The sequence below is a fragment of the Achromobacter sp. EB05 genome (assembly GCF_044232075.1).
Classification (GTDB): domain Bacteria; phylum Pseudomonadota; class Gammaproteobacteria; order Burkholderiales; family Burkholderiaceae_B; genus Achromobacter; species Achromobacter dolens.
This window is the reverse complement of record NZ_CP155917.1, coordinates 4,756,904-5,200,918: the sequence shown is the minus strand read 5'-3', so window position 1 is coordinate 5,200,918 and position 444,015 is coordinate 4,756,904. Positions and strand designations below refer to the sequence as shown.

The following is a 444,015-nucleotide window of genomic DNA, read 5'->3' as shown; positions in this document are numbered from 1 at the left end:
CCGAGATGATGGCCGGCCTGATGGACGCTCGCGAACAGGGCCTGACGCGCCAGATCGGCATCTCCAACTTCCCCATCGCCGAGACGCGCGAAGCCATCGCCGCCGTCGGCAAGGACGCCATCGCCACCAATCAGATCGAGCTCAGCCCGTATCTGCAGAACCGCAAGCTGGTGGACTTCCTGAATCAGCAGGGCATCCACGTCACGTCGTACATGACGCTGGCCTACGGCAAGGTGCTCAAGGACCCGGTGATCGGCCAGATCGCGCAGCGCCACAACGCCACGCCGGCGCAGGTGGCGCTGGCCTGGGCGCTGCAGCGCGGCTTCGCCGTGATCCCGTCGTCCACCAGGCGCGAGAACCTGGCGAGCAACCTGCTGGCTCGCGACCTGCGCCTGACCGACGCCGACATGGCGCAGATCGCCGCGCTGGAACGCAACGGCCGCGAAGTGAGCCCCGACGGCTTGGCCGCGGCCTGGGACTGAGGCGCGCCATGGACAACGCGCTTTCGAGCCTGACCGCGGGCGGCTTCAGCATCGGCCTGGAAGCGCCCCTGGACAACGACTGGACCGCCGCCGGCGAGCAGGCGCGGCGCCAGGCCGGTCGCCTGCCCGGCGAGCCCGACCTGCAACGCCACGCCGACCTGGCCGTGCTGGCCGACCGGCTCGGCTTTCGCGCCCTGTGGGTGCGCGACGTGCCGCTGTACGACCCGGCCTTCGGCGACGCCGGCCAGGTGTTCGAGATCTTCACCTACCTGGGTTACCTGGCGGGCGTCACGCGCGACATCCTGCTGGGCACCGCCGCGGTGGTGCTGCCGCTGCGCGAGCCGCTGCTGACGCTCAAGTCCGCCGCCAGCGTGCAGCGGCTGAGCGGCAACCGCCTGCTGCTGGGCGTGGCCAGCGGCGATCGGCCGGTGGAGTATCCGCTGTTCGGCCGCGATTTTCCCAATCGCGGCGCCGCTTTCCGCGAACAGGTGGCGCTGCTGCGCCAAGGCGCCCTCGGCAGCCTGCCCGATGGCCTGGAGGTGCTGCCGCGGGCGCCGGCGCCGCCGCTGCTGGTGGCGGGCCTGGCGCAGCAGACGCCGGCCTGGATCGGTGCGCACATGGATGCCTGCCTGGCCTATCCCGGCGCGCCCGACGACCATGCGCGGCGCAGCGCCGCCTGGCGCCAGGTGGCCGGCGGCAAACCCTATGCCAGTTTCATCCACCTGGACCTGGCCGAGGACCCGGACGCGCCGCTGCGGCGCTTTCGCTTCGGCGCGCAGGCGGGCCGCCACGCGCTGGCGCGGGAACTTCATGCGCTGCGCTCCGCGGGCGTGCAGCACATCGGCCTGCACCTGCGGCGCAACCAGCGGCCCCTGGCCGACACGCTGCACGAGATCGCCGAGCACGTGCTGCCGCAGTTCCATGGCGGCGGCGTGCCGGCCCCGCAAGCGGGAACCACGGCCGCCTGAGCCTTTCGCGGCCTATCAACACAAGGAGCAAGCACCATGAAGCTATTCATCACCGGCGCCAGCGGATTCATCGGCGGCGCGGTCGCTACCTCGATGGTCAAGGCCGGCCATGAGGTCCGCGGCCTGATCCGCAACCCCGAGCGCGCCGCCGAGCTGCGCGGTTTCGGCATCGAACCGGTGCTGGGCACATTGGACGACGCGGCGCTGCTGGCGGCCGAGGCGCGCGCCGCCGACGCCGTCATCAACGCGGCTGACAGCGACCATCGTGGCGCCGTCGAGGCCTTGCTGGGCGCGCTGGCCGGCAGCGGCAAGGTGTTCATCCACACCAGTGGCAGCAGCCTGGTCGCCGACGACGCGCTGGGCGAGCCGTCCGACGCGGTGTTCGACGAGACCACGCCGGTGGCGCCGGTGCCGGGTAAGGTGGCGCGCATCGCCATCAACGACCTGATCCACGCCAGCGCGCCCGGCGTGCGCAGCGTGGTGCTGTGCCACAGCCTGATCTACGGTTCGACCGAGGGGCCGCGCGCCGAAAGCGTGCAGATTCCGCCGCTGGTGGCGCAGGCCCGCGAAAGCGGCGTCGCGCGCCACGTCGGCCGCGGCCTGAACCGCTGGTCCAACGTGCACGTCGCCGACGTGGCGGCGCTGTACCGGCTGGCTCTGGACAAGGCGCCGGCCGGCAGTTTCTATTTCGTCGAGAACGGCGAGGCGGCCTTCGTCGACCTGGTTGGCGCCATCGGCCAGACGCTGGGATTGGGGCCGGCCCAGGCCTGGGATCCGGCGCAGGCGGTGGCCTACTGGGGCAAGGACCTGGGCGCCTACGCGCTCGGTTCCAACAGCCGGGTGCGGGCGGGCAAGGCGCGCCGCGAGCTGGGCTGGGCGCCGGTTCATGGCGACGTGATCGCCTGGGTGCGCCAGGCCATCGCCTGACGCGGGCGGCGGCGGGGGCGGCGTCCACAGGGTGGGCCAACGGCGCCGCTTCGTCAGCAAAACGCCAACCGAGTTGCGGTAAGGTAATCGTTCCCTTCAGAGATTCCGCACGGAGCAGAACTTGAAATACCGCAAACTCGGCCGTACCGACCTGGACGTCAGCCTCATCGGCCTGGGCACCATGACCTGGGGCGAGCAGAACACCGAAGCCGAGGCCCACCAGCAACTGGACTACGCGCTCGAGCGCGGCGTCAACCTGGTCGACGTGGCCGAAATGTACCCGGTGCCGCCCAAGCCCGAAACCCAGGGCCTGACCGAAACCTACATCGGCACCTGGCTGGCGCGCAGCAAGCGCCGCCAGGACATCGTGCTGGCCAGCAAGGTGGCCGGCCCGGTGCGCGATCCCAAGCGTCCCGGCCACATTCGCGACGGCAAGACCTTCCTGGACCGCAAGAACCTGACCGAGGCGCTGGACGCCAGCCTCAAGCGCCTGCAGACGGACTACCTGGACCTGTACCAGTTGCACTGGCCCGACCGCACCACCGCCACCTTCGGCCAGTTGTCGTATCCGTGGGTCAAGGACGACCACACCGTGCCGATCGAGGAGACCCTGTCGGTGCTGCAGGACTTCGTTCGCGCCGGCAAGGTGCGCCACGTGGGCGTCTCCAACGAAACGCCGTGGGGCGTGTCGCAGTTCCTGAAGGCCTCCGACAATCTCGGCCTGCCGCGCATCGCCTCGATCCAGAACGCCTACAGCCTGCTCAACCGCGTCTACGAGATCGGCCTGTCCGAATTCAGCCACCACGAAGGCGTGGGCCTGCTGGCCTATTCGCCGCTGGCCATGGGCATGCTTTGCGGCAAGTACCTGGACGGCGCCCGTCCCGCCAATGCGCGCCTGACGCTGTACACGCGCTTCACGCGCTACAGCAATCCGCAGGCCGAGGCCGCCACCCGCGCGTACGTCGAACTGGCGCGCCAGCACGGCATCTCGCCGACGCACCTGGCGCTGGCCTGGGTCAACCAGCGCCCGTTCGTCACCAGCAACCTGATCGGCGCGACCAACCTGCAGCAATTGAAGGAGAACATCGACAGCGTCGACGTCGAACTGTCGTCCGAGCTGCTGCAGGCCATCGACCAGATCCACGTGCGCCATCCCAACCCGGCGCCCTGATCCCCGCCCGCCGCGCCTGCGCGCAGGCGCGGCCCGGGCCGCCCAACCCGACGGCCCGGCCCCTGTTTCTCAATACACGTCGCGCAGGTAGCGCTTGTCGGCCGTCATCCGCGCCACATAGGCTGCCGCCGCGTCGGCGTCCAGGCCGCCATGTTCCGCCACCACCTGCCGGAGCATGGCGTCCACGTCCTTGGCCATGCGTTCGGCATCGCCGCAGACATAGAAATGCGCGCCCTCCTGCAGCCACGCCCAGAGCTGCGCGCCGTGCTCGCGCATGCGGTCCTGCACGTAGACCTTGGCCGCCTGGTCGCGCGAGAACGCCAGGTCCAGCCGTGTCAGCAGGCCGTCATCGCGCAGCGCCTGCAATTCGTCGCGATAGTAGAAATCGCTGGCCGCGTGCCGCTCGCCGAAAAACAACCAGTTGCGGCCGCCATCGCCGCGCGCCCGCCGTTCCTGCAGGAAGGCGCGGAACGGCGCCACGCCGGTGCCGGGGCCGACCATGATCATCGGCGTGTCGCCCTGCCGTGGCGGCCGGAAGTGGCTGGCCTCCTGCACGAAGACCGGCACGTCGGCGGCGCCCGCGCGGTCGGCCAGGAAGGTCGACGAGACGCCCTTGCGCTGGCGCCGGCCGTTGTCATAGCGCACGGCGGACACCGTCAGGTGGACCTCGCCGGGGTGCGCCTTGGGGCTGGACGCGATGGAGTACAGCCGCGGTTGCAGGCGCTTGAGCGCGCCCAGCCACGCCTGCGCCGGCAGCCTGACTGGGTACGCGTGCAGCACGTCGGCCAGTTGCTTGCCCCATAGCCATTGGCGCAGGTCGGCCCGGCGCTCCTCGGCCAGCAATTGCCGCAGCCCCGGGTCGCGGCTGTGTTCCGCGATCAGCGCCAGCGTGGCGGGCGCGGGGCGCGCGATTTCGTAATGCGCGGACAGCGCTTGGGCCAGCGGCATGTCGCCGACGCCCGGCACGCTGGCCACGGCGTCGCCCGACAGGCCCGTCTGCGCCAGGAGCTCCTCCACCAGCTCGGGACAGTTCACCGGCCACACGCCCAGCGCGTCGCCGGCCTGGTAGGCCAGCCCCGAGCCCGAGGTGTCCAGCGCCAGCGCGCGGGTGTCCTTGTCGCCGTGGGCGTTCAGGCGCTGGTTGCCCACCAGGCGCGCGCGCGCCGGGCTCTTGCGGGAGGGCGGCGCGCGACGCATGCCGGGCGGCGAGTCGGCGGGCGTCGGCGGCGCAATGGTCGGCACGATGGCGGGCGCGAGTCGCGCCGCCTGGGCCGGCGAGGCCCCGGCCATGAGGGCCGCGGCGATGTCATCCGGCATCAGGCCGCCCGCTGGATGGCCGTGTCGTTCGGCCTCGGCGGCGTGGATGGCGGCGATGGCGCTTTCCAGCCAGGCCTGGGCCGGCGCCTCGAAGTCCGTGTCGCAATCGACCCGCGCCAGCAAGGGCCGCGCGCCCAATTGCGCCAGCCGCCGGTCGAGCCGGCGACCGTGGCCGCAAAAGGCCTCGTAGTTGCTGTCGCCCAGGGCCAGCACCGCGTGGTGCAGCGACGCCAGTTGCGGCGCGTCGGCGGCGGACAGCGCGCGCCACAGGTCCTGGCCGTTGTCCGGCGCCTCGCCGTCGCCGAAGGTGCTGGTGATCAGCAACAGGTACGGGGCGCGCGCCAGGGCGTCGACCGCGCAGTCCGCCATGCAGGCGGTGCGCAGCGCGAAACCGGCGGCGGCCAGCGCGGCGGCGCTGCGTTCCACCAGCGATTCGGCATTGCCGGTCTGCGAGGCCCACAGCAGCGTCACGCGCGGACGCGGGCCGATGACGCGGATGGCGGCTTCGCCGGCGCCGCTTGCCAGCCCCAGCGGCGCAGCCATGGCCTCGGCCAGCGCGGCGCGGCCTGCCGACACGGCGGGTGGTTCGGCGGCCGTCGTCCTGTCGGCAGGCGCTGACACGCGGCACAGCGCCACCGCGCAGAACTTCAGTTCAGGCTGCTGCGACAATGGATCGATGGCGTCGCTGGTGACCGCGTTGATGCACAGCGCCTCGCCATACACGTCGTTCCAGTGCATGGGGGCGAAACAGTTGCCGGGCCGGACACGGTCGGTGACGACGGCGGGCAGCACCGCGCGCCCGCGCCGCGAACGGATCTCGACGCTGTCGCCGGCGGCGATGCCGAGCGCAGTCGCGTCATCGGGATGGATCTCCACGAACGGCGCGGGATTGAGCTTGTTCAGCATCGGCACCTTGCCGGTCTTGGTCAGCGTATGCCATTGGTGCTGCAGGCGTCCGGTGTTGAGCACCATGGGATAGTCGGCGTCGGGCAGCTCGGCCGGATCGACATGCGGCCGCGCGTGGAATTGCGCGCGGCCATTGGCGGTGGCGAACGCCAGGCGCGGCCGCGCGCCATTCTCCTCTTCGCGCCACGGCTGGCTGACGCCGTCGTTGAGATAGCGGATCGGATTGCGGTCCGGACCGTCGGCGCGCGCACAGGGCCATTGCAGCGGCGTCTCGCGCAATCGCGCATGGCTGGCGCCGCGCAGGTCGTAGCCGGTGGCGGGGTTGGAAAAGCCGGCGATCTCGTCGAACACCTCGGCCGCGCTGGCGTACTGGAACGCGTGGCCGTAGCCCATCTCGCCGGCCACGGCGGCGATGATGCGCCAGTCGGGCAGCGCGTCGCCGGGCGGCGGCACGGCGCGCGGCATCAGCGTCAGGGTGCGCTCGGAATTGATCATCACGCCGTCGGCCTCGGCCCACAGCGCGCCGGGCAGGAGGATGTCGGCATGGCGATTGGTCTCGGTGTCCAGGTAGGCGTCCTGCGCGATCACCAGTTCCGCGGCGCGCAGCCCGGCCAGCACGTTGGCGCGGTTGGCGACGCTGGCCACCGGATTGGTGCAGATGATCCAGCAGGCCTTGATCTCGCCCGCCGCCATGCGCTGGAACAGGTCGATGGTGCCTTGCCCCAGCCGCGCATGCAGCGTGCCGGCCGGCACGCCCCAGCGCGTCTCGACAAAGGCGCGGTCGGCGGCCGACAGCACACTGCGCTGGCCCGGCAGGCCGGGGCCCATGTAGCCCATTTCGCGCCCGCCCATGGCATTGGGCTGGCCGGTCAGCGAGAACGGCCCGCTGCCCGGCCGGCAGATGCGGCCGGTGGCCAGGTGCAGATTGCACAGCGCGTTGGTGTTCCAGGTGCCATGGGTGCTCTGGTTCAACCCCATGGTCCAGCAGCTCATCCATTCCGGCGCCGCGCCGATCCAGTCGGCGGCCTGGCGCAGTTGCGCGGCGGCGATGCCGGTCAGCGCCTCGACGCGCTCGGGCGCGTAGTCGCGCAGGAAGTCCGGCATCGCCTCCCAGCCGTCGGTGTGCGCGGCGATGAAGGCGGCGTCGGTCTTGCCGGCCTCATGCAGCAGATGCAGCAGGCCGTTGAGCAGCGCCAGGTCGGTGCCCGGCTTGATCTTCAGGTGCAGGTGCGCCTTCTCGGCGGTGGTGGTGCGGCGCGGATCGACCACGATCAAACGGGCGCCGGCCCTGACCCTTTCCATCATGCGCAGGTACAGGATCGGATGGCAGTCGGCCATGTTGGCGCCGATCACCAGGAACAGGTCGGCGCGGTCGATGTCCTGGTACGAGCCGGGCGGGCCGTCGGCGCCCAGCGACAACTTGTAGCCGCTGCCGGCGCTGGCCATGCACAGCCGCGAATTCGACTCGATGTTGTTGGTGCCGATGAAGCCTTTGGCCAGCTTGTTGGCCAGGTACTGGGCCTCGATCGACATCTGTCCGGACACGTATAGCGACACCGCGTCCGGCCCGTGCGCATCGATGACGGCACGCAGCCGGCGGGCGGTCTCGCGCAGGGCCTGCGCCATCGGCCTTGGCGCCAGGTCCTGGCCGCGCCGGTCGCGCGCGTAGGCGTGCTCCAGCCGGCCGGACTGGCGCAGGGCGAGGTGGGCCGAGGAACCCTTGGTGCAGAGGCGGCCGAAGTTGCTGGGATGCTCGCGGTTGCCGGTGATCTTCACCACCTGCTCGCGCTCCACATGCAGGGTCATGCCGCAGCCCACGCCACAGTAGGGGCAGACGGTGTCGACGGTGCGCGCGTTGCCGTTCATGCTCGGCTCCAAAAAAAGAAGGCGCCCTGCCTGCGCGGCCAGTGGCCGGGCGGGCAGGGCGCCATTGCCCTGGTTCCCGGCGTGGCCGGGTCGATGTCCTGGCGACGCAAGTTCCATGCCAGTCGGCCGCCGCCGTCGGACCTCGCCCCGCGCCGACAGGCGGCGCGCGCGGTGGTGCGCGGCCGCACCGCATTGGTGCGCCTTCGAACCGTTTGGGTGCGCGGTGGACGCGCCGGCGCGCCGCCGCGCGGGCGCCAGCGCGATGGCACGCTTATTGCTTTGTTTGCCATACCGGGCCCGTGTCCGGCCAGACAACGCGAGCATTGCAGGCAACGGCGCCCGGACCCACCAGTCCCGGGCGCCGTTTGTCTTTTGAAACCCGAACGGCCCAGCCTGGATAGCCTCCTATGAGCACAGCGACCTCCACGATCCCCATGCAGACCCTGATCGTCATCGGCAACGGCATGGTCGGCCATCACTGCGTCGAGCAACTGATCGAGCGTGGCGCGCTGGCGCGCTACCGCATCCTGGTGTTCGGCGAAGAGACCCGGCGCGCCTACGATCGCGTGCACCTGTCCGAATACATCGGCGGGCGCGATGCCGAATCGATGGCCATGAGCGACGCCGCGTTCTATGAACGGCCGGGCCTGTCGCTGCGGCTGGGCACGCCGGTGCTGCGCATCGACCGCCACGCGCGGCAGGTGGTGACGGCCGAGGGCAGCCATGGCTATGACAAGCTGGTGCTGGCCACCGGCTCCTATCCCTTCGTGCCGCCGATCGCCGGCGCCGAAGGAGCCTCGCGCCTGGTGTACCGCACGCTCGATGACCTGGACCAGATCCGCGCGGCGGCCGATGGCGCCCGGCGCGGGGTGGTGGTGGGCGGCGGCCTGCTGGGCCTGGAGGCCGCCAACGCGCTCAAGTCGCTCGGGCTGGAGGCGCACGTGGTCGAGTTCGCGCCGCGCCTGATGCCGGTGCAACTGGACGAGGCCGGCGGCGCCGCGCTCAAGGCGCGCATCGAGGCGCTGGGCGTGGGCGTGCACCTGTCGCGCGCCACGCAGGAAATCAAGGAAGGCGCGCAATACCGCTACCGCATGCGGTTCGCCGAAGGCGCGCCGCTGGAAACCGACCTGATCGTGTTCTCGGCCGGCATCCGGCCGCGCGACGGCCTGGCGCGCCAGGCGGGACTGACCGTGGCCGAACGCGGCGGCATTGCCGTCGACGGCCATTGCCGCAGCAGCGATGCGTCGATCTACGCCATCGGCGAATGCGCCGCGTTCGACGGCGCCATCTTCGGCCTGGTGGCGCCCGGCTACCAGATGGCGCGCGTGGCCGCCGCCGACCTCTGTGACGACGACAGCGCGCCGTTCGCCGGCGCCGACATGTCGACCAAGCTCAAGCTGCTGGGCGTGGACGTCGGCTCGATCGGCGATGCCCACGGCGCCACGCCCGGCGCGCGCAGCTATCGCTACATCGACGAGGCCGGCGCCTCGTACCGCCGCCTGGTGGTGTCGGCCGACGGCAAGCGCGTATTGGGCGCGGTGCTGGTGGGCGACAACAGCTACTACGACACCCTGCTGCAATACGCGCAGAACGGCATCGCGCCGCCGGCCGATCCGGCCAGCCTGATCCTGCCCGCCGGGCAGGCCGCGCCCATGCTGGGCGCGGCCGCGCTGCCGGCCAGCGCCACCATCTGTTCGTGCCACAACGTCAGCAAGGCCGCCATCTGTGACGCGCTGGACGGCGGCTGCGCCGACGTCGCCGGCGTCAAGGCCTGCACCAAGGCCGCCACCGGCTGCGGCGGCTGCGCGCCCCTGCTCAAGCAGGTGGTGGAACACGAACTGGCGAGCCGCGGCGTCGCGGTGGACAAGAGCCTGTGCGAGCACTTCGCCTACACGCGCCAGGAACTCTACGCCATCGTGCGGGTGCAGGGCATCGAATCGTTCGAGGAACTGCTGGCGCGCCATGGCCGCGGCCACGTCGGCTGCGACCTGTGCAAGCCCACCGTGGCGTCGATCCTGGCCTCGTGCTGGAATCGCCCGATCCAGGATCCTCACCTGGTGCCGCTGCAGGACACCAACGACACCTTCATGGCCAACATGCAGAAGAACGGCACCTATTCGGTGGTGCCGCGCATCCCGGGCGGCGAGGTCACGCCCGACGGCCTGATCGCGATCGGCGCGGTGGCCAAGAAATACAAGCTCTACACCAAGATCACCGGCGGCCAGCGCATCGACTTGTTCGGCGCACAATTGCACGAGCTGCCCGACATCTGGGCCGAACTGATCGCCGCCGGCTTCGAGACCGGCCACGCCTACGGCAAGTCCACCCGCACCGTGAAGTCCTGCGTCGGCAGCACCTGGTGCCGCTACGGCGTGCAGGACAGCGTCGCCATGGCGCTGCGCATCGAAGACCGCTACAAGGGCCTGCGCGCGCCGCACAAGCTCAAGTTCGCGGTCTCGGGCTGCACTCGCGAATGCGCCGAGGCGCAAAGCAAGGACATCGGCGTCATCGCCACCGAGAACGGCTGGAACCTGTACGTGTGCGGCAACGGCGGCATGCGGCCGCGCCACGCCGAACTGTTCGCGCAGGACCTGGATGACGCCACCCTGATCCGCTACATCGACCGCCTGCTGATGTTCTACATCCGCACCGCCGACAAGCTGCAGCGCACCTCGGTCTGGCGCGAGTCGCTGGAGGGCGGCCTGGATTATCTGAAGGCCGTGGTCATCGACGACAGCCTGGGGCTGGGCGCCGAACTGGAGGCGCAGATGCAGTTGGTGGTGGACCGCTATGAATGCGAATGGGCCAATGCCCTGTCCGACCCGGAAAAGCTCAAGCGTTTCCGCACTTTCGTCAACAGCGCCGCGGCGGACCCTGACATCCGCTTCGTGCAGGAGCGCGGCCAGCCGCGCCCGGCGCCGGCCGCGCGCGTGATTCCCATCGCCGAGGAGCTTGCCTGATGCGCTCGAATGCCGTGATTGCCCTGCGCCCGGAGACCGCGCGTGACGCCACGCCCGACGCCGCGTCTTGGCGCCCCGCCTGCACCCGCCGCGACCTGGTAGCCGATTCCGGCGTGGTGGCGCTGGTGGACGGCCGCCAGGTGGCCCTGTTCTATTTGCCCGCCGTTGCCGGCGAAACGCTCTACGCCCTCGACAACCGCGACCCGAAATCCGGCGCCAACGTCATCGGCCGCGGCATCGTCGGCCACCTGGCCGGCGAACTGGTGGTGGCCTCGCCGCTCTACAAGCAGCACTTCCGTCTGCGCGACGGCGCCTGTGTCGAGTATCCCGATCAATCGCTGCGGGCCTGGCCCGTGCGCTTCAATGGCGATGCGGTGGAAGTCCAACCGCCCGCCATGGCTTGAGGGCGACCGCCATGCCGCAGCACGCCATGCCTTCGACCCTGCGCTTTCTCCTGGCCGCCCGCCGCAGCGAGTTGCACGGGCTCGAGGCGCTGGCCAGCACCTGCGAGCTGGCCACCCTGGTCAGCAAGCTGGTGCACGTGCTGCAGAAGGAGCGCGGCTCTTCCAACCTGTACCTGTGCGGCGGCCAGGACGCGCTGCGCCAGACCCTGGCCGGCCTGAGTTCCGACGCCTGCGCGGTGGAGGAGGAAGTGCGCCGCTTCCTCGACCGGCTGGAGCCGGATGCCACCCGCAGCGCCGGCAAGGCGCGGCTGCTCAACTGCATCGCGTACGCGCTGTACCGCCTCGACGAATTGCCGCGCACGCGCCGCGCCATCCGCGACCGCCGGGTCGCGGCGCAAGAGGCCGGGGCGGTATTCACGCGGCTCATCGCCAGCCTGTTCGCGCTGGTGTTCGAAGCCGCCGATTCGTCGCTGGATGCGGGCGTCACGCGCCTGCTGGTGGCGTTGCTGAATTTCATGCAGGGCAAGGAACTGTGCGGCCAGGAACGGGCCTACGGCGTCATGGGCTACACCACCGGCTACTTCACCGAGGCGCAGAAGGCCCGCGTGCTGGAGCTGGCGGACCTGCAGAAGCGCTGCTTCGACAGCTTCGCGCAATACGCCGGCGCGGACGCGCTGGCCGTCTGGGAGCGAGTGGAGCAGGGCGCAGGCCCGGTGCTGCGCATGCGCGACATGGCGCTGCGGACTTCCGAAGCCGAACGCGTCGACGCTGGCCTGGCCGAGCTGTGGTTCGGCCTGTGCACCGAACGCATCGACGCGATGCGCGCGGTCGAAAGCCTGCTGGCCGAGGCACTCACCCTGCAATGCCATCGCCGCATCGTCGAGACCCGCGCCGAACTGGACAACCATCGGCTGCTCCTCAGCCGTTTCGCCGATCACGCCAGTGACGACACGCCGGCGATGCTGTTCCAGTTGCAAGGCCGCATTCTCGACGTGCCGCCGCAGGACGGCGTGGGCGAGGCCATGGAACGCTCCATCCTCGACCTGATGCGCGATCAGGCGCAACGCCTGCGGCAATCGGACGACGCGCTGGCGCTGGCACGCCGCGCGCTGGAGGAGCGACGGCGGGTCGAGCGCGCCAAGTGGCTGCTGGTCAGCCGCCATGGCCTGAGCGAACAGGCCGCGCACGATCAATTGCAGCGCGTTGCCATGGACTGCCGGCGCTCGCTCGACGAGGTCGCCCGGCAGGTGCTGGCCGAACTCGATACCGCGGCTGGCTGAATGCCGCCGCGATCCCGGCCTACGCGCCGCGCCTGTCCGGCACTTCCCACAACGCGTCGGGCAGGTAGCCCTCCTGCTCGCCCTTGCGGGCGTAGCCCAGCGGATTGGCGACCACGCGGCAGCCTTCCTTCTCGTAGTCCAGCGGGCAGTGCAGGTGGCCGTGCAGCCACATGTCGGCCAGCGGCAGCAGGTGGTCGAGCGCGTTGCAGAATCCGGCGGTGCCCGGCGTCACGCCGTAGCGCGGATCGGCGCTGGCCAGGCTTGGCGCGAAATGGGTGATGGCCACCGTCGGGCCGTCGAACGGCGCGCGCAGCGCCGCCTCCAGCCAGGCCTGACAGGCCAGGCCCTGTTCGCGCATCTGCTCGGCCATGAAGGGGGCGCCGTGGCGCCGCATCCGCGCTTTCTCCAGATAGAAATCGGCGGCGCGGAAGGCCTTGCCCCGCTTGGCCAGCGCCTGCGTCAGCGTGTCGCCCGGCGCGGCCAGCGCGTCGAAGTCGGTCCACAGCGTGGTGCCCACCAGCCGCACGCCGTCGAGCACCAGGGTCTCGCGCTCGAGCCAATGGATCCCCAGCGCCTCGCACAGCGTGCGCAGCCGGTCGTGGGTTTCATCGAAATCGAGGTTGTCGTATTCATGGTTGCCCGGCACATAGACCACCGGCGTCGGCCAGTCGTGGCGAGGCGAATAGCGGCCCAGGCCGAAATCGTCCGCCGTCAGTCTGGAGCGCGGTTGGTACGAGCCGATGTCGCCCGCCAGCACCAGCAGGTCCGCGCCCGCCATCGGGTGTGCGACGAAAGTGGGGTCGGACTCCAGGTGCAGATCGGACAGCAATTGAATTTTCATGGGGCAGGGCTTGTTTTGGTTGCGATTCGCAAGTAAATTGGTTGCGACCCGCAACTTCAGGACGCGTCATCATGGATCTTATCGATTTTCCCACCCGCTCCCGGGAACAGACCATCCGCGACCTGCGGGAATTCTCGCGCAAGCTGGTGCGAGAACTGGGCTTCATGCGGCCATCGCTGGCCGGCAGCGAGCTGGCGCCGTCGGCGGTGCACGCCATCATCGAGATCGGCCTGCAGCCGGGCATCCAGGCGCGCGACCTGGCGCTGGTGCTGCGGCTGGACAAGTCCAACACCAGCCGCCAGGTCGCCAAGCTGGAGGCGGCCGGCCTGGTGGCGAGAGAGACCGACAGCGGCGACGCGCGCGCCTCGCGCCTGTCGCTGACGCCAGCCGGCCAGGACCTGCGCAGCCGCATCGATCAGTTCGCCACCGAGCAGGTGTCGCGCGCCTTGCGGCAACTGGCGCCGCCCGACCAGGAGATCCTGGTGCGCTACCTGTCGTTGTATGCCGACGCCTTGTCGCGCGAAAACCCCAACACCCGCGCCGCGCAGGCCAGCGACGCGATCGAGTCGCAGATCCAGGAAGGCTACGCGCCCGGCTGTATCGGCGACGTGGCCGGCCTGCACGCGCGCTACTACGCCCAGGCCGCCGGCTTTGGCGTGGTGTTCGAGCGCCTGGTGGCGACGGGGCTGGCGGCCTTCGCGGAGAGCCTGCCCGCGCCGGGCAAGAACCTGTGGCGCTACACCGACGGCAACCGCACGCTGGCCTCCATCGCCATCGACAGTGACCTCGCGGCGCGCACGGCGCATCTGCGCTGGTTCATTGTCGATGAATCGCTGCGCGGCATGGGCGTGGGGCGGGCCCTGCTGGCGCGCGCCATGGCCTTCGTCGACGCGCTCGACATTGACGAAACGTATCTGTGGACCTTCAAGGGCCTGGACGCCGCGCGCCACCTGTATGAGTCGGCCGGCTTCGTGCTGACACAGGAAGCCGAGGGCACGCAATGGGGCGGCGTGGTGGTCGAACAGCGCTTCAGCCGCGCGGCGCGCTGACCTCGCGCTGACGCATCTGGACACACACTGAGGCCGCGCGCACGCGCCGCGGCCCGCTTCGACGCGTCCGCTTTCACGGCGCTGTCACTTCGCATTCCTAGACTCGCTGGGGTCTTGCCGATGCTTCGCGGCAAGGTTGGTGCTCCTCTTTCCAAATCCACCCGATGACCTCCCGCCGCAACTTTCTCCAGACCGCCGGCGCGGGCTTTGCCGCCGCCGCGCTCGCCGCATTTCCCCCCAGCATCCGCCGCGCCCTCGCCATTCCCGCCAACAACGCCACCGGCACCATCAAGGATGTCGAGCATGTGATCATCCTGATGCAGGAGAACCGCTCGTTCGATCACTACTTTGGCACGCTCAAGGGCGTGCGCGGTTTCGGCGATCGCTTCACCATCCCGCTGGCCAACGGCCGCAAGGTCTGGCAGCAGCAGCGCGCCAACGGCGCCGTGCTGACGCCGTTCCATATCGACGGCAGCAGCCACAACGCGCAGCGCGCCGCCGGCACGCCGCACAGCTGGGACGACAGCCAGAAGGCCTGGGACGGCGGCCGCATGGCGCAATGGCCCACGCACAAGAACGATATCTCCATGGGCTACTTCAAGGAAAGCGAGATCCCGTTCCAGTTCGCGCTCGCCAACGCCTTCACCCTGTGCGACGCCTACCATTGTTCGATGCACACCGGCACCGACGCCAACCGTTCGTTCCACCTGACCGGCACCAACGGCGCCGTGCCCACCAACACCGCCTTCGTCAACAACGAGTGGGACTGGATCGACGGCCTGCCGGCCAACGTCAACAAGGGCTACACCTGGACCACCTACGCCGAGCGCTTGGAACAGGCGGGCGTCAGTTGGATCTCGTACCAGAACATGCCCGATGAATGGGGCGACAACATGCTGGGCGCGTTCCGCGCGTTCCGCCAGGCCAACGTGAATTCCGGCTATCCGGTGTCCAGCGGCGGCGAGCCCGGCGTGCCCTATGCCAACACCGGCCAGGCGCTGCCGTACAAGGCCTACGATCCGGCCACCGACAACGCCGCCAATCCGCTCTACAAGGGCGTGGCCAACACGCTGCCGGGCGCCGCGCCCGAGAACTACCTGGACGCCTTCAGGCGCGACATCCGCGAAGGCCGCTTGCCGCAGGTGAGCTGGATGAACGCGCCGTCCATCTATTGCGAACACCCGGGCCCGTCCAGCCCCGTGCAGGGCGCCTGGTTCCTGCAGGAAGTGCTGGATGCGCTGACCGCCGTGCCCGAGGTCTGGAGCAAGACGGTGCTGCTGGTGAATTTCGACGAGAACGATGGCTACTTCGACCATGTGCCGTCGCCGTCCGCGCCGTCGCGCGATGCCGGCGGCACCCCCGCCGGCAAGACCACGCTGGCCGATGCCGACATGGCGTTCGAGTACTTCACGCACGCCTCGCCCGCCGGCAGCACGACCCAGCCGGCGACCAAGGACGGCCGCGTCTACGGCCCCGGCCCGCGCGTGCCGATGTTCGTGATCTCGCCCTGGAGCCGCGGCGGCTGGGTCAACTCGCAGGTGTTCGACCACACCTCGGTGTTGCGTTTCCTGGAAGCGCGCTTCGGCGTGGCCGAGCCCAACATCAGCCCGTTTCGCCGCGCGGTCTGCGGCGACCTGACCAGCGCCTTCAACTTCAAGACGCCCAATGCCGAAGCGCTGCCGACGCTGGCCGGGCGCGCCACGCGCGCGGCCGCCGACCAGTTGCGCAGCGCGCAGGAAGCCCTGCCGCAGATGCCGCTGCCCACCGACATGCAATTGCCGCCGCAGGCCAGCGGCACGCGCCCGTCGCGCGCGCTGCCCTACGAACTGCACACCAGCGCGCGCTGCGCCGCGGCCGGCACGGTGGAACTGGTGTTCGCCAACACGGGCACGCAGGGCGCGGTGTTCCACGTCTACGATCGCTATCACCTGGACCGGCTGCCGCGCCGCTACGCGGTCGAGGCCGGCAAGACCCTGTCCGACACCTGGAATGCGTTGCTGGACAGCCTGGGCAGGTACGACCTGTGGGTGCTGGGCCCGAACGGCTATCACCGCCATTTCAAGGGCGACATCCACCGCATCGCCGCCAGCGGTTCGCTGCCCGAGGTCCGGGTCTGCTACGACATTGCCAATGGCGAGGTCTACGCCGAGTTCCTCAACACCGGCGCCAACGCCTGCACCTTCACCGTGACGCCGCAGGCCTACCGGCAGGACGCGCCGTTGGCGCTGGAGGTCGCGGGCGGGAGCAAGGCCACGCGCAATTGGAACCTGGCGGCCAGCGGCCAGTGGTATGACTTTGCCGTCACCTGTTCCAGCGATCCGGCGTTCTACCGCCGCTTCGCCGGCCGCGTCGAGACCGGCGCGCACACGGTGAGCGATCCGGCCATGGGCGTGGCCGGCGCCTGAGGGCCGGACGCGCTCAGACGCGGAAGTCCGCCGCCATGTCCTCGTCCGTGCGCATGGGCAGCTTGCCCGCGCGGCAGGCCTCGAGGAAGCGGCGGTAGTCCTTTTCGTTCTGCCGCGCGTAGCCCTGCGCGTACGCCAGCAGCGCCTCGGCGAACGGGCCCGCGCGTCCCATGTACGCGGCCAGCTCCACCGAGTGCCCGCTGGCCTTGGCATGGGCCCGCGCCAGCGCGCGGCCGCACATGCGGGCGTAGCCGGTCAGGATCTTCTGGTTGAAGCTCTCGACGTCGGCTGAGACTTTCATGTCGCGCAACTGGCGGAAATAGTAGTGCTTGCCGCGCGGCCCGGTGGCCCAACCCAGGAAGATGTCGCTGGCCGCCTGCAGCAGCCGCTGGCCCGTCACCACGCGATATCCGGCATGCGCGGGCGCCCTGTCGCGGGCATAGCGGGCGATGACGGATTCTCGCGCTTCCTTGGCCTGCAGGAACAGCGGATTGCCCCAACTGTCCACCATCAGCATCACCAGGCAGACCGTGCCCACGCTGCCCACGCCCACCACCTTGAAAACCACGTCCTGCGCCGCGAAGTGCTTGAGCAGTTCGCGCCGGTCCGGCGCCAGGCTATCGAGATAGCCGGCGTAGCATTTGGCCATCTTCTTCTTCCAGGTCGGCGTGTCCGGCCAGTGCTCGGCCTTGCCCAGCAGCGTCACGGGACCGCTGGGGTGGAACATGGCCGGCGGCGCGTCGCGGATGCGCCAGTGGCCGTCTTCCATGTACGCCATCTTGTGCAGCATGCTCTCGTTGGTGCGGCCGGCGGCCTTTTCCATGGCGCGGCTGATCAGCCGGCGGCCCTCGGCGGTTTCCGCGTCCTGCAGCATGCGTTCGAAGGTGATGCCCTCGTACCACACGTCGAGCGTGCTGTTCTGCGCGTACTCGTTCATGCGCAACTGGTATTCGCAGGCGGCCGCCATGACGATGTCGGCGCTGTCGCCGCGGCCGTAGCCCATGTGCGCCGCCGCCACCGCAAGGCTGGCGGTCAGCCGCTTGATATCCCATTCCCACGGGCCGGTGGCGGTTTCGTCGAAATCGTTCAGGTCGAACAGCAACTGCCGCTCGGGCGTGGCGAAGCCGCCGAAGTTGAGCAGGTGGGCGTCGCCGCAGATAGGGATGGAGATGCCGGTATGCGGGGTGCCGGCCAGGTCGTGTGCCTGCAGGATGGCGGCGCCGCGAAAGAAGGCGAAGGGCGAGGCCGCCATGCGGCCGTAGCGCAACGGGATCAGGGCCTGTACCCGTCCGGCGCTATTGATCCGCAGCAACCGGATCGGGTCCCGGTCGACATTGCCGAGGGCGGCGTGGGACGAGCGCTTGACGTGCTCCCGGGCTTTTTGCCCGTTGGACCTGCGCGCTTGAATGCTGTCTGTTTCGAGCATGGCGGTTCCCTGGTCGCGGACCGGTGCCGATGACCGGCCTGTCGCCAGGAGTGTAGCGGGACTGGGCGCCTTGTGGGTGTTCCCGCGCGAGCGGCGGCCGCCCGCGGAGCCTCATTGGAACATGCCGTGCTCGACACAGAACGCCACCAGTTCCTGGTCCGTGCGCACGCCCAGCTTGCGCATGGCCGACATCTTCTGGCCGCTGACGGTCTTGACGCTGCGCTTGAGGCAGCCGGCCACCTGCATCATCGACTCGCCGCGCACGAAATGCCGCAGCACTTCGAACTCCTTGGGCGAGAGGCTGTTGATGCGCTCGCCGATGAGCGCGCCGTGTCCCGCCGGCGAGCGGCGCCGCGGCAGGCCGGGCGGATAGTATTTGCGGCCGCGTTGCAGCGCCTGCAGGGCGGTGACGATCTCGTTCGGGCTGTCGTGCTTGAAGACCACCGCATCCACGCCGGCGTCGTACAGCGCCGACACGATCATGGGGTTGGAAACCATGGTCAGCACCACCACGCGGACGCCGGGGTAGTGGCGGATCAGGTACTTGACCAGGCGGATGCCGTCGCCGTAGAGGTCGTCGCCGGGCATGGCGTAGTCGGTGATGACCACCTGCGGCGCGTCGCGTGCAAGCTGTTCGACCAGCGCCGTGGGCGTGTCGAGCGCGGCGACGACCTCGAAGCCCAGGTGCTTTTTCAGCAGGTCGGCCATGGCCATCAGGAGCAGCGGATGGTCGTCGGCGATGGCGATACGGAGTCGTTGCATGCGAAGCGGGGTCAGGTTGGCCGGGGAGACAGACGAATTATTCCGCATCGGCGGCCGGTCGCGGAACGCATGGCGCCGAAGCCGGACGAGGCGAGAGGATTCCAGGATTGAGAATTTTCCTGTTCAATCGCTTCCCCGCCTTTGGCACCATCGTCCTCATATCTGCTGTCTTCCGTCCGACGCGGCCGGCATTGCGGCGTGTCCACGCCTTCATGAGGTTCCATGATGTTCTCCCCCACGCGCCGCCCCTGGCCGGCGCCCGTGGCCCGCTTCCGCCATGCGTGACGCCGTTCCCGCCTGGCCTGCGCGAAAGGAAACCCTGTTCCTGCGGTTCCAGCCGGTCTTCACCGCGCAAGGCCGTGTGCATGAGTACGCGGTCGCGGACGGCTTCACGCCGTGGAGCGGCGGCGCGGACAACCTTGCGCCGCAACGCGCGCGCCTGCGCGCCGCGGCGGCCTTCGCCGAGCAGTCCGGCGCGCTCATCGACCTGTCTTTCGAACACGCGCTGGCCGGGCCCGGCGACGCCGACCTGGCGCAGCGCCTGTGCACCGATCTCGACATGGGCCTGACACGCGACCAACTCTGCCTGGGTGCGCGCGCTGGCGGCAAGCGCGCGCACCTGGCGACCCGGCGCCTGACTTTCCTCCTGCCCTTGTTCCAGCGCCTGTTGCCCCAGGCGTCCGTTCTGGCCAGCTATGCCGAATTCCAGCCCGGCTTGCGGGCGCAATTGCTGCCCGCCACCTGCGGCGGCGAACCGGTGGCCTGTGGCGCGCTGCGCGTCTGCGGCCTGACCCTGAAGATTCCGCGCGGGCTCGGCGCCGACCGCTCGCTGCAGCAGCGCTTTTGCGCCATGATGGCGTGCATCGAGGATGCCAAGCTGCAGGTGCTTGCCGACGACATAGAAGACATTCACGATTTCGTCTGGCTGCGTGCGCACCCGGGACTGCTGTTTCGCGGCGCCATGCTGTCCGCGCCACTCAGCGCGCAATGCCTGGCGGTCTGGCTGCAGGCTGACGGCGGGGCCTGGCGCAGCTTCAACGCCTGCGTCCACCGGCCCGGCCCTGGCGCCGGCTAGCGTAGCCCGTTCAGGCGGCCTGCAGGCGGCCCAGGATGAAACCGTCCACGGCGCTGCTGCGGCCGCGCCACAGCGTCGGCTGGCCCGCGATCGGCGTGCCGTCCGCGGTGAAGAACAGGGCGTCGGCCAGGTGGATGTAGTTGGGCAGGGGTTCGGCCGGTTGCGGCAGCCGGAACACGTCGCCCAGTTCCGACAGCGAGGAGCGCACCGATCCCCGCGCCTGGTCGTCCATGTCCGACAGCGAATCGGCGAAGGCTTCGGCGAAACGGTCGAAGTACTCGGCGCCCGACACGATCGAACCGGACACCAGCATGCCGCCCATCTGCAGCGTCACGCCGATGCCCTTGAGCTGGCCGCCATTGTTCACCAGGTTCACCAGGAACTGCAGGAAAACGTCGGCTGGCGGCGCGGCGACGGCGGGGGCGGGCTGGGATGAGGTGGGGGTCGGTTCGAAATTCATGACGGCACAGGCTCCGGAATGTGCGAGGGAGTCACAAGATACTCGAACTGCGGCGGGCGCGCATCGGGGCAATCGGCGGAGAAACAGCCGGATCGGGCGTCATTCCGGTGCATCGGTCCGGCGGCCGGGAGAGTAACTTGCGAACCATCGTGTTTTCCTCAGACTAGGCTGACCATGATCACCGTGAATTCCAGGAATGCCGCCGACGCGGCCGATCCCCGCCAATCTTCGTCGTTCGCCGCGGGCGCCGGCGAGGCCTTCCGCGCCGCGTTCCAGGACGCGCAGCAGCGCGGCGCCTCGGCGCTGGGCGGTGGCGTGCGCGGCGCTTCGCCGGGCGCCGCCTCGGAGTCCGAGCAGGAATTCATGGACTATGCCTCCATGTCGCTGCAGGACAAGATGTTCTACGCGGCGCTGGCCTCCCTCGGGATCTCGAAGAAGGACTACGACGCGATGTCGGCGGCCGACAAGCTCAAGATCGCCGAAAAGGTCTCGCTGGTCATGCAGCAATTGGCCAGGGCCGAACAGGCCAAGCAGGCCGATCAGGCGCGTTCCGGCGCCTGATCGGTGCGCGCCGTGGCGCCGCCGGCGTTACGGCGCGGGCGGCGTCAATCCGCCTGTTGTCGACGCCTGTTCGCGCGCGGCATGGCGCTGCAGCATGCGGTCGACGCGTTCGCTCGCCTGCCGCAGGCGCTGTGCCAGCGCCGTGGGCGCCAATACATCGAACTCCACGTCCAGCGACATCAGCCAGTAGGCCAGCGCGTCCGGTGACTGGCCCGCGCAGCGCAACAGGCAGCGGCCGGGGTCGAGCGTTTCGAGATCGCCAGCCCATGGCGGAATGCGCGCCGCCATCGCCGCCCGCGGCGCGTGCAGGATGACGCGGGCGTCTTCGGCATTCGGCGCCTGGCCCACCGATCGCGCGACATACGCGCGCAGGTCGCCGCCGTCGGGTGGCGGCCGTGGGCGGAAATGCGCGCCCGGTGTCACGCCGCCGGCGATGCGGTCGAGCCGGAACGTGCGCCAGTCGTCGCGCGCCGGATCCCAGGCGACCAGGTACCAGCGCCAGCCCGTGTGCGCCAGCCCCTGCGGCTCGACCTGGCGCGTGCTGGCCTGGCCACGGCCGTCGATGTAGTCGAAGCTCACGCGCAACTGGTCGCGGCAGGCGGCCGCCAGCGCGGCCAGCAGGCCCGCATCCACCGACGGCGTGTGGCGCGCCAGCGGCACCAGCGCCGAGCGCAACGCATCCACCTTGTGCCGCAACCGCGCCGGCATCACCTGTTCCAGTTTGACCAGCGCCCGCAGCGCGGCTTCCTCGATGCCGGCAACCGTGCCGGTGGCGGCGGTGCGCAGGGTGATCGCCACCGTCAGGGCCTCGTCGTCATCCAGCAGCAGGGGCGGCAGCGCGTGCCCGGCGCGAAAGGCGTAGCCGCCGGCCACACCGCTGCTGGCCTGGATCGGGTAGCCCAATTCACGCAGCCGGTCGATATCGCGCCGCAGGGTGCGCGGGTGCACCGCGAGCGCCTGCGCCAGCTCGCCGCCGGCCCAGTGGCGGCGGGTCTGCAGGAGGGACAGCAGGCGCAGGAGACGGTTGCTGGAGGTGAGCATGGCGTGACGGTAAAGCAAATCGAGGGCGGAATCTGTCCGCAATCGATTCTACAGTTCACGCCATCGCCGGTGGCCATGGGGCCGCGGCGGGAATCCACGAAACCGGAGTATTTCCCATGTCCATCGTCTTTTATTGGCACCCCCAGTCCAGCGCTTCCCCGATCGCCGCCGCCCTGGCCGAACTGCAGGTTCCTCACGAGCGCGTAAAGGTCGACATCCGCGCCGGCGAACAGCGCCGTCCCGAATTCCTGGCGATCAATCCGAATGGCAAGGTGCCGACGCTGACCGTGGACGGCGCGCCCCTGTTCGAAGCGTTGGCGATCCAGTTGTGGCTGGGCGAGCAATGGGGCGTCGAGCGCGGCCTGTGGCCCGCCGCGGGCACGCCGCAACGGCTCGCCGCGATGTCCTGGAGCGCGTGGGCTTATGTATCGTACGGCGCGGTGCTGTGGCGCCTGTTCCACGTCGGCCACGGCGAGGAAGGCCAACGCGATCCGCGCCACGCGGAGCGGGCGCGGGCCGACCTGGACGTCTTGCTGGCGGTGTTGGATGGCCACCTGACGCGCCAGGCCTGGATGCTGGGCGACGAATACTCGTTGGCCGACCTGGTGGTGGGCTCGGTGATCGGCTACAGCACGATGCTCGGGGCGCCGGTGGCGGCGCACCCGAAGGTGCAGGCTTGGCTGGCCAAGGTGCAGGCGCGGCCAGCCATGCAGATCGACCGCTGAGGCGGCGTTGCCGCCCCGGCGCCTACCAGCCCCAGCAGGTGCCCGCGGCCGGCTTGCCGCAGGCGCGATAGTTGACGGCGAACCACAGCTTGCCGGCGCCGCGCGGGCTGCCGTCGGCCTTGACGTCGTTGCGCGGCAATTCTTCCAGCGTGTCGCGCGCCGTCTTGGTGGGCGAGCCGCTGGGAGCGCCCGCCACCAGCGGGATGCGGCCCAGGCTGGCGGCCGTGCGGTCCTGGAAAACGATGTCGGTGTCGGCCAGCGCCGTCATCTTCAGGGCGGCGTTGCGCACGGCGGCGGCATAGCCGTCGTTGGCGCCGGTGGGCGCCAGCGCCGCGCTCAGCGTGCTGACCGTCAGGATCTGCGCGGGCGTGGCCGGCGCCACCATCGCGTACTGGTCCAGGCCGGGCAGCAGATTGGCGGCCACCTGGCGGCGGAGCCAGTCGCCCCACAGGAATTCGGCGAATTCCGGCAGGCTGCCATTGCTGTAGGCGATGTCGCGGGTGAAGTACACCAGCGAGCGGTAGCGGTCTTCCTGCATGCCGCCGGGTTCCTGCGCGTTGGCGATGCCCACGCGCGTCGGTAACTGGTCCACGGTGATGGGCTGGTTCTGGCCGTCGCGCAGCCAGGCCTTGCGCTCATCGACCATGCGCTGCCAGAAGGCCGCGGCAGTGCCGGCGCCGCTGTAGTTGGCGTCGACCTTGACCCACACCGGCAGCTTGGGGCCGCCATCGAAGATCTCGCGCAGCGACGAGAACGTGTGATGGCCGTCGGTCAGGTACAGGTTGCCGTCCCACCCCACCACCACCGTCTTCAGGTTGGCGGGGTTGGCCCCGAACGCGGCCGTGCAACTGAAGGTCGTCGGCTGGTCCAGGCGCGCGGCCTGCAGTTGGGCGATGGAGGTGAACGCCTGTGACGTGGTGGCGCCCATGTCCTCGCAATAATCGCTGAACTTCTTGCCGACCGTGCGGTTCAGGTAGTCCAGTTGCTTGGTCGCGTCGGCCGCCCAGGTGGGGCGGTTGAAGTCGCCCTGCCAGCGGCCCAGCTTGTAGTAGATCTGGTCATAGCCGATCGCGGCCTGGGTCGGGCGCAGTTCCTCGATGCGCACCTTGATCACGTCGCCCGGCCGCGCCGACAGGTAGGCCGGGTTGCGCGTGTCGGTCGGTGGCGCCGGGTTCTGCGCGACGGGGCTGTCGTCGTCACCATCCTTGCTGCCGTTGCAGGCTGCCAGCAGCAGCGGCAGCGCGGCCAGGGCGAGGATCCGCAGCGCGGGGCGCCAGCGCGCGGCGAAAGGGCGGGGAAGGTCGGAGTCGGGCGTGCGGGGCATGGATGAGCGTATCGGGTTCAACAGGGGAAGTATCCAATGATGACAGCTACGTGTTTCGTGTTCATTGCATTGTCACGCCAGGCGTTGTTCAAGGCGCCGCGCGACGGGCCCGGACCCAATGCTAAGATCGCCGCCAATGACCGCGCCACCGCTCCAGACCCCTCTCGCGGCCGAACTGGCCGAACTCGCCCGCACGCTGGGCAACGCCCACCGCCTGGTGCTGCTCGAGCATATCGCGCAGGGCGAACGCCCTGTCGAACGGCTGGCCGAATTGTCAGGCCTGTCGGTCGCCAACACTTCGCAGCATCTGCAGCAATTGCGCCGCGCCGGTTTCGTTGCGACCCGGCGCGATGGCAAGCATGTGTATTACCGGCTCGGCACCGCGCCTATCGCCGGGCTGCTCAATGCGCTCGGGGCCGTGGCGCAGCACAACCGCAGCGAGATCCGTCGCCTGGTGGCCGACAGCCAGGATCGTCGCGACGGCCTCGAGGCCATCTCGCGCGACGAACTGCTCAGCCGCCTGGGCGAAGGCGGCATGACGCTGCTGGACGTGCGGCCGGCCGACGAATTCGCGCAAGGCCACCTGCCCGGGGCCCTCAACATCCCCGCCGATGAACTGCTCGAGCGGCTCGGCGAATTGCCGGCCGGGCACGAGATCGTGGCCTATTGCCGCGGCCCGTTCTGCGTGCTGTCCTCCGATGCCGTCGCCACGTTGCGCGCGCACGGCCTGCGCGCCCGCCGGCTCGACGCCGGCTTTCCCGACTGGCGCGCCAGCAGCAGCCAGAGCGCCAGTCCCAGCCATGCCAGCGACAGCGGCCGGGGCGTGTCGAAAGGCAGCCATGAGGTGGCCGCCAAGCCCACGCCCAGCAGGCTGTAGTAGGCCAGGCCGAACAAGGCGCCGGCGCGTCCCAGGCAATGCCCGTAGCGCCGCAGCGCCGGTCCCAGCAGGTTGGGTATCGCCAGGCCATAGCCCGCGAACAGCGGCAGCGCCGTGGCGGCCCATAGCCAGCCCGGTTCCGGACGCCAGGCCATGGCGGCGGCCTGCGCCGCCGCGCCAAGCGCGACGCAACGCAGGCCGTAGCGCACCCGGCGCTCGGCATCGGCGGAGGCGGGCAGCCGGCGGTTGGCGGCGGCGCCCAGGCTGCCGACCAGCGCCACGCCCAGGCCCACCCAGCCAAAGCCCAGCCCGGGCAGCGGGCCCGTCATGAACGGCCCGGCGGCATAGAAGGAAAACACCAGCAGGTTCAGGCCGGCCACCCGCAGCACCGCCAGGCGCAGCGCGCCGTCGGCCAGCATGGCGCGGCCCAGCGCCGCCAGCGGTGTGTGCCCTGCCGGGGCAGGCCGGGTCTCGTGCCAGCGCCAGGCGACCGATCCCAGCAGCAACGTGACCGTCGCGGCGAGCGCCGCCAGCACCCCGGCATAGCCTTGCCGGTCGGCCAGCCATTGGCCCGTCAGGGGCCCGACGGCGGGCGACCACGCCAGCACCGTGCCCAGCGTGACGAAGTAGCGCGTCAGCCGCGGGCCGCTCAGGCAATCGCGCAGCGCAGTCTGCGTCACCACCGAGCAGGCTGCCAGACCCAGCGCCTGGACAAAGCGGCCAGCCAGCAGCCAGCCGTAGTGCGGCGCGGCCAACGCGCCCAGCGTACCGGCCAGCCCGGTGGCCAGGCCGGCCAGCATCGCGGGGCGGCGGCCCCAGATGTCCGCCAGATGCCCCCACAGCAACACCCCGGCGGCAAAACCGATAAAGAACACGCCCATGACCGGCTGCGTGGCGGCGGCGTCCAGGCGCCAATGGCGCGCCAGGTCTGGCAGGGCGGGGGCGAGAATGGTCTCGGCGATCTGCGGCAGGGCCAGCAGCGCGATGATGAGCCAGGGCGGGGGCAGGGCGCCTTGGGCGGGCGCGAAAGCAGGATGGGATGACATGCGACGACCGTGATGCGAAAAGTCGCTAGCGTAGGCGCGCGGGGGCGCGCAAAATCACGACATCTCGCCATAAAACATCGCCAATCGGACATGCCTGCCTATCTCCCCGACGCCGTCGAAGATCCGGACCTCGTCGCCTGCCCCGTGGTGGGAATGGCGATCGACACCCGCGCGCACGCGTCCGACTGGCATGCGCATCAGCGCGCGCAGTTGCTGTATCAGGCCGAAGGCGGGGTGACCCTGTATCTCACCGACCGGGTGGGGCAACTGGCGCCGCTGCAGGCGGCCTGGCTGCCGGCCGGCTGCGTGCATCGCACGGCCATGCAGGGCACATTTGCGTATCGCAGCCTGTATTTCGATGTGTCGGTCTATCCCGGCCTGCCGCGCGAGCCGCAAATCCTCGACGTCAATCCGCTGTTGCGCGAGCTGATCGTGCGCGTTACGCAATGGCCATCCGACCGGCCGCTGGATGGGCCGCGACAGCGCCTGGTGGGCGCATTGCTGGATGAACTGGCCGCCGCGCCCGCGGCGCCGCTGCACCTGCCCATGCCGCGCGACCGGCGGCTGGCGCCGATCGCGCGCGAATTGCTGGCAAACCCGGCCTGCGCGTTGTCAATCGACGACTGGGGCCGACGGGTGGGCGCCAGCGGCCGCACCCTGGCGCGCGCATTCCTGGCGGAGACCGGCCTGCCGTTCACGCGCTGGCGCACGCAATGCCGCCTGCTGATGGCGCGGGCCCGGCTGGCCGAAGGCGCGTCCGTCACGGAAGTGGCGCACGCCGTGGGCTATGCCAGCGACAGCGCCTTCATTGCCATGTACCGGCGCGCCTACGGCGAGCCGCCGGGGCGCCGGCAGCGCCGGCGCGACCCGTTGCCTTAGAACACGTGGCGGATGCCGACGCCGGCGGCGGTGCTCTTGAGGCCGTCGATGAACGCGTAGTCCTTGCCGTACGAACCATAGGCGTACAGGTTGGTGCGCTTGGACAGGTCGTAGGTGTAGCCCACGCTCCAGACGTTCATGTTGGCGTCGCCGCCGGTCAGGCGGTCGTTGGACGGCGAGACGTGCTGCCATGATGCGAACAGGCTGCTGGCGCCGCCCACGGGCATCGTCGCGCCCAGCATGTAGGCATTAGCCTTGAAGCCGTCCACGTAGCGGTTGGTGCCGAACTCGTCGCTGAAGGGCGTGCCCGCCGGCAGGTCCTGGCCGACGAACCAGCCGTCGGTGGTGCGGCCATAGGCGGCGGCAAGCTTCACCACTTCCAGGTCGTACGATGCGCCGATCGCGTACTGGCGCGGCGTGGCGCCGTGGTCGATGGAGGCGCGGTTCGAGCCGTTGAGCTGGTCGTAGGTCAGCGTGACGTTGACCGGACCTTCAACGTAGCGCAGGCCGGCGGTGATGCCGCGCGAGTTGTCGTTGGTGCGGAAATGGGTCTCGTCGCTGTTGGTATCGTCGACGTTGAACGAATAGCCCGCGGCGAACTGGAAGCCGCTCATCGAGGGGCTGCGGTACATCACCATGTTGTCCCAGCGCATGGTGTTGGCCGCGCTGAAACCCAGGCCCAGGTTCGATTGGGTGTAGCTGGTGTAGAAGGGGTCGATGTCGGCCAGGTAGTTCGAGCCGACCGTGGCCTGGCGGCCGAATTCGATCGTGCCCCAGGCGTCGTTGGCCAGCCCGAGGGTGGCCTGGCGACCAAACAGGCGACCGCTCTGGCCGCGGGTGCCGTTGCCCGAATCGAAACCGCTTTCCAGCGTGAACACGGCGCGCAGGCCATCGCCCAGGTCTTCGGATCCGCGTAGGCCCCAGCGGGAGCCGGCCTGGATGCCGTTGATCATGCCGAGCTTGCTGCCGTCATAGCCATTGCCCTTGATCTTGTTGTAGCCAATGCCGGTGTCGATGACACCATAGAGAGTGACTGACGTTTCTGCCTGAGCGACGCCTGCAAAAGTGGTCAACATTGCGGCTGCGAGCAGCGTCTTTTTCATCCGTGGAACTCCTTGCTGTAGAGGGGAAAAAATAAAGGGAACAACACGTTGAGCATGACGCCCAACGCGGTTCCCAAACCCTAGTGTAGGTCAAAAAGTCCTATTTCCTGCCAAAAACCGTGATTTTCTGTCTATTTGTATCGGAATCGTGGTCCGTTCTTCCCCCAAGGCCGGGCAAACGGGCCAGGGCGCTGCGTATCGCCATAGGCCAAGGCAAAAAAAACCGCCACGGAGCGGGTCCGTGGCGGTGTCTTGCGCATGAGGCCGGCAGGGCCGGCTTGGCGCGGATGCTTAGAACAGGTGGCGCAGGCCGATGCCGCCGGCGCTGCTCTTCATGCCTTCGATGAAGGCATAGTTCTTGCCGTACGAACCGTAGGCGTAAACCATGGTGCGCTTGGACAGGTCGTAGGTGTAGCCCACGCTCCAGATGTTCATGGTGGCGTCGTCGCCAGTCAGCTTGTCGTTGGACGGGGAGACGTGCTGCCACGAGCTGAACAGGTTGCTCGTGCCGCCCAGCGGGAGGGTCGCGCCCAGCATGTACGAATTGGCCTTGAAGCCGCCCGCGTAGTGCATGGTGCCGAGCTTGTCGTTGAGCGCCGGGTTGGCCGCCAGGTCCTGGCCGACGAACCAGCCGTCGGTGGTGCGGCCGTAGGCGGCGGCCAGTTTCAGCACTTCGAGGTCGTACGAGGCCGCCACGGCGTACTGGCGCGGCTTGACCGAATGGTCGAATTCCACCCGCTCGCCGTCGACCATGACAGGGGCGCCCTCGGCATCGAGCTTGCGCGCCGAGTTCGAGCTGTTGAGCTGGTCATAGGTCAGCGAGACGTTCAGCGGGCCTTGGACGTAGCGCAGGCCGGCGGTGATGCCGCGCGCGTTGTCCGCGGTGGCGAAGCCGCTCTGGTTGTCGTCGCTGCTGTCGGCGTTGAAGGAGTAGCCCAGTGCGAACTGGAAGCCGTCAGTCCAGGCGCTGCGGTACATGACCATGTTGTCCCAGCGCATGGTGTTGGCGGCGCTGAAGGACGTGCCGATGTTGGCCTGGGTGAAGCTGGTGTAGAAGGGGTCGATTTCAGCCAGGAAGGTGCCGCCGACGGTGGTCTGGCGGCCGAACTCCAGCGAGCCCCAACTGTCGTTGGCCAGGCCGACGGTGGCCTGGCGATTGAACAGGCGGCCTTGTTGCGCCGTGCCGTTGCCCGAGTCGAAGCCGCTTTCGACCGTGAACATGGCGCGCAGGCCGTCGCCCAGGTCTTCCGAGCCGCGCAGGCCCCAGCGCGAGCCGGCCTGGACCCCGTTGATCATGCCGATGCGGCTGGCGCCGACGTCTTTACGCAGAGGCTGGCCGGCAGCGTTGTTGCCGGCGTCGACGGTGCCAGAAACCTTGTTGTAGCCGATGCCGGTGTCGATGACACCATAGAGCGTGACCGACGTTTCCGCCTGGGCAATGCCAGCAAAGGCGGTCAGCATGGCGGCTGCGAGCAGCGATTTTTTCATCCGGAGAACTCCTTGAGTGGGGATGGCAAGGGGAACGAAGCGGCGGGCTTGCGGCCCGCCCTGTTCCCGATTGCCTGTGTAGATTGCACTCAAGCATTCTCGGCCAACCGTCACGTATTTCCGGTCATCTGCGTCGATTGTCGGACTGATTGACGGGGGCTCGTCCCTCTCTGGTGAGGCGCTTTCGCAACAGGGGCCAGTCAGCGGCGCGCGCGCAGCCGCCGTTCCTCGCGCACCACGATGCCGGCGCCGACGATGATCATCGCGGCCAGGGCGTACCAGGTGATGGCGTAGACCAGGTGGTTGTTGGGGAAGGTCAGCGTCGTCAGACCGCCGACCGGCGCCTGCGTCGGATCGCGGCCGGCGCCGGGGGCGGCGTCGGCGTCGATGAAGTAGGGCGCCACCTCGCCCAGCCCGCGCGCCTGGGCGATGGCGGGCAGGTCACGCGAATACCAGAGGTTGGCGGCCGGATCGTTGTTGCGCAGGAAGCCGTTGCCCGGCTCGCCCATGCGCAGCAGGCCGTCGACCTTGACCGGGCCGGCGTCGGCCTCGGCCTGGCCGCCGGCCGCCTGGCGCTTGCGCCATTCGGGCAGCACGAAGCCGCGGTTGACCAGCACCGTGCCGCCGCCATCAGCCAGTTGCAGCGGCGTCATGACCCAGTAGCCGCTGCCCAATTCGGTGGCGGCCTGCACCAGCGTCTGCTTGTCGTACTGGTAGGCGCCGCTGGCCGACACGCGGCGGTATTCGGCGTTGTCGGAGGTCAGGGCCGGCCAGTCGGCGCGCGCGGGGGCGGGCGTGGCGGGCGCGTGCGCCCGCTGCTCCACCTGCGCGATCAGGTTCTGCTTCCAGGCCAGGCGATGCACCTGCCAGGTGCCAAGGGCGCACAGGCCCGCGAACAGCGCGGCCGCAACCACGCCCAGGACGGCCAGGGTGGTTGCGCTGCGGGGATTGCGGGGGGTGTCGCCGGAATGCGTAGAGTCTTTTGTTGCCGCCATCACGTCAGGGCATATTCCGCATGTCGTGGATCGACATGGGCATCATGTTGGAGTTCAAGTGGTACATGATCCAGATGGATCCGCTGAGCGTGATCACGACCAGCACCAGCGTGAATATTAACGCCAACATGTTCCAGCCGCTTTCGGACTTGGCATCCATGTGCAGGAAATAGATGATGTGCACCACGATCTGCACCGCCGCGAACGCCAGGATGATCAGCGCCGTGGTGCGCGAGCTTTCGAACACCCGGTCCATCACCAGCCAGAACGGGATCGCGGTCAGGATGGCCGCCAGGATGAAGCCGGTGACGTAGCTTTTCAGGGTGCCATGGGCGGCGCCGTCGTCATCGTCGTGATGGCCGTGATCGTGGCCGTGGCCGGCATGGTCGGCATGGGCGTTCATGGCAGCACTCCCATCAGGTAGACAAAGGTGAACACGCCGACCCAGATCAGGTCCAGGAAGTGCCAGAACATCGACAGGCACATCAGCCGGCGGCGGTTCTCGGGGATCAGGCCGTGCATGCGCACCTGCACCATCATCGTCACCAGCCAGACGATGCCGAACGTGACGTGCAGCCCGTGCGTGCCCACCAGCGTGAAGAACGACGACAGGAAGGCGCTGCGCTGCGGCCCGGCGCCGATGTGGATCAGGTGCGCGAACTCATACAGTTCCAGCGACAGGAAGCCCAGTCCCAGCAGGCCGGTGACCGCCAGCCAGCCCTGCGTGGCGCCGACCCGGTTGCGCCGCATCTCCAGCATGGCGAAGCCGTAGGTGATGGACGACAGCAGCAGCAGCGAGGTATTGACCGCCACCAGCGGCAGGTCGAACAGGTCGGCGCCGGACGGGCCGGCGGCGTAGTTGCGCCCCAGCACGCCGTAGGTGGCGAACAGGCAGGCGAAGATGAGGCAGTCGCTCATCAGGTACACCCAGAAGCCCAGCAGCGTGCCGTTCTTCGGGTGGTGTTCGCCGGCCACGTGGAACACGGGCTCGGCGGGCGGCGCGGCGCCGCCGTGCAGGGTGGGAGCCAGGGTATCAGACATGTTTCGCCAACAGGTGGGTGCGGGCGTCCTCCGTGCGCACGACCTCGTCGGCCGGCACGTAGTACTCGCGCTTGTAGTTGAAGGTATGGACGATGGACACGACGATCAGCGCGGCGAACGACAGCACCGCCAGCGGCCACATGTGCCAGATCAGCGCGAAGCCCATCACCACGCTGATGGCCGCCAGCACGATGCCGGCCCAGGTGTTCTTGGGCATGTGGATGGGGATGAAGCCGGCCTGCGGGCGCTGGTAGCCGTGCTGCTTCATCTGCCACCAGGCATCCTGGTCATGCACGCGCGGCGTGAAGGCGAAGTTGTAATTGGGCGGCGGCGAGGAGGTGGACCATTCCAGCGTGCGGCCGTCCCACGGGTCGCCAGTGAAGTCGCGCAGCGATTCGCGGCGGCGGTAGCTTACCACCAGCTGGATCAGGAAGCAGGCGATGCCGATGGCGATCAGGAAGGCGCCGAACGCGGCCACCTGGAACCAGATCTGCAGCGACATGTCCTCGAAATGGTTGACGCGGCGCGTCACGCCCATCAGGCCCAGCACGTACAGCGGCATGAAGGCGAAGTAGAAGCCCACCAGCCAGAACCAGAACGAGCACTTGCCCCAGAACGGATCGAGCTTGTAGCCGAAGGCCTTGGGGAACCAGTAGGTGATGCCGGCCATCAGCCCGAACAGCACGCCGCCGATGATGACGTTGTGGAAGTGGGCGATCAGGAACAGGCTGTTGTGCAGCGCGAAGTCGGCCGGCGGCACCGCCAGCAGCACGCCCGTCATGCCGCCGATCACGAAGGTGACCATGAAGCCCAGCGTCCACAGCATCGGCACCTCGAAGCGGATGCGGCCGCGGTACATGGTGAACAGCCAGTTGAAGATCTTGGCGCCGGTCGGGATCGAGATGATCATGGTGGTGATCCCGAAGAACGAGTTCACGCTGGCCCCGGACCCCATGGTGAAGAAGTGGTGCAGCCACACCAGGTACGACAGCACCGTGATCACGACCGTGGCGTACACCATTGATGCGTAGCCGAACAGGCGCTTGCGGCAGAAGGTGGCGACCACCTCCGAGAAGATGCCGAAGGCCGGCAGGATCAGGATGTAGACCTCCGGGTGGCCCCAGATCCAGATCAGGTTCACGTACATCATGGCGTTGCCGCCGAAGTCGGCCGTGAAGAAGTTGGTGCCGACGTAGCGGTCCATCGACAGCAGCGCCAGCACCGCGGTCAGCACCGGGAACGCCGCCACGATCAGCACGTTGGTGCACAGCGCGGTCCAGGTGAAGATCGGCATGCGCATCAGCGACATGCCGGGCGCGCGCATCTTGACGATGGTGACCAGCAGGTTCACCCCGGACAGCAATGTGCCGACCCCTGCGATCTGCAACGCCCATATGTAGTAGTCGACCCCCACGTCCGGACTCTGCGCGATGCCCGATAAAGGCGGATACGCCAGCCAGCCGGTGCGGGCGAACTCGCCCACGAACAGCGACATCATCACCAGCACCACGCCGCCGGTGGTCATCCAGAAGCTGAAGTTGTTCAGGAACGGAAAGGCCACGTCGCGCGCGCCGATCTGCAGCGGCACCACGTAGTTCATCAACCCCGTGACCAGCGGCATGGCCACGAAGAAGATCATGATGACGCCGTGCGCCGTGAAGATCTGGTCGTAGTGGTGCGGCGGCAGGTAGCCGGTGGAATCGCCGAAGGCCACGGCCTGCTGCAGCCGCATCATGATGGCGTCGGCGAAGCCGCGCAGCAGCATCACCAGGCCCAGGATCATGTACATGATGCCGATCTTCTTGTGGTCGATGCTGGTGAACCACTCGCGCCACAGGTAGCCCCACTTGCGGTAGTAGGTGATGCCGCCCAGCACCACGATGCCGCCGATCGCCACCATGGCGAAGGTGGCCAGCAGGATGGGCTCGTGGAAGGGGATGGCGTCCCAGGTCAGGCGACCGAAGATCAGCTTGGTGAGGTCTGGTTGATCAGTCATCTCGGTTTCCAGGGCTCGGTTTCCAGGGGGAATACCTTGATTTCACGCGATGCGCCGTGGCGGCGGCGCGGACGCTACAGCGCCAGTTCCGCCGCCGAGGTGCACATGGCGCCGACATACTTGCGCGGCGGCGCATCGGCCAGGCCCAGGCGTTCGCGCGTGGCCTCGTCCAGGCTGGCGATGTTGCGCGCGCCCGGAATGCCCATGCCGCCGCCGGCGTCGATCGCCATGGCGTCCTTCATGCACATGCGGTTCGGTTCCACGCAGCGATTGACGATGGCGTCGAACAGGCCGGGCGCGACGCTGGCGTAGCGCTGCACCGGGTTGCGTTCGCTGGGTTGTTCCAGTTTCAGGTAGGTGTCGCGGCCGAGCGTGGCGCCGGAGGCGCGGGCGTCGGCGATCCACTTGTCGAAGCCCTGCTGGTCCAGGCCGTGGAAGCGAAAGCGCATGCCGGAAAAGCCCGCGCCGCTGTAGTTGGCCGACAGGCCTTCGTATTCGCCGGGGTGGTTGATGACCGCGTGCAGCGTCGTCTGCATGCCCGGCATGGCGTAGATCTGGCCGGCCAGCGCCGGGATGAAGAAGGAGTTCATCACCGTGGACGAGGTGATCTTGAACTGGATCGGGCGGTCGACCGGCGCGGCCATTTCATTGACCGCGGCCACGCCCTGTTCGGGGTAGAGGAACAGCCACTTCCAGTCCAGCGCCACCACTTCGACCACCAGCGGCTTGGTGCCGGCCGGCACTTCGCGGCCTTCGGACAGGCGCGCCAGCGGGCGGTAGGGATCGAGCTGGTGGGTGCTGACCCAGGTGAGCGCGCCCAGCGCGATGATGATCAGCAGCGGCGCGGCCCAGATCAGCAGCTCCAGCATGGTGGAGTGGTTCCAGTCGGGGTCGTAGTGCGCGTCGCGGTTGCTGGCGCGATAGCGCCACGCGAACAGGAAGGTCAGGAAGATCACCGGCACGATGATCAGCAGCATCAGGCCGGTGGAGATGATGATCAGGTTGCGCTGCTGCACCGCGATGTCGCCTGATGGCGAGAGCAACACCGCATTGCATCCGGAGAGCAATGGCAGGGCGGCTAACAGCAACAATCCGCGGAACCTTGGGAAAGACGGCATGGCCATACCCCGAAACGTAACCGTGGGAGGTAAACGCAACACTACGCTGGAAGCCGCGAAAAATCTAGGGTAAAAAGAGCAAAAGTATGCACGGAAAGGCGTGCGGGGCAGGGCCGGGCGAGAGCGCGCCGCGGTCCGCGGGGCCTTGGCGCATGTGCGTACGAGTGTGTTGCAAAAAGCGTAGACAAGGCGTTTTTCAAAACCTCCTTTCAGCGAGCACTCACATGGCGACCACCACGCAGTATCCCGGTCATGCCTCCCCCTTGCCCGGTCCGGGCGCGACAGGGGGCGCGGCCAGCCACGCCAAGGTGGCGCCGGGCGAAATCGCCGTGGGGGTCGTCATCGGACGCGCCTCCGAATACTTCGACTTCTTCGTCTTCGGCATCGCCTGCGTGCTGGTGTTTCCACGGGTGTTCTTCCCGTTCGAACCGCAGCTCGAAGGCACGCTGTGGGCCTTTGTCATCTTCTCGTTCGCGTTCATTGCGCGTCCCATCGGCACGGCGGTGTCGATGGCGATCCAGCGGCGCTGGGGGCGCGGCACCAAGCTCACCATCGCGCTGTTCCTGCTGGGCACCGCCACGGTCGGCATGGCCTTCCTGCCGGGCTACAACGTCATCGGCTCGCACGCCATCGTGCTGCTGGCGGTGTTCCGCTGCTTGCAGGGGCTGGCCTTCGGCGGCTCCTGGGACGGGCTGCCGTCCTTGCTGGCCCTGAACGCGCCGCCCCAGCGCCGCGGCTGGTACGCGATGCTGGGCCAGTTGGGCGCGCCTATCGGCTTCATGATCGCCAGCGCGCTGTTCCTGTTCCTGCACCTGACGCTGACCGAGGCGGACTTTCTCGACTGGGGCTGGCGCTATCCGTTCTTCGTCGCCTTCGCCATCAACGTGGTGGCGCTGTTCGCGCGGCTGCGGCTGGTGCTGACCGAGGAATACACGCAACTGCTCGAAGAAGGCGAACTGGAACCCATCAGCACCACGCAGATGGTGCGCGAGCAAGGCTATAACCTGTTCCTGGGCGCGTTCGCGGCGCTGGCCAGCTATGCGCTGTTTCACCTGGTGACGGTGTTCCCGCTGTCGTGGATCGCGGTCAGCGCCACGCAGCAGATCTCCGATGTGCTGATCGTGCAGATCATCGGCGCGGGCGTGGGCATCCTGGGCACCATCGCCTCGGGCTGGATCGCCGACCGCATCGGCCGGCGCACCACGCTGGGCCTGCTGGCCGCGCTGATCGGCGTGTTCGCGCTGTTCACGCCGTGGCTGCTGGGCGGCAGCCCCAAGGCGCAGGATGCGTTCATCCTGATCGGCTTCGCGCTGCTGGGGCTGTCGTACGGCCAGGCGTCGGGCACCGTCACGGCCAACTTCACCAAGCGCTTTCGCTATACCGGCGCCGCATTGACCACCGACATGGCCTGGCTGGTTGGCGCGGCCTTCGCGCCGCTGGTGGCGCTGGGCCTGTCGGCGCGTTTCGGGCTGGTGGCGGTCAGCATCTACCTGCTGTCGGGCACCGCCTGCACGCTGCTGGCGCTGCGCATCAACAAGGCGCTGGAAACGCGTGACTGACGGGAAGATGACGCCAGTACGCGGCAGCGACACGGGGACTTCGTTCAATTGGGCGCGCGCCCTGGTGCTGGGCGCGTTGCTGATCGCCATCGCCATGTATCGGCCGCTGGATCCGCAGGTCATTCCGGCCTGGTATCGCGCCGCGGGCGACGCGTTCTTTGTCATCGTATGCGTGCTGGCCGCGGCGCTCGGCCGTGGCGCGGGCTTTCGCGATATCTGGTCGCGCGGCTTCGTCTCCGGTTTCCTGCTCTACAGCCCGGCCTGGCTGCAAGGCGGTACGGCGCCCGCGGCCGCGCCGTGGCTGCCGACCTTGCTGGTCGGACTGTTGCTCGCCTGGCCTTTGCTGTGGCTGTGCGAGGCGCTGTGGTGGCGGCGCGGGACGCGCGGCGCCTGATCCCGGAAAAGATCGCCACGCCCGAGGGCGCGGCAGGCGTGGCGCGGAACCGCCCGTCCGGGCTGTCCGCCCGCGTCGCGCGGGTCAGCGCACCGGCCAGCCGTACATCTGGCCGCCGTCGCGCCATTGCGCGTTCAGGCCGCGCGGCAGCTTCATCGCGCTGGCCGTGCCCAGGTTGCGCTCAAAGCTCTCGCCATAGTTGCCGACCTGCTTGACGATGCTGTAGGCCCACTTGTCGTCCACCCCCAGGTTCTTGCCCATGCCCGGCGTCACGCCGAGGATGCGCTGCACGTTGGGGTTGTTGCTCTTGAGCTGGCTGTCGACGTTGGCCGAGGTCACGCCGAATTCCTCCGCTTCCAGCATGGCGTTCAGGGTCCAGCGCACCACGTTGAACCAGTTGTCGTCGCCCTGGCGAACCATGGGGCCGAGCGGGCTCTTGGCGATGTTCTCGTCCAGGATCAGATAATTGTCCGGCTGCTCCAGCGTGGTGCGCGAGGCCGCCAACTGCGATTTGTCGGAGGTGAAGGCGTCACAGCGGCCGGCCGCGAAGGCGCGCACGATCTCGTCGTACTTGTCGATCACCACCGGCTTGAATCTCAGGCCGTTGCCGCGGAACCAGTCGGCCAGGTCGAGCTCGGTGACGGTGCCGGGCTGCACGCAGATGGTGGCGCCGTCCAGTTCCTTGAGCTTCTTGACGCCGAGCTTGGCGGACACCATCACGCCCTGGCTGTCGTAATAGTTCACGCCGGTGCTGATCAGGCCCAGCGTGGTATCGCGCGCCATCGTCGGCGTGACGTTGCGCGTCAGCACGTCGACCTCGCCCGATTGCAGGGCGGTGAATCGCGCCTGCGTCGTCAACGGCGTCAGGCGGTATTTGCCGGCGTCGTTGAAGACGGTGGCGGCGATGGCGCGGCACATGTCCACGTCCAGCCCCTGCCAGTTGCCCTTGCTGTCCGGCGAGGAAAAGCCCTGGATGCCGGTGGACACGCCGCACTGCACGTAGCCGCGCTTCTTGACGGTGTCGAGGGTGGGGCCGGCGTGGGCCAGGCTGGTGACGGTGGCCAGCGCCAGGGCGCCGGCCGCGGTTCGGAATATCGGCATTGCGTTCTCCGGCCGGGTCCGGCCCGGCGCCAGGGGGAATGGCTCAGGCGCTCAGCGCGCGGGGCTTGGCGATCTGGTCCAGGCTTTCGGTCAAGGCCTGGTCCAGGATCGAGACGGCGCGGTCGATCTCGTCATTGCTGACGGTCAGCGGTGGCGCGATGCGCCAGACCGAGCCGCGCTCGGGGCGGCGGCGGATGTTCATCGACAACCCCAGCTCGAAGCAGCGCTGCGTGGTCAGGGCGCCGAGCGCGTGATACGGCTCGCGCGTGGCGCGGTCCTGCACCAGTTCCACGCCCAGCAGCAGGCCCAGGCCGCGCACGTCGCCGATGGCTTCGTGGCGCTGCTGCAGTTCCAGCAGGCCGCGGCGCAGGTAGTCGCCCTGGCGGCGGGCGCGCTCCAGCAGTTGTTCGCGTTGCAGCGTCTCCAGCACCGCCAGTCCGACGGTGGCGGGCAGCGGGTCCGAGACGTGGCTGGTGTAGAAGGTGAAGCCTTTCTCGTGCACGTCCTGTTCGATAGCGGGCGTGGTGATGGTGGCTGCCAGCGGCAGGCCGCCGCCCAGGGTCTTGGAGACGCTGATGATGTCGGGCGTGACGCCGAAGTGTTCCGAGCCGGTGCGGCAGCCGAGGCGGCCGAAGGCGGTCTGCGCCTCGTCGAAGATCAGCAGCATGCCGCGCGCGTCGGCGGCACGGCGCAGCGCCTGCATGTAGGACTTGGGCGGCACCAGCACGCCGCCGGCGCTGATCACCGGTTCGACGATGATGGCCGCGGGCCGGCCGGCCGAGGCCATGTCGAACATCTTCAGGCCGATCTCCAGGCAGGCCAGCGCCGACTGCTCGGCGTCCAGGCCGGCGATGTAGGGGCGATACGAGTTTGGCTCGGGCATGACGAACACGCCGGCCGGCGGCACGCCATAACCCTTGCGGTCGCTGGCGTAAGAGACCGAGCCGGCGCCGCTGGTGACGCCATGCCACGAGCCTCCCACCGCCAGGATCTCGAAGCCGCTCTTGTGCATCTTGGCCATGCGCAGCGCGATTTCGTTGCTCTCGGAACCGGTGTTCACGAAGATCGACTTGGTCATGCCCGCCGGCATCCAGTCGCGCGCCATCGTCGCGGCCAGTTGCGCGACGGCTTCCGGGATCATGCCGCTGAAAAAGTGGAAGGCGGTTTCTCCGGCGCGGCGCACCGCGTCGACGATGGCCGGGTGGTTGTGGCCGATGGTGGCGCACATCTGGCCCGAGGTGAAGTCCAGGATCTCGCGGCCGGTGTCGTCGCGCACCACCGTGCCCTTGGCCGACTTGAACAGGTTGGGAAAGGTGTCGCCGCCGTAGCGGATGAGGTATTCGCGGGCCGCCGCACGCAGGGTTTGATCCATGTTTACACTCCGGCAAAAGGCAGGTTCCAATGCGGAACCGACGGACGCAGTGTCTGGCGGCGCGGCGCCGGCGTCCAATGCGAAGTACGCATGCGGCGCCATGCATGGCGCGCATGACCCATGCGAATCGCGCAAGGAGCGGTATGGATACCCGGTGGCTGCAGGACTTCATCACCCTGTCGGAGCTGCGCAATTTCACGCGCGCGGCCGAGGCCCGCAATCTGTCGCAGGCGGCGTTCAGCCGCCGCATCCAGAGCCTGGAGAACTGGGCCGGCGCGCGGCTGATCGACCGTTCCGCTTTCCCGACCCAGCTCACCGAGGCGGGCGAGCGCTTCCGCGTCGCGGCCATCGAACTGGTCAACCAGTTGGTCGAGGCGCGCGCGGGCATCGCCGCCGTGCCGGCGCGCAACCAGTTGCGACTGGCGACGTCCTATGCCCTGGCGACGACCCACCTGCCGCGCTGGTGGCGCGACTGGAGCACGGGCCAGCAGCTCAGTTGCAGCCTGCAGACGGGCAATGTGCATGACACGGTGTCGGCCTTCACGTCGGGTGCGGCCGATCTGTTGATCTGTTTCCACCAGTTGGCGCAGCCATTGCCGCTGGACCTGTCGCGCTACGACTGCCTGACGCTGGGGCGCGAGCTGATTCGGCCCTACGCGGCGCGCGCCCTGGTCGAACGCGAGCGGTTGGACCTGCCGGGCACCACGGCGCGGCCGGTGCCGTTGCTGATGTATTCGCCCAGCGTCTATTTCGCGCGCTTGATCGACGCAGCCATCGAGGGCGGGCCGGAGCCCCTGCACGGTGTGCGCCTGTTCGAGGCGGAGATGTCGGACGTGCTGGGCGACATGGCGGCGCAGGGGCTGGGCGTGGCGTGGCTGGCCGACAGCGCACTGCGGCGGCTGGAGACGGCCGACCTCGTGCCCTTGGCCAACCGCGCCTGGGACATCGAGGTGACCATCCTGGCATTCAAGGACCGCAGCGACGCGCGCGCCGCGGTCGAGGCCGTGTGGCGGCGGATGGCCGCGGCCGCTCAGCCGGCGTAGCCTTCCAGCACGTTGGCGACGTTGACGCCGACCTCGGCCACCGCGTAGCCGCCTTCCATGGTGAACACCGCGGGCAGGTCCAGCCGGGCCAGCCGCGCGCCCACCCGCAGGTAGTCGGCGCTGCGCAGCTTGAATTTCGAAATGGGGTCGCCTTCGTAGGTGTCCACGCCCAGCGCGATCACCAGCGCGTCCGGCTTGAAGCGGCCGATGGCGGCCAGGCCCTGTTCCAGCGCCTCGGTCCAGCCGGCGAAGTCGGTGCCCGCCGCCAGCGGCAGGTTCAGGTTGGCGCCCAGGCCGGCGCCCTGGCCGGGTTCGTCGGCATAGCCCAGGAAGAAGGGATATTCGGTGGTCGGGTCGCCATGCACCGACACGGTCAGCACGTCGCCGCGCTCGTAGAAGATGCTCTGCGTGCCGTTGCCGTGGTGGTAGTCGATGTCCAGCACCGCGACGCGCTCGGCGCCGGCCTCGCGCAGCGCCTGCGCCGCCAGCGCGGCGTTGTTCAGGAAGCAGTAGCCGCCGAAGAAGTCGGCGCCGGCGTGATGGCCGGGCGGGCGCGTCAGCGCCATGGCGGCGCGCGGACCGTGGCCGCCCGCGACCGCGCGCGCGGCGTCGATGGCGCAGGCCGCGCCGGCGGCCGCGGCTTCCCAGGTGCCCGCCGTCAGGGGGCTGCCGCTGTCGAACGAGAACAGGCCGACGCGCGCGGCGAAATTGCTGGGCGCGATGTCGTGGCGGAAGCCGCGCACCGGCCATACCGACGGCAGGATGTCGAGCTCGGCGTTGGCCGGGTCCAGCGCGATCCAGTCGGCCCAGGCGCTTTGCAGGAAGTCGACGTAGCGCGCGCTGTGCACGCGGCGGATCAGGTCCAGGTCGGGCGCGGCCGGCGCCCGTAGCGTGCCGATGCCGCGCTGGCGCAGGGCGTCCAGCACGTATTCGAGCCGGGCCGGGGTCTCGTGACAGGGCACCAGCCTGCCGCGGAACATTTCCTGGCGGCCATCGTGTTTGCCGTGGACGGGATTGTGGAAGATAAGCACGGTAGCGTCTGTGGAAAGAGAGGAAGGGAAACTATAGCGGCCGCAGTGCGTACCAGGCGATGGCCGGCAGCTCGCGCAGGATCGAATACAGGTCGCGCGCCTCGGCGTAGCGGGGCGAGGCGCCGCCGACCTGCCGCACGCCATGGCGCTTGAGGGCCAGCATGGTGCGCGGCACATGAAAGTACTGCGTGATGGCCGTGGCGCTGGTGTAGCCATGTTCGCGCATATAGGCGCTGGCGTGGGTGGCGGTGGCCCAGGTGTCGTTGCCGAGGCTGTCGGCCACCACCTGGCCGGCCGGCACGCCGCGCGCGATCAGATAGTCGCGCATCACCGCCGCTTCATCGTGGCCGGCCGGATCGACGCCGCCGCTGACGAACAGCACGCGGCAGCGCGCGGCGGCGTAGCAATCGTAGGCGCGGTCGAGCCGGGCGGCCAGGCGCGGCGAGGGCTTGCCGTCGGGCGCGACCGTGTTGCCCAGCACCACCGCGACGTCGGCCTGCGGGGCGTCGGCCTGCAGGCCCGCCGCGACCAGGGCGGCGGCGGCCAGCGCCACGGCCACGCCCAGGCTGGCGAGGGCAACAAGGGCGCGGCGGGGCCAGCGGGGCGCGCTCATTGCCGTTTGGGGAAGGGCAGGTCGACTTCGATGGCGTTCGAGTAGACCGGGCTGGTTGCGGCGGCCGGGTCCGTCAGCGCCACGACCAGCCGGTAGCGGCCGGGGGCCAGGTCGGGGAAGAAGGGCACGTACTGGCCGTTGCCGGCGCTTACCTGGTACTCGAACCCGCCGTTTCCGTCCGGACGCCACAGCACCGGGTCGTCGGCCCAGTCGGCCACGTGGCGCGGGCCCGTGGGCGCCGCAGGCCGGTCGGCGTTGTCGGCATAGGCGGGGGAGGTCTGCGCGGCGGCGGCCGCAACGGCGGGCGCGGCCAGCGTCACCGGCGGGCGTTGGTAGAGCGGCTGCAGCGTGCGCCGATCCTGCGCGTCGATGAACAGCAGCCAGATGCGTGGCGATTGCAGTCGCGCCGGCTCGGGGCCGAGGTTGGTCACGTGCAGCGTGAAGCGGCCGCCGGCCTCGTACAGCGTGGTGCCCAGGTGGCCATAGACGGACAGCATCAGGCCGCTCGTGGGCGTGCGCGGCGCCGGGGCATAGCGGTGTTTGTCGATCTTCAGGTCGGCGTAGCGCACCCATGCCGGCGGCGCATCCGCGCTCGCGCCGGCCTCGCGCACCTGCAGCCACTGCGGACGCAGCGCGATCACGTCGAGGCGCTCCCCGGCCTTGGCTGTCCGCGTCGACAGCGCCTTTACATCGGGGGCGTCGTACAGGTCGAGCCGGTCGAAGGGCACGCTGCTGTCGCCATCCAGCGGCGAGTCGTCGCCGTCGATCTGGATGCGCGCCACCGTGCCGTCTTCATTGAATCCGTATGTCAGCTCGAAGGCGCTGTCCTCCAGGTCGAACAGCGCCTGGGCGGTCCACCGCACCGGGCGCGCGGTGCCATCGGGGCGCAGCGCGTAGTCCTCGGTGCCGTTGCTGTCGGCGCCGTAGCGGCAGCCCACCGAGAAGGCGGCCTTGGCGGCATCGAACACGGGGTTGACGAACTGGTGGCACGGGCTGGCCAGCGGCGCGGGATGCGCGATCTCGCGGAACCTGCCTTCCTTGGGCCGGTACAGGAACAGCCGGGCCTGGACCTGGCCGCCGCCGCCGCTCTGGCCGATGACCAGGTCGCGGTAACCGTCGTGGTCGATGTCGGGCGTCTCGAAGACGTCGACCGCTTCGTCGTCCAGGCGGGCGATTTCCTGCGGCGCGCCCTTGCCGACGCGAACGCTGACGCGCTGCTGCGTGGCCCCGTCGACGGTTACTACCGCCCGCAGGCCCGGCTTGATGTCGTAGGCATGGTCGCGCGCGAATGCGTCGGCGCTGACGCCGGCGCCGGCCAGCATGGCCGCAAGCAGGAACATTTTCAAGGCAGCGCCTCCCGGATTTCTTCTCGGCGCATTATGCCCGAGCCGTCGCGCCGCGCGCCGTGCCTGCGGGGGACGCGTCGAGGGTCGCGGCGGCCGCGGGTTCCTGGGTAGAATCATCGGATAGCTTGCGACGCGCGCGCCATGAACCTCCCGTTCCCCATCCGTCAAGAATGCCCGCCGGGCGCCTGTATGTGCGACCGCGACCGGCTGCTGGCCGATCCGGCGGCGGACGTGCGCATCCTGCGGCTCACCAAGGAAGAGGAAAAGCGCCTGGTGGCGCGGCTGGAGAACATTGCCAGCCTGGAAGACCTGCGCGCCATGCAGGGCCGCATGCAGGCGCAATTGGGCATCGTGGTGCGCATCATCCCCAGCGACAACGAAGTGCGCACCTCGCGCGGCATCGCCATCCAGCTCGACGAGCAGCCCGGCCTGTGCCGCAAGACGCGCACGTCGATTCCGGCCGCCATCCGCCGCGGCTTCGACAACAGGCCCGAGATCGTCTACGAGCTGCTGAACGAGCGCGACCTGCTGAACGGCACGTAGCGCCGTCATGCCATGGACGCCGTGGCGGTCGGCGCCCGCTGCGTCCCTACCTGCCGCGCGGCACGGGGCAGGGCGCCAGCGGCACCACGTCGGCGGGCGTGCGGCCCGCTTCGGGCCGGGTATCCATCTTCTTGCCGCTGCGTGCGGGATAGACCAGCAGCACGGCGCTGCCGGGGGCCAGCGTGGGCGCGTTGGGGCCGCCGTAGGCCACGGTCCAGCCGCGCACCGCCAGCGGCGCCAGCGTGTATTGCAGGGCCGAACCGGGCGACACGTGAGCCACCTTGCCGGCGAACAGTTCCTCTTGCCGGGTCTCGAGGCCGTTGACGGACTGGTAGGTGGCGATGCTGACCAGCGCGGCAGATTCGCCGTGCCGCGCCAGGATCGCGGTTTCGTAGCGGCCGGGGGGAATGGCCGTGAGGCTGACGCTGATGTTGCCCTGCGGCTGGCCGCCGCCGTCCAGCCGCACGCCGGTCACGTCGGCCCGCGCCAACGGGGCTGACCCGGTGTTGCGAACCCGCACGCTGTACTGCCCCGACGTGCCGGTCAGCGTACACACCTCGATGCCGTGGGGCGGTGTGTTCGCGTGCGCGGACGCCGCCAGGACGGCGGCGGGCAGGATGGCGGCGCGGAATAGTCGGGACGGCACGGTACGCTCCTATAAGAGGAGGCAGCGCGCCGGGACGCCGCGTTGCCTGCCTTATTACACCACCTGGCGGCCGGGGCCGTCGCCCTGCGGGCGCTTGCCGGCCAGCCAGTGCAGGATCAGCGCCAGCACCAGCAGGGCGGCCATGATGAAGCCCCAGAACAGCCAGCCCAGCACCGCGATCCAGGTGCCCAGGCTGCCGGCCGCGGGCAGGACCTGGTTCAGCAGGTCCACCAGCCACACCAGCCCCGACTGCAGCGACTGGATCAGGCCGGCGTCGACCCAGGGGGCCGCCCACGCGGGCGCCTGCCATTGCGCCGAGCCGATCGCGGCGGCGCCCGGCACCTGGGTCGAGGCGATGGCCGCCAGCACCCAGTCCGCCAACTGTAGCGTCAGCGCCACCAGGCCGGTCCATAGCGCGGCCAGTACGGCGAAAGCGATCCAGATGATTTTCTTCATTGTTGCGGTACTCCGGTGATTCAGGAAAGAAACGCCACGATAGAGCGGAAACGGATTCTGAAAAACCAGCGTCTTTGTGACAATCATTAAGAAAAAACCGAAGTCTTGGCATGCGCCAGTATCTGCTGCACTAGCGGGTGGTGCTGCCCGCGCCGATTGCGGATGCCGTGGATTTCCTCGTGCACGCTGTCGCAGCGCGCCAGCGGCCGCAGGCCGCGCAGCAGGCCGCGCAGCAGGCCGACGTCGTCGCCGCCCAGGCGGCTGAGCGGGAACACGCCCAGGCCGCGCGCGGCGAACACCGACATCAGCGCGCTGTCCTCGAACTCGCCGACCACGTTGGGCCGCAGGCCTTGTTCATTGAACCACCGGTCCAGCGTCTGGCGCAGCACCGAATGGCCGGTCGGCAGCAACACCGGCAGGCGCTCCAGGCAGCGCGGGAAGTCCTGCGTGTCGGCCTTGCGCACCAGCCGCGCCGGGCCGTACCAATCGACCGGCGAGGACACCAGCCGGTCGCTGGTCAGGCGCAGGTTGGGGTTGGCCGGCGCGCCCTGGCCGGCCAGCACCAGGTCCAGGTGGTGGCGCGCCAGTTCGCCCAGCAGTTCCTCGACCTCGCCCTCGTGGCAGGTCAGGCGCAGGTCGGGGGTGTCCAGCACCGGCCCCAGCAGCGCGTGGGCGGCGAGCTTGGAGATGCCGTCCGACAGGCCCACCGACAGGCGGATCACCGGCTTGGTGGCGGCGGCGCGGACTTCCTGCGGCAGTTCCTGGCCGATCTGGAAGATCTCCTCGGCGCGGGCGAAGGCGGCCTGCCCGGCGTCGGTCAGGGCCACCCCGCGCCCGGCCGGACGCAGCAACTGGTGGCCCAGGTTCTTTTCCAGTTCGCGCACCTGGGCGCTGATGGTCTGGATGGCCATGTCGAGGCGCTCGGCGGCGCGCGAGAAGCCGCCTTCCTTGGCGACCATCCAGAAGTAGTACAGGTGGCGGTAATTGAGCATGGCGATGTTCACTTCGGTTTTTTCGAACCATAACTCACTTTCAGGCTGATTTCTCCATCGGCCCGGGATCCGGATCATGAGGGCCTTCACACACAAGCGGGAACATCATGGAAGCCTTGCTCTCATTTCTACAAGCCGACTTCGCCGGCACGCCGGCCTGGAGCTGGCTGCTGTTCATCGGCATCGTCATCTCCCTGCTGGTCTTCGACCTGGGCGTGCTGCACAAGGAAGACCGCGAGATCGGCGTGCGCGAAAGCCTGCTGCTGTCGGCGGGTTACATTTCGGCCGCGTTGCTGTTCGGCGGCTGGGTCTGGTGGCAGATGGGCCCGGCCAGCGGCATGGCCTACTACACGGGCTTCCTGATCGAGAAATCGCTGTCGCTGGACAATGTGTTCGTGATCGCGCTGATCTTCAGTTTCTTCGCCATCCCGCGCCAGTTCCAGCACCGCGTGCTGTTCTGGGGCATCCTGGGAGTGATCGTGCTGCGCGCCATCATGATCGGCCTGGGCGCCGCGCTGGTCAGCAACTTCGGCTGGTTGATGTACCTGTTCGGCGCGTTCCTGGTGTTCACCGGCATCAAGATGTGGATGATCGCCGACCAGGAGCCGGACATCGCCACCAACCCGATCCTGAAGTTCCTCAAGCGCCGCATGCGCGTGACCGATGGGCTGCGCGGCAACGCCTTCTGGGTGCGCGAGCCGGATGCGGCCACGGGCAAGACGGTGCGCTGGGCCACGCCGCTGTTCCTGGCCCTGGTGCTGATCGAGTTCGTGGACCTGTTGTTCGCGGTGGACTCGGTGCCGGCGATCTTCGCCATCACCACCGACCCGTTCATCGTGTACACCAGCAACATCTTCGCGATCCTGGGCCTGCGCGCGCTGTACTTCGCGCTGGCGGCGATGATCCACCGCTTCCACTACCTGAAGTACGCGCTGTCGCTGGTACTGGTGTTCATCGGCACGAAGATCTTCCTGGTCGGCTTCATCGGCAAGATTCCCGCCGTGGTGTCGCTGTCGGTGACCTTCGGCCTGATCGGCGGCGGCGTGCTGTTCTCGCTGTGGAAGACCCGCTCGGGGGCGTCGCAGCCTGAGCTGAAGACCGAGTAAGCCCGGCAAGAGCAGAGGGCCCGCCCATGGCGGGCCCTTTTTCATCGCCGAGCCGCCTCAAGATGAAAAAGCCCCCTCGGGGGGGCAGCAAGCCGAAGGCGCGGCGTGGGGGCCCTTTTTCATCGCCGAGCCGCCTCAAGATGAAAAAGCCCCCTCGGCGGGGGCGGGGTCGAGCGTGCGCAGGAAGTCGGCGATGGCCGCGGCGGCGGCCTCGGGCGCGGCCTGCAACAGGCAGTGCGGCGCGTCGATGTCGACCAGGAGGGTCTGCGGCGCCAATTGCCTGACCAGCGTGGCGGCGGCGGGCGGCACCACGCGGTCGTGGCGCGCCTGCAGGTATAGCAGCGGCAGGCGCACGCCGGCACATGCCGCGCGTTGGTCGGCGGCCATCACGGCCTGGAGGCGGGCTCGCATGACGGCGGGCGCCACCTGCGCGACGGCCCGGTCCAGCGCGGCGCGCAGCGCCGGCGTGCCATGGGCACCCAGCAACAGGTGATGCAGGACCGCGCGCGGCAGCAGTGTGACCGGCAGCCAGTTGGCCAGCGGCCGCGCCAGGCCCAGCCGGGGATGCGGCGCGCGCACGAACGAGGCGCACAGGATCAGGCCGCGCAGGTTTGGCGGCGGCGCGGCGGCGATGGCGGCGCCCAGCGGTCCCGAGAAGGATTCGGCCAGCAGCACGAAGGGCGCCTGCGCGGGCAGGGCTTGGCGCACGCGCTGTTCGAGCGCGGGGTAACCGAGCGGCTCGCGGGCGGGATAGCGCAGCACCATGGGCGGCGGCGCGGGGGGCAGCGCGGACAGCAGCGGATCAAACAGATCGCCGGTGCCGTCCATGCCGGGCAACAGGACCAGTTGCGGAGGCATTCATCAAGTTCCGGATGGGGAATGGTCGCATTCTGACAGGGTGTCGGCATATCCAGTAAATATGAATGTGTAGCCCTATATATATTTGTCATATGGAATGACGCGGCGTAGAGTGCGGAACGTACCCAGACCCACGCAAGGAGCCGCCATGACCTGGTCCGCCAAACAGTATTCCGCCTTTGAAAACGAACGCACCCGCCCGGTGCGCGACCTGGTTGCCGCCCTGCCGAACGAACAGGTCGGCCACGCGGTGGATCTGGGCTGCGGCCCCGGCAACTCCACCGAGGTGCTGGCCGCCCGCTACCCGCAGGCCGACGTGACCGGCATGGACAGCTCCGACGACATGGTGCAGGCGGCGCGCAAGCGCCTGCCGTCGATCGCGTTCGAACTGGCCGACATCGAAACCTGGAATCCGCCGCGCCAGTACGACGTGATCCTGGCCAACGCCGCGCTGCAGTGGGTGCCGGACCACGCGACCCTCTATCCGCGCCTGGTGGGCAAGCTGGCGCCGGGCGGCAGCCTGGCGGTGCAGACGCCGGACAACCTGGAAGAGCCGGCCCACAAGCTGGCGCGCCAGGTCGCCGCCGACGGCCCCTGGGCCGGCAAGATCGGCGGCGTCAAGCATCCGCCGCGTCACAGCGCCGCCTGGTACTACGAACTGCTCAAGCCGCATTGCGGCCGACTGGACGTCTGGCGCACGACCTACATGCACCCGCTGGCAGGCGCGCAGGCGGTGGTGGAATGGTTCAAGGGCACGGCGCTGCGGCCCTATCTGAACAAGCTGGACGCTGACGAACAGGCGGCCTTCCTGGCGCGCTATCGGGACGAGATTGCGCGCGCCTATCCCGCGTTGGCCGATGGCACCGTGCTGCTGCCGTTCCCGCGGCTGTTCCTGGTGGCGGGTCCCAAGGACTGAAGCGGCGCGCCCGGTCCGCCACGCCGCCGCGCCCTTGCGCGGGAACCGCGGCCCTAGGCCTTGTCGGCGAAGTAGCGCGCAGGCGTCTGTCCCAGCGCCTTGCGGAACATGGTGATGAAGGCGCTGACCGATTCGTAGCCCAGGTCTTCGGCGGTGCGCTGCACCGACACGCCCGACGACAACCGCTGCAGCGCCATGACGATGTGCATCTGCTGGCGCCAGCGGCCGAAGCTCATGCCAACCTCCTGCCGCACCAGGCGCGCCAGCGTGCGTTCGCTCATGGCCAGGCGCCGGCCCCATTCGGCCGCGGTGCTGCGGTCGGCGGGATTGGCCCGCAGCGACGCGGCAATCTCGCGCAGGCGCGGATGGTCGGACAGCGGCAGGTGCAACTGCTCGGTCGGCATCCGCGTCAATTGCTCGACCAGCACGGCGGCCAGACGGCGGTTGGCGGGGAGAGCGGTGTCGGCCGGCGCCAGGTCGGCCAGGTGCGCCACCATTTCCCGCACCAGCGGCGTGATCGCCAGCGTGCAGCATTGCGTCGGCAGGCCCGGCGTGTCCGCCGGCACGAACAGGAAGCAGACCCGGCCGTTGTCGGTGACGCGGTTGCGGTGCGGCACGCCGCCGGGGATCCACACGCCGCAGCGCGGCGGCACCATCCACAGGCCCTGCGGCACGAAGCTGGTCACCCCGCCCTGCAGCGACAGCACCAACTGGCCCATGCGGTGGCGATGGGTGGGCGATTCGTGTTCGTTGCGGGCCGCCTCCACGCGCATGGCGTAGGTCCATTGCGTGGGCGTGTCGGGATCGAAATAGGGGCTGTGGGCGTGCGGCGGATACATGGCGCGGCGCTGCCTTGGCTGGATTCAGGGATATTTTGTCATTATCTCGAAATTCAGCAGAGACGGCTTTGCCTAAGCTGACGGCATGATTCCTTCCGCTTCCTCCCCCGCTTCCCAACGCCCCGTTCTGCTGATCGTGGGCATCCTCTTCATCGCCATGGCGCTGCGCGCGCCGGTCACGGGCATGCCACCGCTGGTCGGCCTGATCCGTGAACAGCTCGGCCTGTCGAATACCGCCGCCGGCATGCTGATCACGTTGCCGCTGCTGGCGTTCGCCATCGTTTCGCTGGTGTCGGCCGGCATGGCGCGTCGCCATGGGCTGGAGCGCACGCTGTTCGCCGCGCTGCTGCTCATCGGCGGCGGCATCGTGCTGCGCAGCCAGGGCCAGGCCTGGGCGCTGTATGCCGGCACGGCGGTCATCGGTTCGGGTATCGCCGTCGGCAACGTGCTGCTGCCCAGCCTGCTCAAGCGCGACTTCCCGCAGCGCGTGGCGGGCCTGACCTCGGCTTATGTGTTGACCATGAGCATCGCGGCCGGCGCCGCCTCTGCCCTGGCGGTGCCGCTGGCCAGCCTGGCGGGCGGCAGTTGGCGCTTCTCGGCGCTGTGCCTGCTGGCGATTCCGGTGGCCGGGGTGCTGCTGTGGCTGCCGCAACTGGCCAACCATACGCCGCCGGCCGCGTCCACCGCGCACGCGCCGCATGGCGGCCGGTTGTGGCATTCCGCGCTGGCCTGGCAGGTGACGCTTTACCTGGGCATCAATTCCTTCGTGTTCTACGTGGGCGTGAGCTGGCTGCCGGCGATCCTGCGCGACGCGGGCCACTCGGCCGAGCGCGCCGGCTCGCTGCACGGGCTGCTGCAGTTGATGTCGGCCGGGCCCGCACTGTTCCTGGCGCCGGTGGTGCGTCGCATGAAGGACCAGCGCGCGGCCGCGTTCTGCTCGGCGCTGTCCTCGCTGGTGGCGTTCGTCGGCTTGATCGCGGCGCCGGGCTGGGCCACGTTGTGGATCGTGCTGCTCGGCCTGGGCACGGGCGGCGGCATCATCCTGGGCCTGATGTTCGTGGGCCTGCGCGCCAGCCACGCGCAGCAGGCGGCGGCGCTGTCGGGCATGGCGCAGTGCGTGGGCTACCTGTTCGCGGCCAGCGGACCGGCGCTGGTCGGCGCCCTGCACGACCGGCTGGGGGGCTGGTCGGCGGCGCTCGGGCTGTGCGCCGCATTGTGCCTGGCGATGGCGGGCTGCGGCCTGCTGGCGGGCCGCGCGATCCAGATTGGCGCGTTCCGCACGCATCCGGCCCAGGCGCCGCAACGCGCGGCGCAGTGACGCCGGCGCACGCCGCAAGCGGCGTTTTCTAGCCGCCGGCCTGGGCGCGCCACAGACGCACCAGGATGTCGGGCGCCTGCGCTTCCGGCACGTCGAAGGTGAGGCTGGCCGTATCGCCGCTGGCCGGATCGCGGAACGCCAGTTCCACATGGAAGTAGCGCTGGTCGCCGCCCTGGGCGGCGCAGTCAGGCGTGGCCAGCGGGGCGGTGCGCCGCAGGGCTTCGCCGACCTCCTGCCGCAGCCCTGGCGGGCAGGAGGTCAGGTCGATGCTGCGGGTGCGCGCCAAGCCGGGCAGGTAGGCCAGCCCGCCTTCGCGCGTCAGGCTGACGCGCAGCGCGAATTCGAGCGGAGGCAGGTCGATCATGGCTGTATGCCCACCGCCGCCCAGGCGCCGGCGACGGCCTTGTGCGCGGCCTCGCCGTGCGCCCCGCGCGCCACGTCCAGCGTCAGGCGCGCGAACGCGGCGAAGTCGGCGTCGTGGCGCAGGCGCTTGTCGCGCAGCGTGTCGTACCAGATGCGGCCGGCTATTTCCCAGGCCGGCCCCTTCAGGGCGGTCGCGGCCAGGTAGAAGGCGCGGTTCGGAATGCCGGAGTTGATGTGCACGCCGCCATTGTCATGCGGCGTATCGACGTAGCCGCTCATGTGCGCCGGCTGCGGATCCTTGCCCAGCACCGGATCGTCGTAGGCGCTGCCGGGCTCGGCCATCGAGCGCAGGGCGCGCGCCTGCACTTTCGGCAGGAACAGGCCCTGGCCCACCAGCCAGTCGGCTTCGCGCGCGTCCTGGCCCAGGGCGTATTGCTTGACCAGCGCGCCGAACACGTCGCACAGCGATTCGTTGAGCGCGCCCGACTGGCCCTGGTAGGCCAGCGCCGCTTCGCTGTCGATGACGCCGTGCGTCAGCTCATGGCCGATGATGTCGACCGCCACGGTGAAGCGGTTGAACACTTCGCCGTCGCCGTCGCCGAACACCATCTGCGAGCCATTCCAGAAGGCGTTGTCGTAGTCTTCGCCGTAATGCACGCTGCCCACCAGCGGCAGGCCCGCGCCATCGATCGAGTCGCGCTGGTAGACGTCGTGGAACAGCCTGTAGGTGGCGCCCAGGTGATCGTAGGCTTCATCCACCGCCGCGTCGCCGCTGGCCTTCGCGCCTTCGGCGCGCACCAGCTTGCCGGGCAGGGCGGTGGTGTTGGCCGCGTCGTGCACCGCGCGTTGCGGCGTGCCGCCGGCATCCGAAGCGCGAGGAGCCGCCACCTGGGCCCGCGACGGCCGCGCGGCCATTTCACGCAATCCGCGCTGCTGCTGGTCGATGATGAGTGTCTTGACGGCCGGCATGCTGACACGCGCGTCGGCGTGCTGTGCCAGGCGGTCCAGGACATAGGGCGGAATCACGCCGATCAGGGGCGTGGACGCGGAGGGGCGCGGCATTGTCGATCTCCCGGTGAAGACATGGCGGACGCGGCGCGCGGGCCGGGCCCGGGGCAGGCTTTACGGTAGCAGATAGGCCATGCGCGGGCGTAACAGTGTGCGGCCTGATGCGAGGAACGATAAACGGGCGCGCCGCGCCTCGACGGCCGAGGCGCGATCCGTTATCTTCTGCGCGTTCCGGATTTCTGCTTACGCTTCGAGACATCGCATGTCCGCCGACTACCGCATCCGCCATCTCGCCCTGACCGAGACCCACATCCTGCTGACGCTGGCCGACGGCCGCACGTTGCGCGAGCCGATCCGGCGGCATATCCGGCTGGAAAAGGCCAGCCCGGCCGAGCGCGAACAGTGGCAACTGGTGGACGACGACCATGGCGTGGTGTGGCCGGACTTGCTGGCGCCTTCGGCCGCGGGCATGCTGAACGTGCGCGACCTGTTGTGGGACGCGCATTACGAAGGCGCGCTGGCGGCGTTGCGGGCGGTGGAGTGGAAGCTGGAAAGCCTGCCGCAGCGCGAGCAGGAACTGGTTGCGCTGTGGCGCATGGAAGCCGACATCAACAACGGCGGCTTCATGCAGTTCCTGTGCAATTGGGGCGATCCGACCTGCCAGTTGGCGCTGCTGGCGCTGGGCAAGATCGGCGCGGCGCGCACGCGCGCCATCCTGGCGGAGATGCGCGGCCTGGTCGATCGTTTCGAGGCCGCGCCCGAAGTGATCGAACTGAACGATATCTACGGCGCCATGACCGAGGCCGAGCAGGCGCGCCTGCATGCGCTGGACGAAGCCTACTTCGACTATCCGGACGACCTGGCGCGGCTGGGCCTGGCCTACTACGACTAGCCAGGCGGCCAGTCGATACGCTTCAGTCGAACACGCCCGCCAGCACGTCCGCGACGATGCCGGTGGCGATGGCGATCAGGATGAGGTCATTGCCGGCCACGCGCCACTCGTAACCGGGATGCACCGGCAGCCGGGCCAACATCGGGCCGGGCACCATCTTCTTGGCGATGCCCGGGGGCAGCGGTTTGCCGCGCGCCAGGTTCTTGCGGATGCCGGGCGGCAGGGAGCCATAGCCGGTGGCGCCAGCCTGCACCGCGTAGCCGCGCGCGGTCGAGATGCTGATGCCCGCGGTGCTCAGGGTGACGCTGACGTTGGTGTCGGCATCCTTGCCGTTGCCCTTGTTCTTGCCGCCGCTGTTGCCATTGCCCTTGTTGTTCCCATTGCCGTTGCCGTTGCCGGCGTGATCGGGCTTGCCGCGGTTTTCAGGCGGCGCCGACCAGGCGGGGGCGAGGAGGGTGGTACAGGCCAAGGCGGTCACGAAAATGGCGATCGAGCGGCGCATGATGGGCACCCGGAGTTAAGGCCCATGCAGCGTACCGCAATGCTGGAACGCGCACCATCTCCATTGGCAAGCGGTTTTTCCTATTGCAACAACCGTAACCTTTCACGCCGCTGACTCGGGCTAGAATCGCTCGCTTCTATTCCGGGGGGGAATGCCAGATGCGATATTTCCTGATCTTGGTGGGGGCGGCCGTGGTCGCCTATTTGCTCGCGCGCGGCATCGCCGCCGTGCTCTCGGATCGTAAACGCAACAAATCAGAAAGGGACTGAAAGTGAAGCCGACCGACCTCCAGATCGTCAAGTCCGTCAAACCGCGCAGCCTGAAGGTGGCCATCATCACGGGCGTGCTGTTCGTGCTGATCCTGTGCCTGGCGTTCGGTTCGTGGTTCCAGGTGGACCAGGGCGAACGCGGCGTGGTGCTGCGCAACGGCAAGCTGGTGCGCGTGTCCGAGCCGGGCCTGGATTTCAAGACGCCCTTCATCGACAACGTGATGACGGTGTCGGTGCGCGACCACACTTTCGTGTTCGAGAAGCTCGAAGCCTATAGCTATGACCAGCAACCGGCCACGCTGCGCGTGTCGGTCACCTACCGCGTGCCGCCCGAGCACGTGGCCGAGCTGTATTCCGAGTACGGCACCATCAGCAACCTGCAGATGCGCGTGCTCGAACGCAAGACGCCCGACGCGGTCAAGAACGTGTTCGGCCAGTACACCGCGGTGCGCGCCATCCAGGAACGCCAGAAGCTGGGCCTGGACGTGAACAACGCCGTGCTCAAGACCATGGAAGGCGCGCCGGTGCAGGTGGTGGGCGTGCAGATCGAGGAAGTCGGTTTCTCGCAGGCATACGAGCACTCGATCGAACAGCGCATGCTGGCGCAGGTGCAGATCGAGACCACCCGCCAGCAGAAGGAAACGGCGATGATCAACGCCGAGATCCAGGTGGTCAAGGCCAAGGCCGAAGCCGACGCGCGCCGCCAGCAGTTCACCGCCGAGGCCGATGGCATCCGCATGCGCGGCGAAGCCGAGGCCGCGTCGATCCGCGCCAAGGCCGAGGCGCTGGCCGCCAACACCAACCTGGTCAGCCTGAACGCGGTCGAGAAATGGGATGGCGTGCTGCCCTCCACGCAGGTGCCGGGCGCGGCGCTGCCGTTCATCGGCATCAAATAGCGGCGGCGCTGCCGCTGTGCGCGGCGGCCGGCATGCGCCGCCGCGCGAATTCCACCAGGTGCTCGCCTGACAGCGCCTTGCTGTAGAACCAGCCTTGCACGATGATCTCGGCGCTGGATTCGAGAGCGGCGAGCTGCTCCTGGGTCTCCACGCCTTCGACGATGATCTGCAGGTCCAGCGCCTCGCAGAAGCGCAGCAGGCCGCTCATGACCTGGGCGCCGCGCGCGCTGCTCTGGGCGAGCACGAAACTGCGGTCGATCTTGACCGCGTCGATCTCGAACTGGTGCAGGTAGCTGAGGGCCGAGTAGCCGGTGCCGAAGTCATCGATATAGACCTTGCAACCGATGCCATGCAGGCGGTCGAACGCCGTGTGCAGCGCCTGCGCGTCTTCCACCAGCGCATCCTCGGTCAGCTCCACCGATACCTGGCCCTGGGCCTGCTCCAGCACCTTGACGAGCTTGTCCAGATACGAAGCCGAGGTCAGTGTGCCGCTGGTGACGTTGACGGTCAGGGGCAGGGTGAAACCGGCCTTGCGCCACGCAAGACATTGCAGCACCGCCTGCTTGGCCACCCACAGATCCACTTCGCGCATCAGGTCGGCCTGCGCCAGCCAGCGCAGGAATTCCAGCGGCGCCTGTTGCGTGCCTTCCGGGCCGGTGGCGCGCAGCAGCGCCTCGCAGCCCGTGCAGCGGCCGCTGCGCAGCGACACCTGCGGCTGGTATTCGAGATAGAAGTCGTATTCGCTGATGGCGCGGATCCGCGAGATCTCGGCGCTGCGGCGGGCGCGGTTGGCGTAGGTCGAGACCACCGGATCGTGCGCGAACAGCAGCGATTCCTCCTGCAATCGCGGGAAGGTGGTGTCGAGCGACTTGAAGTAGACGGTGGCGTCGGCCTTGCGCTGGCGTTCCAGCGCGACCACGAACGGCGCATAGAGGCAGGCGCCCAACGCGATCAGCGTTACTTGCAGCGCCACCCCGCCCAGGTGGCCACCGGCGCTGAGATAGGCATTGAGCAGGACCGGCGAGGTCAGCGGCAACGAGACCGAGGCGGCCGGAATCCAGCCCAGTTGCACCACCGCCAGCGCCACCAGCGCGTTGCACACCGGCGCCAGCACGAACGGGATCAGCAGGCGCGGGTTGAGAATCAGGGGCAGGCCGAACAGCAGGATCTCGTTGACGTTCAGCAGCGACACCGGAATGCTGGCCAGCGCCAGCAGCCGCAGCGATTCGCTGCGCGAGAACAGCAGGATGGCGACCACGAGCGACAGCGTCGCGCCGGCGCCGCCGATGAAGACGAAGGCGCCCAGCAGGCTGCCGTTCAGCGCGTACAGGCCTTCGTGGCCGGCCGCGGCGCTGGCGGCGTTGAGCGCCGTGGCCTGGTCCAGCACGTCTATCACGGGCGCCATCGCGTGATAGCCGTGGATGCCGAAGAACCAGAAGATCGAGTTCAGCGCCGCCGTCATCGGACCGGTGGTGAAGGGGCTGTCGAGCGAGGCCAGGTCGACCGGAATGTCGAACTGCGCCACGCCCGGAATGCGCAGCAGCAGGCTGACCGCGAGCACCACCGCGCCGGCGGTCAGCAGGCCTGGAATCACCATGTTGAGGGTGCCCCGCACGTTCTCGCCGATGAGCCCGTCGGGCGCCAGCCGCGTCCAGCGGCGCCGGTGCAGCCAGGCCAGCAGGGGCACGCTGCCCAACGGCAGCAGGATGGCGATGCTCAGGATCAGGGTGGCGGCGGCATGCGGGTAGGGCGCCAGCAGACCCTCGGCGATCACGACGTACGACAGGCACAGGAAGGCGGCCGGCAGATTGGGCACGCGATGGCGGATCGACAGCATGTAGCCAACCGAGGTGCTGACCAGCATGGGCATGACCATGTTGAGCCGGTTGTGCACGGCGGCCAGCTCCTGCACCAGCGCCGCGGACAGACCGAGCTGGCCGGCCACCACCGACAGCACCAGGAACAGCGCCGACACGAGTAGGCACGGCATCGTCCAGAGCAGTCCCTCGCGGATGGCGCGCAGCGCGCTCGCGCTGGCCAGGGCCGCCAACCGATCTTTCGGATAGCGCATGAAGCTCGATGTCGGCATACCGGTCGCCCTAAGAAGCCCGCTACCGAGGGCGGGCTGGCCCGGGGCGCGGCCGCCTCGCCGGACCCGGTTTGTAAGAATCCTTTGCCGCATCCTAGCGCCTCAGTTCCCGACTTAGCAATCGCGCCGCCGAAAAATCTTAGGGATTCCCCTCTGTCAAGAATTGAAAAGCGGGCGCATCGTGCACGTATCGGGAGCAGGGCGGCGCGCTACCATCAGGCGCAAACCCTTGGGTTTGGCGGGAGCCGCGGCTTCAATACAGGCTGGATCAAGAGGGAGACAGGATGTCGCAGTTGGAATGGGTGTCCGGCGACACGACGCCGGAACGGCAGGGCTACTACGAAACGCGGTTCGATACGGGCGGCACCGCGATCACGCTGTACAGCGTGCTGGGCTGGATGCCGGCCAAGGCGCCCGGCAACATGGTGAGCTGGCGCGCATTGCCGCCGGCGGTCGAGCGTGAAGAGGCCGAGCGGCACATCCAGGAGTTGCGCGCGGCGCAGAGCCACGTGCCGATGGATTATTGACCGGCGGGTACCTCGCCGGGGCCGCCGCGGTCCAGGCGATATGATGGGAACGCAAGGCCGCGTGGGCGATCGAATGGTTACCGGCGCTTGTGCCCGACGCTGTTTCCGTTCATTCCTGGCCCGCGCTCCCCTTGCGGGCGGCACGCATCCATGACAGATTCCTTTTCGCGAGATTCCGACAGCCGGCGCCGGCCCGCATTCCTGGCCTGGCGTTGGCCTGCGGGCGGCCCGGGACGGCGACTGCTGACGCGCGCGGGGCTGGCCTGCGTTGTCCTGGCGGCCGTGGCGCTGCTGGCGTGGTGGAGCCTGCCCGCCGAGGCGCCGTCGTTTGCGACCACCATTAGCGCCGATCGGGGCGAACGCAAGCAGGTCACGCTGCCCGATGGCTCGGTCCTCGAACTCAATGGCAACGCCCTGGCCGAGGTCAAGTTCTACGGCGCGCGGCGCGAGGTCGAACTGCAGGGCGGGGAAATCCTCTTCACCGTGAACGCCGAGGCGCAGCGGCCATTCATCGTGCGCGCCGGCAGCGCCGACGTGCGCGCGGCCGGCGCCGTCTTCGATGTCCGTCGCGATGAGGACGACGTGACGGTGCTGGTGCGTGCGGGCACGGCGGATGTGACGGGCGGCCATTGGTGGAACCTGGGCCTCGCGGTGCTGCGCGACGGGCACCGCATCCGCGTGCCTGCGAGCGGCGCGATCGGGGTGCCGGCGCCCGCCGACGTCGACGCGCTGCTGGCCTGGCAGACAGGCCGCCTGGTCTTCCGCGACACGCCGATGGCCGAGGTGGTGCGTGAGATGAATCGCTATCTGGCCGCGCCGTTGCGTCTGGCCGACAGCCGGGCGGGGCGCTTGCGCCTGTCGGCTTCGTTCGATCTGGATCCCCCCGAGGCCATGCTGCAGGCGCTGGCCGCCGCGGCGCCGGTGACGCTGGCGCCCGCCGCCGACGGGGCGATCGATCTCAAGGCCCGCTAGCGCGGACTCAGGCCTGCTGGCGGGTCGCCGCCAGCACGATTTCGCGGATGCACACGCCGGGCGGTTGCGAGTAGGCGTAGTGCACCGCGTTGGCCACGTCCTCGGCGGCCAGCACCTTGCCGCCCATGTCGGCCTTCCAGTCCTGGTAGCCGCTCTTGATGCCTTCGTCGGTGGTGTGGCTGAGCAGCTCGGTCTCGACCGCGCCGGGGGCGATGGTGACCACGCGCACATTGTGCGGCGACAGTTCCTCGCGCAGGTTTTCCGACAGGCCGTGCACGGCGAACTTGGTGCCGACGTAGGCGACGTGGTTGGGGAAGGTCTTGCGGCCCGCCACCGAGCTGATGTTGATGATGGTGCCGTGGCCGCGCTCGACCATGCCGGCGGCGACGGCGTGCACGCCGTTGAGCAGGCCCTTGACGTTCACGTCCAGCATGCGGTCCCACTGCGCCGGATCCTGGCGCGTGATGTCGCCCAGCAGCATGACGCCGGCGTTGTTGACGATGGCGTCGGCGGGGCCGTACTGGGCCTCGGCCTCGCGCAGGGCGGCGGCCAGCGCGGCGCGGTCGGTCACGTCGACCTGGCGGGCCAGCGCATTGGGCAGGTTCAGGGCCTGCATCGGCGCCAGGCGGCGCGCCAGCAGCAGCAGCGGGTGGCCGTGCGACGAGAACAGGCGGGCGGTGGCCAGGCCGATGCCGGAACTGGCGCCGGTGACGACGACGAGGGGGCGTTGGGGGGTAGTCATGGTGAAGACTCCAGGTATCGGTTATTCATATGCCGGAGGGGCTGAAAACGATTCTAGGACCGGCTTTCACGCTTGAAAAAATGGTTTATTCTTCTCGCATCAATCGGAAAAACTTATGGATAGCCGACAGCTCAATGCCTTCATCGCGGTCTTCGAGGAACGCAACATCACCGCCGCCGCGCAGCGGCTGCACCTGAGCCAGCCGGCCCTGTCGGGCACCATCAAGAGCCTGGAGAGCCTGCTGGGCGCGCAGTTGTTCGAGCGCCAGGCGCGCGGCGTGGCGGTCACGGACGAGGCCCGCATCCTGTATCCGCAGGCGCGCCGCCTGGTCGCGCAGACCGAGTCGATGGCGCGCCAGTTCCGCCAGGATGCCTGCCTGGCCGAGCTGCGCATCGGCGTCGAGGGCGAGATCGCGGGCGCGCACGTCCGCGCGTTCGTGGCACGGGCGCGGCAGGCGGTGCCCAATCTGTTGCTGCATTTGCTGGAAGGCTGCGTCGGCGACGCCCGCCTGGCGACCGAGGACGAGCGCTGCGAGGACGAACTGTTCGTGCCGCTGTGGGACGACCCCTACGCCATCGCGCTGCCGGTCGACGCCGCCGAGACCGCCGCGCCGCAGTGGATCGTCTGTCCCGATCATCCGAGCCATCAACGCCTGCTGCCGTATTACGGCGCGGCCGCCGGCGCGCCCGCCGCGCAGGCCGGGTCCTTGCGCCTGGCGCTGGAACTGGCCGCGGCTGGCGTCGGCGCCTGCATCGCCCCGCGCTCGCTGATCGCGCAGCAGCCGGGCGTCGCGGCCCAGGACCTCGATGGCCTGGCGCTGTCGCGCCGCGTCGGCCTGTGCTATGCGGCGCAGGCGCTGGACAAGCCGGCGCTGGCCTTGCTGGCGGAACAGTTGCGCGGCGCCGCCGGCGGATAGGATGCCGGCGGAATGGGATAAAATAGTAACAATTCCCATTTAGATTTCACCGCGAGACGCGCCGTGTCCTCGACCGATTCCCTGCCCACCGACACCGTCACGCGGATCTATCGCGAGCATCACGGCTGGCTGTCCGTCTGGCTGCGCAAGAAGCTCGGCAACTCGTTCGATGCCGCCGACCTGGCGCACGACACTTTCGTGCGCCTGATGGCGGCGCGGGTGCGCGCCGGCGGCGGCGACGAGCCGCGCGCATTGCTCACCCACATCGCGAAGGGCCTGGTGGTGGACCACTGGCGCCGCCGCGCGCTGGAAGACGCCTATCAAAGCGCGGCCGCGCAGTTGCCGCCGCGCGAGGTGCCGTCGCCGGAAGTGCGGGCGCTGATCCTGGAAACGCTGTACGCCATCGACGCGACCTTGCGCACGCTGCCCGCCAAAACCCGCGCCATCTTCCTGGCCTCGCAATTCGACGGCATGACCTATGCCGAGATCGCCCGCGCGCAGCGCGCGTCCCTGGCCACGGTCAAGCGCCACATGCAGAAAGCGCTGACGGCCTGCCTCATCGCCTACCAGGGGGGCGCCGCGTGAGCGCCACCCCGGATACGGCGGTCCTGGAAGAGGCCGCCGGCTGGCTGGTGCGCTTCCAGTCGGAAACCCTGTCGGCCGCTGACCGTGCCGCCTTCGAGCGCTGGCGCGGCCGCAGCGCCGCGCATGCCGCCGCCTGGGCCCGCTTGGAGGACATGCTGCGCAGCTTCGGACAGGTGCCGCCCGAGCTGGGCGCGCGCACGTTGCGGCGCCTGGAGCGGCCCGGACGGCGCCAGGCGCTGCGCAGCGTGGCGGGCCTGGCGCTATTGGGACCGGCCGCCTGGCTGGCCTGGCGCGAACTGCCGTGGCGCGAATGGAGCGCCGACGCGCGCACCGCCGCAGGCGAGCAGCGCCGCATGCAACTGGCCGATGGCACCCGCCTGCTGCTGAACACCGCCAGCGCCGTTGACATCCAGTACACCGCCGAGCAGCGCGTGATCTGGCTGCGCGCGGGCGAGATCCTGCTGACCACCGGCAAGGACCCGGCGCCGGTCCATCGGCCGTTCATCGTGCGCACCGCGCAGGGCTCGGTGCAGGCGCTGGGCACGCGCTTCATGGTGCGGGACGAGGGCAACGGCATCCGCGTCGCCGTGTTCGACGGCGCGGTGGCGATCCGGCCGGCCGCCAGCGACGCGCGGCGCGTGTTGCAAGCGGGACAGCAGACCGTGTTCGACGCGCAGCGGATCGGCCCCGAGTCGGCCGCCGACGCCGCGCTGGCGTCCTGGGAGGACGGCATGCTGGCCGCGCGCAACTGGCGCCTGGCCGACCTGGTGGCGGAACTGGCGCGCTACCGTCGTGGCTTCCTGCGCTGCGATCCGGCGGTGGCCGAGCTGCGCGTGTCGGGCGCCTTCCCCGTGAACGATACCGACGCCGGCCTGCGCCTGCTGGAGAAGACGCTGCCGGTGCGGATCCACCGCATCACGCCGTACTGGGTCACCGTGGCGGCGCGCTGAACCGCCGCGCCCGTTACAAAATAATCGTCGAATCCCTGACACTTTTTCCGCCTTCGTCCGGTGTACCGGGTGAATCGTCGCGGCGCGACCGCGATGCCCCGCCCACGAAGGATCCCTCATGGCTAGCCGTCACTCCCGTTCCCTGTCCGTCCGCCGCGCGCGGACGCCCTCGTCGTCCTCGCGCGCGGCGGTGCGCGTCCTAGGCCTGGGCGTGGCGCTGGCATTGGCCTCGGCGGTCTCGCCGGCGGCGCGCGCCGCCGATGCCGTCAGCGCGGCGAGCGGCAAGTCCTATGCGATTCCCGCCGGCCCGCTGGGCGACACGCTGGCTCGCTTCGCCGCCGCGTCCGGAGTGCCGCTGTCCTTCGACCCGGCCCTGCTGGCGGGCCAGCACAGTGACGGCCTGAACGGCGTCTACACGGTGCGCGAGGGCTTCGCGCGGCTGCTGTCGGGCTCCGGCTACGCGCTGGCGGAGCAGGGCGGCGGCGCCTATTCCCTGCGCAGGCTGCCGCCGCAGGGTGAGACCACGCTGCTGCCGAACGTCGTGGTGACGGGCGCGGACGCGCATGCGTCGGCGCTGCCGGCCGCGTACACGGGCGGCCAGGTGGCGCGCGGCGGCCGGCTCGGCCTGCTGGGCAACCGCGATGTGATGGACACGCCGTTCAGCGTCGCCAACTACACCTCGGACCTGCTGGCCAACCGCCAGGCGGTGACGCTGGCCGACGCGCTGAACGTCGATTCCTCGGTGCGCTTCACCGGCCAGATCGGCGGCGTGACCGATTCGTTCTACATCCGCGGCTTTCCGATCGGCGAAGGCAACCTGGGCGAAATTGCCTTCGATGGCGTCTATGGCGTGGCGCCGAACTACCACGTGTTTACCGATTACATCGAGCGGGTCGAGGTGCTGAAGGGGCCGGCGGCGCTGCTGTACGGCATGTCGCCCAACAGCGGCGTGGGCGGCGTCATCAATATGGTGCCCAAGCGTTCGCTGCCGCAGGACCTGACGCGGGTGTCGGCCGATTACGCGGGGGCGTCGCAGTTCGGCGGCCGCGTCGACCTGAGCCGCCGCTTCGGCGACGACGGCGCCTGGGGCGTGCGGGTCAACGGCCTGCATCGGCAGGGCGACACGCCGCTGGACAACCTGCATTCGCGCACCGACATCGGCGCGCTGTCGCTGGACTACCAGGGCGAGAAGCTGCGCGCCTCGCTCGACCTGCTGATCCAGAACGAGAAGATCGACGCGCCCACGCGTCCGTTCCTGGTGGCGGCGGGCCTGCGCGTGCCGGACGCGCCGGACGGCCGCCGCAATGCGACGCAGCCGTGGAGCTGGTGGAAGTCCGAAGGCGAATCCGCGCTGCTGCGCGTCGAGTACGACATCAGCGACCGCCTGACGGTGTTCGCCGACGCGGGCGGCTCGAGCACCACCATCAACCGCCTGTCCGACCAGACGCCAACCCTCGTCAACGCCGCCGGCGATACGCGGGTGACCCCCAACCATTTCAAGTTCCAGGTCGATCGCAGCACCTACAACGCCGGCCTGCGCGCCAAGCTGGAGACCGGTCCGGTGCGCCATGCCATCACCTTCATGGGCACGTTGTACAGCGACCGCAACGCGCAGGCCAGCGTGAACGGCACGCCGCTGTCGTCCAACATCTATCACCCGGTGACGCGGCCCCGGCAGGACATCGCCGCGCCCGCCAGCGTGCCCAAGGTGTCGTCTTCGGACCTGAGCGGCTTCGCGCTGGCCGACACGCTGAGCGTGCTGGACGAGCGGGTCCAGTTGACGCTGGGCGCGCGCCAGCAGCGGGTCGAGTCGCGCAACTTCAATGCCGTCACGGGCGCGCGCACCCTCAGCTACGACGAAAGCGCGATCACGCCGCTGGCTGGCCTGGTGCTCAAGCCGTGGCGGAACGTCTCGTTCTACGCCAACTACATCGAGGGCCTGAGCAAGGGCGACGTGGCGCCGGCCACCGCCGCCAACGCCGGCCAGGTGTTCAAGCCGTACAAGTCCAAGCAGAAGGAAGTGGGCGTGAAGGTCGATTTCGACAGCGCCATGCTGACCCTGAGCGCTTTCGAGATCACCAAGCCCAGCGGCCAGTTGACGGGCGGCGTGTATGCGGCGGACAGCGAGCAACGCAACCGCGGCCTGGAACTGAACCTGTCGGGCGAGCCGCTGCGCGGCCTGCGCCTGCTGGGCGGCGTGACCTTCCTGGACGCCGAGCTGACGCGCACCGGCAACCCCGCCACGCGCGGCAACCAGCCGGTGGGCGTGCCGCGCCTCACCGCCAACCTGGGCGCGGAATGGGATACCCCGTGGGTCGCCGGGCTGACCCTGACCGGCGGCGTGATCCACACCGGCAAGGAATACGTCAACCAGGCCAACACGCAGTCGGTGCCCGCGTGGACCACGTTCGACCTGGGCGCGCGCTATGTCACGCGCATCGACGGCAGGGAAGTGACCCTGCGCGCCAATGTCGTCAACGTGTTCAACCGCGCCTATTGGTCGGGCGTGGCGTCCTACGGCACCATCTCGCAGGGCGTGCCGCGCACGTTGATGCTGTCGGCGTCGATGGACTTCTGAGGGGCCCGCGGCGGGCCGCCAGGCGGCCCGTGCGAAGCGGCTTGATCCCCCGGCCGCCTAGGCCGCCAGGATGCCGCGGATGCGCGCCAGGTTGTCGAGCGTGCTGCGCAGGTGGCGGGCCAGCGCCTGCGAGGCCTCTTCGTTGCGCTCGCGCTCGAGCAGGTCGAGGATTTCCAGGTGCTGCTCGCAATGCTGGCGGTAGCGGCTGCGGTCCTGCATCGAGCGGTACGACAGCAGCCGCCGCACGCGGTTGACGCGCTTGATGGTGTCGATGAAGAACGGGTTGCCCGAGGCCTCCACCAGCGACTCGTGGAAGCGCACGCCGCGCTCGTGCAACTGGTCGGCGCTGTCGCTGTCGATGCCGCCGTCGAGCAGGTGGCGCTCGGCGGCGCGGCAGCGCGCCAATACGGACTTGTCGATGCGGTAGGAGGGTTCGAGCAGCGCGGCCGGCTCCAGCGCCAGGCGCAGGCGGTACGACTGCAGCAGGCTGTCGGGCGTGGTCATCATCGACGAGAATTCCCAGCCATAGCCGGGGCGCCGCTGCGCCCAGCCTTCCTGCGCCACGCGGGCCAGCAGCGCCTGGGTCTGCGCCTGTGTCAGGGCGTAGCGGGCGCGCAGCAGCGCCTCGCTGCACTGCATCGGCAGCACGCCGCGCAGCAGTTCATCGGCCAGCCGGAAATAGCTTTGCGTGACGATGTCCTCGGCGGCGGGCGGCGCCAGGTCCGCGCAGGTGCGCGCCAATGCCTCCTGGTCCAATTGCAGGAAGTAGCCGCGGTTGGGCTTGCGCGCCACGATGCCGTGCGCTTCCAGCAGGCCGAGCGCGTCGTTGACCGGCGAGCGCGACAGGCGCAGGCGGTCGGCCAGCTTTTGCGCGCTCAGGTGCGCGCCCTCGGTCAGGCGGTCCTGCCGGATCAGCTCCAGGATCTTGCTGGCGGTGTGGGTCTGCGCGCTCATGGGGGATGGAAAGTGGGACTCAGCCCAGCGGGGCCGTGTCGGGCGGCGCCGATTTCGCGGCGCCAAGCGTATCCGCGAGGATAGCCGGAATCACGCCGCCCATCCGCAGCAGATGCAGCTCCAGTTGCGTTTCGACAGCGGCGGTGGCCTGCAAGGCCTGTTCGCGGCCGTCGGCGCGCAGCAGCCGCACGGCGACCGGCTGGCGCGGCGCCAGGCGCTGCGGCGGGCAATCGATCTCGAAGCGGTCGCCCGGCTGGATCGCCAGGCGGTGCGGCGTGACGCCCGCCGGCAGGCGCAGCGGCAGGATGCCCATGCCGATCAGGTTCGAACGGTGGATGCGCTCGAAGCTGACCGCCAGCACCGCGCGGATGCCCAGCAGCCGCTGGCCCTTGGCGGCCCAGTCGCGCGAGGAGCCGGTGCCGAAGCGTTCGCCGGCCAGCAGCACCACCGCGTCGCCGTCGCGGCGGTAGTGCTCGGCGGCTTCCCAGATCGGCTCGATGGCGCCGCTGGGCGCGTGCAGCGTATGGCCGACCGGCGCGCCGGGGCTGAGCAGGTTTGCCAGGCTCTTGCTGTAGAAGGCGGCGCGCATCATCACCTGCCAGTTGCCGCGGCGCGAGGCGAACACGTTCAGATCATCGCGGTCGTCGCCCTGTGCCACCAGGAAGTCGGCGATCAGGCTGTCGGGCGGAATGGCGCTGGCCGGCGACAGGTGGTCGGTGGTGACGTCGTCGCCCAGCACCAGCAGTGGATAGGCGGCGTAACGGCCCAGTTGGCTGGCGGCGCCGGCGCTGGCGAACGGCGGACGCCGCAGCGCGGTCGAGGCCGGGTCCCACGGAAAGCGCGGCGTGTCCGGCGATTCGAGCGCCTGCCAGCCGGGATTGGCGGCGGCGATGCGGAAGGCGCGCTGGAAATCGTCGGCGCGCAGGCCCTGCGCCAGCGCCGCGTCGATCTCGTCCTCGCGCGGCCACAGCTCATGCAGATACACCGCGCGGCCGTCCGGCGCCACCTGCACGGGCTCGCGGCTGAAATCGCGCTCGGCGTCGCCGGCCAGGGCGAAGGCGATGACCAGCGGCGGCGACATCAGGAAGCCCAGGTCGAGGTCGGGGTGGATGCGGCCGGTGAAGTTGCGGTTGCCTGACAGCACCGCGACGGGGTGGACGGCGCCGGCGGCGATGCCGGCGCGCACCGCCTCCGGCAGCGGTCCGGAATTGCCGATACAGGTGGTGCAGCCATAGCCCACGATGCCGAATCCCACCGCTTCCAGATCCTCGAGCAGGCCGGCGCGTTGCAAATAGTCGGCGGCGGCGGGCGAGCCGGGACCGAGCGAGGTCTTGACCCAGGCCGGCGCCGTCAGCCCGGCCTGGCGCGCCTTGCGCGCCAGCAGTCCGGCGGCGATCAGCAGGCGCGGGTCCGAGGTGTTGGTGCAACTGGTAATGGCGGCGATGGCGACGGCGTGGCGCGGCAGCGGCGAGGCCGCCCCGGGCGCGAAGGCCAGGCTGGCGAGGATCGCCCGGGTCTCGCCGTAAGGGCGCAGGTCCTGCGGCCGGGTGGGGCCGGCCACGTGCATTCGCACCTGGTCCAGCGCGATCTCGATGACCCGGGTGTAGCGCGGTGTGGCCGCCGGATCCAGCGCCAGGCCGGCGCTGGCCGCGTAGGCGCCGACGCGCGCGACGTGGGCCGCGTCGCGGCCGGTCTGGCGCAGGTAGTCGAGGGTGGCCTCGTCGATGGGGAAGTAGCCGGTGGTGGCGCCGTATTCGGGCGCCATGTTGGCGACCACGCAACGGCTGCCCGCCGACAGCGTGGCGACGCCGGGGCCGAAGAACTCCACGAACTCGCCCGACACCTGGATCGCGCGCAGCCGCTGGGTCACGGTCAGCGCCAGGTCGGTGGCGGTGACGCCAGCCGAAAGCGCGCCGCTCAGGCGCACCCCTATCACGTCCGGGATGCGCAGCATGGTCGGCATGCCGAACATCACCGTCTGCGCTTCCAGGCCGCCCACGCCCCAGCCAAGCACGCCAATGCCGTTGATCATCGGTGTGTGGCTGTCGGTGCCGATCATCATGTCCGGGTGCAGCGCGCCATGGTCGTTGCACACCACGGTCGCCAGTTGTTCCAGGTTGATGGTGTGCATGATGCCGGTGCCGGGCGGATGGATGCGCACGTTCGACAGCGCCTTGGCGGCCCAGCGCAGGAAGCGGTAGCGCTCGGCGTTGCGGCGCAGTTCCAGGGCCAGGTTGCGCGCCGCCGCGTCGGGCTGCGCATATGCCTGCACCGCCAGCGAGTGATCCACCGAGACGTCCACAGGCAGCACCGGATTGAGCGCGCGCGGATCCACCCCCGCCTCGTCCAGCGCGTCGCGCATGGCGGCGATGTCGACCAGCGCCGGAGTGCTGGTGGTGTCGTGCATCAGCACCCGGCCGGGCTGGAAGGCGATCTCGGCCTCGCTGGTGCCGTCGGCGAGCCAGGCGAACAGGGCGGCCACGGCGGCGTCGCGCTCGGCGCCGCGCATGTTGCGCAGCGCGTTCTCAAGCAGCAGCCGCAGCACCACCGGCAGGCGGTAGTAGTCGGGGCCGTACATGCCGGCCATGTCGATGTGGGTATAAGCGGCGCCGTCGAGCGTGAAGCCGGCGTGGCGCAGGGCGGGGGCGGGATTTTGCATGACCGCTAGTTTTGCATATTGAATATTCAAAATGCAATCTGGATGTGCAGTTCGATGCGGCGGCGGGCAGGCTATCCGGGGGCGAACGCTTGGCCGTCCAGGGGCAATTCCAGGCCACGGCGTTCGCCGCCGCGCACCCGGCTGACAGCGTGGCGCAGGGTGGCGCGGTAGTCGCCGCGCGCGCCCCGAATGGGGCGATGGGCCGCGGCGATCAGGGCGGCGTCGCCCAGGCCCAGCGGCAGCACCAGGGGCCGCGACTGCTGGCGCGGACGCTGCTCGGTCATGACGAATTCGCCGCCGCTGAAGTCGCGGGCGGGATCGGACAGCAGCGCCACCAGCCGGATGGGGAACGCCCTGTCGTCATGCGCGTGTTGCAGCGCTTCGTAGCCGTCCAGGCGCAGGCAGGTGAGGACGGCAGGGCCGTCGGGCGCGGTTCGCTCGGCGTCCAGGTCCGGCCGATAGCGGACGTCGTGGCCCAGCCGCTGCGCCCAGGACTGCGCCAGCGGCGCCAACCGCGCATACAGGGCGCACGGCAGGTCGCGCAGCGGCGGCGGCGCGGGCAGGCGCAGGGCGCGCCGCTCGTCGCGTTCGCCGGTGATGCGGACGGCCGCCGGGTCGTCGAAAGCCCGCGCCAGCGCGCGCGCCTGCGGCGGACTGAACAGCGCGGGCAGCGGCGCCCAGCCCTCGGCGTCCAGTTGGCCCACGATGCCGGTCCAGTCGTAGCGGTCCAGCGGATGGCCGGCGGCGTTCATGACATTGCCGCCGGCGCGGTGGGCATGCGCCACAGGTACCACGCCGCGATCGTGCGATACGGGCTGAAGGCTTCGCCGATGGTTCGCATCCGGGCGGGCGATGGCGCCTTGTCCAGGCGTTTCAGCCGGCGATAGCCTTCGCGCACGCCATAGTCGTCCGCTGGCAGGATGTCCATGCGCTCGAGCGTGTAGATCAACAGCATCTCCACGGTCCAGCGGCCCACGCCGCGCAGCGCCACCAGGCGCTCGATCAGGGCTTCGTCGCTCATCGCCAGCGCCTCGTCGCGCTCCGGGATCACGCCGTCGAGCGCCGCCTGCGCGATGCCGCGGATGGTGGCCAGTTTGGACGCCGAAAAGCCGCAGGCGCGCTGGGCCTCTGGGTCGGTGTCCAGCAGCGCCTGTGGCCGGGGGAAGGCCTGCCCCGGATACAGCGCCAGCAGCCGGCCGAGGATGGCGTCGCCGGCGCGCGCATGCAACTGCTGGTAGGCAATGGCGCGCACCAGCGCCTCGTAGGGCTCGCGCGCCGGCCGCGGCGCGTGCAGGCAGGGGCCGATGGCCTGCACGTGGCGCGCCCAGTCGGCGTCGAGGGCGGCCAGGTGACGGGCGGCGCGCTCGAACAGGGCCGGCGTCGGCAGGGCTTCCTGTGCGGCGACGGTCTTGCGGGGCCGGCGTCCGGCGGCGGGCGGGGCGGTATCGGGTGGCGTCATGAGAGGCGGGAATCGGGGGGCAGGGCGGCGCGGGGCGGGGACGCCGGCGAAGGACAGCATAACGGCTCGGGCCGCCGCCGGCACTCCGTTGCTTGCGGCCGCGGCGCGCGCCCCTGGCCGGCAATGGGCCGTGCAGTATGCTTGTGGGCTTTCCTGACCCCTTTCCCGCTGCCCGCAATGACTGATTTTCCCTTTGACGCCGTGCTGTTCGACTGTGATGGCGTCCTGGTCGATTCCGAGCCGATCACCGCCCGCGTCCTGACCGAGATGCTCAACGAACTGGGCTGGGCGATCACCTTCGAAGAGGCCACCCGCATCTTCACCGGCAAGGCGGTGCGCGACGAACTGCCCCTCATCCAGGCGCGCACCGGCGTGGCGCTGTCGCCCGACTGGTTCGCGCAATTCCGCGAGCGCCGCAACGCCGCGCTCGACCTTGAACTGCTGGAAATCCCCGGTGCGCCGGACGCGGTGCGCGCCTTGCACCGGACGCTGGACGGCCGCATCGCAGTGGCCTCCGGCGCCGACCGCCGCAAGGTCGAGCTGCAACTGGCCAAGGTCGGCATCGCCGACTGCTTCAGCGAACGCGTCTTCAGCGGCCACGAAATGCCGCGCAGCAAGCCCTATCCCGATGTCTACCTGGCCGCCGCCAGCGCGCTGGGCGTGGACCCGCGCCGCTGCGCCGTGGTCGAAGACACCGTCACCGGCGCCACCGCCGGCGTGGCGGCGGGCGCCACGGTGTTCGGCTACAGCCCCGGCGACAACGGCCACAGCGGTCCCGAGGCGCTGCGCGACGTCGGCGTCGCCCACGTCTTCACCGACATGGCGCAACTGCCGGCTCTGCTGGCCGGCTGGGCCGCGGCGCGCTGACGCCGACGGGTCAGCGGCCGGCGTACTGCTCGCCGCCGTCCAGGTCGATCACCGTGCCGCTCAGGTAGCCGGCGCGCGGCGAGGCGCCGAACACCACCATGTCGGCCACCTCGCCGGGTTCCATCAGGCGGCCGAAGGGCAGGTCGTGCAGGGTTTCCTGCCAGCGCGATTCATCGCCCCAGCGGGCCTGCGCGCGCTGCCTGGCCAGCGTCAACACGCGGTCGGTGCGCGTGCGCGACGGATTCACGCCGAACACGCGCACGCCGTGGCGCGGCCCGTCGCCGCCCAGGGCGCGCGTGAATGCGATCAAAGAGGCGTTGGCGGCCGCGCCGCAGATGTAGTCGGCGCGCGGGGCCGCGCCGGCCATGCCGATGATGTTGGCGATGACGCCGTTGCCGGCGGTGCGCATCAACGGGTAATAGTGACGCGCCAGGTCGATGTAGCCATGCACCTTCAGGTCCCAGCCGGCGCGCCAGCGCCCGTCATCGACCTGATCCAGCGCGCCGCCGGGCACCGCGCCGGCGTTGTTGACGAGGATGTCGACGACGCCGGTGTGTTCCACCACGCGCGCAGCCGCGCCCGGCTGCGCCAGATCGACCGCCAGCGTGCGGGCCTGCCGGCCGGTCTGCGCGGCGATCGCGGCGGCCGCGGCCCGCAGCGCCGCGTCGTCGCGCGCCGCCAGGATCGGCTCGGCGCCTTCCCGCGCGAACGCCAGGGCGCAAGCCAGGCCTATCCCCTTGGACGCGCCCGTCACCAGTACGCGTTTGCCCTCCAGTTGCAGATCCATCCCAAGCTCCTCGCGATCGCGTCCGTCATAGCGCGGACCAGGATGACGTTGTAAACCGGATGGCCGGCGCGACGCCAGCGCCAGCCTGCTATGCTGAACGCCGCATACCTGGACGCGGGAGACGGCGATGGCGGAAATCTGGCTGGAAGTCTGGAGCACCTTGCGCAGCGAATTCGCCGACATCCCCGATGCCGGCGAAGCCACCCGCATCGTGCTGCGGCTGGGCATGGCGGTGATTCTGGGCGGCCTGCTCGGGTACGAGCGCGAACGCAGCGGCAAGGCCGCCGGCCTGCGCACTCACATGCTGGTGGCGCTGGGCGCGGCCATCTTCGTGCTGGTGCCGCTGCAGAACGGCATGGCGGTCGGCGACCTCAGCCGCGTGCTGCAGGGCGTCATCGCCGGCATCGGCTTTCTCGGCGCCGGCGCCATCATCAAGCTCAGCGACGAACGCGAGATCCGCGGCCTGACGACCTCCGCCAGCATCTGGATGACCGCCGCCATCGGCGTGGCCGCCGGCATGGGCCGCGAAGCCACGGCCGTGGCCAGCACGGCGATGGCGCTGTTCGTGCTGGCGGTGCTGCGGCGGGTCGAGGCGCGCATCGCCGGCAAGAACGAGAAGCGGGTGATCGAGCGCGACCGCCCCTGAGGCGGCCTCAGATCCAGACGTCGTTGGGCGCGCTGCGCTCGCCGCCGTGGTCGCCGGTATTGCGCACGCCGCGCGGCTCGATCAGCATGGCGTGCACCTCGTCTTCGGCACAGGGCTTGTGCTCGACCCCCTTGGGAATCACGGCCATCTCGCCGGGCCCCAGGTCGATGTGGCCGTCGCGCAGTTCGATGCGCAGCCGGCCTTCGAGCACGATGAAGGTCTCGTCGGTATCGGCATGGGCGTGCCAGACGAATTCGCCGTGCAGCTTGACCAGCTTGAACTGGTAGTCGTTCATCTCGGCGATGACCTTGGGCGTCCAGTGTTCCTGGATCAGCGAGAGTTTGCGGGCCAGGTTGATGGCGATGGCGGACATGCGGGGTTCCTCGGCGGAAAATGGAAGGCCCCAGCGTAGCGACGCGCGCGCTCGTCGTCTTGTACGTTTGTGCGGCGAGCGTCAGCGCCGCAGGGTGCCGCGCCATTGCGCCGGCGTCATGCCGAACGCCTGGGCATGGCGCCGCGTCATGTGGCTCTGGTCGCTGAAGCCGGCCTCGGCCGCGGCGTCGGCCAGCGGCCGCCCCGCGGCGATCAGGCGCCGTGCCAGGTCGAGCCGGCGCAGCAGCGCGTAGCGGTACGGGCTGGCGCCATACAGTGCGCGGAAATCGCGCGACAGGCGCCAGCGGTCGATGCCGGCGGCGCGTTCCAGGTCGTCCAGCGAGACCGCCATGCCGTGGGTGTCGTGGATGTACTGACGAGCGCGTTCGCCGGCGGCGTAATCGGGAAGGCGGGCGGCGGGCGCTTGCCCGGCCGCGGCGCACAGCGCCAGCGTCAGGTCGTAGAGCGCATCGTCTTCCCGCAACGGATCGGCGTCGCCCTCGTCGTTGCGCAGCAGCGCGGCGCAGGCGGCGCCAAGCCGCGGGTCGCTGGAAATGCCGTCGCGAATGAACGGCAGCGGCCGGCCGCCCAGGATGCGCTGGATCAGCGCGGGCTGCACGTAGGCCATGCGGTAGTGGAAGCCGGCGTCGGTGCCGGCCTGGCCGTCGTGCGCCTCGTCGGGATGCAGCACCAGCACGCCGCCCGGCAGGCTGTGCCGCAGGCCGCGGCGATAGTGGAAGCTCTGCACGCCCGCCAGCGTGCAGCCGATGGCGTAGGTGTCGTGGCGATGCAGGCCGTAGCCGCGGCCGCCGAAATACGCCTCGATGCGCTCGAACCGGTCGTCCGGCGCGCGGCGCACGATCCAGTCGCGGGAGGCGGGGCGGGCGGACACGGCTGCCTACGGCCGGATCTGCACCAGCACGAACTCGTTGCCGTACAGGTCGATGAAGTGCGCGTACACCGCGTTGCCGTCGTCCACCGGCTCCCGGGTGAAGCGCACGCCGCGCCCGGCGAAACGGGCATGGTCGCGGGCGACGTCGTCGGTGTAGAACACGCCCACCGGCTGGCCGCCGGTCTGGTCGCCGACGCGGTCGCGCTGGGCCTGGGTCTGCGCTTGCAGCAGCCAGACGCCCACCGACGGTTGCTCGGGCAGGCGCAGGTGCACGTAGCGCTGCTGCCCCACGGCCATGTCCACGAACACCTCCATGCCCAGCTTGTCCTGGTAGAAGGCGATGGCGGTGTCGTAATCGTTGACGAGCAGGACGAGACGGCCCAGCGAATGCATGTCGGGACTCTTTTGAAAGTTGTGCTTGCGGCTATGCTAACCGGTCTACATTAATCCGCTTCGCGCAGCAGCCGGAATCCGACGAGCGGATAGCGCGTTTCCACGGTGTTCCAGTTGCGGTAGGCCGAACGCGCGTACAGCGCCCAGGTGTGCCAGGAGCCGCCGCGCCGCACTTTGACGTTGCCGCTGGCGGGGCCCTGCGGGTCATCCTGGGGCGAATGCGCATAGTAGTCCTCGCCATACCAGTCGGACACCCATTCCCAGGCATTGCCATGCATGTCATGGAGTCCGAACGCGTTCGGCGCGTAGCTGGCGACCGGCGCGGTGAAGGCATGGCCGTCGCGCCGCGCGGCGGCGAACGCCCGCCATTTCGGCCACAGCGGCGCCGCGTCGGCGTCGAAAGTGTTGGCCACGTCCGGCAGCGCGGCCGGATCGTCGCCATTCTGGTAGCGGCCGCGGCTGCCGGCGCGGGCCGCGTATTCCCATTCGGCCTCGGTGGGCAGGCGGTAGACGCGGCCTTCCTCGCGGCTGAGCCAGCGCGCCATGGCGGTCGCGTCGTTCCAGCTTACATTGACGACGGGATGCGCGTCGGTCTGGGCGAAGCCGGGGTTGCGCCACGAATAGCGGCGGTCACGTCCCTCGAAGGCGTCGCCGCGTTCGCTGGCATCGGGGTCGTAGGCGGCGTTGTAGCCATAGCCGCCGGTGCCGTCCGCTTCCGATTCCGGCACATAGCCCGAGGCCTCGATGAAGCGCCGGAACTGACCCACGGTGACTTCCGTGCGCGCCATCAGGAAGGGCCGGGTGATGCGCACCATGTGCACCGGCGCTTCGTCGAACAGTTGGGCGAAGCGCTCTTTCGGGTATTGCGGATAGTCGCGCGCAAGCGCCTCGGGCGTTTCGTCGCTGCCCATCTGGAAGGTGCCCGCCGGCAATGGCACGAACACCATGCCAAGCGAATTCTCGATCGGTGTCGGCGGCTCGGCGGCCATGGCGGACAGGCTGGCCAGCGAACACAGCAGGGCTAAGGCGAGGCGCATGGAATACCTGGAGAAAGGGCGCAAGGGTGCCCGATAATAGGGCCGTCGCGCGGCCGCCGCCAGTTCTGGGGAACCCGCATGGCGGCCGGCCGGCAGCCTCGATCGGCCGGCTGCTTCCGCGGGTGCGCGGCGCAAGCCGTCTCAGCCTGCCTTGCGGATGGTGAAGTTGATCCGCACGCTGCCCAGCGTGGGGTGCGGGCGGTCCTTCAGTGGCAGCACGCCGTGATAGCGCAGCCGGTCGACGCCGCCCCACACCACCACGTCTCCATGGAACAGCGGCACGTGCACGGCCTTGTCGCCGCGCTCGTGGCCGCCGAACAGGAACACCGCCGGCATGCCCAGTGACACCGAGACGATGGGGGCGTCGTAGTCGCGCTCGTCCTTGTCCTGGTGGAGCGACAGGCGCGAACCGGGCTGGTAGCGGTTGACCAGGCAGGCATCGGGCGCGAAGCCGGGAAAGCCCGCCGCCAGCGCGGCCTCGCGCGCCAGCGTGTCGAAGGCTTCCGGCATCGCCGGCCATGGCAGCCCCGTGCGCGGATCCTCGCGGGTGTAGCGGTAGCCGCGCGCGTCGCTGGTCCAGCCGAAGTCGCCGCAGTTGGTCAGCGCCACCGACATGGGCAGGCCACCGGGCGTGACCATGTGGCGAAAGGGCGCTTCCCGGCGCACCGCGTCGACGCCGGCCAGCAGCGCCCGCGCCGCCGGCAGCGCATAGCCGCGCAGCACGACTGACTGCGCGCCGATGCGTTCGCGGCCGGTCTGCGCGGTTTCCTCGTCGTTGAACAGGTTCAGGCTGGTTCCCATGTCAGGTCGCGTCGTGGAAGATCACGCCGAGCGTGTGACGGCGGCCGTCGCGCAGCGCGCTGACGCCGTGGCGCATGGCCACGCGGCGCCAGCCGCGCGCGCCGGCCACCGGGCGCTGGTTGACGGTGAATACCAGCGCGTCGCCCTGGCGCAGCGGCAGCACTTCGGCGCGTTGCCCGCCGCTGTCGGTCTCGGTCATGACGAACTCGCCGCCGGTGAAGTCCAGGCCTGGCCGCGACAGCAGCACGGCGACCTGCAATGGGAAGACGTGTTCGCCATACAGGTCCTGGTGCAGGCAGTTGTAGTCGCCCGGCCCGTAGCGCAGGATCAGCGGCGTCGGCCGGCGCTGGCCGGCATGGTGGCAGCGGGCCAGGAAATCGGCGTGAGCGGCGGGATAATCCACCGCGATGCCCATCTGCCGGTTCCAGCGGTTGGCGATGGGCGCCAGGCGCGGGTACAGCGCGGTGCGCAGGTTGTGCAGCAGGCGCGGCAGCGGATAGGCGAAATACTTGTATTCGCCGCGGCCGAACCCGTGGCGGCTCATGACGATGCGGCTGCGGTAGCGGTGTTCGTCGTCGTAGCCGGCGGCCAGCGCCTCGCATTGCGCCGGCGTGAGCAGGCCGGCGGCCACGGCGTGGCCGCGCGCGTCCAGGTCGGCGGCGATGCGGCTCCAGTCCAGGGTGTCCAGCTTGCTCATGCGGTGCGATGCATAGGAAAAGCGATAGTGTCCAGTCTAGCGCCATCGGGCCGGCGCCGAACTCCGTATGTTGCCGCCGCCTACAGCAGCGACTCGACCGGCAGCAGCGATACGAACCACACCGAAAAGCGCTGCCAGGCGGTCGTGCCCGGCTCGGTGTCGTGTCGGAGTGTGCGGCCGTCGCGCTGTTCCAGCCAGTAGAGCCTGCCCTTGTCGTCCAGGCAGACGCGATAGGCGCTGCGCGGGATGTCGCGCTCGAAGGCGTCGGCGATGTGGCGCGCCAGGGTCGGACTGTCGATCACGAAGCCCAGCTCGGTGTTCAGGCGCGCCGAGCGCGGATCGAAATTGAATGAGCCGACGAACACGCTGCGTCCGTCCACCGCGAAGGTCTTGGCGTGCAGGCTCGAGCCGGAGCTGCCGAACGGCCCCATGCTCTTGTTGCGCTCGACTTCGCCCGCCTGACGCTTCATTTCGAACAGTTCCACGCCGGCGGCCAGCAGGTCCCGGCGTCGCGAGGCGTAGCCCGAATGCACCACGGCCACGTCGGTGGCCTCGAGCGCGTTGGTCAGCACCCGCACCTTGACCCCGCCCTGCGCCATGCGCGCAAAGGCCTCGGTGCCGCTGGCGGTGGGCACGAAATAGGGGGAGACCAGCTCCAGGTCGGTCGTCGGCGTGCCGACGATGTCGTGCAACTGGTGCGGCAGCATGGCCTCGGGCGGCGCGGTGCCCAGCGTCTTGCGCGGGTCGTCGCTGACCATGCGCGTGTCGGCCCACTCCAGCGCCAGTTCGCCGCGCAGCAGTTGCTGGATGAACGGCAGCTCGCGCATCGCCTCGGCATAGGCCGCGGCCTCGGGCGACCGCTCGACGGCGCTGGCCTTGCGTTCCAGCGCGGCCAGCGCATCGGGGCCGGCGGGCTTGAGCAGCCCCGCCACCGGATAGGCCGACTGGCTGGCCCAATAGCGGTCGAAGTCGTTTGAGACGTCAGGCACCACGGCGCCCACGGCCAGCACGTCCAGGTCGGTGAACAGCACGCCGTTGGTGGCGCCGAAGTATTCGTCGCCGATGTTGCGGCCGCCGACGATGGTGGCCTGGTTGTCGGCGGTGAGCGACTTGTTGTGCATGCGCCGGTTCAGGCGGCGGAAGTCGGTCAGGTAGCCGAAGGACTTGGGCCAACGCACCGCGAACGGGTTGTACAGGCGCACCTCGATGTTCGGATGCGCGTCCAGCGCCGCCAGCACCGTGTCCAGCCCGGAGGTGCCATTGTCGTCCAGCAGCAGCCGCACGCGCACGCCTCGGTCGGCCGCCGCGTGCAGCGCCTCCAGCAGCATGGTGCCGGTCATGTCGTCGTGCCAGATGTAGTACTGCACGTCCAGGCTGCGCTGCGCGGCGCGCACCAGCATCATGCGCGCGGCGAAGGCGTCGTGGGCGTCGGCCAGGGGATGGATGCCGGACTTGCCCGGATGCCGCGCCGCCAGGGGCGCGATGGCGCGGCCCAGCGCCGTGTCGCGGGCCACGTCGGGCGCCAGCGCCTGCGAGGCGCTGCGTGAGTCCAGGGGCGGCAGGCTGCAGCCCGTCAGGATGCCCAGGCAGAGGACGGTCATGGAAACGAATCGGGCTGTGTGCATACGCCGTATTGTGCCGAATTGCCGGCGGCCGCGTCGGGTTGCAGGCGCGCACGCGGTGATTGATTGAATTCCATATTTGAGATAAATTCTCTTATATGGAAAATTCACCCGCTCCCGATTTCGACCTGGACCAACGCCTGGCCGGCCGCCTGAAGGCCCTGCGCGCCGAGCGCGGCTGGTCGTTGGACGAGCTCGCCGCGCGCGCCGGCATCAGCCGCGCCACGCTGTCGCGCCTGGAAAACGCCGAGGTCAGCCCCACCGCCAGCGTGCTCGGCAAGCTGTGCGGCGCCTATGGCATGACGATGTCGCGCCTGCTGCGCATGGTCGAGGACGACTTCGCGCCGCTGGTGCCGGGCGCGGCGCAGGCCGTGTGGGTCGATGGCGCCACGGGCTTTCGGCGCCGCTCGGTGTCGCCGCCGTCGCAGAAGCTGGCCGGCGAAGTGCTGGCCTGCGAATTGCCGGCCGGCGCCCATATCGAATACGAACAGTCGCCGCGCGCCGGGCTGGAACACCACCTGGTGATGCTGGAAGGCGAGCTCTCCATCCGCGTCGACGGCCAGGCCCATGCGCTCGGGCCGGGCGACTGCCTGCGCTATCAGCTCTACGGCGCCAGCGCGTTCGATACCCCGCCGCACAGCGGCGCCCGCTACCTGTTGTTCATCGTCTGAGTCCGCCATGTCCATCGATACCCTTGCATTGACCTCTGTTACCGCCGATGAGGCCCACGCCCTGCTGCCCGGCCTGGGCGAGTTGCTGCACGCCTGCGTGCAGGAGGGCGCCAGCGTCAGCTTCGTGCTGCCCTTTGGCCCCGAGGCGGCGCGCGCGTTCTGGCTCGACAAGGTGCTGCCGCCGCTGGAAAGCGGCGGCCTGGTGCTGCTGGTGGCCATGCGGGAAGGACGGGTGGCCGGCTCGGTGCAACTGGACTGCGATACGCCGCCCAACCAGCCGCATCGCGCCGAGATCCGCAAGCTGCTGGTGCACCCCGATTTCCGCCGCCGCGGCATCGCCCGTGAACTGATGCAGGCCGCGGAGGCCGCGGCCGTGGCGGCCGGCCGCAGCCTGATCACGCTGGATACGCGCACCGGCGACAACGCCGAGCCGTTGTATACCTCGCTGGGTTACCGCACGGTGGGGGTAATTCCGGGATTTGCCCGCGATGCGCGCGATCCGAACCGGCTGGATGGCACGACCATCATGTACAAACCGTTGTAGCGCGGCCCGGCGGGCGCCGGGCGCGGCAGGCCGCTCAGGCGAGCGGCTTCAGGCCCACGCTGTAGGGCGGGGCGTTGCCGCGCGCGGCGGCCTTGATCTTCAGCATCGAGCCGCCCGGCGTGAATTCGAATTCCTGGAACGGCACTTCGAACCACTGGTGGAAGCTGGTGCGCGAGAACTCGGGCACCCAGACCTTGGGACGCTTGTTGTCGCAGTGGAATTCCACCAGGGTACGGTCGATGCCCAGCGGACGGGTGTTGCCAATGCGGTAGCTGGCGCGCAGTTCGGCGCTCTCGGTGCGGCCGGGCTGCCAGGTCAGCCCGATGGATACCATGAAGTGTTCGATCGCCTCAATGCCGCGATACATAGCTGACTCCGAATGCTGCCGGGCGCGAACGCCCGCAAGAAGCCGCCGCGAGGGCGGCGGGAAATACCGCGATTATCCGCCATTCCCCGTTTTCCTGCCGGTCGTCGCGCCCGGGCTTCAGTCGGCGACGGGCCAGTCCGCGTGGAATTTCAGCAGCGCGGCGGCCACCGCCTGCGGCGCTTCGCGTTGCGGAAAATGGCCGACCCCATCCAGCACTCGCCGCTCATAGCCTCCGGTGAAATAGCGCTCGCGGCCTTCGGACGTCGCCGGCAGGTTGCAGGTGTCCGCGCCGCCGTGCAGCACCAGCGTGGGCAGCGCCAGTGTCGGCGCGGGCGTGAGCCGCGCGCTGTCCTCGGCGTAGGCCGGGTCGCCGGCCTCGAAGCCCCAGCGCTGGCGGTACGAGTGCAGCACCACCGCGGGCCAGTCGGGATTGTCGAAGGCGCGCGCGGCTTCGTCGAATTCGTCCGGCTGGTACCAGCCGGGCGGCGACCAGGTGTCCCACAGATAGCGGGTGAAGGCGCGAGCCTCCTCGCGCACGGCCGCCGCGCCGCGCGGCGTGGCCATGAACCAGTGGTACCAGTAGTTGCGCGCCTGCGGCAACGGCAGGGCCTGCGCGGGATCGTTGGTGCCGTAGCCGACCGACAGCAGCGCCAGGTGCGAGGCCACGCCGGGTTGCAGGCCGCAGGCGTTGGCGGCGGCGCGCGCGCCCCAGTCGTGGCCGACCAGCAGCGGCCGGCGCAGGCCGAGCGCGGCGATGAAGTCCAGCACGTCGCGGCCCAGCGCGGCCAGCTCGCCGCTGCGCGGCGTCGCCGCGTCCAGAAAGCGGGTCGGGCCGAAGCCGCGCAGCGCCGGGCACAGCACGCGGTAGCCCTCGGCCGCCAGGCGCTGCGCCACCGGGCGCCAGCATTCGGGGCTGTCGGGCCAGCCGTGCAGCAGTACGGCGGCGCGCGCGCCGCCGGGATTCCATTCCAGATAGGCGATTTCCAGCCGGGGGGTGCGGAGGGTGGCGTAGGCGGTCATGGTCGGGCGTCCTTGCGGTATCGGGAAAGGCTACGATAGCGGCGCCGGAAATCACGATTAGTGAATAATGTGAGGTTATTATCAATGAATCACGTATTTAGGAGTCGCCCATGGACACCCCTGCGGCGCCGGTCGGCGCGGTGCTGGACCTGACCCTGTTGCGCACGTTCCTGGAGGTCGTCGACCATGGCGGGTTCGCGCTGGCGGCCGATGCCCTGGCGTTGACGCCGTCGGCGGTCAGCGGCCACATCAAGCGCCTGGAGTCGACGGCCGGCGCCGTGCTGCTGGAACGCACCACCCGCAGCTTCGAGCTGACCGCGGCGGGCGAGACCCTCTACGCCTACGCGCGCAACATCGTCGATCTCGAGCGCGAGGCCCGCGCCCGCCTGCGCGGCGCCGGCCTGAAGGGACGGTTGTGCATCGGTTCGTCCGAGGATTTCGCCGGCGCCTGGCTGCCTGAAGTGCTGCAGGCGTTCCACCGCGCGCACCCCGGCGCGTCGATCGAGTTGAAGGTGGGCGTCACGACCGACCTGCTGCGTCAGCAGGAACGCGGCAAGCTCGACGTGGTGTTCGGCAAGCGCTGCGCCCGCGTGCACGATGACGGCGAACTGTTATGGGAAGAAGAACTGGTGTGGGCCTGGAGCGAGGACAAGCCGTGGAAGCCGGGCGAGCGCGTGCCGCTGGCGGTGTTTCCCGATCCCTGCGTCTACCGCGAGGCCGCGATCGCGGCGTTGGGCAAGGCGCGGCGCGCCTGGCTGCCGGCGTTCGAAAGCGCCAGCATGGCGGGTTGCCTGGCCGCGGCGCAGGCCGGCTTCGCGGTGGCGCCGGTGGCGCGCAGCCAGTTGCGCCAGGGCCTGCGCGCCCTGGCGCGCGAGGACGGCATGCCGCCGCTCCCGAACGCGCGCTTCTATGCCTTTGCACGCTCGGCCGAGCCGGCGGTGCGGGCCCTGGTCGCGGCCGTGCGCGAGACCGGGCAGCGGCGCCGGTTCGCGCGTTGAGCCGCGGGCTTGCGTTGTTTCAATGGCCTTGATTGAGTAAACCAAATGGACGCGTGGCGCCGCGTCCCGCACGATGGTGCCCATGTCTTCTATAAGACCGGCGCAGCCGCCGCCGGTCCGGGCATCTGAATCAAAGGAATCATCATGGCAAATTTCCTGCTTGCACTGGTCACCGCTGAACTCTCCCTCTTCGGCGTCGACGCCGCTGCCGCGCCCGCGGCCGCCGCCCCGGCCGAGGCGCCGCCCGCCGACACCTCGCCGCGCTTCGACAGCGAGCACTACCGCAGCGCGCTGGGCTGAGACGCAAGGCTGTAGAAATAGGCAGGTTTCACGCAAGAACGAGCCTGTACGCTCCACCACGCGATTCTTAATATCCCTCTCACGCCCGGGGTCCATGGTTTCCGTGTGAATCCATGGACGACGGCGGGTCACCGGCCTGTTGCCGGTGGCTGCAAGCAGAGGGAGATCGCATGAGCACCGAAAAAATCTGGTTTGTCACAGGCGCCGCGGGCGGCCTGGGTCTGGCGCTGGTCAGGATGCTGCTCGATCAGGGGGGCTACGTCGCGGCGACGGCGGACGACGTGGATGTATTGATGGAGGCGGTGGGCGCCAAGCTCGAGGGCCGTTTCCTGCCGCTCGAAGTGAATCTGGCCGATGAAGGCAACGTGCGCCGCGCGGTCGACACCGCCATCGCCGCGTTCGGCCGCATCGACGTGGTGGTCAATCACGCCGGCCAGGGGCTGTCCGGGCCGCTCGAAGCGCTGTCCGACGAGGCGTTGCGCGGCAGTTTCGACATCAACGTCTTCGGCGTGTTGAATGTGGTGCGCGCGGTGATGCCGCGCCTGCGCGCCCAGCGCGCGGGGCACGTCTTCAATATCTCGTCGATCCTCGGCTTCGATGGCGGCCGCGCCGGCTGGGGCGCCTACAGCGCCGCCAAGTTCGCCGTCAGCGGCCTGACCGAGGCGCTGGCATTGGAAGCCGCGCCGCACGGCGTGCGGGTGTCGCTGGTGTACCCCGGCGCGATGCGGGCGGGGGCGGAGGAGATCGGCGGCCATCCCGAAGCGGGACAGGCCGCTGCGGCGGGGCATCCCGCCGCCGGCGATCCGGCCAAGGCGGCGCGCGCGCTGATCCAGGCGGCCGACGCGCAGTATGCGCCGCTGCACCTGTTCCTGGGGCGCGACGCCTTCGACCAGGCGCGCGGCAAGATCCAGTCTGTGCAGCAGGAGCTGGCGCGCTGGCGCGAGATGTCCGTGTCGATCGGCTTCGTCGACGAGCGGCGCATGGCGGCCTGAGCGCGAGCGGGGCCGCCTACCCGGTCAGGCCCTGCGCCGCCTGGTAGGCGCCCAGCAGCGCCAGGCTCACCATGAAACATTGCCTGAAGACGCGCGGCGACAGCCGGTCGCGCAACCATTGTCCCAATGCCATGCCGGCCAGCGCCGGCAACAGCATCAACACCGAGGCGCCGGCCGCGCCAGGGCTGTAGCTGCCGGTCAACCACAGGCCCGCCGCCAGCGCGACGGTCGAGACCGTGAACGAAATGCCCATGGCCTGGATCAGTCCGTCCTTGCCCAGGTTCAGCGCCTGTAGATACGGCACGGCGGGAATCACGAAGACGCCGGTGGCCGCGGTGATGACGCCGGTGACCACGCCCACCGCCACCCCAAGCGTGCCTTCGTGGCGGGCCGGCACCGCGGGCGGCCTGCCGAACAATCCCCAGGCCGCGTAGACCACCAGGGCGACGCCCAGGCAGACGCTGGCCCAGTGGCCGGCCGGCGCGCCCAGCCACAGCGCGCCGCCGATCGTGCCCACGCACACGCCGAGCTGCATCGCGCCGATGCGCCGCAGCACCCGCGTCAGCGTCGGCCACGGCCGCGCCTGCCAGAGATTGGTGATGAGCGACGGCACGATCAGCAGCGCGGCGGCCTGGGCCGGCGCCATCACCAGCGCCAGCATGGCCATGGAGATGGTCGGCAGGCCCAGTCCCACCACGCCCTTGACCACGCCGGCCAGGACGAACACGGCGGCGGTCGCCGTCAGCAGCGCCGGCGTGGCGATGCCGGACAGTTCGTGCAGGTTCATGCGGCCTCGCAATGCGCGGTGAGCGGGTCGCGCGGCCGGCCGAACAGGGCATAGGCGACGTCGTCGGCCCCGCCCTGGCTGGCGGCGCGCAGCAGCCACTGGCGGCCTTCGCACAGATCGGCGGGCTGGCCGGCGCCATACAGCGCGGGGCCACCGACCAGGGCGATGCCGAGCATGCGCTGCGCCGGCGCATGGCCTTCGCGCGCCGCGGCCCGCAGCCACGTCAGCATGGCGGGATAGTCGCCCAGGGTCTGCGCTTCCAGAGCCAGGGCGTATTTCTGCGCTGGCGTGGCATAGGCCGACAGACCGTTATTGGCTTCGGCCCGGCCTGAGGAATGCAGCGCCAGGGCAAGCAGCAGCGCGGCAGGCCCGACCGCGGCAACGCGCCGCGCGAAGGAGGGAGTCATGGATATTCCCCTTGATGGATGATCGACAGCCAGATTCTGCGCGCGGCAGGGGGTGAATCCATATCGGGATCTCGCTGAGCCTGCCTATGGAGCAGCCTGAGTCTGGCGTGCTACGCTTTTCGCATGCGCTTCGACCTGACCGATCTGCGGCTCTTCCTCAATGTGCAGGAAGCCGGCTCCATCACGGCGGGCGCCCGTCGTTCGCACATGACGCTGGCGTCCGCCAGCGAACGCATCCGCGGCATGGAGGAGACGCTGGGCGTGCCGCTGCTGCTGCGCGAGCATCGCGGCGTGCAGGCCACGCCCGCCGGCCGCACGCTGGCGCATCACGCGCGGCTGGTGCTGGCGCAGATGGACCGCATGCGCGGCGAGCTGGACCACTACGGTCAGGGGCTCAAGGGCCACGTGCGGGTGCTGTGCAACACCACCGCGCTCAGCGAGTACCTGCCGCAGGTGCTGGGCGCATTCCTCAAGGACCACCCGCGCGTCTCGGTCGACCTGGAAGAGCGCCTCAGCTACGAAATCGCCGACGCCCTGCGCGCCGGCACCTGCGACATCGGCGTGCTGGCCGATTCCACGGATCTGCACGGCCTGCGGGTGCTGCGCTTTCGCCATGATCCGCTGGCGCTGGTGCTGCCGCCAGGCCATCGGCTGGCGGGCCACGCGACAGCGCTGCTGGCCGACGTGGCGGACGAGGAGTTCGTGGGGCTGGTGGAGGGCAGCGCGTTGCAGGAGCACATCGCGCACCATGCGCGCCGCGGCGGCAAGGCGCTGTCGTACCGCGTGCGGCTGCGCAGCTTCGACGCCGTCTGTCGCATGGTGGGGCAGGGCGTGGGCATCGCCATCATGCCGAAGGTGGCCGCGGTGCGCTACGGCCGCGCGGCCGGCGTGCGGCGGGTGGCGCTGGTCGACGACTGGGCCGTGCGCGACCTGGTGCTGTGTGTGCGCGGCGAGCTGCCGGCCTATGCGCAGCAGTTGGTGGCGTACGCGCTGCGCGACGCGCCCAAGGCCTGACAGGGCCGGCGCGAGAGTCGTTTTGGCATGAGGCGGTCCCGCGCGCGCTCAGCGTTGCGCGAGCCCGGGCTTGCGCAGATGTCCCCGCTCGAACCATGAACCGGACGCCACGGCGGTCAGGATGACCAGGCCATACAGGCACATGGCGGCCGCGGCGATCAGGAAGAACAGCGTCAGCGATCCGGTCAGGTGCAGCGCCGCGCCGCCGACGCCCGCGCCCACCGCCAGCCGCAGGAAGCCGGCCCACAGCGGCCATTTCAGGCGGCCCGCGCCCTGCGAGGCGAAGTACATCGAGAATCCCAGCGCGAAGAAGCCGTACACCGGACCGACGATGCGCAGATAGGCGCTGCCGGCCTCGAGCATGTGGTCCTCGGCGCCGAACAGGCGCAGCCACACTTCGGGAAACAGCGCCGCCGCCAGGCCGAGCGCCTCGGCCAGCGCAAACGCCATCGCGCCGCCCGTGAGCGCCACGCGCAGGGCGCGTTCCGGCTGGCCGGCGCCGATGTTGGAGCCGACCATCGCGACCATCGGCGCGCCCAGGCCGAACGCCAGCGGCATCATCAGGTATTCCAGCCGCACCGCGATGCCGTAGCCGGCCACTGCGGCGGTGCCGGCATAGGCGCCCACCAGCGCCGCCGTCAGCGCCACCAGGCCATTGGTGAGCAGCGGGTTGAGCGTGGCCAGCGCGCCGACGCTGAGGATGTTGCGCATCAGGCTCAGGTGCAGGCGGCAGCGGGTCAGGCGCGCGGCGTTGCGGCCGCTCAGGCAATAGCCGCCCAGCACCAGCGTGCCGACGGCGTAGTAGGTGACCAGCGCCCAGCCGCCGCCGGCCACGCCCAGCGCGGGGAACGGCCCCCAGCCGAAGATCAGGCACGGCGACAGCGGCACCAGCAGCAGCGCGCCGCCGCAGATCACCGCGCCCGGCATCAGCATGTTGCCGGTGCCGCGGATGACGCTGGCGAACGCGTTCATCAGCCACATCAGCACGATGCCGCCGAAGATGACGTTGGAATAGGCCAGCGCCGCCTCCAGCGCCGCGCCCTCGGCGCCCAGGGCGCGGTACAACCGCGGTCCGAACGCCAGCAGCAACACGCAGAACAGCAGGCCCAGCGCCGCATTCAGCACCACCGCGTGCAGCACCAACTGATCGGCTTCCTGCTGCCGCCCGGCGCCCAGGGTACGGGCGACTGCGGCCGAGATGCCGCCGCCCATGGCGCCCTGCGACATGTTCTGCATCAGCATCAGCACCGGCACCACCAGCGCCACGCCGGCCAGCACCGGGGTGCCCAGCCGCGCCAGGAACCAGGTCTCGATCAGGCCGGTGGCGGACTGCGCCAGCATCATCAGGATGTTGGGCCACGCCAGCCGGGCCAGCGTCGGGGCGATCGGCGCGTGCAGCATGGCCTGCAGACGGGCATTGGCGGGGCGGGGCGCGGGAGAGGCGGGCATGGCGGGGGGCGGAGGGGAAAGTCCGCAAAATTTACGTGCATATGCCAATATATGTCAAGATTGCGCTAGACTGGAATCCGGCGGGGCAGTAGCGTTATGGGCGGCCTGCGGCGGCTGCCCAGCCGGACCGCCCCGCCGTTGCGTACCCTTTTCACCTGCCGTCCGAAGCCATCATGTCCGACGTCGATTCCCCCTCCATTCCCCCGGACCCGCTGGTCTGCAACGGCGCCGCGCTGCGCAAGGCGACCCGGCGCGTCTCGCAGTTGTACGACACGGTGCTCGCGCCCTGCGGCCTGAAAGTGTCGCAGCACTCGATCCTGGTGCACATCGCGCGCGCCGGCGCGCCGTCCATGACCGACCTGGCGCGCGCGATGGTGCTGGATCGCTCCGCGCTGGCGCACAATCTCAAGCCGCTCGAGCGCGATGGCTACGTCCACATGGCGCGCGACGAGCGCGACGGCCGCAGCCGTCGCGTGGCGTTGACCGAGGCTGGCCGCGACAAACTGGCCGAATCCAAGCGCCTGTGGAAAGACGCGCAGCGCCGTTTCGAGGCCGCCTACGGCGCGGAGCGGGCCGCCGCCTTGCGGGTATCGCTGGCTGACATCTTCTCCGACGAATTCGCGCTGGCGTTCAGCCGCGGCTAGCGCGCGCGGGCCAGCGCCAGCGCTGCGCCCAGCACGCAGGCCATGCCGGTCAACTGGCCGGCCGACAGCGCTTCGCCCAGCAGCAACGCGGCCAGAAGGACGGCTGACACTGGCGCGATTGCCGTGAATAGCGCGGCTTCCGAGCCGCTGACGCGCTCGGCGCCGGCGTACCAGAGCACGAAGCCGCCCACGGTCGGGACCAACGCGTAATAAGCCACGGCCAGCAGCGCATCCGCGGGCAGCGGCCGCATCCACGGCGCTTCGGCGACGGCCGCCGGCAGGCACACCGCCAGGCCGATGGCGGTCATCAGCGTGGACAGCGCCAGCGGCGGCACCGGCGCCCGCAGCCGCTTATGCAGGAGGATGAACAAGCCCTCGCAAAGCACCGCGCCCAGCACCAGCGCGTTGCCGGCCAGGGTGCCGCCATCCTGGGCCCCGCCGCTGCGCGTCATCAGCCAGACGCCCGCCGCCGCCACCGCGATGGCCAGCAGCGTGGCCTTGCCGGGCCGCTCGCCCAGCAGAGCGATGGCAATGCCGGCCGACACCAGCGGCAGCGTGCCGAGGATCACGCCGCCATCCACCGCCGACGTGCGTTGCAGGCCGGCGATCAGCAACGTGGTGTAGCCGACGCTGCCGGCGATGGCCTGCGCCGCCAGCAGCAGCCAGTCGCGCCAGGCCAGGCGCGGCAGGCGCGCGCCGGCCAGCTTCCACAGCAGGGCGAAACAGGGCAGCGCCATGGCGAAGCGCAGCGCGGTGGCGCTGAACGGCGCCAGGCCGGCGGCGATGATCTTGCTGGCGACGACGGTGCTGCCGACCAGCGCCATCGCGGCGGCCAGGCAGCAATAGCCTTGCAGGGTACGGTTCATGAGGCTGCGGCAATGACGGAGAAGGCCGCAGCGTAGGCGTTGACGGCCGCCGCGGTCTTGAACGAAATTGCGCGGCGCGGATTCAGCCGGCGACGGCCAGCGCGTAGCGGCCGGGCGATACGCCGTAGGCGCGCGTGAACAGCCGCGTCATGTGGCTCTGGTCGGCAAAGCCCGCGCTGGCCGCCGCATCGGCCAGCGCCATGCCGTGGCGCAAAAGGCGGCGCGCCAGCAGCAGACGGCGCTGCACCTGGTAGGCGTGCGGCGTCATGCCGGTGGCGCGGCTGAAGCCGCGCAGCACCTGGAAGCGGCTCAGGCCGCAGGCGCGGGCCAGGTCGGCCAGCGACAGGGCGGCGGCGGGCGCGTCGTCGATCAGGGCGAGCGCATGGCGGATGGCGGCGGACGCGCCGCCAGCGGCCGGCTCGGCCCGCGCCAGGCCGCCGGCGCGCGCCAGCACGCGCGCCAGCAAGATGTCGCGCGCCAGCGCGTCGCCGCCGCCCACGGCCAGCGCATACAGCGCCAGCAGGTCCGCCGCCAACGCCGGCGCGTCCATCACTGGATGTTCGAATTCAAAGCCGCTGGCGGCCGGCAGCGCGTCGGCCGCGTCCGCCACCACCGCGGGATCCAGGTACAGCATCTGCCAGGCGCGTTCGCCGCCGATGGGCGCGCCGTCGTGCACCTCGCCGGGATTGACGGTGATGACCTGGCCCGGCCCGGCCTCGACCCGGCCGCGGCCGCTGTGCGACGCCTGCGCGCCATGGCGCATCACGCCGATGCCGTATTGATCGTGCGTATGCCGCGCGAATGCCCTGCCGCTGCGCGCGGCCACCGCCTGCACGCCGGCGAGGACGCTGCGCGACATGACGAACTGGCTGGCGGGCATGGCATGGCTCCGGTGGGGGGGCGGGATCAGGCTCGCCCGCCGCGGCTGAAGACCTCGCGCAGCGCCGCCGCGAACAGGGCGTCGACGTTGCGGCGCAGGCCGTCGGCGCGGGTGAACAGCGAAATCGGCGGCAAGGTCCAGTCGAAAGAATACGGCACGATCGCCGCCCCGGCGATGCGCACCAGTTCATCGGCGATGTCGGCCGGCAGGATGGACACGGCGCGGTCGCTGGCGACGATCATCTCGCCGATCAGCTTGGACGAATCGCTCTGCACCGAGGGCGTGGGCGGCGCCAGGCCGGCGCGCAGGAAAATGTCGGCCACCTGCTCCCGGATCGGGCTGTCCGGCGTGCCCAGGATCCAGTCCAGGTCGGCCAGCATGTTCCACTCCAGCCGGGCGCGGCCCAGTCGCGCCGCCAGGCGGCGGCTGGCGATCAGGCGCGGCGGCTGGTGGTACAGCACCTCGAAGTCGATCTGGCGCAGGTCCACCGACGGCGTGGCCCAACCCACCACCACGTCGAGCGTGTGGTCGCGCAACTGGCGCAGCAGCGCGGGGCCCTGGCCTTCGTGGATGGTGGCGGTGATGCCGCGCCCCTGCGGCAGGGTGCGGGCGATGGCCGCCGACAGCACCTGTCCCGAGACGAATGGAATCACCCCGACATGCAGGTGGGCGGCCTGGCCGGCGGCCACGGCCTCCATTTCCTGCACCAGGTGGCCCAGGTCGTGCACCAGCGCCCGGGCCCGGGCCAGCACCACCGCGCCCAGGGGCGTGGGGGTCATGCCGCGCACCGAGCGGTCGAACAGCGGCACGTCGAACATGCTCTCCAGTTCGGCCAGCGCGTTGGTCACGGCCGGCTGGCTGGTGGCCATGTGCTCGGCCACGCGGGTCAGCGAGCCGTGCTGCTCGATCTGCAGCAGCAGCATCAGGTGGCGCATCTTCAGCCGCGAGGTCAGCTTCCGGAGCACCTCGTCCGGGGAAAACGGTGTCATAGACAAGGCATAAGATAAAAGTGATGTGACAATATTAAATCTGAATGAACACCTTATGCCTGCGGCCCTAGAATTTTCCCTGTCATAGACTAGGAGGCGCCGCCCCATGAATTCGCAAGCAGACCGCCAGGCCGCTCTGGATTACCACGAGTTTCCCACCCCGGGGAAGATATCCGTCGTGGCGTCCAAGCCGCTCACCAACCAGCGTGACCTGGCCCTGGCGTATTCGCCCGGCGTGGCGGCGGCTTGCGAAGAAATCGTGGCGGACCCGGCCAACGTGTTCCGCTTCACCGGCCGGGGCAACCTGGTCGGCGTGATCTCCAACGGCACCGCGGTGCTGGGCCTGGGCAACATCGGCGCGCTGGCCTCCAAGCCGGTGATGGAAGGCAAGGCGGTGCTGTTCAAGAAGTTCGCCGGCCTGGACGTGTTCGACATCGAGATCAACGAAACCGACCCGGACAAGCTGGTCGAGATCATCGCCGGCCTGGAGCCGACCTTCGGCGGCATCAACCTCGAAGACATCAAGGCGCCGGAATGCTTCACCGTCGAGCGCAAGCTGCGCGAGCGCATGAAGATCCCCGTCTTCCATGACGACCAGCACGGCACCGCCATCACCGTTTCCGCCGCCTTCATCAACGGCCTGAAGGTCGTGGGCAAGCAGATCGACAAGGTCAAGGTGGTCACGTCCGGCGCCGGCGCGGCCGCGCTGGCCTGCCTGGACCTGATGGTGGACCTGGGCCTGCCGCTGGAGAACATCTGGGTCACCGACATCGAAGGCGTGGTCTACGAAGGCCGCACCGTGCTGATGGACCCGGACAAGGCGCGCTTCACGCAGAAGACCGACGCCCGCAAGCTGGCCGAGGTGATCGAGGGCGCGGACGTGTTCCTGGGGCTGTCGGCCGGCGGCGTGCTCAAGCCCGAGATGGTCGCCAAGATGGGCCCGCGCCCGCTGATCCTGGCGCTGGCCAATCCCACGCCGGAAATCCTGCCGGAAGTGGCGCACGGCGTGCGCGACGACGTGGTGATGGCAACGGGCCGTTCGGACTACCCGAACCAGGTCAACAACGTGCTGTGCTTCCCGTACATCTTCCGCGGCGCGCTGGACGTGGGCGCCACCACCATCACGCGCGAGATGGAAAAGGCGGCGGTCTATGCCATCGCCGAACTGGCCGAGGAAGAGCAGAACGAAGTGGTGGCGGCCGCCTATGGCACCTACGACATCTCGTTCGGCCCCGAGTACCTGATTCCCAAGCCGTTCGATCCGCGCCTGATCGTGCGCATCGCGCCGGCGGTGGCCAAGGCCGCCATGGAAGGCGGCGTGGCCACGCGTCCGCTGGCCGATCTGGAAGCCTACGAAGAGCAGTTGCAGCAGTTCGTGTACCACTCCGGCGCCTTCATGAAGCCGCTGTTCTCGGCGGCCAAGCGCATCGTGCGCAACGGCGGCAAGTCGCGCATCGTCTTCACCGAGGGCGAGGACGAACGCGTGCTGCGCGCGGTGCAGGTCATCGTCGACGAAGGCGTCGCCCGACCGATCCTGGTGGGCCGTCCCGCCGTGCTGCTGTCGCGCATCGAGAAGTTCGGCCTGCGGCTGCGCCTGGGCGAGGACGTCGAGGTCACCAACCCCGAATACGACGAGCGCTTCCACCAGTACTGGACCACCTACTGGGAACTGATGTGCCGCCGCGGCATCACCAAGGAAATGGCGCGCGTGGAAATGCGCCGCCGCCTGACCCTGATCGGCGCGATGATGGTGCACCTGGGCGATGCCGACGGCATGGTCTGCGGCACGGTCGGCGCCTATCACGACCACCTGCGTTTCGTCGACGAAGTGATCGGCCGCCGCCCCGGCGCCAACGTCTACGCCGCCATGAACATCCTGCTGCTCAACGAGCGCACCGTGGTGCTGGTGGATACGCACGTCAACGATGAGCCGACGGCCGAGCAGATCGCCGAATTCACCATCGCCGCCGCCCGCGAAGTGGGCCGCATGTTCCTGGCGCCCAAGGTGGCGCTGCTGTCGCGCTCCAACTTCGGTTCGGGCAGCTCGGCCTCGGGCGCCAAGATGCGGCGCGCGCTGGAACTGGTGCGCGAAGCCGCGCCGGAACTGGAGATCGACGGCGAGATGCACGGCGACTGCGCGCTGGACGAGGCGCTGCGCCTGCGCATCCTGCCGTCCTCGACGCTCAAGGGCGAGGCCAACCTGCTGGTGTGCCCGAACGTGGACGCCGGCAACATCGCCTACAACCTGCTCAAGACGGCGGCCGGCGGCAACGTGGCGGTGGGCCCGATCCTGCTGGGCGCCAACGCGCCGGTGCACATCCTGACCTCCAGCTCGACCGTGCGCCGCATCATCAACATGACGGCCCTGACGGTGCTGGACGCCAACCGCGTCGAAAGCTGATCGCCACGCGGTCGCGCCCGACCGCATCGCAAAACGCCCGCTTCATCGCATGATGACGCGGGCGTTTTTTTTACGGCGATCGGGCTCGGGATGGCGGGCTACGGGAGAGGGCGCGCCCGCCGAAGGCGTGGCGCGACGAAAGCGCTCTTGGCGCCGGCAAAGCCGGCCCCATGACTCAGTTGGCGCTGGCCTTCCAGGTGCCGTCGGGTTGCTTGCAGAACCAGAACTTCCAGGTTTCGGTGGTGCTGGTGCGCGCGAAATCGCCTTCCAGCAGGCGGCAGGTGCGCTCGCCCGCCGTGCTGGTCTGCAGCGGCGTGATCTTGGCCGTGATCGGCGCGGCCTTGCGCTTGGGGGTGCTGGACCAGTTCACGCTCTGGCCGTCGGCGGCGCTGTTCAGCGCTTGCGCCACCGCCTCGTGGAAAGCCGGCTTGTCGGCCTTGGAAATCTGGGTGATGAGGGCATTGTTCAGCATGACGGCGGGCGCCGCCAGGACCGGGCCGGCGGTGACGCCGGCGGCGAGTGCGAAAGCGATGAGACGGATGGTTTTCATTGCGGACTCCCTCGTTGTTGTCAGGGCCGCGCGGGCGGCCCATTGATGGTCAGGTCCGATGGTACGCGAAGCGTCGGCGTCTTGTCTCCATTCGTCCGCGGCCAGGGGGCGCGGCTTGCGCACACGCAAAAAAGGCCGCCCGGCAGGGGCGGCCAAGGTACAACAAGGGGAGGGGTAAATCGTCAGGCCGTGCTCAGTTGACGCGGTGGTAGGCGCCCGAGAACGGCAGGTCGTTGGGTTCGACGTTCGAGACCTGGCCGGCGGCCTTGGCGGTGGCCAGTTCGGCTTCCACCTGGGCGCGGGTCACGCCCGACTGGGGCGCGCCATACACGCCCTGGAACGGCATGTCGTTGGGTTCGACATTCGAGACCTGGCCGGCGGCCTTGGCGGCGGCCAGCTCGGCCTGCACCTGGGCGCGGGTCGGGCCTTCATACGGCGTGCCGTAGACGCCTTGGAAAGGCACGTTGTTCGGTTCGATGTTCTGCGAGGCGGAGGCGCCGGCGCTCAGGGCGGCCAGGGACATCAGCAAAGCGGTGGCAAGGGTCTTTTTCATGGTGAATCTCCGATTTCAGAAGCCAGGGAGCGAATCGGCGGCCTATCCGTCGTAGTTCGTTGTTGTTTCCCGATGGCTCCATAGTGCGCCGGATATCACTAGGGATAAACCCGTATATCGGTAAAAGATTTTTCCATAAATGGAAGGGATGAGTAATTTCGAGCAATTAGTCGCCATCAATGGCAACGATAGCCGGCGCAACCCCTCGCTGGGGCGCGGCGTGGAGCAGGGGGAATGGCACGGCCGTCGTGGCGATGCCACGAAGCCCGCAACAGGCGGCAGGCGACCCGGGCTGGCCGGGCGAGTTGTGGCGGGTGGTGGGGCAGACGGGAGCGACCGGGCGCCCTGGAGCGGCCGGGGTCAGTAGTGCGGCGGCAGTTCGTCGCGCAGGCTGCGAAACGGCGCCGCGCCCTCGGGCGCCTGCTGGCGCAGGTCGGCCACCTCGCGTTGCAGGCGGTCGATCTGCTGCTGCTGGCGCACGATGATCTGGTTCAACTGTTCCAGCAGGTCGTCGGCGAAACTGGCCTTGACTTCCAGGTCCAGCAGCCGGCGTTCGATGTCTTGCGAGTTTTCCATGGCGCTATTAGAACCCATTCCCCGCGCGGGTTCCCTGGCCCGGACGTATCGACATTGAAGACATCCTGTGCGAGGCTCGGGGCCATGGTCCTTCAGCGGGGTTTTCGATTGGCGAAGCAACGACGCCGGCCCGGCGGCCTGGCCAGCTCCTTCCTGCATGGCCTGCTCGGCATGGCGCCAGCCGTGACGGCGCTCGCCCAATCGCAGACGCCGCAGCAACTGGCGCCCGTAGCGGTATCCGGCACGCGGATCGGCACGCCGCCGCTGGAAACCCCGGCTTCGGTCGACATCGTGGAGGGCGCGGCGATGCGGCGCGGCCAGCCGGGCATCAACTTGTCCGAAGGCCTGGCGGGCGTGGCGGGCCTGCAGATCCAGAACCGCCAGAACTACGCGCAGGACCTGCAGATATCCAGCCGCGGCTTTGGCGCGCGTTCCACCTTCGGCGTGCGCGGGGTGCGCCTGTACGTGGACGGCATCCCGGCAACCATGCCGGACGGCCAGGGCCAGACCTCGAACATCGACATCGGCTCGCTCGACCGGGTGGAGGTGCTGCGCGGACCGTTCTCGGCGCTGTACGGCAATTCTTCGGGCGGGGTGATCCTGGCCTATACCGAAGACGGCGCCGTGCCCGCCGAAATCGGTGCCTCGGCCTGGGCCGGCCCCGATCGCACCTGGCGCTATGGCGCCAAGGCCTCGGGCACGTCCGGCGACATGGATTACGTGCTCGACCTGTCGCGCATGACCACCGACGGCTACCGCGACCACAGCGCCGCGCGCAAGAACCTGGGCAACGCCAAGCTGGGCGTGCAACTGGACGACGCCAGCCGCCTGACGATCGTGGCCAACAGCGTCGACCTGACGGCCCGGGATCCGCTCGGCCTGACGTACGCGCAGTTCCAGGACGCGCCGCGTAGCGCCGAGCTGGCCACGCAATACGACACGCGCAAGACCGTGCGCCAGACCCACGGCGGGCTGGTCTACGAACGCCACGTCGACGGCGCCAACACGCTGCGCCTGATGCTGTACTACGGCCAGCGCGACACCACGCAGTTCCAGGCCATCCCGCCCGCGGCGCAGGCGGCGCCGACGCAGGCGGGCGGGGTGATCGACCTGCGCCGCCGCTATGGCGGGGCCGACCTGCGCTGGACCTCGGAACTGGGGCCGGCGGTGCGGCCGCTGACGCTGGTCGGCGGCTTCTCGTACGACACCCTGCGCGAGAACCGCCAGGGCTACCAGAACTACGTGGGGGACGGCGCCAGCCGCCAGCTTGGCGTGCGAGGCGCATTGCGGCGCGATGAAACCAACACGATCTACAACGCCGACCCCTATCTGCAGGCGTCATGGCGCGCGGCGCCGCGCTGGACGCTGGATGCCGGCCTGCGCTACAGCACGGTGGCGTTCCGCTCGCGCGATCATTACCTCGCGCCGGGCAATGGCGATGACAGCGGCAGCGCGCGCTATCGCCGCGCGCTGCCGGTGGCCGCGGTGCGCTACCAGGCCGATCCGCGGACCTCGCTGTACGCCTCGTATGGGCGCGGCTTCGAGACCCCGACGCTCAACGAGCTGTCGTACCGGCCCGGCGGCCAGCCGGGCCTGAATTTCGCGCTGGCGCCAGCGCTCGGCGCCCACGTCGAGGTCGGCGCCAAGACCGATCTGGCGGGCGGCCAACTGACCGCGGCCGTGTTCCGCGTATCGACCGATGACGAGATCGTCGCGGCCGGCAGCACGGGCGGCCGCGCCACCTTCCGCAATGCCGGACGCACGCGCCGCGACGGCGTGGAACTGGGCTGGTCCAACCGCTTTGCCGGCCACTGGCGGGCGCAACTGGCCTACACCTGGCTCGATGCCCGCTACCGCGACGATGGCGGCGGCGCCATCCGCGCCGGCAACCGGATTCCCGGCATTGCCGGGCAGTCGGCCTATGCCTCGCTGGCCTGGACGCCGCCGCAGGGCTGGCAGGCCGGCATCGAGGCCCGCTACCTGAGCCGCCTGTACGCCGACGACGCCAATGACGCGGCGGCTCCGGGCTATGTGGTGGCCGCGCTGTCCACCGGCTACGTCAAGCAGGTGGGGCCGTGGGCGTTGAGCGCCTACGCGCGGATCGACAACCTGTTCGACCGGCGCTATGCCGGGTCGGTCATCGTCAACGAGAGCAATGGCCGCTACTACGAGCCGGCGCCGGGACGCGGCGTTGGCCTGGGGGCGGGGGCAACGTATCGCTTCTGACAGCCCGGACGCCGCGGGTCGGCCACGGGCGGGCATCGCCTGAAATGTCAGACCATGCCCGCATCGACGCCGCGACCGCCACAGATAGAATCCGTAGGTCATTTTGGATAGGCGGAGTCGAGAATCGTGCAATGGCAGCAGAGGGCCAGACGGGCGCTGGCGCGGGTATTGATGGCGATCGCGTTGATGCCGGCGTTCGCCTACGGCCAGGCTCATCCTGCCAACGGCTGCTTTTCGTCGGCGGGCGCCAACGCGGTCCGATTGGAAATTCCGCCGTCAGTCACGTTCGATCTGGACAGGCAGTTGATCAACGGCGAGTGGCTCTACCGAAGCCGCGTCTACGAATTCAACTATCGCTGCTACCGGAACCGACCCGGCATAAACCAGAGCCAGGTGGAGTTGCGGTCGCTATTCGACTTCGCCATCATCAGGCAAGCGCTGCGAGACACCGGCGTCCGGCTGGACCTCATCATCAACGGCGACGTCAACAAATTCTGGAATCCCGACCCAATGATCCCGGGCGGCGCTGAAGGGTATGTATTCGGCGACCCATATTCCCAAGATACCGGCGAGCGGACCCTGACCGTCACGATGCTGCTGATCGTGGACAGGCAGATCACCAGTCCGTTGCGCGTCTTCATGCCGTCGACCACCGCCTTCAAGCTGATCAACGATTCCTGGGGCGTCGCCGATCCGGGGATTTTCATCACGACTTCCGCGACGCGTTTCCAATATGTGCCGCGGTGCATTGGCGATCTTGCCGTGGATAGCGTCGTGCCCTTCGATACGGTGCTCAACACCGTCACCTACAACGGCAAGCTGCCGCAGTCCAAACCCTTCCAGGTGATCACGCGTGTCAACCCGGCATGCCCCAACCTGGGTTCATTGACCAGGCCCGCGGGCGCCAATCCAAACGACGTTTTCCATCTGCCTCTGGCGGTGTCTTTCGAGCCGCAGGGCGGCGAGCGCATGGATCCCATGCTGCAAACGATTTACCTGAAAAATACCGACGGCAAGGAAAACGGGTTGAAGCTGCGTATCACCAATGCCGCCGGCAGTAATGTTCAGTTTGGCACGCTGTTCGTCGATCGGCTGGGCATGCCTATCTCCCTGTCGGTGAACAACATCGCCGCGCCGCTGATGAATACGACGTCGGTCGCGCAGGGGTACACCGCGCACCTGGAGCGCGAACCCGCGATCGGACTGGTGACCGGCAAATACAACACCCAGGTCCTGGTCAAGGCAACCTGGTACTGATCTCGCTGGCCTTGGGCCGGCGGGTGTCGGCGCCTTAGCGCTGCCCACCCGTGCCATAGCAGAGGCCGTGGTCTTCGCAATGGGCGCACCCGGGCGCGGCCTGCGCCGGCAGCCCGGCATGCGCGAAGGCGGAATACGCCAGGAATTTCTTCCAACGCAGGTTGCCGGTGTTGCGCGCCACCAATCCCGGGTAATGCCGCGTCAGCAACGCGGTGACGTCGTCGCGGCCGCTCAACCCCAGGTCGCGCCACAGGTGGTCCGGGCGCAGGCAGGCGTGCGCCAGCACGCTGGTGACCCAGGGCGTGGTCGCGGCCGGTCCGCTGCAGGCGTCGAGCAGCACACGCAGCAGGCGGGTGAAATCCGATTGGGGGCTGGCCAGGCCGCGCGCCGCGTACGCGAGCAATTGCGCTCGCAGGGCGGCAAGCGCCGCGCCCGAGCCAGCCTGCGCGCCGGGAAACAGGCTGGCCAGCACCCCCGCCAATTCGGCGGGAGGCAGGCCGGTACGGGCCAGGTCGCGGTGCGCCAGGCTCTTGCCGATCACCGTGGCGAAAAAGCGCGCATCGGGCTGATCGGGCGGCGCATGCGCCAACAGCGTACAGGCCAGGGCATCGATATCCCGGGCGGTGGGGGCGGCGATCAGGATGGCATCCATGGGCGGTTCGCGGCGGTGATTGGGGGGCTTCGCTATAAGCTTGAATATATAACGAGCGCCAGAGGGCGGGCCTGCGCGGCATCAACCCTGCGGGGAAGTGGGACGGGCCGCTGCGCGGAAAGCGGGCGGTGGCGCCGCGCGGCCATGCCGGAGAAGGCAGCGCCGCGTTTCGCCATGGACCGCGGCCGCGGCAGGGCGCAAAAAAAACCGTCCCGATAGCGTGACGGCCTTCCAAAAAAAACAGGCGCCTCGCGGCGCCTGTCTGTCGTCATTGGATGACGGGTCTTACATGGCGTGGCCCATGTTGACGTTCATGTTGTACAGCACCCAGGCCGAACCCCCGACGATGATGGCGATGATCATCACGGTGAAGACGAACGTGGCCAGGTTGTCGCGGGCCGATTTCGATGCGCCCATGTGCAGGAAGTACACCAGTTGCACCAGCAACTGGAGCACGCACAGCGCCACCACGCCGATGATGGTGATGGTGTGGGACAACGCGCCGCTCATCACCAGGCCGAACGAGCCGAAGGTGAGCAGGAGCGAGAGCACGAAACCGATGATGTAGGACTTCAGGCTGCCGTGGTCGGCGGCGTGATCGTCGTGGCCGTGTGCGGCCGCAGCGGAGTGCGACATCAGAGGGCTCCCAGAAGATAGACGAAGGTGAAGACGCAGATCCAGACGATGTCCAGGAAGTGCCAGAACAGGCTCAGGCACGCCAGGCGACGCTTGTTGATCGAGTCCAGGCCATGGCGGCGGATCATGTCGATCATGACGACGATCCAGATCAGGCCGAACGTCACGTGCAGGCCGTGCGTGCCGATCAGCGTGAAGAACGCCGACAGGTAGGCGCTGCGGCCGGGGCCCGCGCCTTCGGTGATCAGGTGATGGAATTCATAGACTTCCATCGCGATGAAGCCCGCGCCGAACAGGAACGTGACCATCAACCAGCCGATTGCGCGGCTCTTGTTGTTGGCGTGGACGTTCAGGTTGGCCATGCCGAAGGTGAAGCTCGAGAACAGCAGCAGCAGGGTTTCGACCAGGACGAACTTCAGGTCGAACAGTTCCTTGCCGGTGGGGCCGCCCGCGGTGGCGTTGGCCAGCACCGCGAACGTCGCGAACAGCACCGAAAAGATCAGCAAGTCGCTCATGAGGTAGACCCAGAAACCGAAAACGGTCTTGGATCCATCGTCATGGTGCGCGTGATCGTCGTGACCCGCGTGGGGGTGAGTGGCTACGGCTTGAATCATGGCTCAGGCGGCCTTCTGCATTTTTTCAAAGTGGGCGTTTTCGATGCGTTCGACTTCCGCGGCCGGGACCCAGTAGTCGACGTCGCGGTCATAGGCGCGGACGATGAACGAACCGATCATGCCGACGAAACCGACGATCGACAGCCACCAGATGTGCCAGATCAGGGCAAAGCACATGACCAGGCCGAACGCGCCGATGAAGACGCCGGCGGCGGTGTTCTTCGGCATGTGGATGTCTTCGTACTTGGCCGGGCGCTTGTAGGCCTTGCCGTTCTGCTTGTCTTCCCAGAACTGGTCCAGTTCATCGACGTGAGGAACGTGGGCGAAGTTGTAGAAAGGCGCGGGCGACGAGATCGACCATTCCAGGGTGCGGCCATCCCAGGGATCGCCGGTGATGTCCTGGTTCTGCTTGCGCTGGCGCACGGACACGAACACTTGCTGCAGCAGGAACCAGATGCCCAGCATGATCAGCGCGGCGCCGGCCAGGGCGACCAGCAGGTACGGCTGCCATTCGGGGTTGTCGTAGTGGTTCAGGCGACGCGTCATGCCCTTGAAGCCCAGGATGTACAGGGGCATGAAGGCCAGGAAGAAGCCGACGAACCAGCAGTAGAACGAGTAGCGGCCCAGGCGTTCGTTCAGCTTGAAGCCGAAGGCCTTGGGGAACCAGTAGGTCATGCCGGCGATGCAACCGAACACCACGCCACCGATGATGGTGTTGTGGAAGTGGGCGATCAGGAACAGGCTGTTGTGCAGCACGAACGACACGCCGGGGATGGCCAGCATCACGCCGGTCATGCCGCCGATGACGAACACCAGCATGAAGCCCAGCGTCCACAGCACCGGCGTGGTGATGCGCAGGCGGCCGCGGTAGATGGTGAACAGCCAGTTGAAGATCTTCGCGCCCGTCGGGATCGAGATGATCATCGTGGCGATGCCGAAGAACGCGTTGACGTTGGCCCCCGCGCCCATGGTGAAGAAGTGGTGCAGCCAGACCAGGAACGACAGCACGCCGATGGCGGCCGTGGCGTAGACCATGGACTTGTAGCCGAACAGGGTCTTGCGGGCGAACGTGGCGACCACTTCGGAGTACACGCCGAAGGCCGGCAGCACCAGGATGTAGACCTCGGGGTGGCCCCAGATCCAGATCAGGTTCACGTACATCATGACGTTGCCGCCCATGTCGTTCGTGAAGAAGTGCGTGCCCAGGTAGCGGTCCATCGTCAGCAGCGCCAGCGTGGCGGCCAGCACCGGGAAGGCGGCCACGATCAGGACGTTGGTGACCAGCGAGGTCCAGGTGAAGATCGGCATCTTCATCAGGGTCATGCCCGGCGCGCGCATGCGCAGGATGGTGACGATGAAGTTGATGCCGCTGAGTGTTGTTCCCAACCCGGAGATCTGCAGCGCCCAGATGTAGTAGTCCACCCCGACACTTGGGCTGTAGTCGAGCCCGGACAGCGGCGGATAGGCGAGCCAGCCGGTCGCGGCGAATTCACCGACGAACAGCGAGATCATCATCAGCGCGACGCCGGCGCCGAACAGCCAGAAGCTCAGCGAGTTCAGGAACGGGTAGGCCACGTCGCGGGCGCCGATCTGCAGCGGCACCACGATGTTCATCAGCCCGGTGATGAAGGGCATCGCCATGAAGAAGATCATGATGACGCCGTGGGCGGTGAAGATCTGGTCGTAGTGGTGCGGCGGCAGGAAGCCGGCGGAGTCGGCCGAGGCGACGGCCAACTGGGTACGCATCATGATGGCGTCGGCGAAGCCGCGCAGCAGCATGATCAGCGCGACGATGATGTACATCACGCCGATGCGCTTGTGGTCGACGGAGGTGAGCCATTCCGTCCAGAGGTACTTCCACTTGCGGAAGTAGGTGATGGCGCCGAAGACCGCTAGGCCTCCCAGGCACACGGCGGCCAGCGTGACCATGACGATGGGTTCATGGTACGGAATGGCCTCGAGGGTGAGTTTCCCGAGCATTATTGAGTCAATCCTGCGACAAGATTATTCGACGTGGGGGTGCACGTGGCGTCGTCGACGCCGGCCATCTTGGACATGGTGCTGCCCAGGATGTAGTCGAACATGGACGGTGGCACCGAGGCGTACTTGGCGACCGGGTTGTGTTCGCTGCGCTTGGTCAGTTCCTGGTACACCGCCGGAGTCAGCGCGGTGCCGGAAGCCTTGGCTTCCTTGACCCAGTTGTCGAAGCCTTCCTGCGACGTGGCGATGGCCTTGAAGCGCATGCCGGAGAAGCCGGCGCCGCTGTAGTTGGCCGAGATGCCGGCGTAGGTGCCGGGCTCGCGCGCGTTCAGGTGCAGCTTGGTCTCCATGCCCGCCATCGAGTAGATCTGGCTGCCCAACTGGGGGATGAAGAACGAGTTCATGACCGAGGCCGAGGTGATCCGGAAATTGACCGGGACGTCGACCGGGAACGCGATCTCGTTGACCGTGGCGATGTCGTACTCGGGGTAAATGAACAGCCACTTCCAATCCAGCGACACCACCTCGATGGTGACCGGCTTGTGCTCGGAGACGAGCGGCTTGTAGGGATCGAGCGCGTGCGTGGAGCGCCAGGTGATCACGGCGAGGATCGCCACGATGATACATGGCACGGTCCAGACCACGACTTCGATCGCCGTGGAGTGGGCCCACTTGGGCTGGTAGTCGGCTTTGGTATTGGATGCGCGGTATTTCCAGGCAAACGTCAGGATCATGATGATGACCGGGATCACCACCAGGAGCATCAGACCGGTTGCCGTGAACAGCAGGGTCTTTTCCTGAGCGCCAATGTCTCCCTTGGGGGAGAGGATTTCCATGTTGCAGCCGCCAAGCAGCATGACCGCGCCGACGCCAAAAATGCGCGTAAGGGTCGCAAGGAGGGGGTGTTTCACGTACAGCCTTGGATGGAAGGTGGGAAATGCTGCGGAGCAGCAGACTGGAATGCTGCTAGGCAGCAACGTCCATCCTATCGGTTTGACCTGGGTCAAGCGTGCGACGAATGGTCGCATTGCCCAGCCGGCTTTTGCCCCCAAGGCCCCTGCTTAAGGGTTTTCCCAGGCGGGAGAGGGCTTCGCGGGGCAGGTGGGGGTGCGACGATATGTCGCACCTGCACAAAGCAGGATTGTTGCGATGTGTCGTATCCGCGCCAATCAGTCGACCAGGACCTCGCGTTCCGGCCCCGGTTTCTTGGCCAACTTGCGCTGCAAGGAGCGCCGGTGCATGCCCAGCAGGCGGGCGGCGGCCGAGACGTTGCCGCCGGTCTCGTGCAGGGCCTGGTGGATGTGCTCCCATTCTAGGCGGTGCAACGGCGTCATGGTGCTTTCGATGGTAACGGTTTCCGGCTTCACCAGGCCCAGCGTGCGCAGGATCATCGGCGCGGTGGCCGGCTTGGGCAGGTAATCGTCGGCGCCGCGCTTGATGGCCTCGACCGCGGTGGCCACGCTGGCGTAGCCGGTGACCAGCAGGATGCGCATGTCGGCGCGCAGGGCTCGAAGGGGACGGATCAGGGTCAGCCCGGAATCCTCGCCCAGGCGCAGATCGACCAGCGCGAAGGCGGGGCGGATCTCTTCGGCCACGCGCAGCGCCTCGGCGATGCCGGTGGCGGTTCGGGTTTCCAGGCCGCGGCGCGACAGGCTGCGCTGCAGGGTGCGCACGTAGAGCTCGTCGTCGTCGATCAGCAGGCCAAGATCGGTGGGATTCAACATATCAGGTCCCGGGAGTGCCGAGAGGCAAATAAAAACGGATGCGGGTGCCGCCGCCATCGGCGGCGGTCATGGTCATTTCGCCGCCCAACTGCTCGACGGTGGCGTGCGACAGGGCCAGGCCGACGCCCAGGCCGCCCGGCTTGCCACTGTTGAACAGGCTGGTGGCCGGCAGCAGCGTGTGGTCGGGGTCGAAGCCGCCGCCATAGTCGCGCACTTCGCCGCGCAGGGCGCCATAACCGTATTCCAGGTGCAGGTCCACGCGCGGCTCGTTGGCGGCTTCGCCGGCATCGGCCGCGTTGTTCAGCAGGGCCTGCAGCAGGTGGGCGATGGCCGGATCGACCCGCAGGCTGGCGGGCAGCGTGCCCGACCGGCGCAGGTCGATGGTCGGCCGGATCAGGCGCCATTGGCCCACCACGCGCACCAGGTCCACGGCGGTTGGGACCGCCAGATTGCGAATCCGTTCCCGGCACAGGGCCAGCAGTTGGCTGAGCGTGGCGACGTCCTGCTTGAGGTCGGGCTCCTTGACCTCGGCGGCGATCTCGTCGGCCAGCAGGGTCATGGTGGCCAGCGGGGTGTTCAGTTCGTGCGCCATGGCGGCGGCGTGGGTGGCCAGGGCGACGATGCCCTCGTTGCGGGTGAAGCGCTCGCGCAGCCGCGCCAGTTCGCGCTCGCGCGCCCGCAGGTCGGCCGCCAGGCGGGTGGTGAACACCAGCACCACCACCACGGAAATCAGGAAGTTGGCGGCCAGGCCCCATAGCAGCAGCGTGTGGGTGTTGAGGTCGCCGCGCAGCGGCTGGCCGAAGATGGCGGCGGCGAAATAACCGGAGATGCCCGCCAGCGCCGCCGCCAGCGCCCAGTTGCGCGGCAGCGCCAGCGCCGCCAGGGCGGTGAGGATCAGGAACATCATGCCGAACGGATTGCTCAGGCCGCCGCTCCAGCCCACCATCCAGGCCAGCACCGCCATGTCCACCAGCAGGTGGCCGAAAGCGGTGGCGTGGGACAGGTCGCGGCTGTGGCGCAGCCGCAGGCTGGCGTAGACGTTGAAGCCGATCAGCACGCCCACGCCGATCCACAGCGGCTCCAGCGGCAGGGCCAGGCCGAGCACGGCGCTGGCCACCAGGATGGTGGCGGCCTGGCCCGCGATGGCGAGCCAGCGCAGGCTGCAGAGGGTACGCAGGAAGGAAAAGGCGGAACTACCGGGCATATCCAGACACAGGGTTGCCGGTCTATCGCCGGCGGATCAGGCGCCCGGCTGCGCGGAACGCTGGCATCCGGGGCGGCGTGGGGCGCCGCGCTGCCGCCGGGCCCCGCGAGGCCGCCGGCGGCGGATGTGTGCTGGCATTGTATGAGGAATCAGGACGGGCCGCAGATTGTGGTGTGTCCCTTTTATTGAATGGCGGACGCACCGCTATGCGCCATCGGCGCCGGCGGATAGCTTTCCTGGTCGGACGCCATCTGCCCTTGCATCTCGGCGGTCTGGAGCTCCTGCTCGACCTGGGCGCGGCTTTCCCCCGGGCCGTTGGAGGCGATGGCGGGCGGGTAGTCTTCCTGGCCGAAGGTGTACTGGCCGTCGGCCTTGGACTGGGCGAGTTCGGCGCTCACCTGGTCGGCGGTCTTGGCGGCGGGGGCGGGGTAGCTGACGCGCCAGTCGCCGTAGAGGTCGCGCTTGTATTGCGCGGCGGGAGCCGCGGCCTGGGCGGGTTGGGCTTGCACGGCTGCGGAGGCGGCGAGGCCGGCGCAGAGCAACAAAGTAGCTGTCAAGGTCTTCATGAAACGCTCCTGGCAATCAAAGCAAACGGCCTGGGGGCAGGCCGCGCCGTCGTCCCCGGTGCGGCGTGGGGGCGATTTCCTGGGATGCGGCGGATGCGTGGAGAAACGGCGCACCCGGTGTTCTTGATTCGACCGGGTGGCCGTCCTGGCGTTGCAGAAAACGCGGCTTGCGGGGCAAACAGCTATTTCAAGCTTGAAGTACAGGTGTCAATGCGCTTGCAATGACGCGGTCCCTGTTAATCAGTGCCCATGCTTGGCGGCCGGGGCCGCGCCGCCCGCCAGCGGACGCGCCGTGGCCGTCACCGGCACGCGGCGCTGCTGGCCGTTGGCGTCTTGCACCAGCAGCGTCAGCGCCACCGGGTCGCCCGCCGACACCTGCCTGGCCAGGTCGATCAGCATGACGTGGTAGCCGCCGGGCTTGAGTTCCACCGGCTGGCCGGCGGGCAGGTCGAGGGCGGGGATCTGGCGCATTTTCATGACGTTGTCCTGCATCGCCATTTCGTGCACCTCGACGTGCTTGGCGGCGTCGGACTCGACGCCGACCAGGCGCGCCGGGACGGACGAGGTCAGGCGCATGAAGACGCCGGTGGCGTGCTGGCTGGGCACGGTGGCGCGGACCCAGGCGTCCTCCACCTTGAGGGTGGCGTCCTGCGCCAGGGCGGGGGCCTGGAGCAGGGTCAGGGCGCCCAGCGCGAAGGCGGCGGCGAGGGATTTGAATGCGGTCTTTTTCATGGGGGTTCCTTTGATCGGGGGGCGGTTCAGATCACCGTGCGCAGGTCGGCGGCGCATTCCTCGGCGCTCTGCTGGTGGCGCAGGGCCACGCGCAGCTTGCCCTCGGCGTCGATGACGTAGGTCAGCGCGGTGTGGTCCATGGTGTAGGACGAGCCGGTCGGGACCTTCTGGTAGAACACCTTGAATGATTGCGCGGCGGCGCGGGTCTGCTCGGCATCGCCACGCAGGCCGACGAACGCGGGGTCGAAGGCCTGCATATAGGCCTGCAGGATCTCCGGCGTGTCGCGCTCGGGGTCGACGGTGATGAACAGCACCTGCACTTTCTTGGCGTCGGCGCCCAGCAGGTTCTTGATCTCCAGCGCGCGGGTCAGCGCGGTGGGGCAGATGTCCGGGCATTGGGTGAAGCCGAAGAACAGCATCACGGTCTTGCCGCGGTAGTCGGCGAGCTGGCGCTGCCTGCCCTCGGTGTCCCGGAGCTGGAAATCGCCGGTGGGCATGCTGGTCAGATCCATGCCGTTGAGCTTGGGGGCGTCTGGGCCGCAGCCGGCCAGCGGCAGCAGCGCCAGGGCCGAGAGCAGTCTGCGCCGGTGGCGGTCGGGCGCCGGCGCGGCGCCCACGGGGGCGCGCGAAAGGGGGGAATGCATGAAAGCCTCGTCGGTTGACGGTTCGCAAGGGCGCGGCGGGGCCGCGCGGAGAGGCGGAGTCAGGCGGCGAGGGGCGGGGCGCGCGAGCCCAGCGGCGGCCCTTGGGCCGGTTGCACTGGCGTCGCCACGCTTGCCGGCGGGAAGGGGGCGGCGCGAGAGATGGCGAGCGCCAGCGGCGCGGTCTGCGCGGCGGGCGCCGGGGTGACGTGCGCCAGCAGGCCAAACGGGCATTGCGCGCCGGTGTCGGCGCCGGAGTTGCCGGCGCCGCCGTGCTTGCCGTCGGGCGAGAGCGCGATCTTGAGGGTGGACAGGTCGCCGGCGGCCGAGCAGAAGGTCACTTCGAGCCGGCCGTCGTGCAGCGCGCGCGCGTCGGGCATGTAGCCCGTCGGCACCAGGGCGCGCAGCAGCAGCGCCAGGAACGCCAGCCACAGCACGCCCCGGACGCGCAGGGCGCCGGTGGTTCGCGAGGGATGGGTCAGGGCGGACATGGACCGATTGTAGGCCGAGCGGCCGCAGCCGGCTTCAGGTGTCGGGATCGAGGCGCCGGATCAGGGCGATATAGCGGCGCCGCGCCTGGTCGGCGGGCAGGCCGGCCAGCAGGCGCCAGGCGGCCAGCTCCATCTGTTCGCGCACGCTGGCGTCCGGCGCGTCATGTGGCGGCGCATCGCCGCGCCGGGCCTGTTGCTCGTAGGCATACAGCCGGATGGCGACGCTGGTGGATGGCGCCTGTGGCAGCGCGCGCAGCGCCATCGCGGCCGCCTCGAATGCGTCCTCCAGGTCGTCGGCGGCGATCGCCAGCGTTTCCGGATCCATCGCGTCGCCCTCGGGCTCCAGGCCGCTGGCGACGGCCAGCCGCCGCCACAATGCGTCCTCGGTGGCCGGGTCGGAGGCGCGCGAGGTGACCTTGGCGATGGCGTTATTGCGCAGGCGCAGGATATGGGTGGACGCGCCACGGTAGCGGACGGGGCCGTCCTGCACCTGGAAGGTGAGCGGCACCGCGATCGATCGCCCGGCCGGTTCCGGCGGCCCGACGCTGTCGACCGTGAAGGTGTTGCGCGAATAGTCCATCACGCGCGAGAACAGGTCGATCAGGCCGCCGCGGCCCTGGTAGACGCCGCTCAGGGGGCTGTCGCCCTCTTTGTGCCACACGACGTCCTCGGCGAACAGGGGGAACAGGGTTTCGAACTGGCCCGATAGCATCGCCTCGCGGTAGTCGTCCAGGATGCGCTCGACTTCGTCGCCGCTCATCGCGGCGGCGCGGCCGGGGCGCGCGATCGCCGGGCGCTTGTCCATGAACTGCAGGATGTCGGAGGCGACCCGGTCGCGGTCGTTGTCGACGCAGATCATGTGGTAGCTGTTGTCCAGCAGCACCAGCCGGCTGTCGGGAATGGCGTCGTTCAGGAAGTGCGCCGAACGCACCGAGGTCAGCTCGTCCTCGTGGGCGTGGATGATCAGGCTGGGGCAACTGATGGCATTCAGGCCGCGCTGCACCAGGCGGCGCAGGCGGTCGACTTCGCGCACACAGGCCAGAGGCACCCAGCGGTAGTGAAAGTTCTCGCCACGCTCGAACTTGGCCTTGACGATGGAGCGCACCAGCTCGTTCTTGATGCCGTAGGGCTCTTCCTCTTCGACCCGCATGCGCGCGGCCAGGCCGGGGATGCGATAGACCAGCTTGCGCAGGCCTCGGTACCAGGGCGTGCTCCAGCCGTCGATGAAGACCGGCGCGGCCAGGCTCACCAGCTTGCCCTTGCGGTGCTGCACGCGCTTGCACAGCTCCACCGCCAGCAGCGCGCCCAGGCACATGCCGACCACGTGCAGTGTGTCGTGGCGCTCGGCCACCTCGCGGTACTTGGCGGTGACGGCGTCGATCCAGTCCTCGGCGCGCACCGGCAGCAGGTCTTCGGGCGTGGTGCCGTGGCCGGGCAGCGTCAGCGTGTGCGTTTCGATGCCGGCACGCTTGAGGATCTTGTGCAGCGAGCCCAGGTCGTACTGGGTGCCGCCCAAGCCGTGGATGAGCAGGGCTCCGGTGCTAGTTGACATCTGCCTGCTCGACTTCACCCAGGCGCCACATGCCCGCCACGACAGCCACGCTGCCGTCGAAATCCTCCAGCGGCGAGCCGCGGTCGCTGACCACGCGCCAGCCGCCGTCGGCGTGCGCCACGCGGAACAGCAGCGGGGTGCGGTCCTGGGCGCCGGCGCGGCGCGCGGCCCAGTGCAGCGTCAGGCGCGCGCGGTCGTCGGGATGGGCCAGCGCCAGCAATGCGTCCAGGTTGGGAATGGCGTCGGCCGGCATGCCGAAGGCGCCCTGGAGGTCGCCGGCCAGCTCGAGCGAGCCGTCGAACGGGTTGTAGCGGTACATCAACTGGTGGCTGCCCGCCAGCGCCAGGTCGAAGCGGCCGCGCCACTGCAGGGCGTTCTCGAGTTCCTGCGCGCGGGCGCCGCGCAGCGTGTTGACCAGCAGGATCAGCAGCGCGGTGACCACCAGGTAGACCTGGGTGGCCAGCAGCACGTGCCAGTGGTCGTTGGCCTCGACGAAGGGGCCTTCGCCCTGGGCGCTCTGGTAGAGCGCCATCAGGGTCAGCGTGATGACGGCCAGGGTGCCGCCCAGCGGGCCCCACACCAGCGCGGTCAGCACCGCGAACACCAGCGGCAGGTAGGTCAGTTCGAAGGTGACGACGTACGGCAGGTTCTTGATCATGTCGCCGTCGAAGGTCATGAAGGTCGTCACGATCAGGCCGACGTAGGCGCAGACGCCCAGCACCAGGTCGCGCCGGCGCGGACCACCCGAACGGCGCGGGCGGAAATGGGCCCAGACCGTCAGCGCGGGCGCCAGGATCAGGATGCCCGCCAGATAGGCCGCCACCCAGGTGCGCAGCCGCACCAGCGCATGGGCTTCCTGGGTCAGCCAGAGCCAGCCGCCGCCCAGCAGGGCGGACAGGCCGGCGCCAGCCACCGCGCCGGCCAGCAACGCCGCGACCAGGCCCACGCCACCCTCGCGCGGACTCAGGCGCTGCACGGTCCAGGCCGCCAGCAGGCTGGACAGGCTGGCGGTGATGGCGAACACCAGCGCCGTGGCGGGTTGGCCGCGGGTGAAACTGGTGAGCGCCAGTTGGGCACAGAAAAAGGCGGCCAGCAGCAGCGACCAGTTGCGGCGTTGCGTCAACAGATAGGCGCCCACCGCCACGCCGGGCGGCAGCCAGACGAACACGGCATGGCTCACCGGGTCGTTGAGCAGGCGCGAGAAGACGCCGCACAGCAGGTACGGGATGGCCCATAGCAGGCAGTACAGGTTCTTTCTCGGCGCTTGGGGCTTTCCCATATTGTTCCTTGCAGACGCTGTGATGCATGGCGAGCCGTAGCTCGCGGCAATCAGCGGGTTATACACGGCCCGGCATGGTCCGCGAAAGTTGCGGAGGCATACCGGCGTCCGAAAATCTTGGTACCCTTGGACGCAGTCATTCTTCACTCCGTTCCAGGATTCAGTGCTCTCCTTGCCCGCCCAGCTCTTGCCTGTTCCCGATTTTGCCGGCGTTTCCGGCGGCCTTCCGGCTCGTCCGCCGTCCCGCGGCGCCATCCGGCTCGTCCGGCTGGCGTTGCTGGCCGTGGTGCTGGCGCTGCTGGCGGCCTGCGGCACGACCAAGGTCCAGCCTGGCTACTACCGGGTGCAGTCGGGCGATACGCTCACGCAGATCGCGCGCAAACAAGGCACCAGCGTATCGAACCTGGTGCGCTGGAACAACCTGTCCAACTCCAACTCGATCGAGGTGGGACAGATGCTGCGCGTCGTGCCGCCCGCCGGCCAGGCCGCCTCCACCCCCGCCAAGCCGCGCGCCAGTTCGTCGGGCAGCCGCGCGCCGGCCTCCGCCACGGGCAAGCGGCGCACCGCGCCGCCGGGGGCGATTTCGCTGGTGTGGCCCGCGCAGGGCAAGGTCACCCGCGGCTATGACGGTTCGGGATCCAATGGCATCGTGATCTCCAATTCCGCCGGCACGCCGGTGGTGGCCGCCGCCGCTGGCACCGTGGCCTATTCGGGCAGCGGCCTGCGGGGCTACGGGCATCTCGTGATCGTCAAGCATAACGCCAGCTTCCTCAGCATTTACGCCCACAACAGCAAGCTGCTGGTCAAGGAAGGCCAGCGGGTGAGCCAGGGCCAGAAGATCGCGGAAATGGGCAATAGCGACAGCAAGCAGGTCGGCTTGTATTTCGAGCTGCGCTACGACGGCCAGGCGGTCGATCCTGCCGGCTCGCTGCCGGGCAAGTAGGCGCGCGGGCCGCAGGGGCCGAATTCTAGCGGATCCGCCGCCCCGGCCTGCCGCCGGCTCAGGCTGGATGCCCGGCGTCCTGCGTCAGGGTCGAGATGAATGCCGCCGTGCGCGGGTCGCGCGGCCGGGTGAACAGGTCGCGCGAGGCGCCCGATTCGACCACCTTGCCCTCGAGCAGGAACACCGCTTCGCGCGACACGCTGGCGGCCAGGCGCAGGTCATGGGTGGCCATCAGCATGGTCATGCCTTCGCCGGCGAGCTGGCGCAGCACGTCCACCACTTCGGCCGCCAGGCCGGGATCGAGCGCCGAGGTCGGCTCGTCGCACAGCAATACGCGGGGGGCGGGCGCCAGGGCGCGGGCGATCGCCACGCGCTGCTGCTGGCCGCCCGACAGATTGGCGGGCCAGGCCTCGGCCTTGTCCAGCATGTTGACCTTGCGCAGCAGTTCCTCGGCCCGCGCGCGGGCGCGGTCGGCCGGCCATTTCTGCACCGTCACCAGCCCTTCCATCACGTTGCCGATCACGGTCTGGTGCGGGAACAACTGGAAGTTCTGGAACACCATGCCGGTCTGCATGCGCACCCGCTGCACCTGATCGCGCGAGAGCTTTTCGCCGGGCTCGAACTCGACCCGTTCGGGGCCGATCTCGAGCGTGCCGCGGTCGGGCACTTCCAGCAGGTTGACGCAGCGCAGCAGGGTGCTCTTGCCGCTGCCGGACGGGCCGATCAGGGCGGTGACGCTGCCTTCGGCGATGGCCACGTCGACCTGCTTGAGCACCAGGTTGCCGCCAAAGGACTTTTCGATCTTTTCCAGGCGGATCATCGGTTCTTCTCGGAAAACACCGCGTGCTGGCCGAAGCGCCGTTCCAGGCGCACCTGGGCGGCGGACAGCACCGAGCTGAACACCAGGTAGATCAGCGCGGCCTCGGTGTACAGGATCAGCGGTTCGTACGTGACGGCGGCGATGCGCTGGGCCGCCTGGAAAATCTCGGGCACCGTCAGCACGGCGGCCAGCGAGGTGTCCTTGACCAGGGCGATGAAGGAATTGGACAGCGGCGGCACCGCCACCCGCGCGGCCTGCGGCAGCACGGTGCGGCGCAGCGCCTGGCCGCGCGTCATGCTCAATGAATAGGCGGCTTCCCACTGGCCCTTGGAGATCGACTCGATGGCGCCGCGGATCACTTCGGAGTTGTAGGCGCCGACGTTCAGCGTGAAGCCGATCAGCGCGGCCGGCAGCGGGTCGAGCACCACGCCGACGCTGGGCAGGCCGTAGAAGATCACGAATAGCTGCACCAGCAGCGGCGTGCCGCGGATCAGCCAGACGTAGAAGCGCACCAGCGCCACCAGCGGCGCCGGCCCGAACAGCCGGATCAGCGCCACCACGAAGGCCAGCGCCAGCCCCAGCGCGAACGACATCAATGTCAGCGGGACGGTGAACACCAGGCCGGCGTGCAGCAAGGGCCAGAACGAGTCGGCCATCAACTGCACCCAGGCCGGCACCGCCAGGGTGTCGACCTGGGACAGAATCCAGTCGGGCAGGACGTTGTGCAGCCAGGCGGGGAGCGTCATGGAGCGGGCCGCTTATTGCTGCGCCGACAGGTCCGTGCCGAAGTACTTGACCGAGATGGCCTTGTAGGTGCCGTCGGCCTTGATATCGGCCAGCGCCTTGTTGATGGCGGCCACCAGTTCGGGATTGTTCTTGCGCAGCAGCACGCCGGAGTTGCTGAATTCGGCTGCCTTGTCGGTGGCGGCGATCTTGACCTTGGCGTTGGGCTTCTGCTTCTTGAAGTCCAGGAACGACAGGTTGTCGTTGACGGTGGCCTCGACACGGCCCGAGGTCAGCAGGTCGATGGCTTCGTTAAAGCCTTGCACGGCAACCACTTCCGCGCCATGGCTCTGCGCCAGCTTGCCGAAGTTGCTGGTGAGCGTGTTGGCGGACTTTTTGCCCTTCAGGTCGGCGAACGACTTGATGGTGGTGTTGTCGTCGCGCACGATCAGCACCGCGGCCGACGAGATGTAGGGATCGGAGAAGTCGTACTTGGCGCGGCGCGCGTCGGTGATGCCGACCTGGTTGATGACGGCGTCGTAGCGCTTGGCGTCGAGCCCGGCGATCAGGCCGTCCCACTTGCCTTCGACGAATTCGGCCTTGACGCCCAGGCGCTGGGCGATGGCGCGCCCAATGTCGACGTCAAAACCGGTAAGCTGGCCGGAGGCATCGTGGAAGGTGAAGGGAGCGTAGGTGCCTTCGGTGCCGATCTTGAACACGCCGGCGGACTTGATCTGGTCCAGCCCCGACTGGGCGTGGGCGGCGGACAGGGCGGCGACCTGGACCAGGCCGGCGATGAACAACGAGCGCAAGAGTTTCATGGCAATGCTCCACGGATGAGGGATCACTGCGAAAGGGCCGCGCGGATCGCGCCGCCTTCCGGTGTAGCCGCACTCTAACAACGCGCCTATTTTTCCACAAAGCATAAGGAATAGTAAAAATATAGCGGCAAGTCATATGCGGTATTCGCGCCCCGGGCCGCCCGGCCCGGGGTTCATCCAGGTGGTATCCAGATGGAGACAGGCGTGCAACAACAGTGGAACAGGCGGGCGTTCATGATGGCGGCGGCGGGCGTCGCGGCTTGCGCAAGTGTCATGCCGGCGCACGGCGCCAACGGCCTGCGCCGGGTGCCCGGCGGCGGCAGCATCACCGACGTGGCCGGCCTCAAGGTCGGGCACTACACCGACACGCGGCGGCCGACCGGCTGCACGGTCATCATCGCCGAAGCGGGCGCGACCGGCGGCGTGGACGTGCGCGGCGCGGCGCCGGGCACGCGCGAGACCGATCTGCTCAATCCCGTCAACATGGTGGAAAAAGTGCATGCGGTGATGCTGGCCGGCGGCAGCGCCTTCGGCCTGGAGGCGGCCACCGGCGTCATGCGCTACCTGGAAGAACGCAAGATCGGCTTCGACGTGGGCGTGGCGCACGTGCCGATCGTGCCGGCCGCCATCCTGTTCGACCTGGGCGTGGGCGACGCCTCGATCCGGCCCGATGCCGCGGCCGGCTACCAGGCCTGCAAGGCGGCCAGCGCCAAGCCGCCGCAGGAGGGCAACGTCGGCGCCGGCGCCGGGGCGACGGTCGGCAAGCTGTACGGCGCCAAGCGCGCCATGAAGGGCGGCCTGGGCAGCGCCTCGCTGACCGTGGCGGGCGTCACGGTGGGCGCGATCGTCGCGGTCAATGCGGTGGGCGACGTGGTCGATCCGGCCACCGGCCACGTGCTGGCCGGCGCCCGCACCGCCGACGGCAAGATGCTGCTGGACACGCGCGCGGCGATCCTGGCCGGCGACCTGCCGACCTCGATGCGCGAGGGCGCGGCCACCACCATCGGCCTGGTGGCGACCGACGTCAAGCTGACCAAGGCGCAGGCGCAGAAGATGGCGCAGACCGCGCACGACGGCCTGGCCCGCACCATCAACCCGATCCACACCATGCTCGACGGCGACACCGTGTTCGCGCTGGGCACGGGCGTGTCCAGCAAGCCCGCCAACATGATGCTGCTGGGCGTGATGGCGGCCGAGGCGATGGCGATCGCGGTGCAGCGCGCCATCCTGGCGGCGCGCGCGCTGGAAGGCTATCCGGCGGCGGTGGATTTCATCGCCTGAGCGGCGCTTTCTTCCGGGTAATGGCGCGCCTGCGGGCAGGAACGCCATTTGCTGCCACCCCGTGTTCGTGCTGACCCCAAGCTGTCATATCGCGCCGGCATGATGGAAAGCGTCGGCGCACCGCCTGCGCGGGAGGGATGGCATGTACGAAGGAGAGCGCTTCAACGGAGCCACGCACCTGGCCGGCCTGGCCTTGGCGGTGGCTGCATCCGGGGCCCTGATCGCGCGGGCCGCGGAATTGAAGGTCGAGTGGCGCCAGACCGTGGCCTGCGCCGTGTTCGCGGCATCCATGATCGCCGTCTATGCATCTTCGGTGCTGTATCACTGCTCGCGCGGGCGCCGCAAGGCGCTGTGGGCCAAGGCCGACCATTGCGCCATCTACCTGCTGATCGCGGGCACCTACACGCCGCTGGCGTTCGTGCCGCCGGAACTGGGCTGGGGCGCCGCCATGGCGGTGGCGATCTGGCTGCTGGCGCTGTACGGCATCGGCCGCGAACTATGGTGGGCGCGCGGGGCCGCGCCAGCCCTGCCGCTCTATCTGGCGATGGGCTGGTTGGGCGTGATGTGCGCCGCGCCCATCGCCGGCGCGCTGTCGGGCGCCGGGCTGGCGTGGCTGCTGGCCGGGGCCGCGCTCTACACGGTGGGCACGGTGTTCTACGCCAACGACAAGCGCTGGCGCCATGCCCACGGCATCTGGCATCTGTTCGTCATGGGTGGATCGGCCTGCCACTTCGTCACGGTGTTCGGTTTCCTGCGCCACGCCTGACGCGGGGCCGTCAGCGCCAGGCCGCCAGCGGCAGCATGCCGCCGCGGTTCTTCACTTTGCGCATGACGATATGCGAACACAGGTCGCGCACGCCCGCGATCTTGCTGAGCTTGTCTTCCACGAACTGCGAGAAGGCCGCCAGGTTGCGGGTGCGCACCATCAGGATGTAGTTGGAGGCGCCGGTGACGATGCTGGCCTCGGTGATTTCGTCATACAGGGCGATGCCGGCCAGGAATTCCTCGTGCCAGCCGGGCCGCGACTGATCGAGGGACACGTGCACGATGGCTTCCAGCTCGAACCCCAGCCGCTCGGCGTCCAGCACGGCGCGGTAGCCGCGCACGAAGCCGCCTTCCTCCAGCGCCCGCACCCGCCGCAGGCAGGCCGACGGCGACAGGGCCACCTGCTCGGCCAAGTCCTGGTTGCTGAGCTGGCTGTTCTCCTGCAGGCGGTAGAGAATGCGGTGGTCGATGGCGTCCAATTGCATGATGCAATCCAATTCGAAAAAATGGTCTATGGCGCAATTTAATGCGAAATCCTAGGGTAAGCCACGCCTCGTTTTGCAAGTATTCGGCTTACTCGCGCTGATAGTATGTAGCCAGCATATTGCCCGAAGGAGCTGTGAATGCATACCCGCGAAAGCTGTGTCGCCGCCGACCGGCAGGACCCCCTGGCGCCGCTGAAAGCGCGTTTCGACCTGCCGCCCGGCGTGCTCTATATGGATGGCAATTCGCTCGGCGTGATGCCGCGCGCCGCCGCCGCGCGCGCCGCCGAGGTCATCACCCAGGAATGGGGCACCGGCCTGATCCGCAGTTGGAACACCGCCGGCTGGTTCGAACTGCCGTCGCGGCTGGGGGACAAGCTGGCCGGCCTGCTCGGCGCGAAAGCGGGCGAACTGGTCATCACCGACACCACCTCGCTGAACATCTTCAAGGCGCTGGCGGCCAGCCTGCGCATCCAGCAGAAGCGCCAGCCCGGGCGCCGCGTGATCCTGTCCGAGCGCGACAACTTCCCCACCGACCTGTACATGATCCAGGGCATGATCGACCTGCTGCAGCAGGGCTACGAGATGCGCCTCATCGACGACGACCTGCCGCTGGTGCGGGCGCTGGACGAGGACGTGGCTGTGGTGCTGCTGTCGCACGTCAACTACCGCAGCGGGCAGATGCACGACATGGCCGCGGTCACGCGCCAGGCGCACGAGCGCGGCGCGCTGGTCATCTGGGACCTGGCGCACGCCGCCGGCGCGGTGCCGGTGGACCTGAACGGTGCCGACGCCGATTACGCCGTGGGCTGCACCTATAAGTACCTGAACGGCGGCCCGGGCTCGCCGGCCTTCATCTGGGTGGCGCCGCGCCACATTCCCGATTTCTGGCAGCCGCTGTCGGGCTGGTGGGGCCACCAGCGGCCGTTCGACATGACGGTCGCCTACGAGCCGGCCGGCGGCATCCGCCGCTACCTGTGCGGCACCCAGCCGATCGTGTCGCTGGCCATGGTCGAATGCGGCTTGGACGTGGCGCGCGAGGCCGACATGGCCGAGGTGCGCAGGAAGTCGCTGGCGCTGGGCGACCTGTTCATCGCCTTGGTCGAGGAACGCTGCGCCGGCCATCCGCTGACGCTGGTGACGCCGCGCGACCATGCCGAGCGCGGCAGCCACGTGAGCCTGCGCCACCCGAACGGCTACGAGGTCATGCAGGCACTGATCGCGCGCGGCCTGATCGGCGACTACCGCGAGCCCGAGGTGCTGCGCTTCGGCCTGACGCCGCTGTACTTCGGCTACGCCGACGTGTGGGACGCGGTCGAGATCCTGAAAGACGTGCTCGACAGCAAGGCCTGGGACAAGCCCGAGTTCAAGCAGCGCTCGGCCGTGACCTGACCTGCCGCGCACCGGCCCGAGCGACATCCAGCAAGAGAGCGCAGTACCGGAGGAGACAATGACACAACAACAAGGATTCGGCAGGATCGCCGAACGCGAGCAGGGGCTCAAGCGCCGCCTGACGTCCGGCCAGATGAGCATGATCGCGATCGGCGGGGCCATCGGCACCGGCCTGTTCCTGGGCAGCAAGTTCGCGATCGGCTTCGCCGGCCCCAGCGTCATCATCAGCTACGCCATCGGCGGGCTGATCACGCTGCTGCTGATGGGCTGCCTGGCCGAGATGACGGTGGCGCATTCCACCTCGGGCTCGTTCGGCGCCTACGCCGAGCACTACATCGGCCCGCTGGCCGGCTTCCTGGTGCGCTACGCGTACTGGTCGTGCGTGGTGCTGGCGGTGGGCACCGAGGTCACCGCGGTGGCCGAGTACATGAAGTTCTGGTTCCCGTCGGTGCCCGGCTGGCAATGGGTCTGCCTGTTCTCGGCGGCGCTGATCTTCATCAACGCCATGAGCGTGAAGGCGTTCGGCACCATCGAATACTGGTTCTCGACCATCAAGATCAGCGCCATCGTGGCGTTCATCATCCTGGGCGCCTATGTGGTCTGGGGCAGTCCGCAATACGGCGCGGCGCAGTACACGGCGCACGGCGGCTTCTTCCCCAACGGCGTGTGGGGCATGTGGATCGCGGTGGTCATCTCGATCTTCAGCTACCTGAGCGTGGAGATGATCGCGGTGGCGGCGGGCGAGGCCGAGGACCCCGAGCGCGCGGTGAAGAAGGCGTTCCGCGCCACCATCGTGCGGCTGGTGGTGTTCTACCTGCTGACGCTGGCGCTGATCCTGGCCATCGTGCCGTGGGACCAGGCCGGCAAGGGCGGCAGCCCCTTCGTGACGGTGATGGAGGCGGTGAAGGTGCCGTACGCGGCCGGCGTCATCAACTTCATCGTGCTGGTGGCGGCGCTGTCGGCCATGAACAGCCAGTTGTACATCACCACCCGCATGATGTTCAGCCTGTCGCGCGCGGGGCATGCGCCGGCGGCTCTCGGCAAGCTGACACGCAGCGGCACGCCGCTGAATGCGCTGCTGCTGTCGACCAGCGGCATCGCCATCGCCACCGTGCTGAACGTGCTGTATCCGGAAACCTCGTTCACGCTGATGATGGCGATCTCGATGTTCGGCGCGCTGTTCACGTGGATGATGATCTTCGTCACGCACTACTTCTTCCGCCGCCGCTGGGCGCGCGAGGGCGGCGCGGCGCTGTCGTTCCGCATGCCGGGCTTTCCGCTGCTGACGCTGCTGGGCGCGGGCGCGATGCTGGCGATCCTGGTGACGACCTACTTCACCGGCGTGTTCAAGATGACGCTGGTGTTCGGCGTGCCGTTCCTGCTGGTGCTGGCGGCGCTGTACCTGCTGCTGTTCCGCAAGTCCGCCGCGGCGGTGGTGCTGCAGGCACGGCAGCAGCGGTCCTAGCGGCCGCGCCTTTCAAACGGCGCCCGCGCCCTGGCGGATCGCCGCCAGCATGGCGCGGGCGCGCGCCGGCAGCGAGCGCGATCCATACACCGCATGCATCTGCGGGGCCACGCCCCGCGCCGAGGTGGCGGTGTAGCCGGGGCAGACCCGCACCAGCGTGCCGCGGGCGATTTCCGGCGCGGCCGCCCAGTCGGCCAGCCGCGCGATGCCCACGCCCTGCAACGCCAGCGCCATCAGGCCGCTGCTGGTGCTGACCCGCACCGCCGGCTCGGCGTGCATGCGCACGATGCGCTTGTCGCGCCGCAGGTGCCAATCCTTCAACACGCGCGGGCCGGTATGCATGATGAGCCGGTGCCGCGCCAGTTCCTCGGGTTCGCGCGGCAGGCCCATGCACGCCACGTAGTCCGGGCTGGCGCACAACAGCCGCTCGTAGGGCCACAGGCGCGCGCCCAGCAGGTCGCTGGACGCCGGGAAGCCGCCGCGGATGGCGAAATCCAGGCCCTCGGCGATCGGGTCGATTGCCTTGTCGGTGTAGTGGATGTCCACCGTGACGCCCGGATGCTCGGCCGCGTAGCGGCGCAGCACGGCCGGCAGCAGGGTCACGCCCAGCAGGTCGGGCGCGGAGAAGCGCAGGCGGCCCTGGTCGCCTTGCTGGGCGTCGTGCAAGGCCTCGCGCGCCTGGCTTTCCAGGCGCAGCAGCTCGCGCGCGTATTCGAAGTAGCTTTCGCCTTGCGGCGTCAGCGCCACGCTGCTCTTGCTGCGCAACAGCAACTGCGCGCCGACCTGGCGCTCCAGCGCCTGCACCGCGCGCGTGACGGCGCTGGGCGAGGCGCCCAGCGCGCGCGCCGCCAGCACGAAGCTCTGGCGTTCCGCGACGGCGCAGAACACCTGGTATTCCCATAGGGCGCCACGTTCCATGGTGGTTCTCCATTGCGATTATCGCAACATGATATTGCAACGCCGAGAGCTCGGTCGGACCTAGACTGCGGCCATTCCCGACTTTCTCCAGGTTGACCGCCAATGTCAGATCCCCACTATTTCGATCCCGTCACCGGCGCGCGCCATGCGCTGGACGAGGCCCGCTGGTGTTCCGATGCGCGCACGCCACTGATGATCTCGCCGCTGCCGGGCATCTCGCCCGACGACATCGACCGCCGCGAGCGTTCGCTGTGGCGCTACCGGGCCGCGCTGCCCGGCGCCGTGACCCGGCCGGTGTCGATGGGCGAGGGCGGCACGCCGATGGTCGAGCGCGCGTGGGGCGGGCTGCGGCCGCACTTCAAGCTGGAATGGTTCAACCCCACCTGCAGCTTCAATGACCGTGGCGCCGCGGTGATGCTGTCATGGCTGCGCCAGATCGGCATCGGCGCCATCGCCGAGGACAGTTCGGGCAATGGCGGCGCCGCCATCGCGGCGTATGGCGCGGCGGCGGGCATGGGCGTCACGATCTTCGCGCCGGCCTACACGTCCAGCGCCAAGGTGGCGCAGATCCGCGCGTTCGGCGCCGAGGTGAGACTGGTGCAGGGGCCGCGCGAGAACGCCGAGACCGCCGCGATCGAGGCCGCCGAGCGGATCTTCTATGCCAGCCACAACTGGCAGCCTTTCTTCCTCCAGGGCACCAAGTCCATCGCCTACGAGATGTGGGAGGACTTCGGTTTCGAGGCGCCGGACAACGTGGTGATTCCGGCGGGCGCGGGCAGCAACGTGCTGGGCTGCGCCATCGGCTTTGCCGAGCTGCTGGCGGCCGGACAGATCAAGCGCCTGCCGCGCCTGTTCGTGGCCCAGCCGCGGAACTGCTCGCCGGTGGACGCCAGCTTCCATGCCGGGGCCGACACGCCGGTGCCACGCGAGGTGCTGCCGACGGTGGCCGAGGGCACCGCGATCAAGCGGCCGGTGCGGCTGCGCGAGGTGTTGCAGGCGATCCGCGCCAGCGGCGGTCAGACCGTTGCGGTGCCGGAGGCGGACATCGTTGCCGCCGTGCGCAGGCTGGCGGCAATGGGACTCTACGCCGAGCCCACCAGCGCCACCGCGGCGGCGGCGCTGGACATGCTGCGCGCGCGTGGCGCGATTCGCGAGACCGAGCGCACCGTGGTGCTGTTGACCGGCACCGGCATCAAGGCCACGCAGTTCATGACGGATCTGTATTCGGCGGCGTGACCGCCGCCGCGTCCGCCAGCAGGTGGTCGAGCAGGCGGCGGGCGCGGGCGCTGAGGGTATCGCGCGACTGCACGCACAGCAGCAGCTCGCGCGCGGCCCAGGCGTCGGACAGCGCCACCGGCGTCTCCCTGAGCAACCGGCGCATGCTGTTGGCCGTGGTTTCGGGCACGATGCCCACGCCGACGCCGGCCTCGACCAGCCGGCACATGGCGTCGAAGCTGCGCAACTGCACCCGCAGCTTGATGGGCTTGCCGACCACCAGTGCCTGCCGCGCCAGGAAGCGTTGCAGCGCGCTGCTGCGGTCGAGCCCGACGAAGTCTTCGTCCAGCACGTCGCCGAACGCGACCTCGGCCCGGTCCGCCAGCGCGTGGCCGGCCGGCACGATCAGCACGAAGCGGTCGGCGTGGTAGGCGTGGGTCTGCAGGGCGCCGGTGTCGACCGTGCCCGCGACGATGCCGATATCGGCCGAGCCGTCGGCGATGCATTCGACGATCTCGTCGCTCAGCATTTCCTGCAATTCGACGTTGATGCGCGGATGCGCCGCCAGGAAGCCGCTGAGCGCTTCGGGCAGGAAGGCGGTCAGCGCGTTGGTGTTGGACAGCAGGCGCACCGAGCCGCCGAATTCGCCGGAGAAGTCGGCCAGGTCGTCGCGCAGGCGGTCGGCCTGGGCCAGCATGATGCGGGCATGGGCGGCCAGCTTCAGGCCGGCCGGGGTGGGGATGACACCCTGGCGGCGGCGCTCCAGCAGCGGCGCGCCGAGCGAGGCCTCGAGGTTGCGGATGCGGGCGCTGGCGGCGGCCAGCGCCAGGTTGGCGCGGGCGGCGCCGTGGGTGATGCTGCCGGCCTGCACCACGTGCAGGAACAGCGCCAGGTCGGTCAGGTCGAAACGCATGGCGGCGAGCCTACGCGAGGCGCGCAGGCAGCCTCTGCGAATCGCGCATTTTCAGCGCGGGACAGGGTCCGTACACTGCGCCGATCCGTGTTCTCGTGGTGGTTTGCCCATGCATCTTGTCGCCTCCGGTTTTCCGATTCTACCCGCGCTGATCACCGCGATCACGATCGCGTTGTGGGCCTTTTCGCGGCTGCCTGAGTACCTGACGGCGCTGCTGTTCTTCAGCGCCGCCATGATCTTCGCGGCCGCGCCGCGCGAGGTGGTGTTCTCCGGGTTTTCGTCGGCGGCGTTCTGGCTGGTGCTGAGCGGCTATGTGCTGGGGCTGGCGCTGAAGTACACCGGCCTGGCCGACCGCATGGCGGGCGCGCTGTCGCGGCGCCTGTCGGGTTCGTATCCGAAGGTGGTGGCCGGCGTGGTGGCGCTGACCTACCTGCTGGCGTTCGTGATGCCGTCGAACATGGGCCGCATCGCGCTGCTGATGCCGATCGTGCTGGCCTATGCCGACCAGATCGGGCTGGTGGCGGGCCGTCGTGGACGGATTGGCCTGGCGCTGGCGGTGGGCTTCGGCACCTTCCAGTTGTCCACCTCCATCCTGCCGGCCAACGTGCCGAATCTGGTGATGGCCGGCAGCATCGAATCGAGCTATGGCCTGCAGTTGGGTTATCTGCCGTATCTGTGGCTGCATGCGCCGGTGCTGGGCATCCTGAAAGGCGTGGTGCTGGTGGCCTGCATCGCCTGGTTGTTCCGCGATACGCCCGAGACCGCGCCGCCCGCGCCCGCCGCCCAACCCCTGTCGGCGGCGGAAAAGCGCCTGGCCGTGCTGCTGGGGCTGACGTTGCTGGGCTGGGTGACGGACGGCTGGCACGGCGTGTCGCCGGCCTGGATCGGCCTGGGCTCGGCCTGTCTGTGCCTGTTGCCCAAGGTGGGTTTCGTCAGCGGCGAGCAGTTCGGCAAGGAAGTGAATTTCCGCACCGCGATCTACGTGGCGGGCATCCTGGGACTGGCGGCGATGGTGGCCGACAGCGGTCTGGGCGGCATCATCGGCCGCGCCCTGCTGGCCTGGCTGCCGTTGTCGCCCGAGGCGCCGATGCAGAGCTTCTTTTCGCTGGTGGGGCTGTCGGCGGCGCTGAATTTCGTGGTCACGGCCAACGGCGTGCCGGCCCTGTATACGCCGCTGGCCGAGACGCTGGCGCAGGCCTCGGGCTTTTCGCTGATGACGGTGCTGATGGCGCAGGTGGCCGGCTACGCCACCGTCATCATGCCGTACCAGGCCTCGCCCATCGTGGTGGCGATGGGCATGGGCCAGGTGCCGGCGCGCAGCGGCCTGGCGTTGAGCCTGCTGACCGCGCTGGTGTCGTTCGTGGCGCTGGTGCCGCTGGACTACCTGTGGTTCAGGCTCCTGGGAATGCTGGGATCGTGATCAGTTCGTCTTCGACGGCGGCGGATGCGGGTTCTGGCGCCGGGGCGAACACCCGCAGGCGGTGGCCGTCGGGGTCGAGCGCGACGAAGGTGCGGCCGAAGTCCATGTTGGTGGGGGCCTGCAGGATCGGCAGGCCGCGCAGGCTCCAGTCGAGGTGGCGCTGGTTGAGCGCGTCGGCGTCGGGCACGGTGAAGGCCAGTTCGGTGCAGCCGCCGCGGCCGGCGGCGGCCGGCTCGACGGTGTGGCGCGACCACAGGCCCAGCATCAGGCCGGAGTCGAGCGCGAACAGGGCGAAGGTGGGCGAGCTTTCGACGGGCGGGCGGTTCAGCAGCGCGCTGTAGAACGCCGCGCTGGCCTCGGGCTTGTCGACGTAGAAAATGACGAAGTTCTTGGCGGACATGATGCGCTCCTGGTTGAATGAGCGCCCATCTTAGAGAGCCATGCTGTCAGATTTTGTCAGCAGTCTTCATGCCGATGTCGCACCCGCCGGCGCGCGGCGCACGCCAGGGATCAGCAGGGGGCGCCCTTGGCCGTATTGATGGCGCGCCACTCCTTGAGCAAGGCCTGGCGGCGGCGCGGATAGCGTTGCCCGGCTTCGAGCGTGGCGATGCGGTCGGTGCGGAAATGGCGGAAGTCCTGGCGCAGTTCGCACCAGGCCATGACGATGCGCACGCTGTCGAAAAATCCCAGGGCGAACGGCCAGATGACGCGTTCGGAATCGGCGCCCTTGTCGTCGCGGTAGGTGATGGCGATTTTCTGCTCGCCGCGGATCGCCTGGCGGATCAGCGACAGGTCGACCCGGTCGACCACCGCCCAACTGCTGGGGCCGACCAGCAGCGGAATGGCGTCCAGTTCGTCGCGCAGTTCGCGCGGCAGCACCGCGCTGATCTTGGCCAGCGCGTTGGCGGCGGCCTGGCCCAGGCGCGGATCGGAACGGCCGGCCACCCAGCGGGTGCCCAGCACCAGGGCCTCGATCTCCTCGGTGCTGAACATCAGCGGCGGCAGCATGAAGCCGGGCCGCAGCACGTAGCCGATGCCCGGCTCGCCCTCGATCTCGGCGCCCTGCGCCTGCAGCGTGGCGATGTCGCGGTACAGCGTGCGCAGGCTGACGCCCAGGTCGGCGGCCAGGCGATGGCCGCTGACGGGCAGGCGGTGGCAGCGCAGGGTCTGCAGCAGGTCCAGGAGGCGTTCGGTGCGGGACATGGGAGCGGGCGGGGGCGGGACGGCGTAATGCTGCCATGGAATGGCAGCAGCGGGAAGCCGCGGCCCGCCGTTCTTGATCCGGCCGTCCTCAACCCGGCAGCGCCGCCAGCCAGTCGTGCACCCGCCCGGCCAACTCCAGGCTGTTGCGGTCCATCATCAGCATGTGCGAGTTGCCGTGGATGCCCAGGTCGGGCAGCGACAGCACCGTGACGCTGGCATGGCGCGCCGCGAATTCCCGCACCCGTGCGCGCATCCGCGGCCAGCGCAGATCGGTGTCCATGTGGTCGCCCATCACGACCAGCGTGGGGGTGTCGTAGCGGGCATCGGGCCCGAGGTCCGGGATGCTGGCCGGCTCCAGCGCCACCAGGGCCCGCACCCGCTCGGGCAGGGCGTGGGCGGCGCGGATGCCGAATACGCCGGCCTGCGAATGGCAGACCACGATGGCCGCGCCGATCCGTTCCAGGAAGGCCTGGTAGGCGCGCAGGATGGCGGCATCGGTGTGGACCCAGCGCGGCACCATCTGCGCGGCCAGCGCGTCGAACGCCTCCAGCGGGAATTGCGTGTCCGGGTAGGCGCTGCCGGGGCCGGGCCGGGTGCCCGGGCGGCCGATGCGAAAGCGCGTGTAGCAGTCCTCGCGCGCCTGCACCACCGGCGCGTCGGGCCAGACGTGCGGCGCGGCGCCGGCGCGGCCGCGTTCCACCGCGTCGCACAGGTAGGCGTCCCAGCCGCGCCGCAGGAAATAGTGCAGCCAGCCCTGGCGGCCGTCCGGCGTGGTCTCCCAGGCCGCGCCGGTCATGCCGCCGCCATGCCAGAACGCCAGCGGCGGCCGGCCGCTGGCCGGCTCCGACAGGAAGTACTGGGCGTACATCTGTTCGACGCGGTAGGTGCCGTTGGGATCCAGCGCCACCGGCTGGCCGCCTTCGGCCATGACCAGCTCGCGTCGCGGCAGGCCGCTGAGCGCCAGGTCGCGGCCGCCGACGTGGAATGCACCCATGTCGCGCAGGCGGATCGGCGCCAGCGCCGCGCCGTCGTCCAGGGCAGCGGCCATCATTCGGCCTTGATGTGGTTGGTCTCGATGACCTGTTTCCACCTGGCCGTTTCGGTGGTGACGAAGCGGCCCAGGTCGGCGCGCGAACCGGCGGCGGTCTCGACGCCCAATTCGCGCATCTTGGCTGCCACCTCGGGCGCCTGCAGCGCCTGGGCGAAGGCGTCGTGCAGCGTGTCCAGCACCGGGGCGGGGGTGCCGGCCGGCGCCATCACGCCGAACCAGGGCGTGATCAGGAAGTCGGGCACGCCGGCCTCGGCGAAGGTCGGCACGTCCGGAATCGCCGGCGCGCGCGCGGCGCTGGCCACGGCCAGGGCGCGCAGCTTGCCGGCGCGGATGTTGGCCAGCGAGGCCGGCAGGTTGTCGAAGTACATGTCGACCTGCCCGCCGAGCAGGTCGGCCGCCACCTGGCCGGCGCCCTTGTAGGGGATGTGGGCCAGGTCGATGCCGGCGCGCTGCTTGAGCAGCTCGGTCGCCAGGTGGGCCGAGCCGCCGATGCCGGAGGAGGCCGAATTGAGCTTGCCGGGGTTGGCGCGCGCATACGCCAGCAGCGCCGGCAGCGTGTCGGCCGGCACCTTGGGATTGACCACCAGCACGCTCGGCACGGTGCCGATCATCGCGACGGGGGCGAAGTCCTTGACGATGTCGTAGGGCGCCGGCTGGTACAGCGACGGCGCCACGGTGCAACCGAACGCGCACATCAGCAGCGTCTGGCCGTCGGGCGCGGCTCGGGCCACCGCCTGCGCGCCGATGTTGCCGCCGGCGCCGGCCCGGTTCTCGACGATCAGCGGCTGGCCGAGGCGCTTGGAAAGGTTGTCGCTGAGCAGGCGCGCCAGGATGTCGGGCGTGCCGCCGGCGGGGAAGGGCACCACCAGCGTGATCGGGCGGCTGGGGAAATCGGCGGCATGGGCCGCCAGCGGCAGGCAGGCGGCCAGCGCCAGCAGGGCGCGGGCGGACCAGCGTGCCAGCACGGGGCGGATGCGCCGGGGCGCGGGAAGGTGGCGGGTGGGGCCCATGGTTGTCTCCGTAGCGGGCGGCCGGGTCGAAACGCCCGGTCCGTGGCGGACTGTAGCCAAGCCGGCCGCGCCTGCCCAATGCCGATGGCGCAAGACTCGCATATCGAATCCGATATGGTTCTTTGCAATCATTCGCTTACGGCATAGCATGGCGCCATGCGCGACGCCCAATCCTTGCCTTTCCTGCGCAGGCTCGACATGAACCTGCTGCTGACCTTCGACGTGCTCATGCGCACGCGCAGCGCCACCGCCAGCTCGCGCCTGCTGCACAAGACCCAGCCGGCCATCAGCCGCGACCTGGCGCGCCTGCGCCTGCGGCTGGAGGACCCGCTGCTGGTGGTGGTGAAGGGACGTTTCGTTCCGACCGAGCGGGCGCTGGAGCTGCACGCGTCGGTGCATGACGCGCTGGCGCAGATCGAGGCCGCGCTGCGCCCGCCCGAGGCCTTCGATCCGGCGCGCGCCGAAGGCGTGGTCAACATCGGCACCGGCGCGCACAGCGAGATCCTGCTGGCCGCGCCGCTGATCGAGCGGCTGCACCGCGCCGCGCCGGACGTGACGCTGCGCTTCCAGTCGCTGCACGGCGATTTCGCGCCCGACGACCTGGAGGCCGAACGGCTGCACATCGCCATCGGCCTGTTCGGCAAGGTGCCGGCGCGCTTTCACCGCGATGCGCTGCACACCGACCGCCGCGTCTGTGTGCTGTCGGCGCGGCATCCCTGGGCCGCGCGCGGCGCCCTGACGCTGGCCGACCTGGGCGCCATCAAGTGGTTCGCGTTCGAGCAGATGTACGGCCGCGAGACGACCTTCGACCGGCTGCTCAAGCCGGGCGACGGCCGCATGGCGTTCTCGGCCTATCTCTCGGGCTTCGGCGTGGCGCCCTATGTGCTGGTGGACACCGACTACGCCACCACCATGCCGGCCAGCGTGGCGCGGGCGCATTGCCGCCATTTCCCGCTGGCGATGCTGGAGATGCCGACGCGCCTGCGGCGCATGGAACTGGCGATGGTGTGGGCGCGCCGCCAGCACGCTTCGCCATTGCAGGCGTGGTTGCGCGGCCAGGTGCGCGACGTGCTGCGCGAGCGCCTGGCCGCGGACGGCCCGGCTTAGCGGGCGACCGGCTTGCCGGTGGCCACGTCGATGGCCGAGCCGTCTTCCAGGCTGACGCGGTAGATCTCGCGCAGCACGTTGCCGGCAAAGCCGATCTCGACGATGGACACGTCCTTGAAGGTGGCCTGGATGCCGTCGGGCAGCGCGGCGTTGAATTTGGCGGACTCCTGCTTCATGGCGTCGGCCAGGCGCGCGTCGTACGGCGTCATGCTATAGACCAGCGTGGTGTGTGGGTTGTGGGCGCGCACTTCCTTGCCGTCCTTCATCACGTTGACGCCGCTCACGCCCATGGTCTTGACCAGCTCGCGGCCGGCGTCGGCCATCTTGGCGTAGACCGGGCCGGTCACGCGCGGCAGCGGGCCGTCGCGCAGCGGCGCCAGGGCGGCGGTGGTCACGGTGTTGTAGGCCATCATGGCCTCGAAGCCCGCGCCGCTCTTGACCACGCCCAGGTCCAGCCACCACGGGCGGCCCGCGCCCTTGGCCGCTTCGGTCGGATAGAAGTCCTTGAGCGTCACCTGCAGCGGCGCCGGGGGCTTGGGCAGCGCGCGCAGCATGCGCTGCGGCGTGGCGCTGTCGGCGCTGTGGATGTGGACCACGGTCACGTGCGGGATATTGGGCGTTGCGGCCTCGGTCTTCAGGCCCAGCGCGAGCAGGTCCTGCTTGAGCGTGCCGTTGACCTTGGCGTCCAGCACGGCGTTCACTTCCTTGGGCAGGCGGTAGACCACGCCGTAGGTGGTCTTGTGCTCACGGAAGGCGGGCTGCTCCAGCGCGCTGTTGTCGATGGGAGCGGCGAAGGCGGTCGATAGAGCGGCCAGGGACAGGCCCAGAGCGGCCAGGGGCAAGACGCGTTTGATCATGGATTTTCCTTTTATGTTCAAGACCCGCGAGAGTCCGGTCCAGTGTGGCCACGCCGGATGTACGGCGTATTGCAACAGGGCAAAGAAATCCGATAGGCGGCCAAGCCGTGCCGATGGCTGCGCCCGGCTATAGCAGGAAGACGGCCGCCACGATCAGCAGCCCCAGCACCAGGTTGACGCCGACCCAACGGCGGATGCCCGCCATGGCCTGGCCGCCGCGCGGCCATTCCGAGGCGGCCACCGCCGCGCGCAGGCGCGGATAGAGCGCGGCGCGGATATAGGCGTAGATGGCCGTCATCACCAGCCCGCCCGCGGCCATCACGGTCCAGGCGCGCGGCATGAAGAAGGCGCCACCGCTGCGCGCGGCCTGGGCCGCTTCCTGGCCGATCATGAGGGCGCCGGTCGCCAGGATCAGCACGATCGCGGCCCCCACCGCGTTAAGGAAGGGGCCGAGCACCGCGTCCATCAGGCGCAGCCGTTGCGGCGGCTCCAGTTGCGCGGCCGCCGGCCGCAGGAAACAGTGGGCGAACAGCATGCCGCCGACCCACAGGATCACGGCCAGCAGGTGGATGAGTTTGAGGGCGCTGTAGAGCATGGTGTCGGGCTTCGGAATGGGCCGCGTCGTCGCAATGCCGACGGCAAGGCCTGGCTGTGGGGACGGCGGCCGCGGGAGCGCGCGCGGCCGAATCTGTCCCCATGATATATCCCCACGACGCCCGGGCGGGCTTCTTGACGCATGCCACGGTTTTGCATTTAGAATGAGATTGATTTTTATTTGTAGTCAAGAAAGTTCGGGAGTCCATCGTGTCCAACCTTGCGCTAGCCTGCGGCGACGCCGTCCATCTGCTCTACCGCGCGCATCATGGATGGCTGCACAACTGGCTGCGGGGCAAGCTGGGCAACTCCTGCGATGCCGCTGACCTGGCGCAGGACACCTTCGTGCGGGTGCTGCGGCATCGGCACGAACTCGACGCGCTGCGCGAGCCGCGCGCCTACCTGACCACCATCGCCAAGCGTCTGGTGCTGAATCATTACCGGCGCCGCTCGATCGAACAGGCCTACCTGGACGCCCTGGCGACCATGCCCGAGGCCATGGCGCCGTCGCCCGAGCAGCGCCTGCTCATCCTCGAAGCGCTGCAGGAAATCGACGAGATGCTGGCCGGCCTGGCGCGCCCGGCGCGACAGGCGTTCCTGATGGCGCAGCTCGAAGGACTCAGCCACATCGAGATCGCCGCGCGGCTGAACGTGTCGGTGCGGTCGGTGCATCGCTACATCGCCAAGGGGTACGAACAATGCATCATGGCGGTGATGTGAGCGTCCAATGGGGCGTGGCGGGCGAGCTGCCCGCCGTCGATCGCCAGGTCGCGCGCGAGGCGGCGCGCTGGCTGCTGCGGCTGAATTCCGAGCACGCCACCGATGCCGACATCCGCGCCTGCCAGCAATGGCGCGCCAGCAAGGCCGAGCATGAACATGCCTGGCAGCGCGCGCAGCGCGTCAACCAGCGCTTCGGCCTGATCCCGGCATCGCTCGGCATGGCGGCGCTGAACCGGCCGGAGTCGGCCGGCCGGCGCGCGGCCCTCAAGACGCTGGCCGCGCTGATCGTGGCTGGGCCGGCGGGCTGGGCCGCCTGGCGCGCCAGCCCGTTCGAATGGACCGCCGACTACCGCAGCGCGACCGGCGAACAGCGCCAGGTGGCGCTCAGCGATGGTTCTTCCATGCGCCTGAACACCGCCAGCGCGGTCGACGTTCTGTACGGCGCCGACCTGCGGCTGGTGCGGCTGCGTGCCGGCGAGATCGCGGTCCACGCGGTGGCCGAAGGCGGGGTCCATCCGCGGCCTTTCGTGGTGCGCACGAGGCAGGGCGATATCCGGGCGCAGGCGGCGCGCTTCTGCGTGCGCGAAGACGGTTCGGCCTGCCGCGTCAGCGTGCAGGAGGGCGGCGTGACGCTGCGCCGCGGCGACGCCAGCCTGGCGCTGACGGCCGGCGAGCAGGCCTGGCTGCGCGACGATGAAGCGCCGCGCATCGAGCCGGCCGATCCGCATGCCGCCGACTGGACGCGCGGCGTGCTGCACGCCAGCGCCTGGCGCCTGGACGCCTTCGCGGCCGAGCTGGGCCGTTACCGCCCCGGTGTGCTGCGCTGCGATCCCGAGGTCGCCGGCCTGCGGATCTCCGGCGCCTTCCAGTTGCGCGATACCGACGCGGTGCTGGCGGCCCTGCCGTCCACGCTGCCGGTGCAGGTGCGTTACCGCAGCGCGTATTGGGTGACGCTCATGCCGCGCGCGGGGCAGGCATGAATCGTCGTTGTTACAAAAAAGCCGGGGCGGGTTGTCCGGTTGGCGTTGGTCAAGGGTCATGGTCAGTAGAGGCATACGAATGCCGATACCCGTTGGATCGAAAGGACGACCATGGCTCACTTTCCCGCCAGCCGCCTCCGCGGCACCCCCTTGAACCGAGAGGCTCCATGCCGATTGACCCGCCTGTCCCTGGCGTTGCGCATCGCCACCGCGCTGGCTGCCCCGGCCGTTGCGCTGTGGCCGGCCGCCGCCGCGCTGGCGCAGATCGCGCCGGCCGAGCAGGCGCGCGGCTACCGCATCCCGGCCGGCCCGCTGGCCGAGAATCTGTCGCGCTTCGCCGACAACGCCGGCGTCACGGTGCTGTTCGACGCGGCGCTGGTGGGCCAGCGGCGTGGCGCCGGCCTGAACGGGGAATACTCCGTGGCTGACGGTTTCGCCCGCCTGCTGGCCGGCAGCGGCCTGGCCGCGCGCGAGCGCAGCCCGGGCGTGTTTGTGCTGCAGGCCCTGGCCCCTGCCGGCGTGACGCAGTTGACGCCGGTCACGGTGGAAGGCGAGGGCACGGCGATCACGCCGGCGTGGGAGACCCGCAGCGACCGCAAGCGCCTGGACGACGCGCAGGTGCGCGGTTGGAGCGACCTGGGCAAGCGCCTGGAACCGGGCGTGAACTTCAACCGCCAGAACAACAGCATCAACATCCGCGGACTCGACCAGGATCGCGTGCTGACGCGGGTGGACGGCATCCGCCTGCCGTGGCTGGATGACGGCGCGCGCGGCGTCAAGGGCGGCCTGGAGGCGGTGGACTTCAACTCCCTGTCGCGCCTGGACATCGTGCGCGGCGCCGACGCCAGCGCGGGCGGCTCGGGCGCCATCTCCGGCATGGCCGACCTGTACACGCTCGATCCCTCGGACCTGCTGAACGACGGCAAGACCTTCGGCGCGTTGGCCAAGACCGACTACGACACCGCCGACAGCAGTTGGGGCGCCAACGCCGCGCTGGCCGGACAGATCCACAGCGATACCTTCTGGCTGGTGCAGGCGGGCGTGCGCAACGGCCATGCGCTGGACAACCGCGGCGACGTCGGCGGCTATGGCCCGCGCCGCAACCAGCCGACGCCCGAGGACTACGACCAGCGCAGTTTCCTGCTCAAGCTGCAGCAGCGCGTCGAGGGCGGCCACCGCTTCGGCCTGACCGGCGAATACTTCAAGCGCAAGGCCACGCAGGACAGCATGTTCGAACAGGGGCCGGGCACCAGCTACCTGATCGGCGAGAACACCACCCGGAAGGAAACCGAGCGCCAGCGCGTGTCGCTCGATTATTCCTACAAGGCGCCCGCCGAGGGCGGCTGGATCGACAGCGCCACGGCGGTGGTGTACTGGCAGCGCATGCAGCTCGACAGCGCGCTCGATGGCGAACGCAGCCGCGATGCGCGCGCCAACATCATTCCCGGCGACCCGTTCCGCTATGGCTTCCCCAGCGGCGCCTACGGCCGCAACAACTCCATCCGCCAGACCATGTTCGGCGCCAATGGCGAACTGACCAAGCGGCTGGCGGGCAACACGGTGTCGCAGTTGTGGACCGTGGGCGGCGAGTGGTATGGCAACAAGACCGAGCAGAACTCCAGCGGCTACGACAACTGCCCCACCGTGCGGGCCGGCACGCCGGCGCCGTTCGGCCCGCGCACCTGCGACATGCTGCACACCAACCAGGCCGACGTGCCGCTGTCCAAGGGCAGCCAGTGGGCGTTGTGGATGTCGGACGAATTCAGTTTCGGCGATGGCCGCTACACCGTCATGCCGGCGCTGCGCTACGACCACTACGAGCAGAAGCCCAGGTCCACCGAAAGCTACGCCAGCAACCGCAACGGCGGCGTGTTGCCGCCCGAGAACAGCGGCGGGCGCTTCTCGCCCAAGCTGCTGACCACCTGGAAGGCGGCCGACGCGCTGAGCCTGTACGCGCAGTACGCCTATGGCTTCAAGGCGCCCAGCGCGACGCAGCTCTACACCAACTACGGCGGCCCCGGCACCTACCTGCGGGTCGGCAATCCCTATCTGAAGCCGGAAACCAGCAAGGGCTGGGAACTGGGCGCCAAGCTGGGTTCCGATTCGCTCGGCGGCGCGGTATCGTTCTTCGATAACCGCTACCAGAATTTCATCGACAGCAACGTGCCGCTGGATGCCAACTCGCCGCAATGGCAGCCGGGCTGGGCCGGGCAGTACCCGTTGGGCATCACCGGCAACGTCAACCGCGCCAAGGTGCGCATCTACGGCGCCGAGGCCAGCGCGCACTGGAAGTTCTCGCCGGGCTGGCGCACGTGGGGTTCGCTGGCGTGGGCCGTGGGCAAGGATGAAGGCACCGGCCAGTACCTGAACTCGGTGGCGCCGCTGAAGGCGGTGCTGGGTGTGGGCTATGGCCGCGACGTGTGGGGCGTGGACGCGCTGCTGACGACCGCCCTGCGTCGCAACAAGGTCGAATACCCGGAGGCCGGCGCCTCGACGCCCAACCGCGACTTCCAGGCGCCCGGCTACGGCGTGGTGGACCTCATGGGCTACTGGCGGCCGACGGCGGTCAAGGGGCTGCAGGTGCAGGCTGGCGTGTTCAACCTGTTCGACAAGAAGTACTGGGAAGCGATCAACGTGCCGACCGCCGGCGCCACGGCCCTGCCGCGGCCGGTTGACTGGTACACGGAGCCGGGGCGCAGCCTGCGCGTCTCGCTGACTTATCAATACTGACCCGCGCTGCCGCCGCTGCGCGACAGCGGCGGCAGTCCTGATTTTCCATTCCGGCCGGAGAGACCGCAATGAACCAAGAAGTGAAGCATCCTGATTTCGCTACCCGCGCCGCCGAGCTGCGCGCCCGCAACGACGCGCTGGCGGCGTCCAGGCCCGGCCTGCGCGCCCGCAACCTGGCCCAGGAACTCGGCGTGTCCGAGGCCGAATGGGTCGCGGCCGGCTGTGGCGGCGTCAAGGCCACCGAACTGCACGGCCAGCCGCAGGAGATCTTCCGCGAACTGGGCGCGCTGGGCCCGGTGATGGCCCTGACGCGCAATGACTGGTGCGTGCATGAGCGCCACGGCGCCTACCTGGACATCCAGGCCGACGGACCGGTCGGCCTGGTGCTGGGGCCGGACATCGACCTGCGCGTGTTCTTCTCGTGCTGGAAGTCCGCCTGGGCGGTCGAGCAGGACGGCCGCCACAGCCTGCAGTTCTTCGACGGCGCGGGCGTGGCGGTGCACAAGGTCTACCGCACCGAAGCCACCGACGTCGCCGCGTATGACGCGCTGGTAGCCAGGTTCGCCGGCGATTCGCGCTGGCCCGAGACCGCGCCCTACGCGCCCGCCGCCGACGCGCCGAGCGTCGAGGACAGCGCCCAGTGGCGCCAGGCCTGGCTGGGCATGCAGGACACGCACGAATTCTTTCCGCTGCTGCGCAAGTTCAAGGTGTCGCGGCTGGCGGCGCTGGCCGCGGCCGGCGAAGACCTGGCGCAGACGGTGCCGGTGGAGTCGGTCGAGCGCATGCTGGAGTCGGCGGCGGCCAGCGGCCTGTCGATCATGTGCTTCGTGGGCAACCGCGGCATGATCCAGATCCACACCGGCCCGGTTCGGCAGTTGCGCCGCACCGGCCCGTGGTTCAACGTGCTGGATCCGACCTTCAACCTGCACCTGGACACCACCGCCATCGCGTCGGCCTGGGTGGTGAACAAACCCACCAGCGATGGCTGGGTGACGTCGCTGGAACTGTATTCGTCCAGCGGCGACCTGATCGCGCAGTTCTTCGGCGAGCGCAAGCCGGGCAAGCCGGAGCTGGCGGGGTGGCGTGAATTGATGTCGGGCCTGTGCCGCGTGCCGTTGGCCGCTTGAGGATGATGCAATGAAGAAATGGCTGGCGGTGGCGGCTTGGATGCTGGTGGCGGGCGCGCAGGCGGCGCCGCCCGAACGCGTGGTGACGCTGGGCGGCAGCGTGACCGAGATCGTGTACGGCCTGGGGCAGGGCGGCCGGCTGGTCGGCGACGATCAGTCCAGTCTGTACCCGGAGGCCGCGACCCGGTTGCCGCGCGTCGGCTATTACCGCGCGGTGCCGGTCGAAGGCGTGCTTGCGCTCAAGCCCGACCTGGTGCTGGCCTCGGAACAGGCCGGTCCGCCCGAGGCGCTCAAGCGCCTGGGCGAAGTCGGGGTGCGGCTGGTGAGCGTGCCGGACGCGCCGTCGGTCGATTCGCTCAAGGCGCGCATCCGCGCCGTGGCCGGCGCGCTGGACGTGGCGCCGGCCGGCGAACAGATGGTGCGGGACGTGACGCGCGAGCTGGCCAAGGCCGAGGCCATGCCGGCCACGCGCGCGCGGGCGCTGCTGCTGATCAACCGCAACGGGGCGCCGCAAGGCGCGGGGCGCGGCACCGCGGCGGCCGAAGTCATGCACCTGGCCGGGCTGGACAACGTGCTGCACGGGCAGCAGGGCTACAAGCCGCTGTCGCCCGAGGCCATCGGCGCGCTGGCGCCCGACCTGATCATCGTCACGCGCGAGTCGCTGCAGGCCAGCGGTGGCCTCGATGGCTTTGCGCGCCTGCCCGGCATCGCGGTGACACAGGCCGCGGCGAAGCGGCGCATCATCGTCATGGATGACCTGTTGATCCTTGGATTGGGCCCGCGGCTGCCGCAGGCGCTGATCCAGCTCAAGCAGGAGGCCGCGCATGCCATGGCGCGCTAGCCCGCCGCTGGCGCTGGTGTTGCTGGCGGTGGCGGTGGTGGCGGCGGTGCTGGCGGCCAGCGCCAGCGGCGCGGTCTCGATTCCGTTGCGCGAGCTGCCGTCGCTGTTGTGGGGCACGCCCACGCCGGAGCAGGCGCTGTGGCGCAACGTGCTGATCGACATCCGCCTGCCGCGGGTGCTGCTGGCGGTGGTGATGGGCGCGGGCCTGGGGATCTCGGGGGCGGCGCTGCAGGCGCTGTTCCGCAACCCGCTGGCCGAACCGGGGCTGATCGGCATCTCCGCCGGCGCCTCGCTGGGCGCGGTCATCGCCATCGTGATGACGCCGGGCGGCTTCTGGTACACCGCGCCGGGCGCCTTCATCGGCAGCCTGGTCGCGACGCTGTCGGCCTATCTGGTGGGACGGCGCGTGCCGGGCGTGGCGGGGCTGCTGCTGGCGGGCGTGGCGATCACCGCCATCGCCTTCAGCCTGATCGGGCTGTTCACCTTCATGGCGTCCGACGCGCAACTGCGCGACCTGACCTTCTGGAACATGGGCAGCCTGGCCGGCGCCAACTGGAAGCTGCTGGCCTTCCTGGGGCCGTGGGTGCTGCTGCTGTCGCTCTGGCTGATGCGCCAGTGGCGCGTGATGAACGCGCTGCTGTTGGGCGAGCGCGAGGCCCAGCACCTGGGCTATTCGCTCAAGCAGGCGCGGGCGCGGCTGGTGCTGGCCTGCACCCTGATCGTCGGGCCGCTGGTGGCGGCCAGCGGCACTATCGTGTTCGTCGGACTGGTGGTGCCGCACCTGGTCCGTATGACGCTGGGCGCCAACCATCGCCTGCTGCTGCCCGCCTGCCTGCTGGGCGGCGGGCTGGTGATGACGCTGGCGGACTGGCTGGCGCGCGTCGTGGTGGTGCCGGCCGAGTTGCCGATCGGCCTGGTGACCGGGCTGGTGGGCGGTCCCTTCTTCCTGTGGCTGCTGGCGCGCGGCCGGAGGCACGGTTGATGCTGGCCGCCGAGAACCTGAGCCTGGCGCGCGACGGCAAGCGCATCCTGGACCGCGTGTCGCTGGCAATCCGGCCCGGCGAAGTGGTGGGCCTGCTGGGCAGCAATGGCGCCGGCAAGTCGACCCTGCTGGGCGCGCTGTCGGCCGAGCTGGGCGCGGATGGCGGCAGCCTGACGCTGGATGGGCGGGCGCTGGGCGGGATGCCGCCGCGCGAGCAGGCGCGCAAGCGCGCGGTGCTGCCGCAGAAGCCCGGGCTGACCTTCGACCTGGGCGTGCGCGAAGTGGTGGCAATGGGCGCCTATCCGTTTCCGGAACTGTCGCCGGCCGAGGTCGACGAACTGGCGCGGCAGGCGCTGGAGTGGGCCGACGTCAGCCACCTGGATGGACGCCGCTATCCGCAACTGTCGGGCGGCGAGCAGCAGCGGGTGCAGTTCGCCCGCGTGCTGGTGCAATGCCGCGCGGCGCGCGCCCAGGGCGAAGCCCGCTACCTGCTGCTGGACGAACCGACCGCCAGCCTCGATCCCAAGCACCAGGCCGACCTGATGCGGCGGGCGGCGCAACTGGCGCACGAGGGCAACACGGGCGTGCTGGTGATCCTGCACGACATGAACCTGGCGGCGCGCTGGTGCGACCGCCTGCTGCTGCTGAGCGGCGGCCAGGCGGTGGCGCAGGGCACGCCGGCCGAGGTGCTGACGCCGGCCAACCTGTTCCTGGCGTACGGCATCCAGGCGCAGGTGATGCCGCATCCGTTGCAGGCGGACCGGTTGCTGGTGCTGATGGCTTGATGGGCGCCAGCCCCGCTAAAATGGGGCATCGCGGCGGCCGCGGCCGCCTTTTCCTCATCTACCGACAGGACTTAGTGTCATGCCTACTTTCGACGTCGTTTCCGAAGTCGACAAACACGAACTCACCAACGCCATCGACCAGGCCAACCGCGAGCTCGCCACCCGTTTCGATTTCAAGGGCACGGATGCCAAATTCGAACTGGATGGTTTCGTGGTGACGCAGGTGGCGTCGAGCGCGTTCCAGCTCAAGCAGATGCTGGACATCCTGCGCGGCCGGCTGTCGGCGCGCGGGATCGACGTGCGCTGCCTGGATGTGGCGGATCCGCTGGAGAACCTGGGCGGGGCGCGGCAGAAGATCACGGTGAAGCAGGGGATCGAGCAGCCGGTGGCCAAGAAGCTGATCGCGGCGATCAAGAACGCCAAGCTCAAGGTCGAGAGCCAGATCAACGGCGACAAGCTGCGGATCAGCGGGAAGAAGCGGGATGATCTGCAGACGGCGATTGCGTTGTTGAAGAAGACGGATGTGGATTTGCCGTTGCAGTTTGAGAATTTTCGGGACTGACTGGTTTGATGCGGCGGGGGGCTTCGTATGCCGCCCGTTGCGCGGGGCGCCTGGGGGGTGGGCGCCCACGATTGCGGTCCGGAGCGTTCGCTCCGGACTTCCCCTTCCTCAACCTCGTCCTCGCCTGCGGCGACTCCTTCGGTTTCCGTCGGGCGCATCGAGGTTGCCCACCCCCCAGGCGCCCCGCGCAACGGGCTACCGGCGTCGAGGTTTGCGGCGCTGTCAGGTCAGTGGGGGTGCGGCGAGGTTTGCGTTGCCCGCAGAAAAAAGGCCGCCCTGCGCGGCCTTTTTTTGCATACGCGGCGTGCTGCGTCGAGAGGGTGTGCGCGGCGCGCTCGCGGGGACTAGAGGCTTTTCCGGGGATTGGCGGGTTTTGGTCTTGTTGGGCTGGCCCATCGGGGGGACTCGCGCTTGCATGGCGGCGCGGCCCGTTATTCTTTTTCAGTATTCCGCCCACAGATGCTGGGCCGCATAGGCGCGCCAGGGGCGCCAGGCTTCGGCGCGGGCCAGGAGCTGGGCGGGGGTGTATTCGCGGGATTCGAGTTTTTCCAGGGCGCGGATCAGGCCGATGTCGGAGGCGGGGAAGGCGTCGGGTTCGCGCAGTTGGCGCAGGGCGATGTATTGGGCGGTCCATTCGCCGACGCCGCGGATTTCGCGCAGGCGGGCGACGGCGGTGTCGAGGCTGTCGGTGGTGTCGAACAGGTGCGGGTCGGCCAGGGCGGCGGCGGCGACGGCGGACAGGGTGGCGGCGCGGCTGCGGGGCATGCCGAGCGGGGCGAGGTCGACGGGGGCGACGGCGGCCGGGGTGGGGAACAGATGGGTCAGATCGCCGTCGGGTTGCTCCAGGGGTTGGCCGTGGGCGGCGACGAGCTTGCCGGCGAGCTTGATGGCGGCGCCGACGGTGATCTGCTGGCCGAGGACGGCGCGCAGGGCGAGTTCGAAGCCGTCCCAGGCGCCGGGCACGCGCAGGCCCGGGCGGGCGGCGGTGAGGGCGGCCATGACGGGATCGTGGGCAAGCTGGGCCGCGAGCGCGGCGGGGTCGCTGGCCAGGTCGAAAACGCGGCGCAGCCTGGCGATGATGGTGGGCAGGGCATGCAGTTGGGGAAAACGGACGGTGGCCTGCAGTGCGTTGCCCGTGCCGGGTTCGACCCGCACGGTGCCCTGGGCGCCGTCCAGCCCGATGGTGCGCGTGTAGCTGTCGGCCGTGACCCGTTCGATGCCGGGGATGGCGCGCACGCGCAGGAAGTCGAGCATGGCAGTCCAGTCGTAGGGCGGGCGGTAGCGCAGCAGCAGTTTGATTTCGCCCTGCGGGCCGGCCGAGATGACGGGCTTGCCGGAGCGGCGCAGTTCGCCCGGCGCGCGGCCGAACAGGGCCAGGAAGCTCTCGTTGAAGCGGCGGATGCTGCCGAAGCCGGCCGCGAATGCGATCTCGGCCATGGGCAGGCGGGTTTCGTGGATCAGTTGCTTGGCCAGCAGCACGCGCCGGGTCTGCGCCACGGCCACCGGCGACGCGCCCAGGTGCTGGCGGAACTGCCGCCGCAACTGGCGTTCGCCCACGCCCAGGCGCGCGGCCAGGGCGTCGACGCCCGCTTCGTCGAGCGCGCCGAGTTCGATCAGGCCGAGCGCGCGCGCGACGCTGTCGGGCAAATCGCGGGCGCGACCGGCGGCGGGCGCGGTTTCCGGGCGGCAGCGCAGGCAGGGGTGGAAGCCCGCTTCCTGTGCGGCCGCTGCCGTGGGGTAGAAGACGACATTGCGCGACAGCGGCGTGCGCGCCGGGCAGACCGGGCGGCAGTAGATGCGGGTGGTCTTGACGGCGGTGAAGAAGCGGCCGTCGTAACGGGCGTCGCGCACGCGGATGGCGCTGTAGCAGGCGTCGTGGTCGAGGTTCATGAGGCCATGCTAACGCCGGACGCGGACGTGATCTAGCGGTTTTCGGACACTGTTGTCACGCTCACTGCCATGTCCGGAATCCGCCAGCGCGAGGTCGGCGGCCGGCCTATATTGGGTGCATTCCTACCGTATCCGGAGCCTGTCATGCCGATTCAAACCTTCACCCTGGAACGCGTTGCCACGCCCATCGGGCAGATGCTCGTGCTGACCGATGCGCGGGAGTGTCTGCGCGCGGTCGATTGGCAGGATTACGAGCCCCGCATGCATGCCTTGCTGCGGCGCCAGTACGGCAAGGACGCCGTGCGGATCGAGGACGCCGCGCGGGTCTCGGCGGCGAGCCGCCGGTTGCGGGCGTATTTCGACGGCGAGGTCGATGCGATCGACGGGCTGGAAGTGGCCCTGGGCGGCACCGATTTCCAGCGTCAGGTGTGGCGGGCGCTGCGTGATATCGAGCCGGGCGATACGATCAGCTATGGCGTGCTGGCCGGGCGCATTGGCCGGGCTTCGGCGGTGCGCGCCGTGGGCATGGCCAATGGGGCCAACCCGGTCGGGATCGTGGTGCCGTGCCACCGGGTCATCGGCGCCGATGCGTCGCTGACCGGCTACGGCGGCGGCCTGCATCGCAAGCGCTGGCTGCTGGATCACGAAGGCCGCTGGCGGGCGGCCAGGGGCGCGCCGGTTGCGCGCGCCGCGTGAGAAACGCTCAGGCGCGGATCCAGCCGCGCGCGATGGGCAAGGCCAGCAGCTTGCGGTACAGGGCCTGCAGCAGCAGGGTCAGCGGCGCGCCGACGCGGCGCCAGACCGGCATGACCAGCCCGGCCGCCACCGGCGCCAGCAGCAGGCCGCCGGCGATGTCCAGGGGGAAGTGCACGCCCAGGTAGACCCGCGACAGGCCGACCACGGCAGCCAGCAGCAGCGTGGCATAGCCCCAGCCGGCCCAGCGCCGGTCGAATATCAGCGTGAACGCCAGTGTCGCGATGATGATGGTGTGGTTGCTCGGGAACGACGCGGTGGCCTTGTGCGCGAAGAAGGCGTGGCCCAGGCCAAGGGTGAACGGCCGCGGATGGGGCCACAGCGCGCCGCACAGGTAGCTGATGAACAGCGCCGCGCCAATGCCGGCCAGCGCCTTGAGCGCCAGCTCGCGCTGCGCCTGTCCGCCCCACAACCAGAGCGCGGCGAGGGCGATGGGCAGCAACTGGATCAGTCGGTTGGCGACGATCAGGCCGGCCTGGATGCGCCAGCCGGGGCTGGCGGGATCGGCGTTGATCAAAAGAAAAAGGGACTGATTGAGGGGTTCCAGGAATTCCATGAATCGTCATCTGACTGAAATGATTTGGTCAGGCGCGATGGTAGACAGGTTTGCCGTCAAATCCCTTGCAAAATGCGGCGGAATCCAGGGATTTACTTCTGGATGCGATTTCCTCCGCCCGGCGGCCTCACTTGGCGATGCGCTTGCCCTGCGCGTCGATCACCGCTTCGCCGTCTTCCTTGGTGAAGGCGCCTTGCTGCGGCGCGGGCAGGATGTCCAGCACCAGTTCGGACGGGCGGCACAGGCGCGCGCCCAGCGGGGTGCTGACGAAGGGGCGGTTCAGCAGGATCGGGTGGGCCTCGATGGCGTCCAGCAGGGCGTCGTCGCTCAGCGACGTGTCATCCAGGCCGAGCTCGGCATAGGGCGTGCCCTTTTCGCGCAGCGCGTCGCGCACGGTAATGCCGGCGCGCTTGAACAGCGCCTTCAGCTCGGCGCGCGAGGGCGGCGTTTCCAGGTACAGCACCACGGTCGGCTCGATGCCGGCATTGCGGATCATGGCCAGCGTGTTGCGCGAGGTGCCGCACTTGGGGTTGTGGTAGATGGTGACGTCGGACATGGCGTTTTCCTTGCGAGGGTGCGGGGACAAGGCAGGAGCATAGTGCATTCCCGCCCGGTCCTCGCCGCCGCCCGGTTTCAGGCGCGCAGCTTGCGGCCCAGGCGGCGCCAGCCGATCACCACGCCGGTCAGGCTCAGCGCCGCGCCGCCCAGGCTCAGGAACACCAGCAGGATGTCCCACAACGGCCGGCGCGCCAGCAGGCCGGTCCAGTCCCAACTGTGCAGGAAGGCGAACAGCCAGCGGCTGGCGCGGTTGCCGCGGTCCTGCCGGCCCAGCACCTGGCCGGTGCGCGGGTCCAGGTAGACCCAACTGGCCTGCGGGTCGTCGAACACCAGTCGCCACACCGGCAGCGGCTTCTCGATGTGGCCGAGCATGGCGTGCTCGTCGCGGCCGTAGTAGTAGAAGTCGTAGCGATCCAGCACCTGCAGGTCCGTCAGGGTGGCGCCGGGCACCAGGCGCGCGGCGGCCGCGCGCAGGGCCGCCGGGTCGAGCGTGACGGCTTGCGCGTCGGCGGCCGCCAGCAGTCGCGGCGCGCCCGGGCCGCTGCGGGCGAGGACCAGGTCCTGGCCGTCCACCCGTTGCCAGCGCAGCTCGCGCGGCGCCGCCGGCAGGGCGCGGATCAGCGCGGCGGCGGGCGCCTGCGGCGCGTCGACGGCATAGGCGCCGCCGGCGTAGGCCTGTTGCGCCAATGGCGCCGCGCCGCTGCTGAACACCTTCCACGGGTTCATCGACATCAGCCCGCTGAAGATCCAGGTGAGCGTGATGCCGGCGAACATCAGGCCGGCCAGGTGGTGCCAGCGCATCATGTTCTCGCGATACGGCGAGCGGCTGCCGCTGGCGTAGGGCCGCGAGAAGCGCCAGCGCAGGATGCCGACCACCGTGCCGGTCAGCGCCACGGCCACGCCGGCCACCGACAGCCAGACCACGATGTCGTGCCACCACGGATCGAAGACATTGCCGCGGAACGGGTACAGCCAGTGGATCCAGGCGCCGACGTAGTTCCACAGCCGTTCGCGGCGGGTGGCGTCCAGCACCACTTCGCCGGTGGCGGACGAGACGTACAGCCGGGTGCGCGCGGGGTCGTCCAGGTCGATGCGGTGAAGCGGCCGGTGAATGTCGAGCGCGCCGGAGTGGGTGTAGACGTCCTCCTCCACCTCGCCCTGGTAGCGCGCGGCGTACCGGCCGTCGAACCAGGCCGCGGCGCTGGCGGTGGCGACCGCGGCGTCGGCGCGCGGCAGCAGCGCGCCGCTGGCGGCATCCACCACCTTGGGCGCGCGGCCGCGGCCCATCGGCACCAGGTAGACCGGTGCGCCGCCGCGCAGCGCGGCCAGGCTCAGGCCCGCCATGTCGCTGGCGCCGGCGGCGGCCAGCGCCTGGGCCGGCGTGGCGGCGACGCGGGCCGGGTCGAGCGGCGCCAGGTGCGTCATGCGTTCCTGCGGCGTGAGCTTGGGGTAGCCCACGTACATCATCACCACGCCCGAGATGAACCACATGGCGAAGAACAGGCACAGCACGATGCCGGCCCAGCGGTGCGTCAGGTACAGCCAGCGCTTGGCGCGGGTGGACCACGGCACGGACGCGGGCCGGCGGCGGGGGGAGGGGATGGCGTCCATGGCTGTCCTCAGAACCGCGCCTGGAGCGTCAGCTCGAACGAGCGCGGCGCGCCCAGGTAGAACATCGGCGTGCCGGTGACGTTGGCGGCGTACACCTTGTCGGTCAGGTTGCGGACCCGGCCGGTGACGGTGAAGTGGCGGTCGATGCGGTGCGACAGCGCCGCGTCGAACACGGTGTACGACGGCGCCCAGACGGTGTTGGCGGCATCGGCGTAGGCGCGGCCGACGTAGCGCGCGGCCACACTGGCGTTCCAGTCCGGCAGGAAGGCGTAGTCGATCCAGGCGTTGGCCACGCGCCGCGGCGTGTTGGTCGGCACATTGCCGTTGCGCGACACGCGCACGCCGCCGACCGTTTCCGAGAAGTCGTCGTACCTGGGATCGACGAAGGCGACGTTGGCCTGCAGCGACAGGGTGCGCGTCAGGCGCAGCCCGCCGGCCAGTTCCAGCCCGCGCGCCGACTGCTGGCCCACCGGGACGCTGACCGCCGGGTTGTTGGCGTCGGGCGCCGAGATGTGCTTGCGCGTGATCTCGTAGGCCGCGATGGTGGCCGAGCCGCGGCCGTCCCAGAACTCGAACTTGCCGCCCACTTCCTTCTGCGTGCCGGTGGTCAGCTTGTCGTTGTTGAGCACGTCGGCGAACGAGGCGGTGGCCATGATGCCGGACGGGGGATCGGCGGCCGTGGCGTATTGCGCGTAGAGCGAGGCCTGCGGCGTGATGGCCCAGTTCAGCGCCAGCCGGCCGGTGGTGGGCGAATAGCTGCGCGAGGCCGAGGCCGGCGCGCTGGCCGTGACCGCGCGGCGGTTGGCCAGGTCCAGGTCGATGAAGTCCTTGCGCAGGGCCGACACGATGGCCACGCCGGGCAGCACTTCCGTGCGGTTCTCCAGCGTGAAGGCCAGCGTCCGGATGCGGTTGTCGCGGTCCGGGTTGTGGCCGCGCGTCATGCCGGGGATGTCGTAGAAATAGCCCGGCTGGAAATCGTACGGATCGACCGCGTCCACCGTGGCCGGCAGGCTGGTGGGATAGCGGGTCTGCTTGTTCACGCTCAGGTCGGCGCCGAACGACCAACTGGTGGGCAGGCCAGCCAGCGTCGATTCGACCAGCCCTTCGACGCGGTTGCCGACCAGGCTCTGTTCGTGGCGCTGCAGCAGCGCGCCCGAGCGCAGCACGCGGCTGTTGGCGGCGTTGTAGCGGTAGGTCTCCAGGTTGCGGAAGTCGCGTTCGGCGCGGTAGTAGTACAGCGTGTTCTTGAACGTGATGCCCGGCGCCGCGCGCCATTCCGTCAGCGAACGGGCCCACAGCACCGACTGCTCGTACAGGCCGTCGTCGACGTTGTAGTTCTTGAAACGCGTGCCGCCGCGGATGTGGCCTTCGCCGCTCACCTTGCCGTTCGCGCCCACCGTCAGCGGCGTGCCCCAGTAGGGGCGGTCGACGCGTTCGCGCTGGTACTCGAAGGCCCAGGTCTGCGTGACGTCGTCGCCCAGGTCGGACAGCAGCGAGGCCGCCACCTGGGCGGCATTCGAGCGCTCGCCGTCGACCCAGCCGCGGCTGGCGGTGGTGTTGGCGTCGATGCGCAGGTAATGGCCGCGTCCGCCCGGCGAGCCGGCCAGTTGCTGGTTGATGCCGACCGATGCCTGGCGCGTGTCGAACGATCCCAGGCGCAACTGGCCCTCATAGAACGTGTCGCGCTCGGCCAGCTTGGTGACGTAATTGATGGCGCCGCCGACCGCGCCGGCGCCGAACAGGAAGGTCGACGGGCCGCCGATGGCCTCGACCCGGTCGTAGATCCAACTGTCGATCGGCCGCGCGGCCACCGAGTCGTACTGCACCGAGATGCCGTTGAACAGTTGCGACACCTGGCCGCCGCTGAAACCGCGGTAGCTGACGGCGCCGGCCATGCCGGGGGGCGCGGCGTTGTTCACGCCCGGGATGCCGCGCGCGATGTCCTGGGTGTTGAGCGCGCCGCGCGCCTCGATCTGCTGGCGCGAGATGACGGTGACGGAGGCCGGCGTGTCCTTGATGCGCAGGCCGAGGCGGCTACCGGTGCCGTCGATGCGTTCCAGGTTGATCGGACCGTTGGGCGCGTCGTCGGCGCGCTCGCCTTCGACCAGGGTGGCGGGCAGGGTCTCGATGGCGGGTTCGGCGGTCAGCGCGAACGCCGGGTTGGCCGCGCAGGCGCCGGCCAGCAGGGATGCTGCATAGTGTTTTTTCATGATCCAGGCCGGCGGGGGCCGGCATGCGCGCTCGCGCGGGCGCCGCGTTCAGGGGCGGCAAAAGGCGCGGGCGCGGGGTCTCCAGGGCGTCGCCGCCGGAAAAGGGCGGCGCGGGCTCGGGCGCAGGCGGCGCGGCGGCCGTCCACGGGGAACGGCGCGCGCGCTCAGGCCGCGGGCGGGGCGCGCGGCTGGGCCGCGCGCCAGGCGTGGAGCGGGTGCGAGGCGCGGTAGAACAGCGCCGGGTAGGTGACGCCGCCGCTGGCGGGCGCCGGCAGCACGGTCAGGGGAGCGGGAGGGAGGCCGAGGTCGGCCTGGGGGTTGCGGCAGAACGGGCAGTGGTTGCTGTCGCCGTGGTGGGCGGCGTGGTCGCCGGCCCCTTCATCGCTTTGCACCTCGATGGTCAGGGCCGAGCGGCCCTCGGGGGCGCAGTAGTCCACGCTGACCTGGCGGCTGGCATTGGGCAGGTGATTGCCATGCGCCAGCGACGGAACCAGCGACGCCCACAGGATCGCGATCAGCGCGATCCAGGCGTAGCCGCGGTTCAGGAAGAGGGCGAGGTGCATGACGGCGCATTATATCCAAGCCCTTTCAGACGGAAAGGTGGCGCCGCACGTCCTCGCCGTCGATGGCGGCGCGGTCGCCGCTGGCCACCACCTCGCCGCGCGACAGCACCACGAAGCGGTCGGCCAGTTCGCGGGCGAAGTCGAAGTACTGTTCGCACAGCAGGATGGCGATGTCGCCGCGCTGGCGCAGCATGTGGATGACGCGGCCGATGTCCTTGATGATCGAGGGCTGGATGCCCTCGGTGGGTTCGTCCAGGATGATCAGCTTGGGCTCGGCCACCAGCGCGCGGGCGATCGCAAGCTGTTGCTGCTGGCCGCCGGACAGGTCGCCGCCGCGCCGCGCCAGCATGCTCTTGAGCACCGGGAACAGCTCGAACACTTCCTCCTTGATGCGGCGCGCGCGCGCGGCCGGCTTGGTCGCCATGCCCATCAGGATGTTTTCTTCCACCGTGAGCCGGGCGAAGATGTCGCGGCCCTGCGGCACGTAGGCCATGCCGCGCGCGGCGCGCTGGTGCGGCGCCAGGCGGGTGACGTCGGCGCCGTCGAAATCGATGGCGCCGCGCGCCACCGGCAGCACGCCCATCACGCACTTGAGCAGGGTGGTCTTGCCGACGCCATTGCGGCCCAGCAGCGCCAGGCATTCGCCCTGGTTCACGGCCAGCGATACGCCGCGCAGGGTGTGGCTGCCGCCGTAGTACTGGTCGATGGTGTTCACGTTCAGCATGTCAGCGCCCCAGGTAGACTTCGATCACGCGCGGGTCGGCCTGCACCTTGGCCATCGGCCCCTCGGCCAGCACCGAGCCTTCGTGCAGCACGGTCACCTTGCCGTCGCCGGCGATCTGGTTGACGAAATCCATGTCGTGCTCGACCACCATCAGCGAATGGCGGCCGCGCAGTTCGTTGAGCAGTTCGCCGGTGCGCTCGGTCTCGGCATCGGTCATGCCGGCCACCGGCTCGTCCAGCAGCAGCAACTGCGGTTCCTGCATCAGCAGCATGCCGATCTCCAGCCATTGCTTCTGGCCGTGCGACAGCAGGCCGGCGGGGCGGAAGGCCTCGGGCCGCAGCCGGATCAGGTCGAGCGTCTCGCCGATGCGGTCGGCCTGCTCGCCGGTCAGGCGCGCGAACAGCGTGGGCCGCACGCGCTTGTCGGTCTTCATCGCCAATTCCAGGTTCTCGAACACCGTGTGCTGCTCGAACACCGTGGGGCGCTGGAACTTGCGGCCGATGCCGGCGTGCGCGATCTGCGCCTCGCTCAGCGTGGTCAGATCGATGCTCTGGCCGAAGAACGCGGTGCCGGCGGTGGGGCGCGTCTTGCCGGTGATGACGTCCATCATGGTGGTCTTGCCGGCGCCGTTGGGGCCGATGATGCAGCGCAGTTCGCCGACGCCGATGTCCAGCGTCAGGTCGTTGAGCGCCTTGAAGCCGTCGAAGCTGACGGTGATGCCTTCCAGGTACAGGATGGCGCCGTGGCTGGTGTCCAGGCCCTTGGGGCTGACGCGGCCGTAGCCGGCGTCGCCGCTGGGGCCGCCATCGAGCATGGCGCTTTCGGTATGGGTGCTGGTCATGCGCGTCGCTCCTGGTAGCGGGCGGCCAGGCGCCGGGCGAGGCCGACGATGCCGGTGGGCAGGAAGAGGGTCACCAGCACGAAGATCAGGCCCAGCGCGTACAGCCAGAATTCGGGCAGCACGCTGGTGAACCAGGTCTTCAGGCCGTTCACGGCGCCGGCGCCGATGATGGGGCCGATCAGCGTGCCGCGGCCGCCGGTGGCCACCCAGATCACCATCTCGATGGAGTTCTCGGTGGACATCTCGCTGGGGTTGATGATGCCGACCTGCGGCACGTACAGCGCCCCGGCGATGCCGCACAGCACCGCCGACAGCGTCCACACGAACAGCTTGAAGCCGAGCGGGTCGTAGCCGATGAAGCGCAGCCGGCTCTCGGCGTCGCGCACCGCCGTCAGCACCCGGCCCAGCTTGGACTGCGTGACGGCGCGCGCCAGCACCAGCGCGCCGGCCAGCGCCGCCAGCGTGATCCAGTACAGCGCGGCGCGGGTGCCGGGCGCGGTGATGTCGAAGCCCAGGATGCGCTTGAAGTCAGTGAAGCCGTTGTTGCCGCCAAAGCCGGTGTCGTTGCGGAAGAACAGCAGCATGGCGGCGAAGGTCAGCGCCTGCGTGATGATGGAGAAATACACGCCCTTGATGCGCGAGCGGAAGGCGAAGTAGCCGAACACGAAGGCCAGCACGCCCGGCACCAGCACCACCAGCAGCATGGCATAGGCGAAGTGGTCGGTGAAGGCCCAGTACCAGGGGTAGTCCTTCCAGTCCAGGAACACCATGAAGTCGGGCAGGCGGCTCTGGTAGACGCCGTCCTGGCCGATGGCGCGCATCAGGTACATGCCGTGGGCATAGCCGCCCAGCGCGAAGAACAGGCCATGGCCCAGCGACAGGATGCCGGCGTAGCCCCACACCAGGTCCAGCGCCAGCGCCGCCAGGGCGTAGCACATGAACTTGCCCAGCAGCGCCACGGCGTAGGCCGAGACGTGCAGCGGATGGCCGGCGGGAAACGCCAGGTTCAGCAGCGGCACCAGCGCCAGCAGCAGCACGCCCGCGCCCAGCGCGGCCCAGGCGCGGCCATTGAACAGGGGCCGGCGCGCCAGCAGGTTGAAATCGGTCAGCGCGGTCTGCTTCATTCGACGCTCCGGCCGCGCGGGGCGAACAGGCCTTGCGGCCGCTTCTGCACGAAAAGCACGATGAGCACCAGGATGGTGATCTTGGCCATGACCGCTCCCGCGTAAGGCTCCAGGAATTTGTTGACGCCGCCCAGGCCGAGCGCGGCGATGACGGTGCCGGCCAGTTGGCCGACGCCGCCCAGCACCACCACCATGAAGGAATCGACGATGTAGCCGCGGCCCAGGTCCGGCCCCACGTTGCCCAACTGCGACAGCGCCACGCCGGCCAGCCCGGCAATGCCAGAGCCCAGCCCGAACGCCAGCATGTCGACGCGGCCGGTGGGCACGCCGACGCAATCGGCCATGCGCCGGTTCTGGGTGATGGCGCGCACGAACAGGCCCAGGCGCGTGTGGTTCAGCAGCGCCCACACCAGGAACACCACGAACAGCGCGAAGCCGATGATGACCAGCCGGTTGTAGGTCAGCACCAGGCCGCCCAGCACGGTGAAGCCGCCGGACATCCAGCTCGGGTTGCCCACTTCCACGTTCTGCGCGCCGAACAGCGTGCGCACGCCCTGCATCAGCATCAGGCTGATGCCCCAGGTGGCCAGCAGCGTCTCCAGCGGCCGGCCGTAGAGCCAGCGGATCACGGTGCGTTCCAGCGCCATGCCGACCAGCGCGGTGACCACGAAGGCCAGCGGCAGCGCCGCCGCCACGTACCAGTCGAGCCAGCCCGGCAGCCAGGCGCGGAACGCCGTCTGCACCAGGTAGGTGACGTAGGCGCCGATCATCAGCAGCTCGCCGTGCGCCATGTTGATGACGCCCATCAGGCCGAAGGTGATGGCCAGCCCCAGCGCCGCCAGCAGCAGCACGCTGCCCAGGCTGAGGCCGTAGAACAGGTTGCCGGCCCATTCGATGGTGGCCAGGTGGCGGTCGATGCGTTTGAGCGCGTTGGCGGCCGCCTCGCGCACGCCGGCGTCGGGTTCGGCGTAGACGCCGTCCTGCTGTTGCGTCAGCGCCGCCAGCGTCGGCCGGAAGGCGGCGTTGTCGGTGCGGCCGAGCAGATCGACCGCGTGGCGCCGCACGGCGGGGTCGGCGCTCTTGAGTTCGAGATTGGCCTGCGCGATTTCCAGCGCGGCGCGCACGGCCGGGTCTTTTTCGGCGGCCAGCGCCTTCTCCAGCAGCGGCAGGCGGGCGGGATCGCCGGTCTGTTGCAGGCGGCGGGCGGCGGCCAGCCGTTCCTGCGGGTTATCGGAGAACAGGCGCGAACCGGCCAGCGCCGCCTCGATCGCGCGCCGCAAGCGGTTGTTGATGCCGATGGCGGCCGCCTCGGGCGGCAGCGCCAGGGAAGCGCCGGTGGCCGGATCGGTCGCCTGGCCCTTGCTGTCGCCGATCAGCACGCGGCCGTCCGGCAGCGCATACAGTTGGTCATTGCCCAGCGCCTGCAACACGGCGGCCGCGCCCGGGCCGGGCTGCTGGCCCAGGGCGGCGATGGCCTGCAGGCGGGCGTCGGTGTCGTCGCCCGCCAGCGGCGCCAGCAGCGCCGGGTCCACGCCCGGCGCGGCCGCGTGGGCGGCCAGCGCCGGCGCGGCCAGCAGCCATGCAAGCAGGAGGTGACGCAGGAATTTCGCGATGACCGCATTCAGCATGGCTGCGCTTCCGGTTCCGGTTTAAAGGCCTTGCTTGCTTTCGTTGCCCGGGATGTACGGGCTCCACGGTTGCGCGCGGATCGGGCCCTTGCTCTTCCAGACCACGTTGAACTGGCCGTCCGCCTTGATCTCGCCGATGTAGACCGGCTTGTGCAGGTGGTGGTTGGTCTTGTCCATCTCGATCGAGAAGCCGCTCGGCGAATTGAACTTCTGGCCGCCCATGGCCGCGATCACCTTGTCGACGTCGGTGGTCTTGGCCTGTTCGACCGCCTGCTTCCACATGTGGATGCCGATGTAGGTGGCTTCCATCGGGTCGTTGGTGACCACGGTGTTGGCGTTGGGCAGGTTCTTGGCCTTGGCGTAGGCCTTCCACTTCTTGATGAACTCCTCGTTGACCGGGTTCTTGATCGACTCGAAGTAGTTCCAGGCGGCCAGGTGGCCCACCAGCGGCTTGGTGTCGACGCCGCGCAGTTCTTCCTCGCCCACCGAGAACGCCACCACCGGCACGTCGGTGGCCTTCAGGCCGGCGTTGCCCAGTTCCTTGTAGAACGGCACGTTGGAGTCGCCGTTGATGGTGGAGATGACGGCGGTCTTGCCGCCGGCGGCGAACTTCTTGATGTTGGCGACGATGGTCTGGTAGTCGGAATGGCCGAACGGGGTGTAGACCTCGTCGATGTCGCTGTCCTTGACGCCCTTGGAGTGCAGGAAGGCGCGCAGGATCTTGTTGGTGGTGCGCGGGTACACATAGTCGGTGCCCAGCAGCACAAAGCGCTTGGCGCCGCCGCCGTCTTCGCTCATCAGGTATTCCACGGCGGGAATCGCCTGCTGGTTGGGCGCGGCGCCGGTGTAGAACACGTTCTTCTCCAGCTCCTCGCCTTCGTATTGCACCGGGTAGAACAGCAGGCCGTTCAGTTCCTTGAACACCGGCAGCACCGACTTGCGCGACACCGAGGTCCAGCAGCCGAACACCACCGCCACCTTGTCCTGCGACAGCAGTTGGCGCGACTTCTCGGCGAACAGCGGCCAGTTCGAGGCCGGATCGACCACCACCGCTTCGAGCTTCTTGCCCATCACGCCGCCGTTGGCGTTGATTTCGTCAATGGTCATCAGGGCCACGTCCTTGAGCGACGTCTCCGAGATGGCCATGGTGCCCGACAGCGAATGCAGGATGCCGACCTTGATGGTGTCTTCGGCGGCGAACAGTTGCGGCATCCAGCCGGACATGGCCAATAGGCTGGCGGCGGTCAATTGCTTGAGGGCTAGTCTGCGTTTCATGGTGACTCCTGGATGGGAAGAAGCCGGCGGCGCCGGCGATAACGGTCTCAAAGCCTGGGACTGCATCCAACTACCTCTGCGCGCGGCCCTGCCGAAGCAAGGGCGTGACCAGGACTCAAAAGCAAAAGGCGTGCCAGGCGTATCGGGGGGCGCGATGCGCTGTATGGAGCGATAGGGAAAAGGGGCATGCCGGCGGTGGCGGCGGGACGACGACGGCACGGTTCAATCTGGTGCCGCGTGCACAAAATCGGTGCGGACCTTGCCCGCTCCGGGTGCGGCGGCCGCGCGCGCGAGGCGCCCAGGGTGGCGCCGCCGCCCGGCGCGCGCAGTGGCGGCGCGGGGCGCGGCCGACATGGCACGCGTATTGCTTGGGAATCCGTACTTGTATACAAGAGAGGATTCCAGCATGAATGCCGTAGCAACGCAGCAGGGCCCCATCGGTTGGACGATCGCGCAATGGCTGTCGGCCTATGAAGACGACGGGGTGACCCCGGATACGTTGTTGCCGTCCCTGTTGCCCGCGCCGGACGCCGCCGCCGACAACGCGTGGATCTCGCGGGTCAGCGCGCCGATGCTGGCGCGCCAGCTCGACGACCTGCGCCTGTTGCTGGCCGCCGCCGGCGGCGACCGCGCCCGCCTGCCGCTGTACGGCGTGCCGTTCGCCATCAAGGACAACATCGACGCGGCCGGCTGGCCGACCACGGCGGCCTGCCCCGAGTTCGCCTACACGCCGGACGAAGACGCCACCGTCGTGCGGCGCCTGCGCGCGGCCGGCGCCATCCTGATCGGCAAGACCAACCTCGACCAGTTCGCCACGGGCCTGGTCGGCACCCGCTCGCCGCATGGCGCGGTGGCCAACAGCTTCAACCCCGAATACATCAGTGGCGGCTCCAGTTCCGGCTCCGCCTCCGTGGTGGCGCGTGGGCTGGTGGCGTTTTCGCTGGGCACCGACACCGCGGGCTCGGGCCGCGTGCCGGCGGGCTTCAACAATATCGTCGGCCTGAAGCCGACCAAGGGCTGGCTCAGCACCGCCGGCGTGGTGCCGGCCTGCCGCACGCAGGACTGCGTGTCGATCTTCGCGCTGACGGTGGACGATGCCGAACGCGTGGCCGGCATCGCCGCGGGCTATGACGAGCGCGATCCGTATTCGCGCGCACAGCCGGCCGGCGCCGCCGCGCCCTGGCCCGCCACGCCGCGGCTGGCCGTGCCGGATCGCCTGGAGTTCTTCGGCGATGCGCAGGCGGCCGCCGCGTTCGAGGCCGCGGTGCAGGCGCTCAAGGCCGCGGGCGCGGTGATCGAGCCGATTGACTTCTCGCCTTTCGCCGAGCTGGCGGCGCTGCTGTATCAAGGCCCCTGGGTAGCCGAGCGTTTCGCCGCCGTCGAGTCGCTGTGGCGCGACAACCCCGAGGCCATCCATCCGGTGGTGCGCGGCATCGTCGAAGGCGCGGCCAACTACAGCGCGCTCGACGCCTTCAAGGCCGAATACCGCCGCGCCGAGCTGACGCGTCGCATCCACCAGTCGCTGCAAGGCTTCGACGCGCTGGTGGTGCCGACCTCGCCGTCGATCTACACCATCGCGCAGTTGCAGGCCGACCCGGTGCGTCTCAATTCGCAGTTGGGCATCTACACCAACTTCGCCAACCTGGCAGACCTGTCCGCGCTCGCGCTGCCGGCCGGCATGCGCGGCGACGGCCTGCCGGCCGGCATCACGCTGATCGGCATGGCCTGGCAGGACCGCGCGCTGGCGCGCTTCGGCCGCCAATGGCAGGCGTTGCGCGGCCTGCCGCTGGGCGCCACGGGCCAGCCGCTGCCGCCGATGGGGCCGCCCGCCGCTGACCCGGAACTGCTGCGGGTCGCGGTGGTGGGCGCGCACCTGACGGGCATGCCCCTGAACCACCAACTGACCTCGCGCCGCGCGGTGCTGGTCGAAAAGACCCGCACCGCCGCCGACTACCGGCTCTATGCGCTGGCCAACACCACGCCGCCCAAGCCGGGGTTGGTGAAGTCCGACAGCGGCGCGCCGATCGAGGTGGAGCTGTGGGACATCCCGCTGGCGGCGTTCGGCGCCTTCGTGGCCGAGATCCCCGCGCCGCTGGGCATCGGCACGCTGACGCTGCATGACGGCCGCCAGGTCAAGGGCTTCATCTGCGAGCCGCGCGGCCTGGAGGGCGCGCGCGACATCACCGCCTTCGGCGGCTGGCGCGCCTACCTCGCCAGCCTGAACGCCACCCCCCGCTAATGCCAATCGCCCCTGGGAGCCGAACCGTGTTCGATACCGTCCTCATCGCCAACCGTGGCGAAATCGCCGTCCGCGCCATCCGTACCCTGAAACGCCTGGGCATCCGCAGCGTTGCCGTGTATTCCGATCCCGACCGCAACGCGGCCCATGTGCGCGAGGCCGACGTGGCCGTGGCCCTGGGCGGCGAGAAGGCCGTCGACAGCTATCTGCGCACCGACCTGCTGCTGGCGGCCGCGCGCGAGCACGGCGCGCAGGCCATCTACCCCGGCTACGGCTTCCTGTCGGAGAGCGCCGAGTTCGCGGAAGCCTGCGAGGCCGCGGGCATCGCCTTCGTCGGTCCCACGCCGCTGCAGATCCGCGAGTTCGGCCTGAAGCACCGCTCGCGTGAACTGGCGGCCGCAGCCGGCGTGCCGATGACGCCCGGCACGGGCCTGCTGGCCAGCCTGGGCGAGGCGCTGACGCAGGCCGAGCGCATCGGCTATCCGGTGATGCTCAAGAGCACGGCGGGCGGCGGCGGCATCGGCCTGTCGCGGTGCGACAACGAGGCCGAACTGACGGTGGCGTTCGACAGCGTGCAGCGCATGGGCGAGCACTTCTTCCGCGACGGCGGCGCCTTCATCGAGCGTTACGTGGACAACGCCCGCCACGTCGAGGTGCAGATCTTCGGCGACGGCGCCGGCCGCGTGCTGGCGCTGGGCGAACGCGATTGCTCGGTGCAGCGGCGCAACCAGAAGGTGATCGAGGAAACTCCCGCCCCGCACCTGCCGGCCGCGACCCGCGCGGCGCTGCTGGACGCGGCGGTCAAGCTGGGCGAGTCGGTGGCCTACCGCTCGGCCGGCACGGTCGAATTCATCTACGATCCGGCGCGCGACAGCTTCTATTTCCTGGAGGTCAACACCCGCCTGCAGGTGGAGCACCCGGTGACCGAGGCGGTGACCGGGCTGGACCTGATCGAATGCATGCTGCGCGTGGCGGCGGGCGAGCCGCTCGACCTGGCCGCGATGTCGCGCGCGCCGCAAGGCGCGTCGATCGAGGTGCGGCTGTACGCCGAAGACCCGCTGCGCCAGTTCCAGCCGTCGCCCGGCGTGCTGACGGAGGTGCATTTTCCTGAAGGCGTGCGGCTGGACGGCTGGGTCGCGACGGGCACCGAGGTGCCGCCGTTCTACGACCCGATGCTGGCCAAGCTGATCGTGCACGCCGACACCCGCGAGGCCGCGCTCGACAAGCTGGCCGACGCGCTGGCGCACACCCGCCTGCACGGCATCGCCACCAACCTGGACTACCTGCGCCAGATCGTGGCCGACGCGCGCTTCCGCGCCGGGCAGTTGTCGACGCGCTTCCTGGAAGGCTTCACTTACCGGCCCGCGGCCATCGAGGTGCTGGAAGCCGGCACCTACACCAGCGTGCAGGATTACCCGGGCCGCACCGGCTATTGGGACATCGGCGTGCCCCCGTCGGGGCCGATGGACGACTACGCTTTCCGCCTGGCCAACCGCATCGTCGGCAACGCGCCCGACGCCGCCGGCATCGAGGCCACGCTGGTCGGGCCGACGCTGCGCTTTCATGGCGATGCCATCGTCGCGCTCACCGGCGCCGAATGCGCCGCCACGCTCGATGGCGAGCCGGTGCCGATGTGGCAGCCGGTCACGGTGCGCTCGGGCCAGGTGCTGGCCACGGGCCGCGCGCTGTCCGGCTGCCGCACGTACCTGGCGGTGCGCAACGGGCTGGACGTGCCGGTCTACCTGGGCAGCCGCTCGACCTTCGCGCTGGGCCAGTTCGGCGGCCACGCCGGCCGCACGCTGCGGGTCGGCGACATGCTGCCGCTGGTGCGTCCCGAGCTGCCGGCCGCGAACGCCCAGGCGCCCGTGAGCGCGCCGCAGGCCGCGCCGGCCGAACTGATCCCCGCCTATGGCAACACCTGGGAGATCGGCGTGCTGTACGGCCCGCATGGCGCGCCGGACTTCTTCCGCCCCGAGGCCATCGATGCCTTCTTCGCCGCCGATTGGGAGGTGCACTACAACTCCAATCGCCTGGGGGTGCGCCTGACCGGCCCCAAGCCGACCTGGGCGCGCGAGAACGGCGGCGAGGCCGGCCTGCATCCGTCCAACATCCATGACTGCGAATACGCCATCGGCAGCATCAACTTCACCGGCGACAGCCCGGTGATCCTGACGCGCGACGGTCCCAGCCTGGGCGGTTTCGTCTGCCCGGTGACGATCGCGCGCGCCGAGCTGTGGAAGGTGGGCCAGGTCAAGCCGGGCGACCGCATCCGCTTCGTGCGCATCGACTATTCCGAGGCGGTGGCGCGCGAGGCGGCGCAGGACCGCAGCGTCGAACAGCTGCGCGCCGTGGCACCGCAGGCCACCACGCCGTCGGCGCCGCCGGCCACGGCCTCGGAAACCATCATCGCGGCGCTGCCGGCGACGGGCAGCCGGCCGTCGGTGTCGTACCGCCAGGCGGGCGACGGCTACCTGCTGCTGGAGTATGGCGACAACGTGCTCGACCTGGCGCTGCGCATGCGCATCCACCTGCTGATGGAGGCGCTGGCGGCGCGGCCGATCGATGGCGTGCGCGAGCTGTCGCCGGGCGTGCGCTCGCTGCAGATCCGCTACGACAGCCGCGTGATCCTGCAACAGGCGCTGATCGCGCGGCTGCTGGAGATCGAAACACAGTTGGCCGACGTGGCGACGCTGAAGGTGCCGACCCGCGTGGTCTACCTGCCGATGGCGTTCGAGGATTCGGCCACGCTGGGCGCGGTGCAGCGCTACCAGGAAACGGTGCGCGCCAGCGCGCCGTGGCTGCCGAACAATGTCGACTTCATCCAGCGCATCAACGGCCTGGCCAGCCGCGAGGACGTGCGCCGCATCGTGTTCGACGCCAGCTACCTCATCATGGGCCTGGGCGACGTCTACCTGGGCGCGCCGTGCGCGGTGCCGATCGATCCGCGCCATCGGCTGCTGACGTCCAAGTACAACCCGGCGCGCACCTTCACGGCCGAGGGCACGGTGGGCATCGGCGGCGTCTACATGTGCATCTACGGCATGGACTCGCCCGGCGGCTATCAACTGGTGGGCCGCACGCTGCCGATCTGGAACAAGTTCCTGAAGAACCCGGTGTTCCAGGACGGCAAGCCGTGGCTGCTGCGCTTTTTCGACCAGGTGCGTTTCTATCCGGTGAGCGAGGCCGAACTCGATACGCTGCGCGAGGACTTCCGCGAGGGCCGCGCCACGGTGCGGATCGAGGAGGAGGTGTTCGACTTCGCCGCGCACCAGCGCTTCCTGGCCGAGCAGGCCGACAGCATCGGCGCGTTCCAGGCGCGCCAGAAGACGGCGTTCGACGCCGAGGTGGCGTTGTGGAAGCACGAGGACGTGGCGGTGGCGCCGGCCGAGGCCGCGCCCGAGACGGAGACCCCGCTGCGCGATGGCGAACGGCTGGTCAGCGCCGACATGTGCGGCAACATCTGGAAGATTCCGGTGCAGGTGGGCCAGAGCGTGGCGGCGGGCGACACGCTGGTGGTGGTGGAAGCCATGAAGATGGAACTGTCGGTGATCGCGCCGGTGTCGGGCACGGTCACGGCGATCCGCTGCGTGCCGGGCAAGCCGGTGAATGCCGGCGACGCGCTGCTGGTGCTGGCCGAGGACGCGACGTGCCCCGTGACCTGAGCGGCATGCGCGACCCCGTCAGCATCAGCCCGGCGCTGCGGCAGGCGCCGGTGCTGGCCGGGTCGCTGGCGGACCAGGTCTACCAGCGCATCAAGGATGAGCTGTTCGACTTCCGGCTGCTGCCGGGTGACCGCTTCACCGAGGCGGAGCTGGCGTTGCGGTTGGGGGTGAGCCGCACGCCGGTGCGGCTGGGGCTGGCGCGGCTGGAGCGCGAGGGGTTCGTGCTGCCGAGTCCGCGCAGCGGCTGGCAGGTGCGGCCGTTCGATTTCGAGCGCTTCGAGGCGCTGTACGACGTGCGCGTGGTGCTGGAGCTGGCGGCGGTCGAGCGGTTGTGCGCGCGCGAGCACATGGACGAGAGCGGCCTGCTGGGGGCGTTGACGGATGTGTGGCTGGTGCCGCCGGCACAGCGGATCCTGGATGGGCGGATGGTGGCGGAGCTGGACGAGGCCTTTCACTGCTCACTGGTGGCGGCTGCCGGGAATGCGGAGATGGCGCTGATCCACCGGGAGGTGACGGAGAAGATCCGGATCGTACGGCGGCTGGATTTCACCAAGGAGTTCCGGGTGGATGCGACTTATGAGGAGCATGGGGCGATTTTGCGGGCGGTGCTGGCTCGGCGGGGGGAGGCGGCGGGGAGGATGTTGCGGGGGCATATTGAGATGAGCAAGGCTGAGGTTCGGAAGATCACGCTGCATATGTTGCACGTGGCTAGAGGGGGTTCTTAAGGCGCGGCGGGCTGCGGCGGCCGGGTGGGTGCGGGGCTACGATTGCGGTCCGGAGCCTTCGCTCCGGACTGCCCCGTCGTCATCTTCGTCCGCCTGCGGCTCCCTTCAGATTCCCTTGGGCGCATCTACACGCCCCGCACCCACCCGGCCGCCGCAGCCCGCCGCTCGTGCGTCTCCATGCGGCGGGTGGTGGGGAGAGCGGTTTGCTTGGTGTTCTGCTCAGCGTCGTTTGAGGGGCGGAGGAGTTTGCGGGGCCCGCCAAAAACGGCTGCGCGGGCAGCCGTGTTTGGCATACATCGGGTGGGGCGTCGGGGGGGGCGCTGCGCGAAGTGGCGGCGATGGGGGGCGCGCTTCGCGGCGCGCTTGTGGGAGGGCAACTGATTCTCGAACGAGGGTGTCTGAGCAGGGGCTTTGTTGAAGCCCGCGGGCGGATTGGCGCTCGCCGGGCGCGTCCGCGCCCGGGTCAGCCTTGTAGCTGTTTGTAGACTTCTTCGGAGACGCGTTGGAGTTCGTCGCGGCTGATGGCGCCGGAGAGGGCGTAGCCGAATTGGCCTTCGACCCAGTAGAAGACGCGGACGGGGCCTTCCTGGGTGAATTGGAAGGCGGTCTGGCCGCCGGTGGCTTCGCGGGTGACGTAGAGGGTCAGGCGTTGGCCGTCGGGGGCGCCGTACATGAAGAGGGCGACGGGGCCGCTGCCGCCGGGCAGGAGGCGGCCGCCGACGAGGTCGTAGCCGGCGTGGGTCAGGGAGGGAGCGCGCACGGGGGCGCCCAGGCGCTTGGTGAGCCAGGTGACCAGGGCCTTTTCGTTGTCGCCGCTGACCTCGACGGGGCGGCCCATGTCGGGGGCGTAGACGGCGTGGGCGATGGCGGCGCGCTGGGCGTAGCCGCCGGCGGCGCGGTCGGGGGTGGCGGTGGCCAATACGGTTTGCAGGTGGCGGGCGTCCAGGGCGCCGCGCGCCAGCCAGGCGCTGCTGGCGCTGATGGCGGCAATGGCGATGCCGGCCGCCAGGGCGCGCCACGGCAGGCGGCGCGCGGGGGGCGAGAGCGGCAGGCGCAGGGGCAGCGGTTCGTCCAGCACCGGGTCCAGCAGGGCGTGCAGGGCGCGGCGCTGGGCTTGCCAGGCCTGGACGCGGGCCAGGTCCTGCGGGTGGGCGGCGAGGAAGGCGTCGACCTCGGCGTGGCGGCCGGGCGGCAACTGGCCGTCGGCGTAGGCGTGCAGGTCGGCTTCGGTGATCGGGTTGCCAACGGCGGGGATGGCGTGGAGGCGTTTGTCGTTCATGTCATTTCACGCGATGGAGCCGGCTGGCGGGTTCCTGGCCTTGCATCAGGGCGCCCAGCCGTTCGCGGGCGCGCGACAGGCGCGACATGACCGTGCCCATCGGCACGCCCAGCACCTGCGCGGTTTCCTGGTACGACAGGTCTTCCACGCACACCAGCAGCAATACTTCGCGCTGCTCGGCCGGCAGGCCTTGCAGGCAGCGGTCCAGGTCGCGCACCTCCAGGTGGTCGGTCTGCGTGGCGCGCACCGGCACGTCGGGCAGGTCGCCCGCGCCGGCCTGTTCGGCCTGCCGGTGGCTGGCGCGCACGCCGTCGATGAAATGGTTATGCATGATGCCGAACATCCACGCCCTCAGTTCGCCGCGGCGCTGCCAGCGCGAGTAGCGGCTCCAGGCTCGTTCGAGCGTGTCCTGCACCAGGTCGTCGGCCCGGTGCGGGTCGCCCGTCAGCCCGCGCGCGTAGCGCCGCAGGCTGGGGATGCAGGCCAGGATCGCGGCTTCGTCGTCGGCGCGCATGGTCGGGCGTGGAGGGACGGCTCAGGCCGGATCAGGGCTTGATGACGTGCCAGACGTCCTTGAAGTTGTCGCCGGTCTTGTCGCCCGGTTTGGCGTCCTTGGCATACAGGTAGACCGGCTTGCCCTTGTAGGCCCACTGCTTGGAGCCGTCGTCGCGGGTGATGATGCTCAGGTCGCCCGAGGCCTTGGCGTCGGCGGCGGCGGTGACCGGGGGCCAGATCTTGGCGCACTGGTCGTTGCAGGCGCTCTTGCCGCCGGCATCTTTGTCGAAGGTGTAGAGGGTCATGCCGGCGCTGTTGACCAGGATGCCGTCCTGGGTCTTGACGGCCTGGGCGTGGGCGCCGGCCGAGAACAGGGCGGCGGAGGAGAGAACCAGGGCTGCGGCGATTTGAGTACGCATGTCGTGCCTCGTAGATGGGAAAGTGGGGGACTGCCCTCTACAGACGCCGGGGCGAACGGGAATATTCCGCCGCGGGAAAAAAAAGTGGAGGGCCGGGGATGACGATCCAACCGAGCCTCGCGCGGGCCCTTCGCGACGGCCGCTGTCAGGCGTGGCCGCCGGCGGGCGGGGCGGGTTCGTAGCGCATTTCTATTTCCCGGTCGGTCTCCTCCACGGGAATGAAGCCCAGCGACTCGTAGAGCCGGCGGGCGGGGTTGCCCTTCAGGACGGACAGGGTGACCGGGGCGCCTTCGTCGTCCGCCTGCCGCAGCAGGCCGGCCAGCAGGCGCCGGCCCAGCCCCTGGCCCTGGAAGGCCGGGTCGATCTGGATCTGCACGACGCGCCAGCCGGCCGGATCGCGGAAGGTCTTGAACAGGCCCGCCGGGCGGCCGTGCAGCCAGACGATCTGGGCGTCGTCGAAGTGATAACGGACGCGCGCCAGGTGGTGCGCATCGTCCCGCGGTGCGTCAACGCGCGCCAGGTGTTCGGTCATGGTCGCCTTGCGCAGCGCCAGCAGGAAAGGCAGGTCGTCTTCGGTGGCGGCTTGCAATGCCAGGGATTGGGGGCTCATGGTGCGGCTTCAGGGTTGCTTGGAGGGGCCACGCTTGGCGCTCTTGCCGGCCTGGTGGATAAGGTTATAGAGCTGTTGCGCCGCTGGCGCCAGGGGGCGGCCCCGGCGCGAGATCAGCCCCAGGCTGCGGGTGACGCGCGGATGTTCGAGCTTGACGCCGGCCAGGGTGGCGTGGCCGGCCGGCGGCATCGCCAACTGCGGCACCGCCGCCACGCCCAGGCCCGCCTCCACCAGCCCCAGCAGCGTCATGACATGGCTGACCTCGAAGGCGCTGACGGTGCGCTTGCCGCTCTTGGCCAGCGCGTCGTCGATCAGCAGGCGGTTGCCGCTCTCCTTGGCCACGGTCATGAAGCGTTCCTGCGACAGTTCCTCCCACGACACGCTGCGGCGCGCGGCCAGCGGATGGTCGCGCCGCACCGCCAGCACGAAGTCCTCGCGCAGCACCGCCTTGAAATCCACGTCGGGCTCCTGGGTGCCGAAAAAACTGATGCCGAAGTCGGCGCGGCCGGTCACCACGCTGTTGAGCACGGTGTGGGCGGTCTCGTCGATGATGCGGACCCGTATCCGAGGAAAGCGCTCGGCGTAGTCATGGATGATGGCGGGCAGGAAGTAGTAGGCCACCGACGGCACGCAGGCCACGGTCACCAGCCCGCCGCGCTGCGCCGCCAGGTCGCCGATGCTGAGCACCGCGCGTTCCAGTTCGTCGATGGCGCCGCGCGCCCGTTCCAGGAAGATGCGGCCGACGTGCGTCAGCGCCACGCGGCGCGTGGTGCGTTCCAGCAGGCGCGCGCCCAGCAGATCCTCCAGCTTGTCGATGCGGCGGCTCAGCGCGGGCTGTGACAGGTTCAGGTCTTCGGCGGCGGCGCGGAAACTGGCGCGCTCGGCCACGGCCACGAAGGCCTGCAATTCCTGTAAATCGAAATTGATGCGTGCCATGCATTAATCCATCCGTAAGTTGCAATTCAAATAATAGCCGCGTCGTCGCAGAATGCACGGCATGGAAACGATCATCCCTTGCGTACTGATGCGCGGCGGCACCTCCCGCGGCCCCTTTTTTCTTGGCGACTGGCTGCCGGCCGATCCCGCCGACCGCGACCGGCTGCTGTTGCAGGCCATGGGCTCGCCCCACGCGCTGCAGGTCGACGGCCTGGGCGGCGGCAATTCGCTGACCAGCAAGGTCGCGATCGTGTCGCGCTCGACCCGACCCGACTGCGATATCGACTATCTGTTCGCGCAGGTCTCGGTGGACCGCGCCAGCGTCGACACCCGTCCCAACTGCGGCAACATGCTGTCGGGCGCCGCGCCCTTCGCCATCGACGAGGGCCTGATCGCCGCGGCCGACGGCGAAACCTCGGTGCGGGTGCACAACGTCAACACGGGCGCCGTGATCGAGGCCGTGGTGCAGACGCCGGGCGGCCGCCTGACCTATGAAGGCGAGGCGCGCATCGACGGCGTGCCGGGCGCCGCCGCGCCCGTGCGCCTGAATTTCCTCGACGCCTGGGGGGCGGTCACCGGCCGCCTGTTCCCGACCGGACAGCGCCAGGAGAAGGTGGACGGCGTGGCCGCCACGCTGATCGACGCCGCCATGCCGATGGTGTTGCTGCGCGCCGCCGACTTCGGCCTGCGTGGCGACGAATCGCCCGCCGAGCTGGACGCCAACGTCGCGCTGCTGGCGCGCCTGGAACGCATCCGTCGCGAAGCCGGCGCCCGCATGGGCCTGGGCGACGTGTCGGACAGCGTCATCCCCAAGCCGGTGCTGCTGGCGCCGGGCAGCGATGCCGCCGTCCTGTCGCTGCGCTCGCGCTACTTCACGCCGCATGCCTGCCATCGCGCCCATGCCGCCACCGGCGCGGTGGGCGTGGCGGCCGCCTTCCTCATGCCTGGCACGGTGGCGCATGATTGCGGCGGCCCGGCGCCGCGGCCGGGCTACCGCGGCGTGCGCATCGAACACCCGTCGGGCGGCATGGACATCGACGTGAAGCTGGATGACGCCAGCGGCGAGGTACAGGCCGCCGGCCTGGTGCGCACCGCGCGCAAGATCATGAAGGGCCTGCTCTATGTGCCGGGGCGCTACGGCGCGGCGCGGCAGGAGCAGGACGCCCGCGCCCGGCTGGCCTCGCGCCAGCCGGTGGCGGCATAAAAAAGACTCGAGACGCAGCGGTCCGCAGAGACCGCCAACAGAACCATCAGGAGACATGACATGGTTTTCCCCACTCGCGGCACGCTGGGTGCCGCCGCGCTTTGCCTGGCCCTGGCCAGCCCGGCCGTCCACGCCGAATTCCCCGAACGCGCCATCACCATGGTGGTGCCCACCGCCGCCGGCGGCGGCAATGACACCCTGGCCCGCGTGATCGGGCAGAAGATGGGCGAACTGCTGGGCCAGACCGTCATCGTGGTCAACAAGCCCGGCGCGCAGGGCGCCATCGCCGCCGACTACGTGGCGCGCCAGCCGGCCGACGGCTACACCCTGATGCTGGGCTACATCGGCACGCACGGCATCAACCCCGCGCTGCAGAAGCTCAACTACGATCCGGTGCGCGACTTCACCGCCATCGGCATGGTGGCCGACTCGCCCACGCTCATGGTGGTGTCCAGCAGCATCGGCGTGCAGGACGTGCCGGGCTTGCTCAAGTATGGCCAGGCCCACCCCGACGGCCTGAGCTACGCCTCGGCCGGCCCGGGCACGGCGCCGGCGGTGGCGGGCGAGCTGTTCAACCGCGCCACCGGCGCGGCCATGCTGGAGATTCCCTACAAGGGCTCGGCCCCCGCCATGACGGACACGCTGGCCGGCGTCACCCAGGTCATGTTCCCCAGCCTGTTCAGCGCCTATCCGCACCTGAAGTCGGGCAAGATCCGCGCGCTGGGCGTGGCCGGCACGCGCCGCGCCAAGGTGCTGCCCGACATGCCGACGCTGGCCGAGCTTGGCGTGCCGGGCGTGGACGTGGCGCAGTGGTACGCGGTGTTCGCGCCCGCCAACGCCGATCCGCAGGTGGTCGCCAAGTTGAACACCGCGCTCAATGGCGCGCTCAACGATCCGGCCGTGGCCGCCAAGATCGACGACCAGGGCGCCGAGGTGCGCACCAGCACGCCGGCCGAGCTGGCGGCGTTCGTGCGCGACGAAGCCGTCAAGTGGAAGAAGCTGGCGTCGACGATTCACGCGGCGCTGTAAATAGCGCCAAGGGCGAGGCGTCGAAGTGGCGCAGGTTCGGAAACACCAGCCGCAGGTCGTCCGGGCTGGCGCCGAACCAGCCGCCTAGCGCCGCGCCCAGTTGCTCCACCGCCAGCGTCGGCAGCAGCCGGCCGTTGTCCACGAACCCGGGGCCGTCGGGCGCGATCTGCGGATGCGTGCCGTGGTAGCGCCCGCCGTTGACGGCGCCGCCCAGCACGAAATGATGCGCGCCCCAGCCGTGGTCCGAGCCGTTGCCGTTCGATCCCAGCGTCCGGCCGAATTCCGAAGCGGTGAAGGTGGTGACCTGGCGCGCCACGCCCAGGCCCGCCAGCGCCGTCTGGAAGGCGGCCAGCGCCTGGCCCAGCTCCTTGAGCAGGGCCGGGTGGGCGTCGTTCAGGCCGGTGTGGTTGTCGTAGCCGTTCTGCGACACGAAGAATACCTGGCGCCGCGCCCCAAGGGCCTGGCGCGCCGCGATGATGCGGGCCACGATCTTCAACTGCTGCGCCAGCGGCGAGTCGAAATCGCCCGGCACGGCCACGCCAGACAAGGCCGACCGCAGCCGCGCGTCGGCATCGATCGACTGCGTCGCGATGCGTGACATTTCCCGTTCCATCAGGTGCTCGCGCGGCTGCGTGATCAACTGGCGCAGCAAGGCGGTGCAGGCGCTGGAGCCGTACATGTCGCGCGTCAGCAGTTCGATGCGGGTCGAGCCGTTCACGCCGACCCGGTAACCGGCGACGTGGCGGCCCGCCAGCAGCACAGTGCTGCCGCCAGCGGTGATGCCGGTGAAGCTGCGCTGCGCGTTGATGTCGGCGTACAGGTCCGTCAGCCGCCCGGCCCAGCCGGAGGACGCGCCTTCCGGCGCCAGCGCCTGCCAGTATGACTGCTGGTCGTTGTGCGAAAACAGCTTGGGCGGCAGCGGCACGCGCGCGCCAATGTAGTCCGCCTTGCTGGTGGGCACCACCAGCGGACCGACGTTCAGCACCGCCGCCATCTCGCCGCGCTCGAACAGCGGCGCCAGCGGCGCGAGCGATGGCGCGAGCGCGAACTGCGCGCCGTCGGCGGCGGGCGCGGCGCCGCGTAGCGCGGTGGCTTGCAGCGCCTGGCGCGGCAACGCGATATCGGTGCGCGCGGCGGCGTAGGCGCGATGGGCGCCCGGGTCGAACGGCACCAACGTGTTGAACGGATCGTTGCCGCCATACAGGAACACGCACACCAGCGCCTTGTAGTCTCCCGGCGGCGCCGACTGCGCGGCCGCCGCGCCCAGTGCCGCCAGGTTCAGCGCCAGCGGCGCCGCCGCGTGCGTGGCGCCCAGGGCGCAGGCGCGCAGCAGGAACTCGCGGCGGTCGGCCTTCATTTCTGCACCAGGTATTCAGGGCTGGCCGCCACCAGCGTGATGGCGGCGCGCACGCGGTCGCGCGGCCGTGCGCGCGGCAAGGTGTCGACCGCCTGCGCGATGGCCTGCGCCGTCGCCGCGCTGAAGGCGTCGCCCGCCAGCAGCAGCACGATGCGCGCCACCAGCGCGTCGGCGTCGGCGGCCAGCGCGATCTCGGCGGTGTACGGCGTCTGCAGGTCTTCCCAGCCGCGATCGACGTAGATGGCCACGAAGTTCAGGTAGCCGGCGATGCTGGTTTCATCGGTGATCTGCAGTTCCGGCGCCACCAGGCCGCGCCGCGCCAGCTCGGTGACGGGGGGCGTGTAGCGCGGCCGGAAGAAATTGAAAACGCTGGACGAGCGCATCGGGCTCTGCGCCAGCCGGATGGTGTTGTCGGTGGTGTCGGGCATGGCCCAGGCGCCGTTGGTGGAGGTGGCGCCGAAGGCGCGCGCCCAGCCGGAAAAGCGCAGGATGGGCTCGCGCACCTTGCCCCAGCCGGGCGCCGACAGGTCGGGGTGGCGCGCTTCGTCGTCCAGCAGGATGGCGCGCACCACTGCCTTGAGATTGCCGCGCGCGCCATGGCCGTCGTCGTCGAACACCGTCGCCACCCGCTCGACGTAGGCCGGACTGGGATTGCTGGTGACCAGCCGCTGGATCAGTTGCGTGCCGATGAACGGCCCGACGTTCGGATGCGCGCTGATCACTTCCATCGCGCGCTTGAGCGACAGGTGGCCGTCGGTGCCGGGCGGGATCACCGCGCCCAGGAAGCGCTTTTCGGCCAGCGAATGCAGCGCCGGATTGAGCGCCATCGGACGGCGGTGGAACTGCACGTCGGTCTCCGGCCCGTCCAGGTCCCAGCCGGTGAAGACCTTGGCCAGTCCCTGCACGTCGGCATTGTCGTAGGTCTCCACGGGGGCGCCGTTCACCAGCCGCGGCGTGCCGTCGCGGTTCAGTTCGACCAGGCCGATGCTGAACAACTGCATCACCTCGCGCGCATAGTTCTCGTCGGGATGGCGGCCGGTGCGCGGGTCTTCCTTGCGGTTGCCGCGATAGGTCAGCATGCAGCCCATCGACAGATTGCGCGTGACGGCGGTGAGCAGGTCCCGGTAGTTGCCGAAGGCATGCTCGACCAGCAGGTCCATGAAGCCGGCGGCGCCGAACAGCGGCCAGTTGGCGGTGATCGACGCCACCCCGACCACGAAGATCTCCGACAGCGCGAACGCCACCCGGGTGCGCACCTGATCTTCCGCGCTGATGAACTTGCGCCACAGCGTCGATTCCAGCGGCGCGTTGATGCCGTTGCCCTTGTAGGCCTCGGTGTCCTTGCCTTGCTGCAGCAGCCAGTCGAAATGGCTTTGCGAGGGCGGCAGCGCCAGTTGCGTGTCGAGCCATCCGGCGTAGCCATCGCGCACCACCGCGTCGATCAGCGCCGGCGTCGGGCCGAAGGTGGCCTGCGCCAAAAAGCGCGAGGCCTGGCCGGGCGTGGGCGGGCGGGTTTCAGCGGAAGCGGGCGGCGCCGCTCCGGACGGCGACGCGGACATGCAGGCAGCCCCGGGGTCGAATGCGAAAGCCTACGGTAGCGAAGCGCCAGGGGGGCTTCAAGACCGCCATTCGGACGAGGGACTAATACTTTTTCACGAGGCGCGCGCGAGCGGCGCGCCGCCCCGCACGGGGGGGGGGCGGCCGGGGCGCGCGGATTACACCGAACGGGTGATGCCGCCGTCGATGCGGATGTTCTGCCCGGTGATGTAGGAGGAAGCGTCGGAGGCCAGGAAGGCGATCAGGTCGGCCACTTCCTCGGCGGTGCCGTAGCGGCCCATCGGGATGCGCGCGCGCCGGTCTTCCTTTTCCGGCAGGCTGTCGATGAAGCCGGGCAGCACGTTGTTCATGCGCACGTTGTGTTCGGCGTATTCGTCCGCGAACACCTTGGTGAACGCGGCCAGGCCGGCGCGGAACACGCCGGACGTGGGGAACAGCGCCTCCGGCTCGAAGGTGGCGTAGGTCGAGATGTTGACGATGGCGCCGGTTTTCTGCTGCTTCATGACCGGCGCCACCAGGCGCGCGATGCGCACCACGTTGAGCAGGTAGAACTCCATGCCCAGGTGCCAGTCGTCGTCGCTGATTTCCAGCAGCGGGCCCTTGGGGCCGTGGCCGGCGCTGTTGACCACGGCGTCGACGCGGCCCCACTTCTGCAGGGTCGCGTCCACCAGCCGCGCCAGGTCCTCGGGCGAGCGGTTCGAACCGGTCACGCCCAGGCCGCCCAGCTCGGCGGCCAGCGCCTCGCCCTTGCCGGACGAGGACAGGATCGCCACGCGGTAGCCGTCGGCCGCCAGTTTGCGCGCCGCCGCCGCGCCCATGCCGCTGCCGCCGGCGGTGATGATTGCCACTTTATCCGTGCTCATGCGTCGTTCCCCAGGGTGTCGGAAAACGGCCATTGTAGGGGCGGGCGCGGCGGCCCCGCGCAGATCCCGCGAGGCCGGCAGGGGCGATCAGTCGACCAGCTTGAGCACGCCCTTCATCAGCGCGAAGTGGCCGGGGAACGAGCAGAAGTAGGCATAGTCCTGGCCGGCGGCCAGCTTGCTGACGTCGAAGGTGACCGAATCGGTCTCGCCGCCGCCGATCACCTTGGTGTGGGCGATGACGCGGGCGTCGTCCTTCTTGACGTAGTTGTTGTCCAGGCCGGCGGCCATGCCGTCGTTGACGGCGCCCTGCATGTCGGCCTGCTTGGTCAGCACCCAGTTGTGGCCCATGACGTTCTTGGCCAGGGTGCCCGGGTGCTTGAGGTTCACGGTGAACTGCTTGCAGCTCTTGCTGACCGTGATTTCCTTCTTGTCGAACTGCATCTGGTCGTTGCCGGCGATATCGACCGAGCATTCGGCCGCCAGCACGGGGGCCGAGGCCAGGGTCAGGATGGTCGCGGCGCAGAGATTCTTCAACAGCATGTTCATGCCTCCAGGGATCGAGGGGAGTGGAGCCGCGCGCGTCGCGGGACGCGAGCCGCGCGGCCGTTGCGCTATTCTCGCCCCAGTCTACTCCTCGTGGCGCGGGCGGGCCCGCAAGGGGTTTGACGCAACGCAAGCGGGCGTTACCGAATTGCGTGGCAGGGTCCCGCTTGCGCCGTTTTTCCGCGTTTTCCCGCGATGCCGCGGTTCAGCGGGCGGCGTCCGCGGCGGTGACGCGCCAGATAGCATTGCCGACATCATCGGCCACCAGCAGCGCGCCCTGGCGGTCCAGCGCCACGCCCACGGGCCGGCCGCGCGCCTGGCCCGCGTCGTCCAAAAATCCCGTCAGCACGTCTTGCGGCTGGCCGTCCGCGCGCGTGCCGGTGAACGGCACGAAGATGACTTTGTAGCCGCTGCGCGGGTCGCGGTTCCACGAGCCGTGCTGGCCGACGAACATGCCGTGGATGAACGGCGCCGGCAGCCTGGCGCCGCCGGACCAGGCCAGCCCGAGCGAGGCGGTATGCGGCCCCAGCGCGTAGTCGGGCACGATCGCCTGCGCCACCAGGTCGGGGCGCGGCGGCTTGACCCGGGTGTCGACGTGCTGGCCGAAATAGCTGTACGGCCAGCCATAGAAGCCGCCGTCGCGCACCGAGGTCATGTAGTCGGGCACCAGGTCGCTGCCCAGTTCGTCGCGTTCGTTTACGGCAGTCCACAGCGTCTTGCCGTCCGGCCCCCAGGCCATGCCCACCGGATTGCGCAGGCCGCTGGCGTAGAGCCGTTTGGCGCCGCTGGCGACGTCGATTTCCCAGATGGCGGCGCGGCCTTCCTCTTCCGCCATGCCGTTCTCCGCGACGTTGCTGTTCGAGCCGACCGTCGCATACAGCTTGGCGCCGTCGGCGCTGGCGATGAGGTTCTTGGTCCAGTGATGGTTGCGGCCTGAGGGCAGGTCGGTCACCTTGACGCCGGGCGCGTCGATGCGGGTCTGGCCGGCCTGGTACGGAAACCGCAGCACCGCGTCGGCATTGGCGATGTACAACTGGTCGCCGACGAGCGCCATGCCGAAGGGCGAATTCAGGCCTTCCAGGAACACGCTGCGCATCTGCGCCGCGCCATCGGGCGTCAGGCCGCGCAGCAGGGTGATGCGGTTGGCGCTGGGCGTGCGCGCGCCGGCGCGCTTCATGACGATGCCGGCGGCCCAGTCCTTGATGCCGCCGGAGGCCTCTGGCGGCTTGGGCGGCGCATTGGTCTCGGCCACCAGCACGTCGCCGTTGGGCAGCACGTACAGCCAGCGCGGGTGGTCCAGGCCGCGCGCGTAGGCGGTGACCGCCAGGCCGCTGGCAGGGGTCGGCAGGCCGGTCTCGCTCCAGCCTACCGCCTTGGCCGTGTTGACGGTGGGAATGAGGGTGGTATTGGGCGCGGGCAGTTCGGGCCGCGGACCCATGCCGGCCTCGACCGGCAGGCGCGCGACTTCGCCGCAGGCGGCCACCAGCCCGGCGGACGCGACCAACGCCGCCAACAGGTATCGAATTCGCATGGCCCGGCTCCCGGCGCGGATTGGCAGGCTCCCATCATACGACGGGGCGGCGCGGACTTTCGCGCTGCCGCATTCAGCGCATGTCGAACGCTTCCTGATGCCAGCGGACGTCGCCGCGTCCCAGCCGACGCAGGCCCTTGCGCAGCGCGGTCGCCAGCCCGGCGGGCCCGCAATACCAGACCTCGCCGACACGACCGGCGGCCACTTCGCCCTGCGCCAGCGCGGCGGCATCCAGCCGCTGGCCGGCGGCGGCGCTGTGCACCTGGAGCGTGACGTTGTCCAGCGCGGCGCAGCGTTGCCGCAGCACCTCAACGAACGGGTCGGCCTCGCCATCGCGCACGCAGTAGTGCAGCCAGACGGGCGGCATGCGGCCGGGCTCCTCGCGGGCCGCCTCCAGCCACGCCAGGAAAGGCGTGACGCCGATGCCGCCCGCCACCCATACCTGCGGGCCAGCGGCGTGGCGCGCGAAGCGGCCGTAAGGGCCTTCCACCGTGACGGGCGCGCCTTCGCGCAACGTGGAGGCCAGCCGCCTGGTGTAATCGCCCAGCGCCTTGATCTCGAACGTCACGTCGCGGCATCCGGGGTGCGGCGCGCTGGCGATGGTGAACGGGTGCGCGCCCTCGCGCCGGTCGAAGGTGACGAAGGCGAACTGGCCGGCGGTGTGGCCGGGCCAGCGCGCATCGAGTTCACAAGTGACTTCGAGAATGCCCCCCGGACGTTGCGCCAGCGCCGTCACGCGGCCGGCGGCGCGCCGGCCCTGGCCGATGCGGCCGGCCAGCGACAGCACGGCGGCCCAGGCGCCGCCCGCCATCAGCGGCAGCAGCAGCACGCCGGTCGGCCCGGTCCAGTAATAGGCCGGCGCCAACGCCAGGGTATGGAACACCAGTATCAGGTAGGCCAGCGGCATGGCGCGGTGGATGATGCGCCAGGCATGGTAAGGAAAGCGGCGCCACAGCGTGATGACCAGCATGGCCAGCAGCGCGTAGATCGTCCATTCGCCCAGGTCCTTGGCCAATCCGCGCGAATCCGCCAGCATGGCCAGCACCGCGTCGCGCGCCGGCCGGCCCTCGGCGCCGACCAGCGCCTTCAGCGGCGTGCTGGCCAGCTTGACCAGCCAATGCGCGGCGCCGGCGCCGATGGCCAGGATGCCGGCCCATTTGTGCAGCCGGTAGACTTTGTCCATGCCGCCCAGCGGTCCCTCCAGCCAGGCTGGACGCAAGGCCAGCAGCATGATCAGCGACATCAGGCCGATGGACCAGACGCCCGTCAGGTACAGCGCCTGTTGGCGCAGCACCCAGGGCCAGGCGGCCGAGGCCGCCGGTTGCAGCAGGAGGGCGTCGACGGCCCAGGCGCCGGTCAGCGCGAGCAGGAACAGTCCCAGGGCGGTACGGGTTTTCATGGCATTTGCCTCAGTCCTTGATGCGGCTGCGCAGCACCGCGCCGGTCTGCGCATCGACGCGCAGCTTCACACGCTGGCCTTGCGGGTTGTCGGCCTTGACGTCGTAGCCGCGGTGATGCTCCAGTTCGATCTCGGTGATGTTGCGATAGCCGGCGGCGGTCAGCACGTCGTAGATCTGGCGCACGGTCAGGATCTGCGCGGCGGGCGCGGCCTGGGCGGGCGCGGTCGCGGCGGGCGCCGGCGCGGCCGGGGCCGGTTGCGGCGCGGTCTGCGCCAGCGCGGCGGCGCCGGTGAGGGTGGCGGCGCCGATGGCCAGGGCGGTCAGGGTCTTGCGGATCGGGTTCATGCGGTTTTCTCCTGAAGGTCGAAGTGGGGCCGTGGATCGGCCATGACGTCATTATTCGGGGGGGCGCATGAACCCGTTCTGAAGCCGTCATTCACCCGCCGTTCATGTTCGACACGCTATAAATGAGACGCTTGCATTCCCCTGTTTTTCCCCCGCGCGCCGGGTTACCCTGGACGCGACCGCCCGACGGAATCCCCATGACCGCACGCCTTCGTATCGGAATCTGGCTGACCGGCCTTGCGCTGGCCCTGGCGCTGGCCGTCGGGCCCGGCGCCGGCCGCGCCGACGAAAGCGACCATGAACAGGCGCGCCAGGCCCTGCAGGCCGGCAAGGTGCTGCCGTTGCGGTCCGTGCTCGATATCGTCGAGCGCGACTACCCCGGCCAGGTGGTCAAGGTGGAATTCGAGGAGGATGACGGCCTCTTCCTGTACGAGATCCGCCTGCTGCAGCCCGGCGGCAATCTGGTCAAGCTGAAGATCGATGCGCGCGACGGCGCCGTGCTGGGCATGAAGGGGCGCGACATCCAATTCCGGAACCGACACTGATGCGCATACTTGTCGTCGAAGACGAACCGACCCTGGCGTCGCAACTGGCCGAGGCGCTGCGCCACGGCGGCTACACCGTCGACACGGCGGCCGACGGCGGCACCGCCCACTACATGGGCGAGGTCGAGACCTACGACGTGGTGGTGCTGGACCTGGGGCTGCCGGTGATGGACGGCCTGACCGTGCTCAAGCAGTGGCGCGCGGCCGGACGCGGCATGCCGGTGCTGATCCTGACGGCGCGATCCAACTGGCACGAAAAGGTCGCCGGCATCGACGCCGGCGCCGACGACTACCTGACCAAGCCTTTTCACATGGAAGAACTGCTGGCGCGCGTGCGGGCGCTGTTGCGCCGCCACAGCCACCACGCCAGCGCGCAATGGCGCTGCGGCCCGCTGATGCTCGACACGCGGCTGGCCCGCGCCACGGTCGATGGCCAGCCGCTGAACCTCACCAGCCATGAATTCAAGGTGCTGGCGGTGCTGATGCAGCGCGCCGGCGAGGTGGTCTCGCGCGGCGAGCTGATCGAACACATCTACGCGCAGGACCACGATCGCGATTCCAACACCATCGACGTGTTCATCGGCCGCCTGCGCAAGAAGCTGCCGGCCGACACCATCGAGACCGTGCGCGGGCTCGGCTACCGGCTCGCCTGTACCTCATGACGTCGCCGCGCGCGCCGGGGTCGCTGCGCTGGCGCATGCTGGCCGGCACGCTCGCCTGGATCGCGGCGATCGTCGTGCTGGCCGGATGGGGGCTGGGCAACCTGTTCCGCCAGCACATCACCGAACAACTGCGGACCGAACTGGCGCTGCACATGAACCAGTTGACGGCGGCGGTCAGCGTGGCGCCGGACGGCCGCCCGACGGTGGCCTCGCCGCTGAGCGACCCGCGCCTGGAGCAGCCGCTGTCGGGCCTGTATTGGCAGATCGACCGCCTCGATGACAGCGGCCGCGTGGTGGCCGCGGGCGTGGCGCGCTCGCGCTCGCTGTGGGACCAGGTGTTGGCGCTGCCTGCGGCCGACGACGCCGACGGCCTTCACGACATCGCCGGGCCCGAGAATCACCGCCTGAGCGCGCTGACGCGCCTGCTCAAGCCCGAGGACAGCGACGCCGGTTCGCTGCGCCTGGTGGTGGCCGCCGACCGCGCGGTGCTGGCCGAACCGATCGAACGCTTCGACCACATGCTGCTGTGGTCGCTCGGCGCGCTCGCGGCCGGAATGGTGGCGGCGGCGGTGGTGCAGGTGGCGGTGGGGCTGCGGCCCCTGGGGCGGCTGCGGCGCCAGCTCGCCGCGCAGCAGGGCCGCAACAGCGTGCGGATCGAGGGCCGTTTTCCCAGCGAGATCCAACCGCTGGTCGACGATTTCAACCGCGTCCTGGCGGTCAACGCCGATATCGTGCAACGGGCGCGCACCCAGGCCGGCAACCTGGCGCACGCGGTCAAGACGCCGCTGACCATCCTGGGCAACGCGGCGGCGCGCGAAGAGGGCGCGTTCGCCCGCCTGGTGCGCGAACAGGTCGCCATGGCGCAGCGCCAGATCGACCACCACCTGGCGCGCGCGCGGGCCGCGGCGGCTTCCGGCACGGCGGGCGGACGCGCGCCGCTGCGGGCGCCGCTGCAGGCGCTGCTGCGCGTCATGCAGCGTCTGTACGCGGCGCGCGGGCTGGCGCTGGAGATGGACGAATTCCCCGACCGGCTTGAGTTCCGTGGCGAGGAGCAGGACCTGCAGGAGATGGTTGGCAACCTGCTCGACAACGCCTGCAAATGGGCCGCGCGGCGCGTGCGGATCGGCGCCCAGGCGGATGCGCCCGACCGCCTGCGCATCGTGATCGACGACGACGGCCCGGGCATTTCCGAGGGCGAGCGCGAACGCATCTTCGAGCGCGGCGTGCGCATGGACGAGCAGCGCCCGGGTTCGGGCCTGGGGCTGGATATCGTGCGCGACCTGGCCGGCACCTACGGCGGCGAGGTCAGCGCCGGACAATCGCCGCTGGGCGGGTTGCGCGTGACGCTGATCCTGCCGGCGCTGCCGACCGGCGCCTAGCTGACCGGCCGACGCCTGGGGCCGGCGCTCAGCGCACCAGCGTCACCGGCACCTCGGCCAGTTGCACCACCTGGTTGGCGACCGAGCCGATCAGCATTCCGGCCAGCGCGCCATGGCCGCGCGTGCCCATGACGATGCGGGCGCATTGATGCTGTTGCGCGTAATGGGCGATCTCGACCGCGGGGTTGCCGAATTCGACGTGGCTGGTGTAGTCGGTGCCGGTGACGTCGAGCAGCTTGCGCGCGTCGTCGGCGGCTTCCTGGCCTTCGCGCACGTAGTATTCGTCGATCATGTCCTGGGTGACCAGCCGCGACAGGCCGGCGCGCCCCTGCGGCGGTGTCTGGATGTTGAGCAGGTGGATGCGCGCGTCGCGCGCGCCCTGCGCCAGTTGGCGCGCATGCAGCACGGCGCGGTTGGCGTTGTCGGAGCCGTCGACCGGCACGAGGATATGCAGCATGGCTGTCTCCTTACTTGACCAGGGTGACGGGCAGGTCCGTGAGGTGCAGGACCTTGGTGGCCACCGAACCCATGAACAGCGCGGAGGCTGATCCCAGTCCGCGCGTACCCATGAAGATCTCGTCGGCGTCGCTCTCCGCGGCCACGCGCGCGATGGTTTCCGCGGCGGCGCCGGTCTCGACGCGCTGGCCGAACGGCACGCCGGCCTCGGTCAGCAGCGCGCTGGCTTCACGCAGCGCGGCCTGGGCTTCTTCCTGGTGGTAGGCGTCGATGTCCGCCTGCGACAGGCCGCGGCCGATCTTGCCTGCGTGCAGGGGAATCTGCACCGTCAGCAGTTCGACCCGTTCGACCGGATCGTAGCCGCGCGCCTCGAGCATTGCCCGGACGGCGTGCACGGCGTGTTGCGAGCCATCCACGGGGATCAGAATGCGTTTCATCGACGTCTCCTTGTTGTCCGCGAGCCGCGGCGATGCGCCGCAGTGTCTCCACTGTACGAAATTATCCCGCGCCATGGGCGGTGGCGGGATGCGCGGAATCAAACGAAGCGGACCGTCCGAGCGGGGCGGCATCAGGCCTGTGCGCAAGCGGCGGGCGCCCCGGCGGCAGGGGGGCCGCCAGCGACTTCAGCGCCAGCGCGCCGGCGTCTGCGCCGCCTCGGCCGGCAGGCCCAGCAGCAGGGCCGCCATGCGGCCCAGCGCGGCCGCATCGCCGGTCGTCTCCAGCGACACCGAGCCGGCGCCGTCCGGCGCCAGCAGTCCGCGCTCCTGCAATTGATGGCGCAGGCGGCGCGCCACCGGGCCGCCGGTTTCCAGCAGGGGCATGGACGCGCCCGCCGCGGCCTGGATCTCGTCGCGCAGGAAGGGAAAATGGGTGCAGCCCAGCACCAGCGCGTCGGCGCCCTGGGCCAGCAGTTCGCGCACCGGCGCCGCCACCACGCGGGCGGCGCCCGGGCCGTCGATCTCGCCGCGTTCGACCTGCAGCACCCATTCCGGACACGGCCGGAACAGGATGCGGATCTCGGGCGCCTCGCGCCGCACCAGCGCCGCGAACTTGGGGCTGGCCAGCGTGCCGGTGGTGGCGAAAACGCCGACCACGCCGCTGCGCGTCAGGTGCGCGGCCGGCTTGATGGCCGGCTCCACGCCGATGATGACAAGGTCTGGATGGCGGGCGCGCAGCAGCGCGATGGCGGCGGCGGTGGCGGTGTTGCAGGCCACCACCATGGCCTTGGCCTGGCGCGACACGAAATAGTCGGCGATGGCCAGCGCCCGCTGCTGCACGGCTTCCTGGGTCTTCTCGCCGTAGGGCACGTGGGCGGAATCCGCCAGGTACAGCAGGTGTTCCCGCGGCAGCGCTTCGCGGATGGCGCGCAGCACGCTCAGTCCGCCGACGCCGGAGTCGTATACGCCTATGGGGTGGGGGGCATGCATGGGCAAGCAGCGAGAGCCAGGATGGCGCCCAGTGTAGCGCCCGGGGCCCGTCGCCACCGCGAGAGGCTTCTTTCCCTGCGAACGGGCCTAGTCTTCCGGCGTCTCGCGATGCGCGCGCACCTCCTCGATCAACCGGCGGGTCGCGCCCGACAGCGGCGCGTCGCGCCAGATCAGGGTGAGCGGGGCGCGCAGCTCCACCGGGCCGGTGACGTTGACGTACACCACGCCCTCGATATTGACCCGGCGCAGCGAGGCCGGCACCAGCGACACGCCCAGGCCGGCCGCCACCAGGCTCAGGGTGGACAGCACGCGCGGCGCCTCCTGCGCCACCCGCGGGCTGAAGCCCGCGGCGCGGCAGCCCGAGATGATGGCGTCGTACAGGCCGGGGCCGCTGTGGCGGCGGTACAGGATCAGCGATTCCTCGGCCAGCTCCGCCAGCGCGATGCGCTTGCGGCTGCGCCCCTTGACCATCGGATGGTCGGCGGGAAAGGCGGCCAGCATGGTTTCCTCCAGCACGCTCTCGACCGCCACGCCGCGATCGGCGCCGTGCGCGCCGCGGATGAAGGCGACGTCGACCCGGCCGGCGCGCACGTCTTCCATCAGCTCGCCGGTGCTGCTTTCTTCCAGCACCAGCCGCACCTGCGGCGCGCTTTCGCGAAAGCGCCGGATCACCGATGGCACGAACGGGTGGAAGGCGGCCGAGCCGGTAAAGCCGACCGTCAGCCGGCCAGCCTCGCCCAGCGACACCCGCCGCACGCCGTCGACCGCCTGATCGACCAGCGCCAGGATGCTGCGCGCGTCGGCCAACAGCGCCCGGCCGCTTTCGGTCAGTTCCATGCCGCGCGGCAGGCGGTGGAACAGCGTGACGCCGAGCTCCTGTTCCAGCACGCGGATCTGCTGGCTGAGTGGGGGCTGGCGGATGCCCAGCCGGGCGGCCGCCTTGGTCAGGTGGGATTCCTCGGCCACCGCCAGGAAATAACGCAACAACCGCAAGTCGACGGATGCCATATGTGACGGATATGAATGTTTAGTCAGTCATATATTAGACATTATCTTTGGGCGGGAGTAGGCTGCGAGCTATTCCTTCACTCCCGGCGCCGCCGCGCGCCGGCGTTTCCCGGCCGGTCACGGCCCCAAGACAATGAACGCAGCAGCTCCCGATTCCCCCGACGCCACGCGGCCACCGCCCACCTGCGGGCAACTGTTCTACGGATTCCTCATGCTCGGCCTGACGGCCTTCGGCGGCGCGTTGCCATTGGCGCGCCGCATGGTGGTCGAAAAGCACCGCTGGCTGTCCGGGGCCGAATTCACCGACCTGCTGGGCCTGTGCCAGTTCCTGCCGGGCGGCAACATCATCAACCTGTCGGTCGCGCTGGGCATGAAGTTCCGCGGCCCGCGCGGCGCCTTCGCGGCGCTGATGGGCCTGATCCTGGCGCCGTCGGCCATCGTGGTGCTGCTGGGCATGGTCTACGACCGCTTCCAGAACGATCCGCACATCCAGCACCTGTTCGCCGGCCTGGCGGCCGCGGCGGCGGGGCTGCTGATCTCGATGGCGGTCAAGATCGGCGTGCCGGTGCTCAAGCGCCGCGACTGGCTGGCCGGCTTGGTGGCCACGGCCTGTTTCATCGCCATCGCGGTGCTGCGCATTCCGCTGCTGCCCACCATGGCGGTCCTCACGCCCCTGAGCATCCTGCTGGTCTGGAGGCAACGTCGATGATCCAGACCCTGATCGCCCTCGCCATCATCTTTTCGCAACTGTCGGTGCTGGCCTTCGGCGGCGGCAACACCATCCTGCCCGAAATGCAGCGCCAGGTCGTCGAGGTGCACGGCTGGATGACGGCCGCCGATTTTTCCGCGCTGTTCGCCCTGGGGCAGGCGGCGCCCGGCCCCAACCTGATGGTGGTCACGCTGGTCGGCTGGCATGTGGCCGGCTGGGCCGGCATGCTGGTCACCACCCTGGCCAAGTTCGGGCCGTCCTCGATCATCACCATCATCGCCCTGGGACTGTGGGAACGGTTCAAGGACCGCCCGTGGCGCGGCGTGATCCAGGCCGGCATCTTCCCGATGACGGTGGGGCTGGTGGCCGCCAGCGCCGCGCTGATCACGGAGGCATCGGCCCACACCTGGCTGCTGGGCGCCATTACCGCGGTGGTGGCGCTGCTGGGCAGCGTGACGCGGATCCATCCGCTGTGGCTGCTGTTCGGCGGCGCGCTGGTGGGATTGCTCGCGATCGGTTAGCGTTTAGGCTCTTGCCACCCGTGGGAGGCCGCCATGACGCTGCCGGTCAAGGATCCGGATACCGACTCGACCCAGGCCGGCGTCGCGCCGCTGCCGTTCTTCCATGCGCATCGGCGCCTGGTGCTGTGCGGGCTGCTGTTCGTCGCGGGGGCGGTGGGGTTGTGGCGCGCCGGCCTGGCGCCGAGCCGGGCGGGCCTGCTGGGCTTTGATCTTGCGGCGCTGGTGTTCCTGCTGCTGACCGGCGCCGCCTTCGGCAGGGCGACCCCCGCCACGATGCGGATCCGGGCGCAGCAGGTCGATGTCGGCCGCAGCGCCGTGCTCTGGAGCAGCGTGCTGCTGTCTTGCCTGGTGATGCTGGCGCTGTGGATGGAAATGCGCGCCGCGGGCGGCCTCGAAGGCGCGGCCGACCTGATCGCGGCGGCCGCCAGCATCGTGCTGTCGTGGCTCTACATGAACATGATCTTTGCGCTGCACTATGCGCATGGCTACTACAGCCACCGCAACGGCATGCACAAGGGCCTGGACTTCCCAGGCAAGGAAGATCCCGACTACTGGGACTTCGCCTACTTCTCGCTGGTGCTGGGCATGACGTTCCAGGTGTCGGACGTGCAGATCGTCAGCCGCCGGCTGCGGCGCACGGCGCTGCTGCACAGCGTCATCGCGTTTTTCTTCAACGTCTTCATCATCGCCATCAGCGTCAACGTCGCGGCGGGGCGGGCATGAAAAAGCCCGGCCGGGGGGCCGGGCTTCTGCATGTGCCGAACGACGGGCGGCGCGCGCTCAGGCCGCCGCCAGCCGCCACAGCGACGTGACTTCCTTCGAGCGCGCCGCGTACAAGGGATCGTCGGGATCCTTGGCGCGGCCGTGCGTGGGCCGGGTGTCGATGCGCTCCACCACGCGCAGGCCGGCCTGCTCGATCATCTCCAGCAATTGCTCGCGGGTGCGCAGGCCCAGGTGTTCGGCCAGGTCCGACAGGATCAGCCAGCCTTCGCCGTTGGGCGTCAGGTGCGCCGTCAGCCCATTGAGGAAGCCGCGCAGCATGCGGCTGTCGGGGTCGTAGACCGCGTGCTCGACCGGCGAGCTGGGGCGGGCCGGCAGCCACGGCGGGTTGCAGACCGCCAGCGAAACCCGCCCTTCGGGGAACAGGTCGGCCTGGACCACCTCGACCTGTTTGGCCAGGCCCAGCCGCTCCAGGTTCTCACGGGCGCAGGCCAGCGCCCGCGGGTCCATGTCGGTGGCGATGACGCGCTTGCCGCCGCGGCGCGCCAGCACCGCCGCCAGCACGCCGGTGCCGGTGCCGATATCGAAGGCCACGCTGCCGCGCGGCATCGGGGTGCGCGCCACCAGGTCGATGTACTCGCCCCGCAGCGGCGAAAACACGCCGTAGTGCGGGTGGATGCGGTTGTCCAGCGCGGGAATCTCCACGCCTTTCTTGCGCCATTCGAAGGCGCCGATCAGGCCCAGCAGTTCGCGCAGCGACGCCACGTACGGTTCGTCGGCGGGGCCGTGGGCTTCTTCGCAGGCCTGCCGCGCGTCCGGCGCGCGGCGCAGCGAAATGCCGTGGCCGGCGTCGAACGGAATCAGCAGCATGCCGAGGATGCGGGCGCGCTGCGACTGGATCTGGCGATGCTGGTTGAAGGCCTCCAGCATGGTTTCGACCGGCTTGCGCGGGCGCTTGTCGACGCGGCGCGTGATCGCCTGCAACAACTGGCGCGCATTCTGGAAGTCGCCCCGCCACAGCAGGCCCACGCCTTCGCACGCCAGGCGATAGGCCACGTCCGCCGTGGTGCGGTCGTCGGCCAGCACCACGCGCTTGGGCGGCGTGGCGCCGGATTCCGAGCGCCAGCGGGCGGTGTGGTGGGTCTGGTCCGGGGCTTCGCCCTCGGTCCAATGCAGTTCAGGCAGGGTCAACGGGACGCTCCGGACAAGGCGGGCTTCAGGGGCAGGACGGTCATGAAACGGGGAAATCCAGGGGGAAAAGAAAACAAGGCGCGAGCTGCCAATGTAGCAGCTTCGCGCCTTCGGGGGCGGCGGATGGCGCGGGGCGCCACCCGTCGGGGCGGTATCAGTGGAACAGCACCACGGCCTTCTGCAGCGTGATCCAGATGCCCCAGGCCAGCGGGATGCCGACGCAGGCCCAGGCGAACAGCACCAGCGCGGCCGGCGTGCGGAAGGTCGAGGCGCCCACGCCGTGGGTCTCGGCCGCCGCCGCGCGCTCATGCGCCAGGGCCTTCTCGCGCGCCAGCTCCTCGTCGCTCATGAAGTACTTGGGGTTCACCGGGCGGATCGCCAGGTTGCACAGGAAGCCCAGCACCAGCATGCCGGCCAGGATGTACATGGTGATGTCATACACCTGCGCCCGCGGCACGCCGATGGACAACTGGTATTCGCGGATGTAGTTCACCAGCACCGGTCCGAAGATGCCCGCGGCCGACCACGCCGTCAGCAGCCGGCCGTGGATGGCGCCCACCATCTGCGTGCCGAACAGGTCCGCCAGGTAGGCCGGCACGGTGGCGAAGCCGCCGCCGTACATCGACAGGATGACGCAGAAGGCCGCCACGAACAGCGCCAGCGCGCCCATGTGCGCGGTCCAGGGAATCGCCGCGTACAGCGCGAAGCCCAGCACGAAGAAGATCAGGTAGGTCATCTTGCGGCCGAGCTTGTCCGACAGGCTGGCCCAGAAGAAGCGGCCGCCGATGTTGAACAGGCTCAGCAGCCCGGTGAAGCCCGCGGCGATGGCGGCGATCGAGGCCAGTTGGGCCTTGTCGAGCTGGCCGTAGCCCAGCTCTGGCTTGTTGATGAGGCCGCCGCCGAACACTTCCTGCAGTAGCGGCGAGGCCATGCCCAGGATGCCGATGCCGGCGGTCACGTTCAGGCACAGCACCAGCCACACCAGCCAGAACTGCGGCACGCCCCAGACCCGCTTCACGTGCACGTGGCCCTGGGTGATCATGGCGTTGTTGGCGTGCCGGGCGGGGGCGGTCCAGCCCGCCGGCTTCCAGCCGGTGGGCGGCACGCGATAGCCGAGCGCGCCCGACATCATGAAGACGAAATACACCAGCGCCATGGTCAGGAAGGTCTGCCACACGCCCGGCGAGGTGGGCGTGGCGAAGTGGCGCATCAGCAGGTCGGCCAGCGGCGCGCCGATCATGGCGCCGCCGCCAAAGCCCATGATGGCCATGCCGGTCGCCATGCCGCGGCGGTCCGGGAACCACTTGATCAGCGTGCTGACCGGCGAGATGTAGCCCAGCCCCAGGCCGATGCCGCCGATCACGCCCGAGCCGAGCCACAGCATCCACATCTGGTGCAGGTAGACGCCGGCCGCCGAGATCACCAGGCCGCCGCACCAGCACAGGGCCGACACCACGCCCGCCTTGCGCGGACCGGCGCGCTCCAGCCAGCCGCCCCACAGCGCCGCCGAGCAGCCCAGCAGCACGAAGAACAGCGTGTACATCCACCCCATGGTGGAGATGCGCCAGTCGCAACTGGTGGTGAACAGCTCGGCCACCAGGCTCATGTCGGCCGGGCAGGCCAGCGGCTGGGCGCCGCCGACCGCCTTGGACAGCGGCAGCCAGAACACCGAAAAGCCATAGGCCATGCCGATGCACAGGTGGATGGCCAGGGCGGCCGGGGGGCACCAGCCAGCGGGAAAAACCCGGTCCGGCGATGGTGCGTTCCTTGTCCAGGAAGCCCGGCTTGGCGCCGGGCAGGTCTAGCGTTGCAGTGCTTTCCATGAGGTCTCCTCGGGGTGCGGCTTTATAGCGGCGTTGGCTGGAGAAATCCAGTCCCGCCGTCTCTTGTTGAACCCTTTGCTGCGGTAAAGCTTGCTGCGTCCGCGCGCCGTCGCGGGCACGCGGATCGGTGTGGACGCGTCGGTCGGTCAGGGCACGCGCGCCAGCGGTGTCAGGCGTTCGCGGTTCTGCGTCACCGCCTCCAGCACCAGCGGATGCAATTGTTGTTCGCCGGCATCGCCGTCGGGCTGCCGCGCCAGGAAGTCCAGCAGCTCGTTGCGCATGCGGGGTTCCCAGAACTTGTGGATATGGTTGGCCACGCCTTCCACCGCTTCAGGCCGCAGCGGCATGGCTTCGAAGAATTGGCCGATGCGGTTGGCCATGCGGATCAGGTTGCCGATTTCCATGCGTGTCAGGTCTGCGAAGTGATGCGTTCGGGGTGGGAATAGAGGGTGGCGTCGTCGTTGCGCAAAAAGCCCAGCAGCGCGATGCCGGCGCTGTCGGCCAGGCGCACGGCCAACGCGGTGGGGGCAGACACCGCCGCCAGGATGCCGACGCCGGCGGCGGCGGTCTTCTGCACCATCTCGAAGCTGGCGCGGCTGGACACTAGCACCACGCCGTGCGCGGCGGGCAGGGCCTGGCGCGCCAGCGCGCCGACCAGCTTGTCGAGCGCGTTGTGGCGGCCCACGTCCTCGCGCACCAGCGCCACGGCGCCGCTGGCGTCGGCCCAGCCGGCGGCGTGGGTGGCGCCGGTCAGGTCATGCAGCGCCTGGCGCGCGCGCATGTCGCGCATCGCCCGCAGCACCGCGCCCACCGGCAGCGGCGCGCCGGCTGGCACCGGCGCCACCGGCCGCAGCACCTCGGGTAGCGTCTCGACGCCGCACAGGCCGCAGCCGGTGCGCCCGGCCATGGCGCGGCGGCGTGATTTCAGCCGCGCCTCGCAGGCGCTGGATATCTCGATCTGCACCACGATGCCGTCGCATTGCGGCAGCACGTCGATGCCGCGCACGTCGGTCACGCTGTCGATGATGCCTTCCGACAGCGAAAAACCGACGGCGAAGTCCTCCAGGTCGGCGGGCGTGGCCAGCATGGTGGCGTGGCTGATGCCGTTGAACTCCAGCGCCACCGGGGTTTCCTCGGCCAGGTTGTCGCCTTCGGCGCGGGGCGCGATGGCGCCGGCCCGCACGCGGGTCACCTGGGCCGCCACGTGCTCGGGGCGGGAGGAAGGGGGAGGGGCGCTGTGGTCCATGGCGGGCTCGGCTGTCGGGTTATTTCCCCGACGTCACGGCTTCGTTCTCGCGCGAGCGTTCACGCAGCAGCTTCTGCTGGATGTCCGCGAAGCGCGACCATTGCCGCTGCCATTCCGACGGCTGGGACACGCGCGTGACCTGCACGGCCGTGACCTTGTACTCGGGGCAGTTGGTGGCCCAGTCGGAACTGTCGGTGGTGACGACGTTGGCGCCGGACTCGGGGAAGTGGAAGGTGGTGTATACCACGCCTGGCTGCACCCGGTCGGTCAGGGTCGCGCGCAGCACGGTCTCGCCCGAGCGGCTCTGGATGCCGACCCAGTCGCCTTCGGCGACGCCACGGTCTTCGGCATCCTGCGGATGGATCTCCAGCACGTCCTCGCTGTGCCACATGACGTTGGGCGTGCGGCGGGTCTGCGCGCCCACGTTGTATTGCGACAGGATGCGGCCGGTGGTCAACAGCAGCGGGAAACGGCGCGTGCTGCGCTCGTCGGTCGGCACGTACTTGGTGATCATGAACTTGCCCTTGCCGCGCACGAAGCTGTCGATGTGCATGATCGGCGTGCCTTCGGGCGCGTCGTCGTTGCACGGCCATTGCAGGCTGCCCAGCTTGTCCAGCTTCTCGTAGCTGACGCCGCTGAAGGTCGGCGTCAGGCGCGCGATCTCTTCCATGATCTCGCGCGGGTGGCGGTAGTTCATGGGATAGCCCAGCGCGTTCGACAGCGCCACGGTCACTTCCCAGTCGGCCTTGCCGTTCTTCGGCTCCATCACCTTGCGCACGCGCGAGATGCGGCGCTCGGCGTTGGTGAAGGTGCCGTCCTTTTCCAGGAACGACGAACCCGGCAGGAACACGTGCGCGTACTTGGCGGTCTCGTTCAGGAACAGGTCCTGCACCACGATGCATTCCATTGCCGCCAGCGACGCCGCCACGTGCTGCGTGTTGGGGTCGGACTGCACGATGTCCTCGCCCTGGCAGTACAGGCCCTTGAAGGTGCCGCCCAGCGCGGCCTCGAACATGTTGGGAATGCGCAGGCCCGGCTCGGGTTGCAGCGTCACGCCCCAGTCCTGCTCGAATTGCGCCCGCGCCACGTTGTCGGAAATGTGGCGGTAGCCCGGCAGCTCGTGCGGGAACGAACCCATGTCGCACGAGCCCTGCACGTTGTTCTGGCCGCGCAGCGGGTTCACGCCCACGCCTTCGCGGCCGACGTTGCCGGTGGCCATGGCCAGGTTGGCGATGGCCATGACGGTGGTCGATCCCTGGCTGTGCTCGGTCACGCCCAGGCCGTAGTAGATCGAGCCGTTGCCGCCGGTGGCGAACAGGCGCGCCGCGCCGCGCACGGCCTGCGCCGGCACGCCGGTGATCTCGGCCATGGCTTCGGGCGAATTCTCGGGCAGCGACACGAAGTCGCGCCATTCCTGGAACGCCTTGGCCTCGCAGCGCTCGGCCACGTAGGCCTCGTCGATCAGCCCTTCGGTGGCGATTACGTGCGCCATCGACGACAGCAGCGCGGTGTTGGTGCCGGGCCGCACCTGCAGGTGGAAGTCGGCCTTGATGTGCGGCGAACTCACCAGCTCGATGCGGCGCGGGTCGATCACGATCAGCCGCGCGCCCTGGCGCAGGCGGCGCTTCAGGCGCGAGGCGAACACCGGATGGCCGCTGGAGGGGTTGGCGCCCATGACGATGACCACGTCGGTGTGCATCACCGAGTCGAAGGTCTGGGTGCCGGCGGATTCGCCCAGCGTCTGCTTCAGGCCATAGCCCGTGGGCGAATGGCACACGCGGGCGCAGGTGTCGACGTTGTTGGTGCCGAACGCGGCGCGCACCAGCTTCTGCACCAGCCAGGTTTCCTCGTTGGTGCAGCGCGACGAGGTGATGCCGCCGACCGCGTCGCGGCCGTACTGGCCCTGGATGCGGCGGAATTCGGAAGCCGCGTACTCGATCGCCTCTTCCCACGACACTTCGCGCCAGGAATCGGTGATGCGCTTGCGGATCATCGGCTTGAGCACGCGCTCCTTGTGGGTGGCGTAGCCCCAGGCGAAGCGGCCCTTGACGCAGGAGTGGCCGCGGTTGGCCTGGCCGTCCTTCCACGGCACCATGCGCACCACTTCCTGGCCCTTCATCTCGGCCTTGAAGCCGCAGCCCACGCCGCAATAGGCGCAGGTGGTGACCACCGAATGCTCGGCCTGGCCCATCATGATGACGGTCTTTTCCTGCAGGGTCGAGGTCGGACAGGCCTGCACGCAGGCGCCGCAGGACACGCATTCGCTGTCCAGGAACGGCTGGTCCTGCCCCGGCGACACGCGCGATTCGAAGCCCTTGCCCGAGATCGTCAGCGCGAAGGTGCCCTGGGTTTCCTCGCAGGCGCGCACGCAGCGGTTGCAGACGATGCACTTGGAGGCGTCGTAGGTGAAGTACGGGTTGGACTCGTCCTTCTCGCTCTTCAAGTGATTGGCGCCGTCGTATCCGTAGCGCACGTTGCGCAGGCCCACCACGCCGGCCATGTCCTGCAGCTCGCAGTCGCCGTTGGCCGGGCAGGTCAGACAGTCCAGCGGATGGTCGGAGATGTACAGCTCCATCACCCCGCGCCGCAGGTCGTGCAGCTTGGGCGTTTCGGTGAAGACCACCATGCCGTTCTCGGCCGGCGTGGTGCACGAGGCGGGATAGCCGCGGCGGCCCTCGATCTGCACCAGGCACAGGCGGCACGAGCCGAACGGCTCCAGGCTGTCGGTGGCGCACAGCTTGGGGATGTTGATGCCAGCCTCGGCGGCCGCGCGCATCAGCGAGGTGCCTTCGGCCACGGTGATTTCCTGGCCGTCGATGGTCAGGGTGACGGTTTTTTCGGACACCCGCGCCGGGGTGCCCAGGTCGCGGTCGCGCTTGATGACGGTTTCTAGCATGGCGGTCTCGGCTTCAGGCGGGATGGGCGGCGGACTGCGAGGACTCGATGCCGAAGTCCTGCGGGAAGTGGTTCAGCGCGGACAGCACCGGATAGGGCGCCATGCCCCCCAGCGCGCACAGCGATCCGCCCAGCATGGTGTCGCACAGGTCGCGCAGCAGGTGCACCTGCTGTTCGCGCCCCGGGCCGCCAGCGGCGATCTTGTCCAGGGTCTCCACCCCACGGGTGGAACCGATGCGACAGGGCGTGCACTTGCCACAGGACTCGATGGCGCAGAATTCCATCGCATAGCGCGCCATGCGCATCATGTCGACGCTGTCGTCGAATGCCACCAGGCCGCCGTGGCCGATCATGGCCGAGATCTGGATATAGGCTTCGTAGTCCAGCGGCACGTCCCATTGCGATTCCGGCAGGTAGGCGCCCAGCGGCCCGCCGACCTGCACCGCGCGCAGCGGCCGGCCGGAGGCGCTGCCGCCGCCGAAGGTGTACAGCAGGTCTCGCAGGCTCAGGCCGAAGGCCTTTTCCACCAGCCCGCCCTGCTTGAGGTTGCCGGCCAACTGGAAGGGCAGGGTGCCGTGCGAGCGGCCTACGCCGTAGTCGCGGTAATAGGCCGCGCCCTTGGCCAGGATGATCGGCACCGTGGCCAGCGAGATCACGTTGTTGATGACCGTGGGCTTGCCGAACAGGCCCGAGATCGCCGGCAGCGGCGGCTTGGCGCGCACCACGCCGCGCTTGCCCTCGATGCTTTCCAGCAGCGAGGTCTCCTCGCCGCAGATGTAGGCGCCGGCGCCCTTGCGCACTTCCAGGTCGAAGCGGCGGCCGCTGCCGTGCACGTCGTCGCCCAGCCAGCCGACGCTGCGCGCCCGCTCGATGGCGGCCTCCAGCGTGGCGATGGCGTGCGGGTATTCGGAACGCACGTAGATGTAGCCGTAGGTCGCGCCCACCGCCAGGCCGGCGATGGTCATGCCCTCGATCAGCACGTAGGGGTCGCCTTCCATCAGCAGGCGGTCGGCGAAGGTGCCCGAATCGCCCTCGTCGGCGTTGCAGACGATGTACTTGCGATCGGCCGGCGAGCCCAGCACGGTCTTCCACTTGATGCCGGTGGGAAAGGCCGCGCCGCCCCGTCCGCGCAGGCCGGAGGTGACCATCTCGTCGACGATGGCGGCCGGCTCCATGGCCAGCGCGCGCTTCAGGCCCTGCAGGCCGCCGTGCGCGGCGTAATCCTGCAGGGACAGCGGATCGATCACGCCGACGCGGGCGAAGGTCAGGCGTTCCTGCTGCTTGAGATAAGGAATCTCCTCGGTCAGGCCCAACCCCAGCGGATGCGCGCCGCCCGTCAGCCAGCCGGCGTCGAACAGGGCCGGCACGTCCTCGGGCTGCACCGGCCCGTAGGCCACGCGGCCCGCGGGCGTGCCCACCTCCACCAGCGGCTCCAGCCACAGCAGGCCGCGCGAACCGTTGCGCACCACCTGCACGGCCAGGCCGCGTTCGTCGGCGGCCAGTTCGATGGCGGCGGCCACGGCGTCGGCGTCCATGGCCAGCGCCGCGGCGTCGCGCGGCACGTAGATCAGGGTGGGGGCGCTCATTGGCCGGCCTCCCGCGCGCGATGCAGCAGGCGGTCGAGCTTGGCCGGCGTGACGCGGGCGTGCGGCTGGCCGTCCAGCATCACCGCCGGCGACTGGGCGCACAGGCCCAGGCAGTACACCGGCTCCAGCGTGAAGTCGCCGTCGCGCGTGCTGGCGTGGAAATCACAGCCCAGCGCCTGGCGCGCATGGGCGGCCAGTTGTTCGCCGCCCATCGCCTGGCAGGACTCGGCGCGGCACACTTCCAGCGTGTGGCGCCCGGCGGGTTCGCTGCGGAAGTGGGGATAGAAGGTGATGACGCCATGGACTTCGGCGCGCGACAGGTTCAGGGCCTCGGCGATGGTCTGCACCGCCTCGGCCGGAATACAGCCCAGTTCGTGCTGGACCGCGTGCAGCACCGGCAGCAAGGGGCCGGGCTGGTCTTTCAGGCGGGCCAGGATGCGGGCGGTGGTCGCCACGGCGGGGCTGGCGGAGGCCTGGGCGGCGTCCAGGGCCATGGCGCCGCCACGGGCGCCGCCGGTGGAAGCCAGATCGGATTTTGCCTCGCGCTGACGCATGGCGGTCTCCTCCAGGAGTGCTGGGCCCCGTAGGGAGGGGGCTGTTGTGATGGGAGGTTAGGCCTATTTATATGCAATGAAAAACATATAAATTTCCCCTGCCTCGCGTTATTTGTGTACTCTAAACAGGTAATTAATCGCCTTCAATAAGAAATAAATGACATATAAGTTCCGAATCGGCCTGCGGCCGCAATGGACCTTGGGTGGAGACGACGGCGCCCCCGTGCCGCTTCAGGACATGCTGGCGTTGCTGGCCGCCATCGACGCCACCGGCAACATCGCCGGCGCCTGCCGCGCCTGTGACTTGTCGTACCGCCACGCCTGGGGCGTGCTGCGGCGGTTCGAGGGCATCTTCGGCACCCAACTGCTGATCACCAACCGGCGCCAGGGCACGCAACTGTCGCCGTTTGCGCAGCGCCTGCTGTGGGCCAATCGCCGCATCGAGGCGCGGCTGATGCCCACGCTGGACAGCCTGGCCTCTGAACTGCAGGAAGAACTGGCGCGGCTGCTGCCGGAAAACGGTCCGCACCTGCGGCTGCACGCCAGCCACGGGTTCGCGGTGGAATCGCTGATGGAACACATGGGCGGGCGCAAGCCCGGCCTGGAGCTGCGCTATCGCACCGCGATCGAGGCACTGGCCTCGCTCGAGCGCGGCGAATGCGACCTGGCGGGCTTCCAGGTGCCGCTGGGCGACTTCGAGGCGCCGATCATGGATCGCTACGCCCAGTGGCTGCACGCCGACGAGTACCTGCTGATTCATCTGGCGGTGCGCAATACCGGGCTGTTCGTCGTGGGTGGCAACCCCAAGCGGATCCACGGCATCGCCGACCTGGCGCGCCAGGACGTGCGCTTCGTCAATCGCCAGATCGGCTCCAGCACCCGTTACCTGATCGGCCTGATGCTGCAACGCGCCGGCGTCTCGATCAGTGAAGTGCAGGGTTACGAAACCAACGAATTCACGCACATGGCGATCGCCGCCCACATCGCCAGCGGCATGGCCGACACCGGCGTGGGCGTGGAGACCGCCGCCTGCCGCTTCGGCCTGGATTTCATTCCGCTGGTGCGCGAGCGCTATTTCTTCGCCATCCGCAAGAACGCGCTGGAGACGCCCGCCATGCGCGACCTGCTGTCCATCATGCGCAGCCCCGACTACGTCGGCTACGTCGGTCAACTGGTCGGCTACGACGCGCGCGATACCGGCCGCCTGCAGACCCTTGAAGAGGCATTTTCCTAGGCGCGCCGCCGTGTGCGCCGGGCTATGATGTTCCCATGAGCAAAGTGATCCTCCTGGCTGATCGCCGCACCGAGCGTCCGGCGCCCCTGGCGCCGCCGCCCGTGGGCCAGCCCGCGCTCGACCGGCGCGCGCGGCCGCTGCGCGACCTGCGCATCTCGGTCACTGACCGCTGCAATTTCCGCTGCACCTACTGCATGCCGCGCGAGGTGTTCGACAGCGACTACGTCTTCATGCGGCATGCCGACCTGTTGTCGTTCGAGGAAATCGCGCGGCTGGCCGGCGTCTTCACCCGGCTGGGGGTCGAGAAGATCCGCCTGACCGGCGGCGAACCGCTGCTGCGCAAGCATGTGGAAAACCTGGTGGGCCTGTTGTCGGGACTGCGCACGCCCGCCGGCCACCCGCTGGAACTGACGCTCACCACCAACGGCAGCCTGCTCGAACGCAAGGCCGCGGTGCTCAAGGACGCGGGCCTGAAGCGCGTCACGGTCAGCCTGGATGCGCTGGACGCCAGCATGTTCCAGGACATGAGCGACAGCGGCTTCACGCCCGACGACGTACTGCGCGGCATCGACGCCGCCGCCGCGGCCGGGCTGGCGCCCGTCAAGGTCAACATGGTGGTGCGGCGCGGCCTGAACGACGCGCAGATCCTGCCAATGGCCGAGCGCTTCCGCGGCAGCGGCCACATCCTGCGTTTCATCGAATACATGGACGTGGGCAACACCAACGGCTGGAACCTGACCGAAGTGGTGCCCAGCGAGGAAGTGCTGGCGCGCATCGGCGCGATTCACCCGCTGGAACCGATCTCCACCGACGACATGGGCCGCGTCGCCGAGCGCTGGCGCTATCGCGACGGCGGCGGCGAGATCGGCGTCATCTCCAGCGTCACCCATGCCTTCTGTGGCGGCTGTACGCGCGCGCGCCTGTCGCCGGAAGGCAAGCTGTTCCTGTGCCTGTTCGGCCACGAAGGCCACGACCTGCGCGCGCCGCTGCGCGACGGCGCCAGCGACGACGAACTGGCCGCCATCCTCACGGGCATCTGGGCCGCCCGCGGCGACAACTATTCCGAACAGCGCGGCCGCAACATGGCCGACCCGGCCCGCAAGGTCGAGATGAGCTACATCGGTGGTTGACCCCGCGCCCGTTTTCGACCGGCAACAGGTGGCCGGCCTGATCCTGGCCGGCGGCCAGGGCTCGCGCATGCAGGGCAGCGACAAGGGATTGGTCCTGCTGCGTGGCGAGCCGCTGGTGGCGCACGTGGCGCGGCGCCTGGCGCCGCAGGTCGGGCCGCTGCTTCTCAGCGCCAACCGCAATGCCGACAGCTACGCCCGCTATGGCCGGGTGGTGGCCGACGATACCGACGAATTGGGCGCCTGGCAGGGGCCGCTGGCGGGCCTGGCCGCCGGCCTGGCGGCGGCCGCGCCGTGCGAGTGGCTGGTGGTGACGCCATGCGACACCCCGTTCCTGCCGGCCGACCTGGCCCAGCGCCTGATCGCGGCGGCGCAAACGGCGGGGGCGCCGCTGGCCTATGCGGTGGCCGGCGGCCAGCGCCATCCGGCCTGCATGGGGCTGCGCGCGTCGCTGTTGCCGGCGCTGCGCGATTATCTCGCGGCCGGCGAACGCAAGGTCGGCCTGTGGCAGTCGCGCGTGGGAGCGGTGGGCGCGCCGTTCGATGACGCGCCCGGCGCGTTCATGAACCTGAACACGCCCGAGGAACTGGCGGCGGCCGAGCGCTACGCCAGCCAGTGACGCAGGTCGTAGTAGGGCACGCGGTCGCGGTCCTGCACCTGCACGTCGGCCGGCAGGCGCGCCAGGCCGGTCGACCACGGCAATGAACTGATCACCCCCGACCCCTGGTGGCCGTACGGCACCAGTTCGGCGTTGCCGTCGTCGGCGGCGCGGCGCTGCACCCGCAGGAATTCCTCGCGGCTGTCCAGGCGCGGATGCTCGGTGCGCAGCGGCAGCCGGCTCACCGGCGGGAACAGTTCCTCGCGGCCCTGCATGCGGCGCACCAGCGGCGACACCAGCATCGCGAACACCGCGTAGGCCGACACCGGATTGCCCGGCAGGCTGACCACCGGCTTGTCGCCGATCATGGCCAGCGCCACCGGCTTGCCCGGCTTCATGCGCACCTTCCACAGCGACAGTTCTCCGCCCAGCGCGGCCAGGGCCGGCTTGACCAGGTCGCGCTCGCCGACCGACACGCCGCCGACGCTCAGCACCAGGTCGCATTCGGCCAGCAGCGTCTTGAAAGCGCCGCGCAGGTCGTCCTCGGTGTCGCGGGCATGCAGCACCAAGGCCGGCTCGGCGGCCATGCCGCGCACCAGCGCCGCCAGCATCGGGCCGTTGGAGTTGTAGATCTGCGCCGGTTCGCGCGCGCCGCCGGGCGCCACCAGCTCGTCGCCGGTGGTCAGGATGCCCACCCGCAGGCGGCCGTAGACCGGCACGCTGGCCAGGCCCTGCGAGGCCAGCAGCGCCACGTGGGCAGCCTGCAATTGCGTGCCGGCGGGCAGCAGCGGGGCGCCGGCCAGGGTGTCTTCGCCGCGCAGGCGGATGTGCTGGCCGGGACGGGGCTGGCGCGTGATCTCGACCTGCTCGTCGGCCTCGTGCGTGTCTTCCTGCATCACCACCACGTCGGCGCCTGCGGGAATCAGGCTGCCGGTGAACAGGCGGATGGCGTGGCCGGGCTTGAGCGGCTCGGGCGTGTCGCCGGCATAGCAGCGCTGCTGGATCGGCAGGCGCGCGCCCGGCTGCCAGTCGGCCAGGCGCAGCGCGTAGCCGTCCATGGCGCTGTTGTCGGCCGGCGGAATGTCCACCGTGGCGTCAAGGTCGGCCGCCAGCACGCGTCCCGGCGCTTCGTCCAGGCCTACGTGTTCGCGGCGCGCGAGGGGGGCGGCCGCGTTGGCCAGCAGGGTCTGGGCTTGGTCGAAATCCAGCATGGGTATCAGTGGTCTTCTTGGTCGCGGGGTTGGAAGTGCGTGGCGAAATTGCAGGGGCGGTGGCCGCTGTCGAGCTGCTCGCGGATGATGCGGTTCCAGGCGGTCTCGCAGGCGTTGTTCGAACCGGGCAGGCAGAACAGCAGGGTCTGGTTGGCCTCGCCGGCAAAGGCGCGCGACTGGATGGTCGAGCTGCCGATTTCCTCGTAGGAGATCTGGCGGAACAGTTCGCCGAAGCCGGGTATCTCGCGGTCCAGCAGCGGCAGGATGGCCTGCGGCACGTGGTCGCCGTGCGAGAAGCCGGTGCCGCCGGTGGTCAGGATGACCTGCACTTCGGGATCGGCGATCCAGTCGCTGATGACGCGCCGGATCTGGTAGAGGTTGTCCTTGGCGATGTCGCGCCGCACGCATTGGTGGCCGGCCTGGGCCAGGCTGTTGGCCAGCAGGTTGCCGGAGGTGTCGTCACCGGCGCTGCGGGTGTCGCTGACCGTCAGCACGGCGCAGGCCAGCGAGACGGGGGAGGCGTCGTTCATGGAGTCTCCTTGGGGGGCGGGGTGTCGGCGTCCCAGGACTGCGTGCGGTCCTGGTCGGATTGGCGCTGTTCCACCCAGAAGCTGTCGCCACCCGCCAGGGTCTCGCGCTTCCAGAAGGGCGCGCGGGTCTTGAGCGCGTCGATGATGAATTCGCAGCCGCGGAAGGCGTCGCCGCGATGGGCGCTGGCCGCGGCCACGAACACGATCTGGGCATTGCGGGCGAGGGCGCCAACCCGGTGCACGATCACGGTGCCGTCCAGGTTCCAGCGCGCGCGGGCGGTGGCGGCGATGTCTTCGAGCTCGCGCTCGCACATGCCGGGGTAGTGTTCCAGGTAAAGCGTGTCGGTGGGCGTGTCCGGCGCGTAGTCGCGCACGTAGCCCACGAAGGTGACGATGCCGCCCACGCCCGGCCCGGCGCTGGCGCGCAGGGCGGCGGTGAGCGCGGCGCCGTCGAAGTCGGCTTCCTGCACGATGACCATGACGCTCAGCCTCCGGTGACGGGTTCGAACACCGCCACCTCGTCGCCCGCGCGGATCGGCGCCGACGGCTTGGCGTGGGTCTGGTTGATGGCCAGCTTCAGGCGGCCGGCCGGGGCCAGTTGCGGATAGCGTTCGCCAAGCGCGGCCAGCAACTGCGCACCGGTGGACTCGCCGTCGACCGGCCAGGCTTCGGAGCGCTTGCCGACCAGTTCGGCCACGCGGGCGAAGTACAGAAGATTAATCGTTGCGCCATTCACCGCTTTTACCTCCCGCCTTGTACTTCAGGCGAACTTGTTCGATCACGATGCCCTTGTCGGCCGCCTTGCACATGTCGTAGATGGTGAGTGCGGCGACGCTGCACGCGGTCATGGCTTCCATTTCGACGCCGGTCTTGTAGCTGGTGCGGCAGGTGGCCAGGATGTCGATGCGGTGCGCCGCGTCGTCCAGCGCGAATTCGACGCCGACGAACGACAGCGGCAGGCTGTGGCACAGGGGGATGAGCTCGGCGCAGCGCTTGGCCGCCAGGATGGCGGCGACGCGCGCGGTGTTGAGCACTTCGCCCTTGCCCTGGCCGGGCTGCGTCAGCAGGCCGTAGGCCACCGCGTTCATGCGGACGCTGGCGGTGGCGATGGCGACGCGTTCGGTGTCGGTCTTGCCGATGACATCGACCATGCGGACCTGGCCGGCTTCATCCAGGTGGCTCAAGGTGGGGGCGGGCGTGGACATGGGAATCGGGATCGAGAATTGTTAATGATTGAAAAGAGCGGTCCCGGCAGGCCGTGGCGGGCCGCTGATGCGCCTATGATAGACGAGCCGCCACCCGCCGCGCTTTGAGGAAAGATAAGCGCGGCCGCCGTGGCCTTGGCGTCGCTCCCGCCGGCCGGTTTTCAGGCCGCGCCAGGGGCCCCCGCGCTGGCCCGGCTCGCGCTTTCGTGCCCCTGCGGGGGCATTTGCGCTTGTGGCGCCGCGGCGCGATGCCGCGTTGCAAAAAGCCCCCCAATTTGCTCGAAGGACGCGATAATGGCCTTCGATTCGTACCAGGAGACGCACAATGCCCTTGCGGATGCCCAAGTTCCGGTTCACCCGCCGCTTAGGCAAGATCCTCTTGGGCGTCGTGGCCACGGCGCTGATCCTCTGTGGCATCGCCGCCTGGCAGGTGCCCAAGGTGCTGCACAACGTGCTGACCCAGGACGTGGCCAAGATGCTGGGCCGCGACGTCGCCGTCGGCAAGATCACCTTCAATCCCTTCACCCTTACCGTGCGCGCGCAGGATCTCGCCGTGGCGCAGCCCGGCTCGCAGACGCCCCTGTTCACGGCCTCGGAACTGGACGTCAGCGCCGCCTGGACCTCGCTGTTCTGGTTCGCGCCGGTGGTCGACCGCTTCACGCTGCGCTCGCCGACGCTGTCGCTCGTGCGCGAGGACGTCACCCGCTTCAACTTCTCCGACGTGCAGCAGCGCGTGGCCGAGATGACGGCCCCCAAGCCGGACGAGCCGCCCAAGGCCGATGAAGGCCTGCCGCGCTTCTCGCTGAACAACATGGTGATCGAGGGCGGCGTCATCACGCTCGATGACAAAGTCACCGGCCGCAAGCAGGTGGTGGACGAATTGGCCATCGGCGTGCCGTTCATCTCCACCTTCGGCTACGCCACCGACATCGACGTGCAGCCGCGCCTGCACCTGCGCATCAACGGCAGCCCGTTCGACCTGACCGGCGTGGCGCGGCCTTTCGACAAGGTGCCGTCGTCGACCCTGCGGGTCGCCTTCAGCGGGCTGCAGTTGGAAAAATGGGCCGACGTCTGGCCCATGCCGCTGCCGTTCAAGCTCGAACGCGCGTTGCTCGACTCGAACCTGCAGGTCGTGTTCGAGCAGCCCAAGGACGCGCCGCCCAAGATCCGCGTGGTCGGCGACCTGGGCCTGCGCCAGTTCGACCTGCGCGACAGCGCCGGCGAGAGCCTGGCGGCCTGGAGCGCGCTGACCGTCACCCGCCTCGAACTCGAACCGATCGCGCGCCAGGTCTACGTGGGCGGCGTCGACCTGTGGGCGCCGCAGGTGTACGCGCGCCGCTACAGCAACCAGCGCCTGAACTGGCAAGACGTGGTCGACAAGCTCAAGCAGTTGGGCGGCCCGGCGCCGACGGCCCAACCCGCCGCGATGACCGCCGCCAAGCCGGCCGCGACCGATCCCGCCCAGGCCGCCAAGCCTGCCCCTGCGGCCGCCGCCCAGGCCGCCCAGGCCGCCGCCAGCAGCCCGGCGCCCGCGGCCCCGGCCGCCGCCTCCACGCCCAACGACGCCTCGCCCGCGGCCGCCACTTCCGACGCGCCACCCGCCGCCGACGCCTCGCCCAAGCCCGCCGCGCCCGCCGAATGGAAGGTGACGCTGGACGCCTTCAACATCCACGAAGGCGAGCTCTACGTCACCGACGCCATCAGCAAGCTCGACTACACCCTGACCGGCCTGGCCGTCACCGTCGAGGGCGTGGCGCTGCCGCAGGTCAAGGGCGAACCCATCAATCTCTGGCTGACCGTGGACAACAGCACCGATGGCGGCTGGATCCGCGCCAAGGGCCCGCTGGTGCTGCAACCGCTGTCGCTGGAGCTGGCGCTGCGCATGGGCAACGTCGCGCTGGCGCCGTTCGCGCCGGCCGTGCGCAGCCTGTCGCCGATCCTGCTGCAGGACGGCCGCCTCGGGCTGACCGCGCAGGTGCACGTGCTGGACAAGAACGGCGTCATCGATGCGTCCGCCACGGGCGTGCGCGCCGAGCTGGCCCAGTTCAAGGCGCGCGACGAAACCCTGAATCCCGCGCTCGACGTCGCGCTGCAGCAACTGGTCGTCACCGCCGACCGCCTGGCCATGGGCCCGGGCGCCAGTAATTTCACGCTGGCCGCGGCCGGCATCCAGGGCGGCGGCAAGCTCGACCTGAAGGGCGCCTTCACGCCGCAGCCGCTCAGCGTCAAGACGTCGGTCGACCTGTCCGGCCTGAACGTCGCCTCGTTCGCGCCGTACTTCGCCTCCAGCCTGAACGCCACCGTGCGCGCCATCACACTGGGCGCCAAGGGCGACGCCGAATTCGCGGCCGCCAACGGCAGCGCGCCGATGAAGGCCGGCTGGAAGGGCGGGGTCGATATCACCGACGTCGACCTGCAGGACCGCGTCAACAAGGACGACTTCCTCAACTGGAAGCGCCTGGGCCTGTCCGGCATGAACGTCTCGGTGGCGGGCGAGAAGATCGTCGCCGGCCTGGGCGACATCGCGCTCGACGACTTCTACGGCCGCATCCTGCTCAATGCCCAGGGCCGCCTGAACGTCATGGACCTGGTGGCCGCGCCCGGCCAGGCCGGCGGCTCCATCACCCAGGACACGCAGACCCCCGGTCGGCGCGCCGAACCGCCGGCGCCGGCGGCCAAGGGCGGGGGCATGCCCGACATCTCGCTCAACAGCGTCACGCTGACGCGCGGCCGCATGACCTTTACCGACCGCTTCGTCAAGCCCAACTACGTGGCCGAGCTGTCCAGCATCGACGGTTCCATCACGGCCGTGTCGTCCACCAACCCGCAGCCCGCCAAGGTCAAGGTCACCGGCCGCGTCTACACCACCGCGCCCCTGTCGATCAGCGGCGTGGTGCAGCCGTTCGCCAAGTACCTGTCGCTTGACCTGAAGGCCTCGGCCAAGGGCGTTGACCTGCCGCGCTTCAACACCTACTCGGCCAAGTACGTCGGCTACCCGATCAAGCGCGGCAAGCTGTCGGTGGACCTGGAATACAAGATCAAGGACCGCGCGCTGCTGGCCACCAACCACGTGGTGCTGAACCAGCTCACCTTCGGCGACAAGACCAACAGCCCCGACGCCACCAAGCTGCCGGTGCTGCTGGCCGTGGCCCTGCTGAAGGACTCGCGCGGCAACATCGACATCAACCTGCCGATCTCCGGGTCGCTCGACGACCCCGAGTTCTCGGTCGGCGGCATCGTCGTGCGGGTGCTGCTGAACCTGGTGGTCAAGGCCGTCACCTCGCCCTTCAGCCTGCTGGCGTCGGCCTTTGGCGGCGGCGAGGAACTGTCATACGTGGAATTCGCGCCCGGCAGCGCCGCGCTCACCGATGACACGCTGCAGCGCATCGACACCCTGACCAAGGCGCTGGTCGATCGCCCCGCGCTCAAGATGGACCTGAGCGGCCGCGCCGATCCCAAGACCGACCTGGACGGCCTGCGCCAGGCCTGGGTCGACGCCCAGATCCGCCTGGCCAAGGCCCGCGACGTCGCCCCGCGCGGCAAGAAGCCGAACCCGGCCGGCATCGAGGTCTCGGGCGCCGAGCGCGCCAAGTACCTGGAAAAGGTCTACGACGACACCGACCTCAAGGACAAGCCGCGCAATTTCATCGGCATGGCCAAGTCGGTGCCGCCGCAACAGATGGAGGAGATGCTGCGCGCCGCGGCCCCGGTGGGCGACGAACAGTTGCGCCAACTGGCCGACGCGCGCGCACAAGCGGTGTATGAGAAGCTGCAAGCCCAGGAAGGACTCGCGGATCGCGTGTTCATCGTTGCCCCGCAACTGGACGCCGATGGCATCAAGGACGAGGGCCTGCCCTCGCGCGTGGACTTCTCCCTGAAGTGAACCCCGGCGGTTCGCCAGGACGCGGCCGCGTCCGGCGGCCGTCCCTTGCCCGGAGATGCATGATGAAAGACCAGGACGCGCATTTCGACAGCCTGCTGCCGCCCCTCAAGCTGGACCGCCGTGGCTTCATCGCCACCACCGTCGCCGCCGGCTTCTCGCTGGCCGCCGGCCCCGCCGTCGCGCAGACCGCCATCAAGACCGACGCCAGCGGCCTGACCGCCGGCAAGGTGGACATCCCCACCGCCGATGGCAAGATGCCCGCCTACCGCGCCGCGCCCGCCGGCAAGAAGAACCTGCCGACGCTGCTGGTGGTGTCCGAGATCTTTGGCGTGCACGAATACATCCAGGACGTCTGCCGCCGCCTGGCGCACCTGGGCTACCTGGCCATCGCGCCCGAGCTGTTCGCGCGCCAGGGCGACCCCTCCAAATACACCGACATCCCCAAGCTGCAGGCCGAGATCATCAGCAAGGTGCCCGACAAGCAGGTGCGGGATGATCTCGACGCCACGGTCGCCTGGGCCGCCGCCCACGGCGGCAGCGACGACAAGCTCGGCATTCTCGGCTTCTGCTGGGGCGGCCGCCAGGTCTGGCTCTACGCCGCCCACAACCCCAAGCTCAAGGCCGGCGCCGCCTGGTACGGCCAGTTGGGCGGCGACCCGAGCGAACTCAAGCCCCGATCGGTCCTGAGCCTGGTCAACGACCTCAAGGCCCCGGTCCTGGGTGCCTACGGCGGCAAGGACGCCGGCATCCCCCAGACCGACGTCGACAAGATGCGCATCGAACTCGCCAAGGGCCCCGCCGCCGCCAAGGCCTCCCGCATCGACGTCTACCCCGAAGCCCCCCACGCCTTCCACGCCGACTATCGGCCGAGTTACCGCAAGGCCGAGGCGGAGCAGGCTTGGCAGAGGATGCTGGACTGGTTCAAGCAGAATGGGTTGGGTGGTTGAGGCGTTGCGGTTGTTCTTCGTAGGCCGCCCCTGGCGTCGGCCGGGCAGGCGGGGCGCGCCCACGATTGCGGTCCGGAGCCTTCGCTCCGGACTTCCCCCTCGTCATCTTCGTTGTCGCCTTCGGCGACGGCCTTCAGATTCCCTCGGGCGCATCGAGGTTGCGCCCCGCCTGCCCGGCCGACGCCAGGCGCTACCGACATCTGCATAGGTGAGGCCGCTCGGGCGGGGTGAGGGGAGAGATCTTGCGTCGCCCGCCGGGACCGGCTGCGCGGGCAGCCGGTCCCGGCGTACGCTTTAGCTGTGCGTCGTGAGAGCGGCGCTGCGCGCGGGGGGGAGGGCGCGGCACGAGGGAGATACAGGTCAAGCGCCGCGACCCTTCATGTCGCACGGGAACGTGAACGCGCGACGCAGTTTCAAAGCCAGGCGCCCAAAAGCTCCAAAGCCAATTCCACAAGCTTCAAAGCCAAGCCTGCCCACGCGCGCAGCGTTCATCCTGGCCTGCAAGACCCCGCGTAAGCCAAAAAAGGCCGCCCGCGCGGCCGCCTTTTGGCGGGCCCCGCAAACTCCTCCCACCCCCGTTGACGTGGCCAACCACGCCAAGCACCCCATTCGCCCCAGCACCGCGGGCACCAAGACATCATGAGCCCGGCGGGACGGCGCAGGCGGAGGGCGGGGCGTGTAGATGCGCCCGACGGAAACCGTAGGCAGCCGCCGCAGGCGGCAACGAGGTTGAGGACGGGGCAGTCCGGAGCGAACGCTCCGGACCGCAATCGTAGCCCCGCCCTCCGCCTGCGCCGTCCCGCCGGGCGGCTCAAGAACCCAAACCCCCACTCACAAAAAAGCGATCACTTCTCCGCACTCTCCCCCGGCAACCCATCACTAACCTCAGCCAACGCCGCCTTCATGTCCTCATAAGAAATCACCCGCTCATTCTGAAAACTCCCCAGCACCCCCCGGCACCCGTCGACGCCGGACCGCTTCATCTCCTCCATCATCCGCGTCCCATCCGCCAACCCCTTCTGATAGAGCCCGTCATACCCCGCCGCCGAAAACCCATATTCCTTGGCATACCGCTCCAGGTTCTTGCGCGAGGTCGCCTGGTGCTGCGCCAGGTCGGGTTCCGACGCCCCGCACGAACGGGCCGCGCCGTTGGAGGCGCCCGCGGCCACCACGAAGGATTCGAACTGGGCCTGCTCGGCCGCGTCGGGCGCGGCCCAGGCCGGGGCGGCCACGGCCATCGTAAGGGCCAGGCCGATCAGCATCTTGCGCATCGGTTTGTCTCCGCAAAGCGCCCGCGCGCGGCCATCGCGCGCGGGCATTGAACACGCCCACATTATGGCAACGAACCCCGCGCCGCCCCGCGTGTGGAGTCGTTTCAGACTGTGCGGGTTTTTTTCCCGATCTGTCCGGCGGGCCAGCAAGCGCAACAGACACGAACTATGATGAGGGCTGTGGGGCACCTCCGCCCCAATGCAACACCCCCAACACTGGAGATTTCCCCATGAGCATCAAAGTCGGCGATCGCGTGCCTGATGGCACCCTGACCGAATTCATCGAAACCGAAAGCGAAGGCTGCTCGCTCGGCCCCAACGCCTTCCAGGTCGCCGACCTGACCCGCGGCAAGACCATCGCCCTGTTCGCGCTGCCCGGCGCATTCACGCCGACCTGCTCGGCCAAGCACCTGCCCGGCTACGTCGAGCAGGCCGCCGCCCTGAAGGCCAAGGGCGTCGATGAGATCTGGTGCGTGTCCGTCAACGACGCCTTCGTCATGGGCGCCTGGGGCCGCGAACAGAATACCGCCGGCAAGGTCCGCATGCTGGCCGACGGTTCCGCCCTCTGGACCAAGGCCCTGGGCCTGGAGCTGGACCTGATCCAGCGCGGCATGGGCGTGCGCTCGCAGCGCTATTCGGCCCTGATCGTCGACGGCGTGGTCAAGCAATTGAACGTCGAAGGCCCCGGCAAGTTCGAAGTCAGCGACGCCGCGACCCTGTTGTCGCAACTCTGATTTCCCGCGCAGTTCCCGTTTCATCGCTCAATGCGCGGGCCGCCCTGGCGGTCCGCGCCGCTACCTCCCGGCAGAGGTAGCCAGACGCCATGCTCGCAACCCTCTCTTCTTTCTCGTCGCTCTATTTCGCGACCCTGCTGATGCTCATCGGCACCGGTCTGTTCAACACCTACATGGGGTTGAGGCTGACCGCGCAGTCCGTCAGCGAGATCTGGATCGGCGCCCTGATCGCCGGCTATTACCTGGGCCTGGTGTGCGGCGCGCGGCTGGGGCACAAGCTCATCATCCGCGTCGGCCACATCCGCGCCTTCGTTGCCTGTGCCGCCGTCGCCACCAGCATGATCCTGGCGCAGACGCTGGTCGACTCCATGCCGCTGTGGCTGGTGTTCCGCGTCATCTCGGGCATTGTCATGGTGACCGAATTCATGGTCATCGAAAGCTGGCTCAACGAACAGACCGAAAACCACCAGCGCGGGCGCGTGTTCTCCGTCTACATGGTGGTGTCCGGCCTGGGCACGGTGCTGGGGCAACTGGCCCTGACCGCCTACGCCACGCTCGACCTGCGGCCATTGACCCTGGTCGCCATGTGCCTGGTGCTGTGCCTGGTGCCCATCGCCGTCACGGCGCGCTCGCACCCGCCGACCCCGCTGCCGGCCGCGCTCGACATCCGTTTCTTCATGCGCCGCGTGCCGCTGTCCATGACCGTGCTGTTCGTGGCCGGCAACCTGTCCGGCGCCTTCTATGGCCTGGCGGCCGTGTACGGCGCCAAGCACGGCCTGACGACCTCGCAGGCCGCCGTGTTCGTGGCCGCCGCCGTCACCGCCGGGCTGCTGTCGCAATGGCCCATGGGCTGGCTGTCCGACCGCATCAACCGCGCCGGCCTGATCCGCTTCAATGCGTTGCTGCTGGTGGTGCTGCCGACCGTCATGTGGGGCTGGCTGACCTTGCCCTATTGGGCGCTGGTGGCCATGTCCTGCGTCTTCGGCATCCTGCAGTTCACCCTGTATCCGCTGGGCGCCGCCTTCGCCAACGACCACGTCGAATCCGAGCGCCGCGTCAGCCTGTCGGCGGTGCTGCTCATGACCTACGGCGTCGGCGCCTGCGTCGGCCCGATGATCGCCGGCCTGCTGATGTCGCTGGCCGGCCCCAGCATGTATTACGTCTTCATCTCGGCCTGCGCGCTCATCCTCGTGTGGCAGGTGCGCCCGACGCGCGTCACCGGCGCCCATCAGGTCGAGGAAGCGCCGGTGCATTTCGTGCCGATGCCGGACACGCTGCAGAGTTCGCCGGCCGCCGCGGTGCTGGACCCGCGGGTCGATGTGGAGAACGACATCGGCATCGAGATGGTCCAACCCGAGCCTTCGGCCGCGCCTGCCTCGGCGCCGGTGGAAGGCGCCGGCGCGGTGGATCCCCCCATCGCGGCCATGACCGCCACGGCCGAGCCGGCGCGGGCCGAGCCCGATGCCGAGGATCAGGCGGCGCGGCAGCCCCGCACCGGCACCTGAGCGCCGGGGGCGCTCACCACGGGGTCATCAGCAGGATGGCCCCCAGCGCCAGCGCCAGGCCCACGCCGTTCAGGCGCGTCAGGGGTTCGCGGAACGCCAGTGCTCCGACCAGCGTGCCCAGCGTGATCACGCCCATGTTCATGGACGCGAACACCAGCGCGGGATGCTCGGGCAGCGCCTGGTGGGCGCGGATATAGGTGATGATGTTGCCGAAATTCACCACCCCCAGCGCCACGCCGGCCGCCAGATGGCGCGGGGCCCAGCGGGCGCGGCGCCAGAGCAGGTAGGCCAGCATCAGCGCGCTGGCCAGCGCGAACGCCAGCAGCAGGCCGCCGGCGAACCCGGTGCCGGCGCGCGCCACCTGTTTGAACAGGATGTCGACCACGCCATAGGCCACCCACACCGACAACGGCCACAGCCACGGCGCGCGGCGTCCGGCCGTGTCCGTATCGCGCGCCGGCGTGGCCGCTTCGGGCTCGGGCGCGGGGCGCCGCAACAGGCAGAACAGGGCGGCGAAGGCCAGCGCGATGGCGCCCAGCTTGCGGCCGCTGACCGGCTCGCCGAACAGCAGGAACGCCGCCAGCAGCGGGATGAACAGCGACAACCGCTGCGCGGCGTCGCTGCGCACCACGCCGGCATGGCGCACGGCCAGCGCCATCGCTATGAAGCCGCTGGGCAGCAGCACGCCCAGCGCCGCCAGCACCAGCCACGGCGTCTGTGGTGTCAGCAGCGCCACGGGGTCCGGCCGCAGCACGGCCCAGCAGAGCAGGGCGGCCACGGCGTGGTTGGCCATGATGGCCTGGCGCACGTCCACCTGCCAGCGCCGCGCCAGCTTCAGCATCGCCGCCACGGCGACACTGCAGGTGACGCTGGCCAGCAGGTAGGACAGGCCCGGAGTCAGCGTCACGCCGACAGGTCCTGGTGCGTGTGCTGGCCGGCGTCGATGCGCATGCCCAGGCGTTGCAGCAGGCGCTGGTCGGCCTCCATGCGCGGATTGCCCGTGGTCAGCAGCACGTCGCCGTAGAACATCGAGTTGGCGCCGGCCATGAAGCACAGCGCCTGCATGGCCTCATCCATGGCCTCGCGCCCGGCCGAGAGGCGCACCACGGCGCGCGGCATGGTGATGCGCGCCACGGCGATGGTGCGCACGAACTCGAACGGATCGAGCGGCTCGGCGTCGGCCAGTGGCGTGCCTTCCACCCGCATCAGGTTGTTGATCGGCACCGACTCGGGATAGGGCTCCATGTTGGCCAGTTGCGCGATCAGGCCGGCGCGCTCCTGGCGCGATTCGCCCATGCCGACGATGCCGCCGCAGCAGACGTTGATGCCGGCGCCACGCACGCGGTCCAGCGTATCGAGGCGGTCCTGGTAAGTGCGGGTGGTGACGATCTTGCCGTAGAACTCGGGCGAGGTGTCGAGGTTGTGGTTGTAGTAGTCCAGGCCGGCGGCCTTGAGTTGTTCGGCCTGGCCTTCGCGCAGCATGCCCAGTGTGACGCAGGTCTCCAGCCCCAGCGCCTTGACCGCGCTGACCATCTCGGCCACGGCCTCCAGGTGGTGCGGCTTGGGGCTGCGCCAGGCGGCGCCCATGCAAAAGCGCTGCGCCCCGCCTGCCTGCGCGGCGCGGGCCGCGGCCAGCACCTCGTCCAGCGGCATCAGCTTTTCCGCTTCCAGGCCGGTGTCGTAGCGCGACGACTGCGAGCAATAGCCGCAGTCCTCGGGACAGCCGCCGGTCTTGATCGACAGCAGGCTCGAGAGCTGGATGCCGTTGGGGTCGAAATGGGCGCGGTGCGTCTGCTGGGCGCGGAATACCAGGTCCATGAACGGCAGGGCATAGAGCGCCATCACTGCGGCGCTGCTCCAGGCGGGCGCGGGCTGCGCCTTGGGCGGCTTGGGAACGGGAATGTAGGCGGTCTGCATCAACGGGCTCCAGAAGGCTTGCGGGGCTCTCGCCGGCCCCGTGGAGGGCGGCTAGATCGGCGGATCGTAAGAACCTGCGCAGGGTTTGCGCAATCTGGGGCGCAATGCGGATTTTGGCGGGGAGTTGCCTGGTGTTTTGCTGGAAATCGCGCTTTTTGGAGGCGGACGGAATCGAACGCGGCGGCATCTCCGCGCAGCGCGATACCCCGATTATTTTGATTCAATTTGTAAATCCGGGCGGGCGATGTCAGCCCGCGCCGGACTTGCCGCGGGGGCGGGGTTTCTCATGGCCGGTGATACCGCGGTCGCGGGCCCAGACGATGGCCGCGCTGCGCCGATGCACGCCGATCTTGCTGTAGATGGTGGCCACGTGATTGCGCACCGTGTTGCGCGAAAGGCGCAACTGGCGGGCGATATCGTCGTCGTCATGGCCTTGGCACAGCAGGCCCAGCACCTCGCGCTCACGCGCGGTCAGTTGCGCCAGCTCGGCCACGTCGCGCGCCGCCGGCGCCGGGGCGCGCAATTGCGCCAGCTTCTCGATGATGCCGCGGCTGAACCATGAGGTGTCCTGCATCACCGCCTCGATCGCGGTCAGCAGCTCGGTTTCGCTGCGTTTGCGTTCGGAGATGTCCTGCATCACCAGCAGCACGCGGCGCTCGTCGCCGATCATGACCGGCTCGGCCGACGCCAGGCAAGCCAGCACGGCGCCGTCCGGCGTGGCCAGCGCGGCTTCGCGGTTGCGGATGCTCTCGCCGCGCGCCAGGCTGTCGGCCATGCCGTCGAACGGGCGCAGGCCGAGCGTGGTCAGTTCCTGGCCCGCGCCGTCCTGCGCCGACACGCCCACGGCCTGCGCGAACGCGTCATTGATATCCAGCGCGCGCAGCGATTCGCCGTCGCACAGCGCCATCGGCACAGGCGCCAGCCGGAACGCCTTGGAGAAACGTTCCTCGCTCTGCTGCAGGGCTTCCTCGGCGCGCTTGCGCTTTTCCAGGTCGATGAAGGTGAACAGCATGCACGGCTCGTCCTGCATGTCGATCGGCTGGCCGGCGACGATGACGAACCTGGCGCCGCCGTCGCCCAGCCGCAGCACGCCCTCGCGCTGGGTGATGGTCAGGCCCGCGTTCAACTTGGCCACCGCGTCCTCCTTGTCCTCGCCGCCATCGAGCACGTCGAGTTCGTAGGCCGATTTGCCCAGCACCGCCTCGCGCGTCAGGCCCGTCATGTCCAGGAAGCCCTGGTTCACTTTCACGTAGCGCAGGTCGGACAGCCGGCAGATGAGCGCCGGCGCGGGATTGGCGGCAAAGGTGCGTTCGAAGCGCTGTTCGGCATTGAAGGCTTCGGTCTGGTCGTCCAGGATCAGCACGCGATAGTCCGTGCCGTCGTCTTCCAGCAGCAGGCCCCGCGCCCGGATGTTGCGCAGGAAGTCGGGATCGTCCTTGCGCGTCAGGTCCAGCAGCAAATCGTCGAATGCCGTGCCCGCGGCCAATCGATCCAGCGGATACTGCCGGGCGGGAACGCGATGGTGATTGCGGTAGGTCAGCGCATAACGCTTGCGGTAGCCCGCGGGTGTGTTGCCCAACGCCTCCAGTGTGTCGATCCCATGCAGCGCCAGTGCGCTGGCGTTGGCCCAGGCGATGACGCCATCGGCCTCGAGCAGGATGATGCCTTCGTTCAGGCCTGCGATGATGCGTTGCAGGTGTTGGCGATGCGGGTGTGGAGCGGCGTTGCTGGCGGTCACGTGGGCCTCTTGGCTTGGCTGGCACAAGCGCACAGGATGCGTTGCGCGGCGCGGCCTGTCTAGAGGATAAACGGACGAGAAGGGGGAACGGGCGTCTCGGCGCGGGTCGCCGCGAAAAGCAAAAAAGCTCCGGAATCCGGAGCTTTTGGCGGGCGCTTTCTGGCGCAGTGCAGGAAGACTCCTGCGGAACAACTGGATCTTGCGGCTTGCTGGGATGCACGCAAGTGCTTGGCGGAGCGGACGGGGCTCGAACCCGCGACCCCCGGCGTGACAGGCCGGTATTCTAACCAACTGAACTACCGCTCCGCAGCGGTCTACAACAACAACACTTGGCAGCGCACCATCTTGTCAGGACGGCTTCGCAGATCCGGTAGGCGAGCCAGCGAACTGGCGTCCCCTAGGGGATTCGAACCCCTGTACTCACCGTGAAAGGGTGATGTCCTAGGCCTCTAGACGAAGGGGACCGGAAACTGCAACTGCTCGAACTACTGTACTACTTACTGCTTTACTGGTGGAGGTAAGCGGGATCGAACCGCTGACCTCTTGCATGCCATGCAAGCGCTCTCCCAGCTGAGCTATACCCCCCAGAATCCCTGCTGTTCCAACCTGCAAACAACAAGGCTTACACCCTATAAATGCAAAAAGCTCCAGGGACGGAGCTCTTGAAAGGCACTGCGTAGAGCGCTTTTGGCGGAGCGGACGGGGCTCGAACCCGCGACCCCCGGCGTGACAGGCCGGTATTCTAACCAACTGAACTACCGCTCCGCAGCGGCTTACTCAACTACTGTGTCACTTCAACTGCACTTTGGTACTACAAAACTCTGTACTGCTGCCAGTGAACTGGCGTCCCCTAGGGGATTCGAACCCCTGTACTCACCGTGAAAGGGTGATGTCCTAGGCCTCTAGACGAAGGGGACTTGGACTTGCTGTCGACTTGCTGTCTTTACTGCGCGTTTTACCGCGAGTTTTCCTGCTCTACTACTCTTCGCTTTGGACTGGTGGAGGTAAGCGGGATCGAACCGCTGACCTCTTGCATGCCATGCAAGCGCTCTCCCAGCTGAGCTATACCCCCGTTCTTCTAATCAACTCCTGCCACGTTTTACGTTTTTTCCGATCGCTTTCGCGGTCGTTTTTCGTATCTCGTTGCCGGTTTTGTTTAGTGCCGTTGGCGAAGAAACGAGATTATGCACGAACTAATTTCGGCGTGCAAGTCGGTTGGGTGCAAAAAACGAAAAAGTTGCATTGAAGTCGCGTTCAGGGGGACGCATGCGTGGCATGCGGGGGCATACGTTGGCATGCGGCGAGGGGCGTCAGCCGCTTCCGCGACGCCGGGCCCCGGGCGCACAATCCCGGAAAATCAACGGCTTGGACGAGTGCTATCGTGACTGCTGCGGGAACCCGGGTGGAATCCGCCATGATGTTTTGCCGGCAGGAGATTTTTTCGCATGAGCACCACGACTTCTTTTCCCACGCGTCCGCTGGGACGCAGCGACATGTCGATCACGCGCATTGGCGTGGGCGCCTGGGCGATGGGCGGCAACGCCTGGGCCATCGGCTGGGGGCCGCAGGATGACGCCGACTCGATCGCCGCTATCCGCCTCGCGGTCGATCGCGGCATCAACTGGATCGATACCGCCGCCGTCTATGGACTGGGCCATGCCGAGGAGGTGGTGGGCCGTGCGCTGGCGCAGATGAGCCCCGGCGAGCGGCCCTACGTCTTCACCAAGTGCGGCCTGACCTGGTCCCCCGAGCAGCCGCAGGCGACCCCGCGGCGCACCGGCGCGCCGGCCAGCATCCGCCGCGAAATCGAGGGGTCGCTGCGCCGGCTGCGCGTCGAGCGCATCGACCTGTACCAGATGCACTGGCCGGCCGGCGACGGCACGCCGCTGGAGGTCTATTGGCAGGAATTGCTGGACCTCAGGCGGGAGGGCAAGGTGCGCGCCGTCGGCCTGTCCAACCATAACCTGGCGCAGTTGCAGGACGCCGAGGCGCTGGGGCACGTGGAGTCGCTGCAGCCGCCGTTCTCGGCGATCCAGCGCGGCGCCGGCGCCGACCTGATTCCGTGGTGCGCGCAGAACGGCACCGGCGTCATTGTCTACAGCCCCATGCAGTCGGGCCTGTTGAGCGGCGGCTTTTCGGCCGAGCGGGCGCGGACCCTGCGCGCGGACGACTGGCGCTCGCGCAATGCCGAATTCCAGCCGCCCAACCTGGCGCGCAACCTGGCGCTGGCCGAAGCGCTCAAGCCCATCGCCGAGCGCCACGGCACGACCCAGGCCGCGGTCGCCATCGCCTGGACGCTGGCATGGCCGGGGGTCACCGGCGCCATCGTCGGCATGCGCAACGCGGCCCAGGTCGACGGCGTGCTGGGCGCGGCGGAACTGGAACTGGATAGCGATGATCTGGCGCGCATCGCGGATGCGATCGAGCTGACGGGCGCGGGAATGGGGCCGCTGCGGCCGGCCGACGACAGCGGCGCGCTGCCTGTCGACTTGTTGCGCTAGGGACGCGCCGGGAAAGGGGCGCCGGCACAGGCCCGGGGTGGGGAGCCGGGCCAGGCCGAGGCCGACCCGTTCCGGGTTCAGGGACGGCGCGCGCGGCTGACGCCGAAGGCGGCAATCAGCGCCAGGCCGATCAGCGCCAGCGCCGACTTGTCGCCGAAGCGGGCATAAGGCGTCAGGCCGGCCATGCCCTGCACCGAGACCGGCAGCACGCCCGGCTGCAGCGGCGCCAGTTGGGCGGCAACGTTGCCCTTGGCGTCGATGGCCGCCGTGATGCCGGTGTTGGTGGCGGTCAGCATCGGCCGCGCGGTCTCGATTGTGCGCAGGCGCCCGATCTGCAGATGCTGGCGCAACGCCCAGGTATCGCCGAACCAGCCCAGGTTGCTGACGTTCACCAGAATGGTGGCGCCCGGTTCGCCATCGGGGCCGGGCTGCAGCGCGGGCAGCAGGTCGGGACCGAACAGGTCTTCATAGCAGATGTTGAAGGCGATGTGCTGGCCGCCCACGGCGAATGGCGTCTGGCGCTCGCCGCCACGGTCGAAATCGCCCAGCGGGATGTTCAGCATGTCGACGAACCAGTGGAAGCCCGGCGGCACGTATTCACCCCAGGGCACCAGGTGGCGCTTGTCGTAGCGCATCGCGGTGCTGCCGCCCGTCAGTTGTTCCAGCGGCGTCCGGCCATCGAAGCCCATGACGCTGTTGGTGTAGCGGTCGCGGCCATTGCGCACGTCGTGGATCGGCACCCCCATGGCGATCACGGCATTCTGCCGCGCCGCCACCTGGCGCCAGACGTCCCAGACGCGCGGATCGAGCTGGTCCTGGAAGATCGGCAGCACCGTTTCCGGCAGGATCACCATCTGCGGCGGCGGCACCCCCGGCGCCGGCGGCATCGCCGCCAGTTCCAGGTGGCGGCGCAGGCTCTGGTCGAGCAGCGCCGGATCGAATTTCTGCGACTGCTCGATGTTGCCCTGGACCAGACGCACGTTCAGTGGTTCGCCGCTGGGCGCGGACCAGTCGATGCGGGACAGCGGCCAGCCGGCGGCGGCCAATGCCAGCGCCACCCCGGCGGCCAGCGCGTGGCGGCCGTCGCGCGGCTGCTTCTGCAGGCCCGCGGGACGCCACAGGCTGGCGAGGGCGGCGGCGGCGAAGGCCGACAGCAGGGCCATGCCGTGCACGCCCAGCAGCGGGGCCCAGCCAGCGATGGGGCTGTCGACCTGTGCGTAGCCGATGTTGAGCCACGGAAAGCCGGTCAGCAGCACCGCGCGGACCCATTCGAAGCCGGCCCACAGCGCGCCCCAGGCCAGCGTGCCGGACAGCACCCGTCCCGGCGTCGAGTCGGCCGCCAGCGGGACATAGCGCCGCGCCAGCGCGCCGGCGGTGGCCGGGAACAGCGCCAGGAAGGCCGCCAGCGCCAGCACCGCGGCCACCGCCAGCGGCGCGGCCAGGTCGCCGTAGCGGTGCAGGCTGATGAAGATCCAGTACAGCCCCAGCGCGTAAGTGGCGAAGCTGAACAGCCAGCCGCGCAGCCAGGCCTGGCGCGCCGAGGGCGCGTACAGCGTGACGCGGGCGGCCACCGCCAGCGCCAGGACCTGGGTGACGGCCAGCGCCCAGCCTGGCAGCGGGCCGGGGGCGAAGGTGAGGGCGTGGACGGCGCCGGCCAGCGTCAGGCCGGCCGCGCCCAACAGGAACGGACCGCGGGGGGCGCGACTCATGCGTCGGAGTCGGGCTGGACGCCGCGGGAGGGCGCCACGCGCTTGACGCGCAGCCAGATGGCGCGACGCGCGTCGCCGCGCGCCACTTCGAGCTTCAATCCGTCGAACTCGGCGACGTCGCCGCGGCGCGGGATGCGTCCCAACTGCCCGCCCATCCAGCCGCCGACGCTGTCGTACTCGTCGTCGGGCAACAGGCAGCCGAACACGTCGTTGAAGTGCGAGATGTCGGTGGCGGCCAGCACGCGCCACTGGTTCTCGCCCTCGGGGAAGATCGAGTCTTCCTCGGTTTCGTCGAATTCGTCCTCGATGTCGCCGACGATCTGCTCCAGCACGTCTTCCATCGTCACCAGGCCGGAGATGCCGCCGTGCTCGTCGATGACGATGGCCTGGTGGTTGCGGCTGGCGCGGAACTCGTGCAGCAGCACGTTCAGGCGCTTGGATTCGGGGATGAACACGGCCGGGCGAACCAGCGTGCGCACCTCGATGCCGGGTTCCAGCATGCAGCGCAGCAGGTCCTTGGCGAGCAGGATGCCGATGATGTTGTCGCGGTCGCCTTCGTACACCGGGAACCGCGAGTGAGCGGTTTCGATCACGTTGGCCACCAGGTAGGGAATGGGCTGCGTGACGTCGAGCAGGTCCATGCGCGAGCGCGGCACCATGATGTCGCCGACGGTGCCTTCGGACACGGCCAGCGCGCCCTTGATCATCTTGTAGGACTCCGCGTCCAGCAGGTCGCGGTCATGCGCGGCTTCCAGGATGGCCTTGATGCCTTCGCGGTCCTCGGGCTCGCGGCGCACGAGGGAAAGCAGGCGGTCTAGAAGGGATTTGGTGGCGGGTTTGGATGAGCGAGCGGGCGTCGCTTCGGGAGCAGGGTAGGGGTCAGACATCGTCCGGGAGGACAAGTTAGGGAGGAGTCAGCATAACCGAATCTGGCGCGCAATTTGTAACGCGGCCCGCGAAAATGGGGCCAACCGACGCGATCTGCGCCTTGCAGGCCGCCATTTCGCGTCGATTGCTCAGGGTTGACCCGAGGGGCGGAATCAGCGCTCCTGGTAGGGGTCGGCGATGCCCATGCGGGCCAGCGTGGCGGTTTCCAGCGCTTCCATGCGGCGGGCGTCGCGCGCCTTGATGTGGTCGTAGCCGAGCGAATGCAGCACGCCGTGAAGCGTCAGGTGGGCGGCATGGTCCAGCAGCGCCTTGCGCTGTTCGCGCGCCTCGCGCACCAGCACCGGCACGCACATCACGATGTCGCCGCGCGCCACGCCCAGCGGATCCACGCCGTATTCGAACGTCAGCACGTTGGTGGCGTAGTCGCGCTGGCGGAAATCGCGGTTCAGGCGGCGCCCCTCGGCCGCGCCCACCAGGCGCAGGCTGAGCTCGGCGGCGCTGAAGTCCACCAGGCCATCCTCGGCCGCGGCGGCCAGCGCCCGCTCGGCCCAGCGGCGCAGGCGCCAGCGCGGCAGGCGGGGCTCGTCGACCCCGTACTGGACGGAAAGGGACAGGTCAGGCGTCATTTTCCGCCGCTCGGTCGTAGGCATCGACGATGCGCGCCACCAGGGGATGGCGCACCACGTCGCGGCTGGTGAAGCGGGTGGTGGCGATGCCCTGCACGTCGTGCAGCACCTTGACGGCGTGCGCCAGGCCGCTTTCCTGGCCGCGCGGCAGGTCCACCTGCGACGGGTCGCCGGTGATGACGGCCTTGCTGCCGAAGCCGATGCGCGTCAGGAACATCTTCATCTGTTCGGGCGTGGTGTTCTGCGCCTCGTCCAGGATGACGAAGGCGTGGTTCAGCGTGCGGCCGCGCATGTAGGCCAGCGGCGCGATCTCGATGGTCTGTTTCTCGAACAGGCGCTGCACTTTCTCGAAGCCCATCAGGTCGTACAGGGCGTCGTACAGCGGGCGCAGGTAGGGGTCGACCTTCTGCGCCAGATCGCCGGGCAGGAAGCCCAGCCGTTCGCCGGCTTCGACCGCCGGGCGCGTCAGCACCAGGCGCTGTACCGTGTCGCGCTCCATCGCGTCGATGGCGCAGGCCACCGCCAGCCAGGTCTTGCCGGTGCCGGCCGGACCCACGCCGAAGGTGATGTCGTGCTTGAGGATGTTGTTCAGGTAGTCGCGCTGGCGCGGGGTGCGCGGACGCAGGTCGCTGCGCTTGGTGCGCAGGGCGATGGCGTCGCTGTCATCGTCCAGCGCGGGCAGCGGGTCGGCCTCGCGGGCCGGCGCGTCCTGCAGTTTCTCTTCCTGGCGGCCGACGCCGATCTCGACCAGCCCGAGCTGGATGTCGTCGACCGACAGCGCGCGATGCACGGCCTGCTCATGGAAACGGCGCAGCACGCGGCCGGCCAGTTCGGCCTTGTCGCCTTCGATGGTGACGCGGCTGCCGCGGCGCGAGAGCTTCACGCCCATGCCGTCGGCGAGCTGGCGCAGGTTCTCGTCCAGCGGGCCGCACAGGTTGGCCAGGTGGGTGTTGTCGCCGTCCAGGATGACGACGGCGGGCAGGCTGCGGCGGGCGCGGGGGCGGGAAGTGGTCATTCGGCCTCTTGGGAGTCGCGGTCGACGTCGGCCACCCGGGCGCGCAGCGAATTGGTGTGCGCCTCGGTGATGATGACGTCGACCATCTGTCCGATGAGCCGCGCGGGCGCGGCGAAGTTGACAATGCGGTTGTTCTCGGTGCGGCCCATCAGCTCGTTCGGGTCGCGCCGCGACGGGCCTTCCACCAGCAGGCGCTGGCGGGTGCCGATCATGTTGCGGGCGATGGCGGCGGCCTGCTCGTTGATCAGCGCCTGCAGGCGCTGCAGGCGGCGCAGCTTGACGTCCTGCGGCGTGTCGTCGTGCAGGTCGGCGGCCGGCGTGCCGGGGCGGCGCGAGTAGACGAACGAGAACGAGGTGTCGAAACCGACGTCCTCGATCAGCTTCATGGTCTTTTCGAAGTCTTCCTCGGTCTCGCCGGGGAAGCCGACGATGAAGTCCGACGACAGCGTCAGGTCGGGACGCGCGGCGCGCAGGCGGCGCACGACCGACTTGAATTCCAGCGTGGTGTAGCCGCGCTTCATGGCCGCCAGCACGCGGTCGCTGCCGGCCTGCACCGGCAGGTGCAGGAACGACACCAGCTTGGGCAGGCGGGCGTAGGCGTCCACCATGCGCTGGGTCATTTCCTTGGGGTGCGAGGTGGTGTAGCGGATGCGCTCGATGCCGGGAATCTCGTGCACGTATTCCAGCAGCATGGCGAAATCGGCGATCTCGTCGCTGTCGCTCATGCGGCCGCGGTAGGCGTTGACGTTCTGGCCCAGCAGGGTGACTTCCTTGACGCCCTGGTCGGCCAGGTCGGCCACTTCGACCAGCACGTCGTCGAACGGCCGCGAGACTTCCTCGCCGCGCGTGTAGGGCACGACACAGAAGCTGCAGTACTTGCTACAGCCTTCCATGATCGAGACGAAGGCGGTGGCGCCGTCGACGCGCGGCGGCGGCATGTTGTCGAACTTCTCGATCTCGGGGAAGCTGATGTCAACCTGCGAGCGGCCTTCGGCGCGGCGGCGCTGGATCAGGTCGGGCAGGCGGTGCAGGGTCTGCGGGCCGAACACCACGTCCACATAGGGCGCGCGCTTGACGATGGCCTCGCCTTCCTGGCTGGCGACACAGCCGCCCACGCCGATCACCAGGTTCGGGTTGGTCTTTTTCAGGTGCTGCACGCGGCCCAGGTCGGAAAAGACCTTTTCCTGGGCCTTTTCGCGCACCGAACAGGTGTTGAACAGGATGACGTCGGCTTCTTCCGGATTGTCGGTCAGTTCCAGCCCCTGGTCGCCGCGCAGCACGTCGGCCATCTTGTCCGAGTCGTACTCGTTCATCTGGCAGCCGAAGGTGCGGATGTAAAGCTTGCGGGGAGCGCCGGTGGCGGGGGCGGGCGGGACGGCGGCGGCGCCGTCTTGCGCGTGAGGCACGCGCTTGAGGGAAGTTTCTTGCATGTCGGTCGCCGTGACGGGTGTAGATCCCGGGGGCAGTGGAGAGGGGAAAAGCGGAATTTTACCCCTTGCTGCAAATTTCCTTCATGCAGACGAAATGCAGGGTTACGATAGCTGGCCCTCGCAGATTCCCTTTCCGAGAACAATTATCTTTACGCGACCGGTCCGATGACGACGAATCCCTCCCTTCCGCCGGCCGCCACGCTCGCGCCCGGCGCCGCAGCCGCCGCGACGGACGAGTTCCGCAATCCGCTGTCGACCTCCGCCTGGCTGCTGGCCGGTCTCGGGGTGGCGCTGGTGGCCGCGGTCTGCGCCCTGTGGGTCGACCTGCCGCTGGCGATCTGGATCCGGCAATCGGTCAGCGACGGGGTCAATACCTCGTTCGAGTGGATCGGCGAAATGGGCGAAAGCGGCCGCTACATCGGCGTGGCGCTGGCGTTCTACATCGTCGGCCTGGTCGGCCTGGCGCGCGGCTGGCGCAATCCGGTGCGCATGAGCTACGCCAGCATGGCGCGCGGCAGCCTGCTGATGCTGTCGACCATGGCGGTCGGCGGGCTGGTGGTGCTGGTGCTCAAGCGCTTGGTGGCGCGCGCCCGTCCCGAGCTGTTCTTCGAGAAGGGCATCTACGGGCTGGGCGAGTCGTTCTCGCGCGCCAACCAGTTCAATTCCTTTCCTTCCAGCCACACCTACGCCGCCTTCGCGGTGGCGGTGACGCTCGGCATCCTGGCGCCGCGCTGGCGCTGGGCCTTCCTGTCGCTGGCCGCACTGGTCGCCGCCAGCCGCCTGGTCAACCTGGATCACTACCTGTCCGACGTGCTGACCGCCGCCGCGATTGCCATCGCCGTGGGTCACCTGCTGGCGCCGCGGGTGCTCTGTAGCAAGTACCAGTGGCCGCTGCGCGCGCCGTGGCGCTGGTGGAAGAAGGGCTGAGCGCGCCGCGAGGCGCCGCCGACGGACTTCAATGAAAATGGCCGCCATGCAGGCGGCCATTTTCATTGGCGGCAAGGTTCAGGCGAACGCCACCACCACGCGGCGGTTGGTGCGGCTTTTCTTTTCGATCTTGGTGACCGTGACGGGGCCGATCTCGCCGGTGTTGGCCACGTGCGTGCCGCCACAGGGCTGGCGGTCCACGCCGGGGATCTCGATGATGCGGATGCGCGCCGCGCCGCCGGGCGGGGCGGCGCCGACCGTGCGCACCAGATCGGGCTGCGCCGCAAGTTCCTCGGGCGTGATGGTGTTGACGGTGACGTCGGTGCGGGCCTGGATCAGCGTGTTCAGGCGCTCGGTCAGGTCGGCCTTGTCGAGCGTCGACTCGGGCAGGTCGAAGTCGATGCGGGCCGAGTCGGGCGAAATGCTGCAGCCGGTGACGGGCGCCGGCACCAGCGAACCGAGCAGGTGCAGACAGGTGTGCAGGCGCATCAGCCGGTGGCGGCGCGGCCAGTCGATGCGCACGGTGACGCGGTCGCCGACCTGCGGCGCCGCGGCGCCCTCGGCCAGCACGTGCAGGATGCGGCGGCGGTCTTCAGCGTAGACGGTGTCGGCCACCGGCAGCGCGCGGCCATCGGCCAGCGTCAGCGTGCCGCTGTCGCCGGCCTGCCCGCCGCTGCGGGCGTAGCAGAGGGTCTGGTCCAGTTCGACGCCGTCGGCGCCGACGGCGATGACGGTGGCCTCGCACTGCTGCTCGTAGGGCGCGTCGTCGAAGCGCTTGAGGGTGACGCTCATGGGGATGTCTCCGTTGTCTTTCCGTGTGGTGTGGGTCAGGCCAGGATCCGGATGCCCCGGTCGGTCTCGATGGCGGCCTGCAGGCGTGGCGGGCCGTCGGCCTGCTCGATGGCGATGAGCGCGTCCGCGCCCAGCCAGGCCAGCCCCTGGCGCAGCAGCGCCGCGCGCGGGTGGGTGCCGGCCAGCGCCACGAGGGTCAGCGGCTGGCGCGGCAGGCTGACGCCGGGATAGGCGTCCACATCCCACTGGATCAGGGTCGGCAGCAGGCCGTCGCCGGCCGTTGCGCCCGCTTCGCGCCAGGCCGGCAGGCTGCCGTCGTCGGGCACCGTAAGGCGCCAGCGCAGGTCGCCGCGGGTCATGGGGATGGCGGGCGCGATGCGATCGGGGTGCCGAGCCTGCCATGCGCTCAGGTCAGCGGGCGCCTCGACTCGCGCCGCCCAGTGCGCCAGGAACGGCCCTTCGGCCAGGCGCGCCCGCATGGCCGGCTGGTCCAGCCCGAACCAGCGCGGCCGCTGCGGCGCGGGCGCGTCCGGGTCGATGGCGATCACTTCCAGGTACACGCCGCCCGCCATGCCCAGCACGCGGTTGTGGGTGCCCATGCGCGGATGCGCGCCGCCGCCCGTGGGCGCGATGCCCAGCAGGTCGGCCACGTGGCGCGTGCCGCTGTCCAGGTCGGCGGCGGCGACGACGAGATGATCGAGAGCGAGTTTCATGAGGCCTATGGTAGTGAATACGGCGGCGGCTGTACCCGTACACCGGACGCCAGGACGGGCTATACAGTCGTGGCCGACGGGATCAGGCGATCCGCAGTTCCTCGGTCAGCATGGCGAGCACCGCGTCCACCTTGGGCAGCAATTGCTTGCCGACCGGCCACAGCAGGTGCAGCGGCAGGCCGTCGGTGGCCAGCGCCGGCAGGACCGGTGCCAGTTCACCGCGCGTAATTGCTTCGTCCACCAGCCAGGTGGCCAACTGTGCGATGCCGCAGCCCGCCTTGACGGCCGCGACCTGCGCGTCGCCGCTGCCGGCGATGATACGGCCGGTCATCGCGCGCCGCTCGATCTGGCCGTCGGCGTGAGCGATCAGCCATGGACTGACGCTGCCATCGGCCTTGCCGTAGAGGACGGCATCATGCCGCGCCAAATCGTCCGCCGAGGCGGGCGCGCCCCGGCGGGCCAGGTAGGCGGGCGACGCGCAGAAGAGCAGGCGTTCGCGGCCCAGATGGCGACATCCGATCGAGGCGGGCCAGTGATCCGGGCCGCCAATGCGCACTGCTACATCGATGCCTTCGTCGAGCAGATCGACGAACCGGTCGGTGAACGACACATGCGGCCGCAGACGGGGATGGCGTTCGGCAAAGCGCAGCAGCGGCGGCCAGACCCGCAGGCGGCCAAAGGTGGCCGGCGCGTCCACGCGCAGTCGGCCCACAGGTTCGTTCTGCTGCGCCGCCAGCACGGTTTCCGCTTCCTCCAGGTCGGTCAGCACCTGCGCGCACGTGCGGTAGAAGGCCGTGCCCGCCTCGGTCAGCGCCAGGCGGCGCGTGGTGCGCTCGAACAACCGGATGCCGAGCCGGGCTTCGAGACGCGCCACGCTCTTGCCGACCGCGGAGCTTGTCAGGTGGAGGCGTTCGGCGGCCGCGGTGAAGCTGCCCGCGCTGGCGGTCATTACAAACGCTTCGATGCCTTTGAGCCGTTCGGAGGGCGTCATACGGGCCTCTATTGATGAACTAAATTCCAATATACTCAGAAAATATATCCGAGATAGGAAATTTAGTCTTCAATAGACTTGTGCGTTCCATTCATTCCCCTGGAGCGCTTTCGCATGTCCATGCTCGTTGCGCCCCGCGCCGCCGTTCTGGCGGGCCGGGGCGGCCTGTCCATCGCGATTCTTGCGGTGGCGGCCTTTGTCATTGTCACCACCGAGTACCTGATCGTCGGCCTGTTGCCAGCGCTGGCGCGTGACCTCGGCATTTCGATTTCCGCCGCGGGCCAGCTGGTGACCCTGTTCGCCTTCACCGTGATGCTGTTCGGGCCGGTGCTGACCGTGCTGCTGTCGCACGTCGAACGCAAGCGGCTGTTCGTCGTCATTCTGTTGATTTTCGCGGTGTCCAACGCCCTGGCTGCCATGGCGCCGAACCTGTGGGTGCTGGCCGTTGCTCGCTTCATTCCTGCGCTGGCGTTGCCGGTATTCTGGGGCACGGCCAGCGAGACGGCGGGGCAACTGGTCGAACCGCAACGTGCCGGACGCGCGGTATCGCAGGTCTACCTGGGCATCTCCGCCGCGTTGCTGTTCGGCATCCCGCTGGGCACGCTGGTGTCGGAGGCCATCGGCTGGCGTGGCGCGCTGTGGGGGCTGGCAGGGTTGTCGCTGTTGATGGCGCTGGCCCTGACGCGCTGCATGCCGGCCATGGCGCGGCCGCCCCGCCTGCGGATCGGAGAGCAGGCCCGTATTCTCAGGAACCCGGAGTTCATCGCGCAAGTGCTGCTGTCGGTGCTGGTGTTCACCGCCATGTTCACGGCTTACACCTATCTGGCCGACACACTGGAACGCGTTGCCGCGGTGGCGCCGGCGCGGGTCGGTTGGTGGCTGATGGGGTTCGGCGCCATCGGCCTGGTTGGCAACTGGTTCGGCGGCCGTCTGGTCGACCGCAACCCGCTGGGGGCCACCGCGTTCTTCTCGCTGCTTCTGGCGCTGGGCATGGCCGCCAGCGTGCCGCTGGCGGGCGCGGCGATGCCACTGGGGCTGGCCCTGGCAGTGTGGGGCATCGCCTATACCGCGCTGTTTCCCGTCTGCCAGGTGCGGGTGATGCACTCGGCGTCGCAGGCACAGGCGCTGGCCGGCACCTTGAACGTCTCCGCCGCCAACGCCGGCACGGGCCTTGGGGCGATTCTCGGCGGTTTGGCGATTTCGCTGTGGGGACTGGAAAGTGTCGGCTACGTGGCCGCGGGCATCGCGTCGGCGGCGGTGTTGGTGGCGATGAGCATGCGAAGCATGGGTACGAGATACCGAACGTCGACAAGGCCTAGAGGTTGACGCTGATTCCTGTCGTGTCGGATTGCCTTGCCTTGCGTACCCGTATCTCCACGTGCTGGTCCAGCGCGACCAGGGCTCGCATCAGCCGCTCCAGCGAGATGTTCTGTAATTGATAGCGGCGAATCTGGGAGACCTTGGGCTGGGTCATGCCGGTCAGGGCGGCAACCTGGGCCTGGGTGAGCTGGCGCTGGTCGATCAGATCGTTGAGCTTGATGGCGAGCTGCGCCTGGGTGGTCAGATCGGCGGCGTCGTCAAAGCCGAGGTCATGCAGAACATTCAGGGTGCCGGTAGTACGCGTCATGGTTGTCTCTTGTGGGGCCCATAGCGGGCCTGAACCTGTTTGAGCCGCCGGGTGATCAGGGCAATGTCGGGCCGCGGCGTGGAAACGCCCGATTTGGACTTCTTCTGGAATGCATGCAGTACATGCACGCCGTTGCCGATGCGTATCAGGTAGACGGCGCGGAACGTATCGCCCCGATGATCGTCGACCAGTTCAAACACGCCCGGCCCCAGTCCGTGCCATGGTTTGGACGCGGCCGGTCGCCGGCCCGACTGCACGATGAACAGACTCATCCCCAAGTGTTTCTGAACGGCCAGCGGGAAGGTCTGGAAGTCTTTTTTCGAGGAACCTTCCCAATACAGGGGACGAGGGAGTTCGATAAACATGAATATACCTGTTCGGATATAACTGTCAACCTCCGTGGCGACGGCTTTGGCAAAGGTATCCGCATGTAGGACGGGCGGCTATTCGTAGTGACCGAGGGCCCTGCGCCAGGCTCGTCCGCCCATAAAAAAACCCGCCACATCGGGCGGGTCTTGCGGGGCGGGAAGCGGCTCAGGCGACTTCGCCTTCCTCGCCTTCCTTCTTGACCGGCTTGACCAGGTCTTCGCGCTTGACGCCCATCCACATGGCCAGCGCGGCGGCGACGAACACCGACGAGTAGATGCCGAACCAGATGCCGATAGTCAGGGCCATGGCGAAGTAGTGCAGGGTGGGGCCGCCGAAGAACAGCATCGCCAGCACCATCATCTGGGTCGAACCGTGGGTGATGATGGTGCGCGAGATGGTTTGCGTGATGGCGCTGTTGATGACTTCCTGCACGTCCGCCTTGCGGTACTTGCGGAAGTTCTCGCGGATCCGGTCCATGATGACCACGGATTCGTTCACCGAGTAGCCCAGCACCGCCAGCACGCCCGCCAGCACCGACAGCGAGAACTCCCACTGGAAGAAGGCGAAGAAGCCCAGGATGATGACCACGTCGTGCAGGTTGGCGATCACGCCGGCCACCGCGAACTTCCATTCGAAGCGGAAGCCCAGGTAGACCATGATGCCGATGACCACCACCAGCAGGGCCATCAGGCCGTTGTGCAGCAGTTCCTGGCCGACCTGCGGACCGACGAACTCGACGCGGCGCAGCTCCACGCCCTGGTCGGCGGCCTTGAGCGCGGCCATGACGGTTTCGCTCTGGGTGGCCGACGTCTGGCCTTCCTGCAGGGGCAGGCGGATCATGACGTCGTGCGAGGTGCCGAAGTTCTGCACCTGGAAGTCGGTGTAGCCCAGCTTCGAGACCACGCCGCGTACGTTTTCAAGCTGCGCCGTCTGGGCGTAGTTGACTTCCATGACCGTGCCGCCGGTGAATTCGATCGACAGGTGGAAGCCGCGCGTAATGATGAAGAAGACCGCCGCCACGAAGGTGACGAGGCTGATGATGTTCAGCACCAGCGCGTGGCGCATGAACGGGATGGTGCGGTGAATCCGGAAAAATTCCATGTTTTGCCCTGGCTATTCGGCGGCGGGCGGCGTGGCCGCCCGCGCGCATGTTCAGTTGGTCTTCGGCTTCCAGACTTCGCCGATGGAGATCGACGTGAGCTTCTTCTTGCGGCCATACCAGAGGTTGGCCAGCGCGCGCACGCCCACGACGGACGAGAACATCGAGGTCAGGATGCCCAGGCAATGGACCACCGCGAAGCCGCGGATCGGGCCGGAACCGAAGGCCAGCAGGGCCAGGCCGACAATCAGCGTGGTGAGGTTGGAGTCAAGGATCGTGCCCCAGGCGCGCTCGAAGCCATGGTGGATGGCCTGTTGCGGCGTTGCCCCGTTGCGCAATTCTTCCCGTATCCGCTCGTTGATCAGCACGTTCGAGTCGATCGCCATGCCCAGTGTCAGCGCGATGGCGGCGATGCCCGGCAGCGTCAGCGTGGCCTGCAGCATCGACAGCAGGGCCAGCAGCAGCAGCACGTTCAGGGTCAGGCCGACGGTCGAGAACACGCCGAACAGGTGGTAGTAGATGATGATGAAGACGGCGATCGCCAGGAAACCGTACAGCGTCGAATGGAAGCCCTTCGAGATGTTGTCGGCGCCCAGGCTCGGGCCGATGGTGCGTTCCTCGATGATCGACATCGGCGCGGCCAGCGCGCCGGCGCGCAGCAGCAGGGCGGTGTCGGCGGCTTCCTCGGAGCTCATGCTGCCCGAGATCTGCACCTGGCCGCCGGCGATTTCGGTACGGATGACGGGGGCCGTGACCACTTCGCCCTTGCCGTTCTCGAACAGCAGGATGGCCATGCGCTTGCCGATGTTGTCGCGGGTGACGTCGCGGAAGATGCGCGCGCCCTTGGAGTCCAGCGTCAGGTGCACGGCGGCCTGCTGGGTCTGCGAATCGCGGCCGGGCTGGGCGTCCTGCAGGTTCTCACCGGTCAGGACCACCTGGCGGCGCACCAGGATCGGGCGGCCGTCGCGGTCGGAGTAGCGCTCCAGGCCGAACGGCACCGAGCCGCCCAGCAGCGCGGCCTGCGCGGCGGGCGAGTCGTCGACCATGCGGATTTCGAGCGTGGCGGTGCGGCCCAGCAGTTCCTTGGCCTTGGCCACGTCCTGCACGCCGGGCAGCTGCACCACGATGCGGTCCGAACCCTGCTGCTGGATGACCGGTTCGGCCACGCCCAGTTCGTTGATCCGGTTGTGCAGCGTGTTGATGTTCTGTTTGAGCGCCGAGTCCTGCACGCGGGTGACGGCGGCCGGGTTCAGCGCGCCCAGCAGCAGCAGCTTGCCGTTCTCTTCGCTTTCGGTGAATTCCAGGTCGGGCAGGCGGCTGCGCAGCGTCGAGATGGCGCGGTCGCGGTCCTGCGCGTTGGCGAAGCTTGCGGCCACGCTCATGCCGGAGCGCTCGACGCCGGCCACGTTGACCTTCTGGTCGCGCAGCACCGAGCGCACGTCGGCGGCCAGCGAGTCGTAGCGGGCGGTCAGGGCGCCCTGCATGTCCACTTGCAGCAGGAAGTGCACGCCGCCGCGCAGGTCCAGGCCCAGGTACATGGGCTTGGGGGCGAACCAGCCCATGGCGCGCATCCAGCTGGGCGAGGCCGGCAGCAGGTTCAGCGCCACGGTGTAGTGCGGGTCGCCCTGGACGGTGTTGAGGGATTTGTCGATCAGGTCGCGCGCCTGCAGTTGCAGGTCGGTCGACGTGAAGCGGGCGCGCACGGTGCCGAGCGTGCCGTTCTGTTCGTAGTAGACCCCGTCGTTGGGGATCTTGGCGTCGGCCAGTACCTGCTCGACCCGGTCACGCATGGCCGGATCCACCTTGATGGTGGCCTTGGCGCTGGAAACCTGGACGGCGGGCGACTCGCCGTAGAAATTGGGAAGCGTATACAGCAGGCCGATAAGGACCGCAATCAGGACCGTAATGTACTTCCAGAGGGGATAGCGGTTCATTGCCGGCTACGTCATGTAAGAGTGGAGAAAAGGCCGCCCGGGCGGCTGGCGCGGCGGGCGGCGGGGCGGCTGCCGTCGGGCCCGGGGCCCGGCGGCGGAGCTCCTATGGGACGCTTACAGGGCCTTGATGGTTCCCTTGGGCAGAACGGTCGACACCGACGACTTCTGCATGATGATCTCGACCGGCTTGTCGGCCAGTTCCGAGACTTCGACGGTGACGTAGCTGTCGTTCACCTTGGTGACCTTGCCCAGCATGCCGCCGGCGGTCACGACTTCGTCGCCCTTGGCCAGGGCGGCGATGAGGTTGCGGTGTTCCTTCTGGCGCTTCATCTGGGGACGGATCATCAGGAAATAGAGGATCACGAACATCAGGATGATGGGCAGCATGCCCATCAGCGCATTGCCTTCGGGAGCGGCCTGGGCCACGACGAGGCTGGCGGTATCGATAGCGGACATGTAATTCTCCTGCGTTTGGTCTGTTTGGGTTTGTTTGTATCGTGCTGTCGACGATCTTGTTCTGCGCCCATCCCCGCGCGAGCCATGGATAGGGCAAGCCGACTATTGTAGCGAGGTTTAAGGGCCCCCACGCCGCGCGCACTTCGTGCGCTAGCTGCCCCCCGAGGGGGCTGCCCCGCCTTGGGGCGGCCCGGCGGCGGGGCGGCCGTTCTGGCGTAGAGTTCGTCCTGTGCGCAGTGATGAGGGCGGAAACGCGAAACAAAAGTCCTTGTTCGGGTTCTCCCTGTATGGTGGATGCAAATCGCCATGCCCCAGACCTCGATGCTCCACGTCCGCGTGGACGACAAGCTCAAAGCCGACGCTACCGAAAAGCTGGCCGAATTCGGCCTGACGATTTCCGACGCCGTGCGCATCCTGCTCACGCGGGTGGTCAAGGAGGGCGGCCTGCCCGCCGGGTTGACCACCGATGCCCCGGCGCACGACGCGTGGTTCCGCGCCAAAGTCCAGGAAGCCCTGGCCGACACCGGGCCGGCCGTTCCGCACCGGCAGGTCATGGACGAGGCCCAGGCGCTGATCGACAGGAAGCGCCGTGCCCGCAGTTGAGTGGTCGTCTGTCGCCAGGGCCGATCTGTTGGCCATAGTCGACTACATCTCGGATGACAATCCAGACGCTGCCCAGCGTCTGAAAGACGATATTGAAACGAAGGCGGCGCAACTGCCAGCCTGTCCCGCGCTGTCGTGCCCGTGCACGCTGGATATCTTGATCGCTAGGAGTTGTGCGTCAGAGAAGGCTATCGCAAAAATAGCTCATATATTTATCTAAGTCCGCCCTGTCACAATCGAACGAATCCCATTTTGGGTTGATCCACTCGTCCGCAGAATTCCCTTCGACCACGATAGACGGCGATGGCAATCCCATTAAGTCGCCTGGGCCTTCGGGTTCCACTACCTCGGCGAAATAGCGGGGAGTGGAGGCGTCTCCCGATGGTTCCATCGCCTTTGTCGGAAAATCAGGGCCATCCACCAGCCCGAAATCCCCGGGAAATATTGGCCATTCGTCTCCGAGCCACGGCGCGATGCTAGCAGCCGAAGCGGGGGGCATCTTTTCCGTAAACTCGGGCGGCGGTAGAGCGCCAGCAGGCCAGGGGGGAATCGTAACTGGCGCGGATGCTCCAACTTGCACGAACACTGAACCATCGTCGAGGGTTGTAGTTATCGTTTCGCTTCCGGCAATAACCGCGCCGTCATGCAGAGAAGTGATGCTGTGGATCGCTGAATAGGCATCCTTGTAGTAAGTCACGGACACGCCCTGCCGGTTGGTTCCGGCGATGGTCAAAGTAAACAGCACATACGACACGCACTCGTCATTCCCCTCACGATCAAGGCCCATCACGTTCCCGTGATAACTTGAACCACTCATGGTCGTTCCGAACTGATCTGTGTAGATAAGCCCGTCGATACCGCCAAATCCCATTTCGATGGATGCCATCAGGTCGCCGAATACACTCTTCACGAATTGGTAGCCGAGGGCGGGAAGATCGAAATTCCAGATTTTCTCGGCAAAGGCGAAGGCCATCAGTTTGCTATAGGTCTGCTCAACTTCCGGCAGGCTTTGCTGATCCAGTTGAGAGAGCCTCGCCATCAGGGCTGCGTCGGCCTTGAGCTTTTGCATGGCTTCGTCCGGCTGACCTTTGGCATCAAAATAGGCCAGATCGTGGTCCTTGCACATCGCATCCAGGGGACTTTCCTGCGTGGTTCCATCGACTCCCGGGCGTTTGAACACCGCTCCTCGAACAAGCTCGTCCCGACTCAGTTCTCCACCGCGCTGCCCCGCGGACCAATCGGGCCCGCACCAATTGCCATATATGGGAACAAGACTGGCCAGTTCATCCCAATGGGGGTTGAGGAGCCTGATATCGCCATATTCGGAAGCCATCTTCGTTCACGCTAATCGTCAAGCACTACGGTTTCACTTGGTTATTGCCCAGTCTGGATGAATCTGTCACAGGGATGATCTCTGCATCTGCCCACGAAGGCAGTTGGATCGCAGACCACGTGGTAGTGCCGATATCCAGCATGGCCATTCCTCCAAGCCTGTTGCCCCGAGTGGAGGGCTGATCCATGTAGATCGTCGCGATATAGCCGCCGCCTGGCGCACATAGCAATTCGCGAGGCTCAAATATCGACCCCGAATTCGCAGGCATTAACTGCCACCCTTGCCGCTCGCCTTGCGAGGACAGGCGGATCACACTCAAGCCATGGCGATGCGTTTGTCCCTGGAGGCAAAGATGGCCAGCCCGGTCCTGCGACGGCAGTTCAGCATGCGAGATTCCATCAAAGGCACATGGGACTGGCACCTTGTCGTCTCCACGTCTCATTCGATAAATCTCGCTACCCCCATAGCGATCGTGGTAATCGGCGAAGAGCCCAGACGGGCCGTAGGATTGGAGGAGAATTTCGTCGCCCGAAACGTACTGCGCCTGCCCCCCTTCGACAAACTTGAACAAACCCGAGAAAGGCCGTTCCGTGCCGCTTGAAAGGTCAAATTCCCAGAGATCGAACTCTAGAAGCCGCACACGCCGACCGGGTGGCACCAAGCGCGCACTGCGCCAGAATGCGATTCTCGTCTCGTCCAGAGACATGAAAGGGGATAATTTGTTTCCTTGCGCCGCCGGAATGATCGTCAGCACACCGCCTTCGCTGGGCATCAGCGCAATTTCAGATTCATTCAGCGAACGGCGCTCCTCGTCTTCGGAGTCACCCGGAATCTTCCGACGTGACATTACGATGTAGCGCCCTTGAGGCGAATAGTGTGCGTACGTGTAGCGAAAGCCTTCAGGTAATCCGTAACGATACAAGCGGCCTGTCGTCAACTGATAGCGCATTACGTCACAACGCTGATGAATCCGCTCAACGCACTCGACGAACAACCAGTCGCTGCCATTCGGATGAATGCTCAGCGAACGGATTTCACGGCCGCCATTGGGGGGCGAGAAGAGGGTCTGCGTGGTGGGTGTTGCTACCTCGGCCGTGGACTTCGCTTTCACATCGCGAGTCGGGGGCGGTGGTGTGAGAAGAGACCACCACAATGGCAAGACGCAAGCCGCCGTCAACATCGCGGCGAAAACCCACCCTCGATTTCGTTTGGTCATTGCGTCCGCATGCTTTAGAAGCCCGCAGGACTAGCGGGACAATGCCCAATACCGTATATCGATGGTCAAGGTGACAAAAGCGCCAATGCGGCTAAAGCGGACAAACCCCCATCAAGTCGCCGTCATCGATGCCTGCCCGCTACCTATGTGACGCGGTACTGCTTGCGCACGGCAACGCTGCTTTGAGACGAAACGCATACCCGCCCCGCCCCCGCGCTACTCCACCCCGCGCGCCCGGTCGGCCGCGAACTGCGCGCGCCAGGCTTCGAAGCGGCCCTCGGCGATGGCCTCCCGCATTTCCTTCATGATGGTCAGGTAGAAATGCAGGTTGTGCAGCGTGTTCAGGCGCGCGCCGGTGATCTCGTTGGCGCGCTGCAGGTGATGCAGGTAGGCGCGCGAGAAATTGGCGCAGGTGTGGCAGGCGCAGCTCGGGTCCAGCGGGCGGGTGTCGTCGCGGTATTTGGCGTTGCGGATCTTGACGTCGCCGAAGCGGGTGAACAGCCAGCCGTTGCGGGCGTTGCGGGTCGGCATGACGCAGTCGAACATGTCGACGCCGCGGTTCACGCCCTCGACCAGGTCTTCCGGCGTGCCCACGCCCATCAGGTAGCGCGGCGCCTGGGCCGGCAGCTTGGGCGTCACGTGCGCCAGGATGCGCATCATGTCTTCCTTGGGCTCGCCCACCGACAGGCCGCCGATGGCGTAGCCGTGGAAACCGATGTCCCGCAGGCCGGCCAGGGACTCGTCGCGCAGCGATTCGTACATGCCGCCCTGCACGATGCCGAACAGCGCGTTGGGGTTCTGCAGCCGGTCGAATTCCTCGCGCGAGCGGCGCGCCCAGCGCAGCGACATGCGCATCGAGCGGGCCGCTTCCTCGACGGTCGCGGGGCGGCCGTCGATCTCGTAGGGCGTGCACTCGTCGAACACCATGACGATGTCCGAGTTCAGCGAGCGCTGGATGCGCATCGATTCCTCGGGCGTCAGGAACAGGCGGGCGCCGTCGATGGGCGAGGCGAACTTCACGCCTTCCTCGGTGATCTTGCGCATGCCCTGCAGGCTGAACACCTGGAAACCACCCGAGTCGGTCAGGATCGGCTTGTCCCACTGCATGAAGCCGTGCAGGCCGCCATGCTTTTCCATGATCTCCGTGCCCGGGCGCAGCCACAGGTGGAAGGTGTTGCCCAGCACGATCTGCGAACCGATGTCCTTCAGTTCGTGCGGCATCATGGCCTTGACGCTGCCATAGGTGCCCACGGGCATGAAGATGGGCGTTTCCACCACGCCGTGGTTGAGCGTGATGCGGCCGCGGCGGGCGCCGCCGTCGGTGGCGAGCAGTTCGAAATTCAGTCCGGTCATGGGGCGGGGGATTCGATGAACATGGCGTCGCCGTAGCTGAAAAAGCGGTAGCGCTGGGCCACGGCGTGGGCGTAGGCGCGGCGGATCGGCTCGACGCCGGCCAGCGCCGAGACCAGCATCAGCAGGGTCGACTGGGGCAGGTGGAAGTTGGTGACCAGCGCGTCGATGACACGGTACTGGTAGCCGGGGGTGATGAACAGGCGCGTGTCGCCTTGGGCGGCGGCCAGCGGCAGGCCGGGGGCGGTGCGGCCCTCGGTCTGGGCGGCGGCCGATTCCAGGGCGCGCACGCTGGTGGTGCCGACCGCGATCACGCGGCCGCCGCGGGCGCGCGTTGCGGCGATGGCGTCCACCGTGGCCTGCGGCACGGTGAACCATTCGGCGTGCATGACGTGGTCGGCCAGGTTGTCCACGCGCACCGGCTGGAAGGTGCCGGCGCCCACGTGCAGCGTGACGAAGGCGCGTTCCACGCCCAGCGCCGCCAGGCGGTCCAGGGTGGGCTGGTCGAAGTGCAGGCCGGCGGTCGGCGCCGCCACGGCGCCCGGCTCGCGGGCGTAGACGGTCTGGTAGCGGTCGTCGTCGCCGGCGTCGGCGGCGTGCGTGATGTAGGGCGGCAGCGGCGTCGCGCCGTGCGCGTCCAGCAACTCCAGCACCGGCCCGGGGAAGCGGATGTCGAACAGCTCGCCCTCGCGGCCCAGCACCGTGGCGTCGAAGGCGTCGGCCAGCCGCAGCACCATGCCGGCGCCGGGCGACTTGCTGGCGCGCACGTGCGCCAGGGCGCGGTCAGTGTCGGTGATGCGCTCGACCAGCACCTCGACCTTGCCGCCGGTGATCTTGTGGCCGGCCAGGCGCGCCTTGATGACGCGGGTGTCGTTGAACACCAGCAGGTCGCCGGGGCGCAGCAGTTTTTCCAGGTCGGCGAACTGGCGGTCATGCAGTTGGCTGGCGCCATCCAGGTGCAGCAGGCGGCTGCCCGTGCGCTGGGCGGCGGGCGTCTGCGCGATGAGCTCGGGAGGCAGCTCGTAGTCGAAATCGGAAACGGTAAGGGCTTGCACGCGGGTATCGGTATCAGGGGCGGGCGCGGCCTGGGCCGGCCGCCGGGCCGCCGGATGGGGCGGCGGCAAAAAAGCGAGCCGGACCTGTCGGCTCGGCTCTGGGCAACTATCTATTGTAAAGGGGCTGGCGAAAAGGGCGGGGCGGCCGGCGATGGTGGCCTCCGCGCCAGCGAGGACGGCAGGACGGGGACGAGCGATTTCCAGGGGAAGGTGCGCCCCCCGGGGCCGGCGCGGCGCCTTAGCGCCCGCCGCGCCAGCCGAGCCGGCGCGAGCAATCGGCCGCGGCCGCCATCAGGGCCCGCAGCGGCGCGCCGTCCGGCGCCAGGTCGAAGCCGCCGTGCAGTCCCAGCCCGGTGATGGCGCCGGCCAACTGGCCCTGGGCGTCCAGCACTGGCAGCGCGGCCGAGTCGATGCCGTGCAGCAGGTGGCCGCTGACGCTGGCGTAGCCGCGCTGGCGCGTGGCCTGCCAGCGCGCCCGCAGCGCGGCGGCGGGGTCGGCCGGGTCGAGCGGCAGGCCGGCGGCGGCGGGGTCGTCCAGCAACGCCGCGGCGTCGCCGCCCTGGCGCCGCGCCGTGTCCCATTCGGCCAGCGCGCGTGGCAGCGCCAGCGCCTCCGGCAGCCAGGCCGCGAAGACCCGTCCAGTGGCGCTGTTGAGCAGCGGCAGCACCGAGCCGACGCGCACGTTGACCGTGACCGGCAGCCGCGCGTCGCGCCACTGCACGATGGTGGGTCCGTGCTGGCCCCAGACCGAGATGAAGACGGTCTGGCCGATGGCCGCGCTCAGGTCTTCCAGGCAGCCGGCCGCCAGCTTGACGAAATCCACTTCCGCCAGCGCCGCCAGTCCGGTGTGCAGGGCCTGCGGTCCGAGCCGGTAGCGGGCGCTGGCCGGATCCTGCTCAACGTAGCCGCGCCGTTCCAGCGACACCAGGTAGCGGTGCGCCTTGGCGCGCGGCATGTCCAGGCTGCGGCCCAGTTCCGACACCGACACGGCGCCGCCCAGTTCGGCCAGCCGGGTCAGGACGTCCAGGGCGATTTCGGCGGACTGGATCCCGGTGCTGCTATCTGTTGACATCAGTTCGTCTCTTATTAGAATACGTGTATCACTAAAAAATACATCAGCGTGCCGTGGCGAACAACCATTCGGGCCGGAAGACCGGCCCGGTGCGCGAACGGACAAAGACGGAGACAAGCAATGAAGATGTCCATCTTCTCGGTGCAGGACCACTACCCCGACCAGCCCCGCAGCCTGGGCCAGCTCTACGGCCAGGTGCTGGAGCAGGCGCGCCGCGCCGAACAACTGGGCTACGACACCTTCTGGGTGGCCGAGCACCACTTCCATGAATACGGCGCGGTGCCGAATCCGGCGGTGTTCCTGGCGGCGCTGTCGCAGCAGACGACGCGGCTGCGGCTGGGCACCGCGATCTCCATCCTCACCTTCCACAACCCGCTGACGGTGGCGGAAAACTATGCCCTGGTGGACCAGCTTTCGCAAGGCAGGCTGTCGCTGGGCGTGGGCTCGGGCTACCTGAAGCACGAGTTCGAGGGCTACGACGTCGATCCGGCCACCAAGCGCGAGCGCTTCGACGAGAACCTGATGCTGGTCGAGCGCCTGCTGGCCGGCGAGCGCGTCAGCCACGAAGGCAAGTTCAACCGCATCCACGCGGTGCGCCTGAACGTGCAGCCGGTGCAGCAGCCGGTGCCGGTGTACGTGGCGATCCTGCGCCGCGAGGCCGCCTACCACGTCGGCCGCCAGGGCCGCCGCATGCTGTTCGTGCCCTACGCGGCGGTGGACAACTTCGAGGAGATCGGCCTGATGATGCAGGACTACCGCCGCGGCCTGGCCGAGGCCGGCATCGAGGATGCCACCGGCATGGCTGCGGTGGCGCTGCACACCCACGTGGCCGCGACCGACGACGAGGCCCGCGAGCGCGCCGCCCGCGCCTTCGACCTGTATGTGGACACGCGGCTGTATGCGCGCAAGCAGGTGTACGACGACATCATCGCCAGCGGCCTGTCGCTGTTCGGCTCGGCCCGCACCGTGGCCGACAAGCTCGCGCGGCTGGCCGACATGGGCCTGGACCACGTCATGAGCCTGCACAACTTCGGCCTGATGCCGCAGGACCGGGTGCTGGACTCGATGCAGCGGCTGATGGCCGAGGCCCTGCCGCTGTCGGGCGTGCGCCCGGCCAGCACGGTGCCCGCCTGAGCGGCGGCCGCGGGGAAGCCTCCATGCCTGCCAGTGACGATCTCAGCCCACTTCGTCTGCGCCGGGCGCTGGGGCGCTACGCCACCGGCGTCACGGTGGTGACCGCCGCCGGCGCCGACGGGCCGATCGGCCTCACGGTCAACTCCTTCGCGCCCGTCTCGCTGGAGCCGCCGCTGGTGCTGTGGAGCCTGCGCCGCGCCAGCCTCCACTATGCCGACTTCACCACCCGCGGCGGCTTCGCCATCCATGTGCTGGGGGCGCCGCAGCGCGACCTGGCGCGGGTGTTCTCGCAGCCGGTGGCCGACCGCTACGCCGGACTGGACTGGTACGCCACCGAGGACGGCATCCCCGTGTTCGACGAGTGCGCCGCCCGCTTCGAGTGCGCCACCCGCCAGGTGCTGGAGGTGGGCGACCATGCCCTGCTGATCGGCGAGGTGCGCCGCCTGCACACCCCGGACGACCCCGGCGGCGCCCTGGTTTTTCATGATGGGTCATTCCTGTCGCACCTGGGGGATCCCGTCGTATAACGCTTTCCACGCCGTAGCGGATCGGCAAGACGCATAACGATATCCGCGCCCCAAAGGAGATACCGCATGACCCCTCGTAGCACTCTGACGGCCGCGTTGGCGGCCCTGCTGGTGGCGGGCGCCGCGCCCGCGCTGGCGCAGGTGAAGATCGGCGCCACCCTGTCCACCACCGGCCCCCAGGCCTCGCTGGGCATTCCCGAACGCAACACCATCAGCCTGTTGCCCACCGAGATCGGCGGCGTCAAGGTCGAATACGCGGTGCTGGACGATGCCTCCGACACCACCCGCGCGGTCAGCAATTCGCACAAGCTGATCTCGGAAAACCAGGCTGACCTCATCATCGGCTCCTCCACCACCCCCAATACCATGGCCATGTTGGACACGGTGGCCAGCGGCGCCACGCCGGTGATCACGCTGGCCTCGTCGGCGCGCCTGATCGATCCGGTGGACGACAAGCGCCGCTGGGTCTTCAAGACGCCGCATTCCGATTCCCTGATGGCCGAGGGCATCGCCCGCCACGCCGCCGCCAACGGCGTCAGGAAGCTGGCCTTCATCGGCTTCAACAACGCCCTGGGCGAGACTTTCTGGGTGGAAGTGGAAAAGGCCGCCAGGCAGCACGGCATCGAGATCGTCGGCAAGGAAAGCTTCGCGCCCACCGACACCTCGGCGGTGGCGCAGACGCTGAAACTGGTCGGCGCCGCCCCCGACGCCGTGGTGGTGGGCGCCTCCGGCACGCCGGCGGCGATGCCGGCGCGCTCGCTGCGCGAACGCGGCTTCAAGGGCAAGATCTACTTCAACCACGGCGTGGCCAACAACGATTTCCTGCGCGTCTGTGGCGCCGCCTGCGACGGCGCCTGGGTGCCGGTGGGGCCGGTGATGGTGGCCGACCTGCTGCCGGACACCCATCCGGTCAAGGCCACGGCCCAGGCCTTCGCCAAAAAGTACGAGGCCGCCAACGGTCCGGGCAGCGTGTCGCTGTTTGCCGCCTACACCTGGGACGTCGGCCTGCTGCTGCAGCAGGCCGTGCCGGTGGCGCTCAGGAAAGCCAAGCCCGGCACCGCGGAATTCCGCGCGGCGCTGCGCGATGCCCTGGAGAACGTCAAGAACCTGCCGACCGCCACCGGTGTGGTCAACATGAGCCCGACCGACCACAACGGCCTGGACGAGCGCGCGCTGGTCATGGCCACCGTGGCCGGCGGCAAGTGGAAACTGCAACAGTAGTCACCTCGCGAGGGCGGCTGGCGCGCTTTCGGCGCGCGCCGCCGCCCGCAACCGTCCCAGGTTTTGTATGCTCACGGTTTTGCAGCACGAGCAACCGGGTGGACAGGGCATGACGGGACTAGGGAAAAAGCGGGTGGGCGGGCCGTGGCAATGGCTGGCCGGCGGACTGCTGGCCCTGGCCGCCAGTGCCGCCTGCGCCCAGGTGCCGGGGCTGCCGCCCAGCGTGGTCAACGCCTGGAAGGCCAGCAAGCTGCCCGACAGTTCGCTGTCGCTGGTGGTGCAGGAGGTCGGCGGCCCGCGGCTGGCGGCCCTGAACGCCAAGGAAGCGCGCAACCCGGCGTCGGTGATGAAGCTGGTCACCACCTGGGCGGCGCTGTCCGAGCTGGGCCCCAACTACGTCTGGCGCACCGCCTTCATGACCGAGCCGGGCGCCCGGCCTGACGCCAAGGGCGCGCTGCCCGGGCCGCTCTACCTGCGCGCCGGCGGCGATCCGCAATTCCTGATGCAGGACCTGTGGGTGCTGCTGCGCGAACTGCGCCTGCGCGGCGTCAAGCAGATCAACGACCTGGTGATCGACCGCAGCATCTTCGGTCAGGTCGCCACCGACCCCGGCGCCTTCGACGGCGCGCCGGACCGCGCCTACAACGCCAGCCCCGATGCCCTGATGGTGGGCTTTGGCGCCGTGCGCATCCTGTTCACCCCCGATCCGGCCGCCAACAAGTGGGTGCCGCTGATCGACCCGCCGCTGCCCGGCCTGAAGATCGAGGGCCGGGTCGAATGGAGCGACGCCCGCTGCCCGGGCGCGCCCGTCGTCAACACCGACCCGGTCATCACCCAGCAGGGCGTGACCCTGCGCGTCAGCGGCAAGGTGGCCGGTTCCTGCGGTGAATTCGATCTGTACCGGCTGGCGCTGTCGCAGACCGACTACGCCACCGAGCTGTTCCGCCTGTTGTGGAAGGAGCTGGGCGGCACCTTCAAGGGCCAGGTGCGCGCCGGCATGGTGCCGGGCGACGCCGTGGTGCTGGCCTCGCACGATTCGCCGACGCTGGCCGAGGTCATCCGCCAGATCAACAAGCGCAGCAACAACGTCATGGCGCGCACGCTGCTGCTGACCCTGGGCGCGGAAAAGGGCCGCCGGCCGGCCACCGTGGCCAGCAGTGGCAGCGTGGCCAAGGACCTGCTGGCCCGCCAGGGCCTGGACATGCCCGAACTGGTGATCGACAACGGCGCCGGCCTGTCGCGCGACGCGCGGGTGTCGGCCGACAGCCTGGCCTCGATGCTGACCCTGGCCTGGAATTCCCCCGTCATGCCGGAGTACATTTCATCCCTCGCGATCGCCGGCGTCGACGGCACGGTGCGCCGCCGCATGAAGGGCGACGGCACCCTCGGCATGGCCCACCTGAAGACGGGGTCGCTGCGCGACGTGCGCGCGATCGCCGGCTACGTGCTGGGCGCCAGCGGCAAGCGCTACGTGGTGGTCAGCATCGTCAACCACGAGCAGGCCGGCGCCGTGCGGGCCTTCGACGACGCCCTGATCGCCTGGCTGGCCGAACAATAAGGTTGACGCGGCCCCCTGCATCCACCCGGTAAACCGATTACGATTCTCGGGCGCGCGCCATGTTTGCGGCGGCGCCTGAGGCGAACCAACCCTGCCTATCAATAATCCTGGAGATTTACGCACATGCCCGTGCACGAAATCCGCCACCCGCTGATCCGCCACAAGCTCGGGATCATGCGCCGCGCCGACCTCAGTACCAAGAGCTTCCGTGAACTGTCGCAGGAAGTGGGCGCGCTGCTCACCTACGAAGCGTCCAAGGACCTGCCGCTCGCGCCCGCCACCGTCGAAGGCTGGTGCGGCCCCGTGCAGGTCGAGAAGATCGCCGGCAAGAAGGTCACCGTGGTGCCCATCCTGCGCGCCGGCATTGGCATGCTGGACGGCGTGCTCAGCCTGATCCCGGGCGCCAAGGTCAGCGTGGTGGGCGTGGCCCGCAACGAAGAGACCCTCGAAGCCCACACCTACCTGGAACGCCTGGTGGGCGAACTGGACCAGCGCCTGGCGCTGATCGTCGACCCGATGCTGGCCACTGGCGGTTCCATGGTCGCCGCGATCGACCTGCTCAAGCGCGCCGGCTGCAAGGAAATTCGCGCGCTGGTGCTGGTGGCCGCGCCGGTCGGCATCGACGCGGTGCTGTCCAAGCACCCGGATGTGCATATCTACACCGCGTCCATCGACGACGGCCTGAACGAGCATGGCTACATCATGCCGGGCCTGGGCGATGCCGGCGACCGCATCTTCGGCACCACCCAGAAGACCGACTGAGTCCTCCCGGGCGGCGGGGCCGGGCGCCTGTGGCAGCCGTCGCCGGCCGCTACGCCGCCAGTCTTTGCGGCGCGCCTTCCAGGTGCTCGCCGAACCAATGCAATGATTGCGCCAGTCCCGCCACCTCGCCCACGATCAGCAGGGCGGGGGAGCGGATGGCGTGCGCCCGCGCCAGACGCGGCAGGTCTTCCAGCGTGCCCGACAGCACCCGCTGCTCGGGCCGGCTGCCGTTCTCGATCAGCGCGAACGGCGTAATCGCGGCGCGGCCATGGCGGATCAGGCGCTGCGTCAGCAGTTCCAATTGGCCCACGCCCATGTAGAACGCCAGCGTCTGGCGTTCGCGCGCCAGCGCCGGCCAGTCCAGGTTGTCCTCGTCTTCGCGGCAGTGCGCGGTCACCAGGCGCACCGATTGCGCGTGCTCGCGATGCGTCAGCGGGATGCCGGCGTAGGCGGCACAGGCCAGCGCGGCCGTGATGCCGGGCACCACCTCATAACGCACGCCATGCGCGCGCAGGTGTTCCAGTTCCTCGCCGCCGCGGCCGAAGATGAAGGCGTCGCCGCCCTTGAGCCGCACCACGCGGCGGCCCAGGCGGGCGTGTTCGACCAGCAGGGCGTGGATGCGCGCCTGGGTGGCGTGATGGTCCTCGCCCGGCAGCTTGCCCACCGCAATGCGTTCGGCGTCGCGGCGCGCCAGCGACATGATGTCGTCGCTGACCAGCCGGTCGTACAGGATCACGTCGGCCTCGTTCAGCGCGCGCAGCGCCTTCAGCGTCAGCAGGCCCGGATCGCCAGGGCCGGCGCCGACCAGCACCACGCTGCCTTCGGCCGGCGCCAGCGGCTGGGCCAGGGCGGCTTCCAGCGCGGCTTGCGCGGCCTCGGGACGTTGTTGGCGCAGCAGGCCGGCCACCGGCCCGTCCAGCAGCCAGTCATAGAAACGGCGGCGCGCGCCCAGGTCGGGGTGGCCGGCGCGGATGCGCGCGCGGTAGCGTTCCGCCAGGCCCGCCAGGCGGCCCAGGCTGTGGTCGAACAGGGATTCGATGCGTTCGCGCAGGCGCCGCGCCAGCACCGGCGCCACGCCGGACGAGGAAATGGCCACGATGACCGGCGAGCGGTCGACGATGGAGGGCACCTGGAACGACGACAGCTCGGGATCGTCCACCACGTTGCTGAAGATGCGGCGCGCCCGCGCGACGTCGGAGACCGCCGCGTTGACGCCGCGGTCGTCAGTGGCGGCCACCGCCAGCCACGCGCCGTCGAGCCAGGCGGGGTCGAAGCGGCCCGCCAGGTGGCGGATGCGGCCCGCCGCCAGCAGGTCCGCCAGCGCTGGCGTCAGCTCGGGCGCGCCAACGGCGACATCGGCATGGGCTTCGAGCAGGGCGAGCGTCTTGCGCTCGGCCACCGCGCCGCCGCCCACGACCAGCACGGGCCGGTCCTTCAGATCGGCAAAAATCGGGAAAAGCTTCATTACGCGGCCTCGGGCGCACCCGGCAGTAGGTCAAACGATCATAGGGACCGGGTCTCATCCCCACAACTTCTGATTTCTTGAATCCATATAGCCACAACTTATTTGGCGCGGGCCGCTTGCGGGGCGCGCCGGCTCAACCCATGCAAGTTCCATGCCCGCGCAAGGCCCCGGCCAAGCCAGAAACGCCGCGCATCGGGCAGCGGCCGCGTGGGCGAGGATCCCGGGCCGCAGGGGAGACGGGGCGCGGGCGAGCCGCCGGATTCGACGCCGTCGGCGCCGTCCGCACATCGATGGTGCGTTGCCGCATTCGTTTGCGCACCAAGTTGGATCGCCAGGCGCGCCGGCCATCATCGGGGCGGAGCGCCCCGGTCGGCCTGGCCCGGCCTTGCGGATCGCCGCAAACCCAATGGGCGCGCGGGTGCGCGCCGGCCGCGACGAGCGCGCCCGGCCACTTGGCACGCCGATTGCTTAACCGTTGATGGACGGTCCGCGCGCGGTCCGGCCACGCCAAGCGCCGCGATCCGCGGCAGGGAACAACGACGTTCCGCAGCGCCAACGGGTTGTCCCCGATCGGCGCGCGGGACGTTTTTTTTTGCCAGGAGCCTCGTATGACGCCAGTGAAACCCCGCCTTCCCGCCGCCACGGGGCCGGATTCGACCACCGACGCCAGCCGCCGCAAGTGGCTGGCCGGCACCGCGCGCGCCGTGGCCGGCGCCGGCCTGCTGTCGCTGGTCGACCCGCTGGTGCGCGCCGGCGCCTGGGCCGCGGGCAGCGACGCGCCCGAGAAGGCCGAGGTCAAGATCGGCTTCATTCCGCTGACCGACTGCGCCTCGGTGGTGATGGCCTCGGTGCTGGGCATCGACAAGAAGTACGGCGTCACCATCACGCCGTCCAAGGAAGCGTCCTGGGCCGCCGTGCGCGACAAGCTGCTCAACGGCGAACTGGACATGGCCCACGTGCTCTACGGCCTGATCTATGGCGTGCAACTGGGCGTGGGCGGGCCGAAGAAGGACATGGCCGTGCTGATGAGCCTGAACCAGAACGGCCAGGCCATCACCCTGTCCAACAAGCTGCTGCAGGCCGGCGCCCGCGACGGCGAATCGCTCGCCAGGGTGATGGCCTCCGAGAAGCGCGAATACACCTTCGCCCAGACCTTCCCGACCGGCACCCACGCCATGTGGCTGTACTACTGGCTGGCCGCCTACGGCATCGACCCGATGAAGGACGCCAAGGTCATCACCGTGCCGCCGCCGCAGATGGTGGCCAACATGCGGGTGGGCAACATGGACGGCTTCTGCGTGGGCGAGCCGTGGGGCGCGCGCGCCATCCTCGACAAGATCGGCTTCACCGCCGTGACCACCCAGGCCATCTGGACCGACCATCCCGAAAAGGTGCTGGGCACCAGCGCCGACTTCGTGGCGCGCCATCCGAACACCGCGCGCGCCGTCACCGCCGCCATTCTGGAGGCGGGCAAATGGATCGACGCCTCGCCCGAAAACCGCCGCAAGACCGCCGAGACCATCGCCGCCAAGTCGTACGTCAACACCGACGCCAGCGGCATCATCGACCGCATGCTGGGCCAGTACGACGACGGCCTGGGCAAGCGTTGGAGCGACGCGCACGCGATGCGCTTCTCGGGCGACGGCGCGGCCAACTTCCCCTACCTGAGCGACGGCATGTGGTTCCTGACCCAGCACAAGCGCTGGGGCCTGCTCAAGGAGCATCCCGACTACCTGGCCGTCGCGCGCCAGGTCAACCGCATCGACATCTACAAGCAGGCCGCGCAGGCCGCCGGCCTCGCCGTGCCAGGCAGCGAGATGCGCAGTTCCAAACTGGTCGACGGCGTGGTCTGGGACGGCAGCAACCCGGCGGCCTACGCCGATGGTTTCAAGGTCAAGGCCTGAGCGCCGCCACGCATAGGAGAAGCTCGCGATGTCTACCGTAACGAGTATGGAGCGGGCCGCGCCCGTGTCCGCCACCCCCGCCCCGGCGCCACGGGCCGCCCCCTGGACCGATGCCTGGCGCGAACGGCTGGAAGCGGCGTTGCGCGCCGTGGTCGGCCCGGTGGCCGGTTTCGCGCTGTTCGTGCTGGTGTGGCAGGTGGTCGCCATGCGCATCCCGGAGATTCCCACACCGGGCGTGACGTGGCGCGCGGCGGTGGAACTGTTCTCGGACCCGTTCTACGACAACGGCCCCAACGACAAGGGCATCGGCTGGAACCTTCTGGCCTCGCTGCAGCGGGTCGGCATCGGCTTCGGCCTGGCCGCGCTGGTGGGGATACCGATCGGTTTCGCCATCGGCCGCTACGCGCCGGTGCGGGCGATGTTCTCGCCCATCGTCAGCCTGCTGCGGCCGGTGTCGCCGCTGGCGTGGCTGCCGCTGGGGCTGCTGCTGTTCAAGGCCGCCAACCCGGCCGCGATCTGGGCCATTTTCATCTGTTCGATCTGGCCCATGATCATCAACACGGCGGTCGGCGTGTCGCGCGTGCCGCAGGACTACCTGAACGTGGCGCGGGTGTTGAACCTGTCCGAATGGAAGGTCACCACCAAGGTGCTGCTGCCGGCCGTGCTGCCCTACATGCTGACCGGCGTGCGGCTGTCCATCGGCACCGCCTGGCTGGTGATCGTCGCGGCCGAGATGCTGACCGGCGGCACCGGCATCGGCTTCTGGCTATGGGACGAGTGGAACAACCTGAAGGTCGAGCACATCGTCATCGCCATTTTCGTGATCGGCATCGTCGGGCTGATCCTGGAAACGCTGCTGGTCGCGCTGGCCCGCCGCTTCACCTACACCGAGGAGTAGCGCCATGAAGAAATTCGTACGCATCGAGCGCGTGGGCCAGACCTTCGCCACCCGCAAGGGCGCCTTCGTCGCGCTGCGCGACATCGACCTGACGGTGGAGCAGGGCGAGTTCATCACCCTGATCGGCCATTCCGGCTGCGGCAAGTCCACCCTGCTGAACCTGATCGCCGGCCTGACCCGCCCGACCAGCGGCGTGCTGCTGTGCGCCGAGCGCGAAATCACCGGGCCCGGCCCGGATCGCGCCGTGGTGTTCCAGAACCACTCGCTGCTGCCCTGGCTGACCTGCTTCCAGAACGTGCACCTGGCGGTGGAACGGGTTTTCGGCGCGTCGGAAAAGCGCGCCCAACTGGCCGAGCGCACCCGCGCCGCGCTCGATCTTGTCGGCCTGCTGCCGGCGCAGAACAAACTGCCGCGCGAGATCTCCGGCGGCATGAAGCAGCGCGTCGGCATCGCCCGCGCGCTGGCGATCGAGCCGGGCGTGCTGCTGATGGACGAGCCGTTCGGCGCGCTCGACGCGCTGACCCGCGCGCACCTGCAGGACGAATTGCTCAAGATCGTCGCCAAGACCCGCACCACCACCATCATGGTCACGCACGACGTGGACGAGGCCGTGCTGTTGTCCGACCGCATCGTCATGCTGACCAATGGGCCGGCCGCGACCATCGGCGAGATCCTGCCGGTCCCGCTGGCGCGGCCGCGCGACCGGGTGCGGTTGGCCAACGATCCGGTCTACCTGTCGTGCCGCGCCGCCGTGGTGGACTTCCTGCACCGGCGTCACGGCAATCCCGAACGGACGCCGGCGCCCGTGGCGTTGGCGGCGCTGCCCGATGCCGAGGACGAGCCGGTGGCGGCGGGGGCGCGCGCCGTGGCCTGACGCGGGGAGCCGACGCCCGCCGGCCGGCGCGGCAACGCGTCCGTCGCGCGGCTGACACGTTCCGTCATGCGTGTGATTTGCCAACCGGTGTAGTATCAAGCCAGCCGGGCGCGCAGCGCCGGCGTGTCCTGGATTTCTGGAGTGGCTTGTGGCATTGCGAAAATTGGCATCCCTGGTTTTGGTGACCGGCGCGCTGGGCGCGGCCGGCGTGGCGCAGGCCGGTGTCTGCGACGCGAAGTTCATGCACGAGGGCGGCGCGGTGCAACTGACCGGCTCGGGCAATATCGCCCTGGGCGCCGACCTGGCCTTCACCGAGGTTACGAAAAGCAATGGCGACAACTGCCGCGCCCGCGTGCAGGGCGTGGCCCGCTTCAGCTATGCGGGCCTGCCGCCGGGCAAGTCCAAGCTCGATTACCTGATGACCGTCAAGGGCGGCCAGGCCACCTTCCTCAAGTACGCCTCCGCCGGCGAGGCGCCACAGCCGTCCGAGGGCCAGTTCGACCTGCGCATGCTCGGCCTGTTCGCCTACGACGGCAAGCTCAACCCCGGGCAGAAGCTGCCGGGCTCGTCGTTCCGCCTGAAGATCGGCAAGGAAGCGCCGGTCGGCGGCCAGCCCAGCACCACGGTGCGCATCGGCGAGAAGACCGTCGGCCGCTCCACCAGCATTGGCACCGCGCTGGGCCAGCAGGCCTGCCATCCCGTCACCTACACGCGCAATTCCGATCCCACCATGGCCACCTTCCAGGGGTTGACCATCCCGATTCCCGGCATGAACACCACCGTCACCGACTGGTACTGCCCGGCGGTCAACCTGGTCATGAAGCAGGATATCGACCAGGGCGGCGTGAAGTCCGCCGTTGAGATTACGCAAATCAAGTAGCACACGGTAGCAAGCCGGCCTGGACCCTTGCGGAGCGGCTGGTATGATGGTTTTGTCATAGACACACTACAGGAGCTCAAAAAATGGCCACGAGAAAATCCGAAGACGTCGCAAAAGAAAAACTCATCGACAGTGTCAAGACCAGCCTGAATGACGCTGAAAGCCTGTTGCGCGAAGCCGCCAGCAGCACCGGCGACAAGGCCGCCGAACTGCGCGAACGGGCCATGACCTCGCTCAAGCGCACCCGCGAAGCCCTGTACGAAGCCCAGGACGCGGTGCTCGAACGCGGTCGCAAGGCGGCGCGCGCCACCGATGACTACGTGCACGACAATCCCTGGCAAGCCATCGGCATCGCAGGCGTGACCGGCCTGCTGCTCGGCTTGCTGATCAGCCGCCGCTGACAAGGCAGGACTTCCGGGCGGGCGGCGCCGGCCTCTGGCCGGCTCGCCCGCCCGGCGTCCTTTGGCCATGGGTCTACGCAAATCTGTATTTGGCGTGGCGTCCAGCCTGGTCGGGCTGATGCGCACGCGCCTGGAACTGCTGGCATTGGAAGCGGCGGGCGAAAAGGCGCGCCTGCTCAAGCTGCTGGGCATGGCGTTCGCCGCCTTGCTGTTCCTGACGCTGGCGGTGCTGGTGTTCACCATCACGATCGCGGTGGCCTTCTGGCCCACCGAAGACCGCTATCTGGCCCTGGGCCTGCTGGCGGCCTTGTACCTGGTGGTCGGCGTGGTGCTGCTGCTGGTGGTGCGCCATGGCCTGGTCTACGGGCCGCCGCCATTCGCGGCCACGCTGGAAGAACTGGGCCGTGACGCCGAGCTGCTCGAACGGGTGCGCGACGCGCAGGACGATGACCGCGCGCAGCGGCGCCAGGAGGGCTTGTCATGACGAAAAGGTCTCCCACCGTCGACCGCGCCGTGCGCATCGAGCTGCTGCGCGCCCGCGCCGCGATCGAGCGCGAGTCGCTGGCCCAGGGCATCGTGTCCACGGGGCGCAGGCTCGAGCCGGCCGCGCTGCTCAAGAGCTTCGTGCCGGGTCTCGCGTCCGGCGGCGCCTCGCGCTGGGCCATGCAGGCCATCGGCCTGGCGCGGCGCTATCCCATCATCAGCTCGTCGCTGTCGGCGATGTTCATGCGCGGCGGCGGCAAGTCCAAGCTGCTCAAGCTGGCTGGCGGCGCGCTGGTGGGCTGGCAGTTGTTCAAGCTGTGGCGCGATTCGCGCGACGACCGCTGATTCCGGTCTGCGCGCCCGCCCAGATGAAAAACCCCGCCGTATCCGGCGGGGTTTTTTCATGGGCCGGGCGGCTTGCCGCGCCACCGCGGGCTACAGTCCCAATTGCCCCCAGATGTCATCCACCCGCTTCTTGACGTCGGCATCCATGGTGATGGGCGTGCCCCATTCGCGCTGGGTTTCGCCCGGCCATTTGTTGGTGGCGTCCAGGCCCATCTTGCCGCCCAGGCCGGACACCGGCGAGGCGAAGTCCAGGTAGTCGATGGGCGTGTTCTCGACCAGCAGCGTGTCGCGCACCGGATCCATGCGGGTGGTCATGGCCCACACCACTTCCTTCCAGTCGCGCGGATTGATGTCCTCGTCGACCACCACGATGAACTTGGTGTACATGAACTGGCGCAGGATGCTCCACAGCCCGAACATGACGCGCTTGGCGTGGCCCGCGTACTGCTTGCGGATCGACACCACCGCCAGGCGGTAGCTGCAGCCCTCGGGCGGCAGGTAGAAGTCGACGATCTCGGGCAGTTGGCGCCGCAGCAGCGGCACGAACACCTCGTTGAGCGCCACGCCCAGCACCGCGGGTTCATCGGGCGGCTTGCCGGTGTAGGTGGAGTGATAGATGGGATTGCGGCGCATGGTGATGCGCTCGACCGTGAACACCGGGAACCAGTCCTGCTCGTTGTAGTAACCGGTGTGGTCGCCGTAGGGGCCTTCCAGCGCCATCTCGTAGTCGCTGTTGGGCGGCGGGTTGACGCCGTCGGGCACCGCCGGCGCTATCGCGCGCGGGTCGGATGACGGCAGCAGGTGGCCTTCCAGCACGATCTCGGCCCAGGCTGGCACCGACAGGTTGCTGCCCAGCGCCTGCGCCACCTCGGTGCGCGAGCCGCGCAGCAGGCCGGCGAACTGGTATTCGGACAGGCTGTCCGGCACCGGCGTGACCGCGCCCAGCGTGGTGGCCGGGTCGGCGCCCAGCGCCACGGCGATGGGGAAGGGCGTGCCAGGATGCGCCAACGCGTGGTCGCGGAAATCGAGCGCGCCGCCGCGGTGCGAGAGCCAGCGCATGATGAGCTTGTTCGGGCCCAGCAACTGCTGGCGGTAGATACCCAGGTTCTGGCGGCGGGCGTTGGGGCCGCGCGTGATCACCAGGCCCCAGGTCAACAGCGGCGCCACGTCGCCCGGCCAGCAGGTCTGGATCGGCAGGCGCGTCAGGTCCACGTCCTTGCCTTCCCAGACGATCTCCTGGCAGGCCGGGCTCTTGACGTTCTTGGGGCTCATGTCCCACAGCGCCGACTTCAGCATCGACACCTTGGCCAGCGCGTCGCGCAGGCCCTTGGGCGCTTCGGGCTCGCGCAGCGAGGCCAGCAGTTCGCCGATGTCGCGCAGCGCGCTGACGTCGTCGGCGCCCATGCCGCGCGCCACCCGCGAGGGCGTGCCGAACAGGTTGGCCAGCACCGGCATCCCGGCCGGCTTGCCGTCGTGCTGCGCTTTCTCGAACAGCAGGGCGGGGCCCTCGGCGCGCAGCACGCGGTCGGAAATCTCGGTCATTTCCAGGCGCGTCGAGACCGGCGCGGCGATGCGTTTGAGCTCGCCCATGCGTTCGAGTTGAGCGAGGAAGTCTCTAAGGTCGCGGTATTTCACTACAGATCCCGGCTATTTGGTTACATCTTGGGGAGGAAGAGAGGTTAACATTGACTCCCTCTTTTTTAACGCAGGAGGTTTTCATGCCCGATGCGTCAGTGGCCAGCCTGTTCAGGAACATGGCCCAAGGAGTGCACCAATATCTTGCCGAATCGCTGCGCATCTGCTCCGTATACCTGGGCATCGCGGTGATCGTGACGGTAAGCATGGGATTCGCCCTGCCTGGTTTGCGCGACCAGGCATTGCAAGTGCACAAAGCCTTGTTGACCGCCCTCGCGCCTTCATCCATGCAGACCGGCGTCGAATCCGAAGCCGGGTCCGAATTCGGCGCCGATTCCTCGTCGGCGATTGCCATGGCCGTACCCACCGCGCCGTCCAGCAATGCGACCGGCATGTTGGGGCCTGCCCGCGCCGCGCCCGCGACGCCCAAGAAGCCTGCCATGGTCGCCACCGGGCCGCAGGCCGAAGCCTTGCGCAATTACATTTCGCGCAAATACAAGGTCGCCTATGACGCGACCGGTCCGCTCTTGAACACGGTGTACAAGGTGGGCCGCGAGAAACAGTTGGATCCGTTGCTGCTGCTGGCCGTCATTGCCATCGAATCGCGCTACAACCCGCTGGCCGAGAGCCACGTCGGCGCGCAGGGGCTGATGCAGGTGATGACCAGCGTGCACCAGGACAAGTTCGATGCCGTTGGCAAGAATCCGCTGGACCCGGGCGCCAACATCGCCGTGGGCGCCACCATCCTGAAGGACTGCATCAACCGGCGCGGCTCGGTCGATGGCGGCCTGGCCTGCTATGTCGGCTCGACCGGGCCGGACGACAATGGTTACGGCGCCAAAGTGCAGGCCGAGCGCCGGCGCCTGGCGCTGGCCTCGGGTATCGCGCTGGCCCGCGATTGAGCCCGCTGATCCCCGGGGCGGAACCGGGGATCAGCGGAAGGTCACGAGTATCGTGACTTGCTGGTTGAACGCCCCCGGCACCACCGCCGTGCCGGTCTTCACCAGTTCCGCCGAGTAATTCAGGCTCCTGGGACGCAGCGTGGTGGTCAGTGACTCGGCCACCGGGCGCCATTGATTGAAGGCGATCGGAATGGCGCCGTTTTCGTTGACCCGCAACGCAAGGCCGTTCGGCGTGCCATCGGTGTTTTTCAACTCGATGTTCCGGTCGCTGGACGTCAGCACCGGGCTGCCTTCGGGCTGGAACTTGATCTGCAGAGGAACCACTATGCTGCCCAGGTCGGCGATCTGGAAGCCGCCATCGCAGGCTTCGTTGAAATCCGCGACGATGGTGAATGGCGTCGGCGGCGGCAGCGGCAGATTGCCCAGGCTGTATGCCCTGCCCAGGTAGACCGAAGCGGGCGTCGAGATTTTCGCGATGCAGGTCGGAATCAGGCTTACGGCCGTTGCGTTGCTGGAGCCGATCGCGATGTGATTTGTATTGATGAATGCGTAATGCATTCTGACCAGGTCGTTGTACGCGGGGAAGAAGGCCCTGACAGGTCTGGTCGGAGGCGTTACGGTGACCAGTTGCAGCTTGCCGAGCAGCACCCCTGTCGCCGTGAGCGTGGGGTCGGTCGCGGACTTGGGGGCGTAATGCTCGGCGCTCAAGCGGAATCGGTCATCGGTGGTGCTGCCCGTAGGTTCCCAGGCCGGGTAACCATTGATCTGGATGACGAGTTTCAGGCCGACCCTGCGCAGCTCGTTCAGTACCGAGGCCATGTTGCCCCCGGACACCAGGAAAGGCGCCATGCTCGCGCTGTTGCTGACACACACCCAAGGCACCGGCGGCAAGGGGGCATCGTAGACGACCGTGCCTGGCGGATTGGATTTGTCCAGCGTCAGGAGCGGTGGCGCGAATTGCCCGGGCGCCGCTTGCGCCCCCATGTCCTGTGTGTAGTTGCCGGCCCGCGTCGGGTCGAGTTGGCATCCCGGGCCCAGCGCGTGGGCCGCCAGAGGAAGCAGACAGGCGGTGAGCCATCCCGCCACCGCCAGCGCGCCACGCCCCGGGCGGCGGACCCTTGCCGCGATCCGCTTGATCATGAATTGACTCCTGGATAGGCGCGATCCGGCCGCGCGGCCGCCCGCCCCCGACCTTGGTCGGGGAGCGGAAAAGACTCCAGGGAATATAGGTGCGCGGGCTCGGCAAATGGCGCTTCACCATAGGCTCGGCTATTGTGTCCGGGCGATTTCGGCGGCCGGGAATGTCCGGCCATGGTTGTGGCTTCACAGCGGCGCCTAGCGCGGGAATGCGTGGCGCCGGCGGGTGGCCCGGGCGCCAGCCCGGCAGTCCGTGGCTGGACCCCTTTGCGTGGCCGCGCCAGGGCGGTGGGGGCGCGCCTCAGCGGCCCAGCAGCCTGCCCAGGCGGGCCACCGCTTCTTCCAGCCGGTCCAGGCCCGTGGCGTAGGAAAAGCGCATGGTGTGGTGGCCGTGGGCAGGGCCGAAGTCCAGTCCGGGAACGGCCGCGATGCCCGCTTCCAGCAGCAGGCGTTGCGAGAAGGCGGCGCTGTCGCTCGCCAGGTCGCTGATGTCGGCGTAGATGTAGAACGCGCCATCCGGCTTGACCGGCACCTTCAGGCCCAGGCGTTCGAACTCGGGCAGCAGGTAGTCGCGGCGCTGCCTGAAGGCTTCGCGGCGGTGTTCGAAGGTGCGCAGGGCGTCGGGCGTGAAGCAGGCCAGGGCGGCGTGCTGCGCCAGGGTCGGCGCGCAGATGGCCAGGCTGCCGGCGATCTTCTCGACGGGGGCCACCATGGCCTCGGGCACGATCATCCAGCCCAGGCGCCAGCCGGTCATGTGGAAGTACTTCGAGAAGCTGTTGATGACGATGATGTCGTCGTCCAGCGTGAGCGCGGAGCGCGGCCGGCCTTCGTAGGACAGGCCCAGGTAGATTTCGTCGACGATGGCGAAGCCGTGGCGGGCGCGCACCTCGGCCAGCAGCCTGGACAGTTCGTCGTGGTCGATGGAGGTGCCGGTGGGGTTGCTGGGCGACGCCACCAGTACGCCCTGGGTGGCCTCGGTCCAGTGCCGGGCCACGTCCTGCGCGGAAAGCTGGAAGCGCTTTTCCGCGGAACTGGGGATCAGGCGCGGCTGGCCGCCGGCGGCGAGCACGAAGTTGCTGTTGGCGGGATACGAGGGGTCCGGCATCAGCACTTGCGCGCCCGGGTTGACCAGGGCGGCGCAGGCCAGGGTCAGGGCGCCCGAGGCCCCGGCCGTGACGATGACGCGGCGCGGATCGATCACGGCGCCGAACTGTTCGTGGTAGAACCGGGCGATGGCCTCGCGCAGCGGCATCAGGCCGGCGGGCGCGCTGTAGCCGCTCTGGCCGGCCTGGGCCGCGCGCTGCAGCGCTTCCACGACCTGGGGCGGCGCGGTAAAGTCCGGTTCGCCGATGCCCAGGCTGATGATGTCCTTGCCCGCCGCCTGCAGCGCTTGCGCCTGCTTGAACAGTTCAACCACCTGGAAGGTCAGGAAATCGTTGGTACGGGCGGCAAGGCGGGGCATCGGAATCTCGAAGGCTACTTGAAGCGGAAAAAGGAATTGTAGTCATGCAGCCATCGCGGCGCGCTTTCCTCCTTGGCCGACGGCCGGTCCAGACCCCCTGGGCCACCTTCCTGCAACGGCTGGGGCTGTTGTGCCAGGGGACGGTGCGCGACCTGGGCGCGACGGCGGACGGACAGGCGCGGGCGGTGCTGACGCCGCTGCGAGAGGGCGATGTGGCGCATGCGCGCGCGCTATGCGCCGAATACGGGGTGGTGTTGGCGCTGGACGATGCCGACGGGCCGTTCGCGCCGGTCGACGGCCCGCTGCTGGCGGTCGATCCCGGCCGCCTGGCGGGACTGGCGCGCCTGGCCGGACCCGCGCCGCGCTGGCGCGCCCAGCCTGGCGTGCCGCTGGCGGCGCTGGCGCGGGCCGGGCTGCGGCAGTTCGCGGGCCTGCCGCAAGCGATGACGCTGGCTCAATGGCTGGCCGCTCCGGCCGCATGGCCGGCGGGGGGCTGCGCGGCGTCGGGCGTGCTGGCCGTGGACCTGCTGCTGGCGGACGGCGTCGAGGAAACCCTGGGACCCTTCGGCGCCGACGACCTGCAACCGTTGCGGTCGGCGACGGTGCAGCGGCTGGTGCCGGCGCTGTTCCAACTGGTGAACGGGGATCTGGCCGCCGCCTGCCGCGACGGGGACGCGTGGCTGGCGCGCTACCGGCTCGACGCCCTGGCGCCGCGGGCGCCGGCGACGGTCAACCTGGCGCATCTCATGCTGGGGCAGGGCGGCACCCTGGGATGGGTGCAGGGGGTGACGCTGGCGGACAGTCCGCCCGTCGCCGATGTCGGGGCCGCTGGCGCGTCTCGGGCAGACGGACCGGCGCCGCGCGATGTCGGCCCGACAACTGCTGCGCCGCGGCAGGCTGCCGCCCTGCAGGCGCGCATCAAGGCGCTGTTCGACCCGTATGGGCGTTTTCCCGCATTCGCCCCGTCGCCGAATAGCGACAGTTTGTAAGGCGGGGGTAAGATGGGCGGCGCCCGCGGCCTGGCCGGGGATGCGCGTCCCGGGGGGCCGCGCAGGGAACGTTTCGCGCGGTCCGCCATCGGAATAGAATTGCCCCCTTTCGTGTTCCTCACTCCAGCCAGTAGCCGCCCCTATGGATGCCAACCTCCGCAAAGCCGCCCTTGAATACCACGAGCACGGCCGTCCCGGCAAAATCTCGGTCACCCCGACCAAGCAGCTCACCAACCAACGCGACCTGGCCCTGGCGTACTCGCCCGGCGTGGCGGCGGCCTGTGAGGAAATCGTGGCGGACCCGGCCAACGTGTTCCGCTACACCGCGCGCGGCAACCTGGTCGGCGTGATCACCAACGGCACCGCCGTGCTGGGCCTGGGCAACATCGGCGCGCTGGCCTCCAAGCCGGTGATGGAAGGCAAGGCGGTGCTGTTCAAGAAGTTCGCCGGTCTGGACGTGTTCGACATCGAGATCAACGAAACCGATCCGGACAAGCTGGTCGAGATCATCGCCGGCCTGGAAGCCACCTTCGGCGGCATCAACCTGGAAGACATCAAGGCGCCGGAATGCTTCACCGTCGAGCGCAAGCTGCGCGAACGCATGAAGATCCCCGTCTTCCACGACGACCAGCACGGCACCGCGATCTGCGTGTCGGCGGCCTTCATCAATGGCCTGAAGGTGGTGGGCAAGCAGATCGACAAGGTCAAGGTGGTCACGTCCGGCGCCGGCGCGGCCGCGCTGGCCTGCCTGGACCTGATGGTGGACCTGGGCCTGCCGCTGGAGAACATCTGGGTCACCGACATCGAGGGCGTGGTCTACGAAGGCCGCACCACCCTGATGGATCCGGACAAGGCGCGTTTCGCGCAGAAGACCGACGCCCGCAAGCTGGCCGAGGTGATCGAGGGCGCGGACGTGTTCCTGGGCCTGTCGGCCGGCGGCGTGCTCAAGCCCGAGATGGTCGCCAAGATGGGGCCGCGTCCGCTGATCCTGGCGCTGGCCAATCCCACGCCGGAAATCCTGCCCGAACTCGCCCATTCCGTGCGCGACGACGTGGTGATGGCAACGGGCCGTTCGGACTACCCGAACCAGGTCAACAACGTGCTGTGCTTCCCGTACATCTTCCGCGGCGCGCTGGACGTGGGCGCCACCACCATCACGCGCGAGATGGAAAAGGCGGCGGTCTATGCCATCGCCGAGCTGGCCGAGGAAGAGCAGAACGAAGTGGTGGCGGCCGCCTATGGCACCTTCGACATCTCGTTCGGCCCCGAGTACCTGATTCCCAAGCCGTTCGATCCGCGCCTGATCGTGCGCATCGCGCCGGCGGTGGCCAAGGCCGCCATGGAAGGCGGCGTGGCCACGCGTCCGCTGGCCGACCTGGAAGCCTACGAAGAGCAGTTGCAGCAGTTCGTGTACCACTCCGGCGCCTTCATGAAGCCGCTGTTCTCGGCGGCCAAGCGCATCGTGCGCGAAGGCGGTCCGGCCCGCATCGTGTTCGCCGAGGGCGAAGACGAGCGCGTGCTGCGCGCGGTGCAGGTGGTGGTGGACGAAGGCCTGGCCCGTCCCATCCTGGTGGGCCGTCCGTCGGTGCTGCTGACCCGCATCGAGAAGCTCGGCCTGCGGCTGCGCCTGGGCGAGGACGTCGAGGTCACCAACCCCGAATACGACGAGCGCTTCCACCAGTACTGGACCACGTACTGGGAACGCATGTGCCGACGTGGCATCACCAAGGAAATGGCGCGCGTGGAAATGCGCCGCCGCATGACCTTGATCGGCGCGATGATGGTGCACCTGGGCGATGCCGACGGCATGGTCTGCGGTTCGGTCGGCGCGTACCATGATCACCTGCGCTTCATCGACGAAGTGATCGGCCGCCGGCCGGGCCGCAACGTCTACGCCGCCATGAACATCCTGCTGCTCAACGAGCGCACGGTGGTGCTGGTGGATACGCACGTCAACGACGAACCCACCGCCGAGCAGATCGCCGAATTCACCATCGCCGCGGCCAAGGAAATGCAGCGCATGTTCCTGGCGCCCAAGGTGGCGCTGCTGTCGCGCTCGAACTTCGGTTCGGGCAGCTCGGCCTCGGGCGCCAAGATGCGGCGCGCGCTGGAACTGGTGCGCCAAGCCGAGCCGGAGCTGGAGATCGACGGCGAGATGCACGGCGACTGCGCGCTGGACGAGGCGCTGCGCCTGCGGATCCTGCCGTCCTCCACGCTCAAGGGCGAGGCCAACCTGCTGGTGTGCCCGAACGTGGACGCCGGCAACATCGCCTACAACCTGCTCAAGACGGCGGCCGGCGGCAACGTGGCGGTGGGCCCGTTCCTGCTGGGCGCCAATGCGCCGGTGCACATCCTGACCTCCAGCTCGACCGTGCGCCGCATCGTCAATATGACCGCGATGACGGTGGTCGATGCCAATACCCCGCGTTGAAGTCACCAATGGCGGTCCGGCGTGCCCGCGCACGCCGACCGGCCTGGTCCTGACCGGGGGCGGCGCCCGCGCCGCCTACCAGGTTGGCGTGCTCAGCGCCATCATGGAGCTGCTGGACCCCGACTGGCATTCGCGTTTCAAGAATCCCTTCGACATCATCTGCGGCACGTCCGCCGGCGCCATCAATGCCGCCGCGCTGGCATGCCGGGCCGAGCGGCCGCACCTGGGGGTGCGCCGCATCCGCCGCCTGTGGTCGTCGCTCAATACCGACATGATCTACCGGGCCGACGCGCCGGGTTTGATCCGCACCGGCGTGCGCTGGCTGGGCCTGCTGTCGCTGGGATGGATGTATTCCGGCCTGACGCGCAAGCGGCCGCAGTCGCTGCTGGACAACAGCCCGATGCAGGAGCTGCTGGGCCGGGTGCTGGATTTTGGTCACCTGCAGGCGAATCTGGAGAGCGGTGCGCTGTCGGCGCTGGCGATCACGGCCTCCGGCTACACCAGTGGCGAGCACCTGACGTTCTATCAGGCGCACGCGCCCATCGAGCCCTGGCACCGCTACCTGCGGCTGGCCATTCCCACGCCGATCACGGTCGACCACCTGATGGCTTCGTCCGCCATTCCCTTCGTTTTTCCGGCCCGGCAGATCACGGTGCACGGCAAGGGCGAGTGGTGCGGCGATGGCTCCATGCGGCAGTTGGCGCCGATCAGCCCGGCCATCCACCTGGGCGCGCACCGGGTGCTGGTGATCGGCACCGGGTTCCGCGACGACACCCACCCCGAGCACCGGGAGGCGGCGCCGCCGTACCCCTCGCTGGCCCAGGTGGGCGGCCATGCCCTGTCCAGCATCTTCCTGGACGGCCTGTCAATGGACGTCGAGCGCCTGGAGCGGATGAACTACCTGGTCGACCACGCCGCGCCGCCAGAGGGCGACGAGGTCACCGTGCGCCGTATCGAGGTGCTGACGATCACCCCCAGCCGTTCCCTGGACTCCCTGGCGCTGGAACACCTGGGCGACATGCCGGCGCAGGCCCGTGCCCTTTTTCGCGTACTCGGTGTATCGTCCGATCCAGGCCGCCCCGGGGGCGGCGCGCTGATGTCCTACCTGTTGTTCGAGTCCAGCTACACCAAGCGATTGATTGAACTGGGTTATGCCGATACGATGCAGCGTAACGATGAAGTGATCGCCTTTTTCAAGGAGGCACAGGCATGACGCGCAATGCCCAATCTACCCTGCACAAGCAGTTGAAGCGAGGTGGAGCGCTGGCCCATGACGGGCTGGACAAAAAGGCCGTGGTCGACGCCGCGCATGAGCTCGGCCTGGCACTGTTTGTGGCCAATTGCGACCCGGCGCGCAGCCGCTCCGCGGTGCTGCGCGCCATCGTCAAGGCAGTGGACTTCCCCGAGTATTTCGGCGGCAACCTCGACGCGTTGTACGACTGTCTGTGCGATACCGTGCTGGATCACAAGACCGGCGTGGTGCTGTGGCTGTACAAGCTGCATTCGGGGGACCCGGCGCTGGAAGAGGACGCCGCCCGCATCGAGTCGGTCTGCGCCGACGCCGCCGAATTCGCCCACGAGAATGGCCGCACGTTTGCGTATGTGGTGGAGCACGCCGGCAAGCACCCCGATCCGGAACCGGGCGTGGCCGCCGCGCCCTACGGCGACAACGACTGAAGACCCGGGCTGGGGTGCTCGCGCCGCCGGCCGGTGGGGCAATGGCCTGTCATGTCCCGGGGCGGGACGCCGATCACCAGCCGAGCAAGGCGCCGGCCGCTGAAATCAAGGCCAATCCCGCCGTTTCCGTGCGCAGCACGCGCGGGCCGAACCTGACGGCCTGGACCCCCGCTTCGCGCGCCTGCGCCAGTTCCTTTTCCGACCAGCCCCCTTCGGGGCCGACCAGCAGCGTCAACGATTGCAGGCCCGGCGTCGCGTCGAGCCGGCCGGCCAGGTCGGCGTCGGCGTCCGGATGACACAGCAGGCGCAGGCCGTCGGCCGGCAGGGCCAGCCAGTCGGCCAGCGTCACGGGGGCGTCGACCGCCATCAGCCGGTTGCGGCCGCATTGCTCGGCCGCCGATCGGGCGATGCGCTGCCAGTGCGCCACCCTTTTTTCCAGCCGCGGCCCGGACAACTGCAGCACGCTACGCTGCGCGGCGATGGGGCAGACCCGGGCGGCGCCCAGCTCCACGGCTTTTTCCACCACCCAGTCCATCTTGTCGCCGGCGGGCAGGCCCTGTACCAGCGTGATGCGGCCGGCCAGCTCGGCTTCGCGCGGATCGAACGCCCCCAACTGGGCGAAACCGGCCTTGCCCTCGATTTCCAGCGCCGCCGGGTATTCGCCGCCGTGGCCGTTGAACAGCACCATGGGTTCCCCCGCGCGCAGTCGCAGCACGCGGATGGCGTGGTGAGCCAGGGCCTCCGGCAGGGCGATGCGGGCGCCGGGGGACAGGGGAGCGTCGCAGAAGAAGCGGGGAGCGGACATGGGTAACGCGGTGGCGGACGGAAAGCGAACGTGGGGCCGGGCGCAGACCCGGGGCGCGGCGCCGGGCAAGCGGCCCGGCTCAGGGGCGGGCCCGTGGCCCGGTCACCTGAGCGCGTAGCCTACCACCTTGATGCCCCAGTCGATCAGGTTGGGGGCGCTGGACGCCAGTTGCAGCGTCAGCAGGGTCAGGAAACCCACCGTCATTTTCTTGTCCAGGCGCATGAGGTCGTGACGCACCTCGGCCAGGTCTTCGCGGGTGGCGAAACGCTTGAGTTCCTCGCGAGTGGGCAGTTGCGCGACGACTTCGACGAGTTTGTCGAATTGTTCCTGGGCGGCGCGCGTGGCGATTTCGCGTTCGAGTGCGGCGCGTTCGCGGGCGATGTCGCGTTCGAGCTCGGCGCGTTCGCGGGCGAAGTCGACGCGTGACAGGGCATAGGCCTGGAGCTCGGCGCGCGCCTCGTCCTGCGAGCGCTTGAGCAGGTCGGCCTCGCCCTGCAGGCGGGCGTGTTCCAGCGCCTGCGCCACCGCGATGGCGCGTTCCTCGCCGAGCGCGTTGCGCAGGGCCAGGATGCCGGCGGCGGGAATGGTGAAGCTCAACATGGCAAGCATGATACGGAATCCGACATAGGGCTAAGCCAGGCCATCATGAATCTCGGACCGCCCCGCCGCAATTGTGGCAACTACGCCATGACATGGCTGTCCTCCCCTGGGGGCAATCACGATTCTGCCGCGGGCCATCGTCCATCTGGCGGACCCCGCTACCCGGCGTCGGCCGGGTCATCCCCAGGTGTTAAAATCGTCTGCTTCGCAACCTACTCAACTGGCCCCCATTTCCTGCGTGGGCGCGCCAGCCACAAAGAGCCTTCCGAATGAGCAATCCGACCGCCCCTAAACTTGCCTTGGCGGATGCCATCCGCGCCCTCGCGATGGATGCCGTGCAACAAGCGAACTCCGGGCACCCGGGCGCTCCCATGGGCATGGCGGAAATCGCCCAGGCCCTCTGGATCGGCAACCTGCGCCACAACCCCAAGGATCCCGCCTGGGCCAACCGCGACCGCTTCGTGCTGTCCAACGGCCACGGCTCGATGCTGATCTACGCGCTGCTGCACCTGACCGGCTACGACCTGCCGATCGAAGAACTGAAGAACTTCCGCCAACTGCATTCCAAGACGCCGGGCCACCCCGAAGTGGGCATCACCCCGGGCGTGGAAACCACCACCGGCCCGCTGGGCCAGGGCCTGGGCAATGCCGTCGGCATGGCGCTGGCCGAAGCGCTGCTGGCCGCCGAGTTCAACAAGCCCGGCCACACCATCGTCGACCACCACACCTATGCCTTCACCGGCGACGGCTGCCTGATGGAAGGCATCTCGCACGAAGTGTGCTCGCTGGCCGGCACGCTCAAGCTGTCCAAGCTGGTGGTGCTGTATGACGACAACGGCATCTCGATCGACGGCCACGTCGAGCACTGGTTCGCCGACGACACCGCCAAGCGCTTCGAGGGCTACGGCTGGAACGTCATCCGCGGCATCGACGGCCACGACGCCGCCGCCGTGGACGCCGCCATCAAGGCCGCCCGCGCGCAATCGGAAAAGCCCACGCTGATCGTCTGCCGCACCGTCATCGGCAAGGGTTCGCCCAACATGGCCGGCACCCACAACGTGCACGGCGCCCCGCTGGGCAAGGACGAGATCGCCGCCACCCGCGCCGCGCTGGGCTGGTCGGCCGAGCCGTTCCAGATCCCGCAGGACGTCTACGACGGCTGGGACGGCCGCAAGACCGGCGCCGCCGCGCAGGCCGAATGGCAATCGGCCTTCGACGCCTACGCCGCCGAATTCCCGGCCGAGGCGGCCGAGTTCACCCGCCGCATGAAGGGCGAGCTGCCCGCCGGCTACGCCGACCAATTCAAGGCGTTCCTGAACGCCACGCTGGAAAAGGCCGAAACCGTCGCCACCCGCAAGGCCTCGCAGTTCGCGATCACGGCGCTGGCCGCCGCACTGCCGGAAATGCTGGGCGGCTCGGCCGACCTGACCGGCTCCAATTTCACCGACTGGAAGGGCGTGGGCGCGGTGCGCGCCGGCGACAAGGGCATCCAGTTCGGCCGCCACATCAACTACGGCGTGCGCGAATTCGGCATGGCCGCCATCATGAACGGCGTGGCGCTGCATGGCGGCTACCTGCCGTTCGGCGGCACCTTCCTGACGTTCTCCGACTACTCGCGCAACGCCATCCGCATGGCCGCGCTGATGAAGCAGCGCGTGGTGCACGTGTTCACGCACGACTCCATCGGCCTGGGCGAAGACGGCCCGACCCACCAGTCCATCGAACACGCCGCCAGCCTGCGGCTGATCCCCAACCTGTCGCTCTGGCGTCCCTGCGACACGGCCGAAACCGCCGTGGCCTGGAACGCCGCCGTGACGCGCCCGGCCAGCATCGGCATGGACGTGCATGACGGCGGCCCGACGGCCCTGCTGCTGTCGCGCCAGAACCTGCCGTTCGTGCAACGCGACGCCGCCACCGTGGACGCCATCGCCCGCGGCGGCTACGTGCTGCGCGACGCCGACGGCGCCCGCGCCGTGATCATCGCCACCGGTTCCGAAGTCGCCATCGCCCTGGACGCGCAAGCCCAACTGGCCAAGGAAGGCATCGCGGTGCGCGTGGTGTCCATGCCGAGCACCGACGTGTTCGACAAGCAGGACGCCGCCTGGAAGCAATCGGTGCTGCCCAAGGGGCTGCCGCGCGTGGCCGTCGAGGCCGGCGTGACCGCCTTCTGGCACAAGTACGTGGGCCTGGAAGGCGCCGTGGTCGGCATCGACCGCTACGGCGAATCGGCCCCCGCGGGCGCGCTGTTCAAGTTCTTCGGGCTGACCGCCGACAAGGTGGCCGAGACCGTCAAGCAAGTTCTGTAAAAAAGGAGCCTAGTCATGACCATTCGCGTCGCCATCAACGGTTACGGTCGCATCGGCCGCAACATCCTGCGTGCCCACTATGAAGGTGGCAAGAAGCACGATATCGAAATCGTCGCCATCAACGATCTGGGCGATCCCAAGACCAACGCCCACCTGACCCGCTACGACACCGCCCACGGCAAGTTCCCGGGCACCGTCGAAGTCGACGGCGAGTACATGGTCGTCAACGGCGACAAGATCCGCGTGCTGGCCAACCGCAACCCGGCCGAACTGCCGTGGGGCGAGCTGAAGGTCGACGTGGTGCTGGAATGCACGGGCTTTTTCACGACCAAGGAAAAGGCCGGCGCGCACATCAAGGGCGGCGCCAAGAAGGTCATCATCTCGGCCCCGGGCGGCAAGGACGTTGACGCCACCGTCGTCTACGGCGTCAACCACGGCGTGCTGAAGTCGACCGACACCGTCATCTCGAACGCGTCGTGCACCACCAACTGCCTGGCCCCGCTGGTCAAGCCGCTGAACGACAAGCTGGGCCTGGAAAACGGCCTGATGACGACCGTCCACGCCTACACCAACGACCAGGTCCTGACCGACGTCTACCACGAAGACCTGCGCCGCGCCCGTTCGGCCACCATGAGCATGATCCCGACCAAGACCGGCGCCGCCGCCGCGGTCGGCCTGGTGCTGCCGGAACTGAACGGCAAGCTGGACGGCTACGCCATCCGCGTCCCGACCATCAACGTGTCGATCGTCGACCTGTCCTTCGTGGCCAAGCGCGACACCACCGTCGAGGAAGTGAACGGCATCCTGAAGGCCGCCTCGGAAGGCGAGCTCAAGGGCATCCTGGACTACAACACCGAACCCCTGGTCTCGGTGGACTACAACCACAACCCGGCCTCCAGCACCGTTGACGCGTCGCTGACCAAGGTCTCGGGCCGCCTGGTCAAGGTTTCGTCCTGGTACGACAACGAGTGGGGCTTCTCGAACCGCATGCTCGACACCACCGTCGCGCTGATGTCGGCCAAGTAAGCATCGCTGTCGGATCGAAGGGGACGAACAGGTTTTCCGCCACGGCGGAAAGCGGGTTCGTCCCCTTCGTTCGCCAACTCTAGGAGACGCAAAGCATTATGTCCAAGGTCAATACCCTGTCCGCGCTGGCCAAGGCCGGCGCCCTGTCCGGCAAGCGCGTGTTCATCCGCGCCGATCTGAACGTGCCGTTCGATGACGCCGGCCGCATTTCCGAAGACACCCGCATCCGCGCCTCGGTGCCCGGCATCCGCCTGGCGCTCGACGCTGGCGCCGCGGTGATGGTCACCTCGCACCTGGGCCGCCCGAAAGAGGGCGTGCTGACCGAGGCCGATTCGCTGGCCAAGGTCGGCCAGCGCCTGTCGGAGCTGCTGGGGATGCCCGTGCCGCTGGTGCAGAACTGGGTCGACGGCGTCAAGGTCGAGCCGGGCCTGGTGGTGCTGCTGGAAAACTGCCGCGTCAACGTCGGCGAGAAGAAGGACGACGAGGCGCTGTCGCGCAAGATGGCGGCGCTGTGCGACGTCTACGTCAACGATGCCTTCGGCACGGCGCACCGCGCCGAGGCCACCACGCACGGCATCGCGCGCTTCGCGCCGGTGGCCTGCGCCGGTCCGCTGCTGGAAGCCGAGCTGGACGCGCTGGGCCGCGCGCTGCACGAGCCGAAGCGTCCGCTGGTCGCGATTGTCGGCGGCTCCAAGGTGTCGACCAAGCTGTCGATCCTGCAATCGCTGGCCGACAAGGTCGACCAGTTGGTGGTGGGCGGCGGCATCGCCAACACCTTCATGCTGGCCGCCGGGCTGCCGATCGGCAAGTCGCTGGCCGAGCCGGACCAGGTGGAGCAGGCGCGCGCCGTGATCGAGCTGATGAAGCAGCGCGGCGCGGATGTGCCGATTCCGGTGGACGTGGTGTGCGCCAAGGCGTTCGGCGCGGACGCCGAGGCCACCGTGAAGGCGGCCGATGAAGTCGCCGCCGACGACATGATCCTGGACATCGGCCCGCAGACCGCGCAGCAATTGGCCGAGATTCTCAAGCAGGCCGGCACCATCGTCTGGAACGGCCCGGTCGGCGTGTTCGAGTTCGACCAGTTCGCCAACGGCACCAAGGTGGTGGCGCAGGCGATCGCGGATTCCGAGGGCTTCTCGATCGCGGGCGGCGGCGACACGCTGGCCGCGATCGCCAAGTACGGCATCGGCGAGCAGGTCGGCTACATCTCGACCGGCGGCGGCGCGTTCCTGGAGTTCCTGGAAGGCAAGACCCTGCCGGCGGTGGCCGTGCTGCAAGAGCGGGCCAAGTAGTCTTTCCGCCCGGGCGATCCGAAGCCGCTCCTTCCGGGGCGGCTTTTTTTCATCGGCCCGAGCTGGGTGGCTGCCGTCGGCTGGGGCGCTTGGCGCTTATTCCATAGACTGGTGTAGGCTTGACGCTCGCCCGCTTCCCGCGGTTTCCTTCCCCCGTTTCCTCCGCTTCGCCGCCCCATGAACCTACGATTTCTTCCTGGCCTGAACAACTTCCGGGGCATCACCCGGGAGTCCGCCGGCCGCGATATCGCCGCGGGATTGAGCGTGGCCGCGGTGGCGTTGCCGGTAGGGCTGGCCTATGCGGCGATGATGGGAGTGCCGCCGGTTGCCGGGCTGTGGGCGGCGATCGCCGGCATGTTGGGTTACGCGCTGTTCGGTTCCTCGCGCACGCTGATCGTGGGGCCGGACACGGCCACTTGCACGCTGATCGCGGCGACGCTGACGGGCATGGCGCTGACCTCGCCCGAGGACCGGCTGGTGGCCGCCACCGGGATCGCGCTGACGGTCGGGCTGGGTTGCCTGATCGCGCGGGTGCTGCGCCTGGGCGTGCTGGCCAACCTGCTGTCGCGGCCGGTGCTGATCGGCTACATGGCGGGGGTGGCGGTGACGCTGGCGCTGTCGCAATTGAGTGGCCTGACCGGCGTGGGGCTGCGCAACAGCGGGCTGGTGCATCCTTTCCTGGAGTTGTCGCGGCGCGTGTCGGAGATCCGCATTCCCACGCTCTGCCTGGGGCTGGCGTCGTGCCTGCTGCTGGTGGCGATCAAGCGCTGGAGGCCGAATTGGCCGGGGCCGATCATGCTGGTGGTCGGCGCCTGCCTGCTGTCTTGGCTGTTCGATTTTCCCAGCCTCGGCATCGCCGTGGTGGGCGAGGTGCCGGCGGGCCTGCCGGCGCTGCGCGTGCCGGTGCGGCTCGAAGGCCTGGACAACATCCTGCTGGGCGCGGCGGGCGTGCTGGTAGTGAGCTTTTCCAGCGGCATCGTGACGGCGCGCAGCTTTGCCGCGCGCACCGGCGAGCACGTGGATCCGAACCGTGAACTGGTCGGCTTCGGCGCGGCCAATGTGGCGGCCGGGCTGTTCCAGGGCTTCGTGGTGACCGGGGCCGATTCGCGCACGGCGGTGGGACTGGCGGCGGGCGGCTCGTCGCCGCTGGTCGGCGTCAGCGCGGCGGCGGCGCTCGCGCTGGTGGTGGGCCTGCTGAGCGCGCCGCTCTATTGGCTGCCGCAGGCGGTGCTGTCGGCAATCCTGCTGCTGGCGGCCGCCAGCCTGTTCGACGGCCAGGCCTTCCTGCGGCTGGCGCGAATTTCGCGCATCGAGCTGGCCTTCGGCGTCCTGGCCGCGGTCGGCGTGGTGGGTTTCGGCGTGCTGCAGGGCGTGGCGGTGTCGGTTGGCGCCACGCTGCTGTACGCCATGTACGTGTCCGGCAATCCGCGCGATGCCCTGCTGGGCCGTCTGCCGGGCGAATCGGTGCTGGGCAAGATGCATCTGAACCCGCAGGCGCAGCCGGTGCCGGGCGCGGTGATCTGGCTGTTCGAGTCGTCGGTGTGGTTCTTCAACGCCGACGCGTTCCGGCGGCGCGCCCGCGAGATCATCGAGCAGGCGGGGGACATCACCTGGTTCGTGCTGGATGCCGAGGCCATGACGCAGGCCGACGCCGACGCCATCGAAGCCTTGTACGAACTGCGGCGCGAGCTGCGCGACCGCGGCATGGTGCTGCTGGTGGCGGGCGGCCACGGCCAGTTCCGCATGGCGCTGGAGCGCTCTGGCCTGGCCGACCGCATCGGCCGCGACAAGATCTTCCCCTCGCCCGAACAGGCGGTCGAGGCGATCGAGCGCTGGCGCCAGGGGCCGGCGCCGGCCACGCTTTCCTGATACTTGGCGCGGGCTGTGGCGCCCGCGCCTCAATCGATGATGTGATAGCCGCCGTCGATGTACAGCGTCTGCCCGGTCATGCGGCGGGCGGCGTCGGTGGCGAGCCAGGCGGTGGCCTCGCCGACGTCGTCGATGGAGACCAGGCTGCGCGCCGGGGCCTTGGCCTGGGCGCGGTCGAGCAGCGCGTCGAATTCGGCGATGCCCGAGGCCGCGCGGGTCTTGAGCGGCCCGGGTGAAATCGCGTGCACGCGGATGCCCTGCGGGCCGAGTTCGGCCGCCAGGTAGCGAGTGGCCGATTCCAGCGCGGCCTTCACCGGACCCATCATGTTGTAGTGCTCGACCACCATCTGCGAGCCGTAGTAGCTCATGCAGAACAGCGCGCCCCCGCCGGGCATCAGCGGCTCTGCCAGCTTGGCCATGCGGATGAACGACCAGCACGACACATCCATGGCCGTCAGGAAGCCGGCGCGCGAGCAGTCCGTGACGCGGCCGTGCAGATCGTCGCGCGGGGCGTAGGCGATGGAATGCAGCACGAAATCCAGGCCGCCCCATTCGGCGGCGATGCGCTCGAACGCCGCCTCCAGCTCGCCCTCGCGCAGCAGGTCCAGCGGCATCAGCAGGGACGCGTCCACCTGGCGCGCCAGCGGCTCGACGTGCGGGCGCGCCTTGTCGTTCAGGTAGGTCACGGCCAGTTCCGCGCCCATGGCGCGGAACGCCTTGGCGCAGCCCCAGGCGATGGAGTCGGCGTTGGCGATGCCCGTGACCAGGCCGCGCTTGCCGGCAAGAGGGAGGGCGGCGCTCATCGTTGTTTCACCAGGGCCAGCGTGTGCTGCGCGATGATCAGTTCTTCATTGGTGCGCACCACGTACACGCCGATGCGGCTGTCGTCGCTGGAAATGCGCGGCCCGTGATGCGCATTGCGCTCGGGATCCAGCTTGATGCCGAGCCAGCCCCAATGCTCGCTGATGGCCTGGCGGATCTCGGCCGAGTTTTCGCCGACGCCAGCGGTGAAGACGATGCCGTCGATGCCGTTCATGGCGCAGCCCAGGCCGATCATGCCTTCGGCCACGCGCCAGGCGAAGTACTTCAGCGCCAGCCTGGCCGACGGCGCGTCGCTGGCCAGCAGCTCGCGCATGTCGTTGCTGATGCCCGACAGGCCCTTCATGCCGCAGTCGTGGTACAGCACGTGCTCGATGTCGTCGTGCGACATGCCCTGTTCCATCATCCACAGCACCACGCCGGCATCCAGCCGGCCCGGCCGCGTGCCCATCGGCAGGCCTTCGAGCGCGGTGAAGCCCATGGTGCTGTCGACGCTCTTGCCCTGGTGCATGGCGCAGGCCGACACGCCCGAACCCAGGTGCGCCGCGATGATCCTGCCCATGGCGATCTCGGGCAGCGCCTGGCGCAGCCGCTGCGCGATGTATTCGTACGACAGGCCGTGAAAGCCATAGCGCCGCACGCCCTGCTGGTACAGATGCTCGGGCAGGGCGTAGCGGTCGGCCACGTCCGAATGGCTGCGGTGGAACGCGGTGTCGAAGCAGGCCACCTGGGGAATCCACGGGCGCCGCTCGCGGATCACGCGGATCGGCGCCAGGTTGTTGGGCTGGTGCAGCGGCGCCAGCGGCGTGAAGGTGTCCAGTGTGGCGAGGATGGCGTCGTCGATCAGCACCGGCTCAGCCAGGTCGGGGCCGCCGTGCACCACGCGATGGCCCACCGCCAGCGGCGCGCCGCCCAGGTGGCCGCTGAGCCAGGTGCCGACCACCTCCTGGCCGTTGGGCACATCGGGCGCGTGGCTGGGCGCGATGTCGCGTTCCACCAGCGTCTGGCCGGCGGCGTCGCGCACCCGCAGGCGCGGATGGCTGGTGCCGATGCCTTCGAGCTGGCCGCCCAGGCGCGGCGCCAGCGCCTGTTTGCCGTCGATGTCGTACAGGTAGAACTTGATGCTGGAACTGCCGGCGTTGATGACGAGAATGGTGTCGGACATGTAGTCGATCGCCTCTTGATGCAAGGGACAAGGCAGGGCCGGGGCCCCGCCGCTCATTCACGGCCTGTCGGCCGGCCCTAGGCCAGCGGACGCGCCTGCTGCGTGGCCAGGTGGTGCGCGTAGATCGCCGCCACCGCGCACGACGCCAGGCGCGAGCGCGGGCTGTCGGCGCGGCTGGTCAGGATGATGGGCACGCGCGCGCCCAGCACGATGCCTGCGGCCTCGGCGTTGGCCAGGAAGGTCAGGTTCTTGGCCAGCATGTTGCCGGCTTCCAGATCGGGCACCACCAGCACCTGGGCGACGCCCGCCACCAGCGAGCGGATGCCCTTGATGCGGGCGGCATCGGGGCTGATGGCGTTGTCCAGCGCCAACGGGCCGTCCAGCACGCCGCCGGCGATCTGGCCGCGGTCGGCCATCTTGCACAGCGCGGCCGCCTCGATGGTGCTGGGAATGCTGGGCGTGACCTGCTCGACCGCCGACAGGATCGCCACGCGCGGCTCGCCCAGGCCCAGGCCGTGGTGCAGGTCGATCACGTTGCGGATGATGTCGGCCTTGGTTTCCAGGTCCGGAAAGATGTTGATGGCCGCGTCGGTGATGAACAGCGGCTCGGCGTAGGTCGGCACTTCCATGATGAACACATGGCTGATGCGGCGGCCGCTGCGCAGCCCGGTGGCGCGCGCCACCACTTCGTGCATCAGCTCGTCGGTGTGCAGGCTGCCCTTCATCAGCAGCGAGGCCTCGCCGCCGCGCACCAGCGCCACGGCGGTCTCGGCCGCGGCGTGGCTGTGCGGCGCATCGACGATGCGGGCATCGCCCAGGTTCAGCCTGTGCTGCGCGGCCGTGTCGCGGATCTTGTGTTCCGGGCCCACCAGGATGGGTCGCAGCAGGCCCAGGTCGCGCGCTTCCAGCGCGGCCGACAGCGACGGCTCGTCGCAGGGATGGGCGATGGCGCAGGCCGCGGGCGCCAGGGTCTGGGCGCGCGCGATCAGTTTGTCGTAGTGCGTGGAGGTGGGCAGGCTCATTCCGGTTTGGCCTTGGCGGTGGCGGGTTTGCGGACGCGCGCGGGCGCGGCTTCCTTCTTGCGGGCGGCGGCCTTGACCGCGGCCTGCGGCGTGGACTTGGCGGCGGCCGCCGTGGCGGCGCGGCGCGCGCGGGCGGCGGGCGGCGCCGGGGGCGACGGTTGCAGTTTCGCGGTGGCGGCGCGCACGGCCTTGCGCGCGCCCGGCGCCGGCTCATGCTTTTGCGCGCGGCGCGCGGCGGTCTCGAAGATCTGCTCCATCTCGGCCAGGCTGGCGCGCGCGGCGGGACTCAGCGGCTCGGCCGCTTCCAGCACGTGCTTCATCGCTGCCAGCGCCTCGCGGATGGCGGCCGGCGACGAGCCTTCCAGCAGCTTCGGCATCGTCTGCAGCACGGCGGTCGAGTCCAGCCGCATCATCATGGCCTGGTCGCGGGTGATGTCCTTGAATTCCTGCAGCGTCATGGCGTTGCCGGCCTCGGCGCGCATCTTGCGGATCAGCGCGAAGCTGCGCTCGTCCAGGCCACCCTCGGCGCCGGCCACGTACAGCAGCATGCGGATGGCGGCCACGCGCAGGCCGCCTTCCTGCAGCAGCGAGCGCAGTTCGGCGGCGCGCTCTTCCATGAAGCGGCGGTGTTCCGGCGACACGCCGGGGTGGCGGCGCGGCTGGCCGTCCTTGCCGCCCAGGCCGGCCAGGTCCTGCACCAGCGGCGAGCCATAGACGCTCATGAAGGTGCGCTCGTCTGCCGAATCGCGCAGTTCCTGGAAGATGTTCAGGCTGGTCTCGACCAGCTTCGAAAACATCTCCTGGGCCAGCAGGAACGGGTTGTCGGGCGATACGGGCTGCCGATGCTCCCGCACCTGCTCGGCCACCTGCGCGATCGGCGCGATCAGCGGATTGCGGTCGGACACCAGCTCATACGGCAGGCGCAGCGGGTGCAGGCGCTGGCTCCATTCGGCCGATTGCGGCGTCACCAGGGCGCGCACCCACGGCTGCACGAAGCTGCGGTACATGCCCAGGTTGATGTCGGAGATGCGGGCCACGGCGGCAAAGCGCAGGTCGTCGTCTTCCTTGCGCTCGACGATGGCGCGCACGTCGTCCATGCGGCGCTGCTCGAACGACAGCACGTAGTTGCCGTAGGCCAGGTCGGCGTTGGGCGTGTCCGGCGTCTTGTCGGTGATCTCGGCCTGGTAGATGCCGGGCGGCAGCACATCGATCATGTCGATGTTGGAGGTGAATTCCTGGTGTTCCTTGCGCGCCACGCTGCCGGACACGAAGATGCCCAGGTGGCCGATGCTCTCATGCACGGCATAGACGATGGTCTGGTCGTGCGCCAGCACCTCGGCGTCGTCCTGGTACAGGTCCGGGATCCAGCCCAGCGCCTGCGGGGGCGGGGTGATGTTGTCGCCCTTGGAGCAGAACACCACGATCGGCGAGCGGATGTTGCGCAGGTCGATGCGGATGCCGTCGGACGTGACCAGCCCGGCGGTCGACAGGCGGTTGCCGACGAACAGGTTGTCGACGATGTACTGGATTTCCGGCCCGTTCAGGAACACGTGGCCGCCCCACCATTTCTCGAAGCTGAGGTAACGGCCGGCCTCGGTGTCGACCTTGGAGTACAGGTTGTACTGCTTGGACCAGAGCGTGTTGGCGGGGTTGAGGTTCTCGAAGTTCTGCACCAGCCAGGCGCCGTCGAACTTGCCGTCGCCCAGGTCGCTGGTCAGGGCGGTGAGCCAACTGCCGCCGAGCAGGCCGCCGGCGTAGCGCATCGGGTTCATGCCGCGCCAGCCGGCCCAGTAGGACAGCGGCGCGCCGGCGATGATGATGGGGCCGAACAGCTCGGGACGCACGGCGGCGGTCATCATGATCTGCCAGCCGGCCTGGCAGTTGGCCACCACCACCGGCTTGCCCTCGGCGTCGGGATGGCGCGCGATGATCGCTTCCAGGAAATGGGCCTCGGCCTTCATCACGTCTTCGACGGTCTGGGTGGGCACGGGCTGCGGCAGGAAGGTGGCGAAGTAGCAGGGATGGCCGGCGCGCACCGCCACGCCGATCTCGCTCTCGGGCTTGAAGCCGCCGATGCCGGGGCCGTGGCCGGCGCGTGGGTCGACCACCAGGAAGGGGCGCTTGATCGGATCGACCGCCACGCCCTCGGGCGGCTTGATGCGCAGCAGGCCGTAGTTGACCGGGCGCGGCAGTTCGCGGCCGTCCAGCACCAGTTCGTACTCCATGCTGAGCACGTTGGGGGCCCGCTTGGCCATATGCTCGTGGTACTGGTTGCCGCGCTGGCGCATGACGTCGGCGTACAGCACGCCGCGCTGCCAGGCGTCCACGGCGTATTCATAGGCGGCCGTCCAGGGGTTGAAGGACGGGGCGGGGACGCGATCGTTGCCGGATCCGGCCATGGCGATCTCCTATAGGTAGCACCCGGCAGCGGGTGCTACCGGACCGGTTCCTCGAGTGGAACCAGTTGACTTGACCCCCCCATTACACCCGAATGGATGTTGCATCGCAACATGGGGACGGTTGATGCAAGTCAAACGCCCGGAATTATCTGTCCCTTCTTGATTGTCCGGTCCCGTGCCACCCTTCAGGGCGCGTTGTGGCACACGGCTTCGATGCGGTTGCCCGACGGGTCGGACAGGAAGGCGGCGTAGTAATGCGGATGATAGTGCGGCCGTGTCCCCGGCGCGCCCGCGTCGCCTCCGCCATGGGCCAGGCCGGCGGCATGGAAGGCGTCCACCGCGGCGCGGCTGGAGGCCTTGAAGCACCAGTGGCGGCGCGCCGGCGGAGTCGGTGACGCCGCGGGATCGGCCTGGATGCTGACGTAGGTATGGCCGGCGTCGCCGGGGCGGCAGCGCTCGCCGTAGCCGAGGGCGTCGGCATGGTCGTAGACCTTGGCCGCGCCCAGGGCCGCCATGACGGCGTCATAGAACGGCCGGGCGCTATCGAGCCCGGCGACGCTGATGGAGACGTGATCCAGCAATTGCATGGCGGCTCCGGGGCGGGGGTCAGGCGCGCGCCGCCGCGTTGTGTTCCAGCCATTTGCGCACCGAGGGGCGCTGCCACTGGGCCTCGGCATAGTCGCGCAGCGGATCGGGCAGGCCGTCCAGCCACAGGCGGCGCAATGCCACCGCCAGGTCCAGGTCGGCCAGGCACCATTGCTCGAACAGGGTCGACTGGCCCGCGCCGATCAGTGCGCCGGCCACGTGGATCAGTTTGGCCGCGGCCGAATGGCCGGCGTCCGACAGCGGTTCGCCGGCCCGGTCGTGGAAGACCGTTTCGGTGGGGCGTTCCTGGCGCAGGGCGCCCAGGTCACTGCGCAGCCAGGCCTGCAGTTGGCGGGCGCGGGCGCGCTCGCGCGGCTGGGCGGGGTACAGCGCGGTACAGGCGGGCGCCGGATACAGGTCTTCCAGGTACTCCGCGATCGCGGTGGATTCGGTCAGGTTGAAGTCGCCGTGGGTCAGGGCCGGCACGCGCGCGGTCAGGGCGCGGCATTGGTACGGCTGCATGCGCTGTTCGCCCGCGTCGAGGTCAATCATGCGGACCTCGAACGGCAACTGTTTCTCGGTCAGCGCCACATAGGCCGACATGGCGTAGGGGCTGAGGAACTGGGAATCGACGAACAGCGTAAACGGGGCGCCCAAGTGCATCTCCGGTCAGGCGGTGGATAAAAGGGGTCTATGACGCAAAGCGTAACGCAATTGAAATTTCGCGTGTCGCGCCGATGCGTCAGTCGACGATGAAGAGCTTGGCGCCGATGGCAGTGGACGAGCGGTGCGGCTCGGCCTGGTCGGCCACCTGGTAGCTCATGCCGGGGGTCAGCACGAAGGTGCGGCCGTCTTCCAGCTCGGTGTGCAGCTCGCCCTCCAGGCAGAACAGGATGTGGCCCTTGCTGCACCAGTGGTCGGCCAGGTAGCCGGGCGTGTACTCGACCATGCGCACGCGCAGATCGCCGAACTGGCGGGTGCGCCAGTAGGCCTTGCCGGTGTCGCCCGGATGCTCGGTGGGTTCGACCTCGGACCAGTCGGTGGTGCCGAAGGGGATGTTGCTCATCTTCATGTTGGTTCTTCCCTTGGGGTGTGCGTCCGCCACGCCGCGAAAAAGCGCTGTATTCAGGCGGCCAGCTTCTTCTGCCAGAACATGGCGCGGCCGGTGTCCTCGTCCAGCGAGTAGCCTTCGTAGCCCAGCTTGCGGTACAGGCCCTGGGCCACGTCGTTGCCTTCCAGCACTTCCAGCGTGATCTTGCAGCAGCCGAGCTGGCGGGCGCGGTCTTCCAGCGCGGCCAGCAACTGCTTGCCCACGCCCTGGCCCTGGAAGCGCGGCGACACGGCCAGGTCGTGCAGGTTCACCAGCGGACGGCAGGCAAAGGTCGAGAAGCCCTCGAGGTAGATGGCCACGCCGGCGGCCGCGCCGTCGATGCGCGCCAGCAGGGCGCGCGCCGTGGGCCGCTTGGCCAGTTCCGCGATCAGGTTGCGCTGCGCGTACTCGGGCAGGGGCGTGCTGCCGCCCATGGGGCCGCTGGCGTATTCGTTGAGCATGGCCAGCACCTGGCGGCCGTGTTCCGGGTTGTTGAAGTCGACGTCGATGATTTCCAGCACGATCGGTTCCTGTTCATGGGCGGCCCCGCCTTTGGCGGCGGGTGGCGCGACCGTCAATTATGCGCGAAGCCGCGCAACGGGTCGAAGCGCATTGAAAAATCGCGCAATAGCCCCTATCTTCTTTCTGTTCAGGGCCGAATCCGGCGCGAGCCGCCGCCTTTGGCTGCAACCCTCACCATGGGCTGGAAAATGGAGTTCAAGGACTACTACAGCATTCTTGGGGTGGAGCGCGGCGCCTCCGAAGACGAGATCCGGCGCTCCTACCGCAAACTCGCCCGCAAGTATCACCCCGACGTCAGCAAGGAAAGCGACGCCGAGGCCCGCATGCGCGACGTCAACGAAGCCTACGACGTGTTGCGCGACAAGGAAAAGCGCGAGGCCTACGACAACCTCGCCGCCGGCGTCTCGCCCGGGGGCGGCTTCCAGCCGCCGCCAGGCTGGGACGAAGGGTTCGAGTTCCATCGCGGCGCCGCCTCGGGCGAGGAGGCGCAATTCAGCGAGTTCTTCTCGTCGCTGTTCGGCGGCCGCGGCCGCCGCGCGCAGGGCGCGGGGCGCGAGCAGGAATTCCGCGCCCGCGGCGACGACCACCACGCGGCCATCGAGGTCGATCTCGAGGACGCGCTGCAAGGCGCCACCCGCGACATCAGCCTGCGCTCGATGACGGTCGACGACCAGGGCCGCCCGCAGGTGCAGACGCGCACGCTGAGCGTGCGGATCCCGCCGGGCGTGCGCGAGGGCCAGTTCATCCGCCTGGCCGGGCAGGGCATGCCGGGCTATGGCGGCGGCGAGAACGGCGACCTGTACCTGGAGGTGCGCTTCAAGCCCCACGCGCGCTATCGCGTCGAGGGACGCGACCTGTATATGACGCTGCCGGTGGCGCCCTGGGAGGCGGCGTTGGGCGCCAAGGTCAATGCGCCGACCCCGGGCGGCACGGTGGAGGTCTCGATACCCGCCGGTTCGGGCAACGGCCGCAAGCTGCGGCTGCGCGGCCGCGGCATTCCGGGCGACCCGCCCGGCGACCTGTATCTGGTGCTGGAGCTGGCGCTGCCGCCGGCCGACAGCGACGCGGCCAAGGCGGCCTACCGCAAGATGCAGCAAGACCTGCCGTTCAATCCGCGGCGCCACCTGGGGGTCTGATCATGAAAAAAGTCGTCATCAGCAGCGCCACCGTGGTGGGCAAATCGCAACCGCTCAGTGCCGACGATCTGGCGCGAGCCTGCGGCGCCGGGGTCGAATGGGTCGCGCAATTGGTCGAGGTCGGCATCGTCGACGCCAGCGGGTCGCGCCCGGCCGAATGGCGCTTCTACAGCATGGACCTGCAACGCGCGTTGCACGCGCGCCGGCTGGAGCGTGATTTCGGCGCCGGCCTCGATGCCGTGGCGCTGATCCTGGACCTGAGCCAGGAGGTGCGCCGCCTGAAGGCGCAATTGCGCGCGCTGGGCGCGACCGACGCGTAGCGCGGCGGCCCGCCCCGACCGGCTCGCGGGGCGTGGGCCGCATCAGCGACCGGGGCGGTCGGGGACGGTGCTGGCTCCGGCGGGGGCGCCTGCGGCACAATGGCCGCAGGGTCCGCCCCGGATCCAGGAGACAGACCATGTTGACCCTTTATCACGCGCCGCGCTCGCGTTCGTTCCGGATTCTCTGGTTACTGGAAGAGCTTGGCGTGCCCTATGACACCGAGATGGTGTCGATCCGCCGCCGCGACGGATCCGGCCATATCGCTCCCGACTACATCGACATCCACCCGCACGGCAAGGTGCCGGCACTGGTGCACGACGGCGTGCCGGTGTTCGAGACCCCGGCCATCGCGCTGTACCTGACCGACCTCTATCCCGAGGCTGGCCTGGGGCCCGTCGTGGGCGATCGGCAGCGCGGCCCCTACCTGACCTGGCTGGCGTATTCCACCGGCGTGTTCGAGCCGGCGATGACCGAGCGCGCCTTCAAGACGCCGCACCAGAGCGGCACGATGGGCTGGGGCTCGGCCGACGAGGTCGAGCAGGTCGTGACCCGCGTGCTGCAATCGCGCCCGTATTTCCTGGGCGAGCATTTCAGCGCGGTCGACATCGTGCTGGGCGGGACATTGCAGTTCATGATGCAGGTCAAGCTGATTCCCGAGAACCCGGTGTTCTCGGGCTATGCCGAGCGGTTGGCGGCGCGTCCGGCGATGCACCGCGCGCTGCAGCGCGACGGCGACATCGGCGAGCCCTGATTACCCCAGGCGTGCGCGCAGGTCCGCTTGCCACTGTGACGGTCGGCCCAGGTAGCGGCCCGGGTCGAGCACGGTGAAGGCGCCGTCGCGCTCCAGCGCCAGCGTCGGGAAGCCCGAGCCTCGCAGGCGCTCCAGCAGCGCGCGGCTTTGCGCGATGTGGCGATCGGTGGCGTCGCCAACCGTGGCGTCATAGGCGGCCTGGAAGGCCGCGCCATCCAGGCCGATGTCCTCGGCCAGGCGGCGCAGTTCAGCCGGGTCGGCAATGCGGCGGCCTTGGATGTAGTGGGCGCGTTGCAGGCGCTGCAGCATGTCCAGGCCGCGTCGGTCCAGGGCCTGGGCGGCCAGGATGGCGGTGGTGGGCGGGGCCGAGTCGAATACCGCGCCGCTGTCGCGCAGCAGGCCGTCGATGTAGTCCGGACCGAACACCTGGCCGGTCAGGCCCGCGATGCGTTCATCGTGCGGGATGACATAGCGCCGCAGCGCGTCGGTGACCGGCTGGCGGTTGCCGCCGGTCATCATGCCGCCGCCGTGCAGTGCGATGACCAGGCCATCGATGCCGCGGGCGGCCTGCAGCAGTGGCGCGGCGCCGTAGCACCAGCCGCACAGCGGGTCGTAGATGTAATGCAGGGAGGGAAGGGAAGAGGTAGCCATGGCGCCATGGTAGAGGCGCGCGCGCGCCGGACATAGCCCGGCGCGGTAGCCACAGTGTTGCGCCGGCCGTGCAGATGATCCGCGCGGCCGGCGCGCGGGCGTCAGCCCGCGATCTGCACGCCGATCCAGAACAGGCCGGCCGCCAGCAGCATGGAGGCGGGCAGGGTCAGGATCCAGGCCAGCAGGATGTTGCGCACCGTGCCGCCCTGCAGGCCGCTTTTGTTGGCGATCATGGTGCCGGCCACGCCGGACGACAGCACGTGAGTGGTCGACACCGGCAGGCTGAAAACGTTGGCCAGGCCGATGGCGCCGACCGCCGTCAACTGCGCCGACATGCCCTGGGCGTAGGTCATGCCCTGCTTGCCGATTTTCTCGCCCACCGTCAGCACCACGCGGCGCCAGCCGACCATGGTGCCGGCGCCCAGCGCCAGCGCCACCGCCACGATCACCCAGAAGGGCGCGTATTCGGTGGTGGCGGTCAGGTCGGCGCGCAGGCGCTGCAGGTCGGTGCGCTCGCGCGCCGGCAGGCCTTCGATGCGGGCCACCTTCTTGGCGGTGTCGTCCAGGCACAGCAGGTAGCGGCGCACGTCGATGCGCTTGGCCGCCGACAGGTCGGCGTAGTTGCTGACGCCGTGCAGGTCGGCCTGCAGCGCGTCGATGGTGGGCAGGGTCAGTTCGGGATCGCAGCGGAAGGTGCGCGGCAGGTCCGAGGCCGAGCCGGCGCGCTTGAGCGCCAGGAAGTCGCCCAGCATGGCTTCGTTGCGCTGGTAGAACGCGCTCAGGTGGGTGGCCGCGTCGCGCGTGCGCTCGATCTGGTAAGTGGTGCTGTTGGTGTCCAGCACGAAGTTGGCCGGCACGATGCCGATCAGCACCAGCATGATCAGGCCGATGCCTTTCTGGCCATCGTTCGAGCCGTGCACGAAGCTCACGCCCATGGCCGACAGCACCAGCACCAGGCGGTTCCAGAACGGCGGGTGTTTCTTGTTGTCGATGGCGCGGCGCTGCTCGGGCGTCTTGTGCATCTTCGACAGCGGCAGCCAGCGCTTGAGCGCCAGCAGCAGGCCGCCCGCGACCAGGAAGCCGGCCACCGGCGACACTACCAGCGAGGCGCCGATGTCGATCGCCTTGCCCCAGTTCACGCCCTCGGCCAGCGGCAGGTCGGTGATCAGCGCGTTGGCCAGGCCCACGCCCAGGATCGAGCCGATCAGCGTGTGCGAGCTGGAGGCCGGGATGCCGAAATACCAGGTGCCCAGGTTCCAGGCGATGGCCGCGGCCAGCATGGCGAACACCATGGCCAGCCCGCGTCCGGTATCGACGTTGATCAGCAGTTCCACCGGCAGCAGGTGGACGATGGCGTAGGCCACGCCGACGCCGCCCAGCAGCACGCCGAGGAAGTTGAAGATGCCGGAGAGCACCACCGCCAGGTGCGGCGGCATGGCCTTGGTGTAGATGACCGTCGCGACGGCGTTCGCCGTGTCGTGGAAGCCGTTGATGAATTCGAAGGCCAGGACGAACGTCAGGGCCAGTGCAAGGCTGAGGCCAACCCAGAGGTCTAGGCCATGAAAGAGGGTGGGCATGGGGGCGGGCGAGGTTCCGGCGGAGGCCCAGATTATTGCAGATTTGTGACCTGTCCCTGGTTGCTTCAGGCAACTCTCGCCGTTCCCCGGGTCCGGCAAACCGCTCGCGCGCCGTCGCCGTCGGCGCGGCCCGCTAGAACTTCTGGTACTGGAACTCGATCTCCAGGGGCTTGCCCAGGTTGGCCGAGGTGTCGGCCTGGATCATCATGACCGCCAGCAGGCCCAGGTAGAGCAGGCACAGCCACAGGGTTTTTCTCATCGCGCGGTGTCCTTGACGGCGTTCGGCGGGGGGGAGGGCGATTTCATGGGCGGAAGACCTCGGCGATGCGCTGGTTGACCCGCAGCCAGCCCAGTTCGCCCAGGTGCTGCACGTCGCGCAGGGTGCCGATCTCGTAGGGCGCATCGTACATGTCCATGCAGGCCATGGCGTAGCGCGCGCACAGCGCGTCGACCTGACGTTGCACGGGCGTGAAGCGGTCCAGGTCCCTGAAGACCATCGGGTGCAGCGGCTGCATCACGAACAGGGCATTGACGCCGTGGTTGCGCAGCAGCCGCATCAGCGCTTCCAGCTCGCGCAGTTCGTCCTTGCCGGTCAGCGGCTGGGGCTGGAAGGCGGTCTTGCCGCCGGCCGCGACCGTTTGCAGGTATTTGTCGAAGAAATCGTCGCGCACGGCGTAGCGGTTGCGCGTCATCTGCGCCTGTTCGGCTTCCTGGGCCTCGCGCGCCAGGGCGTCCCAGTCCACCACCCGGGCCGCCGCCGTCGGGCCGGCGGCTTCCTGCTCGGGCGCGGGGGCGGCGTGCGCGGGCGTCCACAGTCCGATCAGCCGCTGGCGGAAGACGTAGGCCTGCTCGGCCGCCATCGACCACGCCACCCGGGCGTCGCCCTTGTCGCGCAGCCAGCGCGCCACCTGTTCGCGGCCCTCGGGCTGGCGCAGCAGGCGCGGCAGCAGGGGATTGGCATGCTCGCGGAATTCATCCGGGCCCAGCCCGCCGTCGCCGTCGAACCAACCCGGCGACACCATGATGACGACGCGCGAGGCGGACGACAGGTCGTCGGCCAGCGCCGCCAGCACCAGTTGCATGCCCAGCGACTGGAAGCCGGAATGGCCGTAGGCCATGACCGGCATGCGCAGCTCGTCGGCCAGGAAGCGGTAGGGCACGAAGCGCAGGTCGGTGCTGGTCAACTCGGACGACCCCAGCACCACCAGCCGGTCGCCGGTGCGCAGCGCCTGGCTCAGCCGCGACAGGTTGCGGGTCTGGTCTTCCAGGGTGTTGCCGAGGTTATGGATGTAGACCCCGGTCGCCGCTTCGGCGCACGGGCCGGTGCGCAGGGCCAGCCAGTGCCAGGCGCCCCAGCCCGCGGCCAGCGCCACCGACAAGGCCAGCGCCGCCGCCAGCGCATGCTGCCCGAGGGTGCGTGTGAACATGAGGAACCAGGAAGGCGCGGCGCGCGGATCGGGGTGAAAGAGAGGATTGTGAGCGGATGTTATCCAGCCCCCATGACCGAGACAAGGGCGCAAACCCGCGGGTGCCCGCGGATTCCCCTTTTTGCCACAGGGGGACCGGCGCCCCCGGCCGGCCGCCGGGCGGAGAATGCGATAGCATCCCTGTCTGGCGGGGTCCTGGATTTCCAGGATTGACCGCGCCCCGGCCCGCCGGCGGCGCCCGTGCCCCGCGCCTTCCGTCCACCCCACGCCCGATCGCCCATGACCGCCCCTACCCGTATCGCCCGCCGCCATCCCGACGAACTGATCATCGGCCTGGTGTCGATTTCCGACCGCGCGTCGGCCGGCGCCTACCAGGACGAGGGCCTGCCGTCCCTGCGCGCCTGGCTGGGCGGCGCGCTGGCCTCGCCGTGGCAGGCGGTGGACCGGCTGATCCCCGACGAGGCGGCCCGCATCTCCGAGACGCTGATCGAGCTGGTCGACACCTGCGGCTGCGATCTGGTCCTGACCACCGGCGGCACCGGTCCGGCGCGGCGCGACGTCACGCCCGAGGCCACGCTGGCGGTCGGCACCAAGGAAATGCCGGGCTTCGGCGAGCAGATGCGCCAGATCAGCCTGCGCTTTGTGCCCACCGCGATCCTGTCGCGGCAGGTCGCCGTGGTCCGTGAACGGCCGGCGCATGCCGCCCTGATCGTGAACCTGCCGGGCCAGCCCAAGGCGATCCGCGAGACCCTCGAGGGCCTGAAGGCCGACGATGGCTCGACGCTGGTGCCGGGCATCTTCGCCGCCATTCCCTATTGCATCGACCTGATCGGCGGGCCCTATGCCGAGACCCGTCCCGAGGTCATCGCCGCATTCCGCCCCAAGTCGGCGCGCCGCCCGCAGCCGTCGCCGGACGCTGCGGTATAGTTGGCCGCCTCTTTCCATTCCTTGCCAGAGAGTCCCGATATGAAGGTCCGTACCGCCTTGTCCCTCACCGCCGTCGTGCTCGCCGTGTCCGCCTGCGCCAACGTCAAAGACGTCCGCGACCGCGATCCGGTGTTCTACGGCTCGACCCCGCGCACGGCCGAGGACTACACCAACTGCGTTGCCGCGGCATGGAAGGACCAGGGCGTGCGCTTCGAGCGCAAGGCGGTGCGCAACGGCTTCGAGCTGATCCAGTCGGACAGCCTGGGCGTCGAGGCGGTGCTGACCACCACCACCTGGAAGGGCAAGACCGAGGCGCGCCTGTCGACCCGCATCGCGCGGCGCGACCAGACCCTGATCGAACCCGCCAACCTGTGCCTGCAACAGTGATGCCGCGACGCCGAGACATGCTGCGGCTGGGCCTGGCCGCGGCCGCGGTGGGCCTGGCCCTGCCGGTGCGCGCCAAGCAAGCGCCGGCCGCGCAGCAGGGCGGCTTCATCAGCCGCAAGCTCAATGCGCCGGTGCCGGGCGGCGTCGCCGTGCTGGCGCTGGGCGACGCGGCGACGGCGCCCGAGGTCACCTACCGCGACCGCCGCGTGCTGGTGGTGCGCGAAGATGGCAAGCAGTGGATCGCCGTGGTCGGCATCCCGCTGGCGGTCAAGCCGGGTCCCCAGGAAATCTCCGTGCGCGACGGCGCCGGCACGCGCCAACTGCCGTTCACCGTGCGCGCCAAGGAATACGTGGCGCAGCACATCACGCTGAAGAATCCGCGCCAGGTCAATCCCGATCCTGAAGACATGAAGCGCATCGAGCGCGAGATGACCGAGCAGAGCGCCGCCAATCGCGCCTATCGCTCCGGCGTCACGCCCAGCAACCTGCTGCTGGACCGTCCGGTCAGCGGCGGCCGCCTGTCCAGTCCGTTCGGCCTGCGCCGCTTCTTCAACGGCGAGGAACGCAATCCGCACTCCGGCCTGGATTTCGCCGTGCCGGCTGGCACGCCGATCAAGGCGCCGGCCGCCGGCGTGGTGTCGTTGGTGGGGGATTATTTCTTCAACGGCAAGACCGTCTTCCTGGACCATGGCCAGGGCTTGGTCAGCATGTTCTGCCACATGTCGGCCATTGACGTGAAGGTCGGCGATGTCGTGCCGCGCGGCGGGGTGGTCGGCAAGGTCGGCGCGACCGGCCGGGCGACGGGCCCCCACTTGCATTGGAACGTCAGCCTGAACGATGCGCGGGTCGACCCCGCGATCTTCATCGGCGCCTTCAAGCCCTGACCCGGCTCGGATCCGTCGGCGCGGCAAGGCCGCGCCGGGCGCGGGCGCCGCTTGAAACCCGGAAGACCTGGGAAAGGGCCGGCCGCCCTCAGGCGGTGGCCGCCTGCGGCGCGGCCGCGTCCTGCGCTTGTTGCAGGGAGATGCGGTGCAGGATGTACTGATGCATGCGCTCGGCGTACATCATCTTGTCCAGCATGCCGTGCAACTGCACTTCCTGTTCATCCAGGCAGTTGTCGTATTTGGTCTTGGCCTCGGCATAGGTCAGGCCGGTGTTGCGCAGGCTGTTGATGAACGATTCCCGCGATTGATGCAGCAGGCGCAGGCCTTCTTCCCCCTTGGCGAATCGTCTTCGCGCCAGGGAGAGCTGGTCGGCCGCTTCTTTCAATTCCTGTGTCAGATCCATCTTGCTGCTTCATGCGTGTTCCGCCGGGCCTGGCGCCGGGGGAGCGCCATTCTTTCACGAACCGGGGTCTTGCGCATTACTACGGCAGGGCGTGCGCGAGTTTAAGGTCACGGGGCAACCCGCGGGGGCGCGCCCGCCGTGGCGGCAGGCCGGCGCGAACGCCGGCCCCGCGGCTCAGCGGCGGTGGTGCTGGGGGCGGCTCGCCGGGGCCGGGCCGCGCTCATCCTTGTGACGGAAGTTGATGCGGCCCTTGGTCAGATCGTACGGCGACATTTCCAGCGTGACGCGGTCGCCGGCCAGGATGCGGATGCGGTGCTTGCGGATGCGGCCGGAGGCGTAGGCGCCCACTTCGATGCCGTTGTCCAGGGTGACGCGGTAGCGGCTATCGGGCAGCACTTCGTCGACGATGCCGTCCAGTTCGATGAGTTCTTCTTTAGCCATTCTCTACTCCTTGATCAATACGCGCCGCCATGCCGTCGGCATGGCGCGCCACCCGGGGATGGCGAGCGCGTCGGACTCTGTTGGCCAGGTCCAGCGGTTGAACGTAAAACGTCCGGGCAAGCGCGGGTATGGGCCACGGCATCCCAAGCGGATGTCTGAAATGACGGATACTCGCGCCGCGAGGGCAGGGTGCGCGTGATGCGCAGCTTGGTCGCGGGTCGGCGCTTGTGGCGCGTCGCCGGAAGAAGCGGGTTGGAGTGTCTGCTGCGATGCCGGGCGACGCGGGTCGCGCCACGGGGCAAGGGCAGGTTTCACCCAAGAAAACCGGTTGCAGCGTTGCGGGAATGCCGGGCGTAAGTCCGGCCAGACCCGCCACTGCGGGTAGTACTCAGACTGCCACCGTGGGTTGGCACTCAATGTTGTGAACGAAGCCCGGTTTTTGCGGAAAAATCACGGACTTATGTTACTGCAAAGCGCAATGATTAGCCAGTTTTTATCCGGCCTGGCGGCGTGATAGTTGCTATTGAACGACTGCGCCGCGCCCGATCCGGGCATTGGAAAGGCGGGCGGCGCTCGCCCCGCGCCGCCGGAGGCGGGGCGGAGGGCGTCCCTCATTGCGCCGCGATGCGCGCCTGGTAGTCCGTTTCCCAGCGCTGCAGCGCCGACCAGAACGGGCCTGGCGCGCGGCCGGCCTGGCGCGCCGCCAGCACGCCCAGGTGCGCATGCCAGCCGGCGGCCACGTCGATCATGTCGGCACGCGAGGCCAGCTTGCGGTGTGTCAACACCAGGCGGGTGCCTTCGCCTTGCGGCGACAGCTCGAACGTGACTTCAGACGGCTGGCCCTGCGAGCCGCCCCAGGTGAACGCAAGCAGCCTGGGCGGTTCGCAGCGGGTGATGATGCCGTGGGTGGTGACGCCGTTCTCATAGGGCTTGTAGGGCGCCGGCGTGGGCTCGGCCACGGATGACAGATCGGCGTGCACGAAGCGCAGCGTGACGCCGCCGCCTTCGCGCAGCTCCATGTCGCCGCTCGCCAGCCACAGCCCGCGCTTGTCGGATTCGGTCAGGAAGGCCCAGACCTGTTCCACGCTGCCGGGCAGGACGCGGGTGAAGCAAAGGGAGGTGGGGCTGGTGACGACAGCGTAATCACTCATGTTGGCTCTCCGAAGATGCGGTCGGGGGCGCATGGGCGGCCAGCGCGGCTTCGAGCGCGTCCAGCCTGCCCGACCAGAAGTGTTCATAAAAGCGCAGCCATCGCATGGCTTCGGCCATCGGGGCCGGATTCAGGCTGCATACATGGCTGCGGCCGTTGACGGTCCGCCGCAGCAGGCCGGCCCGTTCCAGCGCCTGCACGTGTTTGGAGGCGCCGGCAAAACTCATGCGCAGGGGCGCGGCCAGTTCACCGATGGTCCTGTCTCCGCCGGCCAGGCGCCGCAGCATGTCGCGGCGCGTGGGATCGGCCAGCGCGCGAAAGACGGCATCGAGGGACGGGGGAGGCAGTGATTCAACCATGAGGTTGAATATAGCCCGCCTTGCCGTTTCAATTCAACTGTCTGGTTGAGTTTCTGTGTAACCGTTCAGGTGACCGCGTGCGGCAGGGACGTTTCGGCGCCTTCGAACGCGTCCGGGTATTGCGGCAGGGAGTCGGTGATGTCGAACCAGGGCGCCTTGTTCGCCACATGACAGTGCGCGCCTGGCTTGATGCCGGGGTCATCGTCCAGGGCGCCCAGGGGCAGGCCGTAGATGTCGGGCGTCTGGTCGAAGCGGCTGAGCAGCGGCGTGCCGCAGGCCTCGCAGAAGCCACGGTAGTTGCCCGGCGACGAGCAATACCAGGTGACGTGGCTTTCCCCCTTGGTCCAGGCGAAGTCGCTGGCCTGCACGGTGGCGCGGCTGCGGAACGCGGCGCCATGCGACTTGCGGCACATGGCGCAATGGCAATTGAGCGCGTCAGTGAGCGGGCCGGTGATCTGGTAGGCAACACGGCCGCAAAGGCAGGAACCGTTGAGCATGATGACCGCCTGTCGAAAGGGGGATTGTTTGAATATACCCGCCACCTGCGACGGTGGCGCGGCGTTATGTGACGGATGTCTTTCAGTCGGTTGCCGTGACCCCTATTTTCAGCCAAATGATTCGATCGCCAGGTCATCGCGCTGTCATGCCGCGAAAACAGAATGCGCGAATGAACCAATCCAAGGGGATTCAACGATGACCTACGCCATCGAAGTACAGGGGCTGAGCAAGTCCTTCCATCCCGGCGCCCGTGCGCTGGACAACGTCGACCTGCGCGTGGCGGACGGCGAGATGGTGGCGCTGCTGGGCGCCTCGGGCTCGGGCAAGTCGACGCTGCTGCGCCATCTGGCAGGCTTTGTGGTCGGCGACGCGGGGCAGGGCAGCGTCACGGTCAACGGCCAACTGATCCAGCGACATGGCCGCCTGTCGCGCCAGGTGCGCGGCGCGCGCGCCAGCATCGGCTTCGTGTTCCAGCAATTCAACCTGGTGGGCCGCCTGCCGGTCATCACCAATGTGCTGACCGGCCTGTTGCCGCGGGTGCCGCTGTGGCGCAGCCTGACGCGCGTGTTCCTGCGCGACGAAGTGCGCCAGGGGCTCGACGCGCTTGCCCAGGTTGGTATAGACGACTACGCATTTCAGCGCGCCTCGACGCTGTCCGGCGGCCAGCAGCAGCGCGCCGCCATCGCCCGCACGCTGGTGCAGAACGCCCGCGTGATCCTGGCCGACGAGCCGATCGCCTCGCTCGACCCCGAATCCTCGCGCCGCGTGATGGACACGCTGGCGCACATCAACCGCAGCCGCAAGGTGGCCGTGGTGGTCTCGCTGCACCAGGTTGATGTGGCGTTGCGCTACTGCCCGCGCGTGGTGGCGCTGCGCCACGGCAAGGTGGTCTACGACGGCCCCTCGGCCGACCTGACGCCGGCCATGCTCCGCGACCTGTACGGCTCGGAACTGAGCGAGCTGCTTCCCGAATACACGCCGCAAGCCCAGCCCCTGCCGGGCCTTGCGTCGCTTTCCCGACAGGCCTGCGCGGCCTGACCCCGCCCGTTTCCTACCCGGAGCTTTCCATGCTACGCAGAACCTTTGTTGCCCTGATCGCCGCTGCCGCCTTGTCCACGCAAGTCCATGCGCAAGAGGCCAAGCCGTTGAACTTCGGCATCATTTCGACGGAGTCGTCGACCAACCTGAAGTCGGTGTGGCAGCCCGTCATCGACGACCTGAGCCGCGCCATCGGCGTGCCGGTCAAGCCGTTCTTCGCTTCCGACTACGCCGGCATCATCGAAGGCATGCGCTTCAACAAGGTGCAGATGGCCTGGTACGGCAACAAGGCGGCCATCGAGGCGGTGGACCGCGCCAACGGCGAAGTGTTCGCGTCCGTCATCGACAAGGATGGCAACCCGGGCTACTGGTCGCTGCTGATCGTCAACAAGGACAGCGACATCAAGAGCCTGGATGACCTGCTCAAGCGCCGCGGCCAGTTGACCTATGGCGCCGGCGACCCCAACTCGACCTCGGGCACCGCCGTGCCGGGCTACTACCTGTGGGCCGCCAACAAGATCGAGCCCAAGACCTTCTTCAAGGCCGTGCGCGTCAGCAATCACGAAACCAATCTGCTGTCGGTCATCAACAAGCAGGTCGACGTGGCCGTCAACAACACCGAGGCGCTGGAGCGCTACCGCCTGAGCACCGGCAAGGACGCCAACGACAGCGTGCGCATCCTGTGGAAGTCGCCGCTGATCCCGGCCGACCCGCTGGTCATGCGCACCGACCTGCCGGCCGACATGAAGGCCAGGATCCGCGATTTCTTCGTCAACTACGGCAAGGGCAAGGATGCCGCGCGCGAAATGGCCAACCTGAAGGCGCTGACCTACCAGGGCTTCCGCGCCTCGGACAACCAGCAACTGGTGCCGATCCGCCAGATCGAACTGGCACGCGAGAAGGCCAAGATCGAAGCCGACGCCACCATCGGCCAGGCCGAGAAGCAGAAGCAACTGGCCGACCTGGACGCCAAGCTGGCCAGCCTGGGCCAGCCCACCGCCAAGCAGTAACGATGCCGCGCCGCGCCGGCGCCTTTCCGTCAAGCGCCGGCGCGCGTCCATCCGATTTCCCTACTCCGGAATTTTCATGACCCTGGCCGTGCCTTCTTCCCGTTCCCCCGCCGCCCCGCGCTCGTCGTTGCCGGTCCTGCTCGTATGGGCCTTTGTGCTGGCGCTGCTGGTCATGTCGTGGCGTGGCGCCGACATGCGGCCGCTGGACCTGTTGCGGGACTCGGGCAACATGGCCCAGTTCGCGGCCGACTTCTTCCCGCCCAATTTCCGCGACTGGCGCATGTACCTGGACGAGATGATCGTGACGGTTCAGATCGCGGTGTGGGGCACGTTCCTGGCTATCGTGGTGGCCGTGCCGCTGGGGCTGCTGTGTTCGTCCAACATGGTGCCGGCCTGGGTCTACCAGCCGATGCGGCGCCTGATGGACGCCTGCCGCGCCATCAATGAAATGGTGTTCGCGATGCTGTTCATCGTGGCGGTGGGCCTGGGGCCCTTCGCCGGCGTGCTGGCGCTGTGGGTGCACACCACCGGCGTGCTGGCCAAGCTGTTCTCCGAGGCGGTCGAGGCCATCGACCCGCGTCCGGTGGAAGGCGTGCGCGCCACCGGCGCCAACGCGCTCGAAGAGATCGTCTACGGCGTGATCCCGCAGGTGCTGCCGCTGTGGATCTCGTACTCGCTGTACCGCTTCGAGTCGAACGTGCGCTCGGCCTCGGTGGTGGGCATCGTCGGCGCCGGCGGCATCGGCACCGTGCTGTGGGAAATCATCCGCAGCTTCCGCTACGCCGAGACCTGCGCGGTGATGATCATCATCGTCGGCTTCGTGGTCGTGATCGACATGGCCTCGGCCCGCATCCGCCGCGCGCTGATCTGAGCCACTGGGCGCGCCCCGCATTTCAACCGGCCGGCGTCAGCGCCAGGAAGGCCGGCAGGGCCAGCAGGCCCGCCAGCCGGGCGGCGGCGATGTCGGCCGGCGTCAGCGCCGCGCGCGGCATCAGGAAGTTGACGGTGCCCAGGCAGGCGCCGTCGAACACCACCGGCACGTTGATCACCGATTGCAGGCCGAGCGCCTGGATCGCGTCATGGTCGTCGAAGAATTCGCGGATCGCGTCGACGCCCTCGCCGATGAAGACCTGGCGTTCGAGCAGCACGTGGCGGCCCCAGGCCGTGCCGCGCTTGTCCTTGCTGCCGCCGGGCGGATAGGCGGCGGCGTTCGAACTGTACAGCCGCACCACCCGCATGCTTTCGGCGTCATGGCGGTTGATGGTGCACAGCGTGTGCCCCAGCGTGGCGTGGGCATGCGCGTCGAGCGCGGCGAAAGCGGCCGGGGCCGAGGCCCCGTCATAGGCCAGCGCCAGGCGTTCGAGGGTGTCGGACGTGAGGCTCATTCGGCGGTGATTCCCAGTTCCTTGATCAGCTTGCCGTACTTGTCGGCGTCGCGCGCCAGCACCTGGCCGAACTGCTCCGGCGTGGTGTCCAGCAGCAGCACGCCCATGTCGCCCATCTTCTTGACGACGTCGGGGCGCTTGAGGATCTTGTTGATCTCCTGGTTCAGGCGCGTGGTCAGTTCGGGCGGCATGCCGGCCGGGCCGAAGGCGCCGTACCAGACCGACAGTTCATAGCCAGGCAGGGTCTCGGCCACGGTCGGCACCTCGGGCAGCAGCGGCGAACGCTGTTCCTCGGTGACGGCCAGCAGCTTGAGCTTGCCGGTCTGCACGTGCGGCAGGGTCTGGGTGCCGGCGCTGAACAGCACCTGGGTGCGGCCGGCCACCGTGTCCAGCACAGCCGGCGCGCCGCCGCGGTAGGGGATGTGCATCATCTTCACGCCGGCGGCCTTCTCGAACAGCGCGGCGCTCAGGTGATTGGTCGAGCCCTGGCCGGCCGAGGCGTAGGCCACCTTGTCGGGGTTGGCCTTGACGTAGTCGATGAACTCCTTGACGTTGCTGGCCGGCACCGAAGGATGCACCACCATCGTATTGGTGACCAGCGCCAGTTCGGCGATGGGCGTGAAGTCCTTGACGCCGTCGAACGGCATGTTGCCGTAGAGCGCCTGGTTCATGGTGTGGGTGCTCATCGAGCCGACCAGCAGCGTATAGCCGTCGGGCTTGGCGCGCGCCACGAAGGTGCTGCCGATGTTGCCCGAGGCGCCCGAGCGGTTCTCGACGATGACGGGCTGGCCCAGCGACTGCGTCAGGCCTTCGGACAGCACGCGCGCCAGGATGTCGGTGGAGCCGCCGGCGGCCCATGGCACGATCAGCGTGATCGGCTTTTCGGGCCAGGCCGCGTGCGCCAGCGCGGGCGCGGCGCAGGCCAGGGTCAGGGCGCAGGCGCGCAACAGTCGTCGGATGGTCTTCATGGTGTTTACCCCTTGTGATGTGGCCGGTCTGTGCGCCGGCTGGATGGAAAAATGGTTCATCGGCCGACCGCGTAGCCCTGCATGCCGCGCGGGTTGGCGGCGGCGCGCAGCAGCAGGCCGCCGCCGGCCGCCGGTTCGCGGGTGCAGGCGCTGATGCGGCCTTCGGACCAGTCGGGGCCGACGCGCAGGTCATGGCCGGCCTCGCGCAGCGCTTGTTGCGTGGCTTCGGGCAGGCGGCCCTCGACGGTCAGGCGGTTCAGCGTCAGCGAACGCGGCCAGAACGAGCCCGGGAAATGGTCGATGTGCCAGGACGGCGCGTCGATCGCCTGCTGCAGGTTCAGGCCCATGGCGTGGCGCAGGAAGAAGGACACGGTCCACTGGTCCTGCTGGTCGCCGCCGGGCGTGCCGAAGGCCATGTAGGGCAGGCCGTCGCGCAGCGCCAGGCCGGGCGACAGTGTGGTGCAGGGCCGCTTGCCAGGTTGCAACTGGCCGGGCACGCCCTCGTCCAGCCAGGTCATCTGCAATCGCGTGGTGAGCGGAAAGCCCAGCGCCGGCACCACCGGGCTGGACGACAGCCAGCCGCCGGACGGCGTGGCCGCGACCATGTTGCCGTCGCGGTCGATGACGTCGATCTGGCAGGTGTCGCCGACGAAGATCTCGCGCGCGGCCCATTCCGCCACCGGCGGCAGCGCCGCGAAGGTCGGCTCGCCCACGCCGAAGCGGGTGTCGGACGCGGCCAGGGTGCGGGCGGCGGCTTCCAGGTCGGGCAGGCGCGGCGCGCGGCCATCCGGGGATCCGGGTTGCAGCGTGGTGGCGGCGCGTGGGCCGATGGCGGCGGCGCGCGCGCGGGTGTAGTCGTCGCTCAACAGCGCGGCCAACGGCACGTCGACGAAATCGGGATCGCCGTACCAGGCGGCGCGGTCGGCGAAGGCCAGCTTGGCGGCCTCGGCGATGCGGTGCACGAATTGCGGCGAGGCCGGGTCCAGCGTGTCCATTTGCAGGTGGCGCAGCAGCGCGAGCTGCTGCAGGTGCACCGGGCCTTGCGACCAGACGCCGCATTTGGCAACCGTGTAGCGGCCGTATTGCAGCGTGACCGGATCGTCGTAGCGGGCGCGCCAGTCGGCCAGGTCGGCCTTGCGCAGCAGGCCGCGATTGCGCTGGCCGGTGGTGTCGCGTACGGCTTCATGGGTGTAGTAGGCGTCGATCGCGTCGGCCACGAAACCGCGGTACCAGACGGCCAGCGCGGCGTCGATGCGGCCATTGCGGTCGGTCGCCGCCGCGTGCGCTTCGTCGAGGATGCGGGTGTAGGTGGCGGCGATGGCCGGCGTGCGCAGCAGCGCGCCGGGCGCGGGCACCTTGCCGTCGGGCAGCCAGACGGCGGCCGAGCTGGTCCATTCGTCGCGGAACAGGGCCTGCACCGCCAGGATGGCCTGCGAGATGCGCGGCACCAGCGGGAAGCCGTTGCGGGCGTAGTCGATGGCCGGGCGCAGCACGTCGGCCAGTTCCCAGGTGCCGTAGTCGCGCAGCATCGTCAGCCAGGCGCCGAAGGCGCCGGGCACGGTGGCGGGCAGCAGGCCGATGCCTGGCACCAGGTCCACGCCGAGTCCGCGGAAGTAGGCCGGCGTTGCCAGCGCCGGCGCGGGCCCCTGGCCGCACAGCGCGCGCATGCGGCCTTCGCGTTCGCTCCACAGCAGGATCGGCACTTCGCCGCCGGGGCCGTTCAGGTGCGGCTCGACGATCTGCAGCGTGAAGCCGCCGGCCACCGCGGCGTCGAAGGCGTTGCCGCCGCGCTCCAGCACGCCCATGGCGACCTGCGACGCCAGCCAGTGGGTGGACGAGGCGACGCCGAAGGTGCCGCGGATTTCGGGGCGGGTGGTGAAGTCGGACATGGGCGGGGTCGGGCGAGGTGGGGATACGGCGCAGTATAGGATCGTGAAATAACTGATGTGTCCGTTGTTGGCATAATTGAATAACCAATCAGTTATGAGTAGACCGCCTTGACCTGGGACGCCGCCCGACTCGCCAACCGCCTGCGCCACCGCCACCTGGTGCTGCTGGCGAATATCGCCAAGCACGGCACGCTGACCCGCGTGGCGGCCGCCACCGGCATCAGCCAGCCCGCCGCCACCAAGGCGCTGGCCGAGCTCGAGGACATCTTCGGCGCGCCGCTGTTCCTGCGCACCGGGCGCGGCATGCAGCCCACGCCGCTGGGCGAGCTGGCGCTGGTGCGGGCCCGCCGCATGCAGGGCGACCTGGACCTGTGGGCGCGCGAGGTCGAGGCGCTGCACGACGGCCGCGCGGCGCATCTGCATGTCGGCGTGGTGCCTTACGTGTCGAGCGCGCTGCTGACCGCCGCCATCGGCCGGCTGCACCAGCGCCACGGCGTGACCCTGACGCTGCACCGCGCCACCACCGACCACCTGGTGCCGATGCTGCGGCGGCACGAGCTCGATTGCATCATCAGCCGGGCGACCTCGACCCTGGCGCAGGACGACCTGACCCATCGCGTGCTGTACCGCCAGCGGCCGCGCCTGATCGCGCACAGCCGATTGGCGCAGCGCCTGGCGCGGCGCGAGGCGGACTGGGCGGCGGTGGCGCGGATGGATTGGGTGCTGCCGGCGGTCAACACGCCGACGCGCCAACTGATCGTCGAACACTTCATCCGCGCCGGCCTGCGTTCGCCGGCGCCGGTGCTGGAAGCCTATTCCACCGATGTGATCGAGGGCATGCTGAGCGCCAACCCCGCGCTGATGTCGGTGGTGCCCGAGGACATCGCGCGCGAGCTGTGCCAGCGCGGCAAGCTGGGCATGGTGCCGTGGGACTTCGGCTGGGAGTTGCCGCCGATCAACCTGATCCGCCGCCGGCGCGAGCAGGCGCTGGCGGCCGAGGAGTGTTTTTCCGACATCCTGCTGGAGCTGTGCGCCGACCTGGGGCCGGACGCTCGACCGCGGGAGTGAGGCGCCCGGCCGGCGCGGCCGTGGCTCCGCGGCGGCCGTTTCGCGGTGATGCCGGCGCGGGCTACGCGATCAGCCGGCCGCGGGCGATATCCAGCAGTTCGGCGGTGGCGGCTTCCGGCGCGCCGTTGTTGCCGACGCGCAGCAGGCGGCATCCCTCGGGGACAGGGAAGTCCTGCGCGGCGCGTTGCAGGCGCAGCGCGATCTGTTCGGACGTTTCGCGGCCGCGCGCCGCCAGCCGCCGCGCCAGTTGCGCGGGGTCGACCGTGACCTCGACAGCCGTCAGCGCCGGATAGCGCCGGTGCGCCTCGGCCAGGTGCGCGCGCGAGCCGTTGATGATGACGGCCGCGCCGCCGTCCAGCCAGGCGTCGACCTCGACGCCAATGCCGTACTGCAGGCCGTGGCTGGTCCAGCGCAAGGCGAAACAGCCCAGGGCGGCGCGGCGCGCGAATTCTTCGGCGCTCAGGCACAGTGCGTCTTCGGTGGCGCCGCTGTCGCGCGTGATGTAGCGGTGCGCCACCAGCACCGGTTCGTTGTCGCGCAGCCCGGCGCGCAGCAGCCGCAGCAGGGTGTCCTTGCCGCTGCCGGAGGCGCCCATCAGGTAGACCAGGCGTTCGCCGCTGGCGGGAACGGGCGGGTTCATGCCGTCGCCGATCCTTGCAGGTAGGCCGCGCCCGCCGCGTCGATGTGGCCGCCATCGAAGGGGTAGTGGCGCGCGACGATGAAGTCGGCCCCCGCTTGCGGCTGGACGTAGACGCTGACGCCGGGCACCGCCATGGGCTGGCCGCGCAGCGGATCGGCGAACGCCGCGATGCCGGCCCGCGCCTGCTCCAGCGCGGCGCCGTCGAGCTTGCCGGTCAGCGTGATGTGGAAGGTGAAGGTGTCGAACACATAGGGGTAGCCCCAGCGCGCCAGCATGGCCTGCTGTTCGGGCGACAGCGCGTGCGCCTGGCGCCGGGCCAGTTCGGCGGCGGTGGCGGGCGCGCGCAGGTCGTCCAGGCCGCGCACGGCGGCGGCGGCCAGGGCGTTGATGCGGGCCTGACCGTCGGTGTCGGCGGCGGCGATGCGCCACGCCAGGAAGCCGCGCAGCGGCTCGCATTCAAGCTGGATGGCAAAGGCGCTTTCGCCGGCGGCGAGTCGGCGCGCGGCGGCGTCCACGTCCTGCGGCGCGGCGCCGGGGCGCAGCCGGAACGGCGGCTTCAGCGTGGCGTGCAGGCCGTAATGGCGCGGCGCCTCGGTCCAGTCGCGCGCGGCCTCGGGCTGGCCGGGCAGCGGCGGCAGGGCCTGGCCGGTGTCGGCGCAACGGCCCAGCCAGCGGCTGCCCAGTTCGCGCCAGGGGCCGGCGGGGGCGAGATACAACGCATAGCGGTGGGCCGACGGCATGATCAGGCCGCCATGCGCTGATTGTGGTCGTCGCCGAAGGCCCGGGTGGCGTAGCGCAGCTCGCCGCCGACGATGGCGGCGCAGACGCGCGGCAGGCCGGGCACGTGGTCGTCGACCACGATGGCGTCGGCGATCAGTCCGGGCGCCAGCGCGCCGCGATCCTGAAGGCCCGCGGCGCGTGCCGGGTTCAGCGACACCAGGTTCCAGGCCTGCTCCAGCGGCAGCACGCCGTCGTTCACCAGGCGCAGCGCCGCCGCCAGCGGCGCGGGGTAGTAGTAGTCGGAGGTCAGGACGTCGCACAGGCCGGCGCGCACCATTTCGGTGGCGCTGGGGGCGTTGGTGTGGCTGCCGCCGCGCACGACATTGGGAGCGCCGAACACCACCGAGTTGCCCAGGTCGCGGGCCACGCTGGCCGCCTCGCGCGTCAGCGGGAATTCCGCCACGCCGCAGCCCAGTTGGTGATAGTAGCGGCGGGTGGCGGCGTCGGGATCGTCGTGCGAGGCGACCCGCAGTCCGGCCGCCTGGGCGCTGGCGGTCAGCTCGCGCATGGCGTCGGCCACGGAGTCGGCCGCGCCCATGGCGCGGCGGATGCGTTCCTGGAAGGTGTCCAGGTCGCATTCGGCGCGGTCGGCGTACTGCAGCAGCTTGCGGTCGTCGCCCAGGCGGCGGGCCATGCTGGGCAGGTGGTCGTTGAGCGCGACGAAGCGCACGCGGCCGTCGCGGATCCATTGCTGCGCGGTCTCGACCCCGCCGACGTGGTGGGTCTCGAAGCGCAGGTGCACATAGTGGCGCGCGCCCATGATGTGTCCCATGCGTTCCAGTGCGGCGAACATGCGCTCGGCGTAGGCCTCGCCGCGCAGGCCGCCTTCCCACGACAGCGTGACGCCGTGGAATTCGGTGGTGATGCCGTTGGCCAGCAGTTGGCGGTCGACGTCGAACAGGGCGCCGTCGTAGGGGAAAGTGACGCTGGGGCGCGGCATGATGGCGCGTTCGAAGGCGTCGCCATGCAGGTCGACGATGCCGGGCAGCACCAGCAGGTTGCCGGCGTCGAACCAGGCCGCGCCGCGCGCGGCCGCGTTGCTGGCGTCGTCGATCAGTCCTCCATGGAATCGCAGGCTGGCGTGCTCGATGCCGCGCGGGGTCAGGATACGTTGGCCTGTGACACCGGCCAGGGGCGAGGGGGCGTGTGCTTGGTTCATGAATGGAAAGTTAGCGGTGTAGCATTACAACCAGATGTCTAGATGAGTGAAATCGCAGGGCGGCGCAAGCGGCCGCGCGCGGCCGCCGCGCACCGGCCTCAACTGTCGTCGGCCACCATGAGCTGGACCAGGTCGCCGACGAAGCGGGTGATGCTGTATTGCAACGGCGCGCCGGCCTGGTCCACGTTCAGCGCCTCGACCTGCAGGATCGGGCGCGTCTTGGGCTGGCCGAGGATGCGCGCCACTTCCGGAGACGGCAGCGTGGCGGTGATGCGCGACCATTTGCGCGTGTAGTCGCCGATGCCGTAGTGGGCGTAGACCTTCGAGACCGAGCGCAGCGCGTTCATGCGTTCGATGAAGTCGGGGAAGCGCTTTTCGTCGAAGTAGTGTTCGGAGGTGCTGATGGGGCGGTTCTCAGCCTTGCCCACCATCTGCACCCGCAGCAGCGGGGCGTTGCGCGCCAGGCCCAGGTGCTTGGCGATGTCGGCGGCGCGCAGCGTCTGGCTGCCCAGGGCTTCGAGGTGGCCCAGCATGCCCTGGCTGCGCAGGTTCTCGGAAAAGCGCGTGCGCTTGCCGATGGCGTAGTCGATGGCGTGTTCCTGCACGAAGGTGCCGCGCCCCTGCTCGATGCGCACCAGCCCGCTCTGTTCCAGCTCGCCCATGGCGCGCCGGATGGTGTGGCGGTTGACGGAGAACTTGGCGGCCAGCTCCGGTTCGGAGGGCAGTTGCTCGCCCGCCATGTACAACTTGTTGCGGATGTCGTCCGCCAGCGACTCGCCGATCTGTCGCCACACGGCGATACCGGAACCTCTTTCGACCATAGGATGTGCTCGTGCTGTCATATCAGCTTCATCAAGAATGGCTGTGATTGTGCACCAAGCGGCGGACGCGGGATAGGCAATGCGTCCCCGCCGCAACTGTCATCAAAAATTCACGCCAGGCTGTTGAACTTCCACTTGAACGCGATCATACTCCATCCAGTCGTCTAGACGTTTAGAGGAAATAATGGACCATCCACAAACCGCGCAGGGTGAAATCCAGGCGCAACGGGCCGCCTGGATGCGGGTGTTGGCGCTGGCCGATCCGGCCATGCTGGAAGGGGCGTTCGGCGCGCTTGGCGGCGTGCCGCCGTATCAGATGCTGCGCCCGGCGCAGACCGGCATGGCCATGGCGCGGGCCCGCAGCGGCGGCACCGGGGCGCGTTTCAACCTGGGCGAAATGACGGTGACACGTTGCGCCGTCAGCCTGGACAACGGCGTGGTCGGCATCGCCTACGTGCAGGGCCGTTCGCTGCGCCATGCCGAGCAGGCCGCGGTGGCCGACGCGCTGCTGCAACTGCCCGACTGGCACGACACGGTGCAGGCGCAGTTGATCCAGCCGCTGGCGCGTGAACGCGCCGAGCGCATCGATCGCCAGGCGCGCGTCGCCGCGCAGACCAAGGTCGAATTCTTCACGATGGTGCGAGGCGAGGACTGACATGCATCAAGAACTTCTTGGCGCGGCCGCCGCGAGCCGCAAGCTGCTGCCGGGCTTCGCGGACCCGGTGAACGACGCCCAGGCCACCTTCCGCACCGCGCTCGACGCCATGGCGCATCCGGGCCGCGTGTATGAAGTGGCCGCCGCCAGCGGCGTGCCGGCCGGCCTGTCGCCGGCGCTGACCGCGCTGCTGCTGACGCTGGTGGACGTGGACACGCCGCTTTGGCTGCCGCAGGGCCTGGACGCCGGCGTGCTCGATTTCCTGCGCTTCCATTGCGCCTGCCCGATGGTGCCGTCGGCCTCTCTGGCGCGCTTCGCGGCAGTGCCGGCGGGCGGCAGCGCGCCCGCGCTGGCGTCGTGCCATCCCGGAGACCCGGCCTATCCGGATCTGTCCACGACGCTGCTCATCGAGGTCGCGTCGCTGGACGCAGGCGCCGAGGTCACGCTGACCGGCCCCGGCATCCAGAGCCGCCAGGCGCTGCGCGCCGCCGGCCTGCCGGACGGTTTCTGGCGCGACTGGCGCATCAACCATCAACGTTTTCCGCTGGGCGTCGACGTGTTCCTGACGCACGGGCGGCAACTGTGCGCGCTGCCTCGCGGCACGCGCGTGGAGAGCTGACATGTATGTGGCCGTCAAAGGGGGCGAACGCGCCATCCTCAATTCCTACAGAATGCTGGACGACTATCGGCGCGGCGACCGGGCCCTGCCCGAACTGAGCCTGGACCAGATCCGCGAACAGATGCCGCTGGCGGTGTCGCGCGTGATGGCCGAAGGCTCGCTCTACGATCCGCAACTGGCGGCGCTGGCGCTCAAGCAGGCCGCCGGCGACGTGATCGAAGCGGTGTTCCTGCTGCGCGCCTACCGCACCACGCTGTCGCGCTACGGCTACACCCAGCCGATCGACACCGGCGCCATGCGCCTGCAGCGCCGCATCTCGTCGACTTTCAAGGACGTGCCCGGCGGCCAGATCCTCGGGCCGACCTACGACTACACCCAGCGCCTGCTGGACTTCTCGCTGGAGGCCGAGCGCGAGGCCGACGCCCTGCCGGCGGGCGGCGAGCCGCTGGACAGCGCCATGCCGCGCGTCACCGACCTGCTGGCGCACGACGACCTGATCGACGCCGAGGCGGTGCCCGAGGGCGATCCCGAGCCGTTCGACCTGACGCGCCAGCCGCTGGACTTTCCTGCCTCGCGCGCCGCTCGCCTGCAGAATCTGGCGCGCGCCGACGAGGGCTTCCTCTTGTCGATGGGCTATTCCACGCAGCGCGGCTACGGCAACACGCACCCGTTCGCCGCCGAGATCCGCTACGGTTTCGTGGAAGTCGAGATGCACATCGAGGAACTGGGTTTCGCCGTCACGGTGGGCGAGATCGAGATCACCGAATGCCAGATGGTGAGCCAGTTCGCCGGCAACGCCGGGCAAGGCCCCAAGTTCACCCGCGGCTATGGCCTGACCTTTGGCTACGGCGAGCGCAAGGCCATGTCGATGGCGCTGGTGGACCGCGCCATGAAGGCGCAGGAACTCGGCGAACGCGCCGACTCGCCTGCCAATGACCACGAGTTCGTGCTGTACCACAGCGACAACGTCGAGGCCTCCGGCTTCGTGCAGCACTTGAAGCTGCCGCACTACGTGGACTTCCAGGCCAACCTGGAACTGCTGCGCCGCCTGCGCGCCGAGCGCGCCGCGCCGGCCCCCGAGAACACCCGCCAGCTCGACGAGGCCATTTCCTCATGACGACTTCCCCCACTTCCGGCGCCGCGGTCGAACGCGACGAGCACTATAACTTCGCCTACCTCGACGAGTCCACCAAGCGCATGCTGCGCCGCGCGCTGCTCAAGGCGGTAGCGATTCCCGGCTACCAGGTGCCGTTCGGCAGCCGCGAGATGCCGCTGCCCTATGGCTGGGGCACGGGCGGCATCCAGGTGACGGCGTCGATCATCGGCCCGGGCGACGTGCTCAAGGTGATCGACCAGGGCTCGGACGACACCACCAACGCCATCAACATTCGCCGCTTCTTCGGTCGCGTGACCGGCGTGGCCACCACCGAATCGACCCGCGACGCCAGCATCGTGCAGACGCGCCACCGCATTCCGGAAACGCCGCTGCGGGCCGACCAGATCATGGTGTTCCAGGTGCCGATCCCCGAGCCGCTGCGCTGGCTCGAACCGAGCGAGACCGAGACCCGCACCATGCACGCGCTGGCCGAATATGGCGGCATGCACGTCAAGCTGTACGAGGACATCGCCCAGCATGGCCACATCGCCACTACCTACGACTACCCGGTGATCGTCAACGACCGCTACATGATGCGGCCGTCGCCGATCCCGAAGTTCGACAACCCCAAGCTGGACAACAGCCCGGCGCTGATGCTGTTCGGCGCCGGCCGCGAAAAGCGGGTCTATGCGGTGCCGCCTTACACCCGGGTCAAGAGCCTGGATTTCGAGGACCATCCCTTCACCGTGGAGAAGTGGTCGGAATGCTGCGACGTGTGCGGCTCGCGCGACAGCTTCCTCGACGAGATCATCCTGGACGATGCCGGCACCCGCCGCTTCGTCTGCTCCGATACCGAATACTGCAACGACCGCCAGGCCGCGCAGGCCGCGAAGGAAGCCACCGCATGAACGCCCAACCCTTGCTTTCCGTGCGCGGCATGACGCGCACCTGGGACGGCGTGCACGGTTGCCGCAACGTCAGTTTCGACCTGTTCCCCGGCGAGGTGTTGTGCGTGGTGGGCGAGTCCGGTTCCGGCAAGAGCACGCTGCTGTCGGCCGTGTCGTACCAGACCGCGCCCGACGCCGGCAGTGTCTGGTACGACACCCGCGACCAGGGTTTCACCGACCTGGCTGCGCTGTCCGGCGCGCGCCTGCGGCTGCTGGCCCGCACCGACTGGGGCTTCGTGCGCCAGAACGCCCGCGACGGCCTGCGCATGCAGGTCAGCGCCGGCGCCAACATCGCCGAACGCCTGATGGCGGTGGGCGACCGCCACTACGGCGAGTTGCGCCAGGCCGCGAGCGGCTGGCTGCGGAAGATGGAGATCGACGCGGGACGCCTGGACGACGCGCCGGCTTCTTTCTCCGGCGGCATGCAGCAACGCCTGCAGATTGCCCGCAACCTGGTGACCCATCCGCGCCTGGTGTTCATGGACGAGCCGACCGCGTCGCTGGACGTGTCGGTGCAGGCCCGCCTGCTGGACCTGCTGCGCCAACTGGTGACCGACCTGGGCCTGGCCGCGATCGTGGTCACCCACGATCTGGCGGTGGCGCGCCTGCTGGCGCACCGCACCCTGGTGATGCGCGGCGGCGAGGTGGTCGAAAGCGGCCTGACCGACCAGATCCTCGACGATCCGCAGCATCCCTACACCCAGTTGCTGGTGTCTTCCATTTTGCAGAGCTGACCATGACTGTCGCGAAACCCATGATCGAGGTGCGGGGCCTCGGAAAGATGTTCACCCTGCATAACCAGGGCGGCATCCGCCTGCCGGTGCTGGAGGCGGTCGATTTCGACGCCGCCGCCGGCGACTGCCTGGTGCTGGCGGGCCCTTCGGGCACCGGCAAGAGCACCTTGCTGCGCTGCCTGTACGGCAACTACCTGGCCACCGAAGGCAGCATCCGCGTGCGCGCCGGCGATGACTGGGTGGAACTGGTCGGCGCGCCCGAGCAGCGCATCCTGGCGTTGCGGCGCGACGTCCTCGGCTACGTGAGCCAGTTCCTGCGGGTGATTCCGCGCGTGTTGGCGCTGGACGTGGTGGCCGAGCCGCTGCGCATGGCCGGCGTCGAGCCGGACGAGGCCCGCGAGCGCGCCGGCGCCATGCTGCGGCGCCTGAACGTGCCGCAGCGCCTGTGGGGACTGGCGCCCGCCACCTTCTCGGGCGGCGAGCAGCAGCGCGTCAACATCGCCCGCGGTTTCATCGCCCAGCATCCGATCCTGCTGCTGGACGAGCCGACCGCCTCGCTGGACCCGGACAACCGCGCCGTGGTGGTGGAGCTGATCCGCGAAGCGCGCGCCGCCGGCCGCTGCCTGCTGGGCATCTTCCACGATGAAGAAGTGCGCGACGCGGTGGCGTCGCGCGTCCTGGCGCTACGCCCCGCGCAAGCCGCCGTCGAACTGGAGTAAGCATGACCCGTACCTACTTGACCCACGCCCGCGTCGTGCTGCCGGACCGCGTGCTGCAAGACGGCGCCGTCATGATCGAGGACGGCGTCATCGCCGCCATCGCGCCTGACGGCGCCCGCGGCGCGCACGAGATCGACCTGCGTGGCCTGACGCTGGTGCCGGGCCTGGTCGACCTGCATTGCGACGCCATCGAAAAGGAAGCCGAGCCGCGCTCGAAGGTGCTATTCCCGCTGGACTTCGCGGTGGCCCAGGTGGACCGACGCAATGCCGCGGCCGGCATCACCACGCCCTACCACGCGCTGTCGTTCGCCAACAGCGACCTGGGCGTGCGCAACAACGAGACCGCCGCCCAGGTGGTGCGCGGCGTGCGCGCCTTCCGCCAGCACAGCCTGGTCGACAACCGCGTGCATTGCCGCTACGAAATCACCGACGCGACCTCGGTGCCGGTGCTGCGGCAGTTGATGGACGAGGGCGCGGTGGACCTGCTGTCGGTGATGGACCACTCGCCCGGCCAGGGCCAGTTCAAGACGCTGGAGTCGTACCTGCAGTACATGATCGGCAACCATTCCATGAGCCGCGAGCAGGCCGAAGCGGCCGCGCACGCCAAGGCCCGCGCCCAGGACGGCGCGGTGCAGCGGGTCGAGACCCTGCTGGCGCATGCGCGCGTCCTGGGCATCCCGACCGCCAGCCATGACGACGATTCGATCCATCGCATCGCCACCATGCGCAACCTGGGCGTGGCGATGAGCGAATTCCCGATCACCCTGGACACCGCCCGCGCCGCCGTCTCCTGCGGCCTGCCCACCATCCTGGGCGCGCCCAACGTGCTGCGCGGCAAGAGCCAGAGCGGGTCGATGCGCGCCATCGACGCGATCCGCGCCGGCGTGGCGAGCTGCCTGTGCTCGGACTACCAGCCCTCGACCCTGATCGCCGCGGCCTTCGCGGTCGCGGCGCAGACCGAGCTGACGCTGTCGCAGGCGATCGCGCTGGTGACGGCCAATCCGGCCGACGCCTGCGGCCTGCGCGATCGGGGCCGTATCGCGGTCGGCCAGCGCGCCGACCTGGTGGCGGTGGCGCAGGTCGGCGCGCTGCCGCTGATCAGCCATACCTGGAGCGCCGGCCTCCTGGTGTTCTCGACGCACTACGCGCCGGCTCGCGTGCCGGCGCCGGTGGCCGAGGCCAACGGCCTGGTGGCTGCCTGAGCAAACCGCCGAAGCTTGTCGATGGACAAGCGGCGGACACGCGCATCTGGTTAAATGGGTGGACGAGGACGCCGCCAACGAGCGGGCGGCCTGTCTGCCTTATTTTCCGGAGCACGCAATGGCACGATTCAACTTCACCCAGGACCCCGAAGAACCCGATCTCTGGGCCGCGGAAAACGTGCCCGTGGGCGAGGGCCGCCCGCCGATCCACGTCATGGTCCAGACCGACGGCGAAGAGCCGGATGGCGCGGCTTCCAAGGTGGTCAAGGCCATCATCGGCAATCTCGACGAGCAGATCCTGGCCGCGGCGGACTTTCTGCTGGACAACTACTCGTACGAGCACTACAAGAAGCTCGGCATCGAGGACGACCAACTGCTGCGCGAGGAAACCGCCGAAGCCATGGCCGAGAAGGCCGTGCTGCGCGCGCTGTGGCTGTTCGACGAAGACGGCGATGGTTACGAGCTGTGGTTCACGCTGCCGTGGGACCCGGTCCATACCTACGACGTCGAATTCGAGGACGGCGCGCCGGTGTCGTGCTCGGTCAACGATTGAGTTGGCGCGGCGGTCCCTGGCGGGCTGCCGGCCGATCCATGAGAAACGGGCCCCGCGGTGGATGCGCGGGGCCCGTTTTTCATGGGGCGTGAAGGTATTGGCGCGTTCCGTTCAGGCCTCGCGCGAGGCCGTCCGCACCGGCGTCGAGTCCGTGTCCGTGGCAGGGCTGGACGGGGCGCCGGCCGCCAGGTCCTCTTCCTTGCCTTCCATCTTGGCGATGACGGCTGTGGCCAGGCTGTTGCCGACCACGTTGGTGGCGGTGCGGCCCATGTCGAAGAACTGGTCGATGCCCATGATCAGCAGCAGGCCGGCCTCGGGCAGGTGGAACATCGGCAGCGTCGCCGCCACCACCACCAGCGAGGCGCGCGCCACGCCGGCCATGCCCTTGCTGGTGACCATCAGCACCAGCAGCAGCGTCAACTGCTGCGAGAAGCTCATCTCGATGTTGTAGGCCTGCGCGATGAACAGCACCGCGAACGACTGGTACATCATCGAGCCGTCCAGGTTGAACGAGTAGCCCAGCGGCAGCACGAAGCCCGAGATGCGCTTGGACACGCCGAAACGCTCCAGCGCCTCGATGGTCTTGGGGTAGGCCGATTCGCTGCTGGCGGTCGAGAAGGCCAGCAGGGTCGGTTCCTTGATCAGGCCGCCCAGGCGGAAGGTGGACTTGCCCAGGAACAGGTAGCCGACGCCGAACAGGATGGCCCACAGCAGCGCCAGGCCCAGGTAGAACTCGCCGATCAGCTTGCCGTAGCTGACCAGCACGCCCAGGCCCTCGGTGGTGATGGCGGCGGCCATGGCGGCGAACACGCCCAGCGGCGCAAAGCGCATCACGTAGTCGGTGACGCGGAACATGATCTTGGCCAGCTCGTCGATCATGGTGTAGATCGTGTTGTGGCCCTTGCCGCGGATGAACGACAGCGCCGCGCCGAAGAACAGCGAGAACACCAGGATCTGCAGGATCTCGTTGTTGGCCATGGCTTCGGCGATGCTCTTGGGGAACACGTGCGCGATGAAGGCCTTGAGGGTGAAGTCGCCGGTCTTCAGGCCGGCGCTGGCGGCCGCGTCGGGCAGCGCCAGGTTCAGGTGGGCGCCGGGCTGGAAGATGTTGACCAGCGCCAGGCCCAGCAGCAGCGAGATGGCCGAGGCCGCGATGAACCAGAACATGGCGCGCAGGCCGATGCGGCCGACGGCGCTGGCGTCGCTCATGCTGGCCAGGCCGGACACCAGGGTGGCGAATACCAGGGGCGCGATGATCATCTTGATCATGCGCAGGAAGATGTCGGTGATGAGGCTGAAGTACGAGGCGATGTCCTTGGCCTCTTGCGCGTTCTGCGCGTACTTGTTGCAGAAATAGCCCACCACGACGCCCAGCACCATGGCAATGCCGATGTAACGCGTCAGCTTCTTAGTATTCATCTTCAAAAACGGAAAACAGGGACCTGGTCGGTTGGCCGGATAGGCCTTACCCGCCGGCATGGGGCGGGGCGAAACGGTCCAATGAAGGATATGCCGGAGGGGACCCGGAGTGGCGCGGGTTAACCCTTGGGGCGCGATGTTAACGCCGCCAACCTGACAGTTAGTTGTCAGGTTGGGGACGGGTCATACCTGACTGCCAGGGCGGCCGGAGCATGACAAAATGGTCCGGTCTGGCCGCCTGTGCGCCGCCGGGCGACACAAAAAAGGGTCACACAGGCCCCCCCTTATAGGAGACAGAGCTATGCCGAAACGCGAATTGTCCGTGCTGGTGTCGGGGTATACGTTCCTGGAGGGCCTGCGCTGGCACGACGGGCGCCTGTGGGCCTCCGATTTCTATACGGGCAAGGTGATCGCCGTCGACCTGCTGGGGCGGGCGGAGGTGATCTGCCGGGTGCTGGAGCAGCCCTCCGGCCTGGGCTGGCTGCCCGACGGGCGGCTGCTGATCTCCTCCATGAAGGACCGCAGGCTGCTGCGGCGCGAGCGGGATGGCCGACTGGTGCCGCACGCGGACCTGTCGGCATTGACCGGCGGCCCCATCAACGACCTGGTGGTCGACGCCCAGGGCCGCGCCTATGTGGGTAACTTCGGTTTCGACCTGATGGCCGGCGAGCCCTTTGCCACCACCACCCTGGTGCGGGTGGACCCGGACGGGGTGGCCCAGGTGGTGGCGGATGGGCTGTGGTTTCCCAATGGTTCGTTCATCACCCCCGACGGCAAGACCCTGATCGTCAACGAGACCTTCGGCAACCGGATCTCGGAATTCGACATCCTGCCTGACGGCGCCCTGGGGCCTCGGCGCGACTGGGCCCATTTCGGCGCGCTGCCGGATTCCGATGACCTGTCGGTGCTGATCGCGGCCTCGGCCATCGGCCCGGACGGCGGCGCGCTGGACGCCGAGGGCGCGCTGTGGGTGGCCGACGCCATCGGCAAGCGCATCGTGCGGATGGCCCGCGGCGGCCGGATCCTGGAACAGATCGATACTGGCGACCTGGGCATCTTCGCCGCGGCCCTGGGCGGGCCGGACGGCAAGACGCTGTTCATGGCGGCGGCGCCCGATTTCATCGAGGCCAACCGCCGCGCCAAACCAGAGGGGCGGATTCTGGTGGCCGAGGTGGACGTGCCGCACGCGGGACGGCCCTGAGCGGGGCTGCCCGGCCGCGTCCCGGGCCGATCCTGGCCGGACGGCGGACGCGGTTCGCGCGCGGCTCCGGCGGCCGGTTTAGTCCTGGTGGATAGGGATACCGGCCGTTTCAAGACCTTTCTTCGAATCCCCCGTAAAATCCCACCATCCCGCTCGATTTCAACCATCTTTCAATCGACAGTACCTAAGGAGGACCACACATGGCCCTAGTCTCCATGCGCCAGTTGCTCGACCACGCCGCCGAGCACGGCTACGGCATTCCGGCATTCAACGTCAATAACCTGGAACAGGTCCAGGCCATCATGGAAGCCGCGGCGGAGACCGACAGCCCGGTGATCATGCAGGCCTCGGCCGGCGCCCGCAAGTACGCCGGCGAAGGCTTCCTGAAGCACCTGATCCAGGCCGCCGTGGAGTCCTACCCGCACATCCCCGTGGTCATGCACCAGGACCACGGCCAGTCGCCGAAGGTCTGCCAGGGCGCCATCGACCTGGGCTTCTCCAGCGTCATGATGGACGGCTCGCTCAAGGAAGACGGCAAGACCATCGCCGACTACGACTACAACGTCGAAGTCACCAAGAAGGTGGTGGACGTGGCCCACAAGCTGGGCGTGACGGTCGAAGGCGAACTGGGCTGCCTGGGCTCGCTCGAAACCATGGAAGGCGACAAGGAAGACGGCCACGGCGCCGACGGCAAGCTGACCATGGACCAACTGCTGACCGATCCGGAGCAGGCCGCCGACTTCGTGCGCCGCACCCAGCTCGACGCCCTGGCCATCGCCATCGGCACCAGCCACGGCGCCTACAAGTTCACGCGCAAGCCCACCGGCGACATCCTGTCGATCGCCCGCATCAAGGAAATCCACGCCCGCCTGCCCAACACCCACCTGGTGATGCACGGCAGCTCCAGCGTGCCGCAGGAACTGCTGGCCGAGATCCGTGAATTCGGCGGCAACATGAAGGAAACCTACGGCGTGCCGGTCGAGGAAATCCAGGAAGCCATCAAGTACGGCGTGCGCAAGATCAATATCGACACCGATATCCGTCTGGCCATGACCGGCGCCATCCGCCGCTTCTTCGCCGAGAATCCCGAGAAGTTCGACCCGCGCGAATACCTGAAGCCGGCCCGCGCCGCCGCCAAGGCGATCTGTGTGGCTCGCTACACCGAGTTCGGCACCGCCGGCAACGCCAGCAAGATCAAGGCCCTGCCGCTGACCGAGATCGCCGCCCAGTACGCCTCGGGCAAGCTGGCCCAGGTGGTGCAGTAAGCCGCCGGCCGCCTTCCCTGCAGGGAAGGCGGGCAGCAAAAAGGCGGGCCCGCGAGGGTCCGCCTTTTTTTCGTGCCTGTCGCGCGCGCCTCAGGCGGGCGGGGCGTTGCGGGGGAAGTTCGGCACGGTCCGGTCCACATGGTGCCAGGACGGCGCCGAATCGGTCCACATGCTGACGCGGGTGTGGAAGGCCTCGGGATCGTCCAGGGATCCGGCCCGCACCACTTCGTAGCCCATGCCCTCCGAGCCGCCGAACAGCGGCGTGCCACAGTCCGCACAGAAGCTGCGCATCACGGTATGGCCGGAATCGCCCTGGTAACGGTGTTCGCGCGCCTGGCCGCGCAGCAGGGTGACCGAGCCGGCCGGCAGGATCAGCGCGTGGGCCGGCGCGCCGCCGCTGGAATACTGGCAATCGCGGCAATGACAGGTGGCCGCCATGATGGGTTCGTCGGTTACCGCGTAGCGCACCGCCCCGCATTGGCAGCCGCCGGTCAGGTGGACCTGCGCGTCGGCGTGGGGCGGGCGTTTCTGGGTTGCATCCTGCATACGACTGTGTCTCCTCCAGGTGAAAAGGGGGCGCCGTGACGCGGTGCGCGGCCGGCGCATTTTTTGGCATCCGGCCAGACTAACCCGCGGCCCGACGCGCGGCAAGACGGGGCTATTTGCAGTAACCTATGCGCTTTGCGCGACCCCCATTTTTGCCATAGGCCATTTTTCCGTGACTTCTGCTTTGCATCAATCCAGCATCAAGTCCTTGCCGCTGCTGGGCCGCGGTAAGGTCCGCGACATGTACGCGGTGGGCGACGACAAGTTGCTGATCGTCGCATCGGACCGCATCTCGGCGTTCGACGTCATCCTCGACGATCCCATCCCCGGCAAGGGGCAGGTGCTGACCGAACTGACCGAGTTCTGGCTGCAGAAGCTGGCCCACATCCTGCCGAACCACTCCACCGGCATCAAGCCCGAAGACGTGGTGGCGCCCGATGAAGTCGACCAGGTGCGCGGCCGCGCCGTGGTGGTCAAGCGCCTCAAGCCGATCCTGGTGGAAGCGGTGGCCCGCGGCTACCTGATCGGTTCCGGCTGGAAGGACTACCAGGCCACCGGCGCCGTCTGCGGCATCAAGCTGCCCGCCGGCCTGCAGCAGGCCAGCCAACTGCCCGAGCCGATCTTCACGCCGGCCGCCAAGGCCGAGTTCGGCATGCACGACGAAAACGTCGATTTTGCCCACGTGGTCAAGGAAGTCGGCCAGGAAATGGCCGAGCGCATCCGCGACGTCACGCTCAAGCTGTATGCCGAGGCGGCCAAATTCGCCGCCACCAAGGGCATCATCATCGCCGACACCAAGTTCGAGTTCGGCCTGGACGACGACGGCACGCTGTACCTGATGGACGAAGTGCTGACGCCGGATTCCTCGCGCTTCTGGCCGGCCGACGGTTACCGCGTGGGCATCAGCCCGCCTTCCTTCGACAAGCAGTTCGTGCGCGACTGGCTCGAGACCCAGACCTGGGACAAGACCCCGCCCGCGCCGCGCCTGCCGCAGGACGTGCTGGAAAAGACCGCCGCCAAGTACCGCGAAGCGCTCGACCGCCTGGTCGCCTGACGCGCGCGCCGCGCCCCGAGAGCCGCCCGTGAACCGGGCGGTTTTTTTTGTCCGCGTCGGCCGGACGGTCAGGGAAATCCCTGCTTTTCCGTAAAAATTATTGCGTATTGTTACGCTATACTCGCCGGCAACCTGCATCCGGAGGCCGGCGGCGTGCTCGCGCGGCCTCCTTTCCGCCAACTTGCCGGACGCGGCCCGCAGCCGCCGCCTGGGCGCATCGCCCACCGGACGAAGAAAGGAGCTGCGCATGATCATGATGTTGCCTTTCCTGACCGGATTGGTCGCCGTGTGGTTCGGTCTGCTGGGCAAGCGCCGTCCCTGCGTCGCCTTCTGGCTGATCACCCTGGGCGTGTTCGCCGCCTGGTGCCAGTTCCACATGACCAGCCCGCTGGCGCTGTCGCTGTAGGCCCGCCGACATGATCTTTTCCCGCAATCCCGCGCGCGGCTCGCGCGTGCTCAATGCCCTGGCCCTGCTGGGCGTGACGACGATCCTGGGACTGGCCTTCGCCTGGCAATTCGCCTACGACGAGCCGCCTTGCCCGCTCTGCCTGCTGCAACGCGTGGCCTTCATGCTGGCCGGGGTGGGGTTGCTGCTGAACCTGCGGCTGGGCCCGTCACCCATGCACTACGCCATGACGATTGCCGCCTCGCTCGGCGGCATGGTGGCGGCGGGCCGCCAGGTGCTGCTGCACATCGCGCCGGGCGACCCGGGCTATGGCACGCCGTTCCTGGGCCTGCACTTCTACACCTGGGCTTTTATCGCCTTCAGCGTCCTGATCGTGTTCTGCGTGCTGATGCTGTCGGTGGATCGCAAATGGGGCGACAACATGCTCAAGCGGCCGGTGTCGGCGCTGGGCGTAATCATCATGGCCCTGTTTTTCATCATGGTGCTCGCCAACCTGGGCAGCACCACGCTGCAATGCGGTTTCGGGCCCTGCCCGGACAATCCCACCGGCTATCTCTGGCTGGGTTCGGGCAATACGCCCTAGGGGTGGCGCCGGCGCCGGGTAAAATACCGGGTTTCGCGGCACGGCCGCGGCCTTTCAACGACTCGACACCGGTTATGACAGCCAAGACTTTCGCAGCGGCGCAGGCCACCCCCGTGGTGGGCGTGATTATGGGTTCCTCCAGCGATTGGGAGGTCATGAAGCACGCCGTCACCATGCTCGAAGACTTCGGCGTGCCGTACGAGGCGCGCGTGATTTCCGCGCACCGCATGCCGCAGGACATGGCCGAGTACGGCGCCGCCGCGTTTGATCGCGGCCTGCGCGGCATCATCGCCGGCGCCGGCGGCGCGGCCCACCTGCCGGGCATGATGGCGGCCCTGACCGAAGTGCCGGTGTTCGGCGTGCCGGTGCCGTCCAAGTACCTGCGCGGCGAGGATTCGCTGCTGTCCATCGTGCAGATGCCCAAGGGCGTGCCGGTGGCCACCTTCGCCATCGGCGAGGCCGGCGCCGCCAACGCCGCGCTGCACCTGATCGCCACGCTGGCGGGCACCGACGCCGGCCTGCACAAGAAGCTGGTGGCATTCCGCGCGCGCCAGACGCAGGCCGCGCGCGACATGAAGGTTCCGCCCGAGGCCTGATCCCCATGACGCAATCGACTGCTTTCACCATTGCCCCGGGCGGCTGGCTCGGCCTGCTGGGCGGCGGCCAACTGGGCCGCATGTTCTGTCACGCGGCGCAAAGCCTGGGCTACAAGGTCGCGGTGCTGGACCCGGCCGCCGAATGCCCGGCGGGCATGGTGGCGGACCTGCACATCCAGGCCGCCTATGACGACGAAGACGGCCTCGCGCGCCTGGCGCAGACCTGTCAGGCCGTCACCACCGAATTCGAGAACGTGCCGGCCGACAGCCTGCGCGCGCTGGCGACCCGCTGTCGCGTCAGCCCGGCCGCCGACGCGGTCGCCATCGTGCAGGACCGCATCGCCGAGAAGGCCTTCATCGCCAGCCAGGGCATCCCGGTCGCGCCGCACGCCGCCATCCGCAGCGAGGCCGACCTGCGCGCCGCGCCCGACAGCCTGTTCCCCGGCATCCTCAAGGTCGCGCGCCTGGGTTACGACGGCAAGGGCCAGGCCCGCATCGATTCGCGCGAGGCCGCGCTGGCCGCGTTCGCCGAGTTCGGCGGCGTGGCCTGCGTGCTGGAAGCGCTGATGCCGCTGGACTACGAAATCTCGGTCGTGCTCGCGCGCGGTTTCGACGGTTCCAGCGTGGTGTTCCCGGTGGCGCGCAATGTGCACCGCGACGGCATCCTGGCCGTGTCGACGGCGGCGCCGGTCAAGCTCGACGCCGCCCACGCCGAACGCCAGGCGCAGGCCACCGCGGCCGCGCAGGCCATCGCGCAGGGCCTGGGCTACCACGGCGTGCTGTGCGTGGAATTCTTCGTGCTCCGGGACGGCAGCCTGATCGTCAACGAGATCGCGCCGCGTCCGCACAACAGCGGCCACTACACCATGGACGCCTGCCTCACCAGCCAGTTCGAGCAGCAGGCGCGCGCCATGGCCGGCCTGCCGCTGGGCGGCACCGACCTGCTGGCGCCCGCCGTGATGCTGAACCTGCTGGGCGACATCTGGTATCCGTCGGCCTCCGGCGACGCGCAGCGCGAGCCCGACTGGGCCGCCGCGCTGGCGGTGCCCACGGCCAAGCTGCACCTGTACGGCAAGCGCGAGGCGCGCCGCGGGCGCAAGATGGGCCACGTTACCATCGTCGCGCCGACGCTGCAGCAGGCCCAGGCCGACGCGGCGCGTGTCGCCGCCGCGCTGGGCATGCAGGCGCCCGAGTAACGCCATGTCCGCTTCGCCCGACTCCGCCAGCGCCGCGGACATCGCCGACGCCGCCCGGCGCCTGCTGGCCGGCGAGCTGGTCGCGTTCCCGACCGAGACCGTCTACGGCCTGGGCGCGGACGCCGAGAACCCGCAGGCCGTGGGCAGGATCTACGCCGCCAAGGGCCGGCCGTCGAACCACCCGGTAATCGTGCACATCGCGCCGCAGGGCGACCTGTCGTACTGGGCGGCAGAGGTGCCGCCCGAGGCGCGTCTGCTGATCGACGCCTTCTGGCCCGGTCCGCTGACGCTGATCCTCAAGCGCGCGCCGCACATCGCCGACACCGTCAGCGGCGGCCAGGACAGCATCGGCATCCGCTGCCCCTCGCATCCGGTGGCGCAGGCGCTGCTGGCGGCGTTCGCGGCCGGCAAGCCGAACGGGCAGGGCGGCGTGGCCGCGCCGTCGGCCAACAAGTTCGGCCAGGTATCTCCCACCCGCGCCGACCACGTGCGCCACGAATTTCCCGACGAGGTCGCGGCCGGCATGCCGGTGCTGGAAGGCGGCGCCGCCGAGGTCGGCATCGAATCGACCATCCTGGACCTGTCGCGGCTGGACCGCGGCGCCGGCCCGGTGCTGCTGCGCCCCGGCCATATCAGCGCCGCGCAGATCGAGGCCGTGCTGGGCGTGCAGGTGTTCGCGCCAGACGCCGCCGCGCCGCGCGCCTCGGGCACGCTCAAGGCGCACTATGCGCCGCGCACGGCGTTGGAACTGGCGTCCGACGCGCGCCTGCAAGCCGCGCTGCAAGGCCGCGGCCTGCCGCCGGGCAAGGTCGTGGTGGTGGCGTACACGCCGCCGCCGGCGGCCGTCGATGCGCGCATCCAGTGGCAACAGGTGCCGGCCGATCCGGCGCGCTACGCCCAGGCGTTGTACGCGTTGTTGCGCGACCTGGACGGCCAGGGCTTCGCGCGCATCATCGTGCAGGCGCCGCCGGACAGCGAGGCGTGGCACGCGGTCAACGACCGCATCGGCCGCGCCGCCGCCGCGTTCACGCTCGACACCACCGACCTGTAGGGGGGCGGCCCTTCAGGCCGCCAGGAATTCCCCGATCCTGGCCACCGCCTGGCGCATCGGCGCCAGGAATTCTCCCGTCAATCGCTCCAGCGGCACCCGCGCCGCCTTGACGCTGACGTTGACGGCGCCGCAGGCCTTGCCGCTGGCCGAGCGCACCGGCACCGAGATGGCGCGCACATTCAATTCGAGTTCCTGGTCGACCACCGCGTAGTCCTGCTCGCGGATGCGCGCCAGCTCGGCCCGCAGCCGCGCTTCGGTGGTGATGGTGAACTCGGTGTAGGGTTGCAGTTCGATGGCGGCGAAGTAGCGCGCCAGCGCCGGCTCGGACAACTGCGCCAGCAGCACGCGGCCGATCGAGGTGCAATAGGCCGGCAGCCGGCTGCCCAGCCCCATCGAGGTGGCCAGCAGCCGGTTCACTTCCGAGCGCGCCAGGTAGAGCATTTCGTGCCCTTCCATGATGGCCAGCGCGCAGGTCTCGTTGACGCTGGCGCTCAGTTCTTCCAGCACCGGTTGCGCCAGCGAGACGAACGGCGTGGACGAGAAGTAGGCGTAGCCCAGCCCCAGGATGCGCGGCGTCAGGATGTACTGGCGGCCATGCTGTTCGGCGATGCCCAGCAGGATCAGCGTGTGCAGGCAGCGCTGCACCACCGCGCGCGGCAGGCCGGCGCGGCGCGCCAGTTCGGCCGCGGTCTGCGGATGGCGGCGGGTGCCGAAGGCGCGGATCACGTGCAGGCCGCGCGCCAGCGTCAGCATGTAGTCGGGATCACCGCGCAACTGATCGGGGTGATCCTCGGGAGCGAGAGGCGCGGCGTAGCCGGGCGGGGGAAGGTTGGGCAGCATCAGCCTGCGCGCAGCGGCGCGCCGGTGCGCGCCTGCAGCGCTGTCAATGTCATGCCGTCGATCATATCCCGGACCCACAAGCCGTCGGGCGTCACGTCGATCACGGCCAGGTCGGTGTAGATGCGGTCGACCACGCCGGCGCCGGTCAGCGGATAGGCGCAGCGCTCGACGATCTTGGGCGAGCCGTCCTTGCTGTTGTGCTCCATCAGGATGTAGACGCGGCGCGCGCCCACCGCCAGGTCCATGGCGCCGCCCACGGCCGGCGCCTCGCCGGGCTTGTTGAGCGACCAGTTGGCCAGGTCGCCGTTGGCCGCGACCTGCATGCCGCCCATGACGCAGATGTCCAGGTGGCCGCCGCGCATCATGGCGAAGGAGTCGGCGTGGTGGAAATAGGCGCCGCCTTCGAGCAGTGTCACCGGCTGCTTGCCGGCGTTGATCAGGTCCAGGTCGATGTCGTCCTCGGCCGGCGGCGGGCCCATGCCGAGAATGCCGTTTTCACTGTGCAGCACGATCTCGCGGCCGGCGGGCAGGTGCGCGGCCACCAGCACCGGCATGCCGATGCCCAGGTTGACGTAGCTGCCGTCGGGAATGTCCTGGGCCAGGCGCCGCGCCATGGCTTCGCGGGTCAGGGGAGTGGGCATGGGGAATCCTTCAACTGGAGAACGCGGAGTGCGCCACCTGGGTGACGCGCTTGACGAAGATGCCTGGCGTCACCACGGCCTCGGGCGACAGCTCGCCCAACGCCACCTTGGCGCGCACCTGCACGATGGTGGTTTTCGCGGCCATGCACATGATGGGGCCGAAGTTGCGGGCGCTCTTGCGGTAGGTGAGATTGCCCCAGCGGTCGGCCAGATCGGCCTTGACCAGGGCGAAGTCGCCGTGCAGCGGCGTCTCGAATACATGGCCGCGGCCGTCGATGATGCGGGTCTCCTTGCCGGCGGCCAGTTCGGTGCCATAGGCCGTGGGGGTGAAGAAGCCGCCCAGGCCGGCGCCGGCGGCGCGCAGCCGTTCGGCGATGGTGCCCTGCGGCACGCATTCCAGCTCGATGGCGCCGCGCCGGTACAGGTCGTCGAAGACCCACGAATGCGAGGCCTTGGGAAACGAGCAGATCACCTTGCGCACGCGGCCGGCCTTGATCAGCGCGGCCAGGCCGGTCTCGTGGTTGCCGGCGTTGTTGCTGACCACGGTGAGCTCGCGCGCGCCCTGCTCGATCAGGGCGTGCAGCAGTTCGGTGGGCATGCCGGCGCCGCCGAAGCCGCTGACCAGCACGGTGGCGCCGTCGTGGATGTCGGCCACGGCGGCGGCGGGGGTGTCGATGAACTTGTCGATCATGGTTGCCTTCGTATCAGGCGGGGCGCGGGTTGCCGGCGCGCCCCGCGGCCATCAGTCCACGGTGATGCGGGCCTGCTCGATGATCCCGGCATAGCGCGCCGAATCCTGCTTCATCAGTTCGGCGAACTGCGCCGAGGTGCCGCTGGCCGGCAGGAAGCCCGCGTCCAGGAATTTCTGGCGCACGTCCGGTTCCTGCACGATCTCGCTGATCTCGCGCGCCATGCGTTCGATGATCGGCCTGGGCGTGTTGGCTGGCGCCATCAGGCCGGCCCAGGAGCCGGTGACGAAGCCCGGCATGCCGGCCTCTTCCATGGTGGGAATCGACGGCTCTGTGGGCCAGCGCTGCTTGCCGGTGAAGCCGAGCGCCTTCAGGCGGTTCTGCTTGACGTACTGCATCGGCACCAGGATGGGATCGAACACCATCGACACCCGGCCGCCCAGCAGGTCGGTGAGGATCGGCGCGCTGCCCTTGTAGGCGACGTGCGTCATGGTGATCTTGTTGCGCAGCGCGAAATCGGCGCCGGTCAGGTGCGCGCTGGAGCCGTTGCCGCTGGAGGCATAGGTGAGCTTGTCGGGGTGCTTGCGGGCGTATTCCACCAGCTCTGCCACGCTGTTCACGGGCAGGTCCTGCGCCACGAACAGGAACAGCGGCAGGTCGGCCATCTGTGCCACGGGAACCAGGTCGTCCGGCTTGTAGCCCAGTTTGTAGAGATGGAAGTTGATGATGTAGGCCGGCAGGATCGACAGGAAGGTGTAGCCGTCCGGGGCGGCCTTGGCCGCGATCGCCGAGCCCACGCTGCTGTTGGCGCCGGGGCGGTTTTCGACAATGATGGTCTGCTTCAGGCGCGGCCCGAGCTTTTCGACCACGATGCGCGTGACGATATCGGTGGAGCCGCCCGGCGTGTAGGGCACGATGATCTTGATGGGTTTGCTGGGCCAGTCGTCCGCGTGCGCGGGGCCGGCGACCAGCCCGCCCGCGGCGAGCGCGGCGTACAACAGGGTCTTGAGGACATGGCGGCGGTGTTCCGCCGCGAAGCTGGGGGGCTGCGGTTTCCTTGCGGGTGCCATGGATTTGTCTCCTCCATGATTCGGCCGAATGCTGGCGCGCGTCCCGGGTTTTTATAGTGGCGCGGCCGGCTTTTTCTGAGGGATGGTGATCGCGTTGCCTGTCAGCCAGGACGCGAAAAAAGTATGGCACGCAGGGTCCAGCGATCCGCCCCGCGGGCCCGTCAATAAAGTTCGATCACCGGACTTGGAGGGCATTTCGCCAACGACTTGCTACTCGGGTTTCCACTAGGCCTCCGCGCGTTGTTCACGCCGTGGACATCGCGTAATCTGGCGGCCGGCCCGCAAAGCATGGGCTTGGTTTCAGCCGCGACGGGCCTACAGGACGGCGCGGGGCATCTAATTCAGGAGAAGCAATAATGAAGCGGTTGATTTCGTTTGCTGCCGGCGCGCTTGCCCTGGCGTGCGCATCCCAGGCGGCGGTGGCCGGCCCCACGCTGGATGCGGTCAAGAAGAAGGGGTACGTGCAGTGCGGCCTGACCGACGGCGTCTCGGGCTTCTCGGCCACCAACAGCAAGGGCGAATGGGAAGGCATGGACGTGGACATCTGCCGCGCCGTCGCCGCCGCCGTGTTCGGCGACCCGACCAAATTCAAGGGCACCGCGCTGTCGACCCAGCAACGCTTTACCGCGCTGCAATCGGGCGAAGTCGACGTGCTGCTGCGCACCGTCACGCTGACGCAGACCCGCGACACCTCGCTGGGCCTGTCGGCCGTGGCCGCCAGCTTCTATGACGGCCAGGGCATCCTGGTGAACAAGAAGCTGGGCGTGAAAAGCGCCAAGGAACTGAACGGCGCCACCGTCTGCGTGCAGCCGGGCACCACCACCGAACTGAACCTGGCCGACTGGTTCCGCGCCAACAACATCGAATTCAAGCCGGTCGTGATCGACAAGGTCACCGAAGTCGTGCGCGCCTTCGAGTCGGGCCGTTGCGATGCCTTCACCGACGATGCCTCGCAGTTGGCCGCCGTGCGCGCCACGCAGGTCGCCAAGCCGGACGACTACGAGATCCTGCCGGAACGCTTCTCCAAGGAGCCGCTCGGCCCCATGGTGCGCCAGGGCGACGAGAACTGGCTGGGCATCGTCCGGTGGACGCTGTTCGCGCTGCTGGAAGCCGAGGAATACGGCATCACGCAGAAGAACGTGGACGAGATGCTCAAGAGCAACAACCCCAACATCTCGCGCATCCTGGGCGTGACGCCGGGCGCCGGCAAGAACATGGGCCTGGATGAAAAGTGGGCCTACAACGCCATCAAGGCCGTGGGCAACTACAGCGAAGTGTTCGAGCGCAACGTCGGCAAGGACAGCAAGCTGGGCCTGCAACGCGGCACCAACGCGCTGTGGAGCAAGGGCGGCGCGATGTACCCGTGGCCGATCCGCTGATTGCGGTGATCTGAGCACGAACGGCCCGCCTTGCGCGGGCCGTTTTGTTTCCGGCATGCCGCATGCCCCGCGGCGCTGGGCATCGGATCGTTGAGCGATATGGGCGAACCGTTATGCGGTACGCTATGCGCTTTTCCACCGGACGCATCCCGCGCCATGACGCAGACCCGACCCGAGGATTCCCCCTTGTTCATCGCCGCGCTGGCGCGTGGCGTTTCCGTGCTGCGGGCCTTCAGCGAAGGCCGGCCGGCGATGACGCTGCCGGAGCTGGCCGAGGCCACCGGCCTGAGCAAGAGCTCGGTGCAGCGGTTCACCCATACGCTGTGGACGTTGGGCTACCTTCGCAAGGATCCGGCCAGCAAGAAGTTCTCGCTGGGGCCGTGGTCGCTCGAACTGGGCATGAAGTACGTGCAGACCAGCCCGCTGGTGCTGGGCGGCAACCCGTTCCTGCACACGCTCAATCGCAACTGCCAGGAAACGTGCAGCCTGGCCGAGCCCGACGGGTTGGACATGGTCTACGTGGCGCGCTTTGCGACCCATAAGGAAATGTTCGTCAACATGCCGGTGGGCATGCGCCTGCCGCTGTATTGCACGGCTGCCGGCCGCGCGGTGCTGGCGCGGCTTGAGCCGCATGTGGCGCGCGGCCTGCTGGAGCGTTGCGACCGCAAGGCGTACACCGCGGCCACCCTCACCGAGCTGGATGCGCTGCTGGCCGAGCTGGAGTTCGCGCGCCGCCATGGCTACGCGCGTTCCAACGGTGAGTTCTATCCCGGCGACATCACCGTCAGCGCGGCGGTGCTGGATGCCGGCGGCACGCCGCTGGGCGCGGTCAATGTCTCGGTGCCGTCGAGCCGCTGGTCGTTCGAGCAGGCGCAGGCCGTGTTCGGGCCGCAGGTGGTGGAGACGGCGCACGCCATCAGCGCCTCGCGCACCTTGGGGCGCTCGCATCCGTTTTATGAGCTCGAACCGCCGGGCGGCGCGTTGCGGGGCGCGCCCTTGGGCGACGACGAGGCCTGATCGAGGCCTGGCCCCACCGCGAACGCGGATGTTCGGGGCGATGAAGACGCGGCGACATGAGAGGCCGGTTCGGAGTGCTGGCGCGACGCGTCAAATTGAAGCATCGGTGACGCACCGCCGCGGGGCGTCGTCACGTCAATTCCGTACTATTTCAATCGGATATTAACTCGCCAATCAAGGGAAACTCCCTAATTGGCGGGGTGATGGCACGCGCGTTAATCTATTTATGACACGATCGTATCGTATAGCGATTTGATCGAATCTAAATATTCACTCTGCCACAAGCTTGCCGCCTGTCGCCAAGGAGCCGCGCCGTGCCGTCGTCCGCCGAAGTCCGCTTTCATCCCGTGTCGGGATTCATGGGCCTGCCGCCGGCCCGCGCCGCCGGTAGCGGCGCCGCGCGCGCCTGTGTCGTGGGCATCCCGTTCGACTGCGGCACGCATCCGTTCCGGGTCGGTTCGCGGCAGGGGCCGGACGCGATCCGCGAACAGTCGCGCCTGCTGCGGCCGGTGGACATCTTCCGCCGCCACGGCATCGACAATCCGCCCGAGTTCCTGCGCGCCATCGACGTCGGCAACGTGGCCTGCCATCCCGGCGATCCCGACGCCTCGTATCCGCTGATCGAGGCGGGCATCGGCGCCATCCTCGATGCGGGCGCCATCCCGATCTCGATGGGAGGCGACGGCGCCGTGACGCTGCCGCAGTTGCGCGCCGTGGCCCAACGTCATCCTGACTTCGTGGTGCTGCATTTCGATTCGCACACCGACACCTACCCGATCCCCGGCTACAACACGGCCACCACCTTCACCCGCGCCGCCGAGGAAGGCCTGCTGGACGTGCGCCGCAGCTTCCACGTGGGCACGCGCGGCAGTTCGTTCATGCCGGGCGTCATCGAGTTCGGCCGCGAGGTCGGCTACACCATCGTGCCCTTCGACGAGTTCGACCAGGACCAGAAGGGCGCGCTCGACGCCATCAAGCAGCAGATCGGCGAGCGGCCGGTGTACCTGTGCTTCGACATGGACATCTTCGACCCGTCCTGCGCGCCCGGCGTCTGCACGCCGGAGTGGGGCGGCCTGTCGCCCAAGGAAGGGCTGGGCCTGTTGCGCCAACTGGCGGGCCTGAATTTCGTGGCGTTCGACGTGAACACCGTTTCGCCGCCGCAGGACGTGCAGGGCGCCACGGCGTTCCTGGCCGCCACCGTCATGCAGGAGTTCTGCGCGCTGGCGGCGGTGGCGGTACGGCAGTACCCGCAAGGACGCCCGGACTGAACCGGCGCATTGCGGCATCCATTTCATACAAGGGGAATTGCATGAAACTCAAATCCATCCTGCTCGGCCTGGCTTCGGCCGCGCTGCTGGCCCAGGCCGGCGCCAGCGTGGCGCGTACGCTCGACGAGGTGCGCGCCGACAAGACCTTGAACGTGGTCACCACCGCGTCCGCGCCGCCGCACGGTTTCAAGAACCCGAAGTCGAACCGGCTCGAAGGCATCATGGTGGACGTGGCCGCCGCGGTCGGCAAGCATCTGGGCGTGGCCGACAAGCTCACCGACGTGCCGTTCTCGGGCCTGATCCCGACGCTGACCTCGGGGCGCGCCGATCTGATGTCGGCGCCGTTGTTCATCACCGAAGAGCGGGCCCGCGCCATCGACTTCTCGGCGCCCGTGTACGAATGGGGCGAGGGCATCGTGGTCAGCGACAAGGCCACCCGCCGCTACGCCAAATTCGAGGACATGCAGGGCCAGAAGGTCGGCGTGCTGGTGGACTCGGTGCAGTTCAACATGATCAAGGACATGCCGGGCACCAAGGTATCGACCTACCAGGACTATTCCACGCTGCTGGCCGATGTGCGCGCCGGCCGCGTCGATCTGGGCATCGTCGATCCGCCCAGCATCATCTACCAGATCAAGACCAAGAACATCCCCGGCGTGAAGCTGGACACGGGCTACCAGCCGCAGCGCAAGTGGCAGGTGGGCATGGCGGTGCAGAAGGGCAATACGGCGCTGCTGGAGGCCGTCAACGCCGCGCTGGCCGAGATGAAGCGCAACGGCGAACTGGCCGCGATCGGGCAGAAGTGGGGCGTATCCGACCTGCTCAGCAAGTAATGCCGCCGCCGCGCGGATAAGCAGCACGAGTTAAGGAGCAAGCATTGGATCTCGCCACGTTGCGCATGTACCTGAGTCCCCTGGCCGAGGGCACGCTCTGGACCCTGGCGCTGTTTTTCTGTTCGGCTTTCCTGGCGGTGGCGCTGGGCCTGGTGGTGTGCCTGTGCCGCCTGTCGCGGCGGCCGCTGGTCAGCCGCGCGGCCCGCGTCTACATCGACATCATCCGCGGCACGCCGCTGCTGCTGCAACTGTTCTACATCTACTACGGCCTGCCGGAGCTGGGCGTGGTGATCAACGGCTTCGTGGCCGGCGTGCTGGGGCTGACGCTGAACTTCGGCGCCTACCTGGCCGAGCTGTTCCGCAGCGGCATCCAGTCGGTGGACGCGGGCCAGTACGAAGCGGCGCGGGCGCTGGGGTTGCGGCGCACGCAGCGGCTGCAGCGCATCGTGCTGCCGCAGGCGCTGCGCACCATATTCCCCGCGCTGGGCAACTACGCGCTGGTGCTGGTCAAGGAGACCTCGCTGGTGGCGGTGATCAGCGTGTATGAGTTGATGCGCGCCGGCGAGATGCTGGCGGGCGCCACCTTCCAGGCGCTGACGGTCTACACCATGGTGGGCGTCATTTATTTCGCCCTGTGCAGCGTGCTGGCCTACCTGTTCCGCCGCTCGGAAAAGCGCCTGACCGTGCCGGGCTACTGGAGCGGCGCCGGCGACAACCATGACATTTCCAAGGCCTGACGCGATGGACGGATTGAACGACTTGGCGCCGATCATCACGATGCGGAGCGTCTCCAAATGGTATGGCGACTTCAAGGTGCTGGACGGGCTGGACCTGGAGGTGCGGCCCGGTGAAAAGCTGATCCTGTGCGGCCCGTCCGGCTCAGGCAAGTCCACCACCATCCGGTTGCTGAACCGGCTGGAGGAACACCAGCAGGGCACGATCGTGGTCGACGGCATCGAGCTGAACGACGACGTCGGCAACATCGAACGCATCCGCGCCGAGGTGGGCATGGTGTTCCAGCACTTCAACCTGTTCCCGCACCTGACGGTGCTGGAAAACTGCACGCTGGCGCCGATGCTGGTCAAGGGCGTGGCGTCGGCGGAGGCGGAAAGCCGCGCCATGCAGTATCTGGAGCGCGTCAGGATCCCGCAGCACGCCGCCAAGTATCCGGGCCAACTGTCCGGCGGCCAGAAGCAGCGCGTGGCGATTGCCCGCGCGCTGTGCATGCAGCCCAAGATCATGCTGTTCGATGAGCCGACCTCGGCGCTCGATCCGGAGATGGTCAAGGAAGTGCTGGACACCATGGTGGCGCTGGCGCGCGACGGCATGACGATGGTCTGTGTGACCCACGAGATGGGCTTTGCGCGCGAGGTGGGCGACCGGGTGGTGTTCATGGACCAGGGCGCGATCGTCGAGACCGACACGCCGGACAACTTTTTCCGGGCGCCGCGTTCGGAGCGGGCGCAGGCTTTTCTGGGACAGATCCTGGCGTAGGCGCGGCCTTCTCCTGGCGGGACAGCGTTGGGGGCGGCGGCCTGAATTCCGGTTGCCGGAACCTGGGGAATGGTTCCATGCCGAGCCGCGCAAATGGCTCTACCCGGTTTGCGCTACGCTACCTATCATGCCAAATCGGGCCGGCGCGCCGCCGCCGGCCCAAGCCTACGTAAAACAACCAGGGAAACACGATGAACGGCGCTGATAGTCTTTGCGATACCCTTCTGGCCAATGATGTGGACGTCTGCTTTGCCAACCCGGGCACGTCCGAGATGCACTTCGTCGCGGCGCTGGATCGCAAACCGAAGATGCGCTGCGTGCTGGGCCTGTTCGAAGGCGTGGTGACGGGCGCGGCCGATGGCTACGCGCGCATGGCCGACAAGCCGGCCGCCACGCTGCTGCACCTGGGGCCGGGCCTGGGCAACGGCCTGGCCAACCTGCACAACGCCAAGCGCGCGCGCACGCCGATGGTCAACATCGTCGGCGACCATGCCACCTATCATGTGCAATACGACGCGCCGCTGACCAGCGACGTCGAAGGCGTGGCGCGTCCCATGTCGCACTGGGTCAAGCGCGGCATGTCGGCCGAATCGATGTCGGCCGACGCCGCCGAGGCCATTGCCGTGGCGCGCCGCCATCCGGGCAACATCGCCACCCTGATCCTGCCGGCCAACTCCGCCTGGACCGAGCTGCCGGCCGACACCGCCGTGGCCAAGGTGGTCGACGAGGCCGTGCCGCACACCACCATCGAGGCGGTGCGCGCCGCCGCCAAGGCGATCCGCTCCGGCGAAACCACCACGCTGCTGCTGGGCAGCACCGCGCTGCGCGAACGCGCGCTCAAGGCCGCCGGCCGCATCGCCCGCGCCACCGGCGTGCGGCTGATGTCCGAAACCTCCAACCGCCGCATCGAGCGCGGCGGCGACCGCACGCCGGTGGACCGGCTGCCGTACCCGATCGACCTGGCCGTGGCCAAGCTCAAGGACGTGCGTCACCTGGTGCTGGTCGGCGCCAAGGCCCCGGTGGGCTTTTTCGCCTATCCCGGCAAGCCCAGCCTGCTGGCGCCCGAGGATTGCGAGAAGATCGTGCTGGCCACTGTTGAGCAGGACCTGGCGCACGCGCTGGAATGGCTGGCCGACGAACTCGGCATCGCCGCCGACGCGCCGCGCCTGGCGGCGCCCGCGCCGGCCTACGAGGTGCCGGCCAGCGGCAAGCTGACCGGCGCCGCCGTCAACATCCTGGTGGCGCACCACCTGCCCGAGAATGCCATCGTCTGCGACGAGTCCATCACCCAGGGCCGCGAATTCCCGATCTACAGCGCCAGCAGCGCGCCGCATGACTGGCTGATGCTGACCGGCGGCGCCATCGGCATCGGCCTGCCGCTGGCGGCCGGCGCGGCGGTGGCCTGCCCGGACCGCAAGGTCATCACCCTGCAGGCGGACGGCAGCGGCATGTACACCTTGCAGGCGCTGTGGACGCAGGCGCGCGAGAACCTGGACTGCCTGACGGTGATCCTGGCCAACCGTTCCTACGCCACGCTGCATGGGGAGATGAAGAACGTGGGCGTGCAGGAGCCGGGCCGCAACGCGCGCCGCATGCTCGACCTGGAAGAGCCCTATCTGGACTGGACCCACCTGGCGCGCGGCATGGGCGTGGAGGCGGTCAGCGTCGATACCGTGGAAGGCTTCGCCCGCGCCTTGCAGGACGGCCTGAAGCGCCGCGGCCCGTTCCTGATCGAAGCGTTGATCTGACGCTTTTGCCCCGCGCGGCAAGGAGCAGGCGCGGGGCGGTCAGACGCCCAGGTAGCGCGTCAATTGTTCCGGCGCGGCGGCCAGCGCCGCGCTGTCGCCGTCCTGCACGATCAAGCCCTTTTCCATCACCAGGCAGCGGTCGGTGTGCGCCAGCACCGCGCGGTAGTTGCGGTCGACGATCAGCGTCGACATGCCGGTGGCGCGGATCTGCCGGATGATCTTCCAGATCTCGGCCACGATCAGCGGCGCCAGGCCTTCGGTGGCTTCGTCCAGGATCAGCAGGTCGGGGTTGGTCATCAACGCCCGGCCGATCGCCAGCATCTGCTGTTCGCCGCCCGACAACTGCTGGCCGCCATGGCCCAGCCGTTCCGTCAGGCGCGGAAAGGTCTCCAGCACCCGCGCATAGGTCCAGTCGCGCCGCCCCTGTTCGCCGGCGCGCGCCGCCACCAGCAGGTTCTCGCGCACGCTCAGGTTGGGGAAGATGCCGCGGCCTTCGGGTACGTAGGCCACGCCCAGTTGCGCGATGGCGTGCGGCCGGGCGCGGGTGCAGTCGGCGCCGCGCACCGCCACGCGGCCCTGGGCGCTGCGCACCTGGCCCACCAGGCTGCGGATCAGCGTGGTCTTGCCCATGCCGTTGCGGCCCACCAGTCCCACGGACTCGCCCGCCCCGATGCGCAGGCCGACGCCGCGCAGCACGTGGCTGGCGCCGTAGTACACATGCAGGCCGTCGGCTTCGATCAGTGCGCGCATGTGAAGTCTCCGTCCAGGTCTTCGCCCAGGTAGGCGGTGCGCACCTCGGCATTGGCGCGGATCCGCGCCGGGTCGCCGCTGGCGATGCTGCTGCCGTTGACCATCACGGTGATGGTGTCGGCGATGCGGAACACCGCGTCCATGTCGTGCTCCACCAGCAGGATGGCGTGGTTGGCCTTGAGCGTCCGCAGCAGCGCGAGGATGCGGTCGGTTTCCTCCGGGCCCATGCCGGCCAGCGGTTCGTCCAGCAGCAGCACCTGCGGTTCGCCGGCCAGGCACATGGCGATCTCGAGCTGCCGCTTGCGGCCATGCGGCAGCAGCCCCGCCGGTTGCATGGCGTCGGCCGCCAGGCCGGTGCGCTCCAGCGCCTGCGCGGCCAGGTCGGCGCTGACCGCGCAGGCCGAGGCGGGCCGCCACCAGTGCCAGAAGCGCTGGCGCCGCGCCTGCGCCGCCAGCCGGCAGTTCTCGAACACGCTCAGTTCCGGGAACAGGGTCGAGCGCTGGTAGCTGCGGCCCAGCCCGGCGCGCGCGCGTTCGGGCTGGCCCCAGGCGGTGATGTCGCGCCCGCCCAGCGACACCTGGCCGCTGCTGGGCGCCAGTTCGCCGGACAGGATGTTGATCAGGGTCGATTTGCCCGCGCCATTGGTGCCGATGACGGCATGCACTTCGCCGCGTCGCAGCGCCAGCGACACGCCGTTGACGGCGGTCAGGCCGCCGAAGCGCCGGGTGACCGCGTCGGCGGTCAGCAGGGGATCAGGCATGGGGCTCTCCTTGGATCGGCAGCGGGAGGGGCTTGGCGGCGCCGGCCGACGCGGCCGAGGCGACCGCGGTGGCAGGGGCCCGGCGCGCCCGGCGCCGGCGCCATTGCGCCGGCAGGCCGGCCAGCCCGTCGGGCAGCAGCGCCACCAGCGCGATGATGGCCAGGCCCAGCGGCAGGTGCCAGTGGCGCGCGTAGTCGCCGAACAGCGCCTGCGACTGGAACAGTTCCTGCAACAGCACCAGCGTCGCCGTCCCAAGCACCGCGCCGCCCAGGCTGCCCATGCCGCCCAGGATCACCATCAGCAGCACCAGCCCCGATTGTTCCCAGGCCAGCAGCTCGGGCGTGACGAAGCCGTCCTTGAGCGCGAACAGGAAGCCGGCCAGCCCCGCCAGCGCGGCGCCGATCACATACGCCGCCAGCTTGTACGGATAGGTCGAATAGCCTGCCGCCCGCATGCGTTGTTCGTTGATGCGGATGCCGGCCAGCGCCGCGCCGAACGGCGAGCGCCGCAGCAGGGCGAGGAAGCCCCAGGTCAGCGCCAGGCAGGCCAGCACGAAGAAATAATAGGTATTGCCCTGGTCCAGGTCGAAGGGCACCCAGCCCGCGATATTGGCCTGCGGCCGGAAGTACAGGTAGATGCCGTCGCTGCCGCCGCCGACCTTGGTGTCATGGAACACGTAGTAGGCCATCTGCGCGAAGGCCAGCGTCACCATGATGAAGTACACGCCGCGCGTGCGCAGCGCCAGCGCGCCCGTCAGCGCGGCGTAGGCGGCGGCCGCCAGCAGCGCGGCCGGCAGCAGCCACCACAGGCTGGCCGCTTCCGAGGACGGCGACAGCAGCGCGGCGGCATAGGCGCCGATGCCGAAGAATGCCGCATGGCCCAGGCTGACCAGCCCGGCGCCGCCCACCAGCAATTGCAGGCTGAGCGCGAACACCGCGTAGATCATGATCTTCACGGCCAGGCCGGTGTAGTAGTCGCTGCCGCTCCAGGCGAAGGCGGCCAGCGCCAGCAGGGTCGCGACAGGCAGGAGTCGATTCACATTCATGGTCAGCCCTGTTTGAACAGCCCTTCGGGCTTGCACAGCAGAATCGCGGCCATCAGCACGTACACCAGCACGCCCGCGGCGGCGGGGAACAGCACCTGGCCGAAGGTCTCGACCACGCCCACCAGCATCGCCGCCAGGAACGCGCCGCGGATCGAACCGATGCCGCCGATCACCACCACCACGAAACAGATGATCAGCACGCCGTTGCCCATGCCGGGATATACGGACGACACCGGCGCGGCGATGCTGCCGGCCAGCGCCGCCAGCGCCACGCCGGCGGCGAACACCAGCCGGTACAGCTTGTTGACGTCGATGCCCAGCGACCCGGTCATCTCGCGGTTGCTGGCGCCCGCACGCAGCATCATGCCCAGCCGCGTGCGCGCGATGACCCAGTACAGCAGCAGCGCCACCGCGATGCCCACCGCCGAGATGAACAGCCGGTACACCGGGTAGGTCATCACATCGCCCAGCGCGATGCTGCCCTGCAGCCAGGACGGCAGCGGCACGCCGTGCACGTCGTTGCCCACCAGGATGCTGCGCAGTTCCTCGAACACCAGGATCAGGCCGTAGGTCATCAGCACCTGCTGCAGGTGGTTGCGGCGATACAGGTAGCTGAAGAACGCCGCCTCCAGCAGGTAGCCGAGCGCGGCCGCGGCCAGCACGCACACCGCCAGGGTGGCGACGAAGCCGCCGCCGAGCCAGCGGTCCACCGCCGGCCCCAGCGCGAACGCCATGTAGGCGCCGATCATGTAGAAGCTGCCGTGCGCGAGGTTGATGATCCCCATGATGCCGAAGATCAGCGTGAGGCCGCTGGCCACCAGGAACAGCAACAGGCCGTACTGGAAGGCGTTCAGGCTCTGGATGAGCAGGATGCCGAGGTCCATGGGGACTCTCCGGTCCTAGAGCTTGCAGCCGCGGGCCGGGTCGGCCAGCTTGCGAACGGCCACGTCGACCACCTTGTTCTCCAGGCCGTCGACGCGGCGCAAGTAGATGTCCTGCACCGGGTTGCCGGCCTTGGACAGCGTGAACGCGCCGCGCGGGCTATCGACCGTGGCGCCGCGCATGGCTTCGCGGAATTCGGCCTTCTTGCCGAAGTCGCCCTTGACCGCCGCCAGCCCCGACTGCATCAGTTGCGCGGCGTCGTAGCCTTGCACCGCGTAGACGTCGGGCTGCATGTTGTAGGCCTTGCCGTAGTCGGCGCGGAAGGCGTTGTCGCGCGGCGTGTTCAGGCCGTCGGCGTAGTGCAGCGTGGTCAGCAGCCCCTGCGCCGACGCGCCCTGCGCCTGCAGCGTGCCGTCGGTGAGAAAGCCCGAGCCGTACAGCGGGATGGTCTTGTCCAGGCCGGCCGCGTGATAGTCCTGCACGAACTTGACCGCGCCGCCGCCGGCGAAGAAGGTGAACACCATGTCGGGCTTGAGCGCGGCGATCTCGGTCAGGAGCGACTGGAATTCGACGTTGGGGAAGGGCAGGCTCAGTTCCTTGACCACCTTGCCGCCGGCCTGCTCGAAGCCTTCCTTGAAACCGCCGATGGCCTCGTCGCCGGCCGCGTACTTCCAGGTGATGGTCACCGCCGTCTTGTGGCCGCGCGCCTTGGCCACCGGGCCCATGGCGTAGGCCGGCTGCCAGTTGGTGAACGAGGTGCGGAAAATGCCGGGGCCGCACAGCGGGCCGGTGATGGCGTTGGCGCCGGCGTTCGTCACGATGAGTGTGGTGTCGGCGTCCTTGGCGGCCTTGGCCAGCGCCATCGCCACGCCCGAATGCACGGTGCCGATCAGCACGTCGACCTGGTCGCGCTTGATCAGGCGGTTGGCGTTCTCGGCGGCCTTGGACGGATTGGATTCGTCGTCCACCTTGAAGTACTCGATCTCGCGCCCGCCGAGCTTGCCGCCCTGTTCCGCCACATACAGCTTGAAGCCGTTCTCGATGGCGTTGCCGAGCGCGGCGTAGGTGCCGCTGTAGGGCAGCATGAAGCCGACTTTGAGCTTGTCGGCGGCCAGGGCGCCGCTTGCGGCCAGCATCAGTGCCGCGCTCAGCGCGGCCCGGGTCAGGGCGTGGGTCATGGTGGTGTCTCCGTGCTTGTCATGGGCTGCCGCTGGGGCGGCCGGGTTGGTCCAGCGCGCCGACGAAGCCGGCGATGGCCTGGATTACGGTGGCGGGCTGGTCCTTGTGCGGCGAGTGGCGGCAGTCGGGAATCTCCAGCAGCCGTGTCTGCGGCGCGGCGCGGCGGATGCCGCGTATCTGTTCGAGCGTGCCGTACTCATCGTCCACGCCCTGCATCGCCAGGATGGGGCAACCGATGGCGGGCAGGTGATCCTCGATGTTCCAACGGCGGAAGGCGGGGTCCAGCCAGACGTCGTTCCAGCCGCGAAAGGCCGAATCGACATCCTCGTGATGGCGCGCCAGCCGCGCGCGCAGGTCGGTGTCGCGGTAGGCCTGGCGCGCCTGTTCGATATGCGCCACGGTGCGGTCCTCGACGAAGATGTGCGGCGCGGCCACCGCGACGCCCGCGACTGCGTCGGGGTGCATGGCGGCGTAGAGCAGCGCGATGGAGCCGCCATCGCTGTGGCCGAACAGGATGGGCCGATCTCGCTTGGCATCGATGCCAAGCGCGGCGAGCAGCGCGGGCAGTACGTCGGCGGCCTCGCGGTGCATGAAGTCGACCGGGCGCTTTTCGCCCGCGGCCAGCGGCGTGGAGCGGCCGTAGCCATGGCGCGAATAGACCAGCCCGCGGCAGCCGGCGGCGGCGCAGGCCTGCCGCGGCCAGTCCTTCCACATCGACACGGACCCCAGCCCTTCGTGCAGGAACACCAGCAGCGGCGCGTCCCCGCGCGCGGCCGCGATCCACTGGTATTCCAGGCGCAGGTCGCGTCCCGCCGCGCGCACGTCGGCCAGGGCGGTGGGCTCGGGGGCGGGCACGGCGCTCATGGCGTGACCTGTTCCAACTGCCGCAGGCGGAATCGCTGGATCTTGCCGGTGGCGGTCTTGGGCAGTTCGTCGGTGAAGTCGATCTGGCGCGGATACTTGAAGGGCGCCAGGTGCTGCTTGACGTAGCGCTGCAGGTCGGCGCCGGTGTTCGCGTCCGGCGCGTAGCCCGGCCGCAGCACCACGTAGGCCTTGGTCTTGACCAGCCCGTCGTGGTCCGGCACGCCGATCACCGCCGCTTCCAGCACCGCCTCGTGCTGCACCAGCACGTTCTCCACTTCCACCGGCGACACGTACTGGCCGCTGACCTTGATCATGTCGTCGCTGCGGCCGGCATAGGTGTAGTAGCCGTCGGCGTCGCAGATGTACTTGTCGCCGCTCTTGAGCCAGTCGCCCAGGAAGCACTGGCGCGTCTTGTCGCGGTTGTTCCAGTACATCAGTGCCGCGCTCGGGCCCTTGATGTACAGGTCGCCAATCGCGCCGGCGGCCACCGGCGCGCCGTTGTCGTCGCGCAGTTGCACCTCGTAGCCGGGCACCGGCTTGCCGGTGGTGCCGTAGCGCAACTGGCCGGCGCGGTTCGACAGGAAGATGTGCAGCATCTCGGTCGAGCCGATGCCGTCCAGGATGTCACAGCCGAAATGGCGCTGGAAACGTTCGCCAATATCGCGCGGCAGGGCTTCGCCGGCCGAGGTGCAGATGCGCATCGCCACCTGTTCGCGCGGCGGCAGGTCGGGCGCGGCCAGCATGCTGGCGTACAGCGTCGGCACGCCGTAGAACACGGTCGGGCGGTGCCGCACCAGGCGCTGGAACACGGCCTGCGGCGTGGGCCGCTCGGCCATCAGCACGACGGTGGCGCCCACCGACAGCGGAAAGGTCAGGCCGTTGCCCAGCCCGTAGGCGAAGAACAGCTTGGCGGCCGAGAACGCAATATCGTCCTCGCGGATGCCCAGCACCGGCTTGGCGTAGAGCTCGGCGGTGTGCCACAGGTTGCCATGGGTGTGGACCACGCCCTTGGGCTTGCCGGTGGAGCCCGACGAATACAGCCAGAAGGCGATCTCATCGGACAGCGTGCGCGCGGCCGGCGCCAGCGGGGCGGCGGCCAGCAGCGCGTCGAGTTCGTGCGCGCCGGCAGGCAGCGCCGCCGCGGGGCGTGACACCACCAGGTGCTCGACCTCGCCGGGCGCCTGCGCCAGCGCGGCCTGCAAGGTCGGCAGCAGGCTCTCGGAGACGAAGGCGGCGCGCACGCGGCTGTGGTTGAGGATGTAGGCGTAATCGTCCGGCGTCAGCAGGGTGTTCACGGCCACGGGCACCACGCCGGCGTGCAGCGCGCCCAGGAACACCACCGGCCAGTCCGCCGTGTCCTGCATCAGCAGCAGGATGCGTTCCTCCCGCCGCAGCCCCAACTGGCGCAATGCGCCCGCCATGCGCGCCACGCGCTCGGCCAGTTCGCCATAGGTGAGCTGGCGGGTGTCGTCGATGTAGGCCAGCTTGGTGGCGCGCGGCGCGTTCAAGGCGGCCAGGTGGCTGGCGAAGTTCAGTTCGGCGGGGCAGGCATTCACGGTTGTCTCCTGGTGTCCTGGCGGGCGGGGCGGCCTGTCCGGCGGTCCGCAAGCGTCTGGCGGCTTGTCGTGACCGGGGGCATGGCATGGGACGCGGGGTCAGCCCGCGCCGGCAGCCGGCCGGCCACGCGGGGCGCGGCCGGGGCGCTGTGGGGAAGCGGGGCGCGGATTCATGCGCGGGTGAACTCGATGGCGCCGCCCGGCAGCAGGTACAGCACCAGCGCGCGTCCCTGCGTCACCGTGGGGCGGTGGGCGCTGCCGGGGCCATAGACCAGCCAGCCGGCGCCGTGGCCGTCGAAGCGCGCCGCGTCGGTCAGCGGCATGATCATGTCGACTTCGCCGTTGGGATGCGCGTGGTGCGGGCCGGCCAGGTCGTCCATGTCGACCACGTCCACCGAACAGCCGCCCAGGTCCTCGGCCGGCTTGATGACGCGGCCGTAGCGGATGCCGCCGCCTTCGCGGTTGCACATCCAGCCGTCGGCCACGCCCTGCCTACAGGCGGCGAAGATTTCGGCGTACAACGCGCTGTCGGGGCCTGCCTGCTGGTTCAGGCGCTGCTGCAGGGCGCCGTCGAGCGCCTGGCCGGCCATCAGGTCCGTCACCTGGCGCATCAGCGCGTGGAATCGTTCTGGCGTGCTCACCCGGTCTCCTCCTATACACTGTCGGCGCTTCAGCGGCGGATGCAATCCAGTGCTGTTTTGTCGCACCTGACACGCTGTTGAAGCTGTTTGAGGAAAAATAGTGCTTCCATTGATATGGGTCAAGCACTATAGTGCATAAATCGGGTGTTATCAGGGTTTTTGCGGAGTCAGCTACACCATGAACCAAGCGCTAGAAGACGCGGCGCCAACTGAACCCAGGCGGGAAGCCTTCCTGGTGGCGCTGGGCGAGCGGGTGCGCCGCCTGCGGGCCATCCGCGGCATGACGCGCAAGGGGTTGTCGCAGGTGACCGGCGTGTCCGAGCGGCATCTGGCCAATCTCGAGCACGGCGTGGGCAATGCCTCGATCCTTGTGCTGCTGCAGATCGCCAAGGCCTTCAACTGCGCGCTGGCCGAACTGGTGGGCGATGTCACCACCGAATCGCCCGACTGGCTGCTGATCCGCGAGCTGCTCAGCGGCCGCACCGAGTCCGACCTGCAGCGCGCCCGCGAGGCGCTGACCCAGCTGTTCGGCGTGGGCGCCGGCGCGCAGCGCCCCAACCGCACCCAGCGTATCGCGCTGATCGGCCTGCGCGGCGCGGGCAAGTCGACGCTGGGCCAGATGCTGGCCGATGACCTGGGCTACCCGTTCGTCGAGCTGAATCGCGAGATCGAGCGCGTGGCCGGCTGCAGCATCCTGGAAATCCACAACCTGTACGGCCCCAACGCCTATCGCCGCTACGAGCGGCGCGCGCTGGAAGAGGCGGTGCAGATCTATCCGGAAATGGTGCTGGCCACCCCCGGCGGCCTGGTGTCCGAGCCGGCCACGCTCAACCTGCTGCTGGCGCACTGCTACACGGTCTGGCTGCGCGCCACGCCCGAGGAGCACATGGGCCGGGTGATGGCGCAGGGAGACTTCCGGCCGATGTCCGGCAATAACGAGGCCATGGCCGACCTGAAGCGCATCCTGGCCGGGCGCGAAGCGTTCTACGCCAAGGCCGACCTGACCTGGGTCACCAGCCACCTGGACGTGCAGGAGAGCTTCGCCGGCCTGCGTACCCAGGTGCGCAAGGCCTGCGGTCTGCCGCTGTAGCGCCCGCGGCATTTGCCGATCGCCTGGGCCGCCCCTTTGGGCGGCCTTTTCTTTCGTGGTGCGCGGGCGTCGCCCTGTCCGTCCGGAGAGGGGGGCTTCATTGAGGGACGCTTTGACGAGCGTCTGATGACCTGCACTTTTGTGCATCTTTTGCTTGACGCTGATTTTTGCCTGCACTAATCTGCATAATAATTCATGTCGTGCAGTATTTTTCCTATCCGGCTAGGGCATCAGGAGACAAGCAATGAGCAGCGCCGCCAACAAGGTCGCCTTTCGGACCGATCCCTCTCAGTACCGCCATTGGCGCCTGTCGTTCGATGGCCCCGTCGCCACGCTGGCGATGGACGTGGCCGAGGACGGCGGCCTGCGTCCGGGCTACAAGCTCAAGCTCAATTCCTACGACCTGGGCGTGGACATCGAGCTGCACGACGCGCTGCAGCGCATCCGCTTCGAGCATCCCGAGGTGCGCAGCGTGGTCGTCACCAGCATGAAAGACCGCATCTTCTGTTCGGGCGCCAACATCTTCATGCTGGGCCTGTCCTCGCACGCCTGGAAGGTGAACTTCTGCAAGTTCACCAACGAAACCCGCAACGGCATCGAGGACTCCAGCCGCCATAGCGGCCTGAAATTCATCGCCGCGCTCAACGGCGCCTGCGCCGGCGGCGGCTACGAGCTGGCCCTGGCCTGCGACGAGATCCTGCTGATCGACGACCGCTCGTCCTCGGTCGCGTTGCCCGAAGTGCCGCTGCTGGGCGTGCTGCCGGGCACCGGCGGCCTGACCCGCGTCACCGACAAGCGCCGCGTGCGCCACGATCACGCCGACATCTTCTGCACCCTGGTCGAAGGCGTGCGCGGCCAGCGCGCCAAGGACTGGCGCCTGGTCGACGACGTGGTCAAGCCCGCGCAGTTCGAGGCCGCGGTGCGCGAGCGCGCGCTGGCGCTGGCCGAGCGCAGCAGCCGCCCCGCTGGCGAGGCGGGCGTGGCGCTGACGCCGCTGGCGCGCGAGGAAGCCGCCGATGCCTTGTCCTACCGCTACGTCGACGTGCAACTGGATCGCGCCAAGCGCCAGGCCTCCTGGACGGTGCGCGCGCCGCAAGGCCCGGTGGAATCGGAGCTGGCCGACATCGTGGCCGCCGGCGCGGCCTGGTGGCCGCTGCAGATGGCGCGCGAGCTTGACGACGCCATCCTGTCGCTGCGCACCAATGAACTCGACATCGGCACCTGGATCTTCAAGACCGAGGGCGACCCGCAGGCCGTGCTGGCCGCCGACGCCGCGCTGCAACGCCACGCCGATCACTGGTTCGTGCGCGAGACCGCCGGCCTGCTGCGCCGCACGCTGGCGCGCCTGGACGTGACCTCGCGCAGCCTGTTCGCGCTGGTCGAGCCGGGTTCTTGCTTTGCCGGCACGCTGCTGGAACTGGCGCTGGCCGCCGACCGCAGCTACATGCTGGACAGCGAAGGCGAGGAACACGACCCGGCCCGGCTGATCGTGGGCGAGGCCAACTTCGGCGCCTACCCGATGGTCAACGGCCAGAGCCGCCTGCAACGCCGCTTCCACGAGGAAACCGCGCCGCTTGAAGCGGTGCGGGCCCGCGCCGGCCAGCCGCTGGCCGCGCGCGACGCGCTGGCGCTGGGGCTGGTGACCTACGCGCCCGACAGCATCGACTGGGACGACGAGGTGCGCATGATGCTCGAAGAGCGCCGCGCGCTGTCGCCCGACGCGCTCACCGGCCTGGAAGCCAATCTGCGCTTCGGCGGCCGCGAAACCATGGAAACGCGCATCTTCGGCCGCCTGACCGCCTGGCAGAACTGGATCTTCAACCGGCCCAACGCGGCGGGCGAGAAGGGCGCGCTCAAACTCTACGGCAAGGGCGAGCAGGCGACATTCGACTGGAACCGCGTCTAGCGCGGCCCACGCAGCAAGTTCCCATACACGGCGCCGGCCCGCGCAGCGCGGCCCGCGCCCCAAGACCCGACGCCGCCCCGACGCGGCCGTCCATCCAGGAGCAGAGACAATGTCAGGCATCAACTACAGCGACAAGATCCCCAATAACGTCAACCTGTCCGGCGACCGCACGTTGCAGCGCGCGCTGGAACACTGGCAGCCCAACTACCTGCAATGGTGGCAGGACATGGGTCCGGACGGCTCGCACGGCTTCGACGTCTACCTGCGCACCGCCGTCAGCGTCGAGCCCGACGGCTGGGCCCACTTCAACCACGTGCGCATGCCCGACTACCGCTGGGGCATCTTCCTGGCGCCGCAGGACGTCCAGCGCAAGATCCACTTCGGCGAGAACATGGGCCGCGACGTCTGGCAGGACGTTCCCGGCGAACACCGCGCCAACCTGCGCCGCATCATCGTCACGCAGGGCGACACCGAGCCGGCGTCGATCGAGCAGCAGCGCCACCTGGGCCTGACCGCGCCGTCGCAGTACGACCTGCGCAACCTGTTCCAGATCAACGTCGAGGAAGGCCGCCACCTGTGGGCGATGGTCTACCTGCTGCACCGCTATTTCGGCCGCGACGGCCGCGAAGAGGCCGACGCGCTGCTGCAGCGCACCTCCGGCGATTCGGACAACCCGCGCATCCTCGGCGCCTTCAACGAGAAGACGCCGGACTGGCTGGCGTTCTACATGTTCACCTACTTCACCGACCGCGACGGCAAGTTCCAGTTGTGCGCACTGGCCGAATCCAGCTTCGACCCGCTGGCCCGCACCACCAAGTTCATGCTGACCGAAGAGGCGCACCACATGTTCGTGGGCGAATCCGGCATCTCGCGCGTGATCCAGCGCACCTGCGAAGTGATGAACCAGTTGAAGACCGACGACCCGGCCGCCGTGCGCGCCGCCGGCGTCATCGACCTGCCGACGATCCAGCGCTACCTGAACTTCCACTACAGCGTCACCATCGACCTGTTCGGCGCCGACCAGTCGTCCAACGCCGCCATCTTCTACGGCTCGGGCCTGAAGGGCCGTTACGAAGAAAGCAAGCGTAACGACGACCACCAGCTCAAGAACGACACCTACCGCGTGCTGTCGGTCGACAACGGCAGGCTGCGCGAGATCGAGGTGCCGATGCTGAACGCGCTCAACGAAGTGCTGCGCGACGACTTCATCCGCGACTCGGTGGCCGGCATCGGCCGCTGGAACAAGGTCATCGAAAAGAGCGGCATCGCCTTCCGCCTGCAGGTGCCGCACAAGGCCTTCAACCGCCAGATCGGCACGCTGGCCGGCATCCGCATGTCGCCCGAGGGCGAGATCCTGTCCGAGGCGCAATGGCAGGCGCACCGCCATCAATGGCTGCCCACCCCGGAGGACCGTGAGTTCGTCGCCTCGCTGATGGGCCGCGTGACCGAGCCCGGCAAGTTCGCCAACTGGATCGCGCCGCCGGTCATGGGCATCAACCGCCAGCCCGTGAACTTCGAGTACGTTCGTTTCAACTAAGGCCCCGTGGCGGCGCCATGCGCCGCCGCGCCGCGCATTCGGATGACCGCGATGAACGCCGCCCTGCCCATGGAAGTCCTGAAGCAACACCTGATCGATCCCGAGATCTGCATCCGCTGCAACACCTGCGAAGAAACCTGTCCGATCGACGCGATCACGCACGACAGCAACAACTACGTGGTCGACCCGGACATCTGCAACGGCTGCATGGCCTGCGTGCCGCCGTGCCCCACCGGCTCGATCGACAACTGGCGATTGGTGGTGCGCGGCGACGCCTATTCGGTGCAGGACCAACTGCGCTGGGATGAGCTGCCGCGCGAACAGCCCCTGCCGGGAGCCGCGGCCGTCGTGGATGAGGCGGCGAACGCGGTCGTCGAGCCGGCGTCGTCCGCCGGGGTGGCGGCCATGCCGTCCGCCACGCCCGGCGCAAGCGTGCCGCCGTGGTCCGCCGCGCATCCCTACGTCAACCTCTACACCCACAAGACGCCGGTGACCGCCACCGTGGTCGGCAACTACCGCGTCACCGGCGCCGACACCGACAGCGACATCCATCACATCGTGCTGGACTTCGGCGAGCTGCCGTTCCCGGTGCTGGAAGGCCAGTCGATCGGCATCCTGCCGCCCGGCACCGACGCCCAGGGCCGGCCGCACCACGCGCGCCAGTACTCGCTGGCCAGCCCGCGCGACGGCGAACGCGCCGGCTACAACAACCTGTCGTTGACCGTGAAACGCGTCACCGAGGACCACCAAGGCCAGTCGGTGAACGGCGTCTGTTCCAACTACCTGTGCGACCTGGCCAAGAACGACACCGTGCAGGTGATCGGTCCGTTCGGCCATACCTTCCTGATGCCGAACCACCCGCGCGCCAACCTCATCATGATCTGCACCGGCACCGGTTCGGCGCCGATGCGCGCCATGACCGAGCGCTACCGGCGCCGCATCGAAACGGGGGAGAATGGCCGCCTGATGCTGTTCTTCGGCGCCCGCACCGAACGCGAGCTGCCGTATTTCGGCCCGTTGATGAAACTGCCGCGCGACTTCATCGACATCAACCTGGCGCTGTCGCGCGAAGCCGGCCAGCCCAAGCGCTACGTGCAGGACCTGATCCGCGAACGCGCCGCCGCCGTGCGCGAACTGCTCGCCGATCGCAACACCTGCATCTACGTCTGCGGCCTGAAGGGCATGGAAGTCGGCGTGCTGGACGCCTTGCGCGAGGTGACGGTGCAAGCGGGACAGGATTGGACTATCCTGCATGATGTGCTGCGCCGCGAGGGGCGGCTGCACTTCGAGACCTATTGAACGGGCGGCCGGCTTCCGGCAAGCCCTCCAAGGGTCATCCATGCGAGGGGAAGTCCACCAATGAAGTTCGCTGATTTCAAGGACGGCATGCTGATCAAGGCCGGTCCGGTCACCATCACGGAAGCCGAAATCCTCGAGTTCGCCCGCAAGTACGACCCGCAGTGGTTCCACACCGATCTCAAGCGGGCCGCCGAGGGCCGCTGGGGCGGCCTCATCGCCAGCGGCTGGCATACCTGCGCGCTGGCCATGCGCATGGCGGTGGATGCCGCGTTGCACGATTCCGAGTCCTTCGGCTCGCCCGGCCTGGGCGAAGTGCGCTGGCGCACGCCGGTGCGTCCTGGCGACCAGTTGCGCCTGGAAGCGCGGGTGCAGGGCGTGCGTACGTCTTCGTCGCGGCCGGACCTCGGCATCATCACCTGGGCCTGGACGGTGATCAACCAGCATGACGAGGGCGTGCTGGAATTGGACGCGACCAGCTTGTTCGATCTGTCGGGCGACTAGCCTGCCGCCATGCCGGGCCCGCGCCCGCCGCGGCGGGGCCAGGCGTCCGTGTCGCAGTTGCCTTGTCCGCTCCCGCGGATACCCGTAACATGACCGCGTCGTGGGCAAATTGCGTCCACCGGCATTGAAGGCCCGCCCGGGATACCAGGCGGGCCTTTTGCATGGGCCCGCCGAATGAGGCAGCCCGCAAGACGATCACTTCCTTCCGTGAACCCGGCATTCCGCCCAGGCCCGCCCGCATCCGCCGGCGGGCTTTTTTTGCGCAGCGCCGCTGCTGCGATTCGTCATCAAGGTCCCCTTCATGCAACTCCTGAAACCTATCAATGTCGGCCAGGCGCCGAACGACCAGACCGGCGACACGCTGCGCGACGCCATGGGGCTGGTGAACGAGAACTTCGCCAAGACCCGCGCGGGCGTCGAAGCCGTCGAAGTGGCCACCGCCGCCGCGCAACGCAAGGCGGATGCCGCGATTGCCTCCGCCGAAAAAGGCGCGGCTGGCGGCGTGACGCCGCTGGACGCGGCGGGCAAGGTGCCGGCCGCGCACCTGCCGCCGCCGGCCATTCCGCTATCGCAGGGATCGGCGCCCGGCGGCGTCGCTCCGTTGGATGAGGATGGGCGTGTGCCTGTCGATCACCTGCCGGTGCCGGTGGCGTCCGTGCCGCTGGCGGAAAAGGGCCAGCCGGGTGGTGTCGCGGCATTGGCCGCGGACGGCAAGGTGCCCTTCGCTCAACTCCCCGATCTGGTTCCGGCGGCGGAGAAGGCGCAGCCCAAAGGTGTTGCCACGCTGGCCGAGGATGGCCGGATCGTCGCCAATCAATTACCGCCGTTGATCCCTGCGGCCGACAAGGGGCGTCCCGGCGGCGTAGCAACCCTGGACGCTGACGGTCGCGTGCCGGCGCTTCAGCTGGCCGCCGTGCCGCCGGAAGAAAAAGGCCGACCCGGTGGCGTTGCCACGCTGGATGCGCAGGGCAAGGTGCCGGTCGGCCAGCTTCCGCCTGTCCCCAGCGGACCGCCGGTCGGTTCGGTCGCGTGGTGGCCGCTGCGCGCTTCCATTCCGGCGGGCCAGATTCCCGCTGATGGGCAGATCGTTACCCGCGCCACGTTTCCCGATCTTGCGGCTATGGTGACGGAAGGCAAGGTGCCGGTGGTGTCCGAGGCGGATTGGTTGGCGGATCCGCTCAAGCGGGGGAGCTATACCGTGGGAGACGGATCTTCGACCTTTCGGGTTCCCGATTTGAACGCCAGGGCCGCAGGGTCTCTCGCGGCGGCGGTGTTGCGAGGAGATGGGGCGAAATCCGCGGGCATGCCTGGCTCCCTGCAAGCGGACCAACTCGGTCCGATGGACCACCGTGTCGTGAGCGGATTCAATCAAGCCACTAACGTGTTGGCAGACGCTTCCCTGAATGCTGTGATGGCTTCGGGGAATTTTGCCGGCTACACATTCACCACCACGCGGCAGACCACGAACGGCAGTCGCTGGATCGTCAATACCGGCGACGAAACGCGGATGGCGAACGTTACCGGCGTTTGGACGATTCACGCTTTTGCTGCTGTGGTCAATTCCGGCAGCGTCGATATCGCACAGCTTGCTAGTGACCATGCGGCGCTCAATGCGGCGTTTCAGACTTTACGCGCGCAGGTCTTCGGCGTTGGGCAGACGCTTCAAGACATGGGCGCGTCCCGGGCATTCGGTGTGACATACACCAACAGTACCGGTCGGCCGATCTCGGTTTACATCGTTGGCTCTTCCAACAGTAGCTCCGGCGGCAACATGTATGTGATGGTGGGCGGCATCGCGGGGACGCGCTCCATCACCACAATGAACGGCGTCTCGCTGGCGCTCACCGCTGTCATTCCCCCAGGAATCACCTATCGGGTGGTGGCCGACAGCATGACGCAGAATTTCTGGACCGAGTACCGGTGAGGCTCGTGGAAAGCTCGCCGGGACGTTGGCAGCGGCATCTGTCCGCGCAATCCCATTTTTTCCCCGTCACCCGAATACGTGGGTGGCTGTTCCATTTCGTGTCGCGGCATCACGCCGTCAGGGCTTTTCTCCCATGCAAATCCTAAAACCCATCAACATCGGCCTCGCGCCGAACGACCAGACCGGCGACACGCTGCGCGACGCCATGGCGCTGGTGAACGAGAACTTCGGCAAGACTCGTGTCGGTGTGGAAACTGTCGAAGTATCCGCCGCCGCCGCGCAACGCAAGGCGGACGCCGCCGTGCCGATGTCTGAAAAAGGCGCGGCGGGTGGCGTGACACCGTTGGATGCGGCTGGCAAGGTGCCGGCTGCGCATCTGCCTCCACCTGCGATCCCTCTGTCGCAAAAATCGGCGCCGAGTGGCGTTGCCCCGCTGGGCGAGGATGGGCGTGTGCCTGTCGAACATCTGCCAATTCCGGTGCCGTCGGTGCCGTTGGCGGAGAAGGGGAAACCCAATGGCGTTGCCACGTTGGGCGGCAATGGCAAAGTCGCGCCAGCGCAATTGCCTGCCTTGATTCCCTTGGCGGAAAAAGCTCAGCCTGACGGGGTGGCGACCTTGGGCGCGGACGGATTGATCGTCGCAAATCAGTTGCCGCCCCTGGTGCCTGCTTCGGATAAGGGGCGCCCGGGCGGCGTGGCGACCTTGGGCGCCGATGGCCGCGTGCCAGCGGTGCAGCTGTCAGCGGTGCCGCCGGCGGAAAAAGGCCAGCCCGGGGGTATCGCCACATTGGACGATGGCGGCAAGGTGCCGGTCGATCAACTGCCACCGATCCCCAGCGGTCCGCCCGTAGGCTCGGTTGCATGGTGGCCGCTGCGTACGTCCATTCCCGCTGGCCAGATTCCTGCGGATGGGCAGATAATCAGCCGCGCCACTTTCAAGGATCTTGCCGCCATGGTGGCAGCGCGTTCACTACCGGTGGTGCAGGAGGCCGAATGGCTCGCCGATCCGCTCAAGCGCGGCAGCTTCACGTTGGGAGACGGCTCTACCACCATCCGAATGCCGGACTACAACGGGAAGTCCCCCGGCTCAATTGGCGCGCCGTTCATGCGCGGCGATGGCGCGCTTTTGAACGGCGTGTTGAAAGCCAGCCAGAACAAGGCGCACCAGCACGTTTTTTCGTCGCCGCAGTACCTGTACGGGGAGACTGGCGGAAGCTCTTCCTTCTACGGAACTACCGCCTCGGTCACTCCTATCTTTACCCGTAACACCACTAGCGAAGGCGGCGCAGAAGCGCATCCGACGTTCGCTTCCGGTGTCTGGACCGTGCAGGCCTTCGGGACTGTCATCAACGCGGGGAGCGTCGACGCCGCACAATTGGCGTCCGACCTGGGCGTGGCCCAATCCACTTTGCAGCAGTTGAAGGGACAAGTGTTCGGTACAGGGCAGCAGCTTCGTTCACGCACGACGGTGTTGCGCACGTGGTATCAGAACACCACAGGCCGCCCCATACTGGTCGGGTTTCATTGTGTTGGCGTCGCTGCGGGGACGATTATCGTTGCCGGATACCTCAACAATGTCTCCGGTAATGCGGGATCGGTTCCCTACCATTACGATACGACTCCTGGCGGGTATGCCGGCATGCGCTGCGGTTTCACCATGCACGTGCCACCTGGCATGTGGTGGATGGCCGACACCGTCAATGCCAATGTCGAGTCCGGTTCGGTCTGGGAATACGCGTGACCGTAAAGCCCCCGGACCCGGTGTGGACGGGGGCTACCCACTTACGGCCGCCGCATCGCCTTCAGGATATTCACCCCCTCCGGCCCCGCCGCGGCCTCCCACTGCTTCACCGAATCCACCGCCGCGTTCTTCAGCGCCTGGCGCACCGGCATTGGCACGGCGGTGTCGATCGTCACGCCGTTCTTGCGCATGTTGGCGTAGTTCTGCTGCAACCGGCCTTCGATGCGCTTCCACTGCTCGGCCTCGGTCTGCGCGGCGGCCTGGTCGATCGCTTTGCGCGATTTCGCGTCCAGCGCCTGATAGGCCTGCAGGTTCATCGTCGCCACCGAGATCGGCATCGCGTAGTTGATCTCGGCGAAGCGTGGCAGGTGTTCCCACAGCTTGCGGCCGGCGCCGCCGTCGCCCGAGGACAGCACCGCGTTGACCTCGCCCGAGGCGATGCGCGGCATGGCGTCGGCGAACGAGATGTTCTGCGCGCGCGCCCCGGCCTTCTGCATCACGTCCTGCGAGGTCGCGTCATAGGTGCGGATGCTCAGCGCCTTCAGCGCGGCGACGCTGTCCACCTTGTCCTTGGACCAGATCCCCGAGGCCGGCCAGGGCGTGGTGTAGAGCAGTTTCTGGCCGTGCGCGGCCAGCAGTTTCTCGTAGGCCGGACGGGCCGATTTGTTCAGCGCGCGCGCCTTGGCCAGCGAGTCGGCCAGGAATGGCAGCGAGGACACGCCGAAAATCGGATACTTGGTCGCCAGCGCGCCGGCGAAGGCGTCGCCGGCATCGACCTTGCGCGCCTGGACCGCGTCGATCATGTCGCCTGACTTGATGCCCCGCGCGGCGTCGAAGCTGGCATCGATCAACACCTGGCCGCCGCTCTTGCCGCGCACCAGGTCGGCGAAGGTGGACACGCCTTGTCCCGGCATCGAAGTGGCCGGATACTCGGTGGTCATGGTGAGGGTAGTGGCGGCGAATGCGCCGTGACTTGCAAAAGCGATGGCGATGCCCGCCCACAGGCGGAACGAGGGACTGCCTTGCATGCGCGACTCCTGGTCGTGACGAAAAATCCGGGGTCGGGCAGGCGGATACAGCGGGCCGGCACCAGGCCAATTGCAGGCAGCGTAAGCCATGAGCCGCGCGCGGGCTAGTTCCTGATAACCCTAAGACGCGCCGGGAGTGGGCATCGCCCGCGCAAAAAAAACGCCCCTCGAAAGGGGCGCACAGTCTTCGCCTGCCGGCGAACCGCGCGTCGGGAGCAGAGCCGGGCTCCGTCCGCGCGGCGAACTGCAAATCAATAGAATGCCTGGATGCCGGTCTGCGCGCGGCCCAGGATCAGGGCGTGCACGTCGTGGGTGCCTTCGTAGGTGTTGACCACTTCCAGATTCACCAGGTGGCGGGCCACGCCGAATTCGTCGGAGATGCCGTTGCCGCCCAGCATGTCGCGGGCCAGGCGGGCGATGTCCAGCGCCTTGCCGCAGGAGTTGCGCTTCATGATCGAGGTGATCTCGACCGCGGCGGTGCCTTCGTCCTTCATGCGGCCCAGGCGCAGGCAGCCTTGCAGCGCCAGCGTGATTTCGGTCTGCATGTCGGCCAGCTTCTTCTGGATCAACTGGTTGGCGGCCAGCGGGCGGCCGAACTGCTTGCGGTCCAGGGTGTACTGGCGGGCGGTGTGCCAGCAGGCTTCGGCGGCGCCGACCGCGCCCCAGGCGATGCCGTAGCGGGCCGAGTTCAGGCAGGTGAACGGACCCTTCAGGCCGGACACGCCGGGCATCATCTGGTCGGCGGACACTTCCACTTCGTCCATGACGATCTCACCGGTGATCGAGGCGCGCAGGCCGACCTTGCCGTGGATGGCGGGGGCGGTCAGGCCCTTGGTGCCCTTCTCGAGGATGAAGCCGCGGATCTTGCCGTCGAACTCGCCGCCGACGCACTTTGCCCACACCACGAACACATCGGCGATGGGCGAGTTGGTGATCCACATCTTGTTGCCGGTCAGCTTGTAGCCGTCGGCGGTCTTGACCGCGCGCGTTTCCATGCCGCCGGGGTCGGAGCCGTGGTTGGGTTCGGTCAGGCCGAAGCAGCCGATCCACTCGCCGCGGGCCAGCTTGGGCAGGTACTTCTGCTTCTGCGCTTCGCTGCCGAATTCGTTGATGGGCACCATCACCAGCGACGACTGCACGCTCATCATCGAGCGGTAGCCGGAGTCGATGCGCTCGACTTCACGGGCGATCAGGCCGTAGCTGACGTAGTTCAGGCCGGCGCCGCCGTATTCGGCGGGGATGGTGGCGCCCAGCAGGCCCAGCTCGCCCATTTCCGAGAAGATTTCCGGGTCGGTCTTTTCGTTGCGGAAGGCGTTCAGCACGCGCGGGGCCAGCTTGTCCTGCGAGTAGGCGTGGGCGGCGTCGCGCACCATGCGTTCTTCTTCGGTGAGCTGCTGGTCCAGCAACAGGGGATCTTGCCAATGGAACGAGGGATTCGAGGACATGCTGGGTCTCCGCTATGGATTTCCGTTTTCGGAATGTGGAAAGTTTAAACCTAAAATAATTGGCGCGGCAACCCGGGGTTTACGCGACGCGCGCGGGCGCGTCGCCGTGGGGTTGCCGCCGCCTCTCGGGTATCAGTGCCGGGCCTTGAGCGCCGCGTCGCGGATCTTGTCCAGCGTGGTCGACGGCGTGATGGTCTGCGGGTCGATGAAGCAGTGCAGGATGGCCGGCTTGCCGCTGGCCAGCGCGCGCTCGAACGCCGGGCCGAACTGCTCGGTGGTCTCGACGCGTTCGCCGTGGCCGCCGAAGGCGCGGGCGTAGTCGGCGAAGTCCGGGTTCTTCAGCTCGGTGGCGGAAATGCGGCCGGGGTAGTGCTTTTCCTGGTGCATGCGGATGGTGCCGTACATGCCGTTGTCGACCAGCACCACGATGATGGGCAGGTCGTACTGCACGGCGGTGGCGAATTCCTGGCCGTGCATCAGGAAGCAGCCGTCGCCGGCAAAGCAGACCACGGTCTTGTCGGGCCAGACGCGCTTGGCGCCGACGGCCGCCGGCAGGCCGTAGCCCATCGAGCCCGAGGTCGGCGCCAGTTGCGTGCCGAAGCGGGTGAAGCGGTGGAAGCGGTGCAGCCAGGTGGCGTAGTTGCCGGCGCCGTTGGTCATGATGGCGTCGGCCGGCAGGGTCTTTTCCAGGTAGGCCATGACCTGGCCCATCTGCAGCGCGCCCGGGGTGGTCACGGTGGCCGGGTCGCTCCACTTCAGGTACGACTCGCGCATCGCCTGCGTGCCGTCGGCCCAGGCCGGCTGGGCGGGGGCCTTCAGGCCGGCCAGCGCCTGGGCGAAGGCGGCGGGCGAGGTATTGATGGCCAGCGTGGGGCGATAGACGCGACCCAGTTCGGCGGCGTCCGGATGCACGTGCACCAGTTTTTGCCTGGGCACCGGGATGTCCAGCAGCGTGTAGGCCTGGCTGGGGTTTTCCGACATGCGGCCGCCGACCAGCAGCACCAGGTCGGCGTCGGCCACGCGCTTGAGCAGGGCCGGGTTGATGCCCAGGCCGACGTCGCCGATGAAGCACGGATGGTCGGCCGGGAACAGCATCTGGCGGCGGAACGACACGGCCGTGGGCAGCGCGTGGCGCTGCGCGAAATCGGCGAACTGCTGCACCGCGCGCGCGTCCCAGCGCGTGCCGCCGAGGATGGCGACGGGATTGCTGGCCTTGGCCAGCAACTGCTCCAGGTCGGCCAACTGGCCGGCGGTGGGCGCGGACTCGATGACCTCGTAGCGGGGCGCGTCGGCCACCTGCGCGGCCTCCACCAGCATGTCCTCGGGCAGCGCGATCACCACCGGGCCCGGACGGCCCGAGGTGGCGATGTGGAAGGCGCGCGAGATGAGTTCGGGAATGCGTTCGACCTGGTCGATTTCCGTGACCCACTTGGCCTGCGTGCCGAACACGGCGCGGTAGTCCATTTCCTGGAAGGCCTCGCGCTCGCGCATGCCGCGCTCGATCTGGCCGACGAACAGGATCATCGGGGTCGAGTCCTGCTTGGCGATGTGCACGCCGGCCAGCGCGTTGGAGGCGCCCGGACCGCGGGTCACCATGCAGATGCCGGGTTCGCCGGTCAGCTTGCCATGGGCGTCGGCCATCATGGCCGCGCCGCCTTCCTGGCGGCAGACGGTGACCTTGATGTCGGCGTCGTGCAGGCCATCCAGCACCGCCAGGTAGCTCTCGCCGGGAACGCAGAAAACGTGTTTGACGCCCTGGGCGACGAGCTGGTCGACGAGGATGTGGCCGCCGAGGCGGGATGCTTGCTGGGACATGGTGGGTGTCAGGATGAGCCGAGATTAAGACACCCGAGCATAATGTTCCTTGATCGCACAACGCAATTGATAAAATTGCACAATCTAGTGACCCGCCGGCACGACCCGGATATTGCGCCGCGGCAGGCGCGGCGGGTGTTTCCGGCGATCTTCGGTTCCTTCCTGGCGGTTCCCGCTCTATGAGAAACGGCATTCCCAACCTCAGCGCCCTGCAGGCCTTCGAGGCCTCGGCCCGCCTGGGCAGTTTTTCCCGAGCGGCCGAAGAGCTGTCCCTGACCCACAGCGCGGTCTACCGCCAGGTCGCCAGCCTGGAGGCGCGGCTGGGCGTGCAGTTGTTCACGCGGGTGCGGCGCCGCATCGTGCTGACCGACCACGGCGCGGAATATGCGGGACGCATCCGCCATCACCTGGACCAGATCGAGAAGGACACCTTCGGCCTGGTGAGCCGTACCGGCATGGGCCGCAGCATCCACATCGCGGTGGTGCCGACGCTGGCCACCACCTGGCTGATCCCGCGGCTGGCGGATTTCCAGCGCGAGCAGCCGGACATCACCGTCAGCCTGTCGGTGCGCACGCTGCCGTTCCAATTCAAGGACCAGCCGTTCGACGGCGCGCTGTACCACGGCGACACGCTGTGGCCCGGCACCCAGGGCGTGCTGCTGTTTCCGGAGCGCGAGCTGGTGCCGGTCTGCGCGCCTGAACTGGCCGCCCGCGTCACCGAGGCAGGCGCCGGCGCGCTGGCGGGCATGACCCACCTGCACCTGAGTTCGCGCCCCGACGCCTGGCGCCAGTGGTACGGCGCCAACAATTACCTGTATGGCCCCCAGGCGGCGGGCGGTCCGCGCTACGAATTGTTCACCATGGTGATGGCGGCGGTGCAGGCCGGGCTGGGCGTGGGCCTGATGCCGCGATTCCTGGCGCAACCCGCGCTGGACCAGGGCACGCTGGCGATGCCGGTGGCGCAGTCGCTGACGGTCAGCCAGGGCTACTACTTCGGCTATCCGCAGCGCAGCGAGCGTTCCGAGGCGCTGAAGCTGTTCGAGACCTGGCTCAAGTCGGCCGCCGCGGCAGTGGCGGGGCGCTGAGGGCATGGCGCAAGCGCCGCCGTAGAATGTGGCCCATCCCCCTGGCGTGGCCGGCGCACGTCGCAACGTTGCGCGCGCCAGCGCCGGCGCTGGTTGCCGCCGGACACGTCGTCTTTTGATGCCTTGATTTCCGTTCCATGTCCGATTCCCGCCAACCGCTCGCTTCCCAGGCCGATATCGACGCCTTCATTGACGCCGTCTGGCTCGAGGACGGCCTGTCGGCCAACACGCTGGCTGCCTACCGGCGCGACCTGACCGGCTTCGCGCGTTGGCTCGAGGACCCCGAAGCCTATGCCCGCGAGATGGCCGACCGCTATGGCGACGCGGCCTCGGCCCACACGCTGCCGGCCGGCCCCGCCAAGGCGCTGGCCGAGGCCGGCAAGGCCGACATCGAGGCCTGGTTCGCCTTCCGCCACGAGGAAACCCGCGCCACCACCGCCAACCGCCGCCTGGCCGCGCTGCGCCGTTTCTACGCCTGGGCCCTGCGCGAACACCGGGCGGCGCAGGATCCCTGTCTGACGCTGGTGGCGGCCAAGCAGCCGCCGCGCCTGCCCAAGACGCTGTCCGAGCAGCAGGTGGATGCCCTGCTGCGCGCGCCCGACCTGGGCCAGCCGCGCGGCCTGCGCGACCGCGCCATGCTGGAAACGCTGTACGCCACCGGCCTGCGCGTGTCGGAACTGGTCGGGGTGCGGGCGCTGGACGTCAGCCTGAACGAGGGCGTGGTGCGCGTGGTGCTGGGCAAGGGCGGCAAGGACCGCCTGGTGCCGCTGGGCGCGGAAGCGGCGCACTGGATCGACCAGTATCTGAAGACCGCGCGCCCCGAGCTGGCCGCCGGCCGCGTCAGCGACGCGCTCTTCATCACCGGCCGGGCCGAGGCCATGTCGCGCCAGGCGTTCTGGCAACTGGTCAAGAAATATGCGGTGCTGGCCGGCGTGCATGCGCCGCTGTCGCCGCACGTGCTGCGCCACGCCTTCGCCACGCATCTGCTGAACCACGGCGCCGACCTGCGCGTGGTGCAGATGCTGCTGGGCCACGCCGACATCTCCACCACGCAGATCTACACGCACGTCGCGCGCGAACGCCTGAAGGCGTTGCACGCCGCGCATCATCCGCGTGGTTGACGCCGGCGTTTGCGCGCCGCCGTCCGTCTGCCTACACTTTTGCCTTCGCCTTTCCACCGCAATGCCATGAGCAAAGCCCGCCACGTTTCCGAAACGCCCGCCACCCAGTTCCTCAAGCAGCACAAGGTGGCGTACACCGAGCACACCTACGACTACGTCGATCATGGCGGCGCTGGCGAGGCCGCGCGCCAGTTGGGGCTGGATCCGCACGCGGTGGTCAAGACGCTGGTGATGGAAGACGAATCGGCCAAGCCGCTGATCGTGGTGATGCACGGCGACCGGGAAGTCTCCACCAAGAACCTGGCGCGCCAGGCCGGGCTGAAGAAGGTCGAGCCCTGCAAGCCCGAGGTCGCGCAACGCCACTCCGGCTATCAAGTGGGCGGCACCTCGCCGTTCGGCACGCGCAAGAAGATGCCGGTGTGGGTCGAGGCCGAGGTGCTGCAATACCCGGTCGTCTACATCAATGGCGGCCGCCGCGGCTACCTGGTGGGCATCGACCCGAACGTGCTGGTGAGCCTGTTGGGCGCCAAGCCGGTGACGGTGGCGCTGGAGTAGGGCGCCTGCCGCGGGCCGGCGCGGCGCGCGGCCGCGCATGAACGTCAGGGCGGGCGCGGTCCCGCTGCGGGGCATCCATCTTGGCGTGGTATCCCGTTACCACCCTCGCCTGCGCGGGCAGGCGCACAATGGACAGCAGAACATCAAGAACCGGCCGCCCGGCCCTCGGGCGCTGTAGCCGGCGATCCCCCATCCCCAGGAGACAATCATGAGCAAGAGACTGTTGATGCTGGTCGGCGACTACGCCGAAGACTACGAAACCATGGTGCCGTTCCAGACGCTGCTGGCGGTGGGCCATACGGTGCACGCGGTCTGCCCCGGCAAGAAGTCCGGCGAGAGCATCGCCACCGCCATCCACGATTTCGAGGGCGCGCAGACCTACAGCGAGAAGCGCGGCCACAACTTTGCGCTGAACTATGATTTCGACCGCGTCGAGGCCGGTTCCTACGACGGCCTGGTGATCCCCGGCGGCCGCGCGCCGGAATACCTGCGCCTGAACGAAAAGGTGCTGGAGATCGTGCGCGCCTTCGACCAGGCCAAAAAGCCGATCGCCGCCGTCTGCCACGGCGCCCAACTGCTGGCGGCCGCCGGCATCCTGGAAGGCCGCACCTGCTCGGCCTACCCGGCTTGCGCGCCGGAAGTGCGGCTGGCCGGCGGCACCTACGCCGAGATCGGCATCGACCAGGCCTACACCGACGGCAACCTGGTGACGGCGCCGGCCTGGCCGGCGCACCCGGCGTGGCTGGCGCAGTTCCTGGCCGTGCTTGGGACCAGGATCACGCACTGAGCCAGGACCGCGCGGCGAGCGCCCGTGGGCGCTGCCACGCGCGCGCCGGCGCCGCATTCCCATGAGCGCGGGGCGTTGCCGCGCCATGCGGGCGTTCCGCGCCTCCACAAAAAAAGGCGCCTGCCGCGGCAGGCGCCTTTTTGCACGGCAAGGCGCGCGGGTCAAGCCGCCATGTCGAGCACGATGCGGCCCTCGATCTGGCCGCGACGCATGCGGTCGAACACGCTGTTGATGTTCTCCAGCTTCTCGGTGGCCACGGTCGCGTGCACCTTGCCTTCCTCCGCGAACTGCAGCGACTCCTGCAGGTCCAGGCGCGACCCCACGATCGAACCGCGCACCGTCACGCCGTTGAGCACCATGTCGAAGATCGACAGCGGGAAGTCGCCCGGCGGCAGGCCGTTGAGCGCCACGGTGCCGCCGCGGCGCACCATGCCCAGCGCCTGCTCGAAGGCCTTGGGCGAGACCGCCGTGATCAGTGCGCCGTGGGCGCCGCCGATTTCCTTCTTCAGATAGGCCGCCGGATCGGTGGTCTTGGCATTCACGACCACTTCCGCGCCGAGGCGCTTGGCAAAGGCCAGCTTGTCGTCGTCGATGTCCACCGCCGCCACGTTCAGGCCCATGGCGCGCGCATACTGCACCGCCATGTGGCCCAGGCCGCCGATGCCGGAGATCACCACCCAGTTGCCGGGCCGCGTGTCGGTCATCTTCAGGCCCTTGTAGACCGTGACGCCGGCGCACAGCACCGGGGCGATGTCGACGAAGCCGACGTTCTTCGGCAACAGGCCGACATAGTCCGCCGCCGCCAGCGCATACTCGGCGAAGCCGCCGTTGACGGAGTAGCCGGCATTCTGTTGCTGTTCGCACAGCGTTTCCCAGCCGCCCAGGCAATGCTCGCAGTGACCGCAGGCGGAATACAGCCACGGGATGCCGACGCGGTCGCCTTCCTTGACGTGCGTCACGCCTTCGCCCACCGCCACGACGTGGCCCACGCCCTCGTGGCCGGGGATGAAGGGCGGATTGGGCTTGACCGGCCAGTCGCCCTCGACCGCGTGCAGGTCGGTGTGGCAGACGCCGCAGGCCTCGATCTTCACCAGCAGTTCGCCGGCGCGGGGGCGCGGCACTTCGACTTCTTCGATTTCCAGGGGTTTGCCGAATGCGCGAGCCACGGCGGCCTTCATGGTCTTGTTCATTGTTACCTCCGAAGTCAGATCAGTCTTAGCATGCTCGGATGGGGACGCGTCCGAGACCTTGATTTATATCAACGGCTCTCGGACGAGCTGCGCGCAAGAAACGTATCGTTGCAGAATCGGCGGGAATGCCCCGAGGCAGAGGCGTCTTGCCGGGCTGGCGGCTATCGTCGTACAGTGGCCCGCAAGCCTCGTGTCCGCCCCAGGAGCTCCCATGTGTGAAATTTTCATCCGCGCGAGCGAACAGTCCTATGCGCCCGAAACCCGCTCCCTGCGCCTGCACGGGGTGGCCACCAGCCTGCGCCTGGAGCAATTGTTCTGGCAGGTGCTGGAGGAAATCGCGGCGCGCGATGGCATGCGGGTTACGCAGTTGATTGAGCGGCTGTACGACGAGCTGGTGGAGTACCGCGGCGAGGCCGCCAACTTCACCTCGTTTCTGCGCGTTTGCTGCCTGCGCTACCAGTTGCTGCAGGCCGAGGGCCGCATTCCTGCGGATGCCGCGGTGCCGATCCGCTCGCTCAACCCCCAGGCGGTGCTGGAAGGCCTGCCATCGTCGATGTACGACCCGCAACCGCTGCGGTCCAAGCGGCCGGTGGCGGCGTAGCGCCGCGCCGGCGCGGACACGCGCGGCTTGCGCCCGTCCGCATGCAGCCCCGTCGCCAGACGTAAAAAAAGCCCGATCGACGATCGGGCTTTTTCGTGCGCGGCAATGGTGGGATCAGCCGCCCGGCTGGGCCGAGGCCATGGCCACTTCGCTTTGCACGATGCGGCGGATGCGCACGGCATCGCCGATGCGCGACAGCTTGCCCTGCGAGTCCAGCAGCACGATTGCCAGGTCGCGGCCATTGATACGCGCCAGCATCACCAGGCATTCGCCGGCTTCGTTGATGTAGCCGGTCTTGGACACCTTGATGTCCCAGTCCGGCTTGCGCACCAGCAGGTTGGTGTTGCGGAACGTCTGGGTGCGGTTGTTGATCTCCACGTCGTACTCCGTGTCGGTGGAGTAGCGGTGGATCAGCGGACGCTGCGACGCGGCGCGCAGCAGGCGGGCCAGGTCGTGCGGCGACGACACGTTGTTGCTGGACAGGCCCGTGGGCTCGATGAAATGCGTGCTGGTCATGCCCAGCGACTGCGCCTTGGCGTTCATGGCGGCCACGAAAGCGGGCAGCCCCCCCGGATAATGGCGGCCCAGCGCGTTGGCGGCGCGGTTTTCGGACGACATCAGCGCCAGGTGCAGCATGTCGCCGCGCGACAGCTTGGTGCCCACGCGCAGGCGCGAGGTGGTGTGCTTGAGGCCGTCGATGTCTTCATCGGTGATCTCCAGCATTTCGTCCATCGGCTGGTTGGCGTCCACCACCACCACCGCGGTCATCAGCTTGGAAATCGAGGCGATGGGGCGCACCACGTTTTCGTTCTTGGCGAAGATCACGGTGGAGGTGGCCAGGTCCTGCACGTAGGCGGTGCTGGACCGCAGCGCCGCGGCTTCGGCGCGCACCGACACCGCGGGCGGCGGCATGGCGGCTGCCGCGGCGGCGGCGGCCGTGCGCTGCGCGCGCGACGGCTTGTTGGGCTTGCCGTTTTTGCCGGCCGCGCCCTTCTTGGACGAATTCTGCTGGGCGATGGCCTGCTTGCCGCCCTTGGGCGGGGCCTTCTTGCCCGCGGCCTGCTTGGGCGCGCCCTTGGCGGCGGCCTGTTTGCCGGCGGCGCCCTTGGGCGGCGTCTTGGCGGCGGCCGATTTCGGCGCGGCCTGCTTGCCAGCGGCGGCCTTGGGGGCGGTCTTGCCTGCGGCCTGCTTCGGGGCGGCGGTCTTGCCGGCGCCCGCTTTGGCGGGGGCGGGGGCCTTCTTGGCTTGTTGCGCCTTGCAAGCCGCCGACTTGGCGTTGGTCTTGCAAGGATCGGTATTTTTCGCGGCGAGCGCGGCTGAGGGCAGGAGCGCGCACACCGCCAGCGCCGCCGGCGCTATCGCGTTCGCAATTGCACGTTTCCAGGTAAATGCCATGGTTTGAGCAGGCTTGTCAGTCTGTGATGAATTATTTCCCCGGTCGGGCTTGCTACGGTTCGGGAAAAGTCCAGATGAATTAGGGGCTTACGCGTCGAATTTAAACAGTAATTTCAAGTCGGGCGCAAGGCGATTCGCTATCATCGCCCAAAAAAATATCGGGGACGTATTGACGGGCGGCTTATTCGTCGCGCGCGGCGTCCCGAGACGCTACCGGCGCGCGGCGCGTGAGCGTAGCCCGGATTAACCCTCATCCGGCTGAACGCACGGGAATTTCGTGGGAGTCGACCTGCGGAACCGCGGTCGGGAGCGTGGCCTCGCCGGGTGGAATCGAACCACCAATTGACCCTTAGGAGGGGCCGGTTATATCCATTTAACTACGGCGAGACGAGCACGCGGGCTTTGCGCTGGAATTGCGCAGGGCCCGCGGGGAGCCTAGTGCCTTGATATTCCAGGGAAAGACCAGGGGCGCAAGTGTAACACCATTGGGTCGCTGCAGAAATTTAGTGGATTTAATCAACTATATGTCCTATATTTCCTGGCATGGCCGGACGCCGCGAGCGGCTGGCCCCATACCTAGAACATCCAGGAGCAGGCATGACCCCGACTTTTCACACGATCCTGCTGGACGTGCAGGACCGTGTCGCCACGGTGACGCTGAACCGGCCCGACAGCCGCAATGCGCTCAATTCCCTCATGTGCGCCGAACTGGTGCAGGCCATGCAGCATCTGGCGGACGATCCGGACGCGCACGTGGTGCTGATCGCCGCGGCGGGCGCGGCGTTCTGCGCAGGCGCCGACCTCAAGGAACGCAAGACCATGTCGAACGCCGAGATGACGGCGCGCCGGGTGCAGGGCTTCGCCGCCTATGCCGCCATCGAGCGCATGCCACAGCCGGTGATCGCCGTGGTGCAGGGGGCGGCGTTCGGCTCGGGTTGCGAGATCGCCGCGGCCAGCGATTTCGTGCTGGCCTCGTCCGAGGCGACGTTCTGCTATCCCGAGGTGGGTTGGGGCACCGTCGGCGCCACGCAGCGGTTGCCGCGCGTAGCCGGCGCGCGCAAGGCCAAGGAGCTGCTATTCACCGGCCGCCGCTTCGACGCGGCCGAGGCGCGAGAGATCGGCCTGGTGAACCAGGTGTACGCGCCCGAGGCGCTTGCCGCCGAAGCCGCGCAGATGGCCGCGGCCATCGCGCGCGCCGCGCCGCTGACGGTCAGGCTGACCAAGCGCAGCATCGACCAGGGGCTGGCGACGACGCGCGAAGGCGCGATGGCGATCGAGCTGCTGGCGATCGAGGAGAATTTGCGCGGCACCGACTGGAAGCAGGCCATCGCCGGCTTCGGCACGGCGGGAGACAAGGCATGATCGGCCCGACAACCCTGTCGCAGGCGCTGGCGCGCCAGGTGGCCGAACGCGGCGCCGCCGAAGCCTTCGTCGCGCCCGGCGAACGCCTCACCTGGGCCGCGCTGCAGGACGGTGCGCGAGCCATCGCCCGCAGCCTGCATGCGGCCGGCGTGCGCCGTGGCGACCATGTCGGCGTGCTGTTGGGCAATGGCGGCACCTGGGTGCAGGTGTTCTATGCCTGCGCCATGCTTGGCGCCGTGACGGTGCCGGTCAACACGCGCTTCAAGACCGACGAACTCGCGTTCTGCCTGAAGCAGGCTGACGTCAAGGTGCTGCTGACGGCGGAGTCGTTCCTGGGCATCGACTTCCTCGACCTGCTCACGCAGGTGGAACCGGCGCTGGACCAGGCGCTGCCGGGCGCGGCGTTGCCGCTGCTGCGGCAAGTGGTGGTGTTGGGCGAGCGCTGCCCGCGGGGCGCGGGCAGATGGGCCGATTTCCTGGGGGCGGGCGAGGCCGTGGATGACGCGACGCTGCAGGACCGCATGCGCGCGGTGGCGCCGGACGATGTGCTGCTGATTCAGTACACCTCGGGCACCACGTCGTTTCCCAAGGGCGTGATGCTGACGCACGCCAACATGCTGACCAATGCCTGGGCCGCGGCGCAGCGCATCGGCGTGCGGCCGGACGATCGCTATTTCAGCATCCGTCCTTACTTCCATGTGGCCGGGACCACGCTGTCGATCCTGGTCAGCCTGATGAGCGGCTGCTGCCTGCTGACCCTGCCCAAGTTCGACGTGGCCGACGCCTTGCGCATGCTCGACGAAGAGCGCTGCACCCTGACATCCGGCAACGACACCATCTTTCTCATGCTGATGGGCCATCCCGATTTCGACCGCGCGCGCATCCATCTGCGCGGCGGCTGGGCGGCGGCGGGCCCGCAGGTGATGCAGAAGATCCGCGACGTGATGGGGGTGCCGGGCATCTGCAATGCCTACGGCCAGTCCGAAGCCTCGCCCAACATCACGCTGTCGGCGCACGATGATCCCTTTGAACTGCGCGCCATGGGCTGGGCGCTGCCGCATCCCGGCATGCAGGTGCGGGTGGTGGACCCGGGAACGGGCGAGCCGCTGCCGGCCGGCATGCAGGGCGAGATCCAGGCGCGCGGCTGGAGCGTGATGAAGGGCTACTACAAGATGCCTGAGGCCACCGCCCGCGCGCTCAGCGCGGACGGCTGGCTCAGCACGGGCGACCTGGGCGAAATGGACGCGGCGGGCCGGTTGCGCATGGTGGGCCGCCTGAAGGACATGTTCCGCGTGGGCGGCGAGAACGTCGCGCCGGCGGAGGTGGAAGAGACCCTGCACGGCCACCCCGCCGTGCGCATGGCGCAGGTGGTCGGCGTGCCCGATGCGCGCCTGGGCGAAGTGCCGGCGGCGTTCGTGCTGCTCAAGGACGGTCAGGACTGCACGGCCGAGGAACTGACGGCCTGGTGCAAGGCGCGCTGCGCCAACTTCAAGGTGCCGCGCTATGTCGAGATCGTCGACAGCTTCGAGCACATCGGCATGACGGGCAGTTCCAAGGTGCAGAAGAACAAGCTGCGCGCCCATGCGCTGGCGCTGTTCGGACTGGAGCAACAGGCATGAGCGCGCGCGACGTGGTGCTGTGCGAATGCTTCGCGCGCGATGGGCTGCAGCATGAGCCCGACTTCATCGGCACGGCGGTCAAGGCCGACCTGATCGACCGTTTCGCGGCGCTGGGCTTTGAACGGATCGAGGCGACCTCGTATTCCAATCCCAAGGTCGTGCCGCAATTCGCCGACGCCGCCGACCTGCTGGCGGCGCTGCCGCGGCGCGCGGGCGTCTGGTACAAGGCCACCTGCGCCAACGCGCGCGCCGTCGAGCGCGCGCTGGTTGACCTGGATGCCGGTATCGGCGCCAACGAGATCAGCCTGCTGGTCTCGGCCAGCGAATCGCATTCGACGCGCAACCTGAAGCGCGAACGCGCCGCCCAGTGGGACAACATTGCCGAGATGGCGCGGCTGGCGAACGGCCGCTTTCGCCTGATCGGCACGATTTCGGTGGCGTTCGGCTGCCCCTTCGAAGGCGCGGTCGACCCCGACGTGGTGATGGCCGACGTGCGGCGCTTCGCCGCGCTGGGCGTGCGCATCGTCACGCTGGGCGACACCACCGGCATGGCCACGCCGGCCTCGGTGCGCGGCCTGTATGGCCGGATGGCGCGCGAGGTGCCCGAGGTGACGCCGGTGGCGCATTTCCACGACACGCGCGCCACCGGCCTGGTGAACTACGTGGCCGCGCTGGAGGCGGGCGTGACGCACTTCGATTGCGCTTTCGGCGGCGTTGGCGGCCATCCGGCCAAGGTGCGCTACGGCGGCGGTCATACCGGCAACGTGGCGACGGAAGACCTGGTGAATCTGTTCGAGTCCATGGGCGTGCGCACCGGCCTGGATCTGGCGGCGATGGACGCGGTGTCGCGGCATTGCGAGGCGGTGCTGGGGCGCGCGCTGCACAGCCGCGTGGCGCAAAGCGGCTTGAACCCGCTGCTCGGCATCGCGCGGGAGGCGGCCGCATGAGGACCGCCGAGCGTGTTTGTATATCATGCGGGCAGCGGCGTGCGACCCGAGCGCACGCCGTTTTCCCCCGCATCTGAAGAGTCCGCCCATGGCCACCCGAACCGCATCCAAGTCAGCCACCGCCGCGCGTCCCGCACCCCGGGCGTTGAAGGAACTGTTCTCGTACCGCCTGAACAGGCTGGCCTACGTGTCGAGCCGCATCGCCGCCGGCCTGAACGAAAGCCGCTACGGCGTGGGCCCGCGCGAGTGGCGCATCATCGCGCTGCTGGGCGCGGCGCCGGACATGTCGCTGAACGCGGTGGCGCGCGAGGCCAACATCGACAAGAGCCAGGCCAGCCGCACCGTGTCCGAACTGATCGAGCGCGGCCTGATCCAGCGCAGCGCCGACAGCCAGGACGGCCGCGGCGTGAGCCTGGACCTGACGCGCAACGGCCGCGCGCTGTACGAGGAGATATTTCCGGCCGCGATCGAGCGCAACGAGGACATGCTGTCGGTGCTGTCGGAGTCCGAGCGCGAGGCCATGGAGCGCATGCTGGACAAGCTGACGACGCACGCGCTGGAGATGCTGAATGAATGCAAGGCGGAGGTGCCGGCGCGTCGCGGCCGCGGCGTGCAGCCGCGCTGAACGCCGGGCGCGAACTCGCGCCTTTTTTTACCTATATTGTTGATTTAATCAATCAATTTGCTTGTCGCCATTGGAAGAGGATATGCGTGATGTCGGAACTGATCATTGAAGACCTGGATGCGGTGCGGTTGCTGCGCCTGAACCGTCCGGAAAAGCACAACGCGCTGAACACCGCGTTGACCACGGCGCTGCTGGACGCGCTGCGCCAGGCCGACCGCGACGACGCGGTGCGTGCGGTGGTGCTGACGGGCAATGGCAAGTCGTTCTGCGCGGGCGCCGACACCGGCGAGTTCTCGGCCCTGACGCCGGAACAGCCGGACGCGGTGCTGCGCCGCGCCGACCTGACGACCGACCTGCACCTGGTGTTCTCGCGCATGGTCAAGCCGGTGATCGGCGCGGTCCACGGCAATGCGCTTGGCGGCGGCGCGGGGCTGGCGCTGGCCTGCGACCTGACGGTGATGGCCGAGGACGTGCGCTTCGGCTATCCGGAACTGCGCCACGGCATCGTGGCCGCGGTGGTCATGGCCAACCTGGTGCGCCAGGTCGGCCGCAAGCATGCCTTCGAGCTGGTGGCGATGGCCGAGCCGATCGATGGCGCGCGCGCATTGCAACTGGGCATCGCCAATCGCGTCGCGCCCGCCGCGCAGGTGCTGGACCAGGCGTTGGCGATGGCGCAGCGCCTGGCCGGCTGGGAACCGGCCGCGATGGGGCTGACCAAGCGCGCCTTCCACCGCGCGGCCGACCTGGGGCTGGGCGAGGCGCTGGGCGTGGGCCGCGACGCCAACGTCATCATGCGTGGTTTTCGCCAGGGAGCGGCGCGATGAGGCCGCTTGAAGGCGTCACCATCCTGGACCTGTCGCGCGTGCTGGCGTGCCCGTTCGCCTCGATGATCCTGGCCGAGCTGGGCGCCGAGGTCATCAAGGTCGAGCAGCCCGGCGGCGGCGACGAGACGCGCGGCTTCGAACCCAAGGTGCAAGGCGAGGGCGGCACCGAGTCGGCCTACTACCTGGCCTTCAACCGCAGCAAGCAGTCGGTCACGGTGAACTTCCGCCACCCCGAGGGGCAGGCGCTGATCCGGCGGCTGGCGCAGACCTGCGACGTGGTGGTCGAGAACTTCCCGGTCGGCACGCTCGCCAAGTACGGCCTGGACCGCGAGCACATCGCGCCGGACAACCCCGGCCTGATCTATTTCTCGTGCACCGGGTTCGGCATGACCGGACCGTACGCGCCGCGCAAGGGCTATGACACCGTGTTCCAGGCCATGGGCGGGATCATGAGCCTGACCGGCGAGCGGGGCGGCGGTCCGGTCAAGCCGGGCCTGCCGGTCAGCGACCTGACCGCGGGCCTGTGGGCCGCCATCGGCATTCTGTCGGCGCTGGTGGGGCGGGCGCGTTCGGGACAGGGCTGCCATATCGACTTTTCGATGCTGGACGGGCAGGTGGGCCTGCTATCGCTGGCGGCGGCGCGCTATTTCGCGTTGGGCGAAGTGCCGCCGCGGCTGGGCACGGAACACCCCGGCCGGGTGCCCTCCGCCGCGTTCGAGTGCGGCGACGGCCGCTGGGTGCAGATCACCGGCAGCGACCAGCACTGGAAGCCGCTGTGCGAGGCGCTCGACCTGCCGCAGTGGGCCGACGATCCGGAGCTGGCGCGCAACGCCGTGCGCGTGGTGCGCCGCGACGAAGTCATGGCCGGCCTGTCGGCGGCCGCCGCGCGGCTGACGCGCGACGAACTGTGCCGCCGCTGCGATGCGCGCGGCGTGCCGGCCGGCCCGATCCTGGATGTGGAGGAGATCCTGCACAACGAGCACGTGCTGGCGCGCGGCATGGTGGCCAGCTACGAGCATCCGTCCATCGGCCGCTTCGGCGCGGTGCCGGTGCCGTTCAAGTTCGACGGTTTCGACGATCCGAGGCTGGAGCGCCCGCCCTTGCTGGGCGAGCACACCGACAGCGTGCTGGCCGGCCGGCTCGGCCTGTCGCCTGCGCAGATCGAGGCGTTACGCGCGCAGGGCGCGATCTAGCCATCGGGGCCATGAGCCCCGGGGCCTTTCCCCGCACCACACATAAAACACAATATCCCAGGAGACAAACCATGAAGACTCTGAAGCGCCTGCTGTGCGGCGCGGCGGTGGCGGGCGCGTTGTGCGCCCCTGCCGTCGCCGCCGATTCCTATCCCTCGCAGCCGATCACGCTGGTCAACCCGTATGCCGCCGGCGGTCCCGCCGACGTGCTGGGGCGGGCGCTGGCGCGCGAGCTGGAAAAGCAGTTGGGCAAGACCATCATCGTCGAAAACAAGGCCGGCGGCGGCGCGGCCATCGGCGCCAACTTCGTGGCGCGCGCCAAGCCGGACGGCTACACGCTGCTGCTCGGCACGTCGGCCGCCCACGTGGTGACGCCGCTGATGCAGCAGACGCCGTACGACGGCATCAAGGACTTCGCCTTCGTCTCGATCGTCGCCAACCAGCCCAACATGCTGGTGGTGCGGCCCACGCTCAAGGCCGACAGCGTCGAGCAGTTGATCGCGATGGCGCGCAAGGAACCAGGCCGCATCAACTATGCCTCGGCCGGGCCCGGCAGCTCGCCGCACCTGGGCGCCGAGCTGTTCCGGGAACGCGCCGGCGTGGACATCGTCCACATCCCCTACAGCGGCGCGGCGCCCGCCATCAACGATCTGGTGGGCGGGCAGGTGGACATGGCGGTGCTGAACCTGGCCGCCAGCCTGCAGTTCATCCGCAGCGGCCGGCTCAAGGCGCTGGCCTACGCCAACGACCACCGCTCGCCGCTGCTGCCCGACGTGCCGACGCTGGCCGAATCCGGCGTGAAGGGCGCGGAGTCCGCCTCCTGGTACAGCCTGGCCGCGCCCAAGGGCACGCCGCCGGAGGTCCTGCAGCGCCTGAACGACGCGGTGGCCAAGGTCAACGCCAATCCGGAGTACAGCAAGCTGATGCAGGCGCAGGGGGTGGACCTGTGGAACATGACGCCGCAGGAAGCCACGGCCTTCGTGGAGAAAGACCAGGCCGCCATGCGCAAGCTGGTGCAGGCGGCGGGGTTGATGAAGAAATAGGACGATTCTGGCTGGATGCGAGGGCGCGTGGTCGCCCTTGGTTGATCCTGACGCGCGGGAGAATTCCTGGGCGGCCTCGGCTACCGGGGGTTGTCCCGCCACTGTTAATGTAGTAACGTTACTACACATTAAGCAAGGATCAAAGGATGCGCGATGTCCATCACCACACTTTCCAGCCGCGAACTCAATCAGGACGTGACCAAGGCGAAGAAGGCGGCCCTCAAGGGGCCCGTGTTCATCACGGATCGAGGCAAGCCGTCCCATGTCCTGCTCGCCATCGAGGACTACTGGCGCCTGGTCGGCAAAAAGCGAAGTATCGTCAGCGCGCTGTCGATGCCCGGCCTTGCCGACATCGAACTCGATGCTCCCCGCTCACGCGAGCTGCCTCGCCCGGCGGACGTCGCGTGATGTTCCTGCTGGATACCAACGTGCTTTCCGAACTGCGCAAGGTGGGCGACGGCAAGGCCGACAAGAACGTGACCGCCTGGCTCTCGGATGAGGATGCGGCGAATTTCTACGTTTCCGCGATAACGCTCATGGAGCTGGAGATCGGCATTCTGCGCATGGAGCGGCGCGATGTCGGGCAAGGCGCGCGGTTGCGCGAGTGGATGCGTGATCGCGTCCTGCCGGAGTTCTCCGACAGGACGCTGCCGCTCGATGGGGCGGTGGCATTGCGCTGCGCCAGGCTGCACGTGCCGGATATGCGTCCCGAGCGGGATGCGTTCATTGCCGCCACCTCCCTGGTGCACGGCATGACGCTGGTCACCCGGAACGTGTCTGATTTTTCGGGTTGTGGCGTGGTCATCGTCAATCCCTGGGAAGCCGGCGCGTGAATCGCGCCGCTGCCCGGGCGATACCGGGGCAGGGCTGAAACCGCGGCGACCTTCGTGCGGATGTGGGGCGCGATCCGCGCTTCACTCCGCCAGCAGCGCCGCGCGCCTGAGCGCTTCGCGCGTTTGCGCCACCAGTTGCTCGACCACCGCGCCCGCCGGCTGCAGGCTGTCGATCAGGCCCGCGCTCTGGCCGGCCTCGACCTTGCCGCCCTGCACGTCGCCGTCGAAGGCGGCCTGCTTCAAGGAACTGCCGGCGAACAGGGTCTCCAGCATGGCCTGATCGCCGCCGTGTTCGGCCGCGAGATAGTCGCGGGCGAAGGCGTTGCGCAACATTCTCACCGGCGAACGGCCGCGTCCCACCAGCGTGGTGTCGGCCACGCCCGCCGCCAGCACCGCGTCCTTGTAGGCGTCGCATACGCCCGCCTCCGGCGTCAGCAGGAAGCGCGTGCCCAGTTGCGCGCCGGCCGCGCCCAGGCATAGCGCGGCCGCGATGCCGGCGCCGTCGGCAATGCCGCCGGCCGCCACCACCGGCACCGACACGCGTCGCACTACCGCGCGCAGCAACACCTGCAAGCCGATCTCGTCGGGGCCTGGGTGGCCACCGGCTTCCAGGCCGACCGCGATCACCGCGTCCACGCCGGCCGCTTCGGCCTTGGCGGCATGCTCCGGACTGGCGATCACCTGCAACCATTTTGCGCCAGCGTCGCGCGCGCGCCCAATGTGTTTCTGGGGTCCACCCTGCGAGGCGATGATGACCGGCACGCCTTCGGCCAAGGCGATGTCCATGTGTTCCTGCGCCCGCTTGTTGTAGAGCGGGATGTTGACGGCGTAAGGCGCCTCGGTGCCGGCGCGAACCGCGCGGACGGCGGCCCGCAGCGCCTCGGGATACATGGGGCCGGCGGCGATCACGCCGAGCCCGCCGGCGCGCGATACGGCCAGCGCCAGCGCCGCGTTCGACGAGGCCCAGCTCATGCCGCCCTGGATGATCGGATAGCGCGTGCCCAGCAGGCGGGTCAGCGGAGTTTGCAGAGTCATGGCTGATCAGGATGGGGAAAATCCCATTCTGAAATAAATGGTTGATAAAATCAACTATATTGTTGAGCGCGGCGCGCGCCGTGGCGACATATGCGATGTGGCGACACGGGTATTGCCGGTGGCTCCGGGTTATTTGTTTATGATGTGCGCGTCTGGCCCACGGCCAGGCCGTCCCGAGGAGGGGGCGCCTTTCTCCATCAATAAGAACAATCATGTCGAGCACTACCGATACGCGTTACGTGCGCACTGTCATCCTGGGTACCCTGGTGGTGCTGCTGGCCATGGGCGTGCGCGCCACCTTCGGCCTGTTCATGCAGCCGATGGGCCTGGCGCACGGCTGGAGCCGCGAAGTGTTTTCCATGGCCTTCGCGCTGCAGAACCTGGTCTGGGGCGTGGCTTGCATTTTCATGGGCATATTGGCCGACCGCTATGGCTCCGGCCGCACCATCGCGCTGGGCGCGGCGCTGTACATGCTGGGCATGATCGGCACCCGCTTCGCCACCGACGAAACCACGCTCTACCTGAGCGCCGGCCTGCTGGTCGGCCTGGGCCAGGCCGGCACCACGTTCCCGGTGATCCTGCCGGTGGTGGCGCGTGCCGTGCCGCCCGCCTATCGCAGCACCGCCATGGGCATCGCCAGCGCCGGCGGCTCGCTCGGCCAGTTCGCGGTGGTGCCGACCGGGCAGGCGCTGATTACCGGCCTGGACTGGCCGGGCGCGTTGTGGGTGCTGTCGCTGTTCGTCGCTTGCGCGGCGCCGCTGGCCTATTTCCTGCGCGGCCGTCCGCAGGCCCACGGCGGGCCGCAGCAATCGCTGACGGCGGCGGTGCGCCAGGCGGTGCGGCATCCGTCGTTCCATTTCCTGTTCTGGAGCTACTTCGTCTGCGGCTTCCACACGGCCTTCATCACGCTGCACCTGCCGGCCTACGTCACCGACGGCGGGCTGACGCCGGGGCAGGGCGCCACCGCGATCGCGCTGATCGGGCTGTTCAACGTGCTGGGGTCGTTCTACGCCGGCAAGCTTGGCGGCCAGTACAGCAAGAAGCGCCTGCTGGCGGTGGTCTACGGCATGCGCGCCTTCGGCATCCTGCTGCTGTTGTGGCTGCCGCTGTCGCCGTGGGTGCTGTACGCGTTCGCGGCCTGGATGGGCCTGTTCTGGCTGGGCACGGTGCCGCTGACGCAGGGGCTGATCGGCCAGATCTATGGCCTGCGTTATGCCGCGACCCTGTCGGGCATCGTCTTTTTGGGACACCAGGTTGGCAGTTTCATCGGCGTCTGGCTGGGCGGTTATGCCTATGCCAAGACCGGCAACTACGACCTGGTCTGGTGGCTGGGCGTGGCGCTGGCGGTGGCCGCCGCGCTGCTGTGCCTGCCGGTGCGCGAGCAGCCGCTGGCGCAGCCGGCGACGGCCTGATGCGCGGGTGACCCTGATGACCGACTCGCCCTCCGCATCGCCCGCCCGCCGCCATCGCGTCTGGCGCCTGGCGGGCTGGGGGGCGCTGGCCCTGGTGCTGGGCCTGGCCTTCTGGGGCTATACCCAGCCCGACATGCAGATCCATTGGGAAAACCTGGCGTCGCTGTGCGGTTTCTAGCCACGCGGGCGGGGCGGGGGCGCGGTATCCTACGGCGGTAATCGTTTTGACACCGCGTTTCCGTATCGCGTTTTGACGCCGCCCATGCAGGACGACCCGCTTTCCTACCCCGACCTGAGCCTGTCCGCCATCGGCGACATGCCCGCCGCCGACATGCTGGTGCTGACGGTCAACAACCGCCTGTCGCGCCGGCTCACGCTCGAGCTGGCCGGGTTGCTGCGCCAGGAGCGCCAGGTCAGCGAACTGCCGCGCATCCTGCCGTTGTCCGCCTGGCTGGCCGAATCCGCCAATGAACTGGCGTTCGAGGCCGATGACGACGTGCCGGCCTACCGGCTCGACGGCTTCGCCACCCAGTTGGTCTGGACCGAAGCCATCCGCGCCGAAGAGGCCGAGCGCGTGCTGCTGGACGCGAGCCAGGCGGCGCGCCTGTCGATGGACGCGGACCAGCTCATGGACGAGTGGGCGCTGCGCGTACCGTCCGGCGCCGACACTGACGAGTACCGCGGCTTCGCCCGCTGGCGCGAACGCTACCGCCAGGCCCTGGCCGCCATCGACGCCGAGGACGCCAACCAGGGCTATGCCCGCGTGCTGCGGGCGCTCGAGGATGGCCGGCTGGCCGTGCCCGGCCATCTGGTGCTGGCTGGCTTTACCGACATGTCGCCGCGTTTTCGGCGCCTGCTGCGGGCGTTCGAGGAACAGGGCTGCCTGATCGCGCAATGGCGCGACACGCAGCGCGCGCCCGCCGCGCCGCGCCGCTACGAGGCGCCGGACCAGGGCGCCGAATGGCGCGCGGCGGCCGAGTGGGCCGCCAGCCAGCTCAAGCGTCATCCCGGCGGCCGCTACGCCATCGTCTCGCCCCAGCTCGAAGCCGAGTCGCCGTTCGCGCGGCGCATTCTCAGCCAGGCGCTGGCGGGCCATGACGGCGCGCCGGCGTTCGCCTTCAACGTGGCGGTCGGCCGTCCGCTGGACGAATGGCCGCTGGCGCGCGCCGCGTTGGCGTGGCTGCGCGCGCTGGCCGAGTGCGCGGCCGGCAACGGCTCCGGCGTCGAGGTGTTGGGCGCCGCGCTGCTGGCGGGCCACTGCGCGGGCGACGTCAGCGAACGCGCCGGCCTGGCCGCCCTGGACGCGCGCTGGCGCCGTCGTGGTCAGATCCACCTGTCCGCGACGGAATGGCGCAAGCAACTGTCGCAGTTGCCGCCGCTGGCGCAGGCCTGGGACCAGGCCATGGAGATCTGGACGAAGGGCGGCGCGCGCGCCACCAGCGATGTCTGGATGCTGCGCATGAAGGCGGCGCTGACGGCGCTCGGCTTTCCCGGCGAGGGCGCGCTGGACAGCGTCGGCTACCAGGTGCTGGGCGCGTTCGGCGAGGCGCTGGGCGGCTTCTCGGCGCTGGCGCCGGCCGCCGGCAGGCTGGGCGGCGTGGCGGCGGTCAACCTGCTCCAGAGCGTGGCGCGCTCGGCCGCGTTCCAGCCGCAGCGCGACCCGCTGGCGCGCCTGGATGTGCTGGGCCTGCTGGAAGCCGAAGGCGGTTTCTGGGACGGCGTCTGGATGCTGGGCCTGACCGACGACGTGCTGCCGGCCTCGCCCAAGCCGAACCCGCTGCTGCCGCTGGCGGTGCTGCGCCAGGCCAAGGCGCCGCGCGCCACGCCCGAGCGCGAACGCGAGTGGGCCGAGGGCATCTACGCGGCGCTGTGCCGCTGCGCGCCGGAGGTCATCGTCAGCCACGCGCATATGGATGGCGAACGCGAGTTGCGGCCGTCGCCGCTGATCGCCGGAGCTGCCCTGACCGATTGGCGGCCGGCGCCGGCCGCCGCCGTGGCCGCCTTGCCGCAGGAAACCCTGGACGACGCGCAAGGGCCGCCCTTGACGTCCGACGATCATGGCGGCGGCGGGCTGGATGTATTGGACACGCAGGCGCGCAACCCCCTGTGGGCGTTCGTGCGCCACCGGCTGGGCGGGCGCGAACTCGCGGCCTATGCCGACGCGGCCACGGTGAACGTGCGCGGCCAGTTCCTGCACAAGGCGTTGGAACTGGTGTGGGGCATGCTGCCCGACCAGGAGGCCTTGCATGACACGCTGGCCGGCGGCCGCCTGCCCGCCTTGCTGGAGCAGGCGGTGGCGCAGGCCGCCGAGGAAGAACTGCAGCAGTATGCGCCGGCGCTGAAGGCGCTGGAATGCGCCCGCGCGCGGACGGTGCTGGCGTCGTGGCTGGACATGGAAGCCCAGCGCCTGCCGTTCGCGGTGGCGCAGGTCGAGAAGAACCACGAATGGCGCCATGGCCCGCTGCACCTGAAGCTGCGGCTGGACCGCATCGACACGCTGGCCGACGGCCGCAACGTCATCGTCGACTACAAGACCGGCGTGGCCGCCGCCAAGCCCGAGCCCGATTGGTCGCGTAGCCGCCCGGTGAACGTGCAGTTGCCGTTCTACGCCTCGGTGCTGGCCGATGCCGCCGGCGGCGAAGTGGCCGGCCTGGTGCTGGCCCAGATCCATGCGCGCCAGGTGGCGGCACAGGGCCTGGCCGACGAAGACCTGGGCATGGAAGGCGTGACGCTGGCGGCCGAGAGCAAGTACTTCGACGGCCTGCCCTGGCCCGAGATCCGCCAGCGCTGGCGCGCCGCGATCGAGTCGCTGGCCGATGAATACGTGGCGGGCCATGCCGCCAACGTCGCCTACCGCCGCGACGACCTGAAATACTGCGACGCGCTGCCTTTCCTGCGCCTGCACCTGGATGACGAGGACGCCTGAGCCATGGCCGATATGGAACGCCAGCCCCAGGACCATGCCGCGCGCGCGGCGGCGCTGGACCCCGCACGCTCTTTCCTGGTGCAGGCGCCCGCCGGCTCCGGCAAGACGGAACTGCTGACCGACCGCATCCTGGCGCTGCTGGCCACCGTCAACCGCCCCGAGGAAATCGTCGCCATCACCTTCACGCGCAAGGCGGCTTCTGAGATGCATGCGCGCGTGCTGAGCAAGCTGCGTCGCGGCCTGGACGCGCCGCCCGAGGCCGCGCACGAACGCCGTAGCTGGGAACTGGCGCGCGCCGCGCTGGCGCGCAACGCCGAACAGGAATGGCACCTGCTGGAGCATCCGGCGCGGCTGGCGATCCGCACCATCGACTCGTTCTGCGCCGGCCTGGTCCGCAGCATGCCGTGGCTGTCCGAACTGGGCGGCATGCCCGAGATCACCGACGACGCCCGCGCCCATTACGAAGCGGCGGCGCGCGCCACGCTCGATCTGGCGGACGACTACGACGCGGTCCGCATCCTGCTGCAGCACATGGACGTGGACGTGCAGGCGGCCAAGGACGCCATCGCCGACATGCTCGGCCAGCGCGACCAGTGGCTGCCGCTGCTGCGCCATGGTTCCGACCGCGAGGCGCTGGAGGAAACCCTGGCCGAGGCCATCGGCGAAGACCTGGACGCGCTGTGCGAGGCCATGCCCTACGGTTGGGCCGACGCGCTGTGCGGCCCGGCGCGGCTGGCCGCGGCGCAATTGCAGGACGGCGGCGAGGACGACCGCCTGGCGGCCTTGCTCGACTGGACCGAGGAACTGCCGGCCGACGCCGAAGTGCTGGAGCAATGGCGCGCCGTGGCCCATCTGCTGCTGACCGGCACCGGGTCGCTGCGCAAGACCGTCAACAAGAACCTGGGCTTTCCCGCCAAGTGCGCGCATAAAGAACCCTTCGTCGCCTGGCTCGAGAGCGCCGATGGCGACGCCCCGTGGGTGCGGCGCCTGGCCGCGGTGCGCGACATTCCCGCGCCGCGCTTGAGCGACGCCCAATGGGAAGTGCTGGGCGCGCAGTTGATGACGCTGGCGCTGGCGGTGGCGCAATTGCGGCTGCGCTTTGCCGACACCGGCGAGGTCGATTTCATCGAGATCTCGCAGCGCGCCGCCTCGGCGCTGGGCAGCGCCGACGATCCGGGCGAGCTGCTGCTCAAGCTCGACGCGTCCATCCGCCACCTGCTGATCGACGAATTCCAGGACACCAGCCAGACGCAGCTCGATCTGTTGAAAACGTTGACCTCCGGCTGGCAGGAGGGCGACGGCCGCAGCCTGTTCCTGGTTGGCGATCCGATGCAGTCGATCTACCGTTTCCGCAAGGCGGAGGTGGGGCTGTTCCTCGAAGTCGCGGAAACGGGCGTGGGCGAACTGCAACCGGGTTTCCTCAACCTGACCGACAATTTCCGCTCGCAGGCCGGCATCGTCGACTGGGTCAACCAGTCGTTCGCGCAACTCTTGCCCAAGCGCAGCGACGCCGCCGCGGGCGCCATCAAGTACAGCCCGTCCACGGCTTTTCACGAGGCCTTGCCGGATGCGGCCGTGCGCTTCCATCCCGCCTGGTCGCGCGCCGGCGCCGCGCCGGCCGAGGAACAGGCCGAGGACATCGCCGTCGGCCTGGTGCGGCACGCGCTGGCCGAACACGCGGGCAGCAAGCACCCGGTCGCCATCCTGGTGCGGGCCCGCAGCCACCTGGGCAACCTGACGCGTCGGCTGGCGCAGGAAGGCATCCGCTGCCGCGCAGTGGACCTGGTGCCGCTGGCGCTGCGGCCGGTGGTGGCGGACCTGGTGCAACTGGTTCGGGCGCTGTCGCATCCGGGCGACCGGCTGGCGTGGCTGTCGGTGCTGCGCGCGCCGTTCTGCGGCCTGACCCTGGAGTCGTTGCAGCGCCTGTTCGGCGCCGACCATGCGACACCGGTGCCGGTGCTGCTGGAGCGCTTGTTGCGCCCGGCGCCGGCGAAGGCCGTGGCGGCGCCCTTGGCCACCGCGCCGGCGGCGCGTCAGGGATCGCTGTTCGACGACACCGAGAACCCGGCGCAAGGGGCCTTGTTCGACGATGCGGCGCCTGATGCCTCGCGTGTTGATCCGGCGTTGACGCCGATCGCGGCGAGCGATGGCGAGCCCTCGTTCAGCGGCGCCGATACTCCGCGTTCGGCCGAGACCTTGCTGCGCCCCGATGAATACGCGCGCCTGCGGCAGGTGGCGGCGATATTGCTGGATACGCGCAATGCCTCGGGGGCGATACCGTTCGCGGCCTGGGTCGAGACGCTGTGGCGCCGCCTGGGCGGGCCGGCGCTCTACAGCGGTCCGTCGGTCGCCAACGACGCCGAAAGCCTGTTCCAGTTGGTCGAGCGCCTGGCGCCGCACGGGGCCATCGACGCGGCCGCGCTGGATACCGGCATCGCGCGCCTGTTCGCGGCGCCCGACGCCGCCGACGAAGATGCCGCGGTCGAGATCATGACCATGCACAAGTCCAAGGGCCTGCAGTTCGAGACCGTGATCCTGTACGGCCTGCATCGCGCGCCGCGCGGCGACCAGCCGCCGCTGGTGCGCTTCGAGCAAAGCGGCGGGCGCGTGCTGTTCGGCCCGGTCAAGCCGCGCGCCGAAACCGAGGCCGATCCCGTGTCGCGCTACCTGGGCGCGCGCGAGGCCCGCCGCGCCTCCTATGAGATTGACCGCCTGCTGTACGTCGCCGCCACCCGCGCCCGCAAGCGCCTGCATCTGGTCGGCCACGTCAGCGTCGACGAGGCCAGCGGCCAGCCCAAGACGCCATCCTCCGCGAGCCTGCTGGGCCGGCTCTGGCCCTGCTTGGCGACACCGGTGCCGCCGGCCGCCGATGGCGACACGGCCGAGCCCGTGGCCGACGCGCCCGAGTGGCAAGGCGAACCGCTGCGCCGGCTGCACCGCGACGGCCTGGCGCAACTGGCGCGGCAGGCAGACATCGCCATCAGCCCCGGCTTCGCCGCCGCCGCGCGCGGCGCCTGGGGCGACAGCGCCGAACATCCGGCCTGGCAACTCGAATCCGGCTACGACGCTGCCATCGGCACCCTGGCCCACGCCTGGCTGGCCCGCATCGGCCAGGACGGCATCGCGGCCTGGCCGGCCGACACCCTGGCCCAGCGCCTGCCCGCCATGCGCCGCCAACTGACCCGCGCCGGCATCCCCGCCAGCCAGGCCGACGCCGCCGCCGAAGCCGTCCTGGACACGCTCCAGTCGACCCTCGCCGACGACCGCGGCCTCTGGCTCCTCTCCCAATCCGGCGCCCGCCGCGAATGGCCCCTCATCGACGCCGCCGGCAAGGTCTCCGTCATCGACCTGGCCCTCAGCACCGAGGACGGCTGGCTCATCGTCGACTACAAAACAGGCCGCCCCCAACCCAACGAATCCCCCGCCGCCTTCGCCCAACGCATGCGCCAACGCCACGGCGACCAACTCCTGCGCTACTGCGCCCAAGTCACCGCCCTGGACGGCCGCAAAGCCCGCGCCGCCCTCTACTTCCCCCGCGCCCGCGCCTGGATCGACCTGTAGCAGCCCCACTGCCCAACCAGGGCAAGCCAAGCCAAAGCAAGCGAGGCAGGCAAAGCGGAGCAAGCCAAGCGAAGTAAAAGCAAGGCAAGCCAAGGCAGAGCCAGGCAAAGCGAAGCGAGCCGCCAAGACAAGCGAAGCAACGTCTTCTCCCCCTCCCCCTCGGGGGGAGGGCCGGGGAGGGGGCGCACATACAGCCCCCCGGGGCCCGCCAAGCAAGAGGCTAGCCGAGCGAGCAACGCGAAGCTCTGCTAGAATCTTGCTTGGCGGGCCCCTTCGCATGGTTCGACGGTGAACCTGGTCAGGTCGGGAACGAAGCAGCCATAGTCGTTTAGGGTCAGTGCCGGAGTAAGGCTCGCCAACCGGTTTTCGCAAAGGGGACGGGGTTGTTTTCCAAGGGGATTTCCCCGGAAGATGATTCCGTCCCCTTTGCATTTCGCGCCGGCAATCGCATCGGCTCTTGCAAAGGCTCTACAATCCCGCCATGACTTATCTGGTACTGGCCCGCAAGTGGCGGCCGCGATCGTTCGATACCCTCGTGGGACAGGATCACGTGGTGCGCGCGCTGACGCATGCGCTCGACACCCAGCGCCTGCACCACGCCTGGCTGTTCACCGGCACCCGCGGCGTCGGCAAGACCACGCTGTCGCGCATCCTGGCCAAATCGCTCAACTGCGAAACCGGCATCACTTCCAAGCCCTGCGGCGTCTGTCGCGCCTGCACCGAGATCGATGCCGGGCGTTTCGTCGACTACCTCGAACTGGACGCGGCCTCCAACCGCGGCGTCGAGGAAATGACCCAGTTGCTGGAGCAGGCCGTCTACGCGCCGGGCGCGGGCCGCTTCAAGGTCTACATGATCGACGAAGTGCACATGCTCACCGGGCACGCGTTCAACGCGATGCTCAAGACGCTGGAAGAGCCGCCGCCGCACGTCAAATTCATCCTCGCCACCACCGATCCGCAGAAGATCCCGGTCACGGTGCTGTCGCGCTGCCTGCAATTCAATCTGAAGCAGATGCCGGCCGACTCCATCGTGGGCCACCTGCAGGCGGTGCTGGGCGAGGAACAGGTCGGCTTCGAAGTGCCCGCCCTGCGGCTGATCGGCCAGGCCGCGTCGGGCTCGATGCGCGACGCGCTGTCGCTGACCGACCAGGCCATCGCCTATAGCGCCGGCAATCTCACCGAGGACGCCGTGCGCGGCATGCTCGGCACCATCGACCAGCGCCACCTGGTGCGCCTGCTGGACGCTTTGTCCACGGGCGACGCCAAGGGCGTGCTGGCGGTGGCCGACGAACTCGCCACCCGCGGCCTGTCGTACGCCGGCGCGCTGGCCGACCTGGCGGTGCTGCTGTCGCGCGTCGCCATCGAGCAGCGCGTGTCCGGCGTGATGCCGGCCGAGGATCCGCTGGCGGCCGACATCGCCCGCCTGGCGCAAACCCTGCATCCCGACGCGGTGCAACTGTTCTACTCGGTGGCGGTGCACAGCCGCGGCGAACTGACGCTGGCGCCGGACGAGTACGCCGGTTTCATCATGGCTTGCCTGCGCATGCTGGCGCTCAACGGTGACGCCGGTCCGCAGACCGCCATCGAAGCGCCCGCCACGCCGGCCCGCCAGACGGCCGAGCCCGCCGTGGCCGCCGCGCAGCCGCCGCAAGCGGCGCCGGTCGCCGCCGCGCCGGTGGTGGAACGGGTCGCGCCGGTGGCGCAACCCGTTGCGCCCACGCCGGTCCCCGTGGCGACAGCCCCCGCGCCGTCCTCCCCCGGCAGCGTGCCGCAAGCGAACGTCGCGCCGGCGCCGGCCGACGCGCCCGCGGCTGGTGCGCCCACGGCGGTGGCCACGCCGCCTGTCGCAGCGCCTGTTGCCGCACCCGTCGCCACGCCCGCCCAGCCGGCCGCTGCCAGCGTGCCGCCTTGGGAAGATGCGCCGACCGCCGCGGGTTCCGCCCAGGCGGCCGTCGACGCCGCTGCCCAGCCGTCGTCCCCCAAGAATACCGCCGCGCCGAGCGTGCCAGCCACGGCAGCGCCCGTTGCCGCGCCCGCCATCGCGGATGCGCCCGCGGCGCGTGCCCCTGCCACGGACGCCTCCGCCACCCCGGTGCCCGCCAAGTCGGCCCCGCTGGCCGTGACGCCCGCGGCCGCCGCGGTCGCGCCGGCCGCCGATGATGACGGTCCGCCGTCCTGGGTCGATGAGGAAATCCCGTTCGAGGCCGAAGGCGGCTTCGTGCCTGATGCTGGCTTCGCGCCCGACGGCGGCTTCACGTCCGACCCCGACGACGATTTCGAAACGCTGGCCAGCGCGCCCTCGGCCGCGCCCGCCCCGTCGGCGGCGCCGGCCCGGCGCGAAGGCCCGGCTCCAGCCCGCAAGCGCCAGTCGCGCGCGCGCCTGGCCGACATGACCTCCGCCGCCTGGCCCGAACTGGCCGCGCGCCTGCCGGTCACCGGCCTGGCCGCCGAACTGGCGCGCCAGAGCGAATGGGCCGGCGTGCAGGGCGATGCCATCATCCTGCGCGTGGCCGTCAAGACGCTGGCCGAAAGCGAAAGCCGCGTGCGCCTGCAGACGGTGCTGTGCGAACACTTCGGCCAGGGTATCCGGCTGGACGTGGACGTCGGCGCGGTCGGTGAAGCCACGGCCCACGCCGTGGCCCAGGCCGAGCGCGCGGCGCGCCAGCAGGCCGCCGAGGACGCGGTCGCCGTCGATCCCTTCGTGCAGGCGCTGGTGGCGGACTTCGGCGCCCATGTCGTGGCCGGTTCGATCCGCCACGTCGACTCTCCTTCCGCCGCCGCGTAACGCGCCGGCAAATCCCTACATTCCCTCGTTCAAGGAAGCTCCATCATGATGAAAGGACAACTGGCCGGCCTGATGCGCCAGGCGCAGCAGATGCAGGAAAACATGAAGAAGGCGCAGGACGCGCTGGCCGAGATCCAGGTCGAAGGCGCCTCCGGCGGCGGCCTGGTCAAGGTCACCATGACCTGCCGCCACGACGTCAAGCGCGTCGAAATCGATCCGTCGCTGCTGGCCGACGACAAGGACATGCTGGAAGACCTGGTCGCCGCCGCCTTCAACGACGCGCTGCGCAAGGCCGAAGCCACCTCGCAGGAAAAGATGGCGTCCGTCACCGCCGGCATGCCGCTACCCCCGGGCATGAAGCTGCCGTTCTGATCGAACGTTCCGGCCGCCGCCGCCCCGGGCGGCGCGGCCTTTGCCGTCCGCAAGTTGCCGTCGTGTCATGGACCCTCTACTGCCCGAACCCGAACCGCTGGTCTCGCTGATCGAGGCGCTGCGGCGCCTGCCCGGCGTGGGTGTGCGTTCCGCGCGACGCATGGCCTATCACCTGTTGCAGCACGACCCCCAGGGCGCCGACATGCTCGGACGCGCGCTGGCCGGCGCCGTGCGCGACCTGCGCCACTGCTCGCGTTGCAACAGCTTCGCCGAAGAAGACGTGTGCGCGACCTGCGCCAATCCCAAGCGCGATCCCTCGCTACTGTGCATCGTCGAGACGCCGGCCGACCAGAACATGATCGAGTCCAGCCACGGCTACCGCGGCCTGTACTACGTGCTGATGGGACGCGTCGCGCCGCTCGAGGGCATCGGCCCGCGCGAGCTGGATTTCGACCGCGTCATCCGCCGCGCCACCGACGGCGTGGTGCAGGAGGTTATCCTGGCCACCAACTTCACCGCCGAAGGCGAGACCACCGCGCATTTCCTGGGCGAGGCCCTGGGCGAGCGCGGCCTGCGGGTCACGCGCCTGGCGCGCGGCGTGCCGGCCGGCAGCGAGCTGGAATACGTGGACGCCGGCACCATCGCCTGGGCGCTGATGGAGCGCAAGACCACCTGACACGCCCCACAATAGCGCGCCGGCAATGTACCGGCGGGCATTGGAAAAACGGCCCGCCCGCGCGGCGCGGCCTCCACGAGAGGAAGACAACCAACATGTCAGCCCTGACCGGCCTGAAGGTCCTGGAACTCGGCACGCTCATCGCCGGCCCGTTCGCCGCGCGCATCTTCGGCGAATTCGGCGCCGACGTCATCAAGGTGGAAACGCCGCACGGCCCCGATGGCACGGGCGGGGGCGACCCCATCCGCAGTTGGCGCCACCTGCATGAAGGCAATTCGCTGTGGTGGACGGTGCAGGCCCGCAACAAGCAATCCATTGCCCTCAATCTCAAGCATCCCGAGGCCCGCGAAATCGCCCGCAAACTGGCGCTGGACGCCGACGTGGTGGTCGAGAACTACCGCCCCGGCGTGCTCGAGAAGTGGGGCCTGGGCTTCGAGCAGTTGCGCGCCATCAATCCCGCCCTCATCATGGTGCGCCTGTCCGGCTACGGCCAGACCGGCCCGATGAAGGATCAACCGGGCTTCGGCGCCATCGGCGAATCCATGGGCGGCCTGCGCTACGTGTCGGGGCATCCCGACCGGCCGCCGCTGCGGGTCGGCATCTCGATCGGCGATTCGATCGCCGCGCTGCATGGCGTGATCGGCGCGATGATGGCGCTGCGCCACCGCGACGCCACCGGCGGCCGCTGGAACGGCGTGCAGGGCGAAGGATGCCAGGCGGGGCAGGGCCAGATGGTCGACGTGGCGCTGTATGAGGCCGTGTTCAACATGATGGAAAGCCTGGTGCCCGAGTATGACGTGGCCGGCGTGGTGCGCGAGCGCACCGGCGGCGCGCTGCCCGGCATCGTGCCGTCCAACACCTACACCACGCGCGACGGCCAGAACATCGTCATCGCCGGCAACGGCGATGCGATCTTCCACCGCCTGATGCTGGCCATCGGCCGCGACGACCTTGCCTCGGACCCGGACCTGGTGCGCAACGATGGCCGCGCCCGCCGGGTCGCCGAGATCGACGGCGCCATCCAGCAATGGTGCGATGGCCGCGGCATCGAGGAAGCGCTCAACACCCTGAAGGCGGCCGACGTGCCGGTCGGCAAGATCTACAGCGTGGCCGACATGTTCAGCGATCCGCAGTTCCTGGCGCGCCGCATGATCGAGCAGCACCACTTCGCCGACGGCAGTCCGGTCAAGCTGCCTGCGGTGGTGCCCAAGCTCTCGGAAACCCCGGGCGGCACCCGCTGGATCGGTCCGTCATTAGGGGAACATACCGAGGAAGTCCTGAAATCGCTGGGGTATGATTCAGCGGCTATCGACAAGCTGGCGCAGACCGGCGCTATCGGTATCCCCGCACCCAAGGAGACAACACATGTCAGTCACACGTCGTGATCTGCTCAAGATGGCCGGCGCCGCCGGCGTCATGGGCATGGCCCCCGCCATCGTGCGCGCCCAGAAGCTGGAGAAGACCAAGGTCCAGATCGCCGTGGGCGGCAAGCCCCTGATCTACTACCTGCCGCTGTCCATCGCCGAAGCGCGCGGTTACTTCAAGGACGAGGGCCTGGACGTCTCCATCGCCGACTTCGCCGGCGGCTCCAAGGCGCTGCAGGCCGTGGTGGGCGGCAGCGCCGACGTGGTCTCGGGCGCCTTCGAGCACACCCTTGCCATGCAATCGAAGGGCCAGGCCTACCGCGCCTTCGTGCTGCAGGGCCGCGCGCCGATGATCGGCGTGGGCGTCTCCAAGAAGAACCTGCCCAACTACAAGGGCCCGGCCGACCTGAAGGGCAAGAAGATCGGCGTGACCGCGCCGGGCTCGTCCACCAACATGGTGGTCAGCTTCTTCCTGGCCAAGCACGGCCTGAAGGCTTCCGACGTTTCCATCATCGGCGTGGGCGCCGGCGCCGGCGCGGTGACCGCGCTGCGCAGCGGCCAGATCGACGCCATCTCCAACACCGACCCCGTGGTGTCGATGCTGGAAATGCCGGGTGACATCCAGATCATCGTCGACACCCGCACTCTCAAGGACACGCAGGACATCTTCGGCGGCAACATGCCGGCCGGCTGCCTGTACGCGCCGCAGGCGTTCATCGACGCCAATCCGAATACCGTGCAGGCGCTCACCAACGCCATGGTGCGCGCCGACAAGTGGATCCAGAAGGCCGGTCCCGACGAGATCGCCAAGGTCGTGCCGGAAACGTACCTGCTGGGCGACCCGGCGGTGTACAAGGCCGCCATCGGCAAGAGCCTCGAGGGCCTGTCGCCCGACGGCATGATCCCCGAGGACGGCGCCGCCACCGCGCTCAAGGCCCTGGCTGCGTACCAGGCGGATTTCGACGGCGCCAAGATCGATCCGTCCAAGGTCTGGACCAACGATTTCGCCCGCCGCGCCAACGAGAAGTACCCCAATGGCTGAAGCCGCGCTATCGCTGGAAAACATCAGCTGCACCTTCGTCTCCCGCGACGACCGCTCGCAGCGCTACACCGCCGTCAGCGACACGAGCCTGGCCATCGCGCCGGGCGAGTTCGTGTCGGTGGTGGGCCCCACGGGCTGCGGCAAGTCCACCCTGCTCAACGTCAGCGCCGGCCTGCTGGCGCCGTCGTCGGGCCAGGTAAAGGTCTTCGGCCAGCCGCTGTCGGGCATCAATTCGCGCGCCGGGTACATGTTCCAGGGCGAGGCGCTGCTGCCTTGGCGCAGCGCGCTCGACAACGTGGTGGCCGGGCTGGATTTCGCCGGCGTGCCGCGTGACGAGGCGCTCGAGCGCGGCCGCGACTGGATGCGCCGCGTCGGCCTGGGCGGCTTCGAGAGCCGCTATCCGCACCAGATGTCCGGCGGCATGCGCAAGCGCGCCATGCTGGCGCAGACGCTGATCCGCGACCCCGACATCATCCTCATGGACGAGCCGTTCTCGGCGCTCGACATCCAGACGCGCCAACTGATGGAAAACGAGGTGCTGGACCTGTGGATGGCCAAGCGCAAGGCGGTGCTGTTCATCACCCATGACCTGGACGAAGCCATCGCCATGAGCGACCGCGTGGTGGTGCTGTCGGCCGGGCCAGGCACGCATCCCATCGGCGAATTCGCCATCGACCTGCCGCGTCCGCGCGACGTGGCCGAGGTGCGCAACAACCTGCGCTTCGTCGAACTGCACGCGGCCATCTGGGCCGTGCTGCGCGAGGAAGTGCTCAAGGGCTATGCCCAACAACAGAAGCGGGCCTGAGGCCGTGCCTGATCCCGGCCACGCCCGCTTCCCCATGAACAGGCCCTGACCATGTCCAAGTCGTTCAAACCAGGTTCCGCCAGCCTGCGCTTCTGGCAGTTGCTGCTGCTCGTCGTCATCCTGGGCGTGTGGCATTTCGCCTCGCGCGATTCCAAGGTGGCGTTCTTCTTCGGCGAGCCCCTCAAGGTATGGGGCCGCATCTGGGCCTGGTTCGTCACCAACGCCGACATCTACACCCACCTGTGGGTCACGCTGACCGAAACCGTGCTGGCCTTTTTCATCGGCACCATCGCCGGCCTGGCCTTCGGCCTGTGGCTGGGCCTGTCGCCGCGCGCCAGCGCGATTCTCGATCCCTACATCAAGGCGGCCAACTCCATGCCGCGCGTGATCCTGGCGCCGATCTTCGGCATGTGGTTCGGGCTCGGCATCTGGTCCAAGGTGGCGCTGGCGGTGACGCTGGTGTTCTTCATCGTCTTCTTCAACGTCTACCAGGGCGTGCGCGAAGTCAGCCCGACGCTGCTGGACAACGCCCGTATGCTGGGCGCGCGCCGGCGCCAGTTGCTGCGCCACGTCTACCTGCCGTCGGCCACCAGTTGGGTGTTCTCCAGCCTGCACACCTCGGTGGGCCTGGCCTTCGTCGGCGCGGTGGTGGGCGAATACCTGGGCTCGGCCAGCGGCGTCGGCTACCTGATCCTGCAGGCCGAGGGCACCTTCGACGTCAACACGGTGTTCGCCGGCATCGTGGTGCTGACCGCGTTCGCGCTGGTGCTGGATTACATCGTCGGGATCGGTGAAAAACGTTTGATGAAGTGGCAGCCGAAGTCGGGCGAGACCGAGAAGATCTGACCCGCAGGCCGTCCCGGAGCCGCGCGCTGGCGCGGCCCGGCGGCTATCGCTGGCCCGGGCTCTGCAGGGCGCCCTGGTCCCGGAGCCAGGCGGCGAGGCTGTCGAACGCGTCGCGCGCGCCTTTCAGCGCCTGCGTTTCCTGTCCTTGCGCCGCCACGTCCAGGTGTTGCAGGAAACCCTTCCACAGTGGCCCGACCTCATCGCCATAGCCGCGCAGGTAGCGCAGCGGCAACGGCGGATCGGCGGCTTCGAGCCGCTTGGCCAGGAAGCGTCCTCCCAGTTGCGAACCCTCGACCACGTAGGCCACGCCCAGCGCATAGGCGTCGGCCGCCAGCGGGCGCGGCGCATCGGGACATTGCGGAACCGGCGCGCTATCGCCCGCCGCCCGCAGGTCGGCACGGATCAACGCGCTTTTGCCGTCCCGGTCCGCAGCCCGCAACGAGGCGGGCCAGTCCAGTTGCCACAGCCGGCTTTCCACCGGTTCAAGCCAGCCCAGCATGGCGCGCAGATAAGCCACATAGCGGGCCGGGCTGACGTTGCCATCGGCCAGCGCCAGCCCCATATCCAGGGCCTCGTGGCGGTCGCGCGTGCCGTCGCGCAGGAGTTGGTGCACCGGGGAGATCATGCGGGCTCATTGCCGGGGGCGGCGTTGCGGTGCAAGGACCAGATCTGCGGCTGCCGCTCGAAGCGCCAGCCTGAATCGGCGGCCAGCCATTCGATGTCGCGCGCGTCGAACAGCGCGGGCCCGTCCGGCGCCTGCGCGGGCACGGCGAAGCGGGCATGCCATGCCGAGGGGTCAGCCGTGTCGAGCTCCACTTCGGCGTCTTCGGGCAGCCAGGCCACCAGGCACAGCAGCCAGGCCATGAGCAGATAACGACTGCTGAAAGCGGGCAGTTCGAGCATGCCCGGGTCCTCGGGCCAGCGGACCCGGCGCTTGGACCACATCAATTGCGAGAACAGCAGCTTGCGGCATTCCTTGAGCAGCGTTGCCAGCGGCAGCATCGCGCCGTTGTCGCTGAACCACTGGTCGAGGTCGCGGATCACGCTGACGCTGTCTTCCAGCATATCGTTGAGGTCTCCGGCGAGCCGTTCGCAGCGCTGCTGCCGGGCCTCGGCATCCGCGCCTTCCGGCGCGTGGCCCAGCATCGCCGCCGCCAAGGTGGCGTTCGATAGCGGCGCGATGGCCTCATGGCGCAGCACCGGGAATATCTGCGCCAGCACCTTCAGCCGTACGCCTTGCGCGGCCAGCGCCTGGGCGGAAATATCGACTTGCATGGCGGTGTCAACCTGCCTGGCGCAGCACGGTCAGCAGCGCATCGGGGTCGGCGGGCTTTTCGATCCAGCCATCGAAGAGGGCGGTGGCGTCTTCGTGCCGTTCATGCCGCGCCAGGCCGCTCAGGGCGTAGATGCGCGATGACACATTGCGTTCGCGCAGCCGGCGGGCCAGCTCGTAGCCGTCCATGTCGGGAAGCAGGATGTCGACCAGCACTGCTTCGGGAGCGAACGTGGCGGCCTGCCGCAGCGCGTCTTCGCCAGTACCTGCGCAGCGCGCTTCCAGGCCGGACAGCGCCAGGAATTCGGCCAGCAGTTCCGAGCCCATTTCATTGTCGTCAACCAGCAGGACGCGTAGGGCGCGCTCGTCGTTCAAGGGGTGTCTCCAGATTCGGGGATCTGCGGCGCATCCTGGTCGCGCGGCAGGGTAACGGTGAAAATGACCAGGCCGTCGCGGCAGTCGACGGCGATCTCGCCCTGGTGGTCGCGCACCACCTGTTCGGCGATGTACAGGCCGAGCCCGAGGCCATTGCGGTTGCGCGACTGACCCAGGGATTCGGGCTTGAAGGGCGAGAACAGGTGCGCCATGACCTCGTCGGGGATCGGCGCGCCATGGTTGGCCACGGTAAGTTCGATGGTGTCGCCACGCGGCATCGCGCTGACGTGGATCGGCATGCGCGGCGCGCCATGCTGGCGGGCGTTGCTCATCAGGTTGGTGACCACCTGGGCGATGCGGTCGGTGTCGGCCGTCAGCACCAGGTCGGGGTGCACGTCCGGCTCGATGAGCAGGCCGGGATAGGCCTGGCGCTTTTCCTCGATCAGACCGTTCAGGAGGTCGGACAGGCGGCATTCGCGCTTTTCGATGCCGAGCCCCATGCCGCCCTGCAGCCGGGATAGATCCAGCACCTGCGAGATCAGCCGCTGCATGCGTCCGCTGGAATAGCGGATGCGCTCGCCCATGCGCGCGCCGGCGTCGGTCCGCGAAAGCAGCGTGGCCGCCATGGAAATCGATTGCAGCGGATCGCGCAGGTCATGGCCCAGCATCGCCAGCAGCGCGGTGCGGGCGCGGTCGACGTCGGCGGCGCGGCTGGTGGCGATGTGCGACAGCTCGTCGCGCAGGTTGTCGGCCGCCTCGAGTTCGGCCGGCAGCCAGGGCGGGCTGGTGTCGCGCATGACCTCGCGCCAGGCCTCGAACGAGCCGCGCGGAGTCAGGCGCGGCCCCAGGTTGCCCACCGCGTATTGCTTTTCGGGTTTGCCGCCCCACACCACGGTCTCGATCTGTTCGCGCCGCAACCAGATCAGCCAACCATTGTTCATGGGATCGAACTTGCACGCCAGCAGGCCCGCATAGGGCACCAGGTCGGTCTGCAGCTCGGGATAGTCGCGCGCGATGTGGTTGGTGTGGACGACACGTTGCCCGCTCTGGTCCAGCGCGCACAGGATGCCGGCAAGTTCGCCGCGCGGCGCGATGCCTCCGAATACCGTGACGCTGTTGCCCCACAGGCACAGCGCGGCGTCGTTGGCGATCAGCGAGGCGGGCGTTTCCGGGCCGCCGGAAAGGGCCTGGTGGATGTTTTCGGAATCCGACGCGCGCTCGGTCAGCCGGCTGACCAGCGCGGCATTGCGCCGTGTCTGCGCGGCGCGGTCGTTGCCCTCGATGGTCGCCAGCGCCGCGGACAGCACCTGCGCCAGGGCCTCGCAGGCCAGCCGGGCCGGGTAGGGGACCAGGCGCGGCGAATGGTGGTGGCACGCGATCATGCCCCAGAGCCTGCCGCCGATCACCAGCGACAGGCTCATGGTGGCGCGCACGCCCATGTTCGCCATGTATTCCAGATGGACCGGCGACACGCTGCGCAGCACCGAGAAGCTCATGTCGAGCGGCGCGTCTATGCCGTCCTGCGCCAGCACCCGCACCGGCCGGTATTGGCCGTCGGCGATCTGGCGCAAGGTATTCACGGTGTACAGGCGGCGCGCCTGGGCCGGAATGTCGCCGGCGGGATAGCGGCGCCCGACCCAGTCTTCGAGCGCGGGATCGCCGCGCCGCTCGGCCACGATCTCGCCGCTGTCGTCGGGATGGAAGCGATAGGCCATGACGCGGTCGAAGCCGGTGGCGCGTTGCACCTCTTGGACGGCGCGCTCCAGCAGGCCGGCGATGTCGCGCTGGGCCCGCACGCGCTCGATGCTGCGGTAGATCAGCGCCTGATCGGCGATGCCGGCGTCGTTGCCGCGGCGCTCGAGTTCGATCAGCGTCAGTTCGTCGGTGTTGCGGTGGGCGATGACGTCGTAGACGTGCCCGTCCAGCGAGATGCTGAGCGGATCGAAGACGGGATCGTCCTGAGACAGCCAGCCTGGCAGGTTCCGCGCCAGGCCCGGCGGCAGCGAAGCCGGATCGCAGCGATAGCCCAATGCGACCGGCATCCCCAGCACCTGCGGCGCGTTTTCGCTGGCGTAGCGCAACACGCCCGCGGCATCGAAGGCGAGCAACGCGCCCAGGGGCTGGATCGCGCCCGGGACGTGAATCGGTTCGCTGTCGCAGTTCGCGAGCGTGACTGGCGGATGCGACTGGGTGGGCGCATTCATTCTAGGCTTGTCCTGGAGGTGCGCAATGTGTTGTCATTATGTCAAAGTTCTTGCGAATGTGTGCATATGCAGCGTAGGGGATTTTGGCGCGCGCCGCCTCGTCTTTTGGGCGTCCACCATCCCCCTGGCCGTTTGGCGCAAGCGGCCGGATTATTCCGGAGTTTCCATGGCGCGTCTTCCCTACGCCGATCTGTCCCATCCCGAAGCGCGACCCCTGGTCGACCGCATCGTCGCCGAACGCGGCAGCGTGCTGCACTTGTACCAGATGTTGCTGCACAGCCCGGCCGTGGCCGGCGGCTGGCTCAACTACCTGACCTCGATCCGGCAGTTGTCGACCCTGCCGGGCGACATCCGCGAATTGGTGATCATGCGGGTGGCGGCGATCAACGGCGCGCCCTACGAGGCCGACCAGCATGCGCCGATCGCGCTGAAAGAGGGCGTGTCGCAGGCCCAACTGGACGCCTTGTCCGATTGGGAGGCCTCGTCCCTCTTCAGCGAGCGCGAGCGCGCCGTGCTGGCCTACACCGACGCCATGACGCGCCAGGTGCAGGTGCCCGAGCCGGTGTTCCAGGCGGCCCGCGCCGCCATGGGATCCGACAAGCTGACCGTGGAATTGACCGCCACCGTGGCGGCCTACAACATGGTGTCACGCTTCCTGGAAGCGCTGCAGGTGCATTCGCACGATCATCGCTGAGCGCGCCCGGCCAATGCCGGCCGGGCAAGCGGTCAGGCGCGTTGCGCTTCGATCAGCGCGTCCAGCTTGATGGCGTCAGCCACGAACGCGCGGATGCCTTCGGCCAGCTTGTCGCTGGCCATGGCGTCGTCATTGAGCAGGGTGCGGAACGCCACTTCATCCGAGGCGATGCGGGCGATATCGCCGCTCACCGCGTCGGCGCGCAGTTGCGCCGGGGCGTCGCCTTCGGTCTGCGCGAGCTGGGTCAGCAGCTCGGGGCTGATGGTCAGCAGGTCGCAGCCCGACAGCGCCAGGATCTGGCCGACGTTGCGGAAGCTGGCGCCCATGATCTCGGTGGCGATGCCGAAACGCTTGTAGTACTGGTAGATGCGGGTCACCGACTGCACGCCGGGGTCGCGCGCGCCGGCGTGGTCGGCTTCGACCCAATTGGCGCCCGCGGCCTTCTTGTGCCAGTCGTAGATGCGGCCGACGAACGGCGAGATCAACTGCACCTGGGCATCGGCGCAGGCCACCGCCTGCGGCAGCGAGAACAGCAGCGTCAGGTTGCAGCGCACGCCCTCGGCCTGCAGCGCGCGGGCCGCCTGGATGCCTTCCCAGGTGGATGCGATCTTGATCAGCACCCGTTCGCGTGGCACGCCGGCGGCTTCGTACAGGGCGATCAGGGCGCGGGCGCGCTCGATGGTGGCGCGGGTGTCGAACGACAGGCGCGCGTCCACTTCGGTCGAGACGCGGCCGGGCACGATGTCCAGGATGGCGCGGCCAAAGGCGACCAGCAGGCGGTCCATCAATTCGGGCGTGGGGGCGCCGCGGTGGTCGCGCGCGGTCTTTTCCAGCAGCGGGCGGTAGGCGTCCTGCTGCACGGCCTTCAAAATAAGGGACGGGTTTGTGGTGGCGTCGGTGGGCCGCAGCGCCTTCATCGCTTCGAAATCGCCGGTGTCGGCGACGACGGTGGTGTGATTGCGCAGGGCGTCAAGTTGGCTGGACATGGACAATACGGCTCGCAGCATCAGGGTTGAAGGTGCTTTAGCGTATCACCGCGCCGCCGGCCGCGCTGTCACCGTTGGTAGGCCGGCGGCGGGGCGTGATCGGCCTGGCGCGGCGGCTGAAATCTTCGATCTCAGCCTTATTTGGCGCGGTTCCCCGGGAAAAACGCCCGCTCAAGGTATAATTCCAAGGTTTGATTATCGATTCTAAAACCGGGGTTTACTGTGCTGCCGCAACTCTTTCCCGAGGGGATCAACCGCTTCCCTCCTGCAATTCTGGCTCTGGCGGACGGTACCATTTTTCGAGGCGTGTCGATCGGTGCGCCTGGGCATACCGTTGCCGAAGTGGTGTTCAACACCGCGATGACCGGGTACCAGGAAATTCTCACCGATCCCAGCTATAGCGGCCAGATCGTCACGCTGACCTATCCGCATATCGGCAACACCGGCGTCAACGCCGAGGACGTCGAAGCCAACCGCGTCTACGCCGCCGGCCTGGTGGTGCGCGACTGTCCCGCCCGCGTGTCGAACTTCCGTTCCACGCAATCGCTGCCCGAGTACCTGTCCGAGCAGGGCATCGTCGCCATTTCCGGCGTCGACACCCGCAAGCTGACCCGCATCCTGCGTGAAAAGGGCGCCCAGGGCGCCTGCATCTTCGTTGGTTCGGACGCCGACCGCGCCGTCGAACTGGCCCGCGGCTTTGCCGGCATGGCCGGCCAGGACCTGGCCAAGGTCGTGTCCATCAAGGACAGCACCACCTGGACCCAGGGCACCTGGCAACTGGGCGAAGGCTACACCCAGCCCGACCAGTCCAAATTCCATGTCGTTGCCTATGACTTCGGCATCAAGTCCAACATCCTGCGCCTGCTGGCCGACCGCGGCTGCCGCCTGACGCTGGTGCCGGCCCAGACCAGCGCCGAGGACGTCCTCAAGCTCAATCCCGACGGCGTGTTCCTGTCCAACGGCCCCGGCGACCCCGAGCCCTGCGACTACGCCATCGACGCCACCCGCGTGTTCCTGGACAAGAAGCTGCCGGTGTTCGGCATCTGCCTGGGCCACCAGATCATGGGCCTGGCCGTCGGCGGCAAGACGCTCAAGATGAAGACCGGCCACCACGGCGCCAACCACCCGGTGCAGGACCTGGCCTCCAAGCGCGTCTTCATCACCAGCCAGAACCACGGTTTCGCGGTCGATGCGGCCAGCCTGCCGGCCAATGCGCGCGTCACGCACGTCTCGCTGTTCGACGGCACGCTGCAGGGCTTCGAGCTCACCGACCGTCCGGCCTTCTGCTTCCAGGGCCACCCCGAAGCCAGCCCCGGTCCGCACGACATCCTGGAGCTGTTCGACAAGTTCATCAGCCTGATGTCCGGCCAAAAGTAAAGATTGCATCATGCCCAAGCGTACAGACCTAAAAAGCATTCTCATCATCGGCGCCGGCCCCATCATCATCGGGCAGGCCTGCGAATTCGACTATTCCGGCGCGCAAGCGTGCAAGGCGCTCAAGGCCGAGGGTTACCGCACCATCCTGGTGAACAGCAACCCCGCCACGATCATGACGGACCCGGAAACGGCCGACGTCACCTACATCGAGCCCATCACCTGGCAGGCCGTCGAAAAGATCATCGAGCGTGAAAAGCCCGATGCGCTGCTGCCCACCATGGGCGGCCAGACCGCGCTGAACTGCGCGCTCGACCTGGCCCGCCATGGCGTGCTGAAAAAGCACAACGTCGAACTGATCGGCGCCAACGAGCACGCCATCGAAAAGGCCGAGGACCGCCAGAAGTTCAAACAGGCCATGACCGACATCGGCCTGGAATCGGCCAAGTCGGGCGTCGCCCACAGCATGGACGAAGCCTGGGAAGTGCAGCGCCGCATCGCCGCGGAAGTCGGCACCTCGGGCTTCCCCGCCGTGATCCGCCCCAGCTTCACCATGGGCGGCTCGGGCGGCGGCATCGCCTACAACGCCGAAGAATTCGAAACCATCTGCCGCCGCGGCCTGGAAGCCTCGCCCACCAGCGAGCTGCTGATCGAAGAGTCGCTGCTGGGCTGGAAGGAATTCGAGATGGAAGTGGTCCGCGACAAGGCGGACAACTGCATCATCGTCTGCTCCATCGAGAACCTGGACCCCATGGGCGTGCACACTGGTGACTCGATCACCGTGGCGCCGGCCCAGACGCTGACCGACAAGGAATACCAGATCATGCGTAACGCATCGATCGCGGTGTTGCGCGAGATCGGCGTGGACACGGGCGGCTCGAACGTGCAGTTCGCGGTCAACCCCAAGAACGGCCGCATGATCGTCATCGAGATGAACCCGCGCGTGTCGCGTTCGTCGGCGCTGGCGTCCAAGGCCACCGGTTTCCCCATCGCCAAGGTCGCCGCGCGCCTGGCCGTGGGCTACACGCTGGACGAGCTCAAGAACGAAATCACCGGCGGCGCCACGCCCGCCTCGTTCGAGCCGTCGATCGACTACGTGGTCACCAAGGTGCCGCGTTTCGCCTTCGAGAAATTCCCCACCGCCGACGCGCGCCTGACCACCCAGATGAAGTCCGTGGGCGAAGTCATGGCCATCGGCCGCACCTTCCAGGAATCGTTCCAGAAGGCGCTGCGCGGCCTGGAAGTCGGCGTCGACGGCCTGAACCAGAAGACCACCGACCGCGAAAAGCTGCAGGTCGAGCTGGGCGAACCCGGTCCGGAACGCATCTGGTACGTGGGCGACGCCTTCGCGCAGGGCTTCACGCTGGACGAAGTGCACAACATCACGCACATCGACCCCTGGTTCCTGTCGCAGATCAAGGAAATCGTCGATATCGAGCTGGCGCTCGAACAGAAGACGCTGTCCGACCTGGACTACGCCACCCTCTGGGAACTGAAGCGCCGCGGTTTCTCCGACCGTCGCCTGGCGTTCCTGCTGGACACGGTCGAATCCGAAGTGCGCAAGCTGCGTCACCAGTTGAATGTGCGCCCGGTCTACAAGCGCGTGGACACCTGCGCCGCCGAATTCGCCACCCGCACGGCCTACATGTACTCGACCTACGAGGAAGAGTGCGAAGCCGCGCCCACCGACCGCAAGAAGATCGTGGTGCTGGGCGGTGGCCCGAACCGCATCGGCCAGGGCATCGAGTTCGACTACTGCTGCGTGCATGCCGCGCTGGCGCTGCGTGACGACGGGTACGAGACCATCATGGTCAACTGCAACCCGGAAACCGTCTCCACCGACTACGACACCTCCGACCGCCTGTACTTCGAGCCGTTGACGCTGGAAGACGTGCTGGAGATCGTCCACAAGGAAAATCCGGTCGGCATGATCGTCCAGTACGGCGGCCAGACCCCGCTGAAGCTGGCGCGCGCGCTGGAAGCCAACGGCGTGCCGATCATCGGCACCAGCCCGGAATCCATCGACATCGCCGAAGACCGCGAGCGTTTCCAGAAGCTGCTGAACAAGCTCGGCCTGCGCCAGCCGCCCAACCGCACGGCCCGCACGGAAGCCGAGGCCCTGGCCCACGCCGCCGAGATCGGCTACCCGCTGGTGGTGCGTCCCAGCTACGTGCTGGGCGGCCGTGCCATGGAAATCGTGCACGAGCAGCAGGACCTCGAACGCTACATGCGCGAGGCCGTGAAGGTCAGCAATGACTCGCCCGTGCTGCTGGACCGCTTCCTGAACAACGCCACCGAAGTCGACGTGGACTGCCTGGCCGACGGCGAAACCGTCTTCATCGGCGGCGTCATGGAACACATCGAGCAGGCCGGCGTGCACTCGGGCGACTCCGCCTGCAGCCTGCCGCCGTACTCGCTGTCGGCCGACGTCATCGCCGAGATCAAGCGCCAGACCGGCATGATGGCCAAGGCCCTGAACGTCAGCGGCCTGATGAACGTGCAGTTCGCCATCCAGGGCGGCGATGTCTACGTGCTGGAAGTGAACCCGCGCGCTTCGCGCACGGTGCCCTACGTGTCCAAGGCCACCGGCCTGCAACTGGCCAAGATCGCCGCGCGCGCCATGGCCGGCCAGACGCTGGCGGCCCAGGGCGTCACCCGCGAAGTCGTGCCGCCTTACTTCTCGGTCAAGGAAGCCGTGTTCCCGTTCGTGAAGTTCCCGGGCGTGGACACCATTCTCGGCCCGGAAATGAAGTCGACCGGCGAAGTCATGGGCGTGGGCACCAGCTTCGGCGAGGCCTTCGTCAAGTCGCAGCTTGCCGCCGGCGTGCGCCTGCCGGAATCCGGCACGGTGTTCATCAGCGTCAAGAACCAGGACAAGCCCCGCGCCGTCGAAGTGGCGCGCGGCCTGCACGCCCTGGGCTTCAAGCTGGTGGCCACGCGCGGCACCGCGGCCGAGATCGAAGCGGCGGGCATTCCCGTGCAACTGGTCAACAAGGTCACGGAAGGCCGTCCGCACATCGTCGACATGGTCAAGAACGGCGAGATCGCGCTGGTCATCAACACCGTCGAAGAGCGCCGCAACGCCATTGCCGACTCGCGTACCATCCGTACGCAGGCGCTGGCCGCGCGCGTGACCTTCTTCACCACCATCGCCGGTGCGCGTGCCGCGGTCGAGGGCATGCAGTACCTGCGTCAAGGCCTCGGCCTGCAGGTGTATCCGCTGCAGGAACTTCACGCGTCCTTGTTGGACAAATAGCGCTTGGGCGCGCAGAGGGCGCGCCGCAAGTGAATTGAGGACAAAAGAATGAAGTGGTTCATTCTGGCGTTATTCATCGTATGCGCCACGGTAGTCCACTACCGTGGCCGCGTACGACACCGGTTCTCGCGGCAGGCATTGGATCACTCCACCTTCACGGCGCCGCTGAACTGTTTCATGTACGCGTTCTCCAGCGTGCCCAACAAGCCCTATCTCGACCTGGACCAGTTCCCGGAACTGAAGGTCTTGCTGGACCGCTGCGAGGAAATCCGCGCCGAGGCCGTCAACCTTTATGGCGACGGCCACATCAAGGCGTCGGACAAGTACAACGATGCGGGCTTCAACTCGTTCTTCAAGACGGGCTGGAAGCGCTTCTACCTGAAGTGGTATGACGCCGACCATCCGTCGGCCGAGGCCCTCTGTCCGGTCACGACCAAGCTGCTGGCGGGCATCCCGACCATCAAGGCCGCGATGTTCGCTTCGCTGCCCCCGGGAAGCCGCCTGCCGCGCCATCGTGATCCGTACGCCGGTTCGCTGCGTTTCCACATGGGTCTGATCACGCCGAACAGCCCCGACTGCTACATCAACGTCGACGGCCAGGAATACTACTGGCGCGACGGCGAGGCGGTGGTGTTCGACGAGACCTTCATCCATTACGCCGAAAACAAGACCGACCAGAACCGGATCATCCTGTTCGCGGACGTCGAGCGCCCCATGCGTTACCGCTGGGCCCAGGCGTTCAACCGCGTGGTCGGCGGCTTCCTGTTGCGCGCGGCGGCCGCGCCCAACCAGGAAGGCGACGCCACCGGCGGCATCAATCGCATCTTCGGCGCGGTGTATGCGGTGCGCCGCTTCGGCAAGGCGCTCAAGAAGAAGAGCAAGCCGCTGTACTACCTGTCCAAGTGGGCGCTGGTGGCGGCGATCTTCGCGCTGATCTTCCTGTAAGACTCGCGCCGACCTTCCTGTAGCATAGCGGGCGGGGCCTCTCTTGCGAGAGGCTCCGCCTTTTTTCATCCGACCCGGGGCGAGCCTCCATGGACAGAGTATTCATCACCGGCGCCAGCAGCGGCCTGGGCCGCGCGTTGGCGCAGCGCTATGCCGCCAGCGGCGCCACGCTCGGCCTGCTGGGCCGGCGCGAGGACGCGTTGCGGGAGCTGGCCGCCAGCCTGCCGGGCCAGCATCGCTGCTACGCGGTGGACGTGCGCGACCGTCAGGCGCTGCACGCGGCGGCGCAGGATTTCATTGCGTTCTGCCAGGGGCGGGTGGATGTGGTCATCGCCAGCGCCGGCATCAGCGCCGGCACGTTGACCGGCCATCACGAAGACTACGAGGTCTTCAAGGCCATCGTCGACACCAACCTGCTGGCGACCGTGGCGACCTTCGAGCCGTTCGTCGAGCCGATGCGAGCCGCCGGTGGCGGCCGGCTGGTCGGCATCGCCAGTGTCGCCGGCGTGCGCGGTTTGCCCGGGGCGGGCGCCTACAGCGCCTCCAAGTCGGCGGTAGTGACCTACTGCGAGAGCCTGCGGTTGGAGCTATGGGGAGACGGCATCCGCGTCGTCACCATCGCGCCGGGCTACATCAAGACCGCGATGACGGCCCACAATCCGTACAAGATGCCGTTCCTGATGGACGCCGACAAGTTCGCGCAGCGCGCCCAGGCGGCGATTGGGCGCGGCACCACGTACACGGTGATTCCCTGGCAGATGGGCGTGGTGGCGAAACTGATGCGCCTGCTGCCCAACGCGGTCTACGACCGGCTGGCGCGCAACGCGCCGCGCAAGCCGCGCAAGGCGGACAAAGCCGGCTGAGCCGCAGGGCGACAGCGGCCAGGGCGTCAGCGGCCAGGGCGTCAGGACGACACCCTGGCGCAGGCCGTCACGGCACGACGTCGTCGCCGACTTCAGTGTCCACGTGGCCCACGTCGCCCCAATCCAGCACTTCCCACTGCCGGCCGCGCACGCCGACCCGGTTGATGCTGACGTTCAGCAATGCCGCGTCGCGCGGCGCGTTCAACGGCACGCCGCTGGCATGGCGCCAGATGATGTCCAGCACGCCGCCGTGGGTGAACATCAGGATGCGTTCGCCGTCATGGCGGCTGGCCACGTCATCCACCGTGGAGATGACGCGCGACTGGAACTGGCCCAGCGTCTCGCCGCCGTCCAGCGGGCGCAGCGGGTCGCGGCTGCGCCAGGCGGCTGCCGCTTCCGGCGCCAGCACGTCGATGCGGTCCAGGTCCAGCCCTTCGAGCACGCCAAAGCCGCGCTCGCGGATGCCGGGCTCGATCCGCACGCGCAGGTCCAGTTGTTCCGACACCGGCGTGGCGGTGGCGTGGGCGCGCTGCAGGTCGCTGCTGTAGATGGCGTCGATCGGCGTGCTGCGCGCGTCTTCGCGCAGGCGCGAGGCCAGCAGGCCGGCCTGGTTGCGGCCGAACTCGTTCAGGGGGATGTCTTGCCAGCCCTGCAGGCGGCGCTGGCGGTTCCAGTCGGTTTCGCCGTGGCGGATGAACCAGATTTCAGTCATTGCGGTGTCGATACGGTGGGGAAGGGCGCGGGTGGCGGACCGACCCGGCTCAGAGCGGCTCGGGCGCGACGGGCGCGCGCGGCTTCCAGATGGCTTGAATCACCGAGCTTAACGCGACCAGCGCGGGCTCGCTAGCGCGTTCGTAGGGCAGGATGAAGCCGAGGGTGGCGTCGGCCCGCGCCTGGCCCCACACCATGAAGTCGCCCGAGGCCGCGCCGGCCAGCGCGGTTTCCTCGCGCAGCAGCGCGCAACCGGCGCCGGCCCGCACCAGCGCCTCCAGATTGGCCTGATCGTCATTCTGCATGGCGATGCGCGGCGACAGGCCGTGGCGCTCGAACATGTCGCGCAACAGCAGGTGGGTGTGGCTGCCGGCGGGACCGTCCAGCCACGGCAATTGCGCCACCTCGCGCCAGCCGCCGCGCTTGAGCACGGCGGCGTGTTCGGTCGGCAGCGCGATGCGGTACCGCACGCTGCGCAGCGGTAGCCACAGCACGCCGCGCGGCGGGTGCGCGGCGATGGTCAACGCCGCCGGCAGCCGGCCGGTGCTGACCTGCTCGGCCAGCACGGCGGTGGGCTGGATCTGCGTCTTCAGTTCGATCAGCGGCAGCCGCTGCGTGATGGCCGCCGCCAGCTCGCCCAGCCGCAGGAAGTCGGGCTTCTCGCTGGGCAGGCCCAGTTCCACCACGCCCTGCAGGCTGCCTTGCAGTTGCTGCGCCTCGGACTTGAACTGCGCGCCCAGCACCAGCAGCGATTCGGCGGTGGGCAGCAGCATCTCGCCGGCCTTGGCCAGCGCCAGCCGCCCGCCGCTGCGGTCGAACAGCGCCACGCCCAGGCTCTGTTCCAGCGCCTTGATCTGCGCGGTGACGGCGGGCTGGGTCAGCGATAGCGCTTCGGCGGCCCGCGTCAGGTTGCCCAGGCGGGCAACCGTGACGAAGGCGCGGATCTGATAGATTTCCATGCCGCCTTTGTAGGGGAAGCGGGCTCAGGCGGCAAGCAGCCGTACTTGCGTCGGCTCCAACCCGATCGACACCGGCGCGCCCACCGGGAACGGCGACAGCCCCGCCAGGTGCGACTGGTCGGCCGTCAGGCGCTGTTCGCCGATCTGTACCTGGTAGCGGGTGAACTCGCCCAGGAACTCGCTGCTTTCCACCACGCCCGGCAGCCACACGTAGCGCGCGTCGCCCAGCCCGTCGGCCATTTCGATCTGCACCGTGTGCGGCCGGAAGCTGGCCGCCAGCCGCTGCGCCGCGGGCGCTTCGGCCGCCAGCGGCAGGTGCAGGTCGCCCACGCCTTCCACCGCCAGCACCACGCTGCCGCTGGTGCGCTCGCGCACCTCGCCCTCCAGCACGTTCATGGTGCCGACGAAGTTGGCCACGAAGCGGTTCACCGGATAATCGAACAGCGTGCTGGGGGCGCCGATCTGCTGCACCACGCCATGGTCCAGCACCGCCATGCGGTCGGCGGTGGTCATGGCTTCTTCCTGGTCGTGGGTGACGAAGATGGTGGTGATGCCCAGCCGCCGCTGCAGGCTCAGCAGGTCCTGCCGCATCTGCACGCGCAGCTTCTTGTCCAGGTTCGACAGCGGTTCGTCCAGCAGCAGCACCTGCGGTTCGATCACGATGGTGCGCGCCAGCGCCACGCGCTGCTGCTGTCCGCCGGACAGTTGGTTGGGGCGGCGGCGTGCGTACTGCGACAGCCCCACCAGCTCCAGCGCGGCCTCGACCTTGGTGCGGATCTGCTCGCGCGGCAGCTTGCGCTCGACCAGCCCGAACGCCACGTTGTCCCACACGGTCATGTGCGGCCACAGCGCGTAGTTCTGGAACACCATGCCGATGTTGCGGTCCCATGGCGGGATGGCGCTGATGTCCTTGCCATCCACCAGCAACTGGCCGGCGTCCTGCCGGTTGAAGCCCGCGATCAGGCGCAGCAGGGTGGACTTGCCCGAACCCGACGGCCCCAGCAGGGCGAAGAACTCGCCCGGTTCGATGTGGATGTTGACGTCCTTGAGCACTTCCGTCTTGCCATACGACAGCCGGATGTTGCGGCATTCAACGCTGACTTTCTTCATGTCGATTCCCCTTGATTCAGGCCGTCTCGTCGTGACGCGCCGGGCGCTGGCGCGCCTGGGCGCGTTCCACCAGCAAGTGCGAGACATAGGTGCCGATGGCGACCGCGGCCACCGCCAGCACGCCCAGCGCGGCGCCCGGACCCCGGCCCGCGGCGCTCTGCATGTACAGATAGATGCCATAGCTCATCGGCGCCTGGCTGTCCTTGGTGACCAGCATGATGGTGGCCGACAGCTCCACCGCCGCCGTCACGAAGCTGGTCACGAAGCCGGCCAGCATGCCCCCGGCCATCAATGGCACCACCACGCGCCGGATGGTGCGCAGGCGCGTCGCGCCCAGCGATTGCGCCGCTTCCTCCAGCGATACGTTGATCTGCTGCAGCGCGGCCACGCACGACCGCAAGGCGTAGGGCAGCCGCCGCACCGAGTACGCGATCATGATGATGATCCACGACGAGGTCAGCAGCGTGCCGGTGCCCGGGATCTCCACGCCGCGGAACGTGCGCAGCAGCCCGATCGCCAGCACGATGCCCGGGATCGCCAGCGCCGCCGACGCCAGGAAGTCCAGCCACTGGCGCGCCGGCAGCCGGGTGCGCAGCATCAGGTAGGCGATGGCGGTGCCCAGGATCACGTCCACGCCCGCCGCCAGGCCGCAATAGAGCAGGGTGTTGGCGATCATGCCCTGCGATTCGCTGAACACCGCGCTGTAGTGCGCCAGCGTGTAGCCGTCCGGCAGCGGCGCGAAGCTCCAGACGCTCGCCAGCGACAGCAGCAGCACCCCCATGTGCGGCGACAGCACCAGCAGCAGCACCAGGATGATCCAGCCATAGGCCAGCACGCTTTCGGCCGGGCGCAGCTTGCGCTTCTGGATCGAGTTGCCGCCCTTTTGCAGCGTGGAGTAGTCGCGGCCCTTGAGCACGCGCGCCGACAGCCACAGCGCCAGGATCGAGAAGGCGATCATGATGACGCTGATGACGTAGCCCAGCGGATCCTCCAGCCCCACCTGCGTGATGCGCAGATAGGCCTGCGGCGCCAGCATGTTGGTGGTGCCCAGCACCAGCGGCGTGCCCAGGTCGTCGAACACCTTCACGAACACCAGCGAGGTGCCGGCCACGTAGCCCGGCAGCGCCAGCGGGAAGATCACGCGGCGAAACAGCCGGAAGCCGCGCGCGCCCAGGTTGAAGGCCGCTTCCTCCATGGCGCCGTCGATGTTGCGCAGCGCCACCACCAGGTTCATCAGGATGAACGGGAAGTAGTGCAGCGCCTCGACGAAGATGACGCCGTTCAGGCCTTCCATGAACGGGATGGTGAAGCCGAACCAGTCGTTCAGCAGCAGGTTGACGCTGCCCGAGCGGCCGAAGATGAGCTGCATCGCCACCGCGCCGACGAAGGGCGGCATGATCAGCGGCAGCACCCCCAGCGTCTGGATGATGAGCGCGCCGCGGAAATCGAAGCGCACCGTGAAGTACGCCAGCGGCACCGCGATCAGCGAGGCCAGCAGCGCTGACCAGCCCGCCACGTAGAGGCTGTTGAAGAACGCCTCCAGCATCAGCGGCTGGTTGAAGAACGCGCCGAAGTGGCCGATGGTGAAGCCGCCGTCGGCGTTGACGAAGGCGCTGTAGAACACCGTGCCGACCGGCACGGCCAGGAACAGCGCCAGGAAACCCAGCACCAGGAGCGCGGCCAGCACGGGGCCGGCGGGCAGGCGTGAATGGCCCGGAAGATTCATCGAGATTCCCGTAATGGTTCAAGACAGGCCGCCCGCGGCGGGGCGGCGGCCGGACGGGGCGAGCCCCCCGTCCGGCGCGAGCCGGGCTCAGAGCGCCGCGGCTTCCCGCGCCAGCTTCACGGCCTGCTCGTAATTGCTCTTGGCCGTGCCGTTCCATTCGCCTTCCAGCTTGGTGATCTGCTGGTTGACCGCGGCGTCTTTCTTGTTGCCGCTGAAGATCTTCAGGAACTCGGGATCGGCGGCCTGCTTGCCGTCCACCAGCGGCGCCCAGGCCAGCTTGCGGGCCTGCGCCAGCAGTTCGGCCGGCTTGCCGCTCTTGCCCTTGTCGCCGAGCTTGGCCTCGGCGTCGTAGATCGCCTTGGTCGCCGCCTGCAGTTCCTTCAGGCGGAACGTGACGGTCTGGTCGTACAGCGACTGCACCACGTAGTAACGCGTCTGCGACAGGTCGGCGTTGAACTGCACCTTGCTGCGGCGCGCGATCTCGGCGGGATCCGGATAACCCTGCGGCACCTTGCCGCCCAGCGCCGAATACGGCAGCACCGGCAGGCGCGAGATCTTCGGTTCCAGCAGCAGTTCCTGGCCCGCCTGGCTGAGCGTGAAGGCGATGAACTTCTTGCCTTCCTCGGTGTTCTTGGCGCCGTCGATCAGCGCGATGTTGGCCGGCACGATGGCGGTCTCGGAGGGATAGACGAATTCCACCGGGAACTTCGAGTACTTGCTCGACAGGCCGAAGAAGTCGATCACCGGCCCCGCGCCGAACTGGCCGTTGTTGACGCCGTCCGGCACGCCGAACGAGCGCTCGGTCACGGCGCTGCTGTTGCCCGACATGCGCAGCAGCGTGTTCCAGCCGTCGTCCCAGCCTTCGCCCTGCAGGATGGTCTCGACCGTCAGGTGCATGGTGCCCGAGCGCGACGGCGAGGTGATGCCGACGTGGCCGAACCAGTGCGGCGCCAGCAGGTCCTTCCATTCGACCGGGGCGGGGATCTTGTGCGCCGCGATGTAGCGCGTGTTGTAGACGATGCCGTAGCCGGCCAGCGCCTGGCCCAGGTACATGCCGCCCGGGTCGTTGATGGGGTAGTTGCCGATCTTGTCCGGCACGTCCTTGTTGGCGACGTCCGAGGACTTGGCCAGCAGCTTGTCGCGGCCCAGCACCTCGAAGGCGTCCGGGGCGCTGGCCCAGAACACTTCCGGGCGCTGGCCGGCCGGCGTCTCGCGCACGTAGGCAATGCCGGACACGGTGTTCTTGTTGAGGATCTCCAGCGTGATGCCGGGGTTGGCCTTCTCGAACGCGGTCTTGTAGGCCTGGGTCAAATCTTTCGGGAACGACGTGATCACCGTGACGGTGCCCGCCAGGGCGGGGGCGGCGCAGGCGGCCAGCAGCGCCCCTGCAAGGGCTGTGCGCATTGCATGCATGGTTTGTCTCCGTGGTTTTTCGATTTGTCCGGAGACCTTAGCGGTTGCATGCGCCGCCAGTCCAATCACAAATTTTGATGCGCGCCATCAGTGTGGCGGGCATTCGGGAGAACCCGCGCGAGCGCGCGGGCCTGGGGCGGCCGCCTAGGCCGTGGCCGACACGCCGCCGTTGGCCTTGGTCATCGCCTTGATCTTTTCGTTCATCACCTGCTGGATCTGGTTCATGATCTGCAGCGCCTGCCCGTTCAGGGCCTGCATTTGCGTGGCCTTCTGCTCCGCCGACGCGTTGCTGTCGCGCACGCGTTCGATTTGCTCCATGACGCGCTTGAGCTGGCGCTGCAGTTCCTTGATCTGCCGGGTGTAATGATCGTCGTTTTCGGACGATTCGGTTTCCTCGGCCTGGCCCACCTTCATCGCGCCGGCGTTGTTGACGCGGATCTTGCCGTCTGGCGTGACGCTGACGCCCGGATCGCCGGCCTTGGCATCCTTGGCTTCCTTGTTGGCCTGGATCTTCTGCGCCCACAGGTCGGCCATGCTGCCGATGCGCGAGGTGCCGCTGATGGAATCGATGGCCATGGAGATCTCCTGGGAGGGAATTGACTGGGGTTTCCACTAATACGGCATTGCGGCGGGGAACTTAAGTTGCCGCCCGTTCCCGGCCCCCTTTACACTGGCGCCCGCTCACACCAATCACTCCCGGGGATTCCATGTCCAATTCCTATTTTCCGCGCTGGCGCCTGGCGGACGACGCCGAGCCCGGCGTCATCATCGCGCCCGACGAACGGCTGTCCTGGCCCAAGAACGTGGCCATGGGGGCGCAACACGTGGTGGCGATGTTCGGCTCCACCGTGCTGGCGCCGCTGCTGATGGGCTTCGATCCCAACGTCGCCATCCTGATGTCGGGCATCGGCACCCTGATCTTCTTCCTGTTCGTGGGCGGCCGGGTCCCCAGTTACCTGGGTTCCAGCTTTGCCTTCATCGGCGGCGTCATCGCGGTTACCGGCTATGCCGGCGGCGGGGCCAACGCCAACATCGGCGTGGCGCTGGGCGCCATCATCGCCTGCGGCCTGGCCTACACGCTGATCGGCGTTCTCGTCTGGATCGCCAACGGCCGCGCCGGCGGCGGCGCCAACTGGATCGACACCCTGATGCCGCCGGTGGTGACGGGCGCGGTGGTCGCGGTGATCGGCCTGAACCTGGCGCCTATCGCCGCCAAGGGGGCCATGGGCGCCTCGGGCTTCGACAGCGCCATGGCAATCGTCACCATCCTGTGCGTGGGCGGCATTGCGGTCTACACCAAGGGCATGGTGCAGCGCCTGCTGATCCTGGTCGGCCTGATCCTGGCCTGCGTGGTCTACGCGATCTTCGCCAACGGCATGGGCCTGGGCAAGCCGATCGACTTCTCGGCCGTGTCGGCCGCCGCCTGGTTCGGGCTGCCGCACTTCGCCGCGCCCGTGTTCAAGGCGGAGGCCATGGGCCTGATCGTGCCGGTGGCCATCATCCTGGTCGCCGAGAACCTGGGCCACGTCAAAGCGGTCAGCGCCATGACCGGCCAGGACCTGGACCGCTACCTGGGCCGCGCCTTCGTCGGCGACGGCGTGGCCACCATGGTCTCGGGCGCCGTCGGCGGCACCGGCGTCACCACCTACGCCGAAAACATCGGCGTGATGGCGGTGACCCGCATCTATTCGACGCTGGTGTTCGTGATCGCCGCGCTGATCGCCATTGTGCTGGGCTTCTCGCCCAAGTTCGGCGCCCTGATCCAGACCATTCCCGCGCCCGTGCTGGGCGGCATGTCGGTGGTGGTCTTCGGCCTGATCGCCATTGCCGGGGCCCGCATCTGGGTGGTCAATCAGGTCGACTTCAGCGACAACCGCAACCTGATCGTGGCCGCGGTCACGCTGGTGCTGGGCGCGGGCGACTTCACCGTCAAGCTGGGCAACTTCACGTTGGGCGGCATCGGCACCGCGACCTTCGGCGCCATCATCCTGTACGCGTTGCTGCGCCGCAAGAAATAGGGCGGGGCGGTTGCCCTGCCTGGCGCCCGTCCCATGGGCGCCGCGCCCGGCCCGCGGCGGCCGGCCGCGAGGCGGCAGCTCCGCTGGCCGGGCGCGACAGGCCGGCGCCGCTCAGGAACGCGACAGCCGCGACGCCGGCGTCCGGCCGCCCACCTGCACCGGGGCCGCCTCGATCACCTGGCCCGACTGGGTCTTGAAGACCGCGGTCGCCTCCGCCAGGCGCCGGGCCTGATCCTCCATCGCCGACGCGGCCGCCGAGGCCTGCTCCACCAGCGCGGCGTTCTGCTGCGTCACCTCGTCCATCTGCGAGACCGCCAGGCTGACCTGGTCGATGCCGCCGGCCTGTTGCGCCGAGGCCGCCGAGATCTCACCCATGATGTCGGCCACGCGCTGCACCGAGGTCACGATTTCGTCCATGGTCTGGCCGGCGGCCGCGACCTGCGATGAGCCGGCCGCGACCGTATCGACCGAGGTCTCGATCAGGACCTTGATCTCCTTGGCCGCCTGCGCCGCGCGCTGCGCCAGGGTGCGCACCTCGCCCGCCACCACGGCGAAACCCTTGCCCTGTTCCCCGGCACGGGCCGCCTCCACGGCGGCATTCAGCGCCAGGATATTGGTCTGGAAGGCAATGCCGTCGATCACCGATACGATGTCGGCGATGCGCCGCGAACTCTCGGAAATGCCCTGCATGGTGGCCACCACCTGGCCGACCGTCTGGCCGCCACGCTGCGCCACCTCCATGCTCACCGCCGCCAGTTGGTTGGCCTGGGCGGCGTTGTCGGCATTCTGCTTGACGGTGGCGGCCAGCTCTTCCATCGTCGAGGCGGTCTCTTCAAGCGCGGCTGCCTGCTGCTCGGTGCGGGTCGACAGATTGGCATTGCCGGCGGCGATCTCGGCCGCGCCGACATTGATCTCCTCGACCCCCTGACGCACCGTGGTCACCGTGCGGGTCAAGCCGTCCTGCATGCGCCGCACCGCGGAAAACAGCGTGCCGATCTCATTGTTGGAGCGGGCGTCGACCCGCTGGGTCAGGTCGCCGGCGGCGATCCGGTCGAAATGCCGGCCGGCGTCCTGCAGCGGCAGTAGCACGCCGCGGCGGATGAAGGCCCAGCACAGCACCGCCAGCAGCAGCGCCACCGACAGCAGGGCGATGGCCGAGATGCGGGCGGTCGAATAGGTGCTCTGCGACCTTTCCAGCACGCTATCGCTGCGTTCCTGAACCCGCGCCAGGAACACCTGCATGTCCTTGGCGAAGTCGGCGTCAGCCTGGCGCACCCGCGCTTCGTTCTGCTGGTAGCGCGCGACCGAGCGCTCCTTGAGCGCCGCGTCCAGTTCGCCCAGCGCGGCGGCGTAGGCGTTGAAGCGGCCCTGCAGGACCCGCGCCAGCTCCTGGCCGCGCTCGCTCTTGGGCACCGCCATGTAGCGGTCGAAGCGCTCGCGCGCGAGTTTGAGCTGTTCGGCGGCGGCGGCTTGCGCGCTGGCCGCCTGGTCGTTGGCGCCGGACTGCAGGTCGGCGATGCCCGTGCCCAGCGACAGCCGGGCGCGCAGTAGCGCGGCATTGGATTCATAGAGCGGATCGACCTGATGCACGGCCACATTATTCAGGTCCTCGATTTCGTGCATGCTGTTTTCGGCGTTCATCCAGCTCAAGCCGCAAGCCAGCGCCAGGGTAATCACAAAGCAGGCCAACACCAGCATCATGCCCGTACGGACTTTCAATTTTTCCAGCATGGGAGCTCCCGTTCTTGAACGCGCTCCACCGCAGGCGTGGATACCGTGCCCACCGGCGCTGCGGCAGAGGGGCGAACGTCGCGCCGGATGACTGCGATGCGTCCGCCCAACCTGCAACACGCACAATCAATCGCTTTACGCGTGGCCAACACGGGCGGCTCGCGTATCCCTTCGCTTGAAACAGGAAAATGCCGGCTAATACCGGCATGTATTTAATTGTTATTAATGGGCCAGTTTGTCGGTTATACCTTTTTTATTGAGCACCACATCGCGTTTTTACATAAACCTCGCCGTGGTCGGGTTTGTCCTTACTGTTGAGTATCTTTTGTGCAACGCCGGCGCCGATCCGGGAAACGACGGGTTTTAGCGGGTTACGGCGGCGAAATGCGCCGAAAAAGCCGGTTTCTCCGGTGGCTTGCAATTCCGGCGGACTTTGACCACAATATGACCTTGATTGCCCCGGTTCCGACCCGAGCCGGGGTTTTGTTTTGGTCGCAGCTTGCCGCATTCGTCCGGCGGGCCGGCCCGAGCGGGCGCAAGGGGATCCATCGGGTTCAGCTTTGCCCGCCCCTGGCCGTTCCGTTCCTGGCGATGCCCGTCACGAGTCCGCTTCCGACGGCGCCCCATGCGTCAGGTCCAAGACCTTCACACCGAGAACGCTCCGTCGGGGGCGTTTTCTACTTTTGTTTGGGAAACGACATGTCTGCCATTCCTTTGACCGTGCGCGGGGCCGAGCGCTTGCAAGAAGAGCTCCAGCGGCTGAAAACCGTGGAACGTCCCGCCGTCATCAACGCTATCGCCGAAGCGCGCGCGCAGGGCGATCTGTCGGAGAACGCCGAGTACGATGCGGCTCGCGAGCGCCAGGGTTTCATCGAGGGCCGGATCGCCGAGCTTGAGGGCACGCTTTCCAATGCCCACCTGATCGACCCGACTTCGCTCGAGGCCGAAGGTCGCGCCGTGTTCGGTGCCACCGTCGACATCGAGGACCTGGATTCGGGCGATCGTGTGACGTACCAGATCGTCGGCGACGTTGAAGCCGACATCAAGTCGAACCTGATCTCCGTGTCGAGCCCCGTGGCCCGCGCGCTGATCGGCAAGAGCGAAGGCGACGTGGTCGAGGTCAAGGCCCCGGCCGGTGTTCGCGAGTATGAAGTATTGAGCGTGCGTTACATCTGACGCTGGCTCTGAGCGGTAAAATCAGCAAAGCACCATAGCCCGCACCGGGTATCCGGCACGGCAACACTGCGGAACGCTATGGTGGATCGGGCGCGTAAAGCGCCCGTTTTTGTGCCCGGCGGAACTGCCCGGATTACCTTTTGGGCGACGACTTGCGGCTGGTGCCGCTGCGTGCCCCGGCGCGCAGGCTCAGCGCGCTGCCGGCGCGGCGCGGGATGCCGTGGCTGCCGGAGGCGGTCTTCTTGTTGCTGGGACGCATCGGCTTGCCGTTCTTGTTGAGCTGGTCCTGCGGCACGAAGCGCGTCTTCGGCTTGGGCTCTTCGGTTTCGGAGCGGCGCGGACGCTTGGCCAGGGTCTTGCCTTCGGCGGCGAGCTTCTTGGGCGTATGCGGCTCGGAGGCGCGGCGCTTGGCGGGACGTTCCGGCTCGAGGGCGGCCAGCACGGGCGGTTTGATGTTGCCGGCCAGCGGGCGGAACAGGATCAGGGTCTTGCCCAGGTGGTGCACCGGGGCGCAGGACAGGGTGTCGCAGATGGTCGACAGCATGGCCTCGCGGGCCTCGCGATCGTCGCCGCCGGCCCGGACCTTGATCAGGCCGTGGGAAGTGAGTGCCAGGTCGATTTCCTTGAGCACGGCTTCGGTCAGGCCGTTGTCGCCGATCAGGACGACGGGGCGCAGAGGGTGAGCGGCGGACCGAAGGTCGCTGCGCTCACGAGAGGTAAGTTCTAATATAGGCATGCGTGGAATTGTACGGTAATGGCCAAGAATAAATTCTCCAAAGACTGGATTCACCAGCACATCAACGATCCCTATGTGAAGATGGCGCAACAGAAGGGCTACCGGGCCCGCGCCGCCTTCAAGCTGATCGAGATTCTCGACACCGAGAAGCTGCTGCGGCGTGGCGACCTGGTCGTCGACCTGGGCTCGGCCCCCGGCAGTTGGTCGCAGGTGGCGCGCGAGCGCCTGGCGGGCCCGGGCGGCGTGGTGGACGGGCGCATCATCGCCCTGGACATGCTGCCCATGGAGCCCGTGGCGGGCGTCGAATTCATCCAGGGCGACTTCCGCGAGGATGACATTTTGAAACAACTGGAAGACATGGTCGGATCGCGCGCGGTGGATCTTGTAATCTCCGACATGGCCCCCAACTTGTCAGGCGTGGGTATCGCCGACGCCGCGCGCATCCAGCACGTGTGCGAGCTGGCGATGGAGTTTTCCCTCGCCCATCTCAAGCCCAACGGGGCGCTGATCGTCAAGGCATTCCACGGAACCGGCTTTTCGCAGATCGTGGAGTCCTACAAACAGCACTTCAAGCGGGTGGTCGAGCGCAAGCCGAAGGCATCGCGGGACAAGTCCTCCGAAACCTTTCTGGTTGCGCGCGATCTGAAATAACCCGCGCCGGGGCACGTGCCCCGGTGTCACAAGAACCCACCGGTCCGACGACGGCCGGCCTGCCGAGACAAAGACCAGCAAAATCACGAATCAGACGTAACTTAGCGGCCCCGCCCCTTCCCAGGACGCAACCCGGTCCGACAGGGTAGAATGGGCTATTGACATACTTGTGACTGTGCCATATGCGGGTGCGCGGTCGCCGGTCGGAATCGAAAGCAGGAGATCGACCTTGAATAATTCATTTTCGAAAGTCGCCGTCTGGATGGTGATAGCCCTGGTGCTATTCACGGTCTTCAAGCAGTTCGACGGACGCGCGCAGACCCAGGACGGCGTGACCTACACGCAGTTCATGGACGACGCCAAGGCGGGCCGTATCCGCAAGGTGGACGTGCAGGGCGGCCCTGGCGGCGACGTGCTCTACGTCACGCCGGACGCGGGCCGCCCCTACACGCTGACCTCGCCGGGCGACCTCTGGATGGTTTCCGACCTGCTCAAGTATGGCGTGCAGGTTTCGGGCAAGCCGCGCGAAGAGCAGTCGCTGCTGATGAGCATCTTCGTGTCCTGGTTCCCCATGCTGCTGCTGATCGGCGTGTGGGTGTTCTTCATGCGCCAGATGCAGGGCGGCGGCAGGGGCGGCGCGTTCAGCTTCGGCAAGTCGCGCGCCCGCATGCTCGACGAGAACACCAACCAGATCACCTTCGCCGACGTCGCCGGCTGCGATGAAGCCAAGGAAGACGTCCAGGAACTGGTCGATTTCCTGCGCGATCCCAGCAAGTTCCAGAAGCTGGGCGGTCGTATTCCGCGCGGCGTGCTGATGGTCGGCTCGCCCGGTACCGGCAAGACGCTGTTGGCCAAGGCCATCGCCGGCGAAGCCAAGGTGCCGTTCTTCAGCATCTCCGGTTCGGACTTCGTTGAAATGTTCGTCGGCGTGGGCGCGGCCCGCGTGCGCGACATGTTCGAGAACGCCAAGAAGCACGCGCCCTGCATCATCTTCATCGACGAAATCGACGCCGTCGGTCGCCAGCGCGGCGCCGGCCTGGGCGGCGGCAACGACGAACGCGAACAGACGCTGAACCAGATGCTGGTGGAAATGGACGGCTTCGAGTCGGGCCAGGGCGTCATCGTCATCGCCGCCACCAACCGTCCCGACGTGCTGGATCCGGCGCTGCTGCGTCCGGGCCGCTTCGACCGCCAGGTCGTGGTGCCGCTGCCGGACATCCGCGGCCGCGAACAGATCCTGAAGGTCCACATGCGCAAGGTGCCGCTGTCGCCCAACGTCGACGCGACCATCCTGGCGCGCGGCTGCCCGGGCTTCTCCGGCGCCGACCTGGCCAACCTGGTCAACGAAGCCGCGCTGTTCGCCGCGCGCCGCAACGGCCGCACGGTCGATATGTCGGACTTCGAGAAGGCCAAGGACAAGATCATCATGGGCGCCGAGCGCCGCTCGATCGTCATGCCCGAAGAGGAACGCAAGAACACCGCGTACCACGAATCCGGCCACGCCATCGTCGCCCGCATGCTGCCCAAGACCGATCCGGTCCACAAGGTCACCATCATTCCGCGCGGCCGCGCGCTGGGCGTGACGATGCAGTTGCCGGAAAGCGATCGCTACAGCATGGACAAGAGCCGCCTGTTGTCGACCATCGCGGTGTTGTTCGGCGGCCGTATCGCCGAAGAGATCTTCATGAACCAGATGACCACCGGCGCCTCGAACGACTTCGAACGCGCCACGGCCATCGCCCGCGACATCGTCACGCGCTACGGCATGACCGACGAGCTGGGTCCGATGGTCTACGCCGAGAACGAAGGCGAGGTGTTCCTGGGCCGCAGCGTCACCAAGACCACGCACATGTCCGAAGCCACCATGCAGAAGGTGGACTCCGAGATCCGCCGCATCATCGATGAGCAGTACGGCGTTGCGCGCAAGATCCTGGAAGACAACCGCGACAAGGTCGAAGCCATGACCGCCGCGCTGCTCGAATGGGAAACCATCGACGCCGACCAGATCAACGACATCATCGAGGGCCGCCCGCCGCGTCCCCCGAAGACGCCGCAAGGTCCGTCGGATACGTCGGATACGCCTCCGACCGGCCTGGCCGCCGGCGGTAACACGGCAGCCGCGGTCTGAGGTCTTTCGTCCTGATTTATGGCGAATAACTTCCTTTGCGGGCGCTTCGAGTTTGATCTCGAGCGCCCGCTTGTCATGGGTATCGTCAATGTCACGCCGGATTCGTTTTCCGACGGCGGCCAGCACGACGATACCGACGCCGCGGTGGCGCATGCGCGCCGCCTGATCGACGAAGGCGCGCAGATCCTCGATCTGGGCGGCGAGTCGACGCGACCCGGCGCCGAGCCGGTGGCGGTCGCCGACGAGCTGGACAGGCTGCTGCCGGTGATCGAGGCGCTGCGCGACTGCGGCGTGCCTTTGTCGATCGACACCTTCAAGCCCGAGGTCATGCGCGCCACGCTGGATGCCGGCGCCGACATGATCAACGACATCTACGGCTTCCGGCAGCCCGGCGCCATCGAGGCGGTGGCGCAGTCGCGTTGCGGTCTGTGCGTCATGCACATGAAAGGCGAGCCGCGCACCATGCAGGCGACGCCGCCCGAATATTCCGACCTGATCGGCGAAATCGGTCTCTTTCTGGGGGCGCGGGCGCAGAAGCTGCGCGCCGCCTGGATCGATCCCCGACGCATCGTGCTGGACCCCGGCTTTGGGTTCGGCAAGACCGCCGACCAGAACTTCCAATTGCTGCGCCGGCTGTCTAGCCTGCGCAGCGGCGGTTATCCATTGCTGATCGGCCTGTCGCGCAAGAACATGATCGGCCAGGCCACCGGCCGGCCGGTCGGCGACCGGCTGTCCGGCAGCATTGCCGCCGCCCTGGCCTGTGTGGCCCGTGGCGCCTCGATCGTGCGGGTGCACGATGTGGCGGCCACGGTGGATGCGCTCAAGGTCTGGCAGGCGGCTGAACAAGGAGCAATCACTTCATGACTCAACGCAAGTATTTTGGTACCGACGGTGTGCGCGGCGAAGTCGGCGGCCCGGTGATCAACGCGGAATTCGCCCTGCGCCTGGGTTATGCCGCCGGCCGCGTGCTGGCGCGCGAACACGCGGTGCGCGGCGGCAGCCGCCCGCAGGTGGTGATCGGCAAGGACACGCGCATTTCCGGCTACATGCTGGAATCGGCGCTCGAGGCCGGGCTGTCGGCCGCGGGCATCGACGTGCTGCTGGCCGGCCCGATCCCCACGCCCGCCGTGGCCTACCTGACGCGCGCGCTGCGCTTGGTCGCGGGCATCGTGATCAGCGCCTCGCACAATCCTTACCAGGATAACGGCATCAAATTCTTCTCGGCCCAGGGCATGAAGTTGCCGGATGAGATCGAGGCGGCCATCGAGGCCGCCCTGGATGAGCCGCTGGGCTGTGTCAGCTCCGAAGGGTTGGGCCGCGCGCGCCGTATGTCGGACTCCCAGGGCCGCTACATCGAGTTCTGCAAGAGCACGTTCCCCAACGACCTGGACCTGAACGGCATGACGATCGTGGTGGACGCCGCCCACGGCGCGGCCTACAACATCGCGCCGCACGTGTTCCGCGAGCTGGGCGCCGAAGTGCACGCGATTGGCGTGCACCCGGATGGCTTCAACATCAACAAGGGCGTGGGCGCGCTGCACCCGGAGCAGTTGGCCAAGGAAGTGAAGGCGCGTGGCGCCCAGCTCGGCATCGCGCTGGACGGCGACGCCGACCGCCTGCAGATGGTGGACGGCGACGGCCGCATCTACAACGGCGACGAACTGCTGTACGCCATCCTGCGCGAGCGCATGCAGCGCGGCAAGGTGGACGGCGTGGTCGGCACGCTCATGACCAACTTTGGTTTCGAGCGGGCGCTGCAGCGCCTGAATGTGGGCTTCGAACGCGCCAACGTGGGCGACCGCTACGTGCTGGAACAGATGCAGGCGCGCGGCTGGCTCTACGGCGGCGAAAGCTCCGGCCACCTGCTGTGCCTGGATTGCCACTCCACCGGCGACGGCATCATCGCCGCGCTGCAGGTGCTGACCGCGCTACGCCGCAATCATGCCTCGATGGCCGAATGGATCAAGGACCTGCGCATGTATCCGCAGAAGATGATCAACGTGCCGCTGACCCCGGGCCAGGACTGGAAGACTCATCCGGGCCTGACCGCCGCGCGCCAGGCCGTCGAGGCCGAACTGGGCGACCGCGGCCGCGTGCTGATCCGCGCCTCGGGCACCGAGCCCAAGCTGCGTCTGATGGTGGAGGCCGAGGACGAAACCCTGGCAGTGACGTCAGCCGAGAAGCTGGCGGCCAGCCTGGGATAAGCCAACTTCGCCAGGACCGGACATGGCCATTCATTGCTTTGCGATGAATGGCCATTGTTTGTTGGGAATAAGTATTGTTTTGTAAAGTTTTGTCGAACTTTGCGGAATTGTGGCCGCAGCGCTCCGAACTAAACTTCATAGTCACGTAACATATTGGTCAAGTCTTTGACATACAGGGCGTCCAAACTGACCGGACTCTCTAGGAGCTTCGCGCAATGCTGGAACTAGCACGCATCAACCCAAGCCGTAACGCTACCGAACCGTGGACAGGCCCCGCCGCACGGGTGCTGGTGGTCGGCCTGGCGCGCACGGCCGAGGAAATTGAACAGATCCAGCGCCTGCGCTACGACGTCTTCACCGAAGACATGGGCGCGGTCTTCCCCGATGCCCAGGACGGAATCGAGCACGACCGTTTCGATCCCTTCTGCGAGCATCTGATGGTGCGCGAACTCGACACCGGCCGTGTCGTCGGCACCTACCGCATCCTCACGCCCGAAAAGGCGCGCGAGGCCGGCGGCTACTACTCGCAATCCGAATTCGACCTGTCCGGCCTCGGCGCGATCCGCGACGAGCTGGTGGAAGTGGGGCGCTCGTGCACTCACGCCGACTACCGCAACGGCGCGGTCATCATGCTGTTGTGGTCGGGCCTGGCGGAATACCTGCGCCGCGGCGGCTACCAGTACGTGCTGGGCTGCGCCAGCGTCAGCCTGCGCGACGACGGCGTCACCGCTGCCGAAGTGTGGCGCACGATTTCCAAGCAATTGCCGACAGAAGGGCAGCCGCATGTGACGCCGCTGCATCGTTATCCGGTGGAAAAACTCAACAGCACGCTGCCGGCGCGCGTACCGCCGCTGATCAAGGGCTACCTGAAGCTGGGCGCGACGGTCTGCGGCGAACCCGCCTGGGACCCGGATTTCAACGCCGCCGACTTCCCGGTGCTGCTGAAGATGGACGGCATGGACGAGCGTTACCGCCGCCATTTCGGCCTGGATCAACCCACGGCCAACGGTCAGCGCTGATCATGCGCCGCTTGTTCCGCCGCATGAAGATCAGACTGATTCGGCGGGCAACGCGGCCATTCCGCCTGGAACTCAAGCAGCTCGAACGCGAGACCGATCTGTCGCCGTTCTAGCGCCAGATGCCCGCCACGCCACACGGCCCCGGATTCTTCCGGGGCCGTGCTGTTTTGGACGCGGCTCAGAACTCGAGCAGTTCGAACGAGAAGCCCACTTTCGACCATTCGGCTTCTTCCGCGCGCAGCGTGAAGTCGCTGAGCGGGTGTTGCGCGAGCCAGTCGCGGTTCACGCGCACGACGATGGAGTCGTTGCGCATGGACGCGGTCAGGGGCAGCGGGTCGATTTCGCCGCGGCGGCGGAACAGCAGCACCGCCAGCCGCAGGCTGAGGATGGCCATCCACTGGGCGCGATTGCGCACCAGCGGCTCGAGCTTGCTCAGCTTGCCCTGGTGGCCCAGCGCCAGCAGCGCCAGCAATTGCTGGTCGGCGCGAGAAAAGCCCGGCATGTCGGCGTTCTCGAGCACGTAGGCGGTGTGCTTGTGGTAAGCGTTGTGGGCGATGGACAGGCCCACTTCGTGCAGGTCGGCGGCCCAGCCCAGGGCGGCGCGCAGTTCGGCGCGTTCGGCGCCTTCGGGCATCATCGCGTCGAACAGGCTGAGCGCGGCGCGGTGCACGCGGCGCGCCTGGTTGATGTCGACGTGATAGCGCTTCATGAACTGGCGCACCGACTCGTCGCGCTTGTCGTGCTCGTCGTCGCGGCCCAGCAGGTCGTACAGCACGCCCAGGCGCAATGCGCCGTCGCCGGTGTGCATGACATCGATGCCCAGTTCGTCGAACAGCGCGCTCATGATGGCCAGCCCGCCGGGCAGCACGTCGGCGCGCTCGACCTTGATGCCGGGCAGCTCGGACGGGATGACGCGGCCGGCGCGCACGATGCGGTCTTTCAGCTTGCTCAGGCCGGCGCGGGTGATGCCGCGTTCGGACATGCCGCCTTCGGTGAGGATGGCGTACAGCGCCTTGGCGGTGCCGGAAGAGCCGTAGGCTTCCTTCCAGCCGGTCTTGCGGTACTGCTTGGCGATGACTTCGATCTCGCGCCGCGCGGCCAGCTCGGCCTGCTTCATCTGGTGGGCGTCGACGATGCCGTCCGAGAAGAACTGGCGGCTGTAGCTGACGCAGCCCATGTAGAGCGACGACATCAGGCCGGGTTCATGGCCCTTGCCGATGATGACTTCCGTGGAGCCGCCGCCGATGTCGATCACCAGGCGCTTGTTGGGCGAGGGCGGCAGGGTGTGGACCACGCCCGAGAAGATCAGGCGGGCCTCTTCGCGGCCGGCGATGACTTCGATCGGGAAGCCCAGGGCGGCTTCGGCCCGGGGCAGGAAATCGCGGGTATTGCGCGCCACCCGGAAGGTGTTGGTGGCGACCGCGCGCACACGGTTGGGATGGAAACTGCGCAGGCGTTCGCCGAAACGTTCCAGGACCGCGATGGCCCGCTCGATGGCGTCGTCGCCAAGGCGTTTTTCGGCGTCCAGCCCGGCGGCGAGCCGGACGGTTTCCTTGAGGCGATCGATCTGGTAGATCTGGGGCGTACCGTCCTGCTGAACGATGCGTCCGATGGAGAGGCGGAAGCTGTTGGACCCGAGGTCCACGGCGGCCAGAAGTTGATCCATGCGGCTCGTAATATTGGCTGTGAGGTGGCCTGATTATAGAGACCCCATATGACAGCGCCTTCCGCTGCGGGTTTTCGCTTATGGAACAGGCAGTTGGCGCCGGGAGACCATGCTCCATGCGTCCCGGTTTTGTCGTACGCTACGCATTTGGCGTTGTGTCATAGAACCGTCACTATTTTGCAGTAAAACTCCACGCTCTCCTTACGTATGGAATCCGGTATGACCACACGCCCGCCCGCCGAGCCCTTGCTCCTGAATCGCGAGTTGTCGCTGCTCAAGTTCAACGAACGCGTGCTGGCGATGGCGGAAAATCCGAGCACGCCCCTGCTCGAACGGCTGCGCTACGTCTGTATCGTCAGTTCCAATCTTGATGAATTCTTCGAGATCAGGATCTCGAGTCTCAAGGAACAACAGCGCCAGTCGCCGAACTTGGTCGGCCCGGACGGCATGACGCCCGACCAGGCGTTCGAGAACGTCCAGCAGGCGGTGCACGAGCTGGTGGGGCGCCAGTACGCGCTGCTCAACGACGCCATCCTGCCGGCGCTGCAGGCCGAGGGTATCGCGCTGCACCATGCCTCGGAATGGAATGCCGAGCAGCAGGAATGGGCGCGCGAGGTCTTCAACCGCGACGTGATGCCGCTGCTGACGCCGATCGGGCTGGACCCGGCGCATCCGTTCCCGCGGGTCTACAACAAGAGCCTGAATTTCATCGTCTCGCTGTCCGGCGCCGACGCCTTCGGCCGCCAGGCCTCGATCGCCGTGGTGCAGGCGCCGCGCGCGCTGCCGCGCCTGATCAAGATGCCGCCAGAGCTGTCCGGCCATCCGGAAGGCTACATCCTGCTGACCTCGCTGCTGCGCGCCTTCGTCGGCGAGCTGTTCCCGGGCCTGGAGATGCTGGGCTGCTACCAGTGGCGGGTGACGCGCAACAGCGACCTGTTCGTGGACGAGGAAGAAGTCACCAACCTGCGCCACGCCCTGCAGGGCGAGCTGTCGCAGCGCAACTTCGGCGCCGCGGTGCGCCTGGAGATCGACAAGCTGACGCCGGTCGAGCTGGAAACCTTCCTGCAGCGCGAATTTTCCCTGAAGGCCGAGGACACCTACCGGGTGCCGGGGCCGGTGAACCTGTCGCGCCTGATGCAGTTGTGCAATTCGCCCAACCGGCCCGACCTGCTGTTCCCCGATTACCGCGCGCCTGTGCCGGCGCCATTCGACCGCGTCGGCGACAAGCCGGCCGAACTGTTCGAGGCCGTGGCCGAGCAGGACCGCCTGCTGCACCACCCGTACCAGTCGTTCCAGCCGGTCATCGACTTCCTGACGGCCGCCGCGCTGGATCCGGACGTGATGGCCATCAAGCAGACCATCTACCGCACCGGCGAGGATTCCGAGCTGATGAAGATCCTGTTGGCTGCGGCGCGCGCCGGCAAGGAAGTGACGGTGGTGGTGGAACTGATGGCGCGCTTTGACGAGCAGACCAACATCAACTGGGCCTCCAAGCTGGAAGAGGTGGGGGCGCATGTGGTCTATGGCGTCGTGGCGCACAAGACCCACGCCAAGATGGCGGTGGTGCTGCGGCGCGAAAAGGGCCGCCTGCGCCGCTATGCCCACCTGGGCACCGGCAACTACCACCCGCGCACCGCGCGCCTGTACACCGATTTCGGCCTGCTGACCGCCGATCCCAAGCTGTGCGAGGACATGGACAAGGTGTTCGCGCAGTTGACCGGCCTGGGCGCGCGGCGCGCGCTCAAGTCGCTGATGCAGTCGCCGTTCACGATGCATGAAGGCATGGTGGCGCTGATCCGCGCCGAGGCTCGCGCCGCCAAGGCGGGCAAGCGCGCGCGCATCATGGCCAAGATGAACTCGCTGCTGGAAGAGCAGATCATCGAGGAACTCTACAAGGCCAGCCAGGCCGGCGTGAAGATCGACCTGATCGTGCGCGGCGTCTGCGCGCTGCGCGCCGGCGTGCCGGGACTGTCCGAGAACATCCGGGTGCGCTCCATCGTGGGCCGCTTCCTGGAGCATTCGCGCGTGTTCTATTTCTACGCCGAAGGCGCCGAGACGGTGTACCTGTCCTCGGCCGACTGGATGGACCGCAATTTCTTCCGCCGCGTGGAAATCGCCTTCCCGATCTACGACAAGGCCCTCAAGAAGCGCGTCATCGACGAAGCCTTCACGTTCGCCCTGCGCGACAACCAACTGGCCTGGCAGCAACAGGCCGACGGCGACTACGTCCGCGTCCGCAGCCGCCGCGAACCCTTCAACCTGCACCAGTACCTGATGCAGAAGCTGGGCGTATAGCCTCGCCCGTCCTTCTCCCTTCGCGGAGGCCATGCGGAAACGGAACCAGGCCCCGCCCAGCGGGGCCTTCTCTATCCGCCCCCACATCCCCCACCAGCAAGCCACTCCCCATGCCAACCGCGCCCCTCCCAATCCAGGCCGCGCGGATCCGGCCCCGCCGGTCCACCACCGGCGCCCCCCTGGGGCGACCTCCGTCCCCACATCCCCCACCAGCAAGCCACTCCCCATGCCAACCGGCCCTTCCCAATCCAGGCCGCGCGGATCCGCCCCCGCCGGTCCACCACCGGCGCCCCCTGGGGCGACCTCCGTCCCCACATCCCCCACCAGCAAGCCACTCCCCCATGCCAACCGGCCCTTCCCAATCCAGGCCGCGCGGATCCGGCTCCGCCGGTCCGCCACCGGCGCCCCCCTGGGGGGGAAGCGCGCAGCGCTCCGGGGGGGGGTTTATGACTGTCACTATCCTGTCACGTTGGACTTCTAACATGCGAGGGTCGCTGAAAGACGGGCAGTAGAAAGCCTGCCAAAGACTCCTCTAACGAGCACAGAAGGAACCAAGATGTTCAAACGTGTCTTCAAACAAGTTTCCCTGGGCGTCGCGCTGAGCGCCGCCGTTTTTGCCGTCCAGGCCGCCGACGTGACCGGCGCCGGCGCTTCGTTCCCGTACCCGATCTACGCCAAGTGGGCGTCGGACTACAAGGCTGCCACCAACAATGCCGTGAACTACCAGTCGATCGGTTCGGGCGGCGGCCAGCAACAGATCATCGCCAAGACCGTCGATTTCGGCGCCTCGGACGATCCCATGAAGGCCGCTGACCTGGAAAAGAATGGTCTGCTGCAGTTCCCGGCCGTCATCGGCGGCACGGTTGCCGTGGTGAACATCGACGGCGTCGAGGCGGGCAAGCTGAAGCTGTCCGGCAAGGTCCTGGGCGACATTTTCCTGGGCAAGATCAAGAAGTGGGACGACGCCGCCATCAAGGCGCTGAACCCCGACCTGAAGCTGCCGTCGGCCGACATCATCGTCGTGCACCGTTCGGACGGCTCGGGCACCACCTTCGGCTGGACCAACTACCTGTCCAAGGTGTCGCCGGAGTGGAAGGAACAGGTCGGCGAAGGCAAGGCCGTCAAGTGGCCCGTGGGCCAGGGCGGCAAGGGCAACGAAGGCGTCGCCGCCTACGTCGGCCAACTGAAGAACTCGATCGGCTACGTCGAATACGCCTATGCCAAGCAGAACAAGCTGGCCTGGACGCAACTGCAGAACAAGGACGGCAAGTTCGTCCAGCCGGAACAGAAGGCCTTCGCCGCCGCCGCCGCCAACGCCGACTGGAAGAGCGCGCCTGGCATGGGCGTGGTGCTGACGGACGAGCCGGGCGCCGATTCGTGGCCCGTCACCGCCGCCACCTTCATCCTGGTCCACAAGTCGCAAGACAAGCCGGTGCAAGGCAAGGCCGTCCTGGACTTCTTCGACTGGGCCTTCAAGAACGGCGCCAAGTCGGCTGAAGCCATGGACTACGTGCCGCTGCCGGAAGCCGTGACCAAGGAAATCCGCGCCGCCTGGGGCGAGGTCAAGTCCGCCGACGGCAAGGCTGTCTGGAAGTAAAGCGGATGCCTGGCGCGCGACATCGCGTTCGCGCGCCGGCATCGGCCCACTGCCCCGGTTGCCGGCTTGCCGCAGACCGGGGCGGGTCCCCCGGACCCACTCGTCGTTTCTCCCAAGGTTTCCTAAGGAAAGTCCATCCATGAGCGCGGTAATGGATAATAGTGTGCCGCTTTCGCCCAGCGTGGCGGACTCCGTGACTACCGGCACGCCTTCGCCTATGAAGCAAAATAAAAACGCGCTGATGGATGCGCTGTTCAAGAACCTGACCCGCCTGTTCGCCTTCCTGGTGTTCATTCTGCTGGCGGCGATTCTCATTTCCCTGATCTACGGCAGCCGCGAATCGCTGGCCAAATACGGCCTGTCGTTCCTGTGGCTGAACGACTGGGACCCGGTCAAGCAGAACTACGGCGCGGTGGTGCCCATCATCGGCACGCTGCTGACCTCGGCCATCGCCCTGATCATCGCGGTGCCGGTGTCGTTCGGCATCGCCATCTTCCTGACCGAACTGTCGCCGACCTGGCTGCGCCGCCCGCTGGGCACCGCGGTCGAGATGCTGGCGGCGATTCCGTCGATCATCTACGGCATGTGGGGCCTGTTCGTCTTCGTGCCGGTGTTCCAGCAGTACGTGCAGCCGTTCCTGATCGCCACGCTGGGCAGCGTGCCCATCATTGGCGGCATGTTCGCCGGGCCGCCCTTCGGCATCGGTATCTTCACCGCCGGCCTGATCCTGTCGATCATGATCATCCCGTTCATCGCCGCGGTGATGCGCGACGTGTTCGAACTGGTGCCGGCCATGCTGAAGGAATCGGCCTACGGCCTGGGCAGCACGACCTGGGAAGTGATGTGGCGCGTGGTGCTGCCCTTCACCAAGTCGGGCGTCATCGGCGGCATCATGCTGGGCCTGGGACGCGCGCTGGGCGAGACCATGGCGGTGACCTTCGTGATCGGCAACGCCTTCAAGTGGTCCGGTTCGCTGTTCTCGCCGGGCAACTCGATCGCCTCGGCGCTGGCCAACGAATTCAATGAAGCCGGCGGCATCCAGAAGTCGGCGCTGCTGGAACTGGGCCTGATCCTGTTCCTGATCACCACGATCGTGCTGGCCCTGGCGAAGATGCTGCTGGTCCGCCTGTCGGCCGGTGAAGGCAAGAAATCCTGACCCCGGCCCACAAGGAAAAGATCATGGCTGTCTCCGTACTCAATATGCAGAACGGCGTGTATCGCCGGCGCCGGGTGGTCAACCGCATCATGCTGACCATCTCGCTGGCCACGCTGGTGTTCGGGCTGTTCTGGCTGTTCTGGATCATCCAGACCCTGCTGTTCAAGGGCGCGCCGGCGCTGTCGTACACGCTCTTCACCGAAATCACGCCGCCGCCGGGGCAGTCCGGCGGCCTGGTCAACGCCATCTTCGGCAGCGTGATGATGGCCGGCGTGGGCACGCTGATCGGCACGCCGGTCGGCATCCTGGCCGGCACCTACCTGGCCGAATACGGCCAGCGCGGCTGGCTGGCGCCGGCCACGCGCTTCCTGAACGACGTGCTGCTGTCGGCGCCGTCCATCATCATCGGTCTGTTCATCTACGCCGTGTACGTGGCGCAGGTCGGGCACTACTCGGGTTGGGCCGGCGCCATCGCGCTGTCGATCCTGGTGATCCCGGTGGTGGTGCGCACCACCGACAACATGCTGCTGCTGGTGCCCAACAGCCTGCGCGAAGCCGCGGCCGCGCTGGGCTGCCCCAAGTGGCGCATGATCACCCTGGTGTGCTATCGCGCCGCCAAGACCGGCATCATCACCGGCGTGCTGCTGGCGATTGCCCGCATCTCGGGCGAAACCGCGCCGCTGCTGTTCACGGCGCTGTCGAACCAGTTCATGTCGACCAACATGAACGGCCCGATGGCCAACCTGCCGGTCGTGATCTACCAATACGCCGCCAGCCCCTTCAAGGACTGGAACGACCTGGCGTGGGCCGGCGCCACCCTGATTACGCTGCTGGTGCTGGGCATCAACATCATTGCCCGCAACATGTTCCGCAAATAAAGATCGCTTTGCCGGCGCGCCCGCCGCGCCGGACCTAGGGAAACCAAATGGAAAACACCGCTACCGCCGTCAAGAACAAGATCGAGGTCAAGAACCTGAACTTCTACTACGGCAAGTTCCATGCGATCCGCAATGTGAACATGTCGATCCAGGAGAAGAAGGTCACCGCCTTCATCGGCCCGTCGGGCTGCGGCAAGTCGACGCTGCTGCGCACCTTCAACCGCATGTTCGAGCTGTATCCGGGCCAGCGCGCCGAAGGCGAGATCATCCTGGACGGCGAGAACCTGCTGACCGCCAAGACGGACATCTCGCTGATCCGAGCCAAGGTCGGCATGGTGTTCCAGAAGCCCACGCCGTTCCCCATGAGCATCTACGACAACATCGCCTTCGGCGTGCGCCTGTTCGAGCGCCTGTCCAAGGGCGAGATGGACGAGCGCGTGGAATGGGCGCTGAGCAAGGCCGCGCTGTGGAACGAAGTGAAGGACAAGCTGCACCAGAGCGGCAACAGCCTGTCGGGCGGCCAGCAACAGCGCCTGTGCATCGCGCGCGGCGTGGCCATCAAGCCGGAAGTGCTGCTGCTGGACGAGCCGTGTTCGGCGCTGGATCCGATCTCGACCGCCAAGATCGAGGAACTGATCGCCGAGCTGAAGAACGACTACACCGTCGTCATCGTGACCCACAACATGCAGCAGGCCGCTCGCTGTTCGGATTTCACGGCCTACATGTACCTGGGCGAGCTGATGGAATTCGGCCAGACCGACCAGATCTTCGTGAAGCCGTCGCGCAAGGAAACCGAGGACTACATCACCGGCCGTTTCGGCTGAGCGTCCATCGAAACGGTTGCCTGTCGGGCAGACTGCGCGATCCGCCTTGGATCCCGCATGAAACAACGGCGCACCTTCGGGTAGCGCCGTTGTCGTTTACGCCAGTCCGATTCCGCGGCGAGCGCCGCGGTGCCGGACGCTCTGCCTGTCAGGACTGCTGCTGCCCCACGGGCCGCGTGCCGGCGGCCGGCCGCGACGACGCGCCGCCCGCGTAGCGGCCCGGGATCAGGATCACAAACGCTGCCGCCAGCACCGCCGCGCACGAGAACGCGATGAAGTTCCACGCCAGCGGCAATTTCAATCCCGCCAGATAGCCGCCTACGATGGGGCCGCTCATGGCGCCGATGCGGGCGAACGACAGCGCCCAGCCGGTGGCCGCGCCGCGCGCGTGCGCCGGGTAGTAGCCGGCCAGGTAGCCGGTCAGGATCAGCGACGACGAAATGCTGCCGATGCCGGCCAGCGCCACCCACAGGTAATTGACCGCCAGCGGATTGTTGTAGGTCAGGCAGTAGATGCCGACCGCGCCCACCAGGTAGAACAGCGCCACGATCTTGCGCGGTTCGCTCTTGTCGGCGAACTGGCCCAGCACCAGGCCGCCGATGGCCGAGGCCAGGCTGAAGACCAGCAGGAACGAGATGCTCGAGCCCAGGTCGTAGCCGTTCTTGCGCATGATCTGCGGCAGCCAGGTGTTCAGGCCATACACCAGCATCATGCCCAGGAACAGCGCGCCCCAGAAGCACAGCGTGGCGCGCAGGTGGCGCGGCGCGAATACCGCGGCCATGACGTCGCGCCACGTGGCTTTTTCGCCCGTCACTTCGCGCGGGCGGAACGGTTCCAGCGAGGCAATGCCCAGGCGCTGCGCCATGGCGCGGGCGCCGGCCTCATCGCCTTTGGCCAGCAGGTATTCGAGCGATTCAGGCAGCAGGCGCGCCAGCACCGGCACCAGCAGCAGCGGCGCCGCGCCCACCAGAATCACCGCGCGCCAGCCCCAGTGCTGCAGCACCGCCATGGCCACCGCGGCGGAGCACAGGATGCCGAGCGAGTAGCCGGAATACATCACACCGTAGTTGAAGCCCCGTTTGGCGGGCGGGGAATACTCGATCGTCAGCGCCGCCGCCACCGGAATGACCCCGCCCAGTCCCAGGCCGCCGATGAAGCGGAAGGTGGCGAACCATGTCGGCGTCGGCGCCCAGGCCGCGCCGATCATGGTCAGCGAGAACAGCGTCACGCAGGCCAGCAACATGCGTCGGCGGCCCAGCAGGTCGGACAGCGTGCCGACGGCGAATGAGCCGACGAACATGCCCGCCAGCGCGTAGCTGCCCAGCATGCCGAGCTCGATCGGCGTCAGGTTCCAGTTCTTGTCGTCCGCCAGGGCGGGCAGCACCGCGCCCATGACGCCGACGTCGTAACCCTCGAACAGGATCGCCAGCCAGCAGACGAACAGCACCGTGTAGGTGGTCCGCGTGGGCGTGGCCCAGGCGGACGGAGAGGAGGCATTTGCCATGGGATTCCCGATGTATGTCGTTATTTGGTTTGTCGAATTAATTTATGCTTCAACTATATAGGTGTCAATCAGGGGATCGCCGGGCATGGCCGTGGCGAGCAGGGCATCGGGCCGTTGCACGGTGATGCGCCGGTATCTGGTATAGTTGCGACCCTCGGGGCGTAGCGCAGCCTGGTAGCGCATCTGCTTTGGGAGCAGAGGGTCGTGAGTTCGAATCCCACCGCCCCGACCAATAAAATCAAAGGGTTAGCTCAATGTCGTTGAGCTAACCCTTTTTCTTTGCTGGGCATATGGGACAACATATGGGACAACGAACTTGCAGTTGGCGGTGAGCAAGTTCAGGCGGCATCAAGGCAAGGATGTGCACTCGGTGGCAATAGCCCATCTCGGGACTTGCCGGGTCTCTGCTTGATTGGGGGGGGGCGGGCAGCTCGCTGCACTTTGGGCTCATCAGGCCAATTGGGTGGGCTCTGGGGACTGTTGCGCTTGGGGCAGGCCAAACCCCTTCATCTGAGGCTGTGTGTGCTGGGGCAGCAAAGCGAGAGTTCCGAGCCCAGGTCGCAGAGCATCGGCGGCACCACGCGACAGTTGAATCGTTACGACCCCTCGGCCCTTCCATCCTCGCGGCGTTATTCGTTAGCGGGGCAAATGCCGAGCTGTGCTGTGGACCGGTCTTCCGCGGTTGCACTTTTAAAGCGTCGCGGCCCGTACTCTGCATGTGCTGTGTGCATTGCACTGAGACCATACTGCACACCTCAGTGTCAAATGCGCTCTGAGCTGCGCTGAGAGAAATCAAAGTCGACGGTCTATCCGACCCGAACTTCTGAGACTTGGCCTAGTACGGGAATGAGGGGATGGGGCATCCTTTAACCTAGTACTGATACGAGGGGTGCCCTTTCGACAATGGAAGTAGGAGTTGCCAGCGCAATGTCTGAATGGCTGCGACAGGGACACGGAGTCTTTCAGGCGGCTAACAGATTATTTCGCTGAGTCGACCCCGGGCTGGCCGCGATCCCGCGTATGAGGCGCTGAAACTTGTCCGCAGGTCCGTAGATTTCACCCCGCCGCAACCGTCCGCACTTGTGAATCGTGGGGGGCGGCCTTGGTGGATCCTGCTGCACCGAAGGAGCGTGGGGCGCGATTAATGCTCAGAAACACGGAACGTGGGTCGCAGCAAAAAGGTCGGCAATGGCTGGACCAAGCGCGGTTCATGTCGCGGAGAAGTTAGTGGCTTGAATTGCCGACAGGGTATTTGAGTATCTCGGCCTGGCAAACAGTTCCCAGTCAAAAGAGTCCGGCTCGTGGCGTTGCAAAAATAACTCCCACCTTGAGACGCCGGCGCCGGACAGTTGCCACCCTAGTCACGTACGTCTGGAACATCATCAACCGTTGATCGTTCCAGCTTCACTGACGGTGGCCGAGGGGCGGGGCGGCTGTCCAGTTGTGGACCATCGAACAGATCCGGAGTGCTTGGCTGGCGTAGAGATCAAGTGTTGACGCCATCAGTCAAAGCCCTTTTCAAACACCCTATCAAAATCCCCTATCAAATATTCCGAATGTGCGGGGAAGCTTGGCGCCCCGGTGGGCATTGATTCTTGCCATGGACAGAAGGGAAGGCTGGCTCGGCGGCCTCACGTTCTAGCGAGCGAAGTCGTTGGATTGTGCAATACAGGACTCTGGCCACACCCTCCGACTTGCCCACATTCTTTTGCACGGCGCCAACCGTCTTCTAGACCCTGCAAGGCAAAAACTTGGAGATTCGACTCGCGTTTCAGAAACAGAGCGCGAGACCGCGCAGAACGCGCTCTGGGCTGCAATGACTCTAAAGTGGCTGCTACCCCATCACCCGAGGTGTTTTGACCGCTCATGCGGGCTGTGGACGCGTCTAAGGACCATCACTGCATCTAGGAGGGCGTCCCATCTGGAATTGGTCCGGCCTATTGTGGCTTATCAGCTCAGACAGCGGCGCAGACGCTGTTGACACTGGCGTAGCCAGTAAAAGATTTGGGATTGGGAATGGGATTGGGATTGGTAGCTTTGCATCCGGTTTGCACTGGGTTCGAAAGTAAAACCTGGCCATAACCTGCTGGGTTTCCGCTACAGGCCCCCAGTTTCCCTCGCTTCGTGGGTATTTCTCCTATGAGGATGGCCATGGATCCTGTGTCAGCGGCGCTCATGGACCTCAAGATCTGAGCAACTGTGCTGGGGCACAGCGCGCTCCTTTACGCCGTGTTTCAGAACCAAATTGGTCGAGTGCCGCTCTAGGTTTTGATGTGGGAACCGGCGGTTAACCAAGTAGGAACCCAGCAGGATCCCAACGGGTTTCCTGTTACGAACGATGTTGCGTTGCGCTGCGGATTCTCAGTTCATATCCGGCGGTGATTGCTATCATCAGGCGTACCGATAGGGCTGTGTTTGTGGAGAAAAGCGTATGGACTTGGGTACTACGGTGATGCTCGGAGTACTTGTAGCTGTTATCGCATTCGGCCTTTGGGTCGCGAATAACATCGCTCGTTCCGAAGGGCGCAACAAAGAAGACCATCAGACCTGAAGCGGCAATAATTCGGAGTAGGTCTCAAAAATTAGGCTGGCTTGTTATGTTCTTTGAAGTAACAATTGGTCATCTGGTTCATTCCGGGAGGGGAACGTGGCCGATTTCTTCATTGAACATAGCCACATGCTGGCTTTGAAACCCATTAGCAGTCCGAACTCGGGTTTTAGGCCAGGCCAGTTGGGCGCTCTTCATTCTGTGGCGGCCCACTTTTCGGTCTACGACGAGCCGGCCATAGTGTCTTTGCCGACTGGATATGGGAAGACTGCCGTGATCATGGCGCTTCCTTTTTTGTTGGGCTCAAACCGTGTGCTGGTGGTGGAACCCACGGATGTGCTGAGACGACAGACCTCGGCCCACTTCGGTGAACTGTCGACGCTACGCAAGCTCAAGGTCTTACCGGCGGAGGCAGGAAATCCTCATGTACATCCACAGAAGGGCAGGCCATTGAGCGCCGATGAATGGCTTGCCTTTCGAACTTTCGATGTGGTCGTGTCCACGTCAGCGAGCACATCGCCGGTCCTGGAGCCCGTAAGTCCCGCAGATCTATTCGATTTGATTATCTTTGACGAGGCGCACCATGCTCCAGCAGACACTTGGAGTGCGTATCTCGGTCACTACTCCCGCGCCAAGTTTGTCTTCTTGACGGCTACTCCATTCAGGCGCGATAAAAAGGCAATTCCGGGTCGTCTGGCATATAGCTATCCAGTTTCCAAGGCGTCTCGCGAACAAGCGTTTGGGAGCGTCTCCTTTCGTCCAGCGCCTGTGCATAACGATCACGATGAGGACGAGGTGGACCTTGCCATCGCAAGGGTGGCGATTGCACAGCTGCGGGAAGATCAGGCGCAAGGATTCGACCATCGACTGTTTGCGCGAGCATCCTCGATATCCGCTGCTAGGAAGCTGACGGGGATTTACGCCGGGCTGGGGGCGAGGGTAGAAGCGATCGACAGCGGAATTTCCAAACGGAGGCAGGAGCAACTGGAGGTCTCCTTGCTCCAGGGCGAGCTGGAGGGAATAGTCTGCGTTGACATGTTCGGGGAGGGCTATGACTTTCCAAAGCTGAAGATCGCAGCACTCCATGCGCCGCACCGCTCCCTAGTTCCAACGATACAGTTCATAGGTCGGTTTGCGCGAACAAATGATGACGCACGGGCAACGCTACTTTAGTGTCGACTGTGAGTCGTCTGCAAGATGCCACCGCAAGGCTCTTTCAAGAGGGAGTGGACATCGCTTCCCTTATCGACGAAGAGGCGAGGCGTCAGCTCGCCGAAGGGGCTGCCGATGAATCAATCTTGGAGATCTTGAAGCCGAAGAGGCAGACAGTCTCGGACTACGACGCCGTGTCGCCAATGTCATTTGAGCTATATGCCCATGCTCGAATCTTTCAGTGCGACGTGGCCCCGGACTTCACTTTGTTTGAGGCATTGATAGGGCGAAGGCTTCACTTGGCTAAGCAGTGGATCTCGGATGATGGGTTGATCACACTGCTTTTGACCGTCGACCATGAGCCGCCGAACTGGGCGACTGCTGACGTGCTTGTAAATGTACGACACGACGTTTTCCTGCTGGCCTACAACGCTGCTACACGGTTGTGCTTCATCGGCTCCACTCGTAGAACAGATCGCTTATATATCGCACTAATGCAGGTCGTGGCCAAGGATCACCATAGACCTTTGAGCTTCGAGGAGACCATCCGTGCGCGCGCCGGCCTTACGGATATGCGCTTCTACGCTGTTGGCTTGCGTAACACGGCCATAAATTCGCAAGCAGAATCCTATCGCATGCTAACTGGACCTCGTGCTGAGCGAGCGGTTACGCCGGGCGATGGGCGCGCCTACGTACAAGGACATTACTTTGGGAGTGGATTGGAAGATGGCGAGCGTGAAACCATCGGAGCCAGTAGTAACTCGCGTATATGGAGCAATCAACGTCTCTCTATATCGCAATACCTTGACTGGATATCGAAGCTGAACAATCGCTTGAATGGCGATGAAACGCTGGCAGAGTCTCAGCTAGATCTCGTCCAGCATTCGCGGACGTTGCGGCGAATCCCAGATGTTGTCATTGGTGGAAGCTGGGCGCGCAATGCCTACAAGCAGGCGCACCGGTTGAGATATCGACGTGTTGGGCAGCAGCAGTGGCTCTATCGCCAAATCACTGATCTAGAGCTCTCGTCATTCGCCTCAGGACCTGATGGCCTGGATTTCGAAATCGTCTCGGACTCAGATGCGGTGCCCTACCGCATGTCTTTAGCCGGGGGCGCATTGTTTCGACAGCACGGCGCTGGTTGGGAAGTCGAAATATCTAGCACGCACGATGACTGGTTGGATTTTGACCAGTGGCTTTCTATGCACCCTCCAATCTTTTACGCAGCCGACAAGTCATCGTTCGAAGGGATGAACTGCTACCCGCCTCCGAAGCTGGCCAGCAATCGGCTTCTTGATGAGGACGTCGAGAACCCTGGGTGGGATGGCTGCGAGATCGGTAGAGAGTTTGACGCCGATAATCCCGAACGAATGACGGTCCACAGACATTTGGAATTGTGGATCAGGGCGAAGGAAAATCTCGAGGTCCTCGTTTATGACCACAGGACTGGGGAGGCCGCCGACTACATCGCGGTCACACGAGAAGAAGACGACAGAGTCCTCGTGAGTCTGTATCACTGCAAGGGAGCTGGGGGCGAACCAAATGGTGCCCGTGTTGACGACGTCTACGAAGTCACCTGCCAGCTACTAAAGTCAGTTGTTTATTGCGAATCCCGTGTGTTGGTCGAGCATGTGGAGCATCGGATAAATGAAAGGCGGCATAGGCGTCCGTCAGTCTTCAAGGTCGGCAATCTTGCAATGTTGCAAGAGATCTTGCTGAACCGGAGCGCGGACAAAGTCAGTTTCGCCATCTATGGCGTGCAGCCGGGGATTTCGAAAGGACAGATTGATGCCCACCTCGCTGATCTTATGGCCTTCAGTATTGACTACGTAAAAAGAGGGGGCGCGGCCGTTGGGAAGTGGTTGGTGAATGCACAGCCGACACTTCCATCAGGTGGGGCCGCCTTTGTCACGGGAGCTTAAGGGTGTGGGCGCAACACTGAAGTGGTTTCTGAACATACTTGGACAACTGCTCGCAACGCGTCGAAGGTGGCCCAAATGCAACAAATGTACTGGGAGAGCTTTGCCGTGCTTCGCGGTGCCGATGACCAGGCGGACCAGCGGCTCTCCGCTTCGCACACTGAATAAAACCTGTCGAGGAGTGCGGCGGCTGGTCCAGGTTCGGCTCTGTGGGCGATCTTATTCCGTACCGTATTGAGTTGCTCCGCAGCAACCCAGCATGCGCCCTCATTAAAGTGTCCGGCGACTGCTCTTGCCAAGCACAAGGCATTAGAGAAAGTGAGCTTCGCTTCGTCAAAGTAGCGAGGGTTGGCGACTGACGAACGGGTAATGGATCGCAGTTGCTCTTCGACCAGGAGGTGTCCTTTCAGTATTACTGTGAGTTCGTCCGCTGTTGGAGGAACGAGCCGAAAAAATCGTTCGTCATTCTCCGCAAAATCGGCTTTATGGTTGGCAGGACTCTTCACGGGGGGCGCTCGCATGAGATATAGGGGCGCGACGAGGTTAGCGCGCAGTAGAGGGGAGGAGCAATCTCGGCTTTGGCAGGGACTACCTTATCTCTTGCTAGGCGGAATTCACCAGCCCGAACTTTCAGCTGATGTCTGTGGTCTCGGCTCCGAACGAGGTACGGTCGTACCTGGGAAAGTTGCGTACCGTACATTCCTTCATGTAGGTACGGTAAGGAAGGGGGCTCCGCTTGCGATGGCAACAGTCCGCGTATGCAGGTGATTTGTCAGGAAAATCTCAGAACTTCAGGCGGGGGAGCGCAGCTCGAACTGGCCTCGAGCCGCTGTCTGTGGACTTGCGTCATTCCCTGCGTGACGTATAGCAGCGGTTCTGCCCGTTGAGATCTAATTACGAGTGCCGACTCCACGGGCCGCTATTTGCGTGGCATAGGGCACATGCCTGTGGCAGGCGACCTGCGCTTGTCCGACACGCTGCGGGCGTAGGCTGTCGTCGGCTATACAGCCACGCCCTATGCGGCTGGCTGCATGGCCTCCCCGGAGCCTAAATTGCGTTGACGACAGGCCGACTTCGACCAATGCCCGTCGTCCCTCACCTTCAGTTCCAAGCTGCGCTGGGTTCACCCTACCTCCAAAATTGCCTTTGGATATTCTGATTAACTAAAATATATTGAAAGAATTAACTGGCTGAGGCTGATCGAGCCGTTTGTTGGCGTCTTGCATCATAAAAAGGGTACTGCATGGTCGCACCACAAGAGCATGAATACTCAGTATTGGGTGGAGCAAATCGGGCAAGTGTCGGGCGGTTTTTGAGTCTCGCTGCCAGTGTTATCTCGGGAGTACTTGTTTTTGCGATTCTGTATACAGTTGACTTGGCAAAGCAACTTGGCTGGAACGCCAACGTTCCCCCGACGCTGCTCTCCCTTGTAGGCGCCGGCGCGGTCTTTGGCATTCTGTACTGGGTCCTAAACAAATGGGCCTGGAAGTGGCCCGGTGTTGGCCTGCTGCTTAAAGTGCCCGACATATCGGGCACCTGGGATTGTCAGGGTAAAACAATCGCCGCTGACGGATCGACGAAGTTCGAGTGGTCGGCCGAAGTAGTCATTGTTCAGTCGTGGGACAAATTGAGAGTTCGGCTCGCGACTGAAGCATCCGGATCGAGCAGCATCTCTGCCGCGCTAGCACACGACACCGTCGATGGATTCGTCCTGCTCTATCACTACCGAAACGATCCACGGCCGGAGGCCGTTGAACTGAAGACGCACACTGGGTGCTCCGTTATGACGATTGCAAAAGATTTACGGTCTGCCGAGGGCGAGTATTTTACGGGTCGGGGTCGTATGACCTTCGGCGTTATGAAATGGACCAAGAGGATCTGATGGCGACCGATATCAACAAACGCCTCGCGCAACTGCGCGCTCGACGCGATGGATCTGATCGTTTGACCATGGACAGCGCAGTCCTGAATGAATTTTTGAGTAAGGCGTTAGGCACTGGCACGCAAACTATCGAAGAATCGTGGGAGAAGCGCGCAAGCGTCGACAGCAAGCACACTCTGTATGCGTTGGGTGCCATGCAACCCGTTAGCGACACTTACACGCGAGTGAGTGTAGAAACCGCGGAACGAATCGGAAATCAGCTTCGTTCCAGACTTGGCAAAACGGGAATAGACGCGGAGTTCCGCCTTCAAGGTTCAGTGCCGCTGAACGTTCATATCCGTAGAGTAAGTGACGTTGATCTTTTGACAATTGACACGGGCTTCTTGGTCTACAGCACATCCGGAATGCAAAGCCAGGCCGGCTATTACGTGAATACATCTAAAAATTCCCTCTCAGTGCTTCAGACGCTTCGCAAGCAGATAGAGATCGAGCTGCCTCTCGCGTTTCCCCAAGCTGTCGTTGACGCAACGGGTGCGAAAGCCGTCAAGATCCACGGAGGCTCTCTACCTCGGATGGTAGACGTCGTACCAGCCCATTGGTATGACACTAATGACTACCAAGCCAGCAGAACGGAATCAGATCGAGGCATCCAAATTCTCGACAAGAGGGCAGGGGTCCCACTGACTAACTTTCCGTTCTTGCATATCAAGAGGATCAGCGATAAATGCAACAGCGCCGGCGGAGGTCTTCGGAAGGCGATTCGACTATGTAAAAGTGTAAAGGCCGACGCTGAATCGGAGGGGAATGCGATCTCGATCCCTAGCTTCGACATCGCCTCGATGATGTATCACGGCGATGTTGGCAATTTGGCTTTTGGCCAATACTTCGAGCTTATGATCTTGGCGGAGACCCAGCGCCATCTTGATGTCCTGGCTCGGAACAAAGAATACGCAGAAACTCTGATGGTGCCAGATGGCTCCAGGCGCATAATCGACACGCCTGCGAAGTGGCTAGGTTTGCTCTCGTTGTCCCGCGAAATGGACGATCTACTTCGGCGCGTTGCCGCGGAACACGGAGCATTTGGCTCGTCCCTGGAGGACTGCCGAAACGCGCTCCGGTTCTTGAACCAATAGCACATTCGAAACTGGGCGGCACGGTAGATCGCGCTGCACCAGGTCACGAAGAGGATTTTGATGCCAACATACCTAGAGCGGTCGGTGCTTTTGGTAGCGTCTGAGAATTTCGGTAAGAGCACTTCGCTACGGTCAATGGTCTGGAAACCGTGTGCGTAGACGGGCGGCAACGCGGGCGAAACAGCCTCGTATTAGCCGCATGTTTCGATTTCACTTGAGATCCAGGAGGCGCCGATAATGAAAGTTCGTTGGTCACCGATCAGCCCGCACCAAGTGCGCGTGAAGTTTGCCGAGTACTGGTGAAAGTGCTTCCGTACGTAAGTTCTGCCATGGACCATTCTTGATATCTCCTCTCCGGTATTGATCCGCATCGATCGAGTGCGCTTGACCGCCAACTGGCTGGAATCGGTCGGTCGTGACATGTGGGCAGGGAGAGTCGCTAGGAATGTGAGCCAGTACAGGAGCATCTGTCGGGGTGGGCGGCTGCCTGCCCAGATTCAGGGTAGGCGAGCGGCATCGCCGTCCAGAGTTCGCGACGACGCTGCACTGACGCCCATGCAATCTGGTCGACACATTGCATACCTAAGTTCAATGAACGTGTCGTCCAAGACTTCCATGGTCAACGAATCGCGCAGCCCAAGGTGCATGCATCAGATTTCACTACGCCTTCGATTTAGATAGAGCATTTGGTTCGAAGTTACATGAAGTTCGACATTCTGCCGATCTCATCGGGGCTTCTCAAGCGTCCCCTCTATTATCGACTTGTAGGCGCGACGGCCGCGCCCTCAATACCATGGCGAGCCAAGGATTGCTCGAAAAATCCGCTCAGTTTCATTTCTTCTACGAAGCCGGCCAGGACCTTTTGCGCCACTTCGCCGCGGCTGCGGGGCAGGCCCATGGCCTGGCGGATGGTCATGAAGCTGCCGGGTAATAGGCGCAGGCCACCCAGGCGCGCGGCGTCGGCTTCGAGTTGTTGGCGTACACCGGCTGCCACTTCCGTGCCGTCTCGCAGGAAGGTGTCAACGACGGTTGGCGAGGTCGCGGCCCGGGTGATGGCAGCGCGTTGCAGTTCGCGGGTCAGGTAGAGATCGTAGGCGCTGCCCAGGCCAACGGTGACGCGGTGGCGCGGGTCGTCGACTTCGGCGATGTCGAGCAGGGGCGAATCGTCGCGCACCAGGTAGGCGCCTTCGATCAGGACGTAGGCGTCGGTAAAGGCGATGCCGGCGGCGCGCTTGGGGTCAATGGCAAAGAAGCCGATGTCGGCGGCGTCCTGGCTGACGGTGTCGACGGCCTTGCCGGCGCTGTTTAGAACGATGAGTTCCAGGGCAACGCCGAGCCGCTGCGCGAAGGCGCGGGCCAGGTCGACGGAGACGCCGGCGGGGGCGCCACTGGCGTCGCGGGTGGCCAGGATGGGGTTGCCCAGGTTGATGGTGGCGCGCAGCACGCCGGTGGGGGAGAAGGCCCGGACGATGTCGGCCGGGATGTTGGAGGTGCCGGAATGGGCGGCGGCGTCCGAACGGGCGGTAGTGTTTGAAATTGTGGTCATTGCAGTCTTGGCAGAGGACAGTGGGAAATTCAGAGGCGGTGGCGGATGGCTGACAGATCGTAGCGGATAGGTCATAGCCGTAGCAGCCAACTCACACGCTGTACCGCCCCGCACCCGGCGCACAGCACAGGTCGATCCGTTGCGGCTCCAGGTCGTCCCCGAACCACGCATTGATCGCGGCGCGGCGTTCGCCGACATAGACCGGCGCGCCATTGGCGTCGAGCTTCATGCCCAGGTCATGGCCCGGCACGAGCAGCGTACCGGGGCGCTTGCGCCACCACACCCAAATGCGTTCCAGGCTGGCGTGGCTGGCGGCGGTGTCGACGGTGTCGGCCACCTGGCCCGAGACCAGTTCGGCGCGGTTCTTGGCAGCGTCGCCGGTGAACAAAATTGGTTTGCGCGGGTCATCGACGTAGAACAGCAAATGCCCGGGCGTATGGCCGGGCGCGGCGATGGCGGTGATGCCGGGCAGGAAGGCGTCGCCATCGCCGATGCGGCGAACCCGATCAAGCTGGTCAAGTTCGCGCACGTACAGTTCGGGCAGCGGGTTGAAGCCGGGCGGCTGCGCGGCGGCCCATTGCAGTTCCTGCGCGCCGATCCAGACGGTGGCGTTGGGAAACAGGGTGAAGTTGACAGCGTGGTCGTAGTGGGCGTGGGTGAGGACGACGTCGGTGATGTCGGCCGGCGCGACGCCGCAGGCGTCCAGGTGGTGGCCGAGCAGGTGGCGCACGCCGAACGCTCCCACATCCACCAGGATCTTGTGGCGGTCCGAGCGCAGCAGCGTGCTGGTGCTCCAGCCCAGGCCGCCGTGGCAGACGGCGCGGCCGGGGTAGCCCTGGATCAGGATGTCGATCTGGTACATGGGGTCACTCCGCGGTGATGTGGGCCTCGCTGATCAGCTGGCGATAGCGTTGCAGGTCGTCGCGCAACTGGCGCGTGAATTCCTCGGGCGTCCCGGCGATGATTTCGTTGCCGCCTTCGGTGGCCAGCTTGCGCACCACTTCCGGGTCCTTCACTGCCTGGACCACGGCGTCGTGCAGGGTGGCGATGATGCGCGGATCGGTGCCGGCGGGCGCCAGTAGGCCCTGGAACTGGGTGATGACGAAGTCCTTGTAGCCCAATTCCTGCATGGTCGGCAGGTCGGGCAGGCTGGAGGCGCGGCGCGGGCCGGTGACGGCGTAGGCGCGCAGCTTGCCGGACTGTATGTGCGGGGTGGCGGTGACGGTGGTGTCGAAGGTGAAGGACAACTGCCCGCCCAGCACGTCGGTCAGGGCCTGGGCGTTGCCTTTGTAGGGCACGTGCGTCAGTTGAGTGCCGGTGCGCAGGGCAAGCAGTTCGCCGGCCAGGTGGCCGCCGGCGCCCAGGCCGGCCGAGCCGTAGGTGACCGCGCCCGGCTTCTTGCGGGCGGCGGCGAGTAGGTCTTCGATGCTGTGTGCGGGCGACTGCTGCGGCACCACCAGCGCATACTGGTAGCTGGTGATCTGGCTGATCGGGGCGAAGTCCTTCAGCGGATCATAGGGGGTTTTCTTGTACAGCGACGGGTTCACCACCAGTGGGCCGCTGGCGTCCAGCAGCAGGGTGTAGCCGTCGGGCGCGGCCTTGGCGACGAAGTCGGTGCCGATCATGCCGTTGGCGCCGGGCTTGTTCTCGACCACGATGGTGCCCTTCAGGGTCTTGCCCATGCGGGACGCGACCACGCGGGCGGTGATGTCGGCCGCGCCGCCGGCCACGTAGGGCACGATCAGGCGGATCGGCTGGCTGGGGTAGTCGGCGGCGCCGGCCTGCGGCGCGGCCAGGGCCGTCGCCAAGCCCAGGGTGAGCAGTGCGATGTGCTTCATTTTGGGGTCTCCTCCGGAATGCCGGCTCAGCCCTGGCCGGCGTGTTGGCGCAGCAGCGCCAGGACGTCTGCGGCGACTTCGATGCCGTGGGCGCGCTGGCGCGCCAGCTTGGCCAGTTCGATCTCGCCGGGCTGGATCACGGGGCGGGCCGGGTCGGCGGTCGGGCTGGCGTGCAGGATGGCGGCGAAGTCGTTCATGCGTTCGGCCAGCCATTGCGTCGAGCCCAGGCGGCGGGTGTCGATCAGCAGGAAAAAGTGACCCAGGTTCTGCGGTTTGTCGGGCGCGTCGACCCAGGATTTGACGTGAGTGAGGTAGGCGGCGTTGGACAGCAGGCCCGCGAACAGGTCCACCATCAGCGCCAGGCCGTAGCCCTTGTGGCCGCCGATCGGAAGCAAGAAGCCGTCCAGGGCCTGCCTGGGGTCAGTGGTGGGCTGGCCTTGGGCGTCGGTGGCCCAGGCGTCGGGGATGGCCTGGCCCGCCTTCAGGGCGTTTCGGATCTTGGCGCGGGCCACCACGCTCATCGCCATGTCGAGCAGGAAGTGGGCGCCGTCCGGGTTGGGGACGGCAAAGCCGATGGGGCTGTTGCCGACGCGCGCGTCGGTGCCGCCCCAGGGGGCGATGGTGGTGGTGGCGTTGCTGCCGATGATGCTGGCGTAGCCGGCCTCGGCGGCGATCAGGCCGTAGGGCGAGATGGGGCCGAAGTGGTTGCTTTGGCGGGCGAATGCCAGGCCCACGCCGCATTCGCTGGCGGCCTGCATGGCGGCGCGCAGCGCGTGCATGCCGACCAGCGGGCCGACGCCGTTGTCGCCATCGACCAGGCGCAGCGCGGGGGCGGGGCTGTTCACGCGGATGCGGGCCTGGCGGTTGATGCCGCCGACCTGCAGGCGTTCGCCATACGATTCGATGCGCGACAGGCCGTGGGTCGACAGGCCGAACAGGTCGGCCAGCACCAGGATGTCGACCACGTCGACGGCGTCCTGGCGCGGCAGGCCCAGGCCTTCGAAGGCGCGCACGCCCAGGGCGCGCAGTTCGGTTTCCTGGACGAGAGAGGGGGAGCCAGCGGTGGCGGCCATGATCAGCAATCCTTGTGTGAAATATGTGAGGGGCTTATTCGGCGGAAAGACGTGCGTCTTTCACCACCTTGCTCCAGCGGCGCTCTTCGGCGTCGATGAAGGCGGCGAATTCGGCGGGCCCGGCGCCGGACGGTTCGGCGGCGTCGTGGGCCAGGCGCTGGCGCACGGCGTCGGTCTGCAGGGCGCGCTGGGCGGCGGCCTGCAGCCGCGCGATGGCCTGCGGCGGCGTGCCGGCCGGGGCCAGCAGGCCGAACCATTGGGAGCTTTCGAAGCCGGGGTAGCCCTGCTCGGCCACGGTGGACACGTCCGGCAGGATCGGCAGGCGCTGGGCCGAGCCGACGGCCACGATCTTGATCTTGCCGGCCTGCGCGTGCGGCAACAGGCCGGGGATGCCGGCCGCGGCGGCATCGATGTTGCCGGCAAGTAGGTCGGTGACCTGGGCGCCGGTGCCCTTGTACGGCACGTGCACCACGTCGATGGCGGCGGCGGTCTTGAGCATTTCGAAGGCCAGGTGGCCGGCGCTGCCGTTGCCGGCCGAGCCGTAGTTCAGGACGCCCGGTTTGGCGCGCGCCAGCGCCGCGAATTCGGGCAGGGTGGTGGCCGGCACCTTGGCGCCCACGGCGAATACCATGGGCAGCTTGGCCAGCAGGATGATCGGGGCGAAGTCGCGGCGCGGGTCATACGACAGGTTGGCCATCATGGTCGGATTCACCGCCAGGGTGCCGACGTGGCCCAGGATCAACGTGTAACCGTCGGGCCGCGCTCGCGCAGCTTCGACCGTGGCGATGCTGCCTTGGCCGCCGCCCTTGTTCTCGACGATGACCTGCTGGCCCAGGTCACGCGACATCTCCACGGCGACGGCGCGCGCCACCACGTCGGAACTGCCGCCGGGGCCGTAGGGCACCAGCAACCGGATCGGGCGTTCCGGCCAGGCGTCGGCGTGGGCCGAGAAGGGGGCGGACGACAACAAGGGGGCGGCGGCCAGTGCCAGCGCGGTGCGCAGGCAGGCTCTCCGTAACGGCTTCATGGGTGAGGTCTCCTGTTCGGGCCGCTATTGGTTGCGGCTGGGAGACATCGTGCCCCGCCCTCGGAATCGAGTAAAGTGCAAAAATTCGTTCAATTCTTGATGAAAACGCATGAATTTCGATCTTGCCGATCTGCGCGCCTTCCTGGCGGTGGCCGACCTGGGCAGTTTTCGCGCGGCGTCCGAGGCGCTGCACCTGTCACAGTCGGCGCTGTCGCGCCGCGTGGACAAGCTGGAGGCGGCGCTGGGCGTGCAACTGATGACGCGCACAACGCGCAAGGTCGAGCTGACGACCATCGGCCGCGGCTTCGTGCCGCGCGCCCGCAGCGTGCTGAATGAGCTGGAGAGCGCGTTGGTCGGCATCCGCGACGTGGCTGAGCGGCTGTCGGGCATGGTGACGATTGCCTGCGTGCCTTCCGCGGTGGCGTATTTCCTGCCGGATGTGATCCGCGAATACCACGCCAGTTATCCGCGCATCCGCATCCGCATCATCGACGAGTCGTCCTCGCTGGTGCTGACGGCGGTGGCGCGCGGCGACGCGGATTTCGGCCTGACCTACATCGGCGCCAACGACGCAGAGATCGAGTTCAAGCCGTTGCTGGAAGAGCCGTTCGTGGCGGCGGTGAACCGCAAGCATCCGCTGGCCAAACGCAAGTCGGTGGATTGGACCGACCTGGAGGAGCATCCGTACATCACCCTGGCGCAGGGCAGCGGCAATCGTTTCCTGATGGACCAGGCGCTGGTGCACAGCGGCAGCCGGCCGCGCCATTTCTGCGAGGTGCAGCACGTGCCGGCGCTGGTCAGCATGGTGGAGGCGGGCCTGGGCGTGGGCGTGGTGCCGCGCCTGGCGATGCCGGATGAGAATCATGGCACCCTGGTCAGCCTGCCGCTGCGCAATCCAGCCGTGAGCCGCACGATCGGCCTGATCCATCCGCGCGGTAAGACCTTGAATCCAGTCGCGCGGCTGTTCTACGACCTTCTGGCGCAACGAGTAGGAGCGCGCCAAAAGTAATGGCCCTCTAATGGCGGCCTGATCTGCCGATTCCGATATGGCTTCAAAGGTCCGAACGGGAAAGCCGTTGGTCGCTGGGCGTCGTCCACTCTCTGAGCGTGTAGGGACGGCTGCGCCATGCCGAGATGGGCAGGAGTTTGGAGACGTGACGGCAATCTGATTGCCTCGGGCGGCGCGGGCGAGCCTATAAATAAAAAACTGAGATGGCCGTTCGCTCTTGGCCGCGAGCTGACCTTGGCGGCCGTCTGCGGGGACTCAAAAAGTCATATCGATGCTGGTCAGGCCCCCAGCATGGAGCCATATGCGATCCGCAATGCGATGCGGATCAAGACCTTTCTTGCGTGGAAGCCGTGGAATCTTCCATCCCTTGAAGCGCTAAGACACTATTTTGCCGGTCCTGGACCTCTTTGGCAGAGAACCCGCTCTGTCCGTAGACCTTCGCGCGTCTGGCATCCTCGAGATGTTTGCGCATCAGGCCGGCAGCTTCTATAAGATCCTGCGTTTGAATCGCGGCGAGAATGGCCAGATGCTCTTCTGCTTGGGTGCGCCGTGGCGTACGCGCACTGGCCTGGCGATACTCTACCAGGCGGCGAAGTTCATTTAGTCGTTGAATCGTCTGCAGGACAAATCGGTTGCCAGACCATTTTGCTAGGGTTTCATGGAAGTGGCAGTTTGCTTCAAAGAGCTCAATTGCAGTCATCGTTTGATAGCCACCGTCAACGATGAAACGCTGTTCTCGGATCAAGCCTTGGAGCTCGTTTCGATCTGCTGTAAACCACGGGCTCAGAATCGCGGCTGGTTCTATCGACTGCCGGAACAAATAGCTCTCTTCGTAGGCCTGTGGGGAGTCGATCATAGGTAGGAACAACCAACCGTTACCGACCCGCTGTTCCACCCACCCCTCTTTTGCTATCCGGGAAAGTACCTTTCGCAGAGTGCTGCGCGCGACGCCGAATAGCCTCATCAACTGAGCTTCACTGACCTCGTCAGGCAGTTCCCCCGCTTGCCGTGCGCGGGCGATCCTGTCGTAGAGAGGATCGTCTGGCTCTGCAAGCAAGGTCCGCGCCTCTTCTTCCAGGTCCTGCGCAGCGCGTGTCAGCACGAAGCGGCGGTTGGCGTCCCGGTGCACGAGGCCCAGCTCCGACAGATGCCGCAAGGCAACTTGTACGGGGCTTCGCGACGTACCGATCGCTTCCGCAAGCGCGACTTCTGCAAGAGGGCTCCCCGCCTCGCGCTTTTCACGGCGCACTAGTGCGACGATCTCGCGGACGACGCGGGCTTGTACCGAGGTAAGTTCCTTCGTCTTCTCCATGGCAGGATTCTAGCGCGTCGCCGTCGATGAAGCGGCGTAGCGGCCGCCGTTGCGAGTATCAGTCGATTTTGAGCTGGAACTTGGATATCAGCGCGGACATCTTTTCCGAATCCTTATTGATAATTTCGCGTAGCGCTTGCGGCCCGCCCGCAACAGGCGTGGTCATTGCGTCGTTCAGGCGCTGACGGACCGATGGATCTCCCATCGCTTGCCGCGTGGCGTCGGCCACAGTTTCAATCCGGTCCACGGGTGTCCCTTTGGGCGCGACCAGGCCCATCCACGACGTGAATTCATATCCCGGCACGCCGCTTTCAGCGACCGTGGGAACGTCCGGCAGAGCGGGGTTGCGCTGGCTGCCGGTAATGGCCAAGGCCTTCAGCTTGCCAGAGCGTATGTGCGGCAACGCGGCCAACGGAAAGGCAACGACCGTGGATATCTCGCCGCCCAAAACACCGATCATTGCCGGGCCGCCGCCTCGATAGGGCACATGAACGAGATCGACTCCCGCCATGGATTTGAGCATCTCTCCTGCAAGGTGATTGGCACTGCCATTGCCGGCAGTGCCGTAGGTGAAGCCGCCAGGCTGTTTGCGGGCAAGCGCCAGGAACTGGGCAAGGTTCGCGGCGGGTACTGACGGATGCGCGCAGATGATGAGATCAATCGACGTCATGAGGCTCACGGGAGCGAGGTCTGCCACGTGATAGCCGGGGTCCTTGTATAGAAACGGGTTGATGGTCATCGTTCCCTGGTTCACAAACGTCAGCGTGTAACCATCACTCGGCGCACGGGATCCGGCGGCTGTGCCGATGTTGCCCGCGGCCCCGGCGCGATTGTCTACGATCACGGACTGGCCCAGCGCCTTTTGCCAAAGGGGTTGCAGCAGCCGACACACGGCGTCCGCATCGCCGCCGACGGGTTGCGGAACGATGAGCGAAATGGCCTTTTCGGGATACTGGCCCGCCGCCAAGCTGACCCGGGACAGCGGCAGGGACAGCGCCGCCATGGCCAGGCCCGATAAGGATCGCATCGCGCGGCGCCGGGATTCGTTTTGAATGTGATACTTAGTAGCCATGTGAATGTCCATGGTTGTCTCCTCAGTTGTTTTGTAATGTGCTTCCGTTATGTACTTCAGTCTGGGCTTGGCTGCTGCGCGTTAGTACAGCGGCACCACGCCGATCAAACCGGCCACGGCAATCATCACCAGCGCCAGCAGCACTGCCCATTTCCACGTGAACCGCTGGTGCGCGCCGAACTCCACGCCCGCGATGCCTATCAGTACGTAGTTCGCGGCCACCAGTGGACTTAATTGGTGGACCGGCTGCCCCAGCAACGAAGCGCGCGCGATGATCTCGGGCGCGATGCCGTAGGCCTTGCCCGCCTCGGCCAGGATCGGAACGACACCGAAATAGAAGGCGTCGTTCGACAGGAAGAAAGTCATCGGTGCGCTGAGCAGCGCCGTGATCAGCGGAAGGAAATTGCCCGCCGACTCCGGGATGATGCCGATGACACTTTGGGCGATGGCGTCAGTCATCTTCGTGCCCGACAGGATGCCGGTGAAGATCCCTGCGGCAAAAATCACGGAAACCACGGCAACCACACTTGCTGAGTGTGCTGCCATGCGCTCTTTTTGGTCTTGCAGCGACGGGAAGTTCACCGAGATCGCGATCGCGAACGCGCCCATGAACAGCAGCGGCAATGGCAGTGCACCGACTACCAGCCCGACCATCAGCGCGCAGGTCAGGATCAGGTTGAACATCATCAGCGGCTTGCTGCGAGGATGGCTGGACAGCTGCACGTTGCCGCCCAGCGGAGATTCCATGACCGGCGCGGCGTCGCGCCATTGAATGGTCTTGAGCCGGGCGCGTTCCCGGCGACCAAACCACCATGCAATGCCCAGCGTCACGGCGGACGCGGCGATCATGCCCGGAATCAGCGGAAGGAAGACTTGAGAGGCATCCAGATGAAGCGCGCTCATGACGCGTGCTGTCGGGCCGCCCCAGGGGGAGATGTTCATGATGCTGTTGCTCAGCATCGCCAGGCAGGGCAGGATCAGCGGATTGATCCCCAATTGGCGGTGCAAGGGCAACATGGCTGTCAGGCACAGCAGGTAGGTTGTTGAGCCATCGCCATCCAGCGACACCAACAGCACGAGCAGGGTAGAGCCGACGATCACCCGCATGGGGTCGCCCTGGCAGACGCGTACGATGGCGCGAATGAGAGGGTCGAACAGCCCCACGTCGATCATCAGGCCGAAGTACAGAATGGCAAACATGAGCAAGACGCCGGTCGGTGCAATGGCGCGCAGGCCGCTCATGACCATCGGGCCGATCTCTGGGCCAAAGCCGCCAAGCAGGGCGAACAGAATGGGAACAGTGATCAAGGCGATCAGGGCGGTAGCACGTCCGCTCATGATGAGCGCCATGAACGCGATGATCATCCCGTAGGCAAGCAGGGTAAGCATGGGTTTGTCTCCTGGCTTTGTTATGGTTATCGAATTGCAGGGCGAACGATGCCCCGCCCGGTCGATGCCGGGCGAGCCTTTCGCGCCGCGGGGAGGGGGTTAGGGTTGGCTGTTTTGGTGCAAGTAGTCTCGCCAGACGAGGGGCATGATTCCGCCATGGCGCCAGTAATCGACGTCCTCGGTCGTGTCCAGCCGCACGATCAGCGCAATTGTGGTCGTGGTGCCGTCAGCTCGGTGAATGGCGGCCTTGACACGATCCCCAACAGCTAGTTGTTCGGTCAAGCCCAGGACATCAATCGTTTCAGAGCCGTCAAGCGCCAGCGAATCGGCTGTGGTGCCAGGTTCGAACTGCAAGGGCAGTATGCCCATGCCCACGAGATTGGTGCGATGGATGCGTTCGAAGCTTTCGGCGATCACGGTCTTCACGCCGAGCAATGCCACGCCCTTGGCCGCCCAGTCGCGCGATGAACCGCACCCGTAGTTGCGGCCTGCAATCACGGTAAGCGGCGTTTTCCGTTGCAGATAGGCCTCTGCCGCCTCGAAGATCCGCATTTGCTCGCCTTCGGGCATCAGGCGTGTATAGCCGCCTTCGACGCCGGGAACGATACGATTGCGCAACCGGATGTTCGCGAACGTGGCACGCACAGCGACGTCATGGTTGCCGCGACGCGTGGTGTAGTTGTTGAAGTCCGCCTTTTGCACGCCTTTGGCCAGCAAGAAATCGGCGGCGGGCGTGCCCAGGCTGATCGCGCCAGAGGGCGAAATATGATCCGTGGTGACGGAGTCGCCAAGGATGGCGAGCGGCCTCATGCCGATAATGTCGGACACCGGAGAAGGTTGCGCACGCAGCCCGTCGAAGTACGGGGGCTGGCGGATGTAGGTGCTGTCGGGCTGCCAGTTGAAACGTTCGCTGGCCGTACCCGACAGCGCATCCCACTGCGGGCCGCCGTCGAAAAGATCCGCGTATTTTGCGCGGAAGATTTCCGGTTCGTACGTGGTGTCCACCAGCGCGGCAATCTCCGCGGCGGTGGGCCACACGTCTCGCAGGTACACAGGGTTGCCGACCTTATCCACCCCGATGGGGTCGGTGGTGACGTCGCGCAGCAGCGTGCCGGTCAGCGCATATACGACGACCAGGGCGGGCGAGGCCAGGTAGGCGGCGCGCACATTGGGATGGATTCGGCCTTCAAAATTCCGATTGCCGGACAACACGGCGGTGGCTACCAGCTTTTCACGTTCGATGGCTTCTGCGATGGGCTGGGGCAGCGGGCCGGAGCCACCGTTGCACGTTGTGCAGCCAAAGCCTGCGACGTGAAAGCCCAGGGTATCCAGGGCGTTTTGCAAACCGGCCTTTTCCAGCACCGCGGCGGTCACATGGCTGCCGGGCACGAGTGATGTCTTTACCCATGGCTGCGTGCGCAGTCCCAAAGCAACGGCTTTCTTCGCCACCAGGCCAGCCGCCATCATGTTGACTGGGTTGGCCGTGTTGGTGCAACTGGTGATGGCTGCAATGACGACGGCGCCGTCGTGCAGCGCGTAGTCCGCGCCCTGTACGACCACCTTACGACGGTCATCCACGGGTATCCCGGCGATGTCGATGTGATGCTGTTCGAACGCGCGCCTCGCCTCGCCCAACAGCACGCGATCTTCGGGGTTGCGCGGGCCGGCAAGACACGGAGCGATGTCGTCCAGCACGATGGTGATGACACGGTCGAAGACCGGCGCCGGCGTGGCGGCATCGCGCCAGAGGGCCTGCGCCTTGGCATAGGCCTCCACCAGTTCCAGTTGGGATTCGTCGCGGCCTGTCATGCGCAGGTAGGAGAGGGTGCGGTGGTCGATGGGAAAGTAAACCGCCGTGGCGCCGTATTCCGGTGCCATATTTGCGATCATCCCCCGGTCGCCTAGGGACAGGGTTTCGAGGCCGTTGCCGAAGAACTCGACGAACTGGCCTACCACCCCGATCTTGCGCATCTGCTGCGTGATGGCCAGTACAAGATCCGTGGGCATGACACCTTCGCGCAGTTGGCCGCGCACCTCAACGCCTACCACTTCGGGCAACGCCAGCGCAACTGGCTTTCCGACCATCACGGCTTCTGCTTCGATGCCGCCCACGCCCCAGCCCAGGATGCCCAGGCCGTTGATCATGGGCGTATGGCTGTCGGTGCCGACACAGGTATCGGGAATGGCCAATTCCTCGCCTTGCTGCGTTTCGATGCGAACCACCTGCCCGATGTTTTCAAGGTGGATCTGATGCATGATTCCTTTGCCCGGCGGCACGATACGCACGCCTTCGAAGCTGCTGCTGCACCAGCGCAAGAACGCGAAGCGCTCGCCATTGCGTTCGTACTCTTTGTCCAGGTTGACCTGGCGCGCGTCGGCGCTGGCCCAGCGGTCCACCTGCAGCGAGTGGTCAATGATGACGTCCACCGGCACCTTGGGGCGCACCGCGCTGGCGTCGCCGCCAGCATCGGCGACGGCATCCCGCAGCCCCGCCATGTCGACCAGCATGACCTGGCCAAGGATGTCCTGGCCGAATACGCGCGCTGGGTAGAAGGTAAGTCCGGCCCCGGTGTCGCGATTCAACAGCGCGGACATCTCGGACGCGGTGTCCAGCCCCTGGCGCGCTTGTCGCGCCAGATTTTCAAGCAGGATGCGCAGGGAAAAGGGAAGCCGCTCCACACCGGGCAAGCTGGCGATCGGGACGTAGCGAATCGTGCGGCCGGCCAGCGGCAGAATAGGAAGATCGTTCATGATGCGTGGTAATTACAGAACAAGGGATTCGGGCACGTAGACCTGGCCGTCCATCAGGCGACGGGCTGACCGGCTCATCAAGGCTTTTTCCACGACCCATTCGCCGTCGTGTTGCGCCGCCTGTGCGCCGACGTTCAAGGTGCCGGACGGATGCCCAAAACGAATCTCCGCACGGGCGGTGTTGCCCAACAGTTCTGACACCTGAGTGCCGGGAATGGAAGCGGCAACCGCGATGGCAACGGCGCCGGTTCCCGTCATGGCGTGGTGCAGCTTGCCCATTGACAGGATTCGAGCGCAGATGTCGATGGATGCGGTATCGACGGGTTTGCCATCGGACGCGATGTAGCCTGTGGGCTTGGCGACGAAGGCGAGTTTTGGCGTGTGTGGGCGCTTCTCGGTCGCTTCCTGAGCGCTGGCGGCCAGGCCCATCGCAACCGTGGCATGTGCACGGATCGCTTCGCAGCGGGCCAACAGTCCGGCGTTGTTGTTGACGTCCTCCTGCAATTCGTTGCCCTGCAAACCGAGCGCCGAGGCGGCGACGAAGATCGTCGGGTTGCCGGCATTGATCAGCGTTGCCTGTACATCGCCAACCCCGGGCACTCGCAAGGTATCGATACGGTTGCCCGTGGGGAACATGGCGCCGCCTTCGCTATCGGCATCGGCGCCGGGATCCAGGAACTCGAGCTTGACCTGCGCAGCGGGGAACGTCACGCCGTCCAGCGTGAAGTCACCCAGTTCCACCACTTGGCCTCCACTGACGGGAACGTGCGCCACGATTCGTTTCTGGATATTCGCTTGCCAGATGCGAACCGTGGCCCAACCCTCGGCTGGGGCATCGACCAGCCCGCGCTGGATCGCGAACGGGCCGACGGCCGAGGTGAGGTTGCCGCAATTGCCGCTCCAGTCGACCACCGCACCTTCGATGGCGACGGCGCCGAACAGATAGTCCACATCGCAGTCGTCGCGCTCGCTGCGGCTGACGATCACGACTTTGCTGGTGCTTGAGGTCGCTGCGCCCATTCCGTCAATCTGTTTGCCATAGGGGTCTGGGCTGCCGATTACACGCAGCATCAGCGCGTCGCGGGACGCGCCGGGGTGACGCGCGCAATCAGGCAGGTCGTCAAGCGTGAAGAACACGCCTTTGCTGGTGCCGCCGCGCATGTAAGTGGCGCGGATTGGGGCTTGGCGGGGAAGGGGGGGCTGGGTCATGCTGAAACTCCGGGCTTGAATACGATGCAGACTGGGCTGCCGGTATGAACGATCGGTTGAAGTGGGCCGGTACCATCCAGGCACTCGATGACATCGCTGTCTTCGTTGGCGACCAACAGGCGCTGCTGATCAGGCGTCGCCGTAATGAAGCGAGGAATCGTGCCGTGCGTGAGGTACCAGCGTGGGGAAGTCATTCGGCTCCCTTGGACGCTGAACGCAACGACGCTGCCGTGGCCTCGGTTGGAAACAAACAGTCGGTCATCGGACAGCAACACAATGCCGGCGGCGGTGTTGTCGCCCGTGTAGGTGTCCGGCAGGGTCGACAGCCGCTGCGTGGGGGTGAACGTGCCGCTGTCGGGGCATACGGCGGCGGCAAGAACCTGGCTGGACAGTTCCAGCGTGATCCATGCAGTGGCGCCGTCGGGGCTGAAAACGAGGTGACGAGGGCCGCTGCCGGCGGGTAGGCGCGCGTTGCCTTGCCATTGCAACGCGCCCGTTGCCTCGTCGATGCGCACGGTATGGATGGCGTCCGTGCCTTTGTCCGGCACCGCGATCCAGTCGCTGGCAGGGTGGTAGACAAGCTGGTGCGGGTGAGCACCCGTTTGCTGCGTGCGATGCGGCCCGGCGTCTCCGGGCAAGGCGAGCGACGACGCAACGGGCCCCAATGCGCCGTCGGCGAGAATGGGCAACGCGCTGAGGGTTCCGGTGGCGTAGTTCGCCACCATCAGCCAGCGACCTGATCGGCTTACCAGCAGATGCACGGGATTTCTGCCGCCGCAGTCCCTCCGGCCGATAGGTGCTAGCCCGCCGTCCTCCGCTGCCTGGTATGCGCTGACCGTCGTGCCGTCGCCATGCACGGCATAAAGCACGCGACCGCTGAGGCCAAATGCTAGATAGGACGGGTTTTCCGGCGTTGTCTGCTCGCCCAACGAAGCCAACTGGCGTGGGCCGGCGAGGGCGAATACCGCGATACCCCTGCCTCGGCCCTGTCGAGCGGCAGAGCTTCTACAGCCCGTGTATAGGACGGCTCCCGAAGGCCGCCGTTGATCTGGTTGTGTCTCCATTGGATTCTCTAATGTATTTTGTGATTAGATTAATCCGAAAATTGAGCGTGTGCAAAGCCGTCTTTTAGGTCTGCTCCGAGTTTCGCTGCTAGAAATGCCGCTTTGCTCACGAAGTCCTAGGGAAATCCCTAGATGAGAGGATCGGCTCCAGATCTGTCTTATGTGTACAGATAAATCAATTTGTCGCGCGAACCGTCCAAGAGGTTCTAGTTGTTGGAATCAAGTTTTCGCCCAACCGCGCACAGTTGACCGTGGCTGCGTTGAAGCAGACCAATCTCTTGCGGACAAGCGAATGGAAATTTGCCTCATGGAGGTATCAACGATTCGGCCGCAGGGGAGATGCTTTCGGCAGCCGGCCGAAGGCGGGCGCGGCTGCGGTGTCCAGGATCGTGCCAGCAGCATCACTGGACTAGATGCCGTCTTCCTAGATGGTCGTGCCTTTTCTCTATGGGGTGCTCCTCATGCAATGTGCCTATCGAGGATGCAGATAGTGGATTCAATCTTTTGAATTGGACGCCTCGGGGGGGGCGTCACTAGAGTGTCGGCTCATGGTTTGAAAGAACCGTTGTGCAGACTCGATAACGAAATCAACGCCGTCGCTTGGGGAAATGAATAAATGAAAAAACTTTGCAGAATCTTTTGTGGTGCGCTGTTGACTCTCGCGCTTGCACCGGCTCACGCCGCATGGCCAGAGCGCCCCATCACATTGGTGATCCCGTTTCCACCGGGCGGCGGGACGGATGTTATTGGCCGCATCATCGGGAAGGAGCTTGGCGATAGTCTCGGCGTCAACGTCGTCGTCGAGAACAAATCGGGTGCGGGTGGGAACATCGGTACGCGCTATGTGACGAGTGCCAAGCCCGACGGGTATACGCTGCTGATGGGTACGACCGCCCAGACCATTTCGGCCGCACTCTATAAGGCGCCGGGCTACGACCTTTTGAAGCAATTGGATGCCGTGGTGACGATCAATAGCGGCCCGATGATTCTGTTCTCGCGCAACAGTCTGGAGGTCTCTTCTGTCAACGATCTGATCAGCCTGGCAAAGCAGAATCCCGAGAAAATCAGCTACGCCTCCGCCGGCTATGGGACGTCCTCACACATGGCTGCTGAAGTCTTCACACTGGCGACGGGCATCAAGCTGTTGCATGTTCCCTTTCAAGGTGCAGCGCCCGCGATGAGTAGTGTTGTAGCTGGCCAAGTCGATATCACTTTCGACATGCTGTCCACCGCCAAGCCGTTCGTCATGGACAACAAGGTCAAAAGTATCGGGATGGGTGGTGGCGAACGCTCGCCGTTGATGCCCGAGTTGCAGAGCCTGAGCGAGCAGAATCCCGAGCTGTTGAAGAGCTTCAATGAAACCGCCTGGAATGTGCTCATGGTTCCCAAGGGGACACCGGTGGAGATCCAACAGAAGATCAATGACAAGATCAAGGTGATCCTGGACGACGAGAAAATCAAGGCCCGATTGATGGACATGGGCAGTGTGCCGTTCTGGAAGAACGTGCCGGACTCCGGCAGTTTCGTTGCTGACGATGTGGCCAAGTGGAAAAAGGTAGTTGAAGATGCCAACATCGAGCGGATGTAGTGGGCGTGCCAACAGTGAAGGGCAAGCCCACATTGTGGGCCAGGGCGATCAGCAGTCGTTGCAGGGCTTGCTGGATGCGCTTGCTGAACAGCGCATCGTTGTGCCACTGGATAGAATGGATTTGGTTCTCCACGAGTTCACCGTGTTGCAGCGTCAACGCGCCCTGATCAACGGCGTCGTCGAGAGCGAAGGCCTCTCAGGCATCCACACTGTCATTTCCCGTTCGAGAGGGGCGTTGTGAGCAGGGAACTTTCCATTAGCGAAATGGCGCGCGCGCTGCGGTCTGGCGCCGTCAAATCCGAGCAACTGGTCAGGGCTGCGCTTGACCGAATCAACGCCTGCGACACCCGCATTCATGCGTTCACTCAGTTGAACCGCGAGTATGCCTTGAATGAGGCTCGCGCCTGCGACTTGCGGCGTCGCGAACAGGGTGCCGACAATCTGCCGGTCTTGCACGGAATTCCTGTTGCGGTCAAAGACATCTACGATCTTGCTGGTCAACCGACGACCTGCCATTCGAAGTTGCGTTTGGATCACATCGCCGAGCAGGATGCGGGGAGTGTGCAACGCCTGAAAGATGCCGGCGCGATCGTGCTGGGAAAACTGGCCACGCATGAATTCGCCTTGGGCGGTCCCAGTTTTGATCTGCCATTCCCGCCAGCGCGTAACCCGTGGAGTTTGCGCCATATTCCTGGCGGATCATCGTCGGGGTCAGGCGCTGCCGTCGCGGCCGGTTATACGCGGCTTGCGTTAGGTAGTTGCACAGGTGGTTCGATCCGCATTCCGGCCGCATGGTGCGGCGTCGTCGGCCTGAAGCCGACTTACGGTAGAGTCTCGCGACACGGCGTGTTTCCCCTAGCCTGGACATTGGACCACTGTGGTCCCTTGGCACGCAGTGTGGAGGATACCGCCATCGGGCTACAGGTGCTTGCGGGGCACGACCCGAGAGATCCCGGCAGCGCTGACGAGCCTGTAGATGATTATTGCTCGATGCTGGATATCGGAGTTCGCGGGTTGCGGATCGGCGTGGCGCGCTCGCGGTTTCAGCATCTTGCCCAGACGTCTGCTGAATTCCTTCGAGGCTTTGACCGGGCTAGCCAATGGCTGGCGCAGGAACAAGCCAATATGGTCGAGGTGTGCCTGCCCGACGATGAAGAATGCGTGGCGGTAGGGCGGGTGATCCTGGCGGCCGAGTCTTTTGCGCTCCACGCCAAAGACTTGCGCAGTCGGCCGCTGGACTATGGCCACATTACGTTGTCCCGATTGGTCCAGGGTGCAGCGGTATCTTCCGAAGATTATCTGAATGCCTTGCGCTTGCGCCGTGAACTCGCGGCGCGCATGGACACTGTTTTCGAACGCTGCGATGTGGTGCTCACTGCGGTAACGCTGGACACTGCACCGGCGTTTACTTCGGCGGGGACGGCGCACGGCTGGCCCGCGCAAGCCTATGCGTTTAATGTCACTGGACATCCGGCCATCAGTGTACCGATCGGGCTTTCGTCACAAGGGCTGCCCATGGCTGTCCAAATCGTAGGTCGATATTTCGACGAGGCGCTCGTGCTCAGGGTTGCGCGGGCCATCGAGAAACTCTCTGGATGGGAGGCGCAGCCACTTCCCGAGTTGGAGTCGTGATCCCGAAATTTGTCATCCGGCCATCTGACTTCTCTGCTGCTTCCAACCGAGTGCTGAATCCCGGAAGCATGAGTAGAGGTGCGTCTCGCCTTTGCGCAGGTTGATAAGGCCCAGGTTCAGGCGCGGAGCTTCGATCCCAGAGATGGCTCGGACGGCGACTTGCGGGGAAAATCGTTTGGCCAGACTGGCGGGCACGAGAGATAGCCCCAATCCCGCCTCGACCAGAACGATCACGGTCTGCACCTGAACGGCCCTGTGGGTAATATTGGGTGTCAGGCCTTCCGCTTCAAACAAGGCGTCGATCAAGGGCGCCAAGGCAGCCTGGACCTCGCCTGTGTAATGAATGAATGGATAGGGAGCGATCTGCGCCAACGTGACCTCTTCGTTCTCGGCCAGCGGGTGGCTTTGTGGCAGCGCAATGGTTAAATGGTCATCCAGCAAGTGGGTGAAGGCCAGGTCGGAATTCGACTCGGTGAGAAGTCGGCCGAGTCCGGCATCGATCTCGCCTGCCCTGATACGTTCTATCAGCTGTGAGTTCGTGGATTCATGCAGCTCAAGTTTGATCTGTGGGTACTGACCGCAGAATCTGGCCAGAAGCTCAGGTAACACTGTTCGGACGGCAGTTCCAACGAATCCCAGTCGCAACGTATTTCCATCGCCCGCCAGGGCGAGGCGGGCTCTTTCCCGGGCCATGCGCAAGCTCACCGCTGCAGCGCGCAGTTCAACGGCCGCGGCCTGACCAGCAACGGTCAGGTTCACGCCGCGGCTGGTGCGATGGAACAACTGGCAGTCAAACTCCTCCTCCAGCTTTCGAATGGAAGTGGAAAGTGCCGACTGGCTCAGGTGCAGCTTCTGCGCCGCCACGCTGAAGTTGCGGGTCTCGCTCAACACGATGAACTGCCGGATCTGTTTGGCGTCCATAGAATTCTGGTTGTTGATGGCGCAGCTACCGATCGGGTCTGCAGCCTACTGCTCGTTCGTCCACACTGGCGCGCGTTTTTCAGCGAACGCCTTTGCGCCTTCGGTCCTGTCACGGCTCGTGTATAGCGCTTTGACTGCGGGAAAGGCTTTTTGGATGGGGTACATCTCTTCTAGATTGCTGTTTTGGATGCCCTTGTAGGCCAGCTCTTTCGACGCCTTGACGGACATCGGTGAGCATTTCAGTATTTGGTCCGCCCAGCGGCGGGCGGCGTTGAGGGCTTCGCCTCTTGGAACCACTTCATTGACGAAACCCAGCGTCTGGGCTTCTTGCGCCATGACGCGGCGCCCAGTAAGGATGATTCCCATCGCCTGCTTCGTCGGGATTTGCTGCGGCAATCGGAGTATCCCGCCGCAAATCGCGGCCAGTCCCACCAAGGGCTCGGGTAGCGAGAAGAATGCGTTCTCAGACGCTACGATGAGATCGCAGGCGAGGGCAATCTCGAACCCCCCACCCATGGCGAGCCCATTTACCGCAGCAATGACGGGCTTGTTCATGGCAAACCTCGCCGTGATGCCGCCGAAGCCCGCCTCGGGGTAGGTCGTATCGTTGCCGGCTGCTTGGTACTTAAGATCGTTACCTGCGCAGAATGCGTCGTCGCCTGCGCCGGTCAGGATCGCCACCCTCAGATCAGGGTTGTTTTGAAAATCGTCGAACGCTTGTTGCAGCTCGAGGTTCGCTGGCCGATGCAGCGCATTGCGTACTGCAGGGCGATTGATCGTTATGATGCACAACTTGTCTTCGTGAGAGACATTACAAAATTCGTACATGATCTGATGTTCCGTTTTGGTGAGTTCTCGACGCAGGCTGCGGCCTGCGTCGAGACCGACGATCATTCCTGGCGAAGTTTGGTCTTCTGAGATAGGTCGGTGACGGTCTTGATGTCTCCGTTGATCTGATCTTTGAAGACCTCGGGCGAGCTGCCGATGATCTCGAGAGACATGCTGTTGGCGGCCTTGACCAGGTCGTCGGATTTCAGGGCCTTGTCCAACGCGTGGGAAAGGGTGGCGACCACGTCGTTCGATGCTTTTGCAGGCACCATGAGGCCAGACCACATGGGCATGTGGACGCCCTCTATGCCCGCTTCCTCGATGGTGGGCACGTCGGGCAGTGCACTCATGCGCTTGCCGCCTGTGATGGCGATCGCGCACAGCTTGCCGGCCTTGACCTGGGGCAGTTGAACCGGCGAAAGGAACGCGAGGTCGGTTTCCCCGCTGATCACGCTCATCGCAGCGGGCGACTCGCCTTTGTAAGGCACGTGCGTCAAGTCAGTCTTGGTGGCCAACTTGAGCATTTCGCCGATGATGTTGCCTGTGCTGCCGTAGCCCCAGGATGCGTAATTGAGCTTTCCAGGGTTCTCCTTTGCCCGCTTCACCAGGTCAGCAGGAGTCTTGATGCCTGAGCTGCAGGAAACCGCCATCATGAAAGGGACGTTGGTGATCATGCTGATCGGAGTGAAGTCGGTCCTGATGTCAAAGCCAGCCTCTTTGTTCAGCACGGTCTCCGACGCGGTTGAGGTGGTACCGAACAAGAGCGTGTATCCATCGGGCTTTGAGGCAGCTGCTGCGCGCGCGCCGATCGAACCGGATGCGCCCGCCTTGTTCTCCACGACGAACGGCTGCCCCATCACTGCCTGCAGGCTCTTTGCGACGAGCCGCGCCTGGACGTCCGTCGAGCCGCCCGCAGCGAACGGTACGATGATTGTGACTGGCCTGCTGGGATAAGGCGTCTCGGCTGTCGCGGTCGTTGTCCCGAAGCCGGATGCCAGCAATAGGGCCGCAGCCGCGGCTGCGCGCTGTGAAACTCGAATTTGCGTCATGTGTATGTCTCCTCGTAATTCTTTTTGGGGTAGATTCTGTCTGGATCAGTGATCGAGACTTCAGCTTTCAGAATCGGTCGTTAGTGCCTGCTCTGAAGCGATGCCGAATCTGGCAAAGATCTCCGCGTTGTGTTGGCCGATGCCGGGCGGTGCGAAGCGCAAGCTTCCTGGCGTGCGGCTAAGCTTGATGGGGATGCCGGCGCCGCGGTAGCCGTCCATTTCAAGAACCATCTCTCGGTCGCGGGTGTGCTGCAGCTTCAGGGCTTCGTCAACGGTTAGAACAGGGGCGCAGGGCACGCCCGCCGCCATAAGCGTGGAAAACAGGTGCATGCCATCGTGCTCGAGCAGCTTTTCCGCCAGGTGCGCGGTGAGTTGGGCGCGATGGGTCAAGCGGCCGACGTTGGTCGCGTAAGCGGCGTCCTGGACGATTTCCTGGAGGCCAAGATGTCGGCAAAGCGTTGCAAACTGCCGATCATTGCCAACTGCGATGAAGATGGGAATCGTGCCTGTCTGGTATAGGTCGTACGGCACCAGATTCGGATGTCCATTCCCTGTCCGGGGGGCTTCGCCGCCATAGAGCACATTGGCGGCGTGTGGATGAAGCAGGGACAACGCAGTGTCATACAGCGTGGCCTCCACCATCTGCCCCTTTTCGGAACGCCCGCGTTCATAGAGCGCAAGCATGACGCCAAGCGCAGCCTGCATGCCTGTGGCCGCGTCCACCAAGGGGATTCCAATCCGCGCCGCGTTCACAGCGGGATCGCCATTGGTGCTCATCAGACCCGACATGGCTTGAATGGCGGCGTCATAACCTGGCAACCCGCCGAACTGACCCGTCTCCCCAAATCCGGAAATCCGGCAATGGACCAGTCGGGGAAACCTCGCCGACAGCGTTGACAGGTCATCGATACCCCACTTGCGCCAGGTGCTCAACTTGAAGTTTTCGATCAGCACGTCGGCAGATGCCAGAAGCGAAAGGAGTGCGTCGAGCCCGCTGGCTGAATTCAGATCCAGCGCGACATTCTTTTTGTTGCGATTGAGGCCCTGGTAGTAGGGCGCGCTCCCATCCGCGACGGGAGGTCCATAGCGTCTTGTGTCGTCGCCGTCGAAGGCCTCTACCTTGATGACGTCTGCCCCATGGTCACCAAGAATCTGACCTGCATACGGGCCCGCCAGAACCCTTGATGCATCGACGACAACCACGCCCTCGAGCACGGACTGCGTTGCGCTCATAACCAATCTCCCATGAATGTACGGACTTCTTGCGCCTCGGAGGGCACGCGTCACGCCTTGGGCTGGATTCTATGGATGCGCACTTCATGTGTCAACGTGCAGTAATATATACTGCATAGCAGAATTACAGAGCGGCGGTGCGGCAGGGGAGCAATACGTGATGGGGCGGGAGCATGCTCTACACTTCCGGCGTCGACTTCTACGGATAAGTGTCTTGGCTCGAACTTCAAACTTATTGACCGACCTGCGCGCGACGCTGGACGAGAAAAAGGATTCAAGGCATTTCGTCACGGCGCTGAGCCGCGGCTTGGATATCCTTGCGCTGTTCACGCGTGACGTCACAGCAATGGGCAACGAGGAAATCGCGCGCAGCACAGGGCTCGCCCGGTCGACGGTGACACGCTTGACCTACACGCTGGCAACAACGAAGCACCTGGTGTATGACAGTGCGCTCAAGAAGTACAAGCTGGGTCCTGCGACGATGTCATGGAGTTACGCTGTCATGGACAGCGTCGCAGGTGTCCAGGCGTTGAGCCCTTTTTTGCAGGACTTCGCGGACCAGATGAGGGCCTCCACGGTCGCGCTCAATATTCAGGCCGGCTCGGAAGTAATCTATGTCGCCCGCGTATCGGGACCTGCCCAGGTGCAGATGAGAACGGGCATCGGGACTCGGCTCAAGCTTTGGCAGGCTGCGGCTGGTAGAGTCTTCTGGTCGATATCTGATGAAACCAGGAAGCACGAGGTTCTACAGGAATTGCAGAACCAGCCAAGCGACATTCGGGACCGGATCGTGGAAGAAATGGAGGCGGCCCAGGCCGAATGGGACCGTTACGGATTCTGCACGAGCATCGGCGCCTGGCGTCTTGGAATCAACGCTGTCGCATGCCCTTGCGGAGATGGTTCAGAGAACGGTTGGAAGTACGTAGTGTCTTGTGCAGGGATGAGCGAGGAATACGATTTGGAAACGCTCAAGCACAAGATTGCTCCGCAGTTGAAAGACTTTGCGCGTTTTCTGGCGCCCAAGCTCGCTACTTGCTGATTCGCCACAGGTGGCTGATCGGTTGAGGCTATGGCAGTTTCGGCGAGCCCGCGACTTGCGCGTGCAGCAGGACTTTGATTGAACTGAGCCGCGTCCGCGCCGGAGTGCAGAAGCTGCTGCCCAGTTGGGCAACAGCGTCTTGTGTGGTGCCGCCTAATGGTTGCGGTCGCGGCTTGCCGGATGCCTGGCGGACGGTTACTGGGTTCGGAGCGACCCAAGATTTGCGCTGATCCAAGACGCGACGTCGGTAACCGGAATCCCTCTGCGCTGATTGAACGTCTCGCTTTTGTCCCACGACATACCCCTACCTTGTGCAAAGGCTGCGCGGTATTTACTCATCATGTTCTGCGGGTCGCGCGACAGTTCATCCAGCAAATATTCGACGCTCCAGGCCGAACGGGTGAAGGGACGGCCGAGGCCCGCTTGCAGTTTGTCGGCGACTTCGCCGTATGTCACGGTGTCGCCGGCCAGATAAACGATCTCGTTCCGGATGCGAGGCGTTGCGAACACGATTTCGGCGGTCAGCACGCCAATATCATCGGGCGTCGTCAGTGTGACGGCGGTGTCGAGCGTGCCAAGCCCATGGACGGCATCGTTCTGTAGGTCAACGACGCCGAACTCGGGCTCGAACAGGTAACTCATGAACATGCCGGTCGAGATGATGACCCACTCGGTCTGGTGCTGGCTGCGCAGCAGTTCGCGCACGTCCAACTGTGCGTCGAAGATGTCTTGCGGGCCGCCACGACCGATCACGTCAAAGTCGACTCCGAATTGCCACGGGAAATACCGCGGGATGCCTGCCTGCAAGGCGGCGCGGGCAAGCTTCATCGGCGTGTCGATTCCCGCTGCGTAGCCGGCACATCCGATCACGGTGTCATACCGCGCAAATACAACCGCCAGCTCATCGATGGAACTCCTTACAAGATCGCCTACAACGATTTCAATGCCGCGGCCTCGGATCTCCGCGATATCATTTTGCTTGCTTGGCTCGCGCGACTCGACGGCGCTTGCGCGCAGCAGCACGCTGATCTTTGCGCCCTCGACGTCTTTGGCTTTACGCGCAAGATTGCGTAGCACCGGGAGACCGAGTTCGCCTGCCCCAAGTACAAGGATGTTTTTAGACGTAGAGTTAAGGTCTGTTTGGTTCATGGTGAAGCCCTCTTCAGATTTCGATGAGGCAGTCTAGCAACGCTTTATCGTGAATGTAAGAAGGTACACGCGTGATACTGGGAGCTGCATGTGATGGATCGAGACGAAATTCTCCGATACTCACAGACCGTTTGTGACGGCCTGCGAGACGATGACGATGGGCTGCGGCGAGAGGTACTCGCACATGCTGGTAGCCGCTGGTCTCTGGGTGTTGTCCACACGCTCGGCGTTTATGGAAGGCTGCGGCATGCCGAGATCGGCAGACGCATGCATGGAGTCACGCAACGAATGCTGACGCTCACCTTGCGGCAGCTCGAACGGGATGGCTTAGTGTTGCGGCATGACTTCGAAGAGGTGCCTCCCAGAGTCGAATACGAACTCTCTGATACAGGCATGGAGTTGCTCGTCCGCATGGTCCCGCTGTGGACCTGGATTGTCGAGAATGCGGACCGCTTCCGAGAAGCGCGGCAAAAGTTTGACAGGCTCCAGAGTGACGGTGGGAAAGGCCACTCTACGTGAGCTGTTCTGGCCGGAGGGGGCTTGTCGCAGATCTACGCGAAAGACGCTTCTTGGCACAAAGCGGAGCGCATCGCCGCGCAGGGGAGTTACAGCGGGCGAGCCATGCCGCAAATGCTGGCTCGCCCCTGGCCTACTTGGTTTCGATATTCGCGACAGCAGAGACCTCGAGCATCATTCACACAGAGCGAAGACTGTGCACTTCCTACGGCTTCTTCGGAAAAAAGGTCGATCGCCCGGAACGTCACCCGCGCTTGCCCTTCGAAGTTGCCGGCTTGTGATTGCCCTTGTTCATCAGCTAAGCCGATCCGGCCGGATGGCGCCTGCGCAGGCATGCTGACCGGTCGGAATGTACATATTGGAAATTGAGCGTTTGATACGCAAGGCTCTGTTGTGTTTAACGCAAGTCACCTACTGCCTTGGCAACGTTAAAGTTCTGACGCCTCATGCCGTATTGGTGGTACCTCGACATTTACAGAAAGGAGCAATTATGGCGATAAACAGCATCAGTGGTACTTCTCGGATCAGCAGCCTCGCGGACCTGTGGGCAGAAAAGATCCAGGCCAACAAGGAAGCCAAGGGGGGCTCGCGGCAGGACGCAGTTTCGGTGTCAGAGGAAGGCAAGATCCGCGTTAATAATCCTGCCGCCGCTAAAGTGGCAAACGCACAGGCTGCCGAGGAAACCGACAACGAGGACGAGTTCACTCGCCAGATCAAGCAATTGCAGAAGCAGCTCAAGCTCATCATGGACCAGATCGCCAAAATTAAGGCGAGCGGCATGTCGGACGAGATGAAGGCGCAGCAGATGATGGCGCTCAATGCCCAGGCAGTGCAGATTCAAGGCCAGATCACGAAAGTGCTTGCGCAGCAGGCCAGCGCCGCGAAAAAGAACGGTGGGGTGTCCGCGACTGCCTGACCCTTCGCGAATTTTACCGGTGTGGGGCGCTCGAACCTTCGAGGCGCATCGAAGTGGAACTATCGCGCGGCCTTCGCGAGTGTCCATTCCATGACGTTGCGCCTCACACCGCTCCGCTGCCCTAAAGGCAGGATCCCAACTTGTGTGACGTAATCAGGCCGATGTCAGCGGCGCATCTCCCGCATTTTATTGTCCTGACGATGATGTCATTCCCCACTCGCACTGTCACTTTCTACGGCCTCGTCCGGTATAGACAGTAATGCCTCCGCATTCGGCGGGCGACGACGGGTCTCATCATGAAAGTTGCCTCACGCTCTATCGGTTCCCCATCCGGAAGCACGTCCAGCGACGCCTCGCCGCGCAAGTGGTTCTTTGTTATTCACGGCTGGGCGGGTCTGAAGCTAAGCGTGCTGATGGCGTTTATCTGTTTGACCGGAACCCTTGCGGTCATCTCGACCGAGCTGGATTGGCTCGTCCAT

At 68.1% G+C, this 444,015-nt stretch carries 414 protein-coding genes, 8 tRNA genes, 1 other RNA gene and 2 pseudogenes (2 of these 425 only partly in view); 198 read left to right on the top strand and 227 right to left on the bottom strand.

Annotated features, from left to right (window positions below; genetic code table 11):
• From dkgB to AAID08_RS23790, 4 genes are all read left to right on the top strand, one after another.
• Positions 1–482, top strand: partial view of a 2,5-didehydrogluconate reductase DkgB gene (dkgB, locus tag AAID08_RS23805; protein ID WP_064527739.1) — the 3' portion only. The gene continues 322 nt to the left of window position 1, outside the view; 482 of the gene's 804 nt are visible here — the last part of the coding sequence; its start codon lies beyond the left edge, outside the window; the stop codon is at positions 480–482.
• Between the two features lie 8 nt (positions 483–490).
• Positions 491–1,450: a TIGR03571 family LLM class oxidoreductase gene (locus AAID08_RS23800; RefSeq protein WP_175188964.1), complete on the top strand. Its 960-nt coding sequence runs from the start codon at positions 491–493 to the stop codon at positions 1,448–1,450.
• A 36-nt stretch (positions 1,451–1,486) separates the two neighbouring features.
• Positions 1,487–2,377 carry an NAD-dependent epimerase/dehydratase family protein gene (locus AAID08_RS23795; protein ID WP_395756961.1) on the top strand — a complete coding sequence of 297 codons (891 nt, stop codon included), beginning with the start codon at positions 1,487–1,489 and terminating at the stop codon, positions 2,375–2,377.
• A gap of 121 nt (positions 2,378–2,498) precedes the next feature.
• On the top strand, positions 2,499–3,548 hold the full coding sequence (locus AAID08_RS23790) for an NADP(H)-dependent aldo-keto reductase (RefSeq protein ID WP_054415256.1): 1,050 nt from the start codon (positions 2,499–2,501) through the stop codon (positions 3,546–3,548).
• A gap of 69 nt (positions 3,549–3,617) precedes the next feature.
• Here the strand turns inward: AAID08_RS23790 and AAID08_RS23785 are convergent, their stop codons facing one another.
• Complete coding sequence (locus tag AAID08_RS23785) at positions 3,618–7,637, bottom strand: molybdopterin-dependent oxidoreductase (protein WP_395756960.1); 4,020 nt, start codon at positions 7,635–7,637, stop codon at positions 3,618–3,620.
• Between the two features lie 407 nt (positions 7,638–8,044).
• Between AAID08_RS23785 and nirB the strand changes: the two genes are divergently transcribed.
• From nirB to AAID08_RS23770, 3 genes are read left to right on the top strand one after another with little or no spacing between them, the layout of a single operon-like run.
• The gene (nirB, locus tag AAID08_RS23780; protein ID WP_395756959.1) at positions 8,045–10,597 is read left to right on the top strand and encodes a nitrite reductase large subunit NirB; all 2,553 of its coding nucleotides are present in this window, start codon (positions 8,045–8,047) and stop codon (positions 10,595–10,597) included.
• Positions 10,597–11,001 (top strand): nitrite reductase small subunit NirD, encoded by a 405-nt coding sequence (gene nirD / locus AAID08_RS23775; protein WP_054415261.1) that lies wholly within the window; start codon positions 10,597–10,599, stop codon positions 10,999–11,001. The genes nirB and nirD overlap by 1 nt, the downstream gene beginning before the upstream one ends.
• 26 nt (positions 11,002–11,027) lie before the next feature.
• Positions 11,028–12,281, top strand: a complete 1,254-nt coding sequence (locus tag AAID08_RS23770; protein ID WP_343719100.1) for a nitrate- and nitrite sensing domain-containing protein — start codon at positions 11,028–11,030, stop codon at positions 12,279–12,281.
• Positions 12,282–12,300: 19 nt separating this feature from the next.
• Here AAID08_RS23770 and AAID08_RS23765 read toward each other — a convergent pair whose 3' ends face one another.
• On the bottom strand, positions 12,301–13,122 hold the full coding sequence (locus AAID08_RS23765; RefSeq protein WP_395756958.1) for a metallophosphoesterase: 822 nt from the start codon (positions 13,120–13,122) through the stop codon (positions 12,301–12,303).
• Positions 13,123–13,193: 71 nt separating this feature from the next.
• Between AAID08_RS23765 and AAID08_RS23760 the strand changes: the two genes are divergently transcribed.
• Together AAID08_RS23760 and AAID08_RS23755 are read left to right on the top strand one after the other, a co-directional pair.
• Entirely contained in the window at positions 13,194–14,171 is a 978-nt protein-coding gene (locus AAID08_RS23760) for a GNAT family N-acetyltransferase (protein WP_054500844.1), read from the top strand.
• A gap of 164 nt (positions 14,172–14,335) precedes the next feature.
• Entirely contained in the window at positions 14,336–16,576 is a 2,241-nt protein-coding gene (locus tag AAID08_RS23755; protein WP_395756957.1) for a phosphocholine-specific phospholipase C, read from the top strand.
• A gap of 13 nt (positions 16,577–16,589) precedes the next feature.
• On the opposite strand, the gene AAID08_RS23750 is transcribed toward AAID08_RS23755, so the two are convergent.
• Together AAID08_RS23750 and AAID08_RS23745 are read right to left on the bottom strand one after the other, a co-directional pair.
• Positions 16,590–18,002 (bottom strand): DUF2252 domain-containing protein, encoded by a 1,413-nt coding sequence (locus AAID08_RS23750; RefSeq protein WP_395756956.1) that lies wholly within the window; start codon positions 18,000–18,002, stop codon positions 16,590–16,592.
• A 111-nt stretch (positions 18,003–18,113) separates the two neighbouring features.
• The gene (locus AAID08_RS23745; protein WP_395756955.1) at positions 18,114–18,764 is read right to left on the bottom strand and encodes a response regulator; all 651 of its coding nucleotides are present in this window, start codon (positions 18,762–18,764) and stop codon (positions 18,114–18,116) included.
• Between the two features lie 277 nt (positions 18,765–19,041).
• Between AAID08_RS23745 and AAID08_RS23740 the strand changes: the two genes are divergently transcribed.
• Entirely contained in the window at positions 19,042–19,839 is a 798-nt protein-coding gene (locus tag AAID08_RS23740) for a hypothetical protein (protein ID WP_144655423.1), read from the top strand.
• A gap of 10 nt (positions 19,840–19,849) precedes the next feature.
• Here AAID08_RS23740 and gvpU read toward each other — a convergent pair whose 3' ends face one another.
• On the bottom strand, positions 19,850–20,299 hold the full coding sequence (gene gvpU, locus AAID08_RS23735) for a gas vesicle accessory protein GvpU (protein WP_175142623.1): 450 nt from the start codon (positions 20,297–20,299) through the stop codon (positions 19,850–19,852).
• Positions 20,300–20,473: 174 nt separating this feature from the next.
• Between gvpU and AAID08_RS23730 the strand changes: the two genes are divergently transcribed.
• A complete protein-coding gene (locus AAID08_RS23730) occupies positions 20,474–20,860 on the top strand; it encodes a hypothetical protein (protein ID WP_064526990.1) in 387 nt (128 codons plus the stop codon).
• Between the two features lie 27 nt (positions 20,861–20,887).
• Here AAID08_RS23730 and AAID08_RS23725 read toward each other — a convergent pair whose 3' ends face one another.
• Positions 20,888–21,901 (bottom strand): YafY family protein, encoded by a 1,014-nt coding sequence (locus AAID08_RS23725; RefSeq protein WP_116792937.1) that lies wholly within the window; start codon positions 21,899–21,901, stop codon positions 20,888–20,890.
• A 116-nt stretch (positions 21,902–22,017) separates the two neighbouring features.
• On the opposite strand from AAID08_RS23725, the gene AAID08_RS23720 reads away from it, so the two are divergent.
• Entirely contained in the window at positions 22,018–22,626 is a 609-nt protein-coding gene (locus AAID08_RS23720) for a glutathione S-transferase family protein (protein WP_054500851.1), read from the top strand.
• 22 nt (positions 22,627–22,648) lie between these two features.
• On the opposite strand, the gene AAID08_RS23715 is transcribed toward AAID08_RS23720, so the two are convergent.
• Positions 22,649–23,950 (bottom strand): ParB/Srx family N-terminal domain-containing protein, encoded by a 1,302-nt coding sequence (locus AAID08_RS23715; protein WP_054500852.1) that lies wholly within the window; start codon positions 23,948–23,950, stop codon positions 22,649–22,651.
• A gap of 136 nt (positions 23,951–24,086) precedes the next feature.
• Here AAID08_RS23715 and AAID08_RS23710 point away from each other — a divergent pair, with 136 nt between their 5' ends.
• On the top strand, positions 24,087–24,827 hold the full coding sequence (locus tag AAID08_RS23710) for a metalloregulator ArsR/SmtB family transcription factor (RefSeq protein WP_231133021.1): 741 nt from the start codon (positions 24,087–24,089) through the stop codon (positions 24,825–24,827).
• A gap of 50 nt (positions 24,828–24,877) precedes the next feature.
• Here the strand turns inward: AAID08_RS23710 and AAID08_RS23705 are convergent.
• Positions 24,878–25,873 (bottom strand): annotated as a pseudogene (locus tag AAID08_RS23705) (MFS transporter); the annotation flags it as partial.
• 90 nt (positions 25,874–25,963) lie between these two features.
• Here AAID08_RS23705 and AAID08_RS23700 point away from each other — a divergent pair.
• The gene (locus tag AAID08_RS23700; RefSeq protein WP_054500853.1) at positions 25,964–26,752 is read left to right on the top strand and encodes a helix-turn-helix domain-containing protein; all 789 of its coding nucleotides are present in this window, start codon (positions 25,964–25,966) and stop codon (positions 26,750–26,752) included.
• On the opposite strand, the gene AAID08_RS23695 is transcribed toward AAID08_RS23700, so the two are convergent.
• From AAID08_RS23695 to cyoA (AAID08_RS23665), 7 genes are all read right to left on the bottom strand, one after another.
• A complete protein-coding gene (locus AAID08_RS23695) occupies positions 26,749–27,855 on the bottom strand; it encodes a porin (RefSeq protein WP_064526996.1) in 1,107 nt (368 codons plus the stop codon). The two genes, AAID08_RS23700 and AAID08_RS23695, sit on opposite strands and share 4 nt — an antisense overlap.
• A gap of 291 nt (positions 27,856–28,146) precedes the next feature.
• On the bottom strand, positions 28,147–29,343 hold the full coding sequence (locus tag AAID08_RS23690) for a porin (protein WP_116792936.1): 1,197 nt from the start codon (positions 29,341–29,343) through the stop codon (positions 28,147–28,149).
• A 200-nt stretch (positions 29,344–29,543) separates the two neighbouring features.
• Entirely contained in the window at positions 29,544–30,338 is a 795-nt protein-coding gene (locus tag AAID08_RS23685) for an SURF1 family protein (RefSeq protein ID WP_082401844.1), read from the bottom strand.
• 4 nt (positions 30,339–30,342) lie between these two features.
• Positions 30,343–30,741, bottom strand: a complete 399-nt coding sequence (gene cyoD, locus AAID08_RS23680; protein WP_054415283.1) for a cytochrome o ubiquinol oxidase subunit IV — start codon at positions 30,739–30,741, stop codon at positions 30,343–30,345.
• Positions 30,738–31,379 (bottom strand): cytochrome o ubiquinol oxidase subunit III, encoded by a 642-nt coding sequence (gene cyoC, locus AAID08_RS23675; RefSeq protein ID WP_054415284.1) that lies wholly within the window; start codon positions 31,377–31,379, stop codon positions 30,738–30,740. The genes cyoD (AAID08_RS23680) and cyoC (AAID08_RS23675) overlap by 4 nt, the downstream gene beginning before the upstream one ends.
• Positions 31,372–33,375, bottom strand: a complete 2,004-nt coding sequence (cyoB, locus tag AAID08_RS23670) for a cytochrome o ubiquinol oxidase subunit I (RefSeq protein ID WP_054415286.1) — start codon at positions 33,373–33,375, stop codon at positions 31,372–31,374. Before cyoB (AAID08_RS23670) ends, cyoC (AAID08_RS23675) begins: the two co-directional genes overlap by 8 nt.
• Positions 33,376–33,449: 74 nt before the next feature.
• Positions 33,450–34,493, bottom strand: a complete 1,044-nt coding sequence (cyoA, locus tag AAID08_RS23665; protein WP_064527038.1) for a ubiquinol oxidase subunit II — start codon at positions 34,491–34,493, stop codon at positions 33,450–33,452.
• A gap of 224 nt (positions 34,494–34,717) precedes the next feature.
• Here cyoA (AAID08_RS23665) and AAID08_RS23660 point away from each other — a divergent pair, with 224 nt between their 5' ends.
• Positions 34,718–36,052: an MFS transporter gene (locus AAID08_RS23660; protein WP_049075865.1), complete on the top strand. Its 1,335-nt coding sequence runs from the start codon at positions 34,718–34,720 to the stop codon at positions 36,050–36,052.
• A 7-nt stretch (positions 36,053–36,059) separates the two neighbouring features.
• Positions 36,060–36,446 carry a hypothetical protein gene (locus AAID08_RS23655; protein WP_116792934.1) on the top strand — a complete coding sequence of 129 codons (387 nt, stop codon included), beginning with the start codon at positions 36,060–36,062 and terminating at the stop codon, positions 36,444–36,446.
• Between the two features lie 84 nt (positions 36,447–36,530).
• Here AAID08_RS23655 and AAID08_RS23650 read toward each other — a convergent pair whose 3' ends face one another.
• Positions 36,531–37,547, bottom strand: a complete 1,017-nt coding sequence (locus AAID08_RS23650; protein ID WP_395756954.1) for an amino acid ABC transporter substrate-binding protein — start codon at positions 37,545–37,547, stop codon at positions 36,531–36,533.
• 43 nt (positions 37,548–37,590) lie between these two features.
• Entirely contained in the window at positions 37,591–38,919 is a 1,329-nt protein-coding gene (locus tag AAID08_RS23645; protein ID WP_054428709.1) for an aspartate aminotransferase family protein, read from the bottom strand.
• A 143-nt stretch (positions 38,920–39,062) separates the two neighbouring features.
• On the opposite strand from AAID08_RS23645, the gene AAID08_RS23640 reads away from it, so the two are divergent.
• Positions 39,063–39,962 carry a LysR family transcriptional regulator gene (locus tag AAID08_RS23640; protein WP_395756953.1) on the top strand — a complete coding sequence of 300 codons (900 nt, stop codon included), beginning with the start codon at positions 39,063–39,065 and terminating at the stop codon, positions 39,960–39,962.
• Here AAID08_RS23640 and AAID08_RS23635 read toward each other — a convergent pair.
• Genes AAID08_RS23635 through AAID08_RS23625 form a run of 3 tightly spaced genes read right to left on the bottom strand, consistent with a single transcriptional unit; the run spans position 39,950 to position 42,946 of the window.
• Entirely contained in the window at positions 39,950–40,993 is a 1,044-nt protein-coding gene (locus AAID08_RS23635) for a histone deacetylase family protein (RefSeq protein ID WP_395756952.1), read from the bottom strand. The two genes, AAID08_RS23640 and AAID08_RS23635, sit on opposite strands and share 13 nt — an antisense overlap.
• Before the next feature lie 31 nt (positions 40,994–41,024).
• Positions 41,025–41,606 carry a vancomycin high temperature exclusion protein gene (locus tag AAID08_RS23630; protein ID WP_116792929.1) on the bottom strand — a complete coding sequence of 194 codons (582 nt, stop codon included), beginning with the start codon at positions 41,604–41,606 and terminating at the stop codon, positions 41,025–41,027.
• Complete coding sequence (locus AAID08_RS23625; RefSeq protein ID WP_395756951.1) at positions 41,603–42,946, bottom strand: hypothetical protein; 1,344 nt, start codon at positions 42,944–42,946, stop codon at positions 41,603–41,605. Before AAID08_RS23625 ends, AAID08_RS23630 begins: the two co-directional genes overlap by 4 nt.
• 147 nt (positions 42,947–43,093) lie before the next feature.
• Between AAID08_RS23625 and AAID08_RS23620 the strand changes: the two genes are divergently transcribed.
• Complete coding sequence (locus AAID08_RS23620; protein ID WP_395756950.1) at positions 43,094–43,495, top strand: hypothetical protein; 402 nt, start codon at positions 43,094–43,096, stop codon at positions 43,493–43,495.
• A gap of 46 nt (positions 43,496–43,541) precedes the next feature.
• On the opposite strand, the gene AAID08_RS23615 is transcribed toward AAID08_RS23620, so the two are convergent.
• From AAID08_RS23615 to AAID08_RS23605, 3 genes are all read right to left on the bottom strand, one after another.
• Positions 43,542–44,141, bottom strand: a complete 600-nt coding sequence (locus AAID08_RS23615) for a hypothetical protein (RefSeq protein ID WP_395756949.1) — start codon at positions 44,139–44,141, stop codon at positions 43,542–43,544.
• A 54-nt stretch (positions 44,142–44,195) separates the two neighbouring features.
• Positions 44,196–44,597, bottom strand: coding sequence for a hypothetical protein (locus tag AAID08_RS23610; RefSeq protein WP_054500865.1), 402 nt, complete (start codon positions 44,595–44,597; stop codon positions 44,196–44,198).
• Positions 44,598–44,683: 86 nt separating this feature from the next.
• Positions 44,684–45,589 carry a LysR family transcriptional regulator gene (locus AAID08_RS23605; RefSeq protein WP_395757839.1) on the bottom strand — a complete coding sequence of 302 codons (906 nt, stop codon included), beginning with the start codon at positions 45,587–45,589 and terminating at the stop codon, positions 44,684–44,686.
• A 107-nt stretch (positions 45,590–45,696) separates the two neighbouring features.
• Between AAID08_RS23605 and AAID08_RS23600 the strand changes: the two genes are divergently transcribed.
• Positions 45,697–46,695, top strand: coding sequence for a TerC family protein (locus AAID08_RS23600; protein ID WP_006387384.1), 999 nt, complete (start codon positions 45,697–45,699; stop codon positions 46,693–46,695).
• Positions 46,696–46,830: 135 nt separating this feature from the next.
• Here AAID08_RS23600 and AAID08_RS23595 read toward each other — a convergent pair whose 3' ends face one another.
• Positions 46,831–47,553, bottom strand: coding sequence for a serine aminopeptidase domain-containing protein (locus AAID08_RS23595; RefSeq protein ID WP_395756948.1), 723 nt, complete (start codon positions 47,551–47,553; stop codon positions 46,831–46,833).
• A 148-nt stretch (positions 47,554–47,701) separates the two neighbouring features.
• Here AAID08_RS23595 and tam point away from each other — a divergent pair, with 148 nt between their 5' ends.
• The gene (gene tam / locus AAID08_RS23590) at positions 47,702–48,469 is read left to right on the top strand and encodes a trans-aconitate 2-methyltransferase (protein ID WP_054415298.1); all 768 of its coding nucleotides are present in this window, start codon (positions 47,702–47,704) and stop codon (positions 48,467–48,469) included.
• 53 nt (positions 48,470–48,522) lie between these two features.
• Here the strand turns inward: tam and AAID08_RS23585 are convergent, their stop codons facing one another.
• Positions 48,523–49,308 carry a helix-turn-helix domain-containing protein gene (locus tag AAID08_RS23585; protein WP_006387387.1) on the bottom strand — a complete coding sequence of 262 codons (786 nt, stop codon included), beginning with the start codon at positions 49,306–49,308 and terminating at the stop codon, positions 48,523–48,525.
• An 85-nt stretch (positions 49,309–49,393) separates the two neighbouring features.
• Here AAID08_RS23585 and AAID08_RS23580 point away from each other — a divergent pair, with 85 nt between their 5' ends.
• Complete coding sequence (locus AAID08_RS23580; protein ID WP_395756947.1) at positions 49,394–50,626, top strand: MFS transporter; 1,233 nt, start codon at positions 49,394–49,396, stop codon at positions 50,624–50,626.
• Positions 50,627–50,654: 28 nt separating this feature from the next.
• Here AAID08_RS23580 and AAID08_RS23575 read toward each other — a convergent pair whose 3' ends face one another.
• Both AAID08_RS23575 and AAID08_RS23570 read right to left on the bottom strand, forming a co-directional pair.
• On the bottom strand, positions 50,655–50,990 hold the full coding sequence (locus tag AAID08_RS23575; RefSeq protein ID WP_054500868.1) for a protealysin inhibitor emfourin: 336 nt from the start codon (positions 50,988–50,990) through the stop codon (positions 50,655–50,657).
• Positions 50,987–52,051 (bottom strand): M4 family metallopeptidase, encoded by a 1,065-nt coding sequence (locus AAID08_RS23570; protein ID WP_054500869.1) that lies wholly within the window; start codon positions 52,049–52,051, stop codon positions 50,987–50,989. Before AAID08_RS23570 ends, AAID08_RS23575 begins: the two co-directional genes overlap by 4 nt.
• A 208-nt stretch (positions 52,052–52,259) precedes the next feature.
• Here AAID08_RS23570 and AAID08_RS23565 point away from each other — a divergent pair, with 208 nt between their 5' ends.
• On the top strand, positions 52,260–52,889 hold the full coding sequence (locus AAID08_RS23565; RefSeq protein WP_144655412.1) for a DUF4375 domain-containing protein: 630 nt from the start codon (positions 52,260–52,262) through the stop codon (positions 52,887–52,889).
• 22 nt (positions 52,890–52,911) lie between these two features.
• On the opposite strand, the gene AAID08_RS23560 is transcribed toward AAID08_RS23565, so the two are convergent.
• On the bottom strand, positions 52,912–53,391 hold the full coding sequence (locus AAID08_RS23560; RefSeq protein ID WP_054500871.1) for an anti-virulence regulator CigR family protein: 480 nt from the start codon (positions 53,389–53,391) through the stop codon (positions 52,912–52,914).
• Between the two features lie 271 nt (positions 53,392–53,662).
• Here AAID08_RS23560 and AAID08_RS23555 point away from each other — a divergent pair, with 271 nt between their 5' ends.
• On the top strand, positions 53,663–54,556 hold the full coding sequence (locus AAID08_RS23555; protein WP_049075835.1) for a prohibitin family protein: 894 nt from the start codon (positions 53,663–53,665) through the stop codon (positions 54,554–54,556).
• Here AAID08_RS23555 and AAID08_RS23550 read toward each other — a convergent pair.
• Positions 54,549–56,645, bottom strand: coding sequence for a PTS sugar transporter subunit IIC/EAL domain-containing protein (locus AAID08_RS23550; protein ID WP_395756946.1), 2,097 nt, complete (start codon positions 56,643–56,645; stop codon positions 54,549–54,551). The two genes, AAID08_RS23555 and AAID08_RS23550, sit on opposite strands and share 8 nt — an antisense overlap.
• 284 nt (positions 56,646–56,929) lie before the next feature.
• Here AAID08_RS23550 and AAID08_RS23545 point away from each other — a divergent pair, with 284 nt between their 5' ends.
• Together AAID08_RS23545 and AAID08_RS23540 are read left to right on the top strand one after the other, a co-directional pair.
• Entirely contained in the window at positions 56,930–57,172 is a 243-nt protein-coding gene (locus AAID08_RS23545) for a hypothetical protein (RefSeq protein ID WP_049075832.1), read from the top strand.
• Between the two features lie 150 nt (positions 57,173–57,322).
• The gene (locus AAID08_RS23540) at positions 57,323–58,144 is read left to right on the top strand and encodes a FecR family protein (protein WP_064527026.1); all 822 of its coding nucleotides are present in this window, start codon (positions 57,323–57,325) and stop codon (positions 58,142–58,144) included.
• 7 nt (positions 58,145–58,151) lie between these two features.
• Here the strand turns inward: AAID08_RS23540 and AAID08_RS23535 are convergent, their stop codons facing one another.
• Positions 58,152–58,886 carry an SDR family oxidoreductase gene (locus AAID08_RS23535; protein ID WP_144655409.1) on the bottom strand — a complete coding sequence of 245 codons (735 nt, stop codon included), beginning with the start codon at positions 58,884–58,886 and terminating at the stop codon, positions 58,152–58,154.
• A 115-nt stretch (positions 58,887–59,001) separates the two neighbouring features.
• Between AAID08_RS23535 and AAID08_RS23530 the strand changes: the two genes are divergently transcribed.
• From AAID08_RS23530 to AAID08_RS23515, 4 genes are all read left to right on the top strand, one after another.
• A complete protein-coding gene (locus AAID08_RS23530) occupies positions 59,002–59,802 on the top strand; it encodes a LysR family transcriptional regulator (RefSeq protein WP_336234906.1) in 801 nt (266 codons plus the stop codon).
• A gap of 63 nt (positions 59,803–59,865) precedes the next feature.
• Entirely contained in the window at positions 59,866–60,387 is a 522-nt protein-coding gene (locus AAID08_RS23525) for a sigma-70 family RNA polymerase sigma factor (protein ID WP_395756945.1), read from the top strand.
• Positions 60,384–61,337 carry a FecR domain-containing protein gene (locus tag AAID08_RS23520; RefSeq protein WP_395756944.1) on the top strand — a complete coding sequence of 318 codons (954 nt, stop codon included), beginning with the start codon at positions 60,384–60,386 and terminating at the stop codon, positions 61,335–61,337. The genes AAID08_RS23525 and AAID08_RS23520 overlap by 4 nt, the downstream gene beginning before the upstream one ends.
• 118 nt (positions 61,338–61,455) lie before the next feature.
• Positions 61,456–63,915: a TonB-dependent receptor gene (locus AAID08_RS23515; protein ID WP_064527032.1), complete on the top strand. Its 2,460-nt coding sequence runs from the start codon at positions 61,456–61,458 to the stop codon at positions 63,913–63,915.
• A gap of 57 nt (positions 63,916–63,972) precedes the next feature.
• Here the strand turns inward: AAID08_RS23515 and AAID08_RS23510 are convergent, their stop codons facing one another.
• The 4 genes from AAID08_RS23510 to AAID08_RS23495 all read right to left on the bottom strand — a co-directional run bounded on the left by AAID08_RS23510 (position 63,973) and on the right by AAID08_RS23495 (position 68,987).
• The gene (locus AAID08_RS23510) at positions 63,973–64,869 is read right to left on the bottom strand and encodes a GntR family transcriptional regulator (RefSeq protein WP_054500878.1); all 897 of its coding nucleotides are present in this window, start codon (positions 64,867–64,869) and stop codon (positions 63,973–63,975) included.
• Positions 64,870–64,888: 19 nt separating this feature from the next.
• On the bottom strand, positions 64,889–67,528 hold the full coding sequence (gene acnA / locus AAID08_RS23505) for an aconitate hydratase AcnA (RefSeq protein WP_395756943.1): 2,640 nt from the start codon (positions 67,526–67,528) through the stop codon (positions 64,889–64,891).
• A gap of 71 nt (positions 67,529–67,599) precedes the next feature.
• Positions 67,600–68,313, bottom strand: a complete 714-nt coding sequence (locus tag AAID08_RS23500) for a 2OG-Fe(II) oxygenase (protein WP_231133022.1) — start codon at positions 68,311–68,313, stop codon at positions 67,600–67,602.
• Positions 68,277–68,987 (bottom strand): DNA-3-methyladenine glycosylase family protein, encoded by a 711-nt coding sequence (locus AAID08_RS23495; RefSeq protein ID WP_395756942.1) that lies wholly within the window; start codon positions 68,985–68,987, stop codon positions 68,277–68,279. Before AAID08_RS23495 ends, AAID08_RS23500 begins: the two co-directional genes overlap by 37 nt.
• 177 nt (positions 68,988–69,164) lie before the next feature.
• On the opposite strand from AAID08_RS23495, the gene AAID08_RS23490 reads away from it, so the two are divergent.
• A complete protein-coding gene (locus tag AAID08_RS23490; RefSeq protein ID WP_144655405.1) occupies positions 69,165–69,854 on the top strand; it encodes an HAD family phosphatase in 690 nt (229 codons plus the stop codon).
• A gap of 10 nt (positions 69,855–69,864) precedes the next feature.
• On the opposite strand, the gene AAID08_RS23485 is transcribed toward AAID08_RS23490, so the two are convergent.
• Positions 69,865–70,641 carry a short-chain dehydrogenase/reductase gene (locus AAID08_RS23485; protein ID WP_054500881.1) on the bottom strand — a complete coding sequence of 259 codons (777 nt, stop codon included), beginning with the start codon at positions 70,639–70,641 and terminating at the stop codon, positions 69,865–69,867.
• 127 nt (positions 70,642–70,768) lie between these two features.
• Between AAID08_RS23485 and AAID08_RS23480 the strand changes: the two genes are divergently transcribed.
• Positions 70,769–71,287, top strand: a complete 519-nt coding sequence (locus tag AAID08_RS23480) for an MgtC/SapB family protein (RefSeq protein ID WP_054500882.1) — start codon at positions 70,769–70,771, stop codon at positions 71,285–71,287.
• Positions 71,288–71,294: 7 nt separating this feature from the next.
• On the opposite strand, the gene AAID08_RS23475 is transcribed toward AAID08_RS23480, so the two are convergent.
• From AAID08_RS23475 to AAID08_RS23445, 7 genes are all read right to left on the bottom strand, one after another.
• Complete coding sequence (locus AAID08_RS23475) at positions 71,295–71,660, bottom strand: cupin domain-containing protein (RefSeq protein WP_054500883.1); 366 nt, start codon at positions 71,658–71,660, stop codon at positions 71,295–71,297.
• A gap of 81 nt (positions 71,661–71,741) precedes the next feature.
• Positions 71,742–72,551 carry an AraC family transcriptional regulator gene (locus AAID08_RS23470; protein WP_064522624.1) on the bottom strand — a complete coding sequence of 270 codons (810 nt, stop codon included), beginning with the start codon at positions 72,549–72,551 and terminating at the stop codon, positions 71,742–71,744.
• Between the two features lie 6 nt (positions 72,552–72,557).
• Positions 72,558–72,944: a VOC family protein gene (locus tag AAID08_RS23465; RefSeq protein ID WP_054500885.1), complete on the bottom strand. Its 387-nt coding sequence runs from the start codon at positions 72,942–72,944 to the stop codon at positions 72,558–72,560.
• 50 nt (positions 72,945–72,994) lie between these two features.
• Positions 72,995–73,981, bottom strand: coding sequence for a formylglycine-generating enzyme family protein (locus tag AAID08_RS23460; protein WP_269872235.1), 987 nt, complete (start codon positions 73,979–73,981; stop codon positions 72,995–72,997).
• Positions 73,982–74,122: 141 nt separating this feature from the next.
• Positions 74,123–74,782 carry a DNA oxidative demethylase AlkB gene (gene alkB / locus AAID08_RS23455; RefSeq protein WP_064522622.1) on the bottom strand — a complete coding sequence of 220 codons (660 nt, stop codon included), beginning with the start codon at positions 74,780–74,782 and terminating at the stop codon, positions 74,123–74,125.
• Between the two features lies 1 nt (position 74,783).
• Entirely contained in the window at positions 74,784–75,479 is a 696-nt protein-coding gene (locus AAID08_RS23450; protein WP_175142612.1) for a 2OG-Fe(II) oxygenase, read from the bottom strand.
• 80 nt (positions 75,480–75,559) lie between these two features.
• Positions 75,560–77,080 carry a phospholipase D family protein gene (locus AAID08_RS23445; RefSeq protein ID WP_395756941.1) on the bottom strand — a complete coding sequence of 507 codons (1,521 nt, stop codon included), beginning with the start codon at positions 77,078–77,080 and terminating at the stop codon, positions 75,560–75,562.
• Positions 77,081–77,199: 119 nt separating this feature from the next.
• On the opposite strand from AAID08_RS23445, the gene AAID08_RS23440 reads away from it, so the two are divergent.
• Both AAID08_RS23440 and AAID08_RS23435 read left to right on the top strand, forming a co-directional pair.
• On the top strand, positions 77,200–77,772 hold the full coding sequence (locus tag AAID08_RS23440) for a helix-turn-helix domain-containing protein (protein WP_054500890.1): 573 nt from the start codon (positions 77,200–77,202) through the stop codon (positions 77,770–77,772).
• A 7-nt stretch (positions 77,773–77,779) separates the two neighbouring features.
• Positions 77,780–78,316 carry a GNAT family N-acetyltransferase gene (locus tag AAID08_RS23435; protein ID WP_054500891.1) on the top strand — a complete coding sequence of 179 codons (537 nt, stop codon included), beginning with the start codon at positions 77,780–77,782 and terminating at the stop codon, positions 78,314–78,316.
• Between the two features lie 34 nt (positions 78,317–78,350).
• On the opposite strand, the gene AAID08_RS23430 is transcribed toward AAID08_RS23435, so the two are convergent.
• On the bottom strand, positions 78,351–78,683 hold the full coding sequence (locus tag AAID08_RS23430; RefSeq protein ID WP_054500892.1) for a hypothetical protein: 333 nt from the start codon (positions 78,681–78,683) through the stop codon (positions 78,351–78,353).
• Positions 78,684–78,800: 117 nt separating this feature from the next.
• Complete coding sequence (locus tag AAID08_RS23425; RefSeq protein WP_144655401.1) at positions 78,801–79,703, bottom strand: alpha/beta fold hydrolase; 903 nt, start codon at positions 79,701–79,703, stop codon at positions 78,801–78,803.
• Positions 79,704–79,813: 110 nt separating this feature from the next.
• Between AAID08_RS23425 and AAID08_RS23420 the strand changes: the two genes are divergently transcribed.
• From AAID08_RS23420 to AAID08_RS23410, 3 genes are all read left to right on the top strand, one after another.
• Positions 79,814–80,701, top strand: coding sequence for a LysR family transcriptional regulator (locus AAID08_RS23420; RefSeq protein ID WP_336234915.1), 888 nt, complete (start codon positions 79,814–79,816; stop codon positions 80,699–80,701).
• 144 nt (positions 80,702–80,845) lie between these two features.
• Positions 80,846–81,001: a hypothetical protein gene (locus AAID08_RS23415; protein WP_167517638.1), complete on the top strand. Its 156-nt coding sequence runs from the start codon at positions 80,846–80,848 to the stop codon at positions 80,999–81,001.
• A gap of 170 nt (positions 81,002–81,171) precedes the next feature.
• Positions 81,172–81,993 (top strand): SDR family NAD(P)-dependent oxidoreductase, encoded by an 822-nt coding sequence (locus AAID08_RS23410; RefSeq protein ID WP_054500895.1) that lies wholly within the window; start codon positions 81,172–81,174, stop codon positions 81,991–81,993.
• A 16-nt stretch (positions 81,994–82,009) separates the two neighbouring features.
• Here the strand turns inward: AAID08_RS23410 and AAID08_RS23405 are convergent, their stop codons facing one another.
• On the bottom strand, positions 82,010–82,780 hold the full coding sequence (locus AAID08_RS23405) for a sulfite exporter TauE/SafE family protein (RefSeq protein ID WP_395756940.1): 771 nt from the start codon (positions 82,778–82,780) through the stop codon (positions 82,010–82,012).
• Complete coding sequence (locus tag AAID08_RS23400; RefSeq protein ID WP_064522614.1) at positions 82,777–83,187, bottom strand: hypothetical protein; 411 nt, start codon at positions 83,185–83,187, stop codon at positions 82,777–82,779. Before AAID08_RS23400 ends, AAID08_RS23405 begins: the two co-directional genes overlap by 4 nt.
• A 123-nt stretch (positions 83,188–83,310) precedes the next feature.
• On the opposite strand from AAID08_RS23400, the gene AAID08_RS23395 reads away from it, so the two are divergent.
• A complete protein-coding gene (locus AAID08_RS23395; protein WP_144655397.1) occupies positions 83,311–84,201 on the top strand; it encodes a LysR substrate-binding domain-containing protein in 891 nt (296 codons plus the stop codon).
• Positions 84,202–84,249: 48 nt separating this feature from the next.
• Here AAID08_RS23395 and AAID08_RS23390 read toward each other — a convergent pair whose 3' ends face one another.
• Positions 84,250–85,650 (bottom strand): MATE family efflux transporter, encoded by a 1,401-nt coding sequence (locus AAID08_RS23390; protein WP_175142609.1) that lies wholly within the window; start codon positions 85,648–85,650, stop codon positions 84,250–84,252.
• A gap of 173 nt (positions 85,651–85,823) precedes the next feature.
• On the opposite strand from AAID08_RS23390, the gene AAID08_RS23385 reads away from it, so the two are divergent.
• Complete coding sequence (locus AAID08_RS23385; RefSeq protein WP_054500899.1) at positions 85,824–86,294, top strand: MarR family winged helix-turn-helix transcriptional regulator; 471 nt, start codon at positions 85,824–85,826, stop codon at positions 86,292–86,294.
• Here AAID08_RS23385 and AAID08_RS23380 read toward each other — a convergent pair.
• The 3 genes from AAID08_RS23380 to AAID08_RS23370 all read right to left on the bottom strand — a co-directional run bounded on the left by AAID08_RS23380 (position 86,291) and on the right by AAID08_RS23370 (position 89,029).
• Entirely contained in the window at positions 86,291–87,160 is an 870-nt protein-coding gene (locus tag AAID08_RS23380) for a DMT family transporter (RefSeq protein ID WP_054500900.1), read from the bottom strand. The genes AAID08_RS23385 and AAID08_RS23380 overlap by 4 nt on opposite strands.
• Positions 87,161–87,242: 82 nt before the next feature.
• Complete coding sequence (locus AAID08_RS23375) at positions 87,243–88,040, bottom strand: AraC family ligand binding domain-containing protein (RefSeq protein ID WP_054500901.1); 798 nt, start codon at positions 88,038–88,040, stop codon at positions 87,243–87,245.
• Positions 88,041–88,066: 26 nt separating this feature from the next.
• Positions 88,067–89,029 carry a LysR substrate-binding domain-containing protein gene (locus AAID08_RS23370; protein WP_054500902.1) on the bottom strand — a complete coding sequence of 321 codons (963 nt, stop codon included), beginning with the start codon at positions 89,027–89,029 and terminating at the stop codon, positions 88,067–88,069.
• 106 nt (positions 89,030–89,135) lie between these two features.
• Here AAID08_RS23370 and AAID08_RS23365 point away from each other — a divergent pair, with 106 nt between their 5' ends.
• The gene (locus AAID08_RS23365; protein WP_116792585.1) at positions 89,136–91,430 is read left to right on the top strand and encodes an NADP-dependent malic enzyme; all 2,295 of its coding nucleotides are present in this window, start codon (positions 89,136–89,138) and stop codon (positions 91,428–91,430) included.
• Positions 91,431–91,605: 175 nt separating this feature from the next.
• On the opposite strand, the gene AAID08_RS23360 is transcribed toward AAID08_RS23365, so the two are convergent.
• The 3 genes from AAID08_RS23360 to AAID08_RS23350 form a co-directional block, all read right to left on the bottom strand.
• Positions 91,606–91,980, bottom strand: a complete 375-nt coding sequence (locus AAID08_RS23360) for a hypothetical protein (RefSeq protein ID WP_064524811.1) — start codon at positions 91,978–91,980, stop codon at positions 91,606–91,608.
• A 193-nt stretch (positions 91,981–92,173) separates the two neighbouring features.
• On the bottom strand, positions 92,174–92,533 hold the full coding sequence (locus AAID08_RS23355) for a DUF4148 domain-containing protein (RefSeq protein ID WP_054500905.1): 360 nt from the start codon (positions 92,531–92,533) through the stop codon (positions 92,174–92,176).
• 360 nt (positions 92,534–92,893) lie between these two features.
• Entirely contained in the window at positions 92,894–93,109 is a 216-nt protein-coding gene (locus tag AAID08_RS23350) for a SlyX family protein (protein WP_006391018.1), read from the bottom strand.
• A gap of 171 nt (positions 93,110–93,280) precedes the next feature.
• Here AAID08_RS23350 and AAID08_RS23345 point away from each other — a divergent pair, with 171 nt between their 5' ends.
• Together AAID08_RS23345 and AAID08_RS23340 are read left to right on the top strand one after the other, a co-directional pair.
• Entirely contained in the window at positions 93,281–95,335 is a 2,055-nt protein-coding gene (locus tag AAID08_RS23345; protein ID WP_395757838.1) for a TonB-dependent receptor domain-containing protein, read from the top strand.
• Between the two features lie 126 nt (positions 95,336–95,461).
• Positions 95,462–96,592, top strand: coding sequence for a hypothetical protein (locus tag AAID08_RS23340; protein WP_395756939.1), 1,131 nt, complete (start codon positions 95,462–95,464; stop codon positions 96,590–96,592).
• 34 nt (positions 96,593–96,626) lie between these two features.
• Here AAID08_RS23340 and AAID08_RS23335 read toward each other — a convergent pair whose 3' ends face one another.
• The 13 genes from AAID08_RS23335 to AAID08_RS23275 all read right to left on the bottom strand — a co-directional run bounded on the left by AAID08_RS23335 (position 96,627) and on the right by AAID08_RS23275 (position 108,663).
• Positions 96,627–97,244, bottom strand: a complete 618-nt coding sequence (locus AAID08_RS23335; protein ID WP_175168352.1) for a nitrogen fixation protein NifQ — start codon at positions 97,242–97,244, stop codon at positions 96,627–96,629.
• Between the two features lie 285 nt (positions 97,245–97,529).
• Positions 97,530–97,880, bottom strand: coding sequence for a cytochrome o ubiquinol oxidase subunit IV (gene cyoD / locus AAID08_RS23330; RefSeq protein ID WP_006387442.1), 351 nt, complete (start codon positions 97,878–97,880; stop codon positions 97,530–97,532).
• Positions 97,880–98,494: a cytochrome o ubiquinol oxidase subunit III gene (gene cyoC, locus AAID08_RS23325; protein ID WP_006387443.1), complete on the bottom strand. Its 615-nt coding sequence runs from the start codon at positions 98,492–98,494 to the stop codon at positions 97,880–97,882. The genes cyoD (AAID08_RS23330) and cyoC (AAID08_RS23325) overlap by 1 nt, the downstream gene beginning before the upstream one ends.
• A 3-nt stretch (positions 98,495–98,497) precedes the next feature.
• A complete protein-coding gene (gene cyoB / locus AAID08_RS23320) occupies positions 98,498–100,474 on the bottom strand; it encodes a cytochrome o ubiquinol oxidase subunit I (RefSeq protein ID WP_020926575.1) in 1,977 nt (658 codons plus the stop codon).
• The gene (gene cyoA, locus AAID08_RS23315) at positions 100,474–101,385 is read right to left on the bottom strand and encodes a ubiquinol oxidase subunit II (RefSeq protein WP_026384598.1); all 912 of its coding nucleotides are present in this window, start codon (positions 101,383–101,385) and stop codon (positions 100,474–100,476) included. Before cyoA (AAID08_RS23315) ends, cyoB (AAID08_RS23320) begins: the two co-directional genes overlap by 1 nt.
• A gap of 258 nt (positions 101,386–101,643) precedes the next feature.
• Entirely contained in the window at positions 101,644–102,198 is a 555-nt protein-coding gene (locus AAID08_RS23310) for a response regulator transcription factor (RefSeq protein WP_372363313.1), read from the bottom strand.
• A gap of 1 nt (position 102,199) precedes the next feature.
• A complete protein-coding gene (locus AAID08_RS23305) occupies positions 102,200–103,402 on the bottom strand; it encodes an ATP-binding protein (RefSeq protein ID WP_049075761.1) in 1,203 nt (400 codons plus the stop codon).
• A gap of 182 nt (positions 103,403–103,584) precedes the next feature.
• The gene (locus tag AAID08_RS23300; RefSeq protein WP_064524818.1) at positions 103,585–103,968 is read right to left on the bottom strand and encodes a DUF4148 domain-containing protein; all 384 of its coding nucleotides are present in this window, start codon (positions 103,966–103,968) and stop codon (positions 103,585–103,587) included.
• Between the two features lie 240 nt (positions 103,969–104,208).
• Positions 104,209–104,700 (bottom strand): copper chaperone PCu(A)C, encoded by a 492-nt coding sequence (locus AAID08_RS23295; RefSeq protein WP_054500910.1) that lies wholly within the window; start codon positions 104,698–104,700, stop codon positions 104,209–104,211.
• 26 nt (positions 104,701–104,726) lie between these two features.
• Complete coding sequence (locus tag AAID08_RS23290; protein ID WP_064524820.1) at positions 104,727–105,344, bottom strand: SCO family protein; 618 nt, start codon at positions 105,342–105,344, stop codon at positions 104,727–104,729.
• 59 nt (positions 105,345–105,403) lie between these two features.
• A complete protein-coding gene (locus AAID08_RS23285) occupies positions 105,404–105,832 on the bottom strand; it encodes a DUF2946 family protein (RefSeq protein ID WP_064524822.1) in 429 nt (142 codons plus the stop codon).
• A 34-nt stretch (positions 105,833–105,866) separates the two neighbouring features.
• The gene (locus tag AAID08_RS23280) at positions 105,867–107,384 is read right to left on the bottom strand and encodes an acyl-CoA-binding protein (RefSeq protein WP_395756938.1); all 1,518 of its coding nucleotides are present in this window, start codon (positions 107,382–107,384) and stop codon (positions 105,867–105,869) included.
• On the bottom strand, positions 107,374–108,663 hold the full coding sequence (locus AAID08_RS23275) for an MASE1 domain-containing protein (RefSeq protein WP_054500914.1): 1,290 nt from the start codon (positions 108,661–108,663) through the stop codon (positions 107,374–107,376). Before AAID08_RS23275 ends, AAID08_RS23280 begins: the two co-directional genes overlap by 11 nt.
• Positions 108,664–108,835: 172 nt before the next feature.
• On the opposite strand from AAID08_RS23275, the gene AAID08_RS23270 reads away from it, so the two are divergent.
• Positions 108,836–109,606, top strand: a complete 771-nt coding sequence (locus tag AAID08_RS23270) for a peptidoglycan DD-metalloendopeptidase family protein (protein ID WP_244976982.1) — start codon at positions 108,836–108,838, stop codon at positions 109,604–109,606.
• Positions 109,607–109,664: 58 nt separating this feature from the next.
• Here AAID08_RS23270 and AAID08_RS23265 read toward each other — a convergent pair whose 3' ends face one another.
• The 3 genes from AAID08_RS23265 to AAID08_RS23255 all read right to left on the bottom strand — a co-directional run bounded on the left by AAID08_RS23265 (position 109,665) and on the right by AAID08_RS23255 (position 111,970).
• Entirely contained in the window at positions 109,665–110,426 is a 762-nt protein-coding gene (locus AAID08_RS23265; RefSeq protein WP_054500915.1) for an amino acid ABC transporter ATP-binding protein, read from the bottom strand.
• Positions 110,423–111,103 carry an amino acid ABC transporter permease gene (locus AAID08_RS23260; protein ID WP_026384606.1) on the bottom strand — a complete coding sequence of 227 codons (681 nt, stop codon included), beginning with the start codon at positions 111,101–111,103 and terminating at the stop codon, positions 110,423–110,425. The genes AAID08_RS23265 and AAID08_RS23260 overlap by 4 nt, the downstream gene beginning before the upstream one ends.
• An 81-nt stretch (positions 111,104–111,184) precedes the next feature.
• Positions 111,185–111,970 carry an amino acid ABC transporter substrate-binding protein gene (locus AAID08_RS23255; RefSeq protein WP_054500916.1) on the bottom strand — a complete coding sequence of 262 codons (786 nt, stop codon included), beginning with the start codon at positions 111,968–111,970 and terminating at the stop codon, positions 111,185–111,187.
• A 192-nt stretch (positions 111,971–112,162) separates the two neighbouring features.
• Here AAID08_RS23255 and AAID08_RS23250 point away from each other — a divergent pair, with 192 nt between their 5' ends.
• Complete coding sequence (locus AAID08_RS23250; protein WP_395756937.1) at positions 112,163–113,251, top strand: P1 family peptidase; 1,089 nt, start codon at positions 112,163–112,165, stop codon at positions 113,249–113,251.
• Between the two features lie 142 nt (positions 113,252–113,393).
• A complete protein-coding gene (locus AAID08_RS23245) occupies positions 113,394–114,017 on the top strand; it encodes a hemolysin III family protein (protein WP_054500917.1) in 624 nt (207 codons plus the stop codon).
• Between the two features lie 10 nt (positions 114,018–114,027).
• Here AAID08_RS23245 and AAID08_RS23240 read toward each other — a convergent pair whose 3' ends face one another.
• Positions 114,028–114,501 carry an Lrp/AsnC family transcriptional regulator gene (locus tag AAID08_RS23240; RefSeq protein WP_395756936.1) on the bottom strand — a complete coding sequence of 158 codons (474 nt, stop codon included), beginning with the start codon at positions 114,499–114,501 and terminating at the stop codon, positions 114,028–114,030.
• Positions 114,502–114,639: 138 nt separating this feature from the next.
• On the opposite strand from AAID08_RS23240, the gene kynU reads away from it, so the two are divergent.
• The gene (gene kynU / locus AAID08_RS23235) at positions 114,640–115,890 is read left to right on the top strand and encodes a kynureninase (protein ID WP_395756935.1); all 1,251 of its coding nucleotides are present in this window, start codon (positions 114,640–114,642) and stop codon (positions 115,888–115,890) included.
• A 58-nt stretch (positions 115,891–115,948) separates the two neighbouring features.
• Positions 115,949–117,355 (top strand): amino acid permease, encoded by a 1,407-nt coding sequence (locus tag AAID08_RS23230; RefSeq protein WP_395756934.1) that lies wholly within the window; start codon positions 115,949–115,951, stop codon positions 117,353–117,355.
• A gap of 12 nt (positions 117,356–117,367) precedes the next feature.
• On the opposite strand, the gene AAID08_RS23225 is transcribed toward AAID08_RS23230, so the two are convergent.
• Positions 117,368–118,273 carry a LysR family transcriptional regulator gene (locus AAID08_RS23225; RefSeq protein ID WP_116792575.1) on the bottom strand — a complete coding sequence of 302 codons (906 nt, stop codon included), beginning with the start codon at positions 118,271–118,273 and terminating at the stop codon, positions 117,368–117,370.
• A 102-nt stretch (positions 118,274–118,375) separates the two neighbouring features.
• Between AAID08_RS23225 and AAID08_RS23220 the strand changes: the two genes are divergently transcribed.
• A complete protein-coding gene (locus AAID08_RS23220) occupies positions 118,376–119,509 on the top strand; it encodes a pyridoxal-phosphate dependent enzyme (protein ID WP_395756933.1) in 1,134 nt (377 codons plus the stop codon).
• Here AAID08_RS23220 and AAID08_RS23215 read toward each other — a convergent pair.
• Positions 119,481–120,401, bottom strand: coding sequence for a LysR substrate-binding domain-containing protein (locus AAID08_RS23215; RefSeq protein ID WP_395756932.1), 921 nt, complete (start codon positions 120,399–120,401; stop codon positions 119,481–119,483). The two genes, AAID08_RS23220 and AAID08_RS23215, sit on opposite strands and share 29 nt — an antisense overlap.
• 109 nt (positions 120,402–120,510) lie before the next feature.
• Here AAID08_RS23215 and AAID08_RS23210 point away from each other — a divergent pair, with 109 nt between their 5' ends.
• Positions 120,511–121,821: an SLC13 family permease gene (locus AAID08_RS23210; RefSeq protein ID WP_116792572.1), complete on the top strand. Its 1,311-nt coding sequence runs from the start codon at positions 120,511–120,513 to the stop codon at positions 121,819–121,821.
• On the opposite strand, the gene AAID08_RS23205 is transcribed toward AAID08_RS23210, so the two are convergent.
• The 4 genes from AAID08_RS23205 to AAID08_RS23190 all read right to left on the bottom strand — a co-directional run bounded on the left by AAID08_RS23205 (position 121,793) and on the right by AAID08_RS23190 (position 125,085).
• Positions 121,793–122,221 (bottom strand): VOC family protein, encoded by a 429-nt coding sequence (locus AAID08_RS23205; RefSeq protein WP_175189887.1) that lies wholly within the window; start codon positions 122,219–122,221, stop codon positions 121,793–121,795. The genes AAID08_RS23210 and AAID08_RS23205 overlap by 29 nt on opposite strands.
• A 110-nt stretch (positions 122,222–122,331) precedes the next feature.
• Entirely contained in the window at positions 122,332–123,024 is a 693-nt protein-coding gene (locus AAID08_RS23200; protein WP_175142599.1) for a YafY family protein, read from the bottom strand.
• An 88-nt stretch (positions 123,025–123,112) separates the two neighbouring features.
• The gene (locus AAID08_RS23195) at positions 123,113–124,075 is read right to left on the bottom strand and encodes a hypothetical protein (RefSeq protein WP_395756931.1); all 963 of its coding nucleotides are present in this window, start codon (positions 124,073–124,075) and stop codon (positions 123,113–123,115) included.
• Positions 124,072–125,085: a tripartite tricarboxylate transporter substrate binding protein gene (locus tag AAID08_RS23190; RefSeq protein ID WP_175142598.1), complete on the bottom strand. Its 1,014-nt coding sequence runs from the start codon at positions 125,083–125,085 to the stop codon at positions 124,072–124,074. The genes AAID08_RS23195 and AAID08_RS23190 overlap by 4 nt, the downstream gene beginning before the upstream one ends.
• A 156-nt stretch (positions 125,086–125,241) precedes the next feature.
• Between AAID08_RS23190 and AAID08_RS23185 the strand changes: the two genes are divergently transcribed.
• Positions 125,242–126,192, top strand: a complete 951-nt coding sequence (locus tag AAID08_RS23185) for a LysR substrate-binding domain-containing protein (protein ID WP_395756930.1) — start codon at positions 125,242–125,244, stop codon at positions 126,190–126,192.
• On the opposite strand, the gene AAID08_RS23180 is transcribed toward AAID08_RS23185, so the two are convergent.
• Together AAID08_RS23180 and AAID08_RS23175 are read right to left on the bottom strand one after the other, a co-directional pair.
• On the bottom strand, positions 126,189–127,049 hold the full coding sequence (locus AAID08_RS23180; RefSeq protein ID WP_395756929.1) for a hypothetical protein: 861 nt from the start codon (positions 127,047–127,049) through the stop codon (positions 126,189–126,191). The genes AAID08_RS23185 and AAID08_RS23180 overlap by 4 nt on opposite strands.
• A 127-nt stretch (positions 127,050–127,176) precedes the next feature.
• Entirely contained in the window at positions 127,177–127,644 is a 468-nt protein-coding gene (locus AAID08_RS23175) for a CopD family protein (protein WP_054500928.1), read from the bottom strand.
• A gap of 209 nt (positions 127,645–127,853) precedes the next feature.
• Here AAID08_RS23175 and AAID08_RS23170 point away from each other — a divergent pair, with 209 nt between their 5' ends.
• The 8 genes from AAID08_RS23170 to AAID08_RS23135 all read left to right on the top strand — a co-directional run bounded on the left by AAID08_RS23170 (position 127,854) and on the right by AAID08_RS23135 (position 136,370).
• The gene (locus tag AAID08_RS23170; RefSeq protein ID WP_081273468.1) at positions 127,854–128,363 is read left to right on the top strand and encodes a sigma-70 family RNA polymerase sigma factor; all 510 of its coding nucleotides are present in this window, start codon (positions 127,854–127,856) and stop codon (positions 128,361–128,363) included.
• The gene (locus AAID08_RS23165) at positions 128,342–129,343 is read left to right on the top strand and encodes a FecR domain-containing protein (protein WP_054500930.1); all 1,002 of its coding nucleotides are present in this window, start codon (positions 128,342–128,344) and stop codon (positions 129,341–129,343) included. Before AAID08_RS23170 ends, AAID08_RS23165 begins: the two co-directional genes overlap by 22 nt.
• A gap of 111 nt (positions 129,344–129,454) precedes the next feature.
• Entirely contained in the window at positions 129,455–132,073 is a 2,619-nt protein-coding gene (locus AAID08_RS23160) for a TonB-dependent receptor (RefSeq protein WP_175168362.1), read from the top strand.
• A gap of 80 nt (positions 132,074–132,153) precedes the next feature.
• Complete coding sequence (locus AAID08_RS23155) at positions 132,154–133,200, top strand: hemin-degrading factor (RefSeq protein WP_395757837.1); 1,047 nt, start codon at positions 132,154–132,156, stop codon at positions 133,198–133,200.
• Between the two features lie 10 nt (positions 133,201–133,210).
• Complete coding sequence (locus AAID08_RS23150; protein WP_144655381.1) at positions 133,211–134,041, top strand: hemin ABC transporter substrate-binding protein; 831 nt, start codon at positions 133,211–133,213, stop codon at positions 134,039–134,041.
• Complete coding sequence (locus AAID08_RS23145; RefSeq protein ID WP_395756928.1) at positions 134,025–135,023, top strand: FecCD family ABC transporter permease; 999 nt, start codon at positions 134,025–134,027, stop codon at positions 135,021–135,023. Before AAID08_RS23150 ends, AAID08_RS23145 begins: the two co-directional genes overlap by 17 nt.
• Positions 135,020–135,808, top strand: a complete 789-nt coding sequence (locus AAID08_RS23140) for a heme ABC transporter ATP-binding protein (protein WP_395756927.1) — start codon at positions 135,020–135,022, stop codon at positions 135,806–135,808. The genes AAID08_RS23145 and AAID08_RS23140 overlap by 4 nt, the downstream gene beginning before the upstream one ends.
• A gap of 79 nt (positions 135,809–135,887) precedes the next feature.
• On the top strand, positions 135,888–136,370 hold the full coding sequence (locus AAID08_RS23135) for a YajQ family cyclic di-GMP-binding protein (RefSeq protein WP_049075718.1): 483 nt from the start codon (positions 135,888–135,890) through the stop codon (positions 136,368–136,370).
• 441 nt (positions 136,371–136,811) lie between these two features.
• On the opposite strand, the gene AAID08_RS23130 is transcribed toward AAID08_RS23135, so the two are convergent.
• Complete coding sequence (locus AAID08_RS23130) at positions 136,812–138,260, bottom strand: AlkA N-terminal domain-containing protein (protein ID WP_064524858.1); 1,449 nt, start codon at positions 138,258–138,260, stop codon at positions 136,812–136,814.
• A gap of 144 nt (positions 138,261–138,404) precedes the next feature.
• On the opposite strand from AAID08_RS23130, the gene AAID08_RS23125 reads away from it, so the two are divergent.
• Positions 138,405–138,956, top strand: coding sequence for a methylated-DNA--[protein]-cysteine S-methyltransferase (locus tag AAID08_RS23125; protein ID WP_181952743.1), 552 nt, complete (start codon positions 138,405–138,407; stop codon positions 138,954–138,956).
• 7 nt (positions 138,957–138,963) lie between these two features.
• On the opposite strand, the gene AAID08_RS23120 is transcribed toward AAID08_RS23125, so the two are convergent.
• The 10 genes from AAID08_RS23120 to urtA form a co-directional block, all read right to left on the bottom strand.
• Positions 138,964–139,569 carry a phosphatase PAP2 family protein gene (locus AAID08_RS23120; RefSeq protein WP_054500935.1) on the bottom strand — a complete coding sequence of 202 codons (606 nt, stop codon included), beginning with the start codon at positions 139,567–139,569 and terminating at the stop codon, positions 138,964–138,966.
• Positions 139,570–139,696: 127 nt separating this feature from the next.
• Positions 139,697–140,125: an arsenate reductase (glutaredoxin) gene (arsC, locus tag AAID08_RS23115; RefSeq protein WP_054500936.1), complete on the bottom strand. Its 429-nt coding sequence runs from the start codon at positions 140,123–140,125 to the stop codon at positions 139,697–139,699.
• Between the two features lie 77 nt (positions 140,126–140,202).
• Positions 140,203–141,738, bottom strand: coding sequence for a PepSY domain-containing protein (locus AAID08_RS23110; protein WP_395756926.1), 1,536 nt, complete (start codon positions 141,736–141,738; stop codon positions 140,203–140,205).
• A gap of 8 nt (positions 141,739–141,746) precedes the next feature.
• Entirely contained in the window at positions 141,747–143,948 is a 2,202-nt protein-coding gene (locus tag AAID08_RS23105; protein WP_395756925.1) for a TonB-dependent receptor, read from the bottom strand.
• A gap of 164 nt (positions 143,949–144,112) precedes the next feature.
• Positions 144,113–144,511 (bottom strand): DUF2946 domain-containing protein, encoded by a 399-nt coding sequence (locus AAID08_RS23100; RefSeq protein WP_175190208.1) that lies wholly within the window; start codon positions 144,509–144,511, stop codon positions 144,113–144,115.
• A 25-nt stretch (positions 144,512–144,536) separates the two neighbouring features.
• Positions 144,537–145,235, bottom strand: coding sequence for an urea ABC transporter ATP-binding subunit UrtE (gene urtE, locus AAID08_RS23095; protein WP_006386129.1), 699 nt, complete (start codon positions 145,233–145,235; stop codon positions 144,537–144,539).
• Between the two features lies 1 nt (position 145,236).
• Positions 145,237–146,076, bottom strand: a complete 840-nt coding sequence (gene urtD, locus AAID08_RS23090) for an urea ABC transporter ATP-binding protein UrtD (RefSeq protein WP_006386130.1) — start codon at positions 146,074–146,076, stop codon at positions 145,237–145,239.
• On the bottom strand, positions 146,073–147,200 hold the full coding sequence (gene urtC / locus AAID08_RS23085; protein ID WP_006386131.1) for an urea ABC transporter permease subunit UrtC: 1,128 nt from the start codon (positions 147,198–147,200) through the stop codon (positions 146,073–146,075). The genes urtD and urtC overlap by 4 nt, the downstream gene beginning before the upstream one ends.
• On the bottom strand, positions 147,197–148,828 hold the full coding sequence (urtB, locus tag AAID08_RS23080) for an urea ABC transporter permease subunit UrtB (protein ID WP_372416422.1): 1,632 nt from the start codon (positions 148,826–148,828) through the stop codon (positions 147,197–147,199). Before urtB ends, urtC begins: the two co-directional genes overlap by 4 nt.
• Positions 148,829–148,849: 21 nt before the next feature.
• Positions 148,850–150,103, bottom strand: a complete 1,254-nt coding sequence (urtA, locus tag AAID08_RS23075; protein ID WP_047993316.1) for an urea ABC transporter substrate-binding protein — start codon at positions 150,101–150,103, stop codon at positions 148,850–148,852.
• A 406-nt stretch (positions 150,104–150,509) separates the two neighbouring features.
• On the opposite strand from urtA, the gene atzF reads away from it, so the two are divergent.
• Genes atzF through AAID08_RS23060 form a run of 3 tightly spaced genes read left to right on the top strand, consistent with a single transcriptional unit; the run spans position 150,510 to position 156,729 of the window.
• On the top strand, positions 150,510–152,342 hold the full coding sequence (gene atzF, locus AAID08_RS23070; protein WP_395756924.1) for an allophanate hydrolase: 1,833 nt from the start codon (positions 150,510–150,512) through the stop codon (positions 152,340–152,342).
• A gap of 26 nt (positions 152,343–152,368) precedes the next feature.
• Positions 152,369–156,004 carry an urea carboxylase gene (gene uca, locus AAID08_RS23065; protein WP_395756923.1) on the top strand — a complete coding sequence of 1,212 codons (3,636 nt, stop codon included), beginning with the start codon at positions 152,369–152,371 and terminating at the stop codon, positions 156,002–156,004.
• A 5-nt stretch (positions 156,005–156,009) separates the two neighbouring features.
• Positions 156,010–156,729, top strand: coding sequence for a GntR family transcriptional regulator (locus AAID08_RS23060; protein ID WP_049075701.1), 720 nt, complete (start codon positions 156,010–156,012; stop codon positions 156,727–156,729).
• Between the two features lie 463 nt (positions 156,730–157,192).
• Here AAID08_RS23060 and AAID08_RS23055 read toward each other — a convergent pair whose 3' ends face one another.
• From AAID08_RS23055 to AAID08_RS23035, 5 genes are all read right to left on the bottom strand, one after another.
• Positions 157,193–158,008 (bottom strand): anti-sigma factor family protein, encoded by an 816-nt coding sequence (locus AAID08_RS23055; protein WP_395756922.1) that lies wholly within the window; start codon positions 158,006–158,008, stop codon positions 157,193–157,195.
• 1 nt (position 158,009) lies between these two features.
• Positions 158,010–158,522, bottom strand: a complete 513-nt coding sequence (locus tag AAID08_RS23050; RefSeq protein WP_047993313.1) for an RNA polymerase sigma factor — start codon at positions 158,520–158,522, stop codon at positions 158,010–158,012.
• A 31-nt stretch (positions 158,523–158,553) separates the two neighbouring features.
• Complete coding sequence (locus AAID08_RS23045) at positions 158,554–158,922, bottom strand: hypothetical protein (protein WP_054417086.1); 369 nt, start codon at positions 158,920–158,922, stop codon at positions 158,554–158,556.
• Positions 158,923–159,067: 145 nt separating this feature from the next.
• Entirely contained in the window at positions 159,068–159,532 is a 465-nt protein-coding gene (locus tag AAID08_RS23040; RefSeq protein WP_395756921.1) for a GNAT family N-acetyltransferase, read from the bottom strand.
• Positions 159,533–159,541: 9 nt separating this feature from the next.
• Complete coding sequence (locus tag AAID08_RS23035; protein WP_054417088.1) at positions 159,542–160,468, bottom strand: LysR family transcriptional regulator; 927 nt, start codon at positions 160,466–160,468, stop codon at positions 159,542–159,544.
• 61 nt (positions 160,469–160,529) lie between these two features.
• On the opposite strand from AAID08_RS23035, the gene AAID08_RS23030 reads away from it, so the two are divergent.
• Positions 160,530–161,672 carry a 4-oxalomesaconate tautomerase gene (locus AAID08_RS23030; RefSeq protein WP_054417206.1) on the top strand — a complete coding sequence of 381 codons (1,143 nt, stop codon included), beginning with the start codon at positions 160,530–160,532 and terminating at the stop codon, positions 161,670–161,672.
• A 60-nt stretch (positions 161,673–161,732) separates the two neighbouring features.
• Positions 161,733–162,701, top strand: a complete 969-nt coding sequence (locus AAID08_RS23025; RefSeq protein WP_054500946.1) for a tripartite tricarboxylate transporter substrate binding protein — start codon at positions 161,733–161,735, stop codon at positions 162,699–162,701.
• Here AAID08_RS23025 and AAID08_RS23020 read toward each other — a convergent pair.
• The 7 genes from AAID08_RS23020 to AAID08_RS22990 all read right to left on the bottom strand — a co-directional run bounded on the left by AAID08_RS23020 (position 162,658) and on the right by AAID08_RS22990 (position 170,297).
• Positions 162,658–164,058: a DUF1501 domain-containing protein gene (locus AAID08_RS23020; RefSeq protein WP_175142583.1), complete on the bottom strand. Its 1,401-nt coding sequence runs from the start codon at positions 164,056–164,058 to the stop codon at positions 162,658–162,660. The genes AAID08_RS23025 and AAID08_RS23020 overlap by 44 nt on opposite strands.
• Positions 164,055–165,617, bottom strand: a complete 1,563-nt coding sequence (locus AAID08_RS23015; protein WP_395756920.1) for a DUF1800 family protein — start codon at positions 165,615–165,617, stop codon at positions 164,055–164,057. The genes AAID08_RS23020 and AAID08_RS23015 overlap by 4 nt, the downstream gene beginning before the upstream one ends.
• A 156-nt stretch (positions 165,618–165,773) precedes the next feature.
• Positions 165,774–166,478 (bottom strand): SDR family oxidoreductase, encoded by a 705-nt coding sequence (locus AAID08_RS23010; protein WP_049075685.1) that lies wholly within the window; start codon positions 166,476–166,478, stop codon positions 165,774–165,776.
• An 87-nt stretch (positions 166,479–166,565) separates the two neighbouring features.
• The gene (azu, locus tag AAID08_RS23005; RefSeq protein ID WP_116793030.1) at positions 166,566–167,018 is read right to left on the bottom strand and encodes an azurin; all 453 of its coding nucleotides are present in this window, start codon (positions 167,016–167,018) and stop codon (positions 166,566–166,568) included.
• A 208-nt stretch (positions 167,019–167,226) separates the two neighbouring features.
• Positions 167,227–168,552 carry a sorbosone dehydrogenase family protein gene (locus AAID08_RS23000; protein WP_054500949.1) on the bottom strand — a complete coding sequence of 442 codons (1,326 nt, stop codon included), beginning with the start codon at positions 168,550–168,552 and terminating at the stop codon, positions 167,227–167,229.
• 73 nt (positions 168,553–168,625) lie between these two features.
• Complete coding sequence (locus tag AAID08_RS22995; protein WP_395756919.1) at positions 168,626–169,951, bottom strand: ferric reductase-like transmembrane domain-containing protein; 1,326 nt, start codon at positions 169,949–169,951, stop codon at positions 168,626–168,628.
• A 10-nt stretch (positions 169,952–169,961) separates the two neighbouring features.
• Positions 169,962–170,297, bottom strand: coding sequence for a PepSY domain-containing protein (locus AAID08_RS22990; RefSeq protein ID WP_053086021.1), 336 nt, complete (start codon positions 170,295–170,297; stop codon positions 169,962–169,964).
• A gap of 197 nt (positions 170,298–170,494) precedes the next feature.
• Here AAID08_RS22990 and AAID08_RS22985 point away from each other — a divergent pair, with 197 nt between their 5' ends.
• From AAID08_RS22985 to AAID08_RS22975, 3 genes are read left to right on the top strand one after another with little or no spacing between them, the layout of a single operon-like run.
• Positions 170,495–170,842, top strand: a complete 348-nt coding sequence (locus AAID08_RS22985) for a PepSY domain-containing protein (RefSeq protein ID WP_100503429.1) — start codon at positions 170,495–170,497, stop codon at positions 170,840–170,842.
• Positions 170,842–171,504, top strand: coding sequence for a response regulator transcription factor (locus AAID08_RS22980; protein WP_054500951.1), 663 nt, complete (start codon positions 170,842–170,844; stop codon positions 171,502–171,504). Before AAID08_RS22985 ends, AAID08_RS22980 begins: the two co-directional genes overlap by 1 nt.
• Entirely contained in the window at positions 171,501–172,883 is a 1,383-nt protein-coding gene (locus AAID08_RS22975) for a sensor histidine kinase (protein WP_175167494.1), read from the top strand. The genes AAID08_RS22980 and AAID08_RS22975 overlap by 4 nt, the downstream gene beginning before the upstream one ends.
• Before the next feature lie 28 nt (positions 172,884–172,911).
• Here the strand turns inward: AAID08_RS22975 and AAID08_RS22970 are convergent, their stop codons facing one another.
• The 4 genes from AAID08_RS22970 to AAID08_RS22955 all read right to left on the bottom strand — a co-directional run bounded on the left by AAID08_RS22970 (position 172,912) and on the right by AAID08_RS22955 (position 175,774).
• The gene (locus AAID08_RS22970; protein WP_054500953.1) at positions 172,912–173,340 is read right to left on the bottom strand and encodes a universal stress protein; all 429 of its coding nucleotides are present in this window, start codon (positions 173,338–173,340) and stop codon (positions 172,912–172,914) included.
• A gap of 10 nt (positions 173,341–173,350) precedes the next feature.
• A complete protein-coding gene (locus tag AAID08_RS22965; protein ID WP_064528398.1) occupies positions 173,351–173,776 on the bottom strand; it encodes a universal stress protein in 426 nt (141 codons plus the stop codon).
• Between the two features lie 186 nt (positions 173,777–173,962).
• Positions 173,963–174,766, bottom strand: a complete 804-nt coding sequence (murI, locus tag AAID08_RS22960) for a glutamate racemase (RefSeq protein ID WP_395756918.1) — start codon at positions 174,764–174,766, stop codon at positions 173,963–173,965.
• Positions 174,767–174,853: 87 nt separating this feature from the next.
• Positions 174,854–175,774, bottom strand: a complete 921-nt coding sequence (locus tag AAID08_RS22955; protein ID WP_054500956.1) for a LysR substrate-binding domain-containing protein — start codon at positions 175,772–175,774, stop codon at positions 174,854–174,856.
• A 133-nt stretch (positions 175,775–175,907) separates the two neighbouring features.
• On the opposite strand from AAID08_RS22955, the gene AAID08_RS22950 reads away from it, so the two are divergent.
• From AAID08_RS22950 to AAID08_RS22940, 3 genes are read left to right on the top strand one after another with little or no spacing between them, the layout of a single operon-like run.
• The gene (locus AAID08_RS22950; protein ID WP_054500957.1) at positions 175,908–176,483 is read left to right on the top strand and encodes a chromate transporter; all 576 of its coding nucleotides are present in this window, start codon (positions 175,908–175,910) and stop codon (positions 176,481–176,483) included.
• Positions 176,480–177,004, top strand: coding sequence for a chromate transporter (locus AAID08_RS22945; RefSeq protein ID WP_054428590.1), 525 nt, complete (start codon positions 176,480–176,482; stop codon positions 177,002–177,004). Before AAID08_RS22950 ends, AAID08_RS22945 begins: the two co-directional genes overlap by 4 nt.
• A 33-nt stretch (positions 177,005–177,037) precedes the next feature.
• Positions 177,038–177,727 carry a DUF1345 domain-containing protein gene (locus tag AAID08_RS22940; protein ID WP_395756917.1) on the top strand — a complete coding sequence of 230 codons (690 nt, stop codon included), beginning with the start codon at positions 177,038–177,040 and terminating at the stop codon, positions 177,725–177,727.
• Between the two features lie 57 nt (positions 177,728–177,784).
• On the opposite strand, the gene AAID08_RS22935 is transcribed toward AAID08_RS22940, so the two are convergent.
• The 7 genes and pseudogenes from AAID08_RS22935 to AAID08_RS22905 form a co-directional block, all read right to left on the bottom strand.
• On the bottom strand, positions 177,785–178,915 hold the full coding sequence (locus AAID08_RS22935) for a class I SAM-dependent methyltransferase (protein WP_054500959.1): 1,131 nt from the start codon (positions 178,913–178,915) through the stop codon (positions 177,785–177,787).
• Positions 178,916–179,069: 154 nt separating this feature from the next.
• Positions 179,070–180,738: pseudogene (locus tag AAID08_RS22930) on the bottom strand (OFA family MFS transporter).
• A 146-nt stretch (positions 180,739–180,884) separates the two neighbouring features.
• Positions 180,885–181,142 carry a formate dehydrogenase subunit delta gene (locus tag AAID08_RS22925; protein ID WP_006390923.1) on the bottom strand — a complete coding sequence of 86 codons (258 nt, stop codon included), beginning with the start codon at positions 181,140–181,142 and terminating at the stop codon, positions 180,885–180,887.
• Positions 181,143–181,147: 5 nt separating this feature from the next.
• A complete protein-coding gene (gene fdhD / locus AAID08_RS22920) occupies positions 181,148–181,984 on the bottom strand; it encodes a formate dehydrogenase accessory sulfurtransferase FdhD (protein ID WP_395756916.1) in 837 nt (278 codons plus the stop codon).
• 19 nt (positions 181,985–182,003) lie between these two features.
• Positions 182,004–184,880 (bottom strand): formate dehydrogenase subunit alpha, encoded by a 2,877-nt coding sequence (gene fdhF, locus AAID08_RS22915; protein ID WP_054417105.1) that lies wholly within the window; start codon positions 184,878–184,880, stop codon positions 182,004–182,006.
• 13 nt (positions 184,881–184,893) lie between these two features.
• Positions 184,894–186,465, bottom strand: coding sequence for an NADH-quinone oxidoreductase subunit NuoF (locus AAID08_RS22910; RefSeq protein WP_054500962.1), 1,572 nt, complete (start codon positions 186,463–186,465; stop codon positions 184,894–184,896).
• A complete protein-coding gene (locus tag AAID08_RS22905; RefSeq protein ID WP_054417107.1) occupies positions 186,462–187,019 on the bottom strand; it encodes a formate dehydrogenase subunit gamma in 558 nt (185 codons plus the stop codon). The genes AAID08_RS22910 and AAID08_RS22905 overlap by 4 nt, the downstream gene beginning before the upstream one ends.
• Before the next feature lie 157 nt (positions 187,020–187,176).
• On the opposite strand from AAID08_RS22905, the gene AAID08_RS22900 reads away from it, so the two are divergent.
• The 3 genes from AAID08_RS22900 to mobA are packed head-to-tail and all read left to right on the top strand — an operon-like array spanning position 187,177 to position 189,999.
• A complete protein-coding gene (locus AAID08_RS22900) occupies positions 187,177–188,253 on the top strand; it encodes a substrate-binding domain-containing protein (RefSeq protein WP_054417108.1) in 1,077 nt (358 codons plus the stop codon).
• A gap of 35 nt (positions 188,254–188,288) precedes the next feature.
• Positions 188,289–189,383 carry a GTP 3',8-cyclase MoaA gene (gene moaA / locus AAID08_RS22895; protein WP_116793013.1) on the top strand — a complete coding sequence of 365 codons (1,095 nt, stop codon included), beginning with the start codon at positions 188,289–188,291 and terminating at the stop codon, positions 189,381–189,383.
• The gene (gene mobA, locus AAID08_RS22890; protein ID WP_082381440.1) at positions 189,376–189,999 is read left to right on the top strand and encodes a molybdenum cofactor guanylyltransferase MobA; all 624 of its coding nucleotides are present in this window, start codon (positions 189,376–189,378) and stop codon (positions 189,997–189,999) included. Before moaA ends, mobA begins: the two co-directional genes overlap by 8 nt.
• On the opposite strand, the gene glp is transcribed toward mobA, so the two are convergent.
• The 5 genes from glp to moaC are packed head-to-tail and all read right to left on the bottom strand — an operon-like array spanning position 189,984 to position 192,924.
• Complete coding sequence (gene glp, locus AAID08_RS22885) at positions 189,984–191,189, bottom strand: gephyrin-like molybdotransferase Glp (protein ID WP_049075650.1); 1,206 nt, start codon at positions 191,187–191,189, stop codon at positions 189,984–189,986. The genes mobA and glp overlap by 16 nt on opposite strands.
• Before the next feature lie 5 nt (positions 191,190–191,194).
• The gene (gene moaB, locus AAID08_RS22880) at positions 191,195–191,719 is read right to left on the bottom strand and encodes a molybdenum cofactor biosynthesis protein B (RefSeq protein WP_049075648.1); all 525 of its coding nucleotides are present in this window, start codon (positions 191,717–191,719) and stop codon (positions 191,195–191,197) included.
• Positions 191,716–192,198 carry a molybdenum cofactor biosynthesis protein MoaE gene (locus AAID08_RS22875; RefSeq protein ID WP_049075647.1) on the bottom strand — a complete coding sequence of 161 codons (483 nt, stop codon included), beginning with the start codon at positions 192,196–192,198 and terminating at the stop codon, positions 191,716–191,718. The genes moaB and AAID08_RS22875 overlap by 4 nt, the downstream gene beginning before the upstream one ends.
• Positions 192,199–192,203: 5 nt before the next feature.
• Positions 192,204–192,455, bottom strand: coding sequence for a MoaD/ThiS family protein (locus tag AAID08_RS22870; RefSeq protein ID WP_006386671.1), 252 nt, complete (start codon positions 192,453–192,455; stop codon positions 192,204–192,206).
• Complete coding sequence (moaC, locus tag AAID08_RS22865) at positions 192,436–192,924, bottom strand: cyclic pyranopterin monophosphate synthase MoaC (RefSeq protein ID WP_049075645.1); 489 nt, start codon at positions 192,922–192,924, stop codon at positions 192,436–192,438. The genes AAID08_RS22870 and moaC overlap by 20 nt, the downstream gene beginning before the upstream one ends.
• Before the next feature lie 325 nt (positions 192,925–193,249).
• Here moaC and AAID08_RS22860 point away from each other — a divergent pair, with 325 nt between their 5' ends.
• On the top strand, positions 193,250–196,807 hold the full coding sequence (locus tag AAID08_RS22860; RefSeq protein WP_395756915.1) for a DUF748 domain-containing protein: 3,558 nt from the start codon (positions 193,250–193,252) through the stop codon (positions 196,805–196,807).
• A 62-nt stretch (positions 196,808–196,869) separates the two neighbouring features.
• Entirely contained in the window at positions 196,870–197,754 is an 885-nt protein-coding gene (locus AAID08_RS22855; RefSeq protein WP_054500968.1) for a dienelactone hydrolase family protein, read from the top strand.
• An 845-nt stretch (positions 197,755–198,599) separates the two neighbouring features.
• Here AAID08_RS22855 and AAID08_RS22850 read toward each other — a convergent pair.
• Positions 198,600–199,025: a hypothetical protein gene (locus AAID08_RS22850; protein ID WP_054500969.1), complete on the bottom strand. Its 426-nt coding sequence runs from the start codon at positions 199,023–199,025 to the stop codon at positions 198,600–198,602.
• 230 nt (positions 199,026–199,255) lie between these two features.
• Between AAID08_RS22850 and AAID08_RS22845 the strand changes: the two genes are divergently transcribed.
• Positions 199,256–199,759 carry a peroxiredoxin gene (locus AAID08_RS22845; RefSeq protein ID WP_395756914.1) on the top strand — a complete coding sequence of 168 codons (504 nt, stop codon included), beginning with the start codon at positions 199,256–199,258 and terminating at the stop codon, positions 199,757–199,759.
• A gap of 89 nt (positions 199,760–199,848) precedes the next feature.
• Positions 199,849–201,264 (top strand): MFS transporter, encoded by a 1,416-nt coding sequence (locus AAID08_RS22840; RefSeq protein ID WP_064522671.1) that lies wholly within the window; start codon positions 199,849–199,851, stop codon positions 201,262–201,264.
• A gap of 13 nt (positions 201,265–201,277) precedes the next feature.
• On the opposite strand, the gene AAID08_RS22835 is transcribed toward AAID08_RS22840, so the two are convergent.
• The 9 genes from AAID08_RS22835 to AAID08_RS22795 all read right to left on the bottom strand — a co-directional run bounded on the left by AAID08_RS22835 (position 201,278) and on the right by AAID08_RS22795 (position 205,991).
• Positions 201,278–202,165, bottom strand: coding sequence for an EamA/RhaT family transporter (locus AAID08_RS22835; RefSeq protein ID WP_395757836.1), 888 nt, complete (start codon positions 202,163–202,165; stop codon positions 201,278–201,280).
• A gap of 2 nt (positions 202,166–202,167) precedes the next feature.
• Positions 202,168–203,181 carry a biotin synthase BioB gene (gene bioB, locus AAID08_RS22830; RefSeq protein WP_054500971.1) on the bottom strand — a complete coding sequence of 338 codons (1,014 nt, stop codon included), beginning with the start codon at positions 203,179–203,181 and terminating at the stop codon, positions 202,168–202,170.
• 247 nt (positions 203,182–203,428) lie between these two features.
• Positions 203,429–204,919, bottom strand: coding sequence for a helix-turn-helix transcriptional regulator (locus AAID08_RS22825; protein ID WP_054500972.1), 1,491 nt, complete (start codon positions 204,917–204,919; stop codon positions 203,429–203,431).
• 229 nt (positions 204,920–205,148) lie between these two features.
• A tRNA-Asp gene (locus AAID08_RS22820) sits at positions 205,149–205,225 on the bottom strand.
• Positions 205,226–205,307: 82 nt separating this feature from the next.
• Positions 205,308–205,383 (bottom strand) — tRNA-Glu (locus AAID08_RS22815).
• A 45-nt stretch (positions 205,384–205,428) separates the two neighbouring features.
• A tRNA-Ala gene (locus tag AAID08_RS22810) sits at positions 205,429–205,504 on the bottom strand.
• Between the two features lie 103 nt (positions 205,505–205,607).
• Positions 205,608–205,684: transfer RNA gene (locus AAID08_RS22805), tRNA-Asp, on the bottom strand.
• A 76-nt stretch (positions 205,685–205,760) separates the two neighbouring features.
• A tRNA-Glu gene (locus AAID08_RS22800) sits at positions 205,761–205,836 on the bottom strand.
• A 79-nt stretch (positions 205,837–205,915) separates the two neighbouring features.
• Positions 205,916–205,991, bottom strand: a tRNA-Ala gene (locus AAID08_RS22795).
• A gap of 373 nt (positions 205,992–206,364) precedes the next feature.
• On the opposite strand from AAID08_RS22795, the gene AAID08_RS22790 reads away from it, so the two are divergent.
• Positions 206,365–207,420, top strand: coding sequence for an aldo/keto reductase (locus AAID08_RS22790; RefSeq protein ID WP_116793392.1), 1,056 nt, complete (start codon positions 206,365–206,367; stop codon positions 207,418–207,420).
• 77 nt (positions 207,421–207,497) lie between these two features.
• On the opposite strand, the gene lnt is transcribed toward AAID08_RS22790, so the two are convergent.
• From lnt to miaB, 5 genes are all read right to left on the bottom strand, one after another.
• Positions 207,498–209,129 carry an apolipoprotein N-acyltransferase gene (lnt, locus tag AAID08_RS22785; protein ID WP_054500973.1) on the bottom strand — a complete coding sequence of 544 codons (1,632 nt, stop codon included), beginning with the start codon at positions 209,127–209,129 and terminating at the stop codon, positions 207,498–207,500.
• Entirely contained in the window at positions 209,126–210,016 is an 891-nt protein-coding gene (locus AAID08_RS22780) for an HlyC/CorC family transporter (RefSeq protein ID WP_064522666.1), read from the bottom strand. Before AAID08_RS22780 ends, lnt begins: the two co-directional genes overlap by 4 nt.
• Before the next feature lie 153 nt (positions 210,017–210,169).
• Entirely contained in the window at positions 210,170–210,643 is a 474-nt protein-coding gene (gene ybeY / locus AAID08_RS22775; RefSeq protein ID WP_054500975.1) for an rRNA maturation RNase YbeY, read from the bottom strand.
• On the bottom strand, positions 210,633–211,658 hold the full coding sequence (locus AAID08_RS22770) for a PhoH family protein (protein ID WP_054500976.1): 1,026 nt from the start codon (positions 211,656–211,658) through the stop codon (positions 210,633–210,635). Before AAID08_RS22770 ends, ybeY begins: the two co-directional genes overlap by 11 nt.
• Positions 211,655–213,088 (bottom strand): tRNA (N6-isopentenyl adenosine(37)-C2)-methylthiotransferase MiaB, encoded by a 1,434-nt coding sequence (gene miaB, locus AAID08_RS22765; RefSeq protein ID WP_054500977.1) that lies wholly within the window; start codon positions 213,086–213,088, stop codon positions 211,655–211,657. Before miaB ends, AAID08_RS22770 begins: the two co-directional genes overlap by 4 nt.
• Positions 213,089–213,253: 165 nt before the next feature.
• On the opposite strand from miaB, the gene AAID08_RS22760 reads away from it, so the two are divergent.
• On the top strand, positions 213,254–214,015 hold the full coding sequence (locus AAID08_RS22760) for a phosphatase PAP2 family protein (protein WP_175147124.1): 762 nt from the start codon (positions 213,254–213,256) through the stop codon (positions 214,013–214,015).
• Positions 214,016–214,093: 78 nt separating this feature from the next.
• Here the strand turns inward: AAID08_RS22760 and AAID08_RS22755 are convergent, their stop codons facing one another.
• The 3 genes from AAID08_RS22755 to AAID08_RS22745 form a co-directional block, all read right to left on the bottom strand.
• Positions 214,094–214,807, bottom strand: coding sequence for an alanyl-tRNA editing protein (locus AAID08_RS22755; protein ID WP_064522925.1), 714 nt, complete (start codon positions 214,805–214,807; stop codon positions 214,094–214,096).
• 35 nt (positions 214,808–214,842) lie between these two features.
• Positions 214,843–215,520: a VOC family protein gene (locus AAID08_RS22750; RefSeq protein WP_064522927.1), complete on the bottom strand. Its 678-nt coding sequence runs from the start codon at positions 215,518–215,520 to the stop codon at positions 214,843–214,845.
• 82 nt (positions 215,521–215,602) lie between these two features.
• Positions 215,603–216,511 carry a LysR family transcriptional regulator gene (locus AAID08_RS22745; RefSeq protein ID WP_054500980.1) on the bottom strand — a complete coding sequence of 303 codons (909 nt, stop codon included), beginning with the start codon at positions 216,509–216,511 and terminating at the stop codon, positions 215,603–215,605.
• Positions 216,512–216,631: 120 nt separating this feature from the next.
• Here AAID08_RS22745 and AAID08_RS22740 point away from each other — a divergent pair, with 120 nt between their 5' ends.
• Entirely contained in the window at positions 216,632–217,837 is a 1,206-nt protein-coding gene (locus tag AAID08_RS22740) for an MFS transporter (protein WP_156330712.1), read from the top strand.
• Here the strand turns inward: AAID08_RS22740 and AAID08_RS22735 are convergent.
• From AAID08_RS22735 to yajC, 5 genes are all read right to left on the bottom strand, one after another.
• The gene (locus AAID08_RS22735; RefSeq protein WP_054500981.1) at positions 217,827–218,138 is read right to left on the bottom strand and encodes a helix-turn-helix domain-containing protein; all 312 of its coding nucleotides are present in this window, start codon (positions 218,136–218,138) and stop codon (positions 217,827–217,829) included. The genes AAID08_RS22740 and AAID08_RS22735 overlap by 11 nt on opposite strands.
• The gene (locus AAID08_RS22730; RefSeq protein ID WP_006386650.1) at positions 218,135–218,503 is read right to left on the bottom strand and encodes a type II toxin-antitoxin system RelE/ParE family toxin; all 369 of its coding nucleotides are present in this window, start codon (positions 218,501–218,503) and stop codon (positions 218,135–218,137) included. The genes AAID08_RS22735 and AAID08_RS22730 overlap by 4 nt, the downstream gene beginning before the upstream one ends.
• Before the next feature lie 169 nt (positions 218,504–218,672).
• A complete protein-coding gene (secF, locus tag AAID08_RS22725) occupies positions 218,673–219,608 on the bottom strand; it encodes a protein translocase subunit SecF (protein WP_054500982.1) in 936 nt (311 codons plus the stop codon).
• 51 nt (positions 219,609–219,659) lie between these two features.
• A complete protein-coding gene (gene secD, locus AAID08_RS22720) occupies positions 219,660–221,540 on the bottom strand; it encodes a protein translocase subunit SecD (protein ID WP_054500983.1) in 1,881 nt (626 codons plus the stop codon).
• 114 nt (positions 221,541–221,654) lie between these two features.
• Positions 221,655–221,996, bottom strand: coding sequence for a preprotein translocase subunit YajC (gene yajC / locus AAID08_RS22715; protein ID WP_006390891.1), 342 nt, complete (start codon positions 221,994–221,996; stop codon positions 221,655–221,657).
• Between the two features lie 306 nt (positions 221,997–222,302).
• Between yajC and AAID08_RS22710 the strand changes: the two genes are divergently transcribed.
• Positions 222,303–222,599 (top strand): type II toxin-antitoxin system RelB/DinJ family antitoxin, encoded by a 297-nt coding sequence (locus tag AAID08_RS22710; protein ID WP_064522932.1) that lies wholly within the window; start codon positions 222,303–222,305, stop codon positions 222,597–222,599.
• A complete protein-coding gene (locus AAID08_RS22705; protein ID WP_231132849.1) occupies positions 222,586–222,819 on the top strand; it encodes a type II toxin-antitoxin system RelE/ParE family toxin in 234 nt (77 codons plus the stop codon). Before AAID08_RS22710 ends, AAID08_RS22705 begins: the two co-directional genes overlap by 14 nt.
• Here AAID08_RS22705 and AAID08_RS22700 read toward each other — a convergent pair.
• The 5 genes from AAID08_RS22700 to AAID08_RS22680 form a co-directional block, all read right to left on the bottom strand.
• Positions 222,778–223,932, bottom strand: coding sequence for a hypothetical protein (locus AAID08_RS22700; protein ID WP_175167507.1), 1,155 nt, complete (start codon positions 223,930–223,932; stop codon positions 222,778–222,780). The two genes, AAID08_RS22705 and AAID08_RS22700, sit on opposite strands and share 42 nt — an antisense overlap.
• Positions 223,933–223,957: 25 nt before the next feature.
• Positions 223,958–225,148, bottom strand: a complete 1,191-nt coding sequence (locus AAID08_RS22695) for a hypothetical protein (RefSeq protein ID WP_395756913.1) — start codon at positions 225,146–225,148, stop codon at positions 223,958–223,960.
• 216 nt (positions 225,149–225,364) lie between these two features.
• Positions 225,365–226,501: a tRNA guanosine(34) transglycosylase Tgt gene (gene tgt / locus AAID08_RS22690; RefSeq protein WP_395756912.1), complete on the bottom strand. Its 1,137-nt coding sequence runs from the start codon at positions 226,499–226,501 to the stop codon at positions 225,365–225,367.
• Complete coding sequence (queA, locus tag AAID08_RS22685; RefSeq protein WP_006386645.1) at positions 226,498–227,553, bottom strand: tRNA preQ1(34) S-adenosylmethionine ribosyltransferase-isomerase QueA; 1,056 nt, start codon at positions 227,551–227,553, stop codon at positions 226,498–226,500. Before queA ends, tgt begins: the two co-directional genes overlap by 4 nt.
• Positions 227,554–227,791: 238 nt before the next feature.
• A complete protein-coding gene (locus tag AAID08_RS22680; protein ID WP_064528201.1) occupies positions 227,792–228,625 on the bottom strand; it encodes an IclR family transcriptional regulator in 834 nt (277 codons plus the stop codon).
• 120 nt (positions 228,626–228,745) lie between these two features.
• Between AAID08_RS22680 and AAID08_RS22675 the strand changes: the two genes are divergently transcribed.
• From AAID08_RS22675 to upp, 5 genes are all read left to right on the top strand, one after another.
• On the top strand, positions 228,746–229,759 hold the full coding sequence (locus AAID08_RS22675) for an LLM class flavin-dependent oxidoreductase (RefSeq protein WP_054500988.1): 1,014 nt from the start codon (positions 228,746–228,748) through the stop codon (positions 229,757–229,759).
• A 23-nt stretch (positions 229,760–229,782) separates the two neighbouring features.
• A complete protein-coding gene (locus tag AAID08_RS22670) occupies positions 229,783–230,286 on the top strand; it encodes a flavin reductase family protein (protein ID WP_054500989.1) in 504 nt (167 codons plus the stop codon).
• A gap of 66 nt (positions 230,287–230,352) precedes the next feature.
• Positions 230,353–231,507, top strand: a complete 1,155-nt coding sequence (locus tag AAID08_RS22665; RefSeq protein ID WP_395756911.1) for an ABC transporter substrate-binding protein — start codon at positions 230,353–230,355, stop codon at positions 231,505–231,507.
• 109 nt (positions 231,508–231,616) lie between these two features.
• Positions 231,617–233,065 carry a D-alanyl-D-alanine carboxypeptidase/D-alanyl-D-alanine-endopeptidase gene (dacB, locus tag AAID08_RS22660; RefSeq protein WP_049075599.1) on the top strand — a complete coding sequence of 483 codons (1,449 nt, stop codon included), beginning with the start codon at positions 231,617–231,619 and terminating at the stop codon, positions 233,063–233,065.
• Between the two features lie 123 nt (positions 233,066–233,188).
• Entirely contained in the window at positions 233,189–233,827 is a 639-nt protein-coding gene (upp, locus tag AAID08_RS22655; RefSeq protein WP_020926674.1) for a uracil phosphoribosyltransferase, read from the top strand.
• Between the two features lie 49 nt (positions 233,828–233,876).
• Here upp and cysG read toward each other — a convergent pair whose 3' ends face one another.
• Entirely contained in the window at positions 233,877–235,292 is a 1,416-nt protein-coding gene (gene cysG, locus AAID08_RS22650; protein ID WP_395756910.1) for a siroheme synthase CysG, read from the bottom strand.
• 608 nt (positions 235,293–235,900) lie between these two features.
• Here cysG and AAID08_RS22645 point away from each other — a divergent pair.
• The 7 genes from AAID08_RS22645 (at position 235,901) to AAID08_RS22615 (ending at position 241,077) form a co-directional block, all read left to right on the top strand.
• Entirely contained in the window at positions 235,901–237,196 is a 1,296-nt protein-coding gene (locus AAID08_RS22645) for a CmpA/NrtA family ABC transporter substrate-binding protein (RefSeq protein WP_100508711.1), read from the top strand.
• A gap of 46 nt (positions 237,197–237,242) precedes the next feature.
• Entirely contained in the window at positions 237,243–238,094 is an 852-nt protein-coding gene (gene ntrB, locus AAID08_RS22640) for a nitrate ABC transporter permease (protein ID WP_372414776.1), read from the top strand.
• 4 nt (positions 238,095–238,098) lie between these two features.
• A complete protein-coding gene (locus AAID08_RS22635) occupies positions 238,099–238,968 on the top strand; it encodes an ABC transporter ATP-binding protein (RefSeq protein ID WP_054500994.1) in 870 nt (289 codons plus the stop codon).
• A gap of 154 nt (positions 238,969–239,122) precedes the next feature.
• Positions 239,123–239,848, top strand: coding sequence for a hypothetical protein (locus AAID08_RS22630; protein ID WP_054500995.1), 726 nt, complete (start codon positions 239,123–239,125; stop codon positions 239,846–239,848).
• 83 nt (positions 239,849–239,931) lie between these two features.
• Entirely contained in the window at positions 239,932–240,249 is a 318-nt protein-coding gene (locus AAID08_RS22625) for a YqjD family protein (RefSeq protein WP_054428548.1), read from the top strand.
• Positions 240,250–240,316: 67 nt separating this feature from the next.
• Entirely contained in the window at positions 240,317–240,733 is a 417-nt protein-coding gene (locus tag AAID08_RS22620; protein WP_395756909.1) for a phage holin family protein, read from the top strand.
• Positions 240,730–241,077 (top strand): hypothetical protein, encoded by a 348-nt coding sequence (locus AAID08_RS22615; protein ID WP_064528217.1) that lies wholly within the window; start codon positions 240,730–240,732, stop codon positions 241,075–241,077. The genes AAID08_RS22620 and AAID08_RS22615 overlap by 4 nt, the downstream gene beginning before the upstream one ends.
• A 90-nt stretch (positions 241,078–241,167) precedes the next feature.
• Here AAID08_RS22615 and AAID08_RS22610 read toward each other — a convergent pair whose 3' ends face one another.
• On the bottom strand, positions 241,168–242,712 hold the full coding sequence (locus tag AAID08_RS22610) for a UbiD family decarboxylase (RefSeq protein ID WP_064528219.1): 1,545 nt from the start codon (positions 242,710–242,712) through the stop codon (positions 241,168–241,170).
• An 83-nt stretch (positions 242,713–242,795) separates the two neighbouring features.
• On the opposite strand from AAID08_RS22610, the gene AAID08_RS22605 reads away from it, so the two are divergent.
• The gene (locus AAID08_RS22605) at positions 242,796–243,614 is read left to right on the top strand and encodes a lytic transglycosylase domain-containing protein (RefSeq protein WP_054500999.1); all 819 of its coding nucleotides are present in this window, start codon (positions 242,796–242,798) and stop codon (positions 243,612–243,614) included.
• 30 nt (positions 243,615–243,644) lie between these two features.
• On the opposite strand, the gene AAID08_RS22600 is transcribed toward AAID08_RS22605, so the two are convergent.
• Positions 243,645–244,754 (bottom strand): hypothetical protein, encoded by a 1,110-nt coding sequence (locus AAID08_RS22600; RefSeq protein WP_064528221.1) that lies wholly within the window; start codon positions 244,752–244,754, stop codon positions 243,645–243,647.
• 298 nt (positions 244,755–245,052) lie between these two features.
• A complete protein-coding gene (locus AAID08_RS22595; RefSeq protein ID WP_054501001.1) occupies positions 245,053–246,213 on the bottom strand; it encodes a pyridoxal phosphate-dependent aminotransferase in 1,161 nt (386 codons plus the stop codon).
• 44 nt (positions 246,214–246,257) lie between these two features.
• On the opposite strand from AAID08_RS22595, the gene AAID08_RS22590 reads away from it, so the two are divergent.
• From AAID08_RS22590 to AAID08_RS22575, 4 genes are all read left to right on the top strand, one after another.
• Positions 246,258–247,202 carry an FAD-binding protein gene (locus tag AAID08_RS22590; protein WP_144655343.1) on the top strand — a complete coding sequence of 315 codons (945 nt, stop codon included), beginning with the start codon at positions 246,258–246,260 and terminating at the stop codon, positions 247,200–247,202.
• Positions 247,203–247,344: 142 nt separating this feature from the next.
• Complete coding sequence (locus tag AAID08_RS22585) at positions 247,345–249,633, top strand: NADP-dependent malic enzyme (protein ID WP_064528227.1); 2,289 nt, start codon at positions 247,345–247,347, stop codon at positions 249,631–249,633.
• Positions 249,614–250,846 (top strand): patatin-like phospholipase family protein, encoded by a 1,233-nt coding sequence (locus AAID08_RS22580; protein WP_081273653.1) that lies wholly within the window; start codon positions 249,614–249,616, stop codon positions 250,844–250,846. The genes AAID08_RS22585 and AAID08_RS22580 overlap by 20 nt, the downstream gene beginning before the upstream one ends.
• The gene (locus tag AAID08_RS22575) at positions 250,843–251,310 is read left to right on the top strand and encodes a barstar family protein (protein WP_026385200.1); all 468 of its coding nucleotides are present in this window, start codon (positions 250,843–250,845) and stop codon (positions 251,308–251,310) included. The genes AAID08_RS22580 and AAID08_RS22575 overlap by 4 nt, the downstream gene beginning before the upstream one ends.
• 73 nt (positions 251,311–251,383) lie before the next feature.
• On the opposite strand, the gene AAID08_RS22570 is transcribed toward AAID08_RS22575, so the two are convergent.
• Both AAID08_RS22570 and AAID08_RS22565 read right to left on the bottom strand, forming a co-directional pair.
• Complete coding sequence (locus tag AAID08_RS22570) at positions 251,384–252,115, bottom strand: 16S rRNA (uracil(1498)-N(3))-methyltransferase (protein WP_395756908.1); 732 nt, start codon at positions 252,113–252,115, stop codon at positions 251,384–251,386.
• A 102-nt stretch (positions 252,116–252,217) separates the two neighbouring features.
• Entirely contained in the window at positions 252,218–252,724 is a 507-nt protein-coding gene (locus tag AAID08_RS22565) for a hypothetical protein (protein WP_054501004.1), read from the bottom strand.
• Between the two features lie 260 nt (positions 252,725–252,984).
• Here AAID08_RS22565 and tkt point away from each other — a divergent pair, with 260 nt between their 5' ends.
• From tkt to AAID08_RS22545, 4 genes are all read left to right on the top strand, one after another.
• Positions 252,985–255,021 (top strand): transketolase, encoded by a 2,037-nt coding sequence (gene tkt / locus AAID08_RS22560; RefSeq protein ID WP_054501005.1) that lies wholly within the window; start codon positions 252,985–252,987, stop codon positions 255,019–255,021.
• Positions 255,022–255,036: 15 nt separating this feature from the next.
• Positions 255,037–256,047, top strand: coding sequence for a type I glyceraldehyde-3-phosphate dehydrogenase (gap, locus tag AAID08_RS22555; protein ID WP_020926693.1), 1,011 nt, complete (start codon positions 255,037–255,039; stop codon positions 256,045–256,047).
• A 98-nt stretch (positions 256,048–256,145) separates the two neighbouring features.
• Positions 256,146–257,339 (top strand): phosphoglycerate kinase, encoded by a 1,194-nt coding sequence (locus AAID08_RS22550; protein WP_054501006.1) that lies wholly within the window; start codon positions 256,146–256,148, stop codon positions 257,337–257,339.
• Between the two features lie 177 nt (positions 257,340–257,516).
• A complete protein-coding gene (locus AAID08_RS22545; RefSeq protein WP_175190289.1) occupies positions 257,517–259,208 on the top strand; it encodes a SulP family inorganic anion transporter in 1,692 nt (563 codons plus the stop codon).
• Positions 259,209–259,237: 29 nt separating this feature from the next.
• On the opposite strand, the gene fabI is transcribed toward AAID08_RS22545, so the two are convergent.
• The 8 genes from fabI to AAID08_RS22505 form a co-directional block, all read right to left on the bottom strand.
• On the bottom strand, positions 259,238–260,011 hold the full coding sequence (gene fabI, locus AAID08_RS22540; RefSeq protein WP_054501007.1) for an enoyl-ACP reductase FabI: 774 nt from the start codon (positions 260,009–260,011) through the stop codon (positions 259,238–259,240).
• Complete coding sequence (locus AAID08_RS22535) at positions 260,008–261,192, bottom strand: acetate kinase (RefSeq protein WP_336234951.1); 1,185 nt, start codon at positions 261,190–261,192, stop codon at positions 260,008–260,010. The genes fabI and AAID08_RS22535 overlap by 4 nt, the downstream gene beginning before the upstream one ends.
• A 77-nt stretch (positions 261,193–261,269) precedes the next feature.
• Positions 261,270–262,214: a phosphate acetyltransferase gene (locus AAID08_RS22530; protein ID WP_054501009.1), complete on the bottom strand. Its 945-nt coding sequence runs from the start codon at positions 262,212–262,214 to the stop codon at positions 261,270–261,272.
• Positions 262,211–264,613 (bottom strand): DUF3141 domain-containing protein, encoded by a 2,403-nt coding sequence (locus AAID08_RS22525; RefSeq protein WP_269874457.1) that lies wholly within the window; start codon positions 264,611–264,613, stop codon positions 262,211–262,213. The genes AAID08_RS22530 and AAID08_RS22525 overlap by 4 nt, the downstream gene beginning before the upstream one ends.
• 185 nt (positions 264,614–264,798) lie before the next feature.
• On the bottom strand, positions 264,799–265,200 hold the full coding sequence (locus tag AAID08_RS22520) for a VOC family protein (protein ID WP_054501011.1): 402 nt from the start codon (positions 265,198–265,200) through the stop codon (positions 264,799–264,801).
• Between the two features lie 19 nt (positions 265,201–265,219).
• Entirely contained in the window at positions 265,220–265,855 is a 636-nt protein-coding gene (gene yfcF / locus AAID08_RS22515) for a glutathione transferase (protein WP_116792896.1), read from the bottom strand.
• An 85-nt stretch (positions 265,856–265,940) separates the two neighbouring features.
• Positions 265,941–266,270 carry a DHCW motif cupin fold protein gene (locus AAID08_RS22510; RefSeq protein WP_054501013.1) on the bottom strand — a complete coding sequence of 110 codons (330 nt, stop codon included), beginning with the start codon at positions 266,268–266,270 and terminating at the stop codon, positions 265,941–265,943.
• Positions 266,271–266,323: 53 nt separating this feature from the next.
• Entirely contained in the window at positions 266,324–266,809 is a 486-nt protein-coding gene (locus AAID08_RS22505; RefSeq protein ID WP_054501236.1) for a GNAT family N-acetyltransferase, read from the bottom strand.
• 189 nt (positions 266,810–266,998) lie between these two features.
• Between AAID08_RS22505 and AAID08_RS22500 the strand changes: the two genes are divergently transcribed.
• The 3 genes from AAID08_RS22500 to AAID08_RS22490 all read left to right on the top strand — a co-directional run bounded on the left by AAID08_RS22500 (position 266,999) and on the right by AAID08_RS22490 (position 269,018).
• Positions 266,999–267,946, top strand: a complete 948-nt coding sequence (locus AAID08_RS22500; RefSeq protein ID WP_054501014.1) for a DnaJ C-terminal domain-containing protein — start codon at positions 266,999–267,001, stop codon at positions 267,944–267,946.
• Between the two features lie 2 nt (positions 267,947–267,948).
• Positions 267,949–268,266 (top strand): chaperone modulator CbpM, encoded by a 318-nt coding sequence (locus tag AAID08_RS22495; protein ID WP_064528244.1) that lies wholly within the window; start codon positions 267,949–267,951, stop codon positions 268,264–268,266.
• A gap of 137 nt (positions 268,267–268,403) precedes the next feature.
• Positions 268,404–269,018, top strand: a complete 615-nt coding sequence (locus AAID08_RS22490; protein WP_144655338.1) for a glutathione S-transferase family protein — start codon at positions 268,404–268,406, stop codon at positions 269,016–269,018.
• Here AAID08_RS22490 and AAID08_RS22485 read toward each other — a convergent pair whose 3' ends face one another.
• The 4 genes from AAID08_RS22485 to AAID08_RS22470 all read right to left on the bottom strand — a co-directional run bounded on the left by AAID08_RS22485 (position 269,019) and on the right by AAID08_RS22470 (position 272,673).
• Complete coding sequence (locus tag AAID08_RS22485) at positions 269,019–269,669, bottom strand: DsbA family protein (protein ID WP_064528250.1); 651 nt, start codon at positions 269,667–269,669, stop codon at positions 269,019–269,021.
• 101 nt (positions 269,670–269,770) lie between these two features.
• Positions 269,771–271,246, bottom strand: coding sequence for an inorganic phosphate transporter (locus tag AAID08_RS22480; RefSeq protein WP_054501018.1), 1,476 nt, complete (start codon positions 271,244–271,246; stop codon positions 269,771–269,773).
• Between the two features lie 133 nt (positions 271,247–271,379).
• Entirely contained in the window at positions 271,380–271,505 is a 126-nt protein-coding gene (locus tag AAID08_RS22475) for a hypothetical protein (protein WP_020926707.1), read from the bottom strand.
• Between the two features lie 43 nt (positions 271,506–271,548).
• Positions 271,549–272,673, bottom strand: coding sequence for a D-alanyl-lipoteichoic acid biosynthesis protein DltD (locus AAID08_RS22470; RefSeq protein WP_175189424.1), 1,125 nt, complete (start codon positions 272,671–272,673; stop codon positions 271,549–271,551).
• Positions 272,674–272,952: 279 nt separating this feature from the next.
• On the opposite strand from AAID08_RS22470, the gene mog reads away from it, so the two are divergent.
• Genes mog through AAID08_RS22455 form a run of 3 tightly spaced genes read left to right on the top strand, consistent with a single transcriptional unit; the run spans position 272,953 to position 274,871 of the window.
• Positions 272,953–273,600 carry a molybdopterin adenylyltransferase gene (mog, locus tag AAID08_RS22465; protein ID WP_054501020.1) on the top strand — a complete coding sequence of 216 codons (648 nt, stop codon included), beginning with the start codon at positions 272,953–272,955 and terminating at the stop codon, positions 273,598–273,600.
• Positions 273,601–273,639: 39 nt separating this feature from the next.
• A complete protein-coding gene (locus tag AAID08_RS22460; RefSeq protein WP_054501021.1) occupies positions 273,640–273,987 on the top strand; it encodes a hypothetical protein in 348 nt (115 codons plus the stop codon).
• Complete coding sequence (locus AAID08_RS22455; protein WP_395756907.1) at positions 273,987–274,871, top strand: peptidoglycan DD-metalloendopeptidase family protein; 885 nt, start codon at positions 273,987–273,989, stop codon at positions 274,869–274,871. The genes AAID08_RS22460 and AAID08_RS22455 overlap by 1 nt, the downstream gene beginning before the upstream one ends.
• Positions 274,872–274,959: 88 nt before the next feature.
• Here the strand turns inward: AAID08_RS22455 and AAID08_RS22450 are convergent, their stop codons facing one another.
• The 5 genes from AAID08_RS22450 to AAID08_RS22430 form a co-directional block, all read right to left on the bottom strand.
• Entirely contained in the window at positions 274,960–275,274 is a 315-nt protein-coding gene (locus AAID08_RS22450; RefSeq protein ID WP_054501023.1) for a hypothetical protein, read from the bottom strand.
• A 174-nt stretch (positions 275,275–275,448) separates the two neighbouring features.
• Complete coding sequence (infA, locus tag AAID08_RS22445; protein WP_054501024.1) at positions 275,449–275,715, bottom strand: translation initiation factor IF-1; 267 nt, start codon at positions 275,713–275,715, stop codon at positions 275,449–275,451.
• Between the two features lie 611 nt (positions 275,716–276,326).
• Positions 276,327–276,866, bottom strand: a complete 540-nt coding sequence (locus AAID08_RS22440; protein WP_054501025.1) for an SRPBCC family protein — start codon at positions 276,864–276,866, stop codon at positions 276,327–276,329.
• Positions 276,859–277,224 (bottom strand): ArsR/SmtB family transcription factor, encoded by a 366-nt coding sequence (locus tag AAID08_RS22435; protein ID WP_395756906.1) that lies wholly within the window; start codon positions 277,222–277,224, stop codon positions 276,859–276,861. The genes AAID08_RS22440 and AAID08_RS22435 overlap by 8 nt, the downstream gene beginning before the upstream one ends.
• 65 nt (positions 277,225–277,289) lie before the next feature.
• Positions 277,290–277,721, bottom strand: a complete 432-nt coding sequence (locus AAID08_RS22430; protein ID WP_395756905.1) for a GFA family protein — start codon at positions 277,719–277,721, stop codon at positions 277,290–277,292.
• A 196-nt stretch (positions 277,722–277,917) separates the two neighbouring features.
• Here AAID08_RS22430 and phnC point away from each other — a divergent pair, with 196 nt between their 5' ends.
• From phnC to phnE, 3 genes are all read left to right on the top strand, one after another.
• Positions 277,918–278,760, top strand: coding sequence for a phosphonate ABC transporter ATP-binding protein (gene phnC / locus AAID08_RS22425; protein ID WP_144655336.1), 843 nt, complete (start codon positions 277,918–277,920; stop codon positions 278,758–278,760).
• A gap of 29 nt (positions 278,761–278,789) precedes the next feature.
• Positions 278,790–279,770 (top strand): phosphonate ABC transporter substrate-binding protein, encoded by a 981-nt coding sequence (phnD, locus tag AAID08_RS22420; protein WP_175142552.1) that lies wholly within the window; start codon positions 278,790–278,792, stop codon positions 279,768–279,770.
• Positions 279,771–279,846: 76 nt separating this feature from the next.
• Entirely contained in the window at positions 279,847–280,641 is a 795-nt protein-coding gene (phnE, locus tag AAID08_RS22415; RefSeq protein ID WP_020926712.1) for a phosphonate ABC transporter, permease protein PhnE, read from the top strand.
• A gap of 22 nt (positions 280,642–280,663) precedes the next feature.
• Here the strand turns inward: phnE and AAID08_RS22410 are convergent, their stop codons facing one another.
• The 3 genes from AAID08_RS22410 to AAID08_RS22400 are packed head-to-tail and all read right to left on the bottom strand — an operon-like array spanning position 280,664 to position 284,012.
• The gene (locus AAID08_RS22410) at positions 280,664–281,155 is read right to left on the bottom strand and encodes a GAF domain-containing protein (protein ID WP_372414727.1); all 492 of its coding nucleotides are present in this window, start codon (positions 281,153–281,155) and stop codon (positions 280,664–280,666) included.
• The gene (locus AAID08_RS22405) at positions 281,152–282,123 is read right to left on the bottom strand and encodes a tripartite tricarboxylate transporter substrate binding protein (protein ID WP_054417151.1); all 972 of its coding nucleotides are present in this window, start codon (positions 282,121–282,123) and stop codon (positions 281,152–281,154) included. The genes AAID08_RS22410 and AAID08_RS22405 overlap by 4 nt, the downstream gene beginning before the upstream one ends.
• A 56-nt stretch (positions 282,124–282,179) precedes the next feature.
• Positions 282,180–284,012, bottom strand: coding sequence for a gamma-glutamyltransferase family protein (locus tag AAID08_RS22400; RefSeq protein WP_395756904.1), 1,833 nt, complete (start codon positions 284,010–284,012; stop codon positions 282,180–282,182).
• A gap of 108 nt (positions 284,013–284,120) precedes the next feature.
• On the opposite strand from AAID08_RS22400, the gene AAID08_RS22395 reads away from it, so the two are divergent.
• Positions 284,121–285,080 (top strand): LysR family transcriptional regulator, encoded by a 960-nt coding sequence (locus AAID08_RS22395; RefSeq protein ID WP_054501032.1) that lies wholly within the window; start codon positions 284,121–284,123, stop codon positions 285,078–285,080.
• A 61-nt stretch (positions 285,081–285,141) separates the two neighbouring features.
• On the opposite strand, the gene phnN is transcribed toward AAID08_RS22395, so the two are convergent.
• From phnN to phnF, 4 genes are all read right to left on the bottom strand, one after another.
• Complete coding sequence (gene phnN / locus AAID08_RS22390) at positions 285,142–285,720, bottom strand: phosphonate metabolism protein/1,5-bisphosphokinase (PRPP-forming) PhnN (protein WP_395756903.1); 579 nt, start codon at positions 285,718–285,720, stop codon at positions 285,142–285,144.
• Complete coding sequence (locus AAID08_RS22385; RefSeq protein ID WP_144655332.1) at positions 285,717–286,460, bottom strand: DUF1045 domain-containing protein; 744 nt, start codon at positions 286,458–286,460, stop codon at positions 285,717–285,719. Before AAID08_RS22385 ends, phnN begins: the two co-directional genes overlap by 4 nt.
• A 2-nt stretch (positions 286,461–286,462) precedes the next feature.
• Complete coding sequence (locus tag AAID08_RS22380) at positions 286,463–287,659, bottom strand: alpha-D-ribose 1-methylphosphonate 5-triphosphate diphosphatase (RefSeq protein WP_054501035.1); 1,197 nt, start codon at positions 287,657–287,659, stop codon at positions 286,463–286,465.
• A gap of 98 nt (positions 287,660–287,757) precedes the next feature.
• A complete protein-coding gene (phnF, locus tag AAID08_RS22375) occupies positions 287,758–288,480 on the bottom strand; it encodes a phosphonate metabolism transcriptional regulator PhnF (protein ID WP_054501036.1) in 723 nt (240 codons plus the stop codon).
• Between the two features lie 184 nt (positions 288,481–288,664).
• Between phnF and phnG the strand changes: the two genes are divergently transcribed.
• From phnG to AAID08_RS22335, 8 genes are all read left to right on the top strand, one after another.
• Positions 288,665–289,135: a phosphonate C-P lyase system protein PhnG gene (phnG, locus tag AAID08_RS22370; protein WP_064528272.1), complete on the top strand. Its 471-nt coding sequence runs from the start codon at positions 288,665–288,667 to the stop codon at positions 289,133–289,135.
• 1 nt (position 289,136) lies between these two features.
• Positions 289,137–289,754 (top strand): phosphonate C-P lyase system protein PhnH, encoded by a 618-nt coding sequence (gene phnH, locus AAID08_RS22365; RefSeq protein ID WP_064528275.1) that lies wholly within the window; start codon positions 289,137–289,139, stop codon positions 289,752–289,754.
• A gap of 1 nt (position 289,755) precedes the next feature.
• Complete coding sequence (locus AAID08_RS22360) at positions 289,756–290,871, top strand: carbon-phosphorus lyase complex subunit PhnI (protein ID WP_144655330.1); 1,116 nt, start codon at positions 289,756–289,758, stop codon at positions 290,869–290,871.
• A complete protein-coding gene (locus AAID08_RS22355; RefSeq protein ID WP_054501040.1) occupies positions 290,868–291,758 on the top strand; it encodes an alpha-D-ribose 1-methylphosphonate 5-phosphate C-P-lyase PhnJ in 891 nt (296 codons plus the stop codon). The genes AAID08_RS22360 and AAID08_RS22355 overlap by 4 nt, the downstream gene beginning before the upstream one ends.
• Entirely contained in the window at positions 291,755–292,531 is a 777-nt protein-coding gene (phnK, locus tag AAID08_RS22350; RefSeq protein ID WP_054417160.1) for a phosphonate C-P lyase system protein PhnK, read from the top strand. Before AAID08_RS22355 ends, phnK begins: the two co-directional genes overlap by 4 nt.
• 2 nt (positions 292,532–292,533) lie before the next feature.
• On the top strand, positions 292,534–293,250 hold the full coding sequence (gene phnL, locus AAID08_RS22345) for a phosphonate C-P lyase system protein PhnL (protein ID WP_395756902.1): 717 nt from the start codon (positions 292,534–292,536) through the stop codon (positions 293,248–293,250).
• A gap of 2 nt (positions 293,251–293,252) precedes the next feature.
• A complete protein-coding gene (locus AAID08_RS22340; RefSeq protein ID WP_395756901.1) occupies positions 293,253–294,452 on the top strand; it encodes an alpha-D-ribose 1-methylphosphonate 5-triphosphate diphosphatase in 1,200 nt (399 codons plus the stop codon).
• A gap of 118 nt (positions 294,453–294,570) precedes the next feature.
• On the top strand, positions 294,571–295,005 hold the full coding sequence (locus AAID08_RS22335) for a hypothetical protein (protein ID WP_049075499.1): 435 nt from the start codon (positions 294,571–294,573) through the stop codon (positions 295,003–295,005).
• A gap of 111 nt (positions 295,006–295,116) precedes the next feature.
• On the opposite strand, the gene AAID08_RS22330 is transcribed toward AAID08_RS22335, so the two are convergent.
• Positions 295,117–296,424: a dicarboxylate/amino acid:cation symporter gene (locus AAID08_RS22330; protein WP_054501043.1), complete on the bottom strand. Its 1,308-nt coding sequence runs from the start codon at positions 296,422–296,424 to the stop codon at positions 295,117–295,119.
• Positions 296,425–296,725: 301 nt separating this feature from the next.
• Between AAID08_RS22330 and AAID08_RS22325 the strand changes: the two genes are divergently transcribed.
• Together AAID08_RS22325 and fba are read left to right on the top strand one after the other, a co-directional pair.
• Complete coding sequence (locus AAID08_RS22325) at positions 296,726–297,625, top strand: SMP-30/gluconolactonase/LRE family protein (RefSeq protein WP_054501044.1); 900 nt, start codon at positions 296,726–296,728, stop codon at positions 297,623–297,625.
• Between the two features lie 200 nt (positions 297,626–297,825).
• A complete protein-coding gene (gene fba, locus AAID08_RS22320) occupies positions 297,826–298,890 on the top strand; it encodes a class II fructose-bisphosphate aldolase (protein ID WP_049075489.1) in 1,065 nt (354 codons plus the stop codon).
• Positions 298,891–298,980: 90 nt separating this feature from the next.
• On the opposite strand, the gene AAID08_RS22315 is transcribed toward fba, so the two are convergent.
• Positions 298,981–299,436 (bottom strand): GFA family protein, encoded by a 456-nt coding sequence (locus AAID08_RS22315; RefSeq protein WP_054501045.1) that lies wholly within the window; start codon positions 299,434–299,436, stop codon positions 298,981–298,983.
• A 172-nt stretch (positions 299,437–299,608) separates the two neighbouring features.
• Here AAID08_RS22315 and AAID08_RS22310 point away from each other — a divergent pair, with 172 nt between their 5' ends.
• From AAID08_RS22310 to AAID08_RS22285, 6 genes are all read left to right on the top strand, one after another.
• Positions 299,609–300,490, top strand: a complete 882-nt coding sequence (locus tag AAID08_RS22310) for a phosphoribosylaminoimidazolesuccinocarboxamide synthase (RefSeq protein WP_049075485.1) — start codon at positions 299,609–299,611, stop codon at positions 300,488–300,490.
• 247 nt (positions 300,491–300,737) lie between these two features.
• Positions 300,738–300,896, top strand: coding sequence for a DUF5993 family protein (locus AAID08_RS22305; protein WP_006390808.1), 159 nt, complete (start codon positions 300,738–300,740; stop codon positions 300,894–300,896).
• Positions 300,897–300,906: 10 nt separating this feature from the next.
• Complete coding sequence (locus tag AAID08_RS22300; RefSeq protein ID WP_054501046.1) at positions 300,907–301,479, top strand: disulfide bond formation protein B; 573 nt, start codon at positions 300,907–300,909, stop codon at positions 301,477–301,479.
• A 74-nt stretch (positions 301,480–301,553) separates the two neighbouring features.
• Positions 301,554–302,075, top strand: a complete 522-nt coding sequence (gene purE, locus AAID08_RS22295; protein ID WP_175167526.1) for a 5-(carboxyamino)imidazole ribonucleotide mutase — start codon at positions 301,554–301,556, stop codon at positions 302,073–302,075.
• Positions 302,076–302,080: 5 nt separating this feature from the next.
• Positions 302,081–303,271, top strand: coding sequence for a 5-(carboxyamino)imidazole ribonucleotide synthase (locus tag AAID08_RS22290; protein WP_054501048.1), 1,191 nt, complete (start codon positions 302,081–302,083; stop codon positions 303,269–303,271).
• A gap of 4 nt (positions 303,272–303,275) precedes the next feature.
• On the top strand, positions 303,276–304,322 hold the full coding sequence (locus tag AAID08_RS22285; protein ID WP_175167528.1) for an L-threonylcarbamoyladenylate synthase: 1,047 nt from the start codon (positions 303,276–303,278) through the stop codon (positions 304,320–304,322).
• 12 nt (positions 304,323–304,334) lie between these two features.
• Here the strand turns inward: AAID08_RS22285 and AAID08_RS22280 are convergent, their stop codons facing one another.
• Genes AAID08_RS22280 through AAID08_RS22265 form a run of 4 tightly spaced genes read right to left on the bottom strand, consistent with a single transcriptional unit; the run spans position 304,335 to position 307,562 of the window.
• Positions 304,335–305,162 carry an IclR family transcriptional regulator C-terminal domain-containing protein gene (locus tag AAID08_RS22280; RefSeq protein ID WP_054501050.1) on the bottom strand — a complete coding sequence of 276 codons (828 nt, stop codon included), beginning with the start codon at positions 305,160–305,162 and terminating at the stop codon, positions 304,335–304,337.
• Entirely contained in the window at positions 305,162–305,803 is a 642-nt protein-coding gene (locus tag AAID08_RS22275) for a 3-oxoacid CoA-transferase subunit B (protein WP_054517278.1), read from the bottom strand. Before AAID08_RS22275 ends, AAID08_RS22280 begins: the two co-directional genes overlap by 1 nt.
• 10 nt (positions 305,804–305,813) lie before the next feature.
• Entirely contained in the window at positions 305,814–306,494 is a 681-nt protein-coding gene (locus tag AAID08_RS22270; protein WP_054501052.1) for a 3-oxoacid CoA-transferase subunit A, read from the bottom strand.
• Between the two features lie 51 nt (positions 306,495–306,545).
• Positions 306,546–307,562, bottom strand: coding sequence for a tripartite tricarboxylate transporter substrate binding protein (locus tag AAID08_RS22265; RefSeq protein ID WP_343719687.1), 1,017 nt, complete (start codon positions 307,560–307,562; stop codon positions 306,546–306,548).
• Between the two features lie 356 nt (positions 307,563–307,918).
• On the opposite strand from AAID08_RS22265, the gene AAID08_RS22260 reads away from it, so the two are divergent.
• The 7 genes from AAID08_RS22260 (at position 307,919) to AAID08_RS22230 (ending at position 315,301) form a co-directional block, all read left to right on the top strand.
• The gene (locus tag AAID08_RS22260) at positions 307,919–308,941 is read left to right on the top strand and encodes an amino acid ABC transporter substrate-binding protein (RefSeq protein WP_006385546.1); all 1,023 of its coding nucleotides are present in this window, start codon (positions 307,919–307,921) and stop codon (positions 308,939–308,941) included.
• Between the two features lie 156 nt (positions 308,942–309,097).
• Positions 309,098–309,958, top strand: coding sequence for an IclR family transcriptional regulator (locus AAID08_RS22255; protein ID WP_343719686.1), 861 nt, complete (start codon positions 309,098–309,100; stop codon positions 309,956–309,958).
• A 359-nt stretch (positions 309,959–310,317) separates the two neighbouring features.
• The gene (locus tag AAID08_RS22250; RefSeq protein WP_064528353.1) at positions 310,318–311,226 is read left to right on the top strand and encodes an arginase family protein; all 909 of its coding nucleotides are present in this window, start codon (positions 310,318–310,320) and stop codon (positions 311,224–311,226) included.
• 41 nt (positions 311,227–311,267) lie between these two features.
• Positions 311,268–312,059: an ABC transporter substrate-binding protein gene (locus AAID08_RS22245; RefSeq protein ID WP_064528307.1), complete on the top strand. Its 792-nt coding sequence runs from the start codon at positions 311,268–311,270 to the stop codon at positions 312,057–312,059.
• A 44-nt stretch (positions 312,060–312,103) separates the two neighbouring features.
• Positions 312,104–312,796, top strand: coding sequence for an amino acid ABC transporter permease (locus tag AAID08_RS22240; protein ID WP_049075464.1), 693 nt, complete (start codon positions 312,104–312,106; stop codon positions 312,794–312,796).
• A gap of 4 nt (positions 312,797–312,800) precedes the next feature.
• Positions 312,801–313,553: an amino acid ABC transporter ATP-binding protein gene (locus AAID08_RS22235; protein WP_395756900.1), complete on the top strand. Its 753-nt coding sequence runs from the start codon at positions 312,801–312,803 to the stop codon at positions 313,551–313,553.
• A 191-nt stretch (positions 313,554–313,744) separates the two neighbouring features.
• Complete coding sequence (locus AAID08_RS22230) at positions 313,745–315,301, top strand: acetolactate synthase large subunit (RefSeq protein ID WP_343719685.1); 1,557 nt, start codon at positions 313,745–313,747, stop codon at positions 315,299–315,301.
• A 39-nt stretch (positions 315,302–315,340) separates the two neighbouring features.
• On the opposite strand, the gene AAID08_RS22225 is transcribed toward AAID08_RS22230, so the two are convergent.
• The 8 genes from AAID08_RS22225 to AAID08_RS22190 form a co-directional block, all read right to left on the bottom strand.
• Complete coding sequence (locus AAID08_RS22225) at positions 315,341–316,051, bottom strand: ABC transporter ATP-binding protein (protein ID WP_026383166.1); 711 nt, start codon at positions 316,049–316,051, stop codon at positions 315,341–315,343.
• On the bottom strand, positions 316,039–316,812 hold the full coding sequence (locus AAID08_RS22220) for an ABC transporter ATP-binding protein (RefSeq protein ID WP_175142539.1): 774 nt from the start codon (positions 316,810–316,812) through the stop codon (positions 316,039–316,041). Before AAID08_RS22220 ends, AAID08_RS22225 begins: the two co-directional genes overlap by 13 nt.
• The gene (locus AAID08_RS22215; RefSeq protein ID WP_054501059.1) at positions 316,805–317,857 is read right to left on the bottom strand and encodes a branched-chain amino acid ABC transporter permease; all 1,053 of its coding nucleotides are present in this window, start codon (positions 317,855–317,857) and stop codon (positions 316,805–316,807) included. Before AAID08_RS22215 ends, AAID08_RS22220 begins: the two co-directional genes overlap by 8 nt.
• 2 nt (positions 317,858–317,859) lie before the next feature.
• The gene (locus AAID08_RS22210) at positions 317,860–318,741 is read right to left on the bottom strand and encodes a branched-chain amino acid ABC transporter permease (RefSeq protein WP_006385541.1); all 882 of its coding nucleotides are present in this window, start codon (positions 318,739–318,741) and stop codon (positions 317,860–317,862) included.
• A 15-nt stretch (positions 318,742–318,756) separates the two neighbouring features.
• Positions 318,757–319,917, bottom strand: a complete 1,161-nt coding sequence (locus AAID08_RS22205; RefSeq protein WP_020926741.1) for an ABC transporter substrate-binding protein — start codon at positions 319,915–319,917, stop codon at positions 318,757–318,759.
• 19 nt (positions 319,918–319,936) lie between these two features.
• The gene (locus AAID08_RS22200; protein ID WP_313657829.1) at positions 319,937–320,782 is read right to left on the bottom strand and encodes an alpha/beta hydrolase; all 846 of its coding nucleotides are present in this window, start codon (positions 320,780–320,782) and stop codon (positions 319,937–319,939) included.
• Positions 320,779–322,338, bottom strand: a complete 1,560-nt coding sequence (locus AAID08_RS22195; protein WP_175142535.1) for a benzoate-CoA ligase family protein — start codon at positions 322,336–322,338, stop codon at positions 320,779–320,781. The genes AAID08_RS22200 and AAID08_RS22195 overlap by 4 nt, the downstream gene beginning before the upstream one ends.
• Before the next feature lie 170 nt (positions 322,339–322,508).
• Complete coding sequence (locus tag AAID08_RS22190; protein WP_175142534.1) at positions 322,509–322,979, bottom strand: DUF4863 family protein; 471 nt, start codon at positions 322,977–322,979, stop codon at positions 322,509–322,511.
• Between the two features lie 178 nt (positions 322,980–323,157).
• Here AAID08_RS22190 and AAID08_RS22185 point away from each other — a divergent pair, with 178 nt between their 5' ends.
• The 7 genes from AAID08_RS22185 to AAID08_RS22155 all read left to right on the top strand — a co-directional run bounded on the left by AAID08_RS22185 (position 323,158) and on the right by AAID08_RS22155 (position 332,977).
• On the top strand, positions 323,158–324,069 hold the full coding sequence (locus AAID08_RS22185) for a helix-turn-helix transcriptional regulator (RefSeq protein WP_054501062.1): 912 nt from the start codon (positions 323,158–323,160) through the stop codon (positions 324,067–324,069).
• A 244-nt stretch (positions 324,070–324,313) separates the two neighbouring features.
• Positions 324,314–325,975: a 2,3-epoxybenzoyl-CoA dihydrolase gene (boxC, locus tag AAID08_RS22180; RefSeq protein ID WP_395756899.1), complete on the top strand. Its 1,662-nt coding sequence runs from the start codon at positions 324,314–324,316 to the stop codon at positions 325,973–325,975.
• Positions 325,976–326,084: 109 nt separating this feature from the next.
• Positions 326,085–327,512: a benzoyl-CoA 2,3-epoxidase subunit BoxB gene (boxB, locus tag AAID08_RS22175; protein WP_064528330.1), complete on the top strand. Its 1,428-nt coding sequence runs from the start codon at positions 326,085–326,087 to the stop codon at positions 327,510–327,512.
• 51 nt (positions 327,513–327,563) lie between these two features.
• On the top strand, positions 327,564–328,811 hold the full coding sequence (boxA, locus tag AAID08_RS22170) for a benzoyl-CoA 2,3-epoxidase subunit BoxA (protein ID WP_175189438.1): 1,248 nt from the start codon (positions 327,564–327,566) through the stop codon (positions 328,809–328,811).
• Between the two features lie 60 nt (positions 328,812–328,871).
• Positions 328,872–329,312 (top strand): MaoC family dehydratase, encoded by a 441-nt coding sequence (locus AAID08_RS22165; RefSeq protein ID WP_054417183.1) that lies wholly within the window; start codon positions 328,872–328,874, stop codon positions 329,310–329,312.
• Between the two features lie 301 nt (positions 329,313–329,613).
• Positions 329,614–331,236, top strand: a complete 1,623-nt coding sequence (locus AAID08_RS22160) for a phage tail protein (protein ID WP_395756898.1) — start codon at positions 329,614–329,616, stop codon at positions 331,234–331,236.
• A 133-nt stretch (positions 331,237–331,369) separates the two neighbouring features.
• A complete protein-coding gene (locus AAID08_RS22155; RefSeq protein ID WP_175142530.1) occupies positions 331,370–332,977 on the top strand; it encodes a phage tail protein in 1,608 nt (535 codons plus the stop codon).
• 41 nt (positions 332,978–333,018) lie between these two features.
• Here AAID08_RS22155 and AAID08_RS22150 read toward each other — a convergent pair whose 3' ends face one another.
• The 3 genes from AAID08_RS22150 to AAID08_RS22140 form a co-directional block, all read right to left on the bottom strand.
• Positions 333,019–334,005, bottom strand: a complete 987-nt coding sequence (locus AAID08_RS22150) for a TRAP transporter substrate-binding protein (RefSeq protein ID WP_049075440.1) — start codon at positions 334,003–334,005, stop codon at positions 333,019–333,021.
• Between the two features lie 251 nt (positions 334,006–334,256).
• Positions 334,257–335,450, bottom strand: a complete 1,194-nt coding sequence (locus AAID08_RS22145) for an acyl-CoA dehydrogenase (RefSeq protein ID WP_020926750.1) — start codon at positions 335,448–335,450, stop codon at positions 334,257–334,259.
• 132 nt (positions 335,451–335,582) lie between these two features.
• Entirely contained in the window at positions 335,583–337,265 is a 1,683-nt protein-coding gene (locus AAID08_RS22140; protein ID WP_054501066.1) for a thiamine pyrophosphate-binding protein, read from the bottom strand.
• Positions 337,266–337,444: 179 nt separating this feature from the next.
• Between AAID08_RS22140 and AAID08_RS22135 the strand changes: the two genes are divergently transcribed.
• The 4 genes from AAID08_RS22135 to AAID08_RS22120 all read left to right on the top strand — a co-directional run bounded on the left by AAID08_RS22135 (position 337,445) and on the right by AAID08_RS22120 (position 340,813).
• Entirely contained in the window at positions 337,445–338,350 is a 906-nt protein-coding gene (locus AAID08_RS22135) for a LysR substrate-binding domain-containing protein (protein ID WP_064528340.1), read from the top strand.
• Positions 338,351–338,487: 137 nt separating this feature from the next.
• Positions 338,488–339,471 (top strand): site-specific tyrosine recombinase XerD, encoded by a 984-nt coding sequence (gene xerD, locus AAID08_RS22130; RefSeq protein WP_064528343.1) that lies wholly within the window; start codon positions 338,488–338,490, stop codon positions 339,469–339,471.
• A gap of 66 nt (positions 339,472–339,537) precedes the next feature.
• On the top strand, positions 339,538–340,026 hold the full coding sequence (gene ybaK, locus AAID08_RS22125) for a Cys-tRNA(Pro) deacylase (RefSeq protein WP_054501069.1): 489 nt from the start codon (positions 339,538–339,540) through the stop codon (positions 340,024–340,026).
• A gap of 208 nt (positions 340,027–340,234) precedes the next feature.
• Complete coding sequence (locus AAID08_RS22120; protein WP_064528347.1) at positions 340,235–340,813, top strand: DJ-1/PfpI family protein; 579 nt, start codon at positions 340,235–340,237, stop codon at positions 340,811–340,813.
• A gap of 161 nt (positions 340,814–340,974) precedes the next feature.
• On the opposite strand, the gene adhP is transcribed toward AAID08_RS22120, so the two are convergent.
• A complete protein-coding gene (gene adhP / locus AAID08_RS22115; RefSeq protein WP_064528350.1) occupies positions 340,975–342,003 on the bottom strand; it encodes an alcohol dehydrogenase AdhP in 1,029 nt (342 codons plus the stop codon).
• Between the two features lie 211 nt (positions 342,004–342,214).
• Between adhP and AAID08_RS22110 the strand changes: the two genes are divergently transcribed.
• Complete coding sequence (locus tag AAID08_RS22110; protein ID WP_054501072.1) at positions 342,215–342,604, top strand: ribbon-helix-helix domain-containing protein; 390 nt, start codon at positions 342,215–342,217, stop codon at positions 342,602–342,604.
• A 114-nt stretch (positions 342,605–342,718) separates the two neighbouring features.
• Here the strand turns inward: AAID08_RS22110 and pbpG are convergent, their stop codons facing one another.
• Positions 342,719–343,999, bottom strand: coding sequence for a D-alanyl-D-alanine endopeptidase (pbpG, locus tag AAID08_RS22105; protein ID WP_240317378.1), 1,281 nt, complete (start codon positions 343,997–343,999; stop codon positions 342,719–342,721).
• Between the two features lie 312 nt (positions 344,000–344,311).
• Positions 344,312–344,386 (bottom strand) — tRNA-Arg (locus AAID08_RS22100).
• Between the two features lie 210 nt (positions 344,387–344,596).
• On the opposite strand from AAID08_RS22100, the gene AAID08_RS22095 reads away from it, so the two are divergent.
• From AAID08_RS22095 to AAID08_RS22055, 9 genes are all read left to right on the top strand, one after another.
• Positions 344,597–345,361: an enoyl-CoA hydratase/isomerase family protein gene (locus AAID08_RS22095; RefSeq protein ID WP_054501074.1), complete on the top strand. Its 765-nt coding sequence runs from the start codon at positions 344,597–344,599 to the stop codon at positions 345,359–345,361.
• Positions 345,358–346,980 carry an AMP-binding protein gene (locus tag AAID08_RS22090; RefSeq protein ID WP_395756897.1) on the top strand — a complete coding sequence of 541 codons (1,623 nt, stop codon included), beginning with the start codon at positions 345,358–345,360 and terminating at the stop codon, positions 346,978–346,980. Before AAID08_RS22095 ends, AAID08_RS22090 begins: the two co-directional genes overlap by 4 nt.
• Complete coding sequence (locus AAID08_RS22085) at positions 346,977–347,927, top strand: hydroxymethylglutaryl-CoA lyase (protein ID WP_054501076.1); 951 nt, start codon at positions 346,977–346,979, stop codon at positions 347,925–347,927. The genes AAID08_RS22090 and AAID08_RS22085 overlap by 4 nt, the downstream gene beginning before the upstream one ends.
• 88 nt (positions 347,928–348,015) lie before the next feature.
• Positions 348,016–348,552 (top strand): MarR family winged helix-turn-helix transcriptional regulator, encoded by a 537-nt coding sequence (locus AAID08_RS22080; protein ID WP_054501077.1) that lies wholly within the window; start codon positions 348,016–348,018, stop codon positions 348,550–348,552.
• Positions 348,553–348,641: 89 nt separating this feature from the next.
• Positions 348,642–349,376 (top strand): enoyl-CoA hydratase/isomerase family protein, encoded by a 735-nt coding sequence (locus AAID08_RS22075; protein ID WP_175142524.1) that lies wholly within the window; start codon positions 348,642–348,644, stop codon positions 349,374–349,376.
• Positions 349,373–350,569 (top strand): CaiB/BaiF CoA transferase family protein, encoded by a 1,197-nt coding sequence (locus AAID08_RS22070; protein WP_395756896.1) that lies wholly within the window; start codon positions 349,373–349,375, stop codon positions 350,567–350,569. Before AAID08_RS22075 ends, AAID08_RS22070 begins: the two co-directional genes overlap by 4 nt.
• 71 nt (positions 350,570–350,640) lie before the next feature.
• Complete coding sequence (locus AAID08_RS22065; RefSeq protein WP_054501080.1) at positions 350,641–351,612, top strand: tripartite tricarboxylate transporter substrate binding protein; 972 nt, start codon at positions 350,641–350,643, stop codon at positions 351,610–351,612.
• Positions 351,613–351,765: 153 nt separating this feature from the next.
• Positions 351,766–352,020: a type II toxin-antitoxin system Phd/YefM family antitoxin gene (locus AAID08_RS22060; RefSeq protein WP_049075417.1), complete on the top strand. Its 255-nt coding sequence runs from the start codon at positions 351,766–351,768 to the stop codon at positions 352,018–352,020.
• A complete protein-coding gene (locus AAID08_RS22055) occupies positions 352,017–352,445 on the top strand; it encodes a type II toxin-antitoxin system VapC family toxin (protein ID WP_205412709.1) in 429 nt (142 codons plus the stop codon). Before AAID08_RS22060 ends, AAID08_RS22055 begins: the two co-directional genes overlap by 4 nt.
• Positions 352,446–352,526: 81 nt before the next feature.
• Here AAID08_RS22055 and AAID08_RS22050 read toward each other — a convergent pair whose 3' ends face one another.
• Positions 352,527–353,480: an NAD(P)H-dependent flavin oxidoreductase gene (locus AAID08_RS22050; RefSeq protein ID WP_395756895.1), complete on the bottom strand. Its 954-nt coding sequence runs from the start codon at positions 353,478–353,480 to the stop codon at positions 352,527–352,529.
• Positions 353,481–353,692: 212 nt separating this feature from the next.
• Here AAID08_RS22050 and AAID08_RS22045 point away from each other — a divergent pair, with 212 nt between their 5' ends.
• The 12 genes from AAID08_RS22045 to AAID08_RS21990 all read left to right on the top strand — a co-directional run bounded on the left by AAID08_RS22045 (position 353,693) and on the right by AAID08_RS21990 (position 369,269).
• Complete coding sequence (locus tag AAID08_RS22045; RefSeq protein ID WP_064522608.1) at positions 353,693–354,892, top strand: MFS transporter; 1,200 nt, start codon at positions 353,693–353,695, stop codon at positions 354,890–354,892.
• A 16-nt stretch (positions 354,893–354,908) separates the two neighbouring features.
• On the top strand, positions 354,909–355,070 hold the full coding sequence (locus tag AAID08_RS22040; protein ID WP_167385865.1) for a hypothetical protein: 162 nt from the start codon (positions 354,909–354,911) through the stop codon (positions 355,068–355,070).
• Between the two features lie 84 nt (positions 355,071–355,154).
• Positions 355,155–357,818, top strand: coding sequence for a PD-(D/E)XK nuclease family protein (locus AAID08_RS22035; protein WP_343719943.1), 2,664 nt, complete (start codon positions 355,155–355,157; stop codon positions 357,816–357,818).
• Between the two features lie 3 nt (positions 357,819–357,821).
• Complete coding sequence (locus AAID08_RS22030) at positions 357,822–361,379, top strand: UvrD-helicase domain-containing protein (RefSeq protein WP_395756894.1); 3,558 nt, start codon at positions 357,822–357,824, stop codon at positions 361,377–361,379.
• A gap of 262 nt (positions 361,380–361,641) precedes the next feature.
• Positions 361,642–361,739, top strand: an RNA gene (gene ffs, locus AAID08_RS22025) — signal recognition particle sRNA small type.
• A 121-nt stretch (positions 361,740–361,860) separates the two neighbouring features.
• Positions 361,861–364,164: a DNA polymerase III subunit gamma/tau gene (gene dnaX / locus AAID08_RS22020; RefSeq protein WP_175142518.1), complete on the top strand. Its 2,304-nt coding sequence runs from the start codon at positions 361,861–361,863 to the stop codon at positions 364,162–364,164.
• A 45-nt stretch (positions 364,165–364,209) separates the two neighbouring features.
• Positions 364,210–364,536, top strand: a complete 327-nt coding sequence (locus tag AAID08_RS22015) for a YbaB/EbfC family nucleoid-associated protein (protein WP_006385500.1) — start codon at positions 364,210–364,212, stop codon at positions 364,534–364,536.
• Between the two features lie 67 nt (positions 364,537–364,603).
• Positions 364,604–365,212, top strand: coding sequence for a recombination mediator RecR (recR, locus tag AAID08_RS22010; RefSeq protein WP_006385499.1), 609 nt, complete (start codon positions 364,604–364,606; stop codon positions 365,210–365,212).
• Between the two features lie 95 nt (positions 365,213–365,307).
• Complete coding sequence (locus AAID08_RS22005; RefSeq protein ID WP_064524049.1) at positions 365,308–366,597, top strand: CaiB/BaiF CoA-transferase family protein; 1,290 nt, start codon at positions 365,308–365,310, stop codon at positions 366,595–366,597.
• Positions 366,578–367,618 carry an ABC transporter substrate-binding protein gene (locus tag AAID08_RS22000; RefSeq protein WP_049075404.1) on the top strand — a complete coding sequence of 347 codons (1,041 nt, stop codon included), beginning with the start codon at positions 366,578–366,580 and terminating at the stop codon, positions 367,616–367,618. Before AAID08_RS22005 ends, AAID08_RS22000 begins: the two co-directional genes overlap by 20 nt.
• Positions 367,611–368,423 carry an ABC transporter ATP-binding protein gene (locus AAID08_RS21995; RefSeq protein WP_054501088.1) on the top strand — a complete coding sequence of 271 codons (813 nt, stop codon included), beginning with the start codon at positions 367,611–367,613 and terminating at the stop codon, positions 368,421–368,423. The genes AAID08_RS22000 and AAID08_RS21995 overlap by 8 nt, the downstream gene beginning before the upstream one ends.
• A gap of 51 nt (positions 368,424–368,474) precedes the next feature.
• Positions 368,475–369,269, top strand: coding sequence for an ABC transporter permease (locus AAID08_RS21990; protein ID WP_049075402.1), 795 nt, complete (start codon positions 368,475–368,477; stop codon positions 369,267–369,269).
• A 43-nt stretch (positions 369,270–369,312) separates the two neighbouring features.
• Here the strand turns inward: AAID08_RS21990 and AAID08_RS21985 are convergent, their stop codons facing one another.
• Genes AAID08_RS21985 through AAID08_RS21970 form a run of 4 tightly spaced genes read right to left on the bottom strand, consistent with a single transcriptional unit; the run spans position 369,313 to position 373,121 of the window.
• The gene (locus tag AAID08_RS21985) at positions 369,313–369,894 is read right to left on the bottom strand and encodes a biliverdin-producing heme oxygenase (RefSeq protein WP_064524051.1); all 582 of its coding nucleotides are present in this window, start codon (positions 369,892–369,894) and stop codon (positions 369,313–369,315) included.
• The gene (locus tag AAID08_RS21980) at positions 369,891–370,544 is read right to left on the bottom strand and encodes a hypothetical protein (protein ID WP_116792850.1); all 654 of its coding nucleotides are present in this window, start codon (positions 370,542–370,544) and stop codon (positions 369,891–369,893) included. Before AAID08_RS21980 ends, AAID08_RS21985 begins: the two co-directional genes overlap by 4 nt.
• 7 nt (positions 370,545–370,551) lie before the next feature.
• Positions 370,552–370,917, bottom strand: coding sequence for a response regulator (locus AAID08_RS21975; RefSeq protein WP_054501091.1), 366 nt, complete (start codon positions 370,915–370,917; stop codon positions 370,552–370,554).
• Positions 370,914–373,121, bottom strand: a complete 2,208-nt coding sequence (locus AAID08_RS21970) for an ATP-binding protein (RefSeq protein ID WP_064524055.1) — start codon at positions 373,119–373,121, stop codon at positions 370,914–370,916. Before AAID08_RS21970 ends, AAID08_RS21975 begins: the two co-directional genes overlap by 4 nt.
• Before the next feature lie 166 nt (positions 373,122–373,287).
• On the opposite strand from AAID08_RS21970, the gene AAID08_RS21965 reads away from it, so the two are divergent.
• Positions 373,288–373,815 (top strand): carboxymuconolactone decarboxylase family protein, encoded by a 528-nt coding sequence (locus AAID08_RS21965; RefSeq protein WP_100504158.1) that lies wholly within the window; start codon positions 373,288–373,290, stop codon positions 373,813–373,815.
• Positions 373,816–373,847: 32 nt separating this feature from the next.
• Here the strand turns inward: AAID08_RS21965 and tal are convergent, their stop codons facing one another.
• The gene (gene tal / locus AAID08_RS21960) at positions 373,848–374,801 is read right to left on the bottom strand and encodes a transaldolase (protein ID WP_054501094.1); all 954 of its coding nucleotides are present in this window, start codon (positions 374,799–374,801) and stop codon (positions 373,848–373,850) included.
• A 222-nt stretch (positions 374,802–375,023) separates the two neighbouring features.
• Here tal and carA point away from each other — a divergent pair, with 222 nt between their 5' ends.
• The 4 genes from carA (at position 375,024) to AAID08_RS21940 (ending at position 381,239) form a co-directional block, all read left to right on the top strand.
• Complete coding sequence (gene carA / locus AAID08_RS21955; RefSeq protein ID WP_054501095.1) at positions 375,024–376,178, top strand: glutamine-hydrolyzing carbamoyl-phosphate synthase small subunit; 1,155 nt, start codon at positions 375,024–375,026, stop codon at positions 376,176–376,178.
• A gap of 10 nt (positions 376,179–376,188) precedes the next feature.
• Positions 376,189–379,431, top strand: coding sequence for a carbamoyl-phosphate synthase large subunit (carB, locus tag AAID08_RS21950; protein WP_054501096.1), 3,243 nt, complete (start codon positions 376,189–376,191; stop codon positions 379,429–379,431).
• A gap of 48 nt (positions 379,432–379,479) precedes the next feature.
• Entirely contained in the window at positions 379,480–380,376 is an 897-nt protein-coding gene (gene lpxO, locus AAID08_RS21945) for a lipid A hydroxylase LpxO (RefSeq protein WP_144655300.1), read from the top strand.
• Positions 380,377–380,465: 89 nt separating this feature from the next.
• The gene (locus tag AAID08_RS21940; RefSeq protein ID WP_144655299.1) at positions 380,466–381,239 is read left to right on the top strand and encodes an SDR family oxidoreductase; all 774 of its coding nucleotides are present in this window, start codon (positions 380,466–380,468) and stop codon (positions 381,237–381,239) included.
• 67 nt (positions 381,240–381,306) lie between these two features.
• Here AAID08_RS21940 and AAID08_RS21935 read toward each other — a convergent pair whose 3' ends face one another.
• The 6 genes from AAID08_RS21935 to AAID08_RS21910 all read right to left on the bottom strand — a co-directional run bounded on the left by AAID08_RS21935 (position 381,307) and on the right by AAID08_RS21910 (position 387,734).
• Positions 381,307–381,951, bottom strand: coding sequence for a histidine phosphatase family protein (locus AAID08_RS21935; RefSeq protein WP_116792846.1), 645 nt, complete (start codon positions 381,949–381,951; stop codon positions 381,307–381,309).
• Between the two features lie 49 nt (positions 381,952–382,000).
• On the bottom strand, positions 382,001–382,909 hold the full coding sequence (locus AAID08_RS21930) for a LysR family transcriptional regulator (protein WP_006385483.1): 909 nt from the start codon (positions 382,907–382,909) through the stop codon (positions 382,001–382,003).
• Between the two features lie 24 nt (positions 382,910–382,933).
• Complete coding sequence (locus tag AAID08_RS21925; RefSeq protein WP_313657805.1) at positions 382,934–384,019, bottom strand: ABC transporter ATP-binding protein; 1,086 nt, start codon at positions 384,017–384,019, stop codon at positions 382,934–382,936.
• 16 nt (positions 384,020–384,035) lie between these two features.
• Positions 384,036–385,745, bottom strand: coding sequence for an iron ABC transporter permease (locus tag AAID08_RS21920; protein WP_054501100.1), 1,710 nt, complete (start codon positions 385,743–385,745; stop codon positions 384,036–384,038).
• A gap of 87 nt (positions 385,746–385,832) precedes the next feature.
• Positions 385,833–387,158, bottom strand: coding sequence for an ABC transporter substrate-binding protein (locus AAID08_RS21915; protein ID WP_049075384.1), 1,326 nt, complete (start codon positions 387,156–387,158; stop codon positions 385,833–385,835).
• Between the two features lie 144 nt (positions 387,159–387,302).
• The gene (locus AAID08_RS21910) at positions 387,303–387,734 is read right to left on the bottom strand and encodes a FlxA-like family protein (protein ID WP_116792844.1); all 432 of its coding nucleotides are present in this window, start codon (positions 387,732–387,734) and stop codon (positions 387,303–387,305) included.
• 131 nt (positions 387,735–387,865) lie between these two features.
• On the opposite strand from AAID08_RS21910, the gene AAID08_RS21905 reads away from it, so the two are divergent.
• Positions 387,866–389,176 (top strand): solute carrier family 23 protein, encoded by a 1,311-nt coding sequence (locus AAID08_RS21905; RefSeq protein ID WP_054501102.1) that lies wholly within the window; start codon positions 387,866–387,868, stop codon positions 389,174–389,176.
• Between the two features lie 111 nt (positions 389,177–389,287).
• On the opposite strand, the gene AAID08_RS21900 is transcribed toward AAID08_RS21905, so the two are convergent.
• Positions 389,288–390,907 (bottom strand): methyl-accepting chemotaxis protein, encoded by a 1,620-nt coding sequence (locus AAID08_RS21900; RefSeq protein ID WP_054501103.1) that lies wholly within the window; start codon positions 390,905–390,907, stop codon positions 389,288–389,290.
• Between the two features lie 699 nt (positions 390,908–391,606).
• Between AAID08_RS21900 and greA the strand changes: the two genes are divergently transcribed.
• Entirely contained in the window at positions 391,607–392,083 is a 477-nt protein-coding gene (gene greA, locus AAID08_RS21895; protein ID WP_006385475.1) for a transcription elongation factor GreA, read from the top strand.
• Between the two features lie 133 nt (positions 392,084–392,216).
• Here greA and AAID08_RS21890 read toward each other — a convergent pair whose 3' ends face one another.
• Entirely contained in the window at positions 392,217–392,819 is a 603-nt protein-coding gene (locus AAID08_RS21890) for a YhbY family RNA-binding protein (RefSeq protein ID WP_049075379.1), read from the bottom strand.
• 18 nt (positions 392,820–392,837) lie between these two features.
• On the opposite strand from AAID08_RS21890, the gene AAID08_RS21885 reads away from it, so the two are divergent.
• From AAID08_RS21885 to AAID08_RS21865, 5 genes are all read left to right on the top strand, one after another.
• Positions 392,838–393,470, top strand: a complete 633-nt coding sequence (locus AAID08_RS21885) for an RlmE family RNA methyltransferase (protein ID WP_006385473.1) — start codon at positions 392,838–392,840, stop codon at positions 393,468–393,470.
• A gap of 229 nt (positions 393,471–393,699) precedes the next feature.
• On the top strand, positions 393,700–395,598 hold the full coding sequence (ftsH, locus tag AAID08_RS21880) for an ATP-dependent zinc metalloprotease FtsH (RefSeq protein ID WP_054501104.1): 1,899 nt from the start codon (positions 393,700–393,702) through the stop codon (positions 395,596–395,598).
• 18 nt (positions 395,599–395,616) lie between these two features.
• Positions 395,617–396,462 carry a dihydropteroate synthase gene (gene folP, locus AAID08_RS21875; RefSeq protein WP_054501105.1) on the top strand — a complete coding sequence of 282 codons (846 nt, stop codon included), beginning with the start codon at positions 395,617–395,619 and terminating at the stop codon, positions 396,460–396,462.
• A complete protein-coding gene (glmM, locus tag AAID08_RS21870; RefSeq protein ID WP_054501106.1) occupies positions 396,459–397,802 on the top strand; it encodes a phosphoglucosamine mutase in 1,344 nt (447 codons plus the stop codon). Before folP ends, glmM begins: the two co-directional genes overlap by 4 nt.
• Positions 397,803–398,017: 215 nt before the next feature.
• Complete coding sequence (locus AAID08_RS21865) at positions 398,018–398,821, top strand: GNAT family N-acetyltransferase (protein ID WP_054501107.1); 804 nt, start codon at positions 398,018–398,020, stop codon at positions 398,819–398,821.
• Between the two features lie 178 nt (positions 398,822–398,999).
• Here AAID08_RS21865 and ppx read toward each other — a convergent pair whose 3' ends face one another.
• The gene (gene ppx, locus AAID08_RS21860; RefSeq protein ID WP_064524067.1) at positions 399,000–400,487 is read right to left on the bottom strand and encodes an exopolyphosphatase; all 1,488 of its coding nucleotides are present in this window, start codon (positions 400,485–400,487) and stop codon (positions 399,000–399,002) included.
• A gap of 219 nt (positions 400,488–400,706) precedes the next feature.
• Here ppx and ppk1 point away from each other — a divergent pair, with 219 nt between their 5' ends.
• The 5 genes from ppk1 (at position 400,707) to pstB (ending at position 407,237) form a co-directional block, all read left to right on the top strand.
• Entirely contained in the window at positions 400,707–402,782 is a 2,076-nt protein-coding gene (ppk1, locus tag AAID08_RS21855; RefSeq protein ID WP_054501109.1) for a polyphosphate kinase 1, read from the top strand.
• A gap of 556 nt (positions 402,783–403,338) precedes the next feature.
• On the top strand, positions 403,339–404,379 hold the full coding sequence (pstS, locus tag AAID08_RS21850) for a phosphate ABC transporter substrate-binding protein PstS (RefSeq protein WP_064524069.1): 1,041 nt from the start codon (positions 403,339–403,341) through the stop codon (positions 404,377–404,379).
• Between the two features lie 139 nt (positions 404,380–404,518).
• Entirely contained in the window at positions 404,519–405,535 is a 1,017-nt protein-coding gene (pstC, locus tag AAID08_RS21845; protein WP_054501111.1) for a phosphate ABC transporter permease subunit PstC, read from the top strand.
• Positions 405,536–405,558: 23 nt separating this feature from the next.
• Positions 405,559–406,413 carry a phosphate ABC transporter permease PstA gene (gene pstA, locus AAID08_RS21840; protein WP_080977466.1) on the top strand — a complete coding sequence of 285 codons (855 nt, stop codon included), beginning with the start codon at positions 405,559–405,561 and terminating at the stop codon, positions 406,411–406,413.
• Between the two features lie 47 nt (positions 406,414–406,460).
• Positions 406,461–407,237, top strand: a complete 777-nt coding sequence (pstB, locus tag AAID08_RS21835) for a phosphate ABC transporter ATP-binding protein PstB (protein WP_006385463.1) — start codon at positions 406,461–406,463, stop codon at positions 407,235–407,237.
• A gap of 148 nt (positions 407,238–407,385) precedes the next feature.
• Here pstB and AAID08_RS21830 read toward each other — a convergent pair whose 3' ends face one another.
• The gene (locus AAID08_RS21830) at positions 407,386–408,741 is read right to left on the bottom strand and encodes an aromatic acid/H+ symport family MFS transporter (protein WP_116792840.1); all 1,356 of its coding nucleotides are present in this window, start codon (positions 408,739–408,741) and stop codon (positions 407,386–407,388) included.
• Positions 408,742–408,896: 155 nt separating this feature from the next.
• Between AAID08_RS21830 and AAID08_RS21825 the strand changes: the two genes are divergently transcribed.
• The 5 genes from AAID08_RS21825 to AAID08_RS21805 all read left to right on the top strand — a co-directional run bounded on the left by AAID08_RS21825 (position 408,897) and on the right by AAID08_RS21805 (position 417,375).
• Positions 408,897–408,973: transfer RNA gene (locus tag AAID08_RS21825), tRNA-Pro, on the top strand.
• Between the two features lie 2,415 nt (positions 408,974–411,388).
• Positions 411,389–412,462 carry a DEAD/DEAH box helicase gene (locus AAID08_RS21820; RefSeq protein WP_223264905.1) on the top strand — a complete coding sequence of 358 codons (1,074 nt, stop codon included), beginning with the start codon at positions 411,389–411,391 and terminating at the stop codon, positions 412,460–412,462.
• Between the two features lie 53 nt (positions 412,463–412,515).
• The gene (locus AAID08_RS21815) at positions 412,516–414,363 is read left to right on the top strand and encodes a hypothetical protein (protein WP_263911527.1); all 1,848 of its coding nucleotides are present in this window, start codon (positions 412,516–412,518) and stop codon (positions 414,361–414,363) included.
• Positions 414,364–415,603: 1,240 nt separating this feature from the next.
• Entirely contained in the window at positions 415,604–416,242 is a 639-nt protein-coding gene (locus tag AAID08_RS21810; protein WP_262761345.1) for a hypothetical protein, read from the top strand.
• Complete coding sequence (locus AAID08_RS21805; RefSeq protein ID WP_263911530.1) at positions 416,224–417,375, top strand: hypothetical protein; 1,152 nt, start codon at positions 416,224–416,226, stop codon at positions 417,373–417,375. Before AAID08_RS21810 ends, AAID08_RS21805 begins: the two co-directional genes overlap by 19 nt.
• Before the next feature lie 754 nt (positions 417,376–418,129).
• Here the strand turns inward: AAID08_RS21805 and AAID08_RS21800 are convergent.
• From AAID08_RS21800 to AAID08_RS21780, 5 genes are all read right to left on the bottom strand, one after another.
• On the bottom strand, positions 418,130–418,921 hold the full coding sequence (locus AAID08_RS21800) for a transporter substrate-binding domain-containing protein (RefSeq protein WP_263911532.1): 792 nt from the start codon (positions 418,919–418,921) through the stop codon (positions 418,130–418,132).
• Positions 418,922–419,012: 91 nt separating this feature from the next.
• On the bottom strand, positions 419,013–419,783 hold the full coding sequence (locus AAID08_RS21795) for an MBL fold metallo-hydrolase (RefSeq protein WP_263911534.1): 771 nt from the start codon (positions 419,781–419,783) through the stop codon (positions 419,013–419,015).
• 4 nt (positions 419,784–419,787) lie between these two features.
• Positions 419,788–420,759, bottom strand: a complete 972-nt coding sequence (locus AAID08_RS21790; protein WP_263911535.1) for a tripartite tricarboxylate transporter substrate binding protein — start codon at positions 420,757–420,759, stop codon at positions 419,788–419,790.
• 26 nt (positions 420,760–420,785) lie between these two features.
• Complete coding sequence (locus AAID08_RS21785; protein WP_263911536.1) at positions 420,786–421,832, bottom strand: Ldh family oxidoreductase; 1,047 nt, start codon at positions 421,830–421,832, stop codon at positions 420,786–420,788.
• A 34-nt stretch (positions 421,833–421,866) separates the two neighbouring features.
• Positions 421,867–422,859: a tripartite tricarboxylate transporter substrate binding protein gene (locus AAID08_RS21780; protein ID WP_262761352.1), complete on the bottom strand. Its 993-nt coding sequence runs from the start codon at positions 422,857–422,859 to the stop codon at positions 421,867–421,869.
• Positions 422,860–422,968: 109 nt separating this feature from the next.
• On the opposite strand from AAID08_RS21780, the gene AAID08_RS21775 reads away from it, so the two are divergent.
• A complete protein-coding gene (locus AAID08_RS21775; protein ID WP_006383830.1) occupies positions 422,969–423,868 on the top strand; it encodes a LysR family transcriptional regulator in 900 nt (299 codons plus the stop codon).
• 325 nt (positions 423,869–424,193) lie between these two features.
• Here the strand turns inward: AAID08_RS21775 and AAID08_RS21770 are convergent, their stop codons facing one another.
• The 6 genes from AAID08_RS21770 to AAID08_RS21745 all read right to left on the bottom strand — a co-directional run bounded on the left by AAID08_RS21770 (position 424,194) and on the right by AAID08_RS21745 (position 432,665).
• Positions 424,194–425,180, bottom strand: a complete 987-nt coding sequence (locus AAID08_RS21770) for a GntR family transcriptional regulator (protein WP_006383831.1) — start codon at positions 425,178–425,180, stop codon at positions 424,194–424,196.
• Positions 425,181–425,238: 58 nt separating this feature from the next.
• Complete coding sequence (locus tag AAID08_RS21765) at positions 425,239–426,264, bottom strand: tripartite tricarboxylate transporter substrate binding protein (protein WP_006383832.1); 1,026 nt, start codon at positions 426,262–426,264, stop codon at positions 425,239–425,241.
• Positions 426,265–426,333: 69 nt separating this feature from the next.
• Positions 426,334–427,641: a CitMHS family transporter gene (locus tag AAID08_RS21760; RefSeq protein ID WP_006383833.1), complete on the bottom strand. Its 1,308-nt coding sequence runs from the start codon at positions 427,639–427,641 to the stop codon at positions 426,334–426,336.
• 99 nt (positions 427,642–427,740) lie between these two features.
• Positions 427,741–430,392, bottom strand: a complete 2,652-nt coding sequence (gene acnA, locus AAID08_RS21755) for an aconitate hydratase AcnA (RefSeq protein ID WP_006383834.1) — start codon at positions 430,390–430,392, stop codon at positions 427,741–427,743.
• Between the two features lie 12 nt (positions 430,393–430,404).
• Positions 430,405–431,601 (bottom strand): 2-methylaconitate cis-trans isomerase PrpF, encoded by a 1,197-nt coding sequence (prpF, locus tag AAID08_RS21750; RefSeq protein ID WP_006383835.1) that lies wholly within the window; start codon positions 431,599–431,601, stop codon positions 430,405–430,407.
• Entirely contained in the window at positions 431,598–432,665 is a 1,068-nt protein-coding gene (locus AAID08_RS21745) for a lactonase family protein (protein WP_262761357.1), read from the bottom strand. Before AAID08_RS21745 ends, prpF begins: the two co-directional genes overlap by 4 nt.
• Positions 432,666–433,281: 616 nt before the next feature.
• Here AAID08_RS21745 and AAID08_RS21740 point away from each other — a divergent pair.
• Genes AAID08_RS21740 through AAID08_RS21730 form a run of 3 tightly spaced genes read left to right on the top strand, consistent with a single transcriptional unit; the run spans position 433,282 to position 435,885 of the window.
• Positions 433,282–434,253 (top strand): tripartite tricarboxylate transporter substrate binding protein, encoded by a 972-nt coding sequence (locus AAID08_RS21740; RefSeq protein ID WP_006383837.1) that lies wholly within the window; start codon positions 433,282–433,284, stop codon positions 434,251–434,253.
• Complete coding sequence (locus AAID08_RS21735; RefSeq protein WP_157140411.1) at positions 434,225–434,494, top strand: hypothetical protein; 270 nt, start codon at positions 434,225–434,227, stop codon at positions 434,492–434,494. Before AAID08_RS21740 ends, AAID08_RS21735 begins: the two co-directional genes overlap by 29 nt.
• Positions 434,491–435,885 carry an Asp-tRNA(Asn)/Glu-tRNA(Gln) amidotransferase GatCAB subunit A gene (locus AAID08_RS21730; protein WP_006383838.1) on the top strand — a complete coding sequence of 465 codons (1,395 nt, stop codon included), beginning with the start codon at positions 434,491–434,493 and terminating at the stop codon, positions 435,883–435,885. The genes AAID08_RS21735 and AAID08_RS21730 overlap by 4 nt, the downstream gene beginning before the upstream one ends.
• A gap of 12 nt (positions 435,886–435,897) precedes the next feature.
• On the opposite strand, the gene AAID08_RS21725 is transcribed toward AAID08_RS21730, so the two are convergent.
• The 4 genes from AAID08_RS21725 to AAID08_RS21710 are packed head-to-tail and all read right to left on the bottom strand — an operon-like array spanning position 435,898 to position 439,916.
• Positions 435,898–436,806, bottom strand: coding sequence for a LysR substrate-binding domain-containing protein (locus tag AAID08_RS21725; protein WP_263911540.1), 909 nt, complete (start codon positions 436,804–436,806; stop codon positions 435,898–435,900).
• Between the two features lie 45 nt (positions 436,807–436,851).
• The gene (locus tag AAID08_RS21720; RefSeq protein WP_232295933.1) at positions 436,852–437,700 is read right to left on the bottom strand and encodes an enoyl-CoA hydratase-related protein; all 849 of its coding nucleotides are present in this window, start codon (positions 437,698–437,700) and stop codon (positions 436,852–436,854) included.
• A complete protein-coding gene (locus AAID08_RS21715) occupies positions 437,697–438,683 on the bottom strand; it encodes a tripartite tricarboxylate transporter substrate binding protein (RefSeq protein WP_006383841.1) in 987 nt (328 codons plus the stop codon). Before AAID08_RS21715 ends, AAID08_RS21720 begins: the two co-directional genes overlap by 4 nt.
• 60 nt (positions 438,684–438,743) lie before the next feature.
• Positions 438,744–439,916 (bottom strand): CaiB/BaiF CoA-transferase family protein, encoded by a 1,173-nt coding sequence (locus AAID08_RS21710; RefSeq protein WP_006383842.1) that lies wholly within the window; start codon positions 439,914–439,916, stop codon positions 438,744–438,746.
• Between the two features lie 214 nt (positions 439,917–440,130).
• Here AAID08_RS21710 and AAID08_RS21705 point away from each other — a divergent pair, with 214 nt between their 5' ends.
• Positions 440,131–440,955 (top strand): IclR family transcriptional regulator, encoded by an 825-nt coding sequence (locus AAID08_RS21705; RefSeq protein WP_198140027.1) that lies wholly within the window; start codon positions 440,131–440,133, stop codon positions 440,953–440,955.
• A gap of 195 nt (positions 440,956–441,150) precedes the next feature.
• Here the strand turns inward: AAID08_RS21705 and AAID08_RS21700 are convergent, their stop codons facing one another.
• Positions 441,151–442,104: an aromatic alcohol reductase gene (locus AAID08_RS21700; protein ID WP_395756893.1), complete on the bottom strand. Its 954-nt coding sequence runs from the start codon at positions 442,102–442,104 to the stop codon at positions 441,151–441,153.
• Positions 442,105–442,197: 93 nt separating this feature from the next.
• Between AAID08_RS21700 and AAID08_RS21695 the strand changes: the two genes are divergently transcribed.
• The 3 genes from AAID08_RS21695 to AAID08_RS21685 form a co-directional block, all read left to right on the top strand.
• Positions 442,198–442,623: a helix-turn-helix domain-containing protein gene (locus AAID08_RS21695; RefSeq protein ID WP_006383845.1), complete on the top strand. Its 426-nt coding sequence runs from the start codon at positions 442,198–442,200 to the stop codon at positions 442,621–442,623.
• A 346-nt stretch (positions 442,624–442,969) separates the two neighbouring features.
• Positions 442,970–443,536: a FlxA-like family protein gene (locus AAID08_RS21690; RefSeq protein WP_232295934.1), complete on the top strand. Its 567-nt coding sequence runs from the start codon at positions 442,970–442,972 to the stop codon at positions 443,534–443,536.
• 296 nt (positions 443,537–443,832) lie between these two features.
• Positions 443,833–444,015, top strand: partial view of a PepSY domain-containing protein gene (locus tag AAID08_RS21685; RefSeq protein ID WP_006383847.1) — the beginning only. It continues 1,086 nt past the right edge of the window; 183 of the gene's 1,269 nt are visible here — the first part of the coding sequence; it begins with the start codon at positions 443,833–443,835; its stop codon lies beyond the right edge, outside the window.

Excerpts from the sequence above, each read along its gene's own strand:
- AAID08_RS23800 (WP_175188964.1), top strand. The coding sequence starts at position 491 with ATGGACAACGCGCTTTCGAGCCTGACCGCGGGCGGCTTCAGCATCGGC.
- AAID08_RS23795 (WP_395756961.1), top strand. The coding sequence starts at position 1,487 with ATGAAGCTATTCATCACCGGCGCCAGCGGATTCATCGGCGGCGCGGTC.
- AAID08_RS23785 (WP_395756960.1), bottom strand. The coding sequence starts at position 7,637 with ATGAACGGCAACGCGCGCACCGTCGACACCGTCTGCCCCTACTGTGGC.
- nirB (WP_395756959.1), top strand. The coding sequence starts at position 8,045 with ATGAGCACAGCGACCTCCACGATCCCCATGCAGACCCTGATCGTCATC.
- nirD (WP_054415261.1), top strand. The coding sequence starts at position 10,597 with ATGCGCTCGAATGCCGTGATTGCCCTGCGCCCGGAGACCGCGCGTGAC.
- AAID08_RS23770 (WP_343719100.1), top strand. The coding sequence starts at position 11,028 with ATGCCTTCGACCCTGCGCTTTCTCCTGGCCGCCCGCCGCAGCGAGTTG.
- AAID08_RS23765 (WP_395756958.1), bottom strand. The coding sequence starts at position 13,122 with ATGAAAATTCAATTGCTGTCCGATCTGCACCTGGAGTCCGACCCCACT.
- AAID08_RS23760 (WP_054500844.1), top strand. The coding sequence starts at position 13,194 with ATGGATCTTATCGATTTTCCCACCCGCTCCCGGGAACAGACCATCCGC.
- AAID08_RS23755 (WP_395756957.1), top strand. The coding sequence starts at position 14,336 with ATGACCTCCCGCCGCAACTTTCTCCAGACCGCCGGCGCGGGCTTTGCC.
- AAID08_RS23750 (WP_395756956.1), bottom strand. The coding sequence starts at position 18,002 with ATGCTCGAAACAGACAGCATTCAAGCGCGCAGGTCCAACGGGCAAAAA.
- AAID08_RS23745 (WP_395756955.1), bottom strand. The coding sequence starts at position 18,764 with ATGCAACGACTCCGTATCGCCATCGCCGACGACCATCCGCTGCTCCTG.
- AAID08_RS23740 (WP_144655423.1), top strand. The coding sequence starts at position 19,042 with ATGCGTGACGCCGTTCCCGCCTGGCCTGCGCGAAAGGAAACCCTGTTC.
- gvpU (WP_175142623.1), bottom strand. The coding sequence starts at position 20,299 with ATGAATTTCGAACCGACCCCCACCTCATCCCAGCCCGCCCCCGCCGTC.
- AAID08_RS23730 (WP_064526990.1), top strand. The coding sequence starts at position 20,474 with ATGATCACCGTGAATTCCAGGAATGCCGCCGACGCGGCCGATCCCCGC.
- AAID08_RS23725 (WP_116792937.1), bottom strand. The coding sequence starts at position 21,901 with ATGCTCACCTCCAGCAACCGTCTCCTGCGCCTGCTGTCCCTCCTGCAG.
- AAID08_RS23720 (WP_054500851.1), top strand. The coding sequence starts at position 22,018 with ATGTCCATCGTCTTTTATTGGCACCCCCAGTCCAGCGCTTCCCCGATC.
- AAID08_RS23715 (WP_054500852.1), bottom strand. The coding sequence starts at position 23,950 with ATGCCCCGCACGCCCGACTCCGACCTTCCCCGCCCTTTCGCCGCGCGC.
- AAID08_RS23710 (WP_231133021.1), top strand. The coding sequence starts at position 24,087 with ATGACCGCGCCACCGCTCCAGACCCCTCTCGCGGCCGAACTGGCCGAA.
- AAID08_RS23700 (WP_054500853.1), top strand. The coding sequence starts at position 25,964 with ATGCCTGCCTATCTCCCCGACGCCGTCGAAGATCCGGACCTCGTCGCC.
- AAID08_RS23695 (WP_064526996.1), bottom strand. The coding sequence starts at position 27,855 with ATGAAAAAGACGCTGCTCGCAGCCGCAATGTTGACCACTTTTGCAGGC.
- AAID08_RS23690 (WP_116792936.1), bottom strand. The coding sequence starts at position 29,343 with ATGAAAAAATCGCTGCTCGCAGCCGCCATGCTGACCGCCTTTGCTGGC.
- AAID08_RS23685 (WP_082401844.1), bottom strand. The coding sequence starts at position 30,338 with ATGGCGGCAACAAAAGACTCTACGCATTCCGGCGACACCCCCCGCAAT.
- cyoD (WP_054415283.1), bottom strand. The coding sequence starts at position 30,741 with ATGAACGCCCATGCCGACCATGCCGGCCACGGCCACGATCACGGCCAT.
- cyoC (WP_054415284.1), bottom strand. The coding sequence starts at position 31,379 with ATGTCTGATACCCTGGCTCCCACCCTGCACGGCGGCGCCGCGCCGCCC.
- cyoB (WP_054415286.1), bottom strand. The coding sequence starts at position 33,375 with ATGACTGATCAACCAGACCTCACCAAGCTGATCTTCGGTCGCCTGACC.
- cyoA (WP_064527038.1), bottom strand. The coding sequence starts at position 34,493 with ATGCCGTCTTTCCCAAGGTTCCGCGGATTGTTGCTGTTAGCCGCCCTG.
- AAID08_RS23660 (WP_049075865.1), top strand. The coding sequence starts at position 34,718 with ATGGCGACCACCACGCAGTATCCCGGTCATGCCTCCCCCTTGCCCGGT.
- AAID08_RS23655 (WP_116792934.1), top strand. The coding sequence starts at position 36,060 with ATGACGCCAGTACGCGGCAGCGACACGGGGACTTCGTTCAATTGGGCG.
- AAID08_RS23650 (WP_395756954.1), bottom strand. The coding sequence starts at position 37,547 with ATGCCGATATTCCGAACCGCGGCCGGCGCCCTGGCGCTGGCCACCGTC.
- AAID08_RS23645 (WP_054428709.1), bottom strand. The coding sequence starts at position 38,919 with ATGGATCAAACCCTGCGTGCGGCGGCCCGCGAATACCTCATCCGCTAC.
- AAID08_RS23640 (WP_395756953.1), top strand. The coding sequence starts at position 39,063 with ATGGATACCCGGTGGCTGCAGGACTTCATCACCCTGTCGGAGCTGCGC.
- AAID08_RS23630 (WP_116792929.1), bottom strand. The coding sequence starts at position 41,606 with ATGAGCGCGCCCCGCTGGCCCCGCCGCGCCCTTGTTGCCCTCGCCAGC.
- AAID08_RS23625 (WP_395756951.1), bottom strand. The coding sequence starts at position 42,946 with ATGTTCCTGCTTGCGGCCATGCTGGCCGGCGCCGGCGTCAGCGCCGAC.
- AAID08_RS23620 (WP_395756950.1), top strand. The coding sequence starts at position 43,094 with ATGAACCTCCCGTTCCCCATCCGTCAAGAATGCCCGCCGGGCGCCTGT.
- AAID08_RS23610 (WP_054500865.1), bottom strand. The coding sequence starts at position 44,597 with ATGAAGAAAATCATCTGGATCGCTTTCGCCGTACTGGCCGCGCTATGG.
- AAID08_RS23605 (WP_395757839.1), bottom strand. The coding sequence starts at position 45,589 with ATGCTCAATTACCGCCACCTGTACTACTTCTGGATGGTCGCCAAGGAA.
- AAID08_RS23600 (WP_006387384.1), top strand. The coding sequence starts at position 45,697 with ATGGAAGCCTTGCTCTCATTTCTACAAGCCGACTTCGCCGGCACGCCG.
- AAID08_RS23595 (WP_395756948.1), bottom strand. The coding sequence starts at position 47,553 with ATGCCTCCGCAACTGGTCCTGTTGCCCGGCATGGACGGCACCGGCGAT.
- tam (WP_054415298.1), top strand. The coding sequence starts at position 47,702 with ATGACCTGGTCCGCCAAACAGTATTCCGCCTTTGAAAACGAACGCACC.
- AAID08_RS23585 (WP_006387387.1), bottom strand. The coding sequence starts at position 49,308 with ATGTATCCGCCGCACGCCCACAGCCCCTATTTCGATCCCGACACGCCC.
- AAID08_RS23580 (WP_395756947.1), top strand. The coding sequence starts at position 49,394 with ATGATTCCTTCCGCTTCCTCCCCCGCTTCCCAACGCCCCGTTCTGCTG.
- AAID08_RS23575 (WP_054500868.1), bottom strand. The coding sequence starts at position 50,990 with ATGATCGACCTGCCTCCGCTCGAATTCGCGCTGCGCGTCAGCCTGACG.
- AAID08_RS23570 (WP_054500869.1), bottom strand. The coding sequence starts at position 52,051 with ATGCCGCGCCCCTCCGCGTCCACGCCCCTGATCGGCGTGATTCCGCCC.
- AAID08_RS23565 (WP_144655412.1), top strand. The coding sequence starts at position 52,260 with ATGTCCGCCGACTACCGCATCCGCCATCTCGCCCTGACCGAGACCCAC.
- AAID08_RS23560 (WP_054500871.1), bottom strand. The coding sequence starts at position 53,391 with ATGCGCCGCTCGATCGCCATTTTCGTGACCGCCTTGGCCTGTACCACC.
- AAID08_RS23550 (WP_395756946.1), bottom strand. The coding sequence starts at position 56,645 with ATGCCGACATCGAGCTTCATGCGCTATCCGAAAGATCGGTTGGCGGCC.
- AAID08_RS23545 (WP_049075832.1), top strand. The coding sequence starts at position 56,930 with ATGTCGCAGTTGGAATGGGTGTCCGGCGACACGACGCCGGAACGGCAG.
- AAID08_RS23540 (WP_064527026.1), top strand. The coding sequence starts at position 57,323 with ATGACAGATTCCTTTTCGCGAGATTCCGACAGCCGGCGCCGGCCCGCA.
- AAID08_RS23535 (WP_144655409.1), bottom strand. The coding sequence starts at position 58,886 with ATGACTACCCCCCAACGCCCCCTCGTCGTCGTCACCGGCGCCAGTTCC.
- AAID08_RS23530 (WP_336234906.1), top strand. The coding sequence starts at position 59,002 with ATGGATAGCCGACAGCTCAATGCCTTCATCGCGGTCTTCGAGGAACGC.
- AAID08_RS23515 (WP_064527032.1), top strand. The coding sequence starts at position 61,456 with ATGGCTAGCCGTCACTCCCGTTCCCTGTCCGTCCGCCGCGCGCGGACG.
- AAID08_RS23510 (WP_054500878.1), bottom strand. The coding sequence starts at position 64,869 with ATGAGCGCGCAGACCCACACCGCCAGCAAGATCCTGGAGCTGATCCGG.
- acnA (WP_395756943.1), bottom strand. The coding sequence starts at position 67,528 with ATGCAAAATCCCGCCCCCGCCCTGCGCCACGCCGGCTTCACGCTCGAC.
- AAID08_RS23495 (WP_395756942.1), bottom strand. The coding sequence starts at position 68,987 with ATGACGCCACCCGATACCGCCCCGCCCGCCGCCGGACGCCGGCCCCGC.
- AAID08_RS23490 (WP_144655405.1), top strand. The coding sequence starts at position 69,165 with ATGACTGATTTTCCCTTTGACGCCGTGCTGTTCGACTGTGATGGCGTC.
- AAID08_RS23485 (WP_054500881.1), bottom strand. The coding sequence starts at position 70,641 with ATGGATCTGCAACTGGAGGGCAAACGCGTACTGGTGACGGGCGCGTCC.
- AAID08_RS23480 (WP_054500882.1), top strand. The coding sequence starts at position 70,769 with ATGGCGGAAATCTGGCTGGAAGTCTGGAGCACCTTGCGCAGCGAATTC.
- AAID08_RS23475 (WP_054500883.1), bottom strand. The coding sequence starts at position 71,660 with ATGTCCGCCATCGCCATCAACCTGGCCCGCAAACTCTCGCTGATCCAG.
- AAID08_RS23465 (WP_054500885.1), bottom strand. The coding sequence starts at position 72,944 with ATGCATTCGCTGGGCCGTCTCGTCCTGCTCGTCAACGATTACGACACC.
- AAID08_RS23460 (WP_269872235.1), bottom strand. The coding sequence starts at position 73,981 with ATGCGCCTCGCCTTAGCCCTGCTGTGTTCGCTGGCCAGCCTGTCCGCC.
- alkB (WP_064522622.1), bottom strand. The coding sequence starts at position 74,782 with ATGGGAACCAGCCTGAACCTGTTCAACGACGAGGAAACCGCGCAGACC.
- AAID08_RS23450 (WP_175142612.1), bottom strand. The coding sequence starts at position 75,479 with ATGAGCAAGCTGGACACCCTGGACTGGAGCCGCATCGCCGCCGACCTG.
- AAID08_RS23445 (WP_395756941.1), bottom strand. The coding sequence starts at position 77,080 with ATGACCGTCCTCTGCCTGGGCATCCTGACGGGCTGCAGCCTGCCGCCC.
- AAID08_RS23440 (WP_054500890.1), top strand. The coding sequence starts at position 77,200 with ATGGAAAATTCACCCGCTCCCGATTTCGACCTGGACCAACGCCTGGCC.
- AAID08_RS23435 (WP_054500891.1), top strand. The coding sequence starts at position 77,780 with ATGTCCATCGATACCCTTGCATTGACCTCTGTTACCGCCGATGAGGCC.
- AAID08_RS23430 (WP_054500892.1), bottom strand. The coding sequence starts at position 78,683 with ATGTATCGCGGCATTGAGGCGATCGAACACTTCATGGTATCCATCGGG.
- AAID08_RS23425 (WP_144655401.1), bottom strand. The coding sequence starts at position 79,703 with ATGACCGCCTACGCCACCCTCCGCACCCCCCGGCTGGAAATCGCCTAT.
- AAID08_RS23420 (WP_336234915.1), top strand. The coding sequence starts at position 79,814 with ATGGACACCCCTGCGGCGCCGGTCGGCGCGGTGCTGGACCTGACCCTG.
- AAID08_RS23415 (WP_167517638.1), top strand. The coding sequence starts at position 80,846 with ATGGCAAATTTCCTGCTTGCACTGGTCACCGCTGAACTCTCCCTCTTC.
- AAID08_RS23410 (WP_054500895.1), top strand. The coding sequence starts at position 81,172 with ATGAGCACCGAAAAAATCTGGTTTGTCACAGGCGCCGCGGGCGGCCTG.
- AAID08_RS23405 (WP_395756940.1), bottom strand. The coding sequence starts at position 82,780 with ATGAACCTGCACGAACTGTCCGGCATCGCCACGCCGGCGCTGCTGACG.
- AAID08_RS23400 (WP_064522614.1), bottom strand. The coding sequence starts at position 83,187 with ATGACTCCCTCCTTCGCGCGGCGCGTTGCCGCGGTCGGGCCTGCCGCG.
- AAID08_RS23395 (WP_144655397.1), top strand. The coding sequence starts at position 83,311 with ATGCGCTTCGACCTGACCGATCTGCGGCTCTTCCTCAATGTGCAGGAA.
- AAID08_RS23390 (WP_175142609.1), bottom strand. The coding sequence starts at position 85,650 with ATGCCCGCCTCTCCCGCGCCCCGCCCCGCCAATGCCCGTCTGCAGGCC.
- AAID08_RS23385 (WP_054500899.1), top strand. The coding sequence starts at position 85,824 with ATGTCCGACGTCGATTCCCCCTCCATTCCCCCGGACCCGCTGGTCTGC.
- AAID08_RS23380 (WP_054500900.1), bottom strand. The coding sequence starts at position 87,160 with ATGAACCGTACCCTGCAAGGCTATTGCTGCCTGGCCGCCGCGATGGCG.
- AAID08_RS23375 (WP_054500901.1), bottom strand. The coding sequence starts at position 88,040 with ATGCCCGCCAGCCAGTTCGTCATGTCGCGCAGCGTCCTCGCCGGCGTG.
- AAID08_RS23370 (WP_054500902.1), bottom strand. The coding sequence starts at position 89,029 with ATGACACCGTTTTCCCCGGACGAGGTGCTCCGGAAGCTGACCTCGCGG.
- AAID08_RS23365 (WP_116792585.1), top strand. The coding sequence starts at position 89,136 with ATGAATTCGCAAGCAGACCGCCAGGCCGCTCTGGATTACCACGAGTTT.
- AAID08_RS23360 (WP_064524811.1), bottom strand. The coding sequence starts at position 91,980 with ATGAAAACCATCCGTCTCATCGCTTTCGCACTCGCCGCCGGCGTCACC.
- AAID08_RS23355 (WP_054500905.1), bottom strand. The coding sequence starts at position 92,533 with ATGAAAAAGACCCTTGCCACCGCTTTGCTGATGTCCCTGGCCGCCCTG.
- AAID08_RS23350 (WP_006391018.1), bottom strand. The coding sequence starts at position 93,109 with ATGGAAAACTCGCAAGACATCGAACGCCGGCTGCTGGACCTGGAAGTC.
- AAID08_RS23345 (WP_395757838.1), top strand. The coding sequence starts at position 93,281 with ATGGCGCCAGCCGTGACGGCGCTCGCCCAATCGCAGACGCCGCAGCAA.
- AAID08_RS23335 (WP_175168352.1), bottom strand. The coding sequence starts at position 97,244 with ATGGATGCCATCCTGATCGCCGCCCCCACCGCCCGGGATATCGATGCC.
- cyoD (WP_006387442.1), bottom strand. The coding sequence starts at position 97,880 with ATGTCGCACTCCGCTGCGGCCGCACACGGCCACGACGATCACGCCGCC.
- cyoC (WP_006387443.1), bottom strand. The coding sequence starts at position 98,494 with ATGATTCAAGCCGTAGCCACTCACCCCCACGCGGGTCACGACGATCAC.
- cyoB (WP_020926575.1), bottom strand. The coding sequence starts at position 100,474 with ATGCTCGGGAAACTCACCCTCGAGGCCATTCCGTACCATGAACCCATC.
- AAID08_RS23310 (WP_372363313.1), bottom strand. The coding sequence starts at position 102,198 with ATGTTGAATCCCACCGATCTTGGCCTGCTGATCGACGACGACGAGCTC.
- AAID08_RS23305 (WP_049075761.1), bottom strand. The coding sequence starts at position 103,402 with ATGCCCGGTAGTTCCGCCTTTTCCTTCCTGCGTACCCTCTGCAGCCTG.
- AAID08_RS23300 (WP_064524818.1), bottom strand. The coding sequence starts at position 103,968 with ATGAAGACCTTGACAGCTACTTTGTTGCTCTGCGCCGGCCTCGCCGCC.
- AAID08_RS23295 (WP_054500910.1), bottom strand. The coding sequence starts at position 104,700 with ATGAAAAAGACCGCATTCAAATCCCTCGCCGCCGCCTTCGCGCTGGGC.
- AAID08_RS23290 (WP_064524820.1), bottom strand. The coding sequence starts at position 105,344 with ATGCATTCCCCCCTTTCGCGCGCCCCCGTGGGCGCCGCGCCGGCGCCC.
- AAID08_RS23285 (WP_064524822.1), bottom strand. The coding sequence starts at position 105,832 with ATGTCCGCCCTGACCCATCCCTCGCGAACCACCGGCGCCCTGCGCGTC.
- AAID08_RS23280 (WP_395756938.1), bottom strand. The coding sequence starts at position 107,384 with ATGTCAACTAGCACCGGAGCCCTGCTCATCCACGGCTTGGGCGGCACC.
- AAID08_RS23275 (WP_054500914.1), bottom strand. The coding sequence starts at position 108,663 with ATGGGAAAGCCCCAAGCGCCGAGAAAGAACCTGTACTGCCTGCTATGG.
- AAID08_RS23265 (WP_054500915.1), bottom strand. The coding sequence starts at position 110,426 with ATGATCCGCCTGGAAAAGATCGAAAAGTCCTTTGGCGGCAACCTGGTG.
- AAID08_RS23255 (WP_054500916.1), bottom strand. The coding sequence starts at position 111,970 with ATGAAACTCTTGCGCTCGTTGTTCATCGCCGGCCTGGTCCAGGTCGCC.
- AAID08_RS23250 (WP_395756937.1), top strand. The coding sequence starts at position 112,163 with ATGGAGACAGGCGTGCAACAACAGTGGAACAGGCGGGCGTTCATGATG.
- AAID08_RS23245 (WP_054500917.1), top strand. The coding sequence starts at position 113,394 with ATGTACGAAGGAGAGCGCTTCAACGGAGCCACGCACCTGGCCGGCCTG.
- AAID08_RS23240 (WP_395756936.1), bottom strand. The coding sequence starts at position 114,501 with ATGCAATTGGACGCCATCGACCACCGCATTCTCTACCGCCTGCAGGAG.
- kynU (WP_395756935.1), top strand. The coding sequence starts at position 114,640 with ATGCATACCCGCGAAAGCTGTGTCGCCGCCGACCGGCAGGACCCCCTG.
- AAID08_RS23230 (WP_395756934.1), top strand. The coding sequence starts at position 115,949 with ATGACACAACAACAAGGATTCGGCAGGATCGCCGAACGCGAGCAGGGG.
- AAID08_RS23225 (WP_116792575.1), bottom strand. The coding sequence starts at position 118,273 with ATGGAACGTGGCGCCCTATGGGAATACCAGGTGTTCTGCGCCGTCGCG.
- AAID08_RS23220 (WP_395756933.1), top strand. The coding sequence starts at position 118,376 with ATGTCAGATCCCCACTATTTCGATCCCGTCACCGGCGCGCGCCATGCG.
- AAID08_RS23215 (WP_395756932.1), bottom strand. The coding sequence starts at position 120,401 with ATGCGTTTCGACCTGACCGACCTGGCGCTGTTCCTGCACGTGGTGCAG.
- AAID08_RS23210 (WP_116792572.1), top strand. The coding sequence starts at position 120,511 with ATGCATCTTGTCGCCTCCGGTTTTCCGATTCTACCCGCGCTGATCACC.
- AAID08_RS23205 (WP_175189887.1), bottom strand. The coding sequence starts at position 122,221 with ATGTCCGCCAAGAACTTCGTCATTTTCTACGTCGACAAGCCCGAGGCC.
- AAID08_RS23200 (WP_175142599.1), bottom strand. The coding sequence starts at position 123,024 with ATGTCCCGCACCGAACGCCTCCTGGACCTGCTGCAGACCCTGCGCTGC.
- AAID08_RS23195 (WP_395756931.1), bottom strand. The coding sequence starts at position 124,075 with ATGATGGCCGCTGCCCTGGACGACGGCGCGGCGCTGGCGCCGATCCGC.
- AAID08_RS23190 (WP_175142598.1), bottom strand. The coding sequence starts at position 125,085 with ATGGGCCCCACCCGCCACCTTCCCGCGCCCCGGCGCATCCGCCCCGTG.
- AAID08_RS23185 (WP_395756930.1), top strand. The coding sequence starts at position 125,242 with ATGCGCGACGCCCAATCCTTGCCTTTCCTGCGCAGGCTCGACATGAAC.
- AAID08_RS23180 (WP_395756929.1), bottom strand. The coding sequence starts at position 127,049 with ATGATCAAACGCGTCTTGCCCCTGGCCGCTCTGGGCCTGTCCCTGGCC.
- AAID08_RS23175 (WP_054500928.1), bottom strand. The coding sequence starts at position 127,644 with ATGCTCTACAGCGCCCTCAAACTCATCCACCTGCTGGCCGTGATCCTG.
- AAID08_RS23165 (WP_054500930.1), top strand. The coding sequence starts at position 128,342 with ATGCATCATGGCGGTGATGTGAGCGTCCAATGGGGCGTGGCGGGCGAG.
- AAID08_RS23160 (WP_175168362.1), top strand. The coding sequence starts at position 129,455 with ATGGCTCACTTTCCCGCCAGCCGCCTCCGCGGCACCCCCTTGAACCGA.
- AAID08_RS23150 (WP_144655381.1), top strand. The coding sequence starts at position 133,211 with ATGAAGAAATGGCTGGCGGTGGCGGCTTGGATGCTGGTGGCGGGCGCG.
- AAID08_RS23145 (WP_395756928.1), top strand. The coding sequence starts at position 134,025 with ATGCCATGGCGCGCTAGCCCGCCGCTGGCGCTGGTGTTGCTGGCGGTG.
- AAID08_RS23135 (WP_049075718.1), top strand. The coding sequence starts at position 135,888 with ATGCCTACTTTCGACGTCGTTTCCGAAGTCGACAAACACGAACTCACC.
- AAID08_RS23130 (WP_064524858.1), bottom strand. The coding sequence starts at position 138,260 with ATGAACCTCGACCACGACGCCTGCTACAGCGCCATCCGCGTGCGCGAC.
- AAID08_RS23125 (WP_181952743.1), top strand. The coding sequence starts at position 138,405 with ATGCCGATTCAAACCTTCACCCTGGAACGCGTTGCCACGCCCATCGGG.
- AAID08_RS23120 (WP_054500935.1), bottom strand. The coding sequence starts at position 139,569 with ATGGAATTCCTGGAACCCCTCAATCAGTCCCTTTTTCTTTTGATCAAC.
- arsC (WP_054500936.1), bottom strand. The coding sequence starts at position 140,125 with ATGTCCGACGTCACCATCTACCACAACCCCAAGTGCGGCACCTCGCGC.
- AAID08_RS23110 (WP_395756926.1), bottom strand. The coding sequence starts at position 141,738 with ATGGACGCCATCCCCTCCCCCCGCCGCCGGCCCGCGTCCGTGCCGTGG.
- AAID08_RS23105 (WP_395756925.1), bottom strand. The coding sequence starts at position 143,948 with ATGAAAAAACACTATGCAGCATCCCTGCTGGCCGGCGCCTGCGCGGCC.
- AAID08_RS23100 (WP_175190208.1), bottom strand. The coding sequence starts at position 144,511 with ATGCACCTCGCCCTCTTCCTGAACCGCGGCTACGCCTGGATCGCGCTG.
- urtE (WP_006386129.1), bottom strand. The coding sequence starts at position 145,235 with ATGCTGAACGTGAACACCATCGACCAGTACTACGGCGGCAGCCACACC.
- urtD (WP_006386130.1), bottom strand. The coding sequence starts at position 146,076 with ATGACCAGCACCCATACCGAAAGCGCCATGCTCGATGGCGGCCCCAGC.
- urtC (WP_006386131.1), bottom strand. The coding sequence starts at position 147,200 with ATGAAGCAGACCGCGCTGACCGATTTCAACCTGCTGGCGCGCCGGCCC.
- urtB (WP_372416422.1), bottom strand. The coding sequence starts at position 148,828 with ATGCTGAATGCGGTCATCGCGAAATTCCTGCGTCACCTCCTGCTTGCA.
- urtA (WP_047993316.1), bottom strand. The coding sequence starts at position 150,103 with ATGAAACGCAGACTAGCCCTCAAGCAATTGACCGCCGCCAGCCTATTG.
- atzF (WP_395756924.1), top strand. The coding sequence starts at position 150,510 with ATGAATGCCGTAGCAACGCAGCAGGGCCCCATCGGTTGGACGATCGCG.
- AAID08_RS23060 (WP_049075701.1), top strand. The coding sequence starts at position 156,010 with ATGCGCGACCCCGTCAGCATCAGCCCGGCGCTGCGGCAGGCGCCGGTG.
- AAID08_RS23055 (WP_395756922.1), bottom strand. The coding sequence starts at position 158,008 with ATGAACGACAAACGCCTCCACGCCATCCCCGCCGTTGGCAACCCGATC.
- AAID08_RS23050 (WP_047993313.1), bottom strand. The coding sequence starts at position 158,522 with ATGCGCGCCGACGACGAAGCCGCGATCCTGGCCTGCATCCCCAGCCTG.
- AAID08_RS23045 (WP_054417086.1), bottom strand. The coding sequence starts at position 158,922 with ATGCGTACTCAAATCGCCGCAGCCCTGGTTCTCTCCTCCGCCGCCCTG.
- AAID08_RS23040 (WP_395756921.1), bottom strand. The coding sequence starts at position 159,532 with ATGAGCCCCCAATCCCTGGCATTGCAAGCCGCCACCGAAGACGACCTG.
- AAID08_RS23035 (WP_054417088.1), bottom strand. The coding sequence starts at position 160,468 with ATGGCACGCATCAATTTCGATTTACAGGAATTGCAGGCCTTCGTGGCC.
- AAID08_RS23030 (WP_054417206.1), top strand. The coding sequence starts at position 160,530 with ATGGAAACGATCATCCCTTGCGTACTGATGCGCGGCGGCACCTCCCGC.
- AAID08_RS23025 (WP_054500946.1), top strand. The coding sequence starts at position 161,733 with ATGGTTTTCCCCACTCGCGGCACGCTGGGTGCCGCCGCGCTTTGCCTG.
- AAID08_RS23020 (WP_175142583.1), bottom strand. The coding sequence starts at position 164,058 with ATGAAGGCCGACCGCCGCGAGTTCCTGCTGCGCGCCTGCGCCCTGGGC.
- AAID08_RS23015 (WP_395756920.1), bottom strand. The coding sequence starts at position 165,617 with ATGTCCGCGTCGCCGTCCGGAGCGGCGCCGCCCGCTTCCGCTGAAACC.
- AAID08_RS23010 (WP_049075685.1), bottom strand. The coding sequence starts at position 166,478 with ATGAGCACGGATAAAGTGGCAATCATCACCGCCGGCGGCAGCGGCATG.
- azu (WP_116793030.1), bottom strand. The coding sequence starts at position 167,018 with ATGCTGTTGAAGAATCTCTGCGCCGCGACCATCCTGACCCTGGCCTCG.
- AAID08_RS23000 (WP_054500949.1), bottom strand. The coding sequence starts at position 168,552 with ATGCGAATTCGATACCTGTTGGCGGCGTTGGTCGCGTCCGCCGGGCTG.
- AAID08_RS22995 (WP_395756919.1), bottom strand. The coding sequence starts at position 169,951 with ATGAAAACCCGTACCGCCCTGGGACTGTTCCTGCTCGCGCTGACCGGC.
- AAID08_RS22990 (WP_053086021.1), bottom strand. The coding sequence starts at position 170,297 with ATGAACCCGATCCGCAAGACCCTGACCGCCCTGGCCATCGGCGCCGCC.
- AAID08_RS22985 (WP_100503429.1), top strand. The coding sequence starts at position 170,495 with ATGACCGCACGCCTTCGTATCGGAATCTGGCTGACCGGCCTTGCGCTG.
- AAID08_RS22980 (WP_054500951.1), top strand. The coding sequence starts at position 170,842 with ATGCGCATACTTGTCGTCGAAGACGAACCGACCCTGGCGTCGCAACTG.
- AAID08_RS22975 (WP_175167494.1), top strand. The coding sequence starts at position 171,501 with ATGACGTCGCCGCGCGCGCCGGGGTCGCTGCGCTGGCGCATGCTGGCC.
- AAID08_RS22970 (WP_054500953.1), bottom strand. The coding sequence starts at position 173,340 with ATGCTGCATATCCTCGTGCCGGTCGACGGCTCCGACAACGCCAACCGC.
- AAID08_RS22965 (WP_064528398.1), bottom strand. The coding sequence starts at position 173,776 with ATGAAACGCATTCTGATCCCCGTGGATGGCTCGCAACACGCCGTGCAC.
- murI (WP_395756918.1), bottom strand. The coding sequence starts at position 174,766 with ATGCATGCCCCCCACCCCATAGGCGTATACGACTCCGGCGTCGGCGGA.
- AAID08_RS22955 (WP_054500956.1), bottom strand. The coding sequence starts at position 175,774 with ATGGCATCCGTCGACTTGCGGTTGTTGCGTTATTTCCTGGCGGTGGCC.
- AAID08_RS22950 (WP_054500957.1), top strand. The coding sequence starts at position 175,908 with ATGAACGCAGCAGCTCCCGATTCCCCCGACGCCACGCGGCCACCGCCC.
- AAID08_RS22945 (WP_054428590.1), top strand. The coding sequence starts at position 176,480 with ATGATCCAGACCCTGATCGCCCTCGCCATCATCTTTTCGCAACTGTCG.
- AAID08_RS22940 (WP_395756917.1), top strand. The coding sequence starts at position 177,038 with ATGACGCTGCCGGTCAAGGATCCGGATACCGACTCGACCCAGGCCGGC.
- AAID08_RS22925 (WP_006390923.1), bottom strand. The coding sequence starts at position 181,142 with ATGGAAATCGGCAACCTGATCCGCATGGCCAACCGCATCGGCCAATTC.
- fdhD (WP_395756916.1), bottom strand. The coding sequence starts at position 181,984 with ATGGACCACAGCGCCCCTCCCCCTTCCTCCCGCCCCGAGCACGTGGCG.
- fdhF (WP_054417105.1), bottom strand. The coding sequence starts at position 184,880 with ATGCTAGAAACCGTCATCAAGCGCGACCGCGACCTGGGCACCCCGGCG.
- AAID08_RS22910 (WP_054500962.1), bottom strand. The coding sequence starts at position 186,465 with ATGAGCGCCCCCACCCTGATCTACGTGCCGCGCGACGCCGCGGCGCTG.
- AAID08_RS22905 (WP_054417107.1), bottom strand. The coding sequence starts at position 187,019 with ATGCGTCAGCGCGAGGCAAAATCCGATCTGGCTTCCACCGGCGGCGCC.
- AAID08_RS22900 (WP_054417108.1), top strand. The coding sequence starts at position 187,177 with ATGACATATAAGTTCCGAATCGGCCTGCGGCCGCAATGGACCTTGGGT.
- moaA (WP_116793013.1), top strand. The coding sequence starts at position 188,289 with ATGAGCAAAGTGATCCTCCTGGCTGATCGCCGCACCGAGCGTCCGGCG.
- glp (WP_049075650.1), bottom strand. The coding sequence starts at position 191,189 with ATGCTGGATTTCGACCAAGCCCAGACCCTGCTGGCCAACGCGGCCGCC.
- moaB (WP_049075648.1), bottom strand. The coding sequence starts at position 191,719 with ATGAACGACGCCTCCCCCGTCTCGCTGGCCTGCGCCGTGCTGACGGTC.
- AAID08_RS22875 (WP_049075647.1), bottom strand. The coding sequence starts at position 192,198 with ATGGTCATCGTGCAGGAAGCCGACTTCGACGGCGCCGCGCTCACCGCC.
- moaC (WP_049075645.1), bottom strand. The coding sequence starts at position 192,924 with ATGTCCACGCCCGCCCCCACCTTGAGCCACCTGGATGAAGCCGGCCAG.
- AAID08_RS22860 (WP_395756915.1), top strand. The coding sequence starts at position 193,250 with ATGCCCTTGCGGATGCCCAAGTTCCGGTTCACCCGCCGCTTAGGCAAG.
- AAID08_RS22855 (WP_054500968.1), top strand. The coding sequence starts at position 196,870 with ATGAAAGACCAGGACGCGCATTTCGACAGCCTGCTGCCGCCCCTCAAG.
- AAID08_RS22850 (WP_054500969.1), bottom strand. The coding sequence starts at position 199,025 with ATGCGCAAGATGCTGATCGGCCTGGCCCTTACGATGGCCGTGGCCGCC.
- AAID08_RS22845 (WP_395756914.1), top strand. The coding sequence starts at position 199,256 with ATGAGCATCAAAGTCGGCGATCGCGTGCCTGATGGCACCCTGACCGAA.
- AAID08_RS22840 (WP_064522671.1), top strand. The coding sequence starts at position 199,849 with ATGCTCGCAACCCTCTCTTCTTTCTCGTCGCTCTATTTCGCGACCCTG.
- bioB (WP_054500971.1), bottom strand. The coding sequence starts at position 203,181 with ATGCAGACCGCCTACATTCCCGTTCCCAAGCCGCCCAAGGCGCAGCCC.
- AAID08_RS22790 (WP_116793392.1), top strand. The coding sequence starts at position 206,365 with ATGAGCACCACGACTTCTTTTCCCACGCGTCCGCTGGGACGCAGCGAC.
- lnt (WP_054500973.1), bottom strand. The coding sequence starts at position 209,129 with ATGAGTCGCGCCCCCCGCGGTCCGTTCCTGTTGGGCGCGGCCGGCCTG.
- AAID08_RS22780 (WP_064522666.1), bottom strand. The coding sequence starts at position 210,016 with ATGTCTGACCCCTACCCTGCTCCCGAAGCGACGCCCGCTCGCTCATCC.
- ybeY (WP_054500975.1), bottom strand. The coding sequence starts at position 210,643 with ATGACGCCTGACCTGTCCCTTTCCGTCCAGTACGGGGTCGACGAGCCC.
- AAID08_RS22770 (WP_054500976.1), bottom strand. The coding sequence starts at position 211,658 with ATGACCACTTCCCGCCCCCGCGCCCGCCGCAGCCTGCCCGCCGTCGTC.
- miaB (WP_054500977.1), bottom strand. The coding sequence starts at position 213,088 with ATGCAAGAAACTTCCCTCAAGCGCGTGCCTCACGCGCAAGACGGCGCC.
- AAID08_RS22760 (WP_175147124.1), top strand. The coding sequence starts at position 213,254 with ATGACGACGAATCCCTCCCTTCCGCCGGCCGCCACGCTCGCGCCCGGC.
- AAID08_RS22755 (WP_064522925.1), bottom strand. The coding sequence starts at position 214,807 with ATGAGCGTCACCCTCAAGCGCTTCGACGACGCGCCCTACGAGCAGCAG.
- AAID08_RS22750 (WP_064522927.1), bottom strand. The coding sequence starts at position 215,520 with ATGAAACTCGCTCTCGATCATCTCGTCGTCGCCGCCGCCGACCTGGAC.
- AAID08_RS22745 (WP_054500980.1), bottom strand. The coding sequence starts at position 216,511 with ATGACGCCCTCCGAACGGCTCAAAGGCATCGAAGCGTTTGTAATGACC.
- AAID08_RS22740 (WP_156330712.1), top strand. The coding sequence starts at position 216,632 with ATGCTCGTTGCGCCCCGCGCCGCCGTTCTGGCGGGCCGGGGCGGCCTG.
- AAID08_RS22735 (WP_054500981.1), bottom strand. The coding sequence starts at position 218,138 with ATGACGCGTACTACCGGCACCCTGAATGTTCTGCATGACCTCGGCTTT.
- AAID08_RS22730 (WP_006386650.1), bottom strand. The coding sequence starts at position 218,503 with ATGTTTATCGAACTCCCTCGTCCCCTGTATTGGGAAGGTTCCTCGAAA.
- secF (WP_054500982.1), bottom strand. The coding sequence starts at position 219,608 with ATGGAATTTTTCCGGATTCACCGCACCATCCCGTTCATGCGCCACGCG.
- secD (WP_054500983.1), bottom strand. The coding sequence starts at position 221,540 with ATGAACCGCTATCCCCTCTGGAAGTACATTACGGTCCTGATTGCGGTC.
- yajC (WP_006390891.1), bottom strand. The coding sequence starts at position 221,996 with ATGTCCGCTATCGATACCGCCAGCCTCGTCGTGGCCCAGGCCGCTCCC.
- AAID08_RS22710 (WP_064522932.1), top strand. The coding sequence starts at position 222,303 with ATGCCCCAGACCTCGATGCTCCACGTCCGCGTGGACGACAAGCTCAAA.
- AAID08_RS22700 (WP_175167507.1), bottom strand. The coding sequence starts at position 223,932 with ATGGCTTCCGAATATGGCGATATCAGGCTCCTCAACCCCCATTGGGAT.
- AAID08_RS22695 (WP_395756913.1), bottom strand. The coding sequence starts at position 225,148 with ATGACCAAACGAAATCGAGGGTGGGTTTTCGCCGCGATGTTGACGGCG.
- tgt (WP_395756912.1), bottom strand. The coding sequence starts at position 226,501 with ATGACCGGACTGAATTTCGAACTGCTCGCCACCGACGGCGGCGCCCGC.
- AAID08_RS22680 (WP_064528201.1), bottom strand. The coding sequence starts at position 228,625 with ATGTCAACAGATAGCAGCACCGGGATCCAGTCCGCCGAAATCGCCCTG.
- AAID08_RS22675 (WP_054500988.1), top strand. The coding sequence starts at position 228,746 with ATGAAGATGTCCATCTTCTCGGTGCAGGACCACTACCCCGACCAGCCC.
- AAID08_RS22670 (WP_054500989.1), top strand. The coding sequence starts at position 229,783 with ATGCCTGCCAGTGACGATCTCAGCCCACTTCGTCTGCGCCGGGCGCTG.
- AAID08_RS22665 (WP_395756911.1), top strand. The coding sequence starts at position 230,353 with ATGACCCCTCGTAGCACTCTGACGGCCGCGTTGGCGGCCCTGCTGGTG.
- dacB (WP_049075599.1), top strand. The coding sequence starts at position 231,617 with ATGACGGGACTAGGGAAAAAGCGGGTGGGCGGGCCGTGGCAATGGCTG.
- upp (WP_020926674.1), top strand. The coding sequence starts at position 233,189 with ATGCCCGTGCACGAAATCCGCCACCCGCTGATCCGCCACAAGCTCGGG.
- cysG (WP_395756910.1), bottom strand. The coding sequence starts at position 235,292 with ATGAAGCTTTTCCCGATTTTTGCCGATCTGAAGGACCGGCCCGTGCTG.
- AAID08_RS22645 (WP_100508711.1), top strand. The coding sequence starts at position 235,901 with ATGACGCCAGTGAAACCCCGCCTTCCCGCCGCCACGGGGCCGGATTCG.
- ntrB (WP_372414776.1), top strand. The coding sequence starts at position 237,243 with ATGGAGCGGGCCGCGCCCGTGTCCGCCACCCCCGCCCCGGCGCCACGG.
- AAID08_RS22635 (WP_054500994.1), top strand. The coding sequence starts at position 238,099 with ATGAAGAAATTCGTACGCATCGAGCGCGTGGGCCAGACCTTCGCCACC.
- AAID08_RS22625 (WP_054428548.1), top strand. The coding sequence starts at position 239,932 with ATGGCCACGAGAAAATCCGAAGACGTCGCAAAAGAAAAACTCATCGAC.
- AAID08_RS22620 (WP_395756909.1), top strand. The coding sequence starts at position 240,317 with ATGGGTCTACGCAAATCTGTATTTGGCGTGGCGTCCAGCCTGGTCGGG.
- AAID08_RS22615 (WP_064528217.1), top strand. The coding sequence starts at position 240,730 with ATGACGAAAAGGTCTCCCACCGTCGACCGCGCCGTGCGCATCGAGCTG.
- AAID08_RS22605 (WP_054500999.1), top strand. The coding sequence starts at position 242,796 with ATGCCCGATGCGTCAGTGGCCAGCCTGTTCAGGAACATGGCCCAAGGA.
- AAID08_RS22600 (WP_064528221.1), bottom strand. The coding sequence starts at position 244,754 with ATGATCAAGCGGATCGCGGCAAGGGTCCGCCGCCCGGGGCGTGGCGCG.
- AAID08_RS22595 (WP_054501001.1), bottom strand. The coding sequence starts at position 246,213 with ATGCCCCGCCTTGCCGCCCGTACCAACGATTTCCTGACCTTCCAGGTG.
- AAID08_RS22590 (WP_144655343.1), top strand. The coding sequence starts at position 246,258 with ATGCAGCCATCGCGGCGCGCTTTCCTCCTTGGCCGACGGCCGGTCCAG.
- AAID08_RS22585 (WP_064528227.1), top strand. The coding sequence starts at position 247,345 with ATGGATGCCAACCTCCGCAAAGCCGCCCTTGAATACCACGAGCACGGC.
- AAID08_RS22580 (WP_081273653.1), top strand. The coding sequence starts at position 249,614 with ATGCCAATACCCCGCGTTGAAGTCACCAATGGCGGTCCGGCGTGCCCG.
- AAID08_RS22575 (WP_026385200.1), top strand. The coding sequence starts at position 250,843 with ATGACGCGCAATGCCCAATCTACCCTGCACAAGCAGTTGAAGCGAGGT.
- AAID08_RS22570 (WP_395756908.1), bottom strand. The coding sequence starts at position 252,115 with ATGTCCGCTCCCCGCTTCTTCTGCGACGCTCCCCTGTCCCCCGGCGCC.
- AAID08_RS22565 (WP_054501004.1), bottom strand. The coding sequence starts at position 252,724 with ATGCTTGCCATGTTGAGCTTCACCATTCCCGCCGCCGGCATCCTGGCC.
- tkt (WP_054501005.1), top strand. The coding sequence starts at position 252,985 with ATGAGCAATCCGACCGCCCCTAAACTTGCCTTGGCGGATGCCATCCGC.
- gap (WP_020926693.1), top strand. The coding sequence starts at position 255,037 with ATGACCATTCGCGTCGCCATCAACGGTTACGGTCGCATCGGCCGCAAC.
- AAID08_RS22550 (WP_054501006.1), top strand. The coding sequence starts at position 256,146 with ATGTCCAAGGTCAATACCCTGTCCGCGCTGGCCAAGGCCGGCGCCCTG.
- AAID08_RS22545 (WP_175190289.1), top strand. The coding sequence starts at position 257,517 with ATGAACCTACGATTTCTTCCTGGCCTGAACAACTTCCGGGGCATCACC.
- fabI (WP_054501007.1), bottom strand. The coding sequence starts at position 260,011 with ATGAGCGCCGCCCTCCCTCTTGCCGGCAAGCGCGGCCTGGTCACGGGC.
- AAID08_RS22535 (WP_336234951.1), bottom strand. The coding sequence starts at position 261,192 with ATGTCCGACACCATTCTCGTCATCAACGCCGGCAGTTCCAGCATCAAG.
- AAID08_RS22530 (WP_054501009.1), bottom strand. The coding sequence starts at position 262,214 with ATGAGCCTGCCCACCTCCACGCACTACGACAAACTGATCGCGCGCGCC.
- AAID08_RS22525 (WP_269874457.1), bottom strand. The coding sequence starts at position 264,613 with ATGGCCGGATCCGGCAACGATCGCGTCCCCGCCCCGTCCTTCAACCCC.
- AAID08_RS22520 (WP_054501011.1), bottom strand. The coding sequence starts at position 265,200 with ATGCAATTGCTGGATCACGTCTCCATCAGCGTCGCCGGGCTCGATAGC.
- AAID08_RS22510 (WP_054501013.1), bottom strand. The coding sequence starts at position 266,270 with ATGAAGATGAGCAACATCCCCTTCGGCACCACCGACTGGTCCGAGGTC.
- AAID08_RS22500 (WP_054501014.1), top strand. The coding sequence starts at position 266,999 with ATGGAGTTCAAGGACTACTACAGCATTCTTGGGGTGGAGCGCGGCGCC.
- AAID08_RS22495 (WP_064528244.1), top strand. The coding sequence starts at position 267,949 with ATGAAAAAAGTCGTCATCAGCAGCGCCACCGTGGTGGGCAAATCGCAA.
- AAID08_RS22490 (WP_144655338.1), top strand. The coding sequence starts at position 268,404 with ATGTTGACCCTTTATCACGCGCCGCGCTCGCGTTCGTTCCGGATTCTC.
- AAID08_RS22485 (WP_064528250.1), bottom strand. The coding sequence starts at position 269,669 with ATGGCTACCTCTTCCCTTCCCTCCCTGCATTACATCTACGACCCGCTG.
- AAID08_RS22480 (WP_054501018.1), bottom strand. The coding sequence starts at position 271,246 with ATGCCCACCCTCTTTCATGGCCTAGACCTCTGGGTTGGCCTCAGCCTT.
- AAID08_RS22475 (WP_020926707.1), bottom strand. The coding sequence starts at position 271,505 with ATGAGAAAAACCCTGTGGCTGTGCCTGCTCTACCTGGGCCTGCTGGCG.
- AAID08_RS22470 (WP_175189424.1), bottom strand. The coding sequence starts at position 272,673 with ATGTTCACACGCACCCTCGGGCAGCATGCGCTGGCGGCGGCGCTGGCC.
- mog (WP_054501020.1), top strand. The coding sequence starts at position 272,953 with ATGACCGCCCCTACCCGTATCGCCCGCCGCCATCCCGACGAACTGATC.
- AAID08_RS22460 (WP_054501021.1), top strand. The coding sequence starts at position 273,640 with ATGAAGGTCCGTACCGCCTTGTCCCTCACCGCCGTCGTGCTCGCCGTG.
- AAID08_RS22455 (WP_395756907.1), top strand. The coding sequence starts at position 273,987 with ATGCCGCGACGCCGAGACATGCTGCGGCTGGGCCTGGCCGCGGCCGCG.
- AAID08_RS22450 (WP_054501023.1), bottom strand. The coding sequence starts at position 275,274 with ATGGATCTGACACAGGAATTGAAAGAAGCGGCCGACCAGCTCTCCCTG.
- infA (WP_054501024.1), bottom strand. The coding sequence starts at position 275,715 with ATGGCTAAAGAAGAACTCATCGAACTGGACGGCATCGTCGACGAAGTG.
- AAID08_RS22440 (WP_054501025.1), bottom strand. The coding sequence starts at position 276,866 with ATGAGTGATTACGCTGTCGTCACCAGCCCCACCTCCCTTTGCTTCACC.
- AAID08_RS22435 (WP_395756906.1), bottom strand. The coding sequence starts at position 277,224 with ATGGTTGAATCACTGCCTCCCCCGTCCCTCGATGCCGTCTTTCGCGCG.
- AAID08_RS22430 (WP_395756905.1), bottom strand. The coding sequence starts at position 277,721 with ATGCTCAACGGTTCCTGCCTTTGCGGCCGTGTTGCCTACCAGATCACC.
- phnC (WP_144655336.1), top strand. The coding sequence starts at position 277,918 with ATGACCTACGCCATCGAAGTACAGGGGCTGAGCAAGTCCTTCCATCCC.
- phnD (WP_175142552.1), top strand. The coding sequence starts at position 278,790 with ATGCTACGCAGAACCTTTGTTGCCCTGATCGCCGCTGCCGCCTTGTCC.
- phnE (WP_020926712.1), top strand. The coding sequence starts at position 279,847 with ATGACCCTGGCCGTGCCTTCTTCCCGTTCCCCCGCCGCCCCGCGCTCG.
- AAID08_RS22410 (WP_372414727.1), bottom strand. The coding sequence starts at position 281,155 with ATGAGCCTCACGTCCGACACCCTCGAACGCCTGGCGCTGGCCTATGAC.
- AAID08_RS22405 (WP_054417151.1), bottom strand. The coding sequence starts at position 282,123 with ATGAAGACCATCCGACGACTGTTGCGCGCCTGCGCCCTGACCCTGGCC.
- AAID08_RS22400 (WP_395756904.1), bottom strand. The coding sequence starts at position 284,012 with ATGTCCGACTTCACCACCCGCCCCGAAATCCGCGGCACCTTCGGCGTC.
- phnN (WP_395756903.1), bottom strand. The coding sequence starts at position 285,720 with ATGAACCCGCCCGTTCCCGCCAGCGGCGAACGCCTGGTCTACCTGATG.
- AAID08_RS22385 (WP_144655332.1), bottom strand. The coding sequence starts at position 286,460 with ATGCCGTCGGCCCACCGCTATGCGTTGTATCTCGCCCCCGCCGGCCCC.
- AAID08_RS22380 (WP_054501035.1), bottom strand. The coding sequence starts at position 287,659 with ATGAACCAAGCACACGCCCCCTCGCCCCTGGCCGGTGTCACAGGCCAA.
- phnF (WP_054501036.1), bottom strand. The coding sequence starts at position 288,480 with ATGGTCGAAAGAGGTTCCGGTATCGCCGTGTGGCGACAGATCGGCGAG.
- phnG (WP_064528272.1), top strand. The coding sequence starts at position 288,665 with ATGGACCATCCACAAACCGCGCAGGGTGAAATCCAGGCGCAACGGGCC.
- phnH (WP_064528275.1), top strand. The coding sequence starts at position 289,137 with ATGCATCAAGAACTTCTTGGCGCGGCCGCCGCGAGCCGCAAGCTGCTG.
- AAID08_RS22360 (WP_144655330.1), top strand. The coding sequence starts at position 289,756 with ATGTATGTGGCCGTCAAAGGGGGCGAACGCGCCATCCTCAATTCCTAC.
- AAID08_RS22355 (WP_054501040.1), top strand. The coding sequence starts at position 290,868 with ATGACGACTTCCCCCACTTCCGGCGCCGCGGTCGAACGCGACGAGCAC.
- phnK (WP_054417160.1), top strand. The coding sequence starts at position 291,755 with ATGAACGCCCAACCCTTGCTTTCCGTGCGCGGCATGACGCGCACCTGG.
- phnL (WP_395756902.1), top strand. The coding sequence starts at position 292,534 with ATGACTGTCGCGAAACCCATGATCGAGGTGCGGGGCCTCGGAAAGATG.
- AAID08_RS22340 (WP_395756901.1), top strand. The coding sequence starts at position 293,253 with ATGACCCGTACCTACTTGACCCACGCCCGCGTCGTGCTGCCGGACCGC.
- AAID08_RS22335 (WP_049075499.1), top strand. The coding sequence starts at position 294,571 with ATGGCACGATTCAACTTCACCCAGGACCCCGAAGAACCCGATCTCTGG.
- AAID08_RS22330 (WP_054501043.1), bottom strand. The coding sequence starts at position 296,424 with ATGAATACTAAGAAGCTGACGCGTTACATCGGCATTGCCATGGTGCTG.
- AAID08_RS22325 (WP_054501044.1), top strand. The coding sequence starts at position 296,726 with ATGCCGAAACGCGAATTGTCCGTGCTGGTGTCGGGGTATACGTTCCTG.
- fba (WP_049075489.1), top strand. The coding sequence starts at position 297,826 with ATGGCCCTAGTCTCCATGCGCCAGTTGCTCGACCACGCCGCCGAGCAC.
- AAID08_RS22315 (WP_054501045.1), bottom strand. The coding sequence starts at position 299,436 with ATGCAGGATGCAACCCAGAAACGCCCGCCCCACGCCGACGCGCAGGTC.
- AAID08_RS22305 (WP_006390808.1), top strand. The coding sequence starts at position 300,738 with ATGATCATGATGTTGCCTTTCCTGACCGGATTGGTCGCCGTGTGGTTC.
- AAID08_RS22300 (WP_054501046.1), top strand. The coding sequence starts at position 300,907 with ATGATCTTTTCCCGCAATCCCGCGCGCGGCTCGCGCGTGCTCAATGCC.
- purE (WP_175167526.1), top strand. The coding sequence starts at position 301,554 with ATGACAGCCAAGACTTTCGCAGCGGCGCAGGCCACCCCCGTGGTGGGC.
- AAID08_RS22290 (WP_054501048.1), top strand. The coding sequence starts at position 302,081 with ATGACGCAATCGACTGCTTTCACCATTGCCCCGGGCGGCTGGCTCGGC.
- AAID08_RS22285 (WP_175167528.1), top strand. The coding sequence starts at position 303,276 with ATGTCCGCTTCGCCCGACTCCGCCAGCGCCGCGGACATCGCCGACGCC.
- AAID08_RS22280 (WP_054501050.1), bottom strand. The coding sequence starts at position 305,162 with ATGCTGCCCAACCTTCCCCCGCCCGGCTACGCCGCGCCTCTCGCTCCC.
- AAID08_RS22275 (WP_054517278.1), bottom strand. The coding sequence starts at position 305,803 with ATGCCCACTCCCCTGACCCGCGAAGCCATGGCGCGGCGCCTGGCCCAG.
- AAID08_RS22270 (WP_054501052.1), bottom strand. The coding sequence starts at position 306,494 with ATGATCGACAAGTTCATCGACACCCCCGCCGCCGCCGTGGCCGACATC.
- AAID08_RS22265 (WP_343719687.1), bottom strand. The coding sequence starts at position 307,562 with ATGGCACCCGCAAGGAAACCGCAGCCCCCCAGCTTCGCGGCGGAACAC.
- AAID08_RS22260 (WP_006385546.1), top strand. The coding sequence starts at position 307,919 with ATGAAGCGGTTGATTTCGTTTGCTGCCGGCGCGCTTGCCCTGGCGTGC.
- AAID08_RS22255 (WP_343719686.1), top strand. The coding sequence starts at position 309,098 with ATGACGCAGACCCGACCCGAGGATTCCCCCTTGTTCATCGCCGCGCTG.
- AAID08_RS22250 (WP_064528353.1), top strand. The coding sequence starts at position 310,318 with ATGGGCCTGCCGCCGGCCCGCGCCGCCGGTAGCGGCGCCGCGCGCGCC.
- AAID08_RS22245 (WP_064528307.1), top strand. The coding sequence starts at position 311,268 with ATGAAACTCAAATCCATCCTGCTCGGCCTGGCTTCGGCCGCGCTGCTG.
- AAID08_RS22235 (WP_395756900.1), top strand. The coding sequence starts at position 312,801 with ATGGACGGATTGAACGACTTGGCGCCGATCATCACGATGCGGAGCGTC.
- AAID08_RS22230 (WP_343719685.1), top strand. The coding sequence starts at position 313,745 with ATGAACGGCGCTGATAGTCTTTGCGATACCCTTCTGGCCAATGATGTG.
- AAID08_RS22225 (WP_026383166.1), bottom strand. The coding sequence starts at position 316,051 with ATGCGCGCACTGATCGAAGCCGACGGCCTGCATGTGTACTACGGCGCC.
- AAID08_RS22220 (WP_175142539.1), bottom strand. The coding sequence starts at position 316,812 with ATGCCTGATCCCCTGCTGACCGCCGACGCGGTCACCCGGCGCTTCGGC.
- AAID08_RS22215 (WP_054501059.1), bottom strand. The coding sequence starts at position 317,857 with ATGAATGTGAATCGACTCCTGCCTGTCGCGACCCTGCTGGCGCTGGCC.
- AAID08_RS22210 (WP_006385541.1), bottom strand. The coding sequence starts at position 318,741 with ATGGACCTCGGCATCCTGCTCATCCAGAGCCTGAACGCCTTCCAGTAC.
- AAID08_RS22205 (WP_020926741.1), bottom strand. The coding sequence starts at position 319,917 with ATGACCCACGCCCTGACCCGGGCCGCGCTGAGCGCGGCACTGATGCTG.
- AAID08_RS22200 (WP_313657829.1), bottom strand. The coding sequence starts at position 320,782 with ATGAGCGCCGTGCCCGCCCCCGAGCCCACCGCCCTGGCCGACGTGCGC.
- AAID08_RS22185 (WP_054501062.1), top strand. The coding sequence starts at position 323,158 with ATGAACCAAGCGCTAGAAGACGCGGCGCCAACTGAACCCAGGCGGGAA.
- boxC (WP_395756899.1), top strand. The coding sequence starts at position 324,314 with ATGAGCAGCGCCGCCAACAAGGTCGCCTTTCGGACCGATCCCTCTCAG.
- boxB (WP_064528330.1), top strand. The coding sequence starts at position 326,085 with ATGTCAGGCATCAACTACAGCGACAAGATCCCCAATAACGTCAACCTG.
- boxA (WP_175189438.1), top strand. The coding sequence starts at position 327,564 with ATGAACGCCGCCCTGCCCATGGAAGTCCTGAAGCAACACCTGATCGAT.
- AAID08_RS22165 (WP_054417183.1), top strand. The coding sequence starts at position 328,872 with ATGAAGTTCGCTGATTTCAAGGACGGCATGCTGATCAAGGCCGGTCCG.
- AAID08_RS22160 (WP_395756898.1), top strand. The coding sequence starts at position 329,614 with ATGCAACTCCTGAAACCTATCAATGTCGGCCAGGCGCCGAACGACCAG.
- AAID08_RS22155 (WP_175142530.1), top strand. The coding sequence starts at position 331,370 with ATGCAAATCCTAAAACCCATCAACATCGGCCTCGCGCCGAACGACCAG.
- AAID08_RS22150 (WP_049075440.1), bottom strand. The coding sequence starts at position 334,005 with ATGCAAGGCAGTCCCTCGTTCCGCCTGTGGGCGGGCATCGCCATCGCT.
- AAID08_RS22145 (WP_020926750.1), bottom strand. The coding sequence starts at position 335,450 with ATGTCCTCGAATCCCTCGTTCCATTGGCAAGATCCCCTGTTGCTGGAC.
- AAID08_RS22140 (WP_054501066.1), bottom strand. The coding sequence starts at position 337,265 with ATGTCCCAGCAAGCATCCCGCCTCGGCGGCCACATCCTCGTCGACCAG.
- AAID08_RS22135 (WP_064528340.1), top strand. The coding sequence starts at position 337,445 with ATGAGAAACGGCATTCCCAACCTCAGCGCCCTGCAGGCCTTCGAGGCC.
- xerD (WP_064528343.1), top strand. The coding sequence starts at position 338,488 with ATGTCCGATTCCCGCCAACCGCTCGCTTCCCAGGCCGATATCGACGCC.
- ybaK (WP_054501069.1), top strand. The coding sequence starts at position 339,538 with ATGAGCAAAGCCCGCCACGTTTCCGAAACGCCCGCCACCCAGTTCCTC.
- AAID08_RS22120 (WP_064528347.1), top strand. The coding sequence starts at position 340,235 with ATGAGCAAGAGACTGTTGATGCTGGTCGGCGACTACGCCGAAGACTAC.
- adhP (WP_064528350.1), bottom strand. The coding sequence starts at position 342,003 with ATGAACAAGACCATGAAGGCCGCCGTGGCTCGCGCATTCGGCAAACCC.
- AAID08_RS22110 (WP_054501072.1), top strand. The coding sequence starts at position 342,215 with ATGTGTGAAATTTTCATCCGCGCGAGCGAACAGTCCTATGCGCCCGAA.
- pbpG (WP_240317378.1), bottom strand. The coding sequence starts at position 343,999 with ATGGCATTTACCTGGAAACGTGCAATTGCGAACGCGATAGCGCCGGCG.
- AAID08_RS22095 (WP_054501074.1), top strand. The coding sequence starts at position 344,597 with ATGACCCCGACTTTTCACACGATCCTGCTGGACGTGCAGGACCGTGTC.
- AAID08_RS22090 (WP_395756897.1), top strand. The coding sequence starts at position 345,358 with ATGATCGGCCCGACAACCCTGTCGCAGGCGCTGGCGCGCCAGGTGGCC.
- AAID08_RS22085 (WP_054501076.1), top strand. The coding sequence starts at position 346,977 with ATGAGCGCGCGCGACGTGGTGCTGTGCGAATGCTTCGCGCGCGATGGG.
- AAID08_RS22080 (WP_054501077.1), top strand. The coding sequence starts at position 348,016 with ATGGCCACCCGAACCGCATCCAAGTCAGCCACCGCCGCGCGTCCCGCA.
- AAID08_RS22075 (WP_175142524.1), top strand. The coding sequence starts at position 348,642 with ATGTCGGAACTGATCATTGAAGACCTGGATGCGGTGCGGTTGCTGCGC.
- AAID08_RS22070 (WP_395756896.1), top strand. The coding sequence starts at position 349,373 with ATGAGGCCGCTTGAAGGCGTCACCATCCTGGACCTGTCGCGCGTGCTG.
- AAID08_RS22065 (WP_054501080.1), top strand. The coding sequence starts at position 350,641 with ATGAAGACTCTGAAGCGCCTGCTGTGCGGCGCGGCGGTGGCGGGCGCG.
- AAID08_RS22060 (WP_049075417.1), top strand. The coding sequence starts at position 351,766 with ATGTCCATCACCACACTTTCCAGCCGCGAACTCAATCAGGACGTGACC.
- AAID08_RS22050 (WP_395756895.1), bottom strand. The coding sequence starts at position 353,480 with ATGACTCTGCAAACTCCGCTGACCCGCCTGCTGGGCACGCGCTATCCG.
- AAID08_RS22045 (WP_064522608.1), top strand. The coding sequence starts at position 353,693 with ATGTCGAGCACTACCGATACGCGTTACGTGCGCACTGTCATCCTGGGT.
- AAID08_RS22040 (WP_167385865.1), top strand. The coding sequence starts at position 354,909 with ATGACCGACTCGCCCTCCGCATCGCCCGCCCGCCGCCATCGCGTCTGG.
- AAID08_RS22035 (WP_343719943.1), top strand. The coding sequence starts at position 355,155 with ATGCAGGACGACCCGCTTTCCTACCCCGACCTGAGCCTGTCCGCCATC.
- AAID08_RS22030 (WP_395756894.1), top strand. The coding sequence starts at position 357,822 with ATGGCCGATATGGAACGCCAGCCCCAGGACCATGCCGCGCGCGCGGCG.
- dnaX (WP_175142518.1), top strand. The coding sequence starts at position 361,861 with ATGACTTATCTGGTACTGGCCCGCAAGTGGCGGCCGCGATCGTTCGAT.
- AAID08_RS22015 (WP_006385500.1), top strand. The coding sequence starts at position 364,210 with ATGATGAAAGGACAACTGGCCGGCCTGATGCGCCAGGCGCAGCAGATG.
- recR (WP_006385499.1), top strand. The coding sequence starts at position 364,604 with ATGGACCCTCTACTGCCCGAACCCGAACCGCTGGTCTCGCTGATCGAG.
- AAID08_RS22005 (WP_064524049.1), top strand. The coding sequence starts at position 365,308 with ATGTCAGCCCTGACCGGCCTGAAGGTCCTGGAACTCGGCACGCTCATC.
- AAID08_RS22000 (WP_049075404.1), top strand. The coding sequence starts at position 366,578 with ATGTCAGTCACACGTCGTGATCTGCTCAAGATGGCCGGCGCCGCCGGC.
- AAID08_RS21995 (WP_054501088.1), top strand. The coding sequence starts at position 367,611 with ATGGCTGAAGCCGCGCTATCGCTGGAAAACATCAGCTGCACCTTCGTC.
- AAID08_RS21990 (WP_049075402.1), top strand. The coding sequence starts at position 368,475 with ATGTCCAAGTCGTTCAAACCAGGTTCCGCCAGCCTGCGCTTCTGGCAG.
- AAID08_RS21985 (WP_064524051.1), bottom strand. The coding sequence starts at position 369,894 with ATGATCTCCCCGGTGCACCAACTCCTGCGCGACGGCACGCGCGACCGC.
- AAID08_RS21980 (WP_116792850.1), bottom strand. The coding sequence starts at position 370,544 with ATGCAAGTCGATATTTCCGCCCAGGCGCTGGCCGCGCAAGGCGTACGG.
- AAID08_RS21970 (WP_064524055.1), bottom strand. The coding sequence starts at position 373,121 with ATGAATGCGCCCACCCAGTCGCATCCGCCAGTCACGCTCGCGAACTGC.
- AAID08_RS21965 (WP_100504158.1), top strand. The coding sequence starts at position 373,288 with ATGGCGCGTCTTCCCTACGCCGATCTGTCCCATCCCGAAGCGCGACCC.
- tal (WP_054501094.1), bottom strand. The coding sequence starts at position 374,801 with ATGTCCAGCCAACTTGACGCCCTGCGCAATCACACCACCGTCGTCGCC.
- carB (WP_054501096.1), top strand. The coding sequence starts at position 376,189 with ATGCCCAAGCGTACAGACCTAAAAAGCATTCTCATCATCGGCGCCGGC.
- lpxO (WP_144655300.1), top strand. The coding sequence starts at position 379,480 with ATGAAGTGGTTCATTCTGGCGTTATTCATCGTATGCGCCACGGTAGTC.
- AAID08_RS21940 (WP_144655299.1), top strand. The coding sequence starts at position 380,466 with ATGGACAGAGTATTCATCACCGGCGCCAGCAGCGGCCTGGGCCGCGCG.
- AAID08_RS21935 (WP_116792846.1), bottom strand. The coding sequence starts at position 381,951 with ATGACTGAAATCTGGTTCATCCGCCACGGCGAAACCGACTGGAACCGC.
- AAID08_RS21930 (WP_006385483.1), bottom strand. The coding sequence starts at position 382,909 with ATGGAAATCTATCAGATCCGCGCCTTCGTCACGGTTGCCCGCCTGGGC.
- AAID08_RS21925 (WP_313657805.1), bottom strand. The coding sequence starts at position 384,019 with ATGAAGAAAGTCAGCGTTGAATGCCGCAACATCCGGCTGTCGTATGGC.
- AAID08_RS21920 (WP_054501100.1), bottom strand. The coding sequence starts at position 385,745 with ATGAATCTTCCGGGCCATTCACGCCTGCCCGCCGGCCCCGTGCTGGCC.
- AAID08_RS21915 (WP_049075384.1), bottom strand. The coding sequence starts at position 387,158 with ATGCATGCAATGCGCACAGCCCTTGCAGGGGCGCTGCTGGCCGCCTGC.
- AAID08_RS21910 (WP_116792844.1), bottom strand. The coding sequence starts at position 387,734 with ATGGCCATCGATTCCATCAGCGGCACCTCGCGCATCGGCAGCATGGCC.
- AAID08_RS21905 (WP_054501102.1), top strand. The coding sequence starts at position 387,866 with ATGTCCAATTCCTATTTTCCGCGCTGGCGCCTGGCGGACGACGCCGAG.
- AAID08_RS21900 (WP_054501103.1), bottom strand. The coding sequence starts at position 390,907 with ATGCTGGAAAAATTGAAAGTCCGTACGGGCATGATGCTGGTGTTGGCC.
- greA (WP_006385475.1), top strand. The coding sequence starts at position 391,607 with ATGTCTGCCATTCCTTTGACCGTGCGCGGGGCCGAGCGCTTGCAAGAA.
- AAID08_RS21890 (WP_049075379.1), bottom strand. The coding sequence starts at position 392,819 with ATGCCTATATTAGAACTTACCTCTCGTGAGCGCAGCGACCTTCGGTCC.
- AAID08_RS21885 (WP_006385473.1), top strand. The coding sequence starts at position 392,838 with ATGGCCAAGAATAAATTCTCCAAAGACTGGATTCACCAGCACATCAAC.
- folP (WP_054501105.1), top strand. The coding sequence starts at position 395,617 with ATGGCGAATAACTTCCTTTGCGGGCGCTTCGAGTTTGATCTCGAGCGC.
- glmM (WP_054501106.1), top strand. The coding sequence starts at position 396,459 with ATGACTCAACGCAAGTATTTTGGTACCGACGGTGTGCGCGGCGAAGTC.
- AAID08_RS21865 (WP_054501107.1), top strand. The coding sequence starts at position 398,018 with ATGCTGGAACTAGCACGCATCAACCCAAGCCGTAACGCTACCGAACCG.
- ppx (WP_064524067.1), bottom strand. The coding sequence starts at position 400,487 with ATGGATCAACTTCTGGCCGCCGTGGACCTCGGGTCCAACAGCTTCCGC.
- ppk1 (WP_054501109.1), top strand. The coding sequence starts at position 400,707 with ATGACCACACGCCCGCCCGCCGAGCCCTTGCTCCTGAATCGCGAGTTG.
- pstS (WP_064524069.1), top strand. The coding sequence starts at position 403,339 with ATGTTCAAACGTGTCTTCAAACAAGTTTCCCTGGGCGTCGCGCTGAGC.
- pstC (WP_054501111.1), top strand. The coding sequence starts at position 404,519 with ATGAGCGCGGTAATGGATAATAGTGTGCCGCTTTCGCCCAGCGTGGCG.
- pstA (WP_080977466.1), top strand. The coding sequence starts at position 405,559 with ATGGCTGTCTCCGTACTCAATATGCAGAACGGCGTGTATCGCCGGCGC.
- pstB (WP_006385463.1), top strand. The coding sequence starts at position 406,461 with ATGGAAAACACCGCTACCGCCGTCAAGAACAAGATCGAGGTCAAGAAC.
- AAID08_RS21830 (WP_116792840.1), bottom strand. The coding sequence starts at position 408,741 with ATGGCAAATGCCTCCTCTCCGTCCGCCTGGGCCACGCCCACGCGGACC.
- AAID08_RS21810 (WP_262761345.1), top strand. The coding sequence starts at position 415,604 with ATGGTCGCACCACAAGAGCATGAATACTCAGTATTGGGTGGAGCAAAT.
- AAID08_RS21805 (WP_263911530.1), top strand. The coding sequence starts at position 416,224 with ATGGACCAAGAGGATCTGATGGCGACCGATATCAACAAACGCCTCGCG.
- AAID08_RS21800 (WP_263911532.1), bottom strand. The coding sequence starts at position 418,921 with ATGACCACAATTTCAAACACTACCGCCCGTTCGGACGCCGCCGCCCAT.
- AAID08_RS21795 (WP_263911534.1), bottom strand. The coding sequence starts at position 419,783 with ATGTACCAGATCGACATCCTGATCCAGGGCTACCCCGGCCGCGCCGTC.
- AAID08_RS21790 (WP_263911535.1), bottom strand. The coding sequence starts at position 420,759 with ATGAAGCACATCGCACTGCTCACCCTGGGCTTGGCGACGGCCCTGGCC.
- AAID08_RS21785 (WP_263911536.1), bottom strand. The coding sequence starts at position 421,832 with ATGGCCGCCACCGCTGGCTCCCCCTCTCTCGTCCAGGAAACCGAACTG.
- AAID08_RS21780 (WP_262761352.1), bottom strand. The coding sequence starts at position 422,859 with ATGAAGCCGTTACGGAGAGCCTGCCTGCGCACCGCGCTGGCACTGGCC.
- AAID08_RS21775 (WP_006383830.1), top strand. The coding sequence starts at position 422,969 with ATGAATTTCGATCTTGCCGATCTGCGCGCCTTCCTGGCGGTGGCCGAC.
- AAID08_RS21770 (WP_006383831.1), bottom strand. The coding sequence starts at position 425,180 with ATGGAGAAGACGAAGGAACTTACCTCGGTACAAGCCCGCGTCGTCCGC.
- AAID08_RS21765 (WP_006383832.1), bottom strand. The coding sequence starts at position 426,264 with ATGGACATTCACATGGCTACTAAGTATCACATTCAAAACGAATCCCGG.
- AAID08_RS21760 (WP_006383833.1), bottom strand. The coding sequence starts at position 427,641 with ATGCTTACCCTGCTTGCCTACGGGATGATCATCGCGTTCATGGCGCTC.
- acnA (WP_006383834.1), bottom strand. The coding sequence starts at position 430,392 with ATGAACGATCTTCCTATTCTGCCGCTGGCCGGCCGCACGATTCGCTAC.
- prpF (WP_006383835.1), bottom strand. The coding sequence starts at position 431,601 with ATGACCCAGCCCCCCCTTCCCCGCCAAGCCCCAATCCGCGCCACTTAC.
- AAID08_RS21745 (WP_262761357.1), bottom strand. The coding sequence starts at position 432,665 with ATGGAGACACAACCAGATCAACGGCGGCCTTCGGGAGCCGTCCTATAC.
- AAID08_RS21740 (WP_006383837.1), top strand. The coding sequence starts at position 433,282 with ATGAAAAAACTTTGCAGAATCTTTTGTGGTGCGCTGTTGACTCTCGCG.
- AAID08_RS21725 (WP_263911540.1), bottom strand. The coding sequence starts at position 436,806 with ATGGACGCCAAACAGATCCGGCAGTTCATCGTGTTGAGCGAGACCCGC.
- AAID08_RS21720 (WP_232295933.1), bottom strand. The coding sequence starts at position 437,700 with ATGATCGTCGGTCTCGACGCAGGCCGCAGCCTGCGTCGAGAACTCACC.
- AAID08_RS21715 (WP_006383841.1), bottom strand. The coding sequence starts at position 438,683 with ATGACGCAAATTCGAGTTTCACAGCGCGCAGCCGCGGCTGCGGCCCTA.
- AAID08_RS21710 (WP_006383842.1), bottom strand. The coding sequence starts at position 439,916 with ATGAGCGCAACGCAGTCCGTGCTCGAGGGCGTGGTTGTCGTCGATGCA.
- AAID08_RS21700 (WP_395756893.1), bottom strand. The coding sequence starts at position 442,104 with ATGAACCAAACAGACCTTAACTCTACGTCTAAAAACATCCTTGTACTT.
- AAID08_RS21695 (WP_006383845.1), top strand. The coding sequence starts at position 442,198 with ATGGATCGAGACGAAATTCTCCGATACTCACAGACCGTTTGTGACGGC.
- AAID08_RS21690 (WP_232295934.1), top strand. The coding sequence starts at position 442,970 with ATGTACATATTGGAAATTGAGCGTTTGATACGCAAGGCTCTGTTGTGT.